Source organism: Paenibacillus sp. FSL M7-0896, assembly GCF_037975415.1.
Classification (GTDB): Bacteria; Bacillota; Bacilli; order Paenibacillales; family Paenibacillaceae; genus Paenibacillus_AQ; species Paenibacillus_AQ silagei.
In genome coordinates this window covers 4,150,798-4,612,170 of the sequence record NZ_CP150250.1, presented here as the reverse complement: position 1 = coordinate 4,612,170, position 461,373 = coordinate 4,150,798, and the positions used below count along the sequence as shown (strand labels likewise).

433 protein-coding genes, 1 tRNA gene, 4 pseudogenes, 3 riboswitches and 1 other annotated feature (2 of these 442 cut by a window edge) are annotated in these 461,373 nt (G+C 51.7%); of the genes and pseudogenes, 354 read left to right on the top strand and 84 right to left on the bottom strand.

Going from position 1 to position 461,373, the window contains the following annotated elements:
- Positions 1–120, bottom strand: the beginning of a protein-coding gene (locus MKY12_RS20015; protein WP_339249505.1) for a hypothetical protein. Its footprint begins 537 nt before the window's first position; only the first 120 of its 657 coding nucleotides appear in the window; its start codon is at positions 118–120; its stop codon lies beyond the left edge, outside the window.
- 137 nt (positions 121–257) lie between these two features.
- Between MKY12_RS20015 and MKY12_RS20010 the strand changes: the two genes are divergently transcribed.
- The gene (locus MKY12_RS20010; RefSeq protein WP_339249503.1) at positions 258–776 is read left to right on the top strand and encodes a DinB family protein; all 519 of its coding nucleotides are present in this window, start codon (positions 258–260) and stop codon (positions 774–776) included.
- Positions 777–791: 15 nt separating this feature from the next.
- On the top strand, positions 792–1,046 hold the full coding sequence (locus MKY12_RS20005) for a hypothetical protein (RefSeq protein ID WP_339249501.1): 255 nt from the start codon (positions 792–794) through the stop codon (positions 1,044–1,046).
- A gap of 73 nt (positions 1,047–1,119) precedes the next feature.
- Here MKY12_RS20005 and MKY12_RS20000 read toward each other — a convergent pair whose 3' ends face one another.
- On the bottom strand, positions 1,120–1,689 hold the full coding sequence (locus MKY12_RS20000; protein WP_036731981.1) for a thymidine kinase: 570 nt from the start codon (positions 1,687–1,689) through the stop codon (positions 1,120–1,122).
- 182 nt (positions 1,690–1,871) lie between these two features.
- Between MKY12_RS20000 and MKY12_RS19995 the strand changes: the two genes are divergently transcribed.
- Genes MKY12_RS19995 through MKY12_RS19985 form a run of 3 tightly spaced genes read left to right on the top strand, consistent with a single transcriptional unit; the run spans position 1,872 to position 5,670 of the window.
- Positions 1,872–2,081, top strand: a complete 210-nt coding sequence (locus tag MKY12_RS19995; protein ID WP_339249499.1) for a hypothetical protein — start codon at positions 1,872–1,874, stop codon at positions 2,079–2,081.
- 18 nt (positions 2,082–2,099) lie between these two features.
- A complete protein-coding gene (locus MKY12_RS19990) occupies positions 2,100–3,842 on the top strand; it encodes an ABC transporter ATP-binding protein (protein WP_339310474.1) in 1,743 nt (580 codons plus the stop codon).
- On the top strand, positions 3,823–5,670 hold the full coding sequence (locus MKY12_RS19985) for an ABC transporter ATP-binding protein (protein WP_339249494.1): 1,848 nt from the start codon (positions 3,823–3,825) through the stop codon (positions 5,668–5,670). The genes MKY12_RS19990 and MKY12_RS19985 overlap by 20 nt, the downstream gene beginning before the upstream one ends.
- Positions 5,671–6,493: 823 nt before the next feature.
- On the opposite strand, the gene MKY12_RS19980 is transcribed toward MKY12_RS19985, so the two are convergent.
- Positions 6,494–6,799, bottom strand: a complete 306-nt coding sequence (locus tag MKY12_RS19980; protein ID WP_036731993.1) for a DUF2627 domain-containing protein — start codon at positions 6,797–6,799, stop codon at positions 6,494–6,496.
- Between the two features lie 167 nt (positions 6,800–6,966).
- On the opposite strand from MKY12_RS19980, the gene lpdA reads away from it, so the two are divergent.
- The 5 genes from lpdA to lipB all read left to right on the top strand — a co-directional run bounded on the left by lpdA (position 6,967) and on the right by lipB (position 13,307).
- Complete coding sequence (lpdA, locus tag MKY12_RS19975; protein WP_209871115.1) at positions 6,967–8,388, top strand: dihydrolipoyl dehydrogenase; 1,422 nt, start codon at positions 6,967–6,969, stop codon at positions 8,386–8,388.
- Between the two features lie 297 nt (positions 8,389–8,685).
- Positions 8,686–9,717, top strand: coding sequence for a thiamine pyrophosphate-dependent dehydrogenase E1 component subunit alpha (locus MKY12_RS19970; protein WP_036731999.1), 1,032 nt, complete (start codon positions 8,686–8,688; stop codon positions 9,715–9,717).
- A 3-nt stretch (positions 9,718–9,720) separates the two neighbouring features.
- Positions 9,721–10,707: an alpha-ketoacid dehydrogenase subunit beta gene (locus MKY12_RS19965; RefSeq protein ID WP_036698320.1), complete on the top strand. Its 987-nt coding sequence runs from the start codon at positions 9,721–9,723 to the stop codon at positions 10,705–10,707.
- A 368-nt stretch (positions 10,708–11,075) separates the two neighbouring features.
- Positions 11,076–12,515 (top strand): dihydrolipoamide acetyltransferase family protein, encoded by a 1,440-nt coding sequence (locus MKY12_RS19960; RefSeq protein ID WP_339310473.1) that lies wholly within the window; start codon positions 11,076–11,078, stop codon positions 12,513–12,515.
- 60 nt (positions 12,516–12,575) lie between these two features.
- Entirely contained in the window at positions 12,576–13,307 is a 732-nt protein-coding gene (gene lipB / locus MKY12_RS19955; RefSeq protein ID WP_339257544.1) for a lipoyl(octanoyl) transferase LipB, read from the top strand.
- On the opposite strand, the gene prli42 is transcribed toward lipB, so the two are convergent.
- Positions 13,304–13,405 carry a stressosome-associated protein Prli42 gene (gene prli42 / locus MKY12_RS19950; protein WP_143803916.1) on the bottom strand — a complete coding sequence of 34 codons (102 nt, stop codon included), beginning with the start codon at positions 13,403–13,405 and terminating at the stop codon, positions 13,304–13,306. The two genes, lipB and prli42, sit on opposite strands and share 4 nt — an antisense overlap.
- 99 nt (positions 13,406–13,504) lie before the next feature.
- Here prli42 and MKY12_RS19945 point away from each other — a divergent pair, with 99 nt between their 5' ends.
- A complete protein-coding gene (locus MKY12_RS19945; protein ID WP_339310472.1) occupies positions 13,505–14,632 on the top strand; it encodes a M20/M25/M40 family metallo-hydrolase in 1,128 nt (375 codons plus the stop codon).
- Between the two features lie 167 nt (positions 14,633–14,799).
- Here MKY12_RS19945 and MKY12_RS19940 read toward each other — a convergent pair whose 3' ends face one another.
- Complete coding sequence (locus MKY12_RS19940) at positions 14,800–14,973, bottom strand: hypothetical protein (RefSeq protein WP_209871109.1); 174 nt, start codon at positions 14,971–14,973, stop codon at positions 14,800–14,802.
- Between the two features lie 77 nt (positions 14,974–15,050).
- Between MKY12_RS19940 and MKY12_RS19935 the strand changes: the two genes are divergently transcribed.
- The 10 genes from MKY12_RS19935 to MKY12_RS19890 all read left to right on the top strand — a co-directional run bounded on the left by MKY12_RS19935 (position 15,051) and on the right by MKY12_RS19890 (position 24,580).
- Complete coding sequence (locus MKY12_RS19935; protein ID WP_209871107.1) at positions 15,051–15,623, top strand: NUDIX hydrolase; 573 nt, start codon at positions 15,051–15,053, stop codon at positions 15,621–15,623.
- Complete coding sequence (locus MKY12_RS19930; RefSeq protein WP_339310471.1) at positions 15,614–16,807, top strand: endonuclease Q family protein; 1,194 nt, start codon at positions 15,614–15,616, stop codon at positions 16,805–16,807. Before MKY12_RS19935 ends, MKY12_RS19930 begins: the two co-directional genes overlap by 10 nt.
- Before the next feature lie 67 nt (positions 16,808–16,874).
- Positions 16,875–17,510, top strand: a complete 636-nt coding sequence (gene spoIIM, locus MKY12_RS19925) for a stage II sporulation protein M (RefSeq protein ID WP_036732014.1) — start codon at positions 16,875–16,877, stop codon at positions 17,508–17,510.
- Between the two features lie 150 nt (positions 17,511–17,660).
- Positions 17,661–18,128, top strand: coding sequence for a Fur family transcriptional regulator (locus MKY12_RS19920; protein WP_036732017.1), 468 nt, complete (start codon positions 17,661–17,663; stop codon positions 18,126–18,128).
- A 680-nt stretch (positions 18,129–18,808) separates the two neighbouring features.
- Entirely contained in the window at positions 18,809–19,042 is a 234-nt protein-coding gene (locus tag MKY12_RS19915) for a DUF4227 family protein (RefSeq protein ID WP_036732023.1), read from the top strand.
- 140 nt (positions 19,043–19,182) lie between these two features.
- Positions 19,183–20,076, top strand: a complete 894-nt coding sequence (gene xerD, locus MKY12_RS19910) for a site-specific tyrosine recombinase XerD (protein ID WP_036732025.1) — start codon at positions 19,183–19,185, stop codon at positions 20,074–20,076.
- A 198-nt stretch (positions 20,077–20,274) separates the two neighbouring features.
- Entirely contained in the window at positions 20,275–21,453 is a 1,179-nt protein-coding gene (gene deoB, locus MKY12_RS19905; RefSeq protein ID WP_339310470.1) for a phosphopentomutase, read from the top strand.
- Positions 21,454–21,503: 50 nt separating this feature from the next.
- Positions 21,504–22,328: a purine-nucleoside phosphorylase gene (locus MKY12_RS19900; RefSeq protein WP_339310468.1), complete on the top strand. Its 825-nt coding sequence runs from the start codon at positions 21,504–21,506 to the stop codon at positions 22,326–22,328.
- A gap of 57 nt (positions 22,329–22,385) precedes the next feature.
- Positions 22,386–23,249 (top strand): purine-nucleoside phosphorylase, encoded by an 864-nt coding sequence (locus MKY12_RS19895; protein ID WP_036732031.1) that lies wholly within the window; start codon positions 22,386–22,388, stop codon positions 23,247–23,249.
- Positions 23,249–24,580: a pyrimidine-nucleoside phosphorylase gene (locus tag MKY12_RS19890; protein ID WP_339249472.1), complete on the top strand. Its 1,332-nt coding sequence runs from the start codon at positions 23,249–23,251 to the stop codon at positions 24,578–24,580. Before MKY12_RS19895 ends, MKY12_RS19890 begins: the two co-directional genes overlap by 1 nt.
- Positions 24,581–24,961: 381 nt before the next feature.
- On the opposite strand, the gene MKY12_RS19885 is transcribed toward MKY12_RS19890, so the two are convergent.
- Positions 24,962–26,008, bottom strand: coding sequence for a serine hydrolase (locus MKY12_RS19885; protein ID WP_339310466.1), 1,047 nt, complete (start codon positions 26,006–26,008; stop codon positions 24,962–24,964).
- Positions 26,009–26,273: 265 nt separating this feature from the next.
- On the opposite strand from MKY12_RS19885, the gene MKY12_RS19880 reads away from it, so the two are divergent.
- From MKY12_RS19880 to MKY12_RS19805, 16 genes are all read left to right on the top strand, one after another.
- Positions 26,274–27,224: a DUF1177 domain-containing protein gene (locus tag MKY12_RS19880; protein ID WP_339310465.1), complete on the top strand. Its 951-nt coding sequence runs from the start codon at positions 26,274–26,276 to the stop codon at positions 27,222–27,224.
- 102 nt (positions 27,225–27,326) lie between these two features.
- Positions 27,327–27,995 carry an AroM family protein gene (locus MKY12_RS19875; protein WP_339249466.1) on the top strand — a complete coding sequence of 223 codons (669 nt, stop codon included), beginning with the start codon at positions 27,327–27,329 and terminating at the stop codon, positions 27,993–27,995.
- Positions 27,996–28,012: 17 nt separating this feature from the next.
- A complete protein-coding gene (locus MKY12_RS19870; RefSeq protein WP_339310463.1) occupies positions 28,013–28,957 on the top strand; it encodes an aminopeptidase in 945 nt (314 codons plus the stop codon).
- Between the two features lie 180 nt (positions 28,958–29,137).
- Complete coding sequence (locus tag MKY12_RS19865) at positions 29,138–29,785, top strand: aspartate/glutamate racemase family protein (RefSeq protein ID WP_339310461.1); 648 nt, start codon at positions 29,138–29,140, stop codon at positions 29,783–29,785.
- A 698-nt stretch (positions 29,786–30,483) separates the two neighbouring features.
- Positions 30,484–31,980: a radical SAM protein gene (locus tag MKY12_RS19860; RefSeq protein ID WP_339314912.1), complete on the top strand. Its 1,497-nt coding sequence runs from the start codon at positions 30,484–30,486 to the stop codon at positions 31,978–31,980.
- An 11-nt stretch (positions 31,981–31,991) separates the two neighbouring features.
- A complete protein-coding gene (locus MKY12_RS19855; protein WP_339310459.1) occupies positions 31,992–33,275 on the top strand; it encodes a hypothetical protein in 1,284 nt (427 codons plus the stop codon).
- Positions 33,263–34,177 (top strand): ABC transporter ATP-binding protein, encoded by a 915-nt coding sequence (locus tag MKY12_RS19850; RefSeq protein ID WP_339310457.1) that lies wholly within the window; start codon positions 33,263–33,265, stop codon positions 34,175–34,177. Before MKY12_RS19855 ends, MKY12_RS19850 begins: the two co-directional genes overlap by 13 nt.
- A gap of 40 nt (positions 34,178–34,217) precedes the next feature.
- Complete coding sequence (locus MKY12_RS19845; protein WP_339310455.1) at positions 34,218–34,928, top strand: ABC transporter permease subunit; 711 nt, start codon at positions 34,218–34,220, stop codon at positions 34,926–34,928.
- An 11-nt stretch (positions 34,929–34,939) separates the two neighbouring features.
- The gene (locus tag MKY12_RS19840) at positions 34,940–35,437 is read left to right on the top strand and encodes a PsbP-related protein (protein ID WP_339310454.1); all 498 of its coding nucleotides are present in this window, start codon (positions 34,940–34,942) and stop codon (positions 35,435–35,437) included.
- 744 nt (positions 35,438–36,181) lie between these two features.
- Positions 36,182–37,708: a PucR family transcriptional regulator ligand-binding domain-containing protein gene (locus MKY12_RS19835; RefSeq protein WP_339310453.1), complete on the top strand. Its 1,527-nt coding sequence runs from the start codon at positions 36,182–36,184 to the stop codon at positions 37,706–37,708.
- Between the two features lie 241 nt (positions 37,709–37,949).
- Positions 37,950–38,960, top strand: coding sequence for an ABC transporter permease (locus MKY12_RS19830; RefSeq protein WP_339310452.1), 1,011 nt, complete (start codon positions 37,950–37,952; stop codon positions 38,958–38,960).
- A 105-nt stretch (positions 38,961–39,065) separates the two neighbouring features.
- Complete coding sequence (locus MKY12_RS19825; protein WP_235191954.1) at positions 39,066–39,887, top strand: ABC transporter permease; 822 nt, start codon at positions 39,066–39,068, stop codon at positions 39,885–39,887.
- A 142-nt stretch (positions 39,888–40,029) separates the two neighbouring features.
- Positions 40,030–41,631 (top strand): ABC transporter substrate-binding protein, encoded by a 1,602-nt coding sequence (locus MKY12_RS19820; protein WP_076084319.1) that lies wholly within the window; start codon positions 40,030–40,032, stop codon positions 41,629–41,631.
- Between the two features lie 125 nt (positions 41,632–41,756).
- A complete protein-coding gene (locus MKY12_RS19815) occupies positions 41,757–43,037 on the top strand; it encodes an ArgE/DapE family deacylase (RefSeq protein ID WP_339310451.1) in 1,281 nt (426 codons plus the stop codon).
- 107 nt (positions 43,038–43,144) lie between these two features.
- On the top strand, positions 43,145–44,122 hold the full coding sequence (locus tag MKY12_RS19810) for an ABC transporter ATP-binding protein (protein WP_209870152.1): 978 nt from the start codon (positions 43,145–43,147) through the stop codon (positions 44,120–44,122).
- Positions 44,119–45,081 carry a dipeptide ABC transporter ATP-binding protein gene (locus MKY12_RS19805; protein WP_339310450.1) on the top strand — a complete coding sequence of 321 codons (963 nt, stop codon included), beginning with the start codon at positions 44,119–44,121 and terminating at the stop codon, positions 45,079–45,081. The genes MKY12_RS19810 and MKY12_RS19805 overlap by 4 nt, the downstream gene beginning before the upstream one ends.
- A gap of 171 nt (positions 45,082–45,252) precedes the next feature.
- Here the strand turns inward: MKY12_RS19805 and MKY12_RS19800 are convergent, their stop codons facing one another.
- A complete protein-coding gene (locus MKY12_RS19800) occupies positions 45,253–45,558 on the bottom strand; it encodes a hypothetical protein (RefSeq protein WP_339310448.1) in 306 nt (101 codons plus the stop codon).
- A gap of 304 nt (positions 45,559–45,862) precedes the next feature.
- On the opposite strand from MKY12_RS19800, the gene MKY12_RS19795 reads away from it, so the two are divergent.
- The 7 genes from MKY12_RS19795 (at position 45,863) to MKY12_RS19765 (ending at position 51,382) form a co-directional block, all read left to right on the top strand.
- Positions 45,863–46,873, top strand: coding sequence for an acyltransferase family protein (locus MKY12_RS19795; protein ID WP_209870146.1), 1,011 nt, complete (start codon positions 45,863–45,865; stop codon positions 46,871–46,873).
- Between the two features lie 89 nt (positions 46,874–46,962).
- A complete protein-coding gene (locus MKY12_RS19790) occupies positions 46,963–47,388 on the top strand; it encodes a hypothetical protein (protein ID WP_339310445.1) in 426 nt (141 codons plus the stop codon).
- 161 nt (positions 47,389–47,549) lie between these two features.
- Positions 47,550–48,758, top strand: a complete 1,209-nt coding sequence (locus MKY12_RS19785; RefSeq protein ID WP_339310443.1) for a D-alanyl-D-alanine carboxypeptidase family protein — start codon at positions 47,550–47,552, stop codon at positions 48,756–48,758.
- A 172-nt stretch (positions 48,759–48,930) separates the two neighbouring features.
- A complete protein-coding gene (gene spoIIAA / locus MKY12_RS19780; protein ID WP_036727462.1) occupies positions 48,931–49,284 on the top strand; it encodes an anti-sigma F factor antagonist in 354 nt (117 codons plus the stop codon).
- Positions 49,281–49,736 (top strand): anti-sigma F factor, encoded by a 456-nt coding sequence (spoIIAB, locus tag MKY12_RS19775; protein ID WP_036727460.1) that lies wholly within the window; start codon positions 49,281–49,283, stop codon positions 49,734–49,736. The genes spoIIAA and spoIIAB overlap by 4 nt, the downstream gene beginning before the upstream one ends.
- A gap of 11 nt (positions 49,737–49,747) precedes the next feature.
- Positions 49,748–50,503 carry an RNA polymerase sporulation sigma factor SigF gene (gene sigF / locus MKY12_RS19770; RefSeq protein ID WP_036727459.1) on the top strand — a complete coding sequence of 252 codons (756 nt, stop codon included), beginning with the start codon at positions 49,748–49,750 and terminating at the stop codon, positions 50,501–50,503.
- Between the two features lie 339 nt (positions 50,504–50,842).
- Positions 50,843–51,382 (top strand): RNA 2'-phosphotransferase, encoded by a 540-nt coding sequence (locus MKY12_RS19765; protein WP_339310442.1) that lies wholly within the window; start codon positions 50,843–50,845, stop codon positions 51,380–51,382.
- Between the two features lie 104 nt (positions 51,383–51,486).
- On the opposite strand, the gene MKY12_RS19760 is transcribed toward MKY12_RS19765, so the two are convergent.
- Positions 51,487–53,658: a YDG domain-containing protein gene (locus tag MKY12_RS19760; RefSeq protein ID WP_339310440.1), complete on the bottom strand. Its 2,172-nt coding sequence runs from the start codon at positions 53,656–53,658 to the stop codon at positions 51,487–51,489.
- A 286-nt stretch (positions 53,659–53,944) separates the two neighbouring features.
- On the opposite strand from MKY12_RS19760, the gene MKY12_RS19755 reads away from it, so the two are divergent.
- The 12 genes from MKY12_RS19755 to MKY12_RS19700 all read left to right on the top strand — a co-directional run bounded on the left by MKY12_RS19755 (position 53,945) and on the right by MKY12_RS19700 (position 67,844).
- On the top strand, positions 53,945–55,540 hold the full coding sequence (locus tag MKY12_RS19755; protein ID WP_339310438.1) for a sigma-70 family RNA polymerase sigma factor: 1,596 nt from the start codon (positions 53,945–53,947) through the stop codon (positions 55,538–55,540).
- Positions 55,541–55,684: 144 nt separating this feature from the next.
- On the top strand, positions 55,685–56,413 hold the full coding sequence (locus tag MKY12_RS19750) for a metallophosphoesterase family protein (RefSeq protein ID WP_339310436.1): 729 nt from the start codon (positions 55,685–55,687) through the stop codon (positions 56,411–56,413).
- 87 nt (positions 56,414–56,500) lie between these two features.
- Positions 56,501–57,109 carry a TetR/AcrR family transcriptional regulator C-terminal domain-containing protein gene (locus tag MKY12_RS19745; RefSeq protein WP_339310434.1) on the top strand — a complete coding sequence of 203 codons (609 nt, stop codon included), beginning with the start codon at positions 56,501–56,503 and terminating at the stop codon, positions 57,107–57,109.
- A 130-nt stretch (positions 57,110–57,239) separates the two neighbouring features.
- Entirely contained in the window at positions 57,240–58,934 is a 1,695-nt protein-coding gene (locus tag MKY12_RS19740; RefSeq protein WP_339310432.1) for an oleate hydratase, read from the top strand.
- A 123-nt stretch (positions 58,935–59,057) separates the two neighbouring features.
- On the top strand, positions 59,058–59,369 hold the full coding sequence (locus tag MKY12_RS19735) for a hypothetical protein (protein ID WP_036727449.1): 312 nt from the start codon (positions 59,058–59,060) through the stop codon (positions 59,367–59,369).
- A 202-nt stretch (positions 59,370–59,571) separates the two neighbouring features.
- Positions 59,572–60,486, top strand: coding sequence for a phosphotransferase (locus MKY12_RS19730; protein ID WP_339310430.1), 915 nt, complete (start codon positions 59,572–59,574; stop codon positions 60,484–60,486).
- A gap of 154 nt (positions 60,487–60,640) precedes the next feature.
- On the top strand, positions 60,641–61,699 hold the full coding sequence (locus tag MKY12_RS19725) for an iron ABC transporter permease (protein ID WP_339310428.1): 1,059 nt from the start codon (positions 60,641–60,643) through the stop codon (positions 61,697–61,699).
- 2 nt (positions 61,700–61,701) lie between these two features.
- Positions 61,702–62,736, top strand: coding sequence for an iron ABC transporter permease (locus MKY12_RS19720; protein ID WP_339310426.1), 1,035 nt, complete (start codon positions 61,702–61,704; stop codon positions 62,734–62,736).
- Positions 62,737–62,763: 27 nt separating this feature from the next.
- Positions 62,764–63,804: an NAD(P)/FAD-dependent oxidoreductase gene (locus MKY12_RS19715; protein ID WP_036727441.1), complete on the top strand. Its 1,041-nt coding sequence runs from the start codon at positions 62,764–62,766 to the stop codon at positions 63,802–63,804.
- 179 nt (positions 63,805–63,983) lie between these two features.
- On the top strand, positions 63,984–65,516 hold the full coding sequence (locus tag MKY12_RS19710; protein ID WP_339310424.1) for a spore germination protein: 1,533 nt from the start codon (positions 63,984–63,986) through the stop codon (positions 65,514–65,516).
- Positions 65,506–66,711 carry a Ger(x)C family spore germination protein gene (locus MKY12_RS19705; protein ID WP_339310422.1) on the top strand — a complete coding sequence of 402 codons (1,206 nt, stop codon included), beginning with the start codon at positions 65,506–65,508 and terminating at the stop codon, positions 66,709–66,711. The genes MKY12_RS19710 and MKY12_RS19705 overlap by 11 nt, the downstream gene beginning before the upstream one ends.
- 35 nt (positions 66,712–66,746) lie before the next feature.
- Positions 66,747–67,844, top strand: a complete 1,098-nt coding sequence (locus tag MKY12_RS19700; protein ID WP_339310421.1) for a GerAB/ArcD/ProY family transporter — start codon at positions 66,747–66,749, stop codon at positions 67,842–67,844.
- A gap of 5 nt (positions 67,845–67,849) precedes the next feature.
- Here the strand turns inward: MKY12_RS19700 and MKY12_RS19695 are convergent, their stop codons facing one another.
- The 3 genes from MKY12_RS19695 to MKY12_RS19685 form a co-directional block, all read right to left on the bottom strand.
- Positions 67,850–68,083, bottom strand: a complete 234-nt coding sequence (locus MKY12_RS19695; protein ID WP_209870112.1) for a hypothetical protein — start codon at positions 68,081–68,083, stop codon at positions 67,850–67,852.
- Between the two features lie 143 nt (positions 68,084–68,226).
- Positions 68,227–69,039 carry an ABC transporter substrate-binding protein gene (locus MKY12_RS19690; RefSeq protein ID WP_339310420.1) on the bottom strand — a complete coding sequence of 271 codons (813 nt, stop codon included), beginning with the start codon at positions 69,037–69,039 and terminating at the stop codon, positions 68,227–68,229.
- Positions 69,040–69,354: 315 nt separating this feature from the next.
- Positions 69,355–70,941: an AraC family transcriptional regulator gene (locus tag MKY12_RS19685; RefSeq protein WP_339310418.1), complete on the bottom strand. Its 1,587-nt coding sequence runs from the start codon at positions 70,939–70,941 to the stop codon at positions 69,355–69,357.
- Positions 70,942–71,089: 148 nt separating this feature from the next.
- Between MKY12_RS19685 and MKY12_RS19680 the strand changes: the two genes are divergently transcribed.
- The 6 genes from MKY12_RS19680 (at position 71,090) to MKY12_RS19655 (ending at position 76,776) form a co-directional block, all read left to right on the top strand.
- The gene (locus MKY12_RS19680) at positions 71,090–71,449 is read left to right on the top strand and encodes a (2Fe-2S) ferredoxin domain-containing protein (protein ID WP_036727434.1); all 360 of its coding nucleotides are present in this window, start codon (positions 71,090–71,092) and stop codon (positions 71,447–71,449) included.
- A gap of 344 nt (positions 71,450–71,793) precedes the next feature.
- Positions 71,794–72,369, top strand: a complete 576-nt coding sequence (locus MKY12_RS19675) for a GNAT family N-acetyltransferase (protein ID WP_339249421.1) — start codon at positions 71,794–71,796, stop codon at positions 72,367–72,369.
- A 42-nt stretch (positions 72,370–72,411) separates the two neighbouring features.
- Positions 72,412–73,143, top strand: a complete 732-nt coding sequence (locus tag MKY12_RS19670; protein WP_339249419.1) for an SDR family oxidoreductase — start codon at positions 72,412–72,414, stop codon at positions 73,141–73,143.
- Positions 73,144–73,244: 101 nt separating this feature from the next.
- Positions 73,245–74,402 (top strand): AI-2E family transporter, encoded by a 1,158-nt coding sequence (locus MKY12_RS19665; protein WP_036727430.1) that lies wholly within the window; start codon positions 73,245–73,247, stop codon positions 74,400–74,402.
- Between the two features lie 20 nt (positions 74,403–74,422).
- Positions 74,423–75,904, top strand: a complete 1,482-nt coding sequence (locus MKY12_RS19660) for a carboxylesterase/lipase family protein (RefSeq protein WP_036727428.1) — start codon at positions 74,423–74,425, stop codon at positions 75,902–75,904.
- 89 nt (positions 75,905–75,993) lie between these two features.
- Positions 75,994–76,776 (top strand): hypothetical protein, encoded by a 783-nt coding sequence (locus tag MKY12_RS19655; RefSeq protein WP_339310417.1) that lies wholly within the window; start codon positions 75,994–75,996, stop codon positions 76,774–76,776.
- Here MKY12_RS19655 and MKY12_RS19650 read toward each other — a convergent pair.
- Positions 76,662–77,840: a substrate-binding domain-containing protein gene (locus tag MKY12_RS19650; RefSeq protein WP_339249414.1), complete on the bottom strand. Its 1,179-nt coding sequence runs from the start codon at positions 77,838–77,840 to the stop codon at positions 76,662–76,664. The genes MKY12_RS19655 and MKY12_RS19650 overlap by 115 nt on opposite strands.
- A 232-nt stretch (positions 77,841–78,072) precedes the next feature.
- Positions 78,073–78,220, top strand: a riboswitch (FMN riboswitch).
- A 127-nt stretch (positions 78,221–78,347) separates the two neighbouring features.
- On the opposite strand from MKY12_RS19650, the gene MKY12_RS19645 reads away from it, so the two are divergent.
- Positions 78,348–79,310, top strand: a complete 963-nt coding sequence (locus tag MKY12_RS19645) for a DMT family transporter (RefSeq protein ID WP_036727422.1) — start codon at positions 78,348–78,350, stop codon at positions 79,308–79,310.
- Between the two features lie 145 nt (positions 79,311–79,455).
- On the opposite strand, the gene MKY12_RS19640 is transcribed toward MKY12_RS19645, so the two are convergent.
- Complete coding sequence (locus tag MKY12_RS19640) at positions 79,456–80,613, bottom strand: hypothetical protein (protein WP_339249412.1); 1,158 nt, start codon at positions 80,611–80,613, stop codon at positions 79,456–79,458.
- A 188-nt stretch (positions 80,614–80,801) separates the two neighbouring features.
- On the opposite strand from MKY12_RS19640, the gene MKY12_RS19635 reads away from it, so the two are divergent.
- The 5 genes and pseudogenes from MKY12_RS19635 to MKY12_RS19615 all read left to right on the top strand — a co-directional run bounded on the left by MKY12_RS19635 (position 80,802) and on the right by MKY12_RS19615 (position 86,589).
- Positions 80,802–81,467 (top strand): stage V sporulation protein AA, encoded by a 666-nt coding sequence (locus MKY12_RS19635; protein ID WP_339249410.1) that lies wholly within the window; start codon positions 80,802–80,804, stop codon positions 81,465–81,467.
- Positions 81,464–81,889 carry a stage V sporulation protein AB gene (locus MKY12_RS19630; protein ID WP_339249408.1) on the top strand — a complete coding sequence of 142 codons (426 nt, stop codon included), beginning with the start codon at positions 81,464–81,466 and terminating at the stop codon, positions 81,887–81,889. The genes MKY12_RS19635 and MKY12_RS19630 overlap by 4 nt, the downstream gene beginning before the upstream one ends.
- A gap of 1,069 nt (positions 81,890–82,958) precedes the next feature.
- Positions 82,959–84,503, top strand: a pseudogene (locus MKY12_RS19625) (spore germination protein); the annotation flags it as partial.
- Positions 84,504–84,695: 192 nt separating this feature from the next.
- On the top strand, positions 84,696–86,030 hold the full coding sequence (gene lysA, locus MKY12_RS19620; RefSeq protein ID WP_209870088.1) for a diaminopimelate decarboxylase: 1,335 nt from the start codon (positions 84,696–84,698) through the stop codon (positions 86,028–86,030).
- 127 nt (positions 86,031–86,157) lie between these two features.
- Positions 86,158–86,589, top strand: coding sequence for a peptidylprolyl isomerase (locus MKY12_RS19615; protein ID WP_036727386.1), 432 nt, complete (start codon positions 86,158–86,160; stop codon positions 86,587–86,589).
- A gap of 636 nt (positions 86,590–87,225) precedes the next feature.
- Here MKY12_RS19615 and MKY12_RS19610 read toward each other — a convergent pair.
- Complete coding sequence (locus MKY12_RS19610; RefSeq protein WP_339249404.1) at positions 87,226–87,987, bottom strand: TIGR02206 family membrane protein; 762 nt, start codon at positions 87,985–87,987, stop codon at positions 87,226–87,228.
- 281 nt (positions 87,988–88,268) lie between these two features.
- On the opposite strand from MKY12_RS19610, the gene MKY12_RS19605 reads away from it, so the two are divergent.
- The 21 genes from MKY12_RS19605 (at position 88,269) to glpK (ending at position 111,631) form a co-directional block, all read left to right on the top strand.
- Positions 88,269–91,778: a collagen binding domain-containing protein gene (locus MKY12_RS19605; protein ID WP_339310415.1), complete on the top strand. Its 3,510-nt coding sequence runs from the start codon at positions 88,269–88,271 to the stop codon at positions 91,776–91,778.
- A gap of 365 nt (positions 91,779–92,143) precedes the next feature.
- A complete protein-coding gene (mscL, locus tag MKY12_RS19600; protein WP_209870079.1) occupies positions 92,144–92,545 on the top strand; it encodes a large conductance mechanosensitive channel protein MscL in 402 nt (133 codons plus the stop codon).
- Between the two features lie 106 nt (positions 92,546–92,651).
- Positions 92,652–92,825, top strand: a riboswitch (FMN riboswitch).
- A 223-nt stretch (positions 92,826–93,048) separates the two neighbouring features.
- Positions 93,049–94,155, top strand: coding sequence for a bifunctional diaminohydroxyphosphoribosylaminopyrimidine deaminase/5-amino-6-(5-phosphoribosylamino)uracil reductase RibD (ribD, locus tag MKY12_RS19595; RefSeq protein WP_209870076.1), 1,107 nt, complete (start codon positions 93,049–93,051; stop codon positions 94,153–94,155).
- A gap of 26 nt (positions 94,156–94,181) precedes the next feature.
- Positions 94,182–94,850: a riboflavin synthase gene (gene ribE, locus MKY12_RS19590; RefSeq protein ID WP_339249399.1), complete on the top strand. Its 669-nt coding sequence runs from the start codon at positions 94,182–94,184 to the stop codon at positions 94,848–94,850.
- 62 nt (positions 94,851–94,912) lie between these two features.
- A complete protein-coding gene (locus MKY12_RS19585) occupies positions 94,913–96,166 on the top strand; it encodes a bifunctional 3,4-dihydroxy-2-butanone-4-phosphate synthase/GTP cyclohydrolase II (protein WP_209870071.1) in 1,254 nt (417 codons plus the stop codon).
- A 42-nt stretch (positions 96,167–96,208) separates the two neighbouring features.
- Positions 96,209–96,676: a 6,7-dimethyl-8-ribityllumazine synthase gene (gene ribE / locus MKY12_RS19580; protein ID WP_036727378.1), complete on the top strand. Its 468-nt coding sequence runs from the start codon at positions 96,209–96,211 to the stop codon at positions 96,674–96,676.
- Between the two features lie 133 nt (positions 96,677–96,809).
- Positions 96,810–97,601, top strand: a complete 792-nt coding sequence (locus MKY12_RS19575) for a segregation/condensation protein A (protein WP_076079148.1) — start codon at positions 96,810–96,812, stop codon at positions 97,599–97,601.
- Positions 97,570–98,166 (top strand): SMC-Scp complex subunit ScpB, encoded by a 597-nt coding sequence (gene scpB / locus MKY12_RS19570; protein ID WP_036727407.1) that lies wholly within the window; start codon positions 97,570–97,572, stop codon positions 98,164–98,166. Before MKY12_RS19575 ends, scpB begins: the two co-directional genes overlap by 32 nt.
- A gap of 176 nt (positions 98,167–98,342) precedes the next feature.
- Positions 98,343–99,041: a DUF2953 domain-containing protein gene (locus MKY12_RS19565; protein ID WP_339310412.1), complete on the top strand. Its 699-nt coding sequence runs from the start codon at positions 98,343–98,345 to the stop codon at positions 99,039–99,041.
- An 80-nt stretch (positions 99,042–99,121) separates the two neighbouring features.
- Positions 99,122–99,616, top strand: a complete 495-nt coding sequence (ytfJ, locus tag MKY12_RS19560; RefSeq protein WP_036727374.1) for a GerW family sporulation protein — start codon at positions 99,122–99,124, stop codon at positions 99,614–99,616.
- A 166-nt stretch (positions 99,617–99,782) separates the two neighbouring features.
- On the top strand, positions 99,783–101,066 hold the full coding sequence (locus tag MKY12_RS19555) for a D-alanyl-D-alanine carboxypeptidase family protein (RefSeq protein ID WP_339310410.1): 1,284 nt from the start codon (positions 99,783–99,785) through the stop codon (positions 101,064–101,066).
- A 49-nt stretch (positions 101,067–101,115) separates the two neighbouring features.
- Entirely contained in the window at positions 101,116–101,787 is a 672-nt protein-coding gene (locus MKY12_RS19550; RefSeq protein ID WP_339310409.1) for a nucleoside recognition domain-containing protein, read from the top strand.
- A gap of 6 nt (positions 101,788–101,793) precedes the next feature.
- Positions 101,794–102,327: a spore maturation protein gene (locus tag MKY12_RS19545; RefSeq protein WP_339310407.1), complete on the top strand. Its 534-nt coding sequence runs from the start codon at positions 101,794–101,796 to the stop codon at positions 102,325–102,327.
- A gap of 737 nt (positions 102,328–103,064) precedes the next feature.
- Entirely contained in the window at positions 103,065–103,409 is a 345-nt protein-coding gene (locus tag MKY12_RS19540) for a hypothetical protein (protein WP_036727370.1), read from the top strand.
- Between the two features lie 20 nt (positions 103,410–103,429).
- The gene (locus MKY12_RS19535; RefSeq protein WP_036727368.1) at positions 103,430–104,188 is read left to right on the top strand and encodes a pseudouridine synthase; all 759 of its coding nucleotides are present in this window, start codon (positions 103,430–103,432) and stop codon (positions 104,186–104,188) included.
- Positions 104,189–104,300: 112 nt separating this feature from the next.
- Entirely contained in the window at positions 104,301–104,825 is a 525-nt protein-coding gene (resA, locus tag MKY12_RS19530) for a thiol-disulfide oxidoreductase ResA (RefSeq protein WP_339310405.1), read from the top strand.
- On the top strand, positions 104,822–106,510 hold the full coding sequence (locus MKY12_RS19525) for a cytochrome c biogenesis protein ResB (RefSeq protein ID WP_339310403.1): 1,689 nt from the start codon (positions 104,822–104,824) through the stop codon (positions 106,508–106,510). The genes resA and MKY12_RS19525 overlap by 4 nt, the downstream gene beginning before the upstream one ends.
- Positions 106,507–107,769, top strand: a complete 1,263-nt coding sequence (gene ccsA / locus MKY12_RS19520) for a cytochrome c biogenesis protein CcsA (protein WP_209870053.1) — start codon at positions 106,507–106,509, stop codon at positions 107,767–107,769. The genes MKY12_RS19525 and ccsA overlap by 4 nt, the downstream gene beginning before the upstream one ends.
- Positions 107,770–107,847: 78 nt before the next feature.
- On the top strand, positions 107,848–108,564 hold the full coding sequence (locus MKY12_RS19515; RefSeq protein ID WP_036727360.1) for a response regulator transcription factor: 717 nt from the start codon (positions 107,848–107,850) through the stop codon (positions 108,562–108,564).
- Positions 108,565–110,004, top strand: a complete 1,440-nt coding sequence (locus tag MKY12_RS19510; RefSeq protein ID WP_036727358.1) for an ATP-binding protein — start codon at positions 108,565–108,567, stop codon at positions 110,002–110,004.
- A 121-nt stretch (positions 110,005–110,125) separates the two neighbouring features.
- Complete coding sequence (glpK, locus tag MKY12_RS19505) at positions 110,126–111,631, top strand: glycerol kinase GlpK (RefSeq protein ID WP_339249379.1); 1,506 nt, start codon at positions 110,126–110,128, stop codon at positions 111,629–111,631.
- A 92-nt stretch (positions 111,632–111,723) separates the two neighbouring features.
- On the opposite strand, the gene MKY12_RS19500 is transcribed toward glpK, so the two are convergent.
- The 6 genes from MKY12_RS19500 to MKY12_RS19475 form a co-directional block, all read right to left on the bottom strand.
- Positions 111,724–112,716: a 3-oxoacyl-[acyl-carrier-protein] synthase III C-terminal domain-containing protein gene (locus MKY12_RS19500; protein WP_036727354.1), complete on the bottom strand. Its 993-nt coding sequence runs from the start codon at positions 112,714–112,716 to the stop codon at positions 111,724–111,726.
- A 139-nt stretch (positions 112,717–112,855) separates the two neighbouring features.
- The gene (locus tag MKY12_RS19495) at positions 112,856–113,206 is read right to left on the bottom strand and encodes a hypothetical protein (RefSeq protein WP_036727352.1); all 351 of its coding nucleotides are present in this window, start codon (positions 113,204–113,206) and stop codon (positions 112,856–112,858) included.
- Between the two features lie 151 nt (positions 113,207–113,357).
- Positions 113,358–113,738 (bottom strand): carboxymuconolactone decarboxylase family protein, encoded by a 381-nt coding sequence (locus MKY12_RS19490; protein ID WP_051478169.1) that lies wholly within the window; start codon positions 113,736–113,738, stop codon positions 113,358–113,360.
- A 50-nt stretch (positions 113,739–113,788) separates the two neighbouring features.
- Positions 113,789–115,432, bottom strand: a complete 1,644-nt coding sequence (locus MKY12_RS19485) for a thiamine pyrophosphate-binding protein (RefSeq protein WP_339249374.1) — start codon at positions 115,430–115,432, stop codon at positions 113,789–113,791.
- A gap of 116 nt (positions 115,433–115,548) precedes the next feature.
- Positions 115,549–115,645, bottom strand: a riboswitch (cyclic di-GMP riboswitch).
- Positions 115,646–116,146: 501 nt separating this feature from the next.
- Positions 116,147–117,397: a methyl-accepting chemotaxis protein gene (locus MKY12_RS19480; protein ID WP_036727350.1), complete on the bottom strand. Its 1,251-nt coding sequence runs from the start codon at positions 117,395–117,397 to the stop codon at positions 116,147–116,149.
- Positions 117,398–117,470: 73 nt separating this feature from the next.
- Positions 117,471–118,424 (bottom strand): YafY family protein, encoded by a 954-nt coding sequence (locus MKY12_RS19475; protein ID WP_339310401.1) that lies wholly within the window; start codon positions 118,422–118,424, stop codon positions 117,471–117,473.
- Between the two features lie 134 nt (positions 118,425–118,558).
- On the opposite strand from MKY12_RS19475, the gene MKY12_RS19470 reads away from it, so the two are divergent.
- Entirely contained in the window at positions 118,559–119,401 is an 843-nt protein-coding gene (locus MKY12_RS19470) for an SDR family NAD(P)-dependent oxidoreductase (protein ID WP_339310399.1), read from the top strand.
- 81 nt (positions 119,402–119,482) lie between these two features.
- On the opposite strand, the gene serA is transcribed toward MKY12_RS19470, so the two are convergent.
- Positions 119,483–121,075: a phosphoglycerate dehydrogenase gene (serA, locus tag MKY12_RS19465; RefSeq protein WP_036727344.1), complete on the bottom strand. Its 1,593-nt coding sequence runs from the start codon at positions 121,073–121,075 to the stop codon at positions 119,483–119,485.
- Between the two features lie 210 nt (positions 121,076–121,285).
- Positions 121,286–121,513 (bottom strand) — a binding site (T-box leader).
- Positions 121,514–121,626: 113 nt separating this feature from the next.
- The gene (locus MKY12_RS19460) at positions 121,627–122,532 is read right to left on the bottom strand and encodes a hypothetical protein (RefSeq protein ID WP_339310397.1); all 906 of its coding nucleotides are present in this window, start codon (positions 122,530–122,532) and stop codon (positions 121,627–121,629) included.
- Positions 122,533–122,599: 67 nt separating this feature from the next.
- Here MKY12_RS19460 and MKY12_RS19455 point away from each other — a divergent pair, with 67 nt between their 5' ends.
- From MKY12_RS19455 to MKY12_RS19445, 3 genes are read left to right on the top strand one after another with little or no spacing between them, the layout of a single operon-like run.
- Entirely contained in the window at positions 122,600–123,193 is a 594-nt protein-coding gene (locus MKY12_RS19455; RefSeq protein WP_036698166.1) for a type II CAAX endopeptidase family protein, read from the top strand.
- Positions 123,190–123,567 carry a hypothetical protein gene (locus tag MKY12_RS19450; protein WP_209870031.1) on the top strand — a complete coding sequence of 126 codons (378 nt, stop codon included), beginning with the start codon at positions 123,190–123,192 and terminating at the stop codon, positions 123,565–123,567. Before MKY12_RS19455 ends, MKY12_RS19450 begins: the two co-directional genes overlap by 4 nt.
- On the top strand, positions 123,558–124,430 hold the full coding sequence (locus MKY12_RS19445; RefSeq protein WP_339310395.1) for a metallophosphoesterase: 873 nt from the start codon (positions 123,558–123,560) through the stop codon (positions 124,428–124,430). The genes MKY12_RS19450 and MKY12_RS19445 overlap by 10 nt, the downstream gene beginning before the upstream one ends.
- Positions 124,431–124,491: 61 nt before the next feature.
- On the opposite strand, the gene MKY12_RS19440 is transcribed toward MKY12_RS19445, so the two are convergent.
- Positions 124,492–125,373: a polysaccharide deacetylase family protein gene (locus tag MKY12_RS19440; protein WP_235191947.1), complete on the bottom strand. Its 882-nt coding sequence runs from the start codon at positions 125,371–125,373 to the stop codon at positions 124,492–124,494.
- A gap of 85 nt (positions 125,374–125,458) precedes the next feature.
- Here MKY12_RS19440 and MKY12_RS19435 point away from each other — a divergent pair, with 85 nt between their 5' ends.
- From MKY12_RS19435 to MKY12_RS19170, 54 genes are all read left to right on the top strand, one after another.
- Positions 125,459–125,845, top strand: coding sequence for a hypothetical protein (locus tag MKY12_RS19435; protein WP_209870244.1), 387 nt, complete (start codon positions 125,459–125,461; stop codon positions 125,843–125,845).
- 231 nt (positions 125,846–126,076) lie between these two features.
- On the top strand, positions 126,077–126,691 hold the full coding sequence (locus MKY12_RS19430) for a genetic competence negative regulator (protein WP_036698160.1): 615 nt from the start codon (positions 126,077–126,079) through the stop codon (positions 126,689–126,691).
- A 76-nt stretch (positions 126,692–126,767) separates the two neighbouring features.
- Complete coding sequence (prsW, locus tag MKY12_RS19425) at positions 126,768–127,463, top strand: glutamic-type intramembrane protease PrsW (RefSeq protein ID WP_339310392.1); 696 nt, start codon at positions 126,768–126,770, stop codon at positions 127,461–127,463.
- Between the two features lie 78 nt (positions 127,464–127,541).
- Entirely contained in the window at positions 127,542–127,688 is a 147-nt protein-coding gene (locus tag MKY12_RS19420; protein WP_179090427.1) for a hypothetical protein, read from the top strand.
- An 87-nt stretch (positions 127,689–127,775) separates the two neighbouring features.
- Entirely contained in the window at positions 127,776–129,134 is a 1,359-nt protein-coding gene (gene ypeB / locus MKY12_RS19415; RefSeq protein ID WP_036727334.1) for a germination protein YpeB, read from the top strand.
- Between the two features lie 161 nt (positions 129,135–129,295).
- A complete protein-coding gene (locus MKY12_RS19410; protein WP_339249353.1) occupies positions 129,296–129,595 on the top strand; it encodes a hypothetical protein in 300 nt (99 codons plus the stop codon).
- Positions 129,596–129,739: 144 nt separating this feature from the next.
- Positions 129,740–130,393, top strand: a complete 654-nt coding sequence (locus MKY12_RS19405; protein ID WP_339310390.1) for a flagellar brake domain-containing protein — start codon at positions 129,740–129,742, stop codon at positions 130,391–130,393.
- Positions 130,394–130,604: 211 nt separating this feature from the next.
- Complete coding sequence (gene cmk / locus MKY12_RS19400; RefSeq protein WP_036727330.1) at positions 130,605–131,315, top strand: (d)CMP kinase; 711 nt, start codon at positions 130,605–130,607, stop codon at positions 131,313–131,315.
- Positions 131,312–131,899 (top strand): lysophospholipid acyltransferase family protein, encoded by a 588-nt coding sequence (locus MKY12_RS19395; protein WP_036727329.1) that lies wholly within the window; start codon positions 131,312–131,314, stop codon positions 131,897–131,899. Before cmk ends, MKY12_RS19395 begins: the two co-directional genes overlap by 4 nt.
- A gap of 174 nt (positions 131,900–132,073) precedes the next feature.
- A complete protein-coding gene (gene rpsA, locus MKY12_RS19390) occupies positions 132,074–133,402 on the top strand; it encodes a 30S ribosomal protein S1 (protein WP_076079166.1) in 1,329 nt (442 codons plus the stop codon).
- A 175-nt stretch (positions 133,403–133,577) separates the two neighbouring features.
- On the top strand, positions 133,578–134,903 hold the full coding sequence (gene der, locus MKY12_RS19385; protein ID WP_036727327.1) for a ribosome biogenesis GTPase Der: 1,326 nt from the start codon (positions 133,578–133,580) through the stop codon (positions 134,901–134,903).
- 12 nt (positions 134,904–134,915) lie between these two features.
- The gene (gene plsY, locus MKY12_RS19380) at positions 134,916–135,533 is read left to right on the top strand and encodes a glycerol-3-phosphate 1-O-acyltransferase PlsY (protein ID WP_036727324.1); all 618 of its coding nucleotides are present in this window, start codon (positions 134,916–134,918) and stop codon (positions 135,531–135,533) included.
- Positions 135,526–136,566 (top strand): NAD(P)H-dependent glycerol-3-phosphate dehydrogenase, encoded by a 1,041-nt coding sequence (locus MKY12_RS19375; protein ID WP_036727323.1) that lies wholly within the window; start codon positions 135,526–135,528, stop codon positions 136,564–136,566. The genes plsY and MKY12_RS19375 overlap by 8 nt, the downstream gene beginning before the upstream one ends.
- Before the next feature lie 67 nt (positions 136,567–136,633).
- The gene (locus MKY12_RS19370; protein ID WP_036698146.1) at positions 136,634–136,909 is read left to right on the top strand and encodes a stage VI sporulation protein F; all 276 of its coding nucleotides are present in this window, start codon (positions 136,634–136,636) and stop codon (positions 136,907–136,909) included.
- A 199-nt stretch (positions 136,910–137,108) separates the two neighbouring features.
- Positions 137,109–137,288, top strand: coding sequence for a DUF2768 family protein (locus MKY12_RS19365; protein ID WP_036698144.1), 180 nt, complete (start codon positions 137,109–137,111; stop codon positions 137,286–137,288).
- An 80-nt stretch (positions 137,289–137,368) separates the two neighbouring features.
- The gene (locus MKY12_RS19360) at positions 137,369–137,989 is read left to right on the top strand and encodes a hypothetical protein (RefSeq protein ID WP_209870013.1); all 621 of its coding nucleotides are present in this window, start codon (positions 137,369–137,371) and stop codon (positions 137,987–137,989) included.
- Positions 137,990–138,016: 27 nt separating this feature from the next.
- Positions 138,017–138,385 carry a 2Fe-2S iron-sulfur cluster-binding protein gene (locus tag MKY12_RS19355; RefSeq protein WP_036727321.1) on the top strand — a complete coding sequence of 123 codons (369 nt, stop codon included), beginning with the start codon at positions 138,017–138,019 and terminating at the stop codon, positions 138,383–138,385.
- Positions 138,386–138,447: 62 nt separating this feature from the next.
- Positions 138,448–139,197 (top strand): DUF3939 domain-containing protein, encoded by a 750-nt coding sequence (locus MKY12_RS19350; RefSeq protein WP_339314910.1) that lies wholly within the window; start codon positions 138,448–138,450, stop codon positions 139,195–139,197.
- Between the two features lie 432 nt (positions 139,198–139,629).
- Positions 139,630–141,108, top strand: a complete 1,479-nt coding sequence (gene spoIVA / locus MKY12_RS19345) for a stage IV sporulation protein A (RefSeq protein ID WP_036727319.1) — start codon at positions 139,630–139,632, stop codon at positions 141,106–141,108.
- Positions 141,109–141,462: 354 nt separating this feature from the next.
- A complete protein-coding gene (locus MKY12_RS19340) occupies positions 141,463–141,735 on the top strand; it encodes an HU family DNA-binding protein (protein ID WP_019909963.1) in 273 nt (90 codons plus the stop codon).
- Positions 141,736–141,839: 104 nt separating this feature from the next.
- On the top strand, positions 141,840–142,088 hold the full coding sequence (gene mtrB, locus MKY12_RS19335) for a trp RNA-binding attenuation protein MtrB (protein ID WP_051478165.1): 249 nt from the start codon (positions 141,840–141,842) through the stop codon (positions 142,086–142,088).
- Between the two features lie 107 nt (positions 142,089–142,195).
- Positions 142,196–142,735, top strand: coding sequence for a hypothetical protein (locus tag MKY12_RS19330; protein ID WP_339310387.1), 540 nt, complete (start codon positions 142,196–142,198; stop codon positions 142,733–142,735).
- Positions 142,736–142,849: 114 nt separating this feature from the next.
- Positions 142,850–143,719 (top strand): heptaprenyl diphosphate synthase component 1, encoded by an 870-nt coding sequence (locus MKY12_RS19325; protein ID WP_339310385.1) that lies wholly within the window; start codon positions 142,850–142,852, stop codon positions 143,717–143,719.
- 3 nt (positions 143,720–143,722) lie between these two features.
- A complete protein-coding gene (locus MKY12_RS19320; protein WP_339310383.1) occupies positions 143,723–144,475 on the top strand; it encodes a demethylmenaquinone methyltransferase in 753 nt (250 codons plus the stop codon).
- The gene (locus tag MKY12_RS19315; protein WP_036727311.1) at positions 144,468–145,343 is read left to right on the top strand and encodes a UbiA-like polyprenyltransferase; all 876 of its coding nucleotides are present in this window, start codon (positions 144,468–144,470) and stop codon (positions 145,341–145,343) included. Before MKY12_RS19320 ends, MKY12_RS19315 begins: the two co-directional genes overlap by 8 nt.
- Positions 145,340–145,948, top strand: a complete 609-nt coding sequence (locus MKY12_RS19310; protein ID WP_036727309.1) for a flavin prenyltransferase UbiX — start codon at positions 145,340–145,342, stop codon at positions 145,946–145,948. The genes MKY12_RS19315 and MKY12_RS19310 overlap by 4 nt, the downstream gene beginning before the upstream one ends.
- Positions 145,945–146,805 carry a menaquinone biosynthesis protein gene (locus MKY12_RS19305; protein ID WP_209870000.1) on the top strand — a complete coding sequence of 287 codons (861 nt, stop codon included), beginning with the start codon at positions 145,945–145,947 and terminating at the stop codon, positions 146,803–146,805. Before MKY12_RS19310 ends, MKY12_RS19305 begins: the two co-directional genes overlap by 4 nt.
- Entirely contained in the window at positions 146,802–147,770 is a 969-nt protein-coding gene (locus tag MKY12_RS19300; RefSeq protein ID WP_076079176.1) for a polyprenyl synthetase family protein, read from the top strand. The genes MKY12_RS19305 and MKY12_RS19300 overlap by 4 nt, the downstream gene beginning before the upstream one ends.
- Positions 147,771–147,881: 111 nt before the next feature.
- Positions 147,882–148,325, top strand: coding sequence for a nucleoside-diphosphate kinase (gene ndk, locus MKY12_RS19295; RefSeq protein ID WP_036727303.1), 444 nt, complete (start codon positions 147,882–147,884; stop codon positions 148,323–148,325).
- A 28-nt stretch (positions 148,326–148,353) separates the two neighbouring features.
- Positions 148,354–149,157 carry a protein-glutamate O-methyltransferase CheR gene (locus MKY12_RS19290; RefSeq protein WP_036727302.1) on the top strand — a complete coding sequence of 268 codons (804 nt, stop codon included), beginning with the start codon at positions 148,354–148,356 and terminating at the stop codon, positions 149,155–149,157.
- Between the two features lie 108 nt (positions 149,158–149,265).
- Complete coding sequence (locus MKY12_RS19285) at positions 149,266–149,442, top strand: hypothetical protein (RefSeq protein WP_179090429.1); 177 nt, start codon at positions 149,266–149,268, stop codon at positions 149,440–149,442.
- A gap of 183 nt (positions 149,443–149,625) precedes the next feature.
- Complete coding sequence (gene aroC, locus MKY12_RS19280; RefSeq protein WP_339310382.1) at positions 149,626–150,795, top strand: chorismate synthase; 1,170 nt, start codon at positions 149,626–149,628, stop codon at positions 150,793–150,795.
- 1 nt (position 150,796) lies between these two features.
- Positions 150,797–151,900: a 3-dehydroquinate synthase gene (gene aroB, locus MKY12_RS19275; RefSeq protein ID WP_339310380.1), complete on the top strand. Its 1,104-nt coding sequence runs from the start codon at positions 150,797–150,799 to the stop codon at positions 151,898–151,900.
- On the top strand, positions 151,894–152,265 hold the full coding sequence (gene aroH / locus MKY12_RS19270; protein ID WP_076079179.1) for a chorismate mutase: 372 nt from the start codon (positions 151,894–151,896) through the stop codon (positions 152,263–152,265). Before aroB ends, aroH begins: the two co-directional genes overlap by 7 nt.
- Positions 152,266–152,619: 354 nt before the next feature.
- Complete coding sequence (gene trpE / locus MKY12_RS19265) at positions 152,620–154,173, top strand: anthranilate synthase component I (RefSeq protein WP_339310378.1); 1,554 nt, start codon at positions 152,620–152,622, stop codon at positions 154,171–154,173.
- Positions 154,174–154,251: 78 nt separating this feature from the next.
- Positions 154,252–155,292, top strand: coding sequence for an anthranilate phosphoribosyltransferase (gene trpD, locus MKY12_RS19260; protein WP_339310376.1), 1,041 nt, complete (start codon positions 154,252–154,254; stop codon positions 155,290–155,292).
- Complete coding sequence (gene trpC / locus MKY12_RS19255) at positions 155,282–156,112, top strand: indole-3-glycerol phosphate synthase TrpC (RefSeq protein WP_339249328.1); 831 nt, start codon at positions 155,282–155,284, stop codon at positions 156,110–156,112. Before trpD ends, trpC begins: the two co-directional genes overlap by 11 nt.
- A complete protein-coding gene (locus MKY12_RS19250) occupies positions 156,105–156,785 on the top strand; it encodes a phosphoribosylanthranilate isomerase (RefSeq protein ID WP_339310374.1) in 681 nt (226 codons plus the stop codon). Before trpC ends, MKY12_RS19250 begins: the two co-directional genes overlap by 8 nt.
- Positions 156,782–157,981: a tryptophan synthase subunit beta gene (trpB, locus tag MKY12_RS19245; RefSeq protein WP_076079183.1), complete on the top strand. Its 1,200-nt coding sequence runs from the start codon at positions 156,782–156,784 to the stop codon at positions 157,979–157,981. The genes MKY12_RS19250 and trpB overlap by 4 nt, the downstream gene beginning before the upstream one ends.
- Complete coding sequence (gene trpA, locus MKY12_RS19240) at positions 157,978–158,802, top strand: tryptophan synthase subunit alpha (protein ID WP_209869978.1); 825 nt, start codon at positions 157,978–157,980, stop codon at positions 158,800–158,802. The genes trpB and trpA overlap by 4 nt, the downstream gene beginning before the upstream one ends.
- A gap of 23 nt (positions 158,803–158,825) precedes the next feature.
- Entirely contained in the window at positions 158,826–159,923 is a 1,098-nt protein-coding gene (hisC, locus tag MKY12_RS19235; protein WP_339310371.1) for a histidinol-phosphate transaminase, read from the top strand.
- Positions 159,924–159,981: 58 nt separating this feature from the next.
- Entirely contained in the window at positions 159,982–161,076 is a 1,095-nt protein-coding gene (locus MKY12_RS19230) for a prephenate dehydrogenase (RefSeq protein WP_339310369.1), read from the top strand.
- A gap of 851 nt (positions 161,077–161,927) precedes the next feature.
- Complete coding sequence (locus MKY12_RS19225) at positions 161,928–162,515, top strand: sigma-70 family RNA polymerase sigma factor (RefSeq protein WP_036727278.1); 588 nt, start codon at positions 161,928–161,930, stop codon at positions 162,513–162,515.
- A 152-nt stretch (positions 162,516–162,667) separates the two neighbouring features.
- The gene (locus tag MKY12_RS19220) at positions 162,668–163,111 is read left to right on the top strand and encodes a hypothetical protein (protein ID WP_051478164.1); all 444 of its coding nucleotides are present in this window, start codon (positions 162,668–162,670) and stop codon (positions 163,109–163,111) included.
- Positions 163,112–163,260: 149 nt separating this feature from the next.
- Positions 163,261–163,848, top strand: a complete 588-nt coding sequence (locus tag MKY12_RS19215; RefSeq protein WP_339310367.1) for a histidine phosphatase family protein — start codon at positions 163,261–163,263, stop codon at positions 163,846–163,848.
- A gap of 89 nt (positions 163,849–163,937) precedes the next feature.
- Positions 163,938–165,026, top strand: a complete 1,089-nt coding sequence (locus MKY12_RS19210) for a hypothetical protein (protein ID WP_339310366.1) — start codon at positions 163,938–163,940, stop codon at positions 165,024–165,026.
- Between the two features lie 11 nt (positions 165,027–165,037).
- Positions 165,038–165,544 carry a gamma carbonic anhydrase family protein gene (locus tag MKY12_RS19205; RefSeq protein WP_076079189.1) on the top strand — a complete coding sequence of 169 codons (507 nt, stop codon included), beginning with the start codon at positions 165,038–165,040 and terminating at the stop codon, positions 165,542–165,544.
- Between the two features lie 18 nt (positions 165,545–165,562).
- Positions 165,563–165,742 carry an IDEAL domain-containing protein gene (locus MKY12_RS19200; RefSeq protein WP_036698090.1) on the top strand — a complete coding sequence of 60 codons (180 nt, stop codon included), beginning with the start codon at positions 165,563–165,565 and terminating at the stop codon, positions 165,740–165,742.
- A gap of 124 nt (positions 165,743–165,866) precedes the next feature.
- The gene (locus MKY12_RS19195; protein WP_339249314.1) at positions 165,867–166,292 is read left to right on the top strand and encodes a DUF2487 family protein; all 426 of its coding nucleotides are present in this window, start codon (positions 165,867–165,869) and stop codon (positions 166,290–166,292) included.
- A gap of 221 nt (positions 166,293–166,513) precedes the next feature.
- Positions 166,514–167,068 (top strand): ubiquinol-cytochrome c reductase iron-sulfur subunit, encoded by a 555-nt coding sequence (locus MKY12_RS19190; RefSeq protein ID WP_036727269.1) that lies wholly within the window; start codon positions 166,514–166,516, stop codon positions 167,066–167,068.
- Positions 167,069–167,073: 5 nt separating this feature from the next.
- On the top strand, positions 167,074–167,745 hold the full coding sequence (locus MKY12_RS19185) for a cytochrome b6 (RefSeq protein ID WP_036727267.1): 672 nt from the start codon (positions 167,074–167,076) through the stop codon (positions 167,743–167,745).
- Between the two features lie 23 nt (positions 167,746–167,768).
- The gene (locus MKY12_RS19180; RefSeq protein WP_339249311.1) at positions 167,769–168,644 is read left to right on the top strand and encodes a c-type cytochrome; all 876 of its coding nucleotides are present in this window, start codon (positions 167,769–167,771) and stop codon (positions 168,642–168,644) included.
- Positions 168,645–168,731: 87 nt separating this feature from the next.
- Entirely contained in the window at positions 168,732–169,379 is a 648-nt protein-coding gene (locus tag MKY12_RS19175; protein WP_209869957.1) for a DUF1405 domain-containing protein, read from the top strand.
- Positions 169,380–169,434: 55 nt separating this feature from the next.
- Positions 169,435–170,334: a sporulation protein YpjB gene (locus MKY12_RS19170; RefSeq protein ID WP_339249308.1), complete on the top strand. Its 900-nt coding sequence runs from the start codon at positions 169,435–169,437 to the stop codon at positions 170,332–170,334.
- 91 nt (positions 170,335–170,425) lie between these two features.
- Here MKY12_RS19170 and MKY12_RS19165 read toward each other — a convergent pair whose 3' ends face one another.
- Positions 170,426–171,298: a YitT family protein gene (locus tag MKY12_RS19165; protein ID WP_200869567.1), complete on the bottom strand. Its 873-nt coding sequence runs from the start codon at positions 171,296–171,298 to the stop codon at positions 170,426–170,428.
- 167 nt (positions 171,299–171,465) lie between these two features.
- Here MKY12_RS19165 and MKY12_RS19160 point away from each other — a divergent pair, with 167 nt between their 5' ends.
- From MKY12_RS19160 to MKY12_RS19050, 23 genes are all read left to right on the top strand, one after another.
- A complete protein-coding gene (locus MKY12_RS19160) occupies positions 171,466–171,795 on the top strand; it encodes a nucleotide pyrophosphohydrolase (RefSeq protein ID WP_339249306.1) in 330 nt (109 codons plus the stop codon).
- A 59-nt stretch (positions 171,796–171,854) separates the two neighbouring features.
- Complete coding sequence (locus tag MKY12_RS19155) at positions 171,855–172,376, top strand: tetratricopeptide repeat protein (protein ID WP_339249304.1); 522 nt, start codon at positions 171,855–171,857, stop codon at positions 172,374–172,376.
- Between the two features lie 32 nt (positions 172,377–172,408).
- A complete protein-coding gene (gene dapB, locus MKY12_RS19150; RefSeq protein ID WP_036727259.1) occupies positions 172,409–173,212 on the top strand; it encodes a 4-hydroxy-tetrahydrodipicolinate reductase in 804 nt (267 codons plus the stop codon).
- A 17-nt stretch (positions 173,213–173,229) separates the two neighbouring features.
- Positions 173,230–173,655 carry a methylglyoxal synthase gene (mgsA, locus tag MKY12_RS19145; RefSeq protein WP_036727258.1) on the top strand — a complete coding sequence of 142 codons (426 nt, stop codon included), beginning with the start codon at positions 173,230–173,232 and terminating at the stop codon, positions 173,653–173,655.
- Positions 173,652–174,356, top strand: a complete 705-nt coding sequence (gene bshB1, locus MKY12_RS19140; protein WP_339310364.1) for a bacillithiol biosynthesis deacetylase BshB1 — start codon at positions 173,652–173,654, stop codon at positions 174,354–174,356. Before mgsA ends, bshB1 begins: the two co-directional genes overlap by 4 nt.
- A 95-nt stretch (positions 174,357–174,451) precedes the next feature.
- Positions 174,452–175,609 (top strand): N-acetyl-alpha-D-glucosaminyl L-malate synthase BshA, encoded by a 1,158-nt coding sequence (gene bshA / locus MKY12_RS19135; RefSeq protein WP_036727254.1) that lies wholly within the window; start codon positions 174,452–174,454, stop codon positions 175,607–175,609.
- Positions 175,610–175,619: 10 nt separating this feature from the next.
- Positions 175,620–177,059, top strand: a complete 1,440-nt coding sequence (locus MKY12_RS19130; RefSeq protein WP_339310363.1) for a CCA tRNA nucleotidyltransferase — start codon at positions 175,620–175,622, stop codon at positions 177,057–177,059.
- Positions 177,052–177,852: a biotin--[acetyl-CoA-carboxylase] ligase gene (locus MKY12_RS19125; RefSeq protein ID WP_339310362.1), complete on the top strand. Its 801-nt coding sequence runs from the start codon at positions 177,052–177,054 to the stop codon at positions 177,850–177,852. Before MKY12_RS19130 ends, MKY12_RS19125 begins: the two co-directional genes overlap by 8 nt.
- A 1,078-nt stretch (positions 177,853–178,930) precedes the next feature.
- Positions 178,931–179,797, top strand: coding sequence for a 3-methyl-2-oxobutanoate hydroxymethyltransferase (panB, locus tag MKY12_RS19120; protein ID WP_339310360.1), 867 nt, complete (start codon positions 178,931–178,933; stop codon positions 179,795–179,797).
- 1 nt (position 179,798) lies between these two features.
- Entirely contained in the window at positions 179,799–180,689 is an 891-nt protein-coding gene (gene panC, locus MKY12_RS19115; RefSeq protein WP_339310358.1) for a pantoate--beta-alanine ligase, read from the top strand.
- A complete protein-coding gene (gene panD / locus MKY12_RS19110) occupies positions 180,682–181,065 on the top strand; it encodes an aspartate 1-decarboxylase (protein ID WP_036727238.1) in 384 nt (127 codons plus the stop codon). The genes panC and panD overlap by 8 nt, the downstream gene beginning before the upstream one ends.
- A 114-nt stretch (positions 181,066–181,179) precedes the next feature.
- Complete coding sequence (locus MKY12_RS19105; RefSeq protein WP_036727236.1) at positions 181,180–181,818, top strand: hypothetical protein; 639 nt, start codon at positions 181,180–181,182, stop codon at positions 181,816–181,818.
- A gap of 115 nt (positions 181,819–181,933) precedes the next feature.
- A complete protein-coding gene (dinG, locus tag MKY12_RS19100) occupies positions 181,934–184,795 on the top strand; it encodes an ATP-dependent DNA helicase DinG (RefSeq protein ID WP_339249286.1) in 2,862 nt (953 codons plus the stop codon).
- A gap of 149 nt (positions 184,796–184,944) precedes the next feature.
- Positions 184,945–185,595, top strand: a complete 651-nt coding sequence (locus tag MKY12_RS19095; protein ID WP_036698060.1) for a redox-sensing transcriptional repressor Rex — start codon at positions 184,945–184,947, stop codon at positions 185,593–185,595.
- Positions 185,585–186,886, top strand: coding sequence for an amidohydrolase (locus tag MKY12_RS19090; RefSeq protein ID WP_339249283.1), 1,302 nt, complete (start codon positions 185,585–185,587; stop codon positions 186,884–186,886). The genes MKY12_RS19095 and MKY12_RS19090 overlap by 11 nt, the downstream gene beginning before the upstream one ends.
- A 29-nt stretch (positions 186,887–186,915) precedes the next feature.
- Positions 186,916–187,437 carry a DUF5590 domain-containing protein gene (locus MKY12_RS19085; protein ID WP_339249280.1) on the top strand — a complete coding sequence of 174 codons (522 nt, stop codon included), beginning with the start codon at positions 186,916–186,918 and terminating at the stop codon, positions 187,435–187,437.
- Between the two features lie 313 nt (positions 187,438–187,750).
- A complete protein-coding gene (locus MKY12_RS19080) occupies positions 187,751–187,918 on the top strand; it encodes an aminoglycoside adenylyltransferase domain-containing protein (protein ID WP_339257537.1) in 168 nt (55 codons plus the stop codon).
- Positions 187,919–188,143: 225 nt separating this feature from the next.
- Positions 188,144–188,686 (top strand): hypothetical protein, encoded by a 543-nt coding sequence (locus MKY12_RS19075; protein ID WP_339249277.1) that lies wholly within the window; start codon positions 188,144–188,146, stop codon positions 188,684–188,686.
- Positions 188,679–190,181 (top strand): AAA family ATPase, encoded by a 1,503-nt coding sequence (locus MKY12_RS19070; protein WP_036727224.1) that lies wholly within the window; start codon positions 188,679–188,681, stop codon positions 190,179–190,181. The genes MKY12_RS19075 and MKY12_RS19070 overlap by 8 nt, the downstream gene beginning before the upstream one ends.
- Positions 190,182–190,313: 132 nt before the next feature.
- On the top strand, positions 190,314–191,186 hold the full coding sequence (locus MKY12_RS19065; RefSeq protein ID WP_339249273.1) for a 3-hydroxyacyl-CoA dehydrogenase NAD-binding domain-containing protein: 873 nt from the start codon (positions 190,314–190,316) through the stop codon (positions 191,184–191,186).
- Complete coding sequence (locus MKY12_RS19060) at positions 191,183–192,391, top strand: acetate kinase (RefSeq protein ID WP_209869932.1); 1,209 nt, start codon at positions 191,183–191,185, stop codon at positions 192,389–192,391. Before MKY12_RS19065 ends, MKY12_RS19060 begins: the two co-directional genes overlap by 4 nt.
- A 21-nt stretch (positions 192,392–192,412) precedes the next feature.
- On the top strand, positions 192,413–193,708 hold the full coding sequence (gene asnS, locus MKY12_RS19055) for an asparagine--tRNA ligase (protein ID WP_339249271.1): 1,296 nt from the start codon (positions 192,413–192,415) through the stop codon (positions 193,706–193,708).
- A gap of 24 nt (positions 193,709–193,732) precedes the next feature.
- Complete coding sequence (locus MKY12_RS19050) at positions 193,733–194,500, top strand: DnaD domain protein (RefSeq protein ID WP_339310356.1); 768 nt, start codon at positions 193,733–193,735, stop codon at positions 194,498–194,500.
- A gap of 324 nt (positions 194,501–194,824) precedes the next feature.
- Here MKY12_RS19050 and proC read toward each other — a convergent pair whose 3' ends face one another.
- The 3 genes from proC to proB are packed head-to-tail and all read right to left on the bottom strand — an operon-like array spanning position 194,825 to position 198,132.
- Positions 194,825–195,691, bottom strand: coding sequence for a pyrroline-5-carboxylate reductase (gene proC, locus MKY12_RS19045; RefSeq protein ID WP_339310354.1), 867 nt, complete (start codon positions 195,689–195,691; stop codon positions 194,825–194,827).
- Positions 195,692–195,721: 30 nt separating this feature from the next.
- Complete coding sequence (locus MKY12_RS19040) at positions 195,722–196,969, bottom strand: glutamate-5-semialdehyde dehydrogenase (RefSeq protein WP_036727212.1); 1,248 nt, start codon at positions 196,967–196,969, stop codon at positions 195,722–195,724.
- A gap of 59 nt (positions 196,970–197,028) precedes the next feature.
- Complete coding sequence (gene proB / locus MKY12_RS19035; protein WP_036727210.1) at positions 197,029–198,132, bottom strand: glutamate 5-kinase; 1,104 nt, start codon at positions 198,130–198,132, stop codon at positions 197,029–197,031.
- 442 nt (positions 198,133–198,574) lie between these two features.
- On the opposite strand from proB, the gene MKY12_RS19030 reads away from it, so the two are divergent.
- Entirely contained in the window at positions 198,575–198,772 is a 198-nt protein-coding gene (locus tag MKY12_RS19030) for a hypothetical protein (RefSeq protein ID WP_036727208.1), read from the top strand.
- A 79-nt stretch (positions 198,773–198,851) separates the two neighbouring features.
- Here the strand turns inward: MKY12_RS19030 and MKY12_RS19025 are convergent, their stop codons facing one another.
- Positions 198,852–199,763: a LysR family transcriptional regulator gene (locus MKY12_RS19025; protein WP_036727207.1), complete on the bottom strand. Its 912-nt coding sequence runs from the start codon at positions 199,761–199,763 to the stop codon at positions 198,852–198,854.
- A 301-nt stretch (positions 199,764–200,064) separates the two neighbouring features.
- Between MKY12_RS19025 and MKY12_RS19020 the strand changes: the two genes are divergently transcribed.
- From MKY12_RS19020 to MKY12_RS19000, 5 genes are all read left to right on the top strand, one after another.
- Positions 200,065–201,753, top strand: coding sequence for an ABC transporter ATP-binding protein (locus MKY12_RS19020; RefSeq protein WP_339310351.1), 1,689 nt, complete (start codon positions 200,065–200,067; stop codon positions 201,751–201,753).
- A 55-nt stretch (positions 201,754–201,808) separates the two neighbouring features.
- Complete coding sequence (locus tag MKY12_RS19015) at positions 201,809–202,972, top strand: radical SAM protein (protein ID WP_339310349.1); 1,164 nt, start codon at positions 201,809–201,811, stop codon at positions 202,970–202,972.
- 3 nt (positions 202,973–202,975) lie between these two features.
- Positions 202,976–204,010, top strand: coding sequence for a radical SAM protein (locus tag MKY12_RS19010; RefSeq protein ID WP_209869913.1), 1,035 nt, complete (start codon positions 202,976–202,978; stop codon positions 204,008–204,010).
- 40 nt (positions 204,011–204,050) lie between these two features.
- The gene (locus MKY12_RS19005; protein WP_179090430.1) at positions 204,051–204,209 is read left to right on the top strand and encodes a hypothetical protein; all 159 of its coding nucleotides are present in this window, start codon (positions 204,051–204,053) and stop codon (positions 204,207–204,209) included.
- A gap of 125 nt (positions 204,210–204,334) precedes the next feature.
- Complete coding sequence (locus MKY12_RS19000) at positions 204,335–205,324, top strand: S8 family serine peptidase (protein ID WP_209869910.1); 990 nt, start codon at positions 204,335–204,337, stop codon at positions 205,322–205,324.
- Between the two features lie 52 nt (positions 205,325–205,376).
- On the opposite strand, the gene MKY12_RS18995 is transcribed toward MKY12_RS19000, so the two are convergent.
- From MKY12_RS18995 to MKY12_RS18980, 4 genes are read right to left on the bottom strand one after another with little or no spacing between them, the layout of a single operon-like run.
- Positions 205,377–207,860, bottom strand: coding sequence for an ABC transporter permease (locus tag MKY12_RS18995; protein WP_036727205.1), 2,484 nt, complete (start codon positions 207,858–207,860; stop codon positions 205,377–205,379).
- The gene (locus MKY12_RS18990; protein ID WP_200869566.1) at positions 207,857–208,537 is read right to left on the bottom strand and encodes an ABC transporter ATP-binding protein; all 681 of its coding nucleotides are present in this window, start codon (positions 208,535–208,537) and stop codon (positions 207,857–207,859) included. The genes MKY12_RS18995 and MKY12_RS18990 overlap by 4 nt, the downstream gene beginning before the upstream one ends.
- 52 nt (positions 208,538–208,589) lie before the next feature.
- Positions 208,590–209,738 carry a HAMP domain-containing sensor histidine kinase gene (locus MKY12_RS18985; RefSeq protein ID WP_051478161.1) on the bottom strand — a complete coding sequence of 383 codons (1,149 nt, stop codon included), beginning with the start codon at positions 209,736–209,738 and terminating at the stop codon, positions 208,590–208,592.
- Positions 209,726–210,400, bottom strand: a complete 675-nt coding sequence (locus MKY12_RS18980; protein WP_339310346.1) for a response regulator transcription factor — start codon at positions 210,398–210,400, stop codon at positions 209,726–209,728. Before MKY12_RS18980 ends, MKY12_RS18985 begins: the two co-directional genes overlap by 13 nt.
- Positions 210,401–210,575: 175 nt before the next feature.
- Between MKY12_RS18980 and MKY12_RS18975 the strand changes: the two genes are divergently transcribed.
- From MKY12_RS18975 to MKY12_RS18845, 27 genes are all read left to right on the top strand, one after another.
- Positions 210,576–211,325: a LytTR family DNA-binding domain-containing protein gene (locus tag MKY12_RS18975; protein WP_339310344.1), complete on the top strand. Its 750-nt coding sequence runs from the start codon at positions 210,576–210,578 to the stop codon at positions 211,323–211,325.
- Between the two features lie 170 nt (positions 211,326–211,495).
- Entirely contained in the window at positions 211,496–212,920 is a 1,425-nt protein-coding gene (gene leuC / locus MKY12_RS18970; protein ID WP_036727197.1) for a 3-isopropylmalate dehydratase large subunit, read from the top strand.
- Positions 212,921–212,949: 29 nt separating this feature from the next.
- Positions 212,950–213,552 (top strand): 3-isopropylmalate dehydratase small subunit, encoded by a 603-nt coding sequence (leuD, locus tag MKY12_RS18965; RefSeq protein ID WP_209869901.1) that lies wholly within the window; start codon positions 212,950–212,952, stop codon positions 213,550–213,552.
- Positions 213,553–213,743: 191 nt separating this feature from the next.
- Positions 213,744–215,321, top strand: a complete 1,578-nt coding sequence (locus tag MKY12_RS18960; protein ID WP_209869898.1) for an N-acetylmuramoyl-L-alanine amidase — start codon at positions 213,744–213,746, stop codon at positions 215,319–215,321.
- Between the two features lie 199 nt (positions 215,322–215,520).
- Positions 215,521–216,960, top strand: a complete 1,440-nt coding sequence (locus MKY12_RS18955; protein WP_036727191.1) for an N-acetylmuramoyl-L-alanine amidase family protein — start codon at positions 215,521–215,523, stop codon at positions 216,958–216,960.
- 105 nt (positions 216,961–217,065) lie between these two features.
- Positions 217,066–217,725, top strand: a complete 660-nt coding sequence (locus MKY12_RS18950) for a GerMN domain-containing protein (RefSeq protein WP_339310343.1) — start codon at positions 217,066–217,068, stop codon at positions 217,723–217,725.
- Between the two features lie 83 nt (positions 217,726–217,808).
- Positions 217,809–220,565 carry an S-layer homology domain-containing protein gene (locus MKY12_RS18945; protein ID WP_339310341.1) on the top strand — a complete coding sequence of 919 codons (2,757 nt, stop codon included), beginning with the start codon at positions 217,809–217,811 and terminating at the stop codon, positions 220,563–220,565.
- 212 nt (positions 220,566–220,777) lie between these two features.
- Positions 220,778–221,485, top strand: coding sequence for an endonuclease III (gene nth / locus MKY12_RS18940; RefSeq protein ID WP_036697993.1), 708 nt, complete (start codon positions 220,778–220,780; stop codon positions 221,483–221,485).
- Positions 221,486–221,487: 2 nt separating this feature from the next.
- Positions 221,488–221,754 (top strand): hypothetical protein, encoded by a 267-nt coding sequence (locus tag MKY12_RS18935; RefSeq protein ID WP_036697991.1) that lies wholly within the window; start codon positions 221,488–221,490, stop codon positions 221,752–221,754.
- Between the two features lie 701 nt (positions 221,755–222,455).
- Positions 222,456–224,177: a dynamin family protein gene (locus tag MKY12_RS18930; RefSeq protein ID WP_339310340.1), complete on the top strand. Its 1,722-nt coding sequence runs from the start codon at positions 222,456–222,458 to the stop codon at positions 224,175–224,177.
- A 115-nt stretch (positions 224,178–224,292) separates the two neighbouring features.
- Positions 224,293–226,116, top strand: a complete 1,824-nt coding sequence (locus MKY12_RS18925; RefSeq protein ID WP_339314908.1) for a dynamin family protein — start codon at positions 224,293–224,295, stop codon at positions 226,114–226,116.
- A gap of 683 nt (positions 226,117–226,799) precedes the next feature.
- Entirely contained in the window at positions 226,800–227,990 is a 1,191-nt protein-coding gene (purT, locus tag MKY12_RS18920; protein ID WP_339314906.1) for a formate-dependent phosphoribosylglycinamide formyltransferase, read from the top strand.
- Complete coding sequence (locus MKY12_RS18915; RefSeq protein WP_076079220.1) at positions 227,980–228,444, top strand: GNAT family N-acetyltransferase; 465 nt, start codon at positions 227,980–227,982, stop codon at positions 228,442–228,444. Before purT ends, MKY12_RS18915 begins: the two co-directional genes overlap by 11 nt.
- A gap of 810 nt (positions 228,445–229,254) precedes the next feature.
- On the top strand, positions 229,255–230,904 hold the full coding sequence (locus tag MKY12_RS18910; protein WP_339310339.1) for a response regulator: 1,650 nt from the start codon (positions 229,255–229,257) through the stop codon (positions 230,902–230,904).
- Between the two features lie 2 nt (positions 230,905–230,906).
- Entirely contained in the window at positions 230,907–232,733 is a 1,827-nt protein-coding gene (locus MKY12_RS18905) for a sensor histidine kinase (protein WP_339310337.1), read from the top strand.
- Positions 232,730–233,752 carry a substrate-binding domain-containing protein gene (locus tag MKY12_RS18900; RefSeq protein WP_339310336.1) on the top strand — a complete coding sequence of 341 codons (1,023 nt, stop codon included), beginning with the start codon at positions 232,730–232,732 and terminating at the stop codon, positions 233,750–233,752. Before MKY12_RS18905 ends, MKY12_RS18900 begins: the two co-directional genes overlap by 4 nt.
- 356 nt (positions 233,753–234,108) lie before the next feature.
- Positions 234,109–235,179 (top strand): galactose ABC transporter substrate-binding protein, encoded by a 1,071-nt coding sequence (locus tag MKY12_RS18895; protein WP_339310335.1) that lies wholly within the window; start codon positions 234,109–234,111, stop codon positions 235,177–235,179.
- Between the two features lie 161 nt (positions 235,180–235,340).
- Positions 235,341–236,852: a sugar ABC transporter ATP-binding protein gene (locus tag MKY12_RS18890; protein ID WP_339310333.1), complete on the top strand. Its 1,512-nt coding sequence runs from the start codon at positions 235,341–235,343 to the stop codon at positions 236,850–236,852.
- A 109-nt stretch (positions 236,853–236,961) separates the two neighbouring features.
- A complete protein-coding gene (mglC, locus tag MKY12_RS18885) occupies positions 236,962–237,969 on the top strand; it encodes a galactose/methyl galactoside ABC transporter permease MglC (RefSeq protein WP_209869871.1) in 1,008 nt (335 codons plus the stop codon).
- Between the two features lie 1,619 nt (positions 237,970–239,588).
- Positions 239,589–241,550, top strand: coding sequence for a WG repeat-containing protein (locus tag MKY12_RS18880; RefSeq protein ID WP_339310332.1), 1,962 nt, complete (start codon positions 239,589–239,591; stop codon positions 241,548–241,550).
- A gap of 248 nt (positions 241,551–241,798) precedes the next feature.
- Positions 241,799–242,581, top strand: coding sequence for a CAP domain-containing protein (locus MKY12_RS18875; protein WP_339310330.1), 783 nt, complete (start codon positions 241,799–241,801; stop codon positions 242,579–242,581).
- A gap of 431 nt (positions 242,582–243,012) precedes the next feature.
- Positions 243,013–243,933 carry a GDSL-type esterase/lipase family protein gene (locus MKY12_RS18870; protein ID WP_339310329.1) on the top strand — a complete coding sequence of 307 codons (921 nt, stop codon included), beginning with the start codon at positions 243,013–243,015 and terminating at the stop codon, positions 243,931–243,933.
- 51 nt (positions 243,934–243,984) lie between these two features.
- The gene (locus MKY12_RS18865; RefSeq protein WP_209869863.1) at positions 243,985–244,968 is read left to right on the top strand and encodes an ABC transporter ATP-binding protein; all 984 of its coding nucleotides are present in this window, start codon (positions 243,985–243,987) and stop codon (positions 244,966–244,968) included.
- Complete coding sequence (locus tag MKY12_RS18860) at positions 244,961–245,950, top strand: ABC transporter permease (protein ID WP_036732948.1); 990 nt, start codon at positions 244,961–244,963, stop codon at positions 245,948–245,950. The genes MKY12_RS18865 and MKY12_RS18860 overlap by 8 nt, the downstream gene beginning before the upstream one ends.
- A gap of 73 nt (positions 245,951–246,023) precedes the next feature.
- The gene (gene parE, locus MKY12_RS18855) at positions 246,024–248,006 is read left to right on the top strand and encodes a DNA topoisomerase IV subunit B (protein ID WP_036732950.1); all 1,983 of its coding nucleotides are present in this window, start codon (positions 246,024–246,026) and stop codon (positions 248,004–248,006) included.
- A 387-nt stretch (positions 248,007–248,393) separates the two neighbouring features.
- On the top strand, positions 248,394–250,835 hold the full coding sequence (gene gyrA, locus MKY12_RS18850) for a DNA gyrase subunit A (protein WP_339310328.1): 2,442 nt from the start codon (positions 248,394–248,396) through the stop codon (positions 250,833–250,835).
- A 179-nt stretch (positions 250,836–251,014) separates the two neighbouring features.
- A complete protein-coding gene (locus tag MKY12_RS18845) occupies positions 251,015–251,458 on the top strand; it encodes a MarR family transcriptional regulator (protein ID WP_036732955.1) in 444 nt (147 codons plus the stop codon).
- A 415-nt stretch (positions 251,459–251,873) separates the two neighbouring features.
- Here the strand turns inward: MKY12_RS18845 and MKY12_RS18840 are convergent, their stop codons facing one another.
- The gene (locus MKY12_RS18840; RefSeq protein ID WP_036732959.1) at positions 251,874–252,620 is read right to left on the bottom strand and encodes an RluA family pseudouridine synthase; all 747 of its coding nucleotides are present in this window, start codon (positions 252,618–252,620) and stop codon (positions 251,874–251,876) included.
- A gap of 3 nt (positions 252,621–252,623) precedes the next feature.
- Entirely contained in the window at positions 252,624–253,487 is an 864-nt protein-coding gene (locus MKY12_RS18835) for a class I SAM-dependent methyltransferase (RefSeq protein ID WP_036732961.1), read from the bottom strand.
- 277 nt (positions 253,488–253,764) lie between these two features.
- On the opposite strand from MKY12_RS18835, the gene MKY12_RS18830 reads away from it, so the two are divergent.
- The 4 genes from MKY12_RS18830 (at position 253,765) to MKY12_RS18815 (ending at position 256,549) form a co-directional block, all read left to right on the top strand.
- On the top strand, positions 253,765–254,583 hold the full coding sequence (locus tag MKY12_RS18830) for a helix-turn-helix domain-containing protein (protein WP_339310327.1): 819 nt from the start codon (positions 253,765–253,767) through the stop codon (positions 254,581–254,583).
- A 105-nt stretch (positions 254,584–254,688) separates the two neighbouring features.
- A complete protein-coding gene (locus MKY12_RS18825; protein WP_036732967.1) occupies positions 254,689–255,054 on the top strand; it encodes a VOC family protein in 366 nt (121 codons plus the stop codon).
- Between the two features lie 260 nt (positions 255,055–255,314).
- Positions 255,315–255,767, top strand: a complete 453-nt coding sequence (locus MKY12_RS18820; RefSeq protein ID WP_339310326.1) for a flavodoxin — start codon at positions 255,315–255,317, stop codon at positions 255,765–255,767.
- A 2-nt stretch (positions 255,768–255,769) separates the two neighbouring features.
- A complete protein-coding gene (locus MKY12_RS18815) occupies positions 255,770–256,549 on the top strand; it encodes a hypothetical protein (RefSeq protein ID WP_339310325.1) in 780 nt (259 codons plus the stop codon).
- Between the two features lie 372 nt (positions 256,550–256,921).
- On the opposite strand, the gene MKY12_RS18810 is transcribed toward MKY12_RS18815, so the two are convergent.
- The gene (locus tag MKY12_RS18810) at positions 256,922–257,779 is read right to left on the bottom strand and encodes a GNAT family N-acetyltransferase (protein ID WP_339310323.1); all 858 of its coding nucleotides are present in this window, start codon (positions 257,777–257,779) and stop codon (positions 256,922–256,924) included.
- A gap of 12 nt (positions 257,780–257,791) precedes the next feature.
- Positions 257,792–258,067, bottom strand: a complete 276-nt coding sequence (locus MKY12_RS18805) for a GNAT family N-acetyltransferase (protein WP_339310321.1) — start codon at positions 258,065–258,067, stop codon at positions 257,792–257,794.
- A 151-nt stretch (positions 258,068–258,218) separates the two neighbouring features.
- Between MKY12_RS18805 and MKY12_RS18800 the strand changes: the two genes are divergently transcribed.
- From MKY12_RS18800 to MKY12_RS18750, 11 genes and pseudogenes are all read left to right on the top strand, one after another.
- Positions 258,219–259,121, top strand: a complete 903-nt coding sequence (locus tag MKY12_RS18800) for a winged helix-turn-helix domain-containing protein (protein ID WP_339310319.1) — start codon at positions 258,219–258,221, stop codon at positions 259,119–259,121.
- A 250-nt stretch (positions 259,122–259,371) separates the two neighbouring features.
- A pseudogene (locus MKY12_RS18795) lies at positions 259,372–261,126 on the top strand (ABC transporter substrate-binding protein).
- A 70-nt stretch (positions 261,127–261,196) separates the two neighbouring features.
- A complete protein-coding gene (locus tag MKY12_RS18790; RefSeq protein ID WP_209869841.1) occupies positions 261,197–262,150 on the top strand; it encodes an ABC transporter permease in 954 nt (317 codons plus the stop codon).
- A 13-nt stretch (positions 262,151–262,163) separates the two neighbouring features.
- Positions 262,164–263,087, top strand: a complete 924-nt coding sequence (opp4C, locus tag MKY12_RS18785) for an oligopeptide ABC transporter permease (RefSeq protein ID WP_339310317.1) — start codon at positions 262,164–262,166, stop codon at positions 263,085–263,087.
- Between the two features lie 12 nt (positions 263,088–263,099).
- Complete coding sequence (locus MKY12_RS18780; protein WP_339310315.1) at positions 263,100–264,083, top strand: ABC transporter ATP-binding protein; 984 nt, start codon at positions 263,100–263,102, stop codon at positions 264,081–264,083.
- On the top strand, positions 264,076–265,041 hold the full coding sequence (locus MKY12_RS18775) for an oligopeptide/dipeptide ABC transporter ATP-binding protein (RefSeq protein WP_339310313.1): 966 nt from the start codon (positions 264,076–264,078) through the stop codon (positions 265,039–265,041). Before MKY12_RS18780 ends, MKY12_RS18775 begins: the two co-directional genes overlap by 8 nt.
- Before the next feature lie 243 nt (positions 265,042–265,284).
- On the top strand, positions 265,285–265,896 hold the full coding sequence (locus MKY12_RS18770; RefSeq protein ID WP_339310311.1) for a 50S ribosomal protein L25: 612 nt from the start codon (positions 265,285–265,287) through the stop codon (positions 265,894–265,896).
- A 200-nt stretch (positions 265,897–266,096) separates the two neighbouring features.
- On the top strand, positions 266,097–267,428 hold the full coding sequence (locus tag MKY12_RS18765) for a VWA domain-containing protein (protein ID WP_339310309.1): 1,332 nt from the start codon (positions 266,097–266,099) through the stop codon (positions 267,426–267,428).
- 170 nt (positions 267,429–267,598) lie between these two features.
- A complete protein-coding gene (locus MKY12_RS18760) occupies positions 267,599–268,240 on the top strand; it encodes a DUF4004 family protein (protein ID WP_339310307.1) in 642 nt (213 codons plus the stop codon).
- A 33-nt stretch (positions 268,241–268,273) separates the two neighbouring features.
- The gene (locus MKY12_RS18755) at positions 268,274–268,960 is read left to right on the top strand and encodes a hypothetical protein (RefSeq protein WP_339310306.1); all 687 of its coding nucleotides are present in this window, start codon (positions 268,274–268,276) and stop codon (positions 268,958–268,960) included.
- Positions 268,953–269,618 (top strand): hypothetical protein, encoded by a 666-nt coding sequence (locus tag MKY12_RS18750; RefSeq protein WP_036732991.1) that lies wholly within the window; start codon positions 268,953–268,955, stop codon positions 269,616–269,618. Before MKY12_RS18755 ends, MKY12_RS18750 begins: the two co-directional genes overlap by 8 nt.
- Before the next feature lie 2 nt (positions 269,619–269,620).
- On the opposite strand, the gene MKY12_RS18745 is transcribed toward MKY12_RS18750, so the two are convergent.
- On the bottom strand, positions 269,621–270,247 hold the full coding sequence (locus MKY12_RS18745) for a GyrI-like domain-containing protein (protein WP_339310305.1): 627 nt from the start codon (positions 270,245–270,247) through the stop codon (positions 269,621–269,623).
- A gap of 124 nt (positions 270,248–270,371) precedes the next feature.
- Here MKY12_RS18745 and MKY12_RS18740 point away from each other — a divergent pair, with 124 nt between their 5' ends.
- Both MKY12_RS18740 and MKY12_RS18735 read left to right on the top strand, forming a co-directional pair.
- Complete coding sequence (locus tag MKY12_RS18740; protein WP_339310303.1) at positions 270,372–271,250, top strand: SMP-30/gluconolactonase/LRE family protein; 879 nt, start codon at positions 270,372–270,374, stop codon at positions 271,248–271,250.
- Positions 271,251–272,253: 1,003 nt separating this feature from the next.
- The gene (locus MKY12_RS18735; RefSeq protein WP_339310301.1) at positions 272,254–273,693 is read left to right on the top strand and encodes a response regulator; all 1,440 of its coding nucleotides are present in this window, start codon (positions 272,254–272,256) and stop codon (positions 273,691–273,693) included.
- Positions 273,694–273,724: 31 nt separating this feature from the next.
- On the opposite strand, the gene MKY12_RS18730 is transcribed toward MKY12_RS18735, so the two are convergent.
- A complete protein-coding gene (locus MKY12_RS18730) occupies positions 273,725–274,168 on the bottom strand; it encodes a MarR family transcriptional regulator (RefSeq protein WP_339310300.1) in 444 nt (147 codons plus the stop codon).
- A gap of 169 nt (positions 274,169–274,337) precedes the next feature.
- On the opposite strand from MKY12_RS18730, the gene MKY12_RS18725 reads away from it, so the two are divergent.
- From MKY12_RS18725 to MKY12_RS18715, 3 genes are all read left to right on the top strand, one after another.
- Positions 274,338–275,792, top strand: coding sequence for an MFS transporter (locus MKY12_RS18725; protein ID WP_339310299.1), 1,455 nt, complete (start codon positions 274,338–274,340; stop codon positions 275,790–275,792).
- 120 nt (positions 275,793–275,912) lie between these two features.
- Positions 275,913–276,359: a carboxymuconolactone decarboxylase family protein gene (locus tag MKY12_RS18720; RefSeq protein WP_036733003.1), complete on the top strand. Its 447-nt coding sequence runs from the start codon at positions 275,913–275,915 to the stop codon at positions 276,357–276,359.
- 96 nt (positions 276,360–276,455) lie between these two features.
- Positions 276,456–277,352 carry a sigma-70 family RNA polymerase sigma factor gene (locus MKY12_RS18715; RefSeq protein ID WP_339314904.1) on the top strand — a complete coding sequence of 299 codons (897 nt, stop codon included), beginning with the start codon at positions 276,456–276,458 and terminating at the stop codon, positions 277,350–277,352.
- Between the two features lie 336 nt (positions 277,353–277,688).
- Here MKY12_RS18715 and MKY12_RS18710 read toward each other — a convergent pair whose 3' ends face one another.
- Positions 277,689–279,044 (bottom strand): PFL family protein, encoded by a 1,356-nt coding sequence (locus MKY12_RS18710; protein ID WP_235192092.1) that lies wholly within the window; start codon positions 279,042–279,044, stop codon positions 277,689–277,691.
- A gap of 26 nt (positions 279,045–279,070) precedes the next feature.
- Positions 279,071–279,340 carry an ACT domain-containing protein gene (locus MKY12_RS18705; protein ID WP_036700808.1) on the bottom strand — a complete coding sequence of 90 codons (270 nt, stop codon included), beginning with the start codon at positions 279,338–279,340 and terminating at the stop codon, positions 279,071–279,073.
- A gap of 233 nt (positions 279,341–279,573) precedes the next feature.
- On the opposite strand from MKY12_RS18705, the gene MKY12_RS18700 reads away from it, so the two are divergent.
- The 9 genes from MKY12_RS18700 to map all read left to right on the top strand — a co-directional run bounded on the left by MKY12_RS18700 (position 279,574) and on the right by map (position 292,067).
- Positions 279,574–281,208, top strand: a complete 1,635-nt coding sequence (locus MKY12_RS18700; protein WP_339249229.1) for a diguanylate cyclase — start codon at positions 279,574–279,576, stop codon at positions 281,206–281,208.
- Between the two features lie 49 nt (positions 281,209–281,257).
- A complete protein-coding gene (locus MKY12_RS18695; protein WP_339257528.1) occupies positions 281,258–281,629 on the top strand; it encodes a response regulator in 372 nt (123 codons plus the stop codon).
- On the top strand, positions 281,616–284,903 hold the full coding sequence (locus MKY12_RS18690; protein ID WP_339310298.1) for an ATP-binding protein: 3,288 nt from the start codon (positions 281,616–281,618) through the stop codon (positions 284,901–284,903). Before MKY12_RS18695 ends, MKY12_RS18690 begins: the two co-directional genes overlap by 14 nt.
- 210 nt (positions 284,904–285,113) lie before the next feature.
- Positions 285,114–285,584, top strand: a complete 471-nt coding sequence (locus MKY12_RS18685) for a hypothetical protein (protein ID WP_339310296.1) — start codon at positions 285,114–285,116, stop codon at positions 285,582–285,584.
- Positions 285,562–286,536, top strand: coding sequence for an aldo/keto reductase (locus tag MKY12_RS18680; RefSeq protein WP_339310295.1), 975 nt, complete (start codon positions 285,562–285,564; stop codon positions 286,534–286,536). The genes MKY12_RS18685 and MKY12_RS18680 overlap by 23 nt, the downstream gene beginning before the upstream one ends.
- Before the next feature lie 226 nt (positions 286,537–286,762).
- Positions 286,763–287,227, top strand: coding sequence for a signal peptidase II (lspA, locus tag MKY12_RS18675; RefSeq protein ID WP_339249226.1), 465 nt, complete (start codon positions 286,763–286,765; stop codon positions 287,225–287,227).
- Positions 287,228–287,477: 250 nt separating this feature from the next.
- Positions 287,478–289,331, top strand: coding sequence for an assimilatory sulfite reductase (NADPH) flavoprotein subunit (locus MKY12_RS18670; protein ID WP_339257526.1), 1,854 nt, complete (start codon positions 287,478–287,480; stop codon positions 289,329–289,331).
- Between the two features lie 33 nt (positions 289,332–289,364).
- A complete protein-coding gene (gene cysI, locus MKY12_RS18665) occupies positions 289,365–291,080 on the top strand; it encodes an assimilatory sulfite reductase (NADPH) hemoprotein subunit (protein ID WP_339249225.1) in 1,716 nt (571 codons plus the stop codon).
- Between the two features lie 240 nt (positions 291,081–291,320).
- Positions 291,321–292,067 (top strand): type I methionyl aminopeptidase, encoded by a 747-nt coding sequence (gene map, locus MKY12_RS18660; protein ID WP_036733023.1) that lies wholly within the window; start codon positions 291,321–291,323, stop codon positions 292,065–292,067.
- Between the two features lie 90 nt (positions 292,068–292,157).
- Here the strand turns inward: map and MKY12_RS18655 are convergent, their stop codons facing one another.
- The 5 genes from MKY12_RS18655 to MKY12_RS18635 form a co-directional block, all read right to left on the bottom strand.
- Positions 292,158–292,562 carry a CBS domain-containing protein gene (locus MKY12_RS18655; RefSeq protein ID WP_036733033.1) on the bottom strand — a complete coding sequence of 135 codons (405 nt, stop codon included), beginning with the start codon at positions 292,560–292,562 and terminating at the stop codon, positions 292,158–292,160.
- A 214-nt stretch (positions 292,563–292,776) separates the two neighbouring features.
- Entirely contained in the window at positions 292,777–293,202 is a 426-nt protein-coding gene (locus tag MKY12_RS18650; protein WP_339249224.1) for a VOC family protein, read from the bottom strand.
- Between the two features lie 98 nt (positions 293,203–293,300).
- The gene (locus MKY12_RS18645; protein ID WP_339310293.1) at positions 293,301–294,215 is read right to left on the bottom strand and encodes a TIM barrel protein; all 915 of its coding nucleotides are present in this window, start codon (positions 294,213–294,215) and stop codon (positions 293,301–293,303) included.
- A 261-nt stretch (positions 294,216–294,476) separates the two neighbouring features.
- The gene (locus MKY12_RS18640; protein ID WP_339249222.1) at positions 294,477–296,180 is read right to left on the bottom strand and encodes a collagen-like protein; all 1,704 of its coding nucleotides are present in this window, start codon (positions 296,178–296,180) and stop codon (positions 294,477–294,479) included.
- An 89-nt stretch (positions 296,181–296,269) separates the two neighbouring features.
- Entirely contained in the window at positions 296,270–297,940 is a 1,671-nt protein-coding gene (locus tag MKY12_RS18635) for a collagen-like protein (RefSeq protein ID WP_051478732.1), read from the bottom strand.
- Positions 297,941–298,237: 297 nt separating this feature from the next.
- Here MKY12_RS18635 and MKY12_RS18630 point away from each other — a divergent pair, with 297 nt between their 5' ends.
- The 4 genes from MKY12_RS18630 (at position 298,238) to MKY12_RS18615 (ending at position 306,510) form a co-directional block, all read left to right on the top strand.
- A complete protein-coding gene (locus MKY12_RS18630) occupies positions 298,238–299,404 on the top strand; it encodes a hypothetical protein (RefSeq protein WP_036733076.1) in 1,167 nt (388 codons plus the stop codon).
- A gap of 12 nt (positions 299,405–299,416) precedes the next feature.
- Entirely contained in the window at positions 299,417–304,840 is a 5,424-nt protein-coding gene (locus MKY12_RS18625) for a diguanylate cyclase (RefSeq protein ID WP_339310291.1), read from the top strand.
- Positions 304,841–304,896: 56 nt separating this feature from the next.
- Positions 304,897–305,763: a methyl-accepting chemotaxis protein gene (locus MKY12_RS18620; RefSeq protein WP_339310289.1), complete on the top strand. Its 867-nt coding sequence runs from the start codon at positions 304,897–304,899 to the stop codon at positions 305,761–305,763.
- A 105-nt stretch (positions 305,764–305,868) separates the two neighbouring features.
- Positions 305,869–306,510, top strand: coding sequence for a cupin domain-containing protein (locus MKY12_RS18615; protein WP_209869768.1), 642 nt, complete (start codon positions 305,869–305,871; stop codon positions 306,508–306,510).
- 91 nt (positions 306,511–306,601) lie between these two features.
- Here MKY12_RS18615 and MKY12_RS18610 read toward each other — a convergent pair whose 3' ends face one another.
- Positions 306,602–307,273: a hypothetical protein gene (locus MKY12_RS18610; RefSeq protein ID WP_339249218.1), complete on the bottom strand. Its 672-nt coding sequence runs from the start codon at positions 307,271–307,273 to the stop codon at positions 306,602–306,604.
- 157 nt (positions 307,274–307,430) lie between these two features.
- Between MKY12_RS18610 and MKY12_RS18605 the strand changes: the two genes are divergently transcribed.
- Positions 307,431–308,138: a response regulator transcription factor gene (locus MKY12_RS18605; protein WP_036733085.1), complete on the top strand. Its 708-nt coding sequence runs from the start codon at positions 307,431–307,433 to the stop codon at positions 308,136–308,138.
- A 29-nt stretch (positions 308,139–308,167) separates the two neighbouring features.
- A complete protein-coding gene (locus tag MKY12_RS18600) occupies positions 308,168–309,547 on the top strand; it encodes a HAMP domain-containing sensor histidine kinase (protein WP_339310288.1) in 1,380 nt (459 codons plus the stop codon).
- On the opposite strand, the gene MKY12_RS18595 is transcribed toward MKY12_RS18600, so the two are convergent.
- Complete coding sequence (locus MKY12_RS18595; RefSeq protein ID WP_051478733.1) at positions 309,544–310,581, bottom strand: asparaginase; 1,038 nt, start codon at positions 310,579–310,581, stop codon at positions 309,544–309,546. The two genes, MKY12_RS18600 and MKY12_RS18595, sit on opposite strands and share 4 nt — an antisense overlap.
- Before the next feature lie 130 nt (positions 310,582–310,711).
- Here MKY12_RS18595 and MKY12_RS18590 point away from each other — a divergent pair, with 130 nt between their 5' ends.
- A complete protein-coding gene (locus tag MKY12_RS18590) occupies positions 310,712–311,650 on the top strand; it encodes an MBL fold metallo-hydrolase (RefSeq protein WP_339249216.1) in 939 nt (312 codons plus the stop codon).
- Between the two features lie 2 nt (positions 311,651–311,652).
- Positions 311,653–312,483 (top strand): GNAT family N-acetyltransferase, encoded by an 831-nt coding sequence (locus tag MKY12_RS18585; RefSeq protein WP_339249215.1) that lies wholly within the window; start codon positions 311,653–311,655, stop codon positions 312,481–312,483.
- Between the two features lie 421 nt (positions 312,484–312,904).
- Here the strand turns inward: MKY12_RS18585 and MKY12_RS18580 are convergent, their stop codons facing one another.
- On the bottom strand, positions 312,905–313,660 hold the full coding sequence (locus MKY12_RS18580; RefSeq protein WP_339249214.1) for a PIG-L deacetylase family protein: 756 nt from the start codon (positions 313,658–313,660) through the stop codon (positions 312,905–312,907).
- A gap of 374 nt (positions 313,661–314,034) precedes the next feature.
- Entirely contained in the window at positions 314,035–315,372 is a 1,338-nt protein-coding gene (locus MKY12_RS18575; RefSeq protein WP_036733093.1) for a glycoside-pentoside-hexuronide (GPH):cation symporter, read from the bottom strand.
- A gap of 308 nt (positions 315,373–315,680) precedes the next feature.
- Between MKY12_RS18575 and MKY12_RS18570 the strand changes: the two genes are divergently transcribed.
- The 4 genes from MKY12_RS18570 to MKY12_RS18555 all read left to right on the top strand — a co-directional run bounded on the left by MKY12_RS18570 (position 315,681) and on the right by MKY12_RS18555 (position 319,986).
- Positions 315,681–317,270 carry a methyl-accepting chemotaxis protein gene (locus tag MKY12_RS18570; protein ID WP_339249213.1) on the top strand — a complete coding sequence of 530 codons (1,590 nt, stop codon included), beginning with the start codon at positions 315,681–315,683 and terminating at the stop codon, positions 317,268–317,270.
- 23 nt (positions 317,271–317,293) lie between these two features.
- A complete protein-coding gene (locus tag MKY12_RS18565) occupies positions 317,294–317,719 on the top strand; it encodes a chemotaxis protein CheW (protein ID WP_036700854.1) in 426 nt (141 codons plus the stop codon).
- A 15-nt stretch (positions 317,720–317,734) separates the two neighbouring features.
- Positions 317,735–319,729 carry a chemotaxis protein CheA gene (locus MKY12_RS18560; protein ID WP_245367972.1) on the top strand — a complete coding sequence of 665 codons (1,995 nt, stop codon included), beginning with the start codon at positions 317,735–317,737 and terminating at the stop codon, positions 319,727–319,729.
- Between the two features lie 83 nt (positions 319,730–319,812).
- Positions 319,813–319,986 carry a hypothetical protein gene (locus MKY12_RS18555; protein ID WP_155991697.1) on the top strand — a complete coding sequence of 58 codons (174 nt, stop codon included), beginning with the start codon at positions 319,813–319,815 and terminating at the stop codon, positions 319,984–319,986.
- A gap of 78 nt (positions 319,987–320,064) precedes the next feature.
- On the opposite strand, the gene MKY12_RS18550 is transcribed toward MKY12_RS18555, so the two are convergent.
- Complete coding sequence (locus MKY12_RS18550) at positions 320,065–320,442, bottom strand: hypothetical protein (RefSeq protein WP_339249212.1); 378 nt, start codon at positions 320,440–320,442, stop codon at positions 320,065–320,067.
- Between the two features lie 167 nt (positions 320,443–320,609).
- Between MKY12_RS18550 and MKY12_RS18545 the strand changes: the two genes are divergently transcribed.
- Positions 320,610–321,368, top strand: coding sequence for a CPBP family intramembrane glutamic endopeptidase (locus tag MKY12_RS18545; protein ID WP_339249211.1), 759 nt, complete (start codon positions 320,610–320,612; stop codon positions 321,366–321,368).
- Between the two features lie 380 nt (positions 321,369–321,748).
- The gene (locus tag MKY12_RS18540; RefSeq protein ID WP_076084888.1) at positions 321,749–321,931 is read left to right on the top strand and encodes a hypothetical protein; all 183 of its coding nucleotides are present in this window, start codon (positions 321,749–321,751) and stop codon (positions 321,929–321,931) included.
- Positions 321,932–322,278: 347 nt separating this feature from the next.
- On the opposite strand, the gene MKY12_RS18535 is transcribed toward MKY12_RS18540, so the two are convergent.
- A complete protein-coding gene (locus MKY12_RS18535) occupies positions 322,279–323,226 on the bottom strand; it encodes a serine hydrolase (RefSeq protein ID WP_209869739.1) in 948 nt (315 codons plus the stop codon).
- A 193-nt stretch (positions 323,227–323,419) separates the two neighbouring features.
- Here MKY12_RS18535 and MKY12_RS18530 point away from each other — a divergent pair, with 193 nt between their 5' ends.
- The 4 genes from MKY12_RS18530 to MKY12_RS18515 all read left to right on the top strand — a co-directional run bounded on the left by MKY12_RS18530 (position 323,420) and on the right by MKY12_RS18515 (position 332,672).
- The gene (locus tag MKY12_RS18530) at positions 323,420–323,698 is read left to right on the top strand and encodes a hypothetical protein (RefSeq protein ID WP_339249209.1); all 279 of its coding nucleotides are present in this window, start codon (positions 323,420–323,422) and stop codon (positions 323,696–323,698) included.
- A gap of 107 nt (positions 323,699–323,805) precedes the next feature.
- A complete protein-coding gene (locus tag MKY12_RS18525) occupies positions 323,806–324,360 on the top strand; it encodes a hypothetical protein (RefSeq protein WP_339249208.1) in 555 nt (184 codons plus the stop codon).
- Between the two features lie 183 nt (positions 324,361–324,543).
- Complete coding sequence (locus tag MKY12_RS18520) at positions 324,544–325,224, top strand: hypothetical protein (RefSeq protein ID WP_339249207.1); 681 nt, start codon at positions 324,544–324,546, stop codon at positions 325,222–325,224.
- Positions 325,225–325,880: 656 nt separating this feature from the next.
- Positions 325,881–332,672 carry an S-layer homology domain-containing protein gene (locus MKY12_RS18515; protein WP_339310286.1) on the top strand — a complete coding sequence of 2,264 codons (6,792 nt, stop codon included), beginning with the start codon at positions 325,881–325,883 and terminating at the stop codon, positions 332,670–332,672.
- A 194-nt stretch (positions 332,673–332,866) separates the two neighbouring features.
- On the opposite strand, the pseudogene MKY12_RS18510 reads toward MKY12_RS18515, so the two are convergent.
- Both MKY12_RS18510 and MKY12_RS18505 read right to left on the bottom strand, forming a co-directional pair.
- A pseudogene (locus tag MKY12_RS18510) lies at positions 332,867–333,049 on the bottom strand (helix-turn-helix domain-containing protein); the annotation flags it as partial.
- 344 nt (positions 333,050–333,393) lie between these two features.
- Entirely contained in the window at positions 333,394–333,663 is a 270-nt protein-coding gene (locus MKY12_RS18505; protein ID WP_339249204.1) for a DUF6199 family natural product biosynthesis protein, read from the bottom strand.
- 111 nt (positions 333,664–333,774) lie between these two features.
- On the opposite strand from MKY12_RS18505, the gene MKY12_RS18500 reads away from it, so the two are divergent.
- The 8 genes from MKY12_RS18500 (at position 333,775) to MKY12_RS18465 (ending at position 342,441) form a co-directional block, all read left to right on the top strand.
- The gene (locus MKY12_RS18500) at positions 333,775–334,464 is read left to right on the top strand and encodes a response regulator (RefSeq protein WP_339310285.1); all 690 of its coding nucleotides are present in this window, start codon (positions 333,775–333,777) and stop codon (positions 334,462–334,464) included.
- On the top strand, positions 334,461–335,465 hold the full coding sequence (locus tag MKY12_RS18495) for a sensor histidine kinase (protein ID WP_339310283.1): 1,005 nt from the start codon (positions 334,461–334,463) through the stop codon (positions 335,463–335,465). The genes MKY12_RS18500 and MKY12_RS18495 overlap by 4 nt, the downstream gene beginning before the upstream one ends.
- A gap of 98 nt (positions 335,466–335,563) precedes the next feature.
- Complete coding sequence (locus tag MKY12_RS18490) at positions 335,564–336,319, top strand: ABC transporter ATP-binding protein (protein WP_339310281.1); 756 nt, start codon at positions 335,564–335,566, stop codon at positions 336,317–336,319.
- Positions 336,316–338,259 (top strand): ABC transporter permease, encoded by a 1,944-nt coding sequence (locus MKY12_RS18485; RefSeq protein ID WP_339310279.1) that lies wholly within the window; start codon positions 336,316–336,318, stop codon positions 338,257–338,259. Before MKY12_RS18490 ends, MKY12_RS18485 begins: the two co-directional genes overlap by 4 nt.
- Before the next feature lie 172 nt (positions 338,260–338,431).
- Entirely contained in the window at positions 338,432–338,788 is a 357-nt protein-coding gene (locus tag MKY12_RS18480; RefSeq protein ID WP_339310277.1) for a hypothetical protein, read from the top strand.
- 42 nt (positions 338,789–338,830) lie between these two features.
- A complete protein-coding gene (locus tag MKY12_RS18475; RefSeq protein WP_339310276.1) occupies positions 338,831–339,556 on the top strand; it encodes an MOSC domain-containing protein in 726 nt (241 codons plus the stop codon).
- Between the two features lie 20 nt (positions 339,557–339,576).
- Positions 339,577–340,515 carry a helix-turn-helix domain-containing protein gene (locus tag MKY12_RS18470; RefSeq protein ID WP_339310275.1) on the top strand — a complete coding sequence of 313 codons (939 nt, stop codon included), beginning with the start codon at positions 339,577–339,579 and terminating at the stop codon, positions 340,513–340,515.
- 168 nt (positions 340,516–340,683) lie between these two features.
- Positions 340,684–342,441: a sugar-binding domain-containing protein gene (locus MKY12_RS18465; protein WP_339310274.1), complete on the top strand. Its 1,758-nt coding sequence runs from the start codon at positions 340,684–340,686 to the stop codon at positions 342,439–342,441.
- Positions 342,442–342,465: 24 nt separating this feature from the next.
- Here MKY12_RS18465 and MKY12_RS18460 read toward each other — a convergent pair whose 3' ends face one another.
- A complete protein-coding gene (locus MKY12_RS18460; protein ID WP_339310272.1) occupies positions 342,466–343,263 on the bottom strand; it encodes a lipase family protein in 798 nt (265 codons plus the stop codon).
- A 168-nt stretch (positions 343,264–343,431) separates the two neighbouring features.
- Here MKY12_RS18460 and MKY12_RS18455 point away from each other — a divergent pair, with 168 nt between their 5' ends.
- Positions 343,432–344,307: an alpha/beta fold hydrolase gene (locus MKY12_RS18455; protein ID WP_339310271.1), complete on the top strand. Its 876-nt coding sequence runs from the start codon at positions 343,432–343,434 to the stop codon at positions 344,305–344,307.
- 88 nt (positions 344,308–344,395) lie between these two features.
- Here MKY12_RS18455 and MKY12_RS18450 read toward each other — a convergent pair whose 3' ends face one another.
- Positions 344,396–346,276 carry an LTA synthase family protein gene (locus MKY12_RS18450; RefSeq protein WP_339310270.1) on the bottom strand — a complete coding sequence of 627 codons (1,881 nt, stop codon included), beginning with the start codon at positions 346,274–346,276 and terminating at the stop codon, positions 344,396–344,398.
- 181 nt (positions 346,277–346,457) lie between these two features.
- On the opposite strand from MKY12_RS18450, the gene MKY12_RS18445 reads away from it, so the two are divergent.
- From MKY12_RS18445 to MKY12_RS18385, 13 genes are all read left to right on the top strand, one after another.
- Positions 346,458–346,712: a hypothetical protein gene (locus MKY12_RS18445; RefSeq protein WP_036733179.1), complete on the top strand. Its 255-nt coding sequence runs from the start codon at positions 346,458–346,460 to the stop codon at positions 346,710–346,712.
- On the top strand, positions 346,709–347,845 hold the full coding sequence (locus MKY12_RS18440; protein WP_339310269.1) for an SGNH/GDSL hydrolase family protein: 1,137 nt from the start codon (positions 346,709–346,711) through the stop codon (positions 347,843–347,845). The genes MKY12_RS18445 and MKY12_RS18440 overlap by 4 nt, the downstream gene beginning before the upstream one ends.
- A gap of 131 nt (positions 347,846–347,976) precedes the next feature.
- Positions 347,977–348,510: a TetR/AcrR family transcriptional regulator gene (locus MKY12_RS18435; protein WP_339310268.1), complete on the top strand. Its 534-nt coding sequence runs from the start codon at positions 347,977–347,979 to the stop codon at positions 348,508–348,510.
- Positions 348,511–348,523: 13 nt separating this feature from the next.
- Entirely contained in the window at positions 348,524–348,847 is a 324-nt protein-coding gene (locus MKY12_RS18430; RefSeq protein ID WP_036733186.1) for a multidrug efflux SMR transporter, read from the top strand.
- A gap of 2 nt (positions 348,848–348,849) precedes the next feature.
- Positions 348,850–349,206 carry a multidrug efflux SMR transporter gene (locus MKY12_RS18425; RefSeq protein WP_339310267.1) on the top strand — a complete coding sequence of 119 codons (357 nt, stop codon included), beginning with the start codon at positions 348,850–348,852 and terminating at the stop codon, positions 349,204–349,206.
- A gap of 78 nt (positions 349,207–349,284) precedes the next feature.
- Positions 349,285–350,028 carry an N-acetylmuramoyl-L-alanine amidase gene (locus tag MKY12_RS18420; RefSeq protein WP_339310266.1) on the top strand — a complete coding sequence of 248 codons (744 nt, stop codon included), beginning with the start codon at positions 349,285–349,287 and terminating at the stop codon, positions 350,026–350,028.
- Positions 350,028–350,597, top strand: coding sequence for a DNA topology modulation protein (locus MKY12_RS18415; RefSeq protein WP_339310265.1), 570 nt, complete (start codon positions 350,028–350,030; stop codon positions 350,595–350,597). The genes MKY12_RS18420 and MKY12_RS18415 overlap by 1 nt, the downstream gene beginning before the upstream one ends.
- 85 nt (positions 350,598–350,682) lie before the next feature.
- Positions 350,683–351,564 carry an AraC family transcriptional regulator gene (locus tag MKY12_RS18410; RefSeq protein WP_339310264.1) on the top strand — a complete coding sequence of 294 codons (882 nt, stop codon included), beginning with the start codon at positions 350,683–350,685 and terminating at the stop codon, positions 351,562–351,564.
- A 107-nt stretch (positions 351,565–351,671) separates the two neighbouring features.
- Positions 351,672–352,292, top strand: coding sequence for a DUF2185 domain-containing protein (locus MKY12_RS18405; RefSeq protein ID WP_339310263.1), 621 nt, complete (start codon positions 351,672–351,674; stop codon positions 352,290–352,292).
- 115 nt (positions 352,293–352,407) lie between these two features.
- Positions 352,408–353,250, top strand: coding sequence for a GNAT family N-acetyltransferase (locus tag MKY12_RS18400; RefSeq protein ID WP_339310262.1), 843 nt, complete (start codon positions 352,408–352,410; stop codon positions 353,248–353,250).
- 65 nt (positions 353,251–353,315) lie between these two features.
- Positions 353,316–353,834 carry a hypothetical protein gene (locus MKY12_RS18395; RefSeq protein WP_339310261.1) on the top strand — a complete coding sequence of 173 codons (519 nt, stop codon included), beginning with the start codon at positions 353,316–353,318 and terminating at the stop codon, positions 353,832–353,834.
- Between the two features lie 181 nt (positions 353,835–354,015).
- Positions 354,016–355,038, top strand: a complete 1,023-nt coding sequence (locus tag MKY12_RS18390; protein WP_339310259.1) for an ATP-binding cassette domain-containing protein — start codon at positions 354,016–354,018, stop codon at positions 355,036–355,038.
- Positions 355,035–355,847, top strand: coding sequence for an ABC transporter permease (locus MKY12_RS18385; protein WP_076081693.1), 813 nt, complete (start codon positions 355,035–355,037; stop codon positions 355,845–355,847). The genes MKY12_RS18390 and MKY12_RS18385 overlap by 4 nt, the downstream gene beginning before the upstream one ends.
- A 92-nt stretch (positions 355,848–355,939) precedes the next feature.
- Here the strand turns inward: MKY12_RS18385 and MKY12_RS18380 are convergent, their stop codons facing one another.
- Both MKY12_RS18380 and MKY12_RS18375 read right to left on the bottom strand, forming a co-directional pair.
- On the bottom strand, positions 355,940–356,464 hold the full coding sequence (locus MKY12_RS18380) for a GNAT family protein (RefSeq protein ID WP_339314902.1): 525 nt from the start codon (positions 356,462–356,464) through the stop codon (positions 355,940–355,942).
- Between the two features lie 86 nt (positions 356,465–356,550).
- Entirely contained in the window at positions 356,551–357,069 is a 519-nt protein-coding gene (locus MKY12_RS18375) for a hypothetical protein (RefSeq protein WP_339310258.1), read from the bottom strand.
- Positions 357,070–357,235: 166 nt separating this feature from the next.
- Here MKY12_RS18375 and MKY12_RS18370 point away from each other — a divergent pair, with 166 nt between their 5' ends.
- The 5 genes from MKY12_RS18370 (at position 357,236) to MKY12_RS18350 (ending at position 362,109) form a co-directional block, all read left to right on the top strand.
- Positions 357,236–357,775 (top strand): DUF3888 domain-containing protein, encoded by a 540-nt coding sequence (locus tag MKY12_RS18370; RefSeq protein WP_339310256.1) that lies wholly within the window; start codon positions 357,236–357,238, stop codon positions 357,773–357,775.
- A 23-nt stretch (positions 357,776–357,798) separates the two neighbouring features.
- A complete protein-coding gene (locus MKY12_RS18365) occupies positions 357,799–359,355 on the top strand; it encodes an ABC-F family ATP-binding cassette domain-containing protein (RefSeq protein WP_339310254.1) in 1,557 nt (518 codons plus the stop codon).
- Positions 359,356–359,472: 117 nt separating this feature from the next.
- Positions 359,473–360,597, top strand: a complete 1,125-nt coding sequence (locus MKY12_RS18360; RefSeq protein ID WP_339310252.1) for a PTS transporter subunit EIIC — start codon at positions 359,473–359,475, stop codon at positions 360,595–360,597.
- Positions 360,598–360,613: 16 nt separating this feature from the next.
- On the top strand, positions 360,614–361,537 hold the full coding sequence (locus MKY12_RS18355) for a hypothetical protein (protein WP_339310251.1): 924 nt from the start codon (positions 360,614–360,616) through the stop codon (positions 361,535–361,537).
- A 74-nt stretch (positions 361,538–361,611) separates the two neighbouring features.
- Positions 361,612–362,109, top strand: a complete 498-nt coding sequence (locus MKY12_RS18350) for a YcxB family protein (protein ID WP_173132894.1) — start codon at positions 361,612–361,614, stop codon at positions 362,107–362,109.
- 67 nt (positions 362,110–362,176) lie between these two features.
- On the opposite strand, the gene MKY12_RS18345 is transcribed toward MKY12_RS18350, so the two are convergent.
- Entirely contained in the window at positions 362,177–362,548 is a 372-nt protein-coding gene (locus MKY12_RS18345) for an iron chaperone (RefSeq protein WP_209869636.1), read from the bottom strand.
- Between the two features lie 214 nt (positions 362,549–362,762).
- Between MKY12_RS18345 and MKY12_RS18340 the strand changes: the two genes are divergently transcribed.
- From MKY12_RS18340 to MKY12_RS18320, 5 genes are read left to right on the top strand one after another with little or no spacing between them, the layout of a single operon-like run.
- Complete coding sequence (locus MKY12_RS18340; RefSeq protein ID WP_339310249.1) at positions 362,763–363,227, top strand: hypothetical protein; 465 nt, start codon at positions 362,763–362,765, stop codon at positions 363,225–363,227.
- Between the two features lie 36 nt (positions 363,228–363,263).
- Positions 363,264–363,656: a VOC family protein gene (locus tag MKY12_RS18335; protein WP_036733230.1), complete on the top strand. Its 393-nt coding sequence runs from the start codon at positions 363,264–363,266 to the stop codon at positions 363,654–363,656.
- A gap of 42 nt (positions 363,657–363,698) precedes the next feature.
- Positions 363,699–364,331: a pyridoxamine 5'-phosphate oxidase family protein gene (locus tag MKY12_RS18330; RefSeq protein ID WP_339310248.1), complete on the top strand. Its 633-nt coding sequence runs from the start codon at positions 363,699–363,701 to the stop codon at positions 364,329–364,331.
- A 21-nt stretch (positions 364,332–364,352) separates the two neighbouring features.
- Positions 364,353–364,967, top strand: coding sequence for a class I SAM-dependent methyltransferase (locus MKY12_RS18325; RefSeq protein ID WP_036733237.1), 615 nt, complete (start codon positions 364,353–364,355; stop codon positions 364,965–364,967).
- 23 nt (positions 364,968–364,990) lie between these two features.
- The gene (locus MKY12_RS18320; RefSeq protein ID WP_339310246.1) at positions 364,991–365,608 is read left to right on the top strand and encodes an HAD hydrolase-like protein; all 618 of its coding nucleotides are present in this window, start codon (positions 364,991–364,993) and stop codon (positions 365,606–365,608) included.
- Positions 365,609–365,755: 147 nt separating this feature from the next.
- Here the strand turns inward: MKY12_RS18320 and MKY12_RS18315 are convergent, their stop codons facing one another.
- Together MKY12_RS18315 and MKY12_RS18310 are read right to left on the bottom strand one after the other, a co-directional pair.
- Positions 365,756–366,520: a glucose 1-dehydrogenase gene (locus MKY12_RS18315; RefSeq protein ID WP_339249175.1), complete on the bottom strand. Its 765-nt coding sequence runs from the start codon at positions 366,518–366,520 to the stop codon at positions 365,756–365,758.
- A gap of 13 nt (positions 366,521–366,533) precedes the next feature.
- Positions 366,534–367,319, bottom strand: coding sequence for an acetoacetate decarboxylase family protein (locus MKY12_RS18310; RefSeq protein ID WP_083685789.1), 786 nt, complete (start codon positions 367,317–367,319; stop codon positions 366,534–366,536).
- Positions 367,320–367,451: 132 nt separating this feature from the next.
- Here MKY12_RS18310 and MKY12_RS18305 point away from each other — a divergent pair, with 132 nt between their 5' ends.
- A complete protein-coding gene (locus tag MKY12_RS18305; RefSeq protein WP_339249174.1) occupies positions 367,452–369,041 on the top strand; it encodes a helix-turn-helix domain-containing protein in 1,590 nt (529 codons plus the stop codon).
- Between the two features lie 4 nt (positions 369,042–369,045).
- Here the strand turns inward: MKY12_RS18305 and MKY12_RS18300 are convergent, their stop codons facing one another.
- Positions 369,046–369,576 carry a GNAT family N-acetyltransferase gene (locus MKY12_RS18300; RefSeq protein ID WP_339249172.1) on the bottom strand — a complete coding sequence of 177 codons (531 nt, stop codon included), beginning with the start codon at positions 369,574–369,576 and terminating at the stop codon, positions 369,046–369,048.
- 97 nt (positions 369,577–369,673) lie between these two features.
- Between MKY12_RS18300 and MKY12_RS18295 the strand changes: the two genes are divergently transcribed.
- The 3 genes from MKY12_RS18295 to MKY12_RS18285 all read left to right on the top strand — a co-directional run bounded on the left by MKY12_RS18295 (position 369,674) and on the right by MKY12_RS18285 (position 372,253).
- Complete coding sequence (locus tag MKY12_RS18295) at positions 369,674–370,531, top strand: hypothetical protein (protein WP_339249171.1); 858 nt, start codon at positions 369,674–369,676, stop codon at positions 370,529–370,531.
- Between the two features lie 233 nt (positions 370,532–370,764).
- Positions 370,765–371,682 (top strand): hypothetical protein, encoded by a 918-nt coding sequence (locus MKY12_RS18290; RefSeq protein ID WP_339249169.1) that lies wholly within the window; start codon positions 370,765–370,767, stop codon positions 371,680–371,682.
- A gap of 250 nt (positions 371,683–371,932) precedes the next feature.
- Positions 371,933–372,253 (top strand): hypothetical protein, encoded by a 321-nt coding sequence (locus tag MKY12_RS18285; RefSeq protein WP_339310245.1) that lies wholly within the window; start codon positions 371,933–371,935, stop codon positions 372,251–372,253.
- A 21-nt stretch (positions 372,254–372,274) separates the two neighbouring features.
- Here the strand turns inward: MKY12_RS18285 and MKY12_RS18280 are convergent, their stop codons facing one another.
- On the bottom strand, positions 372,275–373,246 hold the full coding sequence (locus tag MKY12_RS18280) for a YafY family protein (protein ID WP_339249167.1): 972 nt from the start codon (positions 373,244–373,246) through the stop codon (positions 372,275–372,277).
- 146 nt (positions 373,247–373,392) lie between these two features.
- On the opposite strand from MKY12_RS18280, the gene MKY12_RS18275 reads away from it, so the two are divergent.
- The 10 genes from MKY12_RS18275 (at position 373,393) to MKY12_RS18230 (ending at position 381,378) form a co-directional block, all read left to right on the top strand.
- Positions 373,393–373,869: a copper amine oxidase N-terminal domain-containing protein gene (locus tag MKY12_RS18275; protein ID WP_339310244.1), complete on the top strand. Its 477-nt coding sequence runs from the start codon at positions 373,393–373,395 to the stop codon at positions 373,867–373,869.
- A 241-nt stretch (positions 373,870–374,110) separates the two neighbouring features.
- On the top strand, positions 374,111–374,599 hold the full coding sequence (locus MKY12_RS18270) for an NUDIX domain-containing protein (RefSeq protein WP_209869598.1): 489 nt from the start codon (positions 374,111–374,113) through the stop codon (positions 374,597–374,599).
- Between the two features lie 85 nt (positions 374,600–374,684).
- Positions 374,685–375,008: a hypothetical protein gene (locus MKY12_RS18265; RefSeq protein WP_339249165.1), complete on the top strand. Its 324-nt coding sequence runs from the start codon at positions 374,685–374,687 to the stop codon at positions 375,006–375,008.
- 148 nt (positions 375,009–375,156) lie between these two features.
- A complete protein-coding gene (locus tag MKY12_RS18260; RefSeq protein WP_339310243.1) occupies positions 375,157–375,465 on the top strand; it encodes a hypothetical protein in 309 nt (102 codons plus the stop codon).
- Positions 375,466–375,806: 341 nt separating this feature from the next.
- Positions 375,807–376,133 (top strand): tyrosine-type recombinase/integrase, encoded by a 327-nt coding sequence (locus tag MKY12_RS18255; protein ID WP_339249163.1) that lies wholly within the window; start codon positions 375,807–375,809, stop codon positions 376,131–376,133.
- A 112-nt stretch (positions 376,134–376,245) separates the two neighbouring features.
- Entirely contained in the window at positions 376,246–376,599 is a 354-nt protein-coding gene (locus MKY12_RS18250; RefSeq protein WP_339249162.1) for a hypothetical protein, read from the top strand.
- Positions 376,600–377,052: 453 nt separating this feature from the next.
- Positions 377,053–377,940: an N-acetylmuramic acid 6-phosphate etherase gene (gene murQ / locus MKY12_RS18245; protein ID WP_339310241.1), complete on the top strand. Its 888-nt coding sequence runs from the start codon at positions 377,053–377,055 to the stop codon at positions 377,938–377,940.
- A gap of 26 nt (positions 377,941–377,966) precedes the next feature.
- The gene (locus tag MKY12_RS18240) at positions 377,967–379,385 is read left to right on the top strand and encodes a PTS transporter subunit EIIC (RefSeq protein WP_036733397.1); all 1,419 of its coding nucleotides are present in this window, start codon (positions 377,967–377,969) and stop codon (positions 379,383–379,385) included.
- A gap of 18 nt (positions 379,386–379,403) precedes the next feature.
- A complete protein-coding gene (locus MKY12_RS18235; RefSeq protein WP_339310239.1) occupies positions 379,404–380,465 on the top strand; it encodes a MupG family TIM beta-alpha barrel fold protein in 1,062 nt (353 codons plus the stop codon).
- Between the two features lie 61 nt (positions 380,466–380,526).
- On the top strand, positions 380,527–381,378 hold the full coding sequence (locus MKY12_RS18230) for a MurR/RpiR family transcriptional regulator (RefSeq protein ID WP_173132956.1): 852 nt from the start codon (positions 380,527–380,529) through the stop codon (positions 381,376–381,378).
- Positions 381,379–381,500: 122 nt separating this feature from the next.
- Here MKY12_RS18230 and MKY12_RS18225 read toward each other — a convergent pair whose 3' ends face one another.
- Both MKY12_RS18225 and MKY12_RS18220 read right to left on the bottom strand, forming a co-directional pair.
- Complete coding sequence (locus MKY12_RS18225) at positions 381,501–381,641, bottom strand: hypothetical protein (RefSeq protein WP_339310237.1); 141 nt, start codon at positions 381,639–381,641, stop codon at positions 381,501–381,503.
- A complete protein-coding gene (locus tag MKY12_RS18220; RefSeq protein WP_339310235.1) occupies positions 381,631–382,527 on the bottom strand; it encodes a LysR family transcriptional regulator in 897 nt (298 codons plus the stop codon). Before MKY12_RS18220 ends, MKY12_RS18225 begins: the two co-directional genes overlap by 11 nt.
- Before the next feature lie 130 nt (positions 382,528–382,657).
- Between MKY12_RS18220 and MKY12_RS18215 the strand changes: the two genes are divergently transcribed.
- Complete coding sequence (locus tag MKY12_RS18215) at positions 382,658–383,821, top strand: MFS transporter (RefSeq protein WP_339310233.1); 1,164 nt, start codon at positions 382,658–382,660, stop codon at positions 383,819–383,821.
- Positions 383,822–384,288: 467 nt separating this feature from the next.
- Here MKY12_RS18215 and MKY12_RS18210 read toward each other — a convergent pair whose 3' ends face one another.
- Entirely contained in the window at positions 384,289–384,987 is a 699-nt protein-coding gene (locus MKY12_RS18210) for an ATP-binding protein (RefSeq protein ID WP_339310231.1), read from the bottom strand.
- A 2-nt stretch (positions 384,988–384,989) separates the two neighbouring features.
- A complete protein-coding gene (locus MKY12_RS18205; RefSeq protein ID WP_339310229.1) occupies positions 384,990–385,742 on the bottom strand; it encodes a response regulator transcription factor in 753 nt (250 codons plus the stop codon).
- Positions 385,743–385,985: 243 nt separating this feature from the next.
- Between MKY12_RS18205 and MKY12_RS18200 the strand changes: the two genes are divergently transcribed.
- The 12 genes from MKY12_RS18200 to MKY12_RS18145 all read left to right on the top strand — a co-directional run bounded on the left by MKY12_RS18200 (position 385,986) and on the right by MKY12_RS18145 (position 399,984).
- Positions 385,986–386,264: a PqqD family protein gene (locus tag MKY12_RS18200; protein WP_209869574.1), complete on the top strand. Its 279-nt coding sequence runs from the start codon at positions 385,986–385,988 to the stop codon at positions 386,262–386,264.
- A gap of 9 nt (positions 386,265–386,273) precedes the next feature.
- Positions 386,274–387,368: a radical SAM protein gene (locus MKY12_RS18195; protein ID WP_339310227.1), complete on the top strand. Its 1,095-nt coding sequence runs from the start codon at positions 386,274–386,276 to the stop codon at positions 387,366–387,368.
- A 281-nt stretch (positions 387,369–387,649) separates the two neighbouring features.
- Complete coding sequence (locus MKY12_RS18190; RefSeq protein ID WP_339310226.1) at positions 387,650–389,392, top strand: ABC transporter ATP-binding protein; 1,743 nt, start codon at positions 387,650–387,652, stop codon at positions 389,390–389,392.
- On the top strand, positions 389,389–391,149 hold the full coding sequence (locus MKY12_RS18185; protein WP_339310224.1) for an ABC transporter ATP-binding protein: 1,761 nt from the start codon (positions 389,389–389,391) through the stop codon (positions 391,147–391,149). The genes MKY12_RS18190 and MKY12_RS18185 overlap by 4 nt, the downstream gene beginning before the upstream one ends.
- A 107-nt stretch (positions 391,150–391,256) precedes the next feature.
- On the top strand, positions 391,257–391,616 hold the full coding sequence (locus MKY12_RS18180) for a BlaI/MecI/CopY family transcriptional regulator (RefSeq protein WP_209869561.1): 360 nt from the start codon (positions 391,257–391,259) through the stop codon (positions 391,614–391,616).
- 26 nt (positions 391,617–391,642) lie between these two features.
- Positions 391,643–393,046 (top strand): M56 family metallopeptidase, encoded by a 1,404-nt coding sequence (locus MKY12_RS18175; protein ID WP_339310223.1) that lies wholly within the window; start codon positions 391,643–391,645, stop codon positions 393,044–393,046.
- A 139-nt stretch (positions 393,047–393,185) separates the two neighbouring features.
- The gene (locus tag MKY12_RS18170) at positions 393,186–393,773 is read left to right on the top strand and encodes a hypothetical protein (RefSeq protein ID WP_339310222.1); all 588 of its coding nucleotides are present in this window, start codon (positions 393,186–393,188) and stop codon (positions 393,771–393,773) included.
- A 476-nt stretch (positions 393,774–394,249) separates the two neighbouring features.
- On the top strand, positions 394,250–396,832 hold the full coding sequence (locus MKY12_RS18165; protein ID WP_339249145.1) for a glycosyl hydrolase: 2,583 nt from the start codon (positions 394,250–394,252) through the stop codon (positions 396,830–396,832).
- A 61-nt stretch (positions 396,833–396,893) separates the two neighbouring features.
- Positions 396,894–397,385: a hypothetical protein gene (locus MKY12_RS18160; protein ID WP_339310221.1), complete on the top strand. Its 492-nt coding sequence runs from the start codon at positions 396,894–396,896 to the stop codon at positions 397,383–397,385.
- Between the two features lie 50 nt (positions 397,386–397,435).
- Positions 397,436–398,662, top strand: coding sequence for a glycoside hydrolase family 5 protein (locus MKY12_RS18155; RefSeq protein WP_339249143.1), 1,227 nt, complete (start codon positions 397,436–397,438; stop codon positions 398,660–398,662).
- Positions 398,663–398,892: 230 nt separating this feature from the next.
- Positions 398,893–399,516, top strand: a complete 624-nt coding sequence (locus tag MKY12_RS18150) for a CPBP family intramembrane glutamic endopeptidase (protein ID WP_339249142.1) — start codon at positions 398,893–398,895, stop codon at positions 399,514–399,516.
- Between the two features lie 9 nt (positions 399,517–399,525).
- A complete protein-coding gene (locus MKY12_RS18145; RefSeq protein WP_339310220.1) occupies positions 399,526–399,984 on the top strand; it encodes a DUF6756 family protein in 459 nt (152 codons plus the stop codon).
- Positions 399,985–400,391: 407 nt separating this feature from the next.
- On the opposite strand, the gene MKY12_RS18140 is transcribed toward MKY12_RS18145, so the two are convergent.
- The gene (locus tag MKY12_RS18140) at positions 400,392–401,378 is read right to left on the bottom strand and encodes an NADP-dependent oxidoreductase (protein ID WP_339310218.1); all 987 of its coding nucleotides are present in this window, start codon (positions 401,376–401,378) and stop codon (positions 400,392–400,394) included.
- Between the two features lie 170 nt (positions 401,379–401,548).
- On the opposite strand from MKY12_RS18140, the gene MKY12_RS18135 reads away from it, so the two are divergent.
- The gene (locus MKY12_RS18135; RefSeq protein ID WP_339310217.1) at positions 401,549–402,127 is read left to right on the top strand and encodes a TetR/AcrR family transcriptional regulator; all 579 of its coding nucleotides are present in this window, start codon (positions 401,549–401,551) and stop codon (positions 402,125–402,127) included.
- 233 nt (positions 402,128–402,360) lie between these two features.
- Here MKY12_RS18135 and MKY12_RS18130 read toward each other — a convergent pair whose 3' ends face one another.
- Together MKY12_RS18130 and MKY12_RS18125 are read right to left on the bottom strand one after the other, a co-directional pair.
- Positions 402,361–403,266 carry a serine protease gene (locus MKY12_RS18130; protein ID WP_339310216.1) on the bottom strand — a complete coding sequence of 302 codons (906 nt, stop codon included), beginning with the start codon at positions 403,264–403,266 and terminating at the stop codon, positions 402,361–402,363.
- A 311-nt stretch (positions 403,267–403,577) separates the two neighbouring features.
- A complete protein-coding gene (locus MKY12_RS18125; protein WP_339310215.1) occupies positions 403,578–403,928 on the bottom strand; it encodes a hypothetical protein in 351 nt (116 codons plus the stop codon).
- Positions 403,929–404,204: 276 nt separating this feature from the next.
- Between MKY12_RS18125 and MKY12_RS18120 the strand changes: the two genes are divergently transcribed.
- On the top strand, positions 404,205–405,101 hold the full coding sequence (locus tag MKY12_RS18120; RefSeq protein WP_339310214.1) for an AraC family transcriptional regulator: 897 nt from the start codon (positions 404,205–404,207) through the stop codon (positions 405,099–405,101).
- Positions 405,102–405,232: 131 nt separating this feature from the next.
- Positions 405,233–405,961 (top strand): SDR family oxidoreductase, encoded by a 729-nt coding sequence (locus tag MKY12_RS18115; protein WP_339310212.1) that lies wholly within the window; start codon positions 405,233–405,235, stop codon positions 405,959–405,961.
- Positions 405,962–406,026: 65 nt separating this feature from the next.
- Here MKY12_RS18115 and MKY12_RS18110 read toward each other — a convergent pair whose 3' ends face one another.
- A complete protein-coding gene (locus MKY12_RS18110) occupies positions 406,027–407,022 on the bottom strand; it encodes a MerR family transcriptional regulator (RefSeq protein WP_339310210.1) in 996 nt (331 codons plus the stop codon).
- Positions 407,023–407,100: 78 nt separating this feature from the next.
- Between MKY12_RS18110 and MKY12_RS18105 the strand changes: the two genes are divergently transcribed.
- The 6 genes from MKY12_RS18105 (at position 407,101) to MKY12_RS18080 (ending at position 412,278) form a co-directional block, all read left to right on the top strand.
- Positions 407,101–408,387 (top strand): amidohydrolase, encoded by a 1,287-nt coding sequence (locus MKY12_RS18105; protein WP_339310209.1) that lies wholly within the window; start codon positions 407,101–407,103, stop codon positions 408,385–408,387.
- Between the two features lie 228 nt (positions 408,388–408,615).
- On the top strand, positions 408,616–408,936 hold the full coding sequence (locus MKY12_RS18100; RefSeq protein WP_339249127.1) for a DUF6809 family protein: 321 nt from the start codon (positions 408,616–408,618) through the stop codon (positions 408,934–408,936).
- A 289-nt stretch (positions 408,937–409,225) separates the two neighbouring features.
- The gene (locus tag MKY12_RS18095; protein ID WP_339249126.1) at positions 409,226–409,429 is read left to right on the top strand and encodes a hypothetical protein; all 204 of its coding nucleotides are present in this window, start codon (positions 409,226–409,228) and stop codon (positions 409,427–409,429) included.
- On the top strand, positions 409,402–409,839 hold the full coding sequence (locus MKY12_RS18090) for a type II toxin-antitoxin system PemK/MazF family toxin (RefSeq protein WP_339249125.1): 438 nt from the start codon (positions 409,402–409,404) through the stop codon (positions 409,837–409,839). Before MKY12_RS18095 ends, MKY12_RS18090 begins: the two co-directional genes overlap by 28 nt.
- A gap of 318 nt (positions 409,840–410,157) precedes the next feature.
- A complete protein-coding gene (locus tag MKY12_RS18085; protein ID WP_339311327.1) occupies positions 410,158–411,717 on the top strand; it encodes an IS1182 family transposase in 1,560 nt (519 codons plus the stop codon).
- A 153-nt stretch (positions 411,718–411,870) separates the two neighbouring features.
- The gene (locus MKY12_RS18080) at positions 411,871–412,278 is read left to right on the top strand and encodes a VOC family protein (protein ID WP_339249123.1); all 408 of its coding nucleotides are present in this window, start codon (positions 411,871–411,873) and stop codon (positions 412,276–412,278) included.
- A 62-nt stretch (positions 412,279–412,340) separates the two neighbouring features.
- Here MKY12_RS18080 and MKY12_RS18075 read toward each other — a convergent pair whose 3' ends face one another.
- From MKY12_RS18075 to MKY12_RS18065, 3 genes are all read right to left on the bottom strand, one after another.
- On the bottom strand, positions 412,341–412,604 hold the full coding sequence (locus tag MKY12_RS18075) for a hypothetical protein (RefSeq protein WP_339249122.1): 264 nt from the start codon (positions 412,602–412,604) through the stop codon (positions 412,341–412,343).
- A 179-nt stretch (positions 412,605–412,783) separates the two neighbouring features.
- The gene (locus MKY12_RS18070; RefSeq protein ID WP_036733455.1) at positions 412,784–413,104 is read right to left on the bottom strand and encodes a MazG-like family protein; all 321 of its coding nucleotides are present in this window, start codon (positions 413,102–413,104) and stop codon (positions 412,784–412,786) included.
- Positions 413,105–413,210: 106 nt separating this feature from the next.
- Complete coding sequence (locus MKY12_RS18065; protein WP_339310207.1) at positions 413,211–415,061, bottom strand: M28 family peptidase; 1,851 nt, start codon at positions 415,059–415,061, stop codon at positions 413,211–413,213.
- A gap of 200 nt (positions 415,062–415,261) precedes the next feature.
- On the opposite strand from MKY12_RS18065, the gene MKY12_RS18060 reads away from it, so the two are divergent.
- The 7 genes from MKY12_RS18060 (at position 415,262) to MKY12_RS18030 (ending at position 421,421) form a co-directional block, all read left to right on the top strand.
- Complete coding sequence (locus MKY12_RS18060) at positions 415,262–416,743, top strand: serine hydrolase domain-containing protein (RefSeq protein ID WP_339249120.1); 1,482 nt, start codon at positions 415,262–415,264, stop codon at positions 416,741–416,743.
- On the top strand, positions 416,740–417,291 hold the full coding sequence (locus tag MKY12_RS18055) for a hypothetical protein (protein WP_339310205.1): 552 nt from the start codon (positions 416,740–416,742) through the stop codon (positions 417,289–417,291). The genes MKY12_RS18060 and MKY12_RS18055 overlap by 4 nt, the downstream gene beginning before the upstream one ends.
- Positions 417,292–417,305: 14 nt before the next feature.
- The gene (locus tag MKY12_RS18050; RefSeq protein WP_339249118.1) at positions 417,306–418,022 is read left to right on the top strand and encodes a metallophosphoesterase family protein; all 717 of its coding nucleotides are present in this window, start codon (positions 417,306–417,308) and stop codon (positions 418,020–418,022) included.
- Positions 418,019–418,711 (top strand): SAM-dependent methyltransferase, encoded by a 693-nt coding sequence (locus MKY12_RS18045; RefSeq protein WP_339249117.1) that lies wholly within the window; start codon positions 418,019–418,021, stop codon positions 418,709–418,711. The genes MKY12_RS18050 and MKY12_RS18045 overlap by 4 nt, the downstream gene beginning before the upstream one ends.
- Before the next feature lie 104 nt (positions 418,712–418,815).
- Complete coding sequence (locus MKY12_RS18040; RefSeq protein WP_339249116.1) at positions 418,816–419,742, top strand: hypothetical protein; 927 nt, start codon at positions 418,816–418,818, stop codon at positions 419,740–419,742.
- Positions 419,743–419,837: 95 nt separating this feature from the next.
- Positions 419,838–420,386, top strand: a complete 549-nt coding sequence (locus MKY12_RS18035) for a putative immunity protein (protein ID WP_339249115.1) — start codon at positions 419,838–419,840, stop codon at positions 420,384–420,386.
- Positions 420,387–420,566: 180 nt separating this feature from the next.
- Positions 420,567–421,421, top strand: a complete 855-nt coding sequence (locus MKY12_RS18030) for a DUF1648 domain-containing protein (protein WP_339249114.1) — start codon at positions 420,567–420,569, stop codon at positions 421,419–421,421.
- Between the two features lie 136 nt (positions 421,422–421,557).
- Here MKY12_RS18030 and MKY12_RS18025 read toward each other — a convergent pair whose 3' ends face one another.
- Entirely contained in the window at positions 421,558–422,040 is a 483-nt protein-coding gene (locus MKY12_RS18025) for an effector binding domain-containing protein (protein WP_339249113.1), read from the bottom strand.
- Positions 422,041–422,139: 99 nt separating this feature from the next.
- Between MKY12_RS18025 and MKY12_RS18020 the strand changes: the two genes are divergently transcribed.
- From MKY12_RS18020 to MKY12_RS17995, 6 genes are all read left to right on the top strand, one after another.
- A complete protein-coding gene (locus MKY12_RS18020) occupies positions 422,140–423,066 on the top strand; it encodes a YafY family protein (protein ID WP_339249111.1) in 927 nt (308 codons plus the stop codon).
- Positions 423,067–423,137: 71 nt separating this feature from the next.
- Positions 423,138–423,803: a hypothetical protein gene (locus tag MKY12_RS18015; protein ID WP_339310203.1), complete on the top strand. Its 666-nt coding sequence runs from the start codon at positions 423,138–423,140 to the stop codon at positions 423,801–423,803.
- A 100-nt stretch (positions 423,804–423,903) separates the two neighbouring features.
- Positions 423,904–424,620, top strand: coding sequence for a HEAT repeat domain-containing protein (locus tag MKY12_RS18010; RefSeq protein ID WP_339310201.1), 717 nt, complete (start codon positions 423,904–423,906; stop codon positions 424,618–424,620).
- 196 nt (positions 424,621–424,816) lie between these two features.
- Positions 424,817–426,211: an ADP-ribosylglycohydrolase family protein gene (locus MKY12_RS18005; protein ID WP_339310199.1), complete on the top strand. Its 1,395-nt coding sequence runs from the start codon at positions 424,817–424,819 to the stop codon at positions 426,209–426,211.
- A 29-nt stretch (positions 426,212–426,240) separates the two neighbouring features.
- On the top strand, positions 426,241–426,510 hold the full coding sequence (locus tag MKY12_RS18000) for a DUF4304 domain-containing protein (protein WP_339310198.1): 270 nt from the start codon (positions 426,241–426,243) through the stop codon (positions 426,508–426,510).
- Positions 426,511–426,585: 75 nt separating this feature from the next.
- Positions 426,586–427,548, top strand: a complete 963-nt coding sequence (locus tag MKY12_RS17995; protein WP_339310197.1) for a hypothetical protein — start codon at positions 426,586–426,588, stop codon at positions 427,546–427,548.
- Positions 427,549–427,679: 131 nt separating this feature from the next.
- Here the strand turns inward: MKY12_RS17995 and MKY12_RS17990 are convergent.
- Positions 427,680–428,822 (bottom strand): annotated as a pseudogene (locus tag MKY12_RS17990) (IS630 family transposase).
- Positions 428,823–429,205: 383 nt separating this feature from the next.
- Here MKY12_RS17990 and MKY12_RS17985 point away from each other — a divergent pair.
- The 4 genes from MKY12_RS17985 (at position 429,206) to MKY12_RS17970 (ending at position 437,096) form a co-directional block, all read left to right on the top strand.
- Positions 429,206–429,961 carry a DUF6710 family protein gene (locus tag MKY12_RS17985; protein WP_339310196.1) on the top strand — a complete coding sequence of 252 codons (756 nt, stop codon included), beginning with the start codon at positions 429,206–429,208 and terminating at the stop codon, positions 429,959–429,961.
- A 285-nt stretch (positions 429,962–430,246) separates the two neighbouring features.
- Positions 430,247–430,417: a DUF255 domain-containing protein gene (locus MKY12_RS17980; RefSeq protein ID WP_339310194.1), complete on the top strand. Its 171-nt coding sequence runs from the start codon at positions 430,247–430,249 to the stop codon at positions 430,415–430,417.
- Between the two features lie 687 nt (positions 430,418–431,104).
- The gene (locus MKY12_RS17975; protein ID WP_339310193.1) at positions 431,105–433,477 is read left to right on the top strand and encodes an SEC-C metal-binding domain-containing protein; all 2,373 of its coding nucleotides are present in this window, start codon (positions 431,105–431,107) and stop codon (positions 433,475–433,477) included.
- Between the two features lie 1,510 nt (positions 433,478–434,987).
- A complete protein-coding gene (locus MKY12_RS17970) occupies positions 434,988–437,096 on the top strand; it encodes a thioredoxin domain-containing protein (protein ID WP_339310192.1) in 2,109 nt (702 codons plus the stop codon).
- Positions 437,097–437,144: 48 nt separating this feature from the next.
- Here MKY12_RS17970 and MKY12_RS17965 read toward each other — a convergent pair whose 3' ends face one another.
- Positions 437,145–437,912 carry a PaaX family transcriptional regulator C-terminal domain-containing protein gene (locus MKY12_RS17965; protein ID WP_339310190.1) on the bottom strand — a complete coding sequence of 256 codons (768 nt, stop codon included), beginning with the start codon at positions 437,910–437,912 and terminating at the stop codon, positions 437,145–437,147.
- A gap of 226 nt (positions 437,913–438,138) precedes the next feature.
- Here MKY12_RS17965 and MKY12_RS17960 point away from each other — a divergent pair, with 226 nt between their 5' ends.
- Positions 438,139–438,828, top strand: a complete 690-nt coding sequence (locus MKY12_RS17960; RefSeq protein WP_339310188.1) for a metal-dependent hydrolase — start codon at positions 438,139–438,141, stop codon at positions 438,826–438,828.
- Positions 438,829–438,927: 99 nt separating this feature from the next.
- On the opposite strand, the gene MKY12_RS17955 is transcribed toward MKY12_RS17960, so the two are convergent.
- Positions 438,928–439,737: an alpha/beta hydrolase gene (locus tag MKY12_RS17955; RefSeq protein ID WP_339310186.1), complete on the bottom strand. Its 810-nt coding sequence runs from the start codon at positions 439,735–439,737 to the stop codon at positions 438,928–438,930.
- Positions 439,738–439,883: 146 nt separating this feature from the next.
- Between MKY12_RS17955 and MKY12_RS17950 the strand changes: the two genes are divergently transcribed.
- Positions 439,884–440,753 carry an aminoglycoside phosphotransferase family protein gene (locus tag MKY12_RS17950; protein WP_339310184.1) on the top strand — a complete coding sequence of 290 codons (870 nt, stop codon included), beginning with the start codon at positions 439,884–439,886 and terminating at the stop codon, positions 440,751–440,753.
- Between the two features lie 199 nt (positions 440,754–440,952).
- On the opposite strand, the gene MKY12_RS17945 is transcribed toward MKY12_RS17950, so the two are convergent.
- Positions 440,953–441,180, bottom strand: a complete 228-nt coding sequence (locus MKY12_RS17945; protein ID WP_209869398.1) for a hypothetical protein — start codon at positions 441,178–441,180, stop codon at positions 440,953–440,955.
- A gap of 151 nt (positions 441,181–441,331) precedes the next feature.
- Between MKY12_RS17945 and MKY12_RS17940 the strand changes: the two genes are divergently transcribed.
- The 3 genes from MKY12_RS17940 (at position 441,332) to MKY12_RS17930 (ending at position 445,173) form a co-directional block, all read left to right on the top strand.
- Positions 441,332–442,171 (top strand): DegV family protein, encoded by an 840-nt coding sequence (locus MKY12_RS17940; RefSeq protein ID WP_339310183.1) that lies wholly within the window; start codon positions 441,332–441,334, stop codon positions 442,169–442,171.
- A gap of 176 nt (positions 442,172–442,347) precedes the next feature.
- Complete coding sequence (locus MKY12_RS17935; protein ID WP_339249073.1) at positions 442,348–442,716, top strand: hypothetical protein; 369 nt, start codon at positions 442,348–442,350, stop codon at positions 442,714–442,716.
- A gap of 201 nt (positions 442,717–442,917) precedes the next feature.
- The gene (locus MKY12_RS17930) at positions 442,918–445,173 is read left to right on the top strand and encodes a helix-turn-helix domain-containing protein (protein ID WP_339310182.1); all 2,256 of its coding nucleotides are present in this window, start codon (positions 442,918–442,920) and stop codon (positions 445,171–445,173) included.
- Positions 445,174–445,315: 142 nt separating this feature from the next.
- Here the strand turns inward: MKY12_RS17930 and MKY12_RS17925 are convergent, their stop codons facing one another.
- Positions 445,316–446,200 (bottom strand): carbohydrate ABC transporter permease, encoded by an 885-nt coding sequence (locus MKY12_RS17925; protein WP_339249071.1) that lies wholly within the window; start codon positions 446,198–446,200, stop codon positions 445,316–445,318.
- 278 nt (positions 446,201–446,478) lie between these two features.
- Here MKY12_RS17925 and MKY12_RS17920 point away from each other — a divergent pair, with 278 nt between their 5' ends.
- The 3 genes from MKY12_RS17920 to MKY12_RS17910 are packed head-to-tail and all read left to right on the top strand — an operon-like array spanning position 446,479 to position 450,000.
- Positions 446,479–447,438, top strand: a complete 960-nt coding sequence (locus MKY12_RS17920) for a sugar ABC transporter permease (protein ID WP_036733537.1) — start codon at positions 446,479–446,481, stop codon at positions 447,436–447,438.
- Between the two features lie 40 nt (positions 447,439–447,478).
- Positions 447,479–448,981, top strand: coding sequence for an extracellular solute-binding protein (locus tag MKY12_RS17915; RefSeq protein WP_339310181.1), 1,503 nt, complete (start codon positions 447,479–447,481; stop codon positions 448,979–448,981).
- 59 nt (positions 448,982–449,040) lie between these two features.
- Entirely contained in the window at positions 449,041–450,000 is a 960-nt protein-coding gene (locus MKY12_RS17910) for a pectinesterase family protein (protein WP_339310180.1), read from the top strand.
- Between the two features lie 104 nt (positions 450,001–450,104).
- Here the strand turns inward: MKY12_RS17910 and MKY12_RS17905 are convergent, their stop codons facing one another.
- The 3 genes from MKY12_RS17905 to MKY12_RS17895 all read right to left on the bottom strand — a co-directional run bounded on the left by MKY12_RS17905 (position 450,105) and on the right by MKY12_RS17895 (position 451,603).
- Entirely contained in the window at positions 450,105–450,392 is a 288-nt protein-coding gene (locus MKY12_RS17905; protein WP_339310179.1) for a YxcD family protein, read from the bottom strand.
- Positions 450,392–450,826, bottom strand: a complete 435-nt coding sequence (locus MKY12_RS17900; RefSeq protein WP_339310177.1) for a hypothetical protein — start codon at positions 450,824–450,826, stop codon at positions 450,392–450,394. Before MKY12_RS17900 ends, MKY12_RS17905 begins: the two co-directional genes overlap by 1 nt.
- A gap of 213 nt (positions 450,827–451,039) precedes the next feature.
- Positions 451,040–451,603, bottom strand: coding sequence for a carbonic anhydrase (locus MKY12_RS17895; protein ID WP_036733547.1), 564 nt, complete (start codon positions 451,601–451,603; stop codon positions 451,040–451,042).
- Between the two features lie 231 nt (positions 451,604–451,834).
- On the opposite strand from MKY12_RS17895, the gene MKY12_RS17890 reads away from it, so the two are divergent.
- The 9 genes from MKY12_RS17890 (at position 451,835) to MKY12_RS17850 (ending at position 459,361) form a co-directional block, all read left to right on the top strand.
- Complete coding sequence (locus MKY12_RS17890; protein WP_339310176.1) at positions 451,835–453,352, top strand: carboxypeptidase M32; 1,518 nt, start codon at positions 451,835–451,837, stop codon at positions 453,350–453,352.
- 145 nt (positions 453,353–453,497) lie between these two features.
- On the top strand, positions 453,498–454,145 hold the full coding sequence (locus MKY12_RS17885; RefSeq protein ID WP_036733553.1) for a hemolysin III family protein: 648 nt from the start codon (positions 453,498–453,500) through the stop codon (positions 454,143–454,145).
- 170 nt (positions 454,146–454,315) lie between these two features.
- Complete coding sequence (locus tag MKY12_RS17880; RefSeq protein ID WP_209869376.1) at positions 454,316–454,672, top strand: putative DNA-binding protein; 357 nt, start codon at positions 454,316–454,318, stop codon at positions 454,670–454,672.
- Positions 454,673–454,693: 21 nt separating this feature from the next.
- On the top strand, positions 454,694–456,085 hold the full coding sequence (ffh, locus tag MKY12_RS17875) for a signal recognition particle protein (protein ID WP_339310174.1): 1,392 nt from the start codon (positions 454,694–454,696) through the stop codon (positions 456,083–456,085).
- A 332-nt stretch (positions 456,086–456,417) separates the two neighbouring features.
- Positions 456,418–456,690, top strand: a complete 273-nt coding sequence (rpsP, locus tag MKY12_RS17870) for a 30S ribosomal protein S16 (RefSeq protein ID WP_036701203.1) — start codon at positions 456,418–456,420, stop codon at positions 456,688–456,690.
- A gap of 22 nt (positions 456,691–456,712) precedes the next feature.
- The gene (locus MKY12_RS17865) at positions 456,713–456,943 is read left to right on the top strand and encodes a KH domain-containing protein (protein ID WP_020432321.1); all 231 of its coding nucleotides are present in this window, start codon (positions 456,713–456,715) and stop codon (positions 456,941–456,943) included.
- Between the two features lie 104 nt (positions 456,944–457,047).
- On the top strand, positions 457,048–457,572 hold the full coding sequence (rimM, locus tag MKY12_RS17860) for a ribosome maturation factor RimM (RefSeq protein ID WP_339310172.1): 525 nt from the start codon (positions 457,048–457,050) through the stop codon (positions 457,570–457,572).
- Positions 457,572–458,360: a tRNA (guanosine(37)-N1)-methyltransferase TrmD gene (gene trmD, locus MKY12_RS17855; RefSeq protein WP_339314900.1), complete on the top strand. Its 789-nt coding sequence runs from the start codon at positions 457,572–457,574 to the stop codon at positions 458,358–458,360. The genes rimM and trmD overlap by 1 nt, the downstream gene beginning before the upstream one ends.
- A gap of 927 nt (positions 458,361–459,287) precedes the next feature.
- Positions 459,288–459,361 (top strand) — tRNA-Pro (locus MKY12_RS17850).
- 102 nt (positions 459,362–459,463) lie between these two features.
- Here the strand turns inward: MKY12_RS17850 and MKY12_RS17845 are convergent.
- Positions 459,464–459,658, bottom strand: coding sequence for a hypothetical protein (locus MKY12_RS17845; RefSeq protein WP_036733564.1), 195 nt, complete (start codon positions 459,656–459,658; stop codon positions 459,464–459,466).
- Between the two features lie 228 nt (positions 459,659–459,886).
- On the opposite strand from MKY12_RS17845, the gene MKY12_RS17840 reads away from it, so the two are divergent.
- Entirely contained in the window at positions 459,887–460,144 is a 258-nt protein-coding gene (locus MKY12_RS17840; protein ID WP_339249064.1) for a hypothetical protein, read from the top strand.
- 75 nt (positions 460,145–460,219) lie between these two features.
- Here MKY12_RS17840 and MKY12_RS17835 read toward each other — a convergent pair whose 3' ends face one another.
- Entirely contained in the window at positions 460,220–461,167 is a 948-nt protein-coding gene (locus MKY12_RS17835; RefSeq protein ID WP_339310170.1) for a hypothetical protein, read from the bottom strand.
- A 189-nt stretch (positions 461,168–461,356) separates the two neighbouring features.
- Here MKY12_RS17835 and MKY12_RS17830 point away from each other — a divergent pair, with 189 nt between their 5' ends.
- Positions 461,357–461,373: the 5' portion of a hypothetical protein gene (locus MKY12_RS17830; RefSeq protein ID WP_339310168.1), read on the top strand. It continues 367 nt past the right edge of the window; the window shows 17 of its 384 coding nt (coding positions 1–17); its start codon is at positions 461,357–461,359; the stop codon falls past the right edge of the window.

The window sequence follows — 461,373 nt, the reverse complement described above, 5'->3', positions numbered from 1 at the left end:
TAAGCCTGCAAACACAATTTCTTTTGGATAAATGTCGAGTTTGAAAATTTTAAATGCCAGATAGAATAAGGCAGAACTCTCTAAAACTGAAAATACCATATAAAGCACAAAATCCAGCATGCTTACACTCCCGGGAAATAGATTAACAAATCTGTAATCCTGGTGATATTATACATAATAGGCTAAGATACAACAACAGGTTTTGACACAATCCGGCAAATATTTCTTAAAAATTGGTTTGGAGAGGGGTTTTTACCATGAATCAGCGTCCTGCGCAAGGAGAGTATACCGAATTTCAGTCCAGATATATTACACTGGTGCCGCCTGAAGGAGAACTGAGCGTTATTCTAAGAGAGCAGACTCAGGAGCTACTGGCTCTGCTCGGCGGGCTGACAGAGGAACAAGGGGCCTACCGCTATGCCCCCGGGAAGTGGAGTATCAAGGAAATGCTAGGGCATCTGACGGATAATGACCGCATTATGTCTTACCGCTTGCTTTGTTTTGCGAGGGGAGAACAGGCGCCGCTGCCGGGCTATGAGGAGAATGATTATGCGGCTGCCGGGGCGTTCGACCGCTTCACGCTGCAAGAGATGATTGCGCACTACCGGATCGTCCGCGAGTCCACCTTGGCGCTGGTAGACAGTCTGGTGGATAATGATTATACCCGTACAGGCAGCTCCAATGGTATTGCGATGTCGGTTAGAGCGCAGATTGCTCTGATCATTGGACATGAGCGGCATCATCTGCGGGTTCTTCATGAACGTTATCTGAACTAAAGGGAGGAGACGCATGTGGGCTTACTTAGAGGCATCTGGCATTTCTTCGTCCCGAGGGAGCGCACACTAGTGTATACCACTTTCGATCAGGGACAATATTTCCGGGTCAAAACCCGCCTTGCAGCAGCAGGCATCCCGCACCGTTCCCGGATTAATGGCGGGATGAGAGAGACCACAAGGCGTGCTAACTTCGGCGGGAAGGCTACGATCCAGCATGATCTGTTCGTCCGCAAGGAGGATGAGCACAGGGCGCTTCAAGCGGTTCAATAGACTGGCACACAAAAAAACGCATTCTGGCCTGTTGAGGGCTGGAGTGCGTTTTAATGTTCTGTTTTAGGGTATTTTACAATGGAGGATTCTTGTGGCATTTCCGGCAGACCGGGTAATAGGCTTCATTGCCGCCGATCTGGATCTGTTTGCCGCTGTATACCGGCTTGCCGTTCTCGACCCGCAGCGCCATAGTGGCTTTCCGTGCACAGAACCAGCAGATGGTCTTCATTTCTTCAATCTTGTCAGCGTAGATCAGCATATATTTGCTGCCTTCGAACAGATTGTTTTGGAAATCATTTTTGAGGCCGAAAGCCATCACCGGAATGTCCAGCTCATCCACAATACGCACCAGCTGCAGGATGCAGTCCTTGCTCAGGAACTGGCACTCGTCGATCAGTACACAGTGCGGCTTCGGCAGACTGCTGCTGACAATGCTGTAGATATCGGTCTGCTCGTCGATAGGAATGGCCTGCTTGCGCAGTCCGATCCGGGAGGAGATGTATCCCACTTCATCCCGGTTATCAATGGAAGGTGTGAAGAGGAGCACCGACTTGCCCTGCTCTTCATAATTATGTGCAACCTTGAGAATCTCAATGGATTTGCCGCTGTTCATAGCTCCATACCTGAAAAATAATTGTGCCACGTCCATCTATCCTTTCACTGTTGAGCTAATCTGCAACACGACCCAAAAATCGACCTTTCTAGAGTATCATACTCGGGGCCGGAGTAGCCAGTGCAAACATTGCTTCCGCCCGGGATGTGCTATAATGAACGCAATTGTGTCTTCAGCAGGAGAATATAGTGAACAGAAGGGAAGTTAGTCAGGTGACAGAGAAATTGGAGCAATATAAGGAACGGATCAATGTGCTGCGGGAGAAGGGGGAGCTGATCCCAGGTGCAGAGGATTTACTGGAAGACATGCTGGCCGAGCTCACCGAGCTGAACCGCAGCAACAAGGCACTGCGCCGGGTCATTTTGAAGTCGGGACAAGGCTCTGCCATGTCTACCCGCCTGCGGGATGCGCTCTACGAATAAGCAAATGGGGTATCTTCGATGAAGCTAATGTTGACTTTTCTTAAAAAATACCGGGTCGCCGCCATTGCCGCGCTGGTCATGATGCTGATTGAGCTGGCCGTGGAGCTGTCGCAGCCGCTGCTGATCTCCAAAATCATTGATGACGGTATCCGGCAACAGGACACGGCTGTCGTCTGGCTGTGGGGCGGGGTGCTGGTAGGGAGTGCCGCTGTGGCGTTTCTGGCGGGAATACTCAGCTCCTTTTTTGCGTCGCATGTCAGTCAGGGGTTTGCATTCGACCTGCGTGACAAGCTGTATGAAAAGGTACAGTCGTTCTCTTACGATATTTTTAGCCGCTTCCCTACCTCATCTCTGATCACCCGCCTTACCGGGGATGTAACACAAATTCAGGATACGATATTCATGGGGCTACGGTTCATGACCCGTATTCCGCTGGTTGTGATCGGAAGCGTGATTATGGCGCTTGTGGTACATATCAAGCTGGGGCTGCTGCTGACCGTGACGCTGCCGTTTTTGGTGATTTTCATGATCTGGCTGATGCGCAGAGCGTCCGAGCTGTTCCGCAATGTGCAGAGCCGGCTCGACGGCGTGAATGGTGTTATTCAGGAGAATTTGACCGGAATCCGGCTGATCCGTGTATTTGTGCGGATGGGCCATGAGATTGGACGGTTCGCAACATTCAGCGGAGAGCTGATGAGATCGACTATTGCTGCGCTGCGGCTTACCGAGACCTCGACCCCGTTCATTATGATCATCGTCAACGCCGGTATTCTGGCCGTGTTATGGTTTGGGCGGATAGAGATCTCTACAGGGGATGCGACGCTGGGACAGACGGTTGCTGTTATTAACTACTCGCTGCGGACGATGGGAGCGCTGTCAGCGCTATCCTGGATTATGGTCAGCTTCTCCCGCGCACGGGCGTCTTCGGGACGGGTCACTGAAGTGATGGCGGCAAGCGATGGCCCGGGCGAGCTGGGTATGACTTCTGGAGAAGGTCTTGCGTCAGCTGTTCAAGGCAAGGTTGAATTCCAGCGGGTCAGCTTCAGCTATCCCGGCAGTGATATTAAGGTGCTTGACGATATCTCCTTCACGGTGCAGCCGGGGGAACGCGTGGCGATTATGGGCGCGACCGGCTCAGGCAAATCCTCTCTGGTAACGCTGATTCCCAGGCTGTATGAATGCGGCAGCGGGAGCATCCTGGTGGACGGACAGAAGCATACATTGATGGATATGCAGACCTTACGGGGCTCGATTGGCTATGTACCTCAGGAGGTACTGCTATTCACCGGCTCGATCCGGGAGAATATAGCCTGGGGAAATGCAGCGGCGAGTCAGGCAGAGATTGAGCAGGCAGCAGCGGCAGCGCAGATTCATGACACAGTTGCCGGGCTGCCGCAGGGCTACGATACTGCCCTTGGGCAACGCGGAGTTAATCTGTCGGGCGGGCAGAAGCAGCGTCTGAGCATTGCACGGGCGCTGGTGCGCAAACCGGCAATCCTAATTCTGGATGACAGCACCAGTGCGCTTGATGCGGTGACGGAGGGGCTTTTGCTGGCAGAGCTGAAGAAATTGTCCTGCACGACCTTCCTGATCACACAGAAAATTAGCTCCACTGCCTCGGCGGATCTAATTCTGCTGCTGGACGAAGGCCGGCTCATTGCGCAGGGGACCCATTCCGAACTAATGGATGAGTCCGTGCTGTACCGCAAAATCTATCAATCGCAGACAGGGGAGGGGCAGCATGTTCAAAGCACTCATTGAGCCGTTCCGCTATCCGAAGCTGGAAGTAGGCCACGGCGAAGCCAAGGTCTTCGGGGCGATGGGCAGCCGGAAGCCGAAGGCGAAGGCCAAGAACTGGTCAGGCACATTAGGACGCATATGGACTTATCTCGCTGAACGCCGGACAAAGCTGATACTGGTGCTGTTCATGGTTCTGCTAAGCTCAGCCTTGTCGCTCCTTGGACCCTACCTGATCAGCCGGGCAGTGGACGACTACCTGGGCGGGGAGGGCGGCAGAACGTGGGGCCTCTTCCTGCTGGTGCTGGCGCTAGTCTACCTGCTGAATTCCCTGGTCTCCTGGCTGCAAAATGTCTGGATGATCGAGGTGGCCCAGGAGACGGTCTACCGGATGCGGACGGATCTGTTCTCGCACCTGCACCGCCTGCCGATCTCCTTCTTCAACCGCAGGCAGCAGGGAGAGATTATGAGCCGTCTGACCAATGATATCGAGAATATCAGCTCGACGCTGAACAGCTCGGCGATTCAGATTTTTTCCAGTATTCTGACGCTGGTGGGAACGGTTGGCGTAATGCTATGGCTCAGCCCGCTCTTGACGCTACTAACCTTCATTGTGGTGCCGCTGATGATGCTGGGGATGCGCTGGATTACCCGGCGGACCGGCCCGCTGTTCAAGGAGCGGCAGCGGAATATGGGTGAGCTGAACGGATTCATTGAAGAGACCTTGTCTGGACAGCGGATTATCAAAGCCTTCTCGCAGGAGGAGCGGGTAATTACCGGCTTCAGGGAGCGCAATACACGGATTATGCTGTCGGGGTATTGGGCGCAATCGATTTCGGGCTTCATTCCTAAGCTGATGAATGGTCTGAACAATCTGAGCTTTGCCATCGTGGCCGGAGTCGGGGGGCTGCTTGCAATCCGCGGGCTGGTGACGGTGGGGATTATTATCGCTTTTGCCGAATATGCCCGCCAGTTCACCCGGCCGCTGAATGATCTGGCGAACCAATGGAACACGCTGCTGTCGGCGATCGCCGGTGCGGAGCGCGTCTTCGAGGTGTTGGATGAAGAGACCGAAGCCCGGGATGAGGGCGCGGCGGTGAAGCTTGCGCATGTTGAGGGCGCTGTGAAGTTCTCGGAGGTCTCCTTCTCCTATGATGGGGGGGCAGATACGCTGCAGGATATTTCATTTGAAGCGAAGCCCGGTGAGATGATTGCGCTGGTCGGACCTACCGGTGCTGGCAAAACGACGCTAATCGGCCTGCTGTCCCGCTTCTACGATCCGAGTCGGGGCAGCATTACGCTGGACGGGCGGGAGCTGTCAACGGTCACCCGTGAGAGTCTGCGCAGCCATATGGCCTTCGTCCTCCAGGACTCCTTCCTGTTCAAAGGTACGATCCGCGATAATATCCGCTACGGCCGGCTGGATGCAACCGATGAAGAGGTGGAGGAGGCTGCGAAGCTGGCCAATGCCCATGCCTTCATCATGAGACTTCAAGACGGCTACGACCGGATGCTGTCTGTGGACGGCAGCGGTATCAGCCAGGGACAGAAGCAGCTCTTGGCTATTGCCCGGGCAATTTTGGCGAATCCGTCTATGCTGGTGCTGGATGAGGCGACGAGCAGCATCGATACGGTGACCGAGATCAAGATTCAGGAAGGGCTCCAGGCGCTGATGCGCGGCCGGACCAGCTTCGTGATCGCCCACCGGCTGGGCACGATCCGCGCAGCCGACCGCATTCTGGTGCTTGAGGGCGGACGCCTGCTTCAGCAGGGTTCGCATGAGGAGCTGCTCCGGCAGGGCGGCCTCTATAGTCAGCTGGTGCGGGGAAGTAAGGACGCGGCCGGGGAGTAAGGATGAGGGATGGTTAAGGCATGAGTGAGGCATGGGGTGAAGCAAGGAAGTGTAGCTAATGCTGACATTGATGCTGATGCTAATGCTCACGCTAATGCTAATACTAATACTAATGCTAATGCTAATGCTAATGCGAATGCTCACACTTGCGTTGAAGGCTGTACGTAGAGGCTACGGCGGTGGAATTGGTAAGGTAACTGTATTTTGTGCAGTAGAAATCTGAGTTTTGAGTGGAAAATGGTATTCTACTGTATTTGATACATTAGATTTTGCTGATTTGAGCAGAAAAGTGGGGGTTGTTCGAATTCTACTGTACGAAGTGCAAAAGCTTTTGAATTCTGCTGGAGATTACCCTTTTCTGTTGTACATTGTGCAATTGCGCTGTTGGTAAGCTCTAATATCGTACCACATACCTGTGAACCGTATCTCTTATCTCGCGGATAGTTGTATTTCGTGCAGCTATAATGCTGCGGATTAACGAATAAGCTGGCATAGATGTATTCCGTACAACTAAGATCAGGCACATTAGTCTTTAAACGCAATGTAGAGATTTATAAGTGTACGAAGTGCAGCTAAACCTCACAATGGGCCTGATCCGAGCATTTTAGTTGTACAAACTGCACTTAGCACTTGAGTAACAGGCACGTAGTGCTTGAGCGATAGACTCGTAGCGCACTCTCACAGAGTACAGCGTGCGGTTCACGCGGCGTCTGGTGTGGATGGGGAGTCCTCCAGTTAAAAGTTCGATAGCTACCAACAAGGGGATGCCTCAGCAGCCGGTTCGTTCATGGCTTGAGGCATCCCCTGTTTCAATGGAATATAATTAGGAGCGGGCTTCGGAGGACGGGGGCTGCTGTGCTTGCTGCTTCTCCCGGAAGCGGGGGCCAACGTAGTTCTTTTTGCGGTCACGGGCCAGAATCCAGCCGCCGAGGAAGGTCATTCCCGCCAGGAATAAAAGCAGGCCGCCGCCGAAATGCAGCCACGCAAATTTGGGAATAGCAGTCTCATCGCCATGCATGGCGAAATAGTTGAACAGATCATCTTTCATCATCAGGAAGCCCGTCATCGCCAGGAGGCCGGGGATCACCAGAATAAGGATGGCAATGAAGCGTGAAATCAGCAGTTTCATCACAGTCGCTCCTCTTCGCAGCCATTTGAATTCACCCATATGATAACGCTTTAACCTGCAAAAGTCCATGAATACATGACGTTTGTATGTTTTGTATTACTCCCGAAAGAGAGTACAATATAATAGATTGAACTGAATTCAAGAGGAATGACTGGAGGATACATATCATGACAATGACCTGTGATGTGGCGATACTTGGGGGAGGCACCGGCGGTTATGTGGCAGCGATCCGCGCTGCGCAGCTGGGCAAATCCGTTGTCGTTATTGAAATGGACAAGCTGGGCGGAACCTGCCTGCACCGCGGCTGTATTCCCAGCAAATCACTGCTGCGCAGTGCAGAGGTATTGGCTGAAATCAACGAGAGCGAAAGCTACGGTATAGAGACTACGGGCACCAAGCTGGTGTTCCCCAAAGTGCAGCAGCGCAAGGAAGCGGTAGTAGAGCAGCTACATCAGGGGGTGCAGTATCTGATGCGCAAGCACAAGATTCAGGTGCTGAAGGGCAAAGGCCGGATCATCGGGCCTTCGATCTTCTCCCCGCGAAGCGGCGCTGTAGCTGTAGAACTGGAGAATGGCGAGATGGAGACCGTGGTCTCTACGAATCTCATCATCGCTACCGGCTCGCGTCCGCGCATTCTGCCTGGCCTGGTGCCTGACGGCAAGGTGATTCTGAGCAGTGAAGAGGCGCTTACGCTTGAGGAGCTACCGGCCTCGATTATTATTGTGGGCGGCGGGGTAATCGGAGTGGAGTGGGCATCCATGCTGGCTGATTTCGGAGTGCAGGTGACTGTCGTCGAGGCAGCCGGGCAGCTGTTGCCGCAGGAGGATGAAGAGGTGGCCCGCGAGCTGCTGCGTCTGCTGAAGAAACGCGGAGTCCGGGTGCTCACCGGAACAACGGTGGATGCCGAGACCTGCACAGTGTCGGAGACAGGGATTACGATTGAAGCCCGCAAGGGGGAGCAGAGCCAGAGTCTATCGGCTGATAAGCTGCTCGTATCCGTGGGACGCGTGGCGAACATCGAGAATCTCGGACTGGAAAACACAGATATCCGCTTCGATACAGGTGTCATTGCGGTAAATGCCAATATGCAGACGGGTGAGCCGCATATCTATGCGATTGGCGATTGTATCGGCGGACTGCAGCTGGCTCACGCCGCCAGCCATGAAGGCATCCGTGCGGTCAACCATCTGGCGGGCGAAGCGCTCCATCCTTATGAGACTCATCTGGTTCCCCGCTGTGTCTATACACGGCCGGAAGTGGCAAGTGTCGGTTACACAGAGAAGGAAGCGAAGGAGCTAGGCCGTGAGACGGTGACCGGCAAATTCCCGTTCTCCGCCATCGGCAAAGCCATTGTCTACGGCATGAAGGACGGCTTCGTGAAGGTGGTGGCTGACGCGAAGAACGGGGATATCCTCGGCGTGCAGATGATCGGCCCACATGTGACCGATCTGATCGGCGAAGCGGCGCTGGCCCAGATCCTGGATGCTACACCTTGGGAGGTCGGGGAGGCTGTACATGCTCATCCGACACTGTCGGAGGTGCTGGGCGAGGCGATGCTGGCGGTGGATGGAAGAGCAATCGGATTCTAGCGTGCGATAGAGAGCTTAACAAGAAGGCCGGAGGGAGCGGAAGGCGCGTAATGCGCTGATATCGCTCCATACCGGCTATATTTGTTCGGTTCCAGAGCCCTGCCTTGGCGGAGGGATTTTGGCTTTTCTTTTTGCCGCGAAAAAGATTATAATGGATTTAGTACCTGGTGATAGGATCAGGGCATATATATATTTAGTATTAGGGTCAACCCGCCTGGCGGACGCATCCTGAACCTGTTAGAGATAGCGGGGCTGGAAGCTGAGCGCCGGCAATACTTTTTAGGAGGTACCTCTTATATGGAATCCCAAGGTACTGTAGACACGGTTAACAGACATAAGCAGCTTGGACTCACAGACGGCCAGGTTATCGATATGTACAGATTCATGCAGCTCGGACGGAAATATGATGAGCGCAGTCTGCTGCTGCAGCGTGCGGGCAAGATCAATTTCCATGTATCCGGCATCGGGCAGGAGGCGGCACAGGTCGCGGCGGCATTTGCACTGGACCGGGAGAATGACTATTTCCTGCCCTATTACCGGGACTATGCGTTTGTCCTCTCTGTCGGAATGACCACGCGCGAGCTGATGCTCTCCGTCTTCGCCAAGGCGGAAGATCCCAACAGCGGCGGCCGGCAGATGCCGGGCCACTTCGGCAGCAAGCGCCTGCGGATTGTAACGGGCTCAAGCCCGGTCACGACCCAGGTTCCGCATGCGGCAGGCTTCGCGCTGGCGGCGAAGATGCAGAAGAAGAAGTTCGTCTCCTTCGTTACCTTCGGGGAAGGCTCCAGCAACCAGGGGGATTTCCATGAAGCGTGTAACTTTGCCGGTGTGAATAAGCTGCCTATGATTATTTTTTGCCAGAACAATCAGTATGCGATCTCGATTCCTGCTCACAAGCAGCTTGGCGGCAAGGTCAGCGACCGTGCGCTCGGCTACGGCTTCCCCGGCATCCGGGTGGACGGCAATGATCCGCTGGAGGTCTACCGTGTGGTGAAGGAGGCCCGGGAACGTGCGCTTGCCGGTGAAGGCCCGACCCTGATTGAAGCGATGATGTACCGCTTGTCGCCGCACTCCACTTCGGATAATGATCTGGCTTACCGGACCCAGGAGGAAGTGGATGAGAACTGGAAAAAAGACGGCATCGCCGCGTTCCGCACTTATCTGACCGGACTCGGTCTATGGAGTGACGAGCAGGAGCGTGATCTGGCTGCTGAATATAATCTTGAACTGAAAGAAGCTATAACCTACGCGGAGAATGCGCCGTTCCCGAAACCGGAAGATACGCTGCTGCATGTCTACGATGAATCCGGCCTGAAGGGAGGCGCTTAAGCCATGGCGATGATGGAATATATCGATGCAATCCGGCTGGCGATGAAGGAAGAGATGGAGCGCGATGAGTCGGTGTTCGTGCTGGGTGAGGATGTCGGCGTGAAGGGCGGTGTCTTCACAACAACCAAAGGCTTGCAGGAGCAGTTCGGCGCAGAACGGGTGCTGGACACGCCGCTTGCGGAATCTGCTATTGCAGGGGTGGCCATCGGCGCTGCGATGTATGGCATGAAGCCGATTGCCGAGATGCAATACTCGGATTTCATGCTGCCGGCAACGAACCAGATTATCAGCGAAGCCGCCAAAATCCGCTACCGTTCCAATAATGACTGGAACTGTCCGGTCGTCATCCGTGCGCCGATCGGCGGCGGCATCTTCGGCGGGCTGTACCATTCGCAGTGCCCGGAGTCGATCTTCTTCGGCACGCCGGGACTGAAGATTGTGGCTCCTTATTCGGCTGCAGATGCGAAGGGACTGCTCAAGGCCGCTGTCCGTGATCCTGATCCGGTGCTGTTCTTCGAGAACAAGAAATGCTACAAGCTGATCAAGGGCGATGTGCCGGAAGGCGACTACACGGTGCCGATTGGTGAAGCGAATCTGCTGCGTGAAGGCAGCGATATTACGGTGATCGGGTATAGCCTGCCGCTGCATTTTGCGATGCAGGCAGCGGAGGAGCTGGAGAAGGAGCATGGCGTAACCGCACATATCCTGGATCTGCGCACCCTCCAGCCGCTGGACCGCGAGGCGATTATCGCCGCTGTCCGGCAGACCGGTAAGGTGCTGATTGTCCATGAGGACAACAAGACCGGAGGCATCGGCGCTGAAGTGGCGGCGATTATCGCCGAGCACTGCCTGTTTGACCTCGATGCCCCAATCTTCCGCCTGTGCGGACCCGATGTCCCGGCGATGCCAATCTCACCGCCGATGGAGAAGTTCTTCCTGCTCAGCAAGGATAAGGTTAAGGCTGAGATGCTGCGTCTGGCGCAGTATTAAGTTCAATAGTTCATCCTACCTGGACACCGCGACCGGGACCCGAGCAAGAATGTTGCAGAAAGTGCAACTTGGATATGAAATATACAGTGAATTGGGAAGAATGCTGCACGAAATACAACAATATGTCCGCTCAGCCGCCCGAATGAAGAGAATTGCTGCGTTTTGAGCAACATTTTTGATTTTGGGCAGATTTGTATGAGCGAATGTTGTATTAAGTGCAGGATTTCATGGCTGGCTTTCGAAGCCAGTTTTGTACGAAGCAAATTCAAGAAGTCCACGCTTACAAAACTAAGCCTATGCTTCCGAAGCAGTTTTGTACGAAGTAAATTCAAGAAGTCCACGCTTACAAAACATTAAGGAGTGACATTATGTCTGACAATACAACGCTGACGGATGTAATTATGCCGCAGCTGGCTGAATCGCTGGTGTCAGCGACTATCGGGAAGTGGCTGAAGCAGCCGGGTGATTCGATAGAGCAATATGAGCCGATCTGCGAGCTGATCACGGATAAGGTGAACGCGGAGCTGCCTGCAACGGTAGACGGCACCATGGCCGAGCTGCTGGCCGAAGAGGGCCAGACGGTCAGCGTCGGCGAGATCATCGCCCGCATCGCAGTGGCTGGCTCCGCTGCGCCAGCCGCTGCGGCCCCGTCACCGGCAGCTTCCGGCGACGCCCCTACACCTGCCGCTGCCCCGGCTGCGGCATCCGGCACCGCCCCGCAGGCGGCCCACGCCGCCGCGCGGCCGCCCATGCCCGCTGCGGCTTATGACGCCGCAGCTCCAATGCGGGCCCGTTACTCTCCGGCTGTGCAGACGCTGGCCGCCGAGCACGGCATCAACCTGGCGGCCGTGCCGGGCACCGGCCTGGGCGGACGTATCACACGCAAGGATGTGCTCACGTTCCTGGAGAGCAGCGCCTCCGTTCAGCCGCCGGCACCCGCAGCAGCCCCTGCAGCTGCGCCTGTACCTGACGCAGCTCCTGCACCCGCTGCGCTGCAGCCTGTGTTCCAGCCGGTTCATGATGAGCATCAGCAGGTCCGTAACTCCGGCCTGCATCTTAGCGAATCACCGAAGATTCCGACGATTGAGATCGAAGGCGGACGGGGCAGCAGCTCGGAATATCTGATCGATGTTACGCCGATCCGTAATACGATCGCTACAAGAATGCGCCAGAGCGTCTCGGAGATCCCGCATGCCTGGACGATGATCGAGGTCGATGTGACCAATATGGTGGTGCTGCGCAACAAGCTGAAGGATGAGTTCAAGCGCAAAGAAGGCATTAACCTGACCTATCTCGCTTTTCTGATGAAGGCTGTGGTCAGTGCGATCAAGGATTACCCGATCATGAACTCGGTCTGGGCCGTTGACAAAATCATCGTCAAACGCGACATCAACATCTCGCTGGCTGTAGGCACAGAGGATTCCGTCATGACGCCGGTCATCAAAAAAGCCGATCAGAAGAATGTCGCCGGGCTGGCCCGCGAGATCGACGAACTGGCACTCAAGACACGGGAGGGCAAGCTGCGCCTGGACGATATGCAGGGCGGCACGTTCACGGTGAACAATACCGGCTCGTTCGGTTCGATTCTGTCTTACCCGATTATCAACTATCCGCAGGCGGCAATTCTGACTTTTGAATCCATTGTCAAAAAGCCTGTCGTCATCAATGATATGATTGCCGTACGTTCGATGGCGAATATCTGTCTGTCGCTGGATCACCGGATTCTGGACGGAGTCATCAGCGGACGGTTCCTGCAGCGAGTGAAGGATAATGTGGAAGGCTACACCCCGGAGACGAAGCTCTACTAAGTAAGGCGGTTGCGGACTCCTGGGACAGGGAGAATGAGAAGCAAAGGGGAACTTATGATGATGGAGAACCTGAACCTAAGCAAACTTACAGTTACCATTCTTCCGGTGATGGAGTACGGGGCGGCCTGGGAGCTGCAAAAGGAAGCGGTGCATGCGATTGACGCGGGCACTGCTTCCGAGCAGCTGATTCTTTTGCAGCATCCGCCCACATACACCATCGGTTCGCAGAATCATCCGGAGCATCTGCTCCTCAGCGGGGAACAGCTCAGGCAGCAGGGCATTGCGCTGTTTGAGATCGACCGCGGGGGAGATATTACATATCACGGGCCCGGCCAGCTGGTCGGTTACCCGCTTTTGAAGCTGGGCGAGAACGGCAAGGTTGATCTGCACGGCTATCTGCGCAAGCTGGAGTCGGTGATTATAGCGTATCTTGAGGCCTATGGCATTACGGGAACCCGCAAGCAGGGGTATACCGGGGTGTGGGTCGGTGATGAGAAAATCTGTGCAATCGGCGTAAAGTTCAATAAGTGTAAATTCCGCCGGGGGTTTGTCACCAGTCATGGCTTCGCCTTCAACGTATCGGCCGGGATCGGGCAAAGCGGTTTCACAGGCATTATCCCTTGCGGTATTGCGGAATACGGAGTGACCTCGCTTGAGGAATGCACAGGGCGCGCTTTTGACATCGGGACGGTTGCTGAAGAGCTGGTGCCTTACTTCCTGGAGCAGTTTCCGTATAGCCAAACAGCGCCCGGGGAACCCGGACGCTGTTACTTAAGTGCTAAGCGTGATTAACCGGCCAAAAACGGCTCAATGACGAACAGCACCGTAGAGGCGATCATAGCGAACAGCATGATGTAGATGATAATGCGAAACCATTTTTGTCGTTGCATGAGTGACTCCTTTGAGATTAGTTTAAGTTATGAGCATAAGCCCACAATTGAACGCAGTACAACCATTGTAACGTATCTGAGAAAGAGAGGGAAGTCCATATGATATCAGAAGACCGATTGATCCATGAGTTCATGGAGCTTGTCCAGATTGACAGTGAGACCCGGAATGAACGGCAGATTGCCGATGTGCTTAAGGAGAAGTTCAGCAGCCTGGGGCTGACTGCGGTGGAGGACGATTCGCAGGAGAGAACGGGGCACGGAGCCGGCAACCTGTTCGTGACCTGGCCTGCGGACAGCGGAGTGAGCGCGCCGAAGCTGCTGTTCACCTGCCATATGGATACCGTGGTGCCCGGCCAGAAGATCAAGCCTGCCCTGGGGGAAGACGGCTGGATTCGAAGTGATGGCAGCACCATTCTTGGAGCGGATGACAAAGCGGGACTGGCTGCCCTGTTCGAAGCAATCCGGGTCATTCAGGAGCAGAAGCTGCCGCACGGCCAGATTCAGTTTGTCATTACGGCAGGCGAAGAGTCAGGGCTGATGGGCGCACGTGCGATGGACCCGGCATATCTGGATGCAGACATGGGCTTCGCGCTGGATTCCAACGGAGAAGTGGGAGCCATCGCGATTGCAGCACCGGCACAGGCGAAGGTAACGATGCAGATCTTCGGCAAGTCCGCCCATGCAGGCGTGAACCCGGAGGATGGCATCAGCGCCATTCAGGTAGCGAGCAAAGCGATCTCGGCGATGAAGCTTGGACGGATCGATAACGAGACGACAGCGAATATCGGCAAGTTCGCCGGCGGCGGACCGACGAATGTGGTCTGCGATCATGTGCAGCTGGATGCGGAGGCCCGCAGTATTGTGCAGGAGAAGGTTGAACTGCAGATTGCCTCCATGCGGGAGGCGCTGGAGACTACCGCACGCGACCACGGCGCGCAGAGTGAATTCCGCAGCGAAATTATCTATCCGGCGTTCAGCTTTAATGGGAATGATCCGGTTGTTCAATTGGCTGACCGGGCGATCACTTCGCTGGGCCTGACTACCCGGCTGTTCGCCTCCGGCGGCGGCAGTGATGCCAATGTGTTCAACGGCCTTAAGGTTCCGGTTGTGAATCTGGCGGTTGGCTACGAGGATATCCACACCACGAAGGAGCGGATCAAGGCCGCAGACATCGTCAAGGTGGCCAGCCTGGTTGTAGCCATTGTGGCCGAGAGCCAGAAGGGCTAAGCCGAATAAGAGGCTGTGCAGGGACCGGCCAGGGCAAGGCTTTTGCTGAGACGGTCTGCTGCCGCTTAAGAATAACATTAAAGGAGCTGCTTCCGGGATGATCCGGGAGACAGCTCCTTCTTATACCCTGGAATATCATAGACGCTGACCAGAAGAACGAAGCGGCATTATCCAGCCTTAGAAGCTTTGATCCGCGAATCTGCCTGGAGCAGCAGGATGTAAGCCAGGGGCATATCGCGCCCGTATTGCTTCATCCACCCGGCCATTACGGCCATAATCTGTTCCGGTTTACCTACCATTGTAACTGCGGATGAGCTTGCTTGGACAAGGATGTTATTCATGCCTGCATTCCTTCTTTCTTCTTAAGTTTGCTATAATACACCCTATGCATAACGATGCCAAAGGAGACCACAAATCTATGAAAAAAGATGAAATAAACCGCAACCCCGCATTGGATGAAGAAACATTGTCAACGAAGCCGATTTTTGCAGGCCACATTATTTCGCTTCAGGTGGATACCGTAAGGCTTCCTGACGGCAACACCGCAACCCGCGAGGTCGTGAAGCACCCTGGAGCTGTAGCCGTGCTGGCCTTGAACCAAGGTAAAATGCTGGTCGTGGAGCAGTACCGTCAGCCGATGCACCGTACCGAGGTAGAGATTCCGGCAGGGAAGCTGGATCAGGGAGAAGATCCGCTGGCGGCTGCGGGCCGTGAGCTTCAGGAGGAGACCGGCTTTCATAGCGGGGGACTGAAGCTGCTGAAGTCGTTCTACACCTCGCCCGGCTTCGCCGACGAGATCATTCACCTCTATGTGACCGAGGATGCCCAGCCGGGCGAGATGGCACTGGATGAGGATGAGTTCCTGGAGGTCTCCGAGCTGACGCTGGAGGAAGCCTACCAGTACATTGCGGACGGACGTATTGCCGATGCCAAGACGATGATGGCGGTCTATGCCTGGCATCTTTACACGCTGACAGGCCAATGGCACTAGCGGAGGAGCTCAGCAGCGTCTACTGCGATCTGCATGTGCATATCGGACGGACTTCGGAGGGCCAGGCGGTCAAAATCAGCGGCAGCCGTGATCTGACCTTCGCCGGGATTGCCCGGGAAGCGGCGGAGCGCAAGGGGATTGGCCTGATCGGCATTATCGACAGCCACTCACCGGGCGTGCTGCGTGATATTCATACCGCGCTGGATTCCGGTGAAATGACGATAGCCGCAGGCGGCGGAATTGCGTACCGGGGGACAACGATCCTGCTGGGAACCGAGATTGAGATCCGTGAGCCCGGGCGGCGGGAGTGCCATGTCCTGGCCTTCATGCCGGACCTTAGAACGATGGAGGATTTCAGTACCTGGATGAGCGCCCATATGCGTAATGTGAATCTCAGCTCACAGCGCCTGTACGCTCCTTCCAGGGTACTTCAGGACGAGATTACCGGGCGGGGCGGGCTGCTGATCCCGGCACATATTTTCACGCCTCATAAGGGGCTCTATGGCTGTGCGGCCGAGCGGATGGCTGAGTTATTCGATCTGGACCGCATCGCGGCGGTGGAGCTTGGCCTCAGTGCGGATTCAGAGATGGCAGGGTATATCTCGGAGCTTGACCGCTACAGCTTCCTGACCAATTCCGATGCCCACTCCCTCGGCAAAATCGGCCGCGAGTACAATGTCATCGAGATGCGGGAGCCCTCCTTCGAGGAGCTGAAGCTGGCGCTCCGGCGCTCGGAAGGACGCAGGGTCAGCGCCAACTTCGGGCTGAATCCCCGGCTGGGCAAATATCACCGGACCTACTGCGGCGGCTGCGGCAGCATCATCGATGAAGCCTACAGTACCTCGGAGCGCTGCCCGTATTGCGGTAGTCCGAAGCTGGTCCAGGGTGTGCTGGACCGCATTCTGCACATTGCCGACCGTCCGCTGCCGCAGGTTCCGGAATATCGGCCTCCGTACCATTACCAGGTGCCGCTGGAGTTCATTCCCGGCCTCGGCAAGCGTAAGCTGAACCAGCTGCTGGAGGCTTTTGGCACAGAGATGAACATTCTGCACCGGGCTGCGGAAGCCGAGCTTGCCGCTGTAGCGGGAGCGGAGCTGGCCGGGCTGATCGTGCTGGCCCGTACAGGACAGCTCGTTCTCTCCTCGGGTGGCGGAGGCACCTACGGCAAGGTGCTCAAGAACTAAGGACAAGTCATAGATCAGGACATTCCCTCATATGGTGTAACATGTGACCGGAAAGGGGAATGTCAGGGTGCGCAGTCTAAAGCTGATGGTGAAGGAACAGACGCCTCTTTATATTTTTGTCGCGGTATTATTTCTGGTCGGGGTGGTCTTCGGAGCGCTTATCGTCACTGCGCTTACGCTGGATCAGCAGCAGGAGCTGGGCGATTACTTAAGCAATTTCTTCGTGACGGTCGATCAGCAGGGACTGCCTGCCGCGCAGGATTCATACTGGAGCATCGCCGCTTTTCATCTGAAGTGGGTCGGCCTGATCTGGGTGCTCGGCTTGTCCGTGATCGGACTTCCGGGCATTCTGATTCTGGATTTTCTCAAAGGCGTGCTGATCGGCTTCACCGTCGGCACTCTCGTCAGCCAATATTCCTGGCACGGTATGCTGTTCGCCCTGGTCTCCGTCGCTCCGCATAATCTGGTGCTGATTCCGGTGCTGCTGGTATGCAGCGCGGCGGCCCTCGGTTTCTCCCTGCTAATGATCCGCAGCCGGGTACTGGGACAGCAGCGCCGCACGCAGGTGACTCATCCGTTCATGATGTATACGCTGCTCTCGCTGGGGATGGCGCTGCTGGTGATGGGGGTCTCGGGCTTCGAGGCCTACTTGACGCCCGCGATGATGCGCTGGGTGACGCCGCTTCTGGTGTCGGCCGGGTGAGGAAGAATTTTCAAATATGGAGGATCTGTGAATGTGCGGGCCAGCCCGATCGAGATGCTAAAACCGTTTGACTTCTCAAAGGAAATCCCCCTATAATGGAAGAAGTGGCTTGAAGCCCGGTGTGGTAATTTTCCAAGGGGGAGGCAGACAATGGAAGCCCGAATAGACAAGATTAAGCAACAACTACAATCCCAAGGATACAAGCTTACACCTCAACGGGAAGCGACCTTAAGAGTTCTCCTGGAGAACGAGGATGATCATTTAAGTGCGGAAGATGTATTTATGCTTGTAAAAGAAAAGGCGCCCGAGATCGGTCTTGCCACCGTGTATCGTACCCTGGAACTGCTTAGCGAGCTTCATGTCGTGGAGAAGATCAATTTCGGAGACGGTGTGGCCCGCTATGATCTGCGTACGGATACGGCGAAGCATCATCACCATCATTTGATTTGTGTGCAGTGCGGAAGTATGGATGAGATTCGTGAGGATTGGCTGGGTCCGCTGGAAGAGCGGCTGGAGCAGGAATACAACTTCACGGTGGTTGATCATAGACTTGATTTTCACGGAATATGCCACCGCTGCAAGGATAAGAACCCGGCAGAGGACAATACTCCAGAATAAGCGTATATAGAACGTGGACTTAAGAATGCTTCATTGCGGATTTCCTAAGTTCATCTTCAAATGAGGAATGACCGCGCAAGCTCTCCCCCGGCTGAATGGCTGGAGGGGAGCTTTTTAATTGCCGGGAGAGCAAGGATAGTGTGCTGTAGCGGGGGGACGAAAGGGATAAATCCCTTTGAATTGGCCGGAAGTTGGCTGGACGGGTAGTTGATGGAGAGTAATGAAGAGCACAAGTGCCCCTGAATTGAGCAGATGCGGGCTAAATGAGCGAATGAAGAGCACAAGTGCCCCTGAATTGAGCAGATGCGGGCTAAGTGAGCGAATGAAGAGCACAAGTGCCCCTGAATTGAGCAGATGCGGGCTAAGTGAGCGAATGAAGAGCACAAGTGCCCCTGAATTGAGCGGATGCGGGCTATATGAAGCGAATGAGGTGTATAAGTGCGCCTCATTAAACCCCGTTAACCCGGATGCCGCCAGCCAGCGGGTAGATTAAGTAACCTAAGGCGAATTTGTTCCCCGACATACATAACATGGCCCTCCGGCGCATAAAGTGAAGGACGAGTTCTGCCCGCATTCTTTCTACTCTCCGCACTTGCGTGCGCTTACCCAAGCGCAGCAGAAGGTGAGCATATGCAGGATGCAGACGCAGACGCTGATTTCATTTTGAGGAGGCTGCCAAGATGATTATTTCTCTGCCCCGCACGGTGCGCCGGCTGTATTTCATGACGATGCTTGTGGCGGTAAGCTGTGTGCTGTATTATGTTTTGAGCTGGGTCAGCGCATGGATCAGTCCGGCCCGCAATGTTGAGATTCCGGAAGGCACCGCCGTCCGGGCGTTTCAGGATGTCCAGTATGGGGAACAGGGGATAAGTGCGGGGGAGCGCCTGCGCCTTTTTTACTGGTACGGGGAGTAACGGGACGGATTGCAGGATTAAGGGAGAAGTATGTCGAATCAATCTATAGCATGTCATGGAACAACGCTGTTCCGGCTGCTGGATCTCAACCCGCTGCGAAGCCGCATGAAGCAGCCTGAGTCTGACAGGAGCGTGAATTGATGAAGTCATACTTACAGCCGTTTATGCAGTATTTGTCCGGGGACAAAGGATTGTCTCCTAGTACGCTGGAATCCTATGGACGGGATATTTCGCAGTTTCTGGAGTTTACGGAAGAGCGGGGCCTGGACGCGGCCGAAGAGATTAGAAGAACGCATATTATGCTCTATTTGGGTGCCCTGCGCGGAGCAGGGAAGGCAGCAGCCACGGTGAACCGGAATACGGTATCGCTGCGCGCCTATTTTCATTTTTTGCTGAAGGAACGGCTGATTGTCCAAGATCCTACGCTGGATATGGAAGCCATGAAGCCGAGTCACAAGCCGCCGATCATCCTCAGCATTGAGGAGATCGAACGTCTGCTGGCGGCTCCGGATGAAGCTGCTCCCCAGGGGATGCGCGATAAGGCTATGCTGGAGCTGCTGTATGCGACGGGTATCCGTGTGACGGAGCTGATCTCGCTGAATGTGGAGGATGTGAACACATCCTTACGGTTCGCACGCTGCAGCGGCGCCTCCGGCAAGGAGCGTGTGGTCCCGATCGGCGTGATTGCGGCTGATTGCGTAGCCCGTTATACCTCAGGGATGCGGGACAAGCTGCTGCGTGCGAGCCGGGAGGAGCCTGCGCTGTTCCTGAATAGTCTGGGCGGACGGCTGACCCGTCAGGGCTTTTGGAAAATCATCAAAAAATACGCGCGTGAAGCTCAGATTGAGCAGGACATCACACCGCATACTCTGCGCCACTCCTTCGCTGCGCATCTGCTGGAAGGCGGGGCGGACCTGCGCTCTGTGCAGCAGATGCTGGGCCATTCCGATAGTTCGACCACTCAGATATACAGCGGAATTGCCCGCAAGAATATGAAGGAGGTCTACGAGAATCATCATCCCAGGGCGAAATAGCCAGCTGTGCAGGGATGAGGGACCTTAGGAATACGGGCGGGCGGATCGGATTGGGCCGAAAAGATGCTTTTTGTGAGTAAGAAAGTTATGATGGAATCATACTGAAGAAATCGCTCCCGGGAGAGGGTCTCCCGGAGTTTCTTCATGCTTAGAGCAGACGACAAGATTAGGCAAACTATAAAAGGAGTGAAGACGGCAATGTCCTCATTTAAACGCATCGGATTTATTGTTCTGGACAGTGTAGGTATCGGTGAAGCGCCGGATGCCGCTAATTTCGGAGATACAGGCTCCCATACGCTGGGCCATATTCTGGAACGGGTTCCGGGTCTTAAGCTTCCGAATCTGCAGCAGCTCGGGCTGGCGAATATCGCACCGCTGCCACCGCTTGAGCCGGTAACGGCCCCTACAGGCTACTACGGTAAAATGCAGGAGGTATCTGTAGGCAAGGACACGATGACCGGCCACTGGGAGCTGATGGGGCTGAAGATCGAGGTTCCTTTTAACACCTACTTTGACGGCTTCCCGGCCGAGCTGATTGAGAAATTCGAAGCGGCTACCGGACGCAAGGTCATCGGCAACAAGCCAGCCTCCGGCACGGAGATTCTCGTGGAATACGGCGAGGAGCAGATGAAGACGGGGGCATGGATAGTCTATACCTCGGCGGACAGCGTGTTCCAGCTTGCGGCACATGAAGATATTATTCCTCTGGAGGAGCTGTACAGCGCCTGTAAAATTGCCCGTGAGCTGACGATGGCACCCGAGTTCTCCGTAGGCCGTGTGATTGCCCGCCCTTATGTCGGCGAGCCGGGGAATTTCGTGCGTACACCGAACCGCCATGATTATGCGGTGAAGCCGCCGGAGCCTACGGTGATGAATGCGCTGGAGGATATCGGCAAGGATGTGATTGCTGTGGGTAAGATCAATGATATTTTTACCGGTGAAGGGGTAACCGCAACCTATCCGACCAAAAGCAATGAACACGGCATCCAGATAACCATTGACGAGCTGCGCAAGCCGTTCAACGGATTCCTGTTCACCAATCTGGTGGACTTCGATTCCCTCTACGGCCACCGCCGTGATCCGGAAGGCTACGGCCGTGCGCTGGAGGTATTCGATCAGGCGCTGCCTGAGCTGCTCGCTACGCTTGGTGAGGATGATCTGCTGATCATCTCCGCAGACCATGGCAACGACCCGGTTCATGCAGGAACAGATCATACGCGCGAATATGTGCCGCTCCTGGTCTACAGCCCAAGATTCAAGACACCCGGCAGCCTCGGCATCCGCCAGACCTTCTCGGATGTGGCCGCGACAATCGCCGATAACTTCGGGGCGAAGGCTCCGCAGTACGGGACAAGCTTTTTGTCTGAATTACAGTAATCACACCACAGCTTGAACTGGATTTTTTGAAAAAAGAAGGAGTGTAACCCATGACCACTATAACCTCAAGCAAAATTCAAGAAGCCGCCGTATATATCAAAGATAAATGCACCGTCGCCCCCGAAATCGGGCTGATCCTGGGCTCCGGCCTGGGCATCCTGGCGGATCTGATCACAGATGAAGTCGTTATTCCTTATCATGAGATTCCTCATTTCCCGGTGTCCACAGTTGAAGGACATGAAGGTGAGCTGCTGATTGGCATGATCGAAGGCCGCCGCGTGGTCCTGATGAAGGGCCGCTTCCACATGTATGAAGGCTACGGCCCTGAGGTTACAGCCTTCCCGGTACGGGTGATGAAGGAGCTGGGCGTAACCAGCCTGCTGGTCACCAACGCTGCCGGTGGCGTCAACACGGAATACACACCGGGCGATCTCATGCTGATTACGGACCATCTGAACCTGACCGGACGCAATCCGCTGAGCGGACCGAATGACAATGCGCTGGGCGTACGGTTCCCGGATATGTCCTCAGCTTACAGCCCGCGTCTGATTGCAGCCGCCAAGGAAGCAGCCGCCGCACTGAATTTTGAGTTCAAGGAAGGCGTATATGCGGGTCTGCTCGGACCGAACTATGAGACGCCTGCTGAGATCGTGATGCTGCGCCGCCAGGGAGCAGATGCCGTAGGCATGTCCACCGTATCCGAGACCATCGTTGCCCGCCATGCTGGGATTGAAGTGCTGGGTATTTCCTGCATCACCAACATGGCAGCCGGTATTCTTCCACAGCCGCTGAATCATGCAGAGGTGATGGAGACCGCTGAGCGTGTGCGCGAGCAGTTCCTGAAGCTTGTGCTTGCTTTTATTCCCAAAATGTAGGTACTGCTTCACATACGCGTTATTCTATACACAATCCATATCCGGGAGGATCAACCTATGACAACACCAACAACAGTCCCATACGGCACTCAGGTTCAGGAAGCGGCTGCTTATATTCAATCCAAATTCGGCGGTTATACACCGTCTATCGGCCTTATTCTGGGTTCAGGTCTTGGCGACCTGGGCGATCAGATCGAAGATGCAGTCTACCTGCCTTATGAAGAAATTCCGCATTTCCCCCATTCAACGGTAGAAGGCCATGCCGGACGGTTCGTGATCGGTAAGCTGGAAGGCAAGGATGTTATGATCATGCAGGGCCGTTTTCACTACTATGAAGGTTATGAGATGCGCAAGGTAGTTCTTCCGGTCTATGTAATGGCTAAGCTGGGCATCGGCACCCTTGTCATTACCAACGCTGGCGGCGGGATGAACAGAGCGTTCAAGGCAGGCGACCTGATGCTGATTACCGACCACCTCAATATGACCGGCGACAACCCGCTGATCGGACCGAATGATCCGGAGCTGGGCGTAAGATTCCCTGATATGTCCAGTGCTTATGACCCTGAATATATCCAGCTTGCGAAAAAGCTTGCAGGCGGAGTTACAGGTGTGGACGGTGAAGCGCTTGTCCTGCAGGAAGGCGTATATGCCGGCATCAGCGGCCCTACTTATGAGACCCCGGCTGAGCTGAAAATGCTGGCCTATCTCGGCGGCGATGCCGTGGGCATGTCCACCGTGCCAGAGGTTATCGTGGCCAGTCACAGCAAGCTGCGTGTGCTCGGCATTACCTGTATCACCGATATGGCGATTGGCGATGAGCTGGAGCCGCTCACCCATGAGCAGGTGGTAAAAGTGGCGAACCTGACCAAGCCAAAATTCATCGGACTGGTGCGCTCCTTCGTCCGTGAGGTACAGATCTAATGCGTGCTGTTGATCTTATTCAGAAGAAAAGAGACGGCGGTGAGCTTAGCCGCGAAGAAATAGCATTTCTGATTCAAGGCTACAGCAAAGGGGAAATCCCGGATTATCAAATTTCCGCCTGGGCGATGGCTGTGTATTTCCGCGGAATGAACGCCCGCGAGACCGGCGACCTGACCCTGGAGATGGCAATGTCCGGCGACCAGGTGGACCTTAGCCCGATTGCGGGCATCAAGGTGGACAAGCATTCTACCGGAGGCGTGGGCGACAAGACGACAGTTGTGCTGGCACCGCTGGTCGCAGCGGCCGGAGTTCCGGTAGCCAAAATGTCCGGGCGCGGCCTCGGCCACACCGGAGGCACGCTGGACAAGCTGGAGTCGATTACGGGATTCTCGGTGGAGATGGACCGGGAACGGTTCTTCGCCCAGGTGGGCGAGATTGGCGCGGCGGTGATCGGCCAGTCCGGCAACATTACGCCGGCGGATAAGAAGCTGTATGCCCTGCGTGATGTGACAGCCACGGTGGAATCGATCCCGCTGATTGCCAGCTCCGTCATGAGCAAGAAGATCGCCGCAGGCGCGGACGCCATCGTGCTGGATGTGAAGACCGGCAGCGGCGCATTCATGAAGACGCTGGAGGATTCCATCGCGCTTGCCCAGGCGATGGTGGATATCGGTACTCACCTTGGCCGCAACACGGTTGCGGTCATCAGCGATATGGACCAGCCGCTGGGCTTCGGCATCGGCAATGCCCTGGAGATCAAGGAGGGCATCGAGACCTTGAACGGCCACGGGCCGAAGGATCTGCAGGAGGTCTGCCTGATCCTGGGCAGCCAGATGCTCGTACTCGGCGGCAAGGCCAAGGATGAAGAAGAAGCACGCTCCATGCTGCTGTCCCATATCAAGGACGGCAGTGCGCTGGATAAGTTCAAGCAGATGGTGTCGGCCCAGGGCGGCGATGCCTCACAGATTGATTCTCCTGACACCTTGCCAGCTGCCCGCAGATTCATCGAAGTGAAGGCTGCGACCGCTGGCTATGTGGAGAGCATCCAGGCTGAAGAGATCGGTGTGGCTGCGATGCTGCTCGGTGCAGGACGCGAGACGAAGGAGTCCGTGATCGATCTGGCGGTCGGCATTCAGCTCTCGCTGAAGGTCGGCGACGCGGTGGCCGCAGGCGATACGCTGGCAGTGCTGCATGTGAACGATGCCAGCGAGAGCAAGGTGCAGGAAGCCGAAGCCAAAGTGCTTGAGGCTTACCGCATCTCCGCCCAGCCGGTTCCGCCGCAGCCCCTGGTTTTTGCGCTGGTGACCAAGGATGGGGTAACGAGGTATTAGAGCGGACTCCGGTTCCTGCGAACCCGGATAGTTGAATTCCATAGGAATGACCAACAAGCCGTACAATCAGCAAATTGCTGTTGTGCGGCTTGTTTTGGTTTGTTTGGGTTGATTTGGGTTGGGGTGGTTGGGCTGTTCAGGAGCAACCCCGTAGGAAGCAAGTGGAAAAAGGGCATTTAATTATCATTAAATGAACAATAATTGGATTTTAGTTGGAAAAAGCACATCTAATTATCCCATACGCCCGGCTAGGAAGAGAAATCAGCAAAATTAAGTGACGTTTATCCATTTACTGTAGGGTGGACGATCCATATGCTGGAAATAAGTGTGCAAATTCCACTTATTACATAACCCTGTGTGCCGTTCTGTGCGAACACACTGCTAATTCAGCGGCAGAATTCCCTCAACGGCCAGCATCATCTGATAGACATCTCCACTCTGGTTACTGAGAGCAGTGAAGGTGGCACCGTTTGCCGGATAGAATGCGGAGCGGAAGCTGATGCCTGGATCGTAGCCCATGACATGGTATTTTAACACCTCATTGTTACTCATCGAAATCCATATTCCATAGCCATAGCAGGTGGCCTCATCCACATGAATATGCGGTATGAGCAGCAGGGCTGTCGTCTCGGGCTGCAGCAGCTTGTGCTCTAGCAGGCTTGTCCACAACTTCTGCATGTCCGCTGCTGTAACAAAAGCACCGCCATCGCCGCCGCCCACAACCGGAAGAGAGTAGATGTTACTGACATGCTGACCATTACCGTTGTCGATATACCCGAGAGCTGTATTGGCCGGGAGTGCATCAAAGGAGAAATAACCGGAATGCTGCATTCCGCAAGGCCGGAAAATATGCTGTTCCACATAATCCGTGAACTTCATCCCGCTGACCGTTTCTATGAGCAGGCTAAGCATGATGTAACCCGCATTGTTGTAGTGGAACCGCTCGCCGGGACTGAATTTCATCGGCAGTGCCCCGAACATGGGCAGGAAATCAACGGGCCGCCTCAGCGTATACATCGGGGTATCGTTCCAGAGTGCTGCGAAATCATCCATCGTCTCCTCGTCAAAATAATCCGGAATCCCGGAGCTATGCGTCAGCAGCTCATGTACTGTGATCTCCCGGTTAAACAGAGGAAACTCCAGTTCGTGCAAGATTTCCAGTGCTTTGCTGTCAAAAGAAAGCTTGCCCTGCTCCACCATCTGGCAGACGGCTATGGCTGTGAACAGCTTGCTCCCGGAAGCAATCCCGAATCGGGTATCCACCCGGTTACTCCGTTCCTCCGCCATATTGGCCTGGCCGTAAGCCGCTGCTGCTAGAGTCTGTTCCTTGTGCGAGACCTGCACCACCCCCGAGAACCCGGAGCGCCGGGCTTCTTCACCGATGATCGGTTCTAGCTGTTCTGCTTGTACTATCTGTTTCTGCTTCATGTAATGACCTCTTTTCTGACATTCTGATGGTGTAATCTTTCTTGTATTCGCCAATTTGGAGACAATTCCCTTTATTTATTGCGGTGTACTTAGACTGAGGCCAGGCATCTGGACTAAGAGTGTACTCTGCGCGTAAGGTTTATCTGCAAAGGACAAGAAATGCTGTTCCAGTTTGGCAGGGCGGTACATTGTGGACATTTTGCCGGATGAGATAGTATAAATGCAAACATGACAAACATGAGCATGCATCCGGGGAGGAATTAGAATGGCACTTCATCAAACGATTACAGTCTTGAACGCACTGGACAGCGCTTATGTTAACGGTAAGCAGGTCAAGCAGTTATTCGCAGAATATCCTGCGGTTAAGGTTGAGATTCAGAAGGTGGAAGGGGAAAAGGGCAGCACAGAATTCGTTAAAATCACGATCCCGGGCAGCGAAGGCAAGCTTGGCGGCGGATCTGCACCAACGTTCGGTATTGTCGGCAGACTGGGGGGGATCGGGGCGCGCCCGAGCCGGATTGGCCTGGTCTCTGATGCAGACGGTGCGGTAGCGGCGATTGCTTCTGCGCTGAAGCTGGCAGACATGCAGACCAAAGGGGATGTGCTGCTGGGGGATGTGCTGGTTACCACCCATATTTGCCCGGATGCGCCGACCCTGCCGCACGAGCCGGTGGATTTTATGGATTCCCCTGTGGACATTCTGCAGATGAATGAGCATGAAGTGCTGCCGGAGATGGAAGCGGTTCTATCAATTGATACGACCAAAGGCAACCGTGTGGTGAACCATAAAGGGATCGCTATATCTCCGACCGTCAAGGAAGGTTACATTCTGCGTGTTAGTGAGGATCTGCTGCGCATTAAGGAAATGACAACAGGACAGTATCCGGTAACTTTTCCGGTGACAACACAGGATATTACGCCTTACGGCAACGGGCTGTACCATATCAATTCGATCCTTCAGCCTGCTGTAGCAACTTCTGCACCGGTGGTTGGATTGGCTATTACGGCCCAGTCGATGGTTCCGGGCTGTGGTACCGGTGCCAGCCATGAGGTGGATATTGCTCAGGCGGTGCGTTTTGCTATCGAGACGGCCAAGGAAGTAACGCAGGGGACATGTTCCTTCTACAACGAGACGGAGTTTGCCAAAATTACTGAGTTGTACGGCTCCATGAGCGTACTGCAGACGCTTGGTAAACCGGCAGTCACTTCTCACTAACAGGATAACAGATGTACGATTACAGTCAGGCGCTGAGCTTCTTTCAGCGCCTGCTCTATTAGCACAGCTTGGCTGTAACCCATAGCGTCTGGAGGGACAAGAATGAAGAATATCGGGCTGATTACGATTGGGCAAGCACCCAGGCAGGATGTCGCGCCCATCATTGAGAAATATCTGGAAGGCAAGGCGGGACTAGTTCAGTCCGGGGTGCTGGACGGGTTCACGGCTGAACAGGTTAAGGAGTATTACAGTCCAGCCCCGGGGGAGTATGTGCTGACCACCCGCATGGCGGACGGGTCCGCTGCGGTAATCTCGCGGGAGCGGATACAGTCCGTTCTCCAAGGGAAGATTGATGCTATGGAAGCCGCTGGGATTCGGACGATCCTGCTGGCGTGTACGGGAGTTTTTCCGGGGCTGCATACGTCTGCTGCCCATCTGATTGAGCCGGACCGGATCATTCCTCCGGTCGTGCAGGCGATGCTGGACGGGCGTCGTCTGGGACTGATTGGCCCTTTGCCGGAGCAGGAGGACGCAATGATTGAGAAATTCGCAGGCGCCGGAGCCAGGCTGCCGTTCGCTGCGGCTTCACCTTATACGGGTACGGAAGCGGATTTTCGCGCCGCAGCAGAGCGTCTGAGCGGTCATGCGGATGTGTTAGTGCTTGACTGTATGGGATATGTGGAGCAGCATAGACAGTGGGCGGCCTCCGCAGGAGTGCCCGCCGTGCTGTCCAATGCCCTGATGGGCAAGCTGGTAGCAGAAATGGTGTAATTCGGGAGGAAATGAAGATGAGTGAAGCAAGAATTAGAATTAGCATGAATGTTCTTAAGGATTGTCTCGGGCTTGTCAGCGGAGAACTGCTGGCTGTAGTAGCCGACGATGAAAAGCGTGATCTGGCCGAGTCGGTCTATGAGGCGGGCAAGCGGCTGGGAGCGGAATCGATGCTGCTAGTTATGCAGCCGCGGAGCAGATCGGGGGAGGAGCCTCCGGCTCCAGTTGCCGAAGCTATGGCTAAGGCGGATGTGGCCGTATGCATCACGACACATTCGATGACACATACGGCGGCGCGCAAGCAGGCAGCCGCGGCAGGAACCCGGGTAGCTACCATGCCGGGGATCACCGATGATATGTTCAGCCACGGCGCGATCACTGCGGATTATGGGCAGGTGAAGGCGCTGACCGAGCAGGTCGCTGCGCTGTTGTCTGCGGGCAGCCGGGTGCGCGTGGAGAAGGAGGGGCTTGCGCTCACCTTCTCTATTGACGGCCGCGAGGGCATCCTTAGCACCGGATTATATCTAAATCCGGGAGAGTCAGGCAATCTGCCCTCCGGTGAAGCTTATATTGCACCGCTGGAAGGCACAGCTAGCGGCCAGATTAAGGTGGATGGCTCGGTAGCAGGGATTGGCGCACTGGATGGCCCGATGGTGCTGACCGTGGAAGATGGACGGCTGATCCATGCCGACGGGGAGCATGGCGGCAAGCTGCTGGACATGCTTGGCGATGGCGATGGCCGGCTGCTGGGCGAATTCGGCATCGGGACCAATAACAAGGCCCGGATTACAGGCGTGGTGCTGGAGGATGAGAAGGTGTACGGGACGATCCATGTTGCTTTTGGCAGCAATAATACGTTTGGCGGGGTCGTTGCGGCTGGCGTGCATATTGATGCTGTGGTCATGAAGCCGGATGTGTATATCGACGATAAGCTGATTATGCAGGCTGGGGAATTGCTGTAAGCGTAGTGGAAGCAGCAGAATGCAAGGTTAAATAAGCCGCATCACAGATTTGGACGGTGGGTGCAATCGCAACTGTAGTGAACCTTTGGATTTCCGGCTGCTATTGCTGTTTATGGCTGAAATAGGGTGGCTGGTTATGCTTTTGCAGCATCTAAATCAAGGCGGTCAGGAGGAGATAGGATGCTTGGAATCATACGTGTCATTACATTGCAGGAGAACTCTGCAATCCAGTTACATGGAGATTTAATTGAGCGGCGGTACGGTCTGCCGGTGATGAGCCGCTGCATCCCGGATCAGCCCCGGGGTGTCTATGATGCGCAGACAGAGGCGGAATCCATTCCGAAGATTATAAGGCTTGCCGGGGAACTGGAGCAGCAGGGATGCACGGCTATCGGCATCAGCTGTGCTGCCGATCCGGCACTCTTGGAAGCCAGGGCAGTGGTGAATGTTCCTGTGCTGGGAGCGGGCTCCTGCGCGGCCCATATGGCTATGGCTTACAGCAACCGGGTGGGCGTGCTGACGATTCTGGAAGAGGTGCCGCCGCTTATCCGCGGTATTCTCGGCGGGGCTTACATTGGCATGGACCGCCCCGACGGCGTGACAACCACGCTGGATCTGGGCACGCCTGCCGGACGGGCAGGCGCGCTGGCGGGGGCCGCCCGGCTGGTGGAACGCGGTGCTGAAGTCTTGGTGCTGGCCTGCACCGGCTTCGCGACCATCGGACTGGCGGCGGAGTTGGAAGAACAGCTCGGCATTCGGGCGTTCGATCCGATTCTCTGCCTTGGGGCGGCAGTATCCGCCCCGGCGGGAGCGGCGCGGCCGTTCTAGTACTGCTGCGTTTCCTGAGTATAATGATTAGTAGGCTCTAACTATTTAAAGTTTGTGTCTTCCTGATAACCAAGGCATCGAAAATGATAGGGCTGATTTTGTTCTATGTGCTAAGTGATTCACTAAAAATTACTGTTCTGGTAAATGCAGAACTATGTTTTTGAAATAAACTTTCAAGCGTTTCCTCAGCCTTAAGTCCGAGGGCGTTTTTTTTTGTTATGGGAATGCTAGTGTATTTTAACAGTGATAATCTACCTTGATTTCACAAAGAAAATACTACATGGTAAAAGTGTGTAAAAATATTTAAAAAATTTACAATTATATTTGTAAATAAAAGTAATTTAATAAAATGAAATAAAAATATTGACATAATTTGTAGAATTATATATTCTGAGGTAGATAAGAGCTTATCAAAAAAATATATAATAAAGGAGAAATTGGAAATGGCTATTAATTGTAGTGGTGTTGGATGTACAGTTTCATGCGCTGGAGGATGCGTTGCAGGTTGTCTCGTTACAGCAGGTGCTGGAACTGCAATCGGAGCTTTGGCAGGTACCTTTGGCGGTGGCGGTACTGGTATTGCATTAGGAAATAATTAGTTTAATATTTCATTACAAAAGGGTATAGCATTCAATCTTCTAAAAAAGAGAGTTATGCTATACCCATTTTTCTGAAAAGGGGCGGGGAAATTGGCTAAAGTGTTACTCGCAGAAAGGTTCTCAACCGAAAACGGAAGCAACTACATCTATGATGGTCTGACCGGTAGTGTGATACCAGTAAATAAGGTTATGGATAAGGCTATAGATTTATTAAAATATCAAAATGATAAAGAAACTATTGAACAACTGTCTGAGGAGTATGGACGTTATGAAGCAATTAGTGCTGTGAAATTTATTAGCAGATGGAGCAGCGTATTTAAGGGTTTCTACAAGAACACTGATAAACAAGAGACCAAACAAATTCGAGCTAAAGTTGATGAAATAGAAAAGTCTCTTTCTAATGATACATATCTTATGGTTTTGAATTTAACTGAAAACTGTAATTTTAGATGTAAATATTGTTATCTTACAGAAACCTACGATTATACAAGAAATCGAACAGGGAAATCAATGGATCTTGAAACTGGTAAAAAGGCAATTGACTTCTTCTTTGAGGGACTTAGAGAGGTGGTTAAAAAGATTCCGAATAAAAAGGCAGGGATCACATTTTATGGAGGAGAACCTCTATTGAACTTTGCTTTAATTAAGGAACTGATTGTCTATGCGGAGGAAAACTCCCCAGTACCTTTAATGTATAACATGACATCAAATGGCTCATTATTAAACGATGAAATTATAGATTTTGTTGTAAAGTATGATATTAATCTTGCAATAAGTCTTGATGGAAGTAACAAAAATCATGATAAAAACAGAGTTAGCCTGGGGCAAAATCCGACTTACAATAATGTATATGAAAACTTGAAAAAGTTCACGGATAAGTATCCTGATTATTCTAAATTAGGAATAATGGGTGTTTATGATATTACAACTGATTTACAAGAGAATACAGAATATTTTGAAGAAGAAAAGCTTCCGCATATTTTAATGCTTAATCGGGTGTCAAACAAAAACACAGATTACTATAACCAATTCTCTGCAAAAGATTATGAGAATTATAATAATCAGATTATGCAGCTTAGAGATCAATATATTATTAAAAAGCAAAATAATGAAGAAATGTCGAACTACTTAGAGATGCTTTTTGATATGCAACTAGGTCCCTTTTTGATGAGACGGAGAGCAAACGACGTCAGACCTTCATTTATGCCATATACTAATAGTTGTGTTCCAGGAATGAGAATATTTGTAAGAGTTGATGGGACTATAGATATGTGTGAACGAATTAATGAGACTTTTCCTATAGGACATATAGATAAAGGGCTAGACCTTAAATCAATAGAGAATGTTATTAATGAATATAATGATAGAATGTGTACAAAGTGTGATGGATGCAGTGTTGAAAAAACCTGTCCTTTATGTTTTGCATCTTGTAATGAAAATAGCAACTTTAATTATCCTGAAGAGAATTTTTGCTCAAGATGGAAGGAAGAATGTAAAGGGGCATTATCTGTTATATATACAGTGTTGGAAAAGAATGAAAATGCTTATGATCGTTATTGGAAGCAGGTTGAGGATTCATTTGAATTTAGAGCATAGGAGTGGAGAATTTGAGTTATTTTAAACTATATCCTGACATTATGCATCATAAAGGTAACAAACGGGGAACTCTTTATTTATTGGGTCACGGCAGAAGCATTCATCTTAATAGTAGGGAATCTGAAGTTTTTGAGTTTCTTATAAATCACAGTGTTGAGGAGACAGAAGACAAAGTTGGTGCAGGAACAACTAGGAAACTGGTGGAGTATTTATTATTAAACTCTTTGGGTTCAGTTTATTCTGAGAATGTGCATGTGGAGGCTTATAGAGAAAATAACAATTTTAATATAGAGGGCTATTTTGAAGCTCCTTTTGAATTAGATACTCTTTATATTCAACTGACAGATGAATGCTTCATGAATTGTGATTTCTGTGGAGAAAATGAAAGTATTGAATTTCAAGGATGCAATTCTTGTGCAGTATGGAATAGCGGTTATAAGACAAAAAATAATCTTACAGAGCAAAGTCTTATGCAATTAACTGATTTTAAGATAAATAATGTTATTTTTTCTGGGGGGAATCCTTTACAAGAGTGGAATCTCCTTTTGAAAGCTATCGGAGTTTTTTATAATGTTGGAAATTCTAATATCTTTATACACTGTGTTCCAAGTGCAATTGATGAGTCGAAGATAAAAACTTTATCCCAATACAACGTTACCATAATTTTGAATGTATTTGATGCGAACTCAGGCAAAGAGCAAATGAATGAACATTTGCCAAATGCCACTTCTTTGATTGAAGAATATGGTTTAAACTATCAATTTAATTTGATTTTGACGGAATCGAATTATAATAGTTTTCAACTAAATATGAATAAACTAGATACATATAATGCAACTCAAATTCATTGTGCTGAATTAATAAACATTAATAATAGTCATTCCTTTATTGTTTCCTCTCCCACTGGACAAGACAGGTTAGAAGATATTGACTATTCCCAATATTATTATAGAGGTAGATTCAACGCTTGTCTGAATAGAAAACTCGCAATATGTTCTAATGGTGACATTCAACCATGCCCTTTCATCAACGATAAGTTGGGTAATCTCCATGAGGAAGGAGGAATATACGAGGTTGTTAAGCATAACCTTCATAAGAGATATTGGCAGCGAAATAAATCAAAGGTGTCAGTTTGCTCCGAGTGTGAAAACAGATTTGCATGCGTGGATTGTACCAACCTTGAGTTGAAAATTGAGGATAATAAACAACTTAGAGGTTTGATGTGCAGCTATGATCCAGTAAAATCCAGTTGGAAAGATGAAGAAGAAAGAAGTGATTTTAATTGGGGTTTGTAAAGGTTGATTCGGTAACAAAAAGCTATGGTGATCTCCTTGCTCTAAACAATATTTCTTTTGAAATTGACAGAGGGGAAATAGTGGGTTACCTGGGCCCTAATGGTTCAGGTAAGACAACCACACTTCAAACGATTACTGATCTTATCCACTATGATGATGGGCATGTTTTTATAAATAATTATGAAGTCAAAAACAATCAAAAAAAAAATATAAGTGTTGTCTTTGATTCAAATGGATTATATCCAAGGTTGTCTGTGGAGGAGAATTTAGAGTTTTTCTGCCGATTAAAAGGTTTTGATAAAAAGAAACGGGTAGATATTATTAATTACTATTTAAATGAATTTCAGTTGGAGTCAAGGCGCCATTCTATTGTGAAAAAGTTATCTAAAGGCATGCAACGAAAGCTAACTATTGCCAGAGCGCTGCTCTTTGAACCGGAATTGCTGCTCTTAGATGAGCCTTTTGACGGTATTGATATTGAAAGTAGAGAAAGAATATTAAAAATGATTAAGGAAATATCAAAACAACGAAACATTGCTGTTTTTCTAACCTCGCACGTGATGGCAGATATCGAAGAACTTGCTGACAGAATTATTATAATCAACAAAGGTTCAATCATTAAAAATGAATCAAGGGTAGATCTGATGCAGGAATCCATTGTTAGCTATATACATATCAAGCTAGGAGGGGAATACGAGGAAACCTATTTAAGAAGAATTTTTAATGATTTAGTGGAAGTTCAGCAGATGTCTTTTAATATGGACGAAGTAATTCTTAGTCTTTCGAAGGACCAAAAATTAGATATTCCATCTATATTATTTCAAAATAGTATTAAATTTGAAGAAATATATACTACTCAGCAAAATTTAACGGAAACCTATTTGAGTTATATTAAAAAATAGCTTATCGTTGCGAAAAACAAGCTGAATTAGGAGAACAGAAATGAATATAACGGATCTTAAAGCGGTTGTTTGGAAAGAAAGCAAAGAGATAATGAGATCAATGAAGGGTGTAATCATTTTAACCATTCTAACTACGAATGTCCTGCAATATGTGACGGTAGCACCAGTTATAAATAAAACAACCATGAGTGATGAAATGAAGGCTGTTCAGTTAAGTGCATTGACGATGTATCTTTCCGTGCTAGTAGTGCTGTTTCTTGGACATACTTTTATTAACCGTTTTTTGAATGATGAACGAAAAGACAGGACCATTCAAACCTTGCTGGCTAATGGCATTGATCAAACTTCTTTATGGTTAGGTAAAATGATAGTGACTGTACTTTATACTTTTATTACTCTTCTTCTAACAATTGGATTACATATATTGTTTATAAAAGTGTTTTTTCATCTTTCTATCTCCTTTACTACCCTAACTTTTATTCTTTCATTTATTGGGATGCCTGCTCTAGGTTTCGGTATTCTTGCTTTACTATCAACAGTATATTGGTATTTTAATAAAGTAGATATTGTAAGTTTTTTGTTTCCCTTAGTTTCATATTTGGGGATTTGGAATTTATCTATAAAGCTTGTGGATAATTTTCCAACTTTAATGGTTCTTATTATTTCAATAATTATTGGATTATGCTTTATCTTCGCTTCTTTGTTTATTATAAATAAAATTCCGAAAGAACGGATTATTGGAAAAGTATAAGGAGGAAAAAGATGATAATTATTAATAATAAGTATAAAAATGAATTTTATGATATTGAAATAGATTATCCAGAAACTTGGCAACTAAAAGAGGATATTTATAATACTATTGCTTGTATTCAGCCAAATCCTAACTATTTAATTAACTTAGTAGGATCTGATACAGTTATTTTACCTAATATAAACTTAATGATATATCCTGTTCAAAATGCAAAACTGCATACTCATAAGATTCTTAATAGAACCATAGATGACCTCAGCAAATATATTACTGAATTTAAGATTAAAAGCCGAATTATAACAACCAAAAGTGATGATTTAATTTTAGCTGAGTTGAACTATTCAGGCATGGCTGAAAAAGGGTTGAAGCTTGTCTTTAAACAAAATTTATATTTTTATCTCAATAAAGTATTTTCGCTAACGTGTACAAGCGAATGTAACATTTACTCATATGTTAAAAATGATTTTAATAAAATATTAGAGAGTTTCAAAATTCTTGATGAGGAGTGAAAATCTGTGAAACGAAAAAAACTGAGTTTAACACAAAAAATTTTAATTGGAAGTGTAGCTTGCCTATCAAGTATTATATTTGCAATCTTTGGAAAGGGATTATTTTAAGTGCGTAAGAAAGAGAGCAGTTTTGCAATTGTTTGCGCCTTTGTTGTATTATTTTCCGCTTTAATAAATCCGATTATATCACTTATTATTTGTGTGATTTTGCTAGCTTTTTATCTGTTATTCCGTTAATAATGGCGAGGATAATTTAAGTCGCTTTCATGCAAAGCTTTTAAAATTACTTATTGCTGTTTTCTCTAGATTGTTATTTGGTAGGGCTCCTTCTGGATGATTTAATCCGACGGTGCTCTACTTTTTGTTGCCTGACGCTATGTAATCAGTAAAATTGGAAAAAGACTAACAAAAGAAATAAATGTTTCTCTTCAAATATAGAGTTTCTTAACTTAAACTTTCTATTTATATGAAGGATAATTCTAAGTGATCCGTCCGTGCCCCCAATTTTATCCCTCACCGCCTCCCCCAGCAACCGCTTCCCATCCCTCCTTTTCATCCAATTCTTCCTAATGCGCTTTCACACCGAAAATATGCTGTAAATGGATATGATTTTCCTGTGGCTCGGCGGAAATCTCTGATAAACTAGCGGGAACGCAAAAAGTCGGCTGGCGGCATTGTCATGGTATATTGGCATATTTCAGGAAAAATCATGAAATACTGAAGACAGCAGAGGGAGGCGGAAGGGTGAATACACGAGGAATTACGCTGCGGGAGCTAATGGAGCTCTCGGTTCTTGGGAAAGCGAAGGTCATCAGCGGGGAGCAAGGGCTGGACCGGGTGGTCCGGTTCGTGGATATTATGGAGGTTCCGGATCTGAAAGGCTGGATCAGCGAAGGGGTGATGCTGCTGACGACAGCCTATTCGATCCGCCATGATCCTTCACTGCTGACCGAGGTGATCTACACGCTCGACAATCTGGGGGCAGCGGCGCTGGCGATCAAGCCGGCCCGCTTCCTGAAGGAGATCCCCCAGGGGGCCATCGAGGCCAGCAATGCCTGCGGTCTGCCGATTGTGGAGATCCCGCCCGAGATTCCGTACACGGATATCACCCAGCCGGTGATGGAGCTGCTGCTGGGACGGCAGGCGATGCTGCTGCGCCGGGCGGAGGAGGTCTACCGCACGCTGACCACCATGGTGCTGGAGAACAGCGGCATTCAGGCGGTCAGCGACAGTGTGGCCGAGTTCCTTAAGGCCCCGGTGGCCCTAGTGGATACGGAGCGGAAGATTATCGTATCCTCCCCGGCAGACTATGACTGGACCCAGAGCGACTCTCCGCTTAGCTGGAACATTCATGTGGACCGCCGGACGGTCGCCCGGCTGCTCGTCGATAAGGAACGGCTGGATGATATGGAGGAGGTGGGCATCGAGCAAGCCCGGCTTGTGTTTGCCCTTGAAATAATGCGGCGTAAGGTAGCCGAGGATACGGAATTCCGGCTGCGCGGCAACTTCATCGATGAGCTGCTGACCCCGCCGCTGCCGTCGAGGCATGAGGTGCAGCGGCGGGCCCGCCAGCTCGGGATGAACCCGGAGCACAAGTGGGAGGTGGCCGTCATCGAAGGGGAGACGGCGCCGAGCGAGGAGACGGTGAACCGGCTGCTGGAGCGGGAGGCGAAGAAGCGCGGCGTCACGCCGCACGCCGAGTACCGTTCGAGCCGGGCGGTGCTGTTCCTGCCTACGCAGGAGGGGCGCAGGTTCACGCCGGGCGGTGACGCGGAGGAGCCGTGGGAGAAGACGCTGAGCGGCTGGCTGCAGGACAAGGCAGAAGGCTTAAGCAGTTACCGCTGCGGTATCGGCACCTCGGAATATTTGTGGGACATCCACACCAGCTATAACGAGGCGCGCAAAGCGCTGTCCATCTCGAGAAGGCTGGGACAAGGTCCCGGCGGGATTACCCGATATGAAGAGATGGAGGTCTATCATCTGCTGGAGGGGCTTGGCGGTCCGGGGTTCGAGAAGCTGTTCGAGCGTAAGCTGGGCAAGCTGCTGCAATACGACCAGGAGCATGACAGCAATATGCTGCTGACCTTCTATCATTATCTGGAATGCCGGGGCAGTCTGATTGAGACAGCGAACAGCCTCTATATTCACCGCAATTCCGTTAAATACCGGCTGGAGCGGATTCGGGATATCACCGGCTTCGATCTGAATGATCCGCGCGAGCAGTTCGTCTGCCATTTGTGCCTGATTTACTATTACCTCCAGGAAAAATAGGGCGCTTTGGAAGAATTCTGGAATGTCGTGTGAGTAAATCTAACATTCATAGTCCTTGATAGTGCACAACCGACAAACGGTTGTGCATTTTTTTAGCTGAACGGGACGTAGAGGGGCTGTGAAATTCTATGTAGAATTAGCTCAACACTTTAATAAGACACAGCATACACGTATTACCTGACATGAGAGCGGAATTCCGTCACAGAGGCACAGCAGTCGAAGTCGTAAGGGGGTTGATTCATTGTTTGCTTATACATTAAAAAGACTTGTGCAGATGATTCCAGCCTTGCTCGGCATTATCGTCATCACCTTCATTCTGTCGAGAGTCCTGCCGGGCGATCCTGCGATTATGCTGGCCGGAGAGCAGGCTCCGGAGGAGATTGTGAACAAGATCCGCCAGGATATGGGGCTGGACAAGCCGCTGTATATCCAGTTCTTCGCTTATATCGGGCAACTGCTGCAAGGCGATATCGGCTATGCCTATCACACCGGACATTCGGTCGCCAGTGACCTGGCTTCGCGCTTCCCGGCTACGATTGAGCTGACCCTGGCCAGCATCCTGATTGCGATTCTGATCGCCATCCCGGTAGGCATTGTGGCCGCTACCCGTAAGGAATCGCTGCTGGATCACATCTCGCGTGTATTTTCCCTGATAGGTGCTTGTGTGCCGATCTTCTGGCTCGGACTGATGTTCATCTATATCTTCTACTCCATTCTGGGCTGGGCACCGGCACCGATGGGCCGGATCAGCGGGGATCTTAACCCGCCGGTGCATATCACCGGGCTGTACGTGTTGGACAGTATACTCTCCGGCGACACCGCCGCACTTAAAAGCAGCCTCGCGCATCTCGTGCTCCCGGCGATCTGCCTCAGTACCGGTACGATGGCGATCATCGCCCGGATGACCCGCTCCAGCATGCTGGAGGTGGTCGATCAGGACTTCGTCCGCACCGCCCGGGCCAAGGGGCTGCGGGAATCGGCCGTCATCTACAAGCACGCACTGGTTAATGCGCTGATTCCCACGCTAACGGTGCTCGGACTCCAGTTCGGCTTCCTGCTGGGCGGCGCGGTCATCACGGAGACGATCTTCTCCTGGCCGGGAATCGGCGGCTATGTCACCGACTCCATACTGGCAGCGGATTACGCGCCGATCCAGGCGTTCACCCTGGTCAGTGCCGTGCTCTACTGCGGAATTAACCTGGCGGTCGACCTGATCTACGGGTTCATTGACCCGAGAATCCGTTATGAATAGAACAGCTTGTGTGAGAGGAGGAGATTGCTTGTGAGCACTGCAGCACATTCAGCACAGGGCAGCCCGGCGAAGCCCGCACCGGCCAAGCCCCGGACCCTATTATCCCTGCTGCTGCACAACCGCCTGGCGGCCATCGGGCTGACCTTCATCCTGATCTGGACCGTGGTAGCCATTTTTGCCCCCTGGCTGGCTCCGCATGATCCGTTCGTCACAGATATGGCGAATAAGCTGCAGCCGCCCTCCGGCAGCCATTGGTTTGGAACCGACAACTTCGGCCGGGATATCCTCAGCCGGGTGCTGTACGGCGCACGGATCAGCATCTGGACCGGCCTGATCGCGGTCTCGATCTCCTTCCTGATCGGGATGCCGCTGGGCGGGATTGCCGCTTACTACGGCGGCCGGACCGGAACCATCATCATGCGGGTCATGGATGTATTGTTGTCCTTCCCGTCACTGGTATTGTCGATGGCGATTGCCGCCTCGATCGGAGCCGGACTCAGCAGCGCAATGATCGCCGTCGGCATTGTCGGCATCCCCGAATTCGCCCGGCTGATGTTCGGCCAGACGGTCTCGCTGCGGGAGAAGGAGTATATCGAAGCCAGCCGGGCCATTGGTGTGAAGGATAGAGTCATTCTGTACCGGCACATTCTGCCGAATGCCCTGGCGCCGCTAATGGTGCAAGCTACGCTCGGGATGGGCTTCGCCATCCTGACCGCGTCCAGTCTCAGCTTCCTGGGGCTGGGGGTCAGACCCCCGATTGCCGAATGGGGCGCGATGATCTCCGAAGGCCGGGAATATATCATTTCCGGGCAATGGTGGCTGGTTACTTTTCCAGGCCTCGGCATTGCCACCTCCATCTTAGGCTTCAATCTCCTCGGAGACGGCTTCCGGGATGTGCTTGACCCGCGGTTGCGTTCGGGGAAATGAGGCGAGCAGGGGAATCCCCCAAGGCCGCCCGTCCCGATAGAAATAGATAGATTAACGTCAGCTGGAGCGCAAGCGGCAGACAATCATCAGCAGCACAAGTAGTTGTTATGCAGGCAGGATATAGAAAAGGGAGGAATTATCGATGAAAAAAGTTAAACTGTTGTCCACACTCGTCGCTTTTTCAATCATGCTTGCCGGATGCGCCAGCAGCGCCAATCCGCAGACCCCTGCTGCCACTTCGGCAGGAACGGATACTGCAGCAACAGCAGCCCCGGTCAAAAAGAACCTTACGGTGGCCTATTCCGAGGGCGGCACCACGCTCGACCCGGCGGAAGCCAATGATCTGACCTCCGATACGCTTGTGCTGGCCGCTTATGATCAGCTGGTCACCTACGGCATCAAGACCGAGAATGGCGCCAGCATCGCCAATACCGAAGACATCAAGCCCATGCTCGCAGAGAGCTGGGAAGTGAATGCTGACAACACGGTGTATACGTTCAAGCTGAAATCCGGCGTGAGCTTCCAGAGCGGCAATCCGGTGGATGCCGAGGCGGTAGCGTACTCTTTTGAACGTGTGGCGAAGTCCAGCTCCGGCAGCTTCCTCTACGGCATGGCTTCCATTAAATCAGTGACGGTAAAAGACGCTTCGACCGTTGAAGTTACTCTGACTAATGCCAATCATAATTTCCTGCAGATTCTGGCGATGTACACCTTCTCCATCGTGGACCAGAAGACGGTAGAAGCACAGGGTGCAGACTACCTGAAGACGAATGCCGCCGGTTCCGGCCCGTTCAAGCTTACGAAGTGGGACCCGGCTACCGAGGCTGTTTTCACAGCTAATGACAGCTACTGGCAGGGTGCGCCAAGCCTGGGCAAGGTCACCCTGAAGTTCACGAAGGAAGCCTCTAACCGCGTGCTGCTGCTGGGTAAAGGCGATGTAGACATGGCGATTGAGATTCCTCCGAAGGATGTGTCAACGCTTGAGACCAATAAGGCGCTGACCGTTGCTTCCAATGCAAGTAACCGGATTCTGTTCTTCGCCATGAACAACAAAGTCAAGCCGTTCGACAATGTAAAAGTCCGTCAGGCGATCAACTATGCGATTCCCTACGATCAGCTGCTGAGCGGGGTGATGTACGGCCAGGCCAAGCAGATGAAGAGTGCAGTAGCCAGCAACACGCCGGGCTTCACCGATGCAGGCTATGTGTATGAGTACAATCTGGACAAGGCCAAGGCGCTGCTGAAGGAAGCAGGCTATGAGAAGGGCTTTGACTTCGACTTTACGCTGGGCTCCGGCTTCGATGACTGGGAAGATGATGCGGTCCTGATCCAGGCTGAGCTGGCCAAAATCGGAGTCAACATGAAGATCAACAAGCTGGCCCGCGCCCAGTTCCTGGAGCAGCAGAAGACCAATAATCTGACCTCTTATATCTCCAAATGGACTTCCTTCGTCAATGATCCCGGCTATCACCTCGGCTTCCTGCTGTACGGCAAGGGCTCTTCCAACTACATCAACTACCAGAATGCTGAAGTAGACAAGCTGTGGGAACAGGCGAACCTGGAGACAGATACGGCGAAGCGCACAGAGCTCTACAAGCAGGCTCAGGAGATCATCACGACAGAAGCACCTTGGGCGTATCTCTACGAGTATAACCGCATTGTAGGGATGAGCAACAAGATCAGCGGCTACGCCTTCTATCCGGACGAAGTCATCCGCTTCTATCCGCTGTCGATTACAGAATAAGCAGGTTTGGCTAAAAGAGAGCGGGCAGGCCTTAGGCCTTGTCCCTCTTCTTTGTCACAAATTCACAGTTCCTCCTGCCAGCCGCAAGGCGTGCAGCCTGGAACACAAAGGAGAATTCGTAACCCATGACAGACTGGAAAAGCAAGGTGCTGGAGGCCATTGATGCCGGGCAGGAGGAACTGCTTGCGCTCTGCTCTCAGCTGATCCGTTACCCTTCGGAGAATCCGCCGGGCGATTCACGGGAGATCAGCGCTTATATTATTGGTTATCTGAAAGAAGCCGGGATTGATACTTCAATCTATCCGGCCACCGAAACCATGTTCAATCTGGTGTCCACACTGGGCGCAGGCGCGGAGGAGCGCACCGGCAAAAAGCTGATTTACTGCGGACATACCGATGTCGTTCCGGCCGGAGACCGCTCGCGCTGGGATTTCGATCCGTTCTGCGGCGATATTGTGGACGGCTATCTGCTGGGCAGAGGGGCTTCGGATATGAAAGCGGGCCTGGCCGGGTTAATCTACGTCACTGCATTGCTGTCGAAGCTGGGCGTTCCGCTAAAAGGGGATCTGTCCCTGCTGATCGTGCCCGATGAAGAGACCGGCGGTCACCTCGGGGTTCCCTGGGTACTGGAGCGCGGCCTGATTACCGGAACCGCTGCTGTGATTGCCGAGCCTTCCGGCCCGCTGAACCCGACCATCGGGCAAAAGGGCAGCTGCTGGTTCGAATTCACCGTGGAAGGAACACCGGGTCACGGCAGCTTGTCACCTGTGGTTGGAGACAGCGCCATTGTGAAGGCCGCCAAAGGGATTGAAGCCTTACAGCGGCTATGGGATATCAAAGTGGACATTCCCGAGGAAGTTCAGGAGATTATTCGCATCTCGCAGGATTACGTGAAGGGCAGCGAAGAAGAAGATTCCCTCGCCTATCAGGTATTCGACCATGTGACGGTCAACATCGGAACGATTCAGGGCGGAACCAAGGTGAACGTAGTGGCGGACCGCTGCACCATTCAGGTCGATTCCCGTGTACCGTTCGGGGTAGACTACCGGGATGTTCTGGACCGTGCCCGCTCCCTGCTGCTTGAAGCCGGCATTGAATCCGAGGTCAAGGGCTTCGGCTTCCAGGGCAATGCCAACTGGACCTCCAATGAGGAGCCGGTGGTCAAGGACCTGGTTGAGAGTATCTGTGAGGTGAGCGGGGAAGAAGCCTACGGTGTGCTGCAATGGGCTTCTAGCGACGCGCGCCATTTCCGCACTCATAACATTCCCGTTCTGCAATACGGCCCGGCCGAGCTGTCCACCATTCATAATTTCAACGAGAAAGCTCCCGTCTGGCAGATTATCCAGTGTGCGAAGGTGTATGCTTTAACGGCGCTGAAATATCTGGGTGTAGAAGAAGAGAAATAGTATTTAAAAGGATATTTTGTAGGGAGTTTTTGGGGTCCCCGCAAAGTACCTGACTAATCATCGAAGCAAATACTTCACTTTGTGGGGTACTGGAGGGAGGGGCAATCATGACAGAACTGCTGGAAGTATCAGGGCTATGCACCGAATTTCAGACAGCGGCGGGTACAATCCGTGCGGTGGACGGCATCAGTCTGTCAGTGCGCAAGGGAGAGACACTGGGCATTGTAGGCGAATCGGGCTGCGGCAAAAGCATTACCTCACTCTCAATCATGCAGCTCTTGCCCAAACGGATCAGCCGGATTGCTTCCGGCCAGATCCGCTTCGAGGGCAAGGATATGCTGGAGATGTCGATGAATGAGGTGCGGAATATCCGGGGGAACCGGATTGCGATGATTTTTCAGGAGCCGATGACCTCGCTGAATCCGGTGTTCAAGATCGGCCGCCAGATCTCCGAATCCGCCCGTTACCATCTGAAGCTGAGCAAGAAGGAGGCGGACGCGCGGGCGGTGGAGATGCTGCGCAAGGTAGGGATTCCCCGGCCGGAAAAGATTGCCCAGCAGTATGCCCATCAGCTCTCCGGCGGGATGCGGCAGCGGGTGATGATTGCAATGGCGATGGTCTGCAATCCTCAGCTGCTCATAGCCGATGAGCCGACGACAGCGCTGGATGTGACGATTCAGGCGCAGATCCTTGATCTGATGCGGGATCTGCAAAAGAACGAGGGCATGTCGATTCTGATGATCACGCATGATCTGGGGGTCGTTGCCGAGATGTGTGACCGGGTCGTCATCATGTACGCGGGTCAGATCGTCGAGGAGACAGATGTGGCTACCCTGTATAGCCAGCCGCTGCATCCGTATACTCAAGGGCTGCTGGCTTCCCTGCCCCAGCTGGCAGGGGATGAGGACCGCCTCAGCTCGATACCGGGCCAGGTGCCGAATCCGGCCAGCCTGCCGCCCGGCTGCCGGTTCGCACCGCGCTGTCCGGTAGCGGTGGACCGCTGCCGGGAGCAGCTCCCGGAGCTGCTTGAGGTGCAGCCGGGCCACACATGCCGCTGTATCCTGCAGCAGGAGGGGGTTCTATGACCACATTACTGGAAGTGCGCAATCTGAAGAAGCATTATCCGATCCGCAAGGGCTTCTTCTCTAAGCAGGTTGGTGCAGTCAAAGCCGTTGACGGCATAACCTTATCCGTAGAGCAGGGAGAGACGCTGGCAGTGGTCGGAGAATCCGGCTGCGGGAAATCGACCACCGGACGGGCCATTCTGCGGCTGATTGAGCCGACTGAAGGCGAGATTATGTTCGGCGGCACCGATGTGCGCAGCCTGAATACCGAGCAGCTCCGCAGGTTCCGTACCGACATGCAAATGGTGTTCCAGGACCCTTACGCATCGCTCGACCCCCGCTGGACCGTCCAGCGCATTCTGGAGGAACCGCTCCGTACCCACGGATCGGCCCCCGCCGGCGAGCTGAAGAGCAGGGTCGAGCAGCTGATGGAGGTGGTGGGTCTGTCCCCCTATCAGGCCCACCGTTTTCCCCATGAATTCTCCGGGGGCCAGCGGCAGCGGATCGGGATTGCCCGTGCGCTTGCGCTGAATCCGAAGTTCATTGTCTGCGATGAGCCGGTATCAGCACTGGATGTCTCCATCCAGGCCCAGGTGCTGAATCTGATGCAGGATCTGCAGGAGCAATACGGCCTGACTTATATGTTCATCTCGCATGACCTGTCAGTTGTGAAATTCATCAGCGACCGGGTGGCCGTCATGTACCTGGGGCGGATTGTCGAGCTGGCGCCGACGAAGGCACTCTTCGCGAAGCCGCTGCATCCGTATACCCAGGCGCTGATGTCTGCCGTTCCGGTACCGAATCCGGGCCTGAAAAAGCAGCGCATCGTCCTGACGGGGGATGTTCCGAACCCTGAGACTCCGCCCACAGGCTGTGCCTTCCACCCCCGCTGTCCGCATGCGATGGACCGCTGCAAGTCGGAAGCGCCGGTGCTGCGGGAGCTGGACTCAGGCCATCAGGCGGCCTGTCATTTGTATTAAGCATATGTGCAGTGTGAGGAGGAGCCATCCGGCAGCGGGTGGCTCTTGCGCTGTCTGCCGGGCTACTGATACCACGCCATTCTAACGCACTAACCGCGCAATTCCGGGCTAACTACACTCCACCAGCCTAACACTGCCGGCACTAAGTACTCAGCGCTCCCCACCTTCCAATCAACACTCCTGGTACTCATTAATCAGCGCCTCCAGTACAACTAAATCTGCCCAAATTGAAAAACCGATTACAATTGGCGGCGTGAAAGCGCGTGGTCCAAATGTAATCGGAAAACCGACCACATTCGGAGCTGCGGAGTTGCGTGGGTCCAATGTAATCGGAAAACCGACCACATTCGGCGCTGCGGAGTTGCGTGGGTCCAATGTAATCGGAAAACCGACCACATTCGGAGCTGCGGAGTTGAGTGGGTCCAATGTAATCGGAAAACCGACCACATTCGGCGCTGCCGAGTTACGTGGGTCCAAATGTAATCGGAAAACCGATCACATTCGGCATCCCGCCTCCTACTTCCCCGCACCATACCAGACGCTTTTCCTGCCTGCTACGTCACCGGCAACACCGCCGGACTTTAGCCCTATTTATTACCCGGATGGGACAACGTCCCCCGTCTAGGCAGAATGACTTATTTTTGCAGAGTTTGCTCCGTTGTTAAGTGAATATTCTTTCAGAAATAACGCTGAAATATTTCATTGAAATTTGAAAAGAAAAATAAACCCTTCTATAATTGTATTAAATTAAAACTGATTTGGGAGGAGATGGGAGGATAACGTGAACAAACCACGACAATTATGGATTGATGCCGCCAAGGGATTCAGTATTATTTTTGTAGTAATGGGCCACTCCGGCGATGCGGCAGCGAATCATTATCTGTCCTGGTTCCGGATGCCTTTGTTCTTCATGCTTAGCGGACTTGTATTTAAGCCGGTTGAACCCGGGCGGTATTTGGGCTGGGCGGTCAAACGGACCAAGGGGCTGATGACTCCCTATTTTGCCTACGGACTCCTGATTGCTTCCGTACTGCTGCTGTTCAACTTCAGTATACGAGGGTTCGCCGAGAATGTAGCGAGACTGCTCTACGGGGGATTGTCGCTCACGGGCCCTTACGGGGTGTTCTGGTTCATCACCTGCCTGCTGTTCACACAGTTGCTCTTCGGATACATTGTCCGTTATTCCCGCCGCACGCAATTTCTCCTGATCGCTTCTGCTTATCTCCTGTCACATCTCATCTCCCTGACCGCGCTCAGGAACTTCAATCTTCCCTGGAATGCAGATGTGTCCCTGCTCGCCATTACTTATTATGCGATCGGATTCTACGGCAAACAGGTGATCCCTGCGCTCATCCGCCGCTATTCGGCGCTGCCGGTGCTGCTTCCGTTATGTGCTCTTGTGCTGCTGCTAGAGCGGACCGGTGTCCTTCAATACAGCCTGAATATGAAATACAAGGAGTATACTTCGCTGCTGCTCGATCTGGCCGTGCCGCTGCTTATCTCATTGACTATTTGCGCCGCTGTGTACCGTCTCTCGAAGCTTGTTCCGCTGGACTGGATGGGCAGCCTGGGACGTAACTCCATTGCGATCATGTACCTGCATTTGCCTTTGAATTACGGGCTCAAATACCTCCTCGGGACGGATTACGGGCTGTTGCCCTTTACGCTGATCGGAGTGGGGGTGCCGCTGCTGGCCGCCAATTGGGCGGTACGCTCTCCTCTATTGTCCAGACTGTATCTCGGGCATAAGGGCGGCAGCCGTCCGGCAGTGAATTATAGCAACGCACGTTAATAAATAGGTGGGACTAGTAATAGAAATGCACAAGCTCTTTTTCATATCTTTCATATACTTTAGTAGAATATGAAAAGGAGTGATAACGCATGGCCAAAACACTTTTGGATTATAACGCATCCGTAGTTACACCTATTACTAACGGGGTCTCCATCCCCGTTCCTATTTCTCCGGCTGGTATACAGATTGCAGGAACATCGGTGTATATCGATCCCGCAGTTCCAGGACATTTCCCCAATAAGGTGGAACTGAAAGCCACCATCGGCGTGGATGTTACGCTGGATACGCCCAATGTGCTGGTCCGCATCTGGCGGGCAGGTACAGAAATCTTTTACGCTCGGACAGAGCTGGAGGAGAATTTCAATGACGACGGTATTATTTCGCTGCATATGGTAGATGTCAACGTTCCGGCCGGGGTCCAGAACTATCAGCTGATTGTAGAGAACCAGGATGTCGGCTCCGTTGCTACAGTGGTGGGACCTGTAATTTTCAGCGCTTTGGCTATCGGTGGCTAGGCTATCATAGCAGTACCGGAAAGGGGCTTTCTCAAGGATCTGTGAAGATACCGGGGGAAGCCCTTTTTTTTGTGCGTGAAATGGAATAATTTCCTGCGATTCTGACGAAACTGGAACACAGTACCTGTGAAATGAAGGTTAAGTTCAGGAGGGGAACCATTGTGAGGAAAATTCGTTATGTTACGCTTGTGCTGTGCATTGCTGTATCGGTTCTGGGAGGCGCTACCGGAGCCTGGGCCGAGGAAAAAGCCAAAGGCACCGCAAATTCCGGCAATGCCGGAGGGGCGGCTGCTACGCTTGCGCCAGGGGCGCGTTCTGCCATTCTGATGGATGCCAGCACGGGCACGGTCATCTATGAGAAGAACAGCCATGATAAACTTCCGCCGGCCAGTATTACCAAGATTATGACCATGCTGCTGACGGTGGAGGCGCTGGACGAGGGCAAACTGCAGCTGACCGACAAGGTGCGGACCAGCGAGTATGCGGCATCGATGGGCGGTTCACAGATTTTTCTGGAGCCGGGTGAGGAAATGACGGTTGACGATATGCTGAAGGGTATCGCGATGGCGTCCGGCAATGATGCTTCCGTAGCTATGGCGGAGAAAATCGCCGGCTCGGAGAGCGCCTTCGTCGATCTCATGAACCAGAAGGCGCAGGACCTGGGTCTGAAGGATACTCATTTCGCCAACTGCAACGGCCTGCCGGCTGCGAATCATTATTCCTCCGCGCATGATATTGCCGTCATTAGCCGGGAGCTGCTGAAACATGAGCAGATTATCAAATACACCGGCTCTTATCAGGATTACCTGCGCAAGGATTCCACCAAGCCGTTCTGGCTGGTGAACACCAACAAGCTGGTGCGGTTCTACACGGGGGCTGATGGGCTGAAGACGGGATATACGTCCGAAGCGAAATTCTGCCTGTCGGCGACGGCGGCCAGAGACGGCCTGCGCGCTGTAGCAGTGGTGCTGGGCGAGCCGAACACCAAGACCCGCAACAGCGAGGTCTCGGCGATGTTCGACTACCTCTTTTCCCAATATAAACTGCATACGATTCACAAGGAAGGCGACACCATCGGCACGGTGAGGATTGAGAAGGGCGTGAAGTCGCAGCTCCCGCTGGTGGCGAAGGAAGACTATAGTGTCCTGCTCCGCAAAGGAGTAACCCAGGAGGGTATCCGCCATGAGCTGGTGCTGAATGAGCAGGTGAAGGCTCCGGTGGCCGAAGGCCAGACGGTCGGCAAGCTGGTAGTCTACCAGGGGAACGATGTATTGAAGGAATACGAGTTGAAGGCAGGCGAAACGGTAGCCAAGGCGGGCTGGTGGAAGCTGTTCAAGCGGGCAACGGGCGCTATGTTTACGAATGATTAATTTCTTGCATTTTGTAGATTGAACCGGGGGCTTTGTGTAAGTTCTTAGGGGTTTTCTTCTAGTTTTGTCGTGAGGCAGGAATCCTCAATTGCGGTGTAGAAACCTTGTCCTTGTAGGGGAAAGAAATAGTTACAGGGCGGTTGTCCAAGCAACGAAGAGGAGAGTGGCAAGCATGAATTCTCATGTGGAGATGGAGCATCACCGGGGTGTGCTGATTGTCCGGTTGTCCGGGGAACTGGACCATCACGCAGCCGATTATGTACGTATGGATATGGATGAAGCGATTATGCGGGGCCAGGTGGAGCATCTGATCCTGAGTCTGAAGGAGCTGCAGTTCATGGACAGCTCGGGTCTCGGAGTGATTCTGGGGCGGTACAAGCTGATCCGCAGTAAGGGCGGCAAAATGGCAGTCTGCGATGCCACAGCGCCTGTGAAGCGCCTGCTGGAAATGTCGGGCCTGTTCAAAATCATGCCCCTATATGACGACGAGAGCGCTGCACTCTCGGATTTGGAGGTCGCGTTATGACTAGTAGCGAAGCTCGTAACTTCATGAGTGTCCAGTTTGCTGCGCTGTCGGAGAATGAATCGTTCGCGCGTGTGGTAGTGGCTGCCTTTGTCTCCCGGCTCGACCCGACGATGGAGGAGCTGAATGACTTGAAGACGGTAGTCTCGGAGGCTGTCACCAATTGTATCATTCACGGTTATGACAGTGATCCCGCAGGTGTTGTCAGCATATCCGCTTCCCTTGAGAATGAGACCGTGCATCTGACGATTGAGGATAAGGGCCGGGGCATTGAGGATCTGGAGCTGGCCCAGCAGCCGCTGTATACCTCGAAGCCGGAGCTGGAGCGGTCAGGTATGGGCTTCACCATTATGGAGAATTTCATGGATGAATTCGAGGTTATCAGCGAACCGGGACGCGGAACCTCAATCTCCATGAAGAAAACCATCGTCTCGAAAAAAGCTTTATACAATTAGGGGTTGGAGCCATGGATGCAGAATCAAAAAAAGCTCCGCCGACCTATTTGGACGATGCGGAGGTCAAACGTCTAATCGCGCTCAGTCAAGCCGGGGACCATACGGCCCGCGACACGCTGGTCAACTGCAATATCCGCCTCGTCTGGTCGGTGGTGCAGCGGTTTATGAACCGCGGATATGAACCGGATGATTTGTTCCAGATCGGCTGTATCGGACTGCTGAAGTCCGTTGATAAATTCGACCTCAGCTATGAGGTCAAGTTCTCCACCTATGCGGTGCCGATGATTATCGGCGAGATCCAGCGGTTCCTCCGCGATGACGGCACGCTCAAGGTCAGCCGCTCGCTGAAGGAGATGGCCAACAAGGTGCGCAAGATGAAGGATGAGATGTCCAAAACGCTCGACCGCCTCCCGACCATCGGTGAAGTGGCCGAAGCGCTGGGCGTCACGCCCGAAGAAATCGTCTTCGCCCAGGAAGCCAACAAGCCGCCGACTTCGATCCACGAGACCGTCTTCGAGAACGACGGCGATCCGATCACGCTGATCGACCAGATCGCCGACGAGTCGCAGGAGCGCTGGTTCGACAAGCTGGCCTTGAACGAGGCCATCGGTGCGCTAACCGAGCGCGAGCGTCTGATCGTGTATCTGCGCTATTACCGCGATCAGACCCAGTCGGAAGTCGCCAGCCGCCTCGGCATCTCGCAGGTGCAGGTGTCGAGGCTGGAGAAGAAGATCCTCGCGAACATCCGCGAGCAGATTGCGCAGTAGCGGTGGAAGTTACAGCGCGTCTCGGCTGATACTGCCGCAGCTCAGTAAGTTCGATACAGCAGTCGAGTTAGCTGTGGTGCTTAGCAAGAGTTAAGTATGTGATGTACAGTGACGGGTGCAAGGGGGCCGCCCCCTAGAGGGGCGGCTTTTTGCGTGCGCTCAAAGTGAGACCATGCACCCCACTGCCGATTATTGTACTAACCGGACTCAGCCCCCCCGATGGTCTAGCGCATGGTTATACCGTAAGCTTCACATATGCTAAACTAGGCTAAACTCGTAACAATCGATGATTTTGAATACTGACAACAATGCTAAATGACTATGGAGGGCTAAACACAGGTGGATTATGCAAAGCTCAGCAAAGAGGTCTCCTACGCCCTGCGTCACGCACCGTGGGAATATGAACTGGAATTGGATGCACAGGGATGGGTGGATATCGAGCAACTGCTCCACTCGCTGCATCAGGACAAGAAGTGGGAATCGGTCGGTGCAGAGGATCTGGACAAGATGATCGCAGCATCGGATAAACAGCGGCATGAGCTTGCGGATGGCAGAATCAGGGCGCTGTATGGTCACTCTGTCCCGCAAAAAATAATCAAGCAAAATGAAACTCCGCCCCCCATTCTGTACCACGGTACAGCCAGGCAATGGGTGGAGACGATTCTGCACGAAGGACTGAAACCCATGAAGAGGCAGTATGTTCATTTCTCGGTGGATACGGATACAGCGAAGCTGGTGGGAGGACGAAAGGACTCAAGTCCTGTGATCTTAACCATCGATGCCGGGCGGGCCGCACAGGAAGGAATCAAGTTCTATCACGGAAATCATAATATCTGGCTCGCAGACTATATTCCGCCCGAATTCATTGCTAACTCGTAGCCTAGTTTATCCAACCCCAACCAATTACAACAAAAGCGCCCCAACCAGCCGGTTCACGGCTCGCGGGACGCTTTTATTCATACCATGTGTTCACAGATATCTTCTTAAGGCGCTACAATCACACCCGTGGAAATCATATAGTTCCCCGGTGCCGCATAGTTACCAGCATCGTCGCCGGATAAGGTGTAGACCACGGTGATAAGTTTGCCGCTGCCCGCAGCAGCATCGCTGTAGGTTGCGGTTGCACTGACGGTAACATCATCCCCCGGAATAACTCCGATCAGGGTACCTGGAGTGATCTGGGCCGATGTATTTCCATCGTAGGTCTTGGATTCTGTGATCACTGGTGCTGTAATGTCCAACTGTAAGGCGGTGATGATACCTGTGCTGATGGTATAGCTAACAGGTGGGAAATAGTTGCCTGCGTCTATACCTGTTAAAGTGTAGGAGATGGTGATGATTTTGTCCACACCCACGTTAGGAGTGTCATAGGTCCCGGCAGCATGCACGGTCACATCATCCCCGTCGATTATATCGGTTACCGCACCAACGATTACCGCTGCCGCAGTCGTTCCGTCATAGACTCTGGAGCGTGTGATCTGATCCCGGTCAATCTCGCCATTGGTGGTGATGTAGCTCACTGGTGCAATATAGTTGCCTGCATCTGCTCCGCTAAGTGTATAGACTACAGTTATGGTTTTGTTCGTCCCAATGGATGATGTGTCATAGTTGGCAACGGCGCTCACAGTGACATTTTCCCCGGGAACTACCCCTATAAGCTGTCCGGGAATCACCGCTGCTGCCGTGGTTCCGTCCTTGAACTTCGCCAAGGTCAAATTCGGAGCTTCGATGGTTAATGGATGGAGTGCGATGCTGCCCGTATTCACGATATAGGGAGCGGGTGCAAGATAGCTGGCTGCTTGTGCTCCGCTTAATGTATAGGTAACGGTTATCATCTTGTTCACCCCAAGCGCCGAGCTGCTGTAGGAAGCAGAGGCATGAACATTAACTGTGTCTCCGGCCAATACACCGGACAGCGAGCCCCCGGTTACTGCTGCAAGAGCATTGCCGTCATAGAGTTTGGATTCCGTCAGGGAGATTGGAAGCCCTATAGTCAGTTCAATCGCTCTAACCTCAATCGTGCTGGAAGGGGCCGAGATATTGCCGGAGCCATCTACAGCATACACAATATAATGACCGGCAGGCAGACCCTGCGTATTCAGCGGGGAATAGACGGAGGCGGTTACCGCCAGCTTTTTACCCAGAGCGGCATGAACAGAATCTTCCAGACCCGTTGTCGTTACGGCCACTGTGGAGGGGACCAGATACAAATAACCCGCTTCGTTGCTTGTTCCGTATACATTATCTCCTACAGTAACCGCTCCAAGGGTCACACTGGTAAGTAGAGGGGCTGACGTATCACCCGGATCAGGAGTAGGTGCTGGTGTAGGAACTGGTGTAGGAACTGGTGAAGGTGTAACTGCAGGTGTTGGTGTCGCTACTGGTGTAACTGTAGGCGCAGCCGTTGGGTCGGAAGGGACATAGGTGCTCCGAACCGGCGTAGGTGTAGCAGTTGGTGTGGATGTTGGACTAGCTGTCGGTGAGGCGGTTGCTGAGGATGTGCCTCCACCATTTACTGGAGTATTAGCCGGAGCCTCCTCAATAGCTTTGGTCCGTGTTAAGGATACTACTGCTTCCGCACGGGTAATTTCCCTGCCAGGTCTGAAGCTGTTATCTTCGGAGTAACCCTTCATGACTCCTGCGGCAGCCACGGCGTTGACAGAATCCAGTGCCCAGGCGGCAATATCCTTGGAATCGCTGAAAAGAGCGCCGGTCTGCGCGGCATCCAGCTTCAATAACCGGTTGATGATCACTGCGGCTTCCTGTCTGCTGATCGTCTTGCCGGTACCGATGGTACCATCTGAATATCCGCTGATATATCCGGCTTTCACGGCTTTGGCAACCTCGGTGTAGGCCCAGTTGCTTGTAGAGAGATCCTTATAGGCAACAGGTGCCGTCTCGGTGAATCCGAAGGCACGGTTGATGAGCGCCATGAACTCTGATCTTTTCAGACTATTGTCCGGTTTGAAGCTGCCGTCGGCGTATCCCTGAATGAGCCCTTTGTCAACCCAATCGGTAACTTCATTCTGTGCCCAGTGGCCTGTGATTCCAGTTAATTGAGGAGCTGCTGCGCCAAAAGCTGTTCCGGCAGAAGAATATAGTGCAGTTACTATCATTAGTGTAGAGAGAAAAAGCTTGCCCGGTGTATGATTCAATATTAAGCCTCCTGAAAGTGTATTGTCTTCGCTGATATAGGCCTTGGGTATCACTTAATATCCTCCGGGCAACAGTTTTGGCCTCCGAGCTTGGCTAAATGAAATAATAGTAACACATATCATTCGAAATTGATTTAAATAAATATAATCATTGCAAATTTAATTTACCAAAATATAAATCTAACACTGGTCAATACATTCTGCACCCTCTTTGTAACCTTTTCCTCCCGGACCGGCACTTATCATTAGAACACGATAAAAATACAGAAATGAGGTTTGCAGACGTATGCTGCATTGGATTGAAAAGGCGCAGAAGGGCGATGCCGAAGCCTTCCGGGAGCTTAGCGGGCATGTGCGGGGGATGGCTTACGTAGTGGCCTACGATATGCTCGGGGATGTGCAGCTTGCGGAAGACGCGGTACAGGAAGCCTTGCTGGAGGCGTATATGAACCTTGCCAGCCTGCAGGAGCCTGCGGCGTTTCCGGGATGGTTCAAAACCATTGTGGTCAGACAGTGTCACCGGCTGCTGCGGCGTAAGCGTCAAGCCCTGCTGCCTCTGGAGGCGGCGGTGCATGTCGCGGGCTCTTCTCCAGGGGTTGCGGAGATTGCCGAACATAGAGAATGGACGCAGGTGCTCCACAGGTCAGTGTCGGAATTGTCTGCCAAGCTGCGGGTACCGCTGCAATTGTTCTACTTCTACGGGTACTCGCTTCAGGAGATTTCCGTGTATCTGGACCTTTCCGTTGCTACGCTGAAGAAAAGGCTGTATGACGGCAGACGCAAGCTGAAGGGGGCATTGCCTGTTGTCGATCTGGCGGCTGCATTTCATTTGTTACATGAGGGAGGACAGCGAATGCTGCATATTGTGAATGGTGACACGGTGGGAGACAAGCTGAAGCAGGGGATTGTCCAGGGGGAGGTGCTGGTGTGGAGAGAGATCTATTCGGCGGGGCCGATTTTCATAGATCCGGTGGCAGAGCAGAATCAGCAGCTGCGGGCTGAGGTGCTACAGGCCACGATGGGCATTCCGGCGGCTGAATATATGGAAGGCTGTGCGGAGCAGGAGCGGAGGATTAGCGGATTCCGTCAGTATGATGAGGTGGTGCTGTGGTTCGAGCATGATCTGTTCGACCAGAGTATGCTGGCCTATCTATTACACTGGTTCAATGGGCAAAAGCTGGGCAACACGAAGCTGAGCCTGCTCTGCATCGGAGAATTCCCCGGGATTGAGCTGTTCCATGGTCTGGGACAGCTGACGGAAGCTCAGCTGAGTACCCTGCCGGGAACCTGGCGGAATATCGGCCGCAAGGAGCTGCAGCTGGGAAGCCTGCTGTGGGAGGCTTATGCCGCTGCCGATCCCCGGAAGCTCGCAGACCTGCTTGCGGCGAAGCGGGAGGAGCTGGCGGGGGGCGCACTTGCTTTTGCCTATGACGCCTTCATGGCCCATCTCTCCCGCCTGCCTTCCGTAGAGAATGGTCTCGGGATCGTCGAACAGACCACCCTTCAAGCCGTGGCTAATGGAATGGACACGCCGCTTAAGCTGTTCCGGCAGGTGACGGATGAGCTGCACCGGCTTGGCATGGGCGATACGGAATACTGGAAGATCCTGCGCACACTGACAGCCGGGGAGAAGCCTCTGATTGAGATCGATGGTGTAGCAGAGCTAACAGATTACAGGGAAGTACCGGAATTCCTGCATCGCAGCGTTACGCTGACTGGATGGGGAGAGCAGGTGTTGGCCGGAGCAGCCGACCGGCTACAGCTGCAAAGTATCGATGAATGGTACGGCGGCCTGCATCTGGAGGGGCATGACGCCCTCTGGCGCTGGGACCGTGCTGCGGAACGGCCTGTACAGCACCCGCCATCCGCGCGGATGGAATAGAATGTAACCAGGAGGTTTCCCTGCTAAGCTGAACGCTTGGCGGGTGAACCTCTTTTTTATGCCTATATGCCTATATAGTATAATAAATACTCCAGGTCAAGACAGTTACAAGTGAAGAAGGAGGAGAGCGGCATCAGAACATTAGTGATCAGTGACATTCACGGCTGTATAGAGGAATTCAGCCTGCTGCTCCGCCGGGCGGAGTATAACCCATCCAAGGATCAATTGATCCTGCTGGGCGATTATGTAGACAGAGGGCCGGACAGCAGGGCGGTCGTGGAACAGGTGAAGCGGCTTGCCGAGGCAGAGGGGGTTATTGTGCTGCGGGGCAACCATGATCAGATGGCCTGCGATGCGCTGGCGGGAGAGGATGATAAGCGGGATACCCACTGGATAACCAATGGGGGCTTCCACACCCTGCTGAGCTATTGCGGAGGCAGGGATTCGGTCCTGCTGCACCCGGATTCAGGCTGGAAGGATTATACGGAGATGAAGCGGTTCATGCGTACGGAGTATGAGGAGCATCTGGATTTCCTGGGTTCGCTGCCTTACTACTATGAGACGGAGACCCATCTGTTCGTTCATGCGGGTATTGATCCTTCCCTTGCCGATTGGCGGACGCAGCGGGAGTATGATTTTATCTGGATTCGGGAGCCTTTCTACAATCATCCTGTAACTTCTACGGAGAAGACGGTCGTCTTCGGCCATACCTCTACGGTAGATCTGCAGGACGGGGCAGGCGTCTGGTTCAGTCCGCTGGGCGACAAAATAGGCATCGACGGCGGCTGTGTGTACGGGGAGCAGTTGAACTGCCTTGAGATTAGCGAAGCGGGATACAAGACCTATGCAGTCCGGCTGGGGGAGCGGGAGTAACAAGAGCTACGGAGCAGGCGGGATGAAAACAAACTTCCAATTGGTTATAATTGGAATATCAAATCCAAGCGCTCACAGGAGGCAGAGATGTCCAATTCACTCTTAACGAAGAACGCGTTAGCCCGGTCTCTGAAGAAGCTTATGCTCACCAAGCCCCTGAACAAAATAACGATCCAGCAGCTCACAGCGGATTGCGGGGTGACCCGCCATACATTTTATAATCATTTTCAGGATATCTATGAGCTGCTCGGCTGGATCTACAAGTCAGAAGTGATTGAAGGACTGGACCAATACTGCTGCTGGGCGGGCTGGAAGCAAGGATTCTTAAGCGTTCTGCGTTACACCGTAAATAACAAAACCATCTGTCTGAATACCTTCCATTCGCTGGGACGCGAGCATCTGGAGCAATTCCTGTACGGGGTAATTTACCGCGTCATGATCAGCGTAGTGGAGGAGCTGGACGGGCAGGCGTGGCCGGGACAGGAGCAGATTCCGGAGCCTGTGAGAATGCAGGCCAGACTAGATATAGCCGATTTCTACACGCTGGCCATCCTTGAACAGGTGATCCACTGGCTCAGAGCCGGGGCGAATACAGATCCGGCCGGAGTGGTGGACAAGGTATCACGGATTATGGACGGATGCATTGCCCGGGGGCTTGAGCATTATCAGTCTGCAGTTCATCCGGTGAAGTCATGACACAATATCGGGCGGATGTGTAATCCCTAGACAGTTGCGTCCGGCTGTCCATAGAATCCCTGGTTCACGGCGGTTATAGTGAAGGCAGTTAGCAGGCACTTATCCCCTGATCAAGGAAGGAAGAGGACACATGGGTACATATCAAAGAATTCATCCGCAGGTACAGGAAGGCATCGCTTCACGCAAGGCATATCTCGTCGGAGGAGGGATCGGCTCCCTGTCGGCGGCGGCATTTCTGATCCGTGACGGGCATATGCCCGGCCGGAATATTCATATTCTGGAGCAATCATCGATATACGGCGGTTCCATGGACGGGGCAGGCAATGCCAAGGACGGTTACAGCGCCCGGGGCGGACGCGAGATTGAAGAGCACTTCGAATGCTTCATGGAGCTGTTCGGCTTCATCCCTTCCCTGACCAATCCGGACCGGACAGTGCTGGATGAATTCCGGGAGCTGAACCTGGCTGAACCGATTGAATCGCATTGCCGTCTGGTCGAAAAGCAAGGCACCCCCGCCGACTTCTCATCGCTTGGACTCTCTACCGCACATGCGCTGCAATTAGGCAAGCTGACGCTGGCTACCGAAGAGAGACTGGGCACGGTGACGATTGAGCAGTTTTTTGACCCGAGCTTTCTGGAGACGAATTTCTGGTATTTCTGGCGCTCCATGTTCGCCTTCGAGAATTGGCATAGTGTGGTGGAGGTCAAGCGTTATATGGAGCGGTTCATGCACCTGATCTCGGGGATGAACCAGCTGAAAGGAATTTTGCACACCGAATACAACCAGTTCGACTCGCTGATCCTGCCGCTGATGAAATGGCTGGAACGTGAGGGCGTTCATTTTGACAAAGGGCATGAGGTTACGGATCTGGAGCTTAGTATCAACGGTGATGAGAAGGTTATAACCGCGATTCAGGTGCAGGTTAATGGTTCCCCGAAGACGATTCCGGTGACACGCGCGGATCTGGTCATGGTCACGAACGGCTCAATGACAGAGAATTCTACCCTTGGCGATCTGGACCACCCGGCGGTGCTGAACCGGTCCGTTACTGAACGCGGGTGCTGGAGCCTCTGGGAGAAGCTTGCTGCCAAATCCCCGGATTTCGGCCGCCCTGAAGTGTTCTGCGGGGATATCGACAAGTCCAAATGGCTGTCATTCACAATGACTTTTACCGATGATGAGATTGTATTCCCTTATCTGCTGGAACTGACGGGTGACGCTCCCGGCATGGGCGGTGTAGTTACGATCAAAGACTCCAGCTGGATGATGTCCTGGACCGCACCGAAGCAGCCTCACTTCATCAACCAGCCGGATAATGTGAAGGTGCTGTGGGCGTATGGCCTGTTCCCGGATGCCGAAGGCGACTATATCAAGAAAAAAATGAGCGACTGCACCGGACGCGAGCTGCTGGAGGAACTGTGCTACCATATGGGACTTGTTGACCGTATTCCCGAGATTCTGGAGCATACCACTAACGTCATCCCTTGTATGATGCCTTATATTACTGCACAGTTCATGCCGCGCGCTCTTGGTGACCGTCCGCAGGTCGTGCCGCAGGGCAGTGTGAATCTGGCTTTCCTCGGCCAGTTCGCCGAAGTCCCGGACGACTGCGTGTTCACGGTGGAGTATTCGGTCCGTTCCGCGATGATGGCTGTATATGAGCTTTTGAAGCTGGAAAAAGAAGTGATTCCCGTCCATCCGAGCAAATATGATGTCCGTGTGCTGCTGACCGCGCTCCGCACCTGCCTGGGCAACAAGCCGCTGCCGCTCGATAAGACACTTGGGGAGCTGCTGGCGGGAACGGTACTCTCGAAAATGGTCTAGAGACGAATACGAGGATTACACGAGGTAGCTGATTCCGCTGCCCAGGCATGCCAGGGGTCCGGCAGACATAGGATGGTAATAAGCAAGCGCTTAACCATTCAGTCACTGCAGGAGGAGAATAGTGTGAACGAGAGACTGGCGGCTGTTATTCTGCGGATTGATGCTATTGCTACAGATATTCTTGTACCGCTGCGCCGTAAGATCATTAATGAGGCGGCTCTGCTTCAGCTCTATGAGGCGCTGGATGAGACGTATGCTCTGATGGAGCATGAGCGGCAGATTGACCGGGAGCTCGCGGCCATCCTCTTCCTGCTCTATTCACAGCTGGTAACCCAATCCAATTATGTGTATGACAAAAGCCTCTTCGTGCCGCATATCGGCAAGCTGCAAGGGTACATCCGCAAAATATTCGGCGGTACGCTTCAGAATGTATAAAACTCAACTAACAGCCAATCTGACAGCCTATACTCCAGCTACATCTCTAACAGGATGGAGCCGGGAGGATAGGCTGTTTTTAAAAATATGGCTGTGTTAAAATTTGTTGAGCGATTGATGAAATTCAAGAGCAGAACTCTCGCGTACTTGGGCGTGGACGTATTCGGATAAGTAAAGTAAGGAACGAGGAGGCAGACAATTCATGGGAGGAACGAATGTATGGGATGCGGAGTGGGAGGTTAACGAAGAGCAGGCGCGGACGCTGATCGGAAGACAATTCCCTCAGCTGTCATCGAAGCAAGTGAAGCGATTGGGCTGGGGCTGGGACAATACGGTTTTTCTCATCGGTGACGAGTACGTGTTCCGGTTTCCAAGAAGAACGTTTGCAGTGGGCGCGATTCGTATGGAAGGGAAGCTGCTGCCGAAGCTGGAGGCATATTTGACCATTCCCTATCCGAAACCGTTGTTTTATGGCGAAGCAAGTGACGAATATCCGGCACCATTTCTTGGCTATTGCCACGTGCCGGGAGATTTCCCCATCGGTTTGACGGAAGAACGCCGGGCTTTATCGGCAGAGACGCTGGCGAGATTTTTGCGGAGATTACATGAGTTTCCGGTGCAGGCGGCGCTGAAGTGCGGAGTTCAGCAAGATCATCGAAGCTTGACGGACATAGCATCGCGCAAAGTGAAATTGGAGGGCTTTCTATCGAAGGTGGCTGAACACTTGTCGCCGGAGGAGTCCGGTGTGATCGAAGCGTATATTAACAGTCTGCAAAAGGACCGTGTCGAGGCGGTGAATGCACTGCTGCATGGCGATCTTCATTTCAAAAATATGCTTGTGAATGAGAACGGGATTGTCTCCGGCATCATTGATTGGGGCGATCTGAGCGTAGGCCATCCGGCTTGCGATTTGAGCGTTGCTTACAGCTTTTTACCACCTTTCGCCCGCGGCGTGTTTTTCGAAACGTATGGAGGAGCGGACGAGGAGACGAAGCTGCTGGCGCGGCTGATGGCGGTATACATCCCCATGCTGATCTTAATGCAAGCGGTCGATGACGGGAATGAAGCGATTGCGGCAGAGGCGAAATCCAACATCATGCGGGCACTGTCGGATTAGGCTCATTATTTCGTTACGGCCGATAGCAATAAACCGCCTTTTCAACGAAGGCGGTTTTCTTATTTTTATTTTGTCCATTGCCAAACCTTGACCGGTTCCTTTACAATATTGATAATGATAATGAGAATCAATTTCAAAGAAACAGGTGACATTCATGAATCAACAGGCAGTGTCCGGGAGCGGGCTGGATCAGAAGGCAAAGCGGCTGAAGCTGCGGTCCCGTCCCTGGGCGGCAACATTAATTCTTATTGGCGGTTTGATTGCGCTGGCGCTGGGTATCGCTATTTCCGTATCGTTCGGGGCCGCAGATATTAAGCTGTCGGTCGTATGGACCGCAGTCTTTCATTTCAATCCCGAACTTACCGAGCATCAGATCATCCGCGAGCTTAGGCTGCCGCGTGTGCTGGGCGGCGTAATGGTGGGAGCCAGCCTCGCTGTGGCAGGGGCTATTATGCAAGGGATGACCCGCAATCCGCTGGCGGATTCGGGACTGATGGGCATTAACTCTGGAGCAGGCTTTGCGCTGGCTGTCTGCTTTGCATTTTTTCCGGGATTGCCGTTCATGTATCTCATTCTCTATTCCTTCGTTGGCGCCGGAGCCGGAGCGGGAATTGTCTACGGTGTAGGCTCGCTGGCGAAGGGCGGACTAACCCCGGCCAGGCTCGTATTGGCAGGTGCTGCTCTCAGTGCGCTGCTCTCTGCGCTAAGCGAAGGCATCGCCCTTTATTTCCGCATCGGACAAGATCTCGCCTTTTGGTATGCCGGTGGTCTGGCAGGAACGAAATGGTTCCAGCTGCAGATCATGTCCCCATGGGTGATAGCGGCTATCCTGGGAGCCATCGCGCTGTCCCGTTCGATTACGATGCTCAGCCTGGGTGAGGATATTGCCAAGGGGCTGGGGCAGCGTACAGGACGGGTGAAATTGGCTGGTACGCTAATTGTCCTGATTCTGGCCGGAGCCTCGGTAGCTGTAGTGGGAGCTGTTGGGTTCGTCGGCCTGATCATCCCCCATCTGACGCGTTATCTGGTGGGTGTGGATTACCGCTGGATTATTCCCTGCTCTGCGGTGCTGGGTGCGCTGCTGGTGGTCGGGGGCGATCTGACGGCACGGATGATCAATCCGCCGCATGAAACGCCGGTGGGTGCGATTATAGCCCTGATTGGGGTACCGTTCTTCCTGTATCTGGCCCGAAAAGAAAGAAGGGAGCTGTAAAGATGCAGAGCCATAAGAGAATTTCTTCAGAAGATGCAAGGCGTAAGTATGGCCTGAGAGTGATCGGCGTGCTGGCCGTTCTGATTGTGATAATGTTCATTATAAGTATGAATACAGGATACATAAGACTTACTCCGCTTGAGCTGCTGGATACGCTGGCCGGCAAGGGGACGGAGAAGCAGGAGCTGATTCTGTTCCAGTTTCGCCTGCCGCGGATTGTCATTTCTTTGTTAATTGGTACCGCACTTGCCGTATCCGGCGCAGTGATGCAGGGGGTCTTCCGCAATGATCTGGCCGATCCGGGTATTCTCGGCATTAATGCCGGGGCCGGACTGATGGTCATGCTGCTGATCTCTTTCTATCCGACGACCTCGGCGGCACCGGTCTATCTGTTGCCTGTGGTTGCCTTTGCCGGGGCGGCCTGTACTGCTGCTCTGATCTACAGCCTCGCATACAAGCGGCATCAGGGCATTGCGCCGATCCGGCTGCTGCTTACCGGGGTCGCAGTGGCGGCAGGCATGAGCGCGGCGATGATCGTGCTGACGCTTCGCCTCGACCCGGACAAGTATCAGTTCGTTGCCACGTGGCTGGCGGGCAGCATCTGGGGCACAAGCTGGAAGTTTGTCTTATCCCTGCTGCCCTGGATCGTGATTCTCCTGCCTTATGTCATCTACAAGGCACGGGTGATGAATGTCCTTAATCTGGGCGAGCAGACAGCGACAGGACTCGGTGCTAATGTGAGCAGAGAGCAGTTCCGTCTGCTGGCAGCAGCGGTCGGCCTTGCGGCTTCCAGCGTAGCGGTCAGCGGAGGCATCGGCTTCGTCGGGCTGGTCGGCCCGCATCTGGCGCGGCGGCTGGTCGGACCGAAGCATCAGCTGATGCTGCCCGCCTCTGCGCTGATCGGCGCGCTGCTTGTCATTGCGGCGGATACGATCGGACGGCGGATTCTGCAGCCGTCCGAGATTCCTACCGGCATTGTGGTAGCTGTCATCGGTGCTCCATACTTTCTGTATCTTCTGGCCCGTACCAAATCTTAAATACAACCAGACCTTGGAGGGATATCAATGAACGAAGCAATGGAATTATACGATGTGACGATTATTGGCGGCGGCCCCGCAGGCATGTATACAGCGTTCTATAGCGGAATGAGGGATCTGAAGACTAAGCTGATTGAAGCGAAGGATGAGCTGGGCGGCAGAATGCTGATCTATCCTGAGAAGATGATCTGGGATGTCGGAGGAGTAACACCTATTCTCTGCCGCCAGTTAATTGATCAGCTGGCTGAGCAGGCGCGTACCTTCGATCCTACCCTTGTATTCGGACAGCAGATTGTTCACCAGGCCCGCCAGGAGGACGGAACGTATATCCTGACCTCAGCCACAGGCGAGCAGCACTGGACCCGTACCGTCATACTTACCATCGGATACGGTATTCTGCAGATGGCGAAGCTGGAGATTGAAGGCGCGGACCGCTATGAGGTGACGAATCTGCACTACACGGTACAGGAGCTGGAGCCTTTCCGCGGCAAGCGGGTGCTGATCTCGGGCGGCGGCGATTCCGCAGTGGACTGGGCGAATGAGCTGGAGGGGATTGCCGCCAGTGTAACTGTGGTCCACCGCCGGGAGCAGTTCGGCGGGCATGAGAAGAATATTGCCCGGATGAAGGCCTCCTCGGTGGATGTGCGCGTGCCTTGTGCGGTAAGCCAGCTGCACAGCAGTGACGGAGAGCAGATCGATCAGGTGACCGTCTGCCATATTCAGACCGGAGAGCATGAGCAGCTTGAGGTCGATGCCGTCATTGTCAACCACGGGCTGAGAAGCGACTTTGGTCCGCTTAAGGACTGGGGACTGGATATGGGAGAATGGTGTGCGAACGTCAGCGGTAAGCTGGAGACCAATCTGCCGGGTATCTTCGCTGCCGGAGATTTCGTGGATCATGAGAGCAAGGTACGGCTCATTGCCGGGACGTTCACGGATGCGGTGCTTGCCCTGAACAGCGCGAAGCTGTACATGGACCCTACCGCTGAGAAGGTGGCCTACGTCTCCTCCCATAATGACCGGTTCAAGGAGAAGAACAAGGCGCTTGGCGTAGTAGATAACCACTAGCATTCCTCCTTCAGAGATATCAGCCGGTGTACCGGCGCTATACCATAAGCTGTATCTGCACATGCTGTCCCTTACACGGATTATTCCGTACCGGGGGCAGCTTGTTCTGCTTTTACATATTCCATATGCTGTATAAAAAAAGGATAGCGGGCGAATAGTAAGAGCCAGGAGGTGCGGATATGGAGAATATAAATTCGCCGGTCTCCCCTAAGCTGGAAGACAACATCAGTACCATTCAAGCAAGGCTCGGGAACAGTCCCGATCTGGTTATACGCATCTATGAATTAATTAATAGAACAGCCCGTGTGGCTGCAATATATATCGCCGGCATTACCGACAGAGTGATGGTCGATGACTACATCTCGCATGTGATGTCCTTTCAAGCTCTGAATGACCGTGCGCGGCTTGCGGTAACCCCGGAGGAAGTCTACAGCTATATTAAAGAGAATGCCCTTAGTATCGGCAAGGAGAAGCTGGTTACAGATATTAACGGACTGCTGGAGGCGTTGCTCTCGGGCGATACGGTTATTCTGGTGAACGGAGTGGGGGGAGGCATCAGTGGAAGCACCTGCGGCGGGGAGTCCCGCGCGGTTACTGAGGCGGGCACCCAGGTCGCCATCCGCGGCTCCAAAGAAAGCTTCACGGAGACCATCAGCACGAATATTGCCCTGGTCCGCAAAATCATCAAGAACCCGGACCTCTGGACCGAAACCATGAAGCTGGGCGATGTGACCCACACCGATATCACGATTATGTATATCCGCGGCATTGCCGACGAAGAGACGATTCAGGCATTCAAGGATAAGCTTCAGGAGATTAAGGTCGATATGATTCTGGAGTCGGGATATATTGAGCAGATCGTGGAGGACAATAAATATTCCCCGTTCCCCACGATGTTCAATACAGAGCGCCCGGATAGTGTGGCGGGCAATCTGCTTGATGGACGGATTGCCATCTTCGTAGACGGTACTCCGTTTGTGCTGATTGCCCCGACTACCTTCTTCATGTTCTTTCATACGGTCGAGGATTATTATCAGCGGTATGATATCTCCTCTCTGATCCGGATGCTCCGCTTTGTGTGCCTGGTCATTTCAATGTATGGTCCGGCGATCTTCGTCGCGGCACTGAACTTCCATCAGGAGATGATTCCGACCCCGCTGCTGATCAATCTGGCGTCACAGCGGGAGGGGGTGCCGTTCCCTGCCTTTGTAGAAGCGGTTCTGATGGAGGTTACCTTCGAGATTATCCGGGAAGCAGGGGTCCGCATGCCTTCGCCGATCGGCCAGACCGTATCCATCATCGGCGGTCTGGTGCTTGGGACAGCGGCGGTTCAGGCAGGGATCGTCTCTCCGGCTATGGTTATCGTGGTCTCGCTCACAGGAATATCCAGTTTTGCTACACCGGCCTTCAACATGGCGCTCTCCATCCGCATGCTGCGGTTCATCATCATGGCGATTGCCGCATTTATGGGGCTGTATGGTATCGCTATATTTACTATTATGCTGATTGCCCATCTGTGCAGCCTGCGCTCACTCGGGGTTCCTTACATGACGCCCATCGGTCCCTTTGTTCCGGGGAATCTGAAGGATACCTTCATCCGCTCTCCCCAGAGCTTCACGAGGCTTAGAAAGCGGCTCGTCAACAACAGCAACCGCTCTTCAGCCTCTCCCGCAGGGAAAAGGGCCGCCGGGAGGAAATCCGATGAACGGTAAGGGACTGCTGCGTCTGATCGCTATAGCGGTGCTGGTCCTGCCGCTTGGCGGCTGCTGGAACAGCCGGGAATTGAACGAGCTGGCCGTTGTCAGCGGTATAGGGATGGATCTTGTTCCGGAGACCGATGAATACCGGGTCACCTTTCAATTGGTCAATCCGTCTTCCACATCGACGAGTACCTCTCCCGGGAGCGGCAAGCCTGCTGTAGTGGTGGTGTCAGCCACAGACAAAACGATGTTCGGCGCGTTGCGGCGGGCGTCAAAGCATGTGACCCGCCAGCTTTTTTTTGCCCACACCCAGCTTATTGTGCTTGGAGAGTCCTTGGCGCGGGATGGGATTAACGATATCTTCGACATCTTCGAGCGGTCCCATGAGCTGCGGCTCAATTCAGAAATACTGGTTGCCCGTGGCAGCGATGCCGCCTCTGTTATGAAGCTGCTGACCCCTGTAGAGAGTCTGCCGGCTCTGGGGCTGGTCAAAAAAGCGCAGAATACCTCCAGCGTCTGGGGGGAGAACCGGCCGATCAGTGTCTTCGATGTCATTCACGGCATTACAGGAGAAGGCGATCTGACGATCAATGCGGTGAAGATCAATGGAGATGCTGAAGAAGGGAAGAAGAAAAGTAATCTGGAGGGGTCTGAGACCCTGACCGAGACGGTGATGAGCGGGCTTGGGGTCTTCAGGCAGGGTAAGCTGCTCTATTGGATGAAGGACTCCGAAGCAAGGGGAACCGAGTGGCTGCTTAACCAGATAGAAGAAACAGTGCTGGATATTGATGCAGATGATAAAAAAGAGTCCGTTGCCGTCAATATCATCTACTCCAGAACGGAGGTAAAGACCGCGATTGAGAATGGTATTCCGGTCTTTCATGTGACGATTGCAGAGGAAGGGAGCGTCAATGAAACGGACAGCTTCGTGGATCTCAGCAAGCGGGAAGAGATCATGAAGCTTGAACAAGAGCTGGAGAAGAAGACGAGGACTGAAGTGATGCAGGCTTTTCATAAGGGACAACAGCTGGAGAGCGATATTTTCAATTTCGGCAATGAGCTGAAGCGGACGAATCCGCAGGAATGGGCGGCGCTGGACGGGGACTGGGGCCGGATCTTCGCGGAGGGGAAGCTGGACCTCAAGATCAAGGCTTACATCCGCAGTACAGGCATGAGTCTGAAACCTTATATCCCCGAAGGTAAATAATTGGCTTAACCGCAGAAATCAGGTGATTGATGTTTATGAAAAAAGAAATGATCGGCCCCAATCAACTGCTTGCCTTGATCATTCTGTTTGAGCTGGGAACCGCCGTGCTTGTACCTATTGGCCTGGAGAGCGGACATGCAGTCTGGCTCGCCATTCTGATTGCCCTTCCCGGGGGCATTGTGCTGTATCTGGTGTTCGCACATCTCTATCTCCAATTCCCGAACCAGATCATAAGCGGGTATACGCGTTCTATTCTCGGGCCATGGCTGGGCTGGCCGGTAAGTCTGCTGTTCCTGCCGGTGCTTCTCTATAACGGCTCCAGAAATCTGCGGGAAGCGGGTGATCTGCTGATCTCGGCCTCCTATGACAAAACCCCGATTCTGATCATTAATTCAATCATGATTATTGCAGTGATGTATATCCTGAGCAAAGGGATAGAAGTGTTCGCGAGGACTGCCGAGATTGTCCTGTGGATCGTGATCATTATGGGGTGCATTTGTATTATTGCTGTAATCTCAGCCGGGCTGGTGGAGTATAAGAATCTGTTTCCGCTTCATATGAATGATTACAAGCAAGCCTTGAAATCAGCCTATCCCAGCATCCTGATCTTTCCGTTCGGCGAACTGATGTGCTTCACTACCATTCTGCCCCACTTCAATAAATCCCTGAAAATTAAGAAGACCGGAATCGCAGCAATCATTGTCAGCGCCTGTCTGCTCAGCTTCACGCATGCAATCGAAATGTCTGTGCTTGGCGAGAACCTGTACAGCCGTACCGCCTTTCCCATGTTTACGACCATTACCCTTGTGAACATGGCCAATTTCATTCAACGGCTGGATGCCCTGGTTATGCTTACACTGATTATCGGGGCGTTCTTTAAGCTGACCGTCTACTGTTATGCTGCTGTTGCGATTGCCAACGATCTTTTCAAGGTAAACGATACAAGCAGGCTGGTTATTCCGGCAGGCGTGATTATGCTGTTCAGCTCTTTTGTCAGCGCGCAGAATTATTCGGAGCATATGAATGACGGGAAGACTTTTTTGCAGACGATTCTGCCAGTATTCTGTGCGGTGATTCCAATCCTGCTGCTGCTGATTCATCTTGTCCGGCGCAAGTTCGGATTGTACCGTTAGAAGAATTAAGACGGTTTCCGGCGGGATTGACGCTTCTTAGAGACATGGACGGCTACCTGAACGAACGGGAGAAGCAGGAAGATTGTGATACATATGGCTTCCTGTAGTGTGGTTGTAGCAAAGATGGTCGAGAGCGAATGAATGGATGCACGCAGGCTGATGCCGGACATCACATCAATGATGACTATTAACGTAAGCGTAAGAACAGCTAACAGGACATAGATACTGATAATCTTCATGGAGGTCTCCTTGTGCACCGCAAGAATAATTCACCGGTTCCGGTTCGGCGGGCTACAGATATTATCTCCGAGTAATGGATAGGGTAAACGCCAAAAGCTGCCGGAAGCCATTCAAGGCTCCGGGCAGCTTATTCATGACTCCATTATTGTTGTACCCCGGTCAGCCAATCGGCCAGCTCCTCCGTCTGGGCCAGAACGGCAATCGGATCATAGTACCAGGAGCGCTCTTCTTTCCATACGTAGATCTTCCCGTTCTTGACTGCCGGCAGGCTGCCCCAGATCGGGTCTGCCTGGAAGTCTTGAGCAGCCCAGGTATTATCGGTGATGACCAGATAATCACCAGCATATTTGCCGAGGGTCTCAGCGGATAATTCTGCCCATTGCTTCTCCATAATTTCAGCAGCCACTCCAGCCGGCGGCTTGCGCCCAAGCGCCTGATAAATAGGCTGTCCTCCGCGTCCGAAGTTATCCCCATAGACCCAGGTGGACTTGTCTGCATGCTCCAGAATACTGAAGGTGGCCCCGGCAGGAATGGCTGCATCCACACGGGCCTTGGCGTCAGCAATACGCTTATCGTAATCAGCCAGCCAGGCTGCTGCTTCCTGCTCCTTGCCCAGCAGCTTACCAAAATAGGTCAGCTCTTCATGCGCATTCTTCAAATCGCCATATGGCACAATGACCGTTGGGGCAATCTGACTGAGCGCCGCATAGCTGTCTGCATTGCCGGAGATAATCAAGTCGGGATTCAGCGCGATGATATTCTCCGGTGACATTTTACCGTATGTGCCGGTATCTGCGACTCCTGTGAGGAATTCTTTGTAATACATATTCTCCAGGGTAAGCCCGGGCGCACCGACCGGTATCGTATCCAGGGCAATCAAGCTGCCCAGATATTCCTCGGCAACAATCCGCTTCGGTGCTGCCGGCACCTCAATATCTCCATTCACAGTTGTCACAGTATGGAAGGCGGGAGCTGCGGTTGCAGCAGCCTTCTCTGGCTGAGTGGAGGAAGCGGGTGTGCCGGTAGCCTTAGCTGAAGCAGCACCATTGCTGCTATTAGAAGAGTTGTTTCCACAAGCGGAGACGATAAGAGTCAATGCCAGAAGCAAAGACAGGACCATCCAAGCTTTCGGGTGAATGCGGCGAGAACGTAAATACGGGATTTTCAAGATGCAGCCTCCTTAATGTAGAACGATTATCATTCTCAATAACACTTTACAGAGTTTGCTATGATTAGACTATGGCTGAATGTGATGTCCGGCTATGTAAATTTATGATGTCAGCGCCTGCACCAGGACCTTCAGCTGAGCCTCGGAGGAGAGCGGGTCGAACCCGTAGAACATGCCAGGCTGATTCAGGTAATAGATTCTTCCGCCTGGAGAGTCATCGATATGATATTGCTGTACAGGGTGAAGAAAGCTCTGCAGCGGCTCGAGCGCTTCAGCAGCCTCCCTACTAGAGGTAATGAAGATATGGTCAGCGGGGGAGCGGGCGATGTTATGGAAAGCAATCTCCAGATAGCCCTTATCCAGCAGTCCCTCGGCAACGAGGCCAAGCGGCGGGCGGAAACCAAGATCATGATACAGAATCTGCGTCCCGCGCCCGTAGCTGCTGCTGAAGCAGTAGGCCGTCTCTGCGCCAAGCTCCAGGACCATGGCGGTTCCACGGTCACCGATCCGCCGGTCCAGCAGCTGATTAGCCTGGTAACAATGCCAGTCATAGAGGCTTAGCCAGGCCTCAGCCTGCGGCTGACGCCCAGTCACCTCGGCAATCAGCCGGAATTGCTCCCGCCAGTCCATTTGCATGAAGGGAATCTCAATTACCGGTGCGACGGACAGGAGCTGCTTGCTCTTGTCAGGCAAGGAGTAGCTGATAATGACATCCGGCCGGGCTGACGACAGACGTTCGTATAGACCTGCGGAGCCGATTCCTTCATCCAGCAGCTTCCTGGAGGGAACGGGCTGCATGCTCTCCATCCAGGACGAATAGACTCCCAGCCGGGGAACGACTTCGAGCGCATGGAGGCTGGCCGTATGATTGAAGTTCAGCGAGACTACGGATTTGCTCTTACGGTGATAGGCTGAAGGCGAAATTCCTACCACCTGCTTGAATTTGCGGCTCAAATAGGTTCCTTCGCTATAACCAACCTCAAGCGCCAGCGTACTCAGATTCGGGGCTCCTGTAAGGATACGCTGCTGGGCCTTACGGATGCGCAGCAGCGTTATATATTGGTTGAAGGTCTGCCCGGTGAATCTGCGGAAGGCACGGGAGAAATGCTCCGGGGTCACTCCGGCAAGTCCGGCCGCCTGTTCTCTCGTCAAATCTTCATTATAATTAGACTCTATATGATGTAGTACACGGTCAATCCACTGAGCCTGCGGTTCTTTGTACTCGGCAGCACTATTATGCAGCTCAGTGAGCAGCTCTGTGAACAGAGCTTGTAAGGCAAATGGCGTGCGCTGCTCCGGCTGGTTCCAGCTGCTAAGAAGCTGCACAGCAAGCGTGCTTACCTGGGGAGGGCAGCTTCGGACCGGCAGATCATGGTTCAGCGGGCTGAAGGGCCGGCTGTTGCCGGAGATCACCGCATATTCGATCCACACACCCTGCAGCTTATGGCTGCGGGGCAGCCTGATATCCACCGGACTGTCACTGCACAAGGTATGACCGCCGGATAGACGGATACGTTCTCCATGTAGCTCGATGACTCCGCTTCCGCCGGTGACTACTACCAGGAATGAGGTGAAGGCGGGAATGGGATTTTCCCGGTCAAAGGTAGCCTTATCCAGTGCCGTTACATGTACCGGAATATAAAAGCTATGAGGAGTAGGCAATGAACTGCCGGCATTTCGCGTCTGCATGTTACAAGTCACTCTTTTCTTGGATGATAATCATTCTCAGTAATAGTATAACAGTCTTTCCTGCTATTGACGATCCTCGAATCGAAAGGTAAAGTTTAGGGTCAGAGACAAGCAGGGTATAGTTGTATTAGAGGGGGCGAAGAAGGCCATGACAACCTGGAATCTGCAAGGAACGGTCAGCCATTTGCTGATCTGTAACGGAAGTGACTGCAAGAAGCATAAGGGTGAAGAGGTAGCGGAAGCGATTGAGGATGAGATTACGAAGCAAGGGGCAGATGCGCTGATACATACAACAGTAACCCGCTGCAACGGAAGATGCTCGGATGCCTGTGTCGTGATCTCTTACCCGGAAGGCGTATGGTACAGGGATGTCACCCCTAAATCTGCTAAAAGCCTGGTGCGTAAGGTGCTGAAGGGAGAACAGCTCGAAGAGAATCTGCTCTATACGTATGAAGAAGGCTTCAAGGCCGCTACCCCCAAGGGTGCCAAAGGTAAGAAGAAGAAATGATAGTATAGCGATTAGTGCAGTCCGCCGCTGGAATTCTCCGGCTAAGGGCTGTTTATTTTTTCCAAGGGGAGCATTACAATAGATAGAAAAGTCTAAGAGGGGGAAGCGGGATGTTCGTAGGCTTCGGGCCGGGGGATGATGTGCTGCACACAGGGCAGTTCATGCAGGAAGAGGTGGAATATAATCTCATCCATCTGATTGTGGAGAACGGGTAAGCCCTGCGGCTCAGGACAGAGGAGAATGATCTCATCTTCGCCCATGCCGCCGGGCGTAACTCGTGGTTGTGGTTATCACCGGAGATGGCTGAAGAGAGGCGCCTTTCCCTTGTCCGGGAGCTAACGGAAATGCTGGAGGACCGGGAATTACCGGGGGTTACCGGCACGCCGGAGACGGGGGAGCTGTTCGCCGATGCGTACAGCAAGCTTACCGGCAAGTCTCACCTCGTACGGATGATGATGGAGGCCTATCACTGCCCGGAGGTGCAGCTGCCGCATGGTGTCAGCGGCAGGCTGCAGCAGGCGGGGCCAGGCGATATTCCGCTCATCGCCGGGTATTTAGCCGGATTCGTGCAGGATTGCTTCGGTACGGAAAGTGCACCGGAGGATCATCTGGACTATGCCGCAGCGGTTACGGCATCCGGCAAACTCCGTCTGTGGATCGACCGGGACCAGCCGGTGTCTATGGTTAATCTGGCCCATCAGTCTGCCCGGCAAGCGCGGATTAATGAAGTGTTCACTCCGCGTGAGTTCCGCAAGCACGGGTATGCGAGTGCGGCTGTAGCTGCCCTGTGTGCCGAGTTGCTCAGTAAGGGCGTGACGCCCATGCTCTACGCCGATGCTGCGAATCCCGATTCCAATAAGGTCTATCAGTCGGTGGGCTTCAAGCGGACCGGAAGCATTGTTGATTTGCGCTTTCAGTAAGGTTGTAATTATTAAGTCTATTACAAGGAGGAATGTCAAAGGATGCTGCAAGGAATGAAAATAATAGTGACCGGTGCTGCTTCAGGTATTGGTAAGGCCATTGTCAGACATAGTCTGGAGGCGGGAGCTGAGGTCATTGGTTGTGACCTGGATGGTCCCCGTCTGGAGGAGTTGAAGCACGAAGCCGCTTCGGATAAGCTCTACACTTACCGGCTGGATGTCGCCGATTACAGCGGGGTGGAGCACTTCTTCTCAGCCCTTCAGCAAGAGCATGCCGATGTGAGCGGGCTGGTCAACAATGCAGGGATCTATCTGGGCCGCAGCCTGCTGGATTATACACCGGAGGAGATCAACCGGGTGATGGATATCAATATCAAAGGGTATGTCTACTTCTCCCAGGCCTTCGGACGCATGCTGCTGGAGCAGAAGCAAAAGGGCGTCATCGTCAACATGTCGTCAGTCTCCGGCCAGGAAGGCAGCTCCGATGCAGTATACGGTCTAACGAAGGCTGCTATTCTTGGCTTGACCAAGAGCTGCGCAATGAATTTTGCCCCTTTGATCCGCGTGAATGCAGTGGCTCCGACTATGGCGGACACCCCGATGATGGGACATATCCCCGCCTGGAGGCAGCAGGAATACCGGGAACACCAGTTAAATCCTGAGCCGCTGCTGGCGGAGGATGTTGCCGATACGGTGATTTTTATGCTGAGCAGCAGAGCCAGAGCTTATACAGGAGCCACCTTTGATATTAACAATGGCTGCTATTTGCGTTGAATGTCCCTGATTTGACTTGCAGCTACAGGGTTACTATGCTTATACATAGTGCAAATAATCACACTTAACAGGTAAGAGTTGCAGCTAGGGGGCGGCAGGATATGGATAGACGGCAGGTATGGCCGGATAAATTCAAAAAGTTTTTTCTGAACAACAAGTTTGTGGTGGGTCTGCTGATTGCGCTGCTGGTGGGCTTAACGATACTCGTATTCTCAAAGATTCCGTTTGTGTTCAAGCCGCTGTCTGTGCTTCTGCATACGGTGGCAGCGCCGCTGCTGCTCTCAGGGATCGCCTATTATCTGTTGAATCCGCTGGTGGACCGTCTGGAGAAGAGAAGCCGGGTGAAGCGGGCGTATGGCATTGTCATTCTGTATCTGATCATCATGGGGATCATTACCCTGGTTCTGCTTATGGTCATCCCGATCATCCGCACCCAGCTTATGGGCCTGATTGACAACTTCCCCGTCTACAGTGAGCAGATCCAGGAGGAATTCCTCCAGCTTACCGGCAGTGAACTGTTCAATAAGATTCAGTCGAGCGTAGGCACGGACCTTAGTGATATCACCAGCAAGGTGACGACCTGGGCCACAACCTTCCTGAATAATGCCGTCAGCGGCGTAGGCAGCTTCGTTGGAACACTGACCGAAATTGTGCTGGCTGTAGTGACTACGCCATTCATTCTCTTTTATCTCCTGCGCGACGGCAAAAGATTGCCCGACTATCTCATGAGACTCATCCCTACCGCACTGCGGCCGCAGTCCCGGATGGTTATGCAGGAGATGAATAACCAGATCGCATCGTATATCCGCGGCCAGATTATTGTCAGCTGTTGCATCGGAGCACTGCTCTATATCGGGTACCTGATTATCGGGCTGGAGTATTCGCTGGTTCTGGCGATCGTTGCCGCTTGTACGGCTGTAGTTCCTTATCTGGGGCCGGCCATTGCGATTACCCCTGCGCTGATCGTGGCGATGGTTACCTCACCGTTTATGCTGCTGAAGATGGTCATTGTCTGGACCGCGGTTCAACTGATCGAAGGGAAGTTCATCTCGCCGCAGATTATGGGGAAATCGCTGAGGATTCACCCGATTACGATTATTTTTGTGATTATTTTTGCCGGAAAAATGTTCGGTGTACTCGGTATCATACTGGCGGTTCCGGGCTACGCCGTGCTTAAAGTGGTAATGACCCATATCTTCCAGTGGTTCCGCTTCCGCTCCGGGCTCTACAGAGTCATTGAAGAAAAGACTGAGGAATAAAGCGAAAAGGAATGAGTGCAATGTCAGGACAACTGGTGAATACAGCTTATGGGCAACTGAAGGGAGAAGCGGGAAACGGCGTGAACGTGTGGCGCGGCATCCCGTTCGCTGCCCCGCCGCTCGGAGAGCTGCGCTTCCGGGCACCGCAGCCGCCGGAGTCCTGGAGCGGCGTACGGGAGGCCGTCAAGTTCGGACCGGTCAGCCTGCAGCCGGTCAGCACCAGCGGGACGCGGTTCGGTGGGACCACCCCGGTCTACGATGAAGATTGTCTATATCTGAATGTCTGGTCCCCGGCGGTAGCGGAGGCGACCGGGGCGCTGCCGGTGATGGTGTGGATTCACGGCGGCACCTTCGTTACCGGCGCAGGCAGCCAGCCGATGTTCGAGGGCAGCAAACTGGCTGTCTCCGGGAATGTCGTGGTGGTTACTGTGAATTACCGGCTGGGTCCGCTCGGGTTCCTGCATCTGTCTCCGCTGGGCGGAGGGCTGGGCAGTAACCTGGGGCTCCTGGATCAGATTGCTGCCCTGGAATGGGTGCAGCAGAATATCGCTGCATTCGGCGGTGATCCGGCGCGCGTCACGGTCTTCGGTGAATCGGCAGGAAGCATGAGCATTGCCGCGCTGCTGGCGATGCCTGCGGCGAAGGGACTGTTCGCCCGGGCTATTATGGAGAGCGGGGCGGCGCAGACGCTGAACGGGGAGCAGGGCGGGCAGATTGCCGCCGCATTGCTAGCCGAGCTGGGCCTTCAGCCCGGCAGCGGTACACAGCTGTTGCATAAGCTCCCGGCCGGAGAGATTATGGAAGCCGCAGGCCGGATGGCGTACAAGCTGTCCGGAGACTCGATGAATATGTTCTTCCAGCCGGTCGTTGAGCCGGGAACCCTGCCGGTTGAGCCGGTACAGGCCATTGCGGCTGGAGCCGCCAGCGGCATTCCTGTGCTGATCGGAACGAATCTGCATGAAGGCAATCTGTTCTTCCGCGAGGGGCAGAAGGCCGATAATTTCGAGCAATCGCTCAAAGCGCTGGAGCAGCTGATGGGAGTGGACGACCTCTCCGAGCTGACCTCGGATTACAGCCATACCTGGGAAGGACAGGCGGAGGTGCTGACCGACCTGTTCTTCTGGGCCAGCTCGATTTCGTTCGCGGAGAAGCAGCAGGGACATGCCCCCGTCTGGATGTACCGCTTCGACTGGACGGTGCCCGGGCATCCGCTGCTGGAGAAGGCCATTCACGGGGCGGAGATTCTGTATGTCTTCAACAACCTCCCGCTGCTGAAGCAGTACGGCCTGAACGTGACGCCGGAGATGGAGGCAGTGGCCGAGGCAATGCAGACCGCCTGGACAGCCTTCGCCCATGGTGGAGATCCGGCAGCGCCGGGACTGGACTGGCCGCAGTACACACCGCAGACGCGGGCAACCATGATATTTGACCAATCCTCGGGCGTGGTGAATGACCCGGACGGGGAGAAGCGCAGACGGATTTTTGAGTATTATACGGGATAAGTTTACAAATGCAGCCCTCGCCGGAGGAATACCTCCGGGAGGGCTGCTGCCTGTGTGGGGGCCGGAATGTAAGTGGAAATCCGGACACAATGGGCAGGCGCGGGGCGCGTGGACCAAATGTAATCGAAAAACCGATTACAAAGGGCAAGCGCGGGGTGCGTGGACCAAATGTAATCGAAAAACCGATTACAATGGGCAGGCGCGGGGTGCGTGAGCCAAATGTAATCGAAAAACCGATTACAATGGGCAGGCGCGGGGTGCGTGGACCAAATGTAATCGAAAAACCGATTACAATGGGCAGGCGCGGGGCGTGTGGACCAAATGTAATCGAAAAACCGATTACAATGGGCAGGCGCGGGGCGTGTGAGCCAAATGTAATCGAAAAACCGATTACAATGGGCAGGCGCGGGGCGTGTGGACCAAATGTAATCGAAAAACCGATTACAATGGGCAGGCGCGGGGCGTGTGGACCAAATGTAATCGAAAAACCGATTACAATGGGCAGGCGCGGGGCGAGTGGACCAAATGTAATCGAAAAACCGATTACAATGGGCAGGCGCGAGGCGTGTGGACCAAATGTAATCGAAAAACCGATTACAATGGGCAGGCGCGAGGCGTGTGGACCAAATGTAATCGAAAAACCGATTACAATGGGTGAGCGCAGCGGCGTGCGGCCGGATGTATGCGGAAAACCGAATACAATGGGCAAGCGCAGGCACCAGCATCCTCTTACCCCATTAGGATGCTGGTGTTCTGCTTATTTTACCGGAGTATATCCGGTCTTCTCAACCAGCTCCTGGCCCTCGGCAGACAGAATCCAGTCCAGGAACGGTTCAATGTTCGGGTTGGTGCTGCCGGCCGTTACAGCATAGAATTCCACGGCGAGCGGGTATTCGCCGCTGCGGATGGTCTCCTTGGAGGGCGGCACCTGATCGATAGCCAGCAGCTTGATCTCATCGCTGGCATTCATCTGTGAGGCGTAGAACAGAAAGCTGAAGCCGAGCGCGTTATTGAAGTTGCGGTAGCTGGCGGTGAGGCTGATAATCCCGCTCATCACATCCGCGACATTCTCCTTCGGGGGAGCCATCAGCTGGCGGTCCTCCATGATTTTTTGCAGCTTGGTCTGGCTGCCGCTGTTCTCTGCACGCTGAAAAGCACGGATAGACGCCTTCTTGCCGCCAACCTCCTTCCAGTTCGTGACGGTGCCGGAATAGATATCCTTAATCTGCTCTACCGTTAAGCTGTCCACCGGATTGCGCTTGTTGACGAAGAAGACGAACGCTTCGCGCCCGATCGGGGTGAGCTTCAGTTCACGACCTGCCAGCTTCGCCTCCTTCGTCTGGGCCAGCGAAGGGGCGGCGGCAAAGATAATATCAGCATTCCCGGCGATCAGACGCTTGTAAGCCTCGGAGGTGCTGGTGCACAGGACGAGATCATTTCCGGTCAGCTCAATGCTGGAATTGTAGGTATCCTGCGGATACACGGCCTGGGCAAAAGCGGAATACAGCGGATACAGCGCAGTTGCGCCATCCAGACGGGGCAATTGCTCTGTAAGCTGATAGGATGCCTTGTGATCCAGAGAAGCAGCTTTGCTATTCGCCTCAAAGGGGGCATACTCAAACAGGTCGACCTCCGGCTCCCTCACTTCCGCAAGGCTGTTCACATACGCTTGTCTGATCTCATGGCCTGCGGCTGCCAGCACACAGATTCCGGCAAAAGCAGCCAGGAGCATCCGGCGTAGCTTCCTGCTGAACAAGCCGAAGATGCTGAGTATGGAGAATACAGCCAGCCCTGATGCAACGACCAGGACAAGTGGGCCATAGAACAGCATCCCTCCGGTAAAAGAGACAATAAAGTAAGTAATAAAGCCGCTAATGGCAATGCCGGCCAGAGCAAAGATGGAATACAGCAGATTGGTCGGAAAGCTTCTTTTCATGATGACCTCCAAAAAAATCTCTATAATGGGTATGATTAATGCTCATACTATAGTGTATCGCAAGCCGCCGTTTCTGCCAAACGAACCAGAACCTGGATGCGGCACGCAGATTTGGTTGGCAGAATGATTGTTTTGATGATTATTGAATGAAATATAATGATTATTTTCATAAAAAGCTGGACGAAATGAAGAATCAGAGGTATTCTGGGATTGTGAAAATAATAACAGAATACAAGATTCTCGGGGTAAGGTGAAATTCCTGACCGGCGGTGATGTTCGTGAGAACTAAGCCCGCGACTCGTTACTCTATCACAAGAGGAAGCGACTGATCTGGTGACAATCCAGAGCCGACGGTAAAGTCCGGATGGGAGAGGATCATAAGATAAAGGCAGGCGGGTCTATTCCGTATGTCTTTATTGATAACGCCCCCGATGTTTGTCCTGTTCTCAGGACTCACGGGGGTTTTTGGTCTCTATCGAGGGTTTGTATCGACAAGGAGAATGAAAGATGAGTAATGTATCTGCTTCATCCCAAGGCGTGCGTACCGCACCGGTGCGCAGCGGATTCTGGCTGGTGGTTCTGGGGGCGGCCTTATGGGGAGTTGACCCGCTGTTCCGCATTATTCTGCTGAAATCCCTGACTTCGTCCCAGATTGTACTGCTTGAGCATGTTGTACTCTTCCTGGTTGCCGCTCCGGTAATGTGGCGCAATCGCGCTGAGCTGAAGGGTGTACGTCTGCGCCAGGCCGCAGCGCTGCTCGTGGTATCGTGGGGCGGCTCAGCCGTAGCGACCATTCTGTTCACCAAGGCCTTATCCAGCGGAGACTTCAATGCCGTGCTGCTGCTCCAGAAGCTTCAGCCCTTGTTCGCCATTGGTCTTGCCGCTGTTATTCTAAAAGAACGCCTGCCGCGCAATTTCGCACCGCTGCTTATTGTTGCGCTGGCCGGGACGTACCTGCTGACCTTCGGCTGGACGATTCCCTTCGGCCATGTGAACAGCTTCATGGGCGTAGGAAGCCTGATGGCGCTGGGCGCTGCTGCTTTGTGGGGCGGCTCTACAGTCATGGGCCGTTATCTGCTGGGCTCAATGAAATATGAGACAGTAACCTCACTGCGCTTCATTCTGGCGCTCCCGTTGCTGTTCGTAATTACAAGTATGGAAGGCGCCCCGTGGCAGATGAGCGGCGGAGTCAGCGGCTCGGCGGCAGTTGCCATTAACCTGCTGCTGCAGGCGCTGCTGCCCGGACTGCTCAGCATGCTGCTCTACTACAAGGGACTGAATACGACCAAGGCTTCGGTAGCAACCCTGGCCGAACTCAGCTTCCCGATGACCGGTATTCTGATTAACTGGGTGGTCTATCAGCAGCTTGTAACCCTGCCGCAGATTGTCGGCTTCGCGCTGATCTGGACGGCGCTGTTCTTCATCTCCAGTCAGCAGAGGGATCAGCTGCAGCCGGCCAAACAGAATTAACTTCATAGCGCTACAGTCTGAGGGGACATACCCCAGGAGCTGGCGTAACATAAAAAGAGGATGTTCCTACACGGCCGCGCCGTCCGGGAACATCCTCTTTGTTGTATAGGCAGACTCGGGGCAGGGTGCCGCCGCTGGAACGATTTTATTTCAGGTAAGGAGTGACCTGGATGCTTTTGTATCCAAGCTCCTTGATCTGCGCTGGTGCGATATACAGCCTGCTTGCTGAATTGAAGCTGTTCACAGGCGTAAGAACCGTGTGATTGCCTCCGTTAGTGATTTTATAGATATAAGCAGCGGAAGGGTCGCCGGTTGCGCTAATGTTCATGACTTCGATCTTCCAGCCGAGGGCCGCTGCAAGCGGCTTCACCGGTATCCACTCTTGTCCGCCCTTAGTGAATATGGTGGATACATCCACACTTTTTCCGTCCAGATTCAGGTTGTGTTCATAGGCTAAGGTGATCGGCATCTCCGTGACAGGCAGCTCTTTCAGCAGCATCTCCTTAGGGAATGTGACTTCCGGTCTTGAAGATGGAGCAGCAGGGAACAAGGCTTCAAGCTCGCGGGCATCCTTGACCAGCCGTGACGATCCGTCCTTCAGATTATAGATCCATGGGAGGCGTTTGGGCTCGTTTTTGACATATTGCAGCAGTCCCTTCGATAAGTTCCAGTTGTTCAAGGTCCCCCTCAGCAGCTCCTGCCGCTTCCCGGTGGACGGATCGTACGTACTGATCACATTCTGCCTGGCAGCCTCATTATATCCACTTTCGAGCAGCGTATGCTGGTTGATCCACCGGGCATTGTAGTACCGCTGAGTAGCATAATAGACAGAGACCTTGCCTGTCGCCGTATTTTTCAAATACTGATCACCGAATTTCGCGATATAGCCGTCCGGCTGCCGTTCATAACGGGAACGCTCCAGAACACCCCAGCGGCCATCAGGAGAGAGGGCGTATTCGCTTTTGCGCATAATGGACTGGCTCTGCGTATCGTAGACATAGGCTTGCTCCGGATCATCCATCCCCGTCAATTGCAAGTTCCCGCTGTCACTCTTCCGGAAATGTGGAAAAGCCTCCGGCCATTTAATATATGTCCCATCCGGCTGCCGGGCAATGACAGCATTGATGAACCGGTTCCCGTCCAATTGACTCACCGAATACAGCTGGACGTTGCTGCTCTTGCTGGTATAGGAATCGTATACCTCGATCTTCTCGGCTGCATGTGCTGTGAGCGGTGCAGCGAATGCCAGAAGCATCGATGCAGAGAGAACCATCCGTAAGGAGTGGTGCAATGCTTGTCTCATATGAACTTCCATCCCTTCTGTGTAAATAACTGTAACTATAGACGGCCCTGAGGCAGGAAAAGTTTCGGTGGTCCTGCGTAAGTCACGATGAATTGCGGAGGAGAAGAGTAAAAATAAGCCTTTTTTCCCATACTACCCTTATTCTTACCGTAGGACCGCATCACACCTGAGCTTAAGGAGGCCCGCAGATGAACACTGATTCCCCGGCTACATGCATATATATCCAGCTTAAGAACCGGGTGACGGTGCCCAAGGGCAAGGGGGTGCTGCTGCGCGATGTCGCTTATCTGATCACTGATCCGCAGTGGCGGGAGCCGCTCTATACACTGCTTGTGCTTCAGCCGCAGGAGAGTGACGGCAATCTGATCCTGGTTGATCTGCTGACCGTCATTCCCCGGATTCAGGAAGTGTACCCCGATGCGGAGATTCAGCCGATTGGCGAAGGGCGCACCATTGTCCAGATTGAAGGTCCGTCTACGGCTGCTAAACCTTCTATAGCCCTGTTCGTGCTGGTCTGGCTGCTGCTGTTCTTCGGCTCGGCGCTGACGATTATGAATTTCCATGCCGATGTCAGCATGCTGGAGGTACAGATCCGGATTGTGGAGATGCTGACCGGCCGCAGGGACGAGCATCCTTATCTGTTTCAGATTGCCTATTCGCTGGGCATCGGGCTTGGGATGGTGATTTTTTTCAATCATTTGTTCAAAAAGAAATGGAATGAGGAGCCGACTCCCCTTGAGGTGGAAATGTTCCTGTATCAGAAGAATATCGATCAATATGTAATTAACGAGGAATACCGCAAAATGAAACGCCGCAGGGACGAAGCACCCGGCAGGCGGGAGGGGGGCGTATGACCGCACCGCTGTCGCTCGGACTTCATCTGCTGCTCGGGATTGCCGGGGGAATCGCAGTGGGCGGCGGGGTGATTGCGCTATTCGTAGTGCTGGATATCATCCCCCGGCTGGCGCAGCTCACCTCCTCCTATGACAAGGTTCACTGGTATGAGGGAGCGATGGTCGGCGGTTCCCTATTGGGAACGGTAAGCGACTTCTGGAACTGGAAAATGGCGGCCGGCCCGCTGATCGAGCTGGGGGTCGGCCTGTTCAATGGCATATTCATCGGCATGCTGGCGGCGGCTCTGACCGAGGTGCTGAATGTCCTGCCGATCCTGGCCAAACGTCTGCATATGACCCATCTGCTGCTTGGTCTCTTAATGGCGATGGTATGCGGCAAGGTGGCAGGCTCGTTGTTCGACTGGTTTGTCTATCAACAGTAAAGGGGGCTAGGGAGTGAGGTATATTCACAGCGGTGATCAGATAGAGACGGATCAAAAGAAGGACCGTTCTGCGCAGCAGAAATCGCCGGAGAAAAAGGCGCCGGAGCAAGCAGAGCAACCGGCTGCGTCCCAGAGCGGCAAGGGTCAGGAGCTGGAGGCGTCTGCGGAGCTGGGCGCGGTGACGGGGCAGAAGCCGCCGGAGCAGGAAGATCAACCGGCTGCATCCCAGAGCGACATAGGACAGGAGCTGGAGGCGTCAGCGGAGCTGGGCGCGGTGACGCGCCCGATTGAAGGCGGGCAGGAGAGCCCGTCGGGCCTGGATGCTGCTCCGTCAGATAGTGGCGGGGATACTGGTGGCGGCAAGAACGCAGTAACTGGAGAAGGTGAGGATAGCGGCGGTAAGAACGCAGCAACTGGAGAAGGTGAGGATAGCAGCGGTAAGAACGCTGCATCTGGAGATGGCGGGGCTGTCGGTGGGAAAGATGCTGCGGCTACAGATGATGAGGACAGTCCCGGGGATGATCCCGCATCCGAGAACGGAGACAGTCAGGAATCGTCCGGCGGAGGAATCAAAGGGTTCTTCAGCAGTCTGTTCGGCGACGATGCCGGGCCGGAGGAAGCATCTGCGGAATCCGGTACGGGAGACCAGGCAGCAGACGATTCGCAGCAGGGAATACAAGGTGCAGAAGACTCTGCCACCGCCGGTTTTGCAGGCCCGGAATCAGCAGATTCCGAAGGTGCGGGTGCACCCGAGCAGACCGGAGCTGCACAGGCAGGGACAGATCATTCAGGAACGGATCATTCAGCTGCGGATTCCGGCGCGGGACAGGGAGCCCATGAAGACGGCAGAGGCCAGTCACAGGATATGGAAACCTCGGACGAGTTGGGGGCTCAGACGCAGGATAAGAGCCATAAAGGCTTTTTTGCCAGATTATTTGGAGATGATGAAGAGCCTGAGGATCAGGAGGACGGTCAGGAAGCTGGTCAGTCCCAGCAGCCGAAGCAGTCTGCCCCTAAGAAGGCCAAAGCCGGTCAGGGAGCGGATTCTGCAAGCAAGCCTGAGGACCCTATGCAGCAAAAAAGGGACAATGAACGCTCTGACTCCCTGGAGCAGTCGATTACGTATTGGCAAGGCAACGACAAGATCCCGCAATCCCTGGCGGATGCGAAGAATACACTGACCGAGGTACTTGGGTTGGGCTCCTCCTTCGATATTGTGTTCAGGGAAATGTCCTTCGGCGGGAAAAGGGCGGCGCTGCTCTGCATCAGCGGCTTCGCCAAGGATACGATTATCGATGAAATTCTGAAGCGCCTGACGTATCTGACCCCCGAAAATGTATCGACAGATGTACTCGCCAGCTTCATGAGTGAATATATTCCCCATGTCCAGGTGGAGAAAGGCGAGCTGTTCAGCGAGAGCATCAACAAAGTGTTAGCCGGCATGAGCGCGTTCTTCATTGAAGGGGAATCGCAGGTTATCATCATGGATACCCGTTCGTATCCTTCCCGCAGCCCGGATGAGCCGTCGATTGAGCGGGTGGTCCGCGGATCGCGGGACGGCTTCACAGAGACGCTGCTAAGCAATGTGGCTCTGGTTAGAAGACGTATCCGCGACCCTGGGCTGAAGCTGGAGATGCATCAGATTGGACGGCGGACCCGGACAGATGTCTGCTTAGCTTACATCGATGATATCGTGGATAAGACCCAGGTGCAGGCCGTTACGGACAAGCTGAAAAGCGTCAATCTCGACGGCATTCCCCTGGCAGACAAGCAGCTGGAGGAAGCGATTGTCGGCGGCGGCTGGAACCCCTATCCGCTGGTCCGTTATTCGGAACGGCCGGATATTGTCGCTTCCCATCTGCTGGAGGGCCGGGTGGTTGTGTTTGTCGATACTTCTCCGAGTGTCATGGTGCTGCCGACGACGTTTTTTGATCTTTGCCAGCATGCGGAAGAGAACCGCCAGACGCCTTTTATGGGAACCTATCTCCGCTGGGTCCGCTTCATCGGGATCTTTGCATCGATGTTCCTGCTTCCGCTGTGGATGCTGATGGTTCTCCATCCGGAGCTGAAGCCCGGCATGCTTGATTTCATCGGTCCGCAAAAATCAGCCAATCTCCCGCTCATTGCCCAGTTCCTGATCGTTGAGCTGGGGGTAGACCTGCTGCGGATGGCTGCAGTGCATACACCGACGCCGCTCGGCTCCGCGATGGGGCTGATCGCTGCCATTCTGGTGGGTGATATCGCCGTACAGACCGGGCTGTTTGTCAATGAAGTGGTGCTCTATATGGCGGTGGCCTCTATCGGGATGTTTGCAACGCCGAGCTACGAGCTGGGGCTGGCCAACCGGATTGTCCGGCTTGCGCTGCTGCTGGCGGTGGCTGCTTACGGCATCCCCGGCTTCATGATCGGGACGACGCTGCTGGTGGTGCTGCTGACCACGCACCGTTCGTATAACTCTCCTTACATGTGGCCGTTTATACCATTTAATGCAAAAGCCATGGCGGAGATCCTCCTGCGTCAGCCGGTGCTCAGCTCCAAAACAAGGCCATCCTTCAACAAAACAAGAGATAGCACCCGGATGCCTGAGCATAAGGATGCCCCGCGCAAGTCGTAGGAAAATACAAATCAACTGCAAAAAAGTCCATTCAATGGTGTTCCCTCTGTCTGTTATACTGAATATACTGAACAGCCCCGCAATAAGCCGGATCTGTATTCTGAGCATCTGTTTCAGGAACGCATCGGGGCCCCAAATCATATACTAGACAGGGTGGAACGGATGATTCCACAGAAATTGGAGGACTGCGCAATGTTTTTACACGGGACGAGCCGAATCAATGATGCAGGGCATTTGGAGATCGGCGGATGTGATGTAACTGAATTGAAGGCGGAGTATGGGACACCGCTATATATAGTGGACGAGCAATTGGTCCGCCGCCGCTGCCGCGAGTATATGGAGGCGTTCACAGCTTCCGGCCTCGGGTTCCAGGTGGCTTATGCCAGCAAGGCGTTCTCGACAATGGCGATGTGCCGGCTTGCGGATGAGGAAGGTCTGTCGCTGGATGTGGTCTCCGATGGAGAGCTGTATACTGCGCTGCAAGCCGGTTTCCCGGCGGAACGCATTCATTTCCACGGCAATAATAAGACACCGGATGAGATTGAGATGGCGATCGATGCAGGGATTGGCTGCTTTGTCGCCGATAATCTGGTGGAGCTCCGTCTGCTTCAGTCCATTGCCGCCCGCAGAGAAGTGACTGTTAATATTCTGCTGCGCGTTACGCCTGGAGTGGAGGCCCATGCCCATCATGCCTACGCATCGACAGGACAGACCGACTCCAAATTCGGCTTCGATATCGGCAACGGCTCGGCCCGTGAAGCGGTCAGCCTGGCTGACAGCCTGGCTAATCTGAACCTGCTCGGCGTGCATTCGCATATCGGGTCGCAGATTTTTGAGACCGAGGGCTTCCAGCTTGCCGTTGAACGTATTGCCGAGTTCACCCGTACCGTCAAGGAAGAGCTGGGAATCTCCTTCCCTGTAGTCAACCTGGGTGGAGGCTTTGGAATCCGTTATGTGGACGGCGACACGCCGCTGCAGGTGTCCGAATATGTCGCTGCCATCACAGATGCAGTGAAGACCCACTTCGCCGGCATTAACGATTCGCTGCCGCAGATCTGGGTAGAGCCGGGCCGCAGTATCGTAGGGGATGCCGGAACGACTCTGTACACGGTTGGAACCAGCAAGGAAATTCCGGGAGTGCGCAAATATGTAGCTGTTGACGGCGGCATGACCGATAATCCGCGTCCGGCTCTGTATGAATCCAAGTACGAAGCGCTGCTGGCAAGCCGTGCGACTGAGCCTAACGTGGAGAAGGTATCCATCGCCGGCAAATGCTGCGAGAGCGGCGATATGCTGATCTGGGACGTTGAGCTGCCTAAGGTGGAGAGCGGTGATTTGCTGGCTGTGGCCTGCACAGGTGCCTACAATTACTCCATGGCCAGCAACTACAACCGTATCCGCCGTCCGGCGGTGGTGTTCGTGCAGAACGGGCAGAGCGATCTGGTTGTACGCCGCGAATCCCATCAGGACATTGTTGCCAATGATATTGTGCCTGCACGGATTGCCAAACAAGCCGTTACGAAATAAGAAGACTATAGGGTTGTGCTATAGCGGCAGGCGGGAAGACATCCCGCTTGCTTTGCTTTGTGCTCCGTTTCATAGTAAACTAATAAACGTGTTCTACATTTGTCATTTCGAAAGGGGTCATTTACATATGGCTAAGCAAGCGAAAATTACACTCGAAAACGGCGGCGTTGTGCTGATCGACTTGTTCGATCAGGATGCGCCTAATACAGTAGCAAACTTTGAGAAGCTGGCAAAAGACGGCTTCTACAACGGATTGTTGTTCCACCGCGTGATTCCAGGCTTCGTAGCACAAGGCGGCTGCCCGAACGGAACAGGCACCGGCGGTCCTGGCTACACCATCAACTGCGAGATCAACCCGAACAAGCACGAGCGCGGCTCCCTGGCTATGGCCCATGCCGGCAAGAACACAGGCGGAAGCCAGTTCTATATCGCTTACGCTCCACAGCCGCACCTTGACGGAGTACACACAGTATTCGGTAAAGTGGTTGAAGGCATGGATCTGGTTGACGCTTTCAAAGGCCGCGACAAGATGACGACCGTTGAAATTGTAGAAGCTTAATACTAGCATTCTGTAGACGCTATAGGGGGAGGTTCTTCTCTTCCACAGGCATCGCCGAAGCACCCGGCTGGGTAATCCAGCCGGGTGCTTTTTGCCGTACGGAGAATTGTATGAATATTAGTTGGATTTCTTCCACTTGCTCAGGAGCTGAGGAAGGCTTGTCAGGAAACAGTTGGAAAAAAAGCACTTAAAATGCTGCAAATCGAACAGAGTGGAGTGAATACACAAAATTAAATGACGTTTATCCAATTAATTTCCTCGAAAGCTCCAAATCATCCGAAACAAGATACGTTATTCCAACTAATATGCCCCTGAATCCGCAGAAAGTGGGCGCGAGGCAGGAATGAGGAGCACAAGTGCCCCTGAATCCGCAGAAAGTGGGCGCGAGGCAGGAATGAGGAGCACAAGTGCCCCTGAATTCGCAGAAAGTGGGCGCGAGGCAGGAATGAGGAGCACAAGTGCCCCTGAATCCGCCGAAAGTCGGCACGAGGCAGGAATGAGGAGCACAAGTGCCCCTGAATCCGCCGAAAGTCGGCACGAGGCAGGAATGAGGAGCACAAGTGCCCCTGAATCCGCCGAAAGTCGGCGCGAGGCGGGAATGAGGAGCACAAGTGCCCCTGAATTCATCCCCTCCGTTTACCGGCCAAGTTTCCGGCTGGCTGCGGCACGGCGGGCGGTGTACAGCTCCGGCAGCTTGAAGAAAATCAGGAACATCAGGAGGAAGATGACGAAGGCGAAGGCTTCTTCAACCAGCAGATAGTAAGGATAAGGGCCGAAATAGTCCAGTACCGAGAACGTGCTGGGCTTGTGCATCAGGAACATATAGTTGGAGTCCAGCAGCACATTGGCGGCGTACACGCATGCTGCGACAAGATTCAGGCAGAGCATGGTGAAGAACAGCGAGCGCCAGGTGGGCTTATATCCTTCGACCCAGGTCATGTACAGAGATGCAAGTATGATCGACCCGTGGGCGATGAAGAACAGCAGGAAGCGGAAATGCGGAAACGGATAGACCAGATTAGGGGTAAGCAGGGCAATGAATGCACCGCCGATTCCGGCAAAATATAGAAAGCTGAACAGCAGTCTGCTGCGCGTGAGCAGCAACACGACCGACAGGAGCAGGGTAATTCCGCATAGTTCCAGCGGCAGGGAGGAGCTTCGGCTCCAGCTGTCATGGGACAGATACCAGACATGCAGGCCTCCCTCAGAAGCAGCCAGCAGCAGGATCAGCAGCAGGCGTACGCCTAATCGCAGGCCGGACCGGCTGCGGAGGGCGAAGCGGGCCCCAAAGAGCGCCAGGCAGCATAGAGCAATAATAGCCAGGGCAACGAGATGGGAGACGGAGAGCATGACGAAATCACTGTCACGGGCACGGTCCCAGAATAAAGTACGGTTCACTTGAAATCTCTCCTTGAGTCCTGAAGTAAGAGTTGCATAATAATTTCTTTAATTTTAACCATTTCTGATTCTAAAGTTCTACTCTTAGGTGATATAAGTATATATCGTCTGTAGTGGGCAGAAAAGTCAGGTTTACTAGTTTATTTACATAAGATGGACTCTTAGCCCGTATACATAACGAAGCTTCAGGTGGAGTGTGTCCTTACCGGTGCGTTCAGCAGCCATCTTTTTAGCAGGTATGCTTCAAATCATTCAATCGAAAGAACGGGGGCTTATGGGAAATGGTGAAAAAAAGAACAAGCCTGGCAGTAGTCCTGGTCATGTTATTTGTGCAATTGGTCTCAGGGCTGGGCTTCACCCGGCAGGCGACAGCGGCGGCCATTGAACAGGACCGGGACATTATTACGAGCGTATCCATGGCGGTATATGGTCCGGATGGACAGACGGTGACAGGCAGTGTGTATGATGTGGATTCCACCGTGAGGCTGGACTATACCTGGTCGCTTCCTAACGGTCACGGCTATAGCCAGGGAGACACTTTTGCTTTCCAGCTTCCCGAGCAGTTCCAGCTCTTCAATGACATTCAGGGCGGACTGGAATCGGACGATGGGACGGTAGGCACATTCACAGTCAGCCAGGCTACCCATCAGGTAGTGATGACGTTCAATGATTACATCGAGAGTCATGCCAATGTGCAGGGGACCTTACGTATTAATACCCAATTTGATAAAAAAGTGATCAGCGGCAGCACCGTCCAGCAGATTCTGTTCCCGGTGAACGGCGGAGTCCAAACGGTTACGGTATCGTTCAAGCCCACTGTAGGCTCGACGATTACCAAGAAGGGAATCTCCAGCGGCTTCAACGCGGATCATATTGACTGGACCGTCGATGTGAACAAAAGACTGGAGCCGGTAAGCGGCGCTGCTGTGACCGACCCGATTCCTGCCGGGCTGGCACTGGACAGCACGGTTACACTTGCCGTCTACCAGCTGAATGTTCAGCTTGACGGCACAGTTACGCAAGGCCAGCTGGTAGACAGCAGCAAATATACTGCCGGTGTCTCCGGCGGGACGCTGAAGCTTCAGTTCACGGACCCTGTGATTACAGGGGCATACCGTATCGCTTATACCACGCAGGTAGTGAGTGATAACTTGTCCAGCTTCACCAACCAGGCAACCTTCACAGGGGACGGCCGTGATCCGGTAAGCGCATCGGATACAGTAGTCATTGAACGGGGCGGCAGCCTTAACAAAAAAGTCGTCCGTTATGACTGGGGCACTCAGACCATTAACTGGGCTATCGAATACAACTACAATAACCGGACGATCTCCCCGGAGAACGCGGTGTTGACGGATGTGTTCAACAGCTCCCAGGTGCTCCTGGAGAACTCGGTGCGGATCTATCCGGTTACGCTGAATGCAGCCGGAGAAGCTGCTAAGGGCACGGCTCTGAATGCAGGCAGTGATTACACAGTAACACCAGTTAGCGGCGAATCCGGCAACGGATTCAGACTGGAGTTCAAGAATACGGTGAAATCGGCTTACCTGATCGAATATACGACCAAAACCGCAGACCGTGTGTTTGGCGATACGAAGATTACCAACACTGTCTCTGACAGTACCTATAGCAGCAACGCTACTCAACTGATCCGGCCTATTATTATCTATAAGAATCTGTCCGGGGTGGATTACCACAAACACACGACAGACTGGAAAATCACGTTCAACGGTGACAATTATCCAATGAACGAAGTAGTGGTTACCGACAGCTTCCCGCAGGGAGGACAGAAGTACATCTCAGGTTCACTGGTGGTCCGTACTCTTTCCGGCACAGTGATCCCTCCATCGGCTTATACCCTGATTGTGAATTCACCGGCACAGCCTAATAAAGGCTTCCAGGTGAAGTTCAACGCACCGGTTACAGGTACTTATACTATTAGTTATCAGACGGAATTCAGCAATGACTGGCTTACCGGCAATACGAATGATTTCATCAACGTGGCCCGGATTGACTGGAAGGACAGCCAGAACAAGCCACAGTGGACTGAAGCCAGCGGGAAGTTCATTCCTAATTCCGAGGTGAAGAACAACGGGTTCAAGTCAGGAACGTATGACGCTTCTGCCAAAGAGCTGACCTGGACCGTAGGCGTTAATTACAACAGCAAATCCATTGCCGATCCTGTAGTAACGGATATACTGGGTGATGGTCAGTCCCTTGTACCTGGCTCACTTAAGGTATACAAGATGAATATTGCCAAGGATGGAACGCATAGTCCTGGCGCTGAGGTGGACGGTACTGAGTTCAGCTATAGCGTGGGAAGCCTCAATGAGCTGAGAATTGATTTTGACAAAGCCATTAATTCGCCTTATTATATCGTGTTCAAGACCAGTCTGGCCGGACAGCTAATTGGAACCAAGGTAGCCAATACAGCGAACCTGCTGGATGGCACGAAGAAGGTATCGAAGGATCTGAAGGCTACGGTAGATATCCCGCACGGGGATGAATATGTGTTCAAGGACGGCGCGCAGAACGGAGATAAGCTGAACTGGACCATTGCGATCAACCGCACCCAGTCCCATGTAAAAGATGCCGTGATTACCGATGTGCCAAGCACGAATCAGATCCTGCTGCCGGACAGCTTCCAGCTCTACCGTACGGTTACGGCCGTGAACGGAGAGGTCACGAAGAGCGGCCCTCCGCTGGTGAAGGATACCGATTACAGCTTGACGATCAGCGCAGATGCACAGGGCAGACAATCCTTCGTCTTAAGCTTCCCTGGTGACATCCATTCCGCTTATGTGCTGGAATATCAGTCGCTGATCGTTGCGAACACTGGCGATAAGCTGGTTAACTCTGTGAGCTTCAGCGGCAATAACGTCAAGCTTATCACCAAGGAGACGACCAAGGAGATTATCGTAGGAGTGTCCAGCGGTTCAGGAACAGGCAGCGGCGTCAGAGGGACGCTTAATGTCTTCAAGCTGGAAGCAGGCAATGTTGCAAAACCGCTGGCCGGAGCTACCTATGAGCTATACCGTCTGAACGGAAGTGACCGGGTGCTGGTGAATACCCGCACCACTGATGCAGCAGGCATCGCGGCGTTCAACAATCTGTGGCTGGGCAGTTATGTCCTGATTGAAACAATAGCACCGCAGGGCTATGTGCTTGATTCCACCGAGCATCCGGTGACAATCGGCTCATCGGCCGTGCTGAATCTTACCTTGTATAATAAGCTGGCGGAGCAGCCAACGCCGACGGTGACACCCACGCCGACGGTGACACCCACGCCGACTGTGACTCCTGTGCCGACTGAGACACCTGTAGAGACTACAGTTCCGACTACAGTTCCATCGCCGGTGCCTACAGATTCTACGGGGCCAGAGGCTACACCTGTTCCGACATCACCTACTGGAGGTCCGGTATTTACTCCGGTTCCCACACCTGCCGGTACATTCGAACCGGGAGTCATTATCGATGATCCGCAGATTCCTGCAGGACCAGGCTTGCCGGGAACTCCGCAGCCCTCGGCTCCGGCAGCAACTGTGACTCCGGGACCGGTAGCACCTGAAGTGGTGACGCCAATCGACGATAATATCCCGCTGGGCAATCCGGAAGTAGATGTTGAAGACGATCCGGTTCCGCAAGGGACGGTCTCGGGTACAAACGACGGCAGCGGCAGACTGCCGCAGACCGGCGAGAGCAGCCCGCTGCCGATCTACCTGACGGGTGCAGGCCTGATTCTGGGCGGCTTCATCCTCAGCCGGGTATTCCGCAGAACACGCAAGCAGGACTAGGCAGAATTAGAGCAGCAGGATAGGGTTCCTAAAGCTTAACATGTAAAAAAGGAGCGATTCTCCGTTATTGGAGACTCGCTCCTTTGCGTTTTTTAGAAAATTAGGTACTTCGCATCCCGCTTAAACAGTGGAGCGGACGGACCGATTGTGTAAAAGCGATAGCGGTCGCCTTGGTCTCCGGATTTTCACCGCTCAGGGGAATAAAAAAAATCTGGAGACCACAGCGATTGGAACAACGGTCCGTTTGCGGAGCGTCCATCCAAGTGCACACGTTAATCCTACTCCACTTATACATTTTTCAACTTGCAGGTTGCTATAAATGCTATAATAATTTCAAATTCAAAGTTTCGGAGGGATGGTTCGTCATGTGGAAGGAATTCAAAAGCTTCGCCATGAAAGGGAATGTACTTGATCTGGCGGTGGCCGTAATCATTGGAGCGGCATTCGGCAAAATTGTTACCTCGCTGGTGGGAGACATCATTATGCCGCTTATCGGTCTGATCAGCGGAGGGATTGATCTGAAGGAACTTAGCTTTGGCATTGGTGAAGCGGAAGTGAAGTACGGCCTGTTCCTCCAGACCGTAGTCGATTTCTTCATTATTTCCTTCTCCATCTTCATGGTGGTGAAGCTGAGCAGCCGGTTCAGACGTAAGGAGACCGTCAAGGTTGAGGTTGTGGAGACACCTGCCCCGACACCGGATGTGGTCCTGCTGACGGAAATCCGCGATCTGCTGAGAGCGGACAAGCAGCGTGAGACGGGTGTATAAGGGAATTAAGTTACATAAATATAGTAAATTTCCGAAGCACACTTGCATTTCCCGCAGTGAAGTGATAATTTTGTTGTAGGCGTAACTTGGTATTGAACTGAATAGATCAATCCTTCAGGGCAGGGTGTGATTCCCTACCGGCGGTGATGTTGACGGATCTGGCTGAATATAGCTGGTTCCGGTGCTTAGTCCGCTACCCGCTTCGTATGATATAGATACGGACGGTGGACCCGGTGTAATTCCGGGACCGACAGTATAGTCTGGATGGAAGAAGGAGAGATTCACGCGCCGCGCTTGCAACAGGCGGCCGAGCAGCAGTGTTTTCGGAACTTATGTGCGAACTTTCACAATGCCGGAGGTCCGGCGTTTATTTACGCATATTTTCTTTGCTGCGATCACCTCTCGTATATCCCGTCTTGAACTCCTCCTGGAGATTGAGACGGGTTTTTCTGTTTATAGTTTGGTACACATAAAGACTACAGCCTTGGGATAGGAGGCAAGACATGGATAAGATGAACGATGAGTTTTACATGTCCCTTGCGCTGGATATGGCGGAGCGGGCACAGGGCCAGACGGGAATTAATCCTGTGGTCGGCTGCGTAGTTGTGAAGGACGGCGCCATGATCGGGATTGGAACCCATCTGCAGCGCGGAACCGGACACGCCGAGGTGCATGCGCTCAATATGGCAGCCGGTAAAGCGCAAGGGAGTACAGCCTATGTTACGTTGGAGCCTTGCAGTCATTACGGCATTACGCCTCCTTGCAGCCAGCGTCTGATCGATGAAGGCGTGGCCAGGGTGGTTGTCGCCTGTGAGGATCCCAACCCTCAGGTGGCAGGCCGGGGAATTGCGATGCTGCGCGAGCAAGGGATTGATGTTGAAGTAGGTCTGCTGCGGGGCCGGGCGCTGCGGCTGAACGAGAAGTTCATCAAGTATATTTTGACGAAGCAGCCGTTCGTAACCTTGAAGAGCGCCAGCACACTGGACGGCAAAATCGCCACACGGACCGGAGACAGCAAGTGGATCTCGAATGCAGAGGCACGGGAGATCGTACATACCCTGCGTCATCGCCATCAGGGGATTATGGTCGGGGTGAATACGGTTATTGCCGATAACCCTTCGCTGACGACAAGACTGAATGTACCCGGACGGAATCCGGTGCGGATTATCATTGACTCCTCGCTGCGCCTTCCGCTGGACAGCGCTGTGGTCAAGGACGGACTCGCGCCTACGGTGGTTGTGACGACAGAGGCAGCCGATCCTGACCGCAGAGCAGCGCTGCTGGCTGCAGGGTTAGAGGTGATTGCTGCGGGCAGCGGTCCGCGTGTGGATCTGCAGGCGGCTATGGCTGCGCTCGGTGCAATGGAGATTGGGTCCATTCTGCTGGAAGGCGGCGGAACGCTGAATGGGGCGATGCTTGCAGAGGGACTGGTTGACCGGGTGGTCCTCTTCTTCGCTCCGAAGATTGTCGGCGGCGGCGCGCAAGCAGCGGGTACCTTCGACTTCGGGGGTGTGGAGCTGATGCGTGATGCCATCCAGCTTGAAGGATTGGAAGTGGAAGTGCTCGGGGATAATGTGTGTATCAGCGGCACCCCGGTTCCTCAGCAGTAACCGAATATTCAGGAAGGAGGGATGGTATGTTTACCGGCTTAATTGAAGAGGTGGGAGTTCTGCGCAGCGTCACCAGCGGCGGGGAGATGATGGTGCTGAATATCGGCGCCTCGCTTATCATGGGAGATCTCAAGATCGGCGACAGTGTGGCGGTCAATGGAGTCTGTCTCACGGCAACCTCACTCGGCGACCATCATTTCACCGTTGACGTCATGCCCGAGACGTACCGCAACAGTACACTCAAGGAGCTGCGCACCGGGTCCAAAATGAATCTGGAACGTGCCATGGCTGCAGGCGGACGCTTCGGAGGGCATATTGTCCAGGGGCATGTGGATGGAACCGCTGAGATCCGCAGCGTCAGGCGCGATCAGAATGCAGTGGTGTTCGAGATTGTCCCGGACCGCAAATCCCTGTTCAAATTCATCATTCCCAAAGGCTCCATTACGATAGACGGCATCAGCCTTACGGTTGTGCGGACGGAAGCCGCAACCTTCACCGTGTCGATCATCCCGCACACGCTGGGAGAGACGGTGCTGGCCCACAAGCGGGCGGGAGACCGGGTGAATATCGAATGTGATGTGCTCGGTAAATACGTGGACCATCTGCTCCATTACGGTTCGCGTGCGGGCAATGAAGATGATGGGGGAAGCTCGAAGATCAGCCATGATTTTTTGGCGGCCAACGGGTTCGTATAATCTATAGATCAGGCATACGGCAAGCCGTCAGGCAAGCGTATAGCCATTAGGAGGACGGTAATATGAGCCAGCAAGCTGATAAGGACAGTGTTCTAGACCCGATTGAAGATGCGATCTACGACTTAATGCGCGGTAAGGTCGTTATCGTTGTAGATGATGAAGACCGTGAGAATGAAGGAGACTTCGTCGCTCTGGCGGAACGGGCTACCCCGGAAGTGATTAACTTCATGATTACTGAAGGACGCGGCCTGGTTTGCGTACCGATTACGGCAGAGCGTGCAGAGGAGCTGGACCTGCATCCGATGGTGTCCCAGAATACCGATAATCATGGTACGGCGTTCACGGTATCTATTGACTACGCGGATACGACGACCGGCATCTCGGCCGGTGAACGCTCCCAGACGATTAAGGCCATGCTGGACCCGAAGGCGAAGCCGGCCGACTTCCGCAGACCGGGGCATATGTTCCCGCTGATCGCCAAAAAAGGCGGTGTCCTGCGGCGTTCCGGGCACACGGAGGCTGCTGTTGATCTGGCCCGCATGTGCGGGGCTTATCCGGCAGGTGTCATCTGTGAAGTGGTGAAGGTGGACGGTACGATGGCCCGCCTGCCTGACCTGATTGAGATCGCTAAGAAGCATGACCTTAAGCTGATCAGCATCAAGGACCTCATTCACTACCGTAACGAGAAGGAGCATCTGGTTACCCGTGAGGTAGCAGTGAATCTGCCGACGGATTTCGGTGATTTCCAGACCATTGCCTATACGAATGAGGTGGACGACAAGGAGCATGTTGCCCTGGTTAAAGGCGATATCTCCGGGGATGAGCCGGTACTCGTACGTGTGCATTCCGAGTGCCTGACCGGCGATGTGTTCCATTCGCACCGCTGCGACTGCGGTCCGCAGTTCGAAGCGGCGCTGCGCCAGATTGAAGAAGCCGGCAGAGGTGTACTCCTCTATATGCGCCAGGAGGGCCGGGGCATTGGCCTGATCAACAAGCTGCGCGCCTACAAGCTGCAGGAAGAAGGGCTGGATACCGTGGATGCCAACCTGAAGCTGGGCTTCGCGGCGGATCTGCGGGATTATGGCATCGGAGCACAGATTCTTAAGGATCTTGGCATCCGCCAGATCCGGCTGCTGACCAACAACCCGCGCAAGATCAAGGGGCTGGAAGGCTATGGCCTTGAGGTGGTGGAGCGCGTAGCGATCCAGATGCCGGAGAACAAGGACAATACCAATTATCTTCATACGAAGCAGGCGAAGCTTGGGCATCTGCTGAATTTTGACAAGATCGAACAGAATGAGAATACCAAAATTTAATCATAGATTACCTATCCTATACACGAAGGGTTGATGAGTAGCATGCCGAATTATTTTGAGGGACATTTAGTATCTGAGGGCTTGAAATATGGGGTTGTCGTAGGACGTTTCAATGAGTTCATTACCAGCAAGCTGCTCTCCGGGGCACTCGATGCCTTCAAGCGTCATGGAGTCGCCGATGATGAAGTGGATGTGGCCTGGGTACCGGGCGTATTCGAAATTCCGCTGATCGCCCAAAAAATGGCCGAAAGCGGCAAATATGACGCCGTTATCACGCTGGGTACAGTCATTCGCGGATCTACAACACACTATGATTATGTGTGCAACGAGGTGGCCAAGGGCGTAGCGGCGATTAATCTTAAGACGGGTGTTCCGACTATTTTTGGTGTGGTTACGACGGAGAATATTGAACAGGCCATTGAGCGCTCGGGGACCAAAGCCGGCAATAAAGGCTGGGATGCAGCGACTGCCGCGATCGAAATGGCTAACCTGAATAAGCTGTTCAAATAATACACCTCTTGACGAAATAGCGTAAATCGTGCTTATTTATAAGTATGAGAAGAAAGCATGAATATAGATCTTTCTACTTGTGTAGCGTCCTTGCGGCGCTGCACTTTACTTTTTTTGGGCGGGAGGAAACCGCGTGACTGTATTGTACAAGCTGGAGACGTTCGAAGGTCCGCTCGATCTGCTCTTGCATCTGATTGACAAGGCGGAAATCGACATCCAGGACATTCCGGTCAGCGAGATCACCGAGCAGTATATGGAATTCCTACAGGGAATGAAGGAGCTGGAGCTGGATATCACGAGTGAATTTCTGGTGATGGCTGCCACTCTCCTGTCGATTAAGAGCAAAATGCTGCTGCCGAAGCCGCCCGTCATTGAAATCGAGGATTTCGATTATTATGAGGATGACGGCTATGATCCGCGCGCGGAGCTGGTGCAGCGACTGATTGAATACCGTAAGTTCAAGAGCATCGCGGTGCAGCTGCTGGATATGGAGAGCGAGCGCAGCCTGATTTTTACGAAGGAGCCTGAGGATCTGGGCCCCTTCGTCCCTGCACAGACGGATAATACACTGAAGGGTCTGCATACCGCCGATCTGATCGCTGCGTTCCGCAAGGCGCTAAGCAAGGCTGCCCGGCGCACCTCGTACCAGCGGATTACCCGGGATGAGATCTCGGTAAAAGATCGTATCCGTGATGTATCCGAAGCGCTTCAGCGCAAAGGGATCGGCGGCAGAATGCGCTTCTCTTCCCTGCTGCATGAGGAGATGGACCGGCATGAGATTGTGACCACCTTCCTGGCCATCCTGGAGCTGATGAAGATGAAGGCCATTTACTGCTACCAGGAGAAATTATTTGAGGATATTGTGATGGAGTGGAGAGGAGGAGAGGATGTCAGTGGACTACAACACGCTGAAATCAATTATTGAAGGCCTGCTGTTTCTCTCAGGGGATGAAGGTCTGTCGGTCCGGCAGATTGCCGAGATTACCGAGCAGCGGCCTGATCTGGCTACAAGAGCGCTGGATGACTTAAGAGAGGATTACCACTCGCAGAGCCGTGGCCTTCAGGTGGTCCAGATTGCCGGGAATTACCGGCTGGCGACACTCCCGGAGCATGCGCAGTATTTCGAACGTCTGGCGTATTCGCCCTCCAGGTCGTCCCTGTCCCAGGCGGCGCTGGAGACACTTGCCATTGTGGCTTACCGCCAGCCGATCACGAGAGTGGAGATTGAGGAGATCCGGGGCGTCAAATCCGAACGGGCCATCCACACGCTGGGCAACAAGGATCTGATCCACGAGGTGGGCCGGGCGGAGGCTGTCGGGCGTCCGATTCTGTATGGCACGACCAAGTCCTTCCTGGACAGCTTCGGGCTGGCCAGCCTGAAGGAGCTGCCGGAGCCGTCGAGCTTCGATACCTCGGAGGGCCTGGAAGAGGAGACCCAGCTGCTGTTCAGCAAGCTGGACAGCCAGATGACCTTCGATGAGGTAGAATAACCGCAGCGGATTGCCGCTGTTCTTGAGATGCCGTTGTCCCTTCGGGGACAGCGGCATTTTTTTTCATAAAAAATGGAGAAGTTTGCGAAATCACCGAATGTTATCCAGCCGTAATTGCCATACTAATCCAGAGGCTCCATGTTTATTATTCTAAAGTCTGCTTGGAGGTTAACCGTGTGACGTTATGGCTGGCAATACCCTTAATCCTGCTGCTGCTCGTAGTTCTGCTGTTCCTGCTGGTTCTGGCGTCATCGATTCATTTTCACTTTCGTGTCCGCAGGCTGGGTAAGGATGACCGCATCGAATTCGACATCAAAGCTGTATATGGCCTCGTTAAATTTCATTATGAGGTGCCTGCGCTGGTCTTCCAGAGCCTTGAACAAGGTATTAAGCTCAAGGTGGAGACAAGCGGAATCGCACCAGTGAAGCTGGATAGCGAGAAGGAAGGGCAGGTCGATAAAGAATCTGTGACGCAATGGCTAAAGGATGTACGCACTGCGTTACATGCCACCCGCGGTCTGAAAAAATGGCTTAAAGATACCCTGTCACATATTCAGATCACCAAGCTGGACTGGTCCACGGACTTCTCTCTGGGGGAGGCTGCAACGACTGCCACGGCGGTGGGGGCCTTATGGGGACTGAAGTGGACGATGATTGGCGTACTCTCCCGCATGGTCAGACTGGTGCATAAGCCGGGAATATTTGTGGCACCTGTCTTCCGGGATCAGCCGTCTTTTGCAACGGAAGCCGTCTGCAGCGGCAAGCTGTCCGCCGGATATGCGCTCTATGCGGGGCTTCTCCTGCTGCGGCGTGTGTCGAAGGTGGAAGGCGGTCTAGGCCGGTGGAAGAGATTGCTCAGCCGTGAACGTTCCTAAATAATCTACATACTCCAATCTATAGTGGGCAAGATAAATACTGCAGGTACATTTATATACACACGAGGAGGAGACAAACAATGTCAGATCATCCGATTCAAGGTCTCATGCAGACCGCAATGGAAAATATTAAAGGCATGGTTGATGTAAATACAATTGTAGGAGATCCGGTTGAAACGCCCGATGGCACCGTCATTCTGCCGATTAGCAAGGTGACGTTCGGCTTCGCAGCCGGCGGTAGTGATTTCAGGGTGGAGGATGATGGTCCGGGCGTGAACAGCAGCGGGTCCGGTGTCAAAATGCTACCCTTCGGGGGCGGCAGCGGGGGCGGCGTGTCTATTCGTCCAATCGCTTTTCTGGTCGTTGGCAGGGAAGGGGTACATATTGTGCCGCTGGATAATCAGACCCATCTGTTCGAGAAAATTATTGATGCCACGCCTAACCTGCTCGACAAAATTCAGAATATGTTCCAGCCCGGCATGGTTCCCGAAGCTTCAGATATTCCCGGTTCCAAGGTAACCAAAACCGTTGTGGAGACCGGGACCGGCTCGTCTGACCATTCGTCAACACATTAGGATACAGGGAAATGACAAATTAGCAGGGATATCACCTTAGCGGGTGGTATCCCTTTTTTGCCGGATGCTGGAGGATAGGACATACCTGCCCCATGCCCCGCATACACTTGTACAACCAGGCAAGACTGATGAACCGTTGCGTAAGGAACGGATAAGAAGCCGGAGGATGAACATGAAGACACTAACCCGAAAATCTATGCTGTCCTTACTGTTGTGTGTGCTGCTGCTTGCGCTGGTGCCGCTGTCTGCTGTCCGGGCGGAGAACCTTTCGATCTCCACGCATGCGAGGGCGGCGGCGCTGATTGATGTGACATCCGGAAGAATTCTGTACAGCAGCCGCGGGGATGAGCCGATGCTGATTGCCAGTCTGACCAAAATTATGACCGCCCTTGTGGCGATAGAGAACGGCGACATAACGTCGAAGGTCAAGGTCGGCAAAAATGCTTTTGCCAAGGAGGGCTCCTCCCTGTACCTGAAGCTGGGCGAGGAAATGACGCTGAAGGATATGCTGTATGGGCTGATGCTGCGCTCCGGCAACGATGCGGCAACTGCAATTGCCGAGCATGTCGGCGGTTCGGAGCAGGGGTTCGTCTACCTGATGAACGCCAAGGCGCAGGAGCTGAATTTGAAAAATACGCATTTTGCCAATCCGCATGGATTAGATGCAGAAGGCCACTTTTCCAGCGCGAATGATCTGGCCGTATTGACCGCATATGCGATGCATAACCCGGTATTCAAGGAGATCGTAGCTACCAAAGAGAAGACGGCGGACAATCCCTATGAGAAATGGGACTATAAATGGAGCAACAAAAATAAGATGCTGCGCCTCTACGAAGGAGCGGACGGGGTGAAGACGGGGTATACCAAAAAAGCGCTGCGCTGCCTGGTTAGCTCCGCTACAAGGGACGGGCAGCAACTCGTGGCGGTTACGCTGAACGACGGCAATGACTGGAACGACCATGCCTCACTGCTGGACTTCGGCTTCAACCATTATCCTCTGAAGACGCTGGTCGGGCGGGGCGAGGCCGTCAAAGGCTACAGTCTGGTGACCGGCAAGGCCTTCGCATATCCGCTTGGTCAGGGGGAGGAAGCAAGGCTCGTCAACAAGCTGGTGCTTAGTGCAGCTCCGCAGGCCTCTGCGGGTGGCAATGCTGCGGGAACGGGGAGTACAGCTGCAGGCTCCAGTGTAAGTGCAGGTGCGGGCAGGGCAAGCGCGAATGCCAACGGGAGTGAGGGCGATGTTAACTTCGGGCTCAGGGGTGTGATTATTTTGCAGCTGGGAGATAAGGAGATCGGGCGGGTACCGGTGTACACGCCTGGCCAGCTCCCGCCGGAGACCTCACCGTATGAGAAAAAATATAACGCTGCGAGTGCCTCCGCCTATCCGGCGGGCAACTGGCTGCAGGCCTTCGGCAGTGCGCTGCGGGCGTTGTTCCGCACGGGGGAATAACGGGTAGATAGACAAACAGTATTCAGAATGAACCGGGGGAGGGGTAGGTATGTTAAATGGAATCTGGCTCGGAATGATCCTGATCGGATTTTGCTTTGCGGCAGTTAACGGACGGATGAACGAGTTCACGGCCGCCGTATTCGATGGCGCGAAGAGCGGGGTGACCGTCAGCTTCGGGCTGATCAGTGTGCTGGTGTTCTGGCTGGGCATTATGCGGATTGCGGAGGATGCCGACCTGCTGAAAAAAATCTCCAAAGTGCTGGGTCCCGTAGTCTCCTTTCTGTTCCCGGATGTGCCCAAAGGGCATCCCGCGATCGGCTACATTCTCTCCAATATGAGCGCCAACCTGCTGGGTCTTGGGAATGCGGCCACTCCGATGGGCATCAAGGCGATGCAGGAGCTGCAGACGCTGAACCCGGATAAGGAGACCGCAACGCCGGCCATGTGTACGCTGCTTGCGCTGAACACTGCCAGCATCACTCTAATTCCGGCGACTCTGATCGCGATCCGGCTGAATTACGGATCGGCGGACCCGGCGGCCATCGTCGGGACCACCCTGGCGGCGACGGCAGTGGCTACCCTGGCGGCGATTGCTGCGGACAGGCTGTTCCGCCGCCTCACCCTGCTCCGCAGGCCGCCCGGACCGCCGCCGGTCCTGAACGCCGGTACCGGCCCGGCAAACGGGAGCGGGGCGCTCCCACATTCTTCGGTGAAAGGGTGACCGTCCGTGTTACAACTGATCAGTCTGATCTCTGCCTGGGCGATTCCGGTCATGGTTACCTTTATTCCGCTGTATGCCTTCACGCGCAAGGTTCCAGTCTATGAATCTTTCGTGGAGGGGGCGAAGGACGGCTTCGGTACCGCCATTGCCATTATCCCCCATCTGGTCGGCATGCTGGTGGCGATCAGTGTGTTCCGCGCGTCCGGTGCGCTGGACTTCCTGATGGGCTTTGTAAGCCCTCTGATGGAGGGACTGGGTATTCCGTCAGAGGTGCTTCCACTCGTTCTCCTGCGCCCGCTGACGGGCACTGGATCACTCGCCTATACTACAGACCTGATCCGCGTCCACGGCCCGGACTCTCTCATCGGTATGATCGCTTCTACTATACAGGGCAGCACAGACACCACTCTGTATGTGCTGACTGTCTATTTCGGCGCTGTAGGCATCCGTAACGGCCGCTATGCCTTGAAGGTGGGCCTGTTCTCGGACGTCGTCGGCTTCATTGCTGCGATTGCTGTTTGTCTGCTGGTGTTTGGGTAGCGGGGCGCGAGTGGAGGAGATAGATTGATAGATAGATGGATTTTCTCCACTTGCTGCTAGGCGAATAAGCATCATGGAGACAGCAGTTGGAAAAATGCTGCTTAATTAAACGTATTCTCGCCAAAGTAGTGAAATTAAACAAATTAAATGCCCTTTTTCCATTTGCTTCAGACAATTTCCCCGAAACTCATAAATTACGATACGTTTTTCCAATTGTTTGCCTTCAGGAGATTCCAACAAAAGTCGGCCAGATGAGCGAATGAAGGGTATTAATGCACCTGATTATTCCAGGCAGACCCCCAGAACCCAAGGCGGGTCCTAGAAGGTTGAAGATCCCAAGCGCTGCCCCGCAGCCGGTGGTGGTGGTGTGGTGGTCCCCAAGCGCTGCCCCGCAGCCGCTTGCCGCTTGCCCTACAGTCCTCACCCCCTTCCGGGAGGTGAGGACTGTTTTTTATTAGGTTTGCCCCTGCGTTGATGGAGTAACGGAGAGGAATTTTGGAACTGTAGGAGCGCTAGCGTCCGCCTTTAAAGTTGGATTTCTACTGCCGCAGGGCAGTCTAATCAAAGAAATCCAACTTTAACAGCGGCCGGAAGACCAAACATTCCCCGGAGTTACGATTAGTCAACGCTTTTATTCTCTTCGGCCCCGCTCCCCAAACATTTTAACAAACAGTCCTCACCGCCCGCCCCCCCACTTCATATGCTATTTCAGCAATACGGAGGGAGGACGACAAAGGGTGGACTACAAAGGCTTTATTCTGCATCATTCCCGCTGTCCGTCTATTAACGGCAAAGGCTTCGACTTCTGGGTCGGGCTGAACGGCTCGGTCTATGCGGCGCCGCTGCTGACAGACCCGGAGCATATTCATATTTGCCTCGAAGGCAACTACGGGGAGGCGGAGCAGCTGCCCCAGCTGCCGGAGCGCCAGCAGCAGCTGTTTGCGGCGGGGAAGCTTATACTGGAGCTGTCCGGGCGCTATGAAATGTCGCCGCTTACGGTGGAGCCGCATAGTGAAACTTGCCCCGGAGCATTTTTTCCATGGAATGATCTTGTGATTTATGCCTCCGATGGTTATCATTAACCTGAGGTGAGTAGTCGAAAATGGAAAGATTACAGAAAATATTGGCGCAAGCAGGTGTTGCGTCCAGACGCAAATGTGAAGAAATGATTTTGGCCGGTAAAGTGGAAGTCAACGGGGAACTCGTAACTACGCTTGGCACAAAGGCGGACCCCGCAACCGATATTATTAAAGTCTCGGGCAGACTGATCCGGGGCGAGAATAAAATCTATATTATGTTCAACAAGCCCAAAGGTGTAATTACAAGCGCCTCGGATGACAAGGGCCGCAAGGTAGTAACGGATTACCTGAAAGGAATCACAGAGCGCGTATACCCTGTAGGCCGCTTGGACTACGATACGGAAGGGCTGCTGCTGCTGACGAATGACGGTGAGTTTGCCAACCTGCTCACGCATCCGAAGCATCATGTGCCGAAGACGTATCTGGCTACGGTCAAGGGTGTGCCGCATGGTACAGCGCTGGACAAGCTGAAAGCCGGCATTAAGCTGGAAGACGGCATGACCGCTCCAGCGGAAGTCGAATACAAGGATATTGATGAAGCCAATAAAGAAGCGGTAATCAGCATCACCATCCATGAAGGCCGGAACCGCCAGGTCCGGCGGATGTTCGAGGCGGTGTCGCATCCGGTTATCCGTCTGAAGCGGATTTCCTTCGGGGATATCCTGCTCCAGAATCTCAAGCGCGGCTCTTACCGCCATTTGACCAAGGATGAGATCAATCATCTGCAGCAAATTGCCAAAGCGGGAATGCTTCGGGATAATCAGACACGCAAAGACACATAAAGTTCACAATTTCCCCTCCTAAAACTGTGACAATATTCGTTATAATGTTCATAGGATGTTCACACCTTACAACTAAAGTAATGAGTTGCGTCACAGAAGGGGGTACCCCTGTATGGGCAAAGCCAGGAAGCCAATCCAAATCGTGATACTATTTCTAATTGTTCTGCTTGGGGGTTATGCCATCAGCTCCTCTGTGTTCGGGGGAGACGGCAAGCCTCAAGAAGGCGGGAAAGCGCCAAATTTTGAATTGCTTGGGCTGGACGGTGCGACCCATACGCTGGAGGAATTCAGAGGGAAGTCGGTTGTACTGAACTTCTGGGGATCCTGGTGCGCACCATGCGTGAAGGAAATGCCTGCCCTCCAGGCACAGTGGGAGAAATGGAAGGACCAGGGTGTCGTGGTCTTGGGCGTGAATGTGGGCGAGGATCAGATGACGGTGGACAATTTCGTGAAGCTCGTGGATATTGATTTTCCGGTTGTAATGGATAAGGGACGCGACGCGGTCCGCAGCTACGGGGTCTCCCCGCTGCCCACTACCTTCTTCATTAATACGAAGGGCAGGGTGGACAGCATTCATATCGGCCAGCTGGATCTGAGCTCGCTTGACGAGCAAATCGGGAAGCTGGTGGGACCATGAGTAAGCATGAGCCGCTGATCAGCAACACCAAATGCGAATGCGGTCACCAGAATCCTGTAGGAACGGTACTCTGTGAAGCCTGCGGCAAGCCGCTGGATGAGAAGGAAGAGAACGCTTCGGGGAACCTGGAGATGCGCTACGACGGGGTGGCCCGCCGTTCACAAAAGGTAAGTCCGGGAGTGATCGACAAGGTCTGGAACTTTTTTTCCTCCGTCAAAATAGCCATCTACCTGATTGTGCTGACGCTGCTGGGTGCGATGCTAGGTACGATATTTCCGCAAGAGAGCACCTTTCTGAATATTGACGCTTCAACCTATTATGAACAAACGTATGGAACAGCCGGGAATATATATTATAGACTCGGCCTTTCGCATACCTATGAATCCTGGTGGTTCGTGACACTGCTGGTTATGATCGGAGCTTCTCTGGTCATCTGCAGCCTGGACCGCGTGCTTCCGCTCTACAAGGCACTAACCCGGCAGAAGATCCGCAAGCACCGCCAGTTCCTTACCCGTCAAAAGCTTACGCTGAATACAGAGGTGGAGGGGGAGCCGGAGGAATGGGTGGCACGGATCGTTCAGCCGCTTAAGAAGAAAGGATACCGCGTGCGGACGGAGGGCGGCGCTTTACTGGCCGAGAAACACCGTTTCAGCCGCTGGGGACCTTATGTAATACATATCGGCCTGATTATATTTTTGCTTGCTGTGCTTGCCAGGGGATTGCCGGGTCTGAATATGGATCAGCATCTTGCCTTCCCGCAGGGAGAGACCGTAAAGATACCGGACACCAGCATGTACCTGAAGAACGAGAAATTCACGGTAGAATTCTATAGTGAAGAAGAGATGCCCGAGGAATTCCGGGGCAAGAAGGTTCTCCCTAAGCTCTATGAGACGAAGGCGGTTCTATATGAATGTACGGCAGACTGCAGCGATCCCTCCAAGGAGCCTCAGCTTGCGGAAGTGGCCAGGCACGACATTCAGGTGAATTCTCCGCTAAGCTACCAAGGAATGAAAGCGTATCAGTTTGACTATGATCTTACGCCTGTGCTGCGTTCCGTGCAGCCTGATCTTGTGAATGCTTCAACCGGCGAGAGCTACGGCAAGTTCAGACTGGATATGAAGAATCCGCAGCGCAGCTTCAAGGCGGGACCGTACACGCTTGAACTGAAGGAGAAATATATGGATTTCGGATTGAATGAGGAAGGCCGTCCGGTCTCCACCTCCCCTTATCCGAACGCTCCGGCGTTTCTCTTCCTGATCCGTGGTCCGGATCTGCCGGCAGAGGGGCAGCAATATTTCTATTTCCCGAAGCAGGTGGACAAGGAGCGCTTCCAACAGGAGGCCATCAACGACAAGCTTGGAGGCGGCACCCGGTTTCTGGAGCTTGAGGTCGGCAGTATGACGGATGTGGATTTCTCGGAATCCACCACCTATCTCAATATACGTGTGGACCGGGCGATGCCGTTCGTCTGGATTGGGGCGGCTATTGTCATGCTGGGGCTGATTCTCGGCTTCTATTGGCAGCACAGACGCATCTGGCTGATCGTTGAGGGCGGACAGCTGGTGCTTGGAGGCCATACGAACAAGAACTGGTTCGGCTTCCGCCGTGAGCTCGTTTCTATTCTGGAGCAGGTAGACATGACAGTCGATGACAAATCATTGGACAACGGAGGAGGCATGGCATGAGCTTGCTCGATTTCAGCAGTGACGTCTTTATAGCCGCATTTTTCTTGTACAGCGGTGCCTTCATGTTGTTCACCATTGCCATTATGGGCCGCAAGTGGTCAGGCAGGAAGCCGGAGGAGCATACGGCACGGTGGGGCCGGATCGCTTTTATCACCTCCTCACTCGGGCTGCTCTGCCATCTGGCTTACTTCATTACCCGCTGGATGGGGGCCGGTCATATTCCGGTAAGTAACATGTATGAGTTCATGACTTTCCTATCCATGATGGTGATGGTGGCTTTTACGGTGATCTTCGCCATTTACCGCAAGATGATTCTTGGGGTATTCGCGGTTCCAATCTCCATTGTGGTGATGGCCTATGCTGCGGTATTTCCGCAGGAAGTGCAGCCGCTCATTCCTTCGCTCAAATCGATCTATCTGAATATTCATGTCACGCTCGCTGCCCTCGGAGAATCCTTCTTCGCGGTTGGCTTTGCCGCCGGGCTGATGTATCTGCTGCGGACAGTGAAGTTTGACAGCAAGGAACGCAGTGACCGCAAGCAGCAGCGGCTGGTCGAATTTACTCTGTTCTCGATCATTGTTATAATTGGGTTTCTTGGATCTGTATTTGCCTTCCGCGGTGCGGGCTATGAATCTGTTTTTGTCCGTTCGAACGTTACGATTGACAGCCCCGGGCAGGAAGATAGTACAATAGAGAAAGTGAGTTATAAAATGCCGCCGATTGTGGCACCGTACCATAGCGAAATTGAGAGCTTCCAGCCGTTTCTTGGGCTTCAGAAGCCTTTGTTTCAAGCACCATCCTGGATGAATGGCGTCAATGCAGGGCGCAAGTTCAACACTGTGATCTGGTCACTGCTGTCCGGACTGCTCCTGTATGGGCTTCTTCGGCTGGCCGTGCGTAAGCCGCTAGGGAAGGCTCTTCATCCGGTACTTGATGGAATTGACGAGAATGACCTGGATGAGATTACCTACAGGGCAATCGCCATCGGGTTTCCGATTTTCACACTGGGGGCTTTGATTTTTGCAATGATATGGGCCGAGGTGGCTTGGGGCAGATTTTGGGGGTGGGACCCCAAGGAAGTCTGGGCTCTCGTCACCTGGCTGTTCTACAGTGCGTATCTCCATTTGCGGCTGGCCCGCGGCTGGCAGGGACGCAAATCCGCTTGGCTCGCTGTACTCGGCTTTCTAATCGTAATGTTTACCCTGGTCGGCGTTAACCTGGTTATCGCCGGACTTCATTCATATGCGGGAACGGACTGATAAGCTCAGGCTTCTTTCGGGCATGCGTATGATCCAGGGTGACGTTCTACTGTAATTGATGAAGGGGTTGTTGTGTAAATGGCTGAGCACTTGAATAGAATTCTGGTGGTGGATGACGAAGAACGTATCCGCCGCCTGCTCAAAATGTATCTTGAAAAAGAAGGCTACGAGATTGATGAGGCGGAGGACGGGGAAATCGCCCTGCGCAAAGCAACCGCCAATGACTACGGTCTGATTCTGCTGGATGTGATGCTGCCGGGTATTGACGGGATTGAAGTGCTGACCCGGCTAAGAGGGGTGAAGTCCACACCGGTCCTGATGCTTACCGCTAAGGGTGAGGAGATTAACCGGGTGCAGGGCTTTGAGATGGGGGCAGACGATTATGTCGTCAAGCCGTTCAGTCCGCGCGAGGTGATCTACCGGGTCAAGGCGATCATGCGCCGTTCTTCAGCAACGGCATTTTTGTCCAAAGAGAGTAATTCAAGCAACAATATCGTGTTCCCGTTCCTGATTATTGAGCATGATGCACACCGCGTAAGCGCAGGGGGCCAAGAGGTAAGTCTGACGCCCAAGGAATACGAGCTGCTGCATTATCTGGCCATCTCACCGGACAAGGTGTTCTCACGTGAGGAGCTGCTGAAGGATGTATGGAATTATGAGTTCTTCGGAGATCTGCGCACCGTGGATACCCATGTCAAGCGACTGCGTGAAAAACTGAATAAGGTATCCCCGGAATCGGCAGCGATGATTACAACGGTATGGGGAGTAGGCTATAAGCTAGAGGTGCCTAAATAAGTGAACTTCTGGAGAAGCCTTGTCGGTAAGCTGTGGATCACGATCATCTTTCTGGTTGCTGTCGTGCTCATTACACTCGGGCTGTTCCTGCTGCCTTACATCGACAGTAATTTCACCAATTCCGGGGCAATCAAGCGCTTGTTCATGTATACATGCATGATCGGGTTCTCTTTGACCACCTTCTTTGCCCTGTTCCTGTTCACGAAGATCACCCAGCCGATGCAGCAGGTTATTGAGGCAGCGAATGACATCCGCCGCGGCGAGTATGGAACAAGACTGACCCTGGTCACAAGCGATGAGATCGGCCAGCTCGCCACATCGTTTAACCACATGGCGGAAGAGCTGGAAGAGAATATACGCAGTCTGAATAATGAAAAAGGGCATTTATCCAGTGTTCTGCGAAGCATGAGCGATGCGGTAATCACCTTCGATATCGAAGGCCGGATCATCCTCACCAATCCGCATGGCCAGACCCTCCTCGAAACCTGGAGTGATCTTGCCTGGGAGGAAGAAGAGGATAACGGCTTACTTCCGAAGGCCTCCGCTTCCAGTGAGGTGCCGCCGCCGCTGCGTCCGCTGTTCTTCAGCACCCTTGAGGGCGGGGGCGATCAACGCTCCAATGTCCATGTCCGGCAGGGGGTATGGTCGGTGCACATGGCACCGCTCTATTCCGAAGATCATCTGCGCGGAGCTGTTGCCGTGCTGCGGGATGTGACCGAAGAGGTACGTCTGGAGAAGATGCGGCGTGATTTCGTGGCCAATGTATCCCATGAGATCCGCACCCCGCTATCCATGATGCAGGGGTACAGTGAAGCACTACTAGACGGAATGGCTTCCTCTCCGGAGGAGAGCAGTGAGCTGGTTCAGGTCATTCATGATGAATCCTTGCGTATGGGCCGTCTGGTGAAGGATCTGCTGGACCTGGCGCGCATGGAAGCAGGACATACGGATATGCTGAAGGCCAGGGTGGATGTAGGAGAATTGCTGGAGCGGGTATACCGCAAGTTCTCCGTCAGAGCCAAGGAGCGGGATATCATGCTGGAGCTTAAGAAGCCTGAACAGGAACTGCTGCTGGCGGCAGCCGATGAAGACAAGCTGGAGCAGGTGCTGACCAATCTGCTGGATAATGCCTTCCGGCACACTCCGGCGGACCGGAGAATCTCTATTCTGGCAGGCACAGTAGTGCTGGAGGGCAGGAGTCTGGTGGAGATCGCGATCAGAGACCAGGGGGCAGGCATTAACCCCGAGGATCTGCCGTTTATCTTCGAACGCTTCTACAAAGCGGATAAAGCCCGCTTGCGCGGGGAGACGGGCGGTACCGGGCTTGGTCTTGCTATTGTGAAGAATATCGTCGAATCGCATCACGGCAGCATTTATGCCTCCAGCAAGCTGGGAGAAGGCACCACATTTACCCTGCGGCTTCCTGTCGAAAAACAGTAAACCAAGACCATGCATGACAGCGCCTCTGAGAGCAGAGGTGCTTTTTGTTGAAATCACCACATTAATATTGTTCATCGTGAAACATATATTTCAAGCTAAGGCTTGCAGGAGGCTGGGCATTATGATCTTATCCTTGGACCAAGGTACTACCAGCTCACGGGCAATTCTCTTTGATACAGAGGCGGAAGTGATCTCGCAGGGGCAATATGAGATCCGGCAATCCTTTCCCCGCCCGGGCTGGGTGGAGCATGACCCGGAGCAGATCTGGGAGAGCCAGCTTGCCGCAGCCAGAGATGCCATTGCAGCAAGCTCTGTACCGGCTGATCACATCACGGCTATCGGCATTACCAACCAGCGGGAGACTGCACTTATCTGGGATAAAATTACAGGTGAACCGATCTATCCGGCAATTGTCTGGCAGGACCGGCGGACAGCAGACCAATGTGAGGAGCTGAAGTCACGCGGGATGGCCGGAGTCATTGCGGACAAGACGGGGCTTGTCATCGATGCGTATTTCTCGGCGACCAAGCTGGCATGGATTCTGGATCATGTACCGGGAGCAAGAGAGCGTGCAGGCAAGGGAGAGCTCCTGGCGGGAACGATAGACACCTGGCTGATCTGGAAGCTGACCGGGGGTGCGGTACACGCTACAGACGTTACTAATGCTTCAAGAACGATGATGTATAACCTGCATGAGCGCCAGTGGGATGAAGAGCTGATGGACACGCTGCGTATTCCGTCGTCGATTTTGCCGGAGGTGAGGATGTCGGGCGGTGATTTCGGTGTCTGTGATCAGCAGTGGTTCGGTCTGGAGATTCCTATCCGGTCGGTGCTGGGGGACCAGCAGGCAGCGCTCTTTGGTCATACCTGTCTGGAGGCAGGCAGTGCCAAGAACACCTATGGGACAGGCTGCTTCATCCTTATGAATACAGGCACTGAAGCTGTGGCATCCAGTCATGGCCTATTGACCACGGTAGCCTGGGGCATGGGCGATGAGCTCTATTATGCACTGGAAGGCAGTGTCTTCGTGGCTGGAGCGGCTGTGCAGTGGCTGCAGGAGGGGCTGGGGCTAATTGTCGCGCCCGCCGACTCGGAAGAGAAGGCCAGCGAGGTGGACGAGAGTGAGGGGGTTGTGGTAGTGCCAGCCTTTACCGGCCTGGGTGCGCCTTACTGGGATATGTATGCGCGGGGCGCCATATTCGGCTTGACGCGTGGCACCACCTCCGCACATCTGGTACGGGCGACGCTGGAATCACTGGCCTTCCAGTCCCGCGATGTCATCGACGCGATGCAGAAGGATGCCGGCATGCCGCTCACCGGCCTGAGGGTAGACGGCGGTGCGGTGCGCAACAATCTGCTGATGCAGTTCCAGGCCGATATTCTGGGCAGCGAAGTGACACGTACAACCTACGCGGAGACTACAGCACTTGGCGCTGCGCTGCTAGCCGGACTAACCTCCGGGGTATGGACCCGTGAGCAGCTGGAGAGCTTCAATACGGCCGAGAAGGTTTTCTCGCCGCAGATGGAGCCGGAGGAGCGGGAACGCAGATACGGTGCCTGGCAGGATGCTGTATCGCGCACGATGGGCTGGGAGAAGCATGAGGGCAAGCACGAAGGCAGACTTTAGAGCGGAGTAGAGGCATTAAGAACAGAAACGGCCCGCAGGCAGAAACTCTGCTGCGGGCCGTTTTTTACTCTGGAACAGAATGAACAGTAAGATTAGTACTCCATTACAAATGCGACATTCTGCCATCCGGCGCCCACGGTCCAGAACAGAACTTTGTCTCCGCGTTCCAGCTGCCCGGTAGTGACGGCTCTGTGAAGGGCAATGAACGGGCTGCTGGTCGAGGTATAGCCGAACTCATCGCCTATGTAGACTGCGGCCTCAGGGTTAATACCGGTTTTGCCGGAGACGGCCTGGATGTTCGGAAGAGACAGCTGTGAGAAGCAGGCAGCCTTGACCGATTCAGGGGCAATCCCGTTGTTGCTCAGCAGAGTGTTGATTGATTCGGAAGCGGCATCCACACAGATGGAATCATCGAATGGAATGAACTTCACATTGAACTCTCCTGCAGCAACACCGGTGCGTCCGAGCTTAGCCAGGCCTTCTGCCGGGAACAGAGAGTTGCCGTACACACAGGTGTCTGTCTGATAGATAGAGTCAATGAAACCGACCGAATGCTCATCGCGCTCCAGAATGACAGCGGCAGCGGCATCACCGAAGTTCGCGTAATATACCGGATCATTTTTGTCCGCATGAGGTGCCACGTAATCGGAGCCGATGACCAGGGCGCGGCGGATTCTCGGGTTCGCCATCATCTGGCGGCTGACCTGCTCAACCGAGGCGGTCATTCCGGCACAGTTGGCATTGCTGTCAATACAGATGGTATGCGAAGCCCCGTTAATCAGTCGGTGAATCATCAATGAGTTCGTAGGAAATATATATTCAGGGGTCTGGCTTGCATAAGCGATCAGGTCAATGTCAGGGCCGGTAAGACCGGTTTTCTCCAGAACATTACTTGCGGCTTCAAAAGCCATTGTCAGGGAATTCTCATCCGGGCTGTCGATGCTGTAGCGGTTTTCACGGCCCAGAGTAGCCAGCAGTCCACGGATATCAATACCTTTGTCATCAAAATGCTGAATGAAGAAGTCATTGCCGATTCTTTTGTCTGGATGGTAGATATCAATGTCCTTAATGCGAATCCCCGCCATAGTACAGACCTCCTAAAGTTTTGTTAGCTATACTTCTCACAAATCTGCTTCTTACAAAACTCTCTTCCAGCATTAGCAGCCGGTTTAATGAATGAACATGTGCGTTTCAAGCGGCTGATTTAGGTTTAAATTGTATTTATTAAGCTTGTACGGTTGAAGTGATCTCCAGATTCTCAAGTCCTGCTTTGCGGCCCAGGCGTGCCAGCTGCATTTTGAGGATCGGGTTATTTTCCAGGGTAAGACTCACTTTCTGGAAGCCGTCAGCCTTGAACATGATGAAGCAGCCTTCAAGCAGCGGTACAACATCAGGAGCGGTTACATTCAGCTTGCGGCAGTCGATCTCTAGTGCATATTCAGCAGGGCTGATCGGGTTAATAGTCTGCTGGTAAGCCTGTATAGATTTGAGCCCGTCCTCGTTAGAGAAGGTTCCCTCCAGCTCAATATTGATTACTTTCTTCGCAGTATCTGTCTTCAAAATAAATTGTCCCATGTTGATCTCTCCCTAAGTGTAATTTCCAATACCTCCAAAACGTTATTCCTGCGACTCTATTCGACAAAACCGCAATTCGATTTGGGATATTTTGCCTTCATTATAACCAGATCATACTGAAACGTGCAATCAAAAGTCGAAATTTGTAGATTTATGAAGATTTTTCTTTGATCTCCTCCAGGGTATCCAGCAGCACATTAAAGGCCGAAATCACCCGGGGGGCACCGACGCAAGGGGTCAGATGCAGCAGCACGCCCTTGATCTGCTCGACGGTCATGCCAACGCGGAGCGCCATTACATAATGAACCCCCAGCTGTTCATATTGTCCCATCGTAATCAGCGACGAGATCACCGCGATCTCCTTCCAGTCAGAGCCAATCGTGGTCCGCTGAAAAATATCGCCATAGGCATTGCCCATGATATATTCGGCTAATTCCGGAAAATGCTCTTTGATCGGAGCCAGGGCCTTGGCCCCATAATCTCCTGAGAGATCAGTGAAATGATCGAGTCCGCTGTTCATGTTCTTGTTCACGATATGTCCTCCTGATAGTAGGTTAGAAAAGGTGTGCGGATACGGCTTCCTTACGTAAGATCCAGAGTGCGGTGGGCCGTAGGAGGCATTTCATCACGGTCAGTCAGCAGCTCAATGACAACAGCCTTGTTAAGTGCCACAGCTTCGCGGATTGCGGCAGCGAACTCCTCCTGCGTCTCACAGCGGAAGCCGGCTGCACCCAGCGATTCGGCGAATTTCACGGCATCCATCGGAACCTCGAAGATCGTACCGTCAATCCGGCCGGTCGTTTTCTCCATACCCTTAAGCGCCATATCCAGCTGCTTATTGTTCACCACAATGAAAATCACCGGAATGTCCTTGCAAACGGCTGTGTTTATTTCAGTTCCGAGCATCATAAAACAGCCGTCACCGGTAATGCAGAAGACAGTCTCTCCGGGAGAAGCCGTCTTGGCACCGATCGCCATGCCAATTGAATTGCCCATGCAAGCAAAGTAGGCATCGAATATGAAGCTGCCGGGCCTGCGGACATTGAACCATTTCACAGCATTGAACCCGTGGCTGCCGTCATCTACAAACACGCTGCTGTTGTAAGGAATCAGGTCGCTCATCGTGCTCATTACCGAAGCCAGAGAGAGCCCCGCCAGCACGGGCAACTCGTCATTGTAAGCATTGGAGATTGTGATTTCATGCTTGGTGACCGTAGAGGGGTCCAGCTTCTGAAGATACAGTGCCAGGTTGTCCCTTAAGTCCCCGCCGACAGCGATGGTGGATGAGGACAGTATTTTGCCGACAAAGGTTGGATCTACATCGAACTGGATCAGCTGCGGCGGATGATTCTCCGGCTTCAGGTTGCAGATGGTCATGTCGCTCAGGCGGGAGCCCAGAACAATGAACAGGTCGCTGTTGTTCAGCAATTCATCGCCGTGCGAGGAGCCGCCAACGCCGACAGGACCGTGGTAGAGCGGGTGATCATAAGCTATTGCACCTTTGCCGCCTGGAGAGGTGACTACAGGAATGTTGAAGGTTTCGGCCAGCTGAACCAGTTCCTGATGGGCACCTGAGCGGTTGACGCCTTTACCGGCAATGATCAGGGGCCTAGCGGATTGATTAATCGCCGAGATGACCCGGTCATAGTTCTGATAACTGACTAGTCCCTCGCGTTCCGGCAGAACAATCCGGCATTCCGCGAGCCGCTCTGTCTGCACATCAAACGGAATGCAGAGATGGACCGGACCTTTTTGGTCACCCAGGGCGATGGATAGGGCATGGTTGAAAATCGTGCTGAAGTGATCGCCGCGTTCAACGAGCTTGCTGAAGAGGGTGGCCGGCCGGAACATATCCGCCAAATCAGCCAGGTAGGAAGTGGAATCCTGACATTGGGGAATGCCCAGCTCCTTGATGGACTGATGTCCGGTGATGAAGAGGACGGGAAGATTATTGGCCTTGGCATGCGCTGCTGCGGTGAGCAGATTCGTTCCCCCAGGACCGGAGGTGCCGAAGGCTACCCCGAGACTGCCGGTCTTCAGAGCATAACCGCCGGCGGCGAAGCCGGAGCTGGATTCGTGCCGGCCGGGGATGAACTCTATACCGTAGTCAACCATTTTCAAAGCGATGGGGCAAATAGACTTGCCTATGATTCCAAAAGAATGAGTGACTCCCAGATTGTGTAATGCTTCCGCCATATAATCTGCAACTGTCTTCAGAACATCCACCCCGCAAGTTGTTATTTGTATACGTCAGCAATAGAAAACCTGTACTCACCATTGGAGCACAGGTCTGTTGCACGAATCACCATAATCAAACGCGAAACCTAAGGCGTTCACAGTTTTTCAGCAACCTGGCTGTCATGATCCCACTTCAGAAATGAGACTGTAGATCCATGGCTTTGCGTCATTCCCTTTCGGTGAATTTTGCCGGTATGCGGTTATAAATGAATTTGTGGAGAATTTTCCTTTACAATATATTCCTTGCTCCGCTTTTGTCAATAACCCCTGTGAGAAGAAACTCGGAATTTGACGAATATTCAGGAGTGGAAATGGCTAAATATTTGGATTTTCAAACTTTTGAAAATGGTTGTCCCTGGAAGACTAAAGTCTTAAAATGCAAATGGCCGTTTAGGTTGATTAATGTGGGAAGTGAGCACAAAGCCTCATTACATTCCTGATTTACTGCAAAACATTAAGAATTCACTAGATATACAGCATTACAAATTTCGGTGATAGGACTTAAGTAATAGTGATGTAAGATGTTAGCTTATAGACAAGCTATGACAATAGAACGACTATAGTAAAGAAGTGCAAAGCACGGTTTTTACCCTTATGCACAATTTCAACAATTTGTGAATATTACATAACAATCTTTGTTTTGCCCAAAAAAAGAGACACCTCCCGCAGAAAATTCCGCAGGCGTGTCTCTTTGTGCTGAGGTTAAAATTTGAAAATATGAATCGTTTTTTGCAGGTTGAAGACCGCGGAGGTCATCTTCTCTGTCTCCTCAGCTACGGATTGAAGAGCATGAATCTGTTCGTTCATCGCTGCGGATACCTCTTCCGTCCCTGCGGCGGTCTCCTGGGTGATGGCTGAGATATTCTCGATCGCCCCGGAGATCTTGAGCGCGCTCTCCAGCATAAGGTCACTCTCTGCGGAAAAGGAGGCAATCTGCTCGGTTATGTATTGGACACTATGCACAATTTGAGCAAAAATGTTGGCTGTCTCCGTAATCATCTCATTCTGCACCTGGACTACCTCTTCATTGATGGCGATGTTATCGATAGCCTGCTTGATATCCGCTTCGATGCTGCGTACCAGACCGAACACCTCTTTGGTTGAAGCGGTGGATTCCTCGGCCAGCTTGCGGACCTCCTGGGCAACAACGGCGAACCCGCGGCCATGTTCGCCTGCACGGGCGGCTTCAATAGAAGCATTGAGCGACAGCAGATTGGTCTGTTCAGCAATTTCGGTAATTGTCTTGGTAATCATCGTAATGCCTCGTGCGTTATGCGATAGGGCTTCGATAGTATCCGCCACCTTCTGGGTAGCCTGGATGTTCTTGCGCATGCCTTCGGCTTGGGTATCCACCGATTGCCGTCCCTGTTCTACCAATTCCAGCGTATGTACAGACCTTTTATTCATTTCCTTGGTGGAATTCGTATAATTGGAGACTTTGATTTCGATATCCTTGATCGATTCGGTCATATCAGCGATATCCACCGAGATTTCGTTAGCACCGAGGGCCAGTTCATTGGAGGAGGAAGCCACCTGCGCCATGACAAACTTCAGGTTCTGATTCTTGTCTTCAATCCCGCGGCTGGCGTCCATAACCTGACGGGTAATCTGTGAGGCATCGGTGAGGATTTTTTTGAGCTTGTCAATCATGGTATTGAAGGAGCGGCTGATGTCGCCCATGGAGCCATTCTCATCGGCACGGCTGGTGAAGTCGCCTTTGGCAATCGTGTGCGTCACATTGGAGATATCCTCAAATGAAGATGTAAGCGTTCTCTCAATGAAGCGCGCAAGCGGGTAAGTCAGCGCTGCCAGGACGGCGACAAGAATAATGCCGATGAGCAGCCTGTCCATGAGGATTAGCGTGATTAAGACAGGGACAGCGAATAAAGCGGCAACCAGGTAACATCCGGTGACGATTTTTTGTTTCAACGGCAGCTTGTTCATCCAGTCCATAATGTAAAGTCCCCCTATAAATAATAATGTGTATTGTAATATTATAGGGGATACTAGTGCATTTGGTCTATTATTAAAAATCGTATAATGCTGCCGCTTCACGCAGAGCCGCAGCAACAGTATCCGCAAGCTCAGGCGGTGCCGTCACCTTGATACCCTGACCCAGGGACAGGATGATCCGGCACGCAGACTCCGGCGTGTTGAACTCAGCCTCGGCCCTGATCCAGCCCGGGGCCTCAGCAGGCTCCTGGTGCAACAGGGCGACGTATCGCTCCTTCTGCAGCTCCTTCATCGTTTGCTCTCTTACAAGAAGGCTGGAGGGGTACCTGGGCAAGGCAGACTTGAATGCGGCGGTGGAGGTCTCCCAGTACTCAGACAGGACGAAATCCTCCGGTTGCTCAAAAGACTCATCTGTGACTTTGGCCTCAGTGATTCTGGAGACCCTGTAGGTCCGCAGCTCGCCGTCATGCCCCGCGACCAAGTACCAGACGCCGCGCTTAACTACCAGCCCCAGAGGTGCAACCAGCCGCTCGGCGGCGTCCTCCCCGCGGAGATAGGTGATGCTCACCTTGCGGTTCTCCCATAAGGCTCCCTGCAAAGCGGATAGGCAGGGATAGGTCTCCCCGGAGGGATGCCACCCGGCTCCGTCGATGTGAATCCGCTGGCTGAGGAAGCTGAAGGGGGTGACTGGCTGCCGGGTAGCGACGGCCTGCAGCTTGCGGGCGGCCGAGGAGAACTCCTCCTGAATGCCCAGAGCGTGCAGAATCGCCGGATCAGCGGGCACCAGCAGCGCGGCAATCTCCTTGGTGTTCATTCCGGTCAGGGAATTCCGGTAGCCTTCAGCCAGCTTCCAGCCGCCTTCCCGGCCGCGCTCCGCCAGCACGGGGATGCCGGAGAAGCTTAGTGCTTCCATATCCCGGAAGATTGTACGTTCGGATACCTCCAGCGTTAGCGCCAGCTCTTTGGAGCTGATTTTCCCGCGGCTCTGTAAGAGCTGAACGATAGTGATCAGGCGATCCGCTCTCATTCTGCAACCTCCCTTGAATGTATTATTTATATATGTCAATGGTTGTCATGTATAAGGTATATATTAGACAAGAGTACGGATTAGCGCAAATGATCATCTAATCCGGGTATGATAGATGAAAGGGAGCGGATCAAATGACAAATCTGCAAGGGAAAGTGGCATTGGTAACAGGCGGGAGCAGGGGAGCGGGCAGAGGCATTGCACTGGAGCTGGCGAAGGCTGGTGCCTATGTATACATTACGGGCAGGAATGCCGGTATGCCGCAGGAGGGAAAAGCAAGAACGCTTGAAGGGGTGCTGGCTGAGATCCGCCGCTCAGGCGGGGACGGAGCTGTGATCCGCTGTGATCATACCAATGACAGCGAGACAGAGGCTGTAATCCGGCAGATTAGCGCAGAGCAGGGCAGATTGGATATTCTGGTCAATAACGTCTGGGGCGGCAATACTCTCCCTATCGGGAATGAACCGTTCTGGGAGCAGCCGGTGCAGCATTGGGATCATATGTTCACTGCGGGTGTGAGGGCGCAGCTAATGAGTAATTATTATGCTGTACCCCTGATGCGCAGGGAAGGAGCGGGGGCGGGTAAATTAATCGTCCATACAACCTTCTGGGACGAGTACAAGTACACGGGGAACTTCTATTATGATCTGTCCAAAAATGCACTGGTGCGCATGGCCTACGGATTATCCCTAGAGGTGGCTGCGGATGGCATCGCGGTGATTCCCGTCTCTCCCGGCTGGATGCGGACCGAGCTGGTCCTGGACAGCTTTGGCACAGATGAGGAGCACTGGCAGGAGGAGGAGGGGCTTCAGACCACTGAATCAACCGCTTATATCGGACGGGCAGTTGCAGCGCTTGCTGCTGATCCTGAAGTGATATCCATGACTGGTACTCCCCAGAAGGTAGGGGACCTGGCACGGAAATATGGCTTTACGGACACCGATGGCCGGCAGGTGCCAGCCTACCGGATTTCATAGTATAACGCAAAAACACTCTTTGGAAGTGCGCGGCCTGGGGCCTGCACTCCCGAAGAGTGTTTTATTGTGAAGAAATAAGAATTAGAGCAGAATGATCTCCTCAGCGGTGTTGATCTCCGGCAGTCCGGCCAGCTTCACCAGGACCTCCTTCGGCACACCCTTATCAACGGTCAGGAGCATAATGGCAGCTCCGCCGATGATCGTACGGCCAACCTGCATGGATGCGATATTGACGCCGTTCTCGCCAAGCAGGGTGCCGACGAGTCCGATGATACCCGGTTTGTCATTATGCGAGATCACAACCTGATGGCCTTCCGGAGCAATATCGACCGGGAACTTGTTGACCTTAACAATCCGTTCGCCATAGCCCTGCAGCAGGGTACCGGCGACCAGACGCTCTTCATCATGCTCAGCCTTGAGTGTTACCGTGATGAGGTTGGTGAAGCCTTTGGTTTTGGAAGCCTTGGTCACCACTACATTCACATCACGGGTCTTCGCCAGATGCATCGAGTTGACGATGTTCACATCTCCGGCAAAGTGGCGGGTGAGCACACCTTTGACGACATAGCGGGTAAGCGGCTGGGTATCCACATCCGAGAGATCACCGGCATATTCCACATGGATCTCGCGGATCGCTCCGTCCGTAATCTGCGTAGCGAAGCTGCCCAGCTTCTCGCCGAGGGTGAAGTACGGCTGCAGCTTGTTCATCACGCTAGGTGCAACCGGCGGAATGTTCACCGCGTTGATGAACGGTTCGTTGCGCAGGATATGAAGGACCTGCTCGGATACATCGATGGCTACGTTCTCCTGGGCTTCAATCGTCGAAGCACCCAGATGCGGAGTCACGATAATCTTCGGATGTGTAAGGAACGGGTGGTCTGCTTCAGGCGGCTCCTTCTCGAAGACGTCGAACGCAGCACCGGCTACAATACCGCTGTCAATCGCTTCTACCAGCGCCATTTCATCGATGACACCGCCGCGGGCACAGTTGATGATGCGCATGCCTTTTTTCATCACTTCGAATTGCGGACGGGAGATCATGTGGCGCGTCTCCGGAGTGAGCGGTGTGTGAACGGTGATGAAGTCTGCACCGCGCACAATGTCGTCTACCGAAGCCAGCTTCACTTCCATTTTCTCTGCACGGTCAGCTGTCAGGAACGGGTCATAGGCCAGGATGCTCATGCCGAAGGCTTTGGCGCGCTTGGCCACCTCGCTGCCGATCCGGCCCATGCCGAGTACGCCCAGTGTCTTGCCGCGCAGCTCTACGCCGAGGAAGGTTTTTCTGTCCCATACGCCGGAAATTGTCTTCGCATAGGCTTGAGGAATATGACGGGCCAAGGCCATCATCATGGCAAAAGCATGTTCACAGGTCGTAATGGTATTGCCGTCCGGAGCATTGATAACGACTACACCGCGCTGCGTGGCGGACTCCAGCTTGATGTTGTCCACGCCGACTCCGGCCCGGCCGATAACCTTGAGATTAGTACCGGCGGCGATAATTTTGTCCGTCACGGTAGTCTGGCTGCGAACGAGTAAGCCGTCATATTCGCCAATGATTGCAACTAGCTCATCTTCACTTAGTCCTGTTTTCTTGTCTACAGTCACATCGCTTGCGTCCATCAATTGTTGAATGCCCAAATCGCTGATCGGATCCGATACTAATACTTTAAACATGGTCTCTTGTCCTCCTTCAAATGGGAAAGCTATTGTATATGCCAAGGATCACCGGGTAAGGCAATCCGCAGTACCAGAACTTACAAGAGCGTAATAAGCAGCTTGACAACGGGGTAACGCGCTGTCGCACAAAAGAAACAGCATGCAGAAGTACCGGATTCACGGGTAGATGGCAATAAAAAAACTCCCAACCCCCATACTACTGCCGTAGTAAGGGACGAGAGTTCTCGTGGTACCACCCTAATTCACTGCGACGGTTAAGAAGCAGCCTCATTGGCCTGCAAAGGCCACACTGGTAACGGAGTGATCCGATTGTATCTACTCTTGTGTTCAATACAATATCTCAGGAGCGCTAAAGATTAATGTCCGCCACCGGTTCTCACCACCCACCGGCTCTCTGAAGACTGCAAGTAATCTTTGTTCCATCATCGGTTTTGCTTGATTAATTTGTCATAATGTAACATGGTGATGCCAAGTGTGTCAATAGGATTCTTCTGCGCGGGTCCGCCTTGAAGTGGACCGTAAATTTCGTTATGATGCAATAACTGGTCCTACTCGTAGAAGAAAGGGAGCTGCGGCATGATCTCTTTACCGTAATATTGTTCCCGCCACTTGATGAAGTCCTGCTCCTGCACCGCACCGGTGGAGATGAGCAGGGTGACGGAGGACTGGATATCATTCAGCTTCAGCGAGCTGGCGGTCCCGGAATAGATCATGTCATCAATCTTGGCAGTGATATCCTGCGGATCATATCCGGCGTAGATGCCGCGGTTGAGCATGATATTGGCGATGGAAGCATTCTTGAGCAAGAGCGGCATTTTTTTCCACTGAATGAAAGAGAGTGTCTTCAGCTCACCGGACTGCTGCGGAATGGACGGGTGGGTCTTCGACCCCCATTTCAGCATGGAATCATAGAAGTTCTTCTGGGCGAGCAGCCCGAATCTCACGGCACTGGTTGTGAAGTTGTCGCTTTTCAGCACTTTGGCGGCTTCGGCGCCGGAAGCTCCCGCAGTCACCTTACTGGAGGCTTGGGAGAAGAGTGTGAGACTCTTAAGAATATTGAGCTGGGATTCATAGAGCATCGGCGAATTGGTGAAGAGCGAATCCTGGGTTACCTTATCATACTGCTTGTCCGCGAGAATACTCAGATTCTTCAGTGTTGCCGCATTCTGGCGTGCATCTGTGCTGCGGGCAAGAACGCCCACCTGTTCGTTCCAATTGCGCTTGAATTCCCGGTAAGGCAAAAATACGTTATGATAAAAGGTGACAAGATCCTGCTGCTGGTAGGAGCCGGAGAATTCCTGGGCGCTCGGGTGGTCCTTCAGCTGTGAATACTTGGCCTCTGTCTTGTCAGCTCCAACCTTGACTCCCGTGAAAAATGAAGCGAATGCGGATATTAGAAAAAACAAAAAACCTAGTGTGTACATCATTTGAGTGCGGGAGGTACGGCTGTTCATGATTAAGTGCTCCTTCGTATAGGTAAATTAACTTATGTAAAAACATTTATAGAACAGGCAGGTTATAATGAAAAAATTCAAATTGGGTGACATCAAAATTAAAAAGGCCGATCCACAGCAGTTAACAGACAAGCTGTTACTCATTAATCTGTACATTACTCAGGGCCTTACCTTATTTATCGGTTTGATATGGATATTATTACAGAAAAGAAATCCTATTCACATATTAAATTTTCCGGATAGTGTACATTTCGTGTACTGGGGCCTTGGCCTTGCAGTTATTATGCTTGCTGTTGACTTCCTGCTGACCCATATTGTTCCTGAAGACAGCATGGATGACGGGGGGATTAATGAACTGCTGTTCGGCAAAAGGCCGCTGTGGCATATTGTGGTCATTTCGGCGGTGGTTGCGGTGTGTGAGGAGCTGCTCTTCCGCGGAGCGATCCAGCATTCTCTCGGGCCGTACTGGACGAGTATACTGTTTGCTGTTATTCATGTCCGTTATCTGCGGCACTGGATTCCAACGGGCTGGGTCTTCCTCAGCAGCTATGGTCTTGGACTTATCTACATCCATTCGGGCAGTCTGTGGGCACCTATATTGTGCCATTTCCTTATAGATTTGTTCTCCGGTATGGTTATTCGTTACAGGAGGGTATCATGACAGAACAATTAAGCCGGGTAAGGTCCCGCCAGAAACAGCAGAAGAGAGAACAACAGCCTCCAGCCAGAGCGGGCAAGCGTCAGCCGGCTTCCGGGGCAGCAGAAGAGCGTGCGGGAAGTCCGGTACCGGTGGCAGGGACCCTGTCCAGAAAGGAGCGCTTATCCGGGCGCAGGGCCTCCGGGAGGCCGGAGCGTGAGGCGGCACAGCAGGAAGGGGAGCAGACTCCGTCGCGTGCGGAGAGCTATCCGTCAGAGAGAATCCGGTTCAGCAAAATGTTCATCAATTCGCTGATTGTTGTATTTCTGATGCTGCTGGGCTTCCTCCTGTGGTGGGGAATTAACGGGGCGCCGGATCTGGGCAGCCTATGGAGTTGACTACGGTGCTCCTGATTCTTTTAGGTGTGAGTCTTGGGGTAGCAGGGGGGATGGGTCTCCTTATGGTTGCTGCTGCCTTCAAAAAACGGTTGAATCATCAGGATATTGTACTGGAGCGGCTTCCTGCCGCGTTCGACGGCTTCCAGATACTGCTCATTACGGATATTCACCGCCGCCGTCTGCCGGAGGAGATGCTGACCCCGCTGCGGGGGAAGGTGGACGCTGTCTTCCTGGGCGGTGATATGACGGAGAAGGGCGCTTCCATAGAACGCCTGTTGAACAATATGACTCTGGCCGCTTCGGTTGCGCCTGTATATGCCGTACATGGGAATCATGATTACAGGGCGAATATCAATCTGGTGGATAACATCATCCGGGGAAGCGGAGCCAGGCTGCTGGTGGATGAGAACTGCGTCATTGAGCGGGACGGTGCGCAGTTTATTCTGACCGGGGTGGATTTCCCGCGGCAAGGCGGCAAGAAGGCCTATGGCCCTCTGCCAGCTGTGGCGGATGCGGAAGCCTTCCGGATCATCCTCGTGCATGATCCGCTCTGGCTGTCCCGGCAGCAGGAGATTCCGGCTGACCTGATTTTGGCCGGGCATACCCATGGAGGCCAGGTTGTACTGCCCCTGATCGGGAACCGGCATACCGATGAGTTCTACCGCCAATATAATGCGGGGATGTATGAGATCCCCCGGAGCTATAATGCGGGTCTCCCGCCGCTGAAGATGCTGATCAGCCGGGGGTTCGGTACGGCGCATCTGCCGCTGCGCTGGCGCAGTCCGGCCGAGATGCATGTGCTGACCCTGCGCTGCGGACAGCGGCATTCCGGATCGCAGAGATTCAATGTGATGAACCCATAAGCATGACAAAAAACGGCTGCCCTCCTAACGGGGCAGCCGTTTTTGCTTGTTCATTCAGGTCTTAGCGCATCTTCAGCTCAATGCTGCGCGGATCTACAAAGCTGTAGCCCTTGCCCTCAAGCGTAGTCAGCAGAGTGTCAAGTGCCTCTACCGTCCAAGGCAGCTCATGCATCAGGATATTGCTGCCGGAATGCAGCTGATCGGTTACATTCTTGATCAGCTTCTCCGTTTTGCCTGCATCCTTGGCCTTCATCTCCCAGTCAAGGGAGCCATTGGACCAGGTCATATAGAGCATGCCGTTTGCAGCAGCGATTTTTTTGCCTACATCACCGCCGGCACCGTGCGGCGGACGGAAGAAGTGAGGGGTCTCACCGGTGATTTCCTTGACGATTCTTTGAACATCCTCAATCTGCTTCTTCACTTCGGCTTCCGGCTTATCCTTCAGCACGATGTGATCCCAGCTATGGTTGCCGAGTACGCCGCCCCGCTTGTGGATCAGCTCCAGCAGCTCGGGATGCTCCTTCACCCGGTACCCGTTGACGAAGAAGATCGCTTTGGCCTTGTGCTTGTCCAGTGTATCCATCAGCGGATTGATTAATTCCGCTTCCTTCGGCCCGTCGTCGAAGGTCAGCAGGACTACCTTCTTATTCGTGGCCGGATCATTCGGGACAATGTCATAATTCTTGTTCATATGATACAGCAGCGGCACCTGCGCATCGCTGGCTGCCGCAGGCGTGGCCTCCGGTGATGCAGTTGCCTCAGGTGCAGCTGATGCTGTTACCTCAGGTGCAGGAGATGCGGCTGTCTCCGCCGCCTCTGTTGCTGCCGCAGGCTGTGGCGTCTTCTCCGCCGCCTGGCTGCCTGTATTTCCACTGTTGCTGCAAGCTGACAGCAGACAAGCCGCCAAAAGCAGCGTTATTGTTGCTTTACCCACTTTTTTCATCTCGCTTTCTTGTTGTTTGGCTGTATGAGCGGCTACCTTTCCGCGAACACTAAGCATGATTTTACCATACAAGGAGGTTGGAGATATGAATACTTCGTCATTTCTGTGCGGGGTGCTGATTGGTGCAGCCGCCAGTATGATTATGTCCAAAAAACGCAGCGCCATGATGTCTGCCTTACTGCACTCGAACGGTTCTTCCTATAATGCGGGTGACAAGGCCAAGGACAAAATTATGGGGATGGCCATGACCGGCTTCGGCAGCACGGCAGCGGGCAGCAGTCATGAACACTCAGGCTCTCATGTATCCGGCGGTGGCGAGCATAGCGGTGGCGATCATAAAGAGGGTTCCCCGTTAAAGTCCAAAGAATCAAATCTGAACATGCTGAAGGATTTCATCCGCAGCAACCCTGATGTGAAGCATGAAGTCGAGCAGATTCTCAAAGATACTCATACCGCCATACCGGGTTTGTAACCGGATTTAACCGCTGCAGAATCATTTTGGCGATGCCGGCATCGCTGAAGTGATTCTTTTTTAATATGGCTTTACATATAATGGGCAGCAAATTGGGCTGAATCTATATTTATTTACGTGCATTTGTAGCTTCAAAATGATAACATACATACATAGTAACCATTTTTGGCTCATTACTCGGGACTCATCATACATTAATATTAAATGAGCTTGCAAAAGGAGGATCCTGTCATGAGAATAGAGCGATTAAGTCAAGATAAGATACGGATTTTCCTCACTTTTGACGACCTGAGCGAGCGGGGCATCCAGAAGGAAGACATGTGGCAGGAGGTTCCCAAGGTGCACGACCTCTTTACGGAAATGATGGATCAGGCGTACAGCGAGCTTGGTTTTGACGCTACGGGTCCGCTTGCCGTGGAAGTGTTCGCATTGCCCGCGCAAGGCATGGTCGTTATTGTGACCCGGGGGAAATATGATCACCATCAGTACGGTGGGGCCGGGGAAGATGAATTGCCTGAAGAGATTTACGAAATGGAAGTTACTCTTGAACAAAGCGACTCCATTGTATATGCATTCCGCGATTTCGAGGTTCTGGTGGAAGCGGCTCATGTGCTCATCGGCAATATTACTTCTCAAGGACAACTGTATTCTTATAATGATAAATGGTACCTCTACTTCGATCCGAAGGAATTTGAAGAGGCTGCACTGTCAGGGCTGGTAGGCGTGCTCGCTGAATTCGGAGATTCCTCTCCGGTAACTCAGGCTGTTCTGGCCGAATACGGCAAGACGGTTATGGCGGAGAATGCGATTCAGACGCTGTGCAATCATTTCAAACGTCAGGAATAAGAGATAGTGGGAAGGTACCAGTCCGGCCATAACGGCTTCAGCAGAGATTAGGTATTAGCGCAAGGGAGGCTATTCGGTGCTTTTGTTATCGGTCATTTCGTCAGCAGTTGCACCGGGACTTGCGCTGCTGACTTTTTTCTATCTGAAAGACAAGTATGATCAGGAACCGCTCCATATGGTGCTTAAGGTGTTCCTGCTCGGCCTGATGATCGTGCTGCCTGTGATGATTATCCAGAGGGGACTGGTGCTGGGGCTGGACGGCGGTCCTTATGTGGATTCCTTTCTGATCTCAGCCGGGGTGGAAGAGGCCCTGAAGTGGTTTGTGCTGTACCATATGATTTACAATCATACCGAATTTGACGAGCCCTATGATGGAATACTATATGCCGTAGCGATTTCGCTCGGCTTCGCAACGATAGAGAATGTAATGTATGCATGGTACAGCAATGCTTCAATCGGCACCATGATTCTAAGGGCGCTGCTTCCAGTCTCCGGACATGCCATGTTCGGGGTAATTATGGGCTACCATATGGGCAGAGCCAAGTTCTCCGGCGGGGTCAAGACCCGTAAGATTCTGCTGATTTCATTGCTTCTGCCCTGGCTGTGGCATGGAATCTATGATTTTCTGCTCGCGACGACGGCTAATTATTGGATTTGGTTTATCGTGCCCCTGATGGCGGTCCTATGGTATAGAGGCATGGGGAAGGTAGCGCGGGCCAGCAGCCGTTCCCCGTTTCGCTTTTTGAAGCGTGAGGAAGAGGTTAACCTATAATCGAGATGGACACACTTAATCCTACAGGGCAGTTCCTTAAGGCAAGGAATTCCAGAAAGGAGAGAGAGGTGTCTTTTTTTGCGAGTAAAAGTTCGGATTGTCTGCAAGCAGTGCGGCGAAACCTACATATTAAGAGGGAACAAGGAGCAGGGGGTTGTCCAGACCGGCTTCAAGCAATGTCTGTGCAGCTGTGTAAGCGGCTTCGAGATTGAGGAACGGGCCTAAAGACCGGATTCTTGAAAAAGTGCATAAGTCTTCTCAGTTATTGTCAAACTAACGGCAATAAGCTACTGAAAGGAGCTATGCGGACCTATGTACAAAAGATTAAGTGCCATAATGTTCCCGCTTACCGCACTCTTGCTGCTTGGAGCGCTCGTCTGGGGGTATCAGGAGAATCAGGAGAAGAATTCGATTCTGATCAAAGCGGAGAATCAGTATCAGCGCGCATTCCATGATCTCTCCTTCCATGTGGAGCGGCTTCACGGTGAGCTTGGCAATACGCTTGCGGTGAACACTACCTCTAACGGAATGCACCGCAAAGGACTGGTCAATGTATGGCGGATTACCAGCGAGGCGCAGAACGAGATCAATCAGCTGCCGCTGACGTTGCTGCCGTTCAGTGAGACGGAGGAGTTCCTCTCTAAGATCTCTAATTTCTCCTACAAGGCTGCGGTGCGTGACTTCACGAAGAAGCCGCTGACAGAGGGGGAAATGGCGAATCTGAAGACGCTCTACCAGAATTCGGCTGAAATCTCCAAGGACCTGCAGAAGGTTCAGGACAAGGTCATCGGCAAAAAGCTGCGCTGGATGGATGTAGAGACTGCACTGGCTACAGAGCAGAAGGCCGAAGACAACACGATCATCGACGGATTCAAAACCGTGGATAAACGCGTGGCGGCATACCCGGAGCTGGACTACGGCCCTTCGGTTGCAAGTATCTATGATAAGCGGTCGGTGAAAAAGCTGGGCGGCAAGCCGGTTACCGCTGACCAGATCAAGGGCAAGGCGATGAAGTTCGCCGAGCTGGGCGGGAAGGCACAGGTGAAGATTCAGGAGAATGGGAAGGGAACGGAGTGGGCTTCTTATACAGCCACTGTGACTTCCAGTGACCATAAGGAGCCGGTCTCGATGGACTTCACGGCGGAAGGCGGACTGCTGATCTCTTACAACGACAACCGCGAGGTAGGGCCGGCCAAAGTATCCATGAAGCAGGCTGTGGAGAAGGCGGGTAAGTTCCTGGAGAAGAAGGGCTATCCCGGCATGACCGCAGTCAGTGCGGACCGGTACGATAATCTGGGCAATCTGACCTTTGTCAGCAGCCAGGACGGCGTGCTCATCTATCCCGAGAAAATGACGGTTCGTGTCGGGCTGGATACGGGGGAAGCCATAGGGTTCCAGGCAAGCGACTATGTGAATGAGCATAAGGAGAAGCGTGTGCTGCCGAAGCCGAAGCTGTCCCTGGCTGAAGCCAGAGCGATGCTTAACCCGGAGTTCAAGGAGCTCTATAACCGGCTGGCCTGGATCGAGAATGAAGATGCGGTGGAGCTGCTGACCTATGAATTCGGGGGCAAAATCAACGGCTCACAGTTCAGGATTTATCTGAATGCCGCAGACGGTAATGAGGAAGCGGTGGAACAGATCCGCACCTCCTCGGGAGCACAGGATAAATAGCCGGACTTTCCATGGGGACAGCTAAAACCGGTTCTATAAAGAAGACGCATTTCCGGAAACGGAGGGCGTCTTTTTTTGGTGATTAGGAAATTATGATTTACGTCCGATGTGGATAAGTTGTGCATTAAAGTTGGGTGTAAGTGTCTTGGAACATCGGCAGGATGACTATATTCTGGATCAGTAATAGGAATGACTTCGCTGATTTCACCGAACAGCCGGATATGGTCGAAAAACCGACTACATTCGGTGCGGCAGAGGCGTGTGGGCTGGATATGGTTGAAAAACCGACTACATTTGGTGCGGCAGAGGCGTGTGAGCCGGATATGGTCGAAAAACCGACTACATTCGGTGCGGCAGAGGCGAGTGGGCCGAATGTGGTCGAAAAACCGACTACATTCGGTGCGGCAGGGGCGTGTGGGCCGAATGTGGTCGAAAAACCGATCACAATGGGGATGCCGTAGGCATTTTGTTCGTGCTGAAACTATAGGCTGCAAGCCGGTTGCGGCTGTTGGTGTTCAACGCCTAATAATATTTCTGACCTGCCTCAAGAGGGCATGCTATAATCGGTTTAGCATTTATTACTAACTCAAGCGGCGGTGACAGGTTTGTATCCCAAAATTAATGAATATCTATACCTCCAGGTCGCATCCAGCGATGCGGCTGAGTCTGAGATCCAGTACCGGGCAAGGATTGCTGATATGGAGGACGAGAGCATCCTGATAGAAATTCCCATGCAGGAGAGTAACGGCCGGCTTAAGAAGCTGTTTATCGGTGACGAGCTGTCGGTCTATTTTCTCACAGAGGGCGGCATTAAGAATTATTTCAATACTCATGTGCTCGGCTTCAAGGAAGATGTCATCCGGATGGTCCGGCTGCGCAAGCCTGCGGCAGAGTCCATCTTCAAAATTCAGCGCCGCAGCTTCTTCCGCGTCAATGCGGAGCTGGAGCTGGCCGTGAAGGATGCCCTGGGCAGCCGGTTTCTGGTGCGCACCGAGGATATCGGCGGCGGCGGGACATCATTCTTAAGCGATGCCAAAATTACATTAGGGGTGGCCGACAAGCTGGCCTGCTGGCTGCTCGTCTCCTACCGCAACGGAAGCACGGAGCATGTTAATTTCGAAGGCGAGATTGTACGGATCAAACCGCTGGAGACCGGACGGAATCTGGTCATGGTTAAATTCTCGGCCATTTCCGATACGGAGCGGCAAAAAATTATCCGGTACTGCTTTGAACGCCAATTCGATTTCCGCAACCGCTGATTCCCTGCGCAGGAATCTTCAAGAGGGCCCTGAATCAGCTTTTTTCTCCCTAAAAAACCTCAATGTCATTTTGCACTGGGGTTCAAACTGTGGTATAATTTTATAAGTCGCAGGCAATGCCTGCTTTTTTCTTGAGAATATCAGCAAGTTCCAAGAGAGATATGTCGATATGCGTATTTCTGCGGAAGAGTGTTTGAGGAGGAATGCCCCGTTGGACAGGCAGGATACACATACTAACGACCGAATTAACGTCGCCATCGACGGACCTGCCGGGGCAGGCAAGAGCACTGTAGCCCGATTGGTAGCACGGGAGCTGTCTTACATTTATGTAGACACGGGTGCCATGTACCGGGCAATCACCTGGTATATGCTTCGTGAAGGCATAGCTGCAGAGAATCATGAGCTGGTGGACCGGAAGGTCCAGAATATGGCGATTGAGCTTCTGCCTGAGAAAGATGTGCAGAAAGTGCTGATTAATGGGGAAGACATGACCCCGCATATCCGCAGTCTTCAGGTCAGCGGCCAGGTGTCGCAGTATTCGAAGATTGAGGGTGTTAGATCCAGACTGAGTCACTTGCAGCGTCAGATGGCGCTCCGCAAGGGAGTCGTGATGGATGGCCGGGATATCGGTACAACCGTACTGCCGGATGCCGAAGTGAAGATTTTCATGACGGCAAGTGTGGAGGAGCGTGCTCTCCGTCGTTACAAGGAACTGAAGGATACGGAAACAGTGACTCTCCAGCAGCTTGAACATGATATTGCAGCGCGGGACCGGCTTGATGAAGGCCGGGAGATTTCACCGCTGTGCCGTGCCGAGGATGCTATTCTTCTCGATACGACGCATATGGATATCCTTCAGGCCGTGGAAGCCATCGTCTCCCACTGCAGAACCTATGTTAACGGGGAGAGAAATCATCTATGATTTATGCATTTTGCGTGGCCTTGCTTCGTATGATTTATGCCATACTGTTCCCGCTCAAGATTGTGGGAAGAGAGAATGTGCCGAAGGAGGGTGGAGTCCTGCTCTGCGCGAATCACATCAGCCTGCTTGATCCCATGACGATCGGCATTAAGCTGAAGCGACAGGTAAGATATATGGCCAAGGCGGAATTATTCAATGTTCCGGTGCTGGGCTGGCTCATTAAGCAATTGGGCGCATTTCCTGTCAAGCGTGGCGGCGTAAGCAAAGAATCCATTAAGACGTCCCTCAATACGCTTCGCAGCGGACATGTGATGGGCATCTTCCCGGAAGGAACGCGGAACTCCGATTCAGGTTCAGCCAAGAAGGGTGCGGCAAGCTTCGCGCTCCGCAGCGGCGCAGCCGTTGTGCCGGCAGCCATTATCGGGTCCTACAAGCCGTTCCGCCGGATGACTGTTGTATATGGGGCACCCATAGACCTCAGTGCATTTGAAGGTGCGGGAAGTGATTCTCTGGACGCTGTAACCGATGTTATTATGGGACGCATCCATGAAATGATCAGTACCGGCAAGCCCAGTTCGCGGTAAGTCCGGGAGTCAATTTTCTGTTTCTGTGAATAGCTTATAAATTACAGCATAACCGCTATTTTTTGGAACATACTAATCAGCAAAGTGAAATGGTTTAACGAAGCAATGATTGTTTTGAACCCTGCTCTACGCGGGTTTAAATAAATGGGGTTTTGAATCGAGGAGGGTAATCACATGTCTGAAGAAATCAAGAATCAAGAAGCTGCGGATAACGTTGAGAATAACGAGACCGTAGATAAGGCAGAAACTGTAGAATCCGCTGTTACCGAATCTGCAGAAGTTGTTGCCAGCAATGAAGAAGAAGTGACAAGCCAGGAAGGTCTGGAAATCATTTCTCTGAAAAAAGGCGATACCGTGAAAGGAACAATCGTCAAAATTGAAGATAACCAAGCTTATGTAAGCATTGGATATAAATACGACGGCGTTATTCCTATTCGCGAATTGTCTTCCGTTCAACTGGACAATGCCGCAGCAGCGGTAGAAGTCGGCCAGGAAGTGGAATGCAAGGTTGTCAGCATCAACGACAACAAGGAGAGCCTGGTGCTTTCCAAGCGTGCCATCGACAGCGAGAAATCATGGGAAGATCTGGAGAAGTATTTCGCTTCCCAGGAATCCTTCGAAGTTACTGTAGCTGATGTTGTCAAAGGCGGCCTTGTGGCTGACGTTGGCGCACGCGGCTTCATCCCGGCTTCCATGGTTGAGCGTCACTTCGTTGAAGATTTCAGCGACTACAAGGGCCGCACACTGCGTGTCAAAGTGAAAGAGCTTGACCGTGAGAACAGCAAGGTAATTCTCTCCGCCAAAGAAGTTCTGGAGGAAGAATTCGAAGCTAACAAGCAGAAGATTATGGCTGAGCTGTCTGAAGGCCAAATCATCGAAGGTACGGTTCAACGCCTGACTCAATTCGGCGCATTCGTTGATGTTGGCGGCGTAGACGGACTGGTTCACGTATCCGAGATTGCTTGGAACCACGTAGAGAAGCCATCCGATGTTGTATCCGAAGGCGACAAGGTTCGCGTGAAAGTACTTAAGGTTGATCCTGAAAAGGGCAAAATCAGCCTCAGCATCAAAGCAGCTGCTCCGGGTCCTTGGGATTCCGCAGCAGGCAAGATCAACATCGGCGATGTAGTTACAGGCGAAGTTAAGCGCCTTGTGAACTTCGGCGCATTCGTTGAACTGCTGCCAGGCGTTGAAGGCCTTGTGCATATCTCCCAGATCTCCCACAAGCACATTGGTACTCCGCATGAAGTGCTCAAGGAAGGACAGGAAGTACAAGTGAAAGTGCTTGACTTCAACCCATCCGAGAAGCGCGTCAGCCTGAGCATCAAGGAAACTGAAGAAGCTCCGGCTCCTTCGGCCAGACCAGAACGCAGCAACAGCAGAGACAGAGCGCCTAAGGAAGTGCTGAACAATCCTAACGTATCGCTCAGCAACGAAGGCCTCAGCTTCACACTGGCTGAACGTTTCGGCGACAAGCTGGACAAATTCAAGGGTAACAACTAATCCCTTTGTTATCTCATCATAACGGGTAAAGTAATCGGCGAGCCCTCGATCAGAGGGTTCGCCGATTGTCTGTTCCAGGGCATACAGGATAGCGACAATACATGGGTAAGATGGTTAGCCAATTGGAATGTTTTTTGCTATGATGAGTAACGTAAGGAAGACAGGAGGAATGAATATGGCAAGACCCGTAGTGGCCATTGTCGGCAGGCCTAACGTCGGAAAGTCGACGATCTTTAACCGGCTGATTGGCGATAGACTGGCCATCGTAGAAGATAAACCGGGGATTACACGTGACCGGATATATGGAGTCTCCGACTGGAACGGCAAATCCTTCAGTGTCATTGATACTGGCGGGATTGAGATTGACGGAGAAGACGCTATTCTGAAATCCATCCGCGTTCAGGCGGAGCTGGCGATTGAGGAAGCGGATGTGATCGTCTTCATGTGCGAGGCGAAGAGCGGACTCACGAGTTCGGATGAGGAAGTGGCGCAGATTCTGTTCCGTTCCGGCAAGCCGATCGTTCTGGCTATCAACAAAGTGGATAACATGAAGCGCACCGAAGATATTTATGAATTTTATACCCTTGGAATCGGTGATCCGATCGGCATTTCAGGAAGTCACGGAACCGGAATCGGCGATCTGCTGGACGCGGTTGTTGAACGTCTTCCGGATAAAGTGGATGAGGAATATGATGAAGATGTCATCCGTGTAGCCTTGATCGGACGTCCGAATGTGGGTAAATCCTCACTGGTTAATGCAATTCTGGGCGAAGAACGCGTTATTGTCAGTGATATTGCGGGGACTACACGCGATGCGATTGATACGCCGTTCGAACGGGATGGCCAGCGTTATGTGCTGATCGATACAGCGGGCATGCGCAAACGCGGCAAGGTCTATGAGAACACGGAAAAATACAGTGTAATGAGAGCCATGAAGGCGATTGAGCGTGCTGATGTTGTACTCGTTGTAATCAACGGGGAAGAAGGCATCATCGACCAGGACAAGCATATTGCCGGGTATGCCCATGATGCGGGCAAGGCCTCAGTCTTTGTTGTTAACAAATGGGATGCCATTGAGAAGGACGACAAGACGATGCAGAACTTCGAACGCAACATCCGCGATCACTTCCTGTTCATGAGCTATGCGCCAGTGGTATTTCTGTCTGCGCTTACGAAACAGCGTCTGCAGAAGCTGCTGCCTGTCGTGCAGCATGTCGCCCAACAGCACGCCCTGCGGATTACCACCCATCTGGTGAATGATGTGGTATCGGATGCCGTGGCGATTAATCCTCCGCCTACGGACAAAGGCCGCCGTCTGCGCATTAACTATGTCACCCAGGTGGCAACGAAGCCGCCGACGATCGTGGTATTCGTCAATGATCCTTCGCTGATGCACTTCTCCTACGAACGTTACCTGGAGAACAAGCTGCGTGCAGCGTTCAATTTCGAGGGGACACCGATCCGCCTCTTTACACGGCGCAAATCCGAGAACGAAGGTTAGGGGAGAAGAGTAGTGGCGTTTGAACTTCTGGTTATCGTTATAAGCTATCTGCTTGGCTCCATCAGCTTCAGTGTACTGCTCGCCCGGCTGCTTAAGGGGATTGATATCCGCCAATATGGAAGCGGCAATGCGGGAGCGACCAATACACTGCGTGTGATGGGGAAGGGACCGGCCATACTGGTGCTGTTTCTGGACGTACTGAAGGGAATTGCCGCAGTCTGGCTTGGCACATGGGCCGGGGGATGGGGAAGCTGGGTCGCAGTGGTCTGCGGACTGGCTGCCATCATCGGGCATAACTGGCCGGTCTATTTTCATTTTCGCGGGGGGAAAGGGATTGCAACGACGATTGGAGTGATGGCTACACTGGTATTCTGGCCTGCACTGATTGCCGGGGCGATTGCCATTCTCGCTATTATACTTACACGGTATGTCTCGCTGGGCTCACTGATCTTTGTGGCTCTGACTCCAGTGTGTCTGCTGTTCACAGAGCATACAACCCCGGAGCTATGGGGAAGCCTGGTCATCGTAGTGTTCGCCTTCTGGCGGCACCGCAGCAACATCGTGAAGATCTCGCAGGGCCGTGAGAACAAAATCGGCTCCAAAGCCAAGGAGGGGAATCGCGTTGTCTGATAAAGTAACCGTGCTGGTCGCGGGCAGTTGGGGAACTGCGCTGGCTACTGTGCTGGCGGCTAACCACTCGGAGGTTTATCTGTGGACGCGAAAGCCTGAGCAGGCTGCCGAGATTAACGAAGCACATACGAATCATCATTTCCTGCCGGGGGTTAAGCTCCCTGGAAATATTATTGCCACCACGGACATGGAGACTGCCGTCTCCGGTTCGAAGGCGGTAGTCATTGTGGCGCCTTCTTCCGGAGTGCGCCAGGTGGCGCATAGCCTTAAGCCGTTCTGGAAGGAAGATATGCTCTGCATTCACGCCACGAAGGGCTTCGAGACCGAGACCATGAAGCGGATGTCCACAGTGATCTCGGAGGAGCTGGGCTGCAGCGAAGGCGATATTGTGGTGCTCTCCGGGCCGAGCCATGCTGAAGAAGTGGTACGGCTCTGTCCGACCACGGTCGTCGTGGCTTCACCGGATGAGAGCCGTGCCAAGGCGGCGCAGGGGCTGTTCATTAACAACGACTTCCGTGTGTATACCAACAGGGATCAGCTAGGGGTAGAGCTGGCTGGTGCACTGAAGAATATTATCGCGCTGGGTGCGGGGCTGTCCGACGGGCTGGGGTTCGGGGATAATGCGAAGGCGGCACTGCTTACCCGCGGCCTGGCCGAGATCTCCCGGGTCGGGGTAGAGATGGGTGCGAATCCCTTAACCTTCTCCGGCCTTGCCGGACTTGGTGACCTGGTCGTGACGGCAACAAGCCAGCACAGCCGCAACTGGCGCGCCGGCTCCATGCTGGGCCAGGGCCAGCCGCTGAATGAGGTGCTGGACTCGATGGGGATGGTTGTCGAAGGCATCCGGACGACGGAGGTGGCTTATGCGATCTCGCTGAAGCTGGGCGTACAGATGCCCATCACCGACCAGATTTATCATGTGCTGTTCAAGGGCAGAACACCGCGTAATGCGGTGGAAGCCCTGATGGGCCGTGACCGTAAGACGGAGATGGAGGCCATTTCCCAGGAGACCTGGGAGCAGTGGCATTCCTGATCACGTTCACCTTTTGCCGGAATATCTCATATGTTGTTAATGGGGATTGACGGAGGAGGGATGAACAGTGAGCAGAGATTTTTCCAAGGATGCTTTGAACGCCATCAACAAGAAGACGGGCAAAAACATTTCGGAAGGTGCCATCAAAAAGCTGGCCGGTACGGTTAAGCCGGGCACCACACAGAATGAAGCCCAGCTCCGCCAGTTAATTAAACAGGTATCAGCTATGGCTAAAGTGCCGGTCAGCGAGGCTACAGTGCAGGAGATCGTCAATGCTGTTAAAAAAGGCGGCGCCGGTTCCGGTACGATGGAGTCTTTAATGAAAATGATGCTGAAAAAATAGCATATCCGTGAAGTAAGCCATTCCTGCCGGGATGGCTCCTTTTCAGACTGGGCATAACTCCGGAAGGTAAGCTGATTCCGTGGTTGATGCCCTTTTTTCCATCGCCAGGGGCTAATCTGTAAATTAATACTTAAAAAATGACGGATTTCACGCTATAATAGTCGCAATCCGGGAAAAGTGAAATGGAGGCGCATGACCTATGGACCCGATGACAAAAATGTGGCTGTCTCTGATTGCGGTACTGATTATGGGCTTATCCGTTTTTTTGATTACTTTTGCACGCAGCAAGACAAAGGGACTGCTTAGAGCTGTTTTATCGGTCATTGCTTTTGTCATCCTGCTGATCGGAGTTCTGGGCGGGGCCGCTTCAATTATGTAAGCATTTACATTATACTCAGGCAGACGTATTTCTGACAGAATCGTTAGTTGATTTTACAGGAATGGGGCGTGTGTAGTTTGATGGCCGGTTCAGGAATTCCTTATGTGCTGGAGACGGCACTGGGCAGCATAGCGCGGGAGCTGGATGTGATCGGGCCGGGTAAGCCGCCGGTGTGGCTGCTGGGGGGAAGCTGCGGTCTGCTGCTGCACGGGGTTCAGCTGAGTGCTGCTCCGCGCGATATTGACCTCTATTGTGATTTGGAGGATACCGCGCAGCTTCATCGGGCACTGCTGAGATACACTGTCTGCGCACCGGAGGAGGATTATAGCGGAGGCTGTTACTCTCTGCGCGGGCTCTACTTCATCGGAGAGGTGAAGGTTGAGCTGGTGGGCGGATTCAGGATCGGCAGCGGCTCCGGGCAATATTCAGTGGATATCAGCAAGCTGCAGCCCTATGCCCCGGAATGTACGTTCGAAGGGAGCGGCCGCCTGGCTCTGATGCCGCTTGTCCATGAGCTGATCTTCAATCTGCTGCGCGGCAGGGAAGAACGCTGCCGGGCGATTGCGGAGCTAATGAAGCAGGATGTAGCCGGTCATCTGCCGCTTCTGGAGCAGCTCATTGAAGAGAATCATCTGGAAGCCGACGGCCTGCAGTCTAGGCTGGACGAGCTGCTGGGGATATCCGAATCTATACGTATATAACCTGATTTCAAGGAAGGAGGCTGTAAGATGAATGCGAAATCGCAAATAACGGTCACTTTCCTTCCGGAACAACGCACAGCTTCTGTCAAGCATGGGGTTACGCTGCTGGAGGCTGTGCGCAAAGCCGGAATCGTCCTGCCTACCCGTTGCGGGGGCAAGGCGGGATGCATGATGTGCAAAGTGTCCGTAGAGCGTACGGATGCCGCGGGACTCAGACCTCCTGCGGAGGCGGAGAAGCGCAAGCTTGGCAGCCTGCTGGATGAAGGCGTCCGCCTGGCCTGTCAGGCCGCTGTATGGGGCGACGTCCAAGTGCATATTCCCGAGGACCCGCTGAAGGCGGCTGTACGCCGCAGACTGGAAGCGGCGCGCCGTGGCGAATCGGAGGACTTATGGTGATGGTAACTCCCGGCGCAAATGCAACCCTAAACGAACAGAGAGGAGCCCCACGAGTGGACTCCATGCATCTGGTGAAGCTCCGGCAGAGCCGGCACAGGTCTGCGATGCTGCTGCCGCTGCTTCTCCTGCTGATCTTGTCTCTAACCGGCTGCATGTATCCCCGGGAGCAGCAGCAGCCCGGCAGCAGTTACCGCGAGAGTGTGAAGCGGGTGCAGGCGGCGGTCGATGATTATCAGGAGCAGAAGGGGCTGCTGCCGATCTTGACCAGCGATCAGGACACGCCCAGATACGAGAAATTCGTGATTGACCTGAATAAGCTGCAGCAGGAAGGGTACCTGGACGAGATCCCGGCAGCAGCGTTCGAGAAGGGCGGGAGCGCCCATTTTCTGGTGCTGGATGAGGAGACGGACCCACAGGTCAAATTAATGGACCTGGTGACCGTGCAGAAGGTTAACGATATCCAGCGCAAGGTGAACCTCTATAAGTCTGCGCACGGCGGGAAGCTTCCGGCAGGGGAGGAGCTGTATCCGGGCCTTGTATCTATCGATGCCAAACGGGCAGGGACAGGGACAATCAAGCTAAGCAGCGTATATTCGGGCCAGCCGCTCGGGCTCCTGATGGATCGCAGCGGGGCAGTCTATGTTGATTACGGTGCGGATATCTCCTCTGCCATTGATAAGAACGGGAGCAGTCCGGCGGCAGACCGTGACCTGCGTCTGGAGCTTACACAGGCCTCCTATTATGTCCCCGTCAAGTCTCTCCCTTATCTGTGGGTGGATGGCCGTCCCGTCCCGCAGGCTCCGCAGGAATAGCAATATACTATTATAAATTAAGGCAGCAGTTCTCCGAGAGCGGGGGATTGCTGCTTTTTTGTATGGGGAGTCTCAGAATGGATAGTAGTTCTAGGCCGCAAGCCGCCCTCATAGACTTGATGAGAAGACTTCCGGGTGTCTTGACGCAGTGGCGAGCTAGAGCGGGTATACGAAATTTCAGTTGCAAAAATGCGCGGACGCTGGTCATAAATCCGTTACGGATACATATGATGATACTAGTCCAAATGCATGTCCGAGCATTCGGAGTTTAGCGCGGGGCAACCTTGCTTCGCCTCAGGCAAGTAAGCTAGGCTTCGGGCGGGCAAAGCTTAGTCCGGTGGTTGTCCTGCAAGGGTCAGTTTGCCGGCGGAACGCGAAGTCGATGCTCTTCAGGCATTTTTTCTTCGGAGTAATATGAGGAGGGGATCTCTTTTGGAAAAAGTGGATATTTTCAAGGACATTGCCGAGCGTACCGGCGGAGACATTTATCTTGGCGTCGTCGGCGCGGTTCGCACGGGGAAATCGACATTCATCAAGCGCTTCATGGAAACGATTGTTCTGCCGAACATCACGAGTGAAGCAGACCGAGTAAGAGCGGTCGATGAGCTGCCGCAAAGTGCGGCAGGCAAAACTATTATGACTACCGAGCCTAAATTCGTACCCAACAATGCGGTGCAGATTAAGGTGGCCGAAGGCCTGGAGGTTAACGTCCGGCTGGTCGATTGTGTAGGCTATGCAGTGGAAGGCGCAAAAGGGTATGAGGATGAGAATGGTCCGCGGATGATCTCGACCCCATGGTTCGAGGAACCGATTCCTTTCCAGGAAGCGGCTGAAATCGGGACACGCAAGGTCATTCAGGAGCACTCGACTCTGGGTGTGGTAGTGACTACCGACGGTACGATTGCCGAGATTCCCCGGAGCTCGTATGTCGATTCCGAAGAGCGCGTGATCGCAGAGCTGAAGGAGGTCGGCAAGCCGTTCGTGCTGGTCATCAACTCCACCCGGCCGCGCAGTGAGGAAGTCCAGCAGCTCCGCAGTGAGCTTGCCCTCAAATATGATATTCCGGTGATGACGCTCAGCGCTGCGAATATGACCGAGGACGATGTGACTGGTGTCCTGCGCGAAGTACTGTATGAATTCCCTGTACATGAAGTTAATGTTAACCTGCCGAGCTGGGTGATGGTGCTGGGCGAGAATCATTGGCTGCGCAGCAGCTATGAGAATTCTGTCCGTGATACCGTGAAGGATATCCGTCGTCTGCGCGATGTGGACCGCCTGGTCTCCCAGTTTACCGAATATGATTTCATCGACCGGGCAGGCCTCAGCGGCATGAACATGGGCCAGGGGGTAGCCGAGATTGACCTCTACGCTCCCGAAGAGCTGTATGATCAGGTGCTGATGGAGGTAGTCGGGGTCGAGATTCGCGGCAAGGATCACCTGCTCCAGCTGATGCAGGACTTCTCCCACGCCAAGCGTGAATATGACCGCTTCTCGGAAGCGCTGGAAATGGTTAAAACCACGGGGTATGGCATCGCCGCACCTTCTCTGGCCGAGATGGCGCTGGATGAGCCTGAGCTGATCCGCCAAGGCTCCCGCTTCGGAGTCCGGCTGAAGGCTACGGCGCCGTCGATTCATATGATCCGGGTGGATGTCGAGTCGGAGTTCTCGCCGATTATCGGTACAGAGAAGCAGAGTGAAGAGCTGGTGCGCTACCTGATGCAGGACTTTGAGAATGACCCGATCAAAATCTGGGAATCCGATATCTTCGGCCGGTCCCTGCATTCCATAGTCCGTGAGGGCATTCAGGGCAAGATCGCGATGATGCCGGACAATGCCCGCTACAAGCTGCAGGAAACGCTGGGCCGGATTATCAACGAAGGTTCAGGCGGCCTGATCGCCATCATCCTCTAAATGAAATAGGCTTGTCTTTTGGAGCGGGAGCTTTTCCCGCTCTTTTGCTCTTTCCGGGCCCTTTCGCTGCTAGAGTGGAAAAGGGGAATTCTCCCTGGAAAGCTTCCGCTTTTACGGCATAACTGGTAGTAATAGACTGCGCAATTGCAGCGGAATGAAGGGAAACCTGCTACTTTCTGCTCCTTTTTTGAGGAACGCCTTGATATTATGGTTGGGCTGTATTACTATAAGTTTGTTGCGCTTCTAGAAGAGAGGCGCCAGTTTCTAGCATTAAACGGGATTATCACGTATATTTTACGTTGAAACGGAAAGAGTGTATGATACCGGAACTTTTAACCAGGGAGGTGAGAAGACATGAATAAATCAGATTTGATCAACGTAGTTACAGAAGCAACTGAACTTCCCAAAAAAGACGCTACGAAAGCGGTAGATGCTGTTTTTGAAGCTATCACAGGTGCACTGCAAAGCGGCGATAAGGTTCAGCTGGTTGGCTTCGGAAACTTTGAAGTGCGCGAACGTTCCGCACGTAAAGGCCGCAACCCGCAGACTGGTGAAGAAATCGAAATTCCTTCAAGCAAAGTACCGGCTTTCAAACCCGGTAAAGCGCTGAAAGACGGAATCAAATAAAGATTTCTACATATCTGCCCCATAGTCCTTGAATACCAACGATGCCGCCTTCCAGGGCGGCATTTGTTTTTGAGAGAGGCTCATAAACTTTGAGGAGGATTACAATGACTGAGAAGAAGAATGAAGTGAATCCTGCACCGTCCGGCAGCGACTATATCGTAGTCAAGGCCAAGGAGAACGGTGTTCAGGTCATCGGGCTGACCAGAGGGCTGGACACACGGTTTCACCATACGGAGAAGCTGGACAAAGGCGAGGTGCTCATTGCCCAATTCACCGATCACACCTCAGCAATGAAAATCCGCGGCAAGGCTGAAATTTGGAGCAAACACGGACAATTAGAGAGTGAAAGCTGAAAAGCAGGCATAGCCTGCTTTTTTTCAAAATATAACTAGATATGGGGCGCTCTGCGGTGCCGTATAATCCTGCATAGCAGCGGAAACTATGAGTAGGGAGGCATGTTATGAACCGGAGCTGGCTGATCGGAACGGCGTTGCTGCTTAGTGCAGCTACTACCCTGCTGCTGCCGCAACTGGCCGGCAACGTTATAACTGCCCAGAGTAACTATAGCGCAGTACAGACAATAGGTCCGGATGGCCTGGTACTGGAGAATGACAATCTGGTAGATGCGCTCAGTGAGATTCCCTTCAGTCTGATAATTGACAAGGCAGGCTGGGAGAACGGGGTATTGTCTATGGATCTCAAGGTGAACGGTGATGCCCACGAACCGCAGGAGCTGTACCGCAACATGGCTCTGGCCATCGGGTTCGCGATTCAGGAGACTTCGAACGTAGACCAGCTGCTGCTGCGTGTGGTGGCAGAGGATAGGTGGCTGGATACCCGCCGCCTGCTTCTTGCCGGTGATATCCGCCGCAGCGAGTGGAGCCCCCTGCTGCAGGAGGCGCTGGAGAACGCAGGAAATTCGCCTCTTCCCGATTCGCTGAAGAACGGCTTCCGTATTAGCGAAAGCGAGCTGTGGAAAAAGCAGTTCATTTATCCCTGAACCGGGTAATTGAAACTAGAAGGCTTCACCCGTGCGTGACAAAAAAACATGTGATATAATAGACAAGATTGTGAACAATGAGTTTGACAAACGTCAATGGCTTCGGAGGCTAAAATGAAACCGTACCGCATACCGCAACTGGCTAAACCCTACACCGACTACGATATGATTCAGCGGCATACGGAACTGCCGCCGTTCTCAGACGGGCGGGGTCATTTGTTATATATTTTTCTCGGCAGGGGCCGGGGGGCAGACTTCCAGCAGGCAGAGCTGTTCACCCTGGTGACCGGACTCGTCCAGCTTGGACTGGATACCCATGAGAGCATTGACCGGAATCATGAAGAGCCCGGCGGCGATATGATGCGCACCCGCCAGCTGAAGGTTCTGGCCGGTGATTATTTCAGCAGCTGGTTCTACCATCTGCTCGCGAGACACGGTCAGGTTGAAATGGTTGGCACACTCAGCGCGGCTATCGCTGATTTCAATGTGATGAAGGCCAATCTTTACGGCAAGATGAGCGGAACGCTTGTCCCGGCCGAACAATACTTGAAGCACACGGTACAGCTCAATATGCGGCTGTTTCTTTCTTTTACACCGATGATTGAAGAGTCCCTTAGAGATATCTGGCAGAAGCTGCTCGCCGAATTCAGCCAGTGTGAGACAGCAGCCCTGGAATTGCGCCGGGGGACAGCTCCGGCAAGTGCGCTGGAAGGCTATGCTTACTGGAAGGTGATGGAGTCGGCGACTGAAGAGGAGCGCCAGCAGCTTAAGGGGCAGACTCTGGACCCCAAGGATTGGCAGAAGCTGAAGCTGAGATGCAAATGCGATACGCTGCTGACGGACAAGCTGCATAGCTCGCTCGCGTCCATTCAGTCGTTATTGCAGGGGATCAGGGACGAGGATCTGGCGGGTCAGCTTAGAGCTGCACTGGACCGCCTGCTTCTGCAAATGAAAATTTCCGGACAAGCTGCCGTGGAGGGTTAGAGAATGACAGTAGATAAAGTTACCGTAACAGGTGGGCAAGGCGACAAGCCGAAGGAGCAATTTGTCCATTCGGTATTTGAGAGCATTGCCGGCAAGTATGATCTGATGAATGATATTCTGAGCTTCCGGCGTCATAAGGCCTGGCGGAAGTTCACCATGCGCAAGATGGGCATGAAGCGCGGGGACTCGGCAGTAGACCTGTGCTGCGGTACCTGTGATTGGAGCATTGCCCTCGCTGATGCGAGCGAGACCGGAAATGTCATGGGACTGGACTTCAGCGCAGGCATGCTGGAGGTGGGACGGCGTAAGGTGGAAGCGCGCGGACTGCAGGACCGCATCTCCCTGATTCAGGGGAATGCGATGGAGCTGCCGTTCGGTGATAATTCCTTCGATTACGCCACGATTGGCTTTGGACTTCGTAATGTGCCTGATCCCGTACAGGTGCTGAGTGAGATGAAGCGCGTGGTGAAGCCCGGCGGTATGGTGGTCTGCCTGGAGCTGTCGAAGCCAATGAAGCAGCCGTTCAAAGGTATTTATTATTTTTATTTCCAGCGTGTGCTTCCGCTGCTCGGCAGGCTGTTCGCCAAGCGGTATGAGCAATATAAATGGCTTCCTGAATCACTGGCACTCTTCCCGGACAGGAAGCAATTAGAGGAGATCTTCCGGGATACCGGACTTACAAAAGTGGAATCGTTCCCCTTGAACGGTGGCATCGCGGCGTTACATCTTGGACTCAAGGAGAACTGTAATGTTTAAGAAAATCGGTATTTTTCTACAAATGATTAAATTCGAACACACGGTTTTTGCTTTGCCTTTTGCCTTTATGGGAGCCTTGCTGGGTTCAGTAGTTATGTTTGGGGAACTGCCCTCCTGGAGCCAGATCGGATGGGTGGTTGTTGCTATGTTCGGCGCACGCAGCGCGGCTATGGGGCTTAACCGGCTGATCGACCGGATCAGTGATGCGAAGAATCCGCGGACAGCGGGCAGAGCCATTCCGGCAGGATTACTGAAGGTTGGAGAGGTAACGCTGTTCATCGCGTTCTCGTTCTTTTTGCTGTTCTGGGCAGCCTTCAAGCTCAATCCGCTGTCAGCTAAGCTGCTGCCGATTGCTGTTTTTCTGCTGGTCCTCTATTCCTTTACCAAACGCTTCACCTGGGCCTGTCACCTGATTCTCGGGCTCACCATTGCCCTTGCGCCTCTCGGCGGCTGGGTTGCGGTTACAGGAACAGTGGACTTGACTGCTATGATCTTCTATTTCACGATCGTATTCTGGACAGCAGGCTTTGATATCATCTACTCCTGCCAGGATGTGGACTTCGACCGCAAGGAAGGACTGTATTCGATTCCGGTGCGCTTCGGGGTGGCCCGTGCGCTGGGGATTGCCAAGGTCTTTCATCTGCTGACAGCCCTGGGCTTCATCTCTCTCTTGTTCATCACGGAACTGAGCTGGTGGTATGTAGCCGGCATGGTGATTGCTTATATTATTCTGTTCTATGAGCACTACATTGTGTCTCCGGGTGATCTAAGCAAGCTGCAGACCGCCTTCTTCACCATGAACGGTGTACTTAGCATTGTGGTCTTTTCCTTTACTCTGATTGACCTGGTGGTGCAGTTCTACAAATGACCGAACTTAAGCCTAAGAACTTCGTGGTTGGCATTACCGGTGCGAGCGGGGCGATCTACGGCATCCGGCTGACAGAGACCCTGCTGTCCCTCGGTTATACAGTACATCTGGTTGTCAGTAATGCAGGCTGGCGTGTCTTCAAGGAGGAGCTGGGTTATGCCGTAACTGACCGGGAAGGACTGCTGAATGAGCAGTTCGGCAGCTATCCCGGTTCTCTTCTGTATCACCCGGTACAGGATATAGGCGCTTCGATTGCCAGTGGCTCCTTCCGGACAGAGGGGATGATTATTATGCCCTGCTCGATGGGAACACTGTCTGCTGTAGCACATGGCAGCTCGGACAATCTGATGACGCGGGCAGCGGATGTCATGCTGAAGGAGGGCCGTCCGCTCGTTCTGGTGCCCCGGGAGACACCGCTGCATGCGATTCACCTGGAGAATATGCTGAAGCTGTCGCGGATGGGCGTCAAGCTGATTCCGGCAATGCCGGCGTTCTATTACGGCCCTGCCACGATGGATGATCTGGTCAATTTCATGGTGGGCAAGGTGCTCGACAGCTTCGGGATTGAGCATACTTTATTTCGCAGATGGGGGGATGAAGGGTGACAGACCTGGAACACACCGTCATCGGCAAAATCAGCTATACCAATTCATGGCCGGTCTATCATTATTTCGATCCCTCTTCTTTAAGCTTTCCTGCTGAAATGGTGAGTGAGGTGCCTGCTGTGCTTAACCGGGGCATGGCAGCAGGAGATATTCATGTTGGGGCTTTATCCTCCTTTGCTTATGCAGCGGCCAGTGACCGGCTGCTGCTGCTGCCCGGTCTGTCCGTCAGCGCGGACGGTCCGGTGAGGTCAATATTTCTTTTCTCCAAAAAGCCGTTACAGCAGCTTGGCAGCGGAACGATAGCCGTGACGAATACTTCGGCTACCTCGGTCAATCTGCTGAAGATCCTGATGCACAAGGCTTTAGGCACTAGTCCGGAGTACATTAGCAGCGATCCCGATCTGAACACTATGATGCAGCAGGCGGATGCCGGGCTCCTGATCGGAGACCATGCCATCCGCGCCTCCTGGCAGGATCAGGGCTATGAAGTGACGGATCTGGGCGAGCTGTGGAAGGAATGGACGGGCCACAGTATGACCTTTGCTGTGTGGGCGGTCAACCGCAGGGCTGCAGCCCTGAATCCTGAAGCCATTGCCGAGATTGCTGAAGCCTTCGAGCGGAGCAAGAGACGCGGCCTGAATGAGCTGGGACCGGTAATTCACGAAGCCTGCTGCACGATCGGGGGCACGGCCTCCTATTGGAGAGATTACTTCCGTAATTTATGTTATGACTTTGGGGAAAGGCAGCAGGAAGGTCTGAACCTCTATTTCCGCTATGCCTATGAAATGGGCCTGCTGCCGCAGGAAGTGAAGATGGAGCTTTGGAGCCACAATCTGCTGACACGGGTGAAAGAATGAAGCGACTGCAAATATTCGGCTTGCTGAACAAAGATATGGATCAGATTGAGAAAGAGCTGTACCGCAGTGTCCAGGGGGATGATGACCTGCTGAGCGAGACCTCGCTGCATCTGCTGAGAGCCGGGGGCAAGCGGCTCCGGCCGGTATTCGTTCTGATGGGCGGCAAATTCGGGACCTATGATCTCGATAAGCTGAAGCGCGTCGCGATTCCGCTGGAGCTGATTCACAGCGCCTCACTGGTCCACGATGATGTCATTGACGATGCGGAGCTCCGGCGGGGAGAGCCTACCGTCAAGGCGAAATGGGGCGACAAGATCGCCATGTACACCGGCGACTATATTTATGCCAAGGCACTCGTGATGACTTCAGGGCTGAAAAATCCCCTGATTCATCAGATTCTCTCCAAAGCCATGGTAGAGATGTCCATCGGAGAGATGGAGCAGATCCGCGACTTCTTCAACAGCGGACAGAGCGTGCGCCATTATCTGCGGAGAATCCGCCGTAAGACAGCGCTGCTGATTGCCGTCAGCTGTCAGCTTGGCGCTCTGGCTGCAGATGCGGAGCCGGGAACTGCCAGGCTCCTCTATAATTACGGATATAACGTTGGGATGGCGTTTCAAATCCGTGATGATCTGCTCGATCTCTCCGGAACGGAGAAGCAAATTGGCAAGCCGCCCGGAAGCGATATGCGGCAGGGGAATATCACTCTGCCTGTCATCTACAGTCTGCAGGATGAGCGGCTCCGCGGCCGCCTGCTGGAAGAGCTTGAAGCGATTCGTGAAGGGAACAGAGGGGTCGGACGGGCTATTGATCTGATTCTCTCCGGCGACGGGATTTCCCGTGCGGAGGAGCTGGCTTCCCGCTATATCGCCAAGGCGTTGGATGCGCTGGAGCAGCTGCCAAGCAACCGGACCAAGCGCAATTTACGCGATATCGCCTTTTTCGTAACAGGCCGGGCTTATTGAAAATATAAGAAATTATCTGCAAATTTACGTTCACAGATGCCGGGGTTTCTGATAATATCAGACCATAAACAGCCCATTCATTTAGAATAAGGGAAATTGGAGAGTGACTCTATGGAACAAACGTATCTGATGATCAAACCCGATGGTGTACAGCGCGGACTAATCGGACGCATCGTCGCCCGCCTGGAAGACAAGGGATTCAAGCTGGTCGCTGCCAAGCTGATTACCGTTACTGAGGAGCAGGCCAAGAAGCATTATGCGGAGCATGACGGCAAGGATTTTTTCCCGGAGCTGGTAAGCTTCATTACCTCCGGCCCTGTGTTCGCTATGGTGTGGGAAGGCGATGATGTCATCGCATTATCCCGTCTCCTGATCGGCAAAACCAAAGTCGGTGAGGCCCTGCCAGGCACCATCCGCGGGGATTATGCCAGCCATACTCCGCTTAATCTGATCCACGGATCGGATTCTCCGGACAGTGCAGCACGTGAGATCGCCAATTTCTTCGCTCCGGATGAGCTGGCACAGTATCATAAAGACATCGCGGCCTGGATGTAAGCATCCAGGCAGGAGACAGGAGATTATTATGGCTGAACGTGAAGAATCCTCATTAACCCCGGACCCTGATTACACCGGATTTATTCATAATATCAAACAAAGCACAGGTATTGACCTTGCGCAGTATAAGGAAGCACAGATGAAGCGGCGGCTGACGACGCTCCGTATGAAGAACGGCTACAATACCTTTAACGAGTTCTATGCGGCAATGATGAAGGACAAGGCTCTGTTCTATGAGTTCCTGGACCGCATGACCATCAATGTCTCCGAATTCTGGCGGAATCCGAACCGCTGGGAAGTGCTGAGGGATGTGATTCTGCCGGATCTTCAGCGCTCCGGCCGCAGACTGAAGCTATGGAGTGCCGCCTGTTCAACGGGAGAAGAGCCTTATACGCTGGCGATGATTCTCTCGGACAAGAATATTCTGGCCCAGACCGGCATTCTGGCTACAGATATTGATGACGGGGCGCTGGCCAAAGCGAAGCAGGGGATCTATCTGGAGCGCTCCTTGAAGGATGTGCCCAAAGATGTGGCAGACCGGTATTTTACACCGGAAGGCCCTGTCTTCAAGGTCAGTGAAGGACTGAAGAAGAATATCGATTTCCGCAAGCAGAATCTGCTGCTGGATAAATTCGACGAAGGCTTCGATCTGATTATCTGCCGCAATGTCATGATCTACTTCACCGAAGAAGCCAAGAATAAGCTGTATCACAAATTCTCGGCCAGTCTGCGGCCCGGGGGCTATCTGTTCGTGGGCAGCACGGAGCAGATCTTCACACCGGCGCAGTATGGCTTCGAGTCGACCGAAACCTTCTTTTACCGCAAGAAATAGCCGTAGTCTGGTGGAGTCTCCCTTGGTGCAGGGTATACTTTAGGCGCTTTTCAGTGATACTGGGAAGTAGGAAGAAACCTAACGCCAAGTGAAAGGTCGTTAACCCAGATGGACAAAAGCAAGGTCATCACCGCCTACCGGCGGGGGTTCCTCACCGTCCGCGAATGCGGGCAGATTCTCGGCATCGAGGAGCTGCAGCTCCAGAGCCTGCTTACTGCGGAAGAGGGCAGAACCGGCGGCCGCCTTCCCGCACCAGGCAGCGACAGTCTGGAGACAGGCTCCTGAACGGGGGAGCACAGCAGCGCCGCTTCTACTCGAAAGAGCAGGAGCGGCGCTTGTTTTGTTCTGATGGAAGCGGCGGGCCCGTCTATTGCTTTCTTGTCAAAGCGGAGAGCCTATACTATAATAAGCAAAGACATTTAACATTTTAGCGGTTTACAGTCCAAAAGTGTGAAGGGGGAACGCAGCATGAGTTTGCGCTATTTAACAGCGGGGGAGACGCACGGCCCCCAGCTTACAGCCATTATTGAGGGATTGCCCAGTAATTTGACACTTGACTTTGAAGAGCTTAATTTCCAGCTGCACCGGAGACAGAAGGGCTACGGCCGCGGACGCCGGATGCAGATTGAGAAGGATACTGCCCAGATTGCCGGCGGTGTACGCCACGGCTATACTACCGGAGCTCCTGTAGCGCTGATAGTCGAGAACAAGGACTGGACACACTGGAAGAACATTATGAACATTGAGCCGATTCCGGGCAGTGATGAAGAGAAGCGCCGGGTGAACCGTCCGCGTCCCGGTCATGCGGACCTGAACGGCGGACTTAAGTATAACCATACCGATCTGCGTAACGTGCTGGAGCGCTCCAGCGCCCGTGAGACGGCAGCAAGAGTAGCTGTAGGCGCGGTTGCCCGTCAGCTGCTTGCAGCCTTCGGAGTGAAGATTGCCGGACAAGTCATCCGGATCGGAGAGATTGAAGCCCCTGCTAACGATCTGCCTATCGATGAGCTGATTGCCCGGACTGAAGAATCCTCTGTGCGGGTAGTGGACAAGGAGACGGAGCAGAAGATGGAGGCTTACATAGACAAGATCAAGGAAGAAGGCGACTCCATCGGCGGGATTGTGGAATGTATTGTCGAAGGTCTGCCTATTGGCCTTGGCAGTTATGTACAGTCCGACCGCAAGCTGGATGGTGCCATCGCCGGAGCCGTGATGTCGATCAATGCCTTCAAGGGCGTGGAGATCGGGATCGGCTTCGAAGCCGGGAAGCTGCGCGGCTCACAGGTCCATGACGAGATTATGTATGAAGCCTCACAGGGTTACTTCCGCGCGAGCAACCGGCTGGGCGGGTTCGAAGGCGGAATGACTAATGGAATGCCGGTGGTCGTCAGAGGGGTAATGAAGCCGATCCCGACGTTGTACAAACCGCTGCAGAGTGTGGATATCGACACGAAGGAGCCGTTCACAGCCCAGGTGGAGCGCTCAGACGCCTGTGCCGTTCCGGCAGCTTGTGTCGTACTGGAGAGTGTAGTAGCCTGGGAGATTGCCAAGGCGTTCCTGGATAAATTCGGCGGTGACTCTCTGGAAGAGATCCGCGCGAACTACAATAATTACCTGGCTCAGCTGGAGAGCTACTAAGATGCGCAGCATTACTGTTGACTTAGGGGAACGTTCTTATCCGATTTATATCGGCAGCGGTCTGCTGCAGAGTATCGGCGAACGCTGCACCGAAGCCGGATTCGCACAGCGCAGCCCGCTGCTGGTGGTCAGTGATACCGAAGTAGCGCCGCGTTATCTGGAGCAGGTGGAGACTTCCCTCCGCAGCAGCGGATATACGGTGGTCAGCCATGTCATTCAGGCGGGTGAAGCTTCGAAGTCACTAGCCGTCTATGAAGAAGTCATTACCACAGCGATTCAAGGCGGTCTGGACCGCAGCTCAGCCGTGCTGGCGCTTGGGGGGGGAGTCGTTGGCGATCTGGCCGGCTTCGTTGCTGCATCTTATATGCGGGGAATCGGGTTCATGCAGATTCCAACGACCATACTCGCCCATGACAGCAGTGTAGGCGGCAAGGTGGCCGTTAACCATCCGCTGGCCAAGAATATGCTGGGCGCCTTTTATCAGCCATCTATGGTGTTATATGATCTGGACACCTTAGCTACGCTTCCACCCCGGCAGGTCGCTTCAGGCCTGGCTGAGGTGGTCAAGCACGGGCTGATTCTGGACCGTGAGTTCGCTTACTGGTGCCAGGGGCATGCGGACGAGTTGCTGGCACTGGACCCGGAGGCGCTGGGATATGCGCTGGAACGCGGCTGTGCCATCAAGGCGGAGGTCATCGGCGGTGATGAACGCGAGCACGGACAGCGTGCGATTCTGAATCTGGGGCATACCATCGGACATGCCATTGAAGCTGTCGGCGGCTATGGCACCTTCCTGCATGGAGAGGCGATTGCGATCGGGATGGCCGGATCTGCTCTGCTCGCAGCGAAGCTGGGCCGGGACAGACAGATCTACGAGGACACAGTGTCCATGCTCACCGCCTTGTCGCTGCCCACCCGGCTTCCTTCGCAATACAGCGGGGAAGAACTGATGGAAGCGATGATGCATGACAAGAAATTCAAGGAAGGCCGAATGACTTTTATCGTGCCGGAGGCCATTGGTGAAGTAAGTATCATCAGTGATGTGCAGGCAAGCGATGTCTCAGAAGTCATAGCCCAGCTTAAGAAGGAGGGGAGCCCATGGTGAACCGGGGCATACGCGGTGCAACGACCGTAACCCAGAATGAAGAGACGGAAATTTTACGTGAAACGGTGATCCTGCTGAGGGAAATTGTGGAGCGCAATGATGTGATCGCAGAGGATATCTGCAGTGTGTGGATTACGATGACTGCTGATCTGGATGCAACCTTCCCGGCACGGGCGATCCGTGAGATTGAAGGCTGGGAGATGGTTCCGCTGATGTGTTCCGTGGAGATCCCTGTGAAGGGCAGCCTGCCGAATTGCATCCGCCTGATGGTGCAGGTGAACACCGACAAATCCCAGCGCGATATCCGTCATGTGTATCTGAATGAAGCCCAGCGGCTTCGCCCGGATCTCTCACAGAGCAAGTAATAAATTATAGCCCGCGGGGTTGTCAATGACTACCGTCATCATGTATAGTGAAGTTAGCCGAGTAAAGCAGAGTTTAGAATGAGTTGAGTAGAGTATAGTTGAGCTGAGTGTAGGACCTATTTCAGAGCAGACCCTTGATTGTCAGTGTTCTTTTTTGGTATACCTGTATAGCCGTAACTTATGATGAGTTGCATCTGCGCTGTCCCTGTATCCATGGAGGAATCTCTAGCATTCGATTGGGTTCATGCCGGTCCGAGGCGCTAATTCACATACTGACTATCAACAAACCTCTACTCCGGTAGAGGTTTTTCTGTATTTCGGACAATATCCGTTATCCCCTAGGAGGTTACCCAAGTGACGAATCCGAGCATTGAAGAAGTGGTGTCGCTGTCGCGCGAATACAATCTGATCCCGGTCGTAACAAGATTGCTGGCTGATATGGAAACGCCGATCCGGCTGTTCCAGCGGTTTGCAGAGCAGGATCGCGCATTTTTGCTGGAGAGTGTAGAGGGCGGCATTCAATGGGCGCGTTATTCTTTTATCGGCAGTGATCCGTTCCTGATGATCTCCGGCAAAAAGGGGAAGATCCAGGTGGAGGTCGGCGGCGAGAAAAAACAGCTGTCCGGCAAACCTGTCGAGGAGCTGAAAGCGCTGCTCCGTTCCTACCGCAGTCCCAAGCTGGAAGGTATGCCGCCGTTTACGGGCGGAGCCATCGGATTCTTCGGCTATGATCTGCTGCAGTATTATGAGAAGCTGTCCGCACATGCGGTAGATGACCTGAATATGGATGACATCCGCTTTATGTTCTGTGACCGCATTATCGTCTTCGATCATGTGAAGCAGCAGATCCTGCTGGTGGGTAATCTTCATATCAAGGATGGAGATACGGATTCGGATATCCGGGCGGGCTACGAGGAACTGAGCAATCGCTTAGTGAGTCTGGCAGAGGAGCTGCAAAAGGAAGGCCCGAAGGAGAACGTCAACCGCCGCAGCATTCCGCAGGATATCGAGCTGGGTGAGATTCACTCGAATCTCACCAAGGAACAGTATATAAGTAACGTAGAGCAGGCCAAAGAATACATCCGTGCCGGAGATATCTTCCAGGTGGTGCTGTCACAGCGGATGCATATCGAGACCGAGGTCTCTCCGCTGCATGTGTACCGGATGCTGCGCATCCTGAACCCATCCCCTTATATGTATTATCTCAAAATGGATGAGGAGATCATCGTCGGCACCTCGCCGGAAGCGCTGGTCAAGGTGGACGGCGGACGGGTGGAGACCCGGCCGATTGCCGGAACCCGGCCGCGCGGAGCGAGCGCGGCAGAGGATCATCAGCTCGCCGCAGAGCTGATGGAGGACGAGAAGGAACGTGCGGAGCATCTGATGCTGGTCGACCTGGGCCGCAATGATCTCGGCCGGGTCTCGAAATTCGGCAGCGTGAAATGCAATACATTTATGGAGATCGAGAAGTACTCGCATGTCATGCATCTGGTCTCGAATGTGACCGGAACGCTGGCAGAGGATAAGGATTTCTTCGATGCCTTCCTCTCCTGCCTTCCGGCAGGTACGGTATCAGGAGCGCCGAAGCTGCGGGCGATGGAGATTATTGCCGAGCTGGAGCGGGAAGCCCGCGGGGCTTATGCCGGAGCGATCGGATATCTCGGCTTCTCCGGGAATATGGATTCCTGCATCACGATCCGTACGATTATCTTCCGCAAAGGCCGCGCTTATGTGCAGGCTGGAGCAGGAATCGTCTGGGATTCTGTGCCGGAGAAGGAATATGAGGAGACAGTGAACAAGGCCAAGGGAATGCTGAAAGCAATCCGAATGGCGGAAGCGATGTTCCCCGCTGAAACGAAGGAGAAGCAGGTCATTAACCAGGATTATATGTATGAATATACCCCGTGAACCGGGAATTAGCAGAGACGAGATCAGAAGAGCAGAGAATGCTCCATAAAACTTAAAAATTTTAGGAGGACATGAACTATGGAAGCAAGCCAGTTACTACAATCAGGAATTGCCGGTTTAATCGAGGGAAAGGATCTTACCCGTACACAGGCCCGCGAGATTATGGGCACGATTATGGAAGGTGCAGCTTCACCCGCACAGATCGGATCGCTGTTGACCGCGCTGCGGATCAAAGGCGAGACCGTTGAAGAAATCACCGGCTTCGCAGAGGCGATGCGCGGTTTCGGCACACAGGTGCTTACCGAGCGGAGCCAGCTGCTGGACACCTGCGGCACGGGCGGCTCCGGTATTCATAAATTCAATATCTCCACAGCTTCGGCGATCATCTCTTCCGCTGCTTCTGTAAGAGTGGCGAAGCATGGCAACCGTTCGGCGTCCGGGAGAGCGGGCAGTGCAGATGTGCTGGAAGCGCTCGGCGTCAATATTCATCTGAATGCAGAGCAGGCGCGGCAATGTCTGGACAGTATCGGCATCTGCTTCCTGTTCGCTCAAATCTATCATCCGTCCATGAAGCATGCCGCTGCTCCCCGCCGTGAGCTGGGTGTGCGGACGGTCTTCAATATGCTGGGCCCGCTGACCAATCCGGCCGGAGCAGACCGGCAGCTGATGGGCATTTATGACCGCAATAAGACAGAGACGGTTGCCAAGGTCCTGGGTGAGCTCGGCTCCAAGCGGGCGATGATTGTGAGCAGCCTGGACGGCCTGGATGAGATCAGCATCTCGGCACCGACGCAGGTCTCCGAGCTGAAGCAGGGCGTAGTCACCACCTACGAAATTAAACCGCAGGAGCTTGGCCTCAGCCAGCATCCGCTGGAGGACGTCATGGGCGGCGATGCTGCTGAGAATGCGGCGATTATCACTACAGTGCTGGAGGGTAATATCAATCCGTATCGTGATATCGTACTGGCGAATGCCGGGGCCTGCATCTATGTCGCCGGTCTGGCGGATACACTTAAGGAAGGCGTGGACCGTGCCAGAGAGGTTGTGGATTCAGGGGCGGCCCTGCGCAAGCTGGAACAGTTAAAAGCGATGACAAAGGAGCTTGATTATGTATCTTGACCGGATTGTTGCCACGAAAGTGAAAGAGGTAGAAGCGTTAAGCCAGCAATTCTCGCTCGCCGCGGCGGAGCGCTCCATTGCCGCATTGCCTGCTACCAGAGGCTTCCGCAGCGCTCTGACTGAACGCCGGAACCGGGAGATGGGGCTGATCGCCGAGGTGAAGAAGGCCTCGCCGTCCAAGGGGCTGATAAGGGCCGATTTTGATCCGGTGACGATTGCCCGGGGCTATGAAGCGGCAGGAGCCGATTGCCTGTCCGTGCTGACGGACAAGGATTATTTTCAGGGCAGCGGCGTGTATCTGCAGCAGGTAAGAGAGGCGGTGAAGCTTCCGCTGCTGCGCAAGGACTTCATTATCGATGAGAAGCAGATCTACGAGGCCCGCCTGCTTGGCGCGGATGCGATTCTGCTGATTGCGGCCATTCTGACCCCGCAGCAGCTCGCAGGGTTCACCGACTCCGCTGCCGCGCTTGGACTCGATATCCTGATTGAGGTCCATGACCGCACTGAACTGGAGACGGTACTGTCTACTGGTAAGGCTGAACATCCCGGCGTTCTGCTGGGCATCAATAACCGGAATCTCAAGACGTTCGAAACCTCACTCTCCGCTACGGAGGAGCTGGCAGCTTTGCTGCCCGCCGGTCTTCCGGTAATCAGCGAGAGCGGGATTACAGGGCCGGAAGATATTGCGTATCTCCGCAAGACACGGGCAACCGGTGTGCTGGTCGGAGAATACCTGATGCGCCAGCCGGATGTAGAGCAGGCGGTCCATCAGCTGCTCGGTCCGCTTCCTGCCGGGAAGGACCGTGTGCAACGTGACTGAACCTCTCGTAAAAATCTGTGGACTTCAGGGCGTTGAAGTGCTAAAATCTATGAATAGTTTGCCGCTCGATTATGTGGGTCTGGTGTTTGCGCCCAGCCGCCGCAGGGTTACTACTGATGTGGCTGCGGAGCTGATTGCAGAGCTGGGCAACTGGAAGTCTGAGCCTGCGCCCCGACCGGTGGGCGTATTCGTTAACCCCGGCCTTTCCGAGCTGGCAGAGCTGCTGAGAACTGTACCGCTGGATGTTGTGCAGCTTCATGGACAAGAGAGTCCGCAGTTCTGCGCAGAGGTCAAGGCGGCTTTTCCCCAGGTTAAGGTCTGGAAGGCCCTTTCGGTAGCCGGACGTAATCCTGAAGCAGGGGATGAGGTTCAACCTCTGCTGGACAGCTATGCGGGCACCATTGATGCGCTGCTGCTGGATACCTATGATCCGCAGGAGCGCGGCGGTACGGGCCGCACATTTGATTGGGAGCAGATTCCCTTATACCAGCAAGCGGCGGCGAAGCATGCGCTGCCTTTATTTATAGCCGGAGGCTTGCATCCGGACAATGTGAACGAGCTGCTGGACGGATACGCCCCTTATGGCGTGGATGTCTCCAGCGGAGTTGAGAGTAACGGCAGTAAGGACATTGCCAAAATGACAGCTTTCGTAGAAAGGGTGAAGCAATCATGATACAAGTACCAGACAAAAATGGACGTTTTGGTTCTTTTGGAGGCCGCTTCGTTCCTGAGACCTTGATGACTGCACTGATCGAGCTGGAAGAGGCTTACAATAAATTCTCGGCAGACCCGGCCTTTCAGGAGGAAATAGATTATCTGCTCAAGCAGTATTCGGGCCGCGAGACCCCGCTGTATTATGCAGAGCGGCTAAGCAAGGAGCTTGGCGAGGCCAAGATCTATCTGAAGCGGGAGGACCTCAATCATACAGGCGCCCACAAGATCAACAACGCTATCGGACAAGGCATCCTGGCCAAAATGATGGGTAAAACCAAGGTGATTGCCGAAACCGGCGCAGGCCAGCACGGAGTAGCGACAGCTACGGTAGCTGCCTTGCTCGGTATGGAATGCAAGGTGTTCATGGGTGAAGAGGATACCCGCCGCCAGGCGCTGAATGTCTTCCGCATGAAGCTGCTCGGGGCAGAGGTTATTCCGGTGACCTCCGGCTCCAGAACGCTGAAGGATGCCGGGAATGAGGCGCTCCGCTACTGGGTGAGCAATGTGGAAGATACGTTCTATGTGCTTGGCTCTGCGGTTGGTCCCCATCCGTATCCGATGATGGTCCGCAACTTCCAGCGGATTATCGGGGATGAGACCCGCCGCCAGATTCTGGAGGCGGAAGGGCGCCTGCCGGATTTGCTGGTTGCCGCAGTAGGCGGAGGCAGCAATGCTATCGGCATGTTCTACCCGTTCATGGAGGATGAGCAGGTGGCAATGATTGGTGTTGAAGCCGCCGGTAAAGGCGTAGACACTCCGTTCCATGCAGCAACCATGAGCAAGGGAAGCCATGGCGTGTTCCAGGGCTCGCTGAGCTATCTGCTGCAGGATGAGCATGGACAGGTCATCGAGGCCCATTCCATATCGGCCGGACTCGATTATCCGGGCGTGGGGCCTGAGCATTCCTATCTCAAGGACATTCACCGTGCCCAGTATGTGCCGGTGACCGATGCGGAAGCGCTGGATGCGCTGAAGCTGCTCTGCGTGACGGAAGGGATTATTCCCGCTCTGGAATCAGCTCATGCCATTGCCCATGTGGTGAAGCTTGGCAAGACGCTGACCAAGGATGATATTGTGGTGATCTGCCTGTCAGGACGCGGCGACAAAGATGTGGAATCCATTATGGCTTATACGGAAGGGGCGGAGCAGCAATGACAACCGAAACGACGAACCGGATGGACCTGACGTTTAACCGGCTGAAGGCGGAAGGCCGTACTGCCCTTATTCCGTTCTTAACCGTAGGCGATCCTGATCTTGAGACGACGCTGGATATTATTGCCGAGCTGGAGGCAGCGGGAGCGGATATTCTGGAGCTGGGCGTTCCTTACTCCGATCCGCTGGCCGACGGTCCGGTCATCCAGCGGGCGTCTGCAAGAGCGCTGCGCAGCAAGGTTCATCTGCGCACCTGCATGGAGACGGCGCTGAAGGCCCGGCAGGCAGGCAGTGAACTGCCGTTCATCCTGTTCACGTATTACAATCCGGTGATGCAGATGGGGCTGGATACGTTTTTTGCGGAGCTGAATGCCCATGAGATCAGCGGGCTGATCATCCCTGACGTGCCGGTGGAGGAATCGGAGGACCTGCGTGCACGCAGCCGTGCCGCCGGAGTGAATCTTATTCCGCTCGTGGCCCCGACCTCCAGCGAACGGATTGCCCGGATCGTATCCGGCGCGAGCGGCTTCGTCTATTGTGTATCCTCGCTCGGTGTAACCGGGGAGCGCTCAAGCTTCCACAGCGGAGTAGATGAGTTCATTGCGTCCGTCCGCCGGTCTACGGACCTGCCTGTTGCTGTAGGATTCGGGATCTCCACTGGAGAACAGGTATCCCGTTTTGCGAAGATCTGTGATGGTGTAGTAGTCGGAAGCGCCATTGTCCGCAAGGTGGAGGAGGTTATTCCCCTGCTGTCCCAGCCGCAGACGAGAAGCGCCGGACTGTTGCAAATTCGTGAATTTGTGGCACAATTAAGACCTAATTAATATTTGGAGAGCGAGGATCACCCATGAATCCAAAACCGAATATCGTTGACCTTCCTGTCTACAAGCCGGGGAAGCCGATTGAAGAAGTCAAGAAGGAGCTGGGCTTAAGCGAAGTCATTAAGCTGGCATCCAACGAGAACCCTTACGGGGCTGCACCAAGTGCGAAGGCCGCTATTGTAGCGGAGCTGGATAATCTCTTTTTATACCCGGACGGCTCTGCCGCTGAGCTGACAGCGACACTGGCTAAGCATCTGGGCGTTACGGGTGAGCGTATTATTTTCGGATGCGGATCTGATGAGATTATTGCTCTGATTGCCCGTGCCTTCTTCCTGCCCGGTGACGAGACGATTATGGCCGATCAGACCTTCTCCGTATATAAGAGCAATGCGGATATCGAAGGGGCTATAACTATAGAAGTCCCGCTTAAAGACGGAACGCATGATCTGGATGCAATGCTGGCGAAGATTACAGACCGGACCAAGATCATCTGGATCTGCAATCCCAATAATCCAACCGGTACCATTGTGCCCGAGGACGCCCTGATTTCGTTCCTGGATGCAGTACCTGCCGGCGTGATGGTAGTCCTGGATGAAGCCTATTACGAATATGTAACGGATCTCAGCTACACCGACGGCATTAAGCTGATCGACAAATACCCTAATCTGGTAGTCCTTCGTACCTTCTCCAAGATCTATGGTCTTGCGGCGCTCCGTATCGGCTATGGTGTGGCCAGCAGCCAGGTAATCTCCCTGATTAATCAGGTGCGCGAGCCGTTCAATACGACCCGCCTGGCTCAGGTGGCGGCGGCGGCAGCACTCTCCGATCAGGAATATGTGCAGCAGTGCCGTGCGCTTAACAGTGCAGGGATTGTGCAGCTTGAGGCGGAATTCGCGCGTCTCGGGCTTACGTCGTTCCCGGCTCACGGGAACTTCATTATGGTGGATGTACGCAAGCCGGCTGCTGAAGTCTTCGATACGCTGCTGCGTCAGGGAATCATCGTCAGAACAGGCTTCCACCGGTATCCGACCTACCTGCGGGTGACCATCGGCTCCGCCGAGCAGAACACAGCCTTCGTAGCTGCCCTGGAGCAGGCGCTGAAGGAGCAGGAAGTTCGCGCATAACCGTGAGGGCTCAGCAGCTGGATTGACGATACCACAGAAGGCAGGTAGTACTAAGAACATGACGACAAAAATAGCAATTTTCGGTGTCGGCCTGATCGGCGGCTCACTGGCCCTTTGCTTCAAAGGCAAGGAGGGTCTGACCGTTGTAGGCCATGCCCACCGCCCTGAATCTGCTGCTAAATATGTGAGCAGAGGTGTGGTTGATCAGGCTACATTATCACTTGAGGAAGCTGCACTGGATGCGGATTATATTTTTCTGTGTGTGCCGGTAGGCATGCTTGAGGACTATCTTCAGCGGTTAAGCAGGCTGCCGCTGAAGCCGGGCTGTATTATTACGGATGTCGGCAGCACCAAGGCCAGCATTGCCGCGTGTGCCCTTACACTGGATATTCCCGGTGTACATTTCATCGGAGGCCATCCTATGGCCGGATCGGAGCGTTCAGGCGTAGAGGCAGCCTCCTCCTTACTGTTTGAGAATGCGTATTACGTGCTTACACCTCCGCCTGGCGTGCCGGAAGCTGCCTACCAGGCTCTGGAGTCGCTCCTGCTGCATACGAGAGCGCAGATAGTCCGGCTTGATCCGGAGCGCCACGATGAGATTGTTGGAGCGATCAGCCATCTGCCGCATATTATTGCGGTAGCCCTGGTGAATCAGATTCATGCATACGATCATTCGGACTCGTTGTACAGCACGCTGGCTGCGGGGGGCTTCCGTGATATTACCCGCATTGCTTCGAGCGATCCGATCATCTGGCGCGATATTCTGCTGAATAACCGCTCTGTGATGCTGCGGCTGCTGAAGGATTGGAACGATGAGGTGTCCTCGTTCATCCATCTGCTGGAGAGCGGGGATGGCGCAGGGATCGAGTCGGCCTTCCAGGAGGCGAATCAATTCCGCAGCCAGCTTCCTGAGCGGCGCAAGGGCATGATCACTCCGCTGTTCGATCTGCATATTGATGTTCCCGATCACCCCGGCATTATCGGCCGGATTGCTACGGAGCTGGGCGACCAGGGCATCAACCTTAGCAACGTGCAGATTATTGAGAGCCGCGAGGATGTTCCCGGGATCATGCGCTTGTCCTTCCGCCAGGAGAACGATATGGAGCGGGCCAGAATTCTGCTGCAGGAGAATGATTATACCGTATATATGTAAAATATATGTAGAAAGCAAAATAAGAGCCGGGGACGGATGCCCCGGCTCTTATTTTTTGAAATTAACAGCTTCCTCCAGGAAGCAAGTGGAGAAACGTAACTTAATTCAGCAATAGTTGCCGGATATCAGGAAGCAAGTGGAAAAACAGCAACTAATATTGCTAGTTTCCGCCATGCTGTGGGAGAGGCGAGGAAATAAGTGTTGTTTGTCCAACTATTGTGCCGGAAAAGAATAACACATCCTAAATAACTGTAGGAAATCCAATTGCTGCTATCAGAGGGTGTCCCGGCTGCGGCAGTAAACAAGCGGCCAGTAAATACCCAAATGTTCGTAAAAATGGACAAAAAAAAGACCGCTTACATAATAAGCGGTTACAGTTCACAATTTCTTGGAACCGTGTAGTGTTTGGATAGGAGTGGAGAGAAACCATACTGTACTTTTATTATATGTATCCGTTTACATTTTGTCAACACTTTATTTAAAGAAAATAAGACCGCTTTCATCGGACTGTCTGCCCGTCTCTCAAAGTCTATTAATTTCCTCCCGTTAGAAACTATGCTATACTGGGTTAAGTATGTTTATAGATTCCTTCCAAGTATAGGTAACCGCTTGCTGAACAAGTGGAGACGGGCTGTGTTGTCCTGTGAGGAGAATGCTGCCATTCTTCTGTCTTACAAAAGGAATTGAAGGTTGGAAGCCTTAAATAACGGTAAGTTGAATATACATAGGAAGATTGGATTTTTGTGCTGCAAAAAATGAAGGTATGCCGCAACTTTTTGTTACCTGCCCGGTATAAGTAGATACGGACCGGACGGGATTACACGTGCAAGGGCGAGGAGGGCCGACTCACCATGACGGATTCCCAGTTGATCCAGCTAATCAAGCAAGGCGATACAGAATTATATTCGGAACTCATGCGACGATATCAACGCAAAATATTGGCTTTTGTGTACCACATGCTGAAGAACTCCCATATGGAGCTGATTGCCGAAGACCTCTGTTCAGAGACCTTCTACAAAGCCTTCCGGAGTCTTCATTCCTTCCGGGAAGTGGATGCTTCTTTCTCCACATGGCTGTACACCATTGCCCGCAATACAGTGCTCAGTGAGCTTCGCAAGAACCGTGCCGGGAATGTGTCGCTTGAAGAGAGCGGCTATACACCTGTGGCACCGCTTGATGTTGCCCCGGAACAGGCAGCACTGCGCAAGGAACGGATGGAGCTCGTTCGCGAAGCGATTAACAATCTCCCGGAGAAGCAGCGCTCCGCGCTGATTCTGCGTGAATATGATCAGATGGATTATCAGGAAATTGCCGTGATTCTGGATCAGAGCGTCAGCTCAGTGAAGTCACTGCTGTTCCGGGCAAGGAGCAGTGTGAAGCTCCAGCTCGAATCCTATTTCTATGAGCCTGAATTTGAAGAGCAGGCTGAGAGGGTGTAAGGCCTATGAATTGCAGGGAAGCGCAGGATTCCATTCCACACTTGTGGGACGCTCCCCCCACAGATCCCAGGCGGATTAGACTTGAGAGACATATCGCAACCTGCTCCTACTGCAGTGCCGAATGGGCGCTGTGGCAGGAGACCAGTGAGCTTATGCAGGATACAAGATTCGATGTCAGCGATGAGCGGGCAGAAGCGATTAACAGTAAGGTTATGGAGCGGATCTATCTGGAGAGCCCCTGGCTTATGCCCGGTGACGGGAAGTCTGCGGGGAGTTCTACAGTATTCCGGCATCGCTTAAGCCTCTGGATTGCCTGTTTTTTAGCGGTGTTTATCTCAAGCTTCTTATATTTCACCGTGTTCAAGACCCCCTCGAATACGACGGCGGCACAGAGCGGGATCGTCGAGACAGGTGTGGCAGGCTTAACCCTGGACTGGTCTTCTTCATATCCGGTGGAGTCTGAGGGCGGGATTATTGAGCCGCTGGTGGCCAATATGGGCCCTGCACATCCGCAGTACTGGATGGTATTGTCGACGCTGGGCGTCGGATTATCCATATTCCTGCTGGTCCGTCTGAACCGGTACCGCAGACAATGAGAACCCCCTTCCCGAGCATGGAGAAGAGGGTTTTTGATTTGAATACAAGAATGTATGTGTTTCTACTTGTTCTAAAAAAGAAGACATTTGTTTTCATTCGTGTTACATTATTAAGCAAACATAAATAGGGAAGGGAACGGTGATAGGCGATGCTGATCGGCTTAATACGCCATGGGCTGACGGATTGGAATGCAGTAGGTAAAATTCAGGGACAAAGTGATATTCCGCTGAATGATGAAGGCAGGCGGCAGGCTGAGATGCTGGGTGACCGGCTGCTGCAGGAGCCTTATCACTGGGACTATTGTATTACCAGCAGTCTGTCCCGTGCAGCAGAGACCGGCAAGATCGTAGCGGCCAAGCTGGGCATTCCTTTACTTGAGCCGGATGACCGTATCCGTGAGCGTGCCTACGGCCAGGTGGAGGGCATGACAGCCGAAGCCCGTGAAGCCAAGTGGGGCAAGGATTGGAAGCTGCTGTCTCTGGGACAGGAGAGCGATGAGGCACTTCAGGTCCGGGGGCTTGCGTTCCTGGAGGATATTACGGCCCGGTTCCCGGGTAAGAATGTCCTGGTCATCTCCCATGGAGGATTCCTTGCACAGCTCTACACCGCACTCTACAAAGACAAATATTCGGAACGGCTCGGCAATCTCTCACTCACGATTCTGGAGAAGAACGAGCAGGAATGGAATCCTTTATTGTACAACTGTACCCGTCATATTTTACAAAAACAGCATTAACCCGACCCTTCGGGTTATTTTTTTGCGGCAAAAGGAATAAAAAGGGCTGTATTTCCCATAATGGTAGTAAAACAGTGAGGCGATGAGAGATGAATCTGGCGGATATGCTCACTTATGCAGACATTGGTCAGCTGACCGCCATTGCGGGACGCTATCAGTGTGAATGCAAACGGAATTCCAAACATGATTTGATTCAGAGTATATTGATCACCTTGGGCAGCCGGGAGTTCATGGAGTCCCATATTAAGGGGAGTTCTCCGGGAGAGCTGCGTTTGCTGAACAGCCTGCTCTTCGATGAACGCAGCCACTTCAGCCTGGAGGATCTGCTGGCTGCAGCCAGGCAGGCTTCCTTCGATGCCCCGCCCGGCAAAAGCGGTGACTACCGCGAGCTGGTCAGCCGGCTTAAGAACAGCGGCTGGCTGTTCAGCGGAGCTTCCCAGCAGAGCCGGTATCTGTTCCAGGTGCCGCTGGATCTGAAGAAGCGCTTCCGTGAGCAGATGGGCGAGCATTTGCAGGAGCGGATTGTTCCGGGCCCGGAGCCGGCGGTGTACAGGGGGGAGGGGGATTTGCTGGCCGGAGATCTGCTGCTGTTCCTGCGGTATGTGAAGGAGAATGAGCCTGAGCTGAACCAGGAAGGTGCGCTCTATAAGCGCAATCAGCAGGGAGTGATGAATGCGCTGCAGATTGCAGAGCCTTTACTCGGCAAGGGCGGCTGGAGGTTCGGCTACGGCAGGGCTTGTGAGCATTATCCGCCGAGATTTGCCCTGCTGTACGATTATGCCCGCCACCGCCGCTGGATCTCCGAGGAGGGCTACAGGCTGCAGCTTACAGCGGCAGGCGGGCATTTTCTGGCGGAGGGGAAATCGGAAAAGCTGATGCAGTTATTCTCCTTTTGGTTAAGACTGTATAAAGGGGCTATTCCCAATTTGCCTTCGCTGGTCTACTGGATTAGTCTAAGTGCCGGCAGATGGGTGACCACAGCCTCGCTGTCAGAAGGAATCGGCTGGCTGATCAAGCCCTTTTATTACGATGATGCCGCTTCCATTCTCGAACAGCGAATCTTGCGGATGATGCTGCATCTGGGCATGCTTAAGCTTGGTGAGGAACCCGCAGGAACAGTGGTCATGATGACACCCTGGGGATGTGAGGCGGCTGTGCCGAAGCATCTGCTCAGGTAAGGAGGAGAGAGATGCGGATTGCCTATGGGAGTTACATACCGCAGATTGACGAGACAGTCTATGTGGCGGAAGGCGCTAAGCTCGTTGGCGATGTAAGAATAAGCAAACAATCCAGTGTCTGGTTCAACGCCGTACTCCGCGGTGACCTGGCGCCGGTGATCATCGGGGAGCGCTGCAATATTCAGGACGGTGTGGTCGGCCATGTGGCGGACGGATTGCCGCTGATGCTGGAGGATGACATCTCGGTCGGGCATTCAGCAATCATCCACGGCTGCCGGATAGGCAAGGGCACATTAATCGGAATGGGTGCAATTGTACTGAACGGAGCAGAGATTGGTGAATATGCTTTAGTAGGAGCCGGCTCGCTTGTAACCGAGAATACCATCATTCCTCCGTATACGCTCTCCTTGGGCACACCGGCCAAAGTGGTCCGTGAATTGACTGAGCAGGATCTGCTGAGGATGGCACGCACAAGTGAAAGCTATGTGAAAAAAGCATTGGAATACGGAATTTCTTAAACAGCGGAGGTGTATCGAATGGACAAAATGAAGGCTACTTATGAAGTGATGCTGGGGCTGGCTGCGGAAATGGTGTGGGATGAAGCGTTAAGAAAGCGTCGTACCGACATGTTGTACCGGAAGATCGACACGGCGCTGGCTGCTGGTGATGAGGCGGCTTTCCGGAATCTGACTGAAGAACTGAAAAGTTTGGCATAGGAAATGCGCCTGGCGCATTTCTTTTTTTCTGCTGAAATTAAGGATTGCCAAGCCGTATACACTTGTTTATGATGCTTTTAAAGTTAAATGCATGCTGCGGGAAGCGGCTAGAGGGGGCGAATCTATGAAATTCAGTGATTTTGACAGTAGAGCCTGGGAGACCGATGGACAATACTATGATACCTGCATCATTCCGTATAGCGGACTTCAAGGCACGGAGACTCCGCCTGAGACAGTTAAGTTACTTGAACGGCAGCGTGATTTCCTGGAATTGGCCGAGCAACCGTACAAAGGGCGGGTCGTGACTTATCCGGCGGTACAGTATGCAGGGCCTGGAATGACAGTACTGATGAATGAGCTTTGCCGAAAAGTCAAATCCAGCGGCTTCCAGTACGCCATCGTGATGTCTGCCAATGAGGGGCTGCGCAGGGAGGAGATATTTGAAAGCGATTTACTCCTTTGCCTGCCTGAGATAGCGGCCGATTCCAGAGCCTCGGTAAGCGTGTATGTGCGGAGTGAAATCCAGGCCCTATGGGAGAATGGGAAATGAGTTAAATGTGACGGAAAATCAACAATTTATCAAAAAAGCACCTTAAACGCCTGTCACAATTTAGACAATATTCTTGACGGGTTTTAGACCCTAAGCTATGATTAGGATGAACTTATATGAACTGTGATATTTTTCATTGAAAACGGAATTTTTACCTAAAAAACCTATGCAACAACTCTGCAGGTGCCTTCTCACATTTTGAAAAGGGGGTTACATACAGTATGAGCAGCCTTAATGAAGAAGAAGAATCACTTCCGCAAGAACCGCCCAGCCGAAACGAGATGTCACGCAGACAGTTTTTGACCTACACACTAGGAGGGGCTACCGCCTTTATGGGTGCCGGAGTTATCTTGCCGATGGTCCGGTTTGCTGTAGATCCGATTCTGCAGAAAAAAGGCGAGGGAGAATTCATCAAGGTAGCGGAAGCGTCCAAAATTACCGAAGAGCCCCAGGAGTTCACCTTCGAGCTTCCGCAGCAGGACGGATGGTATGCCAGTACAGCGATGCTTACGGCGTGGATTCGTAAAGACGCGAACGGAGATATTTATGCGCTTTCACCGATCTGCAAGCATCTGGGCTGCACCGTAGGCTGGAATAATAACAAGGCGCATCCTGATGAATATCATTGCCCTTGCCATGGCGCCCGCTATACGAAGCAGGGCCGGCAACTGGCCGTGGCTGCCAAGCCCCTGGACCAGTACACCACCAAGATTGACGGAGGCTGGGTATATCTCGGTGAAATCGTCCCTAATACTGTTTCGGCGAAGGAGGCGTGAACGGCGTGTTCAAAAACGTATATAACTGGATTGACGAACGTCTGGATATTACACCGATCTGGAGAGATGTTGCCGACCACGAGGTCCCCGAGCATGTCAATCCCGCACACCACTTTTCAGCCTTTGTCTACTGCTTCGGCGGACTAACCTTCTTCATCACTGTAATACAGATACTCTCAGGAATGTTTCTGACCATGTATTATGTCCCGGATATCATTAATGCCTACGCCAGCGTGGAATATCTGCAGACCAAGGTCGCCTTCGGTAAAATCGTCCGCGGCATGCACCACTGGGGCGCGAGTCTCGTCATTGTCATGATGTTCCTTCATACGATGCGTGTGTTCTTCACCGGTTCGTATAAGGCTCCGCGCGAGATGAACTGGGTAGTGGGGATGCTGATTTTCTTTGTCATGCTGGGACTGGGACTGACCGGTTACCTGCTTCCATGGGACAATAAGGCGTACTTCGCCACCAAGGTTACGCTGGAGATCGCCAATTCGGTTCCATTCATGGGGCCGGTGCTCAAGGAGCTGATGCAGGGCGGCAGTATTGCCGGCGCCGAGACGCTGACCCGGTTCTTCGCCTTACATGTATTCTTCCTCCCGGCGGTTCTGCTTATACTGCTTGTCGGGCACTTCATTATGATCCGCAGACAAGGCATATCCGGTCCGCTGTAAAATAACGTATAGGAGGCACGGTCATGGCACACGGAGACGACTCCAAAGAGAAGGTGATATTCGTCGGGGATTCCCGGGTCCGCAGAGGAAACGGATTCATTACCCCGCCGGATTATACGGCGTATCCGGGCAAATCGGAAGCCTTTATCCCTAACTTTCTGCTCAAGGAATGGATGGTTGGTGTAGTGGTGTTGGTGGGAATTCTGGTTCTGACCATCTCAGAGCCGGCTCCGCTCGGGTTCCCTGCCAATCCGGCAGCAACGGTAATTCCGATTCCCGACTGGTATTTTCTCTTCCTCTATCAGTATTTGAAGCTTCCTTATGCATCAGGTGACTATATCGTGCTGGGAACGCTTGGTGTGACTGGGGTGGCCTTCGGGGCGCTGCTGCTGGCGCCTTTCCTGGATACCGGCCCCGAGCGGCGGTTCTACCGCAGACCGATTGCGTCCTCGCTGATGTTCCTGTCTCTCGCAGCAATCGTCTATTTGACCAACACAGCCTGGACAGAATACAAGCATGAGATGGCTGAAACCGGCCAGATTCCAGAGGATGTACAGCGCGAGGAGAAAGCGGCCGAGAACAGGGCGGCGGGCTTGCCAACCACAAGTGCCGTCAAGCCGAAGGATATTGCCATTGTGGACAAGGATGATCCGGCGATGGCACTCTATAAGCAAGCAACCTGTATAACCTGCCATGCGGTAGATATGAAGGGCTCCGGCAGTTTCCCTTCGCTTCGGGGTGTAGGCGATAAGCATGATAAGGCGGCGATTCTTACTATTATAAAAGAAGGTAAGGGCCAGATGCCGCCAATGGCTGAGACGGCTATGGGGGCAGGGCTGACCGAGCAGGATATCGATGAGCTGGCCGGCTGGCTTGCCAAACAAAAAAGCGGACAGTAAAATAACAGTAACGCAGGACCTGATCGTGTATGCGCTCAGGTTTTTGTTATGTCATGAAGCTTCAACAGTCGGGGGGAAGTTGTTTGTATGCCGGGTCATTGGTTTGAGAAATTATTTAGGGACCGAAGAATAATATGGCTGCTGTTTATCGTGAATCTGCTCGGAACGGTCTACGGATATATGTGGTATGGCAACCAGCTCACGTTCACGGCGCAGACTGAACCGCTCTGGCTACTGCCGTTCGTTCCTGACAGCCCTACGGCCAGTCTGTTCTTCACGGCTGCATTACTGCTGCTGCTGTATCCGCCAAGAGGGCTTGCGGGGACGCTGATACGTGAGCTGATTGAAGCGCTGGCAGTCCTAACCTCTGTGAAGTACGGAATATGGGCGGTCAGCATCATTGTGGCCGGCGGTTATCAGGGAGATTCCATCACCTGGAAGGACTGGATGCTGATGATCTCCCATACCGGAATGGCTGTGGAAGCTCTGATCTATGCCCGGTTCTTCACCTTCCGGAGAATGCTGCCTGTGGCGCTTGCGTGGACATTCGCTAATGATATAGTGGATTATTCACAAGGCGTGTATCCATGGCTGCCTTCTGTGCTTGATGATGATCTTATCGCTGTTCAGTACCTCACCATGGGGCTTACACTGTTCAGTACGGCTGCTGCCTGGCTGTTCTGCGGCCGGACAAGGCGTCCGGCACTACCGGACAGCACTGCCATGAAGCACTGAGCCTCTGTTCTAACTCTTGTCCTTCCGCCATACATTAAGGTGGGAGGGATGTCTTATGCCGCGCAGAAAAGTATTCATACTGTCAGCAATTCTGCTGTGCTGGCTGCTGGCCGGTATCAGCGGAGGCCGCGTTCAGGCTGAAGCAGGGGATGCTGCTGCAGACCAGGGAAGTACGGCTTACATAGAAGCAGCCGGAAGTGTACCCAGTGATCCCGCTGCTCTCACGGCCAGAAGCGGAGCGCAGCGGCTGGAGCAGGCTGCGGAAGCTCTATACGGATATGTGCTTGAAGGCGATGTGCTGAAGGCCCGCCAGGAGGCAGAGGAGGTCTCGCAGATCTTCATCTCTTCGTCCTTTGAAGGGATGACCTCAGTGGAGGGGGTCAATGCACTATCCTCTGTGATCCTGGACATGAAGTCGGCACTGGCTGCGGCCCAGCCGTCCCCGGAGAGATGGGAAGCGGCAGCGGCGAAGCTGCGGCTTGCCGCTAACAGCCTGAATCACCCCCGCCAGCCCATGTGGCTGCAGTACTATAAGCTGGTCCGTGAGGATCTGAACGATATGGAGCAAAGCGCTGCCGCGAATGATCTGAAGAGCTGGACAGCGGCCCTGGCAAGACTTCAGAGCCGGTATGCGAATATCCGGCCTGCGGTGATTATCTCCCGGCCTGCTGAGGCGGTGAGCACCTTTGATTCCTGGATGTCTTACGCAGGAGGGGTGGCAGGCTCGGAGCAGCCCGTGGAACGGGCCCGCCTGCTGGAGATTGTATCCTATGGGCAGGATGCAGCAAGAGTGATGTTCGGCAAGGACCGCAGCGAGCCGGTCCTGTCTCTGCCGCTGGCTCCGCGGCAATACGGGGGCTGGGCCCTGCTGGCAGGCGCGTTCATCCTTACGGTGCTCGTGTATACGGCTTACCGTAAGTACCGCGGCCAGAAGCAGAATCTAAAACCCGTGTAGGCTGGAGCGGCGGCAACAGAGGATACAAAGAGGGCGGACCCCACAAGCAGCCATTGCCGGCTTGTGGGGTCCGCCCTTATGTGTGTATAGTTCAGGTCTCCCGGAAGCCTTCGCCGTGAACGTCGTGAACCTCACTGATAATGACGAAGGCCTTAGGGTCCACCGACTTCACCAGCAGGCTTAGCCGGCGGATCTCCTGTCTGGAGACCACGCAATAGACCATATGCTTCGCCTGCTTGGAATAAGCGCCGATCGCCGGGATTAAGGTAACGCCGCGATCCATTTCTACGGTGATCAGCTCGGCAATCTGCGGAGCCTCGTCGCTGATGATGGTGAAGGCTTTGGCGGCGTAGGCTCCTTCCTGGATGAAATCAATGACGCGTGAGGCGATGAAGACTGCCACGAGCGTATACAGTATTTTTTCGCGGGGAATGTAGAGCAGGGAAGCCCCGATAATGATGATATCCACGGCCAGAATAATCTGTCCCATGCTCCAGCCGAACTTGCGTCCGAGTATCCGTGCCACAATATCTACACCCCCGGTGGTGCCTCCGAAGCGGAAGACAATCCCCAAGCCCAGACCCAGGGTAACCCCCGCATATAATGAAGCAAGAATAAAATCATGCTCTGTACTGAACGTTACAATCCAGCCTGCCTTAATCATCCGTTCAAATAACCAGAGGAAAAAAGACAGGGAGCCGATGCCGAGTCCGGTATAGACGATCTGATTCGCCCCGAGCACCTTCCAGCCGAGCAGAAAGAGCGGAAGGTTCAGCAGCAGTGTGGTTAAGAAGATAGGGATGTTAAAGGCGTAATTGAGCAGGATGGTAATCCCGGTAACTCCGCCCTCCATCAGCTGGTTGGGAATAATGAAATACAGGAGTCCGAATGCGTAGATGGCCGTGCCCAGCATGATGGGGGCCACTGTTTTGCTGACTGTGCTGATTTTAATGGTTGAACTCATAACATCCCTCGCCTACGCCTCTAAATGGGCAATTTATATGTAATGATCCCCCAGGAGAGCACACAAGCTCCAGGCGGCATTGCAAAAAAGATTTGTCTTCAAAACGTCTTTACGATAACATAGGGGCAAACAGAAGGCAAGAACACACGGGGGTGAAAGGGCAATTTATGGATAAAAGTCTTGGTGACATTCAGCGTGAGGTGGATGCCTATATCTCACAGTTTAAAGAAGGCTACTTCAGTCCGCTGTCGATGCTGGCCCGGATGTCCGAGGAAGTCGGGGAGCTGGCGCGCGAAGTCAACCATCAATTCGGCGAGAAGCCGAAAAAAGCGAATGAAGCTGATAATTCGATTGAGCTGGAGCTGGGCGACATTCTCTTCATTACCGTTTGTTTCGCCAATTCACTCGGTATCGACTTAACTGAGGCTCATAATAAGGTTATGCACAAATTCAATACACGTGATGCCGGGCGCTGGACGCCCAAAAACACCGATTAGGCCTATGCTACATATGCTGTACCAAACGAACGGGATTTAGCCGTAAGGATGGTGAGGATATGGACCATAATGATTATGTAAAAGCGGCCTACCGCTCAATACTCCGCAGTGACTTTGCTGAGGCCATCACCTTGTTCGAGGCGGCCATTGCCGCAAGTCCTGATGATGCGGAAGTCAGATACCGCTGCGCTATTACCTATGCCCGCAGCGGAATGCTGGACAAAGCGCTTGAACATGCTGTAGCCGCACGCAGACTGGATGGAACCAAACCGGAGTATCAGCTGCATCTTCAGCATCTGCAGGCTCTTAAGCTTGTGCAGGAAGCAAAGCGGCTGCTGGAGGATGACGCCGCGGACAGTGTGAATCCGTACCATCCGATTACGCTGCTTAAGGAAGCTGTATCGCTTGACCCTCTCTACGGGGATGCTTATGTATGGCTGGCAATTGCGCACAGCCGGATGAATGAACATCTGCAGGCGATTGCGGTATTGAAAGAAGTTATGTCGCTGCACCCGGATGACAGCGGACTGCGTCTGCTGATGAAGGATCTGCAGAAATCGCTGCAACAATATATACAATAATAACAGAGCCAGGGAAAGCGGGGAGAATTCATTTGAGTGACAAGATCAGGATTATTGTTTCCGGAGCCGGAGGCAGAATGGGCAAAGAGGTTGTGAAGCTGGTATTGCAGGATGATGAACTCGAGCTGGCAGCAGCGGTTGACCGCTCTGCACATGGCAGAGATGCCGGACGGCTGGTTGGCCTTGAGGATTGCGGTGTACTTGTGACTCCGGATCTGGAGACTGCGCTTGCAGATACAGAGGCGGATGTAATGGTTGATTTTACGCTTCCACACTCTGCATATAGCAATACTGCGCTGGCGGTCAAATACGGCGTCCGTCCGGTTATCGGTACCACCGGCTTCACGCCGGAGCAGATAGCCGGGCTGGACAAGCAATGCCAGGAGCAGGGAATCGGCGGACTGATTGCGCCTAACTTCTCCATCGGTGCGATTCTGCTGATGAAATTCGCTGCCCAGGCCGCAAAGTATTTCCCTCATCTCGAAATTATCGAATATCACGGAGACCAGAAGCTGGATGCTCCGTCAGGAACAGCGATTAAGACGGCAGAGATGATCTCTGAGGCGCGGCAGGAGCTCCGTCAGGGACATCCTGAGGAAGAAGAGATTATTGAAGGCTCGCGCGGCGGGTATTATAACGGCTTCCGTATTCACAGCGTGCGTCTTCCGGGTGTTTTTGCCCAGGAGGAGGTTGTATTCGGCGGGTTCGGACAGTCGCTCAAGATCCGTCATGACTCTTATGAGCGCGCGGGTTATATGCCTGGAGTCAAGCTCGGGATTCAAAAGGTGATGGGCTATACCGGCTTGATTTACGGCTTTGAGCATTTTATAGAATAGACGGGGAGAGAAACAGAATGTTGAAAATTGCTTTTATCGCACATGACCGCAAAAAAGATGAAATGGTTAATTTCGTAACTGCTTATGAGCATGTTTTTGAAGGGCATAAATTATTCTCCACCGGAACCACGGGCCAGCGTATCATGGAAGTGACCAAGCTCTCCATTCACCGTTACATGTCGGGGCCGCTTGGCGGCGACCAGCAGATCGGCTCGATGGTGGCTACGGATGAGCTGGATTTAATTATTTTCCTGCGTGACCCGCTGATGGCCCAGCCGCATGAACCGGATATTACAGCGCTGCTACGTCTGTGCGATGTGTACGGGATTCCGGTGGCTACGAATATTGCTACAGCAGAAATTCTGGTGAAGGCGATTGACCGGGGAGATTTCGGCTGGCGTGAGCTGGTACATAAATACAAGCCGGGTGTGGACGAGTCATGAAGCTTGACATTCTGGTATTCGGCGCGCATGCAGATGATGCCGAGATCGGCATGGCAGGGACCATTGCCAAGCATACTGCTGCCGGCTTCAAGGTAGGAATGTGCGATCTGACCCGGGCAGAGATGTCCTCGAACGGCACGGTGGAGCTGCGGGAACAGGAAGCACAGCAGGCTGCCGCAGTGCTGGGCGCTGAGGTGCGGAGTAATCTGGGGCTGCCTGACCGTGGCCTGTATATGACAGAGGGCCATTTGGCGGCAGTAACAGCGGAAATCCGCCGCTATGCCCCGTCTATGGTATTTGCCCCTTACTGGGAAGACCGCCATCCTGATCATATTGCCTGCAGTAAGCTGGTGGAGGAAGCGGTATTTAATGCCAAGCTGCGCAAATATATGCCGGACAAGCCCGCTATCCCCGAGCCTGGGTTATATTTCTACTTTATTAATGATCTTGGACGGACGGATCTAATCGTAGATGTCACTGCGCAGTATCCGCTGAAGGAGCAGGCATTGTCCTGCTACCGTTCCCAATTTGGACTCGCTCCGGGTGAAGATGCCGTTGCAACGCCATTGACGGAAGGGTATATCGAACGCGTCCGTTCCAGAGACATGCTGCTCGGTCAGCGGAGGCTCATTCCTTATGCCGAAGGGTTCGCCGGCAAGGTTCCGTATACCGTAGATTTGTTCAGTGCTGCCCGCAAATAGAGGTTGCCACTCGACAACGCCCGGAAAACAACTATAATTAATTCATATCGTTACTTGAAGTAATAGACTTAAGTTAAAATTGAAGGGGCGGAGCTATGGAGCGGCTAAAGATAGGCATCACTTGTTATCCTTCTCTAGGCGGCTCGGGCGTGGTGGCAACTGAACTGGGCAAACTATTGGCTGAAAAAGGCCATGAGGTTCACTTTATCACACACAGCATCCCGTTTCGGCTGGGAACGTTTCAGAAAAATATCTTTTACCATGAGGTAGAGGTTAACGATTATTATGTATTCCGCTATCCGCCATATGATCTGGCGCTGGCGACCAAGATGGCGCAGGTAGCCAAAATGCAAAATCTGGACCTGTTCCATGTGCATTATGCGGTTCCGCATGCGGTATGTGCTTTTCTGGCCAAGCAGATCCTTGGTAATGATATCAAAGTGGTTACCACGCTGCATGGTACGGATATTACAGTGCTGGGCCAGGATGAATCCCTGAAGGATCTGATCCGGCTGGGCATTAACGAGAGTGATGCGGTGACCGCAGTCTCCCGTGATCTGATCAAGGAGACCCGCAAGGCGCTTGATATTACGCGTGAAATTGATCTGACTTATAATTTCGTAGATAAGCGTGTCTATTATCCACGGGATGTAACGGATCTGCGCGGCGACTTCGCGGCCCCGGATGAGAAGATTCTGATGCATATCAGCAATTTCCGCCCGGTCAAGCGGGTGAGTGATGTGGTGGATGTGTTCGCCAAGGTGAACCGGCAGGTGCCTTCCAAGCTGCTGCTGGTCGGCGAAGGCCCTGACCTGCCTAAGATTCAAGCCAAGATCAGCGAGATGGGCCTCGACGATCATGTCCGTTTCCTGGGTAAGCAGGATGAGATTGCCCAGGTGATCTCGCTGGCGGACCTGCTGCTGCTGCCTTCTGAGAAGGAGAGCTTCGGGCTGGTCGCCCTGGAAGCGATGGCCTGCGGCGTTCCGACCATTGGCTCGCAGGCCGGTGGGATTCCGGAGCTGATTCAGCATGGCAAGACCGGATTCCTTGCGCCAGTCGGCGATACGGAATCGATGGCAGAATATGCCGTCCGGCTGCTCTCGGATGAGGCGATGGCTGAGAGCTTCCGGCGCGCATGCCTGGAGCGGTCCTGCAATGATTTCAGCAGAGATATGATCACCAATCAATATGAAGATATTTATTACCGTGTGCTCGGGCGCAAGGTATCCGGATTAGACCCGATTCTGGGGTAAGGAGTACGATATGGAATGGAGAATGGCACCACCCGGCATGGCTGAAGCCGCCGGGACTGTTGTTGCAGGCCTAGTGGCAGGCGGCCATGAAGCTTATTTCGTCGGCGGCTGCCTGCGCGATGAGCTGCTGGGCCGTCCGGTGCATGATATAGACATCACTACCTCCGCACTGCCGGAGGAGGTGATGGCCCTGTTTCCGCGCTGCGTCCCTACCGGACTGGCGCATGGCACGATCACTGTGCTGCAGGAGGGCTACAGCCTGGAAGTTACGACCTACCGGACGGAGAGCGGCTATGCCGATCACCGGCGTCCGGAGCATGTCGTATTCGTCAGGGATGTGCGGGAGGATCTCCGCCGCCGTGACTTCACGATCAACGCCATCTGCTGCGGCCTTGACGGCGGGCGGATTGACCCTTTCGGCGGGGAGCGGGATCTCAAGCTCCGCGTGATCCGCTGTGTAGGCGAAGCGGAGGAACGCTTCGAGGAGGATGCGCTGCGGATGCTGCGCTGCGTACGTTTTGCTTCCGTGCTGGATTTCGCGATTGCGAAGAATACCTGGCGCGGTCTGCTGCGCCAGCGTGACAAGCTGGCGCATATTGCTGTGGAGCGGGTGCGCGCCGAGGTGGAGCGCATCCTGGAAGGCCCGCACCCGCAGCGCGGGCTGGGGCTCCTGCTGCGCAGCGGCCTGCTGCCGCGCGGCAAAGCGCCGTTCCCCTGGACCGGCCGGGACCTGGCGGCTGCCGCCGCCCGCCTCGCCGGTCTCGGGAACCTGGAGAGCGCCCGCCTGCGCTGGGCGCTCCTGCTGCATGCCCTGGGATCGTCGGCGCAGTGCGCCGATGAGCTCCTGCGGGCATGGACGTTCCCGGGGGCGACGCGCACTGGCGTCGTCGCCGTGCTCCGCGTCCGCGAAGCCTGGGACGCGGCATTGTCCTCGGCGCGGCCGGAGGCTTCCGGCGCCGGGGAGCGGCTGCGGCGGCGGTGGATCGCCGCCGTGCTGGGCCATGGCCAGTCAGCCGCCGAAGGGTGGCTGACGCTGCTTGAGGCGGCGGGGCCTGACGCCGCGTCCGCTGTTGGCGCAGGTGCGCGCGGCCCTGCCGCAGGCGTCCCTGTCACAGCCGCAGTCGCACCCGCCACGGCGGAGGACGTCCCTGCCGCAGATGCTGGCGCACCCGCCAGATCGGCAGGCGTCCCTGACGCGCCTACAAAGGCAAGCTCCATCCCCCCTGTCACCACCAGCCTCCTGCGATCCTGGACCGCAGAGATGCCGATCCGTACGCTCGCTGAGCTGGCGGTGAGCGGCCATGAGGTGACAGCGGCGCTGGAGAAGCGTCCCGGCCCGTGGCTGGGCGTATTGCTGAACCAGCTTCTTCTGGCTGTCGCGGCAGGTGACCTTGCCAATGACAACCAATTACTGCTGCAAGCAGCGCAAAGGATGGATAGAGATGAATAGCGGTCATGCGCAGCATTCCGGTGTGTTGAAGCGGGAGGCGTTCGTTCCCGGCTGGGCCAAAGGCATTCAGCGGCTGGATACTGTCGGTTCCACACAGGAGGAAGCCAAACTACTCGCCGAGGGCGGCGCCCCGGAGGGAACAACGGTCATGGCCGAAGCGCAGACCGGCGGGCGCGGGCGGATGGGCCGTAAATGGCACTCCCCCCACGGCAAAGGAATCTGGATGAGCCTGGTGCTGCGTCCAGCTCTGCCGCTGGCCTTAACTCCGCAGCTGACGCTGCTCGCCGGAGTGGCTGTCTGCACAGCCATCCGTGAGGTTACCGGGGTGCCGGCCGGCATCAAGTGGCCGAATGACCTGCTGGCCGGCGGCCGCAAAATCTGCGGAATCCTGCTGGAATCCTCGCTTCGCGAAGGCGGACTGCATTATTGCATCGCCGGTATCGGCATCGCTGCGAATTTGACGGAGGAAGACTATCCGGAGGAGCTGCGCGGGATCGGTACATCGCTGCTGATCGAAGGCGGGGGCATTCCTGTAGACCGCACAAGGCTTGCGGAAGCCGTGCTGGAGGAACTCGAATATTTGTATCATGTATATATGGAGCAAGGCTTCCAGCCCGTGAAGGAGCTGTGGGAGTCCATGTCGGTGACACTGGGGCGTCAGGTATACGTGAATACTCCCCAAGGCCGCACCGAAGCCACTGCTGTCGGACTGAGCGATAACGGCGGGCTGCTGTTACGTAATGAATCCGGTGAGGTAGTGAGCGTACTGTCCGGCGAAATTGAAATGATCTAGTAGACCATCAGAATTGAACAAGTGATTTCATTCCATAAAGGGATGAAGCTACGTTCGTAGCGAAAAAACAGGGATAAGTGTATTCTGTACAAATAAAAACAGTGGAACGGGTAGACTTCCTCTTCTAATTGTAGTCTGTACAACTAAATTTGCTCGGATTGGCGAAAATCCAGAAATAGAGGCATTTTAATTGCAGGAAATACAACTAAACAGAGATTCGGCAGCACATCCGGCGATTTAGTTGTACAAATTACAACTAAGACTACTCCGTGCACCTTAATCAGGGTGAGGTAAACCCTCAGCAAGCCATTAGTTAAAGTATTTCTCATACGTATAGATCTGATGAACTACTAGGTGGCTGGAACTGCCGCATTTTAGAGGATTTTAGAATGTTTAAACAGATAGGGAAAAGTGGCGGAGGGGAATTTTGGAGCTGTAGGAGCGGTAGCGTCCGCCTGAAAGCTTTCCGTAGGAAAGCTCGCATCGTAAGCATAAGCTAGTCACCGGATTTCTACCGCGAACAGCGGTTTAAATCAGGGAATCTGGGGACAACAGCGGCCGGAAGCCCAAAACTTCTCTGGAGTCACGACCATCACATTCTGAAATTATTTTGCAATTTATATAGTTCGAAAATTGTCAACAAGGCCGCTCCTCACGACCACGGGAGCGGCCATGTCATATTTTAAAATATAAGAACTATCTGTTTCACACGATAACTTATCCTTCTATTTCTCGCTGAAACGGTACCGTCTTTTATAAGGACGGCAAAGCTGTTTCCACTTGAGGTGTTTATTTTTGTGTTTTTTTGGTATAATGTCCTCATGAGGCGGCATCGCATGGTCGAGCTGTACTCACGCAATTGTATCTTTTAACAGGATACCTTTTTACCGGATGTACCTTCATAACTGGATGTAACGGTTACGTTGGATTCTGCTCTGAGCCGTAAGGACCGAGACAGAAGGGACGATCGCGAGTGACTCTTTTTTGCCCTTCGGACCTTTTTAGCGGACCATGCTAAAGGGTTTTTTTGTTTGCGCGGATACCCGCGTATTTTATGGAAAAGGGGAATGAGAGCGACATGGCAGACAAACACGCACTGAATATTATCAAGATGAAAAAAATGAAAACGGACGGGGTGCCCCTGAGCATGCTGACCGCTTATGACTACCCTTCAGCCCTGCTGGCGGAGGAAGCCGGAATCGACCTGATTCTGGTCGGTGATTCCCTGGGGAATGTCGTGCTTGGTTATGACACCACGCTGCCGGTTACCATAGAGGATATGGTCTACCATACCCGGTCGGTGAAGCGCGGGGCGCCTAATACTTTTATAGTGGCTGATATGCCGTTCATGACCTACCACGGAAGCGTGGATGAGACCTTGCGCGGTGTGCGAAGACTGATGCAGGAAGGCCAGGCCCATGCGGTCAAAATGGAAGGCGGTCTTGAGATCTGCTCCGCAGTGTCGGCTGTAGTAGCAGCCGGAGTTCCGGTGCTCGGCCATATCGGCCTGACCCCGCAGTCGGTCAATATGATCGGCGGCTACCGTATTCAGGGGAAGGATGCCAGGGATGCGCAGCGGCTGATGGACGAAGCGAAGGCACTGGAAGCAGCCGGGGCATTCGGTATTGTACTGGAGCTGGTCACGGAGGAAGTGGCAGAAGCCATCTCCAAGGCTGTCAGCATACCGACCATCGGCATCGGTGCCGGGCGTTACTGTGACGGACAGGTTCTGGTATTCCATGATGTCCTGCGGTATGCCTCACCTTACCGGGAGAAAAAGTTCGTCAAAACCTACGCCGATGTAGGCACTCTAATTCGTGAAGGCATCACCAGCTACGTACAGGAAGTGAAGGACCGCTCGTTCCCTGCGGAAGAGCATGTCTTTAGCGCGGATGAGACCGTTTTGGAATCTTTATACGGCAATGCCGGCAAAGGAGTGAAATAAAATGAGAGTGATCCGAACGATTGCTGAACTGCGCGAAGCGCTCGAATATATGCGTCAAGGGGGCCATGGTCCTATTGGTTTTGTACCTACCATGGGATATCTGCATGAAGGACATGCCAGTCTGCTGCGTAAGGCAGGGGAGAAGAGCGGCACGGTGGTGATGAGTATTTTTGTCAATCCGCTGCAATTTGGCCCGAATGAGGACTTTGCTTCCTATCCGCGGGATGAGCAGCGTGATCTGGCGCTGGCTGAACGTGAAGGTGCGGACCTGGTGTTCATCCCAAGTGTAGAAGAGATGTATCCGCAGCCGATCCGTACAGGCGTATCGGTCTCCTCGCTTACGTCGCAGCTCTGCGGCGCTTCGCGTCCGGGACATTTTGACGGAGTAACTACTGTGGTCAGCAAGCTGTTTCATATCGTGCAGCCGGAATACGCCTTCTTCGGACTGAAGGATGCCCAGCAGGTAGCGGTTCTCCGCCGGATGGTGTCTGACCTTAACATGAACGTGGACATTATCGCCTGTCCCATTGTGCGCGAGGAAGACGGGCTGGCGCTTAGCTCCCGCAATGTCTATCTGAGCAGCGAGGAGCGCAGACAGGCCCTGGTATTGTCTCGTTCCCTGCGCGAGGTGCGCCAGGCTATGGAAGAGGGCAGCATTCGTACCGTAGATGAAGCACGGGCTCTGCTGGTCTCGGTCATTTCTGAATCGCCGCTTGCGGTCATTGATTATGCGGAGATTCTAACCTTCCCTGATCTGGAAGAACTGGAAGGCGGCAGCAGGCTGACGGATGCGGGCGGAGAGGTTATAATGGCTCTGGCCGTGAAGTTCGGCAGAACCCGTCTGATTGATAATAATGTATTTATTCCTAAGGAGGCACACGCTCTTGTTTAGACATATGATGAAATCCAAGATCCACCGGGCAACGGTCACTGAAGCCAATCTCAATTATGTGGGCAGCATTACCATTGATGAAGATCTGATGGAAGCCGCAGACCTGCTGGAGAACGAGAAGGTGCAGATCGTGGACAATAATAACGGTTCCCGTCTGGAGACTTATGTCATTCCAGGTCCGCGCGGCAGCGGCGTCATTTGTCTGAACGGGGCAGCGGCGCGTCTGGTACAGCCTGGCGATACAGTGATTATTATATCCTACGCTGTCATGTCCTCCGAGGAGCTGGCGGCGCACAAGCCGACTGTAGTGTTCGTTGATGCGGGCAACAAGCCGGTGAAGCTGGCGGATCATGAGATTCACGCGACGATTGCCTGAATTCTGAGCTTTGAGCCATGTAATCAATGGCAGGGATGAAGACCCCTGTACTTGCTGATAATGAAGTAAGGCAAGCTTAAGCTGACTTCATTATCAGTAAGGGTGGGATGTCCGGTGTTTCAACATTTATTTGCTGAGATGAACAAGATGCTCCAGGAGATCAAAGCCGACTATCCTACTGCGGAGGGTGCCCGCCGAAGCGATCTTTTATCCAAGTATAATATGCTCCACCGCATCAGTGATAATGTAATGGACGAATGGCTGGTCTTCGCCGAGAAGCTAAGCGAGTTCCGGGAACAGGCGGATTTTCAGGTTCAGCCGGAGGAGCTGCCGGAAGAGGAGGCCCCTGAGCTTGGGATGGATGCTTTTGTCAGGGGCCAGGGCTATTATAAGCTGCTGATGTACCGCAAGTGCATTGAACAGTTCAGGGAGGTTACGGCACAGTATCCAGACAGCCTCGCTGCCCGCCTGTATCTGGCCATGGCTTATCTGCAGGAGGGAGAAGGCGATACCGCCTGGGGACATCTGAATCACATGCTGGGCCTGATCCGTGAGGTGAAGCTGAAGGCGATGATCTATAATGCGCTGGGCTGTATCCGGGCTTCCCAGGAACGCTTCAATGAAGCCAGTGAGCTGTTCAGCCTGTCGTTGCTGCATGATCCTGATCTGCCGGAGCCGAACGTGAATCTGGAGGTGTGCCGCAGACGGGGCGGGAAGCTGGAGTTTGGCCATCAGCTGGTGTCGCTTTTATAATTTATCCTCGGTTTCTTTAGGCGATGCGCCCCACTTCCCGGGGTGTGCATCGCCTTTTTTCGTAACTTCTGTTATGCTGATAAAGAGTCTCAAGTGAAAGGGAATAGAACTTATAATGAAATTTGCCGTGCTTGATTTTGAAACTACGGGAACCCAATCTGTGGGAGAGATCATCCAGGTTGGCCTTGCCATTATAGAAGAAGACGGGCAGATCTCCCGGGTGTACGGTTCCTATGTCAAGCCCGGAGCGCCAATTCCTCCTTTTATTACGGGCCTGACCGGAATTACAGACAGCGATGTACAGGATGCGCCGGAGCTCGATGAGATGATGATGGAGCTGGTGCCGCTGCTGGATGATGTAGTCCTCGTCGGACACAATGTCGCGTTTGATTTTCATTTTTTGCAGAATGCGCTGGACCGCTGCGGCTACCTGCCGTTTCAGGGGCGGATTCTGGATACGATCGATTTTCTCAAAATATGCTTTCCCTCGCTGAGCACCTATCAGCTTGGCGCGGTAAGCAGCCACTTCGGCATTACGCATGACCGTCCCCATCAGGCGGACAGTGATGCGCTTGCCACGGCTATTGTGCTGCTCAAATGTCTGGAAGAGCTGCAGAGTCTGCCGCTCTTGACGATTCAGCGGCTGAATGAGCTGTTCGCGGACGAAGACAGTGATTTGGCCTGGTATTTCGACGGTCTGCTGCGGGAGCGGGAGATGGAGACCTTTCAGCCGGAAGGTGAGCTGAGCTTCTACCGCCAGCTTGCGCTGGCTGTTGGGGACTGGGCAGAGCTGGCTACGCCACGGGAGGAAGGAAGCGTCAATCCGCTGGAGAATATTACCTTTGAAGAATATATGGATGAGGTAACCAAGCGGCTGAAGGCTGTTCTTCCCCAGTATGAGAGCCGAGAAGCCCAGGAGCTGATGATCCATGAGGTCATTACAGCGCTTGAGCAGGACAAGCATCTGCTGATTGAAGCGGGAACAGGCACCGGCAAATCGCTGGGTTATCTGCTTCCGGCCATCTACCATAGTGTGAAAAGTGATCAGAAGGTGATGGTCAGCACGCATACCATTAACCTTCAGGACCAGCTGCGGGAGCGGGATATTCCGCTCTTAACCAGCGTTGTGCCGTTCCCGTTCAAGGCCTCCATCTTTAAGGGAAGAGGGCACTATTTGTGTCTGCGCAAGTTCGAACATCGAATGAACAAAAAGGACTTTACGAGTCCAAGGGAAGAAGCGCTCACCGCTGCGCAAATGCTCGTTTGGCTGACTCAGACGACGACCGGCGATGATGAGGAGCTTAACTTAAGCGGACGGGGCGGCGATTTCTGGGAGACTGTAGCCAGTGATACTGACTCCTGCCTGGGACGCGCCTGTCCCTGGTTCCGCAAATGCTATTACCACCGGGCCAAGCATGAAGCCGGGATCTCCGATGTGGTAGTCACCAATCACTCCAAGCTGTTCGCAGATGTCAAAGCCGGGCATCAGCTTCTTCCGGCTTACGACCATCTTGTAATTGATGAAGCCCATCATCTGGAGGATATTGCCGGCAAGCATCTTGGCATGCAGATGAAATATTTCACATTCGCCCATACCCTCACCCGACTCTATAAGGATAGCCGGAGCGGGCAGCTGCCTGCCCTCCGCCAGAGTCTGCAGTCTTCGGGCAGTGAGCAGGCTTCCGAATGGAGCGGCGTGATCGACCGGATCTATCCCGATCTGCTGACGGTGAAGGAGTCCTGGGATGCGCTCAGCGACCGGCTCTTCAGCCTGCTGCCTGAGCGCAGCGATGCCGGGGCCGGTGAAGCAGGTCAGCTGGTGGCACGCCTGCAGCCGGGCAAGAAGCCGAAGGATTGGGAGGAGCTGGCTGCCCTTGAGAATACACTGAACCTCAGTCTGAGCGATATCATCCGCAAGGGCGACAAAATGCTCAGTGAGATGCGTGACACGGACAGCCAATCCTCCTCAGACAGTCTTGTGACCGATATCGGCGGGTTATTCAAGGATCTGGCATCCATTAGAGAGCAGATCCGCTTCTTCATGAGTCTGAACGATGAGAATATCGTGTATTGGCTGGAGGGAAGCGGTAATTATAAGGGCAAGTCACTGCAAATGTATGCTGTTCCTGTAGATGTCAGCACCCAGCTCAGGGAGCTGTTCTTCGATAAGAAGAAGAGCATTATCCTGACCTCGGCCACCTTATCCGTGGATAAATCCTTCCAGTTCATGATTGATAACCTGGGTCTTGGCGAGGCTGCAGAGCAGCGGCGTCTGATGACAACACTGCTTCCGTCGCCATTCAAGTATCGTGAGCAGGCTCTCCTGGTCATTCCCCGGGACTTCCCGAGCGTCAAGGGGAGTATTGGGGATGCCCGCTTCGTGGACACCCTCGTGCACTCCCTTGCCGAGACAGCTGTAACAACACGGGGGCGGATGCTGGTGCTGTTCACCTCCTACAAGATGCTGCGCCAGGTGTATGAACCGCTGAAGGAGGCACTTGCCTCACAGGATATCGCGGTACTCGGACAAGGTGTGGAAGGCGGCAGCCGGAGCAAGCTGATCCGCCGCTTCCAGGACAGCCCGGCTTCGGTCTTGCTGGGTACCAGCAGCTTCTGGGAAGGGGTGGATATCCCTGGAGAAGCATTGACCTGCCTGGCGATTGTCAGACTGCCGTTCCAGCCGCCGAATCACCCGCTGGCAGAAGCGAAGTCAGAGCTGCTTCAGGCACAGAAGAAGAATCCGTTCATGAAGCTGTCCGTGCCGCAGGCTGTCATCCGCTTCAAGCAGGGCTTCGGGCGGCTGGTCCGCACGGCGCAGGACCGGGGCATCGTAATTGTGTACGATACCAGAGTGATTGAATCGCATTACGGAAAGTACTTTCTGTACTCGCTCCCCGGTCCCAAGATGGAGCATATGCTCACCGAGCAGATGGTCCCGAGAATTGCCGAATGGCTGGATGACGGCGGGGTTTCCTAATTCATCTGCTATTGCTATTATTAATAAGTCATGATTATCCTGAAGATCCGTTCCCGCCTGTCCTGCCACTCCGGCAGGCGGCGGGGCACGGTTGCTATAATTGTACGGAATGAAGTGTAGGCTAACAAAACTTTTAAGGAGGAGAATACATGAAATCGGATAAAATATCGGAGGCCGTCGTGCGCAGGCTCCCAGTGTACCTGCGTTTCCTGAACGATCTCCAAAAACGTGAAATCTCCACAGTCTCTTCTCAGGAGCTGGGCCAGAAGCTTGACCTAAATCCCGCCCAGATCCGTAAGGATTTGGCTTATTTTGGTGATTTTGGCAGAAAAGGCATCGGCTATGATGTATCTTATCTGATTGAGAAGATCCGCCATATCCTGAAGCTTGACCAGCAAATTAATGTTGCACTGGTTGGAGCCGGTAACCTCGGTCATGCCTTGTCTAACTACAACGCTTACTTGAAGGATACGATGAAGATTACTGCCATCTTCGATGCCTACCCGCCGAAGGTGGGCCAGCAGATCAACTCGCTGGTTGTGCAGCCGATGGAGGAGCTAAGCAGTACCATCCGCTCGCAGGGCATCCGGATCGGGATTATTACCGTGCCTGACAGCGAAGCCCAGAACGTAGCTGATATTCTTGTGGATTCCGGTATCGAAGCGATTCTGAACTTCGCACCGGTTATTCTCAAGACGCCTGCCAATATCCGGATTCATGCCGCAGATTTCACCACAGATCTGCAGAGCTTGGCCTATTATTTGCATGATGGAAAGGATGAGGCTGAAGATGAGCAGTAAGATCACGATAATCAAGAATGGGCACTTCCTGGTTCCGGGCAGTGACAAGCCGGTACTGAGCGGGTACATGACCCTGGAGAATGATTTGATTACTTACATAGGTGAAGCTGAGCCGGTAGTGGAGGATGGCGCACAGGTCGTAGACGGCAGCCGTCTGCTGTTCATGCCTGGTCTGGTAAATACCCATGGTCATACTGCAATGTCACTGCTGCGCGGGTACGGTGACGATATGGTGCTTCAGACTTGGCTGCAGGAGAAGATGTGGCCGATGGAAGAGAAATTCACTGGTGATGATGTATATTGGGGAACCTCGTTGTCCGTGCTGGAGATGCTGAAGGGCGGCACAACCACCTTCCTCGATATGTATGATCATATGGACCGGGTAGCGGAAGTAACGGAGCAGTCCGGTATTCGTGCTGTGCTGATGCGCGGCGTAATTGGGCTGTGCCCGGAAGAGGTACAGCAAGCGAAGCTTGCTGAGGCGATTGCTTTTGCCCGTAACTGGCACGGCAAGGCTGACGGCAGAATTACGACCATGCTCTCACCGCACGCCCCGTACACCTGTCCTCCAGAGTTTTTCATGAAGTTTGTGCAGGCTGCCCATGATCTGGACTTGCCAATGCACACCCATATGTCCGAGACGCGCCATGAAGTGGAACAGAACGTGGCCGACTACGGCCTGCGTCCGGTCGCGCATCTGGAGAAGCTCGGGATGTTCACCCGTCCTTCGCTCATTGCCCACGGGGTTCATCTGAACGATGAAGAGATCGGTATCCTGGCCCGCCATAACGTTGGCGTGTCGCATAACCCCGGCAGTAACCTGAAGCTGGCCAGCGGGGTAGCCCGTGTTCCTGAGCTGCTGAGAGCCGGGGTTAAGGTCTCTCTGGGGACAGACGGTGCGGCGAGCAACAACAATCTGGATATGTTCGAAGAGATGCGGCTGGTGGCTCTGATCCACAAGGGCGTAAGCGGTGATCCTACAGCGGTACCGGCTCCTGAGGCGCTTCTGATGGCTACGGAGTATGGGGCGCAGTCTATTTTCCTAAGCGGGGTGGGCCGGCTTGCAGCAGGAATGAAGGCCGACTTCATCGCACTTGATATTGACCAGCCTCATCTGCTGCCGCATACCGATCTGCTCTCCCATGCCGTATATTCGGCAAGTGCCAAGGATGTGGAGCATGTATGGGTGAACGGCCAGCAGGTTGTGAAGCATGGACAATGCCTGACACTTGATGAAGAAGCCATCCGCCGCAAAGCACAGGAGACGTTCGAGAGCCTGCTTAAACGGTAATTCAAGGGAACGGGAAAGGAAGCAGCGTGGTGAAGAAGAAGAGGAGAAAATGGATCTGGCTGGGGATTACCGTGGTGCTGCTCCTTCTGTTCGGACTTAGCCAGTTCTATGCCTACATTATGAAGGACCAGTGGAACGAGCGGAGTGAGGCCAAGGAGCTGGCCCGGGCGCGTGCCGGACTAACAGAGGTAACCAAGGCCCAGAAATCTGTATGGAATGAGAATGAGATCTACTGGGTGCTGACCGGTAAAAATGAATCAGGGACCGAGCTGATGGTGTGGGTCCGTTTCACCTTGGAGGGCAAGCCTGCCGGAGGCGACAATGACCTGTATGCTGAGGAACTGAGCAATGGCACCTCAGAAGAGAAAATGCGCGGAATCATAGCCGCCCAGCTGCCGGACATTACGATCGAACGGCTGCTGCCCGGTGTATACAACGGGGAATATGCCTGGCAGCTATTTTACAAAAAAGACGGGCGATTCTATTATAACTTTTACCGCTTCAAGGATGGCAGCGCCATCGGTGAGGGGTACAGCCTGCCGAACCGTTAAGCTAAGCGGTGAGCGGCAGAATAAAAACGGGGGGACAGATTATCTGTTCCTCCGTTTTTTTATCCATCATGTTGAAAAGTTTGAGATACATCAATTGATATACGGAGTGTATACCTCGTCTGCTAGCGCTAACCTACATATATGTCGAGGAAGATGAAATAGGAAATTTTAGCACATTTGGATAAGATTAAAGCGAAATTGATCTGCTGATCGTCATTCGGAAGCGCATTTAGAGCGGTACAGAACTGATGAGAATTATGTGTGCGGCGGCTTTGAGGATGCTGATCTGGCGGCGGATTTTGCATATTAAGAAATCACCGGGGAGTGGGGGCTGCAGCAGTTGCCGGAAGTCTATCACGGCTTGCTTAGACAGTGTCTGAAGGAATATTGCGGTGCGGCAGTCGCCGAAGGCTATGAACCGCGCGAATTAACTGATTTTGCAGAATATATGATGGCTGAAATCAAGCGTAATCTGGAGTAACAGTTGGCCGGTCTAAAATGATTATCTATTGAAACATCCAGAAATTAGTATCAAAAATTTTAAATATATTCACAACTTAATGTAAAATCGTATATACACCTATGATATACTACTACTTGTACTAAGACATGCTTAAGAGCATGTCAGTCTCGGATGGGCGCTAGACACGCTGGCTGGTCTTTATTATAGAGTTATGCTCGGTCATTATTGAGAGGAGGACGTTTCTTGAAACTGCGTCTTATGCCTGTACTGCTAACGTCTCTGCTGTCTGCTGCATTATTGTTTGGTGGCTGGTATTCCTACCGTCAATTCGTGGTACAGGAGCCGCTGCAGAAGCTGGTATCATCCTACGAGGGAGTGAAGGATTCCCATATTACTATTAAACGCAATGAGGTCACTTTGAAACTGGATTTGCAGCCGGGCACGAAATTACGTGAACTGGTACAGTATGTATCAAGAGAAGGCAGCACTGCTATTGACGGACGGACCCTGAAGCTGGATGTGGAACAGAAGCCGAGTGAACTGCTGGATGAGTATTGGGATAAAGCGATGTTCTCTGTAGCAGAAGCGATGGAGAGCCGGAAGTATACATTGATACCAGCTAAGCTGGACGGATTGAAGGAGCAGGAGAGCAAGTACAGTGGGGTTACAGCTACCACAGAGATTGACGACAATAATGTATATGTAAGCCTGAGCAACGGCAAAGAGAGCAAATTTATCATTCTGCCGCGTGCAGCAGCCAAGATGGGAGTGTGGAACAATGCCTAAGTACTGGAAAGAGGTTGTAGCCGGATTCGTTCCGGTCATGCTGATTTTTATGGCTTTTGTGGGGATCAATATCTTCCCTGTAATCATAGCGCTGGGCATGGTTGCCGCGCTCCTGTTCATTGCCCATGCCCGCGGCGGACTGACGGTTAATGCAGGTGCAGATAAGAAGCGCAAGAAGAACGGCCCCTCTAAGCTGACCTTTGAAGAGATCGGCGGACAGGACAATGCCAAGCAGGAGCTGCGTGAAGCGCTGGACTTCCTGATCCGGCATGAAGAAATCAGCAAGTTCGGGATTCGCCCGCTCAAGGGAATTCTGCTTACAGGTCCTCCTGGAACAGGAAAGACGCTGATGGCCAAGGCTGCGGCGCATTATACGGGCTCCGTGTTTGTAGCTGCCTCGGGTAGTGAATTCGTTGAGATGTATGTCGGTGTGGGTGCGGGACGCGTACGCGATTTGTTCAAGGATGCCCGCACACGCGCACTCAAGGAGAATAAGCAAAGCGCCATTATTTTCATTGATGAAATCGACGTCATCGGCGGGAAGCGCGAAGGCGGACAACAGCGCGAATATGATCAGACCCTCAATCAGCTGCTGACGGAGATGGACGGAATTTATAACAACGATACCCCGCGCATCCTGCTGGTAGCCGCAACGAACCGCAAGGAGATGCTTGATTCTGCGCTGCTGCGCCCGGGGCGTTTTGACCGCCATATTCAGGTGGATATGCCTGACAAGAAGGGCCGCAAGTCGATTCTCGACCTGCATGCCAAGAACAAGCCGCTGCATGATACCGTGGATCTGGATAAAATCGCCGAAGAAGCTTACGGCTTCTCGGGTGCTCAGCTGGAGAGCGTGATGAACGAAGCTGCGATCTACATGATGCGCGAGAATCTGACCCTGGTAGAGCAGCGTCATCTGTCGATGGCGATCGACAAGGTCATGATGGGTGAGAAGACCGACCGGGAGACCAACCATGAAGAGAAGAAGCGGGTAGCGATCCATGAGCTTGGACATGCTATTATGGCTGAGCTGCTGCGCCCCGGAAGCGTTAGCCAGGTCACACTGACCCCGCGCGGTCAGGCTCTAGGGTATGTCCGGCATAATCCGCAGACCGAGCAGTATCTGTACACGAAGGATTACCTGGAGAACCAGATCATGATTGCTCTTGGAGGAGCGGCTGCCGAAGAGATGTATTACGGCGGACGCAGTACCGGTTCCCGTGGAGACTTCGATCAGGCGCTGAATATCGTTGAGACCATGATGAAGTCAGGGCTCACTTCGCTGGGTATTGCGAATCTGCAAATGGTTACCACCGAAGAATTAATGAAGGAAAACAGTAAGATACTGGATGATCTTATGATCCGCACAAATGACCTGCTGGACAAGCAGAGAAATATATTTGATTACTCCCTTGACATTTTAATGAAGGAAGAAGTCCTCTCCGGAGAGCAATTTCGTTGTCAATTTCGTGACAGTGTCCTTTTACCGGCATAATTCTTTATGCCGGTTATTTTTTTTTACTTTTCAGACATGCTAAGATATCATTATATGTCGGGCTACTTATTTTTTTCGACAGACAAGGTACAATACAGAAGTATAGATACCTGAAAGGATGGAGACTTTTACATGAATTTTAAGAAGATCGGTGTCATCGGCGGAGGCACAATGGGACAAGGGATTGCCGAAATGCTGGCAGCCAAGGGCCTGGATGTCATGCTGGTGGAAAAAACTGCAGAACGGCTGAACTACTCCTATGAAATGATCGAGACCAGTCTCGACAAGCAGCTGGAGAAATGGGCGATTACCCAGGCGGAGAAGAAGCTGATCCTGGGCCGTATCCAGAAGGTTACACACTTCGCTGAACTGAGCTCCTGCGATATGGTCATTGAGACCATCGTTGAAGATCTGGAAGCCAAGCAAAAGGTATTCAATCAGCTCGATCAGGTGTGTCCGAGCCACATTATTCTTGCCAGCAATACGTCAACGCTTAGCTTGACTGAGCTTGCAAGCTCTACAATGTATCCGGAACGCGTTATCGGCATGCACTTCATACACCCTGTAGGTAAAGTGGATCTGGTTGAAATCGTGCGCGGTCTGAAAACCTCGGACAGCACATTTGAAGATACCAAAGCCTTTGTCGATGAGATTGTTGAGAAAAAAGGCGTTATGATCTACGAATCCCCCGGATTTGTATCTTCACGCCTCATTTGCCTGTTCATTAACGAGGCTATGCATGTGCTCCAGGAAGGGGTTGCCTCTCCTGAAGATATTGATGACGCTATGCGCATCGGCTACCAGTTCCAGAACGGGCCGCTTGAAATGGCAGACCGCTTCGGTCTGGATTCCGTTCTTGCCGCACTGGAGAACATGTTCCGTGAATACGGCGAGCTCAAGTACCGTCCTTCGACCATTCTCAAGAAGATGGTGCGTGCAGGACAACTGGGTGCGAAATCGGGCGAAGGCTTCTTCAAGTATGACAAGGATGGTGACCGGATATGAAAGTATTAGTAATTAACGCAGGCAGTTCTTCTTTGAAATATCAGCTCTATGACATGACGGATGAATCCGTACTTGCCAAAGGTCTGGTTGAGCGTATCGGTATGGATTCCTCCATTCTGACCCACAAACCAACCGGCAAACAGGAAGTTACCGAGGTTAGCGAAATTCTGGAGCACACTACAGCGATCCGCAAGGTTCTGGCGAATCTGACTGACAAGGAACACGGAGTCATTGCATCCATTAACGAGATTAATGCTGTAGGCCACCGCGTAGTACACGGAGGAGAGAGCTTTAAGGAATCCGCACTTGTTACTACGGAAGCCAAGTCCGAAATCCGCCGTCTGTTCGACCTGGCTCCGCTGCATAACCCTGCCGCGCTGCTTGGTATTCTGGCTGCTGAGAGCAATATGCCGGGTGTGCCGCAGACCGTTATTTTCGACACGGCCTTCCACTCCACAATGCCTGAGAAAGCATATTTGTATGCTATTCCAAGAGTACTGTACAGCAAATACAAGATCCGCCGTTACGGCTTCCATGGGACTTCCCATGATTATGTAAGTAAAGCTGCGGCTGAGTTTGTCGGACGTCCGCTGGAAGAGCTGAAGATCATTACCTGCCACATCGGTAACGGTGCCAGCCTCACGGCTATAGACGGCGGTATCTCTGTAGATACTTCGATGGGGATGACTCCGCTTGAAGGTCTGATGATGGGTACACGCAGCGGTGACATCGACCCTGCTATTGTTCCTTACGTCATGAACAAGGAAGAATTGACTCATGGTGAAGTCAACTCTATGCTTAATAAGCACAGCGGTATGCTGGCGATCTCCGGGATCAGCAGCGACATGCGGGAGATTATCGAAGGATACGAGAAGGGCGAGCCGAATGCTTCGCTGGCCTTCGAAATGTACGAATACCGTCTCCGCAAATACATCGGGGCTTACACCGCAGCACTTAACGGTGCAGACGTTATCGTCTTCACTGCCGGTGTAGGGGAGAATGCGTCGTTGCTTCGCGAGAAGGTCCTGCGCAACCTGTCCTATCTGGGTATTGAGCTGGACGCTGAAGCCAACAAGGTTCGTTCGGGTGATCCGCGCCGTATCTCTACTGCAAGCTCCAAGGTACAGGTACTTGTGGTTCCAACGAACGAAGAGCTGGTGATTGCACGCGATACCTATCGTATTGTGCAAGGAATTAACAGCTAAATTAGAGGAGAGATTACAGGCATGGCTAACAAGAGTGTAATCAAGAACGTGAATGAGCATGTCGGAGAGACTGTTGTCATCGGATGTTGGGTGAACAACAAACGCTCCAGCGGTAAAATTCAGTTCCTGCAGCTTCGCGACGGTACCGGTTATATCCAGGGGGTTGTGGTGAAATCAGAGGTCCCTGAGCAGGTCTGGGATGATGCCAAGAGCCTTACCCAGGAAAGCTCCCTGTATGTGACTGGAATCATCCGTGAGGAGCCCCGCAGCCAGTCAGGCTACGAGCTGACGGTTACGGGAATTGAGGTCCTGCATATTACCGAGAATTACCCGATTACACCCAAGGAGCATGGCGTCGATTTCCTGATGGATCACCGTCATCTCTGGCTGCGTTCCTCCAAGCAGCGGGCGGTCATGGTCATTCGTGCGGAGATTATCCGCGCGGTTCAGCAGTTCTTCAATGAGCGCGGCTTCACGAAGGTGGACCCGCCGATTCTGACCCCAACGTCAGCAGAAGGCACGACCAACCTGTTCCACACCAAGTATTTTGATGAAGACGCCTATCTGACCCAAAGCGGGCAGCTGTATATGGAAGCCGCAGCCATGGCGCTGGGACGCGTCTATTCGTTCGGCCCTACCTTCCGTGCAGAGAAATCCAAGACCCGCCGCCACCTGATCGAGTTCTGGATGATTGAGCCGGAAATGGCCTTCACCGATCATGAAGAGAGCTTATGCGTGCAGGAGGATTTCATCAGCTTTGTCGTGCAGTCCGTGCTTACGAATTGCCGCGCCGAGCTGGAAGCAGTGGGCCGCGATGTCTCGAAGCTTGAGAACATCAAAGCACCATTCCCGCGTATCAGCTATGACGATGCGATTAAGTTCCTGAACGAAAAAGGCTACGAAATTGCCTGGGGCGATGATTTCGGGGCTCCTCATGAAACGGCGATTGCCGAGATGAGCGACAGACCGGTCTTCATTACCCACTATCCGGCTTCCTTCAAGGCTTTCTATATGAAGCCGCATCCTGATCGTCCGGAAGTGGTGCTGTGTGCGGATATGATCGCTCCTGAAGGCTACGGCGAGATCATCGGCGGATCACAGCGTATTGATGATCCGGCGCTGCTGGAAGCCCGCTTCAAGGAACATAACCTGTCGATGGACACCTACAAATGGTACATGGATCTGCGCACCTACGGCACGGTTCCACACTCCGGCTTCGGTCTGGGGCTGGAGCGTACAGTAGCCTGGATCTGCGGTCTGGACCATGTTCGTGAGACGATTGCCTTCCCTCGTACACTGTACCGTCTTTACCCTTAAAGAATAGGGAAAGGGGGCTTAAGTATGGACGGAAAAGGTTGGAATACCTGGGGCGAGGGCGTAGCCTTCGGCCTGGAGAACGGAATGGCCGTCATTCCTTATGCACTCCTGAAATATTACCGGAAGCTGAATCTGACAGGCAGTGAATCCATGCTGCTGATTCATCTGCTCTCCTTCAGACAGGTGGAGGGAATTGATTTCCCTTCCCTGGAGGAGCTGCAGGCAGTAACCGGGCGCAGTATTCCGGTGATTGCCGGAGAACTGCAGAAGCTCATGAAGGAGGGGTTCATCAGCATCGACGGAGATAACGACGAGCTGAGGGACATCCATTATGAGCGCTATAACTTCTCCGGCCTGTACGCGAAGCTGGGAGCTTATCTGGCAGAACTCTCGCGGGAGAATGCCCAGGAGAAGCCCGGCCAGAGCGGGCGGGAGCCGGGGGCCCGGGCAGTGGCTCATCACTCCGGGGCTACCGCACCGGACGGCGGCTATGGCCGCCCGGCTGTGCCGGGTGACAAGGAGTCAGAAAACGGACGGAGTCTGTTCAGCATTTTCGAGAAGGAATTCGGACGTCCGCTGTCCCCCATGGAATGTGAATCTATTTCCGGTTGGGTGGATGAAGACCGCTATCCGGAGGAGCTGATTCGGCTCGCGCTGAAGGAGTCGGTCTTTGCAGGAAAGGTTCATTTCCGTTACATTGACCGCATTCTGCTGGAATGGGCCCGCAACCGGGTGAAGAATGCCCAGGATGTCAAAGCCTATTCCCAGAAATTCCGGGGCGGCGGCAGATGAGCGGAGCGAAATAGATATATGCCGGTCCAGGGCAAGTCCCGGCCGGTTAAGGTGTCCCTTAAGTCATGTATGTGGCTTAAGGGGCACTTTTTTTTACTTTTGTTGCTAATGAGTTGGCCGAGAGTGGGCGGGGAGCGGGGGTGAGGGGCATAAATGCACTTGATTTGAGCAAAAGTGGATTATTGAGCAAAATGAAGGGCATAAATGCACTTGAAGCTGGCGGGATTATGCCTCACAACCCGCGAACAGCCCGCAATTCCTTCACATGGAAGGAACTGCGGGCTGTTATGTTGTAGGAAGAATATCAATAACTAGGCCGAAAAATTAGTGCAGCTCCTGCTCCAGAGCCGAGCCCATCTCGCGGGAACGTTCCGCACAGCGGTTGACGGCGGAAATGACGGTCTCGAAGAAATCGCCGCGCTCCAGTACTTCAATGGCCGCCTGGGTAGATCCGTTCGGCGAGGTTACCTTCTTGCGGAGGGAGGCAGGCTCTTCACCGGTCTGCTGCACCATCCTGGCTGCGCCAAGCACGGTCTGGACGGTCAGCTCACGGCTCTGCGCAAGCGGCAGCCCTCCGCGGATACCGGCAGCGATCATCGCTTCCATCATGTAATAGATGTAAGCCGGTCCGCTGCCGGAGATCCCTGTTAAGGTCTCCATCCGTTCTTCGTCAATGACCGCCGTCAGGCCGATCGCTTCGAAGATGTTAAGCGCTGTACGGCGGCTGTCTTCGCCAACCTCCTTGGAGAAGGCAATCCCGGTAGCACCAAGGCCGATGGAGCTAGAGGTGTTCGGCATGGTGCGGACCACAGGCTGCGGGTTACCCAGTAAGCCTTGCATCGTACGGATGGTCAGCCCGGCAATGACGGAGATGACGAGCTGATCCGGCGACAGCAGCGGTCCCAGTGAACGGAGCGCTTCCGCAGCGTCTTTGGGCTTCATGGCTAGTACGATGACCGGCGCAGTGCGCAGAGCCTCGAGCTTGGACTCGGGAGCATTATAGCCGAGCACGCCGTAACGGCTGCGGAGCTCAGCCAGGCGCTCGCTGCTGCTGCGGTTCAGCATAATAATTCGGCCCGATTCCACTACATTCCGGGCGATCAATCCCCGCACAATGGCCTCAGCCATCGAGCCTGCGCCGTAAAAAACGATATTATGATTGATGAGCGGAATTGCTGGTTGCTGGCACATGGCTGGCAGTCCCCCTATAAGTTGAGTGAGTTAACCCCTGATTTGGCCGGAGCCGTGAATCATATATTTGCTTGAAGTCAATGCAGGCAGTCCCATTGGCCCGCGGGCATGGAGCTTCTGGGTGCTGATGCCGATCTCGGCACCGAAGCCGAACTCAAAGCCGTCCGTGAACCGGGTAGATGCATTGTGATATACCGCTGCAGCGTCAATCTCCTGCAGGAAGCGTGCAGCATTCGCCGCGTCTTCAGTCACAATACATTCGGAATGCTTGGTGCCGAATTCCGCGATATGTCCGAGAGCCTCTTCCAGCGTGTCAACGATACGAATATTTAGAATATAATCATTGTATTCTGTAGCGAAGTCCTCTGGTGTGGCAGGCACAGCCCAAGGGATAAGAGCAACGGTATCCTGGCAGCCGCGCAGCTCCACACGGGCCTCGCGGAAGGCTTCGGCAAGTGCGGCGAGATGTTCTTCGGCGTAAGCACGGTGAACCAGCAGTGTCTCCATTGAATTGCAGACCGAAGGCCGCTGGGCCTTCGCATTCACGCTAATACGCCGGGCCATTTCCGGATTGGCACTTGCATCCAGATAAGTATGGCATATGCCTGCTCCTGTTTCAATAACCGGTACGGTGGCATTCAGAACCACATTCTGAATCAGAGAGCTTCCTCCGCGCGGGATGATGACATCCAGCAGTCCGTTCAGCTTCAGCATTTCATCCACGGAGGAACGGTTAGGATCTTCGATCAGCTGCAAGGCATCCGGCGGAAGGGCGGTACCGGCAAGTGCGCGGTGCAGCACCTCGGCGATGGCACGGTTGGAGGAGAGGGCGGAGGAGCCGCCGCGCAGCACCACGGCATTGCCGGTCTTAAGGCATAGTCCGGCAGCGTCAACGGTGACGTTGGGGCGTGCTTCATAGATAATGCCGATGACCCCAAGCGGAACCCGTACCTTCTCAATGTGCAGGCCGTTTGGACGTTCGATGGTCTCCAGATTGTCTCCAACCGGATCAGGCAGAACGGCAATCTGCTGCAAGCCTTCGGCTATACTGTCAATCCGTCCCGCATCCAAGGCCAGCCGGTCGAGCATCGACTCCGGTGTGCCGTTCAACCGGCCGCGTTCCAGGTCTTCGGCGTTGGCGGCAATAATGTAATCAGCTTCGGCACGCAGGGCGGCAGCCATCACCAGCAGGGCTTCATTCTTCTGGGCGGTAGTCAGGCTTGCGAGTACCCCTGTGGTTGCTTTGGCCAGCGTTGTCTTGTTAACCACTTCACTCATGGCAATTCCTCCTCAAAAAAATTATGTTGGCATATGGATATACAATAGGTTGTGCAAGATTAACGCAGTGTGATCCATTCGTCCCGGTGGATCACCTCCAGCCGGTGCACTTCACCGAGCTTGGGCACAATCTCGCGGCTCGGAAGCCCCTGAATGCTGCGGAGCTGGCTATCATCATAATTGACGATGCCCCGCCCAAGCAGCTTCGCATCCGGGCCGAGCACTTCGACGACATCCCCTGAATGGAAGCTTCCCTCAATCCGTCTAACCCCGACCGGCAGCAGGCTATGGCCCCCGTGGAGCAGCGCTTCAACAGCACCGTCATCGACATACAGTGATCCGAGCGGGGTAGACATGAAGCCCAGCCACTGTTTTTTGACCGGCAGAGAGGAGAGTGTGGTGGCAAAATAAGTGCCCTTGCCCGTCCCTGCTGCGGCCTGTGATAAATCCCCTGGCTCCTTAACCTGGCCCACGAAGACCGGAACTCCGCCCCGCGTGGCGATCTTGGCCGCGTCGATCTTGGAGCGCATGCCGCCGGTGCCCACGCTTGAGCCCGCACCGCCTGCAATGGCATAGATCTCAGGCGTAATCTCTTCTATGTGCTCATACCGCACAGCATCCGGGTGCTTGCGGGGATCGCCGCTGTAGACGCCGTCCATATCGGTCAGCACCAGCAGGTGCGAGGCCTTCAGCAGATTGGCAACCAGCGCCGATAAGGTATCGTTGTCACCGAACTTCAGCTCATCCACCGATACAGTATCGTTCTCGTTGAACACGGGCACGGCGCCTTGGCGGAGCAATTCTTCAACCGTCATCATGGCGTTGTTCATGGCCCGGCGGCTGCAGAAGTCCGTACGGGTCAGGAGAATCTGAGCAGTGGGTATACCGTGGCCTGCGAAGGCCTCCTGATAAGCCTGCATCAGCATAACCTGTCCTACCGCCGCCGCCGCCTGCTTCTCATGCAGCAGCCTTGGGCGGGAAGCATAGCCGATGCCCCGGAAGCCGGCTGCGACCGCCCCGGAGGTGACCAGCAGCACTTCACAGCCGTCCTTGCGGAGCGCTGCAATCTCGGCGGCGAAGAAGGCGACCGCCTCACGATTAAGGCCGCCTTCGGGACCTGTGAGTGAGCTGCTGCCGATTTTGACCACAATTCTTGACGTCATTGTCTTTCACTTTCCTCTCGAATTGAAATGCCTGTAACACCCGGAAATGACAAAAAGCCCCCATCCTTAGACTTAGCAAAGGACGAAAGCTTGATTAACTTCCGCGGTACCACCTTCATTGATGAGGGTTCATCCGACTTCATTCTCATAACGGGAGTATCCGTCCTGCAGGGCAGGCCGCTCAGGGGTAGGATTCAGAATGACCTTCGCGGTAAATTCTCCCAGCCTTCAGGAATTTACTCTCTGCACACGAATATACGTCCATTCTTACTGGTCCCGTCAGCACGTTTCACTATTTGTCATTTAGAATACCATGCGGAAGCAGGGTTTGCAAAGAGCTCCGGACGAATATTTTTCTGCTGGGGCAGGGAGCGGATTTCCTGGTTGTCCTTCAGGGGAACGGGTAAAGTATTTATAATCAGTTACCAGGAGGTGGATTGAATTGAGTAAGAAGACTAATGTCCGACAGGAACAGAATCAGAATTCCAAAGAAGCCGCCGAATTTCAAAACAAAGCGATCCGAGAATTTGTCGAGGAAAAAGCCGGAGATTCCCGCACAGAAGGACCGGTTGACGAGAGTACTACCCGTATGCCCGATGACCAGAACCGTATGATCACGCAGTATAATTTGCGCAAATAAATAATTGCTTCTGCCAAAATATAGCAAATGCCCATCCGGCCTCATGATAAGAGCTGGATGGGCATTTGTTTCCGCCGGCTTATTCGCCTGCCAGTCCGGCGACCGTTGTCTGGAAGGTTTCAATGAAAGCTTCCGCAGCACGGGACAAATAGCGTCCGCGCCGGTAAGCGACAACCAGAGTACGGCTGGGTACCGGTTCAGCCAAGGGCAGGTAGACAGGCACGAATTCACTCCGCGGTGCCCGTGCAATGAAATGTGGCACGAGCGTTACGCCCATTCCGGTGGCTACAAGCGATTGGACGGTCTCCATATTGTTGCTCTCGAAGACAATCCGCGGCTCAAATCCGGCTCCACGGCATAGCTCCACCGTCATTTTGCGGAAGCCCTGTCCTTCTTTGAGCACGATGAACGGTTCATCCTTAAGCTCGGTCAGCGAAGTTCGTGTACCCAGCAGCATCCGCGCCGCCAGCGGATGCTCAGGCGGGACTGCCAGGTCGATCCGTTCCTCTCCAAGAACCTCATGAGCTAGAGTCGGAATCTCCAGTGGTAGGGATAGCAGGCTGAGATCTGTCTGGCCGCTGGCTGTCAGCTTCTCAAGATTCATGGAGGAGTCCTCCAGCAGCGTGATTTCAATCTCGGGGTATTTGCGTTTGAAGGCAGGCAGCACATGCGGCAGCAGATGCGCACCGGTGATCGGCATGCTGCCAACCACAACCCGTCCGGTGCGCAGCTGGGATATATCCGACATCTCCTGGCGCAGCAGTTCTACGGCATCAATGATGGTCTGAGCCTGCTCGACGAATTTCTTACCGGCATGAGTCAGCTCAACTGAACTGGTATTGCGCTGGAAAAGAAGGACACCCAGTTCTTTTTCCAGTTTGGAGAGTTGCTGGCTGAGTGAAGGCTGAGCGATATGCAGCTTGTCTGCTGCCCGGGAAAAATTACGCTCAGCCGCAATTTGCAGGACATATTGCAGTTGACGCAGTTCCATTTCAAACCTCCTTACAGGTTAGGTACCATCAATAGTAATCCGCTTTCTTATAAGTATATCCTATAAATCGGTCTGATTACATCGGTTTTTACAAGGGTTGCAGTAGCTGTCATATTGGGGAAATGATTTAAATTTGGCATAACCAACCATTGGGTGAGAGAAAAGCACCATTCGGTCGAGGAATATGGCATATTTCTACATTTATGTTTATTATGAGTGTATTGAAAGAAAATGATTGTCTTATAGATAATAATAATGTTAAAAAAGTAAAATAATACACAAATCGAAGGGATAAAACTAAATGTATTACTGGATAAAGTGCTTACAGTACTTAAACGGTTCTAGTCGACTCAGATATTTGGATTTTACACTTCAACAAATAAAATGCATAATATTTGTTTTAATTTATAGTGTTTCGTCAATTATATTTCCAAGTTACATAAGTAAAATAGTTGACTTAGGAATAAGCAATAGGAACATTGGAGATATTGCCAATTACACTATTACTATGCTGATTGTAGGATGTACGATGGTTGCTTTCCAATATTTATATCAAGTTAGCTTCTATAAATTTTCACAACGCTTTGTTTCTGAAATAAAAGAAATGGTTTTTGAAAAATTAATGAATACCAATGTAGCTTTTTGGAGCAAGCATAAGGTTGGAGACATGTTTACAGTTTTAGAAGAAGACATCTCATCAATAGAAAGCCTTTTCACAAAATCAATAAGCGGAATTTTATCCAATACATTAATTGCAGTAGGCATTTCCGCATATTTAATCTACATAGATAAAACTATTGGAATCATTTTAATATTGCTTACTTATTCATTTGCTTTAATTCAAAAAAAATACGGTAAAAAAATTGAAGCATATGTGGTGCCATTAAGAGAAGAAATTGCAGATTTCTCATCCTATACAAATGAAATACTAAATAATGTGAATCATATTGAAATGGCAGGTGAAGTAAAACGTGCTTATTGTGGTTACTGCAAGAAGAACCGGTCTGTAGTAGAAAAAGCAATAAAACAATTAAGAATGATTACTGTGTTGTTTAGTATTGTTTCAAGTTATAGCGTAATCATTATTTTTGTAGTGCTGCTCATGGGGGCGCAAAGAGTATTATCAGGGACGATGACAGTAGGTGTTTTATTCAGTTTAATCATTTATGTACAAAGAATGTTTGGCCCAATAAATTCGATTGGTAGTGAGTATATATCTTTCAAAAAAAACATTCCTATTTTTAGACGGATATTTGAAGTTTTGGATAATAAAGAGGTTATTCAAGAAGGAAATTACACCCCTGACCTCGATCTATCAGGCAAGATTAGTGTGAATAGAATTGATTTTAGCTATGAAGAATCCAATCAAATATTGAAAGGGTTATCATTGGAGGTCCAACCGGGTGAAGTAGTAGGAATCGTAGGCAAAAATGGATGCGGGAAGACAACCTTAATGAAACTCTTTACGAAGCTCTGTGTACCTCAAAAAGGGGAAATTCTAATAGATGAAGTGATTATTGGAGATTACCAAACGGATTATCTGCATCATCAAGTCGGTTGCTTATTACAAAGTGAATTTATATTAAGCGGTTCTTTAAGGGATGTTCTGGATACTAAAAATCGCTATAGTGATCATGAGATTATTGAGACGATGAAGGAATTTTGCTTAGCAATAAAGGATTTTCCTGATGGGCTCGATACAATGATTAAAGAAAATTCATTAAATCTTTCGGGTGGACAAGTACAAAAGATAGCGTTAATACGCCTCTTCCTTCAGAATAAATCTATATACTTGTTAGATGAACCCACTTCAGCTATGGACATTGAAGCAGAAAAGGTAATCTGCAATGTGATTAGAAGAAAACTAGAAGGAAAAACAGCATTAATTATTACACATAGAGAGCAAATCTTAAATATATGTGATAGAAAAATAATGCTAGCGGAGGAACAAGAAAATGAACAGGAATATTATGTTAGGTCAGTTTACTAAAGTTTTGACTCATGGAAACAAAGTGATTTTAGGGAATTGAAGGAATGGAAAATGGATGAAAATGAGTCAGGAATGTTATGAAATACTTAAACTTGCCATGCAGGAAAGCGCAACGACTAATGAACTGATTGAAGCGTTTGAAGACCAGGAAGATAAGGAATACTTCTTCGAGCTGTTGCAACTTTTGTACAAAGAAAATTTGCTGGCCGATACGGAAGAGATGTTACTGTTCGATAAAAATTTCAGTGTTGATATAGCAATTACCAACAGATGTAATCTCAGATGCAAACATTGCTGCGTGGATTCTGACTTAACAAATTTGAGCGATCCGTTGGACACGGATGTTCTAAAAACGGTTTTGAATAAAGTGGTTAAATCAAAACCCAAGAGTATTTGCTTAACGGGTGGAGAACCTTTAATTAGGAAGGATTTTTTTGAGATTCTATCTCACCTGAATGATATTTACGATGGTGAAATCAGAGTAATGACGAATGGGACATTAATTAATAGTGAAAATGTGAAACAACTAGTGGCGCATGTATCAGCAATAGATTTTAGTATTGATGGTGTTAATGAAGACACATGTTCAACAATACGTGGAAAAGGAGTTTTTAACAAGGTCTTGCATTCGGTTGAATTATTAAAAAATCACCATTTCGATAAAATTTCATTATCAATGGTCTTGACTAAGGAGAACTATGTATTACGCAATCAATTTGAGGAATTAAATAAAGAATTAGGAACCCGTGGCATTGCAAGGGCTTTTAGCCCAATTGGAAGAGGAAAAGATAATAAAGATTCATTGCAGCCTAAAGAAAAAGAAGTTCAAATTGAAGAAATAAGAATGATGAATCTTGACATTGATGATGTTCATATTTGTCTCTGTGGGGGGTTATTTAAAGAGATTTATATAAATAGTAAAGGACAGATATATCCTTGCGGTTTATTGGAGAGAGATAAATATTATGTAGGCAATATATTGGAGATAGAAGATTTAAGCAGTTTTCTGGGGAGTGGTGAATTTAAAAAATATGATGGATATCAAAATTGGGAGTATTTACAGCCTGATAAACATGAAAAGTGTAAAGATTGTGATGTTAATTTATTTTGCTGGAATTGCTTGCATTACTTAGATCTTATAGAGAGCAATGATGGTTTTTATGAAAGTGTTTGTCCAGAACTGAAACGTAACTTCCAAAGGATTGTATGGGAGGATTGAGCAATGTTAATAGGAATTTGGGTAACTAAAGCATGCAACCTGAGATGCAGCTATTGTTATGAAGGAAACGACAAAAAGGAAATAGATATGGATCGCAATACTGCGGATCAAATAATTAATTTTATCCAAGAGAACTATAGTACTAATGATAATTGGTCAGAGGATCCATTAATTATACAATTCCATGGAGGGGAGCCATTATTAAATTATGACCTAATAACATACATTACTGAACGACTGAAATTATTATTCGCCACATATAAAAAAATAGTTATGTTTGGTATTACAACAAATGCAGTGTTACTTGACAAAAAGAAGATTGAATTCTTGGCGGAAAATATGAATTACGATTTTTCAATAAGTATTGATGGCGATAAAAAGGTTCACGATCAAACAAGGCTATTCTCAAATGGTACAGGTTCTTATGATGCAATTATAAATAAGGTTAATATGACATTGGAAAAAAGGAAGAATATTAGGGCTAGAGTTACATTTGGTGCTCAAACAGTTTCTCATTTATTTGAAAGTATTAAACATTTGATAGAATTGGGATTCTTAGTGATTGTCTGTATCCCTGACTATTTCGATAAGAGTTGGGATGAGAAACATATAGATGCTTATTTAGATCAGCTTGGTTTGTTGAAAGAATATTATTTAAGGAATAGGTTAGATGAAAAAAATGTGGAAATTCCAATCTTAGAAAATAATATTTTCAAGAAAAATAAGTGTTCTGGCGGTTATAGCAGTATTCACATTGACCCAACCGGAGAGATTTATCCGTGTTCCTATGTTGTAGGAGATACTAAATATAAAATCGGTTCAGTACATCTAGGAGGAATTAATAATGATTACTTAGCAGATATCTCAAGAATTAATGACTGCAACATGATGGAATGTGAAGGGTGCAATAATTATAGCAGTTGTCTTACTGTAAGATGCCGATACCTCAATGAATTATTAACTGATGACGGATTGTGTCCTTCAGCAACAATATGTGCTTTTGAAAATGCCAATTATAGTTTTTTAAAATCAGTTTAGAGATAGAAGTAGCTAGGAATGCGAAGAAGGAGGACTTATTATGAGTTTAAAGATTAAAAAAATTGCGGACAAAATTAATGCATTAGAAGTAAAAGGGCAAGGTTGTAAAGATGATTGTGCCGATTGGTCTGGAAAAAGTGCCTCTAACCCAGCAGGTTGCTCTGTTACATTCAGCTGTAAAATTACTTGCGCATTTTAATGTGAACAAGTAGGTAAATTTACTTAAAAAAACCATTTCAGCATTCCTAGTCTATTTTTATATAATGGGTAAGTGATTAAAATCACTACCCATACTTATTATATGCAACTATAGGGAGATCAAAAATGAATCCTGATGTAATCATTATTGATACGGGAATAGTTCAAGAGAACTCCATTGGAAATGTTATCGGTGGTATGGGTTTGACTGATGAAGATAGCGATTTCGAAGACGATAATGGTCATGGTACTCAATGTGCGAATATAATAGCGCAAATGTGTGAAGCGCAGCCCAATATTTTTGCGATTAAAGCATTAAATCAAAATATGGAGAGTTCACTTGATACCTTAATAGAAGCCTTGGAGTATACGCGTAAACTTAATATTCGGACAATTAATCTTAGCTTAACTACAATTAAGAAAAAAAGCAGATCAAGGCTACAACCAATTATACATAAACTCAAGAGTGAGGGTAAGATCATAATATCTTCAGCACCTAATCAAGGTTATTTGGGTTATCCAGCTGCATGCGATGGAGCAATCGGTATAAATGGTGCTATACTTCAGGGGAACAGTGATTATTGGTACAATAAAAGCAAGGTGATCCAATGTATCGCTAATAAAACGCCTAATTTAGTAAAGAGTATAAGTGATTCATATAAAATGTTTGGCGGAACGAGTAAGGCTACCGCAACTGTTACAGGTATAGTATTGAATATATTAATCAAGAAACCTGATTTGAAATACGAGGAACTGGAAGTATTATTGCAAACATTTGCCGAAAGAAAACTATGGAAAACAAACGATGTTATTGGTGCTAATACACTAAATTTCGATTCGGTTGAAGTTCTAGGCCAAAGCAAACTAAATAACGAAATAAAAGAAATATTGTTCTCATATTTTAAGAAAAGAGATAGAGATATTACCGCAGAGCAACTAGCGAGCACTAAATTAATTGATTTATTGTATCCAAATGATTTTTTTGAGATTTTAAAAGAAATAGAAGCGATTACAGGTGTCAGCATTAATTATAATGGTGTTGATTATAGAGTTTTTAGTTCAATAAGCACATTAACCAAATTTATTGAACATACTAAAGAAATGAATGACGAATAAAAAAATACATCAGGAGTATTTCTGCTGATGTATTTTTGAAGTTGTTCATCCGCTATTGAACGGTCTCTATGGAATCCACAATACTCATGTCTGCGATTTTGCGGAGTGGAATACATGTTGCGGTTAAGCAAACCACAATAGAAATAAATGCAGCTCCCATAATGGGGAGAAATGGAACGGGGATAAGCTCTATGGTGTCTGTTTTAGCAGCACTTACAAAGATTGAACATGAATACCCTGCTATAGAACCGGCGATAGCTGCGATAATTCCGTAATAGGCGCCTTCCCAAAGGAAGGTCTTGTATAAGCTTGAAATGCTCATGCCTATCGCTCGCTGAACCCCGATTTCAGTAATACGGGTATGAATATTTGTGTACACGGTATTAATTATATTTAGAATTCCTATAAGCCCGATAAACAGAATCAATCCCCATGCTAACCATTTGATCTGCTGATAGCTTTCTGCAAGCTGTGTATCTGTATCTTGATAAGAAAGCCATTGGCCCCCTCCAGCTTGTTCACTTATTTGAGTAATAACTTTCTCAACATTTTCCTTATCAGCGTTGGGTGACAAGACAGGATACAACTCCGAATAATTGATTGTTTCTGTAATCTGATCGTAGATCGTATCATATACAATGATTTGAACCCCGTTTACAAATCCGTCATTATCCAGTGTGATTGAATTACTGCTTTCATGCAGAACTTGTAACGTCAAGTTATTGACAGATATATTATCGCCTACGGAAATTAAGGTACTGCTTAATCGGGTATCTCCATAATTTATGGCGATGGGATTTTTGATAATACAGGCTTTTCCTGCTTTTAAATCCTGGAGTTCCGGTTGGGTAAGTGCTGGTGCGATCATTTTTAACCGATCTTCATCAACACCAATAATATGCAGCGCCTCGCCTGGCTGTAGTGAAAAAGATGTGGAAATTGGCATCTGCCCCTTGCTATCCTGTGTATACAGGCTATATTTCAAGGTGGAAACGGAAGTTATATCTGCTAAGGATTTGAGTTCCTTCACCACTTCTGGAGAAAAACCAGTTGTCTTATTGGTAATGGAGTAATCACCAATATGCATTTTTTGTACGGCAGTGCTCGTATCCAATAATGTGGAAAAACTCTGTAATGCTATAAATACCGTTATACTCATAAATAATGATAAGATAGTAATTGTCGTTCTGCCTTTATTTCGCTTCATATTCATTCTTGCGTAGAAGGCTTCGAAGGAACGTATACGCCGAGCCTTTCGATTTTTTCGTCCAACCCGTATTGACGGACCTGACATTGCGAGCGTCGGAGAAACCTTTGCCGCATATCTTGCGGCAGGGAATGCTGCAAGATATGCAAACAATAATGTAATTACTGTACTGATGAGCAGAGGAAGTATTTTCCCGGAACTATTTTTGGCTATCAACAGGGCTAATTCTTCCGATGAACTTGTTAGAAACAGGTCCGGAGACAAGAGGCTGGTTGCGGAGATGGTAATTCCTTTGGCAAACAATATGCCAAAAGTGATCCCTGCAGGAACACCTATTCCACAGAGTAGGGCAAGCTGTAGCGATACTAATATATATAGTTTACTGCGTTCCGCACCAAGAGCGCGTAATGTACCGTATTCGCGGATGCGTTTCGTTACAGAGATTTTCAAAATGTTATAAATAACAAGACCGGAGGCTAAAAGAACAAGAGTACCAACGAGAACGCTTGCAACGGCCATAAAGGGAAAACCGGAACCATTGTCTGAGTCATCGCTCTTATGGGTGTAATCAATACCCACTGCTGCTAGAAGGATGTCGTTGTACTGAATGCAATATTCAGGCAGAGCAAATTGAGCGGCGATATCATCAACCGTGTTCTGGAAGTGATTTTTGTTTATCATACGAACATCTGTGGAGTACAGTTGGTATTTTTTCGGCAGCAGCTGTTCCGCTGTTCCTTGACCGGCAATACCGTTAACACCGCCGGATACATACCCTAAGTAATTACTTTTTAAAATGCCGGTTAAAGTGAAGGTAGTCTTATATTCAAAGGGAGCCTGATCGTCCCGTATAAGCGAGATACGGATCGGCAATGTAATGTGGTCTCCAAGTTTGCCGGAAAAATTCAATAGATTTAATGCATCTTGTGGTAAGGCAACTTCATGGGGTGACTGAGGTAAGCGTCCGGATGAAAGTTGTGTTATGGATGGGTAGACTGAAAGTGTATCATCTTCATATTCACGAAGCCAAATAGAAAGTTTAGTATTCGGTATTACTGAGGTGCCGATATTCATAAAGCTACCTGAGAACGACAATCTATTATCGAAGTTAAGCTTCTCTTTTTGCTCTTGTGTAAGTTGATGAAAAGTAACATAACGGTTGCCATTAAGTGCTGCAGCCTGCTGTTGACGCAAAGCACTTAATATACCAAGGGATTGGCCGATAACCGTAGTCATAATTGTAGATAGAATAATTGCAATTAAAATTAAGACGGAAGTGATCTTTTGGTTATTCAACTCTTTCCATACAAGAGAACGATAGGATTTCATTTCGCCGCCACCTCCGAAAGGAGGCCGTCTACAATAACAAATTGTCGTTCCGCCATGCGTGCGATCTGGTTGTCATGGGTAATAACCACAAGGGTTTTGCGCATCGTACGCCAAATATCATAGAGTAAACTCATAACCTCGTTGCCGCTTTTACTATCTAAGTTTCCCGTGGGTTCGTCAGCAAAGACAATGTCAGGTTTTGCAATTAGTGCTCGGGCAATGGCGACACGTTGCTGCTGGCCACCAGAGAGTTCGCTGGGCAAGTGGGTCATTCGACTTTTGATTCCAAGCATATCTGTTAGGTCTTTAAGATAAGCCTCATCCACCTGGCGTTTGTCCAACAGCAGAGGCATGATAATATTTTCCCTTGCGGTCAGGACAGGTAAGAGGTTGAATTGTTGAAAAATAAATCCGATTTTCTGGCGACGAAAAGCGGAAAGCTCCTTGTCACTGGTGAGGTAGATATCTTTCTCATCGTAGATAACACTGCCGGATGAAGGTTTGTCCAGACCGCTTAACAGATGAAGCAATGTGCTCTTCCCGCTACCCGAAGGCCCCATAAAGGAAATGAAATCTCCAGGCGCAATTTCTAAATTAACATGATTAAGGGCAATGACACTGTTTTCGCCGTTGCCATAAAGTTTTGAAAGGTCTTTTGCCTCAATATACATACACAACTCTCCTTTTCAATTGATAAGGAGAGTGTAGAATATAAATCTCAAAAAATGCTCAAGATTTCAAAATATTAAATGAAGCCGTTGCCATTGCACCATTTTCTGTATTTTGTAAGGCTAGGGTGCCTCCGTGTTTTTCACAGAGCAGCCGGCAAATGTACAGTCCCATCCCAAAATGCCCTGAATCCCCAGAAGGATGATCTCCGCGTAAAAACGGTTCTGTACCGCGGGATAACATATTTTGAGAATAGCCTTCACTATCATCCTGAACAGTAAGAAGCATACTGGAATCATCGCAGGTGACAGCAACACTAATTTGCTTACGGGCGTACCGGACGGCATTCGAAACGAGATTTTCTGCCACATTATAAACAATGGACCGATCAACCCAAATCCACTCGTTTTTGTTGGCGTTATTATCATGCAGATTAAGCTTCTTGTCTTTACGTAATATCGTCAGACTTACCGAAAGCTCTTGGATTAGAGCCGACCACTGAACCTGTTTTAAATTGCATTGCATTTCCTCTAATCTCTGGGCACTGCTCATCGTTTCTATAAAAGCTTCAATCCTGCCGGAATACTCTTCAAGTAATGAAAGTGTATCACCGATCTCTTCTTTTGTTTGTTTTCCACTTGTTATTCCCATTTTAAGCAGCTTTACCGAGCCTTTGATTACGGTTACGGGATTCCGCAAGTCATGAGAAAAAGCAGCATTTAACCTCTTTCGCTCCTCAGTTTGCCGCCACAGTTCCCTGTTGTTTTTCAGAAGCTCACATCGCATCGTTTCAAATGCGTCACAGAGCTGTCCAAGCTCATCACTTGCAGAAGATACAATCGAGAAGTCCAGGTTGTTGTGCATAATTTGCCGGGCTCCATTTTGCAGAGCGGCCAGGGGCATTTTAAGCTTAATCCTATAAAAAAGCCAATCAGCTAAAAATAATCCTGTTAGTACATATAGAGTGGGAAGCGCAAATTGCAGGATGCTAAAAATGTGATACCATGCCGGGTAAGCAGGTTCTGGGGGCACTGGTGTGGCTCTGACATCATTGCCATCCATCTTTAATTCAATAGACGGCCCATAATGCCTGGAAATTTCGCTGATCCCCCAAATTGATATGACGCTCAGGAGCAAAGCGATAAGTAAAAATATGGCCGATAGAAAAAAGAATGCTTTTTTTAAACTCATATGGTTTATCCGTTCCATTTATAGCCTACCCCCCATACCGTATCAATGTAGCTTTTCTGAGTAAATACCGCGAGTTTCGCACGAACTTTACGAATATGTTCCATAATCGTATCGCTGCTTCCTTCTCCGTCAGTTCCCCAAATGGCTTCATAAATGTGGTCGCGGTCAAAAACTTGCCCGGCATTCATAGAAAGCAGTTCTACAATTTCAAATTCTCTCTTTGACAGTGGTACAACAAAACTGGAGACAGAAACTTCCCTGTTAGAATAATTTACGGTAAGATCTCCAAAAAAACGGATTATAGATTGCTTATGCATACGATTTTCGCGACGTAAATGGGCTTCTACTCTTGCCCCCAATTCATCAATATCAAAGGGCTTGAGGATATAGTCATCTGCTCCTGCGCGAAAACCGATAATTTTATCGTTACTTTCAACTCTAGCCGTTAGAAAAAGGATTGGACAGGAAATATACTTGCGAATTCGCTGACAAACTGTAATACCATCGATGTCTGGCATATTGATATCAAGCAGGATAATATCGGGCTGACAATGGACTCTTTCAAGTGCTTCATTTCCGCTAAGAGCTGAATATACCTGATAACCTGATGACTCAAAGTAATTCTTCAGAATAGAGATAATTCCTTTTTCATCATCAATGAGCAAAATTTTACTCTTCAATCTAAAAAACCTCCTTAAGAATCTTTAATTATGACTAGTATCTTGACCAATGTTGATTCTGATTTTATGCTATTATTATAAGGAAAATATGGTAAGAATGGCAGATGGATGAAGAATAATAGATTCGACTCGAACCAAATTTAATGCCACAAAAATAATGAAGGGTAGTGGTTGAATGCTAAATGTTGCATTTTGTGATGATGATGTTAAATTTTTGAATAGCATTGTATCTGAAGCAAAAAGAATATTCAAAAGGCTAAAAGTCAATACAACCATCTACACTTATACAAATGGTAAAAAACTAATTGATGATTTTGAGCAATATCATTCGTATTACGATATCATTTTTTTGGAGTTAGACTTGCCGGTAATGGATGGGAAAGAAGTGGCGAGAAAACTGCGCCTTTTCGATAAAAAATTCAAGCTGGTATTTGTTACTTCTTCCGAACAAGAGGTTTTAAATACCTTCCAGTATGATATAAGCGGTTTTTTACCTAAAAGACTCATGAACGAAAGATTATTTTTAATAATAGATCGTGTGGTAACTGCTATAAAAGATGATAACCCGCAACTTCAAGTTTTTAAAGTTACCATCACAGGCGATAAAAGAGCGTTAATCAAAGTTCCCTTAAATGATATAATGTTTTTTGGAAGTGTAAACAGGAAAAGCTATTTACATACCAAAAGGAGAACCTACTTATTGCACGGATTTAAATTTATAGATTTAATAGCGCAATATAGCGAGCAGGGTTTTGTTGATATACATAGAACTTGTATAGTAAATATTCAATATATTTTTTCGGTTGATGATATTGAAATTCGTCTTGATGATGGAACCTTGCTTCCCTTAAGCAGGCGGAAAAGGTCTCTGGTGCTGGACAAGTTCCTTCAGAAGATTAGTGAGGGTATGAATATTAGGAAGTGAAATCCTGCAAGAGCCTTTTGTTAAAATCTTGTGTCTCATAGGTACAGCCTATCAGCGCTATAGAAATCATATCTTGGAATTATAAACGTGGTGATGTTATATTTAGAACATTCAAGAGAGACTCCACGCTCTCTTCATAGGAACGATTCTACTATTATGAGGTGAAATTCATGGGCAACAAGACAATGTTTGAGAAGATTTGGGATAATCACGTTATTCATCAGGAAGAAGGCAAGCCGAGCATTATTTATATCGATTTGCATCTCGTTCATGAGGTTACTTCTCCGCAGGCGTTTGAAGGGCTGCGTCTGAGCGGCCGTAAAGTCCGCCGTCCGGGACTTACCTTTGCGACAATGGATCATAACGTGCCTACCAAGGACCGTTACAATATTACCGATCCGATCTCCAAGCAGCAGATTGATACGCTCTCGCAGAACTGCCGTGATTTCGGCGTAAGATTGTTTGACCTGAATGATATTGACCAAGGTGTCGTTCACGTCATGGGACCTGAGATTGGCCTGACCCATCCCGGCAAGACGATTGTCTGCGGGGACAGCCATACCTCCACACACGGAGCCTTCGGTGCACTGGCGTTCGGGATCGGCACCAGCGAAGTGGAGCATGTGCTTGCCACCCAGTGTCTGCAGCAATCCAAGGCCAAGACCATGGAAGTGCGCTTCACCGGCAAACGTAATCCGGGTGTGACTGCCAAAGACATGATTCTCGGCGTAATTGCCAAATACGGAACGGACTTTGCAACTGGCTATGTTATCGAATATACCGGCGAAGCTATCCGTGAGCTGTCGATGGAAGAGCGCATGACCGTCTGTAACATGTCGATTGAAGGCGGAGCAAGAGCGGGCCTGATCGCACCGGATGAGACAACCTTCAACTATCTGCGCGGACGTCAATATGTGCCGCAGGGTGAAGCGTACGATGCCGCCGTTGAGACCTGGAAGGGCCTTGTTAGTGACGAAGGCGCCCAGTATGATACTGTGGTCGAATTCGATGTAGAAACACTTATCCCGCAGGTTACCTGGGGAACTAGCCCTGGTATGGGAACGGATATCAACTCCACCGTACCGAACCCTGCTGATTTCACTACCGAGAATGAACGCAAAGCAGCCGAGAAGGCGCTTGAATATATGGATCTGGCTCCCGGTACACCGATCTCCGAGATCGGAATTGATTATGTCTTCATCGGCTCCTGCACCAACGGCCGGATTGAGGATCTGCGGGCTGCGGCTGAAGTAGCCAAAGGCTATAAGGTATCTGACAAAGTTACAGCTATTGTTGTGCCAGGCTCCGGGCGCGTGAAGATGCAGGCCGAGAAGGAGGGTCTGGACAAAGTGTTCACCGAAGCTGGATTTGAATGGCGTGAAGCCGGCTGCAGTATGTGCCTGGCGATGAATCCGGATGTTCTGCAGCCGGGCCAGCGCTGCGCTTCTACTTCTAACCGTAACTTCGAAGGACGACAGGGACGCGGAGGACGCACGCATCTGGTCTCTCCTGCCATGGCGGCTGCGGCAGCCATCAAAGGACGCTTCACGGATGTGCGTGACTGGAACTACAAGACGGAAGCCGTCAACTCATAGAATAATTGAGAGAGCAGGAGGATTCAGCAATGGAAGAATTCAAGAAGTTAACAGGAATTGTAGCCCCGGTAGACCGGGTTAATGTAGATACGGACGCGATTATCCCCAAGCAGTTCCTGAAACGGATCGAGCGCACAGGCTTTGGCCAATTCCTATTCTACGAATGGCGTTTTGATGAAGCAGGGAATGACAATCCGGCATTTGAGATGAACAAACCGCGTTATGAGGGAGCCTCTGTGCTGATTTCCCGCGCGAATTTCGGCTGCGGCTCCTCCCGGGAGCATGCGCCTTGGGCCATCATGGATTACGGGTTCAGAGTGGTCATAGCGCCATCCTATGCCGACATTTTCTATAACAACTGCTTCAAGAACGGCATTCTGCCGATCAAGCTCTCAGAGGCCCAAGTAGACGATCTCTTCAGCCGCACGGCAGAGCATGAGGGCTACACGCTTACAGTGGATCTGGAGAACAACAAGCTGAGTGATGATTATGGTCTGGCCATCACCTTTGAGCTGGATGAGCACCGCCGCCAGTTCCTGCTGCAGGGGCTGGATGATATCGGCCTGACACTTCAGCATGCCGATGAGATTGCTGCTTATGAAGAGCGTCATGCAGCCAAGCTTTTTGCCTAAGAGCTAAGTTAAGTTAACGGCTGAAGCATATTTATTCTTAGTATTTACACAAAACTTCTATTTCCGGGTGTCGGAAATAGAAGTTTTTTTGCTATAATCGAGATATTATTGCCTGCGAAGGCAACTTTTGGGGATTATTGTCGTCTTAATCTTATCTGCAAATCTATCAATGGACCAAAGGAGAGGAAAGGATGAAGAAAGCCGGACAACGGGTGTTGCTTCTACTGCTGCTGCCACTGCTCCTCCTGTCATTCGCCGGCCACAAAGCTGCGGCAGCCGGAACAACCCCCGGTAAGATCGTGATGGACAGCAAGGAGCTTGCACTGCCTAAGGGGGTAATCCTCGAGAACGTGAATGGAAGCGTTATGATTCCGATCCGTGTAGTGGTGGAGAATCTGGGCTTCGAAGTGCTGTGGGAACAGAGCAGCCGCAAGGTAACTGTCCAGCAGGACGGCAAATCCGTACAGCTTGCAGTCGGCAGTACCACCGCACAAGCCGATGGAGTGAACCTAACGCTCAATGCTGCGCCTAAGCAGAACGGCGGGACGGTACTGGTGCCTATCCGCTTTGTCAGTGAGCAATTCGGTCTTAGCGTCGGGTGGGACAATACGGATAAGACGGTGTACTTGAGCGGAGGAATAACGGAGACAGCGCCAGTCGCTTCAGATCCGCTGCCGTCAGCCACCCCAGCTCCATCAGAAACAACCGAAGCGGCTCCAGGGGCAGTTCAGTCCCCGTCACCAACCACTCCGCCTCAGAGCGGCACAGAGACTCTGGAGGAATTGGACGGAAGTGTTATAGTTGCTCCGACTCCGCCAGCTACATCCCCTGTAGTGAAAGGGGCGGTATTTAGCGAGAACCGGCTGATTGTAGCCGCTGCCGGAGGAGCCAAGGCTACGGTTACGAGAGTTACCGGACCCGACCGGATCGTAGTGGATTTTGCCGGAGCGGCATTTGCCCCTGATTTCAGCGGGAGCTTCCCGGGCGTATCTACTGGAGGAAGTCCGCAGGGCAAGCTGGATGTGAGCGGCTACCCGCTTGTAACTGAAATACGTTATGCATTATTCAGTACGAATCCCCCGACGGTCAGGTTCGTAATCCAGACTACGGGCTACCAGAATTATCAGGTAAGTACAGATGAGAGTACAGGACTAGTCACAATCGATCTGAATGTAACGGGCAGCGAAACGGGGGCACCCGTGAATCCGGGATTCACCGGAAGACCGGTTATTGCGCTTGATGCCGGACACGGGGGAAAGCAATCGGGTGCGGTTAGCCTTACAGGCAAGCTGGAAAAGACCTTCAATCTCGCGGTCATCCTGAAAGCCGGAGCTATTCTGACGCAGGAAGGCTGGGCTGATGTCGTCTACACCCGTACATCGGATATTACATTGGGTCTTCAGGATCGTGTGAAGATTGCCCAAGCGGCGAATGCTACGTTGTTCGTATCCCTTCATGCGAATTCACTGGATGTATCCTATCCTAACCGGAGCAAAGTTAACGGAAGTGAGACGTACTATAGCCGCAGTGAGAGCCTGCCGCTTGCCGAGATTATGCAAAAGCATCTGGTAGCGGGAACCGGCTTCAAAGACAACGGCGTCCGCTCGAAGAGTCTGCATGTCACCCGGGAGACCCGGATGCCTGCGATTCTGCTGGAGGCGGGGTATCTGACCAATGCTGGGGATGAAGCAGGCCTGTATAGTGAACAGCTGCAGAATAATCTGGCCCGCGAAATCGTAGCTGGAATTAAGGAATATCTTGGTTTGTAACACTGCATAAGCGGAGTTGTCTGAAACCGCACTACATACCTTTTAACTATAGGGAATACACAGACATTTCCACTTTGGTTGGGATTTATTCGCAACTTTTAAGTTCTAAAGGCGTCTACACTATGTCGAAGGTTGTCAGTTGGCATGCCATCAAGAACGCTCGATTGGGGGCGGAATACTAGAGTCTTAGAGGTGAAGAATGAAGAAATTTGCTTTTATGCTGTTGCTGCTGCTCTTTGTTGTGGTGCTGCCAGGGCATGGACAAGCCGCTGCTGGCCAGAACAAGATCTTCCTGGATGGCCAGGAACTGAATGCAGGACAAGACGTTCCGGTGGAAAATGTAAATAACTCCATCATGGTGCCGCTAAGAATGATCGCTGAGAACCTTGGATACAAGGTGGATTGGAATCAGACAAGCAAGACCATCAAGATTGAACAGCAGGGAAAGGCCATTCAGCTGATCGTGGATCAGACTGCGGCATCCGTCGATGGCAAGACGGTAATTATGTCAACGGCCCCTCTCCTGCGGAACGGCACGACGCTCGTACCGATCCGGTTCATTGGTGAGCAGTTCGGACTTACGGTCAAATGGGATAACACGAAGAAGGTTGTAGATCTTATTACCCCGCCGGTTTCCGAGCCTAACATTGACCCGGAACAAAGTAATGGGGACGGAGGGACGGTTGTAGTGCCGCCGGGAGAACCCTCAAGCAGCCTGAGCATGATCAACGGCATCAGCTTCAATGAGAACCGGTTCACGATTGCCATAGACGGCAATGCCGAGCCTAAGGTCTCTAAGATCAGCGGACCGGACCGAATCATCGTCGATCTGCCGAATGCCACGTTCTCGGATATATTCGGAACAGGACAAATACTTGATCCTGACCTGAACGGGAACCTGACAGTTACGGATTATCCGGATGTCTCCGGTATCCGCTATTCGCTGTATAGCACTAATCCTTATACTGTCCGATTTGTAATTGATCTTAATACCCCCAAAAATTATAGCGTAGAGGTATCGGGAGATTCCTCCAAGCTCATTGTCATTGATTTGAACGCACAGGCTCCAGGCGACACTTCAACGCAGCCCGGCAACAGCGGGCGTAAGCTGGTTGTGCTCGATGCCGGACATGGCGCGAAGGATTCAGGGGCTGTAGGCGTTACCGGCAAATATGAGAAGAATTTCAACCTGGCTGTGATTCTGAAGGCGGCTGCGCTGCTAAGGCAGGAGAACAAGATTGACGTGGTGCTGACGCGCAGCGATGATACCTTCCTGGAACTGAAGGAAAGGGCGGCAATCGCCAATAACCTCGGTGCAGATTTGTTCATATCCGTTCATGCCAACAGCAGCGGATCAGCGGCTGCGAGCGGAACGGAGACCTACTATCAGCGGGACGCGAGCAAGGCTCTGGCCAATGTGATGCACAAGTATCTTGTGCAGGCGACCGGGCTTAGCAACAGGGGAGTGCGTTACGGCAACTTCCATGTGATACGCGAGACGAAGATGCCTGCGGTACTGCTTGAGGTGGGCTATCTCAGCAATAAGAAAGACGAGGCTCTGCTGTTCACTGAAGCATTGCAGAACAATGTAGCCGCATCGATGGTCAGCGGAATTAAAGAGTATCTCGGGATTCAATAACAACAGGCGGCAGCAGGGGCCGCAGAGTCGGATAAAGACCCTATATTGCGGTCAAAAGGACTTTGCGGTCCCTCCTGCCCATATTCATCTGAGGGGGTTAATCAAATGAACAAGAAATTGACATATGCAGGGATCGCTGCGCTGCTGCTTCTCGTAATTTCGGGCTGCGGCGACAAACCTACTGCTGCACCGGCCGATGCGTCCGGTCAGGATTCAACCTCGGTATCCAGCGGCGCTGAAGGAAACAATGCCGGGAATGACAGTACCGCTAGTCCCGCTGCCACACCGGCAGCTACAAGCACGCCTGAGCCTGCAGCAACGGTCACTCCGGCGGCTACGGAGGCACCGTCAGTGCCTGAGAAGCAGAGCCTTAAGATCAAGACGTATTATACAGACCTGCAACAGAACGACTTGGTTCCTGTTGATGTCTCCATCACCTTCAAGAATGCGGAGGAGAAATATAAGGAAGCCTTCAAAACACTCCAGAAGAGCGATAATGCTGACCAGATTCCGCTGTGGAACAAGATTGAACTGAAATCACTTGAGTTCTCCAATGGACAGATTGTGATGGATATTCATAAGCCGGATGAGGCACAGCTTGGCGCAGGCGGCGAGGCTCTGGCGATCGACGCATTGTCCAAGATGTTCTTCCAGTTCGATGAAGTGAAGAATATCGATGTGCTAGTAGACGGAGAACAGGTGGAGAGTCTGATGGGGCATGTGGATCTTGTGCATCCCATCACCCGCGAGAACAACGGATTGTAGGCTATTTGGCAGGAATAAGCCGGATGGCTAACGAAATTAACAACATAGAAATCCAGATAAGCCATAGAGAGGGGAATATCGAATTGTCCGGTCCAAAACGATTAAAGCGTACGGTTCAATCTTATTCTGTAAAAGCGGTATCTGCCGTTCTGGCCGGTGCGATGGTGCTTGGCGGGGCAGGCGCTGCCTTTGCCGACAACGCTTCAACCGGAGCAACCGTTGCTGCAGCGACTTCGCAGACGGCTGCAACTGGTTCAGGGATCTTCAGTGATGTCAAGACGGGCTTCTGGGCCGAAAAGCATATCTATAAGCTGGCAACCCAGGGAATTGTGGTCGGCAATAACGGCCTGTTCCGTCCTGGCGATTCTGTGACCCAGCAGGAAGCGGTGCTGATGGCGCTACGCTTCATGAAGCTGCAGGGAAATGTGAACACCAGTACCGAAGTTGCGCTGCCTAATGATTTCCTTGTTACGAACTATTATAAGCCATATGTAATCCTGGCCTTCCAGCAAGGACTGCTGGATAAGACCACGGAGATGGCTGCAGATAATCTAAAAAGCTCGTGGGGCGAGCGAAAGGCCAGCCGTGAATGGGTCGCTGAGCTGCTGATCCGTGCGCTTGGCCAGAGTGCATCCGCTTCTGCGGCTGCGGGCCGGCCGACAGGCTTTGCTGATGATGCCAAAGTGTCCGCGAACAAACGCGGCTATATTAACACAGCGGTGGAGCTGGGACTGGCTAACGGGCTAACCGGCAACCGCTTCGATCCGCAAGGCGCTGTGACCCGTGCACAGCTGGCTACCTTCTTCAGCCGTGCTGAAGCGCATAATAGCCTGGAATACGACAATACGTTCAAAGGAACAATAAGTGCTCTCAAAGACGGCAAGCTGGGATTGTACACTAACGGCAATACGCTGGAATTCACTCTGAATGCCAATACCGCCTACTACACCAGTACCTCCGAGAATCGCATCACATTGAACGAGATCCAGCCCTATACGAAAGTAACTGTAATTGGAGCTACTTATAGCGCAGCATATGTAGAGCTGACAGACCCGGCAGTTCAGGTTGAGCAGGCGGAAGGTGTATTCACCAAGCATACGCCGGGTATCATCTGGGTCGATTCCGCGAACGGATATGATCAGTATCCCTACGATTCAGGCACGGCTTTCCTGGATGTGAATGGAGCCGTTATTCAGCCTGCTTCGATTACCGCCGGCAGCAAGCTTACGCTGCTGCGTGAAACCTTCACCGGTTCCCGCAAGGTTGTGAAGGTGCAGGTCACTTCAGGTATTGTGAACAAGACGGCTAAAGGCACGGTTCAAAGCGTTGACACTGCTGCCAAGAGCATTACATTCAAGAATGCCGACGGCACAGTTGAAACCTTCAAATGGGAAGAAGGGACTACGCTGTTCAGCTCCCAGAGCTCTATTATTCAGCCCGCAGAGCTGAAAGCCGGTGCTGCTGTCTCGTATACCATCAAGGATAATGCGATCCGTTCCGTGGAAGTAACCTCGGGAGTGGAACGCATAGTGAAGGGCTTCATCTATGAGCTGACAGATTCAACGATTGTCTATCAGAAGAGCGATGGCACCCGTGAGGTTAATCTTCTTGCTACTAATCCGGCCATTGTGATTCCGAACGCCGTAAGTCCGGTGATGGCTGACCTGATTGCTGACAAAACAGGCGGAGACAATGTGCAGCTTACGCTGAACAGCAATGATCAGGTGACCAAGATTGAGGTGCTGAGCCGTCAGATTGAACAGTACACGGCTGCTACCGTTGTGGATTATAACACTAAGACCCAGTACCTGACCTTCACGGACAATAACGGCAAGGCTCATGTGGTCAAAATGGATGAGAAAACAAAGATGTCGTACGGCGGACTGCTTACCACTTCGCTGACCACGATGGGGTCCAGACTGGTGGAGAACCGCAAGATTGATGTGACCTCCATTAATGAGCGTGCAATGTCTGTTGATTTGACGACCAAATATTCCGGCACCCTGACGGCTATCAATACTTCGGCCAGAACGATTGTGTTCAAGCTGGGCAACGGACAATTGCTGACGATGTCTTATCCGCAGGCCATTGAAATGTTTGGCAAAAGCGGGGCAGTCATCACCGATGTTCCGCTCAATGTGCCGGTAACGGCAGTGCTTGCCAGCAATCAGGAGCTCATCTCTGTGCTGCGTGTGAACGGGTCGTCCCAGTTCGAGATTGCTACCATCAATGCGGGCACTAATAAAATGACCGTGAAGCTTGAGGATGGCAGCAACAGCAGCGAGCTGAACCTGGCGAATGTGCCGCTTACCAACGAAGCAGGCCAGAAGATCGCGCTGACTGAGCTGAAGGCCGGAGATTTCGTGAATCTCAGCTTCGACGGTTCCACACCGCTGTCCCTGCAGACGGTTAAACAGGTTGCCGGACAGGTAACGGCAGTGGATGCCGCAGCAGGTACGTTCACCGTGAAGGATTATACGGGAGCCTCCCAGCCTTTCACTGCGGGCAGCGGGGTGAGAATCCTCCGGGACGGTGTTGCAACGAACGCTCTAAGCGGACTTACCACAGCAGACCGGGTATTGGTGCGTAAGGATGCCAGCGGTGTAGTGATCATCTCCGTGTTCAGTCAGTTGAACCGGACGTTCGCCCGTTATGAGAGCGCAACGAATGAAATATTGACCAAACGCGCCACGCTGACTGAGAATTATACGTTTGGTCTTGCCCCAAATGTATATATTCATCAAGGTGACACGACTTTATCCGTGCAATCTCTCAAAGAAAATGATAATATTATAATGTATTTCAACAACGGCAAGGTTGTAGAAATTGTGAAACAATAATCGTTTTGGTGATTTTCCGTGTGAAACACCGTCTTGATCCTTGGTTTTGCCTTGGATCAAGGCGTTTTTTTTGAAATATAAGGGCAGCAGGGTGTTCGCTTGAACGCTATGAAAGTATACGATATAATGTATCTTTGCTTATATTTCTTCAGATTTGAGAAGATATGCTGTAAGAGAACTTGCAGTCATACCTGCTCCGTGGAGGGGACGCTATGAAAGCTGCAGAGGTCCGCCACATCCTGGACACTATCGGAGGCATGTTCCCTGATGCACATTGTGAGCTGAATCACAGCAACGCTTTTGAGCTTACTATAGCCGTGCTGCTCTCAGCTCAATGTACGGATGCAACAGTGAACAAGGTGACCGAGGACCTGTTTCAGAAGTACAAGGCTCCGATCGACTATATCTCAGTGCCGCTGGAAGAGCTGGAGCTGGATATCCGGCGGATTGGTCTATTCCGCAACAAGGCCAAGCATATTCAGAACCTCTGCGCAATCCTGATTGAGCAGTACGGGGGTGAAGTGCCGCAGGCCCATGATTTGCTGGTAACCCTGCCTGGTGTCGGACGCAAGACTGCCAATGTGGTCGTCTCCAATGCGTTTGGCGTTCCGGCGATTGCCGTGGATACTCATGTGGAACGGGTAGCCAAACGGCTCGCACTTGCGGGCTGGAAAGATTCCGTGCTGGAAGTGGAGAAGAAGCTGATGAAGGCGGTGCCGCGTGACGAATGGACGCTGACGCACCACCGGCTGATCTTTTTCGGGCGATATCACTGTAAGGCTCAGAATCCCGGGTGCCAGATCTGCCCGCTGCTGGATGTATGCCGGGAGGGCAAAAAACGTATGAAAACTGCTGTAATCAGGAAAGCTAAGGATCATACGAAAGCTAACCAAGAATTAGAGAAGAAGAGGATGGGATAGAGATGAAGTGCATTTCTGTATATACTGATAATTTTGAAGCGTTCTCTGATATTTTTGACCGCGTTGTGGATAGCCCGATGGAAGAGAACGAAGAGCAGGAAGTGGAAGGCATCACAATCAGCCATTCCGGCGATGTGCCTGAGTTCTACCTGGAGCGTATGTCCGCGAAGCCAGAGGTTGTCGTAATGAAAGACAAATCCCGTGGCCTGACCATTCTGCAGCACGGCAAAGTCTTTGAAATCCTGCTTCCCGTGCTGGAAACAGCTTAATTCGGTTGGAGTTTATTAGAGAGGTTGTCCCATAGCCATGCATTGGCTGCCGGGGCAGCCTCTTTTTTTTGTTGAATAGGAAACTTTCTTTAATTGGTTCGTAGAATGACTTTGATGCTGAATTATGATTGAAGGCTCAAGGTATGCTTAAAACCGAATATAATTGGCTGGTACAGCGGCTTATGACCAAATGTATGTGAAAACCCAGTACTTCTTAAAAAATTTAATACATTGTGCAGGAGCGGGGGGAGCGGTCCGAATGTATGTGAAAAACAGCATACAATTGCTGATGTGCGGGCGTGTGGGCCGAATGTATGTGGAAAATAACATATATTGTGCAACTACGGGGGTGAGCGGAGCAAATGTATGTGAAAAACAGTATACATTGTGCAACTACGGGGTGGACGGAGCAAATGTATGTGAAAAACAGCATACATTGTGTTCGCGCGAAGTAAATCTTATTCATCCGTTAGGATGATGTTGTTCCGAACCCATTGAAGTAGGATTTGCGGGCAGGATTAGAATGCCATTTGCGAAATCTTGTTTTTCGTGAAGGTTTATAGCTGATTTTGTAAATGTGGACATTTGATTTGTGACGATCTGATGATAAAATATAATTGTTCTATTCTTGCAGTGAGATAAATCATACAAATGTAATAATAATGAAAGAAGCTATAGATCGCAGCGGAGGCGGGGATGTTGTGGGAGCAGAACGGGAAAGAGTGAAGCAGGTTACAGCGGGGTCATCAGCGCTTAGGCTGCTTGAGGAGCGGCTGAGGCAATGGGGAGAACAGAAGAGTGCGCAGATCGTAGCGGATCTAAAGGTCAAAGAGCAGGCGGATGAGCTGACACTCGCATTCTGCGGACATTTCTCGGCGGGGAAGTCGAGCATGATTAACAAGCTCTGCGGTAAGGCCGTGCTGCCTTCGGGTCCGGTTCCAACCAGCGCCAATATTGTATCGATCCGCAGCGGAGCGCCGCAGGTGCTGCTTCATCCGGTGGACGGAAGCACCGGAGGGAATCCCGGGGTAATCCAGACTACGCCTGACCGGCTTCAGGATTACTGCCGCCAGGGGACTGAATATTCAGCGATAGAGGTGTGGGAGGATGTCCCGGTGCTTGGGAATCACGGGGTGCTGATGGATACTCCCGGCGTAGATTCGACAGATGAGGGGCATCAGGCGGCGACCCGCTCGGCGCTGCATCTGGCGGATGCCGTGTTCTACGTGATGGATTACAATCATGTGCAGTCGGAGAATAATCTGGCGTTTGCCAAAAGCCTTAGCGACTGGGGCAAGCCGCTGTACCTGATCATTAATCAGATCGACAAGCACAGGGAGCAGGAAATTCCGCTGGTGGAATACCGGCAGCAAGTAGAAAGCGCTTTCCGGGAATGGGGGATTCATTCTGCGGGACTGTTGTTCACTTCGCTTAAGGTGGAGGAGCATCCGCTGAATCAGTGGAAAGATCTGCTGGCGGTGATCTCCGGTCTGCTGGAGCAGCGGCAGGAGCTGCTGGAGTACAGCTTGTCCCGCTCCATGCATCATACTTCGGATGCTGTTCTGGTGGATTATCGTGAGCAGCAGGAGGAGGAGCGGGCGGCGCTGCTGGAAGAGACAGGCGGTTCAGCGGCGGAAGCTGTGGAAGCAGAGATCCGGGCAACGATGCAGGAGGAAGCATCGCTGGAGGAGCTGCCTGAAGAGGCGCGGCTTGAGCTGCGCAGCAGGCTGGACGCCTTGCTCGGCAACACGAATCTGATGCCGGCTGATCTGCGGGACGCGGCGGGCGCATACATCGAGAGCCTCCAGCCAGGCTTCCGGCGCGGCCTGTTCTTCACCGCTGCGAAGCGGGAGAAGGAGCAGGGAGCGCGGCTGCTGCACTGGCACAGCCTTCAGCAGAGAGAGATCACTGCCCAGCTGGAGTGGCACACTCTCCAGCTCGTGCGCGAATGGGCGGAAGGCCTGGAGCTGTGGCAGGAGGAGGCGGAGCCTCTGCTGAAGCAGGCCTTCCCGGCGGTGAGCCAGCAGTGGCTGGCGGATCAGGTGAAGCCGGGAACCGGGGCTTCGGGCGAGGCGCTGCTTAATTTCTGCCGCACGCTTGCGGCAGAGGTTAAGGCGCAGTTCCGCCGCGCGGTCCTGGCCTTCGGCGAGCCGCTGCTGGCTGCGCTGCCGCCGCTTGTGGAGGAGCGGCGCGCGGAGCTTGCGCGCCGCGAAGCTACCCTGCGGCGGCAGGCTGCGGCCCACGCCGCGCTGGCCGCCCTGGACCGCGCGGCTGCCGCCCGCGCGGACGCCCTTGCGGCGCTGCTGCCGCCGCGCCGCCCCTCACCCCCGGCGCGCTGCCGGGGGTGCCGCCCCGACGGCTGGCGCGCTCAGCGCCGCCAGCCCGGAACCGCCGCCGCGCGTGGCAGCGGCGGCAAGCCCTAACGCCGCCCCGGCCTGGGCGGCGGGTACGGCAACGCCGGCGGGCGGGCGCCGCCGGCTGACGCAGGCCGCTGCGGCGCTGCACGCGGCGGCCGGGGTGCTGCGGAGCGAGCCGGCCATGGCCTCGGCTGCGCGCAGCCTGGCGGCGCGGGCAGAGGATCTCGCCGGCGGCCGCTTCACGATGGCGCTGTTCGGAGCGTTCAGCGCCGGCAAATCCTCCTTCGCCAACGCCCTGCTGGGCGAAGAGGTGCTGCCCGTGTCGCCGCATCCGGCAACGGCTGCCGTCGGGCGGATTCTGGCGCCGGAGGGCGGCTTCGCCCACGGGACGGCGGCCATCACCATGAAGCGGGCGGAGGAGGTCTGGGAGGACATCCTCCATTCCTTCAGCGTGCTGCAACTGCCGACGCCGCAGCACGACTCGTGGACCGCAGCCGTGACCCGGCTGCATACCGGCGGGCTCCATCCGTCCGCGCTGCCGCATGCCGGCTTCCTGCGGGCAGCTGCCGCCGGATGGGAGGAGTCCCGTCCGCTGCTCGGAACAGAGCGGACGGTCAGTCTGGCGGAATACCGCAGCCTGGTCGCAGACGAGAAGCGCGCCTGCTTCGTGCAGAGCACGGATCTGTATTATGACAGTCCGCTGACACGGAGCGGTATTGTACTAGTGGACACGCCGGGTGCGGATTCCTTACATGCCCGGCACACTGGTGTAACTTTCGGCTACATGAAGAACGCCGATGCCATCTGCTTCGTGACTTATTATAACCACGCCTTTTCCAAGGCTGACCGCAGCCTGCTTGCCCAGCTGGGTAGAATCAAAGACAGCTTCGCGCTCGACAAGATGTTCTTCATCATCAACGCCGCAGACCTCGCAGCGGACGAGGCGGAGCTTGAAGAGGTGAAGCAGCATGTGGCGCAAAATCTGCGGGCCGGAGGCTTGACCTCGCCGCGGATCTACAGCGTGTCCAGCCTGCTTGCGCTGGAGGGTAAGTCAAGCGGAGCGGCGGAAGCCTACGAGGCCTCGGGATTCGGCAGCTTTGAAGCCGCACTCTCCGCGTTCGCCGGTGATGAACTGCCGGGACTGTCTCTGGCAGCAGCCAGGGACAGCCTAAGCTCGGTGCGTGGGCGCGCGGAAGAATGGCAACGCCTTGCGCTGATGGAGGCAGACCAGCAGGAGGAAGGAATGAAGCGGTTCCGGCAGCGCCGGGAAGCGGCGAATCTGCGGCTGGCCGCACTTGCTAAGGAAGACCGGCCGCTCCGGGACCTGCGCCGTGAAGGTGCGGAGCTGCTCTATCATGTCCGGCAGCGGATTGCCTTTTCCTTCGGGCGTTCCTTCCAGGAGTCCTTCCATCCCTCCATTCTCCGGGAAGACGGAGGGAACCTGAAGGACATCTTCATCGCCTGCGGGCGGGAGCTGGAGCGCAGTATTCTGCGTGAACTGGAGCAGGAGCTGTGGGCAACGACCCTGCGGCTGGAGTCGGCAGGGCGCAGATTTGTGACCCAGGCGGCTACAGCGGCTGCAGCAGAGCTGTCAATACCGGATCAGGAGCTTCAGCTGCTGGATAATCCGGATGAGCGCTGGCCGGCACCCGCGAAGCTGGACTGCGTACTGGCTCCGCTGGACTGGGCCGGACTGTGGAGCCGCTTCAAATCTCCGCGCCACTTCTTTGAGGGGCCGGGCCGGGCAGAGATCCGCGCGGCTGCCGAGCCGTGGTTCAAAGAAGCGGTGGCTGCGGCGGCGCAAGGACAGGAGGACTCTCTGTTGACATTCTATACCGATGCAGCAGCAGCCGCCTTATCCCAGGCTGCAGATCAGCTGCGTGAAGGCCTGTCCGAACAGGAGGCAGCCATGTCGGCGCTGCTGAAAGGGGGTGATGGTGCGCAGCATTGGGGCCGGATCGCCGAAGAATTACGGCTTCAGGAGCAGGCTTTCGTCGTTGTATAAGAAACTATAGTTTCCTCCTGTTGTGGCCAAGGTGTGCGTAAATTTGTGGTTGGGAGTTTTTGAATGATGCGTAGAGTGACTTTGTGGCTGAATGTGGCTGAAGACTCGCCGTGAGGAGCAGCAGTGTATCTGACTTCACCTAAAGGCGGAATGTATGTGAAAAACAGCATACATTGTGCTCGTACGCAGGCGCGTGGCCCGAATGTATGTGAAAAACAGCATACATTGTGCTCTTAAGCAGACGCGTGGCCCAAATGTATGTGAAAAACAGCATACATTGTGCTCTCAAGCAGGCGCGTGGCTCAAATGTATGTGAAAAACAGCATACATTGTGCTCGCACGCAGGCGCGTGGCCCGAATGTATGTGAAAAACAGCATACATTTTGCCGGAGCGCAGGTAATCCCATTCATCCGTTAGGATGAATTTGTTCCATGCACTTGATAACATATCCTTGTATTTCTCAATGAAATGGTGCTGCCCCCTAAAAGGGACAGTAAAACCGTTTTCACAAGTCTGTTGAACAGCCATCTGTGAAGTTTGTAGGAAAATGTCGAAGAATGCTTGCAATCTGGTGGATGATGGATGAAAATAAAGAAGACTGAAAATTTACAATCAAACTGCGACATTTTACAGAAACAGAGAAGTCAGCAGACAAATTTGCGAAAAGAGGTTGGAGTCGACAATGTGGGGAGCTCCTTTATCAGCCCGGAGTAAAAAGCTGCTGCTGCTCGGCAGCGGTGAACTGGGTAAGGAAGTCATTATCGAAGCTCAGCGCCTTGGCGTAGAGACCGTAGCTGTGGATCGTTATGAAGCGGCACCCGCGATGGGCGTCGCCCACCGCTCTTATGTACTGGACATGCTGGATGCAGAGGTACTGAAGCAGCTTATCCGTGCAGAGAAGCCCGATTTGATTGTACCGGAGATTGAAGCCATTGCTACCGGAGCGCTGGTGGAGCTGGAGGAAGAAGGATTCCTGGTTGTTCCTACTGCCCGTGCTGCACGGCTGACCATGGACCGCGAAGGCATCCGCCGTCTGGCGGCAGAAGAGCTGGGCCTACCTACAGCAGCCTACCGGTTTGCTGACAGTCTGGACGAACTACGCCAGGCAGTGTCGGAGCTGGGAACGCCCTGTGTCATTAAGCCGATCATGAGCTCTTCCGGCAAAGGCCAGAGCGTGTGCAGAACACCTGAGGATGCGGAAGGCTGCTGGAATACGGCGCTCGAAGGCGCTCGTGCGAAGGGAACACGCGTCATCGTAGAGGCTTTTGTTACGTTTGAGAGCGAGATCACACTGCTTACCGTCCGCTCGGTTAGCGGAACCGTATTCTGTCCGCCGATCGGCCACATTCAGCAGGATGGCGATTATGTAGAGTCCTGGCAACCGCATCAGATGAGCGGGGCGCAGCTGGAAGAGGCTGAGGCCATCGCCCGGAAGGTTACCGATCAGCTTGGCGGTTATGGAATTTTTGGAGTAGAATTATTCCTCACCGCGGATGGGGTTCTGTTCAGTGAAGTGTCCCCCCGGCCGCATGACACAGGTATGGTTACAATGATTACGCAGGATTTGTCGGAATTTGCTCTGCATGTCAGAGCCATTCTTGGATTTCCGCTGGAAGCGGTACGTTTGTTGACACCGGGAGCTTCGGCCACCCTGAAGACTGATGGAGCCGGACAAGCTTTTGTGGTGACCGGGATTGAAGAGGCGCTGGCCCTTCCCCGCACGCAGGTCCGGATATTTGGCAAGCCGGAGATCCGCCCGGGACGGCGGATGGCAGTAACACTCAGTTCAGCGGAAGATATTGAAATCGCGCGGATGACGGCCAAGCAGGCTGCGTCTAAGCTACAAGTGGAGGTATACAAGGATGAACAGTAGTACTCAGGAGCAGGTACTGCAAATTCGCAAATGCGGCATGAATGATCTGGAGAGAGTGACAGCCCTTTTGCGTGAATTCGGCTATCCGACAACGCTTAGCGTGATGAAAGAGAGAATGGAAGGCATGGAGCATGATCCGTTCCACTGCACACTCGTCGCAGAGCTCAATAACGAAGTTGTGGGAATGATCGGTTTACGGCAGGTGAAGTCCTACTACAAGCATGCCGATTGTATTACGGAGATTACCGCGCTGATCGTAGCAGAGGAGCTTAGAGGACAAGGCCTTGGCAAAAGACTCGTAGCTGCAGCGGAAGAATGGGCACGCCATCAGGGCTGCTGCCAGCTGTTCCTGCGGAGCGGCAACCGCGTTGAACGTGCACCTGCACATGCGTTTTACCGCCATATCGGTTTTGAAAAGACAACAGGCTACCGCTTCAACAAAGCCCTGCTATAATCCTATACGTGTAACCGAACATCCCCATCCCGGCGTAATCGGGATGGTTTTTTTTGGAGATAGCGCGCCAACCCCGCCGCAGCTTGTCGGAAATGCTCCCCGCTCCGCCTTCTCCCCGAGGCTACCCCCGGAATTTAGTGGAAAAAGAGCATCTATTTCGCCCGAAATTCCCGTGTCCAAACTAGCAGTTGGAAAAAGTACATCTAATCGTCCATAATCCCCGCATTATGAGTAAATACGCAGAAATAAATGTAAATTATCCACTTAAAATAGACTAAATGGTTAAAATAATCAAATTAAGTATACAAAATCCACTTATTGTTTATATAAATTAGCACTTAAAGAAGCGGAGGGGAAATTAGGAACTGGAGGAGCGATAGCGTCCGCCTGAAAGCTTTACGAAGGAAAGCTCGCATCGTAAGAAAAGCTGCGTTTGGATTTCTACCGCGAGTAGCGGTTAAAATCAAGAAATCCAAACTGGGCAGCGGCGGGAGGGCCAAATGTTCACCGCAGCGACGACTAAGCTTTGAGTTCTAATCTTGAGTGTCCCTAATCTTAAATGCCTCTAACCTATGTACATAATTTCCGCTTGCGTTATATCAGGCCACGCTATATAGTAAATTGCTCCTATTCACTACAGTTGTCACAATAACAGTCACTGTAGCTGTCACAAAATCAGTCACTATCTCTGTCACTATAGTGCCCCCCACGTGATCCGCAGCCCTGTCTATATAACCATAGATCGGGCCATTTGAATCAGCTATTATAGTTCTGTGAACCTCCATATTCTATGCCGAAGAGGGATGAAGCATGTACAAATTAATACTCGCCGAAGACGAGGAAGATGTAAGAGAAGGCATTATCGCCCAGATTGACTGGGAGCAGTACGGCTTCGAGGTCGTTGAGCAGGCTGAGAACGGGCGGGAGGCGGCGGATGCGATCGACCGGCTGCTGCCGGATGTGGTCGTTACTGATATTCAGATGCCCTTCATGAATGGCCTGCAGCTTGCAGAATGGATACGCAGCCGCCATCCGAATACGAAGATTATCATTCTGACCGGCTATGATGAATTCGAATACGCCCAGAAGGCGATTAAGCTGCAGATTGATGAATATATCCTGAAGCCCTTCTCGTCCCAGGAGCTGATTGATGTTCTGCTGAAGGTTCGCGCCACGATCGAGACCGAGATCGCCGAGAAGGAAAATGTGTTCGTGCTGAGCGAGCATTACCGCAAGAGCCTGCCCGTTCTGCGCGAGCAGTTCCTCTCTACCCTCGTGTCCCGCCGCCTGCGCTCCGCAGAGATCGCCGAGAAAAGCACAGAGTACGGCATCCCCCTCACCGGAGAATGCTTCCAGTCCTCCGTGATCAGCATCGATTATATCCGCCCGGACCATTCTTCCGCCGTTCAAGCTCAGCGGCCCGTGTCCCTGCGGGATACCGGCGACCGTAATCTCCAGCTCTATGCTGTGCTGAACATCGCGGAGGAGATCTGCCAGAAGCATGGCTTCGGCAAGGTATTTATCCACCGGGATGATGTTGTGCTGCTCTCGGTCAGCCAGAGCCCGGAGGAGAGTGACATTACCGCCAGAACCTTCGCCATTCTCGAAGAGATCTGCCAGAATGTGCAGCGCTTCCTGAAGTTTACCGTAACCGCCGGGGCCGGAACCGTCTGCAAGACACCGTCCATGCTGTTCCATTCCTTCGGGGATGCGCTGCAAGCGCTTGATTACCGGCTGATCCTCGGCAACAACCGGGTCATCTGGATTGAGGATGTGGAATCGCGGTCCAGCCGGATGCTGGACTATGATGAGCTGACCCAGCAGTCGCTGATCCGTACGATCAAGCTGGGCACCGTCCAGGAGCTGCGCGAGGTCGTGGACGAGCTGTTCCGGGGACTGGATACGGAGCAGGTCTCGGCGCAGGATTATCAGATCTTCCTGCTGGAGATCATCACCTCCATTCTGCGGGTGGCGAAGGAATCCGGGAGCGGAACGAATGATTTTATCGGACCCGGCCTGACCTCGCTTAGCGATATGAACAAATTCAACAACCTGGAAGAAGCCCGGCAGTGGATTATTACCGTATGCAGCCGGCTGATGGATTCCATCGCTTCGGAGCGCCAGTCGAGCTACAAGCAGCTCATTGACCAGGCTAAGGAATATATCCGCAGCCACTATGAAGAATCCGATATATCCATCGGCAGGGTATGCCAGCATCTGCATATCAGCACAGGCTATTTCAGCAGCATTTTCAAAAAAGAAATGAAGATGACCTTCGTCAGCTATCTGCTGCAGATCCGGCTGGAGGCCGCCAAGGAGCTGCTGCGTTCCACCGAGCTGAAGGCGTTCGAGATCGCCGAGCGGATCGGTTTTGCCGACCCGAACTATTTCAGCTTCTGCTTCCGCAAGAAATACGGACAATCCCCCAAAGAGTATAAGAACAGCGCGCGGGGAGAATAGCCATGAACAAGCCGAGGGGTTATTTTTTCCCGCTGCGGCCGGGGTCCCGCAAGAGCGGCAGGCTGCGCCTGTCCTCGAAGCTGCGGAGTATCCAGCTGATCATCATGCTGACGTTCATGGCGGTGACTGCGGCAGTGGCCGTGATTGTAAGTGTGATGCTGTACGGCAAGTTCGCCAACACGGCGGAGGAGAATGCCAATCTCAACATGCAGCAGATCATCGAGCAGGTGAACTATAACCTGGAGCTGTATGTGAAGGGGATGGGCAGTATTTTTGCTACCGCCGAGAAGCAGATTACCTCTACGCCCTCCATCGATTCCCCGCTGCTCTATGAACGGATGGATACACTGATGAGCAGCCGCGAGGATCTGGTGTCTGTGGCTGTTTTTACCCCGCAGGGGCAGTATGTGGTAGGGACGCCGGGGCAGACGATGCGTATGAACACGGGGCTGGAGAGCCAGAGCTGGTTCACCACAGCCAAGCGTACCTCGGAGATCTCCTATTCCGCACCGCATATTCAGAATTTGTTCAAGGGCAGGTATACGTGGGTGGTCTCCATCTCCAAGCTGATTCAATACAGGGAGAACGGGGAGCTGAGAACCGGTGTGCTGCTGCTGGACTTCAACTTCAGAACGATTGACGAACTTAGTAAGCAGGTTAAGCTGGGCAAAAGAGGCTATGCCTACATCCTTGACCCGCTCGGCAATATCGTCTACCACCCGCAGCAGCAGCTCATCTACGCCGGGCTGAAGTATGAGAATGTGGAGCCGGTGCTGGAATACGCCTACCGCAGCTATCTGGACGAATCGACCGGGGAGAAGCGCTTTATTACCGTACGCACGCTGGCGCAGACCGGCTGGAAGATTGTCGGGGTCGCCTATTACGATGAGATTGTCACCACCAAGCGGGATCTGAATCAGTTCCTGGCGTGGTTTCTTGGTGTTGTTCTGGTCTGCGTGATTGCGGTGTCGGTCTTCCTGTCCTGGCTGATTGCCAGCCCGATCCGCAAGCTGGAGCGTACCGTGAAGCAGGTGGCGGAAGGGGATCTGAATACGCCGATTAACGTTAGCGGAGCCTATGAGGTAGAGCAGCTGTCGAGACGCTTTAACATGATGCTCCAACGTATCCGTCAGCTGATGGAGCAGATCATTTATGAGCAGGAGACGAAGCGCAAGGGTGAGCTTGAGGTGCTGCAATCGCAGATCAACCCGCATTTTCTGTACAATACGCTGAATTCGGTCATCCGGCTGGCAGAACGCGGCAAAACGGATGAAGTCGTCACCATGATCCAGTCGCTCTCCAGATTCTTCCGCATCAGCCTCAGCAAAGGCAAGAATATTATCACCATCCAGGAAGAGCTGGACCATATCCGCCATTACCTGGTGATTCAGAGCTTCCGCTTCAGGAATAAATTCCGTTATGAGATTACGGCGCAGGAAGAGGTCCTAGAGTGCCAGACGATTAAGCTGATTCTGCAGCCTATCGTGGAGAATGCGCTCTATCACGGGATCGAAATGATGCCGGACGAGGGGCTGATCTCGATCACCGCCGGGCTTCAGGACGGGCTAATTATCATCAGGGTCAGCGACAACGGCCTCGGGATGTCCAAGGAGACGGTGAACGGCATTCTAAGCGGAAGCGTCAAAAGCACCAGCGGATCAGGGGTCGGTGTCCGGAATGTGCACGAACGGATCGGCCTGTATTACGGGCGGGAGTACGGGCTTGCTTTTCAGAGTGAGCTGGAAGAGGGGACGGTTGTTACGATTGTGTTCCCGGCCCGCCCGGCGGGAGAGGCTATGGATGAGCAGAAGGAGGAGACGAACCTGTGAAAAGCCTGCGTGTATGGCTCACCGTGCTGCTGTGCGGAGTGCTGTGGATCTCTGTGTCCTCTTGTTTCAATGCCTCGCCAGCCTATATCAGCACCAGCAAGACGCGGAATATCCACCTGATTGTCAAGATGAACAAAGGGGATTACTGGAACACCCTGAAGCTCGGAGCAGAGGCTGCGGCGAAGGAATTCAATGTCAATCTGACGTTCAAGGCGCCGGATTCGGAGAGTGATATTGAGGAGCAGGTCGTCATGGTGGAGGATTCCATCCAGGAGAAAGCGGATGTGATTATACTCGCGGCCAGCAGCTATATGGGACTGGCGCAGGTCGTGGACCAGGCGGCGTATTCCAGAATTCCGGTGATCTCCGTCGATGCGGAGGTTGGCTCGGCCAAGGTTCGGACTTACGTGGGGGCGAACGGCTACGAAGCCGGACAGAAGTCCGCCGAGCGGCTGATTCAGCTGCTCCAGGGCTATGGCGAGATCGGGATTATTAACTTCACCAATTCGTCGCTTACCCCGGACTCCGGCAAGACTGGCAGCATCGACTATGGTGCGCGGGATGCAGATGAGCGGGAAAAGGGTTTTTTGAATTATGCCGCCCGCTTTCCTAACGTTAAGGTCGTACAGATCGCCTACACCTCCTCCAGCACCTCCGACGCCGAAAATCTGACCCGGGAGATGCTGAACAAGTATCCCAATCTGCGCGGTATTGCCACCCTGAATGAAATTGCTTCACAAGGCGCGGCCAGGGTGATTCAGGGTCTTAAGAGGGATAGTGTGAAAATGATTGCTTTTGACAGCTCGCCCTCCATGATGGAGTCGCTTCAGGATGGCACGGTGCAGGCGACCGTCATTCAAAATCCGTTCAGCAACGGGTATCTGGCGGTAAAATATGCCGTGGAGGCGCTCGAAGGCATGGATATTCCCGAACGTGTGGACACCGGCACCAAGCTCATCGATCTGGAAAATATGCTGTGGCCTGAGAATCAGAAGCTGCTGTTCCCGTTTGTCCGGTAGCAGAAATTTAAGATCTATATAGATTGAACAAAAACTTAAGTTAAAGGAAAAGTGGCGGAGGGGAATTTTGGAACTGGAGGAGCGGTAGCGACCGCCTTTGTCTGCGGATTTCAACCGTTAAAAACGGGATAAATCAAGAAATCTGGAGACAACAGCGGCCGGAAGTCCAAAACTTCTCTGGAGTCACGGTTAATCCCAAAAACCATTAGTTCAATGGATATTGATAGTAGAATTTTCATGGAAATGAGTAGGATTTTATATTCGCAACCGTTTTCACGTAGGGCATAATAAGGATGTACCCGGGACACACCGGGATCATCCCAAATAAAGAAATATCCTCAGGAGGTCAATTAGACATGAAAAAAATCACTTCCGTTCTACTTGCAAGTGCATTGCTGGGTGCTGCTCTCGCAGGCTGCGGCGGCAACAATAACAAGGCGGCTGACGCTGCTAACACAGGAACTGCGCCTAACACGGCGAATTCGGGCTCGGCTGAGACTCCGAAGGTCGGCGTAGCGATCTACAAATTCGACGACACGTTCATGACGGGTGTCCGCAACGCCATCGATGCTGCTGCCAAGGGCATTGCCACTGTTGATATCGTAGACAGTCAGAATTCCCAGCCTACACAGAACGATAAGGTGGATCTGTTCATCACCAAGAAATATAACGGCATGCTGATCAACCCGGTAGACCGCACCGCTGCGGGCGTCATCATTGACAAAGCCAAGACAGCGAACATTCCGGTGGTCTTCTTGAACCGTGAGCCGCTGCCGGAAGATATGAAGAAATGGGATAAGGTCTACTATGTAGGAGCGAAGGCTGAAGAGTCCGGCACCATGTCCGGCCAGCTGATCGTGGACTACTGGAAAGCGCACCCTGAAGCGGACAAGAACGGCGACGGCGTGCTGCAGTATGTCATGCTGAAGGGCGAACCGGGACATCAGGATGCAGAACTTCGCACCACATATTCCATCCAGGCAATCGAAGATGCAGGCATCAAGGTAGAGAAGCTGGCCGAAGATACCGCTATGTGGGATCGTGTAAAAGGCCAGGAGAAAATGGCCGCCTTCCTCGGCTCCCACGGCGACAAGATTGAAGCCGTACTGGCCAACAACGATGACATGGCACTCGGCGCGATCGAAGCTCTGAAGGCTCAAGGCTACTTCAGCGGCGACAAATACATGCCGGTTGTAGGCGTGGATGCAACAGCTCCTGCGGTTCAGGCTTTGCAGGATGGAACGATGCTCGGTACCGTACTGAACGATGCCAACAACCAAGGTAAAGCAGCGATCACCCTGGCCGCTCTGCTGGCCAAAGGCGAAACGCCAACCAAAGAGAACGTAGGCTTCGACATCACAGACAACCAGTTTGTATGGATCTCCTACAAAAAGATTACCAAAGACAACGTAGCAGACGCGCAATAATCCGTTAACAGGTGTAAGGCTACAGATACAGATACGTATCATAGATACCAGTCCCGGAGGACGCTGCAATGCGCTCTCCGGAATTCCTTACGGGTAGGGAGCAGGATGGAACCGCTGTGCCTCTCATGGAAAAAGACAAAAAGCGTAGGGGGCGTAACAACATGGCAAATACGGAATTTTTGCTGGAAATGAACGGCATTACCAAAGAATTTCCCGGCGTGAAGGCGCTGGATGGAGTCAGCATTAAGGTTCGTCCGGGCTCGGTTCATGCACTTATGGGCGAGAACGGGGCAGGCAAGTCCACACTGATGAAATGTCTCTTTGGAATCTATTCACCGGATGCCGGTGAGATCTTCCTGGATGGCCAGAAGGCCTCCATCACGAGTTCGAGCGAAGCATTGAAGCACGGCATCTCGATGATCCATCAGGAGCTGCACCCTGTACCTTTCCGCAGCGTGATGGAGAACATCTGGCTGGGACGTTTTCCAACCAAGGGCATCGGGCCGCTTCAGTTCATTGACCACAAAAAAATGTTCACCGACACCGAAAGCTTATTCAAAGATCTGGATATCGACCTGAATCCCGAAACACTGGTGGGCAAGCTGTCTGTATCCAAGATCCAATCCATCGAAATTGCGAAGGCGGTCTCTTTTCACTCCCGCGTGATTGTCATGGATGAGCCAACCTCGTCCTTAACCAGCGTGGAAGTGGAGCATCTGTTCCGGATCATCCGGGACCTGCAAAAAAGAGGCGTAGCTATTATCTATATATCTCACAAAATGGAAGAAATCCTGGAGATTTCCGATGAAGTGACGATTATGCGTGATGGTAAAAAGATCGGCACCTGGCCCTCGGCCGACCTGACCACGGACCTGATTATCTCCAAGATGGTCGGGCGTGATCTGACGAACCGTTTCCCGGAGCGTACTAATGTTCCAGGCAAGGTGTTCATGAAGGTAGAAGGTCTGACCTCACCCGAGCCCAGATCCTTCAAGGATGTGTCTTTCGAATTGAGACGCGGGGAGATTCTGGGTGTCGGCGGTCTGGTCGGCGCACAGCGAACCGAGGTTATAGAAGCGCTGTTTGGACTGCGTGCAGTAAAATCCGGCTCCATCTCGATTGACGGCAAGAAGGTGAAGATTAACTCTCCGCAGGATGCCAAAAAACACGGCCTGGCCCTGCTGACCGAGGAGCGACGCGTGACGGGGATTTTCCCGGTGCTGTCTGTGCATGAGAACGGCGCCATTGCGAACCTTGACCGCTACAAGACGCCTTATCTGCTGCTGAACGGCCGCAAGAAGAAGGTTGAAGTCGATAAAATGATTGAAAAGCTGCGCACCAAAACGCCAACGACCAAGACGCAGATTATGAATCTCTCCGGCGGGAATCAGCAGAAGGTGCTGCTGGCCAGATGGCTGCTCACTGAGCCTGAAGTGCTGCTGCTCGATGAGCCGACACGCGGGATTGACGTCGGTGCGAAGTTCGAGATCTATACGATCATTGCCGATCTGGCGAAGCAGGGGAAGAGTATCATCATGATCTCCTCGGAAATGCCTGAGCTGCTGGGGATGTCTGACCGTGTCATGGTGATGTCCGAAGGACGGCTTACTGGGATATTAGAAGGTGCGCAGGCTACAGAAACCGAAGTAATGCGACTCGCTGCTCAGCATTAATCAGGAGCTGCACTCACAGGACGGCGAAGACCATAGGGCAGATGCAAGGCTGAAGAAGCTCAGCAACGAATGCTTAAACTTCGCGTAACAATTAAGGAGGAACACAATTATGACTATTAAAAGAGCGCAGTCCTTCGTGACTCAAAACGCAATCTACATCGTACTGATCCTGCTGATTATGGGGATCATCATATACGAGCCAAGCTTCATGTCGATCAACACCTTGCGGGATGTACTGATCCAGTCCTCCACACGCGTTATTATTGCACTCGGGGTAGCCTTTATCCTGATCACCGCCGGGACCGACTTGTCGGCAGGCCGGGTGGTCGGCTTCACTGCTGTCATCTCAGCTTCCATGCTGCAGATTCCCGACTACTCCCGCCGCTTCTTCCCCGATCTGCCACAGGTGCAGGTCTGGCTGCCGATTCTGATCGCCATTGTGGCCGGTCTGCTCTGCGGGCTCGTCAACGGGATTATCGTCTCCAAGCTGAACGTTCCGCCGTTTATCGCCACTCTGGGCACGATGCTGATCGTATACGGTCTGAACTCCCTGTACTTCGATATGGACCCTAACCAGTCCCAGCCGATCGGCGGTCTGCGTCCTGACTTCACCAACATCGGCTCCGGCTTCATCGGCAGCGGCCAATATTCCATCCCGTACATCGTACTTATAGCCCTCGGAGTTGCAGCCATAGTCTGGGTGCTGTTCAACAAAACCAAGCTGGGTAAGAACATGTACGCCATCGGCGGCAACATGCAGGCAGCCAAGGTATCCGGGATCAACGTCTCCAAGAACCTGATCTACATCTACGCCATAGCTGGTGCCCTGTACGGTCTGGCCGGTGTGCTTGAAGCTGCAAGAACAGGCGGCGCTACCAACAACTACGGGAACATGTACGAGCTTGACGCCATCGCAGCCTGCGTCGTCGGCGGCGTATCCACCACCGGCGGAATTGGTACCGTACCAGGCGTCCTGGTCGGCGTTATCATCTTCACCCTGATCAACTACGGCCTGACCTTCATCGGCATCAGCCCTTACTACCAGCTGATCATCAAAGGCCTGATCATCATCGCTGCGGTATCGTTTGATATGCGGAAATATTCGTCGAAAAAATAGCTTGGGGTTCGGTGATTAGTCGTATCTGCGGGGAGTTTGGACTTCCGGCCGCTGTCGCTCCTAAGTTATTGAATTCAAGTGTTCATATAATTTGAACTGAACTGAGCATCTTGGGTGGAAGGTATGATCGTGACTGCGGTGAGTTTTGGACTTCCGGCCGCTGTTGTCTCCAGATTTCTTGATTTAAACCGCTAATCGCGGTAGAAATCCGGAGACAAAGGCGGACGCTCCCGCTCCTCCAGTTCCAAAATCCCCTCCGCCATTTTCCTTCTACCCGGGGAACAGTTCACAGATCAAATTCCATTACGATTGAATTCAAGAACTCATCGGGTGCTTATGCACCTCTCCAATCTCACATCCCCTCCGGTACTCCTATCACCTCACCAAGGGTGGGAAGGCAGGCAAAAAGCGTTTGCGGTATCTCGCAAACGCTTTTTGGCTTGCCCGGATTTGTCGCAGCGTTGCTCCAAATCATTAGAATACACGTGTTGCAGGATTTGGGGCTTCCGGATGCTACCCCTCCTTCGTTTCCCAATTCCCTTCCGCTCCTGATATCACATGATCGTGAAATGTTGCAATAATTGCAATTCCGGCTGGCTGAAACAGGGGAACTGAGGATAGTTGCTGCACGAAATACAACATTTCCTCTTCTAATTGGCTTGCGGGCGGGCAAATACTGCCTTTCATACAACAATGTTAGTTTAAAGTCGATGTACGTAGCCGAATGTTGCATTTTGGGCAGGATTTCGCAGCTAATAGTGACTAATTAATAGTTTTATTCTGTTCCAGAGGCGCAGATAGCAGGGAGTGGGCGGCAGGAGCGAGAGGTGGCAAGTGGCAAGTAGTTAGCAATCAGGTAGCAGGCAGTGGGAGACAAGCAGTTAGCAATCAAACAGCAGGCAGCGGGAGGCAAGTAGTTAGCATTCAGGTAGCAGGCAGTGGAAGACAAGCAGTTAGCAATCAAACAGCAGGCAGCGGGAGGCAAGTAGTTAGTAATCAGGTAGCAGGCAGTGGGAGACAAGCAGTTAGCAATCAAACAGCAGGCAGTGGGAGGCAAGTAGTTTAGCATTCAGATAGCAGACAGTAGGGGGAAGGAGTTAACAATCAGCCAGCGGACAGCGAGTGGCAAGAGGTTAGCAGTCAGACAGCGGTTAGGTTCGACACTGATGCAAACTAACTTATTTATCCAGTCCGCTGAATAGAGTTTTAGGCCTCTATCCTTTATAGATTTTTTTAACCTTTGCCCGCCCGGCAGAAGGATTATTCTCATCTTTCAAGGGCAGGCGAAGCAGCCCTTGTATCCCCGGTACACACCCTCCGAAAGGGTGTGTTTGTGTTTTTACCCACAGAAAGGCAGCAGTAACGGAGGGGATTTTGGAACTGGAGGAGCGGCAGCGTCCGCCTTTGTCTCCCGATTTCTACCGCGATTCGCGGTTTAAATCAGGAAATCGGGAGACAACAGCGGCCGGAAGTCCAAAACTCACCGCAGTTACGACATCGCCTTTCTGTTTTAATTAACGCTTTATTTATCGCTTTATTATCGCCCAGGCACATACACACCCTTTCCCCCTCACTCTCATAGTCTATAGGCAAAAGCCTTTGTAAAGGAGAACGACAACATGCTGAGGATTAAGCTGAACGAGCTGGGAAAAGGGAACGACAACGGTTTGATTCAGACGGAGGTATGGCGGTGGGACGGTATCGGCTGGAATGAGTGTATTCCGCAGCAGGAGGAGGATTTCATCCGGGCGGAAGAGGAGCTGTTCGTGACCATCCCGGCAGAGGCGGGCTTATACCGTGTAGATTACTCCAAAAAGCCCCTGGAGGCGCTCATTGTGCTCCCGGATGACGGCGGAGGCCTGCGGGCAGCGCTGCTGCATCCGGCTCCTTTTAAACTCAAGGACGGGACGCTGTGGGGATATATCAACAACGACGGCCGGATTGTGATTGAGCCGAGATATGATTATGCGGAGGAGTTTCAGGAGAATGGCCTGGCGGTGGTGCAGCGGGGGAATGTCAGCGGTCTGATTGACAGCTCCGGGCGGGAACGGGTCAAACCGGTCTATAATTTTATTGGTCCTTTTTCCGAGGGGCGGGCCGTGGTGAAGGATGCGAAGGGCTACACTTTTATTGATGAAAAAGGCAAAGAGGTGACGTCCGCGCGCTATGACTATCTGAATTCGCTGCACGAAGGCCGTGCGCTGTTCTCCAAGCAGAATACTACCGGGGGGAACTCGCTGTATGGCTACCTGGATGCCCAGGGCAAAGAGGTGCTGCCAGCCGTCTATCTGGACGCCGGGGATTTCTCGAACGGGACTGCACTGGTCAAAATAGCCGAAGGGGAATATGCGCTGATTGATCTCCATGGCGTGGTGCTGCATACGTACAAACATCCTTTTGTCGGGTATCCGGGGGATGGGCTGCTGGCCTTTCAGGCGACGGAGAATGGAAAATACGGTTATCTGCACACGGACGGCACGATTGCTATCCAGCCGCAGTATACGGCAGCTCTGCCGTTCTCGGAGGGCCGGGCCGTGATTAACACAGCCGCTGATTATGGCAACGCCTACGGTCTGATCGATAAGCAGGGGAAAATGATCATTCCCGCCGTCTATTATGAGGTGCAGCAGCTGGGAGAGAACCGTGTGGCGCTGGGAACCCCGCTGTATGCGGATCAGCCCTACAGAGGCTCCAGATATGTCATCGCCGATGCGCTGACCGGAAGAATTCTCAGCACCCACCCGCTGCTGGGCGTGAACAATTATCAGCAGGGACTCGCGTCGGTGTATGATGCCAAGGATACGTATTTTATTGACACCAGCGGAAAAAAAGCCGCCCAGCCCCCGGTCATCGCAGGCTCAGGATCACTGTCCTTCAGCGGCAGCCTGATCCGCGCGGATATTGATCTGCGCACCTCCTATTATGACCGTAAAGGCAAGCAGGTCTGGCGGCAAAACGGGGTCATTCCGCTCAGACCGCCATACTCTGTGCTGGAGAAGAAATACAAGCCTAACCGGGATTATCTGGTCTATTATCCGGTCGTGGAAGGGATCGCGGTTGCCGAGGTCTCGAAGGCAGTGAATGACAAGCTGCGCAATCTGTCGCTCCCATACGGGGCGGGGACGGGGGGAGGCACGCAGGATTTCAGCTATACGGGAGATTTCGCCGTATCCTTCTTCCGCAAGAATCTGCTGGTGCTGGAGCTTAGCGGTTATCATTTTCCGTTCGGCGCTGCACACGGCATGCCTACGCGGATCTATGAGCATATCAACCTGCGCACCGGCAAGTTCTACACGCTCAGCGATCTGTTCAAGCCCGGCAGTAAATACGTGCAGAAGCTCAGTGACATTGTCGGCAAGCAGATTGCGAATGATCCGCAGTATTCCTATGTTTTCCCTGATACGTATAAAGGCATTACAGCCGATCAGCCCTTTTATGTGGATGCGGAGGCGCTGTACCTGTATTTTGCACCTTATGAGATTGCTCCGTACGCCGCAGGATTTCCAACCTTCCGCATTCCGTATGCTGAGATTATGGGCCTGATCTCGACCGAAGGGGAGTTCTGGCAGTCTTTTCATTAAATTAAGCGATAGAATCGCCGATATATAGGATAGACACAGCCGTCCTGAAAAGGACGGCAATGCTGTTTTCTTTTGCCGCTGCTGTAGGGTACAAGCCTTTTCTATCTATAAAATGACAGAATTTAGAAGCGCACAGCTGATAGTTTTGTGTTACAATGACCTAGGAACAGATTACAACTTTGTAACATATGTAGACAGACACCCTTGTCCCCATGATACACCACAACGAAGATTAAGGAGATGGCAGAATGAAAAGCAAGACTTTGAGAAGAATGATAGGTGGAAGCGTAGCCGCTGTTATGGCGCTTGGCATTTCTCTTCCATTACAAGCAAACGCAGCAGCAGCCGGTGCCCCTGCGGCAGCCGGATCAGATATGAATTTCGCACAGCTCATGGACTATTTCACACAGAACAATTCAACGAAGACCTTTGTACTGGGTGGCAATACGTACACTGTCACTAAAACCTTTGTATACACAACGCCAGCTGCAGCTGCCCCGGCAGCACAGCCGGTAGCTCCGGCTAAGCCGGTTGCAACAGCAGCACCAGTGGCTACAGCGGCACCGTCAGCAACTGCTAAGCCAGCCCCGGCCCCCGTTGCCACTGCAAAACCTGTGGTAACCCCGGCCCCATCTGCGGTTCCTGCAGTTGGCAATAACGCCTCCAGCTACACGCAGCAAGTAGTCGCACTGGTGAACAAAGAGCGCGCTGCAGCTGGACTAGCCCCTGTCTCCGCACTGGACAGCCTGAACAAAGTGGCTGCGGCGAAGGCTGCGGACATGCGCTCGAACAACTATTTCTCACACACTTCTCCGACCTACGGATCACCTTTCGATATGATGTCGGCGTTCGGCATTACGTATAAGGCGGCTGGTGAGAATATCGCTATGGGCCAGAAGACCCCTCAGGAAGTTATGACCGCGTGGATGAACAGCCCGGGTCATAAGGCTAACATCCTGAGCGCGAATTTCAACTACATCGGTGTTGGCTTCGATAATAACTACTGGGTCCAGGAATTCATCGGTAAATAAAGTTGCGTTAACTCCGCCCTCCGGCATTGCCGGGGGGCGTTTTTATGTTTTTAGGATATTAAAGTAATATTGGTCTTGATACGATTAGCGCAGCGCTATCGTGCCGCAGTCCGCGGTCTTGCACGATCAGCGCAGCGCCATCGTGCCGCCCTTACTGCTTCCACCGTTTAGGTGTGAAGCGGCGGAGGGGATTTTGGAACTGTAGGAGCGAATGCGTCCGCCTTTGTCTCCGAATTTTAACCGTATAACGGTTCATTCAATAAATTTGGAGACAACAGCGGCCGTAAGTCCAAAATCCCCGCAGCCGCGCCCCCACCTAAACCCCCCTACGGTTTGCAAATTGTGCAAAGAAGAATTATGTTTATCTACATAGTTAATAATGTTGTGAATGATGGAAGAGGCAGAAGAGTACGGCAGATGGAGGGATAGCATTGAAGGATTCCAAATGGACCTGGAGGACAGTAAGCCTGGTGTCCATCCTGGCAACTTTACTTTTGATTACAGGATTTGTGTATGCAGTGGGCGATATCCTGAACCCGAAGGGGGAGCAGTTCCTCTCCTCCCTTCCGCAGGAGACGGCTGCACCGACAGCCGCGGCAAATGACGAATACAAGATCCTGGCGCTTGGTGATTCTCTGGCCAAAGGGACCGGAGACAACTCCGGGCAAGGGTTTGTTAGACGGACCGTGGATGCCTTGTCGGCCAATGGAGGAAAGGCAGAGCTGCTGGGCAATATGGGCATTAACGGCTTGACCACAGCTGCTTTGCAGAGCAAGCTTCAGGAGGAAGGGGTGCAGTACGCACTGCGTCAGGCGAATGTCATCCTGATCTCCATCGGCGGGAACGACCTGTTCCGGGGCTCGGATATTCTGGGCACAGGCGGGAGCAGCGGACAAGCAGCCGCCTCTGCCAAGCCTTCACAGCAAGCGGTACCTCAGAGCACGGAAGCCCCTGCCAATAACAAGGTAGAAGGCACTACCCCGGTTCCAACCGCGTCTGCAGGTGATCTGACCCCGGAATCGCTTCTCTCCGCTCTGCCTGGGGCCGCCAAACGGCTGGGCAGCATACTGGATACAGTTGCAGAAGTGAATCCGCAGGCCCAAGTCTATTACATCGGACTGTATAATCCCTTTGGAGATATCGAGGGGCTGCTAATTCCCGGCAATCAGGCGGTAACGGCGTGGAATAATGCGGCGATGGATATGATCAACAAGCATCAGAACATGACGCTGGTCCCGACCTTTGACCTGTTTGACCGCCATTTGGCGAAATATCTGTCAAATGATCATTTTCACCCGAACGGGGACGGCTATCAGCGGATGAGCGAGCGGATTGTACAGGCGGTTCGTTGAATCGGATGATTTTTTTTGAACAGAAATGACTGTGGCAAGGAGCTGTATAAGATGGCGAGAACCATTCATGAGGCACCGGGGGATGAGGTCGTCCTGTCCGCCCGGGGAGTCCGCAAAAAAATCGGCCGCAAATGGATTATAGATGATGTCACGTTTGATGTGAAAAAAGGCGAAATCTTCGGCTTTCTCGGTCCGAATGGAGCAGGCAAAACCACAACCATCCGCATGCTGGTGGACCTGATCCGCCCGAGCGAAGGGACGATTACCGTCTGCGGCTATAATGTGAACCGGAATCCGGAAAAAGCGCTGCAATACGTTGGCTCTATTGTCGAGAATCCGGAGGTCTACACGTATCTGACGGGCTGGGAGAACCTGCAGCATTTCGCCCGTATGCAGCCCGGAGTGGACGAGCAGCGGATTGCCGAGGTCGTTGAAATCGTGCGGCTCGATCAGCGCATCCAGGATAAAGTCAGCACGTATTCGCTGGGGATGCGCCAGCGGCTCGGTATTGCCCAAGCTCTGCTCGGCCGTCCCCGGCTGCTGATTCTCGATGAGCCGACCAACGGCCTGGACCCCAAAGGGATCAAGGAGCTGCGCGAATTCATCCGTAAGCTGGCAGACGAAGGGCTGGCGGTCTTTGTGTCCAGTCATCTGCTGAGTGAAATTCAGCTGCTGTGCGACCGGGTAGCCATTATCAGCAAAGGCCGTGTACTCGCTGTTGGCGCTGTAGATGAATTGGTTGCCCGTAACTCACCGTATGTCCTGTGGGAACTGGAGCCGCTTCAGCGGGCAAGAGACATCATGGCCGGGCGGCCGGATATCGCGCTGCTTCATCTGGACGAGGTTACCCTGGATGACTCGGTCATCGCAGGCATGGGCGTGAATTCCCTGGTTACGGCGATGGACGAGGAGCTGATCCCGGAGATTGTTGCCGTACTGGTTGCACAAGAGGTGGAAGTCCGGGCTGTGCATAAAATCAACCCTACACTGGAACAGCTATTCTTGAAGCTAACGGAAGGTGAAGCCATTGACTAACCTGCTGCCGCTCATCCGAAATGAGTGCCTGAAGATTATTAAAAAGAAACGTTTCTATGTCATCCTGCTCATCCTGCTTGTGCTGGTGCCAATGTTTACCTATGCGCAAATGCGCATAGCCGAGCGCAGCCGTGACAAATTTAACTCTGACTGGAGGCTGGAGATCCAGCAGCAGATTACCGATAACCAGAATTCGCTCGGCAGCGACCGGATTCCGGAGGAATGGAAGTCGTACCGGCGGATTTTTCTCCAGCAATTGCAGTATTATCTGGACCATGATGTGAATCCGAACGAGCCGAGCGGAGTAACGTTCACCCGGGAGTTTGTCAATAATTCCGTCTCCCTGTTCATTCCGCTGCTGATCATGGCGGTTGCCTCCGACCTGGTCTCCGGGGAGCGGACGACAGGCACGATCAAAATGCTGCTGACCCGCCCGGTCAGACGCTGGAAGGTACTGTTCAGCAAAATGGTAGCGCTGCTGATGTTCGTCTCGCTGATTGTCCTGTCCGTATTCGTAATCAGCTATCTGATATCGGGGCTGGCTTTTGGTTATAAGGGGTTCAATGTTCCAGTCTTTACAGGCTTCCAGCTAAACGGTGATACTGTGGATATGACGAAGGTTCATGCCGTGGAGCAGTGGAAGTATCTGCTGATGCAGGGCGGACTGATCTGGTATGTCAGCATCGTGGTGGCCCTGCTGGCCTTCATGGTGTCGGTGCTGGTCCGCAGTACAGCTGCGAGCATTGTAGTGATGATGGCGGCGCTGATTGCCGGAACGATCCTGACGAATATGGCTTCCGCCTGGACGGCGGCCAAATATTTATTTATGGTCAATATGGAGCTGACGACTTATTTAGCGGGCACTCCCGCGCCGATAGAGGGCATGACACTGGGCTTTTCGATGGCGGTTCTGGGCATTTGGGGACTTGCGGCCGTAATCATTTCATTCGCCGTCTTTACGAAACGGGATATTTTGAATTAGAATGTACAAAGTGAACGAAAACGTTTGTTTGCATTTTTAGAGAGACAGGAAGACAAGTGAAGGAGGAGCATGAATGCTCGAACAGATCGATATGTTTGCAAAAGTCTCTAAGAACGGCGAAGCAGGCCGGACTGGATACGATGCTGACGACATTCAGGTGCTCGAAGGTCTGGTTGCGGTCCGCAAACGGCCCGGCATGTATATTGGCAGTACGAGTTCCTCGGGTCTGCACCATTTAGTATGGGAAATAGTAGATAATGCCGTAGATGAGCATTTGGCCAAGTTTTGCTCGAAGATTGATATTACACTGCGTAAAGACGGATCGGTGACCGTTATTGACAACGGACGCGGAATACCGACCGGAATGCACAAGACAGGAGTCCCAACGCCGCAGGTGGTATTCACTATACTGCATGCAGGCGGCAAATTCGGCGGCTCCGGCTACAAGAAGTCGGGCGGCCTGCACGGGGTCGGGGCTTCAGTAACCAATGCGTTGTCCGAGTGGCTGGAAGTGGAGATTTACCGCGAGGGCAAGATTCACCGTCAGCGCTTTGAATACTGGGTCGACAAAAGCGGAAAAGAACATGTCGGTGAGCCAGTGACCGGTCTTGAGATACTGGGGAATACGAATAAGACCGGTTCGAAGATTACCTTCAAGCCGGATGTTCGCGTCTTCGCTGCGGGCATTTCATTCAACTATGATACGCTTGCAGAACGGGTACAGGAGATCGCCTTCCTGAATTCCGGGCTTAGAATCAATCTGAGCGACGAGCGCAGCGGGCGTCAGGATGAATTCTTCTACGAAGGCGGCGCCAGCCAGTTCGTGCAATTCCTTAACGAAGGCAAGGATGTACTGCACGATGTAATTCATTTCAGCTCCGAGAAGGACGAGATTGAGGTGGAAATCGCGCTGCAGTATAATGCGGGGTATACGGAGACGATCGCTTCTTTTGTCAACTCCATTCCTACCCGCAGCGGGGGAACACACGAGACAGGCTTCAAGACAGCCTATACCCGTGTGCTGAATGATTACGCCCGCCGCACGCAGCTGCTCAAGGAGAAGGATAAGAATCTGGAGGGCAATGATCTGCGCGAAGGCATGATGGCGGTCATCAGCATCAAGATGTCGGATGTGGAGTTTGTCGGACAGACGAAGGATCAGCTCGGAAGCGCATCTGCCCGCAGTGCCGTGGACTTCATCGTCTCTGAGCGGATGGCGCGGTTCCTGGAAGAGAATCCCCAAGTTGCACAGAGTCTGCTCAAAAAATCGATTCAGGCCTCCAAGGCCCGTGAAGCGGCCCGCAAGGCCCGTGATGAGATCCGCAGCGGCAAGAAGCGCAGTGAGAGCTCGAACCTGGGCGGCAAGCTGTCACCTGCACAGTCCAAGGACGTTACACGTACCGAGATCTTCATCGTCGAGGGCGATTCAGCCGGTGGCTCCGCGAAGCAAGGCCGGGATTCCAAGATTCAGGCGATCCTGCCGCTGAAGGGCAAGCCGATGAACCCCGAGAAGGCCAAGCTGCTGGATATCCTGAAGAATGACGAATACAAGGCGATCATTTCAGCAATCGGTGCGGGAATCGGGCCTGATTTTGCCGTGGAGGACAGCAATTATTCCAAAATCATCATTATGACCGATGCCGATACGGACGGCGCACATATCCAGGTGCTGCTGCTGACCTTCTTCTACCGCTACATGAAGCCGCTGATCGATGCCGGCAAGGTCTATATCGCCCAGCCGCCGCTGTATAAGCTGACACGTAAATCGGGCAAGCTGGAGACGGTCCGCTATGCCTGGAGCGATGAGGAATTGCAGAATTATCTGAAGGAATTCGGGAAGAATTTCGAGCTGCAGCGGTACAAGGGACTGGGTGAGATGAACCCGGACCAGCTGTGGGAGACTACGATGAATCCCGATTCGCGTACGCTGCTTCAGGTGCAGATCGAGGATGCCGCCAAGGCGGAGCGCCGCGTCTCCACGCTGATGGGCGATAAGGTCGACCCGCGCAAGCGCTGGATTGTCGAGAACGTCGACTTCACGGAGATCGTGGAGTAACAAAGATCGTAAGTAGTAGTGGGAAGTGACGATTACTTCCGCGTTTTTAATTTTTTGATGATCTGCATAAGCGAAGCGGCTGATTTCTCAATAGGTTTGGAACTGAAATTGTGAAACTATAGAAGGGAAAGTAACGGAGGGGATTTTGGAACTGTAGGAGCGTTAGCGACCGCCTTTGTCTCCGGATTTTTACCGCGATCAGCGGTTTTAAATCAGAAAATCTGGAGACAACAGCGGCCGGAAGTCCAAAACTCACCGCAGTTACGGTCATCCCTTCTATCCGGTTTACGATTTGGTTCCAATGAATTGAGAATTTCAAAACGCACAGCGTCAGATCATCAATCTTTAAAAACGCGGACAGAATGAGGAACAGAAGGTGAAGAGGATATGAGCAGTTTATCAGAGCAATTTTTGCCGGCTTTTCTGGAAGAGGTCGTGGGTGACCGGTTTGGCCGGTATTCCAAATATATCATTCAGGACCGGGCGATCCCCGATGTGCGCGACGGGCTGAAGCCCGTGCAGCGCCGGATTCTGTATGCCATGTACGATTCCGGCAATACGCCGGATAAGCCATACCGCAAGTCAGCCAAAACCGTCGGTGATGTCATGGGTAACTACCATCCCCACGGGGACTCCTCGATCTATGACGGGATGGTGCGGATGGCACAGCCGTGGAAGATGGGGCATGTGCTGGTAGACGGACACGGCAACTGGGGTTCCATGGATGATGACCCGGCGGCGGCGATGCGTTACACAGAAGCGCGTCTGTCTCCGATTGCCATGGAGATGATGCGCGATATTGAGAAGCGCACCGTACTGTTCAAGGACAACTTCGATAATACTGCCAAGGAGCCGGTGGTTGTTCCCTCCCGTTATCCGAATCTGCTGGTGAACGGAACGAGCGGGATCTCGGCCGGATTCGCCACTGAGATTCCACCGCATAACCTGCGGGAAGTCATCGACGCCTGCATCGCGGTCATGCAGAAGCCGGACATTGCGCTTGAGGATATCATGACCTTCATCAAGGGGCCGGACTTCCCGACAGGCGGAACCATTATGGGCGGAGACGGCATTATGGATGCTTACCGCAGCGGCAAAGGCCGTATCTATCTGCGTTCCAAGACGGAGATTGAGAATCTGCGCGGCGGGAAGCAGCAGATCGTGATCACCGAGGTGCCTTTCCAGATCGTGAAGTCACGCCTGGTGACCTCCATGGAGAACATCCGTCTGGAGAAAAAAATTGAAGGGATCGCCGAGGTCCGCGATGAGAGCGGCCGTGAGGGCCTGCGCATCGTGGTGGAGCTGAAGAAGGAGGCAGATGCACAAGGCGTCTTAGCCTATCTGCTCAAAAAAACCGACCTCCAAGTCACCTACAACTTCAACATGGTAGCCATCGTTAACAAGGCTCCGCAGCAGCTGGGGCTCAAAGCGATCCTTGAAGCCTACATTGCCCATCAGCGGGAAGTGGTCACTCACCGTACCCGGTTCGATCTGGAACGGGCGGAGGACCGTGCCCATGTCTTAGAGGGACTGGTCAAGGCGCTGAACATTCTGGACGAAGTGATCGCTGCCATCAAGGCATCGAAGAACCGCCAGGATGCCCAGAATAACTTGGTATGGATGTTCGGCTTCAGCGAAAGACAGGCTGATTCTATCCTTACCTTGCAGCTCTACCGTCTCACCAATCTGGAGATTCATTCGCTGCAGAAGGAGCTTGATGAGATGCTGGCCCGGATTGCTGTGCTCCAGGGGATTCTGGACAGCGACAAGAAGCTGATTACCGTTATCCGCAAGGAGCTGCTGGAGATCCGTGACAAATACGGAATCGACCGCCGTTCCCTGATTCAGGGCGAGGTAGAGGAGCTTAAGGTTAACATGGAGGTTCTGGTCAATGCGGAGGATGTGCTGGTTGCGCTCTCTGCGGACGGCTATATCAAGCGGACCGGCATGCTGTCCTTCACCCGTTCGGGCGGGGAGCGCCACTCTTCAGGCGTCAAGGATGGCGATCATATCGTCAAGCTGCTGGATCTGAATACCCGGGAGAGCCTGCTCGTCTTCACCCGCAAGGGTCAATACTTCCTGCTTCCCGTGCATCAGATTCCAGAGTTCAAATGGAAAGATCCGGGGACGGCCATCGTCAACGTGATCGGACTGAATAAGGGAGACAGTGTCGTCAGTGTACTGCCGGTCGGCAACCTGGAGGACCCGCTGGCCAGTCTGGTCTTCATCACCCGCAAGGGGCAGGTGAAGCGTACCGAGCTCAAGGAGTACTCTACAAGCCGTTCCGGAGCCGTTGCCGCCTGTAAGGTGGCCGAAGGCGATGAGATCATTACAGTGGCGCACAGCAGGGGTGACAAGGAGATCGTGCTGATTACCCGTGAGGGCATGAGCATCCGTTTCCGTGAGAATGAAGTGAATCCTATGGGCCGGGTGGCCACAGGAGTTAGGGGAATTCAGCTCCGTGAAGGAGATGAGGTGGTCTCCTGCTTCTGGGTCAGCGAGGATGAAGGTGAGATCCTGGCGATATCCGACATCGGTTATGCCAAGCGCTCCCTGATGGTGGATTATCCTTCCCAGAGCCGCGGAGGCAAAGGGATGCCAACCTTCGAGTTCAAGGAAGGCAAGCGTGTCCGCCCGAACGGCAGCAGGCTGGCAGGCGCATTCTATTGCAAGGAGCCGCTGGAGGTGACCGCCATCACCCAGAGCGGTGCGGTACATTCCTTCTCTTCCGAATCGGCACCGATTGCTGAACGTCGTTCTACAGGCAAGCAGCTGGTTGCTGTCGAGAAGAAGGACGAAATCGCCATTCTTTTTCAGGCAGTCAAGTAAAATATAATACCGCATGTAACGGCGCGGGCAGCTCAGAGTAACGGGCTGCCCGCGCTTTTAATTTGGGGGGGGGATAATTGCAGATATGATTTTATTTTTTGGCCTTGAAGGATTTGGAATTTTTCTGGCGAAAAAGTAAATATACCTTATAGAGATCCGCAGGAAAGGAAGGAATAAGTGTGCACTCCACTGAATTCAGTAAAATCTGGCATAAGATATTAAAGGACTATAAGCTACATATGGACAGCAAGCTTGCCCCTACACTGACTGATGCCCAGCTTACCGTACTGGAATTGCTGCAGGAGCGTGATGCGATGAAGCCTTCTGATTTGGCCCCTCATCTGGCAACCAGCCCGGCGGCCGTAACGATGCTGCTTGACCGGATGGAGAAGCATAATCTGATTGTCCGTGAACGCGATGCCTCAGACCGCAGAATTGTCTGGGTGAGCATCACCGAGACAGGCCAGCGGGAGACGCTGCGCGGACTGAAGGTCCGCAGTGATTTTTTTGCAGAAGCGCTGGACCCCATTTCCTCCCATAATCAGCAGCTGCTGCTCTACCTCATGGGCAAGATGGCGGTTGCCCCGGCCGTGGATGACGCAGCTTCGGTACAGTCCGTATAAGCACCTGCTACTTAGAGCATCAGAACTAAAGAAGTCGAAGCGGGTTAACTATCCAATCCAATGCAGCAATTGAAAGCGTTCAGTTGCAAGTGAGACACTGGGATAGTTGTAGAATGTACACTTAAATACAGCGAAAAAGCATATTTTCATCGTATAACTGTATTCTCTACAACTAAAACCTGTCCAAAGAGGGAAGAATCAAAATTATTGACTATTTAAATGTATGAAATACAACTATACGGGTGATCGGTTATATATCAGATGTTTTAGTTGTATAAAATACACTTAAGCCTATCTATCGCCACTCCTGTCGTGCTATCCTTGTTTGGACGGCACTGTTACAGCGGGAAATAGAAGAATAAGTTATTGAGTGAAACATATGAATGCTTATATTTCAAAAAAAGCAGGCTGTCCGTTAAAGGATAGCCTGCTTTTGCATTTGCGGAGTCCAAAGATTCCAGGGATAGGAACGGGGAGGCAGGGAGAGCAGCTCGACTTCTTCCTTGGTCACCGGATGCGGGAACCGGGTGAGTGCAGACCATAATGCAATCTGCTGTCCCGGTCTGTTCACGGCCGCGCCGTACTTCTGATCTCCATATAGCGGACAGCCAACGTCGCTGAGCTGGACGCGGATCTGGTGGGAGCGGCCGGTCAGCAGGTCAATCCTCACCAGCGAATAGCCTTCTGCCGTACCAATCACGGTATAATCAAGGATGGCTTGCTTGCCGCCCGGCGTTCCCTCCCGGACGGCCTGGACGGTATTGCTCTTAGGGTCCTTCAGCAGCGTATGCTCCAGCCGGGCCTCTGCGCCTGGAAGCTGACCATGCACCACTGTCAGATAGACCTTCTGGAAGGCGTGGGTGCGCACACTCTCGGATAGCCGGGAGGCTGCCTTCGAGGTCTTGGCGAAGATCATCGCACCGCCTACAGGCCGGTCCAGCCGGTGAACCAGGCCCATGAAGACGTTGCCCGGCTTCGCGTAGCGTTCCTTCACATCTTCCTTCAGCAGGGTCAGCAGATCCGGGTCGCCTGTAGCATCCTCTTGAACGGGAATATTCACAGGCTTCACAATGCCGAGCAGATGGTTGTCCTCATATAGAATCTCGAACCGGGAGGGGCTGCTGCCGGATTCTCCTGCTGCGCCGTTATTCGTTCCGGTCATGGCTTACGCCTCCCAGCGGCCCAGAATCCCGCAAGGCAGATTCATGCCGGAGGCTGTAATCGGCAAGCCGATCTCACCGGAATTCAGCTTGCCGCCATAGCGCTTGCCCATCGTCATTGACAGCATATTGCGCAGTACGGTTGGCGAGATGCCGGTCGTATAGGAGTTAATCAGCATGAATAACGGACGGTCGCTCATAATCTCCATGCAGCTCTCCAAGAACGGATAAAGACTGGATTCGAGCTTCCACATTTCTCCGCCCGGCCCTCTTCCGTAGGACGGCGGGTCCATAATAATAGCATCATATTTGCTGCCGCGGCGCTGTTCACGCTGGACGAACTTGAATACATCATCGGTAATGAAGCGGAGCGGCTTGTCGGCAAGACCGGACAGGGCTACATTCTCCTTGGCCCATTGAACCATCCCCTTGGCTGCATCGACATGCACGACGGAGGCTCCGGCACTTGCTGCCGCAACAGTGGCTCCGCCGGTATAAGCGAACAGGTTGAGGACGGAGATCGGCCGGTTAGCCGCTGCGATCTTGTCCATCATCCAGCGCCAGTTGGCCGCCTGCTCCGGGAACAGCCCGGTGTGCTTGAAGTTCGTCGGGCGGAGGTGGAACTTCAGCTTGCCGTAGCTGATTTTCCAGTCCTCCGGTATCGTCTTCTTCATCTCCCACTGCCCGCCACCGGCGGAGCTGCGGTGATAATGTCCGTGCACATCCCGCCATTTGGCGCTCTCGCTGGCCAGCGGCCAGATGATCTGCGGGTCCGGCCGGCGCAGGATAATATCGCCCCAGCGTTCGAGCTTCTCCCCGCCCCCGGTATCGATCACTTCATAGTCTTTCCAATCACTGGCTAGATACATTATTAATCCATCCTTCAAAAAGTCATTTAGCCTTTATTGTACAACATTTAAGCCTGCAGCTACAAACAAAATGGTTGCAAAGCTGCGACTATTCCCAGTGTAGCCAACAAGCAAGAGGCGTATAATACCAGGAAAAGCAGGGCAGATCATTTTGCAACATAATCATTCAGTAAGCAGGGGGCTTGGCCAATCGAAAAGCAGGTGTTCTGGCGCTTCGTACAGGGATTGTGTATGATCTGAATACAAGGTTACAGCAAAGGAAGGAGGCTGCACTGGGATGTATAATCTTTCGGCGCTGTATCATCCGATAACGGCCAATCCGGCCGGGGGCGGCGAGTATCTGCCGGGCAGGCTGCTTCAGCCTTATGTCCGCTGCTACTGGGGATCAGGAGCACAGCCCCGGCTGCCGCAGCAGACGGAGACTATCATACCTGATAGCTGCATGGATATTATATGGGAATGGGATGAGCGGACAGGGGAGTCCGGCGGGATTTTTTGCGGGATTAACGACACTCCGTTTGAGGCAGGACAAGCAGCACAGTCTGTTACGACAGAGCGTTTCGCCATCCGGTTTCACTTCTGGGCCGTTCATTTGTTCGCAGACGAGCCGCTGACGGAGGTATTGAATGTGCATGTTCCGGTAGAGTATTATTTCAGAACCTTCCGTAAGGAGCTAGGAGACAAGCTCCAGTATATCCGCACAATGACTGAGCGCATCGCTGCTGCTGAAGCTTTCCTTTTGCGGAGATTGGAACGGGGAAACCGCAGCAGTGACGGGATGATGAACGCGGTCCACAGGCTGCTTACATCACGCGGGATCATGACGGCAGGGGCGCTGGAGAGCAGCTCGGGCTTAAGCAGCCGCCAGCTTGAACGGCTGTTCCGGCAGCATATCGGCCTTCCGCCCAAAAAGGTCGCCGATCTTATCCGTTTCCAGAATGTCTGGCGTGACCTGTACCGTTCCTCCCAGACCAAGGGCGTCATGCAGGATATGGTGTTCACCTACGGGTACAGCCACCAGTCGCATTTGATCAACAATTTCAAGAAGTTCGCAGGCAGAACTCCGCTGGATGCGCTGAGTCATGCCCGGCGCTAATGTCGTTTTTTTGCAATACAAGCTATTCAGGCAGAAGTACAATGAGGATAGAACGGCTGACACCAGCCCGATCACAATACAAGCAATGAAGGGAAGGATATCACTATGATTACAGCTTTTGACGGCATCAACCTGTACAGTAAAGACCCCGTAGCTCTGGTAGCATTCTATTCGGAGGTACTGGGCATTCCGGTTCCATTCGAGGGCTATGGAGAAGCTGGCGGGGCCAAAATTGCGATAGACGCCAGCCAGCCCGGCATCATTATATGGAACGCAGACAAGTGGGAGAACCTTACCACCGGCACCGTTAATCTGGTATTCTCCTGCGGCAGTCTGGACGAAACGTATGAGCAGCTGAAGGCGAAAGGACTGGATTGCCAGCCTCCGGCAACCATGGAGTACGGCGGTAAAGAGATGAATTTCCGTGATCCCGACGGCAACGCAATTACCTTGCTGGAAGGCGGATATTAATCGTTCCACACATCATATGATAATAGGATTACTGAGCAGCGTCAGCACCGGGCAGAAGTTATGTCATGGGCTGGCGCTGTTTGTGTTATACGGCAAGGATGGCCAGGCTAAGAGCGGAATCACTTTTTTAATATTGACAATGATAATCATTATCAAATAGAATGAGATTAACACAGTATTAAGGTAAGTAAGATACGGTCTGCGTAAGGGATCGGATTATAGAGAATACATTTCATTTGGACCCTGGGAGGATAAAAGTCATGGCTAAAGTGCTAGTGGCATATGCCAGCTTGACTGGCAATACGGAGGAAATCGCTGAATTGATCGTGGAAGGAATACGCGCGGCAGGCGGAGAGGCCGTACTGAAATCGGTCATGGACTGCAATGCGGATGAGATAAAAGCGTATGAGGCTGTAATACTGGGTGCGTACACATGGGGAGACGGCGAGCTGCCGGATGAATTCCTGGATTTCTATGAAGAGCTGGATGAGCTGGATCTCAGCGCCTGTAAGGCGGCGGCCTTCGGAAGCGGAGACACCGGGTATGCGATCTACTGCGGAGCAGTGGATCAGATTGAAGAGAAGCTGAAGGAGCGCGGGGCCGAGATTGTGCAGCCCAGCCTGAAGATTGAATACGGTCCGAATGCAGCGGAAAAAGAGGCTTGCCGCACTTACGGGCGCCAGTTCATCGAGATCTGCGCGGCGGTCTCTTAAGGATGGGCGCGGCGGCAGGAGACTTCACAGGAACGAAGCCGGATGCTGAAGCTGGCCGGTACAGACGTCTGAATGATTACCGCATGGAGCACATCATGCTGGGCGGGGCCGAGGCGGCCGGCAGCGGAGCTCCCGCTACCGGACTTCCCCGCTGGAGACAGCAGGTTCAATATGCAGTCGGACATACGCTGAATGACTACTACAGTCTGCGGCCCGAGGTGCGCCGGGAGACGCCTGTCCAGTTTTTGCTGGAGCGCCGCTGGCCGCCGAAGGGCAATGCTTTTCCTTCCCTGATGCATTACTGGGATGTCAAGCAGGCAGTGGCTGATGAGCTGATGCGGATTGTCGCAGGCAGTTACACCGGAGAGATTCCGGTGATGCGGTTCGAACAGTGGCATGTTCCTGTCCGGGAGCTTGAGATTGAACTGGCGGTGATTTTTCAGCTGGCCTGGAATTCGAAGCTTACGGGACGCAGTCTGAATATCCAGAAATTCATGGTACATGCTGACCAGCAGGTGATTACCGGATTTCTGCATATGGCGAATGTATTCTGCCATAAGGCTTACGGGAAGCCGGCGGAGACGATCGCCATCTACTCGCTGCTGGATGGCCGCAGGCAGCTGTATGACGGAGCAGACATGCCCCTGCAGGAATCGCTGGATTATGTGCGCCTGCTGTCTGTCTTCCTGGAACGGGAAGAACAGGGAGCAGGCTGCGTGAAATGCAGCAACCGCCGCAGCGACCGGGATGAAGCCCAGATGCGGGGCTACGGACTGATGTAGACGCAGACGATGAGTTAAGAGACTACGCCAAAAAGCATCTCCTTCAGGGTCATTTGACCGTGAGGGGATGCTTTTTGATTGTTTAGGAATTGTATGCTAAAAACAGCATACATTGTGCTGGTGCGCAGGCGTTTGGCGCAAATGTATGTGAAAAACAGCATACATTGTGTCACACGCAGGCGTATGGGCCGAATGTATACGAAAAACAACATACATTTGCTGGCGCGCGGGCGTATGGCCCAAATGTATGTGAAAAACAACATACATTGTGCTCACACGAAGGCGTATGGTCCAAATGTATGTGAAAAACAGCATACATTGTGCTGGTGCGCAGGCATACCAATGTTGCTTCTTGGAATACTCGTTGCCAGGCTAGCTGTTCAAAGGATAGGTGTAATAATCCTGCTGGCTCTGAACGACAAATCCGCAGCTCTCATAGAGCCGCAGCGCATTCGGGTTATCCAGCGCAACCTCCAGGTTCACCCCGTTATAATTCCGCTGCTCCCGCTCAATGGTCTGCTGCAGGGCACTCCGGCCGATGCCGAGACCGCGCAGCTTCTTGTCTACCACAAATCCGTAGATCCAGGTTTCGTTGTCCTCGGACCACAGGCGCATTTTGCCGGCGGGCTGGCCGCTGAGCTCAATGATGATATGCTCCTGGGAGCCTTCCTGTTCGTGCTGCACATACATTTCTGCGGCATCCTCTTCGGTCATCTGGAACCCGTCGCAGTCGAAGGCGATGAGCAGCGGGGTCTCCTCCGGACGTGCAGGCCGGAGCATGACATTGCCTGAGGCCGAGCTGGCCTCTGAGGCTCTAACCTTGCTGCCCTTACCATCCCATTTCATCTGAAACTCCGAATGGCTGAAGGCAAGCGGCAAGGTCTTCAGATAGGCATTGCCTGAAGCCGAAGCCGCAGGTGTGTTCAGCAGCAGCGTCTTCACTTTTTCCTGCCGGATGATGGACTCTGCCTGCTTCCAGAGGGTGCTGAAGATCCCCCGGCGGCGGTAGCCCGGCCGGACCATGCCGCATACCTCCAGATCACCGCTGATGCCGTACAGGCCGATGAATCCGGTCAGCACATCCTTTTCATAGGTCACCAGGTATTTCGCACCGCCTGCTTCTCCTGGATGCCGGAGCATGTCCCAGTTCAGCTTCAAGGCAATGCCCTCATATTGCTCGCAGCGCTGCTGCAGCTCTTCAATCTGTTTCAGTGTATCTGTATTCGTCAAACGTTCTTCCTCCTATTTGAGCACATCCTTGTATTCCTCGTGCTTCTCGAATTGATGGGCCGCATACGGGCACACCGGTACAATCTTGACACTCTGCTCACGGGCCAGCTCAACGACCGCCCGCACGAGCTTCTCTCCAGCCCCCTGGCCGCGCAGATCTTCTGAGACAAAGGTATGGTCAATCACCAGATTCCCTGTGTTCTCTTCGGTTCTGTATGTAATCTCAGCCAGGTCTTTTCCGTCACCAGCGATATAGAAACGTCCTTCTCCCTTTGCAATCTTGTCCATCTTATAACCTCACTCCATTCCGGTATAGTGCCTTTATTTTACTACCCTGTCCGGCAAAAAGCGAGAAAGCGAAAGAAGGATAAGGGAATAATATGATATGATTAAGGCACTAACGCTGTAATGAAAAGAAGTTGCATCAGGGGGTATAGACATGGATTACAAGGCAGAGGTTCATTTTCACCCGGTATATGAATTAATAAGCAGTATACATACGTACATCTGCAAGAAGGGGAGTAAAAAAATAGATCTCGGCATGTCCTGGGCGGCGGAGGTGTCAGGCCGTTTGGGCCCGGAGCTGCTGGAAGCATTAGAGGAGACGGAGCTGGATAATGATTGGAAGCTGTTTAATCTGCTGATTCATCTGTGTCCTGACAAAAAGAGTGTGAGCAGTGTGCTGGATTGGCTGGAAGGCCTGCCCGTTGGGGAGATGTACGAGACTCTTGGAGGTTATGTAAATAATTTCCCCGTACAAATGGAGCTATACCGCAGCCGCATGGTCTTCCTGCTGTCGGAGTGGAACCGGCAATACTTCAGCAGCTGCAATCCGGGGATTATGGACAAGCTGCAGCAGCATGCTGAGGAACGAAGGGGGATGCTCACAGGCAGCCCGGTTGCAGAATTTGTGAACAAGACAACGAACGGATTCTTTTTCTTGCCGGGCGGCGGTCTGCGCAGACTGGTGCTGATTCCGCAGTTCCACTTTCAGCCGATTAATATCCTGTATAACTTCGGTGACCTGACGATCTGTCATTATGCCGCAAGAATCCAGGTGCCGGAAGAAGAGATTTCACCTGTCATGCACCGGACACTCCGCAGTCTGGGCGAGAAGAGCCGGCTCCGGATTCTCAAATCGCTGGGCGGTGAGCGCAAATCGTTCACGGAGATTGCCAGGCAGGCAGGTCTGTCCAAAGGAATTGTTCATGATCACATTACCAGTCTGCGGAGTGCTGGTCTGCTGAATGCTTATATCGAGGGCGAGAACGTCATTGCGTACAGTCTGCGGATGGAGGGCATTCAGCAGATGAAAGAGCAACTGTCAGAGTATCTGAAATAACAGCGGACAGCTTTTATTCTCAGTTTTGCTTTAGCGTCAAACCAGAAGTCAAAGTCTTCTCAACTAAGGAGAAGATTTTGGCTTTTTTTGCTGTGATTCACTAATTCAATTCTTCTTCTGGAGAATTATTTTGAAGTTCTCTATTTACAGAACATACTTTACTTTCTATAATGTGAACTATCGGTCTTTATTCATACTTAGTGGGTAGGAATTATTAGAATTTATAAATTGTGAGAAAAGAGATGATGTTATGAGAAAAAGTACGTTTGTGTTGTCCTCCTTATTCCTGACAGCTTCGCTGTTGCTGTCCGCCTGCTCCGATAACAGTAGCCCGGAAGCAGCATCCACAGCCACTCCTGCCAGCTCTGCTCCGGGTGCTTCAACCAACTCAGCAGCCACTTCGTCCCCAGAGGTGGTGCCTGCCGGTGCGCTTAATGAGCCTTTTACTGCAACCGACCTTACGAAGCTGCCGGCAGCCGCGCAGAAACGCACCGATACCATCATCGTAGGCCTTACCGATCCCAGCGGTGCCTTCACGCCTTACTTCCAGGAGAGCGGTTATGACGGTAATGTCTCTTCACTGCTCTATGCATCGCTGGTGACGGTGGATGACAAAGGGGTGCCAACGCCAGAGCTGGCCGAGAGCTGGGAGGTATCGGACGATCAGCTTACATATACGTTCCACCTGCGCAAAGATCTGAAGTTCAGCGACGGCTCGCCGCTCACGGCGGAGGATGTGGCGTTCACCTGGACTCTCCAGTATGACAAAGCCTATGACGGCGGTTCTTCGCTTCCCTCACTGAAGGTGAAGGGCGGGGAGGCTTAGAAGGCCGGAACGGCCAAGACGGTGGAAGGCATCCGGATTATTGATCCGCAGACCCTTTCCGTTACGCTGGAGCAGCCCAATGCCACGGCGCTGGTGACTCTGGGCTCCAATGTACTGTCCAAGGCCTATTATGGCAAGGACTACAAATTCGGCCAGCTCGAATACATCAAGAAGCTTCATGAGAAACCGCTAGGCGACGGCCCTTATACGCTGGAGAAGTTCATTCCCGGACAAGAGGTCCGGCTGATTGCCAACCCGAATTACTTCAAGGGCAAGCCTAAGACAGAACATTTTATCTACAAAACCACCTCAGGGGATGCCTGGCAGTTCCTTGAGACGGGTGAGGTGGACTATGCCTCTTTTCCTGCAACAGAAGAAAATATCACGAAGCTGAAAGAGCTCGGTTATGTCAATATTCTCCCGTATACCCCAAGCACTTATGGCTATATGCAGGTTAACCTGAAGCATGAGCAGCTCAAGGATAAGCGGGTCAGACAGGCGATTGTCTATGGGCTGGACCGGCAGAGCATCTATGTGGACGCAGCCGAAGGCGCGGGGGCAATAGCCAACATTCCTGCTTCGCCGATCTCCTGGTCCTATACTGAGGAAGGCATTAATCCTTACAAATATGATCCTGAGCAGGCGAAGAAGCTGCTGGATGAAGCCGGCTGGACGGTAGGGGCAGGGGGCATCCGCGAGAAGGACGGCAAGCCGCTCAGCATCCATTATCTGGCCAGCAAGAGCAAGAGCTCAGACATCTTCATCGCGGTCGCCAAAGAGAACTTCGCGGCGCTCGGCATCGACTTCCAGCCGGAGATCTTCGCCGACTTCAACTCGCTGGTCTCAAAGACAGAGAGCGGGGACTATGATCTCGTCTCCTTCTCTACCAGCATGCTGACCGATCCGGCGGATGGCTTCATGCAGTTCTTCGACGGTGAGATCACGGACTATGACAACCCGAAGTTTACTGAGCTGTACAACAAAGCGCTGGCTACCACGGATATTGAACAGCGCAAAGCAGTCTATAAAGAGCTGTATCAGCTATTCAACGACGAGCTGCCAGTCATTTTTACCAATTACAAAAAAACGGTATACGCCTATAACGGCCGCATTGAGAATCTCTCGGTCAGCCCGTTCATCGGTCTTGCCGGCAGTCTGCCGAACTGGACTCTGAAATAACGAATGATTCATCTCCTGTCTGCGTCACAAGGCGGGGGCAGGCAGGGGGATGAATCCTAAGGAGCCATACATGAGCACTTATCTGACTAAAAGAATGCTGTATATGCTGATCATCCTTTTTGCCGCCTCGCTGCTGATCTTCTGCCTCTATGCCCTTACACCGGGGGACTTCATTACCGGGAACATCAAGCTGACGGCAGAACGCAAAGCGGAGCTGCGGGAGATCTACGGCCTGAACAAGCCGGTACTGGAACGCTACTGGACCTGGATGAGCAATGCCTTCCACGGGGATTTCGGATATTCACTTGCCCAGCAGAAGCCGGTGCTTCAGTTGTTTGGTGATTATATCTGGAATTCTTTTTTGCTGGCCGCTGTTTCCACGTTCCTCACCTGGCTTATCGCAGTAATAATCGGTGTCATCTCTGCTTATAAGCAGTATTCCTGGTTCGACACGCTGGTGATGATTGCCATCTTCGCTGCCATGTCCTTGCCGTCCTTCTTCATCGGCCTGTTCCTGATCAAGATTATGGCTGTGGATCTGAAGTGGCTGCCGCCGGGCGGGATGACGACTACGGGCAGCACCGCGGCAGGCTTCGCCTACTTCAAGGAAGTCGTGCAGCATATGACGCTGCCGGTCATTGTGATGACGCTGCTTGGACTGGGTTCATTAACCCGCTACTTCCGCAGCAATATGATTGATGTACTCAAGCAGGACTATATCCGGACGGCCCGTGCAAAAGGGTTGAAGGAGCGGAAGGTGCTGTTCTCCCATGCGCTGCGCAATGCGCTTTTGCCGGCAATTACGCTGGTTGGCTTCGAGCTGCCTGCCCTGTTCGGAGGCTCGATTATTATCGAGCAGATCTTCAACTGGCCGGGGATCGGCCAATTGTATATGAAGTCCTTCGGGTTAAGGGATTATCCGCTGCTGATGGGCTTCACCATGTTTCTGGCTATTTTGACCGTCATCGGCACCCTGCTATCGGATATTCTGTACCGGGTGGCCGATCCGCGTGTCCGGTTATAGGAGGGGAGTTCTCATGGCAACTGATATCAGAGTAAAAGAAATAGAGGGAATCCGCCCCGGACTGCGCAAATCGTCCCTAATGCGGCAATCCTTGCGGAGGCTTATGCACAATAAGCTGGCCGTTGCCGGGTTCGCGGTGGTTGTCTTTATGTTTGTGTTATGCTTCATCGGTCCGTTCTTCTCGCCCTATACCGATAACAAAATCAACATGGCATTCATGAATAAACCCCCGAGCCTGAAGCACTGGCTGGGCACGGATGCGCTGGGCCGGGATATTCTGACCCGGGTGATGCAGGCCGGACGCATATCCCTCACCGTAGGTCTTGCTTCCATGCTGCTGTCAGTATTTCTCGGGTCGCTGCTGGGTGCCATTGCCGGTTATTACGGGGGGCTGCTGGATCAGATCATTATGCGGATTGCCGATCTGCTGATGACCATTCCCGGTCTGCCGCTGCTCTTCATCTTCGGTGCATTGCTCTCGGAGTGGAAGATTCCGACGGATTACCGGATGTATATCGTTATGCTGATGCTGAGTATTGTGAACTGGCCGGGGCTGGCAAGAATGGTGCGGGGACAAATGCTAAGCCTGCGGGAACGCGAATTCATGCAGGCGGCTGTGGTGCTGGGGCTGCGCGACCGCAGGAAGCTGCTGCACCATCTGCTGCCTAATATTGTTCCGCTGCTGATCGTTATGGCTACGCTGAATATCGGCGGTGCCATTCTCAGTGAATCCGTCCTAAGCTTTTTCGGCTTGGGGGTCATGCCTCCTACTCCGACCTGGGGCAATATGATTGACGCGGCGAACAACATTCTTGATTTCCAGAACCGGCCATGGCTGTGGATTCCGCCGGGACTGTCGATTTTTGCCACGGTGATTGCGATTAATATCTTTGGTGACGGCCTCAGAGACGTCCTTGATCCTAAACAGAAGAGGTAGGTGGCCATATCAATGGAGCCTGTAATGAATATAGACGGTCTAAGCACCGAATTCTTCACGGAAGAAGGCACCGTAAGGGCGGTGGATAACGTCAGCTTCAAGATCGGGAGAGGTGAAACGGTCTGCATTGTCGGCGAATCCGGCTGCGGGAAAAGTGTCACGGCCATGTCGGTTATGGGGCTGGTGGAGGAGCCTGGCGGCAGAGTTACCGGGGGCCGTATCGGTTTCCAGGGAGAGGATCTGCTGCGGCTGGACAAAAATTCTCTGCGCAGCATCCGCGGCCATGAGATTGCGATGATCTTTCAGGAGCCGATGTCCTCGCTTAATCCGGTCATGAAGATTGGCGAGCAGATTATGGAGCCGCTGTCTGTACATCTCAAGATGAACAAGAAGCAAGCACGGAGCCGTGCAATTGAACTGATCACCCAGGTCGGGATATCCCGTCCGGAACAGATTATGGGCAGCTACCCCCATGAGCTGAGCGGCGGCATGCTTCAGCGGATTATGATTGCCATAGCGGTCTCCTGCAGCCCCAAGCTGCTGATTGCCGATGAGCCAACCACAGCTCTGGATGTGACGATTCAGGCGCAGATTCTGGACTTGCTGCGCGGCCTTAAGGAAGATTCCGGGATGTCGATCCTGCTGATTACGCATGACTTAGGGGTTGTGGCCGAGATGGCGGATTATGTCATCGTGATGTACTCCGGGCAGATTGTTGAAGAGGGCGGGGTGGTGGAGCTGTTCCAGAACCCGCAGCATCCATATACACGGGGGCTGCTGAAGTCGAAGCCTGTGATGGGCCAGCGTCTGGAAGAGCTCTATTCCATTCCCGGGCAGGTACCAAGTCCGCTTGAGCATGCACCCTCCTGTTATTTTCATGACCGGTGCGGGCATTGTATGCCGGTCTGCCGTACCCGGCAGCCGCTGCTGAAGGAGACCGGGAACGGGCAGAAGGTCTCCTGCTGGCTGTATGAGGAGGCGGAATTATATGTCTGAAGCGCTGCTGGAAGTGAAGCATCTGAAGAAGTATTTTCCGGTGAAGCAAGGCCTGCTTGGCCGCACGGCGGGACATGTTAAGGCTGTAGACGATGTCAGCATCACACTCCGTCCGGGCGAGACCTTCGGCCTTGTCGGGGAATCCGGCAGCGGCAAGAGCACCGTAGGGCGGACCATTCTGCGCTTGACGGACAAAACCGACGGAGAGGTCCGGTTCAAGGGCACTGACATTCACAGCCTGTCTGCTGCGGAGATGCGGCTGATCCGGCCGCAGATGCAGCTTATTTTCCAGGACCCGTACAGTGCCCTTAATCCCCGGATCAGGATCGGCGACGCCATAGGCGAAGCGCTGCTGGACCATGGGTTATGTACGAAGGCAGAGGTCAGAAGCCTGGTGCTGGAGGCGCTGGAGGCCTGCGGGCTATCCTCGTATCATATCGACCGCTTTCCGCATGAATTCTCCGGCGGCCAGCGCCAGCGGATCGGGATTGCCCGGGCGCTGATCCTGAATCCGGACCTGATTGTCGCAGATGAGCCGGTGTCGGCCTTGGATGTGTCGATCCAGGCGCAGATTATTAACTTGTTCAGCAGACTGCAGCAGAGCAAAGGGCTGGCGTATTTATTCATCTCCCATGATCTTAGCGTAGTGGAGCATTTATGCACCTCGATAGGTGTAATGTACCTAGGATCAATTGTGGAGACTGCCACAAGGGATGAGTTGTTCCTGCATCCGCTGCACCCTTATACGAAGGCGCTCTTGTCCGCTGTTCCGGTGCCGGTTCCCCGGCTGAAGCGGGAACGCATCGTGCTGACAGGGGATATTCCAAGCCCGGCGAATCCGCCGTCCGGTTGTAAATTTCATACGCGCTGCCCATTCGCCTTGGAGGTCTGCAGAGCTGAGATTCCGCTGTTGCGTGACGCTGGCGCGGGGCATTTGGTGGCCTGTCATTTAGCGTAATCATTTATAAATATGGATTGGATTTGAATTTTACCCTATTTTGACTTGTTCTTTTCCCGGTGCTATACTGATTCCATAGCGGGCAAATATGGTTAATAAGAGACTGATTAGACATAAGAGCTAATTGGTCTTGTTTTTTAATGCAGCTATGCTGACACTACTTGGCGTACGCCGCCCCCGGCAACTTGCCCGGCTTTCTTAACGAAGGGCGTAGCGCTCAAAAAACTATTAGGAGGAAATATCATGAATACCACAGTACGCTTGACTGAAAGATCCGGATCGAATTCATCCCAGCGCAGCAAAGGTTTTGTACCGGTTGTAGTTTACGGTGCAGGTTCAGATACCCAGTCCTTCTCAGCAGATGCCAAAACACTTAATGATATTCTCGGCAAAAATCCGCGTGCCATCCTGAAGGTGGAATTCCCGGGCTCCGGCTCGAAGAATGCGGTTATTCAGGAAGTGCAGCGCCAGCCGTTATCCCGTACGCTGCTTCATGTAGACTTGCAGCAGATTGACATGAAGGCTGATCTGGATACCAAGGTAGCCTTCCACTTCACAGGTGATCCTATCGGCGTCAAGAGCGGCGGCGTGCAGCAGGTTGAGCTGTATGAGCTGGATATCCGGACCTTGCCGGACAAGCTGGAAGCAAACCTCGAAGTAGATATCAGCGGCCTCGATATCGGTGATCAACTGCTGGTATCCGATCTGCCGAAGCATGAGGGCTGGGAGATTCTTACCCCTGAAGATACGCTGATCGTGCGGATCTCGCCTCCGCTCGTGATGGAGGAGCCGGCTGATGAAGCTGCTGCCGCACCAGCTGAGGAAGCAGCCGAAGCTGGGAAGTCTGAAGAATAAGACTTTTCTGGCTGTAGCCGTCGCATCTCTATATGCAGAGAACTCCGCAGACAGCCTGAGATAACGGCTGTATATGGAGAGTCATAATCTTTGATCAACCAGGAGCAGACATATCCTTAGCAGGGAATGGTCTGCTCCTTTTTGCGGAAGCGGAATCTGGTACATCCTGGTATTACATATGAGAGTAGGAGAGTGCATTCATGAATCCTAATATAATCAAGCTGGTAAGCGGCTCCAATGCGAAGCTGGACGAGGCTTCCACCCAGGCAACCGTGAAGATATCCTGCAGCAGTTCTCCGGCGATTCTAGATATCAGCTGCTTTATGGTGGGCGGGAACGGTAAGGTGCCGTCCGATGATTTCTTTATCTTTTATAATCAGCCAGCTGATCCTAAGCACACGGTCGTATTCAATCCTATCGATAAATACAGCGGGGAATTCGCCATTGATCTGCGTGCGCTTAGCGCCTCGGGCATTGAGAAATGCGTCTTCGCGGCTACGCTGGACGGTCCCGGAACCTTCGCCGATGTCAGAGGCTGCAGAATCAGCGCGGCGGGGAAGGGGACGGAGCTGGTATATGAAATTATGGACGGTAACGCCGAGACCTCGCTCGTGCTGGCAGAGCTGTACCGCCATGGCGGGGGCTTCAAGCTTCGCGCGGTCGGACGGGGCTTCCATGGCGGACTGAAGCCGCTGGCGGAAGCGCACGGGGTCGAGGTGGAAGACGAAGCGCCGGAGCACGGCAGCGGAGCAGAGGCTCAACCGGTGTCAGGCCATACGGAAGCAGCGGCTGCATACAGCGGACCTCCTAAGGAAGCAGAACAGGAGGAGGCTCCCCGGCCTGCCCTGAATTTGACGAAGATTGATCTTCTGAAGCAGCAGGTCGGAATTTCACTGCGCAAGAAGAATCTTGACCAGGAGAAGGCAAGGGTGGCCGTGGTGTTCGATGCATCTGGCTCCATGGCGCAATTATATGCGAAGGGAGTCGTGCAGCGGGCTTTTGAACGGGTGCTGGCTGTGGCTGCCAAGATGGATGATGACGGAATGCTGGATGTCTGGTTCTTCGCCACTAAGAGTAAGAGAATGCCAAGCGTAAATGAACACGGATATGAGGATTATGTGAAGCGGACCTATCCGGGACCGAAGATGTTCGGGGGACTGGGCATCGGGAACAATGAGCCGGTGGTTATGGCGGATCTGATCAAGAAATATACGAAGGAGGAGCCGGGCGACCTGCCGGTATATGTGGTCTTCTTCAGCGACGGGGGCATCTATGAGACGCCCAAAATATCGAAGCTGCTGATCCAAAGCTCGAAGCATAATATCTTCTGGCAGTTTGTGGGACTGGGCAATGCGGATTATGGCGTACTCCGTGAGCTTGACGATCTGCGGGGCCGTTATGTGGATAATGCCGATTTCTTCGCGCTGGATGATCTGGACGAGGTCAGCGATGAGGACCTGTATGACCGGCTGTTCAACGAATACCCGAAATGGCTGCGTGAAGCCCGGCAGAAGGGCGTTGTGCGTTCATAGAATGAAGTATAGCGGGCAGATCCGAAGCCGGTAAGGGCTAGGGTCTGCTCTGTTTTTTATGAAGGAGTGGATAGGAGGAGGCGCTGTTGCACGGGAGGGGAGCGATTTAGGCAGCTTGTCAGTTTACAACGTAACAGTGTTATGTTACGATGAGCGCAAGGAGTGGTGATATGGAAGAGGATTTAATCTCCAAAAAGGAGCTGCTCGATGAGACAGGAATCTCTTACGGGCAGTTGTACCGCTGGAAGCGGAAGCAGCTGATTCCTGAGGAATGGTTCATCCGCAAATCTACCTTTACGGGACAAGAGACCTTTTTTCCGCGGGCGCGGATTTTGGGGCGGGTGCAGCATATTTTGCAGAAAAAGGATGATCTCTCCCTGGATGAATTGGCGGATCAGCTGTCAGAGCCGGCATCCTCGTACAGAATCAGCTTAACTGTATCCCAGCTAAAGGAACGTAACATTGTTTCGGTGGGTAGTCTAGAGCGGTTCGGGAGACCGGAGGCCGAGGGCTTACCGCTGAGCTTCGAGCAGATTCTTAATGTATTTGCGGCAGATTGGCTGCTCAGTAAGGGGGAGCTCAGCTGGGAGGAAGCAGACCGGCTCTATCAGACGCTGGAGAGTCATGCGCCGGGGTACGGGGAGAAGGGGTGGGAGCTGTTTTTTGTGCGGAAGATGGGGGTTAGCTTCTTCATTATGGCGCTGCCGGGAGCGGGGCTGGCCTTCGAAGAGGGGGTACGGCTGGTGAGCAGGCTTCGCTCTGCCGATCTGGCGGAACTACTGAATGGACGTTTGACTGAAGACGGCTTATAGAGTAAGGAACAGTAAACCACAGGAGGCTGGACCATGGAGAAGAATGAACTGCCGGATCTGGTGATGGATGGGGTCAACACAGCTGCCGGAGGCAGATATCACAAAGTTAATATCAACGGTGTCAGTAAGATGAACGGAGCGCTCCACGCACATACCTATAGCTGTGACGGCGTGATGAAGCAGAAGGGTGACCTCACGGCCGATGAGCTGGAGATGAACGGAACTCTCAATCTGAAGGGCAATCTGCAGGTTGGTGAAATGAAGCTGAATGGAGTAGTGAACGGAGAAGGCAGTCTGCGGGGAGAGCGCTGTGTAATGGACGGCATGCTGCAGCTGAAGGGCGATTGTGAGCTGGAGGAGCTGACCGGTGAAGGGGTATTCACGGTGGGGGGCCTGCTGAGTGCGGGCCGGATGGAGTTCGGGCTACAGGGTCAGTCTGAGGCAGGGGAGATTGGCGTGGAGAGCCTGATGATCCGCAAAAAAGGTAACGCGGCCTGGGGCAGACTGCTCGGCGGAATGATCCCCAAGCTCAAAATCGGGCTGCGAGCCAAGCTCATCGAGGGAGATACGTTAGATCTGGAATACACGAGTGCAGATGTAGTGAGGGGCGGTACGGTCATTATCGGGCAGGGCTGCTCGATTGGCCGGGTGGAGTATAGAGCGGGACTGACCGTACATCCCGGTGCCCAGGTGGGGAAGGAGGAGAAGACCGGTGAATGAAGCGGTAGAACGCCATGATCTGAAGATACTCGGGACGTCGAGCTCTGTCGGCGGAGTTTTTAAGGATGTGAAGGTGACGGGAGAATGTACCTTTAGCGGGGATGTGGACTGCCATAAGCTTGCGCAGACCGGAGAGGTAGCGGTTGAAGGAAATCTTCGGGTACAGGATATCAAAATCACCGGGGAGTGCAAGGTGAAGGGCCGGGTAGACGCAGCCAGCCTGCGCGGACAAGGAGAGCTTACGGCAGGCGGCGGGCTGCGGATTGAGGATATCAAGCTGACCGGCGGGATCATAGTTACGGGCGATTGTGAAGCAGAGCAGGTGCAGATTACCGGAGTCCTGGAGGTCAGCGGACTATTAAATGCGGAGAGGCTCGACCTGACGTTATTCGGCCCCTGTAGGGCGGATACGGTCGGCGGCGGCAGCATCTCCATCAAGCGCAGCCGTTCCGGCGCGTTGCTTAGACCCGGGAAGAAGATGAGCTTCGCGGCCCGGCTGATCGAAGGAGATCGGATCGAGCTTCAGCATACGCAGGCGCAGACCGTCCGGGGCGGAAGCGTTGTGATCGGGCCTGGCTGCGAGATTGAGACGGTGGAGTACCGGGAGTTGCTGGAGGTGCATAAGAGCTCAACGGTAAGGAATGCGGTGAAAATGTAGCGTTAATCCTGCCGGGCGGCCTTGAACCGCAGCACGGTTCGCAGCTTCTCCGGGCGGGCACGCCGGGCATCCGAGATATAGATTTCGCGGTGCAGGTGAGACTCCCGCAGCAGGCCCTGAGCAGAGCAGAATTGCTCCATTATGGCGAAGCTGTGCGGTTCATCATCATAGGGGCCGATATGCAGCATTTGTACACTCAGGCCGTCTTCGATGCGGGCGAAGACGGCCTTGTCCAGCAGCGGGTGCGGCTTGCTGCGCTTGACCTGCTCCAGCACTTCTGCAGCAAGCAGAGGGGTCAGGAAATCCGGCTGCCGGATCATTATGGTGTATACCAGCTCGTTCTTATCAAGAGCGGCTAAGCGGCGTCCGGCTTCGCTGAGATCCCATACTCCTTCCAGCGGGAAGACGGTGTAGTCGTAGAAGCCTTCGGGTGCGGGGCCTTTTTTCGGCAGCATTTTGACTGTGTAGGATAAGGAATACAGCACAGCGACTGCTTCTGCGAATGCGCTGCCGTTGGGATTACCTTCACCACGCAGGGTGAAATACGGGAAGGCGGGTACCTGAATCAGCCCCGGTTCGGCAGGGGGGAGGTATAGGGCTTTGTCTTGTTTTCTCCATTCGACCTTCATATGGGTCACCTCAGTTCATAGGATTGTGCTGCATTCAGCATAGCATGCGAACCGGACAGGTGTATGTCAGGTTGGAGGCTGGAGGGGCAGTAGTACATAGAAAGTATTTATTCGAGGAGGGTTTATGTTGAGCGGAACGATGGAATGCGTGGTTGCTGCCAAGGCGGCACTCGGAGAAGGTCCCCATTGGGATCACAGGAAGGGCAGATTGTATTGGATGGATGTTGACAGCAATGAATTACATCTCTATGACCCTGGCAAGGGTACGGATGATATTCATTCCTTTGAGCAAAAGGTAAGTGCAGCCGTACCGGCGGAGCGCGGCGGCTGGATTCTGACGATGGAGGACGGGATCTACAGATATATGGAGCATCAGCCTGTGGAGCTGCTGGCAGCGGTAGAGACCGGAATTCCCGGTAACCGGCTGAATGATGCCAAATGCGACAGCCGTGGACGCTTGTGGTTCGGCTCGATGAACAGAAGGTTTGCGGGAAGAGATGGCAGCCTGTATGTAATGGAGTCCGCCGGTGAGGTCCGGCAGGTATTGACTGGGATCGGCATCTCCAACGGCTTGGCCTGGAACGACAGCTTGGGGGTCATGTATTATATTGACACGTTGACCAAGGGGATCGATGTAATGGATTATTCACTGGCAGACGGCTCGGTCAGCGGGCGCCGGACGGTCATCCGGTTGGCGGAAGGCGAAGGCTGGCCGGATGGGATGACGATCGACAGTGAAGGCATGCTCTGGGTTGCCCATTGGCGCGGGGGTTGTATCTCACGGTGGAATCCCCATACAGGCGAGCAGCTGGAGAAAATCGAGGTTCCGGCGCATTATGTAACCTCCTGTACCTTTGGCGGCGAGAATCTGGACGAGCTGTACATCACTACGGCGTGCGGATACATGAGTGCAGAAGAGCTGGAACGCTGGCCGCATGCGGGCGGATTGTTCCGGTTCAAGCCTGGAGTGAGGGGCCGGGAGGCTAATCGGGCGGCTTTTTAGGGAGGACAGCGGAGGGAAGTCGGGCGGGGGGCCTGCCCTAGTAGAGCATCAGTCTTTAAATTGTGGTTGGGAATGATGAGGCCTGAAGGATTAGAATAGTGAAGTCATTGGGACAAAGTGTATGCACTAGTACAGCATCAGAGCGCAGTTATGTTATAGGTGCTGGAACGATAGCAACTGCATTTTGTACAATGGAATGCTGTAAAAAAGGCTTCGAAATAGAATCAATTGTAATCCGTACAATGGAATGTTGAACAAAGGCCGTTTTTCACCCAAAACCCAACAGTCTACTGTATGAAATACAATAGACTCTCCTTTTACGGTCAGCTATTCGTTTTCTATTGCAGGAAATACAATCAGCTACTTGAATGTGAGAATAGAAGTCGGCAACTGAGGTAGGCTTAATTGCAATCTGTACAACTAAATCGTCGGATATACCGCCGAATCTCTGTTTAGGTGTATTTCGTGCAATTAAAATGTCTCTATACTTGGATTTTCGCCCATCGTGGCAGATTTAGTTGTACAGACTACAGTTAGAAGAGGAAAACCTTCCGTGTCACTGTTTTTAGTCGCACAGAATACACTTATCTCTAAATGGTACGCTACGAACAGAAAGCCTTCTTTCCAGAATATAAGTTCCTCCGTCCGTTAGACCGAGGCCTCCAGCGGAGGGGAGCCCTGACTCCACCATTTTAGATCTGATGCTCTACTAGTACCTAATAGCAGAAGCGGAGTTGTTTATAAGGCGGATATTCTGCCTGTGAGCAGCTCTTTTTATGTTGTAAGAAATCATGAAATCTGGGGACAACAGCGGCCGGAAGTCAGAGGTTCACCACAGCGACGACCAAGCATCGAGTTCAAGCCTGAAGTGCATGCCTTTTTATTTTCAGAATAAACAAAATATGGTATTGTATCTATATATTGAAACGCTTTCACGAAGAGCGGTGAGAAAGACGGAACCCGGTATCCATCATTATTCCTATCAAAAGCAAGGAGGACTTCGATGATTAAGGCTGTTGTCGTAGACGATGAGCGTCTGGTGCGCAAGGGTTTCATCTCACTGCTGGATTGGCCGTCCTTCGGGGTGGTGATTACCGGAGAGGCCAGAGACGGGCATGCGGCACTGGAGCTGCTGCGCGAGCAGGAGACGGATCTGTTGTTCGTGGATCTGTCGCTGCCGGGGATGACCGGGTTCGAGCTGATCCGGGAGGTGAGGCTGCGGTATCCTGCGGTACGCTGCGTGGTGCTGACCTGCCACCATAAATTCGATGATGTGCAGGAGGCGCTGCGGCTGGGAGCGGTGGATTACATTGTCAAAACGCTGCTGGAGCCGGAGAATGCCGATGAAATTATCCGCAGACTGGTGGAGCGGATCAGGTGGGAGGACGGAAACAAGAGCACCCCTTCAAAGGCAGAGCAAAAAGTAATCGCTGAGGACAAAGCACTGCTATATGTGCCGCTTGCGCCGGAACTGAAGGAAGAGCAGCTGTATGCGCTGTCTCTGGTGAGAAATTCCACGCTGCATGCTGTGCCGGGGATGTGGCTGTCTCCGCTGCCGTATCCTGTGGATGCAGCGCGGATCGGAGGAGAGCTGGGAGCGGTGCTTGGGACAAGCTGGACAGCGGCGCTGCTGGAGGGGGTGCGCGGTCAGCCGCTGAAGAGAATCGCTGCGGTGCTGGAACAGTCAGCCCGGCAGGCGCTGTTCTATGCGGCGGGCGGCCAGGCGCTCCCGAGGCTGCACTATGGTGAACTGCAGGCGCTGGCCGCGCGGCAACGGCCGGAGACGGGCGTCCCTTCCGCGCTGGTACAGGCGCAGAATCTACGCTGGACGCTGGAGCGGAGAGAATGGGATCTGTTCCTCAGCGGGGTTGCGATGCAGCAGCCGGACCCTGCGGCAGTGGCGGACTTTGGCCAAGAGCTGCTGCGGGGCTGGAGCCGGCTGCTGCTTACGGCGGAGGAAGCGCAGCAGCTCGCGCTGGCGGCAGAGTGCAACCGGCACTGGCGGCACTGGCAAGTCTGGCTGCATCAGTTCACGGGGCATGTCCAGCGCCGGATGATTGAGCTGGGCCTGAGCCAAGAGGTGATGCTCTGCCTGATCACCGCTGTGCGTTATATGAGGAGCCATGCCGGCGATAAAATCAATCAGGGCGATGTTGCCGCTGCTATCCATATGAGCCGCGGCTATTTCAGCCGGTGCTTCGCCCGCTTTGCCGGTGAGACTTTCGGGGAGTGCCTGCGGCGCATGCGCCTGGAGCTGGCGAAAGCACTGCTGCTGGAGACCCCTGTCCCGGTGTGTGAAATTGCCTGCCGGTCCGGCTTCGGGGATGACCGTTATTTCAGCAAGCTGTTCCGGGAGCATGTCGGCAAGCTGCCGAGTGAATTCCGCGCAGAAGGCCAGCTTCAAGGCGCCTTATTCGCGGCTGAACATGGGGGACAGCAGTGACTGCTGGATTGTCTCCACTTAATGAATACGCTCAGCCCTGCCCGTTCAGCCGGTCTGAGTTACGGGTGACCTTATGGAGCAGATCTATCAGCGTATCCAGCTCACTCTCGGTGAGGTCCATGGACAGCTCGCGGTTGAAGTCATCCAGCAGCGCCTGGAAGGCGGGGGCGAAGTCGAGCGCCTTGAGAGTTGGATACAGCAGGAAGGAGCGTCGGTCGGTCGGATCTGTCCGGCGCTCAATATATCCCGAGGCCTCCAAAAGCTTGACGGAGCGTGTAGTTGTCGCTTTATCGCATTTAATCCGGCTGGTCATCTGATCCTGGGTGATCCCCGGATGATTCAGCACCAGCTTTAAGAAGCTATGCTGGCCTCCGCTGCCGATGCCGTAGGGAAGCAGCTCCTTGGCCAGTATTTTTTGGTTCTGACGGTGAAGATGGGAGATCAGCTTCCCGATGGGTTCTCTATTTAAAGTCACAATGGACACCTCGCTGAGGATTATAACGGCAGCCTGCCTGAGGCATACCGCCCTGCCTCAGATCTTACCGTAATTTTGTTGCGCACGCAACTAATTTGCAGTACACTGTGAAGGATTAGTTTGTTGCGTGTGCAACTAGATTACATTTAAACCAAGAGGGTGTTAGTGGATGAGCAGCTTAGAGGCGACCTATCAGGAGGATGCCGGGATACAGAAGAAGCGCTGGCTGATTCTGATCGTTCTTAACTTGTTTACTTTTATGTCTACACTGGACGGAAGTATTGTGAATATTGCGCTGCCGGTGCTGGTGAAGGAGCTGGCACTGCCGGTAGCCCAGGTGGAGTGGGTGACTACCGGATATCTGATGGCGATCTGTTCAGTGATTCTGTTCTTCGGGAAGCTGGGTGACATTGTTGGCAAAATCAAGATGTTCAAGCTGGGCATGGTCGTCTTCACCATCGGCTCTCTGCTCTGCGGATTAAGCCACAGCCTGCCGCTGCTCATTGCTTCCCGTGTAGTGCAGGCGGTCGGTGCTTCGATGACCATGGCGAACAGCCAGGGCATTGTTACGGATATTTTCCCGTCTACGGAACGCGGCAAGGCTCTCGGCTTGATTGGAACCTTCGTGTCCCTCGGCAGTATAGCGGGGCCCAGCTTAGGCGGAATTATCGTATCGTCGATGGGCTGGGAGTATATTTTCTGGGTGAATGTGCCGATTGGCATTCTGGCGATTGCGCTGGGCTGGAAGGTACTGCCGAAGGATCTGGTACGTGTGAAGTCAGGGATTGATGTTCCCGGTAGCCTGCTGTTTGCTGTCTTCATTGTTACTCTGTTCGCCGGACTTCTGCTCGGCCAGCAGCTGGGATACGGGGATACCCGGATCATTTCCGCTCTCTCCGCTGCGGTGATTACCTTCATCGTCTTCCTGATTGTGGAGCAGCGCAGCGCCCAGCCGCTGCTTCAGCTTACCCTGTTTAGGAATCCCTTGTTCTCACTGAGCATATTCTGTGCTTTTCTGGTGTTCGTCTCGAACTTCTGCTTCAATATCATCGCGCCGTTTTATGCGCAGAATATGCTGAACATGTCCCCTTTTGATGCAGGCTTCCTGCTGATGCTCTACCCGATCTGCATGGTGATAGTCGCTCCGTTAAGCGGGGCATTGTCGGACAAAATCGGTTCGGAGCTGCTCACCTTCGCAGGGCTGATCGTGATGGTGGTTGCCCAGTTCGGGCTGGCCCGGCTGCATGAAGGCAGTCCGGTTATGCTGGTCGGCGTCTGGATCGCCATGCTCGGCATCGGCAGCGGGATGTTCGGCTCACCGAACAACTCGCTGATTATGTCAACGGTGCCGCGAACACAGCTAGGCTCGGCAGGCAGCGTAAATTCGCTGGTCCGTAATGTGGGGATGGTCGTCGGAATTACCTTAGCGACCTCTATCCTGTTCAATGTAATGAGCAGCAAGGCCGGCTACCGGGTAACCGGGCTGGTAGAAGGACGTCCGGAGCTGTTCCTCTCGGGGATGCATGCAGTCTTCCTGACTTCTTCCGGGATCTGCCTGTTATCGGCGCTCCTGACCGGTTGGCGGCTGTTCTCCTCGAGCAGGGCCAAGAGCCTGAGCGCATAACAGGAATAAACGGGCAGGGCTGCGGAATTTCGCTGTCCTGCTTTTTTTGTGTCACAACAACCGGCTCTATCTTGTCTACAGTTATGAAGAGCAATACAACCATAATGGAGGCGACCTAATTTGAGTCTAAGAATGAATTATCGTGAGGTTAACGGCCCGGCATTCCGGGCAATGATGGCGCTGGAGCAGCATGCAGGAAGCCGCAGCAAGGATAAGGTGTTGTATGAGCTGGTTAAAATAAGGGTCTCCCAGATCAACGGCTGTGCGTTCTGTCTGGATATGCACGGCAAGGATCTGATGAAGCTGGGCAACTATGCCGATCATATTCTGCTGCTGAGTGTGTGGCGCGAAGCGCCGTTATTCAGTGCGAAGGAACGTGTGCTGCTGGAATTCGCCGAGCAGGTCACGCTGATCAGCGAAGCTGGCGTTCCGCTGGAGCTGTACCATAAGATGCTTACGCACTTTAGCGAAGAGGAACTGGTAGACTGGATTATGGCGATCAATACGATCAACAGCTGGAACCGGATTGCCATTACAACCGGGATGTTCCCGGGCTGCTTCGGTTAATGAAGCAGCCGGAATCGTAAGGAAGGGGGGAGGCATGAAGTGGACAGGGGTAAAATAACGGCTCAGGTCAAGACACCTGCAGCGGAGAATCCCGGTATGGAGGAGCTGTATCAGAGCTATAAAGGCTATGCCTTCTCCATTGCCTACCGGATGCTTGGCGTTATTGCCGATGCAGAGGATGCGGTGCAGGATATGTTCGCCGAGCTGCAGCACCGGGACCGGAGCGGCATTCAGAATATCAAAGCCTATGTGGCCAAAGGCGTGACCAACCGCTGCCTCAATATGCTGAACTCGGCACGTAGCCGCAGAGAGACTTATATCGGGGAGTGGCTGCCTGAGCCGGTAAGCGAGGGATATGACGGCCCGGAAGCAGCGGCAGAACGCAAGGATAATCTGTCGTATGCTTTTCTGGTGCTGCTGGAGCGTCTGTCTCCCACGGAACGTGCGGTATTCGTACTGCGGGAGGCCTTCGAATACGACTATGAAGCCATTGCCGGAATGGTAGGCAAGTCGGGCAGCAACTGCCGGCAGATCTTCAGCCGGGCCAAGCGTATCCTGCAGACAGAGCCGGCTTCCCGGTTACCCTCGCTCAGATATGGAGCAGTCACCGAGAATCTGCTGGTTCGCTTCACTGCCGCGTTCACCTCCTATGACGTAGGCGGCATGCTGGAGCTGCTGGGCGAGCATCCGGTACTGGTTGCTGATGGCGGTGGCCGTGAGGTGCATACGATTCTCCGGCCGATGACCGGCCGCCGGGGAGTTACTGCACTGCTGACCTCGAAGCGGGTTATGCACTATTTGCGGGAGTGGAAGCCTTCCTGCGGGATGCTGAACGGCGAGCCGGGTCTGATCTTCACCGATCAGGGAGTCGTGAAGTGCGTGCTCTGCCTGAGTACGGATTCCAGCGGGGAACGGATTCAGAGCCTGTATCTTCTGATGGACCCTGCGAAGCTGTCCCATATTATCGTACCGCCAGAGCTGCCGCAGCGCTGATGCCCGGCACAACAACCAATAAGACACGTTGCCCCCGGAGAGGGAAGGCAGCGTGTCTTATTGGTTGTTAAAGAAAATAATAAAACTCACCCATTTCCGCGATGGAAGTCTTTTGCTCCCAGTTGAAATTTAGGGATAGTTGTAGAACGTACACTTAAAAGCAGCGAATATTCACACACGCCACGTCTAAGTGTAGTCTGTACAACTAACTCTGCCTGAAAGGGTGAGTAGTAAGAAAAAACGGCCTTATACATGTACGATATACAACTAAACGCAGAATGGGTTGAAAGTCAGGAGGTTTAGATGTACAGAATGCAATTAAGCCTGCATGCTCACTTAGTTCTTGAAGCTGTGAATCGGCGCGGGAATCCGTCCGCCACGGTTGACGAAGCCCGCACAATTGAACGGGTTGACAGCCATAACTGGAGCATATCCGAGCAAGCCGCCGAATTCGACCATTTCACCGACGTCCTTCCCGATGACCGGAATGACGCGGACCGCTGTGGTCTTGTTGTTGACCATACCGATGGCGGCTTCATCGGCAATGATGCCTGCGAGGGTCTCTTTGCTGGTGCTGCCGGGAATGGCAATCATGTCCAGGCCTACCGAGCAGACACAAGTCATAGCTTCGAGCTTCTCCAGAGTCAGCGCCCCGCGCTGGACCGCCTGGATCATGCCGTGGTCTTCGCTGACCGGGATGAAGGCGCCGCTTAAGCCGCCGACATAGGAGGAGGCCATGACTCCGCCTTTTTTGACATTGTCGTTAAGGATGGCCAGTGCAGCTGTGGTGCCGGGAGCACCGGCTTCCTCCAGGCCCATCACCTGGAAGATCTCGGCGATGGAATCGCCGATCTCGGGCGTAGGGGCCAGCGACAGGTCGATGATGCCGAAGGGTACATTCAGGCGCTTGGAGGCTTCCTGGGCGACCAGCTGGCCGACACGGGTGACCTTGAAGGCTGTACGCTTGATCGTCTCACACAGGGTCTCAAAGTCCTGACCCTTCACCTCTTCCAGTGCCCGCTTGATTACACCCGGACCGCTGACGCCAACGTTAATCACACACTCCCGTTCGCCCACCCCGTGGAAGGCACCGGCCATGAACGGGTTATCCTCCACCGCATTGCAGAATACAACCAGCTTGGCACAGCCGATGGAGTCGCGGTCCTTGGTACGCTCCGCCGTCTGGAGAATGATGTCGCCCATCAGCTTCACGGCGTCCATGTTGATGCCACTCCGCGAGGAGCCGACGTTGACGGAGGAGCAGACTCTCTCGGTCACCGCCAGCGCTTCCGGAATACTGTCAATCAGAATCCGGTCGCCCTTCGTACAGCCCTTCTGCACCAGCGCGGAATACCCGCCGATGAAGTTGACGCCTACCTCCTTGGCAGCCTTGTCCAGAATCTGGGCGACAGGCACGTAGGTATCGGTATGTACAGCTCCCGCAGCAATCGAAATCGGCGTTACGGAGATCCGTTTGTTGACAATCGGCACCCCGAATTGGCGCTCCAGATCCTCGCCGGTCTTCACGAGCTTCTCGGCAGAGCGGGTAATTTTGTCATATACCTTCTGGTTGAACACCTTCATGTCGGTATGGGCGCAGTCCATCAGGCTGATGCCCATCGTAATGGTGCGGACATCCAGGTTCATTTCCCGGATCATTTTATTCGTCTCCTGAACTTCTACTATCGAGATCACTAGCCTTGCTCCTCCCTCGCCGGTTAAATCCGGTGCATAATATTGAAGATATCCTCATGCTGCAGCTTGATTTCCACACCGATGTCTTCCCCTACCTGCTGAAGCTCCTCCACAATCTCCTCGAAGGACTTGCTGGGGGCAGAGATGTCCACGATCATCATCATGTTGAAATAATCCTGCACAATCGTCTGGGAGATGTCCAGAATGTTCAGATTGTGCTCTGCGAGGTATGTACACACTTTGGCGATAATGCCTACCTTGTCTTTTCCGAGTACCGTAATAATCCCCTTCAATTGAAAAGCCTCCCGTTATCCATGGTCTGAAATCTTCGCTCATTGCCGCATTAACGGAATGAACGATTTTAATTATTATGTCAAATCAAGGATAGGTTATCAACCAAAGCTTTTGTGTCGGGCTGATCAGAGATTTGAGCTTGCATTTTCCTGAGCGTATAATAATGTTGACACTTGATGTGAAATATGATTTATTTGAGTTTTGAACGATAAGCCGGATATAAGGAGCTATTATGACAACGAGAAAATATAAAGAGCTGGTTGAAGAGCGCACGAGAGAAACTCTGCAGAAATGGTCGGAACAGTCAGCAGTCGAGGAGAAGGATATTTACCGTTTCCTGCATAATTTGAAGGGCACCTCGGGCACTGTGGGTCTCGATACCGTAGAGGCTTTCTCGGGTAATGCGCTGCTCTATTTCTCGGATGATAACCATAGAAGCTGGACGGAAGCAGAATGGGGCGATTATATCTATCCGGTGCTGGAGCTCTTTAACGAACCGGAATCGAAAGGCGCGGTGCCCCCGTTGACTCCCGGGATTGCATTATCCCACGGCATTGTCCATCAGCAGTACGAGATTCTGATCGTGGACGATGATGTGGAGCTGGTTGCTTTTTTGCGGGAATCGCTGGAGCGGGAGTCCTATTATGTCAGTATTGCGCTGTCGGCCGGACGCGGACTGAAGCTTTTTTATGAGAACAAGCCGGATTTGATTCTCCTTGATATTCTGCTGCCGGACCGCAGCGGGATTGATGTACTGAAGCAGATTATCGGCAAGGCTAAGAAAGAACGGATTCCGATCATTATGATCAGCGGAGAGCATTCGATAGAGGTTCAGAAGTATGCCTATTCGCTGGGTGTTATGGATTACATACAGAAGCCGGTGGACATCGATTTATTCCTGGTGCTGATCAAGAACCGCTTTGAGCTGAAAAAGGAGTGGCAGGAATCGATCATTGTCGACGAGCTGACCGGGGCGTTCAACCGCAAGTACTTCAACCAGACGATGAAGCAGCTGATCTCCGATTTCAGACGGACTGGCCGGACCTTCTCCCTCGCTCTGCTGGACCTGGATCTGTTCAAGCAGGTTAACGACACTTACGGGCATCTGATGGGGGACGAGGTGCTGCAGAGCTTCTCGGAGCTGGTGAAGCAGTCCATCCGCACGGAGGATACCTTCTGCCGCTATGGCGGCGAGGAATTTGCCCTGTTCATGCCGAATACGCCTGCGGAGCAGGCGCTGCTTGTGATGGAGCGGATTCAGGAGGTCTTCGCGGCCCGGGAATTCCAGGCCAAACGTGAGAGCTTCCATGTTACCTTCTCCTGCGGAGTGACCGAGGTTAACGGAGAGGTACAGGATGCCGATATATTGGTAGAGGAAGCGGATCTGGCGCTCTATGCCAGCAAGCATAACGGCAGGAACCAGAGCACCCTCTACAGCCAGGATCTGCTGCTGGGCCAGCGCGAGACGCTGCTGAATGTCATTATTGTGGATGATGATCCGCTGATCCGCAGAATGGTGACGACCCACTTCGCTGCCTGGCAGCCCGGGACTAACGCCAGAGTGAGGGTTACGAGTTACGCGGACGGCGCGCTTTTATTGAAATCGGACTGGTATGCTCCTGAAGAGAAGTATGTGATTCTGCTGGACGGCGTCATGCCGGGGCTTGACGGGCTTGAGGTGCTGGAGAAGATCCGCAGCGGCTATCCTGAGGTGAACATTCTCGTGATCATGCTGACTGGCCGCAATAACCAGCGGGACATTGTCCATGCGCTGCAGATGGGGGCGGATGATTATGTCATTAAGCCGTTCCATCTGCCGGAGCTGCTGACCCGGATTGAGCGTCTGGCCCACCGGTTTCTGTTCTAAATGCAATGCATCCCAAGCAGGGATGACTGAAAGGTGAGAGTGAGCTATGGTGCAAAAGGTACTGATTGTAGATGATGAAGAGGTTCTGCGCATGCTGATTGAGGATACCCTGGAGGATCTCGAGAATGTGGAGACCCATACTGCCGAGAATGGGGGCGAGGCGCTCGCCAGGCTGGCGGCAGAACCTTACGACCTGGTGATTCTGGATTACATGATGCCCGTCATGACTGGCATTGAAGTGCTGTGCGAGCTGGACGGGGAGCTGAAGAGCCAGACGCCGATTATGATGCTGACCGCCAAGGCACAGGAGATGGACCGTAACCGGGCCAGGGAGGCGGGAGCCCGTTATTTCATGCCCAAGCCGTTCAGCCCGATGGAGCTGCTTCAGCTCGTGGAGGATATTCTGAGTGAGAAACCTTAAGCTTAAAGACCGGAGCATCAAAACGAAATATTACCGGATTCTTCTGCTGCTGTTCGTTGCCATTATGGCCGGAGGAATCGGGCTTGTCTTCTATATCAATGCCCAGCAGGAACAGCTGGATCAGAAACGTGAAGTGCTGCAACATAAGACGGCGACGATCAACGAGCTGGCGGTGACGCTAAGCGAGGTCTTTTTCCGGGCGAGAGGTTATGTGGCTACTCAGAGTGAGAACGAGCTTGCGCTGCTGAACGCTGCGGTTAAGGGGCTTGACGGCATTCTGGAGCAGTACTCCTCCCTGAAGCTGTCGGCTGAAGAAGTCCGGTACAGAGATGACCTCAAGGTGTTCTATGAACAGTACAAGAGCCAGACCCTGCCTGAAGTGATGCTCTTAGTGAAGAATAATGATTACGAGGGAATCCGGAACTTGTCCCAAAGCGGCAGTACCCGGGCTGTGAACGAATTCCTGAGCTACACGAAGCAATTCAAAGCCAATTCGGATGCGCTGCTGAATGAGCTGAACTCCCGCTCCATCAGGCAGGCGGATACGTTCACTTTTGTTGCTTTTCTGCTTAGCACCCTGCTGCTGCTGTTCTTCACGCTGTTGATCTGGCGGATGCTCAAAGTTATCATCGATCCGATTGTGAAGCTGGAGGAAGCGACGAATTCGCTGGCGGCCGGCGAGGCGGTTATGCTCGGCAAGCTGCATAAGCAGGATGAGATCGGACGGCTCTATGAGGCCTTCCTGAATATGGCCCACAGCATCCAGGATAAAGAGGAAGAGCTGATGATGCAGAATGAAGAGCTGCATGCCCAGCAGGACGAGCTTCAGGATCAGCAGTTCAGGCTGGAGCGGTCGCTCAGTGAAATCGAGAGCATGATGAAGGCGCTGAATCAGACCTCTGCCGTCGGCATTCTGTCGAACAAAGGCGTGTTCACCTACGTGAACGATAATCTGAGCGTCTACACGGGCTACAAGAGCTCCGAGATTATCGGATACACCTACCGGCTGTTTGAGCTGCATAATATTGCAGAACTGCAGGTAGAGCAAATGATCCGCAAGCTATCGACCGGCGGCGTGTGGAGCGGAGAGACGGAGCTGGCGACCAAGGAAGGCTCGCCGCTCTGGCTGCAGCTGACAATCATGCCTTACCTGAACGATGAAGGCCAGATCTACCAGTATATCCTGATTGCGAATAACATCACCTCGATGAAGAATGTGCAGCAGGAGCTGGCGGAGACGCTGAAAAGCACGGAGCAGACATCCATGATGCTGGAGCTTAACAATCAGCTGAATCATGAGATCACCTATACGCTGGACAAGCAGGAATTTGCCGACAAGTTCAACCAATTCATGAACCGTCTGTACTCGTTCGACTCCAGTCTTTTTCTGCTGGTCAAGGATAAGATAGCCGTAGTCAAAGGGGTTCCGCCGGAGAATGTGGGGCGGTACATCGGTGAGGGCAGCAAAGAGATTCTGTACCGCCTGAGCGTGGAAAAGTCGTATATGGTGAAGCGGGTGGGCTCGGTCAGAGAGCAGGGGATCTCCGCCAATGAGGTGTATTGTTACGACTACTATACGACTGTGGTAAATGCGGAGGATGAGATTCTGGCAGTCTTCTGCGGAACACGCATCGGGCACCCGTTCACGGAGGAAGAGACCGACGAAATCCAGGGGATGATGAACCGGGTCGCCCTGGCCATTGAACGCCTGTTCATGTACGAGGAGATTGAGAATGGCCGCAAGCTGAATCAGGATATTGTGAACAATGTCAATGAGGGCATCCAGTTCGTTGGCACGGACGGCGTCATTCAGCACATCAACAAGGCACTGAGCCAATTGTTCAGCTATGAGGACTGGACGGAAGGCATGCTGATTCCCAAGGAGCGCTGGATGGAGCATTTCACCCTCCGGGTGAATGAATCGGAAGAGCTGGGTCGCTTTTACCAGAAGGCGATGTCCGAGCATACCACTGAGTCCAGTGCGATGAAGTATTCTATCGGCAAGGAAGACATGAAGCATGTGGATGCCTATGCCATACCGGTCTTCCGCCGGGAGGTCCGGGTAGGGACGCTGTTCGTCCACCGTGACATTACCCGCGAGTATGAGCTGGATCTGATGAAGTCAGAGCTGGTCAGCACCGTCAGCCATGAGCTGCGGACGCCGCTGTCGAGTGTACTGGGCTTCACGGAGCTGCTCCTGTCCAAAACCATGAAGCCGGAGAAGCAGCTGAAATATCTGGAGACGATTCATAAGGAAGCCAAGCGTCTGACGGAGCTGATTAACGACTTCCTGGACCTGCAGCGGATGGAGTCCGGCACACAGCTGTATAATGTGGAGAAGGTTAACCTTAGCGAGACGGTCCTGAGTGTCATCGATCAGTACAAGCTGAGCGGTACCCACCACATTCTTCTGGAGGACGAGGCGCTGAATCCCGAGGTTGAGGTAGACAAGGATAAGATTATCCAGGTGCTGACCAACCTGCTGAGCAATGCGATCAAGTTCTCGCCGGGCGCAGGTGAAATTAAGGTCATGCTTCATAACGAACCGGGATCGATTATGGTACGGATTCAGGACCACGGACTCGGGATTCCGAAGAATCAGATCGGGCAGCTGTTCCAGAAATTCCGCCGAGTGGACAACAGTGCCTCCAAGCGAATTGGCGGTACAGGTCTCGGGCTGGCCATCTGCAAGGAGATTATTGAGAAGCAGAAGGGAACGATCGGGATTGAATCCGTGGAGGGCGAAGGCTCGACGGTATGGTTCCGTCTTCCGGTGATGCAGGCAGAGACCGGCCACCCGGAGGAGGAACATTCTTTAAGATGGAGTGCGGGCAAGGAGCAGAAGCCGGATGTGATGATTGTGGAGGATGATTACAGCCTGTCATTGCTGCTCTCGGAGGAGCTGAAGGGCAAGGGCTTCCGGGTCACCCATCACTATCATCCGCAAAAAGCTTTTGACCAGGCTGTCAAAACGCCCTTCGTAGCGATCGTTGTCGATCTGATGCTGGGCGATGAGCTGGACGGCTGGGATCTGATCCGCATGCTCAAGAACGATCCCCGGACCGAGAAGGTGCCGATTGTCATCTCCTCGGCGCTGGATAAGGACGATAAGAGCATGATGGATAATGTGCAGAAATATCTGACCAAGCCCTATCCGCCCGGCGAGCTGTCGGGTACGCTGCAGGAGATTGTGGACATTCAACTGAAGACGGGAGAGGTGCTGTTCCCGGATAACGGTGAAGCCGGGCATGGAGCGGCGCTTGGTGAGGGTTAGAGTGAGTATCGAGTAAGTGCTGAGTATCTGCTTAGTAGGTACATGGGTAGTGCAATAATATGATCGATTATAATTATAGCGGAACAAGTCTCTTTCTGGGGCTTGTTTTTTTGTGTATTTGGGGATTCTCCCGGGTGGGGGAAGGGGACGATGGGGAGCGAAAGGGCGAATGAATGGAGGGGGCCAAATGTATGCTAAAAACCGACTACATTGGGCTTGGCGGAGGCGTGCGGGCCGAATGTAATCGAAAAACCGACTACATTGGGCGTGACGGAAGCGTGTGGGCTGAATGTAATCGAAAAACCGACTACATTGGGCTTGGCGGAGGCGTGCGGTGCAAATGTAATCGAAAAACCGACTACATTGGGCTTGGCGGAGGCGTGCGGTGCAAATGTAATCGAAAAACCGACTACATTGGGCGTGACGGAAGCGTGTGGGCCGAATGTAATCGAAAAACCGACTACATTGTATGTGAAAAACAGCAGACATTGTGCTCCAAACTGGGCAGCGGCCGGAGGGCCAAATGTTCACCGCAGCGACGACCAAGCTTTGAGTTCTAGTCTTAAGTATCCCAGCAATACTTGCTTTAGAGTAGGCTCTAAGGGTTATAGTGAATATGAAGCAGCCAATCTAGCAGGAGTGAAAGGGAGGAATTGCGATGAAGTACAGTTATTTGGGTAAATCGGGGTTAAAGGTCAGCCAGTTGTGTCTGGGGACGATGAATTTCGGACCGGAGACGGAGGAGAAGGAAGCCTTCAGGATTATGGATGCGGCCCTCGATGCGGGCATTAATTTCTTCGATACGGCGAATGTGTACGGCGGCCAGGACCGGCGGGGCTGGACAGAGGAAATTATCGGCCGCTGGTTTCAGCAGGGCGGCGGACGGCGTGAGAAGGTAGTGCTGGCCACCAAGGTCTACAATGACATGTTCGACGAGCAGGACGGTCCCAATTCCGGCTCAGGCTTGTCTGCCTACAAGATTAGACGGCATTTTGAAGGATCGCTGCGGCGCCTGCAGACCGATCATATTGAACTATATCAGATGCATCATATCGACCGGAACGTATCGTGGGACGAGCTGTGGGGCGCATTCGAGATCCTGGTGTCCCAGGGTAAAGCCGATTATATCGGCTCCAGCAACTTCGCAGGCTGGCATATCGCTGCTGCCCAGGCGAAGGCCAAGGAGCGCCATTTCCTAGGCCTTGTCTCCGAGCAGCATCTCTATAACCTGCTGGAACGGGCGCCGGAGCTGGAAGTGCTGCCTGCCTCACAGGAGCTGGGCCTGGGTGTCATTCCGTGGAGTCCGCTTGCCGGAGGCCTGCTGGGACGCAATGCGCTCACGAAGACCGGGGTGCGCAGCGCCCGTTCGGCCAAGCTGGAGCAGCACCGCAGCCAGCTGGAGCAGTTCTCCGCGCTCTGCAAGGAGCTGGGCGAGCATGAGGATCAGGTCGCTCTGGCCTGGGTACTGGCGAATCCGGCTGTGACCGCACCGATTATCGGGCCGCGTACGATCCAGCAGTTCGAGGACTCCCTGCGGGTGACCGAGATTACGCTGGATGAGGCCACACTGAAGAAGCTGGACGAGATCTTCCCGGGACCGGGCAAACCAGCACCGGAAGCCTACGCCTGGTAAACAGAGCTTTGAACCTTGTACATCTCGAAGCGGAATACCCTACGCAATGATCTAACGAATAACAGCCGGACTGTCCCTGACGGGATAGTCCGGCTATATTTTTGTAAGTATCCAGATGAATATGGTAGACTGATTCTGTGACAAACAGTGACCTTGACCACGGCCTTGACTATGACTATGACCCTGATCATGAGTTGAACAACTAGAGAAGATAGGGGAACTGCCGATGCTTTTTTATCTGATAGCTGTCTTCGTCCTGATGCTAGATCAGGCGACCAAGTGGATAGTGCGTACCCATATGGAGCTTGGGGAGATGCTTCCTTCCTGGACGCCGCATTTGCGGTTTGTATACTATGAGAACAGCGGTGCAGCCTTCAGCTCCTTTCAGGGATTCGGGAAGTATTTTGCTATTGTTGCCGTGATTTTTGTAGCAGCAATCTTCTATTACCGGCGTCAGGGTAAAATCCGCGGCCCTCTGCTCGAAGCAGCCAGCGGCTTCCTGGTCGGCGGGGCTGTCGGCAATGCCATTGACCGGGCACTTTATCACCAGGTTACAGATTTCCTGGTCTTCGGGAATCATGGCGGGATTATGAATCTGGCCGATCTGGCGATCAATGCCGGAGGCCTTCTGATTCTGCTCTACCTGCTTGTGGACCATTTCCGGCACAGAGCAACCCGCAGACTATTATAAATGGCAGGCAAAGACATCTCCGGTCTATCATTTTATCTAATGCAACTTATCATAATTAGTAATGAACCCGGCTAAATCAGAGCATTTTACTATGATTTAGCCGGGTTTTGTGCATTTTATGCAAGTATTTACCTTTTAAAGAATATGATGCCTGTTATATGATTCGTTGATCGTTTGCCGGTATTGTGTTAGCCTGAGTTCATGATATTAAGAGGAAAGAAGATTGCACGCTAAGGAGAGGTCGATATTGTTGCAACTACAAGTTACAAACAGTCCTTTTAATGAGAACCAGGCAGAGCTGCTGAATCAGCTTCTGCCCACGCTGACACCTTCACAGCAGGTATGGTTAAGCGGGTACTTATCTGCCCTGTCGCTGCAGGGTAGCCAGGGATCAAGCGTCCATGCAGGTTCCCCCGCTGCTCCAGCAGTAGTAGCAGAGCCGGCAACTGCCGCTTCGCAGCAAGCGTCGCGTGAAGTGACCGTATTGTTCGGCTCCCAGACCGGCAACTGCCAGCGGCTCGCCGTGAGCCTCTCCCGCAAGCTGGAGGAGCAGGGCTTCAAGGTCACGGTGTCCGCGATGAACAGCTTCAAGCCGAATGGACTGAAGAAGACAGAGAACCTGCTGCTGCTGGTCAGCACCCATGGCGAAGGGGAACCGCCGGATAATGCCCGTGCCTTCCATGAATTCCTCTACAGCAAAAGAGCGCCGCAGCTTCCAGGCTTGCGCTTCTCGGTACTCGCGCTGGGCGATACCTCCTATGAATTCTTCTGCCAGACAGGCAAAGACTTCGATCAGAAGCTGGAAGAGCTGGGCGCACAGCGGTTAAGCCCGCGTGTAGATTGCGACCTCGATTATGATGAGCCGGTGGCCGAGTGGTTCGGCCAGGTCATCAGCGCTCTTAACGGCGCGCAGAATGCTGCAGGAATTGCGGATGCAGCGGTTCAGGCTGCTGAGAGCGCAGAGTCGCTGGAATCCGCCTATTCACGAAATCATCCTTTCCATGCCGAAGTACTGGAGAATCTGAATCTGAACGGCCGCGGCTCAGACCGCGAGACCCGCCATCTGGAGCTGTCGCTAGCCGGATCGAATATTACCTTTGAGCCGGGGGATTCTCTTGGCGTCTATCCCGAGAATCATCCGCAGCTGGTAGAAGATATCATTGCCGCTATGGGCTGGGATGCGAATGAACGAGTTCCGCTGAACAAGAAGGGGGAAGAAGGCACGCTACAGGAGGCGCTACTGCGGCATTACGAAATTACGGTGCTGACAAAGCCCCTCCTGGAACAGGCTGCCGGGCTTACCTCCGCACCTGCCCTTAAGGAACTGCTGACCCCCGGGCGGCAGCAGGAGCTGAAGGAGTATATCCAGGGCCGGGATCTGCTGGATCTTATTCAGGACTATGGACCCTGGAATGCTCCTGCCAGCATCTTCGTGACCATCCTGCGCAAGCTTCCGGCCCGCTTGTATTCCATTGCCAGCAGCTACAATGCCAACCCGGATGAAGTACACTTCACGGTGCGGGCTGTGCGTTATGAGTCACATGGGCGTGAGCGTTACGGTGTCTGTTCGGTACACTGTGCTGAGCGTGTACAGCCGGGTGCCACCTTGCCGGTATATATCCAGAACAATCCGAACTTCAAGCTGCCCGCTGATTCCAGTGTACCGGTAATTATGATCGGTCCGGGTACGGGCGTTGCCCCGTTCCGTTCCTTTCTGGAGGAGCGTGAAGAGCAGGGGGCTGAGGGTCCAAGCTGGCTGTTCTATGGAGACCGTCATTTCGTTACAGACTTCCTCTACCAGACGGACTGGCAGCGGATGCTGAAGGACGGTGTCCTCAGCAGGCTGGATGTGGCCTTCTCCCGCGACACAGAGGAGAAGGTGTACGTACAGCACCGTATTCTGGAGCAGAGTAAGGAACTGTACCGCTGGCTGCAGGAAGGAGCGCATGTATACGTGTGCGGCGATGAGAAGCATATGGCCCATGATGTGCATTCGGCACTGATTACAGTGATCCAGGAAGAGGGCGGACTAAGCCCGGAAGCGGCTGCCGCCTATCTGGAGACCCTTCAGCAGGAGCAGCGTTACCAGCGGGATGTCTATTAAGCGGGATTCAAGCGAAAGAGGAGAGAATCAGCAATGGCAAACAATGAACCAGCGGTGAAGCCGATTGGCGGACCACCGAGTGATGTTGAACATATCAAGCTGGAGAGCAATTATCTGCGCGGGGCGCTTGTCGAGACCCTCAGCAATCCGATTACAGGAGGGCTGCCGGAGGATGACAACCGGCTGCTGAAATTCCACGGCAGCTACATGCAGGATGACCGCGATCTGCGCAGTGAGCGGGAACGCTCCAAGCTGGAGCCGGCTTTCCAGTTCATGCTGCGGATAGTAGCGCCCGGCGGTGTGGCGTCTGCGGCACAGTGGCTTGTCATGGATGAGCTGGCCCATAAGTACGGCAATGGGACACTGCGCCTGACGACGCGGCAGGCTTTTCAGATGCATGGGGTGCTCAAGTGGAATCTCAAGAAGACGATCCGAACGATCAACGACACCCTGATGACCACACTTGCGGCCTGCGGTGACGTAAATCGTAATGTGATGAGTGGTCCGAACCCGTATCAGTCGGAGGTTCATGCCGAGGTTCAAGAGTGGGCCAACAAAATCAGCGATCATCTTGCCCCGCGTACCCGCGCGTATCATGAGATCTGGCTGGACGGGGAAAAAGTCGTGGACAGCAAGGTGGTTGAGCCGATCTACGGCCCGGTCTACCTGCCCCGCAAATTCAAAATTGGCCTGGCGGTGCCTCCATCCAATGATGTAGATGTATTCTCCCAGGATCTGGGCTTCATCGCCATTCTGGAGGACGGCAAGCTGGCCGGCTTCAATGTCTCGGTTGGCGGCGGCATGGGAATGACGCACGGCGATATGAATACGTATCCCCAATTGGGCCGGATCATCGGCTTCTGCCGTCCGGAGCAGATGATTGATCTGGCGGAGAAAACGGTTACGATCCAGCGGGATTACGGCAATCGTTCGGTTCGCAAGAACGCCCGCTTCAAGTACACGATCGACCGGCACGGGCTGGAGTGGTTCAAGGGAGAGCTGCACGAACGGCTGGGCTGGACGCTGGAGCCGGCGCGCGACTATCATTTCGATCATAATGGCGACCGGTATGGCTGGGTAAAGGGGATGGACGGCAAATGGAACCTGACGCTCTATATCCAGAGCGGACGGATTCAGGATCAGGAGGGCTACCCGCTGATGACCGGCCTGCGTGAGATCGCCAAGATTCACAGCGGAGACTTCCGGCTGACCCCGAACCAGAATCTGATTATCGGCGGTGTGACCCAGGCGAAGAAGCGCAAGATTACAGAGCTTGCCAAGCAATACGGTCTGACGGACGGTGCCCATCATTCTGCACTGCGCAGAAGTGCGTTGTCCTGTGTAGCCTTGCCGACCTGCGGGCTGGCTATGGCGGAGGCGGAGCGTTATTTGCCGCACCTGCTCGATAAGCTGGAGGTTATCATAGATGAAGCCGGGCTGCGCAATGAAGAGATTATCATCCGTATGACCGGCTGCCCTAACGGCTGTGCCAGACCGGCGCTCGGCGAGATTGCTTTTATCGGCAAAGGTCCGGGCAGGTATAATATGTACCTGGGTGCTGGCTTTACCGGAGACCGGCTGAACAAGCTGTACAAGGAGAACATTGACGAGCGGGAGATACTGGACACCCTCGGGCCGATTATTCATGGTTATGCCAGAGAGCGCCTTGCCGGTGAGCACTTCGGCGATTATGTGATCCGCAGCGGATATGTCAAGGCCGTTACTTCGGGGCTCAATTTCCACGACTAACGGCTGATGCCTGGCGGTCTGCATATGCCGTAGTTAACAATAACTTGTACAGATTAGCCATCACGTGAATGCAAATCAAGAGCCTGTTTTCTGGTGTTTTTGCGGGAGACAGGTTTATTTTGTTTGTTTATTTGGATTTTCGGCGGTTTTCTTTCATAATATAGAGTAGCAATACACCATTATAACCAAGAGCCATTATATATAGTGAGTAATGGATTCTGTACAGAAGAGGCGAATTGAATGATCATTATGAAATCGATGGAAGAGATTGAGAAGATGCGGGCAGCCGGCAAAATCCTGGCGGAATGCCACCGGCAGATTGCCGGGTTGATCAAGCCGGGAATTACGACCTGGGAGATCGACCAGTTTGCCGAGAAGTTCATCCTCTCCCAAGGAGCAACCCCGGAGCAAAAAGGCTATCACGGGTACCCGTATGCCACCTGTGCATCTGTGAATGATGTCATCTGTCATGGCTTCCCGAAGCATGAGGAGCTGAAGGATGGAGATATTGTAACGATTGACATGGTAGTCAACCTGAATGGCTGGCTGGCGGATTCGGCTTGGTCCTACGGAGTGGGTACAATTAGCGAGCAGGCGGAGAAGCTGCTGGCGACGACCAAGGAATCTCTATTCAAAGGTATCGAGCAAGCTGTAGCCGGCAACCGCATAGGCGACGTAGCGCATGCTATCCAGGTCTATGCCGAATCTAACGGTTATTCCGTCGTCCGGGACTTTATCGGTCACGGGATTGGCTCGGAGATGCACGAAGCGCCTGAAGTGCCTCATTACGGCCCGGCCGGCAAAGGCCCGCGCATTAAGGAAGGCATGGTGTTCACCATTGAGCCCATGCTCAACACGGGCAGCTACCGGACCAAGGTGGATGCAGACGGATGGACTGCACGCACTATTGACGGAGGCCTGTCAGCCCAGTATGAGCATACACTGGCGGTAACTCCGCAGGGGACGATTATTCTGACAGAGCTATAGAAGAATTAAGGGGTTAAAGACCCGCATCACGCAGCAAAGGCAGGGCCGTCCATGGAGGACAGTCCTGCCTTTGCTGCAGCTTCACCTGAGTTAATCGGTAATATTGCGTGTGTAATACTCGATGATATCCTTGCGGCGGATGATGCCGAGGAAGATTCCGCTGTCGTCCACTACCGGAACGAAGTTCTGGTCTGCTGCCAGGGTCAGCATATCCTCCATCTGCGCGTGGATCTCGACGCTCTCGTTATGCACATGACGCTGAATGGTGCCGACGGTCACCTCGTTCATATTCGCGAAGCTCAGACCGTCGGTATTCTTCAGCTTCCATAGCAGATCGCCCTCCGACAAGGTCCCAACATATTTACCGGCATCGTCAATAATCGGAATGGCCGAATAATAATGATTCTCCAGCTGTTCCAGCGCTTCCCGCATGGAGATCGAGGAGGTGATGTACGCAACCTGATCCTTGGGCAGCAAAAATGAGGATATTTCCATAGGTTAGTCTCCTTTACAGTAGGATGAAATACATAAGGTTATTACAATTAAAACATAGAACAGGATGTAAGCGCATTAAAAATCAGGTTACAACTTTGAGATGTTGCGGTTACGCTGCGGATATGAGGCCACAGAAAAAAGGATATGCCGTCCTTCCAGGGGAAGAACTGTCATATCCTAAGCGCTTTTGTGAATAGGAAACTACCTAAGGGAGTTAGCCGTTCTGGCCGTTGTCGTGGCTAAGCTGCCATTGGATGCCGAATTTGTCCATCAGGTTCCCGTAGGCCTTGCTCCAGAAGGTCTCCTGCAGCTCCATGTGTACAGTGCCGCCTTCTTTGAGTTTATTGAACCAGAGACGAATCTTCTCTTCATCGGTATCCGTCACCGTTAGGCTGATATTATTCCCTTCCGTGAACGGCATGCCGGGGAATACGTCAGAGAACATGACCGGGCTGCCGGCAATCATCAGATTGGTGTGCATGACGAGGTGTTTGGCTTCTTCCGGAACAGGATGGGATGGATCTGGCAGAGCCTCGCCGAAGGTCATGATATGCGGAGGTTCGGTCCCGAACACTTCAGCGTAATATTCTACAGCCTTTCGGGTATTGCCATTGAAATTCAGGTACACATTGATTGCCACAGCTGTCGCTCCTCTTGTGTTAAATTAAGGCAAGGACGATACGGTCCCATTGTATCATGTGCCTGTGCATTCACAAATATTCGGGGCAGGCTGTGCCATCATCGCCCTGGAGAAGCCGGAGGATTCTTGTGGACTCTGTTTAGGATATGATCTACCCAAGCATAACAACGGTCCAGATCTTGTGCGGAGATAAGGTCTGAGCGGTGCTCGAACATGATTTTCGCTTCGCTGTTCTCCTCACGGATAATGCCCAGATAGTCTTCGATCGGGGCCCAGCCCTCCCCAGTGCTTAACTCCGGCAGGACCGGATAATGGCCGTGCTGGATGGTTTCGTTAATCTGAACATTCGACAGATGGATCAATGCCGCATATTTGGTGTATTTTCTCAAAAGGGCACGGGCATCGAAATTAGGGTCAAGCTTATCCTGCTGATACAATCGGCCGGTATCCAGACACAGCTTAATGTCGGGATATGTAATCAATAGCTGTTCCAGAAAATCATGCTGGTAGACGTAACTGTTCAGTCCGTCGAACTCCAGAATGGGCTGGAACCTGTACTCCCGGCCCTTCCGGCTAAGCCATTCAAAGAGATATTTACTGTGCTGTATCAGTTCATTCAGAGAAAGGTCAACCTCATGGATATATTCCCTCCGGTCAGCAAATCGCCAAGTACTCCAGTCCACCCGTGAATCTAAGATGACTGGCTTCGGATAATGAAATAATACGTAGTCCGGGCGTAACTTCACCATATAATCCAGCTCTTCCTGAATCTGCCGGAACGCTTCAGAACGCTCATAATCATCCGGTGAGAGAAACAGGGCATCTCTTAGTCTGGCAGGATTGGCGCGGAGCGGATAATGGACTCCTGTGTGGAATCTGTGCTTTTGTGCTGCTTCAATCAGCGTCTGACAATCTTCATCGGAGGGGAAAGAACAAGCCTCGATTCCATAGAATTCGGCTTTGAAATCCTTGTGGAACTTGCCGTAATCAAATCCTCCATATTGGCCTATCATAAATCGCTGCATCCATACACCCCGCATATAATTACATGAAGTACATAACATTATTACAATTAAAACATAGAACAGGATGTAAGCGTATCAGGAATCAGGTTACAAATTTGAAATGTTGCGTTTATGCTGCGGTTACGAGGCCATGCAAAAAAGGATACGTCGTCCTTCCAGGGGAAGAAACGACATATCCTAAGCCGCTTTTGAAAAGGAGAGTTACCTAAGGACATCGGCTTTTATAGCTCTTGCCTTATTACCTTTGAATTACAGGACCTGATAAATGCTCAAATTTGACCAAGTAGGGGGATTAAACTCGGCAGTGCCCGAAGCAAGAGTGATAGAAGCCGTCAAGGTTAACGTTGGATTAGGGCCGGCGCCAGTCTGGATTAAACCGCTGGATTCCTGGGTGAAGGCGGCTAAACCAGCACCAGCTGCATTTCTCTGCGTGCCAGTGCTTATATTTTGTTGAACGCCGTCGAGGAAAACCAATATTTGCGAAGCAACGACGGGGATACTCCCATTTGTTATTCGAATTCTCAAATTAAAAGAAACGAAGTAGAAGCTATTGGGTTGTAATTGAATACCTTGACCGCCGTTCACAAGGGAGATACCTGAGCCAAAAATAAAATTTTGTACAAATGTAATATTCGTAGGCGTTGCTGTTACTGGACCCGAAGGGTGAAAACTGGCATTGTTGGCCACTGGCCCGGTTGGGCCCGTCTCGCCGGTTACGCCTGTCTCGCCGGTTACACCCGTCACGCCGGTAAGCCCGGTTAAGCCCGTCATACCCGTGACCTCACCGGTTAAACCTGTCGCGCCGGTAACCCCTGTCGCACCAGTTACCCCGGTTAAGCCCGTCATGCCCGTGACCTCACCGGTAAGCCCGGTCGCGCCCGTTACACCCGTGGCACCCGTCACACCTGTTAAGCCCGTCATGCCTGTCGCCTCACCGGTAAGCCCGGTCGCGCCTGTCATGCCCGTGACCTCACCGGTACCCCCGGTAGCACCCGTTAGACCTGTGGCACCCGTCAAGCCCGTCAAGCCCGTCATGCCAGTCACGTCACCGGTAAGTCCGGTAGCGCCGGTTACGCCGGTAGCGCCAGTGACGCCGGTAGCGCCAGTGATTCCTGTGGCACCCGTCACTCCGGTAGCACCGGTCACGCCTGTGGCGCCGGTGATCCCCGTGGCACCTGTGTCCAAGGTTGCGCCCGTTATGCCCGTGGCACCCGTCGCTCCGGTCATGCCAGTAACGCCGGTTGCTCCGGTTACACCAGGCCCAGTCACCCCGGTTGCACCTTGCACTCCAACCTGGAGCCACCCTTGGGGATAAGTCACCCCGCCATTCTGACTGCTGCGATAGTATAAAGCCGAATCGGAGAAATATAGCTGTTGTACATAATCTCCGACACGTGATACATAAATCGTCCATACCGACGGGTGTGCGACTCCCGGAGGACCATTCACTGGGCCAGCCGGATCGGCGGGTACTCCCGAGCTGCTGTATACACCGGCAGTTCTAAAGTGAATGTCATCCAGATCGCTGGTCGATGGTTCATCATTGCTGATTGGAAAGATACCGGCTGTTACACCGAGCGCCACATCTCCGGTTAACCCATTGACACTAAGTGCTCCACCCTCTGCTCCCGGAGCTCCGATAGGTCCAGCAGGACCAACAACCGGTCGAATATCTGCAGCTGTCTGGAGTTTGGATTGCAGCATCATTTCATGGCGGATAATTTTTTTCAACATAGCTTGAGTACTGCTGCTGACCTGACCTAATTCGGCAAGTGTAACGGGAGTGGTTCCTGGAAGGGTGCCGACCGCATACTGAATCTTCTCTCCTTCAGCATTGAGGATATGCGCCAGTCCTAATTCCTCCATGGCAATAGAGGAAAATAATAGATTAATTACATCGTCCCGCGATATGGATATCGTTGGGGTGATATTGGGCAGGTTCGGTTTTGACAAGTGATTCCCTCCTTATCTACAAAATGGGCAGGGGGCTCTTGCCCCCTTGCTCATCCCTTAATCCTCCTCAAAAAGCGGAATCTGTTCGTTTAACGGAACCGGATAATACTCAGGTTAGACCGATCCGTAACATAAGTTCCCGTACCGGCGCTTAGGTTATAAGTAGCATCGAGAGTCATGGTATTGTCAGTGGGGCCGGTCTGAAGAAAACCATTTCCTTCTAGAGAGAAATACACGGTAGCTCCGGTCCCGCCATTTTTTTGTCCGGTAACCGTTATAGGCTGGACATTACCGTTCAATCTAACTATAATTTCAGAACTGGTTACATTGTTTGTTTCAGCAGAGAGCTCAATAGTTATGGTAAACGAAACATAATATAAGCTGTTTGGGAGCACCGTGATATTGCTTGGGGGCGTTCCAAGTTCAATTCCGCTGCCATTAATAAAAATTTCTTGAAATACAATAGGTGTTAAGGTCGAAGCGACTGCAGCCGTTGCGGGCTCAAACATCGCATTGTTAGTTACAATAATAGGCCCGGTGACGCCGGTAGCTCCCGTAACGCCGGTAGCTCCGGTGAGTCCAGTGGCCCCTGTCAAACCAGTAGCGCCAGTGAGCCCGGTCTCCCCAGTGATGCCAGTAGCCCCGGTGACGCCAGTGGCTCCGGTGAGTCCGGTAGCCCCCGTCCCCCCGGTCTCCCCGGTGAGTCCGGTAGCCCCTGTCAAACCAGTAGCGCCAGTTAGCCCGGTCTCCCCAGTGACGCCAGTAGCCCCGGTGAGTCCAGTGGCTCCGGTGAGTCCGGTAGCCCCAGTCACCCCGCTCTCCCCAGTGACGCCGGTAGCCCCAGTGACGCCGGTAGCCCCGGTGTCACCGGTCGCTCCAGTGAGTCCGGTAGCGCCGGTGACGCCCGTGGCTCCGGTAACGCCGGTTGCCCCGGTAACGCCGGTAGCCCCGGTAACGCCGGTAGCTCCTGTCAATCCAGTAGCCCCGGTGACGCCAGTAGCCCCCGTCACACCAGTAGCCCCCGTCCCCCCGGTAGCTCCGGTCTCACTGGTGGCTCCGGTGACGCCGGTGGCCCCAGTCTCACCGGTGGTTCCGGTTGGCCCGCGAGCACCGATTTCTTGCCAATCTGACCAGCTCTGGCCACTGTCTGGACTACTGCGGTAATATAATGCTAGGTTGGAAATATACAACTGCTGGATATAAGGCCCTACCTGGGAGACGTAAATCGTCCATGACGGAGGATTGTCAACTCCCAGTGGACCATGTTCCGGACCTACACCAATTGGATTTCCCGAGCTATACACCCCGGCATTGATTAATCCGTTCAAATCTTGGGTTGATGGTTCATCATTACTGATCGGGAAGATACCAGCATCTGTAGTCAACACAATATCGCCCGTCAATCCATTGACGCTGTTTACTGCACCGGCAGCGCCGGTTACCCCCGTGGCTCCTGTGGGTCCGACTAATGATGGAATATCAGAAGCGGAGGTGAGTTTTGAATCCAGCATCATTTCGGTGCGGAATACGGAATCGAGCATCGCCTGAGCACTGCTGTTTATCTGAAGAACCTCACCCAGCGTAGCAGGTGTGCTCCCCGGAAGTGTACCTAAGGCAAATTGGATGTTTTCCCCTTGGGCATTAATAACATGCGCTAAGCCTAGCTCTTCCATTGCAATGGAAGAAAATAGAAGATTAAGCACATCATCTCGAGATAAAGTGATCGTTGGCGTGATATTGGGCAGATTAGGCTGTGACAATATAACCCCTCCTTTTATATAAGATACATCACTCTATTCAGGTGTATTAGTTGCAGTGTTAGGCATATCATTCATTTAAGTAGACTTTATGGATTTAATAATTGGTGTAATAGAATCCGCCGGAAGCCCGTTTTCACCTGCATTATGCCCCGCACAGATGCTCCATACGTCATGGAAATGGACGGTGGGGCATTTTTTTGTGTGAGGCCAGCAGGAATAAACTGGAGTGTTATCGAATATTAGCGATTATCAACATAATTCGACTTTCAACTACATACATAAGCGGGGGTTTGCGCAATGAAAACATGGAAAAAGACAGTATTCTTGATCGTTACCTTCGGACTTATCTTTCTGCTCCCGTTACTCGGCAGTATGGCGAAATGGAAGGGGATGCCCCCGGGTTACGGGGATTTCCCGGCCCAGAAGGTCGAGGCAGACCCCGGATTCAGCCTGCTGTATTTCTCGCTCGCCTGCGTCGTGGCCCTGATCATCACACTGGTCCTGGTATTCCCCGGATGGTTCGGCTTCAAAAAGACGGAGGAGGCACCCCGGAAGGCGGGGGCGGCCACCCCTTTCCCTGTCTGGTTCTGGTGGAGCCTGCCGGTGCTTGCGCTTAGCTGGTTCCTGATGTGGGCCCGGGTGGAGCTTTTTATGTCCCTGGAGCATTACACGTTTGTTCCCCTCTGGTGGTCCTTTATTCTGATTCTTGACGGGCTGGTCTACCGGAGAAATCACGGAGCCTCGATCATCTCGCGCAAGCCCCGGGTGATGCAGCTGCTGGCGGTGGTGTCCTGCTTCAGCTGGTTTGCTTTTGAATACCTGAATTTCTTCGTCCTGGAGAATTGGTATTATCCTAATAATGAAGTCTTCTCTAACTTCGGCAATGTGTTCTGGTTCTCCTTATCCTATACCACTGTTCTTCCAGCTATCTTCGAATGGTACTTACTCCTCAAGACCTTCCGTCTGTTCCGCAACCGTTATAGCCATGGGCCTAAGCTGAAAGTGTCACGTGTGTGGCTGATTGTCTATTATATTCTCGGGCTGATCCTGGCCTTGGGCATGGGCTATTATCCGTACCTGCTGTTCTGGGTGCTGTGGGTTGCGCTGGTTCCGATGCTGTCAGCAGCGATGGCGCTTGCCGGTTACTGGACCCCCTTCACTCCGGTGAAGAACGGGGACTGGTCCAAGGTCATTCTGGTGGGGCTGGCTACGCTGTTCAACGGCTTCTTCTGGGAGTTCTGGAACTTTGGCAGTGAATGGTTCCATGACAATGCCCCTACCAATCCGAATTACTGGAAATACTCGGTACCTTATCTGGACAAATTCCATATTTTCTCCGAGATGCCGGTTCTGGGCTATTTCGGTTATCTGTTCTTTGGGCTGAATTGCTGGATTATCTGGCTGATCGCTGCCTATGTATTTAAATTCGATGCCGATATTGAGGTTACGGGAGAACAAGGCTAAAGGTGGAGTACAATGATTGCTAATGACCATTATCAGGTCCTCGAGACCATTTCAGATAATCCGATAAAAGCTGTATACCGCTGCACAGAGACTTCCTCTGCGGAAACGGTCATTCTCAAGGTGTTAAAATCGGAATTTGCCGGAACCGAAGCGGTGATGCGCTTCAAGCAGGAATATAAGCTGCTTACTGAGCTTAGCACCACCACAGAAGGGGTTATCCGTCCCCTGAGGCTTGAGGAGCAGAACGGCCTCTATGTCATGGTTCTTGAGGATATTGCAGGACGTTCGCTGAAGCGGATTCTTGCGGAAGAGCAGCCGGGGGAAGAGGATTTACTGAGACTGGCGGTCAAGGTTGTGGATATTCTCGGCTCCATTCATGAGCAGAACGTGATCCATAAGGATATCAAGCCGTCGAATATCATCTGGAACCGGGAGCGGGATATTGTTCAGGTGATTGATTTCGACCTTGCAGTGAAGCTGTCCAAGGAGAGACGGGATTTCCAGAACAGCGGCGTGCTGGAGGGCAGTCTGCTGTACATCTCACCGGAACAGACCGGCCGGATGAACCGGAATATTGATTACCGGAGTGACTACTATTCACTGGGTGTCGTCCTGTACGAGATGATGACCGGCCTTATGCCGTATCCATCGTCCGAGATGCTGGAGCAGATCTATTCCATTATTGCGAAGGAAGCTGTCTCTCCTTACCATGCAACCGGAGGCAGGGTTAGCAGGGGCTTGTCGGCGGTCATTATGAAGCTGATGGAGAAGTCGTCGGAGGACCGGTACCGCAGCGCTCACGGCATTAAGGCCGATCTGAAGAGATGCCTGGCCGGGCAGGAGGATTTCGTGATTGGAACGGAGGATCTCCTGAACACCTTCCGCATTCCGCAAAAAATAGTCGGCAGACAGCAGGAGCTGTCCACCCTGGAGGCGGCCTTCCGCAGCAGCGTTAACGGGAGTTCACAGGTTATGCTGGTCTCCGGTGATGCAGGTGCAGGCAAAACAGCACTGGTCCATGAGCTGCACCGGACGATCAGCCGGGATAAGGGGCTGTTCGCGGAAGGGAAGTTCGACCAGTACAATAAGAACATTCCGTACAGTGCGCTCATCCAGGCCTTCCGCAGACTGGTCAGCCAGCTGCTGGAGAGTCCGGATGAGGAGTACAGGAGTGAAGTCAGCCGTTCACTGACCCGGCTGCTTGGCGGCAACGGCGGTGTAATTACAGGATTAATCCCTGAGCTTGCCTCCTGGATGGGGACCCAGCCGGAGCCGGAGCCGCTGAGCCCGGCCGAGGAGACGAACCGGTTCTTCCTGACCTTTGCCAAGTTCGTGCAGGCCATGACGCAACCGGACCGGCCGCTGGTTCTCTTCCTGGATGATGTCCAGTGGGCGGATTATTCCAGCCTGCAGCTGCTGGAGAAGCTGGTGCTGGATAACCATCTGCAGCGGATGTTTGTGATCTGCTCCTTCCGGCAGAATGAGATCCATGAAGGTCATCCCTTGTTCGCCGCGATGGTTAAGATCGGCAAAAACCGTGAGGTTGGACGTATTCATCTTCAGCCGCTGCAAGAGACAGATGTACAAAGCCTTGTGGCAGACACGCTATACAGCAGCATGGAACGCGTTGAAGGAATTACCGGACGGTTATACAAGCGGTCCAAGGGGAATTCCTTTTTCCTGACGGAAATTCTGAAGGATCTTTACCGGCGGGAGATTATCTATTTCGACAAGCGGGATGGGGAATGGAGCTGGAGCCTGGAGCGGCTGGAGGCGCTGCCGGTCCATGACAGTGTGGTGGATTTCCTGGTCGGACAGCTGCAGCATCTGCCGGAGGAGGTCCGTCATATCCTGATGCTTAGCTCGGCGGCCGGCAGTGTATTCGACTACGGGATGCTGACGCTGATCGGCGAAGAAGCGCCGGAGGTGATTGCCGCTGCGATTACCCGGGCGGTCCAAGAAGAATATATCGTCCCTGCTGACCATAAGTATGCCATATTTTCCGCTACGCTGGCTGAATCCGGCCCCGAGGCTGCGCAGGTGGGCATCCGGCTGAAATTCGCCCATGACCGGATTCAGCAGGCTTTCTACCAGCTGCTCGATCCAGAACGGGGGAAGAGGCTTCATCTTAGTATCGGCCGGCTCCTGCTGCGGAATCTCACAGAGGAGGAGGTCGAGGACAAGCTGGTCGATATCGCAACCCATATCAATCAAGGGCTGGAGTTAATCACCGATAGCGCTGAGGCGCGTGAGATCGTCGCTCTGAATCTGCGGGCAGCACATAAGGCCAAAGCAGGATACGGGTATGATTCGGCCTTCTTACTGCTTGAAGCGGCAATGGAATTGCTCCCGGAGCAGATCTGGAGTACAGACCCGGGGCAGGCGGCGGAGATCTACAGGCTGTATGCCGAATGCAGCTATCTCACTCATCATATCGATCAGGGGGATCAGGCTTGCTGTCTGCTGCTGGAGCAGACTACGGAGCGGATGGCTATTGCGGAAATCTATGAGATGCAGACCAATCATTATATGTACCTTGGCATGATGCCCGAGTCGATTGCTTCGGGGAGACGGGGACTGAAGGCGCTCGGAATTAAGATTCCGGCCAAGGTTGGAATGCCCGCCGTCCTTAAGGAGCTGCTGGTCGTTAAGGCCGCGCTGCGGGCGAGAACGCCGGAGACGATTTTTGCACTGCCGGAGATGCAGGACCCGGAGATGAAACTGGTGATGCGGCTGCTGGTTAACTTTATACCGCCGGCGTTTATCTCGGGGGAGACCTCGCTGTTCGGGCTGGTGGTGCTGAAGAAGGTGGGGCTAACGCTGAAATACGGTAACTCGCCGGAGTCGGCGCTTGCTTTTATCGGCTATGCCATGCTGTTGTCCGGCTTCGGCGATACCCGGGGGGCCTTCGCTTATGGACGTCTCGGGATCAGAATTAATGACAAATTCAATGATCTGCAGTGGAAAGGCGCGGCGCATGTCCTGTATACGCTGTTCAGCCACGCCTGGACCGAGCCTTGGGATACGTTGCAGGACTGGTTCGGCACCTCAATTGAAGCCAGTCTGCGGACAGGCGATCTGCTCTATCTGGCCCATTCCGCCTTCTATGTGAATCTCTGGAATCCGTCGATGGACATCCCGGCTTTGCTTCAGGAAAGTGCGCGTACGATCTCTATGATTGAGAACACGAAGTACAGGGAGTCGCTTGCCACAGCGCAGCTGGCCCGCCAGTATTACCTCAGTCTTGCCGGAGAGCTGCCGGACCGCACCTCATTCAACAATGAAATCTTCAGCGAAGAGGTCTATCTGCACGAATTGCAGGAAGCGAGGTATTACTCAGGGATTGCGATTTATTATATCTACAAAATGAAGCTGCTGTTTCTCTACGAGAAGCATGATGAAGCGCTGGAGTATATCGAGCGGGCCTATCCGATTATCGGGACGCTGGCCGGTTCGGCTTTTATGGAGGAATTCGCGCTCTACACCTTCTTGAATCTGGCTTATGCTTACAAGGATTTGGGTGTGAACGGCAAGCGGAAGGCCAGGTCCAAAATGCGCAAGGAGCTTGGCCGGGTACGCAAATGGGCCAGCAATGCACCGGGAACCTTCCGCCAGCATGAATATCTGATGAGGGCCGAATGGGCCCGGATCTCCGGGAACAGCACGCGCGCAGGCTATTATTATGATCTGGCCATTGAGGCCAGCGAGCAGGGAAGCTTCGTCCGCTATAAGGCAATCTGCAACGAGCTGGCGGCCCGGTACTATATGGACAAGGGCTTCAACGAGTTCGCCGCCTATCTGCTGAGACAATCCGAATACTATTATTCGGTCTGGGGCGCCAAGGAGAAGATCGCGTTCATCAAGGATCGATACCCTGCTCTTGACCAGAAAATCAGCAACAAGGAGTTCATGCACGGCAGGACGGTGACCGATTATACTGAGAGCATTGATCTGAATTCCATCATTCTGGCTTCACAGGCCATCTCCAAAGAAATTGAGCTGAACCACCTGCTGGAAGCGCTGATGGAGATCGTGATCAAGAACGCCGGAGCGCAGCGGGGCTGTATCCTGATGACCTCCAAGGCCAATCTTCTGGTCGAAGGGGAATATAAAGCGGACACGGACCGGATCTCTGTGGCCATTCATGAGTCTCATCAGCTGGACAATCTGCCTGCTGCGATCATCAGACAGGTGGAGGAGAGCCGGGAGAGCCTGATCTACAATGATGCCTATTCCGAGACTCCATTCGTGAATGATCCTTATATTGTGAGGCAGCAGCCGAAATCGATGGTCTGCATGCCGCTGATTAACCAGAATAAGACGATTGCCATCATCTATCTGGAGAATAATCTGGTCACCGGTGTATTCACCGAGGAACGGATGAAGATTATCAATCTGCTGTCCAGAGAGATGGTCTTCTCGCTTGAGAATGCCAGTCTGTATACTGAGCTTGAGCGCTCTGAGGAGAAGTACCGCCAACTGGTCAACAACCTGCAGGACGGGGTGTTCGTGGTCCAGGATATGCGGTGTGTCTATGTTAATGAGGCGCTGGAGCAGATGCTGGGCTATCAGCCGGGCGAGATGCTGGAGCAGCCCTTCGGGAATTTCATTACGCCGCCGGAACGGGAGAAGGTGATGCATTATTATGCCAGACGAGTCGAGGGCAAGCAGGCACCGGAAGAGTACGAGACAAGGATTTTGCATAAGGATAAGTCCCTTGAGATCATCGCCATTCACAAGGTCGTCAGAATCATGTATCAGGATAAGCCGGCGATTCAGGGAACGATCAAGGATATCACCGAGCGCAAGAAGGCGGAGGAGGAGCTGCGGCGCCACAAGGAGCATCTGGAGGAACTGGTGGCCGAGCGGACGAAGGAGCTGGAATTCAACAACGGGGAGCTGAGCAAGTATATCGGTCTAATTGAACGGATATCCATCACCGATGAATTAACCGGGCTGTACAACCGCAGATACTTCAATAAGCTGTTCCTGGATGAGGTGGACAAGGCTGCTGCAGGCAAAAGGTATTTAACCTACCTGATGCTGGATATTGATTATTTCAAAAAATTCAATGATACCTACGGACATTATGAAGGCGATACGGTACTGCGCAGAATCGGCGGGGTACTGAAGGAGCTGGCTGAACAGGCGGATGGAACCGCGTTCCGGCTGGGTGGTGAAGAATTCGGGATTGTGGCCGCCGGACTTACCCCTCCAGAGTCCCGTGTGTTCGCTGAATTAATCAGACGAAGCATTGCGGAGCTGGGGATTCAGCATGACCAAAGTCCGGAATACGGAAGAATTACCGTCTCTATCGGCGTAGCCGCCGTACTTGTTGACGGTCTGCGCGAGGAGGATATCTACAAGCTGGGTGACGATGCACTGTATCAGTCAAAGGCGGAAGGGCGCAACTGTGTTACACTGTTCGAGCGATAAGATTCAAGCGATAAGAGATGTACATAAATAAATATCATTAGGGAGCTGTTGAAGCAATGAATACCGAACACGAATCCGAACAGGAATCAGGACAAGAATCAGAAATGGATCAGCTGCGGAAGGCGCTTGAAATATCCTTGCCCCTGGTGCAGCGGCTGTTCCCGCTGGATGTAATGTTTGCTTTGGCAGACCGGGACAAGTTCATTTATTATCTGCAAGGGAAGGAATTGAAAGCCAAGATTGAATTGGGTTCTCCAGTACCGCCCAGCGGGGGAATCCGGTCTGCTCTGGAGAGCGGGGAGGAAGTCAGTGCTACGATTCCAAGAGAGATCTACGGCATTCCTTTTAAATCGTCATCCATGCCTATCCGGGACCGGAACGGGGTGGTGACAGGCGTGTTCACGATCGGAATCAGCCTCAGCAATCAGGTAACACTCAGCGATGCAGCGAATGCGCTGGCGGTGACCTCTGACGAGATCAGCTCGACATCGGTAGAGATTGCAGGCACGGCCTCGGATCTGGCGAATACTGTAGGGGATCTGAAGGAGCTGGGCCAGAAGGTGGTAGAGGATCTGCAGCAGACCGACGAGATTCTGGATTTCATCCGCAAGGTGGCGGAGAATTCCAACCTGCTGGGGCTCAATGCAGCGATTGAAGCAGCGCATGCCGCTGAGCATGGACGGGGCTTCGGCATCGTGGCTCAGGAGATCCGCAAAATGTCGGTATCCAGCGCTTCATCGGCGAAGGATATTGCCGGCATTCTGCAGATGATCAAGCAGAAGATTAACCAGATGGATGCCGTGCTTACGGATTGTCTGGCACAAAGCGAACGTCAGGCCGCAGCCACAGAGGAGATTACCGCCTCCATGCAGCAGCTCGCTGCTTCCGCCGTGGAGATTGAGAGTATCGCTCGCCTGATCTAATCCGCACCGGTCTCTAGTGTCAAAGAGCTCCTCCCCTGCATATAGTATCTGGACGAATGCCCAGTGTTACTTAAGGCTACAATCCAGTCTGAGGAGGAACTAACCATGCTAGATCCAGTATTGCAGGCACCGGACCTGAAGCTTGCCGCCGATTCTAATCAGGTGCTTAATTATAAGCGGGATGCGAACAATTATATTACGCAGCTTTTTGGCGAACAGCTGCCGGCGATACGTAACGGGTTCTTCAATGCCCATATGAGCAAGGGCTTCATCGTCCAGCCGCACTGGCACACGAACGTGACGGAGATGATCTTCGTGATTAGCGGAGAGCTGATTGCTTCGGTATTCGATCCGTTCACCCAAAAGCTGATGACCTATCATCTGAAGGCCGGACAAATTGCTGTCTTCCCGAAGGGATGGTTTCACTGGATTCTGGCCGAGAGCGAACAAGCCCATTTCCTGGCGATCTTTGATGCGCCGACACCGGATATTGTGTATGGGTCAGACTTCCTGCGGGCCGTTCCCGCAGAGGTCATCCAGCGCGCCTATTGCATTAATGAAGAGGAATACGCCAAGGCCGTGGCCCCGCTGAAGGAATCGATTATTCTTGGACCGCCTCCGGGCTGCGCCGTAGCAGGGTCTGCCGGGGGAACCAACATGGACCCGTCCGCCAAAAGCATGCCCGCCTACGCTGCCCAGCAGCCGGCGGCGGCATTCTATCCTTATCAGATGTATCCGCGCCGTTAAGCGGCGGCTACGCTATACTAATGAACAGAAAAAGCAGGCCAGGGAGGAATTCCTTGGTCTGCTTTTCTATGGAATGCAGGGTGTGCGTGGTTTATTTCGCTTCTTCCAGCTTGTGGTTAAGGTCCTTATATTGACTCAGCAGTGCGGACAGTGCCTGCTTAATTGCTGCTGCATCTGTGGCTTGTGCAGCTTCTGCCAGTGCAGCTTGTGCTTTGAATAAGCCATCGATGTACGCCGCATGTAAGGTTACCACATTGGCAAGCTTGCCGGATTCCAGAGAGTCAGGCACCGTTAGTGTGAGGTTTGCAGCTGCTGAGGCGGACGGAACTGCCTTAACACTGCCCCCAGTTGTCCCGTATTCCGGCACAGTGGCAAGCGGAAGCGTTTCTGCGTCCGTCAATGTTCCAGGCGTGGCTAATTGCACATCCATAATACCGGTTTTTTCTGTCCATGGAGCGGCAGACATTGGCTTGGCGAGAACCACATTAAGCGCCTTCGTGCTTGTTAATGCATGGTAGCGGCTGAGCGTATCCCGCCAATCCTGGGAAGTTTCCGGGGCATAGCTGTTCACCAGCGCCAGAACCTGCGGTTCAAGCAAGGGGAGCAGCCTACTGCCATTTGTGGATGCAGCGGCTGTGCTTATGGTGGCAGTGGGTCCCTGTGCTGGGGGCGGCGCGATTCCCGTATCCGCGAAGACCGGGGTGGCGATACTGGACAGCAGCAGGGTGGATAGAGCCATTCTTTTCACGATTAGACGATTCATGTACGAACACTCCTTCAGGTGATTTGTCTTACAGCTCTCACTATAGCGGGGTTCTGTGGCAGGAGAGGGTCAGCAATGTGGAAAAACAATGGCAGCGCCCAATCCCGCTCACCCGCTTGCTATAATGGTGAAGAGACAAATCACGGAGGTTACCTGGATGAACAATCAAACGGTCATTGCCGTTGTGGACGATGACGAGAATATACGCAATCTGGTGGAAGCTTATTTACATAAAGAGAATTACCGGACGATTGGCCTTGGAAGTGCCGAGGAGGCGTGGGATTTATGGAGGAATGATCCTCCCGGCATGTGGGTGCTCGATATTATGCTTCCGGGAATGGACGGCTATGAGCTATGCAGGCGTATCCGTGATGAGGCGGAGGTGCCGATTATTATGATCTCAGCCAAGGATAATGAAGTGGATAAAATCCTGGGTCTGGAGCTGGGCAGCGACGATTATCTGGTCAAGCCCTTCAGTCCCCGTGAGCTGGTAGCCCGGATTAACCGCCAGCTGAAACGGTGGGAACGTCTTCACGAATCCAAGTCTGCGGCTGTTCTGCCTGCTGTGCATACAGGGATAGAGCTGGGCAGTCTGCTGCTGCATCCTGAGGAGAGAAGATCCTTCTGGCGGGGAGATGAAGTGGAGCTGACCAGCAAGGAATTCCTGATGCTGATGGTCTTTGCGGGAAGTCCGAACCGGGCCTTTACGCGCGAAGAGCTGCTGGGCCATGTCTGGGGGGAGGATTATTTCGGCAGCGACCGCGCTGTCGACCACCTGATCAAGCGCATCCGCAAAAAAATGGACGGCCTGCCGCTGGAATCGGTTTGGGGTCACGGCTACCGTATGAGAGAGGTGCAGGAATGAAGAGGATGGTGGAAAGGCTAAGCCTGCGGATGAAAAAGCTGAAGCTGGTGCATCAGATCAATGTTGCTTTTGGGCTGTCTCTGCTGCTGGTCCTGTCTATCACGGGAGTGATGATCCATTATGTGCTGATGGACCATTTCATTGGTAAGGAGCAAGAGGGATTAAGGACGCTTGGCGCTTCCCTGACCGCGAGTCTGCAGCGGGCTCCATTCACAGAAGGAGGGGCATTCACATTGGGAAAAAGCGATCCGCTTACAGCTCCATATCCTACGCTCTCCAGCGGAGTACAGGCCATCGTGAGCGACCAGCAGGGGAATGTGGTCTCGGGATATCTCCCGGCCCTGCCCGTGCAGGCCGGAGTAACGGTGGATGTCACAGCTATGGAGCAGGGGAGCCTGCAGAGCTTATGGGATGGCAATGATCCGCGTTATCTGGTGCAGGTCAACACACTTCCCGAAGGTAAGCTCACCTTGCTGACTCCTGTCAGCAGAATCAAGGCCATCGAGCAGTCGCTCTTGAAACGGCTGATTCTTGTCTTTGCTGCGGGAGCGGCAGTAATGCTTCTGTTCAGCCTGTTCATTACGCGGAAGCTGATTGATCCGCTGATCAGCCTGCGTCAGGAGCTGGGGAAAGTGAAAAACCGCCGGTTTGCCGAGGTAAATCTGATCCGGGCGGGCGGTGAAATCGGTTCTGTCGCCAGGGCAGTATACGAGATGGCCGGTGAACTGCACCGGTTCAACCGGGTGCAGAAGCAGTTTTTCCAGAATGCCTCGCATGAGCTGAAGTCTCCGCTGATGTCAATAGCCGGTTATGCAGAGGGCATTAGGGATGGGATATTTGAAGGAGAGGGCGTCCGTAAAGGACTGGATATTATTCTGAGTGAAAGCGGGCGCTTACGTGATCTGGTCAGCGAAATGACTCTTCTGGCGAAGCTGGACAGTGAAGAGGATATTTACCAGGCGGAGGATACAGATCTGGAGGAGCTGCTGAGCGAGGCGGTGGAGCGGGTCAATCCGCTGCTGGCAGCAAGGAAGCTGTCGCTGCATCCGGCAGTCTCCGGGGACTATGGGGGGATGGTAAGAGCGGACCGGGATAAGCTGCTGCAAGCTCTGCTGAACGTGTTATCCAATGCAGCCCGTTATGCCGAGAAGCGTATTGATGTAGAGGTGCATACAAGCAGAGGGAGAATTACATTAACGGTTGCTGACGATGGTCCGGGCATTGCGCAGGAGCTGCTGCCCAGCCTGTTTCACAGGTTCGTCAAAGGAAAAAATGGCGAATCCGGGCTGGGACTCGCCATCGCACGTGCTATTGTGGAACGCTGCGGCGGAGACCTGAGTGCCCGGAACCGCCCGGAGGGCGGCGCAGTCTTCACCTTTGAGTTCCCGCCATCTGCGGGCAGCGTTTAATACTCGTTGAACATTGCGGCAATTTCATCGTAGCCGGTGGTTTGCGTCAGGGCGAGGGAGAGCAGGATTCTGGCTTTTTGCGGGACCAGGCTGTTGCAGGGAATAGAATTGGCGGACAAGTCAATGTACGAGTCCTTCAGTGTAATTCCGCTGGAAATCCGCGAGCAGCGGACTACAGGGATGTTATTGTTCTTCAGCTCCCCCACCTTATCAATCCAAGGCTTGCTGTAGATCCCTCCGCCTGCTCCGGCAATGACAATCCCCTTGGACACCGTAGCCAGATAATCCAGAATCCCGGGATTGGCATCCACATGGAAATAAGCTACGGACACTTCCGGCAGCTCCTGAATAACAGATACATCGAACTGGGTTGCGGTGGTATGCCGTTTCAGGGTGCGCGTATAGAAGAAGGCATGGCTGTCACGCATATATCCGAGGCAGCCGAAATCGCGTTCATCGAAGGCGTTGGCCTTGAAGGTGTTCACCTTTTGCACATCCCGCCCGCTATAGATGCCCTCAGCGAAGACAACCATCACGCCTTGGCCGGAGGCCTCGGGATTCGCCGCCAGTGCTACGGACTGGTACAGATTTAGCGGACCATCGGCGCTGATTGCGGTAGCCGGGCGCATTGATCCGGTAATGATTACCGGCTTGTCAGTCTTGATCACCAGGTTCAGGAAGTAGGACGTCTCATCGAGGGTGTCGGTGCCGTGTGTAATGACGAATCCGTGCACATCCTCCCGGAGGGCGAGCGTGTTAATGTATGTTGCCAGGGTAAGCCAGTGCTGGCTTGTAATATCGGCGCTGCACAGATTGCTGACCTGTACCCCGGCGCAGTTCGCCAGCCGTTCCAGGTGCGGCACACTATCCAGCAGATCCTGCACGGGCAGAGCACCAGGCTCGTAATTCAAGGTTTTATGGGCTTCGCCGCTGCCGGCAATCGTACCGCCGGTGGCGAGGATGACTACATTTTTGAGGCCGGGATTATAGTAAGGGGAAGCGGTGAAATTCACTTCGGGAATAGTATTCATCATAGGTCGTTTCCTTTCAGGTTGAGCCAGAATTCAGTCATTCGCATGACATTGAGAGTATTATAACATTCATTCCTCTATGGGTGACATAGTAAGGTATAATAAGTGTGAAAATATAAATGGGAGGATCTGTATGTTCAGGGTAGAGGAAGTAGCGCAGGGAGTGTGGGCCGCGATTGTTATTCCGGGCCTGGGCGCGGTAGGCAATGCGTCAATCATCGATCTTGGGGATTCTACAGTCGTAGTGGATACCTTCAACCTGCCGGCAGCAGCCAGACTGCTGCGGGAAAAGGCAGAGAAGCTGACAGGGAAGCCGGTCAAATACATAATTAATACTCACTATCACGGGGATCACCATTACGGCAATCAGGAGTTTTCGGACAGTATCATTCTATCGACAGAGCTTACCCGTGAGGTGCTGAGAACGCATGCGCCACCCGCTTTGGAGGAATGGCAGGATGGTCTGCGGAAGCAGATCACAGGATTACAGGAGAAAAGAAATACTGCTACGGATTCCCGTCTACGGCAGGCGCTCATTAATGAAATATCGGACAAACAGGCGTTGCTGGAGGCTACGCCAACAATTCGGAGAGTGACAGCAGCGGTGACCTTCAAGGATAGTGTGGATATTCACGGATCAGCTCGTTCACTGCATCTGTTCACGTATGGCGGCGGTCATACCCTCAGCGATGCTATGGTGTACGTTGCAGATGTTCAGGTGCTGATCGCAGGGGATCTGGTCCTGAACAGGTTCCACCCGGCGATGCTCCATGGGTTCCCAGAAGCATGGTCAACTATTATAGAGCAGATTGGCGGGGAAATTGATTTCACACGGCTGATTCCAGGACATGGAGATGTTGCTGGACGGGAGAGTATACCTGACATGCTGCGCTACCTCAAAGAGATTCAGGAGTACGCTATAGCGGCAGCCCGAAGCAGAGAAAGTGTAGAGCACTGGATAGCCAAGGGAATCCCGCAGCCTTTTGATACATGGGAGGGGTCTCATATCTTCGAGTGGAATTTCCGCTGGTTGTTCAATACCTATACTGATCCTAAGAAAAGAGGGAGATAAGCATGCTGAAGCTAGACAGCCGGGATTACGCCCTTGCCTGGCCGCTGTTAAAGGAAGTCAAGATCAACACGCTGTTCGCTGAAGGAGTTCTGAGCGGGCAGACGACAGGCAGTGTGTATGTGGATTCTGTACATAACCCCCGTAGCTTCTATGTGGCTCATGAATACGGGATGTCGCTGGTCTATGGGGATTCGGGCAATGAGGAGTTTAACCGGAGTCTGTCTGATTATATTACGAACAAGGCGGGGCACCGGCATTCAGCGGAATGGCTGCAGGCTGATCCGGCAGGGGACTGGGACCGGCTGATTGAAGCTATGCTTCCTGAGCATAATGCACGGCTTGATGCGGACGATACACGCAGAATGTACATACAGACCCGGGTGAATTTTACGTTCGATCCGGAGGTCTATTACCGCGCGAAGGCGCAATGGTACCGGCAGGATGCTGAGATTGTCCAGATGGACGGCGAAGGATTCGGCGAGCAGACGGGTGCGGTGATTCCCCGGTATTTCTGGCGTGACGCGGAGCACTTCCTGACTTCAGGCCGAGGATACACTTTACTGTGGGAGGGCAAGCAGGCCTCCAGCGCCTTCTCGGCTTACCGGACAACGGATCAGCTGGAGATTGGAATCGAATCGGCACCGGGTCACCGGGGGAAGTATTTCGCCTTCTCAGTGTGCTGTAAGCTAATCGATTACTGTCTGGAGCAGGGATTGGAGCCTGTCTGGGGCTGCCGCCAAGAGAATGTGGGCTCGTACAGACTGGCGCAGAAGCTGGGCTTCAAGCCTGCATTGAACATCCCCTACTACCGTTTGTCCGAGCTTCCCGCTTAACAAAGAGCAGCAAATCTCCGCATAGATGGGGGATTGCTGCTCATTTGCGTTACATGGGCGGTACAATAGGTGGATTTTCTACACTTGCTGATGAATGATTGGCGACTGCTAGGACAATAGTTGGAAAAACGGCACTTAATAAATCGCACTTCCGCTTAGATGGGGAAATAGACAAAATTAGATGCTGTTTTTCCACTTGTGTACCTGCAAATGCCGGGAATTGCTGAATTAAGATACGTTTTTCCACTAGTTTGTTGAAGGGAAGGCGGGGGCACCTGCGAATTGTGTGGCGTGCGCAATATCGGCTCAACTTCCGTTAGCCTAGCTTCTCAGCCACTCAACGCCCCAGCACTCCATGCCCCGCCAACTCACACCCCTGCAACCTAGCGCCCCCGCCAGCACATGCCCCAGCACTCAGCCGTCATATCCGGCGGGCATCCACAAAGCAGTGCAGGTGCAGCGGTGACAACACCTTCAGCCCTTCCCCCAGCTCGAAGCCCCTGCCTTCGGCCAGCTGGCGGCCTTGCTCGCCGAAATAGAACCGGTACATGGCCAGCTGCTCTTCATTGAACTGGCTGCGGTGCAGGGCCATGGCCGCGAACTTGCGCTCGAAGTGATCCGTGATGTCGATGACCGTATTAGGCTCAGCGGTGAAGTAGAAGCCGATGGCCTTCGGTTGCCATGGCCGGGTAAGGGTGCCTCTCGGATACAGGGGCAGCCCGGAGGACAGCACAGCCTGGGCTGCGGCCCTGCCGGTAACGATATGGTCATAATGCGCCTCATAGCTCAGCCAAGGATCAGGACACAGTATCAAGTCCGGCTGAACCGTCCGGATGATCTCGGCTATCTCTCCCGCGAGGGCTGGGATATGCTCCAGTGTACCGTCGCCATGGTCCAGTTGGTGGAACACGGTGGCCCCCAGCGATCTTCCGGCCGCTTCGAGTTCGCTTGCGCGGATGGCAGCGATCTCGGCGGAAGAGACCTGCTCGTCCACCGCGCCCAGATCTCCGTTCGTGACGGTTAGATAATGAATCTCGCAGCCCCGTTCCGCGAATGAGGCAATGGTTCCGCCGATGCCTACTTCATTGTCGTCCGGGTGCGGCTGTATGCACAAGATCCTCCGGCATCCGCTAAGATCCGGAGGGGACATCAACGCTGCTAGTGTGGATATATCCATAATCCAAATACCTCCCTATTAATCTGTGATGAGGGTACAGTTAGCCCCTCTGTAGGTTGGGTGAGGAGAAATCACTCAACCGGGCCTGCTCCTTACGGACCGGAGAGCCGTTATTTACAAGAAAATAACCTATTGGGTTGCCTTGCGGACTGAGGCGGTCTTATTCGCTCCATAATCAATGCTACGGCGCAGAAAATCCGGCAATAAAGGCCATAGGGTCCGTAACTTGCTCCAATCGTGGCTTTTGCCAGAAGTAAGTGCAACTGAGTCCGTTACGCTTAGCCGCCCCCCTGACCATGAACGATTCAATCAGGGAAAAACAAAAGGAAGCGGAGCCGGAAGGGCAAGTTAGAGAACATGAGCATGGGACCCCACTACAATGACCGACTGTGATTCAGATCGCTCAGGATCTGCACCCGCTGCTTCTCCGTTATATTATAGAAGAGAATCGGCAGAATAGCGGCCAGGAAGCACAGTGCAGGCAGCAGAAACATCACGAAGCTAAGGCCGTGCTGGAGCTGCGGAGTCGCCGGCTGATTCTCCACATAGCTGAGCAGGCCGAGACTGGCTCCGATAATCATCCGCGATACCGCTCCGCTGAACTTGGTAATGAAAGTGTTCGTTGAGAACACAATGCCCTCGCCCCGGAAGCCCAGCTTCCATTCCGAATAATCTATCGTATCGAGCAGCATCGAGGTACTGACAATCGTCGTCATGCCCGAGAAAAAGAAGCTGACCCCAAAGAACACCAGGGTGTTCAATACATTATGGTCACCCAGCAGATAAGGCAGGATGCAGGCTACGCTCCCAAGAATGCAGGAGACAATGAATACTTTCTTCTTGGCGAAGCGGCGCAGCAGCGGCGGCGTAGCGATCATCCCCAGCAGCATACCGGCCACCAGACTGATCCCGACCTGCGTGGCATACCCCGCGTCCCCCCAGACATAGACCACATAATAGAGCTGAATGCTCTGCCGGATGCCGTTCACCAGGTTGATAATCAAGAGAGAGGCGAGCAGGGTGAGCAGCGGCTTGTTCTTGTACACCGTTTGCAGGTTCTGGCGGAAGGAGATCTTCTCAGCGGAAGGGACGACCCGTTCCTTGGTGAGCATCCCGGTCAGGAAGATCGATAACGCCGCAATGACCCCGATAATGATTGCCGAGTACAGATAAGCCTGCGTATTCCGTTCTCCGCCGAAGGCGAGCAGAAGCTGGATACCGCCGATGGTGATAACGACTGCGCCGAGCGTTCCGCCGATTTTGCCCAGTGTGACGAATAAGGTGCGTTCCCCCGGATCAGTGGAGACTACGGACGACAAGGCCCAGAGCGGCGTGTCACAGACCGTGTACAGCATTCCCCATAGCAGATACGAGACGGTTGCGATTACAAGGGTCAGGGTCCGCGAACCGCCGAAGTCCCAGAAGCAGAGGACGGTCGCCAGCGCGATCAGACAAGGGGCGAACAGCAGGTAAGGCCTGAATTTTCCCCATCTGGAGCGTGTTTTGTCGGTAATCATGCCCATCAGCGGATCAAGACAAGCATCGATAATACTTGCTGCGACCAGAATGACACTGGCGGTGGTTGCCGGAATTCCCAGCAGATCCGTATAGAAGAACAGGATGTACATCGACATGAAGCTGTAGAGCATATTCTGGCCCAGCAGACCGCCTGAGAACACCAGTTTTTCGGCCACAGGTACTTTTGCTGACATGACAAGCCTCTTTTCGCGGGGGATAAAATGGGATTGAATCGTTTACTAATTATGTCTATTTATAACTTATTTCTATGTTCTGTCAAGCGGATTCTGCATCAAACTACGGAATAGTAAATATTTCGATTTGTAAAGGGGAAATTTACACTGAGATTAACGAAAAAAATATGAAAAACACAAATTAGAATATAATTTTTTTGATATAAAATGTCGAAATATAGCTAATGATGTCCCGCCGGCTGATAGGGGAGTGTAAGATTAACGCCGACAAGAAGGACGCTAAGATGTTAACCACAGGGGGAAGCCACATGAAATGGTTCGGGAATTTGAAAACAGCTACAAAGATCGTCTCCGCTTTTTTGATCGTCTCTTTAATTCTGGCAGGACTTGGAGTCTATTCGGTCTTATCCCTGCGCACCAGCAATCAGAATATGAAGGAAATGTACAGCAATAACCTGATCTCGGTCAGAGATTTGTCTGCCGCCGAGATCAGCTATCAGCTTAACCGGGTCTATACACGGGATATGAGCAATACAACAGATACAGATAAAATTACCGATTATAAGCAAAAGATTGCCTCAGGCCGTCAGGAAATTGTCCAAAAGGTGGATAACTACCGTCCGCTGGCGACCACTGCCCGTGAAAAGGAGCTGCTGGCCTCGTTTGACCAGGAGTATGCAAGCTATGAGAAGCTGTTCGATCAGGCGCTGGTTCTGGCGGAGCAAGATGATGCGGCTGCTTTCAATACATTTCTAACTACACAGTTGACCGTCCAGGGGCAGAATGTACTGAACAATCTGGATGGTCTGATCAAAGTGAATGTGGAGCTGGCAGATGAGGCGAACAACCATTCACAATCCGCTTATTCCTCGGCGTTCATCCTTACAATCTCGGTAGTCATTGCGGCGGTCATCCTCAGTATTATGATCGGCTACCTGATCGCAAGATCGATCTCCAGACCCCTGATGCAGATGCTGCATGTGGCTACTGAAGTGGCTAATGGCAATCTGACGCAGCAAGCGGATATATCTACTAAGGATGAAGTCGGACAGCTTGCCACGGCTCTTAACCGGATGGTTCATAACCTGAAGGAATTAATCAACGGGATTGTGTTGAATTCACAGAGCGTTGCCGCCTCTTCCGAACAGATCTCAGCGAGCACTCAGGAGATTGCCAGCACCAGCACCAACCAGTCGGCGGCAGCGACCAATATCACTGAGCTGTTCAAGGAGCTGTCGCTGGCGATTGATTCTGTGGCCTCCAGTGCCGAGGAAGCGGCAGAGCTCTCCAATGATACCGTGCGGACCGCCCGGGAAGGCGGATATGTGGTGGAGACTTCCCTGCAAGGAATGCAGACGGTGAACCACCAGATGAAGCAGCTTGAAGACGATTCCAGCAAAATCGGGGATATCATCGAAGTGATCGACGATATCGCCGAGCAGACCAATCTCCTGGCCCTGAACGCAGCGATTGAAGCGGCGCGTGCCGGAGAACAGGGGCGCGGCTTCGCCGTGGTGGCGGACGAGGTCCGCAAGCTTGCCGAACGCAGCAGCGATGCTACGAAGGAGATTACGAAGATTATCAAGGTCATGCAGGAGAATACGAAGCAGAGTGTGAGGGCAGTTGCTGAGAGCGTAGAGCAGTCTTCGATGACCAGTCAGGCGTTCGAGCAGATTATTAAGATGGTCAACACCTCTTCACTCAAGGTCAACGAGATTGCTGCCGCCTGCGAAGAGGAGTCCGCCCAGGCTGCTGAAGTGATGGACTCGGTTCAATCCATTGCGGCCTCCAGCGAGGAATCGGCAGCGGCTTCTGAAGAGACGGCGGCTACCTGCCAGGCCCTGGCGCTGTTATCCGAGGATCTGGCTAAGTCCGCTGCCGCATTCAAGACCCATTAATTCAACAGACGGAAGGTGAAGCCATGTCGTCCTTACAGAAGGAACAATATATCGAGCTTGCGGTAGGAGCCGAGACCTGTGCCATCCGGATTGAAGAGATTCATGAGATTATCAAAATGCTCAGCATTACAGATATCCCCTTCAGCCGGAATGAAGTCAAAGGTGTAGTCAATCTGCGCGGCAAGGTGGTCTGTGTCATGAGCCTGCGCAATCTGCTGGGAATGGCGGATGAGCCTTATACCCGGAGCACAAGAATTATTGTGGTTAACTACCGCGAGGAATTCGTCGGACTGATTGTAGATAAGGTGAACAAGGTGACTACGTACGCCGAGATTCATCCGCCGGCAGGCGGACATAACCGCAGCCGCGATGCGGTGTTCCACGGAGTGGGGCAGCGGGATGACCAGCTGATCGGTATTCTGAAGCTCGAAGAAATATTGGGCGGGTAAAAAGGGGAACAAGCAATGATGATGGAACTGTCGGCTTACCGCGATATATTCATAGAAGAGCTGAACGAGCAATTAGAGCGGATCGACCAGTCCCTGCTTGCGCTGGAGCATGCTCCAACCGCTGAGCTGATTCAGACGATCTTCCGCGCAGCCCATACGATCAAGGGCTCTGCCTCCACGATGGGCTTCCGCGAGATGAGCGATCTCACGCATGAGGTGGAGTATGCGCTGGAGTGGGTGCGGGAGAAGAAGCCGGAGATTACCGGTAATCTGATTGATACGCTCTTCCGGGCGCTGGATGCGATGAAGCTGCTGCGCACTCAGTATGTCAGCGGGGAGGGATTTACAGACTGCTCAGCTGTGGTTGCGGAGATCAAGGCGCTGATTAATAAGCCGGCTGAACTTCAGCCGGTACTGCTTCCGGTCTTAAATGCAGCGGAGCTGCTTCAGGCGGAAGAGGCCGTGGCAGCGGGCTACTCGCTGCTGGCTCTGGTAGTCACCTTGAGAGAGGACTGCCAGATGAAGGCAGCCCGGCATTATATCCTCTTGCAGCGTATCGAAGAGGTCTGCGGGCCGGTGATTGCTGCTGCCCTGGCGCCCCCGGCGGCGCCGGGAGCCGATGAAGACGCCCGCTACAGCCAATTTGCTGTAATTGCTGCTTCCCCGCGCGAGCTCCGGCAGGTGTCCGAGCAGCTGGCAGGGGAGACCGATGTCGAGAGCATTGTCATTACACCATTCGTGCCCGCACCTGCTGCCGGGACTGACGTCCAGACCACGGCCGGACCGGTGCCTGCAGAACCTTCGTCCTCTACTCCTGGCAAGGGGAAATCCCATGAGGTACAGTCAACCGTCAGGGTGAGTGTGGAGCGGCTGGACCATCTGATGAATCTGGTGGGGGAGCTGCTGATTGAGCAGACCTCTCTGGCCGATCTGAGCGCTAATGGACAACGTACGGATCCCGCCAAGGTTCTGCCTGATATCGGCTCGATATCGGATCATATGGGCGGGATTATCAAAGAGCTTCAGGAAGGGGTCATGAAGACCCGGATGCTGCCGATGGATCAGCTGTTTAACCGTTTCCCGCGGCTGGTGAGGGATTTGGCCCAGAAGCTGGGTAAGGATATTGAGCTGCAGATTCAGGGAGGCGAGACCGAGCTGGACCGGATGATCATTGAAGAGCTGAGTGATCCGCTAATCCATTTGATCCGTAACAGCGCCGATCACGGAATCGAGAGTCCAGAGGTGCGCGTGCAGCAGGGCAAGGCTCCGAAGGGCAGAATTACGCTTACTTCTTTTCATGAGGAGAATCAGGTCGTGATTCGTCTGGAGGATGACGGACAGGGCATCGATGCCGCCCGGATTACAGCCTCTGCGCTCAGCAAAGGGATCATAACAGAAGAACAGGCAGGGTATTTAACTGCACAGGAAGCCGTTAGTCTCATCTTCGAGCCAGGCTTCTCCACAGCTTCTGAGGTCAGTGAAGTGTCTGGACGGGGCGTGGGGATGGATATTGTCCGCAGTCAGATTGGACGTCTCAACGGAATCATAGATATTCAGACCGAGCCGGGGGCAGGGACTCTGTTTACAATCCGTCTGCCGCTTACGCTGGCTATTATCAAGGGGCTGCTGGTCAAGGTGTCCGGGCGTGTTCTGATTCTACCGATGTATAATGTGGCTGAGATTGTGCGGATCTCCCCCGAAGAGATACAGGTCGTTCAAGGGGAGCAGGCGATTATCAACCACGGGCGGATTGTTCCGCTCTCCTGGCTCAGAGACAAGCTGCATTATCCGCGCACAGAGCGCCGTTCCAAGACGATTCCGCTCGTGATTGTAAGATCTGTTGACCGGATCGCTGCGTTCGCAGTCGATGAGATCATCGGCAACCAGGAGGTGGTCATCAAGTCCCTGGGCGCGTATCTGGGGACGATGAATCATCTGTCCGGGGCAACGATCCTGGGCAACGGCCGGGTCGCTCTGATTCTGGATGCTTCTTATCTCGTTAGCCATTGATTACTTTCCATTATCACAGTATGGTATAGAACCGGCAGCAATGGTGAAAAATATGGAAAGAAACACCGGAAAGGGGTGAAGAGTTGGATATTACAATGGCTTCAGATGAAGTTATCAGTAGGATCAAGCAGCTTCAGTCTGGTGGGGGCAAGATGAACAAGAAGCAGATCAAGCAGCAGGAGCCCGAGCTGATGAGAAGTGCGCTGTATTATTTTCCAAGCTGGGAACACGCCGTGAAGAATGCGGAACTGCTCTAAGGAATAGCAACGCCTAATAACCGGAAAAGCCGCAGAAGCCTGCGACTCTTCCGGTTATTTGTTATTGTAGTGCCACGGTCAGGAGGTCTGTTCTTCAGTTCTCAGAGGCTTCGGGCGGTTGAACTGCAGCTCAAGAGCCTGCTGGTTCAGATGCAGCTCTTCCATATAGGCCTTGATCTTAAGCTGGAGCGCATGCAGCATTTCAGTATGCATATCATCTATACGGTCCTCGTTACAGAACGCTGAACAGGCCAGATAGCCATCTGTATAGGATTTGGTGTCATCCACTACCGTATTCAATTTTTCTTTGTAGATCCGTTTAACCGGTCCGCTCTCCGGCTTGATCTCATAATAGCGGTTCGTTTCCACCAGCAGACGCCAATGGCTAACCTCAAGACCATATTCATCCTTTTCCAGCTGTACGGTCACTTTGAAGATCTTGATAGGACTGTTCATGTTGTTGTTCCATTCTCATTGTAGGATTCAGAGATTATAGCATGTACAGACCGCAATGCCCACTGGAAGATTATATAGATATCGTATAATTTGGCATCATAGCATAAAATTAAACCATTATTGTCCTGAAGCGGCAATACGTTAGCCTACTATAAAGGAGATCTGAAATGAAAAACACCGCTGCACAAGGACATCCGCTCGTTTACTCGCTGGTATGGGGAGTAGTCCTGACTCTGGTTGTATCCGTTGCCTCCGCTGTAGCCACGATTATGGAGTTCGGCGATATGGGGATACGCAGTGCCCAGGCCTGCGCGTTCTTGGTTATGGGCATTATTGTAACCCTTTATATGAAAAGAAAGGATTCTTCGCTCGTCAGCTTCGGCTTCCGAAGGCTTGAGGCCGGCCCGTCCCGGGCGGTGCTGTTCTACATCCCGCTGATCATTATTGCGGTGGCCCAGCCGCTGATGAATGGAATCAACGTTGAACTGGGAGCGCCTGAAATAATCAGTATCGTCATTATGACCCTGCTGGTGGGCTATACCGAGGAAGCCATTTTTAGAGGGGTGATCTGGAATCTTCTGAAATCCAAAGGGCCGGTCTTCTATATTGTGTTCTCCTCCATCTTCTTCGGGGTTCTGCATATGGCCAATGCCTTTGGCGGAAATGATATCATACATACGATTCTCCAGGTTATCAATGCGCTGCTGCTGGGCTGTGTGCTCGCCTTGCTGATGGAGATAGGCCGGAATATTGTTCCGCTGATCGCGTTCCATTTTATCTACGATGCACTGGCCATGGTCAGCAATGAGAATCTGGAGCATGAGGTACTCATCGTCTCCATTCTTAATATTCTGTATCTGCTCTATGGAATTTATCTGCTCATGGTATTCAGCCGCAAGCGCAGAAATCATAGTCTCACCTTGTAGACACACCGGCTAGTCCGGGGAAGGAATTCCTCAGGCTGGCCATTCATTTTCATATGAAATGATAGCGCATACATGAAAATGATCAGCTAACGGGAGCAAATAATCCGTAAACGGAGCAATATTTAGAGATGGGCATTTTATTTGCAATCCTCCTGGAATATCGCAGATTCTGCGGGGATATGCAGGTTTTTGAAAGTTTAAATTTAAGCGTTTCTCAGGTATAATGTAGACATCACCACAGGAACCACAGTATCAAGAGCACCAAGCATTACAAGTGGTACCGCAGGTGATGGTCTCATTCCTAAATTTAGCAATGAATGAAGGAAAGGAGAGAGCCCCGATGTACTAGCGTTAGCGAAGCATGCCGGAATCGGCTGCTGATGAAGAAGGTGGATGATAACATCTTCTGGCAGATCGTGGGTATGCGGGAACCCAAGAAGCAAATCTTTTTTGGAAGAAGAACGAAGCTTATCATTCAAGCAGGAGAAGTCTCTTGCGGAAGAAAGAGCGTGATTCCAATGAAAAAGGTTAGCGAAGCGTACAACTGCGATTCCTCACAGTAGGGAAAACGTCCGTGAAAACGTTTTTCGTGAAATCGTGTACGCGGGAATCCACCCCATATGCAGGACATGGAGCAACACTCCGGACAGGAGCGAACGGGCAACACGGAAGCATGAAGTGAACATGAAATTGAGAACAATCACCATGTCAGGGATATGGCTTTTGTTACTTGGAGGAAATGATTGAATTGAATAGCGTAATCAACACATGAATCCCCGGGCCTTAAGCAATCAGGCAGCGGGGATTTGTGCGTCTGTACATAATGAACGGCAAGCAAAGCCGTTTCCACTCTTTTTCAATCTGTTGTGTCCGCTGCTATGGTATGCTGCCGGTAAGCTAAGGAGCCAGCTTAAATAGATCCCAGTAAAGGCACGATATAGTCACGGAACACATCCGGCGGAGGATTATTCTTCCCGCGCTTGTTATCCTGGGTCAGCACAGTGACAAGCTGAAGCTCCGGCACTACATATATGAATTGTCCGGCATACCCGCGGGCGTAATAGTAGTCCACCAGACTGGATTCTCCGGTTGCTGAGCTGCAGGACAGGGCATCTGTCCACCAATGCCAGCCGTATCCGCCGTGGCGGGGAGGCTCCGTGTGCATGACTGGCTGTACCGAATGTACAGCCCAACTGCCGGAGATAATCTGCGAATCCTTCCATATCCCCTGCTGCAAATAGAGCTGTCCGAAGTTCAGCAGGTCTACAGGCCGCAGCTTCAGACCGAAGCCGCCGGTATGGATGCCCTGGGGGTCCGATTCCCAGTCATAGTCCCGGATGCCGAGCGGTCCGAAGAGAACCTGTTCGGCATAGCTGGCTGTGCTCTGTCCTGTGGCTTGTACCAGAATCGAAGACAGTAACTGCGAGATTCCCGAATTGTATTCCATCCGGGTGCCCGGTTCATCTGCGAGCGGCTGCTCCAGCACATAATTCACCCAATGGGGGGAACGTGTCATCTTCGGGAAGGAATTGGCTCCGCCGAATTCCTTCCAGCGGAAGCCTGCGGACATAGTCAGCAGCTGTTCGAGCGTAATGTTCGGCTTCCGTGCGTCCTTATCGCGCAGGACTTGCGGGAAGAAGCTGCTGAGCGGAGCCGAAGGGCCGGGCAGCAGCCCCTGGTCCATGGCGATGCAGATCAGCGCAGAGAGGATGCTCTTGGTGCAGGAGTTGATCTTCGCCAGCTCCGAGGCCGTGCGCTGATCTCTATAATGCTCGAAGATCAGCCTGCCTTGCTGCTGAATCAGACAGCTCCGCAGATTCAGCGGCGCAAGCGCGGCTGATAGGGTGGACAGGTTCATTGGGATTTTCCTTTCTATATATACAACTATCACTTGAATGTCTGTATACTCGCTTGATGAATTCCCCTGTATTATCTCAATCTGACGCCGGGAAGTCCAATTTGTTTATACACATTTATTACCAGCCGGGGCTTCCTCTAGTCAGTTATTATAAGATTAGTTGGCAATATATTAACTGTTTCGGAGGGATTTTATGATTCAGGATCATGAACTGCAGATTCGCCCAATAGCTGAAGGGGATCTGCCCAGGCTGTGGGAGCTTGTCTATAAAGAGGAAGCGCCAGAATGGAAAAAATGGGATGCGCCGTATTTTGAACATAAGTGTATCTCCTGGGAAGAGTATTACGGGAAGCGAGCCGAAATTATTGGCTGTGTGAACAATTGGGTAATAGAAGTAGAGGGCGGAATATACTATGATTCTATCCGAATGGGGCTGCTTAGAGAGGAGTGGGAGGATACGTTGAGAGAGTAAATATGAATGTTTGTGAAAAAAGACACAAATTCGTGAAAATTATCACGTTGTATTCATAAAATTTTAATATATAATAAAGTTAACTTAAAGAAACAGGGGGAATTAAAATGAAATTATTTAAAGTATTAGTAGTAGCAGGGGTATCGGTAGCTTTGTTGTCGGGTTGTGGATCGGATAAAAACAATGCAGACAAAGGGGCAGCAGCGACAACTGCACCAGCAACAGAACAGGCAGATGCAGTTACCTCCGCTTCAATCGTGAACCAGGCAGATGCTTTCATTAGTGCAGTGAGCGACAAAGGAACCTGGATCGTTGCTGTTCTGAACGACCTGACAGTGGATAAGGATGTAGTGGTAGCAGGCCAGTTCCATGACAAGAACGATGCCAGCAAGGAGATTTACCGCAAGCTTGCCCTGTACGCACAGGATGCAGACCACAAAGTTACAGCTACTTACACCCTTACAGCACCAAAAGTAACTGTACAGAGCGAGAACTTCCGCGTTCAAGGCGGTACGATCAAGGGTGATGTATATGTAGAAGCTAACGGCTTCAACCTCTACAAGGATGCTACAATCGACGGCAACCTGTACTTCTCCAGCGAAGACGTGAAGGCAACGGCTGTGCTTGAAGGTAAAGTTACCGGAGCTACTGAAGTAAAATAAAATAAGTATATTGGAATCCATTCAATTACTATAATGAAATACAGCCTGTAGACAGGGTCCCGTAGGGGCTTGCGCTACAGGCTTTTTATATGTTATGGGGGGATTTTGTAATCTGGACCGAAATCATCTATAGTTAAATGGAAGCTGTTGTAAGCGCAAACAATCGGGACGGGAGATGCTCTCATGAAAACTACACGGAGATGGGGGATGGCTGCGGGAGTGATTCTGGCTTCTGTAGCGGTACTCTATTTATTGTTATATATGTATGAAAGACCCGGCGGGTGGTCGGACCAGCGGATGTCCCGCTCATTGGGAATGAATCAGTCGCTCCAGATTCCCCTGGGCTCAAGTCCGGAGGAGGCCGTGCGGTTATTCCGTGAGTCTGATTCCATGACGGTGGTACATGAGGAGACTGTTGGCAGGGGGAAGCTTGTTTTTCTGACCCGTTCGGGCGATCAGGACCGCAGCAATCTTCAAGTCGAATATGTCCGCAAAACCTGGATCGGCTGGAAGTGGGTCTGGGGGGCGGGCTACGGGATGGACGGAGACCCTACCGTGTCGGCAATGAATTATATGAGGCTGCCTGAACTGGAGCAAATCTCCACTCCGTTTCCTATGGTGTTCGGTGAGGTGCTGGACCCGTCCATTCAGCAGATTATCGTTCAGCAAAAGCAGACCGGGACTGATAAGTCCGAGGCAAAGCTGATTCAGACGGCGCAGGGACGGACAATTTGGTTTGCTTTTCAAGCGGTGACGGCGGGCGTTCCGTTCGAAATCGAAGGGCTGGATCAGGCCGGGAAGATTATTGCTACCAAGGTTATTACAGATGTCCGGGGCAGCGGGACAATGGATTCAAGCAAGTGAACCATTCATGTATAGGATTGGCGTAGAGTGATTAGTCCTGGTATTTATGATAGGGAAGAATGACGAAGACTCCGGATCTGCATTTATGCGGACTGCCGGAGTTTTTGTCTGTAAAAATCTTTATCGGCAGATGTGACAAAAATAAATGACAAAAATATAATTCGAATCATTTTCCAGTGTTTTAGCGCATATTTCATCGGGTGATATAAGATTTTGGTATAAAAAACCACCATTTTGTCGAAAATGTTCAGATTTTGTTCACATGCCCTTATTAACATGATTGGAGGCACAACTCTGTGTGCCAGGATAGCTTAGGTCCGGGAACTGGCGCCCGTTGAATGCAGGGATTGAACGTCAGTTTTCTCCCCTTGAGCAGTCTGACAGACTGTCAGCAGTTCTTACATGGCAAGCCAAAGGAGGGATTCAGAGAGCGATCTTGGAGTGCTGGTTGTGAAGAGAACAGCACTGTTGTTGACGGAAGATAGCATAGCTTGCATATGGATTCAGAAATTTGCAGATTTCGAATGGCCAGACTTGTATTTCTATTACAAAGAGTTCTGTTTGGTACTCGAGATGGTGATTTACCAAAAGGAACCGTCTGCCTTTTAGCTCCTCGAGTTGTAGACAAGGACTATAGAAGGGGCGGAAAGTTAACAATGGAATCTCATGCAAAACGAAAAGGCTGGTGGAGCAGGCCGGCAAAAGCCTTGCTGTCGCTGACACTGGTGGCCAGCGGTTTCTCGGCGGCAGGTGCACCGTCGAAGGCAGAAGCGGCCAGCGGTACTCCGGGCGGAGGTATTCAGGCGCCGGTATTATGGCTGAAGGCGGATGATGGGGCGTCGGCTGCAAATGGAGGATTGACAGGCTGGCAGGATCGTTCTCCTAACCCTGTGGCGTTCACGCTCGACCTTCCTAATGGGGCAAAAGTACCGCAGTACAATGAAAGCGGAGTGAATTTTAATCCGAGTGTGAAGTTTGCGAATCCGGCGAACTGGTCCCATTATAATTCATCGGCGAAATTACTCGGTGATAAAAATATAACATTCCAGTCCGGATATGCCGTTTACAAATGGCCTGAAGCGGGAAGTGCAGGCACTCTCGTAGGCAGTTCCGATCTTAAACCTTCCAACGGAGTTATCGTTATGGGTGGATATGGATCAGATATTAGTAACGGTCCTGGTAGAGAAAAGGTATATAGCTACGCTAGTTCCAATATACGGGATCGTTACCAGCTTATTAATTACGAAATAGGAGAAACAGCTCATACTGCCAGTATTGATGGTCAGAACAAAAATGTGAGATTTCAATCGACAACTTTTACTCCATTCACGTTCATGCCTGTGATCGGAGCTACGAATGCACCCAATAGTAATAACTGGACAGGTCTGCAGGCGGAAGTAGCGGAAATTATTTTGTATGACACCATCACAAGTGCTGATGCAGCGAAGATTGAGACATATCTGGCTGTAAAATATGGCATCACCTTAAACCATGATTATATTGGTACAGATGGTACACTGCTGTGGAGTAAGACGGCCAATGCGGCATACCATCACAATGTGGCGGGCCTCGGCAGAGATAATCTGGAGGACTTGAACCAGAAGCAAAGCCGAAGCATTAATAAAGACACACAAGTCGCAATCGGTCTGGGCGGACTTGCTGAAGCAAACAGCGGAAATACGGCAGCGCTTGCCAACGGGCAATACCTGCTCTGGGGAGATAACGGTGAGCCGCTTAAGTTCACGCAGCAGCGTGGATCGACAGATTGGTATCAGGCCGAACGGATCTGGAAGGTTCAGAATAATGGGATTGTAGGAGAGGTGGAAATCGCCATTCCTGCATCGGCTGCCCCGGGAGCCGTAAAGCTGCTGGTGAGTGATACGGACACGGACTTCGCTCATGCCACTGAGTATGAGCTCAGTTCAATCACACTTGCCAATACAGCTCACTATGCTGCGAAGGTGACGCTCAAGGATGGACAATACTTCACTTTTGCGGCAGAGGCTCCTGAGCTTCAGTATTCTCTGCTGGAACAAATTGCGGAGGATGGGCATGAGATCGTGCTGGCCTTCGACCAGGAGATGACCACGGCGAATCTGGCAGGCTTCAGTGTTCAGATTGGAGGCACAGCCGTGCCTATAGGCAGTCTCCCCTACAGAGTGGACCCTGCCGATTCCAAGAAGCTGATTTTGACGCTGCCTGAGGGAACGGACGTTAAAGGGAAAACGGTTACTGTAGCCTATGATGGCACGGGTTCGCTCAAGAGCACTTACGGAGCCCCTGCTAAGCCGTTTTCGGTGAGTCCAAGGGATCAATTCATTGATTCACTTAAGATCACCCAGCCTGCGGGAAGTCCGGTCAATGTACCTAAACCTGAGATTACAGGAGAGGCTGAAGAGGGTTCTGCCGTAGCAATTGTAATCAGGGATAAAGATGGACAGATCGTAACTGGCGCAGGCGGAAATGCTGTCGTTGAAGCGGACGGGACATGGTCGTTCACCCCGGGCAGCGACTTACACGATGGGGAGTACACCATTGAGGCGACAGCAACCAAAGGTGTGAAATCTGCAGTTGCCACCAAGGGGATTACGGTTAATCTTCCGGTGCCCGGAATTGAGATCACAGCTCCAGGCGGGGAGACGGTAACCGATCCCAAGCCGGAGTTCCAGGGAACGACAGATCCTGGAGCTACAGTAACGGCAGTCATCAAAGATGAGGACGGTCAAACCATCGGAACTCCCGCAGTTACTGTGAATGCGGATGGCACATGGAGCTTTAAGCCGGAAGCGGCACTGCCGTATGGCAAATACACGGTAGAAGTGACTTCGGCCAAAAATGGAAAAACCAACTTGGCCTCCAAAACGATTACAGTAGTAGACAAGAGCAAGCTGCAAGCGGAAGTGGATTTGTCTTCCACGCTGGACGAGGAAGACTACACACCTGGAAGCTGGACGGGCTACGCGTCCAAGCTGACCACCGCGCAAGCGGTGCTGGGTAACGCCACGGCCACGCAGGCCGAAGTGGACACAGCATTGGCAGAACTGACCGCAGCGCGTGAAGCACTGGTGCTGAAACCAGTGGTAGACAAGAGTAAGCTGCAAGCGGAAGTGGATCTGTCTTCCACATTGGAAGATGAAGATTACACACCTGGAAGCTGGACGAGTTATGAGTCCAAGCTGACCACTGCGCAGGCAGTGCTGGGTAGTGCGACGGCTACACAAGCCGAAGTGGACACGGCACTGGCGGAGCTAACGGCAGCGCGTGAAGCACTGGTGCTGAAGCCAGTGGTGGACAAGAGCAAGCTGCAAGCGGAAGTGGATTTGTCTTCCACGCTGGACGAGGAAGACTACACAACGGGAAGCTGGACGAGTTATGAGTCCAAGCTGACCACCGCGCAGGCAGTGCTGGGTAGTGCGACGGCCACACAAACCGAAGTGGACACCGCACTGGCGGAGCTGACTGCAGCGCGCGAAGCGCTGGTGCTGAAACCAGACAAGAGCAAGCTGCAAGCGGAAGTGGATCTGTCTTCCACGTTGGACGAGGAATACTACACACCGGGAAGCTGGACGGGTTATGCGTCCAAGCTGAACACCGCGCAAGCGGTGCTTGCGAGTGCCACGGCTACGCAGGCAGAAGTGGACACGGCGCTGGCGGAGCTGACCGCAGCGCGTGAAGCGCTGGTGCTGAAACCAGACAAGAGCAAGCTACAAGCGGAAGTGGATTTGTCTTCCACATTGGAAGAGGGAGACTACACACCTGGAAGCTGGACGGACTACGCGTCCAAGTTGACTACCGCGCAGGCGGTGCTGGGCAACGCCACAGCCACGCAGGCCGAAGTGGACGCGGCGCTGGCGGAGCTGACCGCAGCGCGTGAAGCACTGGTGCTGAAGCCAGTGGTGGACAAGAGCAAGCTGCAAGCGGAAGTGGATCTGTCTTCCACGCTGGACGAGGAAGACTACACACCGGGAAGCTGGACGGATTACGCGTCCAAGCTGACTACCGCGCAAGCTGTGCTGGGCAGTGCGACGGCTACGCAGGCCGAAGTGGACACAGCACTGGCGGATCTAACCGCAGCGCGTGAAGCACTGGATCTGAAGCCAGTGGTGGATAAGAGCAAGCTGCAAGCGGAAGTGGATTTGTCTTCCACGCTGGAAGAGGAAGACTACACAACTGGAAGCTGGACGGATTATGCGTCCAAGCTGACTACCGCGCAGGCGGTGCTGGGCAGTGCGACGGCTACGCAGGCCGAAGTGGACACAGCACTGGCGGAGCTGACTGCAGCGCGTGAAGCGCTGGTGCTGAAACCAGTGGTGGATAAGAGTAAGCTGCAAGCGGAAGTGGATCTGTCTTCCACGCTGGACGAGGAAGACTACACACCTGGAAGCTGGACAGACTACGTGTCCAAGCTGACTAACGCGCAGGCGGTGCTGGGCAGTGCGACGGCTACGCAAGCCGAAGTGGACACAGCACTGGCGGAGCTGACTGCAGCGCGTGAAGCGCTGGTGCTGAAACCAGTGGTGGATAAGAGTAAGCTGCAAGCGGAAGTGGATCTGTCTTCCACGCTGGACGAGGAAGACTACACACCTGGAAGCTGGACAGACTACGTGTCCAAGCTGACTAACGCGCAGGCGGTGCTGGGCAGTGCGACGGCTACGCAAGCCGAAGTGGACACGGCACTGGCGGAGCTGACCGCAGCGCGTGAAGCACTGGTACTGAAGCCAGTGGTGGACAAGAGCAAGCTGCAAGCGGAAGTGGACTTGTCTTCCACGCTGGACGAGGAAGACTACACACCTGGAAGCTGGACAGACTACGCGTCCAAGCTGACGACTGCGCAAGCGGTGCTTACGAGTTCCACGGCTACACAAGCCGAAGTGGACGCAGCACTGGCGGAGCTGACCGCAGCGCGTGAAGCACTGGTACTGAAACCAGTGGTGCCAGTAGTGGACAAGAGCAAGCTGCAAGCGGAAGTGGATCTGTCTTCCACATTGCATGAGGAAGACTACACCCCGGGAAGCTGGACAGATTATGCGTCCAAGCTGACTACCGCGCAGGCGGTGCTGGCGAGCGACACTGCCACGCAGGCAGAGGTGGACACGTCACTGGCAGAGCTAACTGCAGCGCGTGAAGCGCTGGTGCTGAAACCAGTGGTGGACAAGAGCAAGCTGCAAGCGGAAGTGGATTTGTCTTCCACGCTAGACAAGGAAGACTACACACCGGGAAGCTGGACGGGATACGCGTCCAAGCTGACCACTGCGCAAGCGGTGCTGGGCAGTGCGACGGCTACGCAAGCCGAAGTGGACACAGCACTGGCGGAGCTAACGGCAGCGCGTGAAGCACTGGTGCTGAAGCCAGTGGTGGACAAGAGCAAGCTGCAAGCGGAAGTGGATTTGTCTTCCACATTGGAAGAGGAAGACTACACCACTGGAAGCTGGACGAGTTATGAGTCCAAGCTGACTACCGCGCAGGCAGTACTGGGCAGTCCGACGGCTACGCAAGCCGAAGTGGACACAGCACTGACGGAGCTGACCGCAGCGCGTGAAGCGCTGGTGCTGAAGCCAGTGGTGCCGGTGGTGGACAAGAGCAAGCTGCAAGCAGAAGTGGACTTGTCCGCTATTCTGGACAAGGAGACCTACACGCCAGCAAGCTGGACGAGCTACGAGTCCATGCTGACCGACGCGCAAGCAGTGCTTGCGAGCGCCACGGCCACGCAGGCCGAAGTGGATACAGCACTGGAAGCATTGCAGGGGGCTTACCGGGCATTGGTTCCGAAGAGCGGTCTGGCAAGCATTGCGCCATCTGCTGGTGTGATTCAACCCAATGTGACGGCGAGCGTGTACGAATACAGTCTTAATGTGGAATACAATGTCTTCGAGCTTCAACTGACATTGGCAGCCGCTCATCCGGACGCGGCCATTACGGTTAACGGCCAGGCTGCCGGGACGGGGCAAGCAAGTGCTGCGGTGACACTGAATGTAGGCGATAATACCGTAACCATTGTAGTTCGGGAAACGGACGGCAGCGAAAAAACGTACACGGTTACCGTGAGACGCCAATCCGCGCCTTTTGAGCCTAATGAGCCTTCCCAGACGCCTTATGTTCCTTCTAATACGCCTACACCGGCCCTACCGGTAATAGAGAGAATAACAGTAGATGTTGAGGCCATAGGCTATGGAATTGTTGCCAAAACAGAAATTGAAAGAACGACAAACAACGATGGCAGCAAGAGCGATAAAGTGACGTTTACAACGGCCAAAGCACTTGAAGCGGTTGAAAAGACCCTGGCTGCGCATTCGCCAAGCGTACGTATTGTTATTCCGGACAAACAGGATGTCGTAAAAGATGTCCGTGTGGAGCTGCCGGATGCGGCAGTGAAGGCTGTACAAGACGCTGGCCTAAACCTGGAAATCTATACGGACAACGGCATGGTTACCATTCCGAATGCCTCGCTCAGCGGCCTGAATCCGAATCTGTATTTCCACCTCGTTCCTGTCAAACAGGAAAGCGAGCGCAAGCAGGTAGAAGAACGGGCCAGAACAGAGGAGATTGTCCGGAAGGCACTGAACAACGGCAACGTCTACGTGGTGGATCGTCCAATTACGATTGAGACCAATATGACCAGCCGCCCGGTAACAATCACCCTCCCGCTCGACAGCAGTCATGTACCGGCAGAGGCAAGTGCAAGGGAAGCTTATCTGTCGAAGCTGGCTGTGTTCATTGAGCACAGTGACGGAGAACGGGAATTGGTGAAGCCCGCAATTGTAACGTATGGAGACAACAAGCTGGGCCTGACCTTCACCATCGGGAAGTTCAGCACCTTCACCATTCTTAATCTGGATAACGGGGGTGCCGAAAGCCACCAAGCTTATATGGTAGGCATGCCGGACGGAACGTTTAAGCCGGAGAACGCGATGACCCGGGCGCAGGTAGCCATGATTCTGTACCGGGTGCTGGAGCTGCAGGGTGCAGGGACAGCCCGTTATTCGGATGTAGCAGGCAGCCACTGGGCCGCAGAAGCTATCCGTCAGGTCACAGCAGCCGGACTTATGAAGGGCATGACCGATGGAAGCTTCAGACCGGAGCAGAGCATTACCAGAGCGGAAATGGCAGTCATCATTGCGCGCTGGAAAGCACTCTCAGGCAAGGGCGAACACGGCTATAGCGACGCCGCCGGACATTGGGCGGAGAAGGCAATTGGCCAAACGAACGAGGCCGGGTATATGGAAGGCATGCTGGATGGCAGCTTCCAGCCTAACAAGGCTTTGACCCGTGCCGAGGGAGTTACTGTATTTAACCGGGTCTTGGAAAGAGGTCCGCTATACGGAGAAACTTCGCAGTTATGGTCCGATGTGCCAGTTATTCACTGGGCGTTCTATCAGATTGAGGAAGCTTCCCGCAAGCACAGCTTCACCAGCCGGCCGGAAGGCGGCGAGACGATGATCAAGCCATAACTAAAAACAGAAGGGCTGTCCAAGTCATGAAAATGACGAGGGCAGCCCTTCTTTAAAAGATAAGAATTGATATGCTTCGCGCTATAATTATCCTTATCTTTCTCGCTGAAACGGTACCGTCCTCTAAAAGGACGGCAAAGCCGTTTCCACTTGTTGGAATGCTTCAACAGGAGATCTTTTTAACGGGCCCCCGCTTAATTTTGCAAATGCCGCCTATACTCATAAGCCGTGATGCCATACACACTTTTGAAATGCCGGTTCAGATGGGTCAGGTCCGTGAAGCCGAATTCAGCAACAGCGGAATAGATATCCCTGTTCTTCTCGATGAATTGCTTGGCATGCTCGACCTTGCAGTTCAGGAAGAATTGATAGGGTGAGCTGCTCCGGGTTAAACAGCATGACCCCATTCCTGTGCGAGGCCTGAAAGCTGCCGTCCAGTGTATATTGCTGAATGCAAGCAGGCGGTTCAGCAGAGCGGATGCGGTAAGGAGCAGTCCGAAGGCGAGTGTGGCTCCGCCGACGTATCCCATTGTTTTCCTGGCCCCATGGTGTTGCACAGAGGAGAGGATCACAATATTGGTCGGGCCGGGTGTGAAGGTAACTACAATACAATAGATGATAAAGGAAAGGATATTCATGATGACCTCCGGTGTAAGTAGTTCCATGAATATACACCGGGACCGGGAATGGCTATAGTACATTATTGCAGCTCGCTATTCCCTTAGCCGAGAGCACTCCATATTGTCAATATCCCCATCACCATGACGAATGATCCCATCCATAAGCCCACTGCCCCTCTGAAGCGCATGGAGCTGATGTAGGCGTCACTGGGTTCACTATCTCCTTTCGTTTTCCAGCCCTCACTCATCTGCCAGGTGAAGGTAGGGTGTCTGCGCACATATAAGGCAAATAAGTTGATTGCAATTCCAAATAGCAAGAAGAAGATTCCTGCAAAAGTTCCGATGATAATCAGCTCCTTAGTAAGTTTCAAATGTTTAGCCGTTTGTATCTAATACGTTACTTGGTTTAGGGGAGGTTTCACAATTATAATAAACGTGAAGTATAATAGTCCGATAGTATTTCTTCTGAAGGAGAGTCCTTTGTGTTCAAAATAATGCTAATCGAAGATGATATCACCCTATTCGGGGAGATCAGGGAGAGGCTTGCCCAATGGTCGTATGAGGTGTACGGTGTTACGAACTTCGGTAAGGTCCTGCAGGAATTCACCGAGGTGAAGCCCGACCTGGTGGTGATTGATATCCAGCTGCCGCAGTTCGACGGCTTCCATTGGTGCCGGATTCTGCGCAGCCACTCCAAGGTGCCGATTATTTTCCTCTCCTCCAGGGATCATCCTAGCGATATGGTGATGTCTATGCAGCTGGGGGCCGATGATTTCATTCAGAAGCCATTCCATTTCGAGGTGCTGATTGCCAAGATTCAGGCTACCTTACGCCGGGTCTATAATTACGCCAAGGAAGGCACGGAGCTGAAGACCTGGCGCGGAGCGGCGATTGAGTTCGTGAAGAATACGGTCACGGGCAGCGGGGGAGCAGCCCTGCTGACCAAGAATGAGATGATGATTCTCAAAATCCTGCTGGAGCGCAAGAACAGTATTGTGGAACGTGAGGTGATCATCACCAGCCTGTGGGACAACGAGCATTTTGTCAGCGATAATACGCTGACTGTGAACGTGAACCGGCTGCGCAAGAAGCTGGAGCCGCTCGGTCTGGATGCCTACATAGAGACTAAGGTGGGGCAAGGGTATATGGCGACTGAAGAGGCGGCAGAATGATAAGGAAATACATCACCGAGAAGCGGAGCTGGCTGCTCCTGCTGGCCGCTCTCCAGCTGATTATTATCTTCGTTGCCTTTATTGACTCTGCCATACCGCTGCTGCCAGTCCTATACATTGTACTGCTGAATACGCTGCTCTGTCTGGCCTTCGTCTTCCTGCGGTATTCCCGGGAGACCCGTTTCTACAGGAGCCTTGCCTCCTGGGATCAGATCTATGAGCTGCAGGCGGTCCTCGATCCCGGTAGTCCGATGGAGCGGCTGGTCCATGAGGCGGTAAGCGCCCAGACAGACCGCTACAAGCGCGAATCCTTCATGAATGTCCAGCTGCTGGAATCGGAGAAGGACGAGCTGCTGGCCTGGATACATGAGGTCAAGACCCCGCTGACTGCCATGCAGCTCATGATAGAGCGCCTGCCGGACGAGACCCTGCAAAGACAGATGATGTACGAATGGCTACGGATTCACCATCTGCTCGACCAGCAGCTGCATCAGAAGCGGATTCCCTTCATCCGTAATGATCTGTTCATTGAAAAGGTCAGTCTTGCCCCTATCCTTAATAAGGAGATACGGGCACTGAAATCCTGGTGCATCTCCAAACGCATCGGGTTCGACGTAGAGCTTGAGGCCGAGACCGTGCTGACAGACGGCAAATGGCTGGCCTTCATGCTGCGGCAGCTCCTGACCAATGCCGTGAAATACAGCGAAGCCTCCGATATCCTCATCCGGAGCCTAGAAGAGGGCGGCCATGTCGTGCTTGTCATTGAAGACAGCGGACAGGGGATAGATCCCAGGGATCTGCCGCGCATCTATGATAGGGGCTTCACCTCATCGCGCTTCCGCCAGGAGGGGGCAGCCACCGGCATGGGGCTATATCTGACCCGGCAGGTGGCGGAGCCGCTGCAGATCAGACTTCACGCTGCTTCCGTGCTTGGGCAGGGGAGTGTGTTTACGCTAACTTTTCCAAGGGAGAATGACTTTCAGCGGCTAACAGGCATGTGACAATAGTGTCACATGCCTGTTCCATTTGTTCGGCGAAGCGCAGGAAAATGATCATCCACCCGCTTATGATAGAGCTATAGAAAAGGAGTGGGGAACAGATGCTTATCATGCAAGCTAACAAAATCTATAAAACCTATGGCAACAAATTCAATAAACAGGAAGTCCTGAGCGGTATTGATCTTCAGGTGGACAAGGGCGAGTTCGTCGGAATCATGGGACCTTCCGGTTCAGGTAAAACGACGCTTCTGAACGTTCTCTCTTCGATTGACCGGGTAAGCAAAGGCGCGATTGAAATTGAGGGAAAGGAATTCACGGGAATGAAGGAGAAGCAGCTTGCCGAGTTCCGCAAGCATCATCTCGGGTTCATTTTCCAGGATTATAACCTGCTCGACACCTTGACGGTCAAGGAGAACATCATGCTGCCGCTATCGATTACAGGCATGTCCAAGAAGGAGGCGCACCAGAAATTCGACCAGGTAGCGGGCGAGCTGGGAATCTATGAGCTGAAGGATAAATATCCGGCGGAAATCTCAGGCGGGCAGAAGCAGCGTACGTCTGCGGCACGGGCGTTCGTGCATGATCCGAGTATTATTTTTGCCGATGAGCCGACGGGAGCCTTGGATTCCAAATCTGCGTCCGATCTGCTGAACAAGCTGGCTGCCATGAACAGCAAGCGTGAAGCTACCATTGTCATGGTTACGCATGATGCCGTGGCCGCCAGCTACTGCAGCCGCGTGGTGTTCATCCGGGACGGGCAAATCTACACCCAGCTGAACAAGGGGGAGGAATCGCGGCAATCCTTCTTGGGTGATATTATCAGCACCCAGGGCGTACTTGGTGGTGTCACGCAATGAGTCTGAATTATATTATCCTGCGGAACCTCAAAAAGAACATTAAGAACTATTATCTCTACGTTTTTGCTCTTATTTTCAGTGTGGCCCTGTATTTCTCCTTCGTGACACTGCAGTTCGACCCGGCCATGCACGAGGTCAGCGGTTCAATCAAAGGCGGGGCAGCCATTGGCGCGTCCTCAGTGCTGCTGGTTGCGATTGTGGCCATCTTCCTGCTGTATGCGAACACCATCTTCATCAAGCGCCGCAGTAAGGAGATCGGGCTGTTTCAGCTGATCGGGCTGACCAAGAGCAGAATCTTCGTGCTGCTGAGCGCCGAGAATCTGATTCTATATTTCGGATCGATGTTCGCGGGGATCGGTGCAGGGTTCGTGATGTCGCGGTTGATCCTGATGATTCTGTTCAAAATCCTGGAGGTCGAACAGCTGGTGGCCTTGCGCTTTTCCCCCGAGGCTTTGCAGCGGACGGTGCTGGTTTTTGCCGCCGTGTACGTGCTGATTATGATTATGAATTACACCTTCATCCGGGCCCAGAGCATTCTGTCGCTATTCAAGGCTACGGCCACTTCCCAGACGCGCATTCAGAGAATGTCGCTATGGGAGGTTGTGATCGGCGTGCTCGGGATGATCAGTATCTGTGGAGGGTACTATATCTCCGGGGAGCTGTTCAGCGGCAAATTCACGGGCATGGGCGGATTGATGTATGCGATGATTGCTATCCTCGCACTGGTGATTATCGGGACTTATCTGTTCTACAAAGGCTCGGTCAGCTTCCTCTTCAATCTCATCCGCCGCAGGAAGAAGGGCTACCTGTCCATTCGGGAGGTATTATCACTCTCTTCCATTATGTTCCGGATGAAATCGAATGCCCTGCTGCTGACGGTCATCACCACGGTATCCGCGCTGGCGATCGGCCTGCTCTCTCTGAGCTATATCTCATATTATTCGGTGGAGTCCTCCGCGCGCGAGAGCTCGCCGCATGATTACGGCTTCCTTCAGAAGGCGGATGAGGCGGGATTCCGGGAGGCGCTGGATCAGGCCGGCATAGGTTATACCACTCTGGAGATTCCAACGGTGCAGGTAGAGGTGGATCTTAAGGAGGTCCTGGATACTAACAAATTCTCCAACAATGACACCAGTCTATTGGCTACCGTGATTAGTGAGAGCAGTCTGAAAAACATGGATTTGCAGCCGGGCGAGGTACGGATTATGGGATACACAACTACGAAGCAAACCATGCATCAGCTCAAGAACAAGGGGGAACTCGCCTTCTCCACCAAGGATGGTGTTATGAAACAGCAGCTCGCAGGATTGTCAGAGGAGACTGTTCTGCCGTATTATTTTGGCGGAGGTGTTCTGGGGGTGTTCGTGGTGGATGATTCAGTCTTCCGGGAATTGCTTCAGCATAAAGATCCAGATGAGCAAAAAAGAGTGAGCGGTGAAGGAGTCTATTACGGTATTAATCTTACCGGGTCCTCGCAGGCCAAGCAGGCTTATGAGATTTATAAGCAGCAGAAGCCGGAGCTGCAAAGCTTCTCGCAATATGAATTTGAGTTCAACCAGCGGACCAATATGGGCCTCATTATGTTCATTGTCGGCTTCCTGGGCCTGACGTTCCTGATCACCTCCGGCTGTATTCTTTATTTCAAGCAGATGGATGAGAGCGAGGAGGAGCGGGAGGGATATACGATCCTGCGCAAGCTGGGCTTCACCCAAGGGGATCTCCTGCGCGGCATCCAGTTCAAGCAGCTGTTCAATTTCGGTATTCCGCTGATTGTCGGGCTGTGCCACAGTTACTTTGCGGTGAAATCCGGCTGGTTCTTCTTCGGGACCGAAATGCTGACTCCGATGTTCGTCGTTATGGGAGTCTATACCGTGCTGTATTCGATCTTCGGCATCCTGTCCGTCCTGTATTACAAGCGGGTAATCCGGGAGTCACTGTAAAGATATGTAATGATGAGGATAGCCTTGGGGCTGTCCTTTTTCTTTTTAGAGGATTATACTCCGGCTGTTTTCATCCAAAAGTGTTCAGCTCTTGCCTTACGCAAAACAGGCAGCGATAATGGTATAATAAGACTGAAACGTAGCAGACCAAACCAAATGGGAGGTGCTTACGATGAACGAACCTGTGCTGAAAAAAGCCATGAACACGTTGGAGTTTTTGAGTCAGAACGAGGAAGCCCGCAGACAATACGAAGCACGTCAGCGCTATTTACATGACGAGGCGTCGATGTATGAAGCGGCTAAGGTTGCCGAGGCCAAGGGATGGGCTGAAGGCGAGGCTAAGGGAAAAGCAGAGGGAATAGCTAAGGGTAAAGCGGAGGGTAAAGCAGAGGGAAAAGCAGAGGGAAAAGCAGATGCTCAAAAAGAAACGGCTCATAAACTGCTTGTTCTAGGTATAGAACTATCTGTTATCGCCGAGGCAACAGGGCTATCCGTAGAAGAGATTCAGAAGTTAAAGCCGCTACAGTAAAAGTAGCAGAGATATCAGACTATAGACAGAAGAGGTGGGGGCGTGTCAGTTACAGTTGGGGAGATTAAATCGATTAACCGTTATCCGGTAAAATCCTTTGCGGGGGAGGCACTGGAGGCCTGTAAGGTTGTATCTTACGGAGTGGAGGGGGACCGGTATTGTTCCTTTTATGATATGACCAAAAAAGACTGGTCCCAGTATATCACTGCCCGGAAGATTCCGAAGATGATGTCCTATAAGGCGGAGTATACGGGGGAAGATATCCGTGTAACGGCTGCGGATGGCCGGGTGTTCGGCTGGGACCAGGAGCTGCTGGACGAAATACAGAGTTTGACCTCTACCGAAATTACGATGTCTGCGTTCAAGGCACCACACCCGGAGGAGCAGTACCCGGAGCTATTATCGGTAGATGGGGCAAGTATTCTGCTGGTGACCGATAAGAGCTTGAAGAAGCTGGAGGCGATGTGGGGCAAGCCAATTGACCAGCGCCGCTTCCGCGGCAACTTTCTCGTGGAAGTGAGTGAGGACTCGCTCGGGGAGGAAGAGTGGCTCGGCCGCCGTCTGTCGATAGGCAGTACAGTGCTGCAAGTGGATAGCTATTGCGAGCGCTGCGTAATGATTACGACAGACCCGGATACCCTGGAACGGGACAGTTCGCTGCTGAAGCAAGTATATAAAGAGCTTAAGCAGCAGTTCGGCGTCTATGCCTCTGTAATCCGCACGGGAGAAGTTCGGCTGGGCGATCAGGTTCTTATGCTGGATAACTAAGCTGGACAGGGGTGAACGATATGCTGGAGTTGTCCATGGAGCATGCGGATGAGCTGGTGAAGGTGACACATGCGCTCTCTACGGAGCTAAGGCTCAGAATGCTGGCGCTGCTTAACACCCGGAGAATGAATGTAGCGGAGCTGGCTGAAGCGCTGGAAATTCCGGTATCTACGGCAGCCTCCAACGTGAAGGTACTGGAGCAGGCAGGGCTGATTGAGACCGAGCTGCTGCCTGCTTCACGCGGGGCGATGAAGGTATGCAGCCGGATCTATGATGATATCAAGATCACGATCAATGCCCCGCAGCGCCGCCTGCAACCCGGTCAAGGCGAATATTGCTACGAGATATCCATGCCGATCGGCAATTTCACAGCCTGTGAAGTGGCACCTACCTGCGGGATGGTCAGTGAGAACGGTCCGATTATTACAGATGATTCACCGGCAGGATTTTTTCATCCGGACAGGGTGCAAGCCCAACTGCTCTGGCTGCGCAAAGGGTATCTCGAATACCGCTATCCGCTGGAAATTCCGCAAGGAGCGGTGCTTCACCGGATTCAGTTCTCCATGGAGATCTGCTCAGAGGCACCGAATTACGAGAATGACTGGCCTTCGGATATCACACTGTGGATTAACCAGGTGGAGGTGGGGACCTGGACCTCGCCCGGCGACTTCGGCGGCAGACGCGGGAAGCTGAATCCCTCGTGGTGGATTGATACGGGAACCCAGTTCGGGGCACTCAAGACCTGGAGCGTAGATAATACCCGCAGCACTATCGACCATCAGGAGCTATCTGCTGTTAATCTGGAGCAGCTGAACCTCACCGGCCAGAACCACGTGGATCTGCGGCTGGGCGTGAAGGAGAATGCGGTCTTCAAGGGCGGTATGAACCTGTTCGGCAAAAAATTCGGCGATTATGAGCAGGATCTGGTGATGAAGATTTTTTATAGTGTGGAGCCTTAGTCTAGAAGTAAGGTGAATGTAAGATTTTATTTGCGGAAAAGAACCTGCTGCTTACGGCGAAGGTTCTTTTTGGCGTCACCATTGACATTTCAGCGGATTCTGCAATAATTGATACATATTTATTGTATTAAAACAAAAATATTGTTATTAAGGAGTGTGCTCATTATAATGACAACCCGGCACTATATCAAGGATTATCCGCGGCCGCAGTTCGTCCGTGACGCCTGGCAGAGCCTGAACGGGGAATGGGATTTCCGGTATGACGATGACAACATGGGGGAGCGGGAGAGATGGCATGAGGAGCTGCACGGCGATCTGAAGATTCAGGTTCCGTTCACGTATGAGACGGTGGCGAGTGGAATCGGCGAGACCACGTTCCATCCGTATGTATGGTATGAGCGGGAGGTACAACTACCTGACACCTTGGGCAACAAGCGGGTGCTGCTGAATTTCCAGGCGGTGGATCATATCGCGAAGGTGTGGGTGAACGGCAGCTATGCCGGGGGGCACCAAGGCGGGTACGCGGCTTTTACACTGGATATCACAGATTATCTGAACACAGGTGCCGGAGCGCTGAACCGTCTGACCGTCAAGGCAGAGGATAGCCAGAGCTGTACACAACCACGGGGCAAGCAGCGCTGGGTGGATGAGAATTTCGAGTGCTTCTATGTGCAGACCACGGGAATCTGGCAGAGTGTGTGGCTGGAGTATGTATCCCCTTCGTATCTTAAGTCTGTCAAAATCACTCCGGATCTCGATAACCGCTCAGTCCGCTTCGAATACGAGGCTCAGGTGGCAGCCCCGAATCTCCGGCTGGAGACCCGGATCAGCACGCAGGAGAAGACCTTCAAGCAGGTCTCGCTGCATATCGACCGGTCTTGGCAGCAGCTGGATGTAGAGCTGACCCATGAAGCGAATGGCCCGTGGAAGCTCCAGTCCTGGTCGCCCGCTTCGCCGGTGCTGTATGAGGTGGAGTTCGTTCTGTACGAAGGGGACAAGGTGATCGACCAGGTCTACTCCTACTTCGGACTCCGCAAAATCTCCATCGAACACGGCAAAGTCCTGCTCAATAACACGCCGGTGTATCAGAAGCTGATTCTGGACCAGGGCTATTGGCCGGACAGCCATTTGACCCCGCCTTCGGAGGAGGCGCTGATTGCTGACATTGATGCGATTCTCGCGATGGGCTACAACGGGGTACGCAAGCATATGAAGATTGAGGATGCGCGCTTTCTGTACTGGTGTGATGTGAAGGGACTGCTGGTCTGGTCGGAGATGTCGGCCACCTATGAGTTCAATGATGAGGCCGTGGAGCAGTTCACGAAGGAATGGACCGAAATTGTCCGGCAGCAGTATAATCATCCCTCGGTGATTACCTGGGTGCCTTTTAACGAATCCTGGGGTATTCCGCAGGTCTACACGAATAAGCGTCAGCAGCAATTCACTGAGGGCATCTATCATCTTACTAAGGCGATGGACCCGGACCGTCCGGTGATTGTCAATGACGGCTGGGAGCATACGATCAGCGATATTATTACCTTGCATGACTATGAGGAGAGCGGTGCTGCGCTGTTTGCGCGGTATGCGGACTCCGACAGTGTGCTTGGCGGCAGCTCCTCATTTAATAACTGGAAATACGCGATGGCTAAGGGCTACGAATATCGGGGTCAGCCTGTCATAGTCAGTGAATTCGGGGGCATTGCCTTCAACACCGGCGAGGGGTGGGGCTATGGGGAGCAGGTCAGCAGCACGGAAGCCTTCATTGAACGGTTCCGCAGCATCACGCAGGCGATCAAGGATACACCTTACATCTGCGGTTATTGCTACACTCAGGTTACGGATGTGCAGCAGGAAGTGAATGGGCTACTTACGGCATACCGGACACCGAAGCTTCCGCTGGACGAGATTCGTAAGATCAACCGGTAGAAAGGTCTATCCGCAGAGCGGAGATCAGGTGACCAGCTCCGGGACCGGACAGAACCCGGGGTTCGCGGCGCACAGAGCTGTGGTGAAGTCCGGCCGGGTCTTCCTCAGCACCGCGAAATAACTCCGGATGACATGGTTCAGCTCAGGGCTGCCATTCTGGAAGGATAGGGACTTAAGGGTCTGGACATGGGTGTAATAGTATTTGGTCTTCTGCTTAGGCAGCTTGTAGACGGTTGGCGGAACATACGTAGTGACGTCAAAAAGATTGGAATAGCGGTAGCTGCTGCGCACATACCGGCTGAAGGCGTTGGCAAAATCCGGGTCGCCTACACGCGGAGACCCGTAAGTATACAGCCGGGGAGTGGTAAAGGCGGAATTGGCAGAAACATCTAGCGCACATAGAGTAGCCAGTGCCCCGCCAAGGCTATGGCCTGTTACATATAGGGTCTTCTCCGGAGACAGAGTGCCAAGCACGGAGAGAATATCATCCCTTGCGGAGGCATAAATATCCGTGAAGCCCCTATGCGTCAGGCAGGGCTCTTTAATGTATTTGAATGGCTTTTGCGCGGCATTCATGTTCGAGAGCCAGTCATTGGTGGAGATGCTTCCGCGCCAGGCAATAATGATCTCCTGCGGTGATTCCAGAATGAAGCCGAACAGCTCCCACACATTCCCCATCGATTTCGCCTGGAAGCTATGCACGGCCGAGAAGTCCGCCGGTACCACGAACGCACCCTCCGCATTGGCAAATTGGGTATAGGTCTGTCCGCAGACAGCCGCCAGAAAAATCGCCCATTCCGCCTCACCTGTCATGGTACTCATTCTGCATCCCGCCTTTCTTTATATCTGTGTATGATGGGAAGGCGGGATTGGTGCCTATTCGTATGGTGACAGCATAGATGGAGCGCGTATATAATTAATCCATTGTTTGCCAAATACATATAAGGTAAAGCAAACGTAAGGGATTGCGGGAATGGAGGAAGAAATGAAATGGTCGAGGAACGTATCCTGCTTGGGGAGATAAGCATTAACGCTAAGTATTCTTTAAAAGACAAGCCTGTCATCCTGTTGCTTCATTTCAGCGGCGGAAACCTGCATATGTGGGATGGAGTTCTCCCGCAACTGGAGCAGGACTACAGCATCCTTGCACCGGATCTCCGGGGGCATGGCCGGTCGGACAAGCCGGAGACTGGCTATCATATTGACGAGATGGCAGAGGATATGTATCTGTTGCTGAGGCATTTGCAGGTGGACAAGTGCCACGTAGTAGGAAGCTCCATGGGGGCGCAGGTAGCGGTCAGTCTGGCAGCAGCTCATCCTGAGCTTGTAGCGTCCCTGGTGTGCGAAGGTGCGCTGAATAACGAATTTGGCGAATATGGTATTTTTGACGGCACGGCGGAAGCGGTGGAGCAGAGGAAAGTGCAGCTTCGGGCAGAACTGGAGGAATGGAAGGAACCGTGCTATGACAGCCTTGAATCGTATGTAGCCCAGCAGCGGGCTGAGCTGACTGCGGAGGGCCTGTGGAATGAATATTTCTGTGCGTTCTATACGCATAGTCTTGAGCAGCATCCAGACGGCAAGTATTCCTATTGTTATCCGAACCGTGTCAGAATCGAATACATAGTGAAGTATTGGGAGCTGTCTTTTGAACACTATTATCAGAAAATACAATCCCCGGTCCTGTTCCTCCCCAGCGAAGCGGAATGGAACGATGAACGGGTCCGCAGCAGTCTGAATGCCTTCGCAGAGCGGCTGGACAGCTATGAAATTGCGCTGATCCCGGATTCGCTTCATGCGTATGTCTGGATGCAGCTTCCGCTTCAGGCGGGTCAGGCTGTGCGGGATTTTCTGGACAAGCAGCTCTAACCCTACCAAGCATATAAAGAAGCCCGGTTCAGAGACAGGACTCCGAACCGGGCTTTGCTGTGTGAAGGATGGTGCCTATTTTCAGTTCTTATTCGCCCTCCGGCGAATCTTCAACTGCCCGGTCAGGCAGCTGAGTCACATAGCTATCGGACATGCGGAGCAGCTCCAGCGCCCGGGTGAATTCATCCTCTGTCGATTGAAGCAGATTCGTGCCGTCACCGGACAGGGTGTAATGCTGGCCGTCCTCGAACCCGCTGCCTGACAGGAACAGCTCTTCATTATTAACGAAGGAACCCGTAGGCAGATAATAGCGCTGCGGCAGCAGGTTATACGCGGTCTGGTTAAGCAGATCCTGTCCGAAGTGGATATGATAGTCCAGCGGAACACCGAGCAGGTTAGATACCGTAGGAAGAATATCCACTTGACCGCCGAGCTGCTCCTTCAAGGCGGGAGAGGTAATGCCTGTGGCTGAGATGATCAGCGGTATATTAATCAGATCACGCTCATTATATTCATGGTCCAGAATCTCCTCCAGCAGGACCTTGTCGGCCTCTTTTAGCGAGAATATAGGAAGACCCCGGTGATCGCCGTAAAGGACCACTATGCTGTTATCCCACACACCGCTGCTCTTAAGCTCTTCTATGAATTGGCCCAGCGCATAATCCGCATAGTTCTCAGCCCGGATATAGTCACCGACCAGCGTCCCTTCGTACCGTTCCGGCAAGGTCATCTTGTATTTGCTCTCCGGGATCGAGAACGGATTATGCGACGACATCGAGATGACATGGGCATAGAAGGGCTGTTCACGCTGATCCATCCGCGCAAGCTCTGCAGAGGTCTTCTTATACAGAACTTCATCCGAGGAGCCGTAGAAGACGGCATCCTCTTCGCCGAAGTAGGTTTTGTCGTAATATTGATTGAAGCCCAGCGCCTTGTACAGCTCCCCACGGTTCCAGAACTCTACATTATTGGTATGGAAGGTCGCCGTATCATATCCCTGTGCCTCCAGCAGCTTCGGCAGACTCGGCAGCTCCTTCGGAGCATACTTATCTGTGGCCGGACCGTCCGGCGGCACATAATAGGAAGTGTTGACGATGAATTCGGCATCTGAAGTATTGCCCTGGCCTACCTGCTGAAAGAACCTGGGGAAATAGTAGCTCCCGCCAGCCAGCCTATTCAGGTTCGGCGTGATTTCGGTCCCGTCCACCGACAGATTGATCAGGAAGTTCTGAAGCGACTCCATCTGCAGGATGATCAGATTTTTACCCTTGGCAGCCCCGAACAAGACCGGATTAGCCTTCTGCTGAATGCCTTTTGTCATGTCGATGCCGGCCTGGGAGATTTGCGCAGGGTCCATAGGCTCCTCTGCGGGTTCACGCAGCAGGGCGTAGGCTTCATAATTGAGAATGCCCATTTGCTCTGCCTTGACATTCTCATTCATACTGGCTTTATTGGGGAAGATATTCATCATGCACAGCGTAAGCGAGATGCAGAACAGGATAGCCACTGCCTTGCGGTTGCTGGGCCGGGACATGGAATGCTTCCAGGCCAGCGCTTTCTTCCGTCTGAGCATGATCAGGCTGATAATAATGATGTCTACGAAGATAAGCATATATTGCGGATGCACGACGGCGAATATACTTTTTTTGACGGCGCCTACCTGCTTGACCTGTCCGAAGACCTGTGACGTAGCAATCATACCAAAATGATTATGATAGACGATGAGAGAGAAGAACAGTACAGTAATGAGCAGATTGACGATCAGATAGATGGCGACCTTGTGCTTGGTGGCGAACCATTCGATGAGGCAGAACAGTAGCAGCACGAACGGGATTTCCTTCAGCCAGGTGGTCCAGGTGGGACCGTCCTCGAATAAGTAATACCAGGCGAAATAACTCTTCACCAGCATGATCAGCGAGAAGAACAGAATCGACCTTTTTCGAAGCGAACGTGATTCCTTGTAAGGCATTGCGTATGCGCATCCTTTTCTATATAATCCATTAATTCTATTACAGGGCCGAGTTCAAAATCAACCGGTATTTAAGGGCAGTTTGGTGAAAAATAAAGGTGAAAGTTCGCCGCATATACGTTATTCTCTAAGAAGTATCCGGGAAGTTGAACCGTTGATAAACGAAGCAGGAGGAACAATAATGACCAAAGAATTCTCGCGCCAATATACAGACAGTGTGAAGCAGGAACTATTGAACAGACTCGGCCTGAAGCAGGTGTATTTCAAGGGACAGCAGGGCGAGGACCTGTTATATGAAGCAACGGGCTTTGACCGCGGCACCTCGCATAAGTTCTGTGTCAGAACGCGGAAGGGCACCGTTGACGAATGGGTAGGCGGGAAGTGGATGAAGGTCCGCAGCTTCTCGATTGCCAGCAAACAGGAGGGTTCAGAATGAGCAGCAATTCTCATTTGCAGTTACAGGTACAGCCTTTGACAGACATCAAGCATCTGAAGATTCATGGCAGAACGACCGGAGCGCTTAACCCCCTGACGTTATTCTGGACGGGCAGTGCGATAGAGGTGAACCTCCGGGCCTCCGAGCTGTGGCTTGAAGTAGAGTCCGGTTACGATCATCACGAGTCCTGGATCAGTGTGCTGATCAACTCCGTTCCCGTCAGCAGACAGATGTTGAATGCCGGAAGGCACTGGGTCTGCGTATTCAGAGGAATGAACCCTGAGACTGTGAAGAATATCCGGATTGTAAAAGAGGTCCAGGCGATGAGCGGCGACCCCGGCGCCTATCTTCAGTTCCATGCGGTCCGCACAGACGGCAGCTTCCTGCCTGTTGAAGCGAAGCCGTACCGGCTGGAGTTCATCGGTGACAGTATCACCTCAGGTGAGGGCGTCATTGGTGCCAAGAGTGAAGAGGGCTGGATTCCCGCCTGGTTCAGCGGCGTTCATAACTATACAGCGATCACTGCCGAATCCGTGCAGGCCGAATTCCGGGTGATCTCACAGAGCGGATGGGGCGTGCTCTCCAGTTGGGATAATAACCCGGGGGGCAATATTCCTGACATCTATGAGCAGGTCTGCGGTCTGCTGACCGGCCCGCATAATGAAGCGCTTGGAGCGCATGCGATGAATGATTTTGCGGCCTGGCAGCCGGATGTGGTGGTAGTCAACCTGGGTACCAATGATGACGGCGCGTTCAACTCCCCCGCATGGCTGGATGAGAGTACCGGACGTATCTATAAGCAGCGGCTGAATGAAGACGGAAGCTATCATGAGGAGGATCTGGCCGCCTTCGAGGCCGCAGTCACGAGGTTCCTGGCGAAGCTGAGAGGCTATAACCCCGGGGCGCATCTTCTCTGGGTGTATGGAATGCTTGGCCTCTCCCTGATGCCGGCGATCTACCGTGCGGTGGATGAATACATGAAGTCTACGGGCGACAAGAACGTGTCGGTGTTCCAGCTGCCGAATGTGACGAATGAAACGATGGGAGCGCGAACCCATCCGGGCCTGCCGGCGCACGAGCAGACTGCAAGGGAGTTAAGCGGCTATATCCGGGGAATTTTTTCAGGGTCTTAAGTGTAACGGCATATCCATTGAACAGTATAAGTTGCGGGAGCGCTCATCAGCTGATGGGCGCTTTGTGCTGCAATTCATCTGCTTGACAAACAAACCGTCTGGACGGTATAGTAAATGACGAGGTGATGATTGTGAACAGTAATTCCAAACGCAGTCTGATTCTGGCTGCAGCTTCAACGATTGTTAAGAATAGCGGAATTGAGAAGCTTACGCTTGAAGCGGTGGCTGCTGAAGCAGGAGTGAGCAAGGGCGGTCTGCTGCACCATTTTCCGAATAAAGACGCATTAATCTACAGTATGGTTTCGGGCATTACCAATGATTTTGTTGCGGATGTCCAGAAGAGGGCGGCCCAGGATACACGGGAGCAAGGGAAGTGGAGCCGTGCTTATTTGCAGTCTACCGTAGAAGCCGATCAGGATGGGCAGGACATGAATGTTGCGCTTAACGCAGCGCTTTTTACAAACGGTGAATTGCTGGATGAATTAAGGAAGCATTATACGGTCTGGCAAGAGAACATCGAGAATGACGGGCTGGACCCGGTAATTGGCTCCATTGTCCGGCTGGCTGTAGACGGCCTGTGGTTATCGGAGGTATTCGGGATCGGCGAGATCAGTGATGATATGCGTGATAAGGTCATCCGGAAATTAAATGAAATGATCCATTAAGGAGGTAGTCCCATTGAATGCTTATGTTTTACTATCCTTAGCCATTGTGAGTGAGGTCTTCGGCAGCTCTATGCTTAAGGCATCCAACGGGTTCAAAAAGCTCCTTCCCTCCATTGCGGTGGTCGCTGGCATGGGCCTGGCGTTCTTCAATCTGTCACTGGCGCTGAAAGAAATCCCTCTCGGGACAGCTTATGCCATCTGGTCTGGCGTGGGAACGGCGTTAACCGCATTGGTTGGCGTGCTGGTCTATAAGGAACGTCTGAATGTGCGAAAAATAGCAGGCTTAATCCTCATCATTGGCGGTGTGGTTCTGCTGAAGCTGTCAACGGGGGTGTAGAGATGAGAGGTTACTTAGCGCTAAGCATCGCTATTATTTCAGAAATCTTCGGTACGACTATGCTTAAGCTCTCCGATGGATTCAGCAGTGTGCTGCCGTCGATCGGAGTAGTGCTTGGAATGGGCCTGGCTTTTTACTGCTTATCAATCAGTCTTCGCACCATACCTCTGAGCCTGGCTTATGCCATCTGGTCTGGTGTGGGGACAGCGCTGACAGCACTGATCGGCATCCTGATCTGGAATGATCCGTTCAATCTGCTCACCGGCATTAGTCTGCTGATTATTATCGGGGGTCTGGTGCTGCTGAATTCACCGGATAAGACTGGCGGGGAAAACGCCCCTGAAGCTACGGAGAATTAGGTCTTGCTTATCAAGCCTCCGGTATGCTGAAATGGAAGTAGGCAACGTGCAGGAAGTGAGCGAGAAGGAGCAACCGGAATGAGGAAAATGTACCTGATAGCCGCCATATGGTTCAGCCTATTACTGCTGGCGGCATGTAGCAATGGCACCGGCAGCGGTTCTGGCGGGAGGATTGCCGATACCAGCCTAAGTGCAGGTCCGGCTGAGGATGCAGCGCTCCATGTGCATGCTGCCAGATCGGATCAACCGCAGAGCAGCAGCCAGCCCTACCTGGGCAAGGTCTATAAGGTTGTGGTAGATCCGGGTCACGGCGGTGAAGATCCCGGGGCAGTCTCCGTCAGTGGACGCCTGGAGAAGGATTTCAATCTTAGCCTGTCAGAGCAAATCGCAGCCCGGGTGGAGCAGGACCCGCAGCTTGAGATTCTGCTTACCCGGACCGGGGATGCTTTTATCTCCTCACAAGAGCTGTTCCGGCCCCAGTTCGCCAACAACCTGGCCGCAGACCTGTTCATCTCCATTCATGGCAATACCTATGAGGAGGCATCAGCATCGGGTACAGAAACCTTTTATTATCATGAAGAATCCTTGGCTTGGGCCGAGACTATACATAAGCATGTCATTCAAGCTACCGGTCTCAAAGACCGCGGCGTGAAGAAAGGGAATTACTTCGTTCTGCGCGATACGGTAATGCCGTCGGTGCTGCTGGAACTGGGCTATTTAACGAATCCCGGCGACGAAGCGAAGATGTGGACCTCCGGGTTCCAGGAGAGCGTGTCCTCCGCTGTTGTAGATGGGATAAGAGAGTATTTAGGGCTGGAGTGATGGATCACCACGATGTCAAAATGCACAAGGAGAAGCTTATAAACCGGATCTTAATTCTCGGATCAGGAGGATCAGGCAAGTCTACCCTGGCCCGTCAGCTTGGCGGCCTTCTTCATCTGCCGGTCGTACATCTGGATGCCCATTTCTGGAACCCGGACTGGGTTCCTAAGCCAAAAGAAGAGTGGGACGAACTGGTGCGGCAATACACCGACCAGGAGCAATGGATTATAGATGGTAATTATTCAAGGACCATGGAGCTAAGGATTAAGCGTGCGGATGTCATTATTTTTCTGGATTTACCCCGGATATTGTGTATGTACCGGATTGTGAAGCGTCGTCTTATGTACCATAACCAGACTAGACCGGATATGAACGAAGGCTGCCCGGAGAAGCTCGATTGGGCATTTGTGAAATGGGTCTGGAACTATAAGGCACGAAGCCGTGCTGTCACCCTGGAGAGACTCAAGCAGACCGGAGCTCACCAGCAAGTGCTGATCGTAAATACAAGGCGGCAGGTCAAGGAATTAGTCAAGAACTTCGCGGATGCAGGCATTCATAGCATTGCTTAGGAGGACCCGTTAATATGGTGCAGGGACTGTCGGATGCATTCCCTGCGTAGCGGTTACTCTGATGGGGAGGAAAGGGAGGGACACGATGAACCTGCTGGAAGATATGAATGCTGCACTCTTCTACATTGAAGAGCACTTGGACGACGAGATCGATATAAAAGTGGCTGCGGGCTTCGCGTTATGCTCGGAGTATCATTTTACACGGATGTTCTCCTTCCTGGCCGGTATCCCGCTCTCGGAATATATCCGCCGCAGACGTCTTACGCTGGCTGCCTTCAAGCTGCAGGGAAGCCAGCACCGGATTATTGATGTTGCCCTGGAGTACGGGTACACTTCGCCGGATGCATTCACAAAAGCCTTTCAGCAGCTTCATGGCGTAACGCCTTCAGAAGCAAGAACGGCAGGGACACCCCTGAAGGCCTTTCCTCGAATGACTTTTCAGTTAACCATTAGAGGAGGCAGTGAAATGAATTACCGCATTGAGGAGAAAGAGGCTTTTCGGATCGTTGGACTCAAGAAAAGGGTAGCTATCCAGTTCAGCGGGGTGAACCCGGAGATCGCGGCCATGTGGCAGAGTCTGAGCATGGAGATGATAGGGGAGCTGAAGGGGCTGTCGGATATGGTTCCGTCAGGGCTAATCAGCTCGTCGGTGAATTTCTCCGAAGGCCGGATGGAGGAACGTGGGGAGCTGGATCATTATATCGGAGTGGCTACCACGCAGGAATGCCCGCCGTCCTACGCCAAGCTGGAGGTTCCAGCGTCTGCATGGGCCGTGTTCGAAGTGGTGGGTCCCTTTCCGGGCACGCTCCAGAATGTCTGGGGCCGGATCTATTCCGAATGGTTCCCCTCTTCCAATTATGAGCAGGTCGAAGGGCCGGAGCTTCTGTGGAACGAAAGCAAGGATACCCACTCACCAACTTTTAAAAGTGAAATATGGATTCCGGTGCGGGAAGCAGGGCGCCGTTAACGGTGCAGGTATTCAGCCAGAGCGGACGGGGCTTCCAGTCAGAATGAATAGCGCCTCCTACAATCGGGTAATGGTAGTCTAGTATAACTAACTAGGAGGCATACTTCATGGAGTGGACTTTGGAAGATGTGGAAGAGACGAGCAGGCTACATCCTGAGTCGTTCTTTATTCCTGCAAGACAGGAACGGGAGACACAGGGTACGGGGAGAATGGTGCGGCTGCACTTCATGTTGACCCAACCGGCTGAAGGGCAGCCACGGGCTGAACGGATGTGGGTGGAGATCACCGGGAGAGATCCGGTTACCGGGCGGTACACGGGGCTGTTGACCAATACACCGGGGGTTATCCAGTCGCTCCAGCTCGGAGATCCGGTGGAGTTCGAGCCCAGACATATCGCCCAGACGATTCTTAGAGAAGGAGATCCGGCATGGGTCGAAGCCGGGGAGAAGGCGGGTATGGTCACCAGGCAATGCCTGACGCCAGGAAGCGGTGTGCGCTGGATGTACCGGGAGGCCCCTACCCGTGAGGAGGACAGCGGCTGGCGGCTGTTCACCGGAGAAGAAGATAACGCTTATCTGAGCGACCCGAAGAATACGGCCATCATGAATGTGTATGATCTGATCGACCGGGACCCGAGCTTGCTGGAGCCTTTTAAAGGAGCTGTGGGTACAGCGTTTGAACGGAGCGGACCGGGTGGCGCGTGGGTAGAAGTGAAGAATTGGCGGTAGGCATGATATACTAGGCTGGCGGACACAGGTGACTGTGGCCCCGGCCTTTTTTACTAGGAGAAGGGCGGAAGGGCAGATATACATAACAGGTAATTAACTGAGAGGAAGGATTAGAATGATTGAATTACAGCCTAGTGAGTATAGTAGAATCAAGCATCTTCTAGCGCATAGAGAAGGAGAGTTCATCTTTGTATTTGTTCATGGGGTTATAGATCTTAATCAGCCAGGCAGAATATTTGTGAATAAGTTAGATCAGCCGACTGCAGGGCTTGTCGCAAGCCGAGGCGGAAAATACTATCTGTTCGGGCAGGAAGATGATGAGCAGTTCAATCGAAGCATACTTGATTTCTTAGCCAATCCGGCCAATCACGCGAATTTCTATGATTTGTACTTCTCCTCCAGTCAATGGCTTGCGATGCTGAAAGAACCTTTGAAAGACAACACAGTGGAGCTCAGTAGAACACATTATAAGATGAACAGTAACGCTAAAGCTCCTGCTGACATTCAGGAGGATTCTGGAGAATTTGTTTTAACTAGAATCGATGAGCAGTTGTTTGGACGCTACATTCAGGAGATGGACGATAGTTACCGATTACTGTGGACTTCGGCTGAGACCTATCTGGACAGGGCATTTGGTTATTGTTATTTGAATGAGAGCGGATTTGTAAGCGCTTGTAATACTTTTTATGTGGGTGGCGGCTATATTGAACCGGATATCATCACGCACAAGGAATACCGTAATCAAGGGTTGGCGTTCAGACTGTGTCAAGAATTCATAGCGCTTGGCCGTCAGCGGCAGCTAACAACATATTGGGATTGTGATACCGGCAATACTGGCTCCAATCATCTGGCCGCTAAGTTAGGTCTGGTGAAGGTTGGCGAAGTTCCTATTCTGTGGTGGCATGAGAGTAAGGAAGTCATTGCGAAATATTTAGCCGCCTACAACTATAATACCTAAGAATGGATGCTGTACTTTTGTAAAATTCACTTGTGGAGGGGACCGACCTGAAGCACATATATTACTTGCTGCTTGCCGTACTGCTCATAGCTGGTTGTAGCACCAATAAGGATGCACAACCCGCTCCTGAGCGGCCGGAGGTATTGGGAGAGATGCCTGAAGACATGCCTGCTGATTTCGATTTTCTCGTCCGGTACGGGTATGGGGAGGTCACCAAGAATGAGATCAATACGTATCAGGATACCGTGGTAAAAGATCTGATCATGAACGGAACAGCCACAGCGGATATTACGTTGACCGAAGATGAAATGCGCAGCATCTATGAGCGGATGAGAGGCATCCGAATCATGGGGAAGCTGGAGCTTGTGTCCCTCAAGCAGGGCTGCGCGGTGGTCCCTTACCAGGAAGACAGCTGGAGGATCACCGTAAACGGGTTCACACGGAATTGGTCCTGGTCCGGCGAGAATTGTGAGCTTACGGAAGATGCAGAGAAGCTGCTGGAGCTGCGGAACTTCATCGCGGACATTGTAGCGGGTAAAGAAGAGTACCAGGCATTGCCCGAAGCGGAAGGCGGCTATGACTAAGGAGAACTGCATATAAAGGTACGACTGCAAGCGTACTCCGCAAGTCCGATCCCAAAGGATCGGATTTTTGGTTTAATGGGATAGGGAAACAGCAACCGGACAGAGTAGAAGGAGGTTTAAATTCAGTTTAAATATGTCGGTTACTATCCTTATAGATTCAGCATTCAAGGAGGAATAAAGCATGAAGCAGACACAATCAGCAGGGCAGGGCGGCAGCTATGCCATTGAGGCGCAAGGATTGGTCAAAATCTACGGGAGCAACCGGGCCGTGGATGGTGTAGATCTCAAAGTCGGCACAGGAATGATCTATGGGGTGCTGGGTCCCAATGGTGCCGGGAAGACAACCGTAATTCGCATGCTGGCGACCCTACTTCGGCCTGACGCAGGTTCGGCGCGTATCTTCGGACATGATGTGGCAAAAGAACCGCAGATCGTGCGTCAGTTAATCGGAGTGACGGGTCAATATGCGTCAGTAGATGAGTCGCTTAGCGCGACTGAGAATCTGATCATCTTCTCCAGGCTGCATGGCCTGGGGCGTGCGGAGTCTCGCAGCAAGGCCTCTGACCTGCTGGAGGAATTCGGCTTGACGGAAGCCGCCAAGCGCCCCTTGAAGAACTTCTCCGGCGGGATGCGCCGGCGGCTGGATCTGGCGGCCAGTCTAATTGCGCAGCCTCCGCTCATTTTCCTGGATGAGCCGACAACGGGGCTTGATCCCCGGACGCGCAATCAGATGTGGGAGACGATCCGCAAGCTGGTGAATACGGGATCAACGGTCCTGCTGACGACCCAATATCTTGAAGAAGCGGATCAGCTGGCGGACCGGATTGCCGTGATTGATACCGGTAAGGTGGTCGCAGAGGGAACAGTTGATGAACTCAAGAGCTCGGTTGGCAACTCCTCGCTTCACCTGAAGGTGGTCCATCCGCAGCAGTTGCTGAAGGCGCGGCAGATTGTGGAGCAGGTGCTTCAGGTACGCTCTAACCTGTCGGCAGAAGCAGCCAAAATTATCGCACCGATGGGGAACGTGGACCGGGTAACTGATCTGCTGATCGCACTTCGTGAAGCAAGCATACCGCTGCTTGAGATGAGTGTGCAGAAGCCAACGCTGGATGAAGTATTCCTGACCCTAACCGGTCATGGCGTCAAGGAAGAGGCGGGGCTTGTCCCGGATAGTACACAGAAGAAGGAGGGAGTATTAGCATGAGTACTTTAATTAAGCCGGGTGTAGACCGTAATTTGAAAAACCATACCAGCTTCGGCCAAGCGGTACGTAATTCCTTTACGATGGCTTACAGAGGACTGCTCAAGATCCGGCGTACACCGGAGCAATTGTTTGACGTCACGTTTCAGCCGATTATTTTCACCTTGATGTTCACGTATATTTTCGGCGGGGCGATTGCCGGGGATGTGGCAAGTTATCTGCCGGTAATTATTCCAGGAATCTTGGTACAGACCGTAATCACGACCTCCGTCGTTACCGGTGTCCAGCTACGGGAGGATATGGAAAAAGGGGTGTTCGACCGCTTCAAATCGCTGCCGATTGCCCGGATTGCTCCTCTCGCAGGGGCACTGTTAGCAGATACTATACGTTACACGATTGCTACGGTACTCACCTTCGTAATGGGCTACATTATGGGCTTGCGGCCGGAAGGCGGCATCGGCGGGGTTGCCCTGGCGGCGGTTCTGGTCATCGGATGCTCCTGGGCCATCAGCTGGATCTTTGCCTTTTTCGGTGTGATCGCCCGCACAGCATCCAGTGTTCAGGGGATCTCAATGATCGTGTTATTCCCGCTAACCTTTCTCTCGAATGCCTTCGTGCCAGTTGATACGATGCCGAAATGGCTTCAGTGGTTCGTGAATAACAATCCGATTTCACATCTGGTCACTGCTGTCCGTGAACTGGTCAACCATGGAACGGTAGGCAGTGATCTGGTCTACTCTCTGATCGGAGCCGCTGTGATTGTGGCGGTCTTCGCTCCGATAACCGTGCGTGCGTATATGCGCCGGACGTAAGTCTGGTTCAGTAAGACGTCAACGAATGCAGGGATGCATCGGTTGGCGTTTTTTTGTATGCGAAAAACCGAATACAATGTGACCAGTCAGGCTCAGGAATTTTGAGTCCATTCCGTTAGGGATAGCTCATAGTCAACAAAAGTCTGTAATTCCCCATGCTGATCTGCCCAGGCATTCTTTCGTACCGCTATTTTACGGAAGCCGAGTTTCTCATACACATGCTGTGCTCTGGTGTTTTTAAGATTCGTATCCAGTATGATCTTGTGAAACCCCTGTGTTTCAAACAAATAACGGACCAGCATACCTAAACATTCTGTGCCTGCCCCTTTGTTTTGTTGATTGAAATCACAGATTTTAATCCCCATCTCCGCCACATGTCCAGAAACCGCACTGTAGCTCATTTCACCTGCGGGAGCACCATCGATTTCCAGAATCAGACGTCCTTTCCGTTCAGAGTCTGTCCCGGTCTGCAATTGGGTTAACACCTCTTGTTCAGTGATTCCCAAGCCCTTAGGAAATCCGGCATGCGCCATGACTGCTCCGTCGTTCCACCAGCTGCATAACAGCTCTGCATCGGCTACAGTTGCATCCCGGATGACCAAGTTACCTTGTTGCATATACAATCTCTACACCTCCATGATTCCAAATGAGCGTAGCTTCATCGTAGCATGCCATGATTTCCGCGAGAATGGAGAGTATTGTTTTATACAAATTGTATTAGGCTTAAGAGTACTAGCAGCGATAGATTCAACAGCAGCCCCAGTATAGATAATTTGTTTCGCTTAACAATTCCAAGCACGCTGATGCAAACAGCGAACAGCAGAAGGAAGTATACCAGATACAGGGAAGTGTCAGCGTAGAGTGCTAAGACCTTAGACCCTGCGTCATTCACAAACTCGCCCTCGTACAGGTTCTTGTACCTGCGGTTAGCATAAATTAATACACTGGTAATACAAACGGAGGATAATAACACAGGAATAGCAGTTAGACCTCTTGTCTTTTTCTCATATCTGCCTGCTGTAACGGACCAAACTCCATAGATGACAAATCCCGAAAGCAGGCAGATGAAGTACATCTGATAGAACATCATCCCTTCCTCACGGTCCCCGGTTCCGCCCCCATCCGGTCCTGAAGCATATAATAATAAGTTGGTTATGACCAGCATGAAATTTAGGAGTGCGTATTTAACGGCACTAATTCCTATTCCCTTAATTCCTCTCATTCTTACCTCCGCTTAATTGTCTGTTTCTCCCGTTGTGCTATTGTCACTTTTTTGTTATCAGCTATATTATTTGAATACCCTCTAACCAATATAATATATGCTATTACATACTTCATCCCCCTTTAGGCAAATTAATACTATAACTATCAACCAAGGGGAGAATCTGGTGAAAAGAACACTACGAGTCATTACCATACTGCTAATTATCGCGCTTATAACAGACGGGCTTGCACCGGCTCCATGTACCGCAGCAGAACCGCCATCACATTTACAGAATCCGCAAACTGATTCCAGAGAGCTGCAACTGCAAGACATGCTTGTGTTGCAATTGCTGCCCTATATGAATGATCGGTTGAACACAGCTTATTTCAGTCTTTTGACCACAAGTCCTCAACTTTATCCGTATTTGGTTCAAGTGGAACACATAGAGCGGGTGAACGGTTTCCGCAGCTTTGGGTTTCGTATTACGCTGAGGGCTTTCCCTACAGTCGGACCGCATATCAGTGTGGGAGAGGATTTGTTTACGTATAGAATCTCAACATCACAAGTTGAGCTTGTAGAGTATAAGCATATAAAGGGACCTGAGGCACACGATTTTCCGCCAAATTACCTGGATATGTTGAGAAAAGATACAAATGAAGCGGCTTTTTTCAGAAACCTTCTGGAGTTGTGGCGCGTTAGCCTTTATAATATGACGAGAATATAGAATAAAGGAAAAGGTGTAACTTCATGAGCATATTAAATGTAGAAAAGCTTAGTCACGGCTTCGGCGACCGGGCCATCTTCACAGATGTCTCCTTCCGTCTGCTGAAGGGTGAGCATATCGGTCTGATCGGCGCCAACGGTGAAGGTAAATCGACCTTCATGAATATCATTACCGGTAAGCTGCAGCCGGACGAAGGCAAGGTGGAATGGGCGAAACGGATGCGCGCCGGTTATCTGGATCAGCATGCGGTGCTTCAGCAGGGGCAATCCATCCGGGATGTGCTGCGCGGGGCCTTCCAATATCTGTTCGATATGGAACAAGAGATGAACGACATGTACGGCAAGATGGGGGATGTGACCCCTGAGGAGCTGGAGCAGCTGCTGGAGGATGTCGGAACAATTCAGGACATGCTGACCAGCCAGGATTTCTATATGATCGATGCCAAAATCGATGAAACCGCGCGTGGACTCGGTCTGACCGACATCGGTCTGGACAAGGATGTTAACGATCTCAGCGGCGGTCAGCGGACCAAGGTCTTGCTGGCGAAGCTGTTGCTGGAGAAGCCGGATATTCTGCTGCTGGATGAGCCTACGAACTATCTGGATGAACAGCATATCAACTGGCTGAAGCGTTATCTGCTGGATTATGAGAATGCCTTCATTCTGATCTCCCATGACATTCCGTTCCTGAATAGCGTGATCAACCTGATCTACCATATGGAGAACCAGTCGCTGTCGCGTTATGTGGGCGATTATGAGTATTTCCAGCAGGTGTACGAAGCGAAGAAGTCACAGCTGGAATCCGCGTTCAAGCGTCAGCAGCAGGAGATTGCCGATCTGAAGGACTTCGTGGCCCGCAACAAGGCCAGCGTAGCTACCCGCAACATGGCGATGTCCCGGCAGAAGAAGCTGGATAAGATGGAGGTCATCGAGATTGCCAAGGAGAAGCCGAAGCCGCAGTTCAACTTCAAGCAGGGGCGGACCTCCGGCAAAATGGTTTTTGAGACCAAGGATCTGGTGATCGGGTATGATTCCCCATTGTCGCGTCCGCTGGAACTCAGCATGGAACGTGGGCAGAAGATTGCCCTCGTCGGTGCGAACGGTATCGGTAAAACCACGCTGCTGCGCAGCATTCTCGGCCAGATCCAGCCTATCTCGGGCACAGCCCGGCTTGGCGATCTGCTGGAGATCGGGTATTTCGAGCAGGAAATGAAGGAATCGAATTACAACACCTGTATCGAGGAGATCTGGAACGAATTCCCGTCTTACTCCCAATTTGAGATTCGTGCAGCGCTGGCGAAGTGCGGCCTGACCACCAAGCATATTGAGAGTAAAATTGCTGTCCTGAGCGGCGGCGAGAAGGCTAAGGTGCGTCTCTGCAAGCTGATTAACCGTGAGAGCAATCTGCTCGTACTCGATGAGCCTACCAACCATCTCGACGTCGATGCAAAGGAAGAGCTGCAGCGTGCGCTCAAAGCCTATAAAGGCAGCATTCTGCTGATCTCCCATGAGCCTGAATTCTACCGTGATATCGTGACCGATACCTGGAACTGCGAATCATGGACAACGAAAGTCTTCTAGAGAACCGGCAATAAGGCCGGTGTAGAGCTTGACCCGTAGGAGGGGTACTTTGCAAAAAGTGACTCTTGCGGGTCATTTATATTAAAGTGGAGTGGAGTAAGAATGCAGGGGGATCATATGAACGTTGTGAATGAGGAGACAGTCGTGAAGCCATCCAAACGCAGTCTGGTCAATATCATTATTGACGGTATTTCTGGTATTTTTCTTCCCATAGTGAATATATTGAGCGCGGCAGGAATCATGAAGGGTCTGCTCGCAGGTGCGGTTGCACTGGAGATCATCAGCAAGACCGAAGGCACCTATACGGTGCTGAATGCTATGGCGGACAGCCTGTTCCATTACCTTCCGCTGCTGCTGGCGTTTACGGCAGCCCGTAAATTCGGGGCCAATCCTTTTACGGCGGTCGTTATAGGCGGGGTTATGCTATATCCCAGTCTGACTACACTATTTGCGAACAACGAAGTCATTGAGTTTATGGGCATGAGCATCAAGCCGGTGAATTATCCTGCAAGCGCTATTCCTATTATCCTGGCGGTAGGCCTGCTGGTCTACGTCGAGCGATTCTGTGTCAAAATACTACCGGAGGTCATCCGCGGCTTCTTCACTCCGCTGATCTCTATGATCGTGGTATCGTCGGTGACGCTGCTGGTATTCGGACCGATGGGGGCGCTGGCCGGTGACGCCCTGGCAGACGGGTACCGTACAGTGTATAATCTCAGTTCAGTCGGCGCCGGAATGGTGCTGGGGGCGATCATTCAGCCGATGGTCATCTTCGGCCTGCACTGGAGTCTGGTGCCGCTGGCGATCAACAACATCAGCACGGGTGGATCAGACACGATCCTCGCGCTGATGGGTCCCGCCGCCTTTGCCCAAGCGGGAGCTGCGCTGGCAGTATTCATCAAAGCCAAAGACAAGCAGTTCCGCACCTTAAGCCTGTCGGCATCGATATCGGCCTTGTTTGGTGTGACGGAGCCTGCAATGTTCGGGGTCAATCTGCCGCTGCGTAAGCCGATGATTATTGTCTGCTGCGCAGGCTCGATTGGCGGCGGGATGGTCGGGATGTTCGGCTCGTCCGCGATTTCATTCGCTTTTCCGGGACTGGCTACGCTGCCTGCTTATCTGGGGGACGGGTTCGGCGGCTTCCTGATCGCATGTGCCACCGGGTTCCTGATAGCCCTGATCGCAACGCTGTGCGTGAAGCTTGGACCGGAGCCAGTCGTCGAACCACTTGCCAAGTCCTAGCTAAGGGGGGTTACACATGAGAGCGATTAGAAGAACCAAGACGGTGGAAGGGACTTCCATTCCCGGAATCATCCATAACGGAGGAAGTTACTTCTATATTAATTTAGATGTGTACGAAGACGGCATGGTCAACTGCTGGGAGCTTACAGATCTTAAGGGCTTATCCGGCAAAATAAATTCAGGCTGGTTAACGCCGGCCGTCCCCTCCGGGAAGCAGCTGTCCATTCATGGACTGGGTGCGTATACGGTAGAGTCGGCAAAGTGGACTTACAACGCTGCAAGCTATTACCAGCATATTCAGGAAACAGTGAGCCTGCTGAACCCGGACCATACGAATATCTATGAGATTTCGGGCCGGGAGCAGGAGCAGAGTGAAGCGCGCCGGATTGCGCATTCACCTTCCTCTACGGAATTCTATGTCAACAGCGAAATGTTCTACCAGACGACGGAGGGCAAAAGTGTCCATCTGTTCATGAAGAATAGCGGCGCAGTATACCTGGTCGATGTTGTGATATACAAGGACGGAAAGGTAGCGGTCTATAACCTGCCTGCTGACGCAGAATATACGCTGGAGGAGCTGGACGCGCTTGTTGCAGATAAGACCTTCTTCACGACAATGGATACTCCTGTAACAGTACATATTCTGCAATTGGGCGAGGTTACATTAGGCGAAGCCCTATACTCTGCCGATGCACAGGAGAAGCTCAAAGAGCTGCACAACCTCTACAAGCAGTTAAACGGCGAGCAAACGGCGCATGAAGCGTGCCGGGCTGCCTATTACGCTTATCTGGAGAATCCGGGTGAATACTACCGGGAGCAGCTTCGAATCAAATATGAGCTTGTGCCGGAGCATGAACGGATGTATCTGGGCGATATGGATACGAAGGATTGGGATTACCAGCGAATCCTGTATCATCCCGAAGAGACACGCGAAGTGTGAGCGGGGCAGGATTTTCTACGCGTTGGATGCTATACTACTATAAGTGATGAAGTGATGAGATAGAGGGTGGCAGGATGGAGACAATCAGCTTTCATTATGGACGGCATATTTCCAAGGTGGCGCGGGCATTATATTTCCACTCGTGGAAATCTATACTATCGATTGGCGTTCAAGCGGTATTTATAGCGGTGTGCATGATTCTGTATACTCAGAACCAGTCGGTTATTCTGCTCGGCATATCGATTACGCTGGTTCTGACCATGGGAATGTCAATCGTGATGCGAACCTTGCTTTTACCGAAGATATTGTCGGCAGATACAAGGTACAATAAGGAATTTGAATATCTTTTCGATGCAGAGGGGATCAATTTCAGTCCGGAGAAGGACGCGTCCGTCATGACCTGGGGCTCTTTCACCCGGGTATGGGAGAACCAGAGCTACTATCTGCTGTTCCATGGGCCACAGGAGTATTGGTTCGTTGCGAAGCAATCGTTCGAGGATGCCGCACAGGAGCATAAATTCAGAGCGTATGTGTCAGATCACCGCAAGATTGTCAGTGGCGTGATTTGGTGACAAAAAAGAAGGACATGCTACCCGCGCATGTCCTTTTCTGTATCCGGGAGCGGATGATTAGCCGCAGCTACACCCGCCAAAAGCTTGTGCAATCTGCCTTGTCGGCAATATTGTACTCGATTAACTGTCTAAGCAGGCCGTAATCCACCGGATTCGTCCATTTCATGCGGATCAGCAGCTTGGTGTGATCTATTCCGCCTTGCTTCAGGACTTCCTCGAAATGATCCATGCCTGCTTTTTCCGGGGCAACAGCCATATGCCCTTTGGCTACACTGAAGCCGATAATGTATGTTCCGTGATCGGTGAACATCGGCTGGTTCCAGCCAATTCTCGGTTCGAGCTGCGGGAACTCCTGCAACACCCAGGCGAGTACTTCCTCCACCGTTGCCTGATGGACCGGATTATCGATCTTCGCCAGATACTCTGCAAACACATCCATGGTTTGTCCTCCTGATCTATGTCAGCCCTCATGCCCTCCATAATATCTCGTAGCCGCAGGATAGTCAAAAATTTTAATGAATAAATTTGATTAACCATCACAATGGGAGGTGTTGAATGGTGAAGGAGTAGGGCTCCCTTCCTCATTCCAGCATTTCCCTGTATGATAGAAGAAGCTTGTTGTTCTTCAAAATAAATGAGAAGGGGGTTATGGGATGGAGGAGAGGATCGGGTTCAAAGGCAAACGTCCTGCTGAGTTGCCGGCCACTATAAGCGTGATTGCCCTGATGTTATTCTGGATAAGCTTTTTCCTTCGGGTCGAAAAGACGACTCTGTTGGAGCAGATTGTGACCTATCTCGTCATCGGAATTGCAATAGCCGTTGCAGGGATTATGGTATATCGTTTGTTTACCTTTAGCAGGGCGTTTAACATAGAGATTAAGCCGGAAGCCCTGCAGATCAAGAATGTAGAGATTGAAGCCTCTACTATTAAGTGTATTTTCATCAAAGGCTACTTGCTGCCCGTGATCGCAGTAAAGCCCAGAGCCAATCTGCTGGTTACTTATAAATACTGTTTTCGATTCCCCGAGCAGGAAGATCAAGGGATAAAGGTGCTAACGGAATGGGCGGAGCGGCACCAGATCGAAGTGGTACATAAGAAGTTTGTGAGATGGCTGTAGTTAACTAAGGGATGGAGAATAGGAGGAACTAATCAAATGAAAGTCTCCGGATTCAGTCACATCACACTCCAGGTACGGGATCTACAGGCTTCATTGGAATTCTATCAGGGTATTCTGGGGATGAACGTTAGACATCGTGGCCGAATAGATGCCTATTTGGAGTGGGGCAGCGCTTGGATCTGTCTGCTTGAACGAACGGTTGCCAAGGAGCCTTTAGGCGGATACGCCGGGATGGATCATGTAGCTTTTTATATCGCAGAGGATGATTTCAATGAAGCTGTCGGCATCTTGCAGAAGCATCACGTTGAGATCGTCAGAGGACCTGTTCAGCGGGGAACCGGCTGGTCGGTGAATTTCCTGGACCCGGATGGAATTCAGCTGGAGCTGCATACTTCCACTCTGGATGAACGGATGCAGGTCTGGCGTTAGGCGGAGTGGGGTCCATATAATAATCAGAAGCGGGGATGCGGGATGAATAAACCTTTTCATGAAATGCTGACGTCGGAAAATGAGCTCAGAGAGCTTCTGGGCTATCCAAGTGAAGTGGTGAAGCGCAAATCAATCCATCAGCTGGATCATCACTGCCGTGATTATATAGCGATGTCCCCTTTATTATTCCTGTCTACGGCAGATGAACACGGCTCATGCGATGTCTCTCCGCGCGGGGATGCGCCCGGTTCGGTGCTGGTGCTGGATGAAGGGCATCTGGTCATTCCTGAACGTCCGGGGAACCGCAGATTTGACTCTTTGCTGAATATCCTGGCTAATCCACATATCGGTCTGATTTTTATTATCCCGGGGCTTGAAGAGACACTGCGGGTTAACGGGCAAGCCTATATCATTAAGGACGAGCCTATCCTGGATCGGATGCGAGCCCGAGGCAAGCGGCCTGCGCTGGGGATCGGGGTGAAGGTGGAGGAATGTTATATGCATTGTGCCAAGGCCTTCAAAAGATCGCAGGTCTGGGACTCCGGCACCTGGCCTGCTGAAGCCTTGCTCCCGTCTGCTCCCGCCATCATCGCCGCTCATGTGAATGCAGCGGAGTTCACGGAGGAAGTGGTGCGGCGAGGTATAGAGGAGAGCTACGAGAAGCGGCTGTATTAAGTAGGGGAGTGAATAGCGGGGATGGATACAGAGAGGCTGATACGGATTTTTGACAGGCAGGCCACGGATTATGACCGTAAAAGAGATGATCCGAAGCAGCGGCGCTGGCGCCAGAAGCTAATCGGTTCTGCGAAGGGTGAGGTGCTGGAGCTTGCCGTCGGAGCCGGGGCGAACTTCCCGTTCTATCCTAAAGGCGTCAAGATCACGGCTGTGGACTTCAGCGGAGCCATGGTTGAGAAGGCCAGACGGGCCGCCGGACAGTACAGACTGGAAGCCGATTGTATATGTGCAGATATCGAAGACATGAGCTTTGCCGCGCATTCGTTCGATACGATTGTCTCCACGCTGTCCTTATGCAGCTATAAGAACCCGCTGAACCTGTTGGTGAAGCTGAACCGCTGGTGTAAGCCGGACGGCACCATCCTCCTCCTGGAGCATGGAATTGGTTCTAACATCTTGGTCACTACACTGCAACGGGCGCTAAATCCGCTCCTGTACCGCATCTATGGATGCCATCAGACCCGGGATATTCTCGGACTGGTCCGGGAGTCGGGGATGCAGATCACTAGAGTGGAGAGCTATTCGCTGAATATGGTGCATTTGATCTGGGCGGGACCTGAGGAACAACAACTATGATCTGAAGGTGAGGGGAATGCGAAATGGATAGTATTATTTTTGATCTGGACGGTACGTTATGGGACCCGACGGAGACCGTAGTGGGTGGATGGAATCAAGTGATTAGCAGCTATAAGGGAGCAGCCAAAGAGGTAACGATAGACAATTTACAAGGCATTATGGGGCTGCCGGTGCCGGAGGTTGGCCGAAGGCTGTTTCCTGATGCAGATGAGGAGATCCGGCAGAAGATTATGGATGAATGTTGTGATATGGAGTGTCTCGTTCTGTCGCAGCATGGCGGAAGGTTGTATGCTCGGGTAGAAGAGGTGCTTTGGGCATTATCGGCTAAATATAAGCTGTTCATCGTAAGCAACTGCCAGGCGGGGTACATCGAGGCTTTTTATGAATATCATCAATTGCAGAAGTATTTCACAGACTACGAGAATCCGGGGAGAACCGGACTATCTAAGGGAGAGAACATCAGGCTGGTCATGGACCGCAATCATCTGATGAGTCCTGTCTATGTGGGCGATATCGAAGGGGATAGGAAGGCGGCAGGGTTCGCGGGGATTCCTTTTGTGTACGCGAGTTATGGATTCGGCGAAGTGAGCAGTTATGATTATGTGATCGACCGGCTGGACGGGCTGCTGGAATTGTTCTAAAGCGGCCCTTGGATAAAGGTGGATCTCTTCCTGCAAAAGCTGGAGTTGTCTTAAAGCCATTTCATGGCTTTGAAGACAACTCCTTATTCAATTCCGGCGATAATGCGGCGGATACGCAGGGGATAGCGTACCAGGGGTACGGTTGGCTCAGACGGCTGTCCAGCCCCCGTCCACATATAGCGTCTGGCCTGTCGTGTAGCTGGAAGCATCCGAGGCGAAGTAGAGGACAGCGCCGTTCAATTCATCGGGGTTGCCGGGCCGGCCCATGGGGCATAGCGTATTATACTGCTCCAGAAATTGGTCCTGGTAGAGCGCGCGGGTCATCCGACTGGGGAACAGGCTGGGTCCGATCGCATTCACCGTGATTCCGTAAGGAGCGAGGGTCCCGCCCATGCCGCGGGTCAGATTCACGACTGCGCCTTTGGAAGCATTATAGGCATGCAGGGCGGCTAGCTTGCTGCCCTTCACACCGCAGATGGAAGCAAGGTTGATAATGCGGCCCGCCTTGCGCTCCTTCATGGCCGGGATCACAGCTTTGGACATGAGATAAATACTCTTCACATTGGTATCCATCACCCGGTCCCATTCCGCTTCCGCCAGTTCCTCGACAGAGCCTGTGGATGCAACTCCGGCATTATTCACCAGGATATCTATCCGTCCGAAATGCTCCAGAATGCTTGCTACCGCCGCTTCAATCTCCGTGCCTCGGGTTACGTCACATTGGAGCGGAAGCGCCCGGCAGCCCTGGGCTTCAATCTGTTGCCGCGCCGGTTCCAGCTCGTCCACTCTTACATCCAACAGGGCAACATCCGCCCCTTGCCCGGCCAGAGCTTGAGCCAATTCCCCCCCTATTCCCCCGGCTGCGCCCGTCACCACCGTCACTTTTCCGCTCAAATCAAATGGATTTCTCACCGGCGCACCTCCATTAATTCCACCAATCCCAGCGCAAGTTGGAGTAGGGAAGGAACTGTTCAGGATCTACAGCCGTCAGGACCTCACCGCGTTCAAGGACGGTATTGCTGACCGTGTAGATGCCGCCCAGCATACGGACGACTTCCAGCTCGGCCCAAGGGTCATGCGGAGAGTCATGCAGGTGAATCTCTACTTCTGCCGCCGTGCGCACACTGATATCCATCGAGGCTGTCTGCCGGATCAGCAGCGGTCCAAGATCGAATCCGCGGCCATCCGGTGACTTGGAATACTTCATGTTGAAGACAGGCAGGCCGTTACCGTAATGTGCGGAGATGATACTCTCACCGTCTGCGGCATTCATTTTCCCGCTCAGCGCAGCCTCTACATGGAAGAATTCTGTACCCCGCCGGGATACGCTGCCTGCTATATGGTGATCCTCCTTCTGGAGACTGATGTCTGCCATCTTCTTCGGGAAGCCATAAATCTCACGCCCCAGGCCCATAGCGATATCATCACTGATCGGCATGGACAGGCAGTAGGTGCCCGGTTGCCCGTTGTAGGCTGCCAGGACGAAGACCGCGGCTTCACGGTAAGGCTCGCAGAAGCTGGTTCGGGGATAGTTAGCAACAAAAGCGTGCACAAGCGGTCTTGGACCCGGCGTAAGCGGGGCGGGCAGAATGCTGCGGATCACTTCGGGCGAAGTCTCCCAATAGACGGTTAGTGTCTCTGCATTATAGAAGGTCGTAGGTGTATTGATTCTTTTGGTAATCTCATTCACATCTTTTACGAAGCTGCTCATCTGAATCTCCTCCTGTGTTATAGGGTCACGAATAATGTAACATGACTATTCCAGTGATTATATATATGGAAAATATAAAAATAAATGGGAATCTTGTGCGCGGCGCACTATAATAATCATGGGGGGAGAGCGATGAATGTAACCTTTGAACAGATTAGCAGACAATTTAGTAAGCAAGCCCTACATATCCAGTGGAACAAAGCAATAACGACAGCATATTCAGATACGATGCTGATTACGAAGAGCCTGACGCATTTTGCCCCTGAATTTATCTATGTAGGCTACCGGTCCGGATTACCGGATCACGCAGAAGGGTTGGAGCAGGCCAGCCTGATGCTGATTAATGATACTGTGGAGCCAGCTTCAGGCCAGCATCCGCAGATGTATAGCAGACAGAACCGTATGGAATTTGGGGCAGAGGAAGATGTATTCGAGCTCTATAATCGGACCCGGGGGCTGTTCCTGGAAGAGCTTGAACGGGAGCAGGCCAAGGGCAGAATGCTTGAGGCCTGTGTCGCCGGCAAAGGACTGGATGCAATCGTCTGTGCTGCGGCGGAGCTGATGGGCAATCCGGTAATTATCATCGATGTAAGCTTCAAGGTTCTGGCTTCTTCGGATTGTAGCGGGGTTACCGATCCCATCTGGAGCGATAATCTGCACAAAGGCTACTGTTCCTATGATTTCATAGCTGCCGTCCACCAACTGAAGAGTGTGCAGACCGGCATAGAGTCGCTGGAGGCTTATGAAGTGGAATGCAGCGGAAGCCAGGTGACCAAGCTGGTCGCCAAGATTAGGATCGGCAGCAAGCCTGTCGGGAATGTGATTGTGCTGGGCGACACACGCCCGATTGAGCGGAGGGATCATGAGCTGGCGGGTTTTACGGCCGGGCTGGTGGCGGCGGAGCTGGCTAAGAACAGCTTTTACAGGAATTCAAGCCAGGCGGAATATGAAGAGCTAATCTATGAATTGCTGGAGAATGGGGAGAACGGTTCACAACTAATTCAGGAGAGCCTGCGGAGCGGAGTGCATCTGCCTAAGGGCAGATTGTCTATTCTGGTGCTGGAGCTTGCGGGGTACGATGCCTCTGCTTCCGGCAAACAGACTGGTTATTTAAGGGATCAGCTGCACTTGCATTTCGGGGAGGAGCGGCTGATCTTTTACCATGAGTATATGGTGGGGGTCAGTGAGGGTGATACTGCATCGTCCAGGTCAAGAGAGTATGATCCAAGCTTGCGGGAATTTCTCGTCAGCCATCAGATCCGTCTGGGAATCAGCCGGGAATTCACCGACCTTACAGACTGCCGCAAATATTATCTGCAGGCGCTCAAGGCGCTGGAGATCGGGCGGATCGTCTGGCCTGCGGAACCGCGCATCTTGTATGCTGATGTGCAGCTGTATGATCTGTTGTCCCCGCATGCGCAGCATGATTCCCGGGATGTCACCCATCCGGCGCTTACGGTCCTGCGTGTATTCGATGAGAAGCATCATGCCGACTTGTATCATACCCTCTATTGCTATTTGAAGAACAACCAGCAGCTGCAAAAAACCGCCGACGAACTATTCGTCCACCGCAACACCCTGCGGTACCGTTTACGCCAGATCGACGAACTGATTCAGCTTGATTTGCGCCAGATCGATCAGGTCCTGAGGCTATATATGTCCTATCAAATGACAGATTATCTGGAAAAGCTCAATGGGGGAGGGAGCCCTTGTTGCTCTTGATTTGTTATTTGGCAGCAGCAGCGTTCTCCCGCATTAGCTTCATACACACCTGAGGCTCTTCCTCCACTTCCCTGCAAGGCGCACACACCTCAAACCCAAACTTTCGGACAGTTGCCATCGAAGCAGCGTTATGCGGATGAGTCAGGATATAGATAGAGTCCACATCAAGCTGTGTGAAGCACGTGTCGAGAAGTACGGGCAGGGCCTCCGACATATAACCTTGCCCCCAATAGTCCTTCCAGATGTCATAACCGATCTCTACCTGCTTCCGCTCAGCATCCCAATAATGATATCCGCAGGTGCCAATGAAGGAACCGGTCTCCCGGTCAAACATCCCATAGCGGTGATGGCCTTTGCCTTCAGTCTGGGCGTAATGTTCAATGATTTCAATGGCTTCATTATAATCGCAGGGCGGCTCACTGAAGTATTTGCACATGTCCGGGTCTGAGAATTGCTTGTAGACGGCATCGGTGTCTAATTGATTCAGTAAGCGGAAGTGTAGACGGCTGGTGTTAAAGGGTTCAGATAGATTCATTATGTTCTCTCCTATTTATGAAAAAATCGTATCGTAATTGACCAGTGTATAGATATGGTATATGCTGTATTTAAATGGCATTTAAGGAGGATTTGGGGTGGATAAATTGAGATTAGAAAACATAGATAACATTGATTCGCTTACTAATATGTTGAAACTAGCGTTTTCCAACGAAGATTGGCACAATATGATTTTAATTGCCGACAGGCTCTACGAAGAGTCTAGTGTTTTATATTATTATCAGCTGAACCAACCCTCCAGTAAATCATCTCACGACAGGCCTTTAATCTACTACCTTGGATTTTCACAGCTATGCAAGGGCGAAGCTTATCAGAAATTGAAACGATATTCAGAATCAAGAGATTGCATCCTGAAATATAAAGATCTTTCATGGGTCAAGGGTGTAGATGTGAAAGACAAGTTTATTATAAAAGATTTTAGTATATTTGCACTAGGAAATACATACACCATTGACTTGATGGAAGGCAAAGAGGATGTGCTGAAAGAGTATGTTCAGTATTTAAAACAGTATCCGAGAGAAATAATTGCCGGAATGGTCACAATCTTTGAATGTGCTATTAAAAAAAATTTACCAATAGAGTGGATTCTAACAGATTTAGCTGACGAGTTGAATACTATAGAGACTAACCCGGAAAATACAACAACCGCAAGATATTTCACGGAATACTTGTGCTTATTTTCACTATACAAATTAAAACAAGAAGAATATTATGATGCTGTTGAGAAGAACCTGGAAGCTTTAGCATCAAGTGTTATACTTTGTGATAACACAGCGTTCAAAAAACTAGTAGCTCTTTTTGAGTCATTAAGAGAATTTGCTAGCAGTGAACAGGTGATTCGGTACCAGACGCAGTTAAAAAATATTCTAGAAGGAGTGTTAATGGATGAAAAAGACATTTCTCTCATTTCTATTCACAGCGGTAATAATGATTAGCGTTACAACAACGATTTTTGCAGATAATCAGCCGCTAAAAGGGTCAACTCTAATTAACGGTAGTATGGTGGTCACTCCATTTGGTCACGGTGTGGATTACTGATCAATTTTACTTATTCTGTGTTCTACATTATATTAAGCGCCTTGCAGAGATGCAGGGCTTTTTGCATTAAGTAGGCTGTTAATGTATGGTAAAATACATAGAATGCTATGACCATTGAAGGGGTGTGCCTATGAAGCCGAAGAGATTAACCAAAAACCTGGCAGCCGCGCTTGCCTCCGCACTGTTATTGACTAGCACCGGAATTACCGTTCTTAGCGCTATCCCGCAGAAGATCGAGGCAGCGGCGGTGAAGCCTACAACAGCTTTCGCTTTATTCGAACAGAGGTTGCAAAAGCCTTCGTCCCTTGGCCTGGCCCAAGCTACGCTGGTTAACCGGATCGGCCAGATGACGCCGTCTGAGGCTAACCTGGCGGTTCTGCACCTGGAGAATGCCTTGAAGGCGTATCTGCCTACAGCTACGAAACGCATGAGTGAGCCTGTCATTCAATTGGATATCAAAAATATATACACCCCCGGCATGTCCATGGCGTTGGCACGCTCCAAGGTGAAGCGGTCCGAGTCACGGATTGTACTGCAAGACTTGATGGCCATGAACTATAAGCTGGAGAGGGGCGGCGGCGGGTTTGTTCCGGTCATTCAATACAAGAGCTTTAAGGTATTCAAACCGTACCTCAGCAAAGATCTCCAGGTATATATTGACCTGATGGCGGCAGAGTCGGAGCAACCCACTGTGATCAACAGAACTTTACAGGTGGACTGGTACCAGGTCGTGGAACGGGCGGTGCAGTATGAAGCTTTTGTGCAGACGTATAAGACCTCTAACCGTACTGCCGCCATGAAGGAAGCCTTTGAAGCTTCCAAGCAGATTGTGTTTAACGGAGCCCCCAACACACCGCTGTTCGACAAGAAGACCCAGGTCATCCTTCTAAAAGCGGCAATTGCGTATGAGAATACCCTTTCTGAGGCAGGTCCTGAGCAGATTGAAGCCAGCAGGCTGCTGACTCAGCTGGATGATTTCCTACTGCTTGTGGAGCAGAATGGCGATAAGAAGACTCAGGCTGTGATGGATTATCTGGAAGCTATGTAGTCAAGACCACTTACATCTTGTAGAAGAAACCGGGCTGTGGCCGAAGCAGCCCGGTTTCTTGGTGTGCAGAACCCGGGCGCAAAGACCCGCAAAGCATATCTTCCTATAGGCCCGAAGCGTCATTAATCACAGAAAAGGAAAACGATTACAATTATAATGTAAGCGTTATCCATGCCTGTGTTACATGTTTACGCAGAAGGGGGAAGAAGTCTTGAGAGTGAACAAGGTTTCCTTTAACATGCTTGTGATTATGGGTTTTAGCATTCAGTACGCATTGATGCATCTTTTTTCGGCAGGCGAGGTCATCGCCATATCATCGGCTGAGCTTATTATTTATATGGCATTCACCTTTGCCGGACTCGGCAGATTCTTTCGGCGAAGAAGACAGGTGCTGAACGAGCATGGATGCGGGTCTGCCGGACTGTTTTTCAGCGTATTATGGACGGTCTCCCTGTGCTCCCAGTTCCGGAAAGAGAGCTACCCGGATGCGCTGACGATTATTAATTCGCTGGGGGTATCGGCTGCCGGGCTGGTGCTGCTTACCGAGATTATTATATTGCTTAAGGTCTAAGCAACCGCTTGTCAGTGAAGTTCAATCGGCATCGTCCATGTAATGTCTGCTGATCTCACGGGCTCTGTCTTGAACCAGAAGCTTCAGTTCCACCGGCTCCAGAATACGGATGGAAGTGCCGAAGCTTAACAGATACTTCGGCAGGTACTTGTTCATGGACGGAACATCGAGTAGGAACCGCGCCTCCCGGTCGTTCCGTTCCGTCAAGTAGTGACGCAGATGCCAATTGCTGCACAGCTTGTTCAGCGTATCAGGCTCCCCTTCGATGCGGATAACCGCAAGGGGGCCGTCTTCTTGCCGCTCCTCTTCCGCTTGGCTGCGGAAATAGTCAGACACCGAGAACTGCTCCGGCCGCTCGAAGCAGGCATCCGTCAGCTTAAGCGCGGCAATGCGGTCAACACGGAAGGTCCGCATTGCCCTCGACTGGTGGCAGAACGCGACGACATACCATTCGCTGCGGTCATAAGCCAGTCCATACGGATCGGCATCACGTTCATCGGCCTGCGCAGAATTCACCTTATGGTAGGTGAGGTGTACGGTCCGCCCGTCCTTCACAGCCAGCTCCAGCTCCCGCAGCAAAGGGACGACAGACGGCGGACGGGACGGGGCAATGACATCGAGGCCGCTGGTTAGCAGCGACAAGTCATGGCGCTGTTCTTCCTGCAATCCATTCTCCACCTTCTTGAGGGCGCTCTCCAGCTCCTTCGCATAAGGATAACCTGCGCCTACCGCGAATTTATAAGCATCTACCAGTGCCTTCAGCTCTAGCGTGTTGAAGAACAGGGGCGTCTCACTGAAGCTCTCCAGAATATGGACTCCGCCGTCATGCCCGGATTCCGCAACCACCGGGACGCCGCTGGCGCCAAGCGCGTCGATATACCGGTACACGGTACGGACGCTGATCTCCAGACTGTCCGCAATCTGTGCGGCAGTGAGTTTTTTGCCGGACCGCAGCATCCATAGCATAGTCAGCATATTATCCCATTTTGCCATTTGAATCTCTCTCCCAGGTCCGCTTTTCATCCAACTGATGAATGCGGGCATTTTTTTCTCAGTCTACCATGTAATATTCTGCTGTTCCATCCGCTTTATGCTATGATGTGGAATATGGTATTTTCTGAGAGAGGAGGGGGCACTTTATGATCACTTTTAAAAAAATCATGCAGATTATTGGTCTTAGCGTTCTGGTCACGGGTGTTGCTCATTCCCCGGCCCCGGCTGCCGCAGCTTCCGGTTCCACCCAATCCGCCCAATTACCCGCGATTCATATCTATCTGAATAACTCGCCGATCACTACCACCGCAGGGGGAGCCACACTGATGAATGGTACCGTGATGCTCTCACTGGACAAGCTATATGTCAGCGGGGCTACAATTAGTTATGATGAACATACGAGGATGATCACCATTAACAACCTGCTCACGACAGGCAGCATGAAGATCGGAAGCCGGATTGCCACCGTGAACGGGAAGCAGATCACCTATTCCGCTGCCTTCCAGCAAGTGAATATGCAGCTATACATACCTTTGCGGTTCGTTAATGATGCCATTGGCGGCACAATGGACTGGAATGCCAATAAACGTGAAGCGTTCATCAGCCGTCCCAATTTTGTCTGATGCTGGTAGGAACGCCAGAATATAACTATGTTATCGAAGGAATAGGATGAAAATGTAAAAAGATAATAAATTTGTAGACTGAGAAAATAAAGTATTAGACTGTCAATACTTCATTAAGCTAACGGGCAGGTTAGTTTAATCGCTTTGTAAGTACCTTTAAGTAAATAAATTCACACAAGAAGGAAAGTACAGGAAAAAAGTAGAATAAAGATACAACTTTACCGTATTTGGAGGCCGTGAAATGGAGTTTCCGACACATATTGTATCGGCAGGCGGAATTGTAGAAGATGGAAATGGAAATGTCCTATTAGTAAAAGCCCATGACGATGGTTGGGTGTATCCTGGTGGGATAACTGAAGTTGGAGAAAACCTGATTAATGGTGTGATTCGTGAAATCAAAGAGGAAAGTGGAATAGACGCCACTGTTAGCCATTTAGTAAGTATTGTTTCGAATACAGCGATCCATAAGTGGCATGACGGTGTGACTGATGTTCCTACGAAGGTCATGTTTGATTTCGTCTGCAAAGCTGTGGGTGGAGAGTTAGCTACTTCTGATGAAACGAGCGAGTGTAGGTGGGTTCCAAAGGAAAATGTTCTGGATTTGATTACTTTACCCGCAATCCGCTTGCGCTATGAAGCTTATTTGAACTTTAACGGCTCAGTGAATTATATGGAGTACTTCACTGCGTCAACGTCAGAATGTAATGTCAAGCTTCAAAGGCGCGTTTAGTTATACTAAGGCTTGTATTTTAAAAATCTTTGCATTAACGGGAAACATTAGTTTAGCGAACTAAGAGAATGAGGAGAAATACTGAATGGGACAAGGATACGTTTTAGTGAATAAAAGCAAAGGAGAAATAATAAGCTTTGCACACCTCCCAGTGAGCAAAGCCAGGGAGTTAACCGGAAACCCCGTAACAGCAGCCATGACGACCTGGTATCTTTTGAGTAATATAGGCGATCAAATTAATTTTATTGAAGAGGAACATGTAGTGGACGACTACCGTGATGTAACCAATCGGCTCATTGACGATTTGATTAAAAGTCAGATTATAGAAGACGACGGGATAGAGGTATTTGACCCAAGTAAGCCTGAAATATTCATTCGGCTGTTGAGGAATACATGGATGGATTGTTGAGCTACCGGAAAACTTTAGCTCAGACATGATAGGGCAGCCGGTCAGTAAACGTGATCAGCTGTTCTTTTTTAACTAAATGGTAGGTTAGTTGCTGTCAATGGAAGAGGATATAAAAAATTGAGAATGGAGGTATTATGTGAAATCTAACTTGGAGAAGGAACTAAAGAAAATATGTATAGACCTTTCTGTGAAGTTAAGGGGAAACGGGGGTGGGGATGGGAATGCTTTAATTGATTATGACTTGATTCTACATCTTCATACAACATTGGATGCCTACAAGGAATCGATTCATAAAGAAGAAATGGTTTCTAAAGAAATAGTGTGGTCTCTTTTTTATACCTGCAGTAGGTTCTATATACAAAGTCAATATTCTAAAAACACCTCAGATCTCATGGCTGAATTTGGGAAATTAAACCATAAGTTGCTTCGTGTTTTTGATAATTACGACACTTATTAAGTATTTACTGCTCCATGGCATAGAGCCTCTTTATATAGTTATAATTAGAGTGAAGTTTAATCCAAAGAAGTATTATAGTAGCTTGAGCTAACGGGAAACGTTAGTTTAATAGAGCAGGCAGATTAAAACCTCTCTCTAGAAGTAAACTAGATTTAATAGTTTCTAAAGGGAGGTTTTCTTATGAACTTAAATGAGTTGTGGAATTTGTATGAGGCTGACAAATAGATTCAAGGGTTCAGTCCAAAAACATTAAAAGCATACGCTTTTCAGCACAAGATGCAGTACTGGCGCTAGGCAATCTCGATGTCACAGAGGTAACGTTAAGTACACTGAAGGAGTACTTGGCAAAGCAAGCAGTTCGTTTGAAGCCAAACGGCCGTGGTCATCGAATTCGTTTTGTTCGTTCTCTTTTCCGCTATGCTTATGAAGAGACGTATCTGATTTCAAATCCTTCTTTGAAATTGAGAGAACCCAAGTTAGAAAAGATCAACATCGAAGATCTAAACTGGGAGAACTGCTCAGCAATCGTAAATGGCAAGGGATATCGCTTTCGACATACATATGCATGCCAACTCCTTGATAATGGTGCTCCCTTAGACTTCATTCAAGGATTGCTCGGTCATGAGAAGGCATCGACCACTCAAATATACGCGACGGATCAGCTTTAGAATCCGTCGCCATTCAACTAAAGAGCAGTTAAGACCTTTATGAGGTGTTGTGGTATTAAATGTAATTATGGGTTATAAAATAAATGGACTATTTGATTGGGGGAATCAAAATATGGAACGTAAAATTCAACTAATGGAAACCTACGTAAATATCGACTTTGGAAACTCACCCTTTTTAAAATTAGATAAAGGGTTGCAAATTCCATACTCTTCAATCACAGGAATAACAACAGGTAGACCGATACCAAATGCTTTTAAACTATATGGTGCTTTATTAGGAGAAATGAGAAATGGGTTATTTAGATCAAACGGTGGTTATCAACTGCACTTTTTTGAAAATGAGCTTGAAACTCTTCATTTAGATTTGAATAGCTTTAAAGTTGGTAAGTTCAAAATATCAAAGTTGATCATTGGTGTTGAAAATCCTGAAGAAATAAGTAAAAATATTTCCGAACGAGTGAAGTGATAATTTTTGATGAACTGTTTATTGAACGAACGGGAAACGTTAGTTGAACGAACACAGCGGTAGTCCAAGACTTTATTTATCAAGTCTTAGACTGCCGCTGCTTTTATTAATGGATCACTCTAAAACTTATTTTTCAAAAGCTAACGATTCTTCTATTCAAGAACCGCATTGAAATCCGTTGGATATGAAGAGATTTAAATCCGATGGCCTTACATTCGCAGGGAGTAGTGAGGGGGAATCAGAACTGCGGTTTGAGTTCACCGGTAGGAAGAAGGAGAAGAAGGATACATGAACAAGCTCCTGTGTGCATCGCAGGGGTTTGTTTTTGTATGTGTTCAATTTCTCATTGATATTTAATTTTAATAAAATAATAATTATGTTGAAATAATATTTCAGTAATGGTATTCTGCATTTAGAGAGCGATTTCATAAACGGAAAAGGATGATGGAAATCATGTTAGAGCATTTGACAACGGAGACCCGCAATAAGAAGACCATGAACCTGGATGAGTTAACACCGCTTGAGCTTCTGGAAGTGATGAATGAAGAAGATCACAAGGTCGCACAAGCTGTGAAACAAGTCATTCCGCAGATTGCCGAAGCTGTGGAAGTGATTACAATGGCGATCAGACAAGGTGGACGCTTAATTTATATGGGGGCTGGAACAAGCGGACGTATCGGCCTGCTGGATGCTGTTGAATGTCCGCCAACCTTTGGAACAGCACCTGAGGAGGTCATCGGGCTAATTGCCGGGGGGGAGAGAGCGTTTATCAAAGCCGTCGAAGGTGCGGAGGACAATGAACAATTAGGGGTGCAGGATCTACAGGATATTAAGCTGACAGCCAAAGATGTTGTCGTCGGCATTGCCGCTAGCGGACGCACACCCTATGTGATCGGCGGATTAGAATATGCGAATTCTATTGGAACACCCACTGTAGCTGTGAGCTGCAACAAAGATTCAGCGATTGGCAGAATTGCCGGGATTGCGATTGAAGTCGTAAACGGACCGGAAGTGTTAACCGGGTCAACACGTTTGAAGGCGGGGAGTTCGCAGAAATTAATCTGCAATATGCTTTCCACCGCTTCGATGATTCGTACGGGCAAAGTATATGGAAATTTAATGGTGGATGTACAGCTGACCAATGAAAAGCTTGTAGAACGTGCCAAACGGATTGTGATGGATGCGACAGAGTGTGACGCTGAAACGGCAGAGCGTGTTCTGAAGCAGGCGGATCAGAAGCCGAAGATTGCCATTGTGATGATCCTTGCGGGGCTAACTAAGGAAGAAGCTGTGCAGCGGCTGGAAGAATCACAAGGCTTCGTCCGTCAGGCGATTCAATAATACGATAAGAAGAAGGGGGCTACAACATGAGTAAATATCATGATTTAGCGGTCAACATATTAGGGGCCATCGGCGGCCGTGCAAATGTATCCGAGTACACCCATTGCATGACTCGTCTTCGTGTAACCGTTGTGGACCGCAGCCGGATCGCTGAAGCGGACTTGAAGCAAATCGACGGGGTTCTGGGAGTAGTGGATGATGAAACCTATCAAGTCATTCTCGGACCGGGAATTGTAACCAAGGTCGCTGAAGAATTCGGTAAAGTGTTGGAAGCAAGCAGTCCTGAGGGCGATCCGTCAACTTCGGCTGAACAATTACAGGCCAAAGGCGCACAAATGAAAGCGCAGCTAAAAAAGAAGAATGATACGCCGTTCAAAAACTTTTTGCGGAAGATCGGAAATATATTCATCCCGCTTATCCCTGCATTCGTGGGAGCCGGATTAATTGCCGGTATTGGCTCCATTCTGACGAACAATATGACAGCGGGTAATTTAGACACAGCAACCTGGCAGCAATATGTGACGATCTTAAATGTTATCAAAAATGCGATTTTCAGTTACCTGGTGATTTATGTCGGTATTAACGCTGCCAAAGAATTCGGAGCTACGCCTGCTCTCGGGGGAGTAATCGGCGGGGTAACACTGTTAACAGGGGTTACAGCGGACCTGACCATTACTAATATATTTACGGGTACACCTCTGACACCGGGTCAAGGCGGGGTGATCGGGGTTCTCATCGCCGTATGGATTCTGTCCATCGTGGAGAGATATTTGCGTAAAGTGATTCCTGATGCGGTTGATATTATCGTTACCCCTACAATTGCCTTGCTGGCCGTAGGACTGATTACAATCTTTTTCATCATGCCGTTCGCCGGATTCATCTCCAGTAATCTAATCGGAGCGATTAACTGGACGTTAGAAGTGGGCGGAGCATTCTCAGGCTTTGTATTAGGAACAGCGTTCCTGCCGCTGGTTATGTTAGGGCTGCATCAGGTATTGACGCCGATTCACATTGAGATGATCAATGATTCAGGGATGACGCTGTTGCTTCCGATGCTGGCTATGGCCGGGGCAGGTCAGGTTGGGGCTTCCATCGCCTTATGGATTCGCTGCAAGAAGAATAAATCATTGACGAACATGATTAAAGGCGCTCTTCCGGTCGGTATTCTGGGAATCGGCGAGCCATTGATTTACGGGGTTACTTTACCACTGGGCCGTCCGTTTGTTACAGCTTGTATTGGCGGCGGGATTGGTGGTGCGGTCATTGGATTATTCGGCAACGTTGGAGCCATTGCTATTGGTCCTTCCGGAGTTGCGTTAATTCCCTTGATTGCGAATGGATTATGGCTGAAATACGTCATAGGCTTAATTGCAGCATACGCTGGCGGATTCATTGCCACTTATCTATTCGGTACACCCAAAGAGGCTATGGCAGAACAGGATTAAGCGACTCTGAGATATGAGGTGATTCCAGTGCTCGGAATTTCAATTTTTGTGGCGGACCGCACGTTAGAAGACAACGTGAAGTATATGGAACACATGAAGGCTGCAGGCTGTACCGAAATATTCACCTCTCTTCATATGCCGGAGGATGAGTTCGGAGCATTGAAGGAGAAGCTGCTGGAGATCGCAAAGGCTGCCCGGCGGTTAGGAATGGAACTGATGGCGGATATTTCCGGTAAGGCATTGGAGAACTTTTCGTTACCCTTCCTGTTGGAGGCTGGTGTTACAGGTTTGCGGATGGATTTTGGATTTAGCGCCGATGAAATTGCAGCCTACTCACAACAACTGAAAATTGCCTTAAATGCCAGCACCTTAACCCCAGAGTTCTTGGCTGACTTAAAAGAGCATCATATTTGTCTTGAGAACATTGAAGCCTGGCATAATTATTACCCCCGCCCGGAGACAGGTCTGGATAAAGAATCGTTCATAGCGAAGAACAGGTGTCTGCAAGCCGAAGGGATTACGACGATGGCCTTTATTCCGGGAGACGGGCTGAAGAGAAAACCGTTATTTCAAAGTCTGCCTACCTTAGAGAAGCACCGGAATCAATCTTCTTTTCTGGCCTACCTGGAATTAGAGCAAGATTGTGCCGTGGACAAAATTTTCGTTGGCGATTTAACCCTCTCAGAAGGGTCTCAGATTCAATTTCAGCGGTATGAGGAAGGGGTTATTCCTTTGCGGGTAACCCGAGAATTACCTTATGCCTTATGGGAGAAGGTCCACCGGAACCGCTTGGACGCTGCCCGTGATGTGATTCGCTCTGAGAGTGCACGGACAGATCAGGAACGTTATGGAATAAGCCCAAGTATTGCGCCTATGCATACGAACGAGCGGCCCAGAGGAACGATTACCGTAGATAATTATTTATATGGCCGTTATGAACATGAGCTACAGATCACACTAAGAGATCTGCCGGCACATGAAGCGGTTAATGTGATTGGTCATGTGATAGAAGAGGACCTTCCTCTATTGGACTACGTCAGACAAGGCGGAAGGCGGTTTAGCTTCACGGCTGCTACTTAATGATTACTCCCTTCTGTTTTGTTACAATAAGGAGAATAGACTGAGGAGAGGAGTTTAGAACTTGGCAGCAGGGAGTATGATTTCTCAAATTGAACTGGTCTTAAATGAACTGCCGGAATCCGAAAAAAAAGTAGCGGAGTACATTCTTGCCAATGCTAAAGAAGTGATGCATATGAGCATACATGAGTTAGCGGCTAAAGCGGAGGCGAGCAGTGCGGCGGTTGTCCGTTTTTGCCGGTCGCTGGGCATCGAGGGCTTCCCCGCGCTCAAAATCCGCTTATCCGCTGAAGTAGAGAACACGAGTTATGTCGGCTACTTTGATGTTGAATCCAATGAGACGGTGCATTCTATCATTGATAAAATGTTGTCCAATACCATATTGACCTTTCAGAATACGGCCAGTCAACTGGACGCACATTCGATTGAGCAGGCCGTGAGCCTGTTACAGCAGGCAGAGGTTATTTATGTGTATGGGATAGGGGCATCTTTCATTATTGCAGAGGATGCGGCACAGAAATGGCTGCGGCTCGGCAAAAATGTATATGCTATTTCTGACCGTCATTTATTGGCGGCAGCTATGGCTACGAAATCAGAGAATGCTGTCTTCTGGGGGATTTCGTATAGCGGGGAAACGGGCGAGGTCATTCAATTAACCAAACGGGCCAAGGAGCATGGGATCAAAACAATCAGCCTTACCCGACCTGGAAATAACAAGCTTTCCCAGCTGGCGGATGTTTCTTTATTTACATCACGTGCCCCGGAAGCCACACTTCGCAGTGCAGCAACCAGCTCAAGATTCGCCCAATTATTTGTGCTTGATATTGTCTTTAGCGTATATGCTTCTGCCCAGCATGATTTAACTGTGGAGCAGCTGGCGAAGACAAGGCAGATGATTGAAGTTTTGAATGATTAATGTTGAACCTCTGCATAAAAAGGGGCTGTCCTAAAGGCCATGCAATGGCTGCTTGGGACAGCTCTTTATTTTGGGGCACCCGCCCATAGGATGCTCCCAGATTCTTTACTTTCTCAAAAAATTCATACAATCGTCTGGCCTCTGAATCCTGACAGATATTGCAAGGTATCCATCGCCTTCTCCAGTCCCGGCTCATTCATCTTCAGCACCTCCCAGTGTGATGTATCGGCACCCTTCAGGAAATGATATTGCTCATTCCTCAAGCCGGAGATTGTCGATCAGGAACCGGCGCAGGCTGCTGATGAAGGTATGAGTGGCATGGCTGATGTAGCGGTCGGCCCGGTAGATCAGTCTGAGGTTGCGGCAGGGGGCAGTATTCAGGATCGGAATGGAGCAAAGTCCGCTGTTCTCCATGCCCTCAAGCAGTCCGCGCGGTTGTATGGTGCCGCCAATCCCGGCCTTGACCAACTGAAGCAGCGAGGTGGCTGATCCGGTCTCCATGATCGGTTCCAGCCCGAAGCCTGCCTCCCGGCAGGTATTCTCCACCAGCTCTCTGCCGATGTAGGTGCGCGGGTACATTACAAGCTGGATCTGCTGAAGTGATGACAGCTCAATGTGGCTCATGGCGGCATAAGGATGATCCTCACGGACAATCAGATGATAAGGCTCCCAGCCCAAGTCCACTTGAGTCAGCATGGAATCACGCGGACCCGGAAGACAGATGCCGATGTCCAGCTTGTTCTCCAGCACCTCCTGCTGAATAAGCGTTGAAGCGAAGACCTGGAGTCGGATATTCGGAAAATCGGAATGAAATTTAACCAGCATCGGAGTTAGGCGGTAGTCCAGGTCAGAGGGCAGCACCCCAATCCGGATCATGCCGCGGTTGTCGGAGCGCAGCTCATTAATCGCTGCCTTGGCATTCTGCTCATTCTGAATCATCCGGGCTGCGTAGTCCTTTAGGAGGGCCCCCGCTTCGGTAAGAGCGATTTTTTTGCCGATCCGGTCGAACAGGGGCATGCCTATTTCACCTTCCAGTACTTTAATCTGCTGGCTTAGTGTCGGTTGGCTGATACCCAGTCCCTCAGCGGCGCGTGTGAAATGCAGTTCTTCGCAGACGGCCATGAAATAGTGCAGGTGGCGGGTTTCCATGAAATTCACTTCTTTCAGGATAAGATCATAGTCAATTACTATTATAATAATACAAACAATAGTATTGATCAATATATGACATCGCCGTATACTCAGGCTAAATACAAAATACTGATATGGAGTGATGGAAATGCCTTTCTTACTATTATTCGTTGCCTTGCTGGCAGCCTCATTAAATATGCGTCCGGTAATCACTTCGGTCTCACCGCTGCTGGGTAACATTCAGAGTGATCTGGGGATGAACAGCCTGCAGGCCAGTCTGATGACAACACTGCCTGTCCTGTGTATGGGGATATTTGCACCCCTTGCCGTGAGCATCAGCCGGCGCTTCGGTCTGGAGCGCACGATCTTTGGAGCTATGGTGCTGATCGGGGCGGCGACAGCCGCACGCGGGTTCCTGTCTTCATCCGCCGGTCTCATTCTGACGGCGCTGGCAGCAGGCGTAGGGATCGGAATTGCCGGACCGCTGCTGTCCGGCTTCATTAAGCGTCATTTTCCCGGCCGCTCGGCTATGGTCAGTGTGTATTCCGCCTCAATGGTGGTGGGTGCTTCACTGGCTGCCGGGCTGGCTGTTCCGGTCTATACCTGGCTGGACAATTCCTGGCAGCTGTCCCTGGCGGTATGGGCAGTCTTGTCGCTTGCCGCACTCCCTGTCTGGTGGAGGATTGCGGCACGGTCCATGCCGCTGAAGGAGCAGGCTGCACATGCTCGGCTGCCCGTGACCAACGGCAGAGCCTGGCTGCTGACTGTGTTCTTCGGTCTTATGGCGAGCATCTTCTATTCGCTGACTGCCTGGCTGGCCCCGATGGCAGCATCCATGGGGTATAGCAAGCATGAAGCGGGCAATCTGCTCACACTGTTCACCTTGATACAGATTCCGGTAAGCATCCTTGTGCCGATCCTTGTTGCCAGATTCCAGCGGCGCACGTTATGGCTTGTGCTGTGCAGTCTGTTCGAGCTAAGCGGACTGCTGCTCCTTCTGGGCTCAGCCTCACCTCTGCTGAGCGCAGTGCTGCTCGGCATTGGCGCTGGCGGATTATTCCCGCTGGCTCTAATGCTGCCGCTCTTAATGACGGAGCGGGCGGAAGAGGCCAGCTCCTGGTCGTCGCTTAATCAGGGGGGCGGGTATTTTCTCGGAGCTTTGGGACCGCTCGCGGTTGGCCGTATCTACGATGCCTCGGGTTCATTCCAGCCCGCGCTGATCGGCATGGCTGTGGTCACTGTACTTATGATCGCGGTACAACTGATGATAGGCAGAAGCTCCCGCGAGGGCAACGCCCTAAGGAACGGTTAGGTTGCCCATGCGGCATCCCCTCGGAATTCTAGGTCCATACGCACCGGCAAGGTATTATTTAAAATAGAATGGATATGTTCTGGAGTCCCCGCAATTTTGTTGTATAGGCAATTATGATTTTGATCTATAGTGGATAAGGGAGTAAAAAGTTGGGGATAAGTGTTCTGCTGAAGGGGAATAAGGAGGTGCATTAGTGCCCCCGAATTCACTGAATTCCGGCCAAATGGGCAAATGGGGGGCATTAGTGCCCCCGAATTCGCTGAACGCGGGCCAAATGGGCAAATGGGGGGCATTAGTGCCCCCGAATTCGCTGAACGCGGGCCAAATGAGCAAATGAGGGGCATTAGTACCCCCCATCACGCTGGGTGCAGCTAAACGCAGGCGAACGGAGGAGGGGCAGGTTACCTTAAAGGCTGCACGGGCCGCATAAGTTTGTACATCATCACCCGTTAGGGTGATTTTGTTGTTTAGCTTCCGGTCTTCGCATAAGGCAGAACAACAACCGTCTCGTACTTCCCGGGTTTGACTGTGGTCCTCAGATGCCCGCCGTATTTGCCCGTAACCTTCTGAATATTACTTAAGCCGATTCCGTGAAGTTCTGGATGGGCCCGGCGGCATGGCGCTGCTGTGCTGGCGGGAGCGGCAATGGAGTTGCCAATATAGATAACGAGGGCATTGTTGTTCGAATGGATATGAAGCTGAATGGATCTGTTCTGTGCCGGCCGGACCTGTCTCGCAGCATCTATGGCATTATCCAGAAGGTTGCCAAGTACTATACACAGATCGTAGCGTTCTATGTCAACAGGTGCACCGGAGAGCTGTACCTTATGCTGCATGGCAATATTCAGGTCAGAGGCGACGTTAATCGCATGGCTGACCAAGGCATCCACCGCCAGGTTGCCGGTAGTGATAGTGTTGCAGGAGGCCTCAATCTGTTGCAAAATCCCGTTAATATGATCTGCGCCTTCTGCCGCATGACCTGCTTCAATACAGGCGCGTATGTATACCAGTTGCTTGTTGATATCATGAATGATTCGCTTGATGTCCATGAAGGAATGTAAGGTGTCCTGATAGCTGAGCTCCTGGGCTTCAAGCTGTCTGTGCAGACGGCCATTCAACTCCGCCAGCCGGGCAGCCTCATTCCTCCTCCTGAACCATAAGACCATCGTTATCCTCTCCCTTGAATTTCTTCCAGCACATACCCCGCATAGACATCCTTGAAGGCCTTCGACTGGGAACGTCCAATCGGATATTCTTCATCACTGGACATGATTACGGAGTTCGCGTTGAATCTGCGGACATGCTCCAGATTGACAATAATGGAACGGTGAATCAGCAGGAACGGATTGCCAAGCTTGTCCGAATAGCTCTGCAAGGTGCCATTGATGAGGTATTCCCGGGAGACAGTAATGAGCTTCAGCTTGTTTTGGGCGAGGGAATGCTTGATTTTGACAATAGCAATAATATCGGGCCGCCGCAGCACCACCTGATCATCCTCTACCTTAATGGTGAAGAAGCGGTTCGGGCTGGAATGAATATAGCTGCACAGCTTAAGTATTTTGTCCTGGAATAATTCATAAGGGACCGGCTTGAGCAGGTATTGGAAGGTCTGAACGTCAAAGCTGTCCATCATGTATTCAGGATAGCTGCTCAGGAAGATAATTTGCACATCGCGGTCGGGCAAAGAGCGGATCGCCTGGGCGGTCTCAATTCCGCTGATTCCGGCCATTTCGACATCCAGAATCAACAGGTGATAGGTGTATTCTCCCTGCATGGCCTTGTAATGCTGCAGCAGCTGTTCGCCGGAAGAGAAGCAGTGGACATCAAATGAATAGTTGGTCGACAGCGACAGCAGCTTGAAGTATTGCTTCACCTTGTCTAGAACCTTGGCATCATCATCGCACACGCCTACATGAAACAATTCTATCTCTCCTTTTAAGTGGCTTCATTCCTCATAGATTGGCAATAAATTGGATCAGGGAATGCGTTTGCATGCCTTATTATACCATTAACATACATAATGTTCCATAAAGTGAAAGAATGCGTTATATTGAATTCAGAAGAGATGCAAGAGATCAATGATAGATTAAAATGTGAAACAAATCACGTTATGTCGTGATATCAAGCAACAACAATCTGTAATTTCCCGTAAGGATGTGAGTGAATGAACGCAAGCACGTTATTGTCCAAAGTCAATGTGATCCATGAGGATCTTGGTGAGGAATCACTGGTGATGGACCGTAATCATGAGATGTTCTTCTTGAATCAGACCGCCAAGTATTTGTGGGAGCACTGCAATGGACGAACAGTATCCGAGGTTGCCGGTATGCTCCATGACCAGTGTCTGGAGAAGGACCAGCTTGAATTAAGCGATATTATTACGGACTGTATTGGCGCATTTGAAGAGCTGGAGCAGAGAGGTTTCGTGAAAATAAGGAAATGAGGTGCTAGTGTGGAATTGTTATCCCCAGCCAAGAGCTTTAGGTTAGGCGGTTGTTATCTGGAGATCACTTCAAACTGTAACCTGCGCTGCCTGCATTGCTATAACGAATCCGGCGTTCTGCAGGATCAGATTGATATGCCTACCTTCATGAGCATCATTAATGATCTGCCGGATCATCCCGATACAAGCATTACCATCTCCGGGGGAGAACCGACTTCGCATCCTTTGTTCTGGGATTTCATGGAGGCGCTGCAGGAGAAGCAGTTCGGTATGGTGCTGGTGATCACTAACGGCACTTATATCACCCGGGAGGTTGCTGAGAAATTCGCTGCCTGCAAAGTGGCCATACAGCTGAGTGTGAATGGTTCGCGAGCGGAGATTCATGATCAGTTATGCGGACGCGGCAGCTTTAACCAGACGATGCTGGGCCTTACGCATTTAATCGATGCCGGTATGAGCGAACGGATTCTGATCCGCAGCGTGCTTACAGGCTTCAATAAGGATGACATCGTTCCTCTGCTGAAGATGGTTGCTGAGCTTGAGATTCCCCAGGCTGAGATTGCGAGCCTCAGTAACCTGGGCCGGAGTGAAGATAACCGGAGCAACTTATACCTGGACATTCTGGAGAAGTCTGCACTGGTGGAGCGTCTGGAGCGGCATCCGGAGGTTGTGGAACTGATGGACAGCGGTATGAAGATCACATTGCCCGATGATTTTACAGGAGCCTGTCCGTTGTTAAGTGGAGTGACCGAAGATGCTGACCGGATTCCGTTAACACCGAGAATAGATTCTTCCGGTAATGTATTCCTGTGCCAATTATTCACGGACGTCCAGTATGCGATCGGTAATGTGAATGAGACCAGCCTGTCCTCCATGCTTGAGTCTCAGCAAATCGTGAACCTCGTCAAGTTCATGCAGGTGGGACAGAATTATATGAACCAATGCCAGAGCTGTATATGGAATGGGACTTGCGGCAAGGGGTGCGTGGCACTCGCTGTAGCCAATGGAGGCTCGATTCAGGATACGGACGGCTGCTGCAAGGTAAGAACGAAATATTATGTCTCTGAGCTGAAGAAGAACAGAAAGGCTCTAGTGCCGCAGTAATTCGTTGCACAGCGACTTGAAGGGAGGTGAGAACATGAGCTATATCAGACCTATGATTGAAAAAGCAAGCACAGATTCAATGATCACTCCTGCAGCTTGTACGAATGGTTTCAGCTGTCCGAAAACATTTAACTGCGGAAGCTACTCCTGTAAGAAAAACTTTAAATGCGGAAACTGGTAAACCCTGATCCGCGGCATACTTAATAAGTTCCATATGACCCGACAAGAACATGGTTATTTCCTATAATCATGTTCTTTTCTAAGAAAGGGAGGGGGAGCGCTTGAAGGAATATAAATGGGTTCTGTCCATCTTTTTCAGACAACAGCCGGTAACCATGGTATCCATCCTCCTGCTCTATATCTTAATGTACGCCCTGCAGCCCTTGGAGCTGCTCCTGATGGGGCGGATCATCGTCAGCCTGGGGCATCCGTCCGGGGTGATGTCTATTGCCATCCTCATTATTGCCTATATCCTCGTGTACTCCTTGAAGAATATTCAATACTCCTTTTCGCTGCTGTTCATAGAATTGCTGGAGAATAAGGTCGGTGCACTGCTGCAAAGACAGATGTTCACCGCTATTGCCAAAGCAGATTTAGACAAGCTGGATCAGGCGGATTATCTGCTGCAAATTGAGCGGGCGAAGGACACTTTATGGTACAAACTCACGAATGCCGTTAACGATGTATTCCATTTCCTCGGGTCCATTGCCGGCTTCTGCATGTCTGTATGGATTATTGCCAGGCTGGGGGTTCTGTATGTAGCGGCCTTTATTGTGCTGGGGCTGCTCTATAACTATTTTGTGAAGCGCAACACGGAGGAACATATTGCTGTGATGAAGCGGCAGGAGCATGAGGACCGCAAGCTGAACTATTTAAGCCGTCTCATGCAAGACCGGAGCAACCAGAAGGAGATTAGGAGTTTTCAGATTTATGAGTGGCTGGAGTCGAAGCGGCTCTCCAAATTCGATGAGATCAGAGACCTGAATATGGCCTTCAGTCTGAAATGGACGGTGATTGGCTGCATATGGTCGGGGCTGATGCTGGGCCTGGAGAACAGCACACTGCTGTTCATGTGTTATGCTGTGGCATTGACAACGCTGAGCCTGGATCAGCTGATCGTATTAACTCAAGGGCAGGGTCAGATCATTGAGGGGGTCAATTCCTTCGCCGAGTTCTTCTCCGAAGCCCGCAAGAATACCATCTACATCAAGGAATTTAGAGACTTGATTACACCGGAGACACAAGCAGCAGAGACTCCTCACCAGCCTTCTTCGGTCTTAACCAGAAACAGGATGGCGATGGAGCTGCACGATGTCTCTTACTCATACGGCAATTCCCCCGCAGTTTTGAAGAATATTAATCTGCACATCGGCAGAGGTGAGAACATTGTCCTTGTCGGTGAGAACGGCAGCGGCAAGAGCACTCTGGCCAAAATTATGGCCGGTCTGCTGAAGCCGACGGAAGGCAGAGTCCACAGTTACTGTAAGACATCGACCGCAGCTTTTCAGGATTATGCCAAATTCGAATTCTCGGTCCGGGATAATGTCGGTCTGGGCGATGTAGCGAGTATCAACGACAACGATAGAGTCACAGAAGCAACGGTGAAAGGCCAGATTCACCAGGTCATCCAGCAATATCCCAAAGGACTGGACACGATTCTGGGCAAAAAGTTCGATGCGGACGGAATCGAGATGTCGGAAGGCCAGTGGCAGAAGGTAGCGATCAGCCGGGCGTTCATGCCCGAGGCCGATTTTATTATCTTCGATGAACCGTCTGCTTCCCTGGATGCGTTGTCGGAGATTCAGCAGTTCCGCAATATCGGCAAATATTTTCGCGGCAAAAGTGTTGTGCTCATCTCCCACCGGATCGGAATTGCCAAGCTCGCCGACAGAATCGTATTTATGAAGCAGGGGGAGATCGTGGAAGCAGGCACCCATGCTGAGCTGATGCAGCTGAAGGGGGAATATTGCAGCTTCTTCAGGAATCAGGCCAAATGGTACGATACGGGAGATCAGGTCATATGACAACGAAAATGCTGGTTCATGTCCGTAACCTCAAGCTGATCATTAAGCTGTTCTGCACCAAAGATCTGTACCTGTCACTGGCACTTATGGCGCTCAGCGCATGGCTGGCCCCGCTTGGAGCCTGGCTCTATAAGCTCCTGATCGATGGCCTCGCTATCGTCCAGTCCGCATCTGCCGTAACGCACAAGCTGCTGATCCTTATCGCTGGATATACCGTGCTGAAGATTGCACTGGAAGGGATAGAGCATATTACTGCGCATGTTAATAATCGTCTGAAGTATAACATTAACCGTGAATTCATCAGACAGGTGAACAAGAAGCTGTCTGTTATTGATATGGAAGAGCTGGAGAACCCGGCCGTCTACGATCTGCTGGAGCGGGTCCAGTCCAATGTGAACAAGGGGATTCTGGCTTACGTCAACAACTCATTGTCTGTCGTGCTCCCTGTCTTCTCCATGTTCTCCTTTATAGTGCTGCTGTTGAATATTAAATGGTATTTCCCCGTAATTGCGGTGCTTGCCACCATTCCTTATCTGTTGCTGATGGATGCACAGGGCAAGCGGAGCTACTTCCAGGCGGTTGAACAGAGCAAGCCGCTGCGGCGGTTGAACTATATGTACGATGTGCTGACAAGCAGAAGATATGCCAAGGAGATCCGTATGTTCGGATTGATTGATTATTTCAATGACCGCACGGAAGAGATCCGAAGCGAGGTATGGAGAGAGAAGTTCAAGCTGCTGCTGCATTATACACTGGGCGGAGCGCTTGTCGATCTATTGCGGAACATTGCGCTGGGTATCTGTCTGCTCATTACTTGTCTAGGCGTTATAGATAATCGAATGAGTATAGGCGATGTTATGCTGGTGATTACTGCGATGCAGGCCATAACAGGCGCTCTGAGCAGTATGGTGATTAAAATCAGTTCCATGAACAATTACACGCTGTATATGGAAGATATGCTGAATTTCCTAGATCTTCCTGAGGATGCCGGTGGCGGTCATAAGACGCTTGCAGATGCATCAACTATTCAGTTCAAGCAGGTGGATTTCAAATACCCGGGCAGCGGGAACCTTACACTGAAAAATATTGAACTAACCATCCATAAAGGCGAGAAAATTGCCTTAGTGGGCGAAAACGGCAGCGGTAAAACGACCTTCATTCATATGCTGCTCGGCCTGTACAAGCCGACTTCAGGCGAAGTATTAATCGGAGGAGACCCGCTGGCTGATGTCATTGATTCGTTCAGGAGGAAGACGGTCTGTGTATTTCAGAATTTCATTAAATACCAGTTCTCGGTTGCGGATAATATCCGGGCGGGGAATTTCGGACAAGCGTTCCAGAAGCAGTCCTTGCATATCTTTAATATGGATGCCTTCATCGATCATCTGCCCCAAGGCCTGGATACCCAGCTAGGCCAGCTGGAGAACAATGATCTGGAGCTGTCGGGCGGACAATGGCAGCGGCTGGCGATTGCCAGGGCGCTGAGCAGGGCAGACAGCGAGATTCTGATCATGGACGAGCCGACAGCCAGCCTGGACCCCAAGGTGGAGACGCAGATCTACGAAGAGTTCTCGGCGTTGTGTGAGAACAAGACGACCATAATGATCTCACACCGTCTGGGCGTAACGCGGCTCTGTGATATTATCTATGTTTTTGACCAGGGGGAGATCTGTGAAGCGGGCTCGCACACAGAACTGATGAACCGGCGGGGGAAATATTATCAGATGTATACGGCCCAGAGCTATTTGTATGCTTAATAACATGGAATAAACAAGTAGTAAAAGGATATAATTGACATTAGGTGACTACTGGAGTAGTATTGGGATATGACTACTGCAGTAGTCAAACGAAGGGAGGCTGGTGCATGGAGATTAAGCTGTATGATTCCGAGCTGAAGGTCATGGAGATTCTATGGAGGGAAGGCAAGCTGCCCGCAGGGGATCTGGCTGCCATTCTGAATCAGGAGACTGGTTGGAACAGAAATACGACCTATACAGTGATCAAGAAGCTGATTGCCAAGGATGCTGTAGAGCGGACAGACCCAGGGTTTGTCTGCACTCCCCTGATTGCCAAGGAGCAGGTGCAGACGTATGAGACCAAAGAGCTGATTAACAAAATGTATGGCGGTTCGGCGGAGATGTTTTTTTCGGCATTTCTCAATGAGAAGAACCTCAGCAAAGCGGATATCGACAAGCTGAGGCAAATCGTGGAAAGCTTGCGCTGAGGCTAGGGATGATGGATATCTTACAGATGAGTTTTTCAGCAAGCGTGCTGATCGTTCTTGTGATCGTGCTGCGCTCTGCGACCCTGCACAAATTACCCAGACAGCTATTTCTGGTCCTGTGGGGAATTGTCATCGCCAGACTGCTGATTCCGGGTTCTGTGCCGGTTCTTCCGCAGTTATCGCCACAGGTTGAGGTTGCTGCTGTAATCAATCAGGTTAACACGCACACAGCAGCCGTAGTGCAGTTGCCGGAACGATCAGCCCTGCACACAGGGATGTTCGCCCGGGATATAGCGTTCACAGCCTTTACGGGCGGGGAGCCGGAGCAGCCGTTTCTGAAGCCGGAGCTTCTCGGTGCCATATGGCTTGGGGGCGCGGCGCTGCTGCTTATGACCCTTGCGGTGATCTTCTACAGAAGCAAGAGAGAGCTGCGGACAGCACTGCCTCTGCAGAGGCAGGAGCCTGTAATCGAGGCCTGGCGTGCCCGGCATCCCTTGCGGCGCAAGCTTACCATCTTGACATTTGACCGGATGGATACGCCGGTTACGTGCGGAATCTGGCGTCCGAAGATTATTCTGCCCACGACCCTGAATACCGGTAATGCACCAGCCATGGAATATATTCTCACCCATGAATATATGCATATCCGGTATTTCGATACAGTGTGGAAGCTGGCTGCCTCCGTGGCCCTGTGCCTGCACTGGTTCAATCCGCTGGTCTGGCTGATGGTCTTCTATCTGAACCGGGAGCTGGAGATGGTCTGTGATGCCAGAGTCATCCGTAAGCTGGGTGCAGAGCACAAGGCGGATTATGCGTTATGTCTCTTGGAGGTGGCGGAGCAACAGAGGGGGTTCACGCCCCTGTATACAGGCTTCAGTAAAAATGCGACCAAGGAAAGGATAGTGTCGATTATGAAATTACAAAAATTGACGGTGTTGACGGCCGCCATTTCACTAATTCTGATCGCAGGAGCGGTGTCCGCGTTCGCAGAGCAGTCTAGCGATGCGGTAAGCAGTGCCAATACCGTGAATTCTGCGGAAATGAATGCACTGGAGAGCGACGACAACAGCGGGGGTGATTCGGCGGCAGCGGCAGCCTCCTCGGAGGATGGAGCAGCGGTAACCGATTTTAACTATGATGCGCTGAAGGATTACATGACCTATGGACTGACGTACGACAAAGTACAGGACAGATTCTCTTACAACGGCAAGCCTATCCGCCTGTTCCTGGACCAGGATCTCAAGCATGAAGGCAAGTTCAACAAATTCTATTATGACGGGAACGGCTCGGCGGATTTCAAGGTCGTCCGGGACAAGGACAACAAGATCCAACAGATTCAAGTGGTGAATGACAGTGAGCTTAAGGCCTTGGGGAAAGAGTACGGCTTCGAGCTGAATGCCGACGGCCTGAAGTTCCAGAATGCCAAGTAACTGTCCACCGGATGCTGAGTGTTAAAGAACAGAAAATGAAACGTTAACGCACTTCTTGAGATATGTAGGGGAGTGCGTTATTTGTTATAATGGGAACGGGTGACCAGAGTACAAGCCAGGTGAAGAGGAGGACATGAATATGAATATGGATATGGATATGGATACGGATGTGGATAGGGTTGAAGAGCCGCCCGTTCAGCTTATCGGCATGCTGGGCCAGCCGTATGATCCCAAGAGAGTCCAAGCCGTGCTTAAGCCCTATGGCGTTAAGCGCATGCCGGCGGCGAAGAGCTATTTCAACGATACCATGATCTCGTGCGCCAAAGCATCTCTAAGGATGGATCTCTACCGTATACCCAAAATCAATGAGCTGACCGGACTACAGTATACGAAGCCCGATGATTGGATCATCGGCGCTATTCACTTCCTTCCCCCTGGTTCGGGCAAGCAGAACGAAGTGCCTTATCCCGTCATTTTACCTGAGGACATTACGATGAACTCTTCGCCTGAGGAAGCGATCGCGGCCTATGGCCCTCCGCAGCTGGATGAAGAATGTGAATGGCCCGGATTTTCCGGCCGCATTATCGCCTGGCGGGGCGAGGGCATAAACATCGCATTAGAATACGAGTATAGCAGGGAAGGTAGAGTGCTACGAACCTATATCGCCTGCCTAATCGGCTGCATCGGCGCTTGGCGGAGCGATAACCCGGAGGTTTTTGCACCATGAGCAGGGGAGGGCTGATTCTGGTAGGACAAGCTTTCGTTAGAATCGCGGAGAGCTGTCGGAGAGCTGCCCTCCCTGCAACCGACACACTAGAGAACATAGCAGTTGGATAAAGAGCACTTGTTTCGGCCGAACCGCTCCCTTTTCAAGAAGCAGTTGGAAAAAAGGCACTTAGTTCCACGTATTCTATGAAATCCGCTGAATCTGGACAAATTAAGTGTTGTTAATCCAACTGCTACCCCCAAGTACGCCATGGACGCTCGATTAGTTGTACTTTTTCCACTAGATTCCCTCCCCATTCTCTCACCGCACGATGAACTTAACCTTCCATTCCTCCTGCAATTCATCCCGTTGAGCACACTTGCTAATTTGTATTTACAAATTATGGGATACATGCTATCTTTGCTATGAAAGCGCAACCATGATCTGATAGGTTAACCAAGGTTTTACCATTTTGTTCATGGGGAGGAAGGAAGAAAATGAAGAAATGGCTCAAAAGAACAGGAACCATGCTGCTCGCTTGCACACTGCTGCTTGGAGGCTTGACGGCACCGCTGCGAACCGCCCACGCTGACCCCGCACTGATCACCATCGAAAGCGAGAATGCCCAGCTCACCCCGGATTTGCAAGTGACGACCCAGATTTACGGAACACCGAAGCCAGGCTATTCGGGAAGCGGTTTTGTCTGGATGCAGAACTCCGGTACGCTAACCTACACCGTAACTGTCCCGGCAACCGGCATGTATACGATCTCGACCCGGTATATGCAGGAGCTGAGCCCGGATGGCAGACAGCAGGCATTAATCGTTAACGGTGCTGCGAAGGGTTCGTATATGCTGCCCTACACCACTACATGGAAGGATTTCAACTTCGGCTATCACAAGCTGAATCAAGGCAGCAATACCATTCAGGTCAAAGCAGGCTGGGGATTCGCTTATTTCGACGCCTTAACGGTGGATCATGCGAACCTGGACCCCCTGATTGTGCAGCCCGTTCTCTCTGACGCTCAGGCCACGCCCGAAACGCAGCTCCTGATGAATTATTTGACGGAGGTGTACGGGAAGCACATGCTCTCGGGCCAGCAGGAGATCTACGGCGGAGGGAATGATGGCAACTCCGAGCTGGAATTCGACTGGATTCACAACCTGACCGGCAAATATCCGGCAGTCCGCGGGTTCGACCTCATGAACTATAATCCGCTGTATGGCTGGGAGGACAGCACTACCGCCCGCATGATCGACTGGGTGAATAACAAGGGCGGGATTGCGACCAATAGCTGGCATCTTACCGTTCCCCGTAACTTCACCGCCTATCAGCTTGGGGAGTTTGTCGATTGGAAGGAAGCCACCTACAAGCCGACCGAGACCAATTTCAATACCGCTAATGCTGTGATTCCAGGGACCAAAGAGTACCAATACTTGCAACTGGCGATCGAGGATCTGGCGGAGCAACTGCAGATTCTGCAGGACAACAATGTTCCCGTAATCTTCCGTCCTTACCATGAGGCAGAAGGCAACGGCGGGCTAAATGGGGAAGGCGCTTGGTTCTGGTGGGCTTCGGCAGGTGCGGAGGTGTACAAGCAGCTCTGGGATCAGCTCTATACCGAGCTTACGGAGACCTACGGCCTGCACAATCTGATCTGGACCTATAACAGTTATGTGTACAGCACTTCTCCGGCCTGGTATCCAGGGGATGATCAGGTGGATATTGTCGGCTACGATAAATACAACACCATCTACAACCGCTATGACGGACTGTCCGGCGTGCCGAATGAGGATGCGATTAGCTCGACCTTTTATCAGCTGGTGGATCTCACTGGCGGTAAGAAGATGGTAGCCATGACCGAGAACGACACCGTTCCCAGTGTGCAGAATCTGACCGATGAAAAAGCAGGCTGGCTCTACTTCCTCCCATGGTACGGTGAGCATCTGATGAGTACGGCCTACAATTATCCGGCTACGCTGACCACCCTGTACCAGAGTGATTATGTCATTACGCTGGACGAGCTGCCTGATCTGAAGGGCAATAATCCTCATCCAAGCGCAACCATTACACCATCCATGGTCGAATTTGACAAAGCTCCGGCTCATCAGACCGACCAGACCGTCACCATGAACCTGAACGGCAACACGTTAACGGCTCTTCGATCCGGTACCGCCATTTTGACTGAGAACGAGGATTATACCGTAAGCGGGAACACACTGCTGCTCACTAAGGCGTTCCTGGCAACGCTTCCTGTTGGCGAGCATTCGATCGTTCTGGATTTCAATCAGGGCCAAGATCCCGTGTTAAAAGTAAAAGTCATCGATACAACGCCAGGCGCTGCCATCTCACCAAACCATGCGGTGTTTGACCGGGCGGCGAATCTTGCACAGGATATTTCTGTAGGGCTTACCTTACAGGGGCATCAGCTGACAAGCCTGAAGAGAGGCAGTTACAGCCTTGTCTCCAGCCAGGATTACACGGCCACTGACACTGCGGTTGTTCTGAAAAAAGCTTATCTCTCCACGCTGCCGCTCGGTCAGCATGCGATCGCTTTTCATTTTAGCGGCGGAGCAGAGGTTGTGCTTACTGTGAACGTAGAGGATAGCAGCGTTCCGCTGCCTTCGGGTGACTTGACCATCCAGGCCTACAACGGCAGCACCGGTGCTTCGACCAATGGAATCGCACCCAAGTTCAAAGTAATCAACACCGGGAATGCACCGGTCCAGCTCAGCGATGTGAAGCTCCGGTATTACTACACGATTGACGGCGAGCAGCAGCAGAGCTTCTGGACCGACTGGGCCAGCATCGGAGGCGCTAACGTAACTGGTACATTTGTGAAGCTGGACACCCCGGCCGCCGGTGCTGATTATGCTCTGGAGATTGGCTTCACCAGCGCTGCGGGAACCTTGAATCCCGGCCAGAGTGCCGAGATCCAGACCCGCTTCGCTAAGGTAAACTGGTCCAACTACAATCAGGCCAATGACTATTCTTTTAACGCCAGCAATACCCAGTTCGCCGATCATGAGCAGGTTACGGGATATGTGAACGGGCAGCTGGTGTGGGGGATGGAGCCTTAAGCGCCCTCAGCCGTAGTTGTTGACCCATTCTCCGCTAGGTAATTATACCGGAGGTGTTCATTTGAGAAGAAGGTATTGGTCAACAATAATACTGCTGGCGTTAAATGTACTTTGTATTTTTGCGGTCGATATTTCCACTATTAAGTATAGAGTTGGAAAAGGGACATCAGGTAACGGGAATCCCGGAATAGTAGTTTTGATTCTTAGCCTGATATTGTTTGCCATTTTCCTGATACATTTGGTTGTGAAATCTATTGAATATTTAAGAAAGCTGCCCCCAACAATTACAACGATGGTTATTCCATCTCTGGCAATCGTCACTTTAGTGCTCATGATATTTGGTGAACTAAACACAATCAGTGCATTAGAACAAAACTTAAACGGCTTCACAAATGAGAAAGATTCCGTAGTCTTTCGTTTCGGCTGGATTAATCAATATACAAATACTCTGTTTTATAATGGATACATTTTGATGTTCGGAATTTCCATAGCGATGCTTCTGTCTTGCCTGATCGTTAGAATGCAATCCAAGCCATTCATCGTCAATGAATAAACTTGTAACCGTTTTCGTGTGACGCAATTACTATAAGAGGAGGTTCAACTATGTTATCTAAAATAAAAAAATGCGGAGTCTACAGCCTAGCACTAGTATTACTAGCTTCCACCTTGCTCGGCAGCACGGGTTCCCGCGCATCTGCGGCAGAGGCGTCAGCCGCGCTGACTTCGGACTTCAGATCGTTGCAGGCTTCGCAGATCGTCAGCGAGATGGGGGCCGGATGGAATCTGGGCAACTCGCTTGAAGCTTCGGTGAACGGGATCCCCAGTGAGACCGCCTGGAATAACCCGACCATTACGCCGCAGTTGATCCAGAAGGTCAAAGCAGCAGGCTTCAAAACCATCCGTATCCCGGTCTCCTACCTGAATTATATCGGGAGCGCTCCCGGCTATACGATCAACTCGGCATGGTTGGACCGTGTGAAGGCAGTCGTGGATTACGCCTACAATGAAGGCTTGTATGTCGTCATTAATATTCACGGGGACGGCTTCAATTCCGTTCAGGGCAGCTGGCTCCTGGTGAACAGCGGCAACCAGACGGCCATTAAGCAGAAGTATCAGAAGGTCTGGCAGCAGATCGCGAATAAGTTCGTCAGTTATGGCGAGCGGCTGATTTTGGAGTCGATGAATGAGGTGTTCGATGGCAGCTACAACAACCCGAATCCGGCGTACTACGCCAACCTCAATGCTTATAATCAGATCTTCGTGGATACGGTCAGACAGACAGGCGGCAACAATAGCGCCAGATGGCTGCTGATTCCGGGCTGGAATACGAATATCGACTATACGGCGGGGAATTACGGCTTCGCACTCCCAACTGACACCTACAGATCCTCTACCATACCCAGCTCGGAAAAAAGAATCATGATCTCCGCCCACTACTATTCCCCTTGGGATTTTGCCGGTGAAGAATCGGGGAATATCACGCAGTGGGGAGCGTCAGCGACGAACCCTGCCAAGAAATCCACCTGGGGACAGGAGGATTACCTGAACTCGCAGCTCCAATCCATGTACAACAAATTCACGACCCAAGGCTACCCGGTGGTGATCGGAGAATTCGGTTCCATTGACAAATCATCCTACGATTCAAGCAATAATATCTACCGCGCCGCCTATGCCAAAGCTGTAACTGCAACCGCCAAGAAGTACAAGGCTGTGCCCGTCTATTGGGACAATGGCTATAACGGCCAGCACGGCTTCGCCCTGTTCAACCGTTACAACAATACCGTCACCCAGCAAGGCATTATCAATGCCATTATGCAGGGGATGCAATAAGCAATTCAGCGTGAAGCAGCGGCTCATATGGTCTGCAAAAAGATGAAGGGAGCTCCTGTGGCGATCACGGGAGCTTTTTTATGCTGAAGAAGAAGATAAGTCTTGATGATTTTACCCTCTCCCGGCGCGTAACTGGCCCGATCTTGTGGTAATAATGTCTGTTATGTTATCTTAGCCTTTAAAGATTGTCACTTACATAGTCATTCAAGAAGAGAGAAGAGAGGAAAGTCATGAACCATCCAACCCAAACGCCGCCAGCCAAAAAAGAATTCAATCCCAAAGACGCTGTTCTGGTCTTTTTCGCCTTCGCTCTCATTAGTGCAGCCGTACTATTCGCCTTGGTCATCTACGATGTCCTGACCCTTCAGGACCTGTTATCCTTTCAAAATCCGCTGCAATTGGCAAGTTACGTTGTCCTTCCAACAATCAGCCTTTTGTTATTCGGAATTTTCCTGACCCTGCTTACGCCTGCCAGCTACATTGACGAGACGAATAAGAGCTATCAGAACTATTCACTCGCGGCAATCCTTGCCTTCACTTTTGCCGGTGCGTTATTTGAGGAGCTGCTGTTCCGGGGGATCATTCAGAATGTCCTCCAGTTGAACTTCCCCAACCCCTGGATCGCTATCGCAATCACCACGGTGCTGTTTGTGGGAATGCATGTCCAGTACTATACTAAGCCGCTGATGCTGCTGAACATCACCATCCCAAGTCTGGTCTTCGGGTGGGTGTATGTGCAGACGCATAATCTGCTGGTCCCGCTGCTTGTGCATTTTGTGATGAATCTGGGGATTACGCTGTTGTTCAAATATAAGGTGATTCAGATGAGAACTCCATTATGTAACGGAAAATGAGGTGAACCTGTGAATCCCCTATCTGTCCGAACAGAGATCGAAGAACTAATCAAGACGCTGAAGCTGGACCGGTGCGGATTATTTGAAGTCGGCAAAGACAAGTGGATACGCATTTTGAGAGAGATTGAAGAACGGTTTCTGGTGAAGACCCATCATACGCAGGGATTACACTGGGGCTGGAACCGGCTGCAGGAACCCCGGCTTAGCGCCAGCTTCACAGCCAAAGATTATTCTAAACTAAGAGACATCATCCAAGATGACTCCATCTGGTTCATTGCCGAGGACCGGTATGATAAGCTATGGCTGTATGAGGGCAAGACGGCGACGATTCTCCAGGTGATCCCTGAATTATGCCACCTCAATGAATACTACCTGATCTCCAAAAAGCTTCAATGGCTCCTTTGCGAAGATCACCATGACATGCTTCACCTGAGCGGCCAGCTGATCATTGAGCGATGGATGAGATAGGAAAGAAGCTGTCCCAAAAGTGACAGCTCCTTTTATACATTTGCTGACGCGCAGGCCTGAGGCCTGAATGTATGTGGAAAACAGCATACAATGGGCTCGCTGAAGGCGCGTGGGGCGAATGTATGTGGAAAACAGCATACAATGGACTCGCTGAAGGCGCGTGGGGCGAATGTATGTGGAAAACAGCATACAATAGGTTCGCTGAAGGCGCGTGGGGGGAATGTATGTGGAAAACAGCATACATTTGCACACACGTAGGCCTGAGGCCCGAATCGGAGCGTCCCCCTCCCCAAGTGCTCACGCCGAATCTACTCCAGCATAAAGAGCTATCCCAAGCAACCGCTTCATGGCTTCTGGGACAGCCCCTTCATGCAGATTACAAATTCCCATCCCGGCAGGCATGGCATTTATCCAAGATTTTTTGATATGATGATTTTCCCCCGTTTGGTTGACTCTTCACTTTTGCGATACGCCTGAAGAAGGCCTTGGGCAGTGAAGGGATAAGCCTCATGGATATGGATTTTCAATTTATTCTCTTGCATCTGGTGGACAATGGATTCAAAATCAGTACGGTTAGCTCTTGCCTGGAAGAAATAGGCGTTAATGCCGCGGACCTTCGGGTATTCATTGAGCGCGAATGCCACCAATGAAATATAGGTCCCGCCATCCTTGATGACCGAGTAGTTCTTCCTTCCGATCTCTCCCGGTAACCCGGTACCGAAACTGGATGGGTCCATAGCAGAATCCAAAACAAAATCAACAGGCTCTGTGATTAGGGTAGTGAAATCGGCTTTTGTATAATCGATCACCTCGTCTGCACCGAGCCCTTTGACAAAATCATGATTATAGTCCCTCGCGGTTGCGATAACATATGCTCCATGCTGCTTGGCCAACTGGACCGCCACATGTCCCACGCCTCCTGCACCTGCCTGAACAAGAATACGTTGACCCGGTTGAAGATGGCCATGCTCAAACAGCGCTTGCCAGGCGGTCAGGGCAACCGCAGGCGCGGCGCCAGCCTCTTCGAAGGAGAGACTCTCAGGAATAACGGCCAGGAGATCCTCCTCCACGGCAACATAGTCCATGTAGGAACCTCGCGGAATCATGCCCATGACACGATCCCCCGGCTTGAAATGCCGGACTTTCCCGCCAACCTCTTTAACAATGCCGGCTACTTCATTACCAAGAACAAGCGGCAATTGAAATTGATTCGAAAATTTATCGGCCACCGGACTCTCAAGAATTGCACCGCTGCGAAATAGAACATCTGCGGGATTGATGGATGAGGCGCGCATTTCGACGAGAACCTGTGTGTCGGTGAGTGCGGGAACGGGTACTTCCAGTTCCTCTAGCACTTCGGGAACTCCAAAGCTTGTCAAAGCAATAGCTTTCATGATGATCCTCCTCATAAATTTAACAATAAGTATTATTCACAGATTGTTTAAGCAACACCTGTTTGATAAGATGATAATATTGCGTGCTTGAGAGTTCAACCGCCAGAGTTAGAGGAACGTTGCATAGGCAACACATTGCGAACATTGATGTTTAACAAGGAGATATAGGGATGGTAAATCAGGAAGATCCGAGGGTGTTGCGCACACGACAGTTAATTCGAACAGCGTTCAGAGATTTGTTGCAGAGAAAAGGCTTTGATGCAATCACCATCAAGGACATCGCTCAGGAGGCAACCATTAACCGCGCCACCTTTTATGCCCATTTTGAAGATAAATATGCTTTGCTGGACGAAGTCACAGAACAGGCTTTTCATGAGAGGATTCCAGAGCAAGTGGTGAATGCACAGGAGTTTACGAACGATATATGTGACCAGCTGATCATAATGACGCACCAATACATCATAGATTTTTACCGGATCTGCAGAATAGATTCCAATCCGATGGCTAAGCTGGTCGATGACAAAATAAAGAAAATGCTGCAGCAAACCATAGAAAGCATTTTTATGAAGGGGGATACCTGCCATGGGGCGGACATTCATCATATCAAAATCATGGCGGCCATGACCGGTTCAGCCATCTATGGCGCTGCACATTATTGGTTAAATGCCGGGGAGAATAATCAGCCCGATGTGCTCGTAGACGTTGCTCGACCCTATGTAATGCACGGTTTGGGGCTGGAAAACCCATGAACGACATTAGACACGCACAAGCTCTAATAACATGGCATCGGGTTACAGTTTCAATCTGTGGGCAGGCAAGGACGTTGCCACCGTTCACATACTATAACGCTATTTTCATATACTTTACTCATACTTGTTCCACAGAATTCCCGCAGGTCGCCTTTGCAAACTTCCGCAGCCACATACGTATAACCACGAAGGCGGGGCTCATGAAGAGTCCCGCTTTTGATCTATACATCTAACTAACTCTTACCTCCGTCAGCGGCGTGTCCAAAAATGGCTTCAGACAAATGGTTGTTCTCTATGAACTGCAAGATAAGCTTCGAACTGGTGGCAAAGGACCGGGGTTCACCGAGGATCGTGGAGGAGATTATGCCGACTATTTTGTCGCTCGAATCTATGACGGCACTGCCGCTATTCCCGGGCCAGGTCTGCACCTTGAATTCCATGGAGTGCGTGTATACATCGGGTGTTGATGCATTTTTCGATTTCCGGATAACGGCCACATCATCGGCGGTGAATGTTCCGTAGAGCGGTGTCCAGGTGTACCTCTTGGTATTTCGAGTGTCTGAATTTCCTATTGGCTTAGTAGGGTGTCCGATGACGGTCACCTTTTCGTTGGCTGTTGGCACAAGATTGAACTCCTTGAAATAGCTGTCTTGATAGGTCTTGGGGATTTTTGTAGCGTCAATTTTCAGCAGGGAGAGGTCTTCCTTGAGATCTGTTGCCACTAGTGAGCCAAGCAGATACCCGTCCGATTTTTGCGCATAAAAAGTAATTTGGAAGCGTAATTTCTTCCCATTATAGCTGGCGGGGGCCACGTGATTATTAGTGACAATGTATCCGCCAGGTAACATGAAGCCTGCACCAATGCCAATCTTTGTCTTGGTCCCTTGACCGGACAGTACATACTTTTCTATCATCACGACACGTGTCAGATTTTTGTAATTACGATACGCTTTTTCTTGCTGCTCCTTGGATAATGCCGGGTTACTGGTGTAAGGCCGGACCTTGATACCGGATTTGGTGACCGTCGTGGATGTAATGGACACTTTGCTGACAGCAGAAGCTGCGGCGATATGGATGCCCAGTGTTAGAACCGCAACAGCCAGTAAGCATGAGAGGAATCTGCTAGCCCATCGAGTCATACTCACTCCCCCTTTAGTTTTATACTATTGAGGAGTGAGACATGTTGTGACGGTCAGTCTGCGGATATGTAGATGGCATACGAAAAAGACGAAACACGATTTTGACTCCAATCGCATTTCGTCTGCTAACAAAAAGGCATAAATTATACTCTTCCAGCTTCTCCAACTGACGCCAGAATGATATTTCACATAGAAACCCTTTCCTGTCACGGAGCTTCTTAAACAGGAGCACAAAGTTAAAAGAAATAAAAAGCATGATATGGGAAGAACAATATGCAACCAGATAAGCACCTAATCACCTGCTTAAGCTACTATTCCGGCATTTTCCAACCCGTTTCCTCATCCCAAACAGCATCCGTATCATCTAGATGCACATGCCAATCCCCACTAGAAATACTTCTTCTAATATCCGTCAAACAGGCCAACCAATAAAACAACGCCTGCAATGTATCTTCAAAATTGTCTGAAAGGGGCAGCTTTGTCGAACCTGCAAAGATCACCGTTGGTTCATCCTGATCATAGTCATAAACATAAAATGTTTCTCCAATATCCTTCATTTCAAAACCCGCATTGTATTTATCAATGATGGCCCTGATCTCCTGCTCCTCACTGCCCGTAAGGTTATGATTTCTCGTACAAGTGTAATAAACAGAAACTCCCATGCTTTATTTCTCCCCTTTTGTGCTGGTTAGTGATAACAATACATACCCACATTTTCACAGTCTAATCCTTGATTTTCATTCTATTATAGCACTTGCTCGTTTGGAGCTAAATGAACAAGTCGTTTGAGCTTTTCAGCAAAGTATTCTCGCCGGGTTCCAGTTATACTAAAAGGATAAGTGTTGAAACGTAAGCGCAGACTGGCATAACCGAAAGGATGATTAAGAAATGGAAACTAGAGCAATCGCAGGTACAAGTAGGGCGGGACGTCCATGACTATGAGATCAAGCAAAATGGTCAAGGTGCCTAATGAACTGGTAAAGTTTCCGAATAAAAAAGGGAGCTTGAAGCTGGATGGGATGTCCGTTATCGAAATCTGCTTTTACACGCAAGGCATAAAAGGAACCTTTTTTTTGCAGGATCATCTTCAGCTAATCGTCAAGTCGGGTATCTATACCGTTCGCTTCGGTGATCAAGAATATATGATGCGAAGCAACGAAATGATGTTTATTCATAAATCGATGGGAGTCGAGTACGAGAAAGCGGGTGAACCCGATTCCGAATACATCCTCGACTATATGATGTTTTTCCTGAACGAGAAGATAGTGGATGAATTTCTCAAATTAGCCGGTTTAAACCCGCTTTATCCCGTGAATGATGTTGTTCCGATAACAGTCTTTCCGATCAATGACCGCATTGGAAGCTATATCGAGTCGTTAAAACCCTATTTCGAGAACCCTGACGACGTCAAAGAAGGACTGGTTCGTGTGAAACTGATGGAATTGCTGTTTCATATAGCAGATTCGAATGATCGTTTGTTGCTTCAAATGATGCAACCCATAAGCAAGGACAGAGGCAGCATCACAAAGATCATGGAGGAGAACTTCATGAATCCCGTTTCCCTTAACGACTTGGCCTATTTGTCCGGCAGAAGCCTGGCGGCGTTCAAAAGGGATTTTCAAGCCATATACAACACCTCCCCGCTCAAATGGGTTCGCAATCGAAGGCTGGATAAAGCCAAGGCACTGTTAGCGGAAACAGCGTTATCTGTTACGGATATCTGTTTTACGACCGGATTCGAAAATATCGCTCACTTTTCCAAAGTATTCAAAGAAAGATTCGGACTTCCACCTTCAGAGTTTAGACGGCAGCTGAGGTTGGAGAAGGATGCCTAAAGGGGCTTGAAAATGAGCTAAATAAACAAATAGAATGAGCTTGTAGGCAAAGAAATGTATTCGTCTCCTTGATATTCTTATCTCATGCGGTAAACGCAGCCGTATTAAAACAAGAATAGGGAGGCAATTTTATGAATAAATCTAAGATCGTATTCATTACAGGTGGAAACAAAGGTATCGGTTTTGAGACAGCGAGACAATTGGGAACTATGGGGTATGAGATTTTAGTAGGAGCAAGAAGTGAAAATAAAGGACATGAGGCCGTAACGTTATTGGAAAAGGAGAAAATTACAGCTAAAACAGTGGTGCTTGATGTCACGTACCCCAGCTCCGTTCTCTCCGCAGCAGAATGGATTGAGCAAGAGTATGGATTGCTTGATATCTTGATTAATAATGCAGGCGTGTTTTTCGAAGAAAATACCACTCCAAGTGAACTGGAATTGTCTGTTCTCAAGAGTACCTATGAGACAAACGTTTTCGGTGTATTTTCTGTCACTAAAGCAATGCTTCCACTGCTCAGAAATTCTTCTGCCGGAAGAATCGTTAATCTTTCCAGCGCATTAGGCTCCTTAACCTTGAATTCAGACTCAACGTCGGAATTTTATAATGCGAATTCGCTCGCCTACAATAGTTCTAAAACGGCTGTAAATGCTTTAACCGTTTCCTTTGCTAAAGAATTAAGCGATTCTCCTATTAAAATCAACTCCGTTTGCCCTGGATTTACAGCTACCGATTTAAATGGTCATAGTGGCTATCGTTCAGTCGAACAAGCAGCTTCCGTTGTAGTGGAGCTTGCCACAATAGCTAGTGATGGTCCAACTGGCGGCTTTTTTGATGAGCAGGGAGTTGTGGCTTGGTAAAAAGGGGCGTTGTTGTAAATCACCTACAATACGGTGAACCTTGACGCAGGGGTAAGCTTTTTGGCTTACCGGATAGGTACTGCTAAAACAACATGCAACAGTTTATTTACTTTAACGTGCTTCGTGATGCATCCGCTATCCTCTAATAAATCAATGAGCTTGGGGAGCAGAACAGAATCCTCATCACCTTCATGCGCTGTGCTGCCTTCCCCGGCAATCATCAAATCGGCGATGCAGATCCGTCCGTGAGGTTTTAATACCCTGCGCATCTCCTGAACAGCAAACAGCGTTTGGTCACTTGTCAGATGATGCAGGGCAAAGCTTGAAACAATAAAATCAAATTTCCCGTCAAGGTACGGAAGTGCCAGGAAATTGCCAAGCTTGGTCTCCATCTCGGGAAATTTGCGCTGACACTCCTTTAACATTTCGTTGGACTGATCCACCCCAGCCATCACCGCGCCTTCATGGATCAGTCGACCAGCCAAATTCCCTGTCCCCGTTCCAATATCCAATCCACGTTCTCCACGCATTGCTGAGACCCATTTCACTACGAGCCGCAGCGCCTCATCATAGTCCCCATATTTCCGTGTGTCCTCTTGAACCAACTGATCGTGAACGCCGGCCAAGCGGTCATACCCCCATTTATCCTTCCATGTCCGTTGTTCCCTCAGTCTTCTCGAACCTTCTGCCAGAATGTAAATGTCGTCAAGCGGAAGGGTATGATCTTTCTTAAGGGTTTCAATCATCTGGTCTGTTGTCTCGATAATCTGCTGCATTTCCACCCACTTGGTGAACATGACGGACCGCTGGAGCTCCAACAAATATCGTAATTGACTGTTTCCTTGGGCTTCGATATCTAGCAGTGCAGTCCGAATCTCACTAACCGGCATTCCCGATTCCCTGAGTGCGATGATTGTCTGCAAGCGCCAAATATCTTCTTCGTCAAACCTCCGATACTGATTGTCAGCTTGTTTGGAAGGAGCAATGAGACCTTTGGCTTCGTAAAACCGAATCGCGCGCTGCGATATTTTCAGCATATCAGCGACTTCTTTTATTTTCATGAGCTAGACTCCTTTATCATCTTGACCTTCACTTAACGTCAAGGTTTAGTATAAACCCTAGAAAAGGAGGCTGTCACGATGAAGACGTTAATCAAAGGCGCGACCATCTTAACCATGGGAAACGAGGAACCCTATATCGGGGATATTCTTATCGATGGGGACCGCATAGCGGACATTCAGTCCATTATATCTACTGGGGCAGATGTGATCATTCATGGCGGGGGTATGGCAGCAATGCCAGGGCTGATCAACGCTCACCAACACACCCCTATGAGCTTATTGAGGGGATTTTCCGACGATTTGAAGCTTATGGATTGGTTGAACCAGAAAATGCTCCCTGCTGAAGCACGCATGACTCCAGAGGATATTTACTGGGGAGCAAAGCTCGCGATGGCGGAAATGATTAAATCGGGTACGACAACCTTCGCCGACATGTACATTCACATGAATGAAATCGCGGCAGCGGTAGAAGAGGCTGGTATGCGGGCTTCTTTAACACGGGGGCTCACCTTCCTCGAAAATGACGGAGGGCGGCGAATGTCCGAGGCGCTTGATCTCGTTCGTCGCTGGAGCGGTGCAGCGGAAGGCAGAATCACGACCATGCTAGGTCCGCATTCCCCTTACACTGTTCCTCCGCAGCCCTTTAGAGAGCTTATCGAATTAGCGGAGCAGGAGGACATACCGTTACATACTCATTTAGCCGAAACGAAAGAGGAGGTCATTCAGATTCGGGAAAAGTATAATCAGACCCCAACCGAATATTTGTATCACCTCGGTCTGTTTGAACAGGCGCATGTGCTCCTCGCACATAGCGTGCATCTAAATCGCCGTGATATCGGTTATCTGAAGAGTATGCGGGGCGGAGTGTCCCATAATCCAGTAAGCAATCTCAAGCTTGGCTGCGGCATAGCGCCGATCAAGGATATGGCTGACCAAGGGATTACGATAGGCTTAGGCACGGATGGGGCGGGCAGCGCCACCACGTTAGACATGTTCGAGGAGATCCGGGCAGCAACATGGCTGCAAAAGTTGGATTACGGGGACCCCACGAAGCTTCCCGCAATGGATGCTCTTCGCATGGCGACGGCTGGAAGTGCGCAGTTGCTCCGCATCGCCCATGAGGTGGGCACGCTCGAAATCGGGAAGAAGGCAGATATCATCTTGATTGATATGAGAAAACCCCACTTGCAGCCGATACACAACCTCTATTCACTGCTCGCATACTGCGCTAACGGTGCTGACGTGGACACCACCATCGTTAACGGAAAAGTGTTAATGCAAGGCCGTCAACTGCTCACGATTGATGAAGACGAGTTATTGGAGCAAGTATCGCTGCGCTCTAAGCGTATCGTTAAAGACATCTAATTCCTGAATATTTAAAACGCGGGCAGATCATGTCCGCGTTTTTCATTGATTAATTTTGCGTTAAACTGCCCGTTAGCTTAATGAAGCGCCGCACTAGCTATATATTTAATTTCCTTTAAACATCGGCATATGGTCTTGTTTTTGTTGAGGTTGTGATTCTATGCGAATACTGCATAAAAAACAATATATACCCGCTTTATCAAGTAAACTTGGTATAGAGGATCGCTATTGTCCACAAGTATTCGCATCACATTCAAAGGAGGCCTGAAAATCATTATTTTAGAGGATTTATATTATGGGAGTTTGCGCCCCAATGAGCGGATGAACCCAAACGATCCTGAGTCGCGAAGGATCAATCAGCGGATTATTGATTCATTAGAGATGCTTAAAGAGAGACTACCCGAAGCAGATTTTGATCAGGTAGAGGAACTGCTGGAGCTACATAGTGAATCCTGCTCGCTGCATTCGGCATTATCTTTTATCCAAGGCTACAAAATAGGTGCGTTAATAATGATTGAGGTTTTTGGCGAGAGGGAGTCTAATCACTAAGGCATAAATAAGCAGTGAAGGAACCGGGGCATAGGCAGCTTCGGTAGTTAGAGAAATAGTTTGAACATTCTATAATACAATCTTTCACGAACTAACGCTCGGCATATGGTTTATTATGGTATTACGTGTTATAATTACTGGACAATTATAGACAATCGAAGACAATCTTGAACAAGTGTAGACAATTTCTTGTTTTGATAGATTTCAAATCTATCATTTTAAGACAGTTAGAACAGACAGACTCTGCATTCGATATCTTCTAATATGTATATATTAGGAGGTGGGGAATGTGGATAAAGAAGAAAAGGATAAGGAGGAAAAAGACATGGGTGCAATTACTGGAGATCAGTCAAAAGTGAATAAAACATCTGAAGGTATTAGTAAGTCTTTCCTTAAAACCGCTAAACGATTGCCTAGAAAAGATGGAAAGATAGTATTGGATCGAAATAATCCTGAGCATGTATCATGGGCAGAGGGGTACAAGAAGAAATAATGCTTATTCTACCTAAAGACATATACGAAATTTACCGCGAATACGAACAAGATCCAACCGATGGAAAGTTTAGGCCGAATCTTGTCGTATTCGTTGATGAAGATGATGTATACTGTTTGCCTATTACAGGTTCATCTCCGAATGATCCACCAAGACATAAGGGGGATTACTGGAAGGTGGGAATTGAAGAGTGGAGAGAGATCCCTCTAAAGAAGAAATCCTGGATAGTTATCAATCAAGCTAAAATTGTTGATAGAGAAGACATAGAAAATGCTAAATACATAGGTCCATTACAGGAAGACGATTGGATTAAAGTTATTGAGAAAACAGAAGAGTATGAGAAGTGTTTGGAACAAATCAAAAATACTCGCAGTGTTCGCTCTAAAAATAATCGCACTACGAATACTTAATGGGGCTGTCCCAAAAGCCATGAAATGGCTGCTTGGGACAGCTTTTTATTTTGGAGTAGGATCAACGTGAGCACTTGGGTGGACGCTTCGCGAACGGACCGTTGTTTCAATCGCTGTGGTCTCCAGATTTTTTTCATTCCCCTTAGCGGTGAAAATCCGGAGACCAAGGCGACCGCTGCCGCTTTTGCGCGGGTCGTTCCGTCCTCTCCGCTGTTTAAGCGGGAAAAGTTTCTTCAAATCTTTCTAAAATCACAAAAAGAAACCTCTCTTTTGTTAAAATGGAGTTACCACACAACCATTTCAAAGGAGAGGTTTCTTTTGTACATTCAATATACCATGGACCAGCTTTGCTTGCCAATGGATCTGGAAGAAGATATCCCGGAAAATCACCTCGTTCGCGTCGTGAATGCCGCCGTCAATCGGCTGGACAACGCCATTTTTGACGCGGCCTATCCCGGCGGCGGCCGTGACAGCTACCATCCTAAAATGCTCACCAAAGTCATCATCTACGCTTACACTCAGCGAATCTATTCGTCTCGCCAAATCGCCAAAGCGGTCCGGGAGAACATTCCCTTCATGTGGCTGGCCGGACGGCAGCGACCCGACTTCCGCACGCTGAATCGCTTCCGTTCCCAGCGGATGAGAAAGGTCCTCGAAACGGTATTTACCGCCGTGCTTCAGTTTCTGGCTGACGAAAAATACGTGTCTCTGGAGCATTATTTTGTGGACGGAACTAAGATCGAAGCGAATGCCAATCGCTACACCTTTGTCTGGAGCAAAGCGGTCAGCAAACACAAAGCGAAACTGCAAGATAAGGTACAGGCCCTATTCGCTGACATTGAAGCAGCGGAAGAGCAGGAAGAACAAGAGAATCAGGGCAAAGATCTGGCTGAACTCAGCACGGGTTCGCAAATGGACAGTGAGAAACTCGAACAAGCCGTGCAAAAGCTTGAAGCTCAGCTTGCCGAAAAACCGAAAGACAAGCCCCTAAAAAAGACGGTTGGGAAGTTGCGTAAGGATTTGCTCCCTCGACTGCAGAAGTACGAACAATATCAAAAGCTGCTTGGGGACCGGAACAGTTTCAGCAAGACCGATCCCGAGGCAACGTTTATGCGGATGAAAGAAGATCACATGCGAAATGGCCAACTGAAGCCAGGTTACAATCTACAGATCGGGACCGAAAACCAATTTATTTTAACCTACAGTCTACATCAAAGACCGGGTGACACCCGCTGTTTAGAACCACATCTGGCAAAAACAAAGCAATTCCTCGGAAAACTTCCAAAGACGGTCATTGCAGATGCCGGCTATGGAAGTGAAGAAAACTACGCCTATCTGGAAAAGAGCGAGATACAGGCCGTCGTGAAATACAGCACCTACCACAAAGAAAAGAGTAAAGCCTGGAAAGCCGACGTCGGAAAAATCGAGAACTGGACCTACGACGGATCCGAGGATCGCTGGACGTGTTTAGCTGGACACCCGCTGTATTTCCAACGAGAGAGCAAGGAAACCACAGAGAGTGGATACGAAATTAAGAAGCGTCATTACCAAAGTCAAAGCTGCGGAGGTTGTCCGCTAAAAGAAAACTGCACGAAGGGAAGCGGAAACCGGGAAATCGCAGTCAGTTTGGAGCGGCTTAGATACCAGAAACAGGCGAAAGAAATCCTCCGAAGCGAGGAAGGCTATCTATTGGCCGTACGTCGAATGACGGAGCCGGAAAGTGTATTTGGACAATTAAAAAATAACCGGGGCTTCCGGCGCTTTCTGCTTCGCGGCATGGAAAAAGTGACGCTAGAGGTCGGTTGGCTTTCGCTTGCTCACAACCTGCTGAAGCAAGCAGCGAATGACCAGAAACGCAAGGGAGCGATCCTCCAATAACGGAGAATCGCTCCCTTTCTTACAAATTAATCCTTTAAGAAGGCATGGAATTTTTCCCCACCAGTAGAGTATCTACTTTTGGGACAGCCCCTTTTTTAGAAAAATAAAAATCGATCAAGGCTCTAACCAAGTGATTTATGAGGAGAGTACACCATGAAACTAGGAGCAACCTTATACATTAAGAATACCACTGAAGCTGTAGCATTTTATTCAGAAGCCTTTGGACTTACCCTGGGCTATCATGAGAGATTCCCGGATGGCACATTTATGCACGCATCATTACTTAGAGATGGACAAGAAGTATTTGCTGTCAGCGAATCACACAATGATAACTTGGTTAGAATTATGCTCTCATCATCACTAGAGGGATCACGTCCAACTATGAGTTATGGGATTAACTTTGAGCGTGAAGAAGAAGTGAACAAGGCATACGAAATGCTAGCGAAGGGCGGCACGGTGTTATTTCCGTTAGGCGCCCTTCCCTGGAGCTCCTGCTGTGCTGAAGTCGTCGATAAGTACGGTGTTTACTGGTATATCACGGTAGATCCTTCTTCTCAATGAAGCTCACCGTATTGCCGTCGGGGTCAAGGAACCAGAAGGAGTAGGCGCCCCACGGTCTGCGCTCAGGTGGAGAGGTAATCCCGATGCTTGGGGATGGCTTGCTTCAGACGGTCATATTCAGCCAAGACATCATGAACATAGAACATTAGTGACATATTCTTGTCATTGACCACGTTCACTTGGCCTGGATTGTAGACCGCGAGCTGGGCGCTGTCGAATCCATAATGCTGCCCTTCAACAACCGGAGACTCCTTGAGCACGATTTCATAAAAAGCAGCCAGGCGCGGCGCATTGTCAGTCAGAATACAAACTCCGCAAAGCTTCATGTGTATACCTTCTTCCTTTTTTTGGGCGGCTTAGATTATGCTCATTATCCCAAATCTTGTTTAGGATCACAAGTTATTCATGTATTGCTCTTGCCATTGACATAATTACACAGCGAATAACCGAGGCATCAACTGCTTCGGTTATTCATCACTTAGTATAAGTATTACTCCTATTTATTTTAATTTTCTGAATAGCGTGCCTGAAGCTTTTGCTTATGCGATATCAAGATATCTTCAAGCGATATATCATATTTATTGGCGATGACAATGAGATTTCCTAGAACATCTCCAAGTTCTTCGGTTAATTCAGCTTTATTCTCTTGAAATGTGCCTGCAACCTCGTCTGGACGATCCCTGCCAATCTCTAAAGCACGAATTGCGCGGGCGACTTCCCCAGTTTCTTCAGCAAGAAATCCAATACGAACAAATATATCTAAGTCCGACCAGTTACGATTCTTGTAATATTCCCTAACCCATTGTTGAAATTCAGTGATATCCATGTTTCCCTCCGGTATAAGAAGATTGATAGACTCAAAAACTCGAATATAATAATACCATAACTACGCTCATTGTAATTTGCTTTCGGTGTTAGCTGTTACCATTCAACTACTTCGTCCGCCCAATGAAAAACGAATATTTATCCGCCGTCCCCAGCTCTGTAGTCTCTGTATGATCCACAAGCTGTAATGCTTTCAATAGAGACCCGACCTGTTCGTGCATCAGGTTCACATCGAATTTATCCATTTCTCTATTTGTGCTATCTACCAGGAGATAATCTGGCATGGGGATCAGTCCAATCATTGGAATCCCGGCATTGAACAGGGGCTGACTCTCACCGAATTGAAACTTATTATGTCCGCGCAGGATAACGGTCCGGGTGTTATTTCTATCTTCAACAGCTTTCATCCAAATAGCTTCCATTCTTTCATTCCCTGCATAGGTGAATTCTGTGCTTATTTTGCCAGTCGGTGCATATTGTCCGGAAGCATCGTCCTTCCATTCTAAGCTCCCTAGATGCTCTACAGTGAGTCCTGCCACGGCTTTCAGATGTCCATCTTTACCATCCCACAGCTCAGGATGAGCCTGCATCCAGGTTGAGGTTGCCTGCGAGGTACCTTTGAATTCGGGCAATCTGAAATGTCCTGTTACGAAGGTGAAGATCATAGTACGTTCTGGCTGCTCCTGCTGCTGCAGGTAACGAATCATGGAGAGCATGCCAATCGCACCGTCTTCTTCTACCACATTCACACCATCGGTATGCGTATTTACAATGACCGATTCCTTTTTGTTCTTTCCTTCAATTTTCACATAAAAAGATTCGGTCGGCGCATGTTCCTGTTTTTCTGCCTCCAAAATCACTGTGCCCGCCTTATGTTCCTTAGCTGCGTTGATTACCTTCTGCCCAGCTGTTTTATTGACCCAAACTGCCGGGATTCCGAAATAATGCTCGGTGAAGGGGAGGTATTGCTTCTCAGCCTTTTCATCTGAAACACCATCCCAGACGATAATGACTGCTTTGACGCCCTGTTCCTTGGCTTCGTCCAATTTAGCATGCTTCAAAGCTGTGGTAAGGACCAGATCGCCCTCATCTGAAGGAATACCGCCTGGTGCCCGAAATTTTTCGCGTATATTCATCACCAGTGCCATGGGGAAATTCTTAAAGTTCTTGATTTCTACGACGGCTATTTTGCCCTTGGCTTCCTCATACTCACCAGGTTTGGTGTAGACAAACTCTCCGGTAACTCCATTTGTATCGGTCTCGCCTGAGTAAGGAAACGCAGAGGATACATGAATTTCCTGGTTGTCAACGATCACAGAGCTTTTCTTCTCTTCCCAGCGATCAAAAGTATACTTATCACGGTACACAGTAAGGCCCATATCCGTCACCTGCTGCTGTAACCATGCAATGAACTGATTGTGACCTTCAGATCCCGTTGTACGGCTGCCAAAGGAATTCATTTTTTCAATATTGTCCAACATGGTGGTTGAAGAATCAAGCTGGTCATTGTTGATTTCAGCAGTTAATTCAGCAGGCAGAGTAACAGACCTCGTAATAGGCTGAACATATATGTTAACGATCCAAACCACACTAGCAACTAAAGCGAGAATAACGTACAGCACTCTCCGAACCATTAGAAAAACCTTCCCGCTCTTACGCACATCACCAGCAAAAAACACATTCCATACCCCTGCTACTATCAGCTGTAGAATAGCAAGTGCGAATATCCAAAACTCATTAGTGGCCAAGAATAAAATCTCGGTTACCAGGGCAACAGCATAGAGCCAAAACAGTTTACCTCTTTTTTTGGAGTGAAAAGTATAAATACCTAATTGTGCCAAAAGTACGATTATTGCTAGTACAGCGAACGACATTTCTTTCCCGATCAATACAGAAGTACCAAGCGCTAGAATCAGGAATAGAATCCCCGACAATTCTCGATTTAATTGACTTCTCATAGTTTACCTCTCTCGTTATAAGCATATTTGCCCGTTTTTTAAGTGTACCATTAACTATATTTCACTATAAGGGTTGAAGTATACTTCAAGGTCAAGGCAAGCTTTTGGATTTACCCTCGTTGCAGGGAACGGCTGCATCAATACGTCTTACTAGTTAAGTACATCTTGAACCAGACGACAGATCTTGAAGGAGCTTAATCATGAAGAAGACAACGCGGAGAAAAGAAATGCTGCTGAAAGGCATTGCCATGCTGCTAATCCTAATCCTTGCTGCGGCTGCATGCCGGCATGAGATTGGAACGCTTTTGACCTCAGGAAAGGTTGACAGTGAGTCCACTATGGTACAGAGCATCATGGACAAAACAGCGACTCCAGGTATAGCGATCCTGTCCGCCAGAGACGGTAAGACCGAATTCCAAACCTACGGCTACGCTGATAAGGCGCATGATAAGGAGGTCACAGCGGAGTCGCTTTTTGAGCTAGGCTCAACGACTAAGGCGTTTACGGCGCTTGCTGTGATTATGCTACAGAATCAGGGGGCTTTGGCTTATACCGATGACGTCTCGCAATATCTGCCAGAGTTCGCTCCGACCTATAAGGGGGAGAAGGGTAAGATCACCATTAACCAGCTACTCTCACATACCAGCGGAATACCGTCATGGAGCATCCGCCTGATCCCTGAAGGTTCAGGTAAGGAGCAGCTTGCAGCGACCATACATAAGATGTCCAGCCTTGCGCTGGATACTAATCCAGGCAGTGCCTATCAGTATGCAACGGTGAATTACGATATTCTGGCAGCGGTCATTGAACGGGTTACAGAGATGAGCTATCAGGAATATGTGACGCAGCAGATCCTTAAGCCGCTGGGGATGAACGACAGCTATTTCTCGACAGGACAGGAATGGAAGCCGGAGAAGCTTGCACAGGGTTATCGGGTGTTTTTTGGCAAAAGTATGGCCTACGATGCTCCCAGATATTACGGAAATATAGCCGCAGGGTATCTGGTGACCCATCTGAAGGATTTGCAGCACTGGGTCAACGCTCAGATGGGAAGCGGTGCGATCCCGGATGATCTGCAGAAGGCAATCCAGCAATCGCATGAGCTTGACCTTCGTACAGCGGGACAAGAAAGTGAGAATCTAATCTATGCCTTCGGCTGGAGCCAAGACCCGGAAGCACGGGTGATCCGTCATAGTGGAAGCAACCCGAATTATTCTTCCCAGGCGATCATCGATCCAGAACGTAAGGAGGGGGTGTTCGTACTGGCTAATCTGAACTCTACCGCACCTACGCTGATTGCCCAGAATATCTATGACCAGATGCAAGGGCAGCCGATGAAGGCCTTCAAGTATGACGACACTTATATCCTAATGGATGGGATAGCTTCGTTGTTAGTTGTGTTCACTGCGATTGGTATTGTGTTTAAGCTCATTCGGCTGGCGGTAGGGAGAAGCGGATACGCCACGGACGAGAAGGAGGTTCGCCGTCAAAAGATTAAGGCGCGTGTCACCCTGCTTATCAGAGCACTGTTGTTACTATTGGTGCTAGGCTGGCCTTTATTGGTTAACTACAATTACACTATGATTAGTGTATGGATGTCCTATTCCGTATTGCTGTGGATGGGGCTGGCTTCGATTAGCTGCGTGTTGTCTATGATTCTGGCAGGCAGACATTGGCGTTGACTATAAAGAAGGAGATGATCCTTATTAATCGCTGTAAAAAAATAATATTGAGTATGCTTTTAGGTTCATTACTTGTAGCATTTACCGGCTGTGATGGTAGTCCTAAGAGTACCGTTACCATTCTTGGCGGCAAAGAGAATATTAAATATGCGACTCTAAATAGTGATCAAAAGGCTGCTTTATCCGATCAGACAGCTTCACCGTTTTCCTTTGCGTTCGAGGAAGAGAAACCTTCAGACATTCAATATTTGAAAAATGGCGAAGAGATTTCAATTGATTTTGGATCGAATCCGCCAGATACACTTTCCATAAGCGATGGATTACTTGATGCTAATGGAGATTATTTATATACATCCAAAGAAATCACCGATGTTCCCTATGTTACAAAGAAAGGTGTGTATAGCTTCAAATTAGACACGCACATCGCTTCTTACTTAAGCTCTCACTATGAAAAAGATAAAAAGGAATTTAGAGGTTTTATCATAAATGCAATCTGGGAGAAGCAGGAGAAGAAATATGCTTTTGCGATCCAATCAAACGCTCTCTGAAAGGGGCACATTCTATGATCTACATAACAGGCGACATTCACGGTTCCATCAGTGTGGCCAGCCGTTTTAATTCAAGGAATTTCCCTGAAGGCAGGACGCTGACGAAGCAGGATTATGTCATAATCGTAGGGGATTTCGGCTTGTTGTGGGCAGATGATGCGGAGGATCGCTTTTGGCTAAAATGGCTGACTGAGAAACCATGGACCACCCTGTTCATTGATGGGAATCATGAGAACTTTGATCTGCTTGAATCCTATCCCGTATCCGAATGGAACGGCGGTCGGGTGCATCACATTACTCCTAGTATCATTCATTTAATGCGCGGCCAAGTCTTTGAGATTGAAGGCAAGAGCTTTTTCACCTTTGGCGGGGCGGCTTCACATGACAAGGAGTACAGGAAGGCTGGTGTATCCTGGTGGGAACGCGAAATGCCAAGCCTGGAAGAATACCAGGAAGGCATCCGCAATCTGGAAAAGAACCAGTGGAGAGTGGACTATGTGTTGACGCACACTTGCTCCTATGATGCGCTTCAGTGGATCAAAGGGCGCTATCATACGAATGTGGAAGCAGATCCAATACATACGTATTTCAACGAAATTAAGTTCAAACTGCATTATGGGAAATGGTACTTTGGGCATTTTCATCATTATGCAGAGCTGCCGGATGAACAGGTGTTGTTGTATGAGGACAGGGTAAGATTAGATGAGCAGAGGAAAGGTGAGCTGAGATGAGCAAAGAGGTTAAGTTGGATTTGAGCCGTATCGTGTTTATTGGACGTACATTTGAAGAATATATGTCCATGTTTAACTTAACACAGGCGGAATTGAAGGGACGGTCCATTCTGGATTGCCCCGCTGGAGCATGTTCGTTCACGGCGCACGCGAATAAACAGGGTGCCGATGTAACGGCAACGGATATCGCTTATTTTCATGATTATGAGGATCTTCACACAAAAGGCCTGAAAGACTTGGAACACGCCATGACCAAAATGGAAAGTGCCCAAACCAACTACGTATGGGATTATTTCCAATCCGTTGACGAACTGAAACAACATCGATCCCGCGCCTTAACTGATTGTGCAGAGGATATGAAAAAACATCCCGAGCGTTACATTGCATCCGCATTGCCCTCGCTCCCATTCAAGAATAAGCAATTTGATATGACACTGTCTGCACACTTTTTGTTTATGTATTCAGATCGTCTGGATTTTGATTTCCATAGGAAGGCGATTCAAGAGTTACTTCGGGTAACCAAACAGGAAATTCGGATTTTTCCTTTAGTCAGCCTTTCAGGAGAGAGATATCGTCAATTGGATGAGCTGCTCACCTTCTTACATCAACAGGGTTGTTCAACTGAAGAAATAACGGCCCGGTACGAGTTTCAAAAGGGAGCAAACAGCATGTTGAAGATCACTCTTTAGATAGCTTCGCCATACTTCCGCCATGTTCTGGTTCCATCTACTCTGACATAATACGGTAATAGAACAGAGGATGGTTTTACACCAGCTCTTAAGGAGGAATTGGCATGTTTCATAAAACAGTGACGCTGCAGCCTTTTGCAGATATTTCGATGTATACTAAAGGGTTCAAGATCGTCTCGGCTCAATTAGGTGGAGATGGCTGCGTATATGTCCTGCTGATTAACCAGATCCCGGAACGGAAACGAGGAATGTTCGTCCAACCGGCTCTGCAGCAACCGCATACCTACAAGGTTCTGATGGTAGAAAGTAAAGATTATATCGATGAAATTACATTTCCGGATCAGCAGTTCAATTATCATTATGTTCAGCCCCTTCGCAGACATCTCCTGCTGGTTGGAGCGCGCTGCTCGTATTATGGTGCAGGCAGATATGATCTGAACGCCAAAGTGTGTGATTATACAGGACGTACCGTTCGTGAGTTCCTGCTTGGAGACGGGATTCAGAATGTTCAAGTGACGGAGAAAGGCACCATCTGGACCAGTTATTTTGACGAAGGCGTGTTCGGGAACAACGGGTGGGATCAGCCTGTCGGTGAACACGGCCTGGTGGCCTGGGATGAGCATGGCAACAAAGTATACGAAGATCATGTATCGGATATTGCCGATTGTTACGCTTTGAATGTTGTCCGTGAAGAGGAGGTCTGGTTTTACTATTATACGGACTTTTTGCTCGGCTGTATCTCAGGCGGACCCACTCAGCCCAAGGTCACATTTATCAATCCTGAGCTTTCCGGTTCGGCCGGGTTCTGCACAGATGGTTATCACTTCTTGTTCGATGGCGGTTACGGCAAACACGGAGACTATTATATCAAAAAACATGAAAAAGCAAGCATGACCAAAGGGCATAAGATACAGTTTCTGAATGAAAAATCCGAGCCGCTTGTGCCAGTCACGCAAGATTTTCGGGAAGATCTTGTGCTGTTCTGTGCAGATGATATGTTGTATCAGGTATCGGTTAAAGAATTGCTGTGATGCTGCGGGTACCTTATGATTGTAATACAATAAGGAATTGAGGCTATGGTTTCGTTTCCAATCAAAACTTTTGTAGTTTAATAGGAGTGAATTCAGTGAAATTAGAAGATTACGCATGGAATAAACATGAGCAAAAATTAAAAGAAGAACAAACAGAATTCAAGCATAGTAAACCTAAAATAAAAATTATAGATAACACCGAATTGCGCAATAAAATTGAAGAGGCTCTTGAAAAAATTCCGCAGAAGTTAGTTGCTCAATGGACTTTAAAAGTAGCAACTCCGTACTTGGATTACTTAGATGACCATTTAAAAAATGACTCACGAATACATTTAGGGATAGAAACTTTACAAAAACGAATAGACGGAAGCATTAGAGCCTCCGATTTACGGAAAGTTGGATTTGTAGTCAATGAATTGGCGAAAGAATCCAAATCAGACGTTAGCAAGTATTCTGCACGTTCATTTGCCCAAGCCATTGCAACAGGACATATGAGAGGACATGCTTTAGTTAGCAGTGATTACGCAATAAAGGCAACAAATGTATTAACTGATAACTCCACAGATTCTTCAACAAAGGAGAGGGAAAGACAATTGAATTTAATACATGAAGTAATTCTAACGCCTCCAGATCTTAAAGCTTGAAGCATTACACCGAAGAAGGTATGCTGCCGATAGGCCTCGGATGAAACTTTCTTAGCATGTGACACGTACACCATAGGGGGATTGCATTATGCGGAAATTGAGGGCTTCAACTTCTATTGAGTATAAGATCACTTTCGAGGACTATGTAAAATAATACGTATGTAGAATGAGGTGAACGATATGATGATACTGCCTGTTATAATTTTTATCTTAGTATTTGTACCTTCCATTGTATTCATCGTGAGTATGCCTTATTTAACAAAAGAGACGATTAGTTTCGGAGTCACCGTCAACGCTGTCCAATTCCACAGTGAGCCGCTGCGTCAGATGCGGAAGTCGTATGCTAGGATTAGTGCAATTTTACATACCATCCTGTTCATAGTTGGCATCCTATGCCTAATCTACAGCGATGAACATTCGAGGCAAATCAGTTGGGTCATTATCTCCTATGCACTAGCCATCCTCGTAATCTCCCTGGTTATTAACTTTAGGTATCATTTGAAAATGAAAAGCGTACTGCCTATGCTGCCTGCTGCTCCCGAATCATCGGTCATGGAACCAGGATTGCGGAACGGAAATGTTGGCCTGCCCAGTCATTGGTTCCTCATTCATGCTGTTATTGTTGTGGTTAGTATTGTAACAGTGCTGCGCAACTATGATCTGATTCCTGACCAGCTTCCGGTCCATTTCAACGGCAGTTGGACCGTAGATCGCTATATAGATAAATCTTATAGTATCGTGTTTATGCCTACGATCATGCAGGTGTTAGGAATCCTTCTGTTCATATATGAATATTGGAGAATGCGCAGAGGGAAGCAGCAGGTTAGGGAAGACTTAACTTACCGCCGTGCCTGGTCGAATTTTATGATTACAGCAAGCTTCTTGTTCGTTATCCTGTTATCCGTAGTGCAGCTAAATATGACGTCTCTGCTTAATATTAATTTTGTTATCCCCGTTGTCCTAAGCATAATTTCCTTTATCATCCTATACGCCTGCGCCTTAACGTACTGGGCTGGTCAGCGCGAAAGCCGCTAGATATGAGCAGATGGTTGAGCGCTGGATCAGCCACACCTCAAATTCTGAGTACCGCTGATCCAACACGCTCCAACGTAACGAAGCTGCTTCTACCTACAGCCCAATGTTATTTCCTCAAGCTTAATCCTCAATTTGCCTACCGCTTCTTCACCGGCACCCATACTTCAACTTCGGCATCCATTGAGTTGCCATTGGTTAGTACCTCCGCGATCGGGTGTCCGGTATACACATACTCATAATTATCGTTCAGGATGGAACCGAATGCCTCATCCTCCAGCCGGTCAAACGCAAGGCGCGACAACCCGCCCTGACCTGACAACACCAAATACTCTCCTCCTGGAAAAAGCACTTCAACCGCTGCATCCGGCTGGGGCCTGGGCGACTGAACTCCTGCAACATACAGGATCTTTCCATCTTCCTGGGCAATGGCGGCGAAGCCGTAGGGACTCTCAGATAAGGGACGCAGGGAGGCCATGGAGCCGTTCTCCAGCGTGCTTTTGAAAAAAGCCGTTTTGAGCGGAGAATACGCTGGATCGTGCACTGCTCCATCTTCACTTAGGGTGGCCTTGAACCCAATGATGCGGAATGCTTCCTTCGTTTCAATTCTGGTCGAAATCATGACAATGTACCTCCTGGATAGTGGGATTGGTGTATTCCAAGCAAGCATAATCTACCAACTGTGACACCTGTATGGCATACTTGATTAGAGGTGGTCATCATGAAAATGGATCGCTTGATTGCGCTAATTATGATCCTGCTGGAGCATGAGCAGATTAGTGCGCGCGAGTTAGCAGAGCGTCTCGAAGTCAGCAGACGAACGATTTACCGGGATATTGAAACGCTGAATAGAGCCGGCCTGCCCATCTATACGCTTATGGGAGCGTGGGGCGGTGTCGGCTTGATGAAATCCTACAAAGTGGGCAAAACCCTGTTCACCCCGCAAGAAATTCAGAACCTGCAGAATGGATTGCACAGCTACAAGCAGCTTTTTGGAAGAAGGGAAATGGTGTATGTAGCGGAGAAGTTGAACGCTCTCTACCCGGACAATGCAGAGGGCCAGCCGAATGCGCCGTTCGTCATGGATCTGTCCTTGAATCAAGGAAACGAGTCGCTGCGCAGCCTGTTCGGGATGATCGAGACGGCGATGAATGAGCACGCTGTGCTGGCTTTTGCGTATACGGATGCGCGGGGGCAGAGCAGTGAACGGCGGGTGGAGCCGTATCAGGTGGTTTTCAAGGAGAGGAGCTGGTACTTGCAAGCCTATTGTCTCGATAAGCAGGACTACCGTATCTTCAAGCTGGCCAGAATGAGCGGTCTCCAAGTGACGAAGGAGCAGTTCGTTCCGAGAGCATTCACCCCTCTCCCCATGGACGGAGGAGATTGGCTGAACCAGGGATGGGTGGAGGTTACGGTCCGGCTGGACCGCTCTGTCATGGATCGGGTGATCGAACGGTTCGGCGCCGACCATATCCTGCGGGTGGATGAACACCACTGCTGGGCCAAGTATCCTATTATTGCGAATGACTATGGCTACGACCGGCTGCTTGCCTTTGGAGATAAATGTGAAGTGCTGGGGCCGCCAGAGATACGAAATGGGTTCAAGGCATATGTGCGGGGGATTATGAGGAAGTATGAGGGGGATTAGCGGTAGATTGGTGAGCGTGGAGGGATGAGATTTCCACATGAAGGTGAATTAAGTTGAACTGGAGGATGCGGATGATGGGGGATGCCGGGATGGTGGAGAAGAAGATTGGAGCGAGCGATTATCTGTCTTTAGCATTGTATGCGTTTGCAGGGTTTGGTCTTGAAGTGGTATTGTTGATGATATTACCATCCGTCTTGGGGGTGAAAAGTTCTGATTATACGCTCCTTCATCAATGTATTCATTGGGGAATTACCTGCTTGTTGTGGGGGAGTATGGCCGTATTTCTGATCCAGCTCTCCAAGCGGAAACACGATTTTGACATCATGAAGTTGAACGCTACACCGGACGCCAGGGGGTGGTTGCTCGCGATTGTGGTTTCGGTGATCGCCATTGCAGCGACTACTGTCGTATGGGAGGGCTTTAAGCCGGTTCAGGAGTACAAGGACGCGGTAAGATTCGTTTTTCAGAATATCTATTACTTATTCGAAGCGGCTCTGATCCTGCTGACGATTGCGTTTGGGCAGAAATTCGGTGAGACGCTTTTCAAAAGAGACGGTCTGCCCTACGGCGGGATGTTCCTCGCACTCACTTGGGGCCTGATTCACATTCTGCTCCAGGGCGGACCGACGGGGATTTATGCGTTCTTCATGTCACTACTTTACGGAACGATATACATAATATTGAGAAAGAATGTGCGGTATTCGTATTTGGTGATTGCGGTTGTGTTTATTTTGTGAGGCAGGCTTGGGGAGGGGCTAGGGTGAATGAAATGAAGTATTCGATTTGGATTGAAAGTGACACTAGGTTGTGAAAAACTATTTTATGAGGAGTAGTCGCATGTTTACAGATCTTATTCACAGACTTGGCCTTTCATTGCCTGTTGCATTAGTTGAGGAGTTGGAGCTGCACAAGGAGAAACAAAAGGATCAAAACTACTTTTTGAGATTAATGGAAGCTGACGAAATTGTTGAATTAGTTGATTATATGTCCAAAATAGAGGCTTATCGGGATATGATTCCTTTGTGGAGTGACGATCATTCAAACTATATTGGCTTGTACGTACAAGGCGCATGCAAATACAGGATATGTTATATCGATCATGAGGAAACGGATGTATCTCCGGCCTTTAGAAGTATACGTTCATTTATAACGAAAATCGAAGAATATCCTGATCTGGATTGGCATGATTTGAATAAAGACTATCCAGCAGAATTTGAAGTTAGTCAAACTGAAATGAATGAAGACCTCGCTTGTATTGACGAGTTGAATCGAATGATAAGCTCTGACCAACTTATAAGCGATGATATTCGCTGTCAGTATATTTTTTCGATTATGGCATTAACGCCAAAAGGAAATCTTAATTCCATCATAAAATATCTAGACGATGAAGATATGTTTGTTCAAGAAAGAGCATGTGAGATTATTGGATTTCATACTTATATACCAGCTAAGGAAAAGCTGGTGAAGATCTCCAAAAACGGAATGCATAATGGGAAAATAGCAGCCAAAAGAGCATTAGAAAGGATAAGGGAAGACCGAAAAAATGAAATTTAAAAGCTCTGAATTGCTCTGTAAATCGACTCGAACTACTAGGAAATAGTGTACACAAAAGTGGATTTATAAATGAGATAAGAACTAAAATTATTGAATTTATTAAGGAGATTCAAGCGATAAACAGTGAACTTTTGAAATCTGTTTATTTTTCTAAGTTGTTGGGGTTTTGTGACAATCATAATAAAGGAGATACAACATGCTACCATCACTAACGTTTCTAAAACATCAATTAGAGGGAATTCTACGTAATAAATTTGCACAGGGGCATCAAACCTCCGGTTTTTTGGCCCGGTTGGAACAGCTTCCGGCAAGCTATGATGCTTTTCTGGAATTCGCCCATAGCTTGGCTGACATTCCAATGCGGGACAACTGGCCCTACTATGAGCCGGACGATTTGGAGGAGATATGGCGGGAATGCGACCCGGATAGACCTTTAGGCCAGATCGGAGTCTTGAATCTGAAGGACAGTGCCAAGCGTGTAGAGGCAGGCTTCCTCGCTTCAGTCTGTGGTTCAATGCTGGGCAAGCCGATCGAGGTCAATCCCACGTTGTCGGAATTACGTCAATCGTTAACCGCTGTGGGGGAATGGCCGCTGAATGATTATATTTCGGAAGAAGCTCTCCATGCGTTGGATCGTCGTCATTGGTCCTGGTTCGAGACGACGCGGGGGCGGATTCGCTATGTGGCACCAGATGATGATATCAACTACACCTTAATGGGAATGATGGCGTTAGAGCAATTCGGCGAAGGTTTTACGAAAAGGAACCTAAGAGATTTATGGATAAATCATCTCCCGATAAGTACAACATGGGGGCCGGAGAGGGCCATCCTGGTTCGTTCGGGGATTAGCTATTTGGAGCATGACAGAGAAGTATTCAATCATTCTGAAATAGAGGCTTGGCCCGACTTCCTGGTGCAAGATACCGAATTATGCGGGGCGGCGATTCGTGCAGATGCTTACGGCTATGCCTCTCCTGGTCAACCCGCTCTTGCGGCCGAGCTGGCTTGGCGTGATGCCAGTTTTACACATCGGCGGACGGGAATCTATGCCACGATGTTCATTGCCGCTGCAATTGCTGCCGCACATGTGCTGAGCGATCGGCTTGAAATCATAAGAACTGCACTGCAATTCGTGCCTAGAAGGAGCCGCTTCTATGAGATTATTGCGGATTGCCTGCAGATCGTGGCGAATGCAGATAACTGGCTGGACGCTTATCAGAGCATTCATCAGAAGTACGCGAATTACTGCCACTGTCATGTGTACCAGGAAATCGGCACCTTGATAAATACATTTCGCTTTGCTGACAATGCCGGAGACGGAATATGCAAGCAGGTCATGCAAGGCAACGATACCGACAGCTTCGGAGCAACTGCTGGCTCGCTGCTCGGGGTGTATTTCGGTCCGGACAGCTTGGATGCGAGATGGCTTGAGCCTTTCCAGGACCGGATTCATACGGGCTTATCTTATTTTCATGAGCAACAACTCTCCCGTTTGGCTGAGCGCATAGGACGTTTGCCAGAGCTGTTGCACACCGGCCAGCAACGGATTCAACCCAGCGAGCTGTATGTGAACGAGAATTTGGGGATTTGAATTGTTTTGAAGGGTAGGGGAGCGTGGGAATGCAAAGAGTACTTAAGGATGTTGTCAAAGACACCATAGCTCCTTTGTTTAAAGGAGAAGGATTTATGAGGCGGGGCAATAACTTTGCCCGTATTTTGCTTAACTTCTCTGTGACAGCGAACATTCAGGCATCCAAGTGGAACACGCAAGATGAGGTTGAATTCTGTTTCAATACTGGAATCTATATGGAGGAATTATTCGGAAGAGTTTATCTCTACCGAAAACAAGAGAATCGCGACTCGCCGCAAGTGTGGGGAGTGTATAGATAAACCATTGACTTAATTTTAATGATTTATATGACAAATTGACGGTACTGTGAAGTACTAGGAAAAGGTGGCTATTAAATGAATAATAGAATTTCTAAGAATATTAAATTTAACAAAATGAGGAACAATAACATTTATTCTGGATGTATACATAAAAATGAATTCTGTGATAAAGAGATAAGCAGAGCACACTCTATCCAAAATAATGGAATTTTAAGTAAAATATCACGTCATGGAAAAGTAATGGCCCTTGATTTTTCCAAAATTTATTTAAACAATGGTGAATTTACACTTAATGAAGTCGGAAGAAATAAAGCATCCACTTTTACAGGATTTTGTAACAAACATGATTCTGAAATTTTTAGACCAATAGACTCTAATAAGTATGAAGAGGGCAATTTCGAACATAATTTTTTGTTTGCATATAGAGCTTTTGCCCTTAGTTATTATGAAAGATATAGTTCCTATCAACTAATGGGAGCAAAATTAGAGGAAAACTCAAATCTGTATCAATCAGAATTAGGTGAAAGGTATACGCTATATGGTAGTCATCTAGATGACATCGAGAAAATTAGATTGGTAATGAACAATAACTTAGATAATAAAAGATTCGATAGAATTACAACGAATGTCTTGGTTTGGCCAGATGAGTATGGTATTGCATCAACTTCTATGTTTTTTATTGTTAAGGATAATCTTGGAAGAACAATAAACAAAATGAGTACTCATTATTCGCCATTCTTTTTCACGTTGTTTCCACAATCAGGTAAGACCTATGTATTATTGAGTTACTATACTAAGAGTAAATTTAAATATCATTTTGTCAAAGAAGAAATTATGAATATGCCAATTGAAGAACAAAAAGTAGCGATTTCCAATCTAATTGCTATATATATTGAGAATATTTTTATATCTCCCGAATATTGGGATAATATCCCAGAAGACATAAAAATGAAGTATTATGATATCTTTAATAAGACAATGGGAGGAAATAAACCGGCTAAATTAATTGCATTTAAAGACTTTAACTTGTTTGTGTGACGTGGGTAAAATAATACTGAATATTCTGGTAGTAATTCATTTTATGTGTATAGTTAATTTTAACTTTCCTTAGTGATAACAAGGATTGGAAAAATACTTTAACGGTTATTCGTTATAAAACTAGTACTTCATCAATCTTTAAACTGTGGGTAAAGACGTTTTAATTTGACTCGGGCGTCTTTGGTGGTGAATTGCCAATCGACTCCTTTTTGGCATTGATTGCGTCCTTGCTCCCAAGCAGAAAGTTCTTCAGATAATTGGGCGATGCCTGGAATCCGACGACCTAAACACTGGCCTGACAGGACACTGAGCTCAATTTCTGCGATATTTAACCAGCTCCCATGCTTTGGCGTGTAGTGAATCTCCAATCGTTTGGTGAGCGAACGCGCAGTCTCCGGATCAAAAGCTTGGTAAAGCGAAGCAATACTGTGTGTATTCAAGTTATCCATGACCAGCTTGACAGTTGGAGCTTCATGATAGTGAATTTCTAACAACTCACGCACCTCTTGCGCCCAATCGACTCGGGTTCGACGTTCACGTACGTTCACATGCCTCCATCCAGCTAAGGGCTCCGTAAAAATGAAGATGCTACATGTCCCCTTGCGGAGGTATTCATTGTCCTCTCGTTCCACTTTAGCAGGCTTCATGGGAATCGGTTGTTGGGCTTCATCCAAAAGCTGGTACGGCTTCTCGTCCATACAGATGACCGGACAATGCGGGTCATACGGTTGTTGGTACACGTCCAGAACGTCTTCCATGGCGGCGACAAAGGCCGCATTTTGCTCCGGAGGAATACACCAGCATTTCCGAAGATGGGGTTTAAGTTCGTTTTTTTAACACGTGTCTGACCGTCTCGTGAGAAATGCTGTCAATATAATGTAGTTCAACTGCTTTTTGTGCCAACAGACTGAGAGACCACGTACTTCGCCCAGCAGGAGGCGTACTGCAACTGAGTGCAATAATCTTTGCCTCCACTTCTACAGTGATTTTAGGGGGATTCTCGGAGGGGTTATCCTTTTCTTTCGCTGAACCGTCGCTTCCCACCCCAACTCGGCATATGTTTTTCGGACCTTGTAGATCGTATTGGGGTGGACCTGTAAATGTTGGGCGATCTCAAATTCTTTTAAGGGGCCTCCCGGACGATCCTCATCGGCCTCTAGTAAAATGTAAGCTCGTCGGATGGCTTTGGCCGAATGCTTTCCTTGGGATACAAAAGTTCGCAGAGCGGAACGTTCTTCGCCTGTTAAGTGCAAGGGATATTGTGTGCTTCGCATGGGTGTTTTCCTCTTTTTAGCAAAACTTTAAACGATTTTTCTTTTTCATACTATTAAGTTTGATACAGTACTAGGCCTCATTGAATTCGAAGCAGAAGCAGATAGTGGATTATTTGAACGAAAAAGTATTTATATTTCAGTGAGAATATATGTTAAATGAAAAGGGCAACGAAATTCAATGAAGAAGCAGAAAGGTTTAATTAATGGTGCATTGGAAGGCATGCAAATTATGCAAATTATCTAATATTTTATCCAACCACATGGCAAGAACAATTTGAGAGGCAAAAGTTTATGCTGAGAGAAAGTATTGCATAATTATTTACTCGCTTACTATTAATATTATTAAAATCAGTTTGATTATATTTATACAGAAGGTGAAAAGGATGCTAGGTTGGTTTAAAAAAAGAAAAAGTGATAAAAGTAATGAACAATCTTTGTGTTATCTCGAAAGCCAAAAAAAACAGTATGAAAGAATGCTTCGTTTAGCTAATTCAATATTCAAAAAAGCAGATACACACCAGATAAAAGATGGCTATAAACATCCTATACTTGGTTTCGTAAAACTACTTGGAATGAAATTACAAACAGCATACATCACTAATTTACTTTATGATGATGATCATAGTGAATTGAAAGAATATCCTAGCATCACACCCTGGTTACCGTTTTTCGGTTTATCTGAAAAAGTATCTTTAGATGGGAAAACTATGTACGATATGATTTACCATAAGAAAGAGAATAGGAATGTAGAAGTGGATCTTATTAAAGATTTAGTATTACCTTGGCCTTGGAATGTTTCTCGATACTTGGATTCAATTTCGTCAATAGGCGAATCAAAGCCGTGGGGAAAGTGGTGTGAAGATACCTTAAATCATCGAGTTAATATGTTGTTGCCCATGGGAATTTGTTTTGTAGAAGGAGGTAATCATTCAATTACCTCGGGAATTATTCATGGAGAAGGAACGTTAATAGCTAAAAATGTGTATGACTTTAGCGGTGTTTATAAGTATGTATATACTGATGGACTTCAATACAAAAGAGTGGAAGATGATTCTGTGATTTCAAATGTTGTGAATATTGAATTCGCAGTTATATTTGAGATTGGGAGAATGATGCTAGAAAGGGGAGTATCTAGGTGAAACATAATAAAGGGCGGGGAAATAATAGTATTACATTTCCTGAAAAAATAATTTTATTATATAGTTGGAACTAAAAAGTCTTCGTGCCTTAACCATTGGAGTTGATCGATATATTATACAACATTGAAAATGATTATTTACATTAAAAATATTTAAGTATATTTATTGTATAATAAAATTCTTTCTTAATTATGCAATGTGCTTCCCGCTGAGCCCTCCCCCACCAAATGGAAACTATCCCTAGACAACACTTTATTCAAATTATCCAAAATGAGGGGACACCTAGTGACGACTCTTAAAGCATCCAATAGATTAACGAACGAAAAATCGCCCTACCTGCTGCAACACGCCCACAACCCGGTGGACTGGTATCCATTGGGAGAGGAGGCTTTTGCCAAAGCGCAGGCGGAGAACAAGCCGATTTTTTTATTCGTCGGCTATTCAACCTGCTATTAATGGGATGTTCGCTTGAATCAATTGTCCAAAGCTTCAGCTGATGTTTTGGAAGGAGTTTTTAAGGACAACATTCTTATATTCTTCCAATTCATAATATAAATAGTATAATAAGAGGATGGTTTATAGGTACAATCGAGTCCTATATTTGTTCGTGTATTTTGTTCATAGGCGAATTTCATAATTATCACGTTATGCGAAACCTTTGTGAAAGTTAATGAAAACACTATGGGACTGATTTTATGGATCTCAAAGAAAAAAATGTACGAGTATCGGCATCTATGAGCTTGCCTTTAATAACCTCTAATTATGACTCTAAGAGATGGTTTGTAATCATTACATTGCAAAAAACAGTCGAATATTTTGACATTAAATTATTGAATCCAACTGGACTAAATATATCTAGTAATAAGGACTAATAGAACAGAGGGTATAGTGAGAGCTTTAAAACATCAAAATAACCAAAACGAATTAAAGCAAATCGATGAGGAAAAAAATCTCACAACAGAGTAATCACTCTGTGAACTTTTTAGCCCTTGATCTGTAAGAGGTGATACGAAGAAGTGAATCTAAACAATCTTGCAGGCAAAGTATTAGATCCAGAGCTAAACGGACTTTAAGCCTCTAGGAATCGTTAAAATACTGAGGGTGTTATTTGAAATTCGAATTCCATGTTAAGAGGTGATAACTGTGGTAAATATAGCACTAGACTACTTTGCTATAGAATGTGCTAATGGGCACCTAAATGAATGTATAAATAATGTATGCAAGGATTGCGGTATATCGCTTGAGAATCAACGACAATCTGTTGACCCTTATGTAGAATCTCGTAAGATCTTATTGGAGAATGTATTATCAAGTATTGAAATTAGTGAATCAGAATATAAAAAGTTGAAAAAAGATATAAGAAAAGGTATAAGAACTAAGAATTGCTATGAAAATGAAATAGAAAAACTTTCTGAGTATATCACTATACTAAGTAATGAATTAAGTTTTAGCATTTTCTACTCAATAAATATGACTCAAGAGGGGATTAAGTTAGTTGAAACGATTGGAATTATTAATGAAATAAAGACATTCATGGTTAAATTATATGATCTATTATGTGAAGTTACTTTATTTGAGCCTACTAAAGTATTTAGAAATGTTCACAAAAGGCTTCTACTTACAGTAATTTCTTATAAGGAGGCTGTTGTTGAACTAATCATGGCAACAATTGCTATGAACATTGACGATGCTATGATATTGAAAGATACTTCAGAGGTAAAGTTGAATAATTCAGCGCAAGAAATAACGATACTTGGAAGTATACTTGGTGCTTATAATATCGAAAATTTAACTGATTTGTTTCAGAATGGTGAGCTGAATTATTCAGCTATATTAGGAATGGTATGGCAAACATCCAATAAAGGAACTATCGAAGAGAGAATTAGTGATGTGTGCGAGCAAACAAGTTACTATTTTCGAACAATTTTATCTAGAGATAAAGAGCAATATTCAAAGGATGATTTATTAAGACTATCTGTCTACAAGTTTATTGGTACTATAGCATTTGATGATGAAAATTTTTTTAGAAAGGTAAGTACTGCATACAAAACTTATGAGAGAGCTTTCGAAAAGAATGATAGCTTAGTTGGGGAGTTTCTTAGCCGATACACTGAAAAATACAAGTATATGTCCCAAAAGTTAAGAGACCTTTCAGTTACATTTGGATTTGTTTTTGGTAATAATCCATCTGATCTTGTTCTTATTACAAATGCACTGAAATGGTATAAAGATCTATGTGAGGGAATGTATCGTGACTCCATGATTTTTCTATTATTAGCAAATTATATAGAAAGAGACAAGAGTTTTGATATTAATGAATTAATTGAATGGACCGGATTTGGTGATATTTGTGGTCAGTTTGCATCACAAACAAAATATAAACTTAATTACTTTGTCGAAGGTGTAGATAGTATCATACGTCATTCCGAAGCTCATGTAGATTACGATATAGATATCGACAGAAAAATGGTAATACTAAGGAACAGGCAAAAGAAAACTAAAACTATCTCCACTAAAGAGTATAGATTTGATGAATTCTTTGACCAGATGAATGTACTAGCTGAGACAGTATATTCATCAATTGCAGCGTTTACAGTATTTCTAATTAACAACAAGTATCAAATTTATAATGTAGATTCTTACTTTGAAGAAGATAAAGAGACAAATAAATTAGTTGGAGTATATGCGGTATTGAGTTTATACGGTATTGTAATAGATCAAGAGAACGAGAATGACAATGCAATGGAGTTATCCGGTGTGTACATTGGAGAAGTTGAACAGTTCTCGTTCGAATCGATTCGAGCGGCTTTTGCACCATTAGCTCAGGCAAAACCACATTTAACGGATGTTAAACTTGAATTGAGTGATCATAACGGAGGAAGGTTTGGGCATATTAAAGTCAGAACGGACTATATTATTAACTCAATTAATAAGAACGGAATCAAGAAACAGTGTTGGGTTTTAATGTATATGCTCTCTACCAAAATTGAAAGCATATATGAGCTTGATGAAGTAGAGAATAAGAACGATGATAAATTCATATCAGGTATTATTCAGCTCATATCTCCTACGTTAAAAGAAATTGATAACGAGAAAACAAGAATTATTCGAACTGGAGAAGTTTACACTAGTGGTTTTGCTTTGATAATTGATCAAACGAAATATGTTGAAATGATTGCAGGAGAATATTTAGGGCATTCAATACAGCCAAGGTTAATTCGCCATGTAATTCAAATTTTCAAAAATATTAATGCCGCAATAAATATAATTCTAGATTACAAATCTAAACCTAGTATTAACTTAGATCTAGAATTCAGGAAAATATCGAAAGAAATGATGAATATAGTACACTGCTATGAATACTTATTAGGAAAAATTAGTGAAATGGAGCTTTTTGTTAATTACTCAGAGGAAGGTAAGAATTTGTACAAGAACGTTACGCTAAATTCACCTTGCCCTTGTGGAAGTGGGGGGAAATACAAAAAATGTTGTAAAAAGTATATACTAACGAAATGAAACATCATATAACATTACAATTTCATATACTTCTTCCACTGACACAATCCTTGCGCAGCAAGGATATGTACAGCTTTCTCTGCTAAGGTATCGAAATAATCGGAAACTTTGTGTGAAATCCCTGTAGCCCATTGATATCAAAAAACTATTATTTGGTCAGATGAGTCATTTTAAAATTGAGTATATTTAGATATGAAATTAACTATAAGAAGAAGTAATTGGAAGATGAGATGTAAGTTACTGTTGGAGATTAAAGGACGACTAAAAATACTAGTGAAAATGAGAAATTCAACAATTTAAATATAATAACAAAATAAGGAATTTAACTTTGATAATGCCTTTATCAGTCTCTCTGTTAAGGGAATTGACGATAAAACTTCTATTTTCGGGTGGTATAGACATTTCTGATTTATTAATTAAGTTAGACTTCGGATAACATAATATTCAGACATCCATTATGTTCCCTCTTTTGGGGAAATAAAAGCATCAGAAACAAAACATACCTGGCATTCGCCAGGTGTCGTGAAAACAAGTGCTTTTTTCTAAATTATACTGAATGAGAGGGAAAGAATTTGAAACAATTTTTTAGTGATTTGTTTGATAAATTAATTAACTTTCACCATTGTTTTTTTTACAAGGGAAGGTTTACTTCAACGAGATTAGGAGATTTATTTTACATAATAATTGGGAGTATGATCGTTATTTATTTATTCGTTGGTGACAATAAGTACTTTTTTGAAAAATTCGCAGGAATATTTGGGGCTTTCATGTTCTTTGCTTTGTTCTTGACCACTTTTAAATCATATTGGATTAAGCCGCCTAAATTCATTCGAAAAGGTAATGATGAAGTAAGTGACTTTCTTAGCATCTTTAATCACTCCACATATCTATATGGACTAACTATATTTACATTTTTTCTTACTTTGACTCTTAATGGACTCCTGATGACAATCTCTCAATTCATAATCGGGGTAAGTTTTGATTGGCAAGCAATATTTTATAATCTACTATTTTTATCTATGTCATTGTTTACAATATTCTATTTTATGTTTCATATTTCGAAAGATAATATTACGATAAAACAAGCAAAAGCAAGAATTTCTTTTTATTTATTATGCTCTGGATGTATAACTGCCGGATTATTTGGAACATCATTTAAATTAGCGCTTACCCCATTTCTAACATATGTGGGTATTGGATATCTCTGTTTGAGATATTTTATTGATAAAATTGATAGTGAAACAAAAGAGTCTGTATAAATTCGTATAACTTAGTATTTTAGCTGAGTGGCTAGCAGTTTCCTTAGTTTGCAGAAGAGTATGAAGCCTTTTTGTAATGAACTCAGAATTCAATTTTTTACATGATTTATGAAAACGGAGATTTAAAACTTTTAAACGGCAAATTTATAACAATCACCTCACAAAAAAGGACACTAACAAGGATTAGTGTCTTTTGACATTTCTATGGGTAATACTAACAATGGCATACTTAGAACAAGGAGGCTACTTTTATGGCACTCAAAGAAGGCCAATATACTAATCGACTTATGAACGAAAAATCGCCCTACCTGCTCCAACACGCCCACAACCCCGTGGATTGGTATCCATGGGGAGAGGAGGCTTTTGCCAAAGCGCAGGCGGAGAACAAGCCGATCTTTTTATCCGTCGGCTATTCGACCTGCCATTGGTGTCACGTAATGGAACGAGAATCCTTCGAGGACGCCGAAGTCGCGGAGCTTCTCAACAATCACTACGTAGCGATCAAAGTAGATCGCGAGGAGCGGCCGGATATTGATGCGCTGTATATGTCGGTGTGTCAGGCGCTGACGGGGAGTGGGGGGTGGCCGCTGACGGTGCTGCTGACGCCGGAGAAGAAGCCGTTCTATGCCGGGACGTATTTCCCCAAACGGCAGATGTTCGGACGGATCGGGCTGATGGATGTGCTGGAGCAGATTCATACGAAGTGGGAGCAGGACGGTGAAGCACTGGATAAGCTGGGCGACGACCTGCTGGCGGAGCTGCATACGTTAGACCGCAAGAATGCGTATAACCCGGAAGCCGCAGGCGGGATTCCTGGTGCAGAACTGCTGCATGAAGGGTATGAGCTGTACCGGCGGCAGTTCGATGAGGAGTACGGCGGGTTCGGCAATGCGCCGAAGTTCCCTTCGCCGCATAATTTGTCTTTCCTGCTGGCGTACAGCCAGCTGCATGATCAGCCGGAAGCGCTGCGGATGGTGGAGCATACGCTGGAGTCCATGTACAAGGGCGGCATGTACGACCATGTGGGCTTTGGCTTCGCCCGGTATTCCACGGACCGGGAATGGCTGGTGCCGCATTTTGAGAAAATGCTCTACGATAACGCTCTCCTGGCGAATGTCTATCTGGAAGCCTTCCAGCTTACGGGGAAGCCGCTGTATGCGGAGATTGCTGAGCAGATCTTCACGTATGTGCTGCGCGATATGACTTCGCCGGAAGGCGCTTTCTACTCTGCGGAGGATGCCGATTCCGAAGGGGTGGAAGGCAAGTTCTATGTCTTCTCCCGTGAGGAGATTGAGGAAGCGCTTGGGCTGGAGGATATGCATTCCTACTGCAATGTGTACGGGATTACGCCGGAGGGCAACTTCGAAGGGGAAAATATTCCGAATCTCCTTCACGGTCTGCCGGAAGAGATTGCGGAGCGTATGGGCATGAATCCGCTTGGTCTGCGGACCCGGATGGAGGAATGGCGTACGAAGCTGTTCGAGTACCGGGAGCATAGGATTCATCCGCTTAAGGATGACAAGGTGCTGACCTCGTGGAACGGGCTGATGATTGCTGCGCTGGCCCTGGGAGCCAAAGCCCTCCAGAAGCCGGAATATGCCAAGGCCGCCGAACGTGCAGCGGACTTCATCTGGGACAAGCTGCGGCGTGAAGATGGACGGCTGCTGGCCCGTTACCGTGACGGGGAGTCGGCGATTCCGGCGTATGTGGATGATTATGCTTTCCTGATCTGGGGATTAAGCGAATTATATGAAGCTACAGGGCAAGCGGTCTATCTGGAGCGGGCGCTGGTGCTGAAGGACGGACTCTTGGAGCTGTTCCATGATCCGGAAGGTGGTGGGTTCTTCTTCACCGGTCATGACGGGGAGAAGCTGCCGGTCCGCTCGAAGGAATTGTATGACGGGGCGATTCCGTCCGGGAATTCGGTGGCGGCGAAGCTTTTGTGGAAGCTGTCGGTTATTACCCAGGATATGGAGTTAAAAGAGATTGCGGAGCGCACCGCTGCGGTGCTTGCTTCCGCTGCTTCAGAGTATCCGCCAGGGTATGCGATGTATTTGCAGGCCCATCTGGGGATGGTCTCCGGCGGCAGAGAATGGGTCCTCTCCGGCAAAAAAGAAGATCCCGCGCTGCACGCCATGCTCTCCCAGGTTCAGCAGACCTATCTGCCGGACGCAGCACTCATCGTCAACTGGGAAGGGGACAGCGGAGAGATGCTCCGTCTGCTGCCGCATCTGGCGGACAAACCGGCGATCCGGGGCGAAGCGACGGCTTATGTCTGCCGTAACTTCGCCTGCCGGGCCCCGCTTACGAATAAGGAAGCGGTCCGGGAGCTGCTGGCTTCCGGCAGCCGTGAGGAGTAGTTCATATACGAAGAGCAGCCCGGAGTCCGGGCTGCTCTTTGCCATACCTTATTGGACGAAGGGTGCATAGAACGAATCCGCAGGTATCGCTTGCGCGGCTTTAACCATGTATTCTCTCATGTCTGAGAGGACCTGTTTGCCTGGCCAGTGGTCCGGCAGCAGCTCATCCGGGAGATAGGGGTCAGCCATGAACAGTCCACTTAACTCCTCGCCCATTTGCAAATATAGCAGAAACAGCTGTAACGGTTGCCCCGCCTGAAGGGTATCCGCTAATCGCGGAGCGAATTCTTCCTTCAGCCAGACTGCTTTCTTCCGGTATAAGGCTTCGATGTCGTTCAGGTGCCAGATGGCCTGTGCTTTGAGCGGTGTAATCATACCTTCCTGAAATTGGCCTTGCAGGATGGACACCTTGCCATCCAGCTCCAGCTTCTGGATCTGGGCTGTGACTTCGTCCTGATAGTTCCACGGTGAGATGTACACACTGTTATATAAAAGCCCGTAACCCAGCTGCCCGAGTGCTGAGCGGAACAGGTCGCGCTTCTTGCGTTCGGATTCGGGAACCTCCAGCATCACCACATCCCAGGTATGGTCCCACTGCTCCTGATAACGGGCAGGCTTGCTGTTAATCGCCTTAATGTAGGCGAGGCCCTCGGCAGTGACGTTATACCAGGAGCGTGCCGGGGATGCGATATAGCCCTCTTTTTTCAAGCGGGACAGGGCATTGCGGATATAGGTGGAGGTGTACCCCCTTTGTTCATAGATCTCGACAATCTGCTGGGCGCCCATCTGCTTCACCTTAGATAACAGAAACAGCATTGTTTTCTCAACGGACAGCAACTTCTTCACACCTCTCTTGACAGCTGGCAGGAATAGATATATCATAAAAAACAACGAACGTAATTATTTATGTTATATTCGTCAATCGCACTGCTGGATTTTGATTTAGAGCAACTTGGTGTCATTGTATCGTAAACCTTGGGTTTTTGCACGATGCATTCCTTAGGACCTATTGAAATCTAATCAAGAAGAGGAGAGGAATTCTATGAAAATTACCTACCACGGCCATTCCTGTGTTCAAATTGAGGTGAACGGCAAATCGTTGATCATCGACCCATTCATTAGTGGTAACTCTGCGGCGGTGACGAAGGTAGAGGATATTAAGACAGATGCTGTTCTGCTGACTCATGCCCATATGGATCATATCCTGGACGCTCTGCCGATTGCCGAGCAGAATCAGGCGGTGGTTGTAGCCAACGTGGAACTGGCGGGCCATCTGGGGGGCCAGGGAGCGAAAAAGACCATCGGGATGAACATTGGAGGGGCGGTGGACCTTGGTTTTGCCAAGGCGACGATGATTCATGCCTTCCACACCTCAAGCATCACGCTGGAGGATGGACAGAGGATCTATGGCGGAACCCCGGCGGGTTTCATTATTGAGGCGGACGGACACACGGTGCTGCATGCAGGGGATACAGGGCTGTTCGGTGACTTGAAAATGTTCGGGGAGCTGTATGAGATCGACCTCGCGATCCTGCCAATCGGCGGACATTTCACCATGGGACCGGAGCATGCGCTTATCGCGGCGAAGTGGCTGGGCGCAAGACAGGTGCTTCCGGTTCACTATAATACCTTCCCGCCGATCAAGCAGGATGCCGGGGCCTTCGTTCAGGCGCTGGAGGAGGCGGGGATCAGAGGTTCGGCACTTGCATATGGTGAGACGCTGGAGCTGTAGAGCTTCTTTCGCACACGCACCTACGCCTGCGAATCAACACAGGACTGCCCCATGAAGCTATTTCTTCTCGGGCAGTCCTGTTCTGGCTGTGCGGAAAATCTACCCGGCGAACCCCGCCAGCTCCCGGTTGAACCGGTCCCGCTCGTCATAGAATAATCCGTGGCCGCTGTTCTCAAAGGGAATAAGGACCGAATTCCTAATCCCTTGATGCTGCGCCTCTGCGAGCGGGAAGAAGCACACCTGATCATGAACACCGTGCATAATCAGCGTAGGCACCTGGATCCGGGGGAGATCATCGAACAGCTCTTCGGCCAGCCAGGCGTTGGAGACTGCGATGGTGGACCAGCTTGCCGCCTCCAGCCCTAACAGGAAGAACCAGTCCGAGAACGGCTGTGATACCGGCTGATAGAAGAAAATATCGCCGAAATCATGCAGCATCTTGGGCCGGTCCTTGTAGGTGGACTGGATAATCTGCTCTATAGCTTCTCTGGTCGTGCCATAAGGGAAGCCCGGCCGCTGAATCAGACTGGGGGCTGCCGAAGCGAATAAGGCCAGCTTGGAGACACCATATCCCTTGTGCCGGGCCATATACCGGATCGCTACAGCTCCGCCGGTAGAGTGCCCGCTGAGTGTAATATTGTGCAGTCCCAAGGCGCCGATCACACAGCGGATATCATCTGCGAGACGGTTGTAATCGTACCCGTCAAGCGGTTTGTCAGACCGGCCGAAGCCTCTCATATCCATTCCAATGCAGCGGTAGCCCATGGGTACCAGCTGATTGTACTGGTATTCGAACATCTGGTGATTTGCTGGCCAGCCGTGAATGAAGAGTATCGTTTTGGTGCCAAGCGGGTTAAGATCATTCACATACACCTTCACATTCGGCTCTACTCTAATCCAATGTTCCATTTCGCATCCCTCAATTCTCTGTTATTGATTTGTATAGTTGAAATATGTTATTCATTGGAATAGGGAAAATGCCTAGAATATGGTCTGAGGGATTCGCAGCAGCCTGATGAGCAGCAGATCGTTCCTTGGAGAGGGGAATCATAACTATGAATAATGTTCTGAGCGGTATCCGCTGGCAAGAGCAGGGCGCAGATAGTGAACGGCTGCTGGCAAGGCTGGAGGAGGCGGCCGTTACCCCGATGAAGGGTGGACTGGAAGCTGAGGTGTGCGGCATTACACTGCCGGATAGGAAGCTTGTACTGAAAATATGGAACCGCGAGTCCCGGCCGGACGTCTCGATCCAGTATCAAGTGCTGGAGCAGATGCTCCGGCAGGGCTGCGCGGTCTCACAGCCGTATGCCTGGGGTCTAGATGCTAAGGACCATCAGGTGCTGTTAACCAGCTTCGATGGTATGCCTGTCAAGAAGGTAAATGCCGCCAGCCTTACAGCTATAGCGGCTAATCTGCTTGATGTACATAAGCTAGAGATCAATTCATCCAGCGGCTTGAAGGTACCCGCTTATGATTTCGCAGATTACTTCTTCCCTGCCTGGGCGGAGCAGCCGGAGATCCGAACGCTGGCGCAGGAGCTGGCGGAGCGGGGCAAGCTGACTGCCCACCAGCTGATTCATGGTGATTATCATCTGGGCAATATTCTGGAGGCCGCAGGGGCATTTACCATCATAGACTGGACGAATGTTCAGCTTGGCGATCCAAGGTATGATATAGCGTGGTCTATTCTGCTCTTTAGAGTGTATTTGGCGGAGCGGAATGCCAGCATCTACCGGGCAGCCTATGCCGCCAACAGCAGGTATAGCCCGGCAGAGCTGGAGCTGTTCGAGGCATTGGCTGCCCTACGCTGGCTTCAGCTGTACCGGACTACGGGTGTCCCGATTCAGCGGAACACGCTGAAGACGATCCGGGCGCTAATATGGGAGAACCGGTATATGCCGGATAGTCTGTCTGAATCCTTGTAGCGGGATACCAGCTTGGATATTACCAGCCCTAACAAGCTCACCGTTCTCCGGCCGGCTAGTGCAAGCAGAAACGGCTACGCCATCCTCTTAAGGACGGCGTAGCCGTTTGTGTCTGCATGATAACAAAGGTTGCGGGAAGCCCGCTAGCTGGGGGAATTGTGCCTCCATAGAATGCGAAGCATGTCAGTCGTTAAGCTGCTTAATTCTTACGTTCCGGGTTCTGCGGCTTCACGCGGGCGGGCCGGGTGACCCAGTTGCTGCGGTTCATCGGCTTGACGGTATCAATCCGCTCGTTAATTACCTCGGCGCTGTGGTCCTCTGACGCAGCGGTCTCGGCAACACCCTCGGATTCAACGGCAGCCGGGGCTTTCTTGGACAGGCCGGCACCATTATGCTTACCCCGGTTCCATACTCTATTCTTGCTCATCCTGGTACACTCCATTTCTGTATGCTTATGCTTCAACCATAACATAAGTAGGACTAAGCATAAAAGTCCGATTTTGACAAGTTATAAATTGTACTATTGGTATGCTTGAATGCTGTCTATACTAGTATAGAATTGAAAGGAGAGCATTCTGATGCCCATCAAGATAATTACGGATAGCGGTTCGGATCTACCCCCTGAATACACGAAGCAGTATGACATCTCCATTGTTCATTTGCCGGTCCATTTCGGCCATGAACTGATGCCGGATGATATGAATGCGAAGGATTTCTATGACAAAATGCATCAATCGAAGGAATTGCCGACGACTGCAAGCCCGAGTCCGCAGACCTTCCTGGACAGCTTCAAGCAAGTGGAAGCAGGCACTGACATTCTGGTCATTTGCATGTCCTCCAATATTAGCAGTACTTATCAGACCGCAATGATTGCCAAGGAGATGTACGAGGAAGAAGGACATCCGAATGCGATTGAAATTATAGATTCTAAGCTGTTCTCCGGCGGCTTGACCCTGATTGTCGCTATGGCGGCCAAATGGTCACTTACCGCAGCAAGTCTGGCTGAGTTGAAGGACAGAGTGTTGAAGAAGGTCGAAGAGACGACTGCGTACTTCACGCTGGATACCCTCGAGAATGTGATCAAGGGCGGACGGCTGAGCCGGATCTCCGGCGCTGTGGCTTCCGTGCTGAACATCAAGCTGCTGCTGAAGATTAGCGACGAGGGTATTGTTGAAGTGGTCGAGAAGACGCGCGGACTGCCCAAGGCGCTGACTCATCTGCTGGCCAAGCTGGATCAGAAGCAGCATGATTATGAGCAGGCGGTAATCGCCATTGTGCATAGCAATTGTGAGACGCTGGCGCTGGAGATCAAGCGGCGTATTCTGGAGAAGCATCCCTTCAAGGAGGTTCTGCTGTCCACGATGGGACCTGTGATGGGAACCTATGCCGGGCAGGGCGGAATCGGAGTGGCTTTTTAAGCGTTATGAACGCACAGCACTTTAAAGTATTGATAACAGCCGTATACCGGACTTTCCGGGTACGGCTGTTTGCTCTGCGTATGCGGATCGAATGAACGGGGGGAGCAGGCTAGGCACACCGGACTGGGCAGGTGCATAGTATGAAGCAAATCCATTTACACGGAGGTCATGCACTTATGTCGACAACTTCTTCCGGCACGCAATCGCCGGTGATCTATCAGGCAGACCCGGCGGTGGTCCAGCATCTGAACGGGGTCCGCGATTCGCTTCACCAGTCCTGTAAGCCGTATCTGAATCACCAAGTGCAGGTGCAGACCCTTGACGGTCAGATGCATGAGGGCACGCTTGCCGGTATGGACAGTAAGAATATGTACCTGGTTGTAACCATAGCCACAGATATGGGCCGCGGATATTACAATCCTTATTACAAGCCCTATCCAGGTCCGGGGTATCCGGGCCCAGGCTACCCATATCCCGGTACGGTGAACAGCAATGTGATTATGCCGCTGGTCTTGTTCGAGCTGCTGACGATTTCGTTACTCTAAGCCAGGCTCATAGCCTGGGTCATTATCGAAGCTACAGCCCCACGTTGTGGGGTTGTTTTGTATGATCTACTACGCTCAAGGAGAGGGCTGAACGGCTTCAACGAGACCTTGGGCCAATTGCACACGTGAAAATAATCATGGAACCGCATTCATGAAAGCGCTATAATTTAAAAGAGTCTATCAAATCAAAGGGGAAACACAATGAGCAAAGGAAGAATGTTCTACGGCATCTTTATTCCTATATTAATCCTTGGCGTGGGACTGGTGGTCGGCTTCGGAAGCTATATCTACATCAGTACCATCGATTCAGTGGTCGGGCGGTTCTCCAGCAGCAAGCAGAGCTATATCGAGCAGATCAAGAACAATCTGGAGCACAAAATCCAAACGATAGAATACGCGTTCAATACCTATAGCACCACCAGCTCTTTTCAGGAGGTCGTGACCCATCCCATTACCGAGCAAGACTTCATCGCCTACCGGAATGTGAACTCACAGCTGAATTATATCGCCTCCATGGCGGCTGAAGGGACGGAATATTCGCTGATCAGTCTGGTGCAGAACTGGCAGATCCTGAATGAGAAGCTCAGCAATCTCAGTGCCGGGGAGGTTCAGCAGCTCCGGGAGCAATATATTGAGAATCAGGAGCAGAGCCTCTTCTGGATGAAGACGGACAAAGGCATCCGCTTCGTGAATACACTGCCGGTATTCTCCACTAAGAAACAGGCGATTGCCTTATCCGACATTTCATTACATACCCTTAATGCCACGATAAGCAGCGGGGAAGACGCAGCCGTATACATTTTGAACAAGCATGGTGAACTGATGTATGAATCTGATCCTGGTAATGTGCTGTTAGCCCCGGAGCAGTTCGGCCAGCTTGCCGGGACAATCAATTCCATGGAGGACAAGGGGACGGTTCAGCAGGAGATCTCCGGCCGCGACAGTCTCAAGCTTATCTATGCCAAGTCCTCGTATAATAACTGGATCTATCTGACCGTGCTGGATCAGGCGGAGATTACCCGCTCCCTGGAGATGACCAAGTTCGGGATCTCCGCGATGGGGCTGCTGTTGATTCTCCTGATCTGGGTGGTGGCTTATATGATCTCTCAATATTTCACCAAGCCGATTGAGCAGCTTAAGCGCAGTCTGCCCGTTATTCCGCAGGTGAACTCCAGGAATGAGCTGGAATATATCCGGCATTCAATTGATACGATTATGTCGGAGAAGGCTTCGCTTGAGAGTCTGATCGAATCGGAAATGCCCCGGCTGGAGACGCAGCTGATCCTTAATCTGTTCCGCAGCCGCGTCTCGGCGGAGGAGCTGGAGCAGAGTCTGCTCCGGTTCGGGTATAACCTGTCAGAGAAGCACCGTTATGCGGCGATGCTGATTCAGCTGGACAGTCTGGGCGGGCGGGAGGCCTCGGACAAGGATGTCCTGCTGCTTGCCGTCAATAAGATGGTGGAGGAACTGATCCCAGCACAACAGCGATTACAGCCTATTATCCTGAACGATGATACCCAGGCTACGATCCTGACCTTCGCCGGGACCAGTGATGCCGGGATGAATAAGGAAGTGACGGATTATGCGGCAGCTCTGCTGAAGGCGGTGCGCGATTATCTGAAGGTGTCGATCAGCATCGGCATCAGCAACTTTTACAGCAATCTGTTAGAGAGTAAGGAAGCCGGGGAGATGAGCAAGCAGGCCCTGCATCAGCGGCTGAATCTGGGCAAGGAATCGATTATTTTCTATGAGGATATCTCCAAGGTCGTCTCCGGTCCGGTGTCGCTGCATTATCCGGCAGAGCTGGAGACGCAATTGTTCAATGCCATCCGGCTGGGGGACAAGGAGCAGGTTACGGCTGCGCTCTATCCATTCCTGGCAGAGCTGATGGGCAAGAACAAGAGCACGCTGAAATTCGAGGTCATGCTGGTGCGGCTCGTGAATAATCTGATCCAGCTGGAGCAGCATCTGGGAGTTAGTGTCCTGTTGACCCAGGATAACAATAAGCTGTATCACCGCCTGCTGGATATCCGCAATCCCGAAGAGATGGAGCGGATGCTGGTGCAGGAGGTTATTTACCCCATGATGTACAGCATGAAGGACAAGACCAGCCAGCAGTTCCGCTGTCTCTCGGATAAGATCACCGACATTGTGCATGCGGAATATGACCGTGAGCTTACGCTGGAGGGGATCGGCGAGCGGCTTCATTACAATCCGAATTATCTAAGCAGCATCTTCAAAAAAGAGTACGGCACCGCCTTCAGCGAATACCTCATGAACTACCGCCTGGAGATGGCGAAACGGTGGCTGACGGAGACGGAGATGACGATCAGGGAGATTGCCGAGCGGCTGCAGTATCATAATCCGCAGAATTTCATCCGCTCCTTCCGCAAGAAGGAGCAGGTTACGCCTGGCGCTTACCGGAAGCTGAAGCAGGGGGAGCAGCAGATATTTTAGCAGGAATAGGGGCTTGGTTCAGGAGAGAGCTTGGATCAGGGGTTCATGCACAAACGGTACCGTCCTTGCTTCAAGGCGGTACCGTTTCTGTATATGTTCTAAAGTTCCGGTAGTTTCGGATGGATGCTGAACAGCGGGCCCATCAGCCTTTGACTGCTCCGAGCAGGGCGCCCTTGGTGAAATGCTTCTGGACAAAAGGATAAGCGGCCAGCATCGGCACAGTGGCGATGACAATGACCGCCATTTTGATCGTCTGGGCCGGCGGCACAATATCGACCGAGGTTCCCTCGGCCTGCATCCCGCTGGAGACAATGACGATCTGGCGCAGCAGCACCTGGATCGGCCATTTTGCCGAATCATTCATATAGAGGATCGCGTTCATGTACGTATTCCAGTAAGCAACCGCATAGAACAGGGAGATGGTGGCGATGGAAGGCAGGGCCAGCGGCAGCATGATCCGCATGAAGATCCCGAAGTCATTGCTCCCGTCGATCTTGGCCGACTCCTCCAGACTGTCAGGCAGCGCCTGGAAGAAGTTGCGCATGATAATCATGTTGAAGGCATTGACGGCAACCGGGAAGATCAGGGACCCGTACGAGTTGATCAGGCCGACGCTTTTGACGACCAGGAAGGTGGGGATCATTCCGCCGCTGAACAGCATGGAGAAGACGACGATGAAATTAATGGTATTGCGGGCAGGCAGGTATCTCCTGGACAAGCCGTAGGCCATCAGCGCGGTAAGCAGCATACTGACTACGGTTCCTGCAACAGTGACACCCACGGATACCCCGAGTCCCCGGAAGATGGTAGGCGTTGAGAGAATATAGCGGTACGCATCCAGTGAGAAAGTAGTCGGGAATAAGATGAACCGCTTGGCCATGACCTCCTGGGTGGTAGCGAAGGAGCTGGCAATGATATTGATGAAGGGCAATAAGCAGACAAGCGCAATCAGAACGAGTATGGCTGTATTAACGAAGGTGAAGATCCTTCCGCCGACCGATTCTTTTCTACGTGAGCTATGGTTCATTCTGTGATCCTCCTCGGTTTTCAGTACCTCTTCACTGTAACAAGGAGCAGAAATTACGTATATAATCAGGGCATGAGGTGTTCGCAGACTTGCCTTGTGCAGCCCCCTCTCCGGAGATAATCATTAGCCTAGGCAGGTAATCCTCAGAGGAGATCTGATCGTCCTTAACCCCGCAGCCACGCGGGTTCTGTAAACGCTATCACATAATGATTATATACGTAATGTAAGAAATTTCTTACGCTGAGACCGTAACAGGAACGAGCAAAGGAGGCTGACATGTGAAAGCAACAAGCATCACCGCAACACCAAATCTGACTATCGAAAAGGGGAAAGGCGCACGCGCACTTACGGCTCTGAACAAATACAAGCTGCTGTATCTGATGATCCTGCCCGGGCTGCTGTATTTCATCATCTTCAAATATCTGCCCATGGGCGGGCTGATCATTGCATTCCAGAATTATCAGCCGTTCCAGGGAATTACCGGGAGTGAGTGGGTCGGCCTGAAGCATTTCATCCGTCTATTTACGGAGCCTACGTTCATGCAGCTGCTGCGCAACACCCTGATTCTGTTTGCCATGAACATTGTGATCTTCTTCCCGCTGCCGATTATTGTAGCCTTGATGCTGAACGAGTTGAAGGGACGCTATCTCAAGAACTGGATTCAGACGATTATCTACATCCCGCACTTCATGTCCTGGGTTATTATTGTCTCTATTACGTATGTGTTCCTGACGGTGGATGGCGGGGTCATCAATGAGCTGATCGCAAGTCTCGGCGGCAACAAAATCAGCTTCCTCACCTCTTCGGAGTGGCTGCGGACGATCTATATCCTGCAGATTATCTGGAAGGAGCTGGGGTGGTCGACCATTATCTATCTGGCAGCTATTACTGTAGTGGATCCGCAGCTCTATGAAGCCTCCGAGATGGACGGGGCAAGCCGTCTGCGCAAGACCTGGCATGTTACACTGCCTGCGATCCGTCCCGTGATTATTACCCTGCTTATTCTCAAAATCGGCAGCACGCTGGATCTCGGCTTCGAACATATGTATCTGCTGCTGAATTCGCTGAACCGCAGTGTCGCCGAGATTTTCGATACCTATATCTATACGGCGGGCCTCAAGAACGGGCAATTAAGCTTCAGCACTACGATAGGCTTGTTCAAGGGCGTTGTCGGGTTAATTCTCGTGATGCTCTCCAATAAGCTGGCCAAGAAGATGGGCGAAGACGGCGTGTATTAAGGCTAAGGCTACCTATTTCATCTACCAAAGGAGAAGTGTTATGAACAAAAGATGGGTCACTCTAATTGCAATCGCTACAATGGCTACCACTATGCTCTCGGCATGCGGCGGAGATAAGGAAGAGAAGAAGAATGCCGCACCAGAGGATCTGAACTCGAAGCTGGAAGTAAGCTGGCTGAATATTCTGCACACAGCTTCGCCGCCGACCGATACGATCAAATCGCTGCTTGAGGAATATACCAACAGTAAAATCACCTTCAACTGGGTACCTGATGCTTCCAAGGAAGAGCGGATCACTACGGCGCTGGCCTCGGGGGAGCTTGCAGACATTGTCACCCTGACCATGATGACGAATTCATCGGTTAGAAGCTCACTGAAATCAGGGCTGTTCTGGGATGTGGGCCCTTATCTCTCAGAGTTCAGTAATCTGGCGAAGATTGCTCCTGAGCTGAAGGAAGCGGCTTCGATTGAAGGCGTCCTCTACGGCGTTCCCTTCCAGAAGAATCTGGCGCGTTCCGGCCTGATCTTCCGCAAGGACTGGCTGGATAAGCTGGGTCTGCCGGTTCCGCAGACGCTGGATGAGGTGTATGAAGTGGCCAGAGCCTTCACAGAGGATGACCCGGATGGCAATGGTGTGAAGGACACGACAGGCTTCGGAGACAGATCAGAGCTGAAATACAGCAGCTTCAAAACACTAAGCTCCTATTTTGGCACGCCCAATGGCTGGAAGGTGGAGGATAGCGGCAAGTTTATCCCTGAATTCGATACCCAAGAGTATATGGACACGATGAATTTCTCCAAAAAGCTCTACGAGAACGGATATCTGGCGCAGGACTTCGCAGTTACAGCCAAAACAGACCAGCAGCAGCAATTCGCGCAGGGTAAAACCGGGATCTATACCGGTATGGTGGACATCTCCAGTCTGAGAACCCTGGCACAGGATCTGCAGCCGGGCATGGAGCTGGTGCCGGTGAACAAGATCTCTAATGGAGACGGGCAGTATCATATCTGGTCCGAGGGCAGCGGGATCGGCGGGTTGATGGCTTTTCCGAAATCCGAGGTGAAGACCGAAGCAGAGCTCAAGCGGCTGCTGAAGTTCGTCAATGACCTGATCGATGAGAAGGCGTTCATGCTGATGACCGGCGGGATCGAAGGCACCCATTATGAATATGATGAGAACGGCGCCTTCAAGATTCTGAACACCGAGCTGTGGCAGGCGGATGTGCAGCCTTTCTCCTCCAGCAGACCTAGTGAGATTGCCTATACGCTTAAGGATGCGAACCCTGAGAAGCAGCTGGCTAATGAGCTGATCCGCGAGAATGACAAGTTCGCCGTGCTTGACCCGACTGTTCCGCTAGATTCGGCAACCAACAATGAACAGGGAACGGAATTGCAAAAGATCATCACAGATGCTACCTTCAAATATATCATGGGCCAATCGGATGAGGTGGCCTTCAAGAAAGCCGTACAGACCTGGAAGGATTCGGGCGGAACCAAGATCACGGAAGAATATGAAGCTGCATACAAATTGACACAGAAGTAAGCAAGCAGGCAGGCAAGCTTTAAGCGAAGGCTAGAGTCTGAGAGAGGATGGGAAAAAGGATGCTGGTGGGCAAGGAGGGCTTTTGCGATTACTCTACCATTCAGGCGGCAGTCGATGCCCTGGAACGGCTGGACCCGGACACAGAGGCAACGCTCTACATTATGCCGGGAGTGTACAAGGAGGAGGTGCGGGTCTACCGCTCCTGTCTCCGTATCATCGGCATCGGACAAGTGGAGATCACGATGAACCGCTATGCCCGGGAGCTGGATGAGCAGGGGGAAGAGATTGGGACCTTTGCCACTCCCACCCTGTTCCTGGGCGGCAGGAAGCTGGTGCTGGAGAATCTGACCGTCTCCAATACAGCCGGACAAGGCAGCGAGGTGGGGCAGGCAGTGGCGGTGTACGCCCATTGTGATGAGTCGGTATTCCGAAATTGTACATTCAAGGGTCATCAGGACACGCTGTTCACCGGTCCGCTGCCGCCGGCCCCCAGAGAGCGCCTGTTGTTCGGCGGCGTTCCGCTGCGAGAGCATCATGCGCAGTACCGCCAGTTGTACCAGCACTGTTACATTGAGGGAACGGTAGATTATATCTTTGGCGGAGCAACGGCCTACTTCGAGCATTGTACGCTGCACAGCCTGCGGAATAGCGGAGGCCATGCAGGCTACATCACGGCTGCCTCCACTCCTGAAGGGCACGCCTACGGCTATGTGTTCAATCAATGTTATCTGAGTGCTGAGCCGGGAACAGCGCCGGTATTCCTGGGCCGCCCATGGCGGGAGCATGCCAAGACAGTCTTTGTGGATTGCCGGATGGGCCAGCATATCCACCCTCAGGGCTGGGCTCATTGGGGCGAGCCTGGGGGTGAGCAGACGGTCAGGTATGCGGAGTACACTTCTGAAGGAACTGCGGCGATTCTGCGGAAGCAGCGTGCGCCTTGGGCTGAGCTGCACGGAAGCGGCAGTGCGCGGGCGGGCAGGGACGATGTGCTGGCCGGATTCCTGACAGCAGAAGAATAAGCTATCTTGTGATTATCAGGCAATGATCATAAAAGGCAGTCACAATAAAAGGGCTGACCCCGCTACCCGGGGTCAGCCCTTTATAAGATCAAGTCTTGCAATGCTTACGTGTTCACAACCGCTGTAATCTCTTCATCCAGCTCCAGCTGTACATCTTCACGGTAGGCACGGATGCCGTATTCGCTGTGTACGTAGCGAAGGATGGATTCAATCATGTTGGACTCCACCAGATACTGGCTTCTTCCCTGTATCCAGACCTCTGCGGTGTAGCCGGTGTCCTCGTCCCAGCTAAGTTCCACCTGGACTTCCTCCACCCGCACAGCCTTGCGTTCCGCCATATGCAGGCAAATCGCATTGATAATCTCGTCCATGCTGAGAACGGTAACACCCATTAGTAGCGTCCATCCCTTTCTTCCAGCCGGCGTCGTTCCTGTCTGCGCTTGAAGAAGGATATAATCAGCGTAATCACGAAGTAGATGGCCAGCATGTTAATCAGGAATCCGATGATATTTCCAAAAGCGCCCATACCGGCGAACATTCCGCCGAAGAGGAAGCCGGCGATCCCGCCGATCATCAGGCCTTTCATCAGGCTGCCGCCGCTGAAGAAGCCACGGTTCGCATTCGCTGCAGTTCCGTTGGTGTTGCTTTTAGTGCTATCGCTTTTTTTCACATTATCGGTGGTCGATTTCTTCGGGGTCGTTGTGAATCCCCGGCTTCCTGATTTAAAGCCCCCGCCGCGGCGGGCATCTGCGAAGTCAGGAACAGTGACAGCGAAGAACAGTGTGAAGGCCATGACGATCATCATTACACGTTTCATTGGTTTCATTGAGTACGAGAACCTCCTAGAAGTATTGGTAACACCCAGTTTACCTGGCTGTTGCCCGGTAATACGCATGGCGGAGGCTAAGGTTTCAATTTTTAAAATATAAGAATTTATATGTTTCACACGATAACTTTCACCCGGCATTGGCCCGGACCCCCGGACACAAAAAAAGCACGGGTCCGGGACCCGCGCAAACAGCAGTATCAGAGAGTTGCCTTAGTCCGCGTATCCGTCCGAGACAAGCTCAAGCGCTCCGGTAGCCGGATCGATGATCATGCCGTGAATAGGTACGTTTGGGGGGAGTAAGGGATGGCGCTTAATCAGCTCCACAGTCTGAATTACCCCTTCCTCGACGTTGTCAAACCCGCGCAGCCATTTGGTCAGCTTAATCCCTGAATTCTCCAGGGTACTGAGTACTTCCTCGGACACGCCGCGTTCCTTGATGGAGTTAATCATATGGTCAGCATTCAGGGAAGCCATGCCGCATTCATAATGGCCGACGACAATTACTTCGTCCGCGTCCAGTTCGTATAGCGCAACCATTACGCTGCGCATGACGCTCCCGAACGGCTGGGAGATGATGGCTCCGGCATTTTTGATGATTTTGACATCACCGTTCTTGAAATTCATTGCTTTGGGCAGAAGCTCAACAAGCCGTGTGTCCATACAGGTGATGATCAGCATTTTTTTATCCGGGAAGCGGCTGGTCAGATAGCTCTCATATGCTTTTTCCTCTACAAAATGCTTGTTGAACTCTAAAATGTCTGTAACCTGACTCATAAGCCATGTGCCTCCTTAAGATTAAACTGTAATTCATTGTACTGCGTCTTGCCGCGAACATAAAGGGCTTCCTGCAATCAAATATTGCAAAATCTAAGCGGAGTCTGTCTCCGCGCCTGTAAGCTGTTAACTACTTCAAATTTGAAGAGATACAGCCCGAATTTGATTATAACTATTTAAAAAAGTATCATCAATAGGAGTAGATAAAAAAACAAGGCAGGTGCTCAAACCATGGAAAAGCAGATCCAGGAAGAATGGGATAAATTCAGTGAGCTATTATCTAAAATCAAAGGCTATTATGAAGCAATTGGACTTCTGGGCTGGGATCTGCGTACAGGCGCGCCCCGCAAAGGTGTAGAGATCCGTTCCGCCACGCTGGGTATGCTGAGTGCAGAAGCATTCAGACTCCAGGTATCGGAGGAGATCGGAGCGTTCACAGCGTATTTCAGCCGCCCGGAAGTAGCGGAGCAGCTGGACAGCAATCAGAATAAGATTGTGAAGGATACCCGCAAGGAGTACCAGCGCAGCAAAAGCATTCCCTCCAAGACCTTCGAGGAATATTCGGTGCTCACCGCCCATGCGCAGACGATCTGGGAAGAGGCTAAGGATGATAATGATTTCGCCTCCTTCGAGCCTTATCTGACCAAGATTGTGGCCTTCAAACAAGAGTTCATTGATTATTGGGGTGTGCAAGGCTCGCGTTATGACACTTTGCTGGATATGTACGAGCCGGATTTGACCGTTGAGAAGGTGGATGCGATCTTCACCCGTCTGCGCAGCCGTCTTGTGCCGCTGGCCGAAGCGATCAATGCTTCGCCGAACAAGCCGGACACCGAATTCCTGAGCCAGATCTTCCCTAAGGAGCAGCAGGAGAAATTCGGCCTCTTCTTACTCGAACAGATGGGCTATGATTTCGAGGCAGGACGTCTGGATGAAAGTGTGCATCCGTTCGCTACAGGGCTGAATCCCGGCGATGTCCGCATAACCACGAACTATCTGCTGGACAATGTGACCAGCTCCATCTTCAGCTCGCTGCATGAGGGCGGACATGCCCTGTACGAGCAGAATTTCGGTGAAGAGCTGATCGGTACACCTCTGGCACAGGGGGCCTCCATGGGAATTCATGAATCCCAGTCCAGACTGTGGGAGAATATGATCGGCCGCAGCCGGGCCTTCTGGCAGCGTTATTACGGCGATCTGCAACAGCATTTCCCGGAGCAGCTTGCGAACGTGGAGATGGAAGACTTTTACCGGGCGATCAATAGTGTGGGCAATTCCTTCATCCGGATCGAAGCTGATGAACTGACGTATAACCTGCATATTATTGTGCGCTATGAGATTGAGAAGCTGATTTTCAATGAAGGGCTTGAAGTCAAGGACCTGCCTAAAACCTGGAACGCGAAGTATCAGGAATACTTAGGGATTACACCGCCTACGGATGCACTTGGCGTACTGCAGGACGTTCATTGGTCCGGCGGAGACTTCGGCTATTTCGCTTCCTATTCCCTGGGTAACATGTATGCGGCCCAAATGCTGAACACCCTGCGTAAGGAACTGCCGGAATTCGAGGAGCTGATTGCCACTGGTAACCTGCTGCCGATCAAAGAATGGCTTACTGACAAGGTATACCGCTACGGCCAGAGCCTGACCCCTTCGCAGATTATCGAGCAAGTCACAGGCGAACCGCTGAATCCCGATTATCTGGCGGATTATCTGGAAGCGAAGTATACGGAGCTCTACAAGCTATAAGACTTGAGTTGCTGTAACAGCAAATGATGACTTCTTAAGCGATTGAATGTTGCAGCAGCAGTCTGCCCTGAGGCGTCCGTAAGCTGGAAGGACTTCGGAGAAATGGCTATAATAGAAGGAAACCGCAAACGGAAGGAATCGTGGTATGGCAAATACTCACACTTACAGCCGCAAGGAAGAAGTAGCAAATGCGGTTACACACGGGATTGGCGCCCTATTAAGTATTGCTGCGCTGGTTCTGCTGATCGTATATGCTGTTCAGAACGGCACAGCCTGGCATGTAGTCAGTTTCTCCATTTACGGCGCTACTATGCTCATCCTGTATTTTAATTCAACGATGGTGCATAGTCTCAGAGACGGCAAGGCGAAGGACTTCTTTGAATTCCTTGACCACGCTTCGATTTACTTATTCATTGCCGGAACGTACACCCCGTTTATGCTGGTGGCGATCCGCGGACCGCTGGGCTGGACATTATTCGGTATCGCTTGGGGAGTGGCGGTATTCGGTGTTTTCTTTAAGGCTTTTTTCGTCAAAAAATTCCTGTTCATGTCCACCGTCTTCTACATTGCGATGGGCTGGATGATCGTAATCGCCTGGAGCCCTCTGTCCCAGGCCGTCGCCAGCGGCGGGATGACTCTGCTGATGATTGGCGGACTGCTGTACACTCTGGGCACCGTGTTTTATGTATGGCGCGGCTTCCCGTACCATCATGCGATCTGGCATTTATTCGTGCTTGCGGGAACCGTCCTGCACTTCTTCGTTGTATTGTTATACATTCTCCCTATTCATTAATGCGGAAGGCATAGTGCCGTACTGGTGCAGGATTTCAGGGCGGGAATGCCGGTTTTGGGCAAAGAAAAAGATGACAAGTAAAAAGACTTGACATCTTTCTTTGTTTTCGGTATCATAAGGGACGTTGTGAAGCTGTAAAGTGTTTTTCCTTGACGAAGGGAGTGCCCTTAATGAGTCAGGAGAATAGGCTCGAGAAAACCAACCGGATCAACCTGTTATTTGCTTTCTATGAACGGCTGCTTACTGACAAGCAACAGACGTTTCTCAAATATTATTTCCATGATGATTTCTCCCTGGGGGAGATTGCAGCGGAATTTGAAATTAGCCGCCAGGCTGTGTACGAGCATATCAAGCGGGCGGAGCAAGTGCTTGAGAATTATGAAGAGAAGCTTGGACTCCTGTCCAAGCATGAAGACCGCACTAAGTACTTAGAAGAACTGCGCAGATTCCCTGACAGTGGAATGCTGCCGGAGCAATATAAGCAGCAATTCATGGAACTCATGGACCGGCTGCAGAGGTTAGAGTAGGAAGAAGGGAGCGAGCCGCCTATGGCATTTGAAGGATTAACCGGAAGATTGCAGAATGTGTTCAGCAAACTGCGCGGCAAAGGGAAAGTATCCGAAGATGACGTAAACGAAGCGATGCGTGAAGTGCGGCTGGCCCTTCTGGAAGCCGATGTTAACTTCAAGGTCGTCAAGGACTTCGTGTCCAAGGTGAAAGAGAAGTCTGTTGGTACGGAAGTGATGGACAGCTTCACGCCAGGCATGGTTATCATCGATATTGTTAACAAGGAACTGACGGAGCTGATGGGCGGAAGCCAGGCGAAGCTGGCGAAGTCGAACAAGCCGCCGACGGTCATCATGATGACGGGTCTGCAGGGCGCAGGGAAGACGACCACTTCCGGTAAGCTGGCGAAGCTGCTGCAGAAGGGCAACCACCGCCCGCTGCTCGTAGCCGCCGACATCTACCGTCCGGCTGCGATCAAGCAGCTGCAGGTGCTCGGAGAACAGATCAAGGTTCCGGTCTTCTCGCTGGGTGATCAGACGAGTCCGGTAGAGATTTCCAGACAAGGTGTTCAGCATGCGAAGGACAATAACCTGGATTATGTGATTATTGATACGGCAGGCCGCCTGCATATTGATGAAGAGCTGATGGAAGAGCTGAAGCAGATCCATAACGTTGTAACTCCGGATGAAGTGCTCCTGGTAGTCGATGCGATGACCGGTCAGGATGCCGTGAATGTGGCGGACAGCTTCAACAAGCAGCTGGAGCTTACCGGCGTAGTGCTTACGAAGCTTGACGGCGACACCCGTGGTGGTGCTGCATTATCCGTCAAGGCGGTCACCGGCTGCCCGATCAAATTCGCCGCTCTCGGCGAGAAGATCGATGCGCTGGAGCCGTTCCATCCGGAGCGGATGGCTTCGCGGATCCTCGGCATGGGCGACATGCTGTCGCTGATCGAGAAGGCTCAGGCTAACATCGATACCGAGAAAGCCAAGGAAATGGAACGTAAGATGCGTAATGCAGAGTTCACGTTCGATGATTTCCTGGAGCAGATGGATCAAGTGAAGAAGCTTGGCCCGATCGACCAGATTCTTGATATGCTGCCCGGCATGAACAAGGCCAAGGGCATGAAGGACCTGAAGGTGGACGATAAGCAGATGGGCCGCGTTGAAGCCATTGTTCATTCCATGACCAAGGCCGAGAAAGCCCAGCCTGAGATTATCAACCACAACCGCCGCAAGCGTATTGCAGCAGGCAGCGGTACCAACGTCGCTGAGGTGAACCGGCTCATCAAGCAATTCGATGAAATGCGCAAGATGATGAAGCAGTTCTCCGGCATGATGGGCGGCGGAGGCGGCAAGGGCGGCAAGAAGAACGCCATGAAGCAGCTCAAGGGCCTTGCCGGTAAAGGCGGAATGAAGTTCCCGTTCCGTTGACCTTAATCTTTAATCTTTTGACCTAGATCTTTCGCCTTTCTATAGATCTGATATAGTACAACATCAGAAGATCGAGTAGTCTTTTGACCTTGATCTTGTGATCTTAATGTTTAATCTTTTCCCCTCGTTACCAGGGAACGCCGCCAGTTAAGCGTATCCCGCAGGGAGGAAAAGCGGTCTTTCCCCGAACTCACCCAAGTCCCGCCAGTCTGAACGCCTACGCTAGTTGCACTTAGCGGGTGTCCAGAGGGCAGAGCCCTTGGGGCCCTCCCTTCGGGAAGGGAGGGTTTGGGAGGGATCGATAACGATATTCTTTTAAGGAGGTGAATTTCGTGGCAGTACGTATTCGTTTGAAAAGAATGGGAGCACATAAAGCGCCTTTCTACCGTGTAGTGGTTTCCGATTCCCGGTCTCCTCGTGACGGCCGTTTTATCGAGGAAATCGGTTATTATAATCCGATCGAAGTACCGGCAGTCGTTAAGATTGACGAAGAGAAGGCTCTTAAATGGCTTCAGACAGGTGCACAAGCATCTGATACCGTCCGCAACCTGCTTTCCAAAGCTGGCGTGATGAAGAAGTTCCATGAGTCAAAGCTTCAGAAATAATGACTGATTGCGAGGGTCCTCTATGGAAGAATTAGTTGGTGTTATTGCTAAGGCTTTAGTGGATCATCCGGAGGATGTGGCCGTACGGACCGTGGAGAAGGATCACCTGATTGTCTATGAGCTCTCCGTGCATCCTGATGATGTCGGTAAGGTCATCGGCAAGCAGGGGCGGATCGCCAAAGCGCTTCGTACCGTAGTCACATCTGCAGCAGTCAAAAGTGATAAACGCGTTACCGTGGATATTTTATCTTAAGGATGCGCACAAGGAGGGGCTAGGGATAGTATATCCCGGCTCCTTTTTGTTGAAAATATAAGAATTTATAGACTGTACGCAATCAACGTGAAGGAGATGAACACATGAAAGAAGAGTTAACCGTAGGCAGGCTGGTGAACACGCACGGCATTCGCGGGGAGATCAAAATCCTGTCGCATACCGATTTCCCGGAAGTGCGGTTCGCACCCGGCAACAAGCTGCTGCTGATTCCCGCAGACGGAAGCCCGAAATTCGAGGTTACGATTGAATCGGCGAGAGAGCACAAAGGGATGTATATCGCCAAGCTTAAGGGGTATACGAACATTAATGAGATCGAGAAATACAAAGGCAGCCTGCTCAAGGTGCCTAGTGATAATCTGGTTGAGTTGCCGGAGAACGAGTATTACTTCCACCAGATTGTAGGCTGCGAGGTTTACACGGATGAAGATACCAGCCAGCCGCTGGGAACGATTACAGAGATTTTGCAGCCCGGGGCCAATGATGTCTGGGTAGTGAAGCCGAAGAAGGGCCAGGATATTCTGATTCCGGTTATTAACGATGTAGTGCTGGACGTCGATATTGCAGCCAAAAAAATCACTGTGCACCTTATGGAAGGGCTGCTCCCATGATCCGTATCGACGTGCTGACGCTGTTCCCTGATATGTGTGAAGGCGTCTTCGGCACCAGCATTCTCGGTAAGGCCCGTGAGAAAGGCATTGCTTCACTGAACACGGTGAACTTCCGCGACTTCTCGGGCAACAAGCATAACAGCGTGGATGATACGCCTTACGGCGGAGGGGGAGGCATGGTGCTGAAGCCTGACCCTATCTTCGCAGCGGTGGAGCATGTGCTGGCTCAGAGTAGCGCTGGAGGGGAGCAAGGGGAACACGGCAATACAGAGGCGGTGAAGCCGCGTATTATTCTGATGTGCCCCCAGGGCCGGACGTATAATCAGCAGATCGCCGAAGAGCTGGCACAGGAACAGCATCTGATCTTCATCTGCGGTCATTATGAGGGCTATGACGAGCGAATCCGTGAGCATCTGGTGACGGACGAGCTGTCGATTGGAGACTATGTGCTGACCGGCGGTGAGCTCCCGGCCTTGACCATCATTGATTCGGTAGTGCGGCTGCAGCCGGGGGCACTGGGCAATGAGACCTCTGCAATCTCCGACTCCTTCAGCACCGGGCTGCTGGAGTACCCGCATTATACCCGCCCGGCAGAGTTCCGGGGCTGGAAGGTGCCGGACATGCTGCTCAGCGGACATCATGCCAATATCGAGGTATGGCGGCGTGAGCAGGCGCTGCAGCGTACCCTCGAACGCAGACCGGATCTGCTGGAGACCGCTGAGCTGACAGCGAAGGACAAGCAGACGCTGAAACGGCTGCAGGAGCAGGCAAGCCTGGAGCAGAAATAAATGATAAAATTGGGCTTAAATAGAGTCATAGCTGGCGTCTTTCTAACGTATATTACGTAAGGGAGGCGTTTTTTGCTGTGTTCTGAGAACCGGGAACGGGAATTACGAACTAGAACGGATAGGCATAGAAGAAGTTTTGCCAGCGAAATAAATACGAGCAGATGTGCGTCAATACCCTTTTTCTAGGGTAATGAATAGAGGTGCCGCAAGTAGACATGCAGCTATAGACGCAGCTAGCTTAATTATCGAAAGGAATGACTGAAGTGACTACGAATACGCATGAATCATTCAAGCCAGCCGTGGACACTGTCCACAAGGAGGCGGAGCCGCTCCGCACGGTAAGTGATATTATTGATTTTTATAAGAATCGTAAATCGTAATCTTATAATTGAAGAAATGAATTAGACCTGGAAGCAGGTTCAATAGGCTCAGTAATACAGCAAATTCCACAAATAGCCGCTGAAGACAGACGAACCCCAGGTTCGCTGGCTTCGGCGGTTATTTGTTTGTTGGGTGCTAAGAGGGCGGGCAAACAAAAAAAGACCGTCCGAAGACGGTCTCTCTACCCGAGGCGCTAGTTTGTAACTTTGATCCGTATCCCGCGCCACCAAGACTTAATCATTCAGCCGTTGGTCCGGGTAAGGGATACGTTCAGCATGTCATGCTTGATGTGAACGCACCTCCTTTCCTTGTGCCAAGAGTATAGCACAGCCTTTACGGAAAATCCATTAAATTTTAATGAGATGTGAAAAAATATTGAACTCCATAAAAATACTGAACTCTATTTGAAACTGCTGAACTAGTGAGGTATATTTATAGTATAACAGTAAGTAACCGCTTACCGGCATATTATGCATTAGATGAACGTATGTTAATCGTAGGGATGCGGCAAACGTAAGGATGAAGTAATGGATTGATTTGCAATGTCGGGGTATAGCGCAGCCTGGTAGCGCGCACCCTTGGGGTGGGTGAGGTCGCAGGTTCAAATCCTGTTACTCCGATTATTCCGGTTTTCGCTAACAACAAAAAACACTTCCGTCAGCGCATCACGCTCTGTAGGAAGTGTTTTTATTTAGGTGCTAAGGCCCGTGTGTGCGGTTAAGCTAGAACCTGCCCCTGTCACCATCCCGGCGGGTAAGCATGATGACTCCCGTGACCAGTGAATACAAGCCAACAACCATGAGCAATACAATGGCCCAAGTATAATTGCGCACCGTGTAGGTGAGCGAAGCGAAGATGATAAACCAGGCGATCCGCAGTACTCCTTCATTAATAAAACGTCTGCCTGCTGTACTCATGATTCCTGCCTCCTTATGGATTGTAGAAGATTGTTCACAACCGTAAGCGGTTCATTGATTTTGTTACTTTAATATTACCCCTTTTTACACAAAATTGATACACAATGTTCACAAGTTCTTCAATTCACAACTATTTTACATATAGACAATTGCTGCGTGACGATAGCCGTTACCGGCTTATCCCTCCCCTCATAAGATACAGAACCACGATTAAGGAGGAAACAGCAGATGGAAGCTTATTATAATTGTCTCCATTGCAAGGATAAGCGTGTACGCATTATGACTACTGACGGCAAGCGCCATGAAGGAATTATTGTAGATGTGGACCGGAATAATGTGTATCTGAAAACAAAAGGCAATGGCAGAATGCAAACTTCGGCCTTCTATCCGGGCGGTTCAGGAAACTACTATGGCGGACACTATGGTTACGGAAGTCAGATCCTTACCTTGAGCCTGTTCACGCTTCTGGCGATTGCGTTAATCTGACGATAGCCTGAACAACACAAAAAGTGGGCTCCTGGAAGTCAGGAAGGCCCACTTTTTGCGTCACTATAGGATGATCTAATTAACAGATATGGCTCCGATCTGCGTGGTTAACGATACCAGCGGACCGCCGCCGTTATAATCCTTCGGTGTACCGTTGTCGGCGCCGGAGATGTGGCCGAGCTCACTGCGGGCTTTGACCGTACATGCGGTTGATGCTGACAGATCGGCGGAGATTCTTCCAATATCGCTCTTGGCCTTGAGGCTGCTGCCCTGCTTCATGCTGGATACCCCAAGCTCAATACTCCCCGTATTTGACTCCACACTGGACTTGCCTGTGAATACGGTGTCTTGAAGGATGATGCTGCCGACATTGCTGTTAATCTCAAAAGTTCCCTCAAGCCCGCGGAGCTGGACGGTACCTACATTATTATCAATCTCAAACCGGTCAACGGTCTCTGGAATCCCTATTACATAATTAATGCTGAAGTTGGAATCCCCATACTCATGCTGCGCCCATTCCCAGAGGTTTCTCTTCGAATTGCCTTCACCACGAGCAGAGACGATTAGCGCGTCTCCTTTATGTTCAATAGAGACTTCCGTATGATCCAGCACTCCGGATACCAGCTTGTGGCCTGTCTGCTCATGGACAATGACGGTGGCCTGCACTGTGATCTCATCACCTGAAGCGGGTACTACTTCAACTTCCCCCACCGCATTATCTAGCTTAAGGACGGAAGCCGAAGCAATCGGCAGGGAGGTGGAGAACTCCCGGATGACTCCGCTAGTATTCATCTGCTCTTCAATCATACCTGCTGTGTTCTGGATGGCGTCACCGACAGCAGCACTGGCATCGCTGAGACTCTGCTTCACGGCTTCTGCCGCCTCCTGCTTGAAGCTGCCGGAGATCGTCTGCTCCAGCTGGTTATCCGCTGCTTCCTTGCCGGGAAGCTCCCGGCAGCCGGCAAGTGCAATAGAAAATACGGCCATTGCTGCAATAATTGCTGTGCTGTGATGTTTCTTCATTATATAGGCCCTCCTAAAGGCATAATTATTTGCTTATGTATACTCAGTATTATATATTATGGGAAAACACTGGATAACAGCCTGGCGGCGGGTTGTTCTACTGGACTATAGTCCAGGAAGCTTAGCTACTACATTTTAGAGAGGCATTATGGTACACTGTCGTTAGATGAAGGACCGGAAGAATGAAATGTGACAGCTGGAGGGCC

Bases quoted from the DNA above. Each gene is read 5' to 3' on its own strand.
- MKY12_RS18895 (WP_339310335.1), top strand. From the start codon at position 234,109: ATGAAAAAAATCACTTCCGTTCTACTTGCAAGTGCATTGCTGGGTGCT.
- MKY12_RS17955 (WP_339310186.1), bottom strand. From the start codon at position 439,737: ATGGAACATTGGATTAGAGTAGAGCCGAATGTGAAGGTGTATGTGAAT.
- MKY12_RS19945 (WP_339310472.1), top strand. From the start codon at position 13,505: ATGATATCAGAAGACCGATTGATCCATGAGTTCATGGAGCTTGTCCAG.
- MKY12_RS18385 (WP_076081693.1), top strand. From the start codon at position 355,035: ATGAGTACTTTAATTAAGCCGGGTGTAGACCGTAATTTGAAAAACCAT.
- MKY12_RS18935 (WP_036697991.1), top strand. From the start codon at position 221,488: ATGAAGTGCATTTCTGTATATACTGATAATTTTGAAGCGTTCTCTGAT.
- panC (WP_339310358.1), top strand. From the start codon at position 179,799: ATGAGAGTGATCCGAACGATTGCTGAACTGCGCGAAGCGCTCGAATAT.
- MKY12_RS18355 (WP_339310251.1), top strand. From the start codon at position 360,614: ATGAGAGCGATTAGAAGAACCAAGACGGTGGAAGGGACTTCCATTCCC.
- MKY12_RS19920 (WP_036732017.1), top strand. From the start codon at position 17,661: ATGGAAGCCCGAATAGACAAGATTAAGCAACAACTACAATCCCAAGGA.
- MKY12_RS19515 (WP_036727360.1), top strand. From the start codon at position 107,848: ATGGCTGAGCACTTGAATAGAATTCTGGTGGTGGATGACGAAGAACGT.
- mgsA (WP_036727258.1), top strand. From the start codon at position 173,230: ATGTTGAAAATTGCTTTTATCGCACATGACCGCAAAAAAGATGAAATG.
- MKY12_RS18265 (WP_339249165.1), top strand. From the start codon at position 374,685: ATGGGACAAGGATACGTTTTAGTGAATAAAAGCAAAGGAGAAATAATA.
- MKY12_RS18105 (WP_339310209.1), top strand. From the start codon at position 407,101: ATGAAGACGTTAATCAAAGGCGCGACCATCTTAACCATGGGAAACGAG.
- MKY12_RS19870 (WP_339310463.1), top strand. From the start codon at position 28,013: ATGAGTGAAGCAAGAATTAGAATTAGCATGAATGTTCTTAAGGATTGT.
- MKY12_RS19165 (WP_200869567.1), bottom strand. From the start codon at position 171,298: ATGAGTTCAACCATTAAAATCAGCACAGTCAGCAAAACAGTGGCCCCC.
- lysA (WP_209870088.1), top strand. From the start codon at position 84,696: ATGTTTTTACACGGGACGAGCCGAATCAATGATGCAGGGCATTTGGAG.
- MKY12_RS18330 (WP_339310248.1), top strand. From the start codon at position 363,699: ATGAATAAACCTTTTCATGAAATGCTGACGTCGGAAAATGAGCTCAGA.
- MKY12_RS18960 (WP_209869898.1), top strand. From the start codon at position 213,744: ATGAAGAAAGCCGGACAACGGGTGTTGCTTCTACTGCTGCTGCCACTG.
- MKY12_RS18615 (WP_209869768.1), top strand. From the start codon at position 305,869: ATGCTAGATCCAGTATTGCAGGCACCGGACCTGAAGCTTGCCGCCGAT.
- MKY12_RS19355 (WP_036727321.1), top strand. From the start codon at position 138,017: ATGAATGCGAAATCGCAAATAACGGTCACTTTCCTTCCGGAACAACGC.
- MKY12_RS18420 (WP_339310266.1), top strand. From the start codon at position 349,285: ATGAGGAAAATGTACCTGATAGCCGCCATATGGTTCAGCCTATTACTG.
- MKY12_RS17940 (WP_339310183.1), top strand. From the start codon at position 441,332: ATGCCCATCAAGATAATTACGGATAGCGGTTCGGATCTACCCCCTGAA.
- MKY12_RS19665 (WP_036727430.1), top strand. From the start codon at position 73,245: ATGGATAGACGGCAGGTATGGCCGGATAAATTCAAAAAGTTTTTTCTG.
- MKY12_RS18300 (WP_339249172.1), bottom strand. From the start codon at position 369,576: ATGAATCTATCTGAACCCTTTAACACCAGCCGTCTACACTTCCGCTTA.
- MKY12_RS19330 (WP_339310387.1), top strand. From the start codon at position 142,196: ATGAACCGGAGCTGGCTGATCGGAACGGCGTTGCTGCTTAGTGCAGCT.
- MKY12_RS18865 (WP_209869863.1), top strand. From the start codon at position 243,985: ATGGCGAGAACCATTCATGAGGCACCGGGGGATGAGGTCGTCCTGTCC.
- MKY12_RS18115 (WP_339310212.1), top strand. From the start codon at position 405,233: ATGAATAAATCTAAGATCGTATTCATTACAGGTGGAAACAAAGGTATC.
- panB (WP_339310360.1), top strand. From the start codon at position 178,931: ATGGCAGACAAACACGCACTGAATATTATCAAGATGAAAAAAATGAAA.
- MKY12_RS18220 (WP_339310235.1), bottom strand. From the start codon at position 382,527: ATGGAAACCCGCCACCTGCACTATTTCATGGCCGTCTGCGAAGAACTG.
- MKY12_RS19410 (WP_339249353.1), top strand. From the start codon at position 129,296: ATGACTATATTCTGGATCAGTAATAGGAATGACTTCGCTGATTTCACC.
- MKY12_RS18590 (WP_339249216.1), top strand. From the start codon at position 310,712: ATGTTCAGGGTAGAGGAAGTAGCGCAGGGAGTGTGGGCCGCGATTGTT.
- MKY12_RS18060 (WP_339249120.1), top strand. From the start codon at position 415,262: ATGAAGAAGACAACGCGGAGAAAAGAAATGCTGCTGAAAGGCATTGCC.
- MKY12_RS19310 (WP_036727309.1), top strand. From the start codon at position 145,340: ATGACCGAACTTAAGCCTAAGAACTTCGTGGTTGGCATTACCGGTGCG.
- MKY12_RS17925 (WP_339249071.1), bottom strand. From the start codon at position 446,200: ATGAACCATAGCTCACGTAGAAAAGAATCGGTCGGCGGAAGGATCTTC.
- MKY12_RS19015 (WP_339310349.1), top strand. From the start codon at position 201,809: ATGAAAATGAGTCAGGAATGTTATGAAATACTTAAACTTGCCATGCAG.
- MKY12_RS17885 (WP_036733553.1), top strand. From the start codon at position 453,498: ATGGCAAATACTCACACTTACAGCCGCAAGGAAGAAGTAGCAAATGCG.
- MKY12_RS18340 (WP_339310249.1), top strand. From the start codon at position 362,763: ATGGAGGAGAGGATCGGGTTCAAAGGCAAACGTCCTGCTGAGTTGCCG.
- MKY12_RS18800 (WP_339310319.1), top strand. From the start codon at position 258,219: ATGGATTACAAGGCAGAGGTTCATTTTCACCCGGTATATGAATTAATA.
- MKY12_RS18165 (WP_339249145.1), top strand. From the start codon at position 394,250: ATGAAGAAATGGCTCAAAAGAACAGGAACCATGCTGCTCGCTTGCACA.
- MKY12_RS19820 (WP_076084319.1), top strand. From the start codon at position 40,030: ATGAAAAAAGTTAAACTGTTGTCCACACTCGTCGCTTTTTCAATCATG.
- MKY12_RS19815 (WP_339310451.1), top strand. From the start codon at position 41,757: ATGACAGACTGGAAAAGCAAGGTGCTGGAGGCCATTGATGCCGGGCAG.
- MKY12_RS19090 (WP_339249283.1), top strand. From the start codon at position 185,585: ATGAGCAGTAAGATCACGATAATCAAGAATGGGCACTTCCTGGTTCCG.
- MKY12_RS19325 (WP_339310385.1), top strand. From the start codon at position 142,850: ATGAAACCGTACCGCATACCGCAACTGGCTAAACCCTACACCGACTAC.
- MKY12_RS19915 (WP_036732023.1), top strand. From the start codon at position 18,809: ATGATTATTTCTCTGCCCCGCACGGTGCGCCGGCTGTATTTCATGACG.
- MKY12_RS18875 (WP_339310330.1), top strand. From the start codon at position 241,799: ATGAAAAGCAAGACTTTGAGAAGAATGATAGGTGGAAGCGTAGCCGCT.
- MKY12_RS18010 (WP_339310201.1), top strand. From the start codon at position 423,904: ATGTTTACAGATCTTATTCACAGACTTGGCCTTTCATTGCCTGTTGCA.
- MKY12_RS19680 (WP_036727434.1), top strand. From the start codon at position 71,090: ATGACAACCTGGAATCTGCAAGGAACGGTCAGCCATTTGCTGATCTGT.
- MKY12_RS18320 (WP_339310246.1), top strand. From the start codon at position 364,991: ATGGATAGTATTATTTTTGATCTGGACGGTACGTTATGGGACCCGACG.
- MKY12_RS19655 (WP_339310417.1), top strand. From the start codon at position 75,994: ATGGGCAGGCGCGGGGCGCGTGGACCAAATGTAATCGAAAAACCGATT.
- MKY12_RS19175 (WP_209869957.1), top strand. From the start codon at position 168,732: ATGCCGGGTCATTGGTTTGAGAAATTATTTAGGGACCGAAGAATAATA.
- MKY12_RS18570 (WP_339249213.1), top strand. From the start codon at position 315,681: ATGAAATGGTTCGGGAATTTGAAAACAGCTACAAAGATCGTCTCCGCT.
- MKY12_RS18045 (WP_339249117.1), top strand. From the start codon at position 418,019: ATGAGCAAAGAGGTTAAGTTGGATTTGAGCCGTATCGTGTTTATTGGA.
- MKY12_RS17995 (WP_339310197.1), top strand. From the start codon at position 426,586: ATGAATAATAGAATTTCTAAGAATATTAAATTTAACAAAATGAGGAAC.
- MKY12_RS19940 (WP_209871109.1), bottom strand. From the start codon at position 14,973: ATGAATAACATCCTTGTCCAAGCAAGCTCATCCGCAGTTACAATGGTA.
- MKY12_RS19710 (WP_339310424.1), top strand. From the start codon at position 63,984: ATGGAGAATATAAATTCGCCGGTCTCCCCTAAGCTGGAAGACAACATC.
- MKY12_RS19440 (WP_235191947.1), bottom strand. From the start codon at position 125,373: ATGAAAAAAGTGGGTAAAGCAACAATAACGCTGCTTTTGGCGGCTTGT.
- aroB (WP_339310380.1), top strand. From the start codon at position 150,797: ATGCGCAGCATTACTGTTGACTTAGGGGAACGTTCTTATCCGATTTAT.
- MKY12_RS17985 (WP_339310196.1), top strand. From the start codon at position 429,206: ATGCTAGGTTGGTTTAAAAAAAGAAAAAGTGATAAAAGTAATGAACAA.
- MKY12_RS18985 (WP_051478161.1), bottom strand. From the start codon at position 209,738: ATGGAACGGATAAACCATATGAGTTTAAAAAAAGCATTCTTTTTTCTA.
- MKY12_RS17935 (WP_339249073.1), top strand. From the start codon at position 442,348: ATGTCGACAACTTCTTCCGGCACGCAATCGCCGGTGATCTATCAGGCA.
- MKY12_RS18140 (WP_339310218.1), bottom strand. From the start codon at position 401,378: ATGAAAGCTATTGCTTTGACAAGCTTTGGAGTTCCCGAAGTGCTAGAG.
- MKY12_RS19320 (WP_339310383.1), top strand. From the start codon at position 143,723: ATGACAGTAGATAAAGTTACCGTAACAGGTGGGCAAGGCGACAAGCCG.
- MKY12_RS19670 (WP_339249419.1), top strand. From the start codon at position 72,412: ATGCTGCAAGGAATGAAAATAATAGTGACCGGTGCTGCTTCAGGTATT.
- MKY12_RS19200 (WP_036698090.1), top strand. From the start codon at position 165,563: ATGGACAAAATGAAGGCTACTTATGAAGTGATGCTGGGGCTGGCTGCG.
- aroH (WP_076079179.1), top strand. From the start codon at position 151,894: ATGGTGAACCGGGGCATACGCGGTGCAACGACCGTAACCCAGAATGAA.
- ffh (WP_339310174.1), top strand. From the start codon at position 454,694: ATGGCATTTGAAGGATTAACCGGAAGATTGCAGAATGTGTTCAGCAAA.
- MKY12_RS18580 (WP_339249214.1), bottom strand. From the start codon at position 313,660: ATGGATATATCCACACTAGCAGCGTTGATGTCCCCTCCGGATCTTAGC.
- MKY12_RS19550 (WP_339310409.1), top strand. From the start codon at position 101,116: ATGTTAAATGGAATCTGGCTCGGAATGATCCTGATCGGATTTTGCTTT.
- MKY12_RS18545 (WP_339249211.1), top strand. From the start codon at position 320,610: ATGAAAAACACCGCTGCACAAGGACATCCGCTCGTTTACTCGCTGGTA.
- MKY12_RS19010 (WP_209869913.1), top strand. From the start codon at position 202,976: ATGTTAATAGGAATTTGGGTAACTAAAGCATGCAACCTGAGATGCAGC.
- MKY12_RS19005 (WP_179090430.1), top strand. From the start codon at position 204,051: ATGAGTTTAAAGATTAAAAAAATTGCGGACAAAATTAATGCATTAGAA.
- MKY12_RS19705 (WP_339310422.1), top strand. From the start codon at position 65,506: ATGAACGGTAAGGGACTGCTGCGTCTGATCGCTATAGCGGTGCTGGTC.
- MKY12_RS18605 (WP_036733085.1), top strand. From the start codon at position 307,431: ATGAACAATCAAACGGTCATTGCCGTTGTGGACGATGACGAGAATATA.
- MKY12_RS19965 (WP_036698320.1), top strand. From the start codon at position 9,721: ATGGCGATGATGGAATATATCGATGCAATCCGGCTGGCGATGAAGGAA.
- MKY12_RS17865 (WP_020432321.1), top strand. From the start codon at position 456,713: ATGGAAGAATTAGTTGGTGTTATTGCTAAGGCTTTAGTGGATCATCCG.
- MKY12_RS18120 (WP_339310214.1), top strand. From the start codon at position 404,205: ATGAGATCAAGCAAAATGGTCAAGGTGCCTAATGAACTGGTAAAGTTT.
- MKY12_RS19875 (WP_339249466.1), top strand. From the start codon at position 27,327: ATGAAGAATATCGGGCTGATTACGATTGGGCAAGCACCCAGGCAGGAT.
- MKY12_RS19210 (WP_339310366.1), top strand. From the start codon at position 163,938: ATGAATCTGGCGGATATGCTCACTTATGCAGACATTGGTCAGCTGACC.
- MKY12_RS18415 (WP_339310265.1), top strand. From the start codon at position 350,028: ATGGATCACCACGATGTCAAAATGCACAAGGAGAAGCTTATAAACCGG.
- MKY12_RS18040 (WP_339249116.1), top strand. From the start codon at position 418,816: ATGTTTCATAAAACAGTGACGCTGCAGCCTTTTGCAGATATTTCGATG.
- MKY12_RS18460 (WP_339310272.1), bottom strand. From the start codon at position 343,263: ATGAGTACCATGACAGGTGAGGCGGAATGGGCGATTTTTCTGGCGGCT.
- MKY12_RS18270 (WP_209869598.1), top strand. From the start codon at position 374,111: ATGGAGTTTCCGACACATATTGTATCGGCAGGCGGAATTGTAGAAGAT.
- MKY12_RS19025 (WP_036727207.1), bottom strand. From the start codon at position 199,763: ATGGAACTGCGTCAACTGCAATATGTCCTGCAAATTGCGGCTGAGCGT.
- MKY12_RS18745 (WP_339310305.1), bottom strand. From the start codon at position 270,247: ATGAAGGTCGAATGGAGAAAACAAGACAAAGCCCTATACCTCCCCCCT.
- MKY12_RS17835 (WP_339310170.1), bottom strand. From the start codon at position 461,167: ATGAAGAAACATCACAGCACAGCAATTATTGCAGCAATGGCCGTATTT.
- MKY12_RS18360 (WP_339310252.1), top strand. From the start codon at position 359,473: ATGAACGTTGTGAATGAGGAGACAGTCGTGAAGCCATCCAAACGCAGT.
- MKY12_RS19720 (WP_339310426.1), top strand. From the start codon at position 61,702: ATGCAGAGCCATAAGAGAATTTCTTCAGAAGATGCAAGGCGTAAGTAT.
- MKY12_RS18025 (WP_339249113.1), bottom strand. From the start codon at position 422,040: ATGATTTCGACCAGAATTGAAACGAAGGAAGCATTCCGCATCATTGGG.
- MKY12_RS19500 (WP_036727354.1), bottom strand. From the start codon at position 112,716: ATGGCGGGGATTCGCATTAAGGACATTGATATCTACCATCCAGACAAA.
- bshB1 (WP_339310364.1), top strand. From the start codon at position 173,652: ATGAAGCTTGACATTCTGGTATTCGGCGCGCATGCAGATGATGCCGAG.
- MKY12_RS19340 (WP_019909963.1), top strand. From the start codon at position 141,463: ATGAATAAATCAGATTTGATCAACGTAGTTACAGAAGCAACTGAACTT.
- MKY12_RS18515 (WP_339310286.1), top strand. From the start codon at position 325,881: ATGGAATCTCATGCAAAACGAAAAGGCTGGTGGAGCAGGCCGGCAAAA.
- MKY12_RS18905 (WP_339310337.1), top strand. From the start codon at position 230,907: ATGAACAAGCCGAGGGGTTATTTTTTCCCGCTGCGGCCGGGGTCCCGC.
- MKY12_RS18290 (WP_339249169.1), top strand. From the start codon at position 370,765: ATGAAGCCGAAGAGATTAACCAAAAACCTGGCAGCCGCGCTTGCCTCC.
- MKY12_RS19060 (WP_209869932.1), top strand. From the start codon at position 191,183: ATGAAAGTATTAGTAATTAACGCAGGCAGTTCTTCTTTGAAATATCAG.
- MKY12_RS18610 (WP_339249218.1), bottom strand. From the start codon at position 307,273: ATGAATCGTCTAATCGTGAAAAGAATGGCTCTATCCACCCTGCTGCTG.
- MKY12_RS19470 (WP_339310399.1), top strand. From the start codon at position 118,559: ATGACAAATCTGCAAGGGAAAGTGGCATTGGTAACAGGCGGGAGCAGG.
- MKY12_RS18000 (WP_339310198.1), top strand. From the start codon at position 426,241: ATGCAAAGAGTACTTAAGGATGTTGTCAAAGACACCATAGCTCCTTTG.
- MKY12_RS19495 (WP_036727352.1), bottom strand. From the start codon at position 113,206: ATGGGACAATTTATTTTGAAGACAGATACTGCGAAGAAAGTAATCAAT.
- MKY12_RS19125 (WP_339310362.1), top strand. From the start codon at position 177,052: ATGAATAGCGGTCATGCGCAGCATTCCGGTGTGTTGAAGCGGGAGGCG.
- MKY12_RS18715 (WP_339314904.1), top strand. From the start codon at position 276,456: ATGGAGGAGCTGTATCAGAGCTATAAAGGCTATGCCTTCTCCATTGCC.
- MKY12_RS19360 (WP_209870013.1), top strand. From the start codon at position 137,369: ATGGCCGGTTCAGGAATTCCTTATGTGCTGGAGACGGCACTGGGCAGC.
- MKY12_RS19095 (WP_036698060.1), top strand. From the start codon at position 184,945: ATGAAATCGGATAAAATATCGGAGGCCGTCGTGCGCAGGCTCCCAGTG.
- MKY12_RS18995 (WP_036727205.1), bottom strand. From the start codon at position 207,860: ATGAAATCCTATCGTTCTCTTGTATGGAAAGAGTTGAATAACCAAAAG.
- MKY12_RS18560 (WP_245367972.1), top strand. From the start codon at position 317,735: ATGATGATGGAACTGTCGGCTTACCGCGATATATTCATAGAAGAGCTG.
- MKY12_RS18575 (WP_036733093.1), bottom strand. From the start codon at position 315,372: ATGTCAGCAAAAGTACCTGTGGCCGAAAAACTGGTGTTCTCAGGCGGT.
- MKY12_RS19865 (WP_339310461.1), top strand. From the start codon at position 29,138: ATGCTTGGAATCATACGTGTCATTACATTGCAGGAGAACTCTGCAATC.
- MKY12_RS18210 (WP_339310231.1), bottom strand. From the start codon at position 384,987: ATGGTCTTATGGTTCAGGAGGAGGAATGAGGCTGCCCGGCTGGCGGAG.
- ypeB (WP_036727334.1), top strand. From the start codon at position 127,776: ATGTACAAAAGATTAAGTGCCATAATGTTCCCGCTTACCGCACTCTTG.
- MKY12_RS19605 (WP_339310415.1), top strand. From the start codon at position 88,269: ATGGTGAAAAAAAGAACAAGCCTGGCAGTAGTCCTGGTCATGTTATTT.
- MKY12_RS19645 (WP_036727422.1), top strand. From the start codon at position 78,348: ATGAGTAATGTATCTGCTTCATCCCAAGGCGTGCGTACCGCACCGGTG.
- MKY12_RS18310 (WP_083685789.1), bottom strand. From the start codon at position 367,319: ATGAGCAGCTTCGTAAAAGATGTGAATGAGATTACCAAAAGAATCAAT.
- MKY12_RS18535 (WP_209869739.1), bottom strand. From the start codon at position 323,226: ATGAACCTGTCCACCCTATCAGCCGCGCTTGCGCCGCTGAATCTGCGG.
- MKY12_RS19000 (WP_209869910.1), top strand. From the start codon at position 204,335: ATGAATCCTGATGTAATCATTATTGATACGGGAATAGTTCAAGAGAAC.
- MKY12_RS18325 (WP_036733237.1), top strand. From the start codon at position 364,353: ATGGATACAGAGAGGCTGATACGGATTTTTGACAGGCAGGCCACGGAT.
- MKY12_RS19180 (WP_339249311.1), top strand. From the start codon at position 167,769: ATGGCACACGGAGACGACTCCAAAGAGAAGGTGATATTCGTCGGGGAT.
- MKY12_RS18540 (WP_076084888.1), top strand. From the start codon at position 321,749: ATGAAGAAGGTGGATGATAACATCTTCTGGCAGATCGTGGGTATGCGG.
- opp4C (WP_339310317.1), top strand. From the start codon at position 262,164: ATGGCAACTGATATCAGAGTAAAAGAAATAGAGGGAATCCGCCCCGGA.
- MKY12_RS18585 (WP_339249215.1), top strand. From the start codon at position 311,653: ATGCTGAAGCTAGACAGCCGGGATTACGCCCTTGCCTGGCCGCTGTTA.
- MKY12_RS18880 (WP_339310332.1), top strand. From the start codon at position 239,589: ATGCTGAGGATTAAGCTGAACGAGCTGGGAAAAGGGAACGACAACGGT.
- MKY12_RS19715 (WP_036727441.1), top strand. From the start codon at position 62,764: ATGAACGAAGCAATGGAATTATACGATGTGACGATTATTGGCGGCGGC.
- MKY12_RS18595 (WP_051478733.1), bottom strand. From the start codon at position 310,581: ATGATGAATACTATTCCCGAAGTGAATTTCACCGCTTCCCCTTACTAT.
- MKY12_RS19650 (WP_339249414.1), bottom strand. From the start codon at position 77,840: ATGAAAAGAAGCTTTCCGACCAATCTGCTGTATTCCATCTTTGCTCTG.
- MKY12_RS18390 (WP_339310259.1), top strand. From the start codon at position 354,016: ATGAAGCAGACACAATCAGCAGGGCAGGGCGGCAGCTATGCCATTGAG.
- MKY12_RS18185 (WP_339310224.1), top strand. From the start codon at position 389,389: ATGACAACGAAAATGCTGGTTCATGTCCGTAACCTCAAGCTGATCATT.
- MKY12_RS18005 (WP_339310199.1), top strand. From the start codon at position 424,817: ATGCTACCATCACTAACGTTTCTAAAACATCAATTAGAGGGAATTCTA.
- MKY12_RS18630 (WP_036733076.1), top strand. From the start codon at position 298,238: ATGAAAACATGGAAAAAGACAGTATTCTTGATCGTTACCTTCGGACTT.
- MKY12_RS19730 (WP_339310430.1), top strand. From the start codon at position 59,572: ATGGGAGGAACGAATGTATGGGATGCGGAGTGGGAGGTTAACGAAGAG.
- MKY12_RS19810 (WP_209870152.1), top strand. From the start codon at position 43,145: ATGACAGAACTGCTGGAAGTATCAGGGCTATGCACCGAATTTCAGACA.
- MKY12_RS19365 (WP_036698144.1), top strand. From the start codon at position 137,109: ATGGACCCGATGACAAAAATGTGGCTGTCTCTGATTGCGGTACTGATT.
- MKY12_RS17905 (WP_339310179.1), bottom strand. From the start codon at position 450,392: ATGGGTGTTACCGTTCTCAGCATGGACGAGATTATCAATGCGATTTGC.
- MKY12_RS18840 (WP_036732959.1), bottom strand. From the start codon at position 252,620: ATGACCGGAACGAATAACGGCGCAGCAGGAGAATCCGGCAGCAGCCCC.
- MKY12_RS18070 (WP_036733455.1), bottom strand. From the start codon at position 413,104: ATGGATATCACTGAATTTCAACAATGGGTTAGGGAATATTACAAGAAT.
- MKY12_RS19230 (WP_339310369.1), top strand. From the start codon at position 159,982: ATGACGACAAAAATAGCAATTTTCGGTGTCGGCCTGATCGGCGGCTCA.
- MKY12_RS17910 (WP_339310180.1), top strand. From the start codon at position 449,041: ATGCTGGTGGGCAAGGAGGGCTTTTGCGATTACTCTACCATTCAGGCG.
- MKY12_RS19395 (WP_036727329.1), top strand. From the start codon at position 131,312: ATGATTTATGCATTTTGCGTGGCCTTGCTTCGTATGATTTATGCCATA.
- trpB (WP_076079183.1), top strand. From the start codon at position 156,782: ATGATACAAGTACCAGACAAAAATGGACGTTTTGGTTCTTTTGGAGGC.
- MKY12_RS18825 (WP_036732967.1), top strand. From the start codon at position 254,689: ATGATTACAGCTTTTGACGGCATCAACCTGTACAGTAAAGACCCCGTA.
- MKY12_RS19195 (WP_339249314.1), top strand. From the start codon at position 165,867: ATGAAATTCAGTGATTTTGACAGTAGAGCCTGGGAGACCGATGGACAA.
- trpC (WP_339249328.1), top strand. From the start codon at position 155,282: ATGTATCTTGACCGGATTGTTGCCACGAAAGTGAAAGAGGTAGAAGCG.
- MKY12_RS19640 (WP_339249412.1), bottom strand. From the start codon at position 80,613: ATGAGACAAGCATTGCACCACTCCTTACGGATGGTTCTCTCTGCATCG.
- MKY12_RS18625 (WP_339310291.1), top strand. From the start codon at position 299,417: ATGATTGCTAATGACCATTATCAGGTCCTCGAGACCATTTCAGATAAT.
- MKY12_RS17915 (WP_339310181.1), top strand. From the start codon at position 447,479: ATGAACAAAAGATGGGTCACTCTAATTGCAATCGCTACAATGGCTACC.
- spoIIAA (WP_036727462.1), top strand. From the start codon at position 48,931: ATGAATTCTCATGTGGAGATGGAGCATCACCGGGGTGTGCTGATTGTC.
- MKY12_RS19960 (WP_339310473.1), top strand. From the start codon at position 11,076: ATGTCTGACAATACAACGCTGACGGATGTAATTATGCCGCAGCTGGCT.
- nth (WP_036697993.1), top strand. From the start codon at position 220,778: ATGAAAGCTGCAGAGGTCCGCCACATCCTGGACACTATCGGAGGCATG.
- MKY12_RS18075 (WP_339249122.1), bottom strand. From the start codon at position 412,604: ATGAAGCTTTGCGGAGTTTGTATTCTGACTGACAATGCGCCGCGCCTG.
- cysI (WP_339249225.1), top strand. From the start codon at position 289,365: ATGGCAAACAATGAACCAGCGGTGAAGCCGATTGGCGGACCACCGAGT.
- MKY12_RS19660 (WP_036727428.1), top strand. From the start codon at position 74,423: ATGTCAGGACAACTGGTGAATACAGCTTATGGGCAACTGAAGGGAGAA.
- MKY12_RS18350 (WP_173132894.1), top strand. From the start codon at position 361,612: ATGGAGACAATCAGCTTTCATTATGGACGGCATATTTCCAAGGTGGCG.
- MKY12_RS19445 (WP_339310395.1), top strand. From the start codon at position 123,558: ATGGAGTTGACTACGGTGCTCCTGATTCTTTTAGGTGTGAGTCTTGGG.
- MKY12_RS18740 (WP_339310303.1), top strand. From the start codon at position 270,372: ATGTTGAGCGGAACGATGGAATGCGTGGTTGCTGCCAAGGCGGCACTC.
- MKY12_RS18815 (WP_339310325.1), top strand. From the start codon at position 255,770: ATGGGCGCGGCGGCAGGAGACTTCACAGGAACGAAGCCGGATGCTGAA.
- MKY12_RS19170 (WP_339249308.1), top strand. From the start codon at position 169,435: ATGCCGCGCAGAAAAGTATTCATACTGTCAGCAATTCTGCTGTGCTGG.
- MKY12_RS19525 (WP_339310403.1), top strand. From the start codon at position 104,822: ATGAGTAAGCATGAGCCGCTGATCAGCAACACCAAATGCGAATGCGGT.
- MKY12_RS18380 (WP_339314902.1), bottom strand. From the start codon at position 356,464: ATGCAACAAGGTAACTTGGTCATCCGGGATGCAACTGTAGCCGATGCA.
- MKY12_RS18525 (WP_339249208.1), top strand. From the start codon at position 323,806: ATGAAATTATTTAAAGTATTAGTAGTAGCAGGGGTATCGGTAGCTTTG.
- MKY12_RS18150 (WP_339249142.1), top strand. From the start codon at position 398,893: ATGAACCATCCAACCCAAACGCCGCCAGCCAAAAAAGAATTCAATCCC.
- MKY12_RS18050 (WP_339249118.1), top strand. From the start codon at position 417,306: ATGATCTACATAACAGGCGACATTCACGGTTCCATCAGTGTGGCCAGC.
- parE (WP_036732950.1), top strand. From the start codon at position 246,024: ATGCTCGAACAGATCGATATGTTTGCAAAAGTCTCTAAGAACGGCGAA.
- MKY12_RS18735 (WP_339310301.1), top strand. From the start codon at position 272,254: ATGATTAAGGCTGTTGTCGTAGACGATGAGCGTCTGGTGCGCAAGGGT.
- MKY12_RS18250 (WP_339249162.1), top strand. From the start codon at position 376,246: ATGGAACGTAAAATTCAACTAATGGAAACCTACGTAAATATCGACTTT.
- deoB (WP_339310470.1), top strand. From the start codon at position 20,275: ATGTCCTCATTTAAACGCATCGGATTTATTGTTCTGGACAGTGTAGGT.
- asnS (WP_339249271.1), top strand. From the start codon at position 192,413: ATGGCTAACAAGAGTGTAATCAAGAACGTGAATGAGCATGTCGGAGAG.
- aroC (WP_339310382.1), top strand. From the start codon at position 149,626: ATGAGTTTGCGCTATTTAACAGCGGGGGAGACGCACGGCCCCCAGCTT.
- MKY12_RS19160 (WP_339249306.1), top strand. From the start codon at position 171,466: ATGGATAAAAGTCTTGGTGACATTCAGCGTGAGGTGGATGCCTATATC.
- MKY12_RS18490 (WP_339310281.1), top strand. From the start codon at position 335,564: ATGCTTATCATGCAAGCTAACAAAATCTATAAAACCTATGGCAACAAA.
- hisC (WP_339310371.1), top strand. From the start codon at position 158,826: ATGAATCCAAAACCGAATATCGTTGACCTTCCTGTCTACAAGCCGGGG.
- MKY12_RS18405 (WP_339310263.1), top strand. From the start codon at position 351,672: ATGGAGTGGACTTTGGAAGATGTGGAAGAGACGAGCAGGCTACATCCT.
- MKY12_RS17950 (WP_339310184.1), top strand. From the start codon at position 439,884: ATGAATAATGTTCTGAGCGGTATCCGCTGGCAAGAGCAGGGCGCAGAT.
- MKY12_RS18600 (WP_339310288.1), top strand. From the start codon at position 308,168: ATGAAAAAGCTGAAGCTGGTGCATCAGATCAATGTTGCTTTTGGGCTG.
- MKY12_RS18655 (WP_036733033.1), bottom strand. From the start codon at position 292,562: ATGGAAATATCCTCATTTTTGCTGCCCAAGGATCAGGTTGCGTACATC.
- MKY12_RS18495 (WP_339310283.1), top strand. From the start codon at position 334,461: ATGATAAGGAAATACATCACCGAGAAGCGGAGCTGGCTGCTCCTGCTG.
- MKY12_RS19930 (WP_339310471.1), top strand. From the start codon at position 15,614: ATGGCACTAGCGGAGGAGCTCAGCAGCGTCTACTGCGATCTGCATGTG.
- MKY12_RS18335 (WP_036733230.1), top strand. From the start codon at position 363,264: ATGAAAGTCTCCGGATTCAGTCACATCACACTCCAGGTACGGGATCTA.
- MKY12_RS19290 (WP_036727302.1), top strand. From the start codon at position 148,354: ATGGCTGAACGTGAAGAATCCTCATTAACCCCGGACCCTGATTACACC.
- MKY12_RS18180 (WP_209869561.1), top strand. From the start codon at position 391,257: ATGGAGATTAAGCTGTATGATTCCGAGCTGAAGGTCATGGAGATTCTA.
- MKY12_RS19535 (WP_036727368.1), top strand. From the start codon at position 103,430: ATGGAAAGATTACAGAAAATATTGGCGCAAGCAGGTGTTGCGTCCAGA.
- lspA (WP_339249226.1), top strand. From the start codon at position 286,763: ATGCTTTTTTATCTGATAGCTGTCTTCGTCCTGATGCTAGATCAGGCG.
- MKY12_RS19455 (WP_036698166.1), top strand. From the start codon at position 122,600: ATGAAAAAATTCAAATTGGGTGACATCAAAATTAAAAAGGCCGATCCA.
- MKY12_RS18520 (WP_339249207.1), top strand. From the start codon at position 324,544: ATGAAAACTACACGGAGATGGGGGATGGCTGCGGGAGTGATTCTGGCT.
- MKY12_RS18890 (WP_339310333.1), top strand. From the start codon at position 235,341: ATGGCAAATACGGAATTTTTGCTGGAAATGAACGGCATTACCAAAGAA.
- ccsA (WP_209870053.1), top strand. From the start codon at position 106,507: ATGAGCTTGCTCGATTTCAGCAGTGACGTCTTTATAGCCGCATTTTTC.
- MKY12_RS19190 (WP_036727269.1), top strand. From the start codon at position 166,514: ATGAGCAGCCTTAATGAAGAAGAAGAATCACTTCCGCAAGAACCGCCC.
- MKY12_RS18285 (WP_339310245.1), top strand. From the start codon at position 371,933: ATGGGTTTTAGCATTCAGTACGCATTGATGCATCTTTTTTCGGCAGGC.
- proC (WP_339310354.1), bottom strand. From the start codon at position 195,691: ATGTGCCAGCAACCAGCAATTCCGCTCATCAATCATAATATCGTTTTT.
- MKY12_RS18975 (WP_339310344.1), top strand. From the start codon at position 210,576: ATGCTAAATGTTGCATTTTGTGATGATGATGTTAAATTTTTGAATAGC.
- MKY12_RS18755 (WP_339310306.1), top strand. From the start codon at position 268,274: ATGGAGAAGAATGAACTGCCGGATCTGGTGATGGATGGGGTCAACACA.
- trpA (WP_209869978.1), top strand. From the start codon at position 157,978: ATGACAACCGAAACGACGAACCGGATGGACCTGACGTTTAACCGGCTG.
- MKY12_RS17840 (WP_339249064.1), top strand. From the start codon at position 459,887: ATGGAAGCTTATTATAATTGTCTCCATTGCAAGGATAAGCGTGTACGC.
- MKY12_RS18425 (WP_339310267.1), top strand. From the start codon at position 348,850: ATGAGAGGTTACTTAGCGCTAAGCATCGCTATTATTTCAGAAATCTTC.
- MKY12_RS19790 (WP_339310445.1), top strand. From the start codon at position 46,963: ATGGCCAAAACACTTTTGGATTATAACGCATCCGTAGTTACACCTATT.
- MKY12_RS18365 (WP_339310254.1), top strand. From the start codon at position 357,799: ATGAGCATATTAAATGTAGAAAAGCTTAGTCACGGCTTCGGCGACCGG.
- MKY12_RS19615 (WP_036727386.1), top strand. From the start codon at position 86,158: ATGGCTAAGCAAGCGAAAATTACACTCGAAAACGGCGGCGTTGTGCTG.
- MKY12_RS19805 (WP_339310450.1), top strand. From the start codon at position 44,119: ATGACCACATTACTGGAAGTGCGCAATCTGAAGAAGCATTATCCGATC.
- MKY12_RS19555 (WP_339310410.1), top strand. From the start codon at position 99,783: ATGAACATGAAGACACTAACCCGAAAATCTATGCTGTCCTTACTGTTG.
- MKY12_RS18915 (WP_076079220.1), top strand. From the start codon at position 227,980: ATGAACAGTAGTACTCAGGAGCAGGTACTGCAAATTCGCAAATGCGGC.
- MKY12_RS18065 (WP_339310207.1), bottom strand. From the start codon at position 415,061: ATGAGAAGTCAATTAAATCGAGAATTGTCGGGGATTCTATTCCTGATT.
- dinG (WP_339249286.1), top strand. From the start codon at position 181,934: ATGAAATTTGCCGTGCTTGATTTTGAAACTACGGGAACCCAATCTGTG.
- glpK (WP_339249379.1), top strand. From the start codon at position 110,126: ATGATCTTATCCTTGGACCAAGGTACTACCAGCTCACGGGCAATTCTC.
- leuD (WP_209869901.1), top strand. From the start codon at position 212,950: ATGGAAGAATTCAAGAAGTTAACAGGAATTGTAGCCCCGGTAGACCGG.
- MKY12_RS19225 (WP_036727278.1), top strand. From the start codon at position 161,928: ATGACGGATTCCCAGTTGATCCAGCTAATCAAGCAAGGCGATACAGAA.
- MKY12_RS18200 (WP_209869574.1), top strand. From the start codon at position 385,986: ATGAACGCAAGCACGTTATTGTCCAAAGTCAATGTGATCCATGAGGAT.
- lipB (WP_339257544.1), top strand. From the start codon at position 12,576: ATGGAGAACCTGAACCTAAGCAAACTTACAGTTACCATTCTTCCGGTG.
- MKY12_RS19880 (WP_339310465.1), top strand. From the start codon at position 26,274: ATGGCACTTCATCAAACGATTACAGTCTTGAACGCACTGGACAGCGCT.
- MKY12_RS18450 (WP_339310270.1), bottom strand. From the start codon at position 346,276: ATGCCTTACAAGGAATCACGTTCGCTTCGAAAAAGGTCGATTCTGTTC.
- MKY12_RS19430 (WP_036698160.1), top strand. From the start codon at position 126,077: ATGAGAATAGAGCGATTAAGTCAAGATAAGATACGGATTTTCCTCACT.
- MKY12_RS19460 (WP_339310397.1), bottom strand. From the start codon at position 122,532: ATGAACAGCCGTACCTCCCGCACTCAAATGATGTACACACTAGGTTTT.
- MKY12_RS19985 (WP_339249494.1), top strand. From the start codon at position 3,823: ATGTTCAAAGCACTCATTGAGCCGTTCCGCTATCCGAAGCTGGAAGTA.
- MKY12_RS18400 (WP_339310262.1), top strand. From the start codon at position 352,408: ATGATTGAATTACAGCCTAGTGAGTATAGTAGAATCAAGCATCTTCTA.
- MKY12_RS19155 (WP_339249304.1), top strand. From the start codon at position 171,855: ATGGACCATAATGATTATGTAAAAGCGGCCTACCGCTCAATACTCCGC.
- MKY12_RS19900 (WP_339310468.1), top strand. From the start codon at position 21,504: ATGACCACTATAACCTCAAGCAAAATTCAAGAAGCCGCCGTATATATC.
- ndk (WP_036727303.1), top strand. From the start codon at position 147,882: ATGGAACAAACGTATCTGATGATCAAACCCGATGGTGTACAGCGCGGA.
- ytfJ (WP_036727374.1), top strand. From the start codon at position 99,122: ATGTCAGATCATCCGATTCAAGGTCTCATGCAGACCGCAATGGAAAAT.
- map (WP_036733023.1), top strand. From the start codon at position 291,321: ATGATCATTATGAAATCGATGGAAGAGATTGAGAAGATGCGGGCAGCC.
- MKY12_RS19745 (WP_339310434.1), top strand. From the start codon at position 56,501: ATGTCCAATTCACTCTTAACGAAGAACGCGTTAGCCCGGTCTCTGAAG.
- MKY12_RS19970 (WP_036731999.1), top strand. From the start codon at position 8,686: ATGGAATCCCAAGGTACTGTAGACACGGTTAACAGACATAAGCAGCTT.
- MKY12_RS17930 (WP_339310182.1), top strand. From the start codon at position 442,918: ATGAGCAAAGGAAGAATGTTCTACGGCATCTTTATTCCTATATTAATC.
- MKY12_RS18280 (WP_339249167.1), bottom strand. From the start codon at position 373,246: ATGGCAAAATGGGATAATATGCTGACTATGCTATGGATGCTGCGGTCC.
- MKY12_RS17970 (WP_339310192.1), top strand. From the start codon at position 434,988: ATGGCACTCAAAGAAGGCCAATATACTAATCGACTTATGAACGAAAAA.
- MKY12_RS18700 (WP_339249229.1), top strand. From the start codon at position 279,574: ATGACAACGAGAAAATATAAAGAGCTGGTTGAAGAGCGCACGAGAGAA.
- MKY12_RS18550 (WP_339249212.1), bottom strand. From the start codon at position 320,442: ATGAACAGTCCTATCAAGATCTTCAAAGTGACCGTACAGCTGGAAAAG.
- MKY12_RS18950 (WP_339310343.1), top strand. From the start codon at position 217,066: ATGAACAAGAAATTGACATATGCAGGGATCGCTGCGCTGCTGCTTCTC.
- MKY12_RS18440 (WP_339310269.1), top strand. From the start codon at position 346,709: ATGAGCAGCAATTCTCATTTGCAGTTACAGGTACAGCCTTTGACAGAC.
- MKY12_RS18725 (WP_339310299.1), top strand. From the start codon at position 274,338: ATGAGCAGCTTAGAGGCGACCTATCAGGAGGATGCCGGGATACAGAAG.
- MKY12_RS19475 (WP_339310401.1), bottom strand. From the start codon at position 118,424: ATGAGAGCGGATCGCCTGATCACTATCGTTCAGCTCTTACAGAGCCGC.
- MKY12_RS19695 (WP_209870112.1), bottom strand. From the start codon at position 68,083: ATGAAGATTATCAGTATCTATGTCCTGTTAGCTGTTCTTACGCTTACG.
- MKY12_RS19220 (WP_051478164.1), top strand. From the start codon at position 162,668: ATGCAGGATACAAGATTCGATGTCAGCGATGAGCGGGCAGAAGCGATT.
- mglC (WP_209869871.1), top strand. From the start codon at position 236,962: ATGACTATTAAAAGAGCGCAGTCCTTCGTGACTCAAAACGCAATCTAC.
- MKY12_RS19040 (WP_036727212.1), bottom strand. From the start codon at position 196,969: ATGAGTGAAGTGGTTAACAAGACAACGCTGGCCAAAGCAACCACAGGG.
- MKY12_RS19935 (WP_209871107.1), top strand. From the start codon at position 15,051: ATGAAAAAAGATGAAATAAACCGCAACCCCGCATTGGATGAAGAAACA.
- MKY12_RS19300 (WP_076079176.1), top strand. From the start codon at position 146,802: ATGAAGCGACTGCAAATATTCGGCTTGCTGAACAAAGATATGGATCAG.
- MKY12_RS19315 (WP_036727311.1), top strand. From the start codon at position 144,468: ATGTTTAAGAAAATCGGTATTTTTCTACAAATGATTAAATTCGAACAC.
- MKY12_RS17945 (WP_209869398.1), bottom strand. From the start codon at position 441,180: ATGAGCAAGAATAGAGTATGGAACCGGGGTAAGCATAATGGTGCCGGC.
- prli42 (WP_143803916.1), bottom strand. From the start codon at position 13,405: ATGCAACGACAAAAATGGTTTCGCATTATCATCTACATCATGCTGTTC.
- MKY12_RS19740 (WP_339310432.1), top strand. From the start codon at position 57,240: ATGGGTACATATCAAAGAATTCATCCGCAGGTACAGGAAGGCATCGCT.
- MKY12_RS18760 (WP_339310307.1), top strand. From the start codon at position 267,599: ATGGAAGAGGATTTAATCTCCAAAAAGGAGCTGCTCGATGAGACAGGA.
- MKY12_RS19130 (WP_339310363.1), top strand. From the start codon at position 175,620: ATGGAATGGAGAATGGCACCACCCGGCATGGCTGAAGCCGCCGGGACT.
- ribE (WP_036727378.1), top strand. From the start codon at position 96,209: ATGCCGAATTATTTTGAGGGACATTTAGTATCTGAGGGCTTGAAATAT.
- MKY12_RS18240 (WP_036733397.1), top strand. From the start codon at position 377,967: ATGAGTAAATATCATGATTTAGCGGTCAACATATTAGGGGCCATCGGC.
- MKY12_RS18765 (WP_339310309.1), top strand. From the start codon at position 266,097: ATGAATCCTAATATAATCAAGCTGGTAAGCGGCTCCAATGCGAAGCTG.
- mscL (WP_209870079.1), top strand. From the start codon at position 92,144: ATGTGGAAGGAATTCAAAAGCTTCGCCATGAAAGGGAATGTACTTGAT.
- MKY12_RS18830 (WP_339310327.1), top strand. From the start codon at position 253,765: ATGTATAATCTTTCGGCGCTGTATCATCCGATAACGGCCAATCCGGCC.
- MKY12_RS19350 (WP_339314910.1), top strand. From the start codon at position 138,448: ATGCATCTGGTGAAGCTCCGGCAGAGCCGGCACAGGTCTGCGATGCTG.
- trpD (WP_339310376.1), top strand. From the start codon at position 154,252: ATGGAAGCAAGCCAGTTACTACAATCAGGAATTGCCGGTTTAATCGAG.
- MKY12_RS19990 (WP_339310474.1), top strand. From the start codon at position 2,100: ATGAAGCTAATGTTGACTTTTCTTAAAAAATACCGGGTCGCCGCCATT.
- MKY12_RS18175 (WP_339310223.1), top strand. From the start codon at position 391,643: ATGAGTTTTTCAGCAAGCGTGCTGATCGTTCTTGTGATCGTGCTGCGC.
- MKY12_RS18215 (WP_339310233.1), top strand. From the start codon at position 382,658: ATGCCTTTCTTACTATTATTCGTTGCCTTGCTGGCAGCCTCATTAAAT.
- murQ (WP_339310241.1), top strand. From the start codon at position 377,053: ATGTTAGAGCATTTGACAACGGAGACCCGCAATAAGAAGACCATGAAC.
- MKY12_RS19700 (WP_339310421.1), top strand. From the start codon at position 66,747: ATGAAAAAAGAAATGATCGGCCCCAATCAACTGCTTGCCTTGATCATT.
- spoIIAB (WP_036727460.1), top strand. From the start codon at position 49,281: ATGACTAGTAGCGAAGCTCGTAACTTCATGAGTGTCCAGTTTGCTGCG.
- MKY12_RS17960 (WP_339310188.1), top strand. From the start codon at position 438,139: ATGAAAATTACCTACCACGGCCATTCCTGTGTTCAAATTGAGGTGAAC.
- MKY12_RS19840 (WP_339310454.1), top strand. From the start codon at position 34,940: ATGATAATTATTAATAATAAGTATAAAAATGAATTTTATGATATTGAA.
- MKY12_RS18620 (WP_339310289.1), top strand. From the start codon at position 304,897: ATGAATACCGAACACGAATCCGAACAGGAATCAGGACAAGAATCAGAA.
- rimM (WP_339310172.1), top strand. From the start codon at position 457,048: ATGAAAGAAGAGTTAACCGTAGGCAGGCTGGTGAACACGCACGGCATT.
- MKY12_RS18375 (WP_339310258.1), bottom strand. From the start codon at position 357,069: ATGAGAGGAATTAAGGGAATAGGAATTAGTGCCGTTAAATACGCACTC.
- MKY12_RS18155 (WP_339249143.1), top strand. From the start codon at position 397,436: ATGTTATCTAAAATAAAAAAATGCGGAGTCTACAGCCTAGCACTAGTA.
- MKY12_RS18565 (WP_036700854.1), top strand. From the start codon at position 317,294: ATGTCGTCCTTACAGAAGGAACAATATATCGAGCTTGCGGTAGGAGCC.
- MKY12_RS17880 (WP_209869376.1), top strand. From the start codon at position 454,316: ATGAGTCAGGAGAATAGGCTCGAGAAAACCAACCGGATCAACCTGTTA.
- MKY12_RS18080 (WP_339249123.1), top strand. From the start codon at position 411,871: ATGAAACTAGGAGCAACCTTATACATTAAGAATACCACTGAAGCTGTA.
- der (WP_036727327.1), top strand. From the start codon at position 133,578: ATGGCAAGACCCGTAGTGGCCATTGTCGGCAGGCCTAACGTCGGAAAG.
- MKY12_RS19480 (WP_036727350.1), bottom strand. From the start codon at position 117,397: ATGGACTGGATGAACAAGCTGCCGTTGAAACAAAAAATCGTCACCGGA.
- MKY12_RS18925 (WP_339314908.1), top strand. From the start codon at position 224,293: ATGGCCTCGGCTGCGCGCAGCCTGGCGGCGCGGGCAGAGGATCTCGCC.
- ribE (WP_339249399.1), top strand. From the start codon at position 94,182: ATGTTTACCGGCTTAATTGAAGAGGTGGGAGTTCTGCGCAGCGTCACC.
- MKY12_RS19755 (WP_339310438.1), top strand. From the start codon at position 53,945: ATGCTGCATTGGATTGAAAAGGCGCAGAAGGGCGATGCCGAAGCCTTC.
- MKY12_RS18910 (WP_339310339.1), top strand. From the start codon at position 229,255: ATGTACAAATTAATACTCGCCGAAGACGAGGAAGATGTAAGAGAAGGC.
- MKY12_RS18470 (WP_339310275.1), top strand. From the start codon at position 339,577: ATGCTGGAGTTGTCCATGGAGCATGCGGATGAGCTGGTGAAGGTGACA.
- MKY12_RS19065 (WP_339249273.1), top strand. From the start codon at position 190,314: ATGAATTTTAAGAAGATCGGTGTCATCGGCGGAGGCACAATGGGACAA.
- ribD (WP_209870076.1), top strand. From the start codon at position 93,049: ATGGATAAGATGAACGATGAGTTTTACATGTCCCTTGCGCTGGATATG.
- MKY12_RS18030 (WP_339249114.1), top strand. From the start codon at position 420,567: ATGATGATACTGCCTGTTATAATTTTTATCTTAGTATTTGTACCTTCC.
- MKY12_RS20010 (WP_339249503.1), top strand. From the start codon at position 258: ATGAATCAGCGTCCTGCGCAAGGAGAGTATACCGAATTTCAGTCCAGA.
- MKY12_RS18530 (WP_339249209.1), top strand. From the start codon at position 323,420: ATGATTCAGGATCATGAACTGCAGATTCGCCCAATAGCTGAAGGGGAT.
- resA (WP_339310405.1), top strand. From the start codon at position 104,301: ATGGGCAAAGCCAGGAAGCCAATCCAAATCGTGATACTATTTCTAATT.
- MKY12_RS18135 (WP_339310217.1), top strand. From the start codon at position 401,549: ATGGTAAATCAGGAAGATCCGAGGGTGTTGCGCACACGACAGTTAATT.
- MKY12_RS18130 (WP_339310216.1), bottom strand. From the start codon at position 403,266: ATGACTCGATGGGCTAGCAGATTCCTCTCATGCTTACTGGCTGTTGCG.
- mtrB (WP_051478165.1), top strand. From the start codon at position 141,840: ATGACTGAGAAGAAGAATGAAGTGAATCCTGCACCGTCCGGCAGCGAC.
- MKY12_RS19450 (WP_209870031.1), top strand. From the start codon at position 123,190: ATGACAGAACAATTAAGCCGGGTAAGGTCCCGCCAGAAACAGCAGAAG.
- MKY12_RS18770 (WP_339310311.1), top strand. From the start codon at position 265,285: ATGAATACCACAGTACGCTTGACTGAAAGATCCGGATCGAATTCATCC.
- MKY12_RS18480 (WP_339310277.1), top strand. From the start codon at position 338,432: ATGAACGAACCTGTGCTGAAAAAAGCCATGAACACGTTGGAGTTTTTG.
- MKY12_RS18465 (WP_339310274.1), top strand. From the start codon at position 340,684: ATGACAACCCGGCACTATATCAAGGATTATCCGCGGCCGCAGTTCGTC.
- MKY12_RS18090 (WP_339249125.1), top strand. From the start codon at position 409,402: ATGGGCAGAGGGGTACAAGAAGAAATAATGCTTATTCTACCTAAAGAC.
- purT (WP_339314906.1), top strand. From the start codon at position 226,800: ATGTGGGGAGCTCCTTTATCAGCCCGGAGTAAAAAGCTGCTGCTGCTC.
- MKY12_RS19020 (WP_339310351.1), top strand. From the start codon at position 200,065: ATGTATTACTGGATAAAGTGCTTACAGTACTTAAACGGTTCTAGTCGA.
- MKY12_RS18790 (WP_209869841.1), top strand. From the start codon at position 261,197: ATGAGCACTTATCTGACTAAAAGAATGCTGTATATGCTGATCATCCTT.
- MKY12_RS18170 (WP_339310222.1), top strand. From the start codon at position 393,186: ATGAATATGGATATGGATATGGATACGGATGTGGATAGGGTTGAAGAG.
- MKY12_RS18110 (WP_339310210.1), bottom strand. From the start codon at position 407,022: ATGAAAATAAAAGAAGTCGCTGATATGCTGAAAATATCGCAGCGCGCG.
- MKY12_RS19885 (WP_339310466.1), bottom strand. From the start codon at position 26,008: ATGAAGCAGAAACAGATAGTACAAGCAGAACAGCTAGAACCGATCATC.
- MKY12_RS18680 (WP_339310295.1), top strand. From the start codon at position 285,562: ATGAAGTACAGTTATTTGGGTAAATCGGGGTTAAAGGTCAGCCAGTTG.
- gyrA (WP_339310328.1), top strand. From the start codon at position 248,394: ATGAGCAGTTTATCAGAGCAATTTTTGCCGGCTTTTCTGGAAGAGGTC.
- MKY12_RS19845 (WP_339310455.1), top strand. From the start codon at position 34,218: ATGAATATAACGGATCTTAAAGCGGTTGTTTGGAAAGAAAGCAAAGAG.
- MKY12_RS17845 (WP_036733564.1), bottom strand. From the start codon at position 459,658: ATGAGTACAGCAGGCAGACGTTTTATTAATGAAGGAGTACTGCGGATC.
- rpsA (WP_076079166.1), top strand. From the start codon at position 132,074: ATGTCTGAAGAAATCAAGAATCAAGAAGCTGCGGATAACGTTGAGAAT.
- proB (WP_036727210.1), bottom strand. From the start codon at position 198,132: ATGACGTCAAGAATTGTGGTCAAAATCGGCAGCAGCTCACTCACAGGT.
- MKY12_RS19725 (WP_339310428.1), top strand. From the start codon at position 60,641: ATGAATCAACAGGCAGTGTCCGGGAGCGGGCTGGATCAGAAGGCAAAG.
- MKY12_RS19890 (WP_339249472.1), top strand. From the start codon at position 23,249: ATGCGTGCTGTTGATCTTATTCAGAAGAAAAGAGACGGCGGTGAGCTT.
- MKY12_RS18305 (WP_339249174.1), top strand. From the start codon at position 367,452: ATGAATGTAACCTTTGAACAGATTAGCAGACAATTTAGTAAGCAAGCC.
- MKY12_RS19630 (WP_339249408.1), top strand. From the start codon at position 81,464: ATGACCGCACCGCTGTCGCTCGGACTTCATCTGCTGCTCGGGATTGCC.
- sigF (WP_036727459.1), top strand. From the start codon at position 49,748: ATGGATGCAGAATCAAAAAAAGCTCCGCCGACCTATTTGGACGATGCG.
- MKY12_RS18275 (WP_339310244.1), top strand. From the start codon at position 373,393: ATGATCACTTTTAAAAAAATCATGCAGATTATTGGTCTTAGCGTTCTG.
- MKY12_RS19285 (WP_179090429.1), top strand. From the start codon at position 149,266: ATGGACAAAAGCAAGGTCATCACCGCCTACCGGCGGGGGTTCCTCACC.
- MKY12_RS17900 (WP_339310177.1), bottom strand. From the start codon at position 450,826: ATGAAACCAATGAAACGTGTAATGATGATCGTCATGGCCTTCACACTG.
- lpdA (WP_209871115.1), top strand. From the start codon at position 6,967: ATGACAATGACCTGTGATGTGGCGATACTTGGGGGAGGCACCGGCGGT.
- bshA (WP_036727254.1), top strand. From the start codon at position 174,452: ATGGAGCGGCTAAAGATAGGCATCACTTGTTATCCTTCTCTAGGCGGC.
- serA (WP_036727344.1), bottom strand. From the start codon at position 121,075: ATGTTTAAAGTATTAGTATCGGATCCGATCAGCGATTTGGGCATTCAA.
- MKY12_RS18455 (WP_339310271.1), top strand. From the start codon at position 343,432: ATGGTCGAGGAACGTATCCTGCTTGGGGAGATAAGCATTAACGCTAAG.
- MKY12_RS18020 (WP_339249111.1), top strand. From the start codon at position 422,140: ATGAAAATGGATCGCTTGATTGCGCTAATTATGATCCTGCTGGAGCAT.
- MKY12_RS18805 (WP_339310321.1), bottom strand. From the start codon at position 258,067: ATGGACAAGATTGCAAAGGGAGAAGGACGTTTCTATATCGCTGGTGAC.
- MKY12_RS18835 (WP_036732961.1), bottom strand. From the start codon at position 253,487: ATGTATCTAGCCAGTGATTGGAAAGACTATGAAGTGATCGATACCGGG.
- MKY12_RS18780 (WP_339310315.1), top strand. From the start codon at position 263,100: ATGGAGCCTGTAATGAATATAGACGGTCTAAGCACCGAATTCTTCACG.
- MKY12_RS18820 (WP_339310326.1), top strand. From the start codon at position 255,315: ATGGCTAAAGTGCTAGTGGCATATGCCAGCTTGACTGGCAATACGGAG.
- MKY12_RS19980 (WP_036731993.1), bottom strand. From the start codon at position 6,799: ATGAAACTGCTGATTTCACGCTTCATTGCCATCCTTATTCTGGTGATC.
- leuC (WP_036727197.1), top strand. From the start codon at position 211,496: ATGGGCAACAAGACAATGTTTGAGAAGATTTGGGATAATCACGTTATT.
- MKY12_RS18645 (WP_339310293.1), bottom strand. From the start codon at position 294,215: ATGATAGGCCAATATGGAGGATTTGATTACGGCAAGTTCCACAAGGAT.
- MKY12_RS19205 (WP_076079189.1), top strand. From the start codon at position 165,038: ATGCGGATTGCCTATGGGAGTTACATACCGCAGATTGACGAGACAGTC.
- MKY12_RS18345 (WP_209869636.1), bottom strand. From the start codon at position 362,548: ATGGATGTGTTTGCAGAGTATCTGGCGAAGATCGATAATCCGGTCCAT.
- MKY12_RS17965 (WP_339310190.1), bottom strand. From the start codon at position 437,912: ATGCTGTTTCTGTTATCTAAGGTGAAGCAGATGGGCGCCCAGCAGATT.
- MKY12_RS19685 (WP_339310418.1), bottom strand. From the start codon at position 70,941: ATGCAGACGCGAAATGCCGGCAGTTCATTGCCTACTCCTCATAGCTTT.
- MKY12_RS18955 (WP_036727191.1), top strand. From the start codon at position 215,521: ATGAAGAAATTTGCTTTTATGCTGTTGCTGCTGCTCTTTGTTGTGGTG.
- MKY12_RS19070 (WP_036727224.1), top strand. From the start codon at position 188,679: ATGCCTAAGTACTGGAAAGAGGTTGTAGCCGGATTCGTTCCGGTCATG.
- MKY12_RS19215 (WP_339310367.1), top strand. From the start codon at position 163,261: ATGCTGATCGGCTTAATACGCCATGGGCTGACGGATTGGAATGCAGTA.
- MKY12_RS19895 (WP_036732031.1), top strand. From the start codon at position 22,386: ATGACAACACCAACAACAGTCCCATACGGCACTCAGGTTCAGGAAGCG.
- MKY12_RS17895 (WP_036733547.1), bottom strand. From the start codon at position 451,603: ATGAGTCAGGTTACAGACATTTTAGAGTTCAACAAGCATTTTGTAGAG.
- xerD (WP_036732025.1), top strand. From the start codon at position 19,183: ATGAAGTCATACTTACAGCCGTTTATGCAGTATTTGTCCGGGGACAAA.
- MKY12_RS18445 (WP_036733179.1), top strand. From the start codon at position 346,458: ATGACCAAAGAATTCTCGCGCCAATATACAGACAGTGTGAAGCAGGAA.
- MKY12_RS18485 (WP_339310279.1), top strand. From the start codon at position 336,316: ATGAGTCTGAATTATATTATCCTGCGGAACCTCAAAAAGAACATTAAG.
- MKY12_RS18125 (WP_339310215.1), bottom strand. From the start codon at position 403,928: ATGGGAGTTTCTGTTTATTACACTTGTACGAGAAATCATAACCTTACG.
- MKY12_RS17890 (WP_339310176.1), top strand. From the start codon at position 451,835: ATGGAAAAGCAGATCCAGGAAGAATGGGATAAATTCAGTGAGCTATTA.
- MKY12_RS19435 (WP_209870244.1), top strand. From the start codon at position 125,459: ATGAATACTTCGTCATTTCTGTGCGGGGTGCTGATTGGTGCAGCCGCC.
- MKY12_RS19585 (WP_209870071.1), top strand. From the start codon at position 94,913: ATGAGCCAGCAAGCTGATAAGGACAGTGTTCTAGACCCGATTGAAGAT.
- MKY12_RS18775 (WP_339310313.1), top strand. From the start codon at position 264,076: ATGTCTGAAGCGCTGCTGGAAGTGAAGCATCTGAAGAAGTATTTTCCG.
- MKY12_RS19675 (WP_339249421.1), top strand. From the start codon at position 71,794: ATGCTGGAGGACCGGGAATTACCGGGGGTTACCGGCACGCCGGAGACG.
- MKY12_RS18410 (WP_339310264.1), top strand. From the start codon at position 350,683: ATGAACCTGCTGGAAGATATGAATGCTGCACTCTTCTACATTGAAGAG.
- MKY12_RS19635 (WP_339249410.1), top strand. From the start codon at position 80,802: ATGAACACTGATTCCCCGGCTACATGCATATATATCCAGCTTAAGAAC.
- MKY12_RS19050 (WP_339310356.1), top strand. From the start codon at position 193,733: ATGGACGGAAAAGGTTGGAATACCTGGGGCGAGGGCGTAGCCTTCGGC.
- MKY12_RS18015 (WP_339310203.1), top strand. From the start codon at position 423,138: ATGATGGGGGATGCCGGGATGGTGGAGAAGAAGATTGGAGCGAGCGAT.